Source organism: Staphylococcus sp. McC-251-APC-3A2 (assembly GCF_009695665.1).
GTDB lineage: Bacteria > Bacillota > Bacilli > Staphylococcales > Staphylococcaceae > Staphylococcus > Staphylococcus cohnii.
This window is the reverse complement of record NZ_VUNO01000001.1, coordinates 230,687-692,059: the sequence shown is the minus strand read 5'-3', so window position 1 is coordinate 692,059 and position 461,373 is coordinate 230,687. Positions and strand designations below refer to the sequence as shown.

Sequence of the window (461,373 nt, the reverse complement as noted above, 5' to 3'; positions counted from 1 at the left end):
GGTACTCCTATTGACAGATGGGGATATAACAATGCCTGACATGACTGGTTGGACAAAAGAAGAAGTAATTGCCTTTGAAACATTGACTCAAACAAAAGTGACTACAAAAGGTAGTGGTTTTGTTTCTAATCAATCTGTTAATAAAGGACAAAAAATTGACAAAAAAGATAAAGTAGAAGTGACGTTATCTGCTGAAGCGATTAATGGTGAATCATCAACCACGTCATCTAAAGAAAAGGAATCATCCAAAGACGATACTGACAAAAATGATGATAACAACTCAGATTCAAGTAGTGACAAACAAAGTGAATAAATAAATTATTTTATTTCTGACGTCAATGGTAAAACATGTTAAAATGTATAATTTGAAATTGATGCGAGGTAGTAATTTAAATGTTTAGTACAAAATATAATTTTGTAGATTTAAAACATAAATACTGCCTCGTTACATATGATTTATAAGTTGCACCTAGCATTAACGACATTAATCCAATTTAATATTAAAGGAGCATAATATGGTTTATTTACTAGCGATCATTGCATTACTAATAACATTTATATTAGTCCCTGTATTGATACCAACACTAAAAAGAATGAAATTCGGACAAAGTATAAGAGAAGAAGGCCCTCAAAGTCATATGAAAAAAACAGGTACACCAACTATGGGTGGGTTAACTTTCCTACTTAGTATTATTATCACTTCAATATTAGCTATTATTTTTATGGATAATGCGAATCCAATTATATTATTATTGTTTGTGACGATTGGTTTTGGGTTAATTGGTTTTATAGATGACTACATCATTGTTGTTAAAAAAAATAATCAAGGTTTAACGAGTAAACAAAAATTTCTTGCTCAAATCGCTATTGCGGTTATTTTCTTCATATTAAGCCAAGTGTTTAATTTAACAGACTTTTCAACTGGCATTCATATTCCATTTACAGGTTTAGAAGTACCTTTATCTATTGCATATGTAATTTTCATTGTATTTTGGCAAGTTGGTTTTTCTAATGCAGTGAATTTAACAGATGGATTAGATGGACTTTCTACAGGGCTTTCCATTATTGGATTTATTATGTATGCATTAATGGCTTATATCCAAGGGGCTAATTCTATTGGTTTGTTTTGTATTATCATGATTTTTGCGTTACTTGGATTCTTACCGTTTAATTTAAATCCTGCAAAGGTATTTATGGGAGATACAGGCAGCTTAGCTTTAGGTGGTATCTTTGCCACGATTTCAATTATGCTAAACCAAGAATTGTCGCTCATTTTTATTGGTTTTGTATTTGTAGCTGAAACATTATCAGTTATGATTCAAGTTACATCATATAAGCTTACAGGGAAAAGAGTTTTCAAAATGTCACCACTACATCACCATTTTGAGTTAGTCGGCTGGAATGAACGAAAAGTTGTTACTGTATTTTGGACAGTTGGTATTATTTCAGGTCTTATTGGCTTATGGATTGGAGTGAATTAAATTGCTGAAATATACAGGTTTAGAAAATAAAGATGTATTAGTAATAGGATTAGCAAAAAGCGGATATGAAGCAGCGAAATTATTACAAAAACTTGGCGCAAATGTCGTTGTCAACGACGGCAAGGATTTAAGTCGAGATGCACATGCAATTGATTTAGAAAATATGGGTGTCAAAGTTGTTGGTGGGGAGCACCCATTTTCTTTACTTGATAATGATCCACTCATTTTTAAAAACCCTGGCATACCCTATACTGTTCCGTTGATTCAAGAAGCGGAACGCCGAGGACTACAAATACTTACTGAAGTGGAATTAAGTTATTTAGTTTCAAAAGCACCTATTATTGGTGTGACAGGTACAAATGGAAAAACAACGGTAACTTCATTAATTGGAGACATGTTTAAAAAAAGTAGAATTACTGGTAAATTATCTGGCAATATAGGTTATGTTGCTTCAAAAGTGGCACAAGAAGTAGATGAAGAGGATTACCTTATAACTGAATTATCTTCATTTCAATTACTAGGGATTGATAAATATAAACCACATATCTCAATTATTACAAATATTTATTCGGCACATTTGGATTATCATGAAAATTTAGAGAATTATCAAAATGCCAAAAAACAAATATATAAAAATCAAACAGAAGATGATTACTTAATATGTAATTATCATCAACGCCATTTGATTGAATCTGAGTCTTTAACAGCAAAAGTATATTATTTTTCAACACAGCAAGAGGTTGATGGTATCTACGTAAAAGATGATTATATTACATTTAAAGGTTTCCGACTTATTCATAAAGATGACTTAGTACTACCTGGTGAACACAATTTAGAAAACATACTTGCTGCCGTGTTAGCTGCATTATTAGCAGGTATTTCTGTAAGAGCAATTATAGATAGTTTGTCAACATTTTCAGGCATAGAACATAGGCTTCAATATGTAGGATCAAATAAAACCAATAAGTACTACAATGACTCTAAGGCTACTAATACTTTAGCAACTCAATTTGCGCTTAATTCATTTAAACAACCTATTATTTGGTTGTGTGGCGGTTTAGACAGAGGAAATGGATTTGATGAATTGATTCCATATATGAATAACGTCAGAGTGATGGTAACTTTTGGTGAAACACAAGATAAATTTGTGAAATTAGGCGAGAATCAAGGCAAATATGTAATAAAGGCTACTGATGTAGAAGATGCAGTCGATAAAGTACAATCAATTATTGAGCCTAATGACGTTGTGTTATTATCGCCAGCTTGTGCAAGTTGGGATCAATACAATACATTCGAAGAGCGCGGGAATAAGTTTATTAAGAGTTTCCAAGCGCATTTACCTTCACTTTAAAGGTTGTGAAATAAATGTCAGATAAAGTTAGTGAATTTGATTCTGAATATTTAAAAGAGAAACGTGCAAAGCGACGTAAAAAACAAAAACAAATCCAATACGAGATTTTCGGTATTTTGTTATTTATTATTTTGCTGATTCTTATTTATATGTTCACACCATTAAGTAAAATCAACACAGTGACCATTGAAGGTAATGATAATGTATCTAAAACTTCTATTAAAAAAGCTATCAATGTGAAAGATGATTCAAGAATGTATACCTATAGTACTTCAACAGCTGTTAAGAATTTAAAAAAGAATAAATTAATAAAACATGCAGAAGTGACTAAAGTATTACCGAATAAGTTGAATGTTAAAGTGACAGAAAGTCAAATTGTTGGTTTAGTTAAAAAGAAAGATGATTATGTACCCATTCTTGAAGATGGCACAGAGTTAGAAAATTATGAAGAAAGTAATGTGACAGATGACGGTCCCGTACTAGAAGGATTCAAAAAAGAGAAAAAAGAAAAAATGATACAAGAATTATCAAAAATGCCTGCAAAAGTTCGAGGTATGATTGCAGAAGTGCAATATGATCCACAAGAAAATTTACAAAATCAAATCAAATTATTTACGACAGATGAGATTCAAATTGTAGGTAATTTAAATACTATTGCCAATAAGATGAAGTATTATCCTCAAATGTCACAATCATTAGAACGTGATGAATCAGGAAGTTTAAAAAAATCAGGTTACATTGATTTGTCAGTTGGCGCTTCTTTCATTCCTTATAGTGGTGGAAGTACGACTAAATCAACAAGTGATCAAAATGTTGATAAAGGAAATACAGAGGAAGATAAAGCTAAAGACGAGTTACAAAGTGCATTAAATAAGATAAATAAAGAATCAGACAAAAATAATTAAAAAATTTAGACAAATACATGTGTTTATAGTTCACAAGCGTCAAAACGTATTGTAAACTGTTAATAGTGTGAACATGAATAAGTAATTGTCAGGAGGTGCCTATCTATGGAAGAGCATTATTATGTAAGTATAGATATCGGTTCGTCAAGTGTTAAAGCGATAGTGGGCGAAAAATTTCACAATGGAATAAATGTGATAGGTACAGGACAGACCTACACAAGTGGTATAAAAAATGGTCTTATTGATGATTTCGACATCGCAAAACAAGCGGTTAAAGATACAATCAAAAAAGCCTCTATTGCATCAGGCGTCGATGTTAAAGAAGTGTTTTTAAAACTTCCAATTATCGGTACTGAGGTATTTGATGAATCAAATGAAATTGAATTTTATGAAGATACTGAACTAGATGGTACACACATTGAAAGTGTACTGGAAGGTATACGTGAAAAAAATGATGTACCCGAAACAGAAATAATAAACGCTTTCCCAATTAAATTTGTTGTAGATGGCGAAAATGAAGTGTCAGATCCTAAAGAACTCATTGCTAGACACAGTTTGAAAGTAGAAGCTGGTGTCATTGCAATTCAAAAATCAATCTTAATAAACATGATTAAATGTGTAGAATCTTGTGGTGTAGACGTGTTAGATGTTTATTCTGATGCATATAACTATGGATCAGTACTTTCAGCAACGGAGAAAGAACTTGGCGCATGCATCATTGATATAGGTGAAGATATAACACAATTAGCATTTTACGAAAGAGGAGAGCTCGTAGATGCTGATGCTATAGAAATGGCTGGTAGAGATATAACAGAAGATATTGCAAAAGGTTTAAATACATCATATGAAACGGCTGAAAAAATTAAACATCAATATGGTCACGCTTTCTTTGATTCAGCGTCTGATCATGATGTATTCACTATTGACCAAGTAAATAGTGAAGAAGAAGCGCAATTTACTCAAAAAGATTTAGCAGATGTAATAGAAGCACGTGTGGAAGATATATTCTTTAATGTGTTTGATGTATTACAAGAGTTAGGTCTTACAAAGGTAAATGGAGGTTTCGTTGTAACTGGTGGTTCAGCTAATTTACTAGGCGTTAAAGAATTGCTTCAAGATATGGTAAGTGAAAAAGTAAGAATTCATACACCATCACAAATGGGCATAAGAAAACCAGAGTTTTCTTCAGCGATTTCAACGATTTCTAGTAGCATTACTTTCGACGAATTACTAGATTATGTTACAATTAATAATCATGACAGTGAAGAATTTGAAGAAGAAGTCATAGAATCAAATGATCGAGAAAATAGTACGAAGTCAAGCGGATTTGATTGGTTCAAAAAGAAATCAAACAAACAAGAAGAGCCACATACATCAACTTCTGATATAGAAGAACCAGAAGCGTCTGAGGCATACGAACATGAAGACAACATAGAACAAGAACATGAAGAAGAAAGTAAACCTCAAGACAAAGAAGAAAGTAAGTTCAAGAAACTTATGAAATCTCTATTCGATTGATTGGCCACTAAAACTAGGAGGAAATTTAAATGTTAGAATTTGAACAAGGATTTAATCATTTAGCGACGTTAAAAGTCATCGGTGTAGGGGGCGGCGGAAATAACGCTGTTAACCGAATGATTGATCATGGTATGAATAATGTTGAATTTATTTCCATCAATACGGATGGACAAGCTTTAAACTTATCTAAAGCTGAGTCTAAAATCCAAATTGGTGAAAAATTAACGCGTGGTTTAGGCGCTGGTGCAAACCCTGAAATAGGTAAAAAAGCTGCCGAAGAATCGCGTGAGCAAATTGAAGATGCCATCCAAGGTGCGGATATGGTGTTCGTAACAGCAGGTATGGGTGGCGGTACTGGTACAGGTGCTGCGCCAGTTGTAGCGAAAATCGCAAAAGAAATGGGAGCGTTAACAGTTGGTGTTGTTACGCGTCCATTCGGATTTGAAGGCCGTAAACGTCAAACACAAGCAGCTGCTGGTGTAGAATCAATGAAAGCTGCTGTTGACACATTAATCGTAATTCCTAATGACCGTTTATTAGATATTGTTGATAAGTCTACACCAATGATGGAAGCATTTAAAGAAGCTGACAATGTATTACGTCAAGGTGTTCAAGGTATTTCAGATTTAATCGCTGTTTCAGGTGAAGTTAACCTTGACTTTGCAGACGTTAAAACAATTATGTCTAACCAAGGTTCTGCGTTAATGGGTATCGGTGTGTCTTCTGGCGAAAACCGTGCAGTAGAAGCTGCTAAAAAAGCTATTTCTTCACCATTATTAGAAACTTCTATTGTGGGTGCACAAGGTGTGTTAATGAATATTACTGGTGGAGAATCACTATCATTATTCGAAGCACAGGAAGCAGCAGATATTGTACAAGATGCAGCAGACGAAGATGTTAATATGATTTTCGGTACTGTAATTAATCCAGAATTACAAGATGAAATTGTGGTAACAGTAATTGCTACTGGATTTGAAGATAAACCTTCATCTCAAGGTCGCAAAGCATCAAATACTGGATTCGGCAATAGTGCATCATCCGGAAGTACAACTGCAAAAGAAGATTCATTCTCTTCTAGTGCATCACAATCTACAGATAGTGCAAATGAAGGTAGAACACATACTACAAATGAAGATGATATTCCTAGCTTTATTAGAAATCGTGAAGAAAGACGTTCTAGAAGAACTAGACGTTAATCTCGAATGAACTTCTTCTTCTGTTAGTTTTTCATAATAATTAATATTAATTAAGACAACATAAAACATATAGATGTCATCAGGTCCAAAGATCTGATGACTTTTTTGAATTTAGAAATTGGCATATAATTAGATGTGAAATAATTCGTTATGGACAAAATGTAGTTTCCAATTATTTAGAATCTCCCAATGACTTTAGATAGTTTGTAAATGTTGAATAGCTGGAGGTTTATGACATGCAAGAGAAATTTATCAAAGATCGTCATATTTTAAAATATGATGACAATCAATTAAACAATGTGAAATTGGGTATAACAACAAGAGAAGATGGATTTAGTAATTACCCGAAAAATGCATTTAACATGGCAAGATATATTAATGATGATCAAGATAATGTTACAAAGCATCAAATGTTACTTGCTTCTGTAATTCAATTTCCCACAAATCAATGGGTTTTTCCGATTCAAACACATGAAAATAAAGTGGTTGAAATTACTAACAAAGATAAGGGTACAAATATTGATAGACTTTCTAATGCGTTACATGGTATAGATGGTATGTATACATTTGAAAAAGATATTTTATTAACCATGTGTTATGCAGATTGTGTACCAATTTATTTTTACAGCGAAAAGCATGATTTTATTGGTTTGGCTCATGCGGGTTGGCGTGGTACAGTAGGACAAATTGGCAATCAAATGTTAAAACATATACCATTTGATTTTAATGATTTAAAAGTTGTTATAGGACCAGCAACAGCAAATTCATATGAAATTAATGATGATATTAAAAGTAAATTTGAGCGCTTACCTATAGATTCACATCAATATATTGAGACGAGAGCAGAAAACCGTCACGGTATAGACTTAAAAAAAGCAAATGCTATGTTGCTAGCATATGGTGGCGTTCCCCAAAATAATATTTATATAACAGATTATGCTACTTCAGAAGATTTAACTTTATTCTTTTCATATAGAGTAGAGAAAGGTAATACTGGTCGTATGTTAGCTTATATTGGTCAATAACTAAGAGGTGTATAAAAATTGGATGTACAGCAAAGTTTAACGCAAATAAATAATCAATTGGACATACATTGTAAAAAAGGAAATATTACAACAGTCCCACACGTGATAGCAGTGACAAAATATGTTACAATAGAGCGAGCTAATGATGCTTACCAAGCAGGTATTAGACACTTTGGTGAAAATCGTTTAGAAGGTTTTCAACAAAAAAAAGCAGCTTTACCAGACGATGTAGTCATGCATTTTATCGGTTCTTTACAAACAAGAAAAGTTAAAGAAGTAATCAATGATATCGACTATTTTCACGCTTTAGATCGTCTGAAATTAGCAAAAGAGATTAATAAAAGAGCTGAACATAAAGTGAAATGTTTTGTTCAAGTAAATGTTTCTGGAGAAACGTCAAAACAAGGCATCGCTTTAGATGAAGTAGATACGTTTATTAAAGATTTAGAGCAATATGAAAACATAGAAATTACTGGTCTTATGACAATGGCACCATATACGGACGATGAACCGTACATTAAAGATTTATTCAAATCATTAAGAGCAAAAAGAGATGAAATTAAAGCGCTCAATTTAAATTATGCACCATGCACAGAGTTATCGATGGGAATGAGTAATGATTACCATTTAGCAGCTGAAGAAGGTGCGTCATTTGTGAGAATTGGGACTAAACTTGTAGGAAAAGAGGAGTGAGCCCCGTGGCTTTAAAAGATTTATTTAGTGGTTTTTTCGTAGTTGAAGAGGAAGACGATGATTTAAAAGCGCCACCCGAAGAAGAACAAGATAGACAACAAGCACAGTCTCAAACAAATTATAATAATCAACAAACTGAAAATACAGAAAGACAACGTATACAGTCTGTACCCAAAAAACAACCAACAAGATTACAACAATCAACAGGGGAAAGGAAGTATCAAATGAATAACAGTGCACCTAAAAATAATACTAGGAACGTTGTGAACATGAATAATCAAGAACAAAATAATTATGGATTTACGCAAGAAAGTTCTAAAATGTGTTTATTTGAGCCACGCGTCTTTTCAGATACTCAAGATATTGCGGATGAATTAAAAAATCGCAGAGCAACTTTAGTAAACTTACAACGTATTGATAAAGTGTCTGCAAAAAGAATTATCGATTTTCTAAGCGGTACCGTTTATGCAATTGGTGGAGACATTCAACGTGTAGGTTCTGATATATTCTTATGTACGCCAGATAATGTTGAAGTCGCAGGAAGCATAACGGACCAAATTGAAAATATGGAATACCAAGGTGAATAGAGGTAAACATTCATGGATATAGGTTTATTAGCAAATATATTTCAATTTATTTTATTCTTGGTCAAAATTTATTACTTTGGGATGATTGTGTATTTCTTTATGTCATGGCTTCCAGGTGCACGGGAAAATAAATTCGGTCGATTTTTATCAAAATTGTATGAGCCGTTTTTAGAACCATTCCGTAAAATTATTCCGCCCATTGGCATGATTGATATTTCTTCAATTGTTGCAATAATTGTACTTGTATTATTCCAAACTGGCTTGGCAAATATTTTTAGTTTGATTTTAAGAAATTTAGTGTAAGTTTTGTACTGAGAATAAATAATAATTGAATAAAGTTTAAAATAAATGTTAAGCACCTAACGTTAAAAACGAGAGGTGCTTTAACTTATATTTGGAGTGAAATCACATCGATATTTATCAACATTTTAGAAAAGAAGAGCATGAATTAATCGATCAACTTATCGATAAGTGTTATCGTGCCAATGAGCAATTTGCGCCTGTGTTAACTTCTTTTTTAGATCCCAGAGGCCAATATATATTAAATGTTATAGTTGGTAGTTTTCAAGATTTAGAAGTTACATTTTATGGAGGACCATTTGCTGAGAGACAAAGAGCTATCATAGCACCAGATTACTTTCAACCTGAAGTGGAAGATTTTGAAATCATTCTTTTTGAAATTGATTATCCTCAAAAATTTGTCACACTTCAACATCAACATGTACTGGGTACAATCATGTCATTAGGTATCGAAAGAGACCAATTAGGTGACATTGTGGTAGATGAAAGTATACAATTTACTTTGACAAAGCAATTAGAATCATATATTATATTGGAATTAAATAAAATTAAAGGCGCTACAGTTAAACTTAATGCGATACCAATAAAAGATATGATACAATCAAAAGAGAACTGGCACTCATTTGAGACAACCGTATCTGGTTTACGTTTAGATGTCGTTCTAAAAGAAATGATTCGTAAATCGCGTTCTATTAGCAAACAGTTAATTGAAAAGAAACGTGTTAAAGTTAACCATACGATTATTGATTCTGCTGATTTCCAACTGGACAAAGGTGACTTACTGTCTATTCAAGGATACGGAAGAGCGATGGTTGTTGATATCGGTGGAAAAACAAAAAAAGATAAAACACGAATTTCCTACAAAACTTTATTTAAATAAGTTATACTTATAAAGTGTAAAACAACCGAATTTTAACGACTAAAATTAGCATTGATACTATATAAAATAAATTTTATTTCTGATATTTAATGAAATAACAAAATAGTGTATGATAAAAGGAGGATAATGACGCATGGCTTTTACACCAAGTGAAATAAAAAACAAATCATTTACTCGTGTTAAAACGGGTTTTGAACCAACTGAAGTTGAAAGTTATCTAGAACAACTCAGTAATGAAATTGAACGTTTAAAAGAAGATAAAGCACAATTAGAAAAAGTTGTTGAAGATAAAGAAACGAATATTCAATCTTATAAAGATGTGCATCAATCAGTGAGCGATGCATTAGTTCAAGCGAAACAAGCTGGAGAAGAAACGAAAGCAGCAGCAAATAAAGATGCAGAGGCAACAATTGCAAAAGCGAAAAGTGAAGCAGATCGTATTGTCAATGATGCAGTTGAAAAAGCTCGTCGACTTTCTTTCCAAACAGAAGATATGAAACGTCAGTCTAAAATATTTAGATCTCGTTTCCGTATGTTAGTAGAAGCACAGTTAGATTTACTCAAAAATGATGATTGGGATTATTTATTGAATTATGACCTTGATTCTGAACAAGTAACGCAAGAGAACATTAATCATTTAAATGAAAATGAATTAACTGAAGAAGAAAAAGCGATGAAAGCAAAAGCTGAAGCAGATAGTGCAGCAGAAGCGGATGCAGAAGCAACAGATAATGAGAATAAACAATAAACAACAGACGCGTAAGAAACAGTCGATATATTCAAGCGAGTTAGGGATAGTGCGAGCCTAATATATATTTGTTTCTTATATCACTGTCGTTTTAATTGAATAACATGCAATGAGAGAACTCTAAGTTGAGTTAATCAGGGTGGTAACGCGGTAAATATCGTCCCTGTTAATTGAACTTAGAGTTCTTTTTATTGTTAGATACTAGACAAGTCAGAATATTGTAATAAGGAGTGTAGGAAATGGATTACAAAGATACGTTATTAATGCCAAAAACGAATTTTCCAATGCGTGGAGGATTACCAAATAAAGAACCAAAAATTCAAGAAGAATGGGATGCTAATGATATTTATCAAAAAGCATTAGAAAAAAACAAAGATAATGAACATTACATTTTACATGATGGTCCGCCATATGCAAATGGTAATTTACATATGGGACATGCGTTAAATAAAATTTTGAAGGATTTTATTACGCGTTATAAAACAATGCAAGGTTTCTATACACCATATGTTCCAGGTTGGGATACACATGGATTACCAATTGAACAAGCACTTACTAAAAAAGGTGTTAAGCGTAAAGAATTATCAATTGCTGAGTTTAGAAGAAAATGTGAAGCATTTGCGTTAGAGCAAATTGAAAATCAAAAAAAAGATTTTAAACGCCTTGGTGTTAAAGGAGATTTTGCTAATCCATATATAACTTTAAAACCAGAATATGAAGCTGCTCAAATTCGTTTGTTTGGTGAAATGGCTGATAAAGGACTTATTTATAAAGGTAAAAAACCAGTTTATTGGTCACCATCTAGTGAATCTTCATTAGCTGAAGCAGAAATTGAATATCAAGATAAGCGTTCGCCATCTATTTATGTCGCATTTGATGTTAAAGATAGTAAAGGTATTGTTGCTGAAGATGCAAAATTCGTTATTTGGACTACTACGCCTTGGACATTACCATCTAATGTTGCAATCACAGTACATCCAGATTTAGTTTATGGTCAATATAATGTGAACGGTGACAAATACATCATCGGCAAAGACTTAGTAGCTAATGTTGCTGAAGCATTAGAATGGGACGAAGATGCCATTGAACTAGAAAAAGAATTCAAAGGTAGTGACTTAGAATACATCGAAACACAACATCCATTTGCTGATCGTGTGTCACTAGTGATTAATGGATTACATGTTACAACAGATGCTGGTACAGGGTGTGTTCATACGGCTCCTGGACACGGGGAAGATGACTTTATTGTAGGCCAAAAATATAACTTGCCTGTTATCAGCCCTGTAGATGATAAAGGTGTATTTACAGAAGAAGCTGGTCAATTTGAAGGTATGTTCTACGATAAAGCCAATAAAGAAATTACAGATTTATTAAAAGAGAATGGTTCATTATTGAAATTAGAATTCATGACACATAGTTACCCACATGACTGGCGTACTAAGAAACCTGTTATTTTCCGTGCAACTCCACAATGGTTTGCTTCTATTGATAAAGTACGTCAAGATATTTTAGATGCAATCGAAAATACACACTTTAAGGTTGATTGGGGTAGAACTCGTATTTACAACATGGTAAGAGACCGTGGCGAATGGGTTATTTCACGTCAACGTGTCTGGGGCGTGCCATTACCAGTATTTTATGCGGAAAACGGCGACATTATTATGACTAAAGAAACTGTTAATCATGTTGCAGATTTATTCCAAGAACATGGTTCAAATGTGTGGTTTGAGCGAGAAGCTAAAGATTTATTACCTGACGGATTCACACATCCAAGCAGTCCGAATGGTGTATTTACAAAAGAAACAGATATCATGGATGTTTGGTTCGATTCAGGGTCATCACATCGTGGTGTATTAGAAGAGCGTCCGGAATTATCTTATCCTGCTGATTTATATTTAGAAGGTAGTGACCAGTACCGTGGTTGGTTTAACTCCTCAATTACAACATCTGTTGCTACAAGAGGTATTTCACCATATAAAATGTTACTTTCACATGGATTCGTGATGGACGGCGAAGGTAAAAAAATGAGTAAATCATTAGGCAATGTCATCGTACCTGATCAAATAGTAAAACAAAAAGGTGCAGATATTGCACGTCTTTGGGTAAGTAGTGTTGATTATTTATCAGATGTGCGTATTTCAGATGAAATTTTAAAACAAACTTCTGACGTATATCGTAAAATTAGAAATACATTAAGATTTATGTTGGGTAATTTAAATGATTATAATCCGTCAACAGATGCAGTCCCAGAATCTGATTTATTAGAAGTAGATAAATATTTATTAAATAGATTACGTGAATTTACTGCGAACACATTAGACAATTATGATAACTATGATTATTTAGATATATATCAAGAATTACAAAATTTCATTAACGTTGAACTAAGTAATTTCTATTTAGATTATGGTAAAGACATCTTATATATAGAAGAGCAAAATGCACATAAACGTCGTAGTATGCAAACTGTGTTATATCAAATTGTAGTAGACATGACGAAACTATTAGCGCCTATTCTTGCACATACGTCTGAAGAAGTATGGTCACATATTCCACATGTAGAGGAAGAAAGTGTGCATTTATCACGCATGCCTGAACGTGTCGCTGTTGATGCTGAATTCATGGAAAAATGGAATACTTTTATGAAATTACGTGACGATGTGAACCGAGCTTTAGAAGTTGCACGTAATGAAAAAGTAATTGGAAAATCATTAGAAGCCAAAGTAGTAATCGGTAGTAATGATAACTTTGATGCAACTACGTTTTTACAACAATTTTCTGATTTACAACAACTATTCATTACTTCACAAGCAGAGGTAGTTGATAAAGTTGAAAATGGAGAAGCATATCAATACGGTGATATCCACATTGAACATGCTCACGGAGAAAAATGTGAACGTTGTTGGAATTATAGTGAAACATTAGGTTCTGTAGGCGAACTAGATAACTTATGCCCACGTTGTCAAGCAGTTGTTAAAACACTTGTTTAAATATTTATAAATGAAAATGCAGGAGCATGGCAATAACTGTATTAACAAAATATTCCACAGTTTTGTTCCAACATATTTGAATTGAATCAAGTTAAATTCGGTATGTATTTTAAACATTACAACAACTTTCGACTAATATTTTTGAAAAACCTGAGACATCGTTGTGATGTCCCAGGTTTTCTTTTCTCTAATATAAAAAACTTAAGCGAGTTATTTAGCAAATCCAATTTTTAAATTAAAATGAGCATATTGAAATTTAAAATTGAACAATTCATATATAATGAATGCAATAAGTAATTAGAAAGGTGTTAAATATGTTCCATAACGAAAGTGCGCATTTTGTAAATGGCATTATATTAAATGTGAGAGACAAAGATGAAATGAAAAAATTTTATGGAGACATAATTGGATTAAATGTAGTGAATGAATCATATTCTACGATTCAATATGAGATTGGAAATCTAAATCACTTCATGACACTTAATCAAATAAATATAGGAAGAGAACCACTTGTTTCAGAAGCAGGTTTATTTCACTTAGCTATTAAATTACCAACAAAAACAGATTTAGCAGACCTACTTGTACAATTAAGTGAATATAAAATACCAATCAACGGTGGAGAACATGATATTTCAACTTCATTATATTTAGAAGATACTGAAGGAAATGGCTTAGAGTTTTATGTAGACAATCCAATTGATGAATGGTCTATTGAAAATGAAAAAGCAGTTTTAGAAACAAAACCATTAAATGTACCTAAATTATTAACATATGTCTCAGATGAGAAATGGCAAGGCATTCCTGATGACAGTATTATCGGATATATTAATTTAAAAACAATTCGGTTAAATAGAGTTAAACAATATTATAAAAATTACTTTGGTTTGGTACCATCTTCTGTAGAAACAGAGAGTGCAGTATATTTGGCTTCAAATGGTTATCATCAGCATCTTGTAGTGAATAATTGGCTATCAAGTGTTAAACGCATAGAAAATCATAAAACTTATGGTCTAGCATGCGTAGATTTTCACTTTCCAGAAACAACACATAAATTATTGACTGGTCCCGACGGAATTCAGTTTAGATTTAATTATTATTCTGTACTTTAAAATAATGTCTATTTGAATAATGTTTCAAAAAAATAACTTAATATTTGAACTGTAACTTTTTTTATAAGTTTGATTAGGATATAATGAGAGTTGTTGTAAAAATCGACCGCACGTAGAATAAATAGGAGGTACAGACATGAAACGTCAGTACTATATTGGTACTTCTATATTTATAACAATTGTTATACTTATATTAGATCAAATCACAAAATTTATAATAACTAAAACAATGCAAATTGGTGACTCATTTGAAGTAATCCCTAATTTTTTGAGCATCACTTCACATAGAAATAATGGTGCAGCATGGGGGATTTTAAGTGGAAAAATGGCTTTTTTCTATATCATAACTGTCATTATTCTGATTATACTCATTGTCTTTTTTATAAAAGAAGCGAAGCATAATGTATTGATGCAAATTGCTATAAGTTTATTGTTTGCTGGTGCTTTAGGTAACTTTATTGACCGTGTATTAAACGGTGAAGTTGTAGACTTTGTTGATACTTATATATTTAGTTATAATTTTCCAATATTTAACGTAGCTGATTCTAGTTTAACTATAGGCGTCGTTTTAGTAATAATCGCTTTGTTAAGGGATATGAGGACAGAAGAATAGGAGAGATAGTGTATGGAGTTTCATGAGTTTAACATAGAAGACCCAGCTAACGCAGGACAACGAATAGATAAACTTTTGCCTGAGTTTAATGCTGAATGGTCACGTACTCAAATGCAAGATTGGATTAAAGAAGGTTTAGTTAAAGTCAATGATAAAGTGATAAAATCCAATTATAAAACTAAGCTAAATGATAAAATTGTAGTAACTGAAAAAGAAATTGTTGAGGCAGATATTAAGCCAGAAAATCTTAATCTAAATTTTTATTATGAAGATGATGATGTCGCAATTGTTTATAAACCTAAGGGTATGGTAGTACATCCTTCTGCAGGTCATTATACAGGTACATTAGTAAATGGTTTAATGTATCAAATGAAAGACTTATCTGGTATAAATGGTGAAATACGTCCGGGAATTGTACATCGTATTGATAAAGATACTTCAGGTTTATTAATGATTGCGAAAAACGATATTGCACATCGTAGTTTAGTTGAACAATTGATAGATAAATCAGTCACGCGTAAATACATTGCATTAGTACATGGTAACATTCCACATGATTATGGTACTGTTGATGCACCTATTGGTCGAAATAAAAATGACCGTCAATCTATGGCTGTAGTCGATGATGGTAAAGACGCAATCACTCACTTTAATGTATTAGAACATTTTAATAAGTATACTTTAATAGAATGTCAGTTAGAAACAGGTCGTACCCACCAAATTCGTGTGCATATGAAATATATTGGTTATCCATTAGTAGGAGATCCAAAATATGGTCAGAAGAAAACATTAGATATTGGTGGTCAAGCATTGCATGCGGCAGTAATTGGTTTTGAACATCCAGTTACACAAGCTTACATTGAAAAGACTTCACCTTTACCAGATGATTTTGAACAACTTTTAAATGATATTCGTAAATCTGATAATTAATAAGGCTAAGTTATATGACAAATTGAAAGTCATACCATGATATTTGAATTGAAGCGATTGCTTTTACAAATCGAACTATATTCTAATATAGACTTGCAACGACATGTTATTCATGATAATATAATGACAGTTTAATAAAGAACGAACGTCTTTAATTGAAAGTCCAGAGAGGCTTCGAAGACATGTAATGAAAATAGAATATACAAACAAAGCATTTTAGTCACAAAAATAGCTAAAAGCCGTCGTAGTTTTATAGTAAACGCGATAAAAATCGTAATCACAGACACAAAATGGGTTATGATGGAGAAATCATCTGAAATTCAGAAATGTCTCTGCGTTTTGTTTGTAATATTTTATTATGCAACCTCATGTCTTCTGAAGATGTGAGGTTTTTTTATATCATTAAGATTAAGGTAGGTGCCCAAAATGTCAGAACGAGTGATTATGGATGAAGCAGCAATACAAAGAACAGTGACACGTATTGCACATGAAATCTTAGAATATAATAAAGGTACTGATGATTTAATTTTGTTAGGCATTAAAACAAGAGGGGCATTTTTAGCGCGACGAATACAACAAAAAATCGAACAAATTGAAGAAATCACTGTTCCAACAGGTACCATTGATATTACACAATTTAGAGATGATTTGGAACAGACAATAGATCAAGCTGCAGAACAAACGTATGAAATTGATGTCAATATAACAAATCAAGTCGTAATTATAGTGGATGATGTTTTATATACTGGACGCACAGTTAGAGCATCACTTGATGCAGTACTTCAATATGCAAGACCTAGAAAAATAGGGCTAGCAACACTTATCGATCGCGGTCATAGAGAACTGCCGATACGCGCAGACTTTGTTGGTAAAAACATACCTACTGCTAGAGAAGAAGCTGTCTCAGTTTTTCTTAGTGAAATAGATAATAGAAATGCAGTTGTAATTGAATAAATCAACACCTTTTAATTCAGTACGAGAGACTGAAAAAGGGAAGAGAATCATGTGGAAGTCAAAATTAAGTTTCAAAGCAACCACATTTCAAAATATAGTTATATTATATAAACCATATACTATAGATTCTCTCCATATCATCTAATCTTAATTTAAGCCTAGTATTCAAATAACAAACCTTACGCTTTAAGCAGTAATTTTGTTTGAATGAGCTAAATTTTGATTTGAGGATTGATACTTTTTAAGTCTCTTTACATGAAAACAATGTAAAGAGACTTTTTTTATGAGAGGAAGCGGAAAGTCATGGAAAATGAAACAATGTTTGAACGGACAGCTAAACCAGTATTAGATGTACGAGATAAACCTAAATTAGGACAATGGGCATTTTTAAGCACCCAGCATTTATTTGCAATGTTTGGATCGACTGTTCTCGTACCTTTTTTAACTGGATTACCCATATCATCTGCCTTACTAGCATCAGGCATAGGGACATTATTGTATATACTAATTACAAAAGCGAAAATACCAGCATATTTAGGTTCAAGTTTCGCATTTATCACACCAATCATAACTGGATTGAATTCACATGGCTTAGGTGACATGTTAGTGGCATTGTTTATGAGCGGTGTAATGTATGTGCTCATCGGATTAGCTATTAGATTAAGTGGAACAGGGTGGCTTATGCACTTACTCCCTCCTGTAGTTGTCGGACCTGTCATTATGGTGATTGGTTTGAGTCTGGCACCTACTGCGGTTAACATGGCAATGTTTGAAAATTCAGGGGATATGAAGGGTTATAACTTAAGTTATTTAATAGTAGCAATGATTACATTGCTTGTAACGATTATGGTTCAAGGATACTTTAAAGGTTTCTTGTCGCTTATACCTGTATTAATAGGCATTATAACGGGTTACATTGTTTCAATTTTTATGGGTCTTGTTAACTTTAAACCTGTAGCCGAAGCAAAATGGCTTCAGTTTCCAGAGGTGTACCTGCCGTTTAAAGATTACACGCCATCATTTCATCTAGGTTTGGTGCTCGTTTTAATACCAATCGTTTTTGTTACGGTAAGTGAGCATATTGGACATCAAATGGTGATTAACAAAATCGTGGGACGAAATTTCTTTAAAGATCCAGGATTAGATAAATCCATTATTGGTGACGGTGTGTCAACAATGTTTGCAAGTATTATAGGTGGTCCTCCAAGTACAACTTACGGAGAAAACATCGGCGTATTAGCTATCACGAAAATTTATAGTATATATGTGATTGGAGGTGCTGCAGTCATAGCTATAATATTAGGATTTGTAGGCAAATTCACAGCATTGGTTTCATCTATACCAACACCTGTTATGGGAGGTGTATCGATATTACTTTTTGGAATTATTGCAGCAAGTGGTCTGAGAATGCTTGTAGAAAGTGAGGTTGATTTTGCAAGTAACCGAAATCTTGTCATTGCATCAGTCATACTAGTAATAGGTATTGGCAACCTCGTCTTCAACTTAAATGGGATAGGTATTAATTTAGAAATTGAAGGTATGGCATTAGCAGCACTAGCTGGTATTCTACTAAACTTAATTTTACCGCAAGAGATTGAAACAAATAGATAAATGTGTATTTCATTATTAGGAGGCTGAAAAAATGGATAATTTACTATCAATGGAACATCTAACTACAAATGAGATTTATGAACTAATCGAAATTGCGAGTGGTATTAAAAACGGATCGTTTAAACCACATAATTATGAAGACAAGTTTGTAGCAAATTTATTTTTTGAAAATTCTACACGTACGAAAAGTAGCTTTTTAGTGGCAGAGCAAAAATTAGGATTAAAATTGATTGATTTTGAGACGAGCACGTCTTCAGTTCAAAAAGGTGAGAGCTTATACGATACGTGTAAAACATTAGAACAAGTAGGCGCAGATGTTTTAGTAATTAGACATTCAGATACAACATACTATAATGATTTAAATTCACTGAAGTTACCGATTATCAATGCAGGTGATGGAAGTGGACAGCATCCAACACAAAGTTTATTAGACCTTATGACAATATATGAAGAGTATGACACATTTAAAGATTTAAATATTTTAATATGTGGAGATATAAAAAACTCCCGTGTAGCGAGAAGTAACTTCCAAAGTCTAACAGCACTCGGTGCAAATGTTATGTTCTCGAGTCCTGAAGCGTGGAGAGATGACACTTTAGCAGCACCCTATGTTGATATAGATAAAGTGATAGATGATATAGACATTGTCATGTTACTTAGAGTACAGCACGAAAGACATGGAGATGAAGAAACATCAAATTTTGAAAATCAAAATTATCACGAAAACTTTGGTTTGACGAAGGATCGCTATAATCGATTGAAATCATCAGCAATCGTTATGCATCCAGCACCTGTCAATCGCGGTGTTGAAATTGATGATTGTTTAGTTGAAGCAGAAAAATCGCGCATCTTTAAACAGATGGAAAATGGCATGTATACACGAATGGCTGTCATTGAGTATATATTACAAACAAAGGAGGCAGAAATAAATGAAATTGCTAACTAATGCGAAAATCTTAGAAAATGGTGAACTTAAAACCACTTCTATCTTAATAGAAGGTAAGAATATAAAAAAAATTGCGTCAGATATAGAGGTAGATACCGATGTTGAAATCGTTGATTTAAAGGGAGACTTTGTTGCTCCAGGTTTAGTTGATGTACATGTACATTTAAGAGAACCAGGTGGTGAACATAAAGAAACAATTGCAACAGGGACTCAAGCAGCTGCAAGAGGAGGATTTACAACAGTTTGTCCAATGCCAAACACACGCCCTGTACCTGACTCTGTTGAAAATTTAGAGCGTTTAAACAAATTAATCGAAGAAAATGCACAAGTTAGAGTTTTACCATACAGTGCAATCACGGTTAGACAAGCAGGTAATGAACACGTTGATTTCGAAGCTTTAGCAAAGTTAGGCACATTTGCCTTTACTGATGATGGCGTAGGTGTACAACAAGCAAATATGATGTATGAAGCCATGCAACAAGCAGCAAAAGTAAATAAAGCAGTAGTTGCGCATTGTGAAGATAATAGTTTGATATATGGCGGTGCTATGCATGAAGGGGAACGTAGTAAAGCTTTAGGCATACCGGGCATACCTAATATTTGTGAAGCGGTACAAATTGCGAGAGATGTTCTGTTAGCTGAAGCAGCAGGGGCACATTACCATGTGTGTCATGTATCTACAAAAGAAAGTGTACGAGCTATAAGAGATGCTAAAAAAGCAGGTATTCATGTAACAGCAGAAGTGACACCACATCATTTATTATTAACTGAAGAGGATGTGCCTGGCGATGATGCAATCTATAAAATGAATCCTCCTTTAAGAAGTAAAGAAGATCGAGCGGCGCTAATCGAAGGATTGTTAGATGGGACAATAGATTGCATTGCTACAGACCATGCACCACATGCGAAAGAAGAAAAAGCACAGCCGATGACAAAAGCACCTTTTGGCATCGTTGGCAGTGAAACAGCATTTCCATTATTGTATACAAACTTTGTAAAAAATGGTGATTGGTCATTGCAACAATTGGTTGACTATTTAACAATCAAGCCATCTCAAATATTTGATTTACCTTATGGAAGATTAGAAGAAGGTGGTTTGGCTGACCTTACTGTCATTAATCTAGAAGAAGAGAAAGAGATTAGGGCAGAAGATTTTGCATCTAAAGGAACCAATACACCTTTTATAGGCGAAAAAGTATTCGGTACTCCAGTATTAACATTGGTAGAAGGTGAAGTTAAATTTAAGGAGGAAAAGTAATGTTGCAAAAACGCTATTTAGTTTTAGAAGATGGAACATATTACGAAGGTTATCCATTGGGTTCAGATCATTTGACGAAAGGTGAAATAGTATTCAATACTGCTATGACTGGATATCAAGAAACGATATCAGATCCATCATACACAGGACAAATTATTACATTTACCTATCCATTGATAGGAAACTATGGAATTAATCGAGATGATTTTGAATCATTGATACCAACATTGAGTGGTGTTGTTGTTAAAGAAGCGAGCACTTATCCGAGTCATTTTCGCATGCAAAAAACATTCCACGAAGTGTTAAAAGACTATGATATACCAGGTATTTCTGGCGTGGATACACGTAGTATTACTCGAAAAATTAGAAACTATGGTGTTTTAAAAGCAGCTTTTACAGATAATAAGGCAGATATTCCGCAATTGTTAGAAGAGTTGAAGGTCATTGAATTACCTAGAGATGAAGTGAAAACAGTGTCTACTAAGACACCATATGTGTCTACTGGCTATGACTTAAGTGTTGTATTAGTAGATTTTGGTAAAAAACAAAATATTGTAAGGGAACTTAATTTACGTGGTTGTAATGTTACAGTTGTGCCTTATGATTCCACGGCAGAAGAAATTATTAGAATGTCACCAGATGGTGTGATGTTATCAAATGGGCCTGGTGATCCAGAAGAAGTCAAAGTTGCAATTAATATGATTAATGGTATTTTAGGAAAAATTCCTTTCTTTGGCATTTGCTTAGGTCATCAATTATTTGCACTTTCACAAGGAGCTACATCGTTTAAAATGAAATTTGGACATAGAGGTGCAAATCATCCTGTGAAAGATTTAAAAACTGGAAAAATAGCATTAACAAGCCAAAATCATGGTTATGCAATTGATAAAGATTCATTAGTTAATACACCATTAGAAATAACACATGTAGCGATTAATGACGGTACAGTTGAAGGGTTAAGACACCAATCATTACCTGCATTTTCAGTTCAATATCATCCTGAAGCAAATCCTGGACCGACAGATTCAAATTATTTGTTTGATGAATTTATTAAAATGATGCATGACTTTAAAGAAAAGGAGCTTTTGACAAATGCCTAAACGTAACGATATTAAAACAATTTTAGTTATAGGATCTGGACCGATTATTATAGGTCAAGCTGCAGAGTTTGATTATGCAGGTACGCAAGCATGCTTAGCATTACGAGAAGAAGGTTATCGTGTTATATTAGTAAATTCAAATCCAGCGACGATCATGACGGATAATGAGATTGCTGACAAAGTCTATATTGAACCTTTAACGCATGATTTTATTGCACGCATTATTCGTAAAGAACAACCTGATGCTTTACTACCAACTTTAGGTGGCCAAACAGGGCTTAATATGGCGATTCAATTACATGATAGCGGCGTATTAGAAGCGAACAATGTACAATTACTTGGTACAAAACTAACGTCTATTCAACAAGCGGAAGATAGAGAATTATTCAGAGATTTAATGAATGAGCTAGATGTTCCCGTTCCAGAAAGTGATATCGTAAATACTTTAGAACAGGCGTTTGAATTTAAAGAAGTGGTAGGATATCCATTAATTGTGAGATCTGCTTTCACTATGGGAGGTACTGGCGGTGGCATTTGCCATAATGATGAAGAATTCAGACAAGTGGTAACGAATGGCTTACATTACAGTCCTGCAACACAATGTTTAATAGAAAAATCAATCGCAGGTTTTAAAGAGATTGAATATGAAGTGATGCGAGATAAAAATGATAATGCCATTGTTGTTTGTAACATGGAGAATATAGATCCAGTCGGTATACATACAGGGGATTCGATTGTAGTAGCACCTAGTCAAACTTTATCAGATGTTGAATATCAAATGTTACGTGATGTGTCGTTAAAAGTGATTCGTGCTTTAGGCATTGAAGGTGGCTGTAATGTACAACTGGCATTAGACCCACACTCAATGAAATATTATATTATTGAAGTGAATCCACGTGTTTCACGTTCATCAGCTTTAGCTTCAAAGGCTACAGGCTATCCGATTGCAAAATTAGCTGCCAAAATAGCGATAGGTTTATCTTTAGATGAAATGCTGAATCCAATAACTAAAACGTCTTATGCTGCATTTGAACCTACGTTGGACTATGTTATAACAAAAATTCCACGTTTTCCGTTTGATAAGTTTGAAAAGGGTGAACGTGTGCTAGGTACACAAATGAAAGCAACTGGTGAGGTAATGGCGATTGGTCGAACATATGAAGAGTCATTATTGAAAGCGATTCGTTCACTTGAATATGGTGTACATCATTTAGGCTTACCAAATGGTGAAACATATGATTTAGATTATATAAAAGCGCGTATACAAGACCAAGATGATGAGCGTTTATTCTTTATAGGAGAAGCTATTAGACGAGGTACATCTTTAGAAGAAATACACGAAATGACTAAGATTGATTATTTCTTCTTAAATAAATTCCTACACATCATTGATATAGAGCATGATTTAAAAGAACACAAAGGGGATATAGACTATTTAAAATTTGCTAAGAGTTATGGTTTTAGTGATCGAATTATTGCACATCGTTTTGATATGTCAGAATCTGAAGTTTATAATTTAAGAAAACAACATAATATTTCACCAGTATATAAAATGGTAGATACTTGTGCTGCAGAATTTGAATCTGCTACACCATATTACTATGGCACATATGAACAAGAAAATGAGTCAATCGTCACTGAAAAAGAGAAAATATTAGTTTTAGGTTCAGGACCAATTAGAATCGGCCAAGGTGTAGAATTTGATTACGCAACTGTGCATGCTGTTTGGGCAATTCAGCAAGCTGGTTATGAAGCCATTATCGTCAATAATAATCCTGAAACAGTATCTACAGACTTCTCAATTTCAGACAAATTATATTTTGAACCACTAACAGAAGAAGATGTAATGAATATTATAAATATTGAACAACCAAAAGGTGTAGTAGTTCAGTTTGGTGGTCAAACTGCGATTAATTTAGCAGATAAAATTGAAAAGTATGGTGTGAAAATTTTAGGTACATCACTTGAAAATCTGAACCGTGCTGAAGATCGTAAAGAATTTGAGGCGCTGTTACATAAGATTGATGTGCCTCAACCTAACGGTAAAACAGCAACTTCAGCTGAAGAAGCGCTCAAAAATGCACGTGCAATCGGTTATCCTGTAGTAGTTAGACCATCATATGTATTAGGTGGACGTGCTATGGAAATCGTATATAACGATGAAGAGTTAACCAATTATATGAACCAAGCAGTGAAAGCGAGTCCGGATCATCCTGTATTAGTTGATAGATATCTCACAGGTAAAGAAATAGAAGTCGATGCTATCTCAGATGGTGAAACGGTAATTATACCTGGGATTATGGAACATATTGAACGCGCTGGTGTTCATTCAGGTGATTCGATTGCAGTATATCCTCCACAAACCTTGACACAAGAAGAGCTTAAAACACTAGAAGATTATACAATTCGCTTAGCGAAAGGCCTAAATATCATAGGTTTAATCAATATACAATTTGTCATTGCACATGATGGTGTATATGTTTTAGAAGTGAACCCTCGTGCGAGTCGTACAGTTCCTTTCTTAAGTAAAATTACGCATATACAAATGGCACAGTTGGCTATGCGTGCAATTATAGGTAAACAACTTACAGATTTAGGATATCGCGAAGGTGTTCAACCATATAGTGAAGGTGTCTTTGTCAAAGCACCGGTATTTAGTTTTAATAAATTGAAAAATGTAGATATCACATTAGGACCTGAAATGAAGTCAACTGGAGAAGTCATGGGCAAAGATTCAACTATGGAAAAGGCTTTATATAAAGGTTTGACAGCAAGTGGTATGGAAGTTAAAGATTATGGCACGGTATTGATGACTGTAAGTGATAAAGACAAAGATGAAATTGTGAATATCGCAGCTCGTTTAAATGAAGTCGGTTATAAAATATTAGCTACTGAAGGTACTGCTAAAAAATTAGAAAATAACCATATAACTGCAGAAACTGTAGGGAAAATTGGCGGAGAAGACGATTTATTATCACGTATACAAACGAATGATGTGCAAATTGTGATTAATACAATGACAAAAGGAAAAGAAGTTGAACGTGATGGTTTCCAAATTAGACGTGCCTCTGTAGAAAATGGTGTACCTTGTCTAACTTCATTAGATACAGCGGAAGCATTAACATCGGTTATAGAAAGTATGACTTTTACAATGAAAAATATGTAAAATTTAGTTTCCAATGTTAAGAAAACTAAAACAATTGTTTATGTTTAAGTGAAAATTATGAAATTGGCAGTAGATGGCTAGGACGAAAAATGGTTTCATAAATTTTTCTCCTAGTTGTCCTTGCCAGGGTAAAAAATTTAAAAATATCATTGCTGTCATATGCCTTTACGTGCTTGGCAAATATAATGAAAAAGATACTATGAGAGGCGATATATATGCAAAATAATCTACCAATCATTGCTTTAGATTTTGATTCAGCAGAAGCAGTTGAACAATTCTTAGATCAATTTGATGAACCTTTATTTGTCAAAGTCGGGATGGAACTTTTTTATCAAACTGGTCCGTCATTAATCACTAATATTAAAAAACGTGGTCATCGCATATTCTTAGATTTAAAATTACATGATATTCCTAACACTGTTGGCAAAGCAATGGAAGGCTTAGGTAAATTAGATGTCGATTTAGTAAATGTACATGCGGCTGGTGGTTCAGAAATGATGAAACGCGCCTTAGAAGGCATTAAAAAACATAATAATGATATTAAAATTATTGCAGTGACACAATTAACGTCAACTACAGAAATAATGTTACATGATGAACAAAATATCCAAAGTACAATGGATGAAGCGGTTTTGAATTATGCGCGTTTAGCCAAATTATCAGGTTTAGATGGCGTTGTATGTTCACCACTGGAGGCAAAATTATTAACACGAGAATTGGGTGAAGATTTCTTGAAAGTGACGCCAGGCATTCGACCGGAAAATACTTCCTCCGATGATCAGCAACGTGTTACGACACCAGAAAAGGCAAGCATTTTTGGTGCTACACATATTGTTGTGGGGCGACCAATCACGCAGAGTGAAACTCCGGTTAAGAGTTACCAAAAAATTAAAGAAAGTTGGTTGAAATCAAATGACTAAATCAATTGCACAAGCATTGTTAGACATAAAAGCTGTATCATTATCTCCCAATGATCCGTTTACTTGGAGTTCAGGCATTAAATCACCAATATATTGTGATAATCGCGTTACATTAGGTTTTCCAGACGTACGTAATCATATTAGAGATGGTCTACAAGCATTGATTGAATCACATTTTAAAGATATTGAAGTTATATCAGGTACTGCAACAGCCGGTATACCGCATGCAGCTTATGTCTCAGAAGTGATGAACTTACCGATGAACTATGTTCGATCAAAAAGTAAAAGCCATGGTAAACAGAATCAAATTGAAGGCGCATCAAGTGAAGGGAAAAATGTAGTAGTTATAGAAGATTTAATATCTACAGGTGGTTCTTCAATAACTGCAGTAGAAGCATTGAAAGCTGCTGGTGCAAATGTCATTGGTGTAGTAGCGATCTTTACTTATGGTTTGAAAAAAGCAGACGAACAATTTGCACAAGCTGGAGTTCCTTTCTATACATTAAGTAATTATAATGAATTAATTGAAGTTGCAAGAGAAAATGGAGAAATTTCTGAAAATGATATTACTACATTAGTTGATTGGAGAGATAACTTGTCATAAAATGTTAAGTGGAGGGGATGTTATGACAAAAGACTCGAAAGTAGCCTATAATCATTTTGCTCATTTAAATAAATTCCTCAAAAAATCAGAAGACTATAGAGCACAATCAACTTCAGAAGACGAAAATAAATGGGTATTTAACGCTACAGAATCAAATATTTATAAAAAATCCAAATCAAATCTTAAGCAAAAAGGCCATATTAAATAACCATTATTTGTAAATACATTGTGGAAATTTGAAATAACGCAAAAAAATTATGTAATTATATTGATTAGAAAATGCTTAAAAGACTTTTATATATTGATAAAAGGTCTTTTAGGCATTTTTTAATATGTAAATACATTTTTGTTCATAATTAGTTCACAAAGTAGGTTTTAAATAATAAATATCATATGAAATTCCAAGATAGAAAGGAATGAATGAATTTGAAACATAAAAAATTTGATATTGTTGCACTATTTTTACTCATTGGTGTGTTTATGGCGGCTTTAGACAACGGTATTATTAGTGCAGCGTTAACTACAATAAATCAATCCTTTGAAATTTCAGCACAAATGGGATCATGGGGAATAACGATTTATACATTAGGTATGGCTGTAACCACACCTATAGCAGGTAAACTTGCTGATATGTATGGCCGTAAAAAAATATTTATAATTGAAGTGATTTTATTTGGTTTTGGATCATTGTTAGTTGCATTAAGTCCTAATTATACGTTCTTTATCATTGCACGTTTAATTCAATCGTTTGGTGGTGGCGGTTTATTTGTAATCGCTAGTTTACATATCATTTCTACATATACCAAAGAAAAGCAAGGTAGTATGCTTGGTGGATTAGGAGCAATGAATGGTATTGCTTCGGTATTAGGACCAAATATTGGAAGTTTATTAATTAATGTAAGTGGTACATGGCATTGGTTATTCTTGATCAATGTCCCAGTGGCAATAATGATTGTCATTTTTATGATGATTAAAATGCCAGAAACACAAGAAAAAGTTAAAACCAAAATTGATAAATATGCCATCATTGTATTTTCATTTTCAACGTTATTAATGATGTTTGCGATTAATAATATACAAACTGGTAATATTGCTAATAGTATACTCAGTTTTTCGGTGATTGGTTTATTTGTATTGGCTATGATTGGCTATGGTATTTTAATTTTAGTGGAATATAAAAATGAAGCGACTGATATAGATGCTTTCTTACCTTTTTATTTACTGAAAAAGCCAGCTTTTTCAGTGGTATTGATTATGGGCGTTTTATCTGGGATGTTAATTGGATCAATTATTTTCATTCCTTCATTTGTTGAAAACGTATTGCATGTTAAAGCTGCTAACAGTGGATATTGGATGACGCCCTTGGCATTAGCTTCAGGTGTAGGCGCATCAATGGGTGGAAAGATTGTAGATAAAAAAGGTCCTATATTTGCATTAGTGATTGCAAGTATCATTAGTATGATTGGCTATGGTGGTTTAGCCTTTTTAACTTATTCAACTATGCCATTTCTAGTATTTTCAATAATTGCAGGCTTAGGCTTTGGTTTTACTATTGGCGCACCAATGACTGTATTAGCAACTAAGTCAGCACATTCAGCTAAAAATAATAGTACAGTTATTGGAACATTATCAGTTTCTAGACAAGTCGGAATTACTATTGCACCGACAATGTTTACGACATTTATTCAATTCGGATATAGCCAAATGGGGAGTAAAATTAAAGAAAGTATAAATTCAACCCATTTTGGACTCAAAGACATACCAGTTTCTTTAATGAACATAATGGAGCATCGTTCAGGTAATCTTACTAAAATATTAGGGCAAGTAAATCAAATTTCTAACGATACATTAAGACGTGCAATCACAAATGGTATTGAAGATGCAACACATCTTGCGTATATGCCAATATTTTTAACTGCAGTTATTGCATCTTTTATCATCTTGTTACTTGTTACGCTTTTTAGAAAAGAATTTAAATAAAGTGAAAATTTAGCAAGTGAGTAAATGGTATAGATTTTTTATAGAAGTTTCGGTTAACTTCAAAAACAAAAACGCAGAAACGTAGATAAGATTATATTGTCTACGTTTCTGCGTTTTTTGAATGTTGTTATATGAAAACGACTGAAATCATTCACGATTTGAAATGATTAAAAAGAAATGTGATAAAGTTGTTATATAAAAATTATTAACGAATCATAATTTTAATGATGATAAAGCCAATGAGTATCACTAAAGCTGCAATAAGTAACGGTATAATATAATAAAGCATGAAATACCTCCAATTGTATTTGTATTTATTTTAACTATAAATATTCAAAAGTAAAATGATTTTATTGTTTTAAGCCGTCAAAGTTTTCAATAACACACGCTTTAGAAATTAATGTTGCAAACTACACTAAGTGGTATATTGAAATAGGTTGTGTTACATTTGCAATTATACTATGTAACAACAAATAATGTTATATTTTCAATTAATTTGGTTTTTAATTCAATTTGTGAGAAAAAAACGCATTTGTAAAATCAAAATGAAGCATGATTTGAATACGCTTTTCTAGCTTACCTTAATTAAATTTATATTATCAAATGTAAGGGGAAATGATATGAAGTTTGCGAAACAACTACTAAAAAACCATACAAAAAATGTTATTGTCTGTTTAATTGGTGCGTTTGTGAGTGCGATCGCAGTTAATTCATTTATATTAGAATCTAATTTAGGTGATGGGGGTACAGTTGGTATGTCATTGGCATTAAAATATGCATTTGGCTTTTCACCTGCTATATCCTCTTTAATTATAAATACATTGGTCATTATTGTAGGATGGCGTTTTTTGAGTACCAGAACAGCAGTATATACTTTTATTGCCAATACAGCGATATCTATCTTTTTAGATTTAACTGAAAACTTTAAAACAGGTATTGATAATTTTGTAATAAATGCTTCTTTTGGAGGGGTATTAGTAGGTGTAGGTATAGGATTAGTAATTACTTCTGGGGGCGTGATAGGGGGTACATCAGTCATTGCTAAGATGTTAAATAAATATTTTGACATCAAAACATCACAAGGTATTTTTGTTTTAGATGCTCTGGTTGTCTTATCCTTTTTATTTGTCTTACCATTAGAAAATGTCTTGTTTACTGTAATTATGATATTTATCACTGAACGTGCAACTGCATTTATTATTGAAGGATTCTATCCTAAAAAAGCAGTTACTGTGATATCAAGTAAAAATGAGATAATTAGTGATGAAATCAATAGTTTTACAGGTAGAGGCTCGACACTTTTAAAAGGGAAAGGTGGTTATGGTAAACATGAAACAAGTATGTTGTATGTTGTAGTGCCACAATCACAAGTGACCAGAGTTAAAAAGCTTGTAAATGAGGTAGATGAAAATGCCTTTTTAGTTATTCATGATGTGAGAGATGTATTAGGAAACGGATTTATGAATTTATCTTAATTATAGATCTTTATAGGTGCTATGCTTCAAATTATTTGTTAATTGCTAATTTAATTCGTTCGATTTTTTTAAGAATTTGTTTTATTCTATATTTAAGATGTTTTAAGGAGGCAATTTAATGGCAATTCCAAAAATAACGACATTTCTTATGTTTAATGGACAAGCAGAGGAAGCAATCAATCTGTATGTAGAAGCATTTGAAGATGCAGAAATATTAACGATGGTTAAATATGAAGAAGATGATAAAGAACCTACTGGTGCAGTGCAACATGCTATCTTTCGTTTGAAAGATCAAGTTTTTATGGCGATTGATAATATGAATGGTGTCGATGTGGACATGAATCCAGCAATGTCATTATATGTTACGGTAGACAGTCCATTAGAAATGGAAAGATTATTTAGTAAATTAAAAAGTGGTGGGGCAATTTTAATGCCTAAAACTGAAATGCCACCATTTAGAGAATTTACATGGATTGTAGATAGATTTGGCGTTAATTTTCAACTCGCGTTACCAGAAAAAAAATAAATATTAAAAAGGCTAAGATTAAGCATCGTACACATGTTGTGTGTACTAATTGCTCATAATCTCAGCCTTGTTTTTAATTTATAGGGACATGGTTACTACAACTTTAAAGTATTTTATGTTTATGATGTCACTTTCATTTTTTGAATATGGTCGTAATCAGGTGTAGCATAGAGTGTTTTTTGATGATCATATGTTACAAACCCTGGTTTTGCACCAGAAGGTTTATGAACGTGTTTAATTTCAGTGTAATCTACTGGTATTTGACCAGAATTACCAGCTTTTGAATAATAGCCAGCCAGCATAGCCGCTTCTTTTATGGTATTTTCACTAGGTGCATCATTTAAGATCACCACATGAGAACCAGGAATGTCTTTTGTATGAAACCACAAATGCTGTTTGCTTGCCTTTTTATTTGTTAAATAATCATTTTGCTTATTATTCTTTCCTACAAGCATAGTATCTCCGTCACTTGAGACATATTCCTGTAATTGAATGGAAGGTTTCTTTTTCTTATTTTTTTGTTTGCGTTGTTTCATATAGCCCTGTTCGGCAAGTTCTTCTCTAATGTCATCAATATCTTCCACGGATATATGTGTAAGTTGTTGTTCTATATTTTCAAAATATGTGATGTTTTCTTTAGTTAAATCAATTTGACGTGTTAATTCATGTGCACGTGTTTTCAATTTATTATATTTTTTATAATACATTTGGGCATTTGTTGCTGGTGATTTTGTGGTATCTAAAGGAATGGTTACTTCATTACCATCATAATAATTAGTAGTCGTCAGATACTCATCACCTTGTTTAATTCTATAAATATTGGCAGTGATTAATTCACCAAATAATTGTTGTACTTCTTTATCTTTAGTACCTTCTTGTTCATCGATTAGTTTACTTAATTTATTTTGATATTTATGCAACTGTTGCTGTACAAATTTAACTAAATCATTTGCACGTTGTTTTACGCGTTCTCTTTCGCCTCTGGCATCATAATATCTATCTAATAAATCATGTAAAGAATCATATTCAACCATATCATCGTAAAACTGATTTAAATGCATGAAGTAGAAATCTTCTTTTCCTGTTTCATGATTTTTATGAAAAACAGGGGTAGGTAATTCCTTTGTCTCATTCATTACAGAATCAAATGCCTCTGGTAACGTTTCAGTTGTCATAAATTGTTTGCGATTGACGATTTCGTTCGTAATTAAAGGACTAAAGCCTTCAAATTGATTTAATAGCTGTCTAGCGATTTTTCCACTATTGAAATCAATGAATTTTAAAGCTTCTGTACCTGTAATATCATATGGATTTGTTTTATTTTGCGTAGGAGGTGCTTCGTATTGAAACCCAGGCATTACTGTACGATATTGATTTGTATTAGGCGTCAAATGTTTAAAACCTTCAATAATCTTGCGTTGATCATCTACTAATATTAAATTACTGTGTTTCCCCATTATTTCTAAAATAACTGTACGGTAAGTGGTATCACCAATTTCATCTTTACTGTGTATATCTATTTCTACACGTCTATCATTTCCAATTTGTCTTATTGCTTTAATAAAACTACCCTCTAAATGTTTACGAAATACTCTTGCAAACATTGGTGGTTCAAATGGATTATCGTATTTTTTATCTGTTAAATGCATTCTAGCAAAACTAGGATGGATCGAGAGTAGAAGTTGATGGTTTTTACGATTTTGACGTATTACCATGATGATTGTATCGTTTTCAGGTTGATTGATTTTATGAATTCTACCATCAACGAGAAATTGTAAAGATTCTACCATTTTTCGTGTAAATAAACCATCGTATGCCATTACTATCAGCCACCTTATTTTTAGTCATTCATCATATTGTAACATGATGAAAAGATTTGGTCATGAGCAAAGATTGTTTGAACGTATGCTATACAACCAAACGCTCATTATGGTATCATAGTTTAATAATAGAAGAATAGCTTAGAGAGGTAGTAAGGCATGGATAATGAGAAAGGTTTGTTGATTGTACTTTCTGGACCTTCTGGTGTAGGAAAAGGTACAGTTAGAAAAAAAATATTTGATGACCCAACCACATCTTATAAATATTCTATCTCGATGACGACACGTAATATGCGTGAAGGTGAAGTCGATGGTGTAGATTATTTCTTCAAAACAAAATCAGAGTTTGAAGCATTAATTAAACAAGATCAATTTATAGAATATGCAGAGTATGTGGGTAATTATTATGGTACACCGGTGCAATACGTAAAAGATACTATGGACCAAGGACATGACGTATTTTTAGAAATTGAAGTAGAAGGTGCCAAACAAGTTCGTAAAAAGTTCCCTGATGCATTATTTATTTTTCTAGCACCACCAAGTTTAGATCATTTACGTGAACGTTTAGTAGGACGTGGTACTGAGTCTGATGAAAAAATTCAAAGTAGAGTACTCGAAGCTCGTAAAGAAGTTGAAATGATGAATTTATATGATTATGTTGTGGTTAATGATGAAGTTGAATTAGCTAAGCAACGTATTCAATCTATTGTTGAAGCTGAGCATTTGAAAAGGGAAAGAATTGAAGCAAAATATAGAAAAATGATATTGGAGGCAAAAAAATAATGTTATATCCACCATTAAATGATTTAACATCAAAAATCACATCAAAGTATTTAATCGCTACGACTGCTGCTAAACGTGCACGTGAGTTAGACGAGCATCCAAATAGTACGCTATTAAGCAAATATAATTCTGAAAAATCAGTGGGAAAAGCATTGGAAGAAATTGCTGGCGGCGAAATTTATCCTGAAACTACTAAATAACACTTTCTAAGCGAATATTGAATAATATAATTTTATAATTTTGAAAAGTACACCGGGTTAATGATGTGCACTTCAAAAGTCGGACGCATGCGATGACTTTGAGGTTTCATAGCCAAGGTGTGCTTTTTTAATTTGGACATTAATTTGTGTATAATAAGCAGTAACCATATTTATACTTAAAGCAATATAGCTAAAATATTAAAAGTTAATTTAACTAATGAAAATGAAAACATGCTATGTAATCCTATACATTAAACTAATGCGGAATAAAAACATTTGTCTATATTTAGTTATATTGAAGATTAAATATATAAACTACTATGTTAAACCATTAATAGAAAGATATAAATTATTTGGAGGAGAACTACGATGAAAAATATATTACTTGCTGTAACTGGTGGTATCGCTGCGTATAAAGCAATAGATTTAACGAGTAAACTCACACAGGCTGATTATAATGTCAGAGTGATGTTAACAGACCATGCACAAGAGTTTGTAACTCCTTTAGCTTTTCAAGCCATCGGTAGAAATCCTGTTTATACGAGCACTTTTAAAGAACACAATCCAGAAGAAATTCAACATGTAGCTTTAGGAGATTGGGCAGATGCAATTGTAGTTGCACCGGCAACTGCAAATATAATCGCTAAACTAGCAAACGGTATTGCTGATGACATGGTTACATCAACGCTATTAGCTACAGAAACACCTAAATTTATCGCTCCAGCAATGAATGTACATATGTATGAGAATAAAAGAACGCAACATAATTTAGCAACGTTAAGTTCAGATGGTTATTATTTCTTAGAACCTGGTGAAGGTTTCTTAGCATGTGGCTACGTTGCAAAAGGTAGAATGGAAGAACCTTTGCAAATTGTAGAAAGGCTAAATCAATATTTTCAACACAACATATCAACACCCAAAAATAGTAGATTTAACGGTATGAAAGCTTTGGTGACTGCTGGACCAACCATAGAAGAACTAGATCCAGTTCGTTATTTATCCAATCGCTCATCAGGTAAAATGGGATATGCGCTAGCAGAATCTTTAGCTCAAAGAGGGGCGACCGTGACACTTATATCTGGTCCAACCAAGCTAACACCACCGAAAAATGTGGAAGTCATACAAGTAGAAAGTGCACAGCAGATGTTTGAAGCGGTTAAAACACGATTCGAGAACATGGATATTGTCTTTAAATCTGCAGCAGTATCAGATTATGCTCCAACAGAATTATTAGAGCATAAACTAAAAAAACAACAAGGTGATTTGACGGTTACTTTTAAACGCACACCCGATATTTTAAAATATTTGGGAGAACATAAAGGTAATCAATTTTTAGTTGGTTTTGCAGCAGAAACACAAAACATTGAAACATATGCTCAAAAAAAATTAAAAAGTAAAAACGCAGATGTCATTATAGCGAATAATGTTGGAGATCGCACAATTGGGTTTAGCTCTGATGATAATGCATATACAATGTACTATAAAAACGGTGAAACTATAGCGTTAGGAAAACACAAAAAAGTCATATTAGCGGAGCATATACTAGATAGTTTAGAAACAAGGTGGCAATAAAATGATAGCAAAAGTAATCGTAGATATCCCATCTAAAAGTGTTGACTTTACATTTGATTATTTAATTCCACAAAAATTTCAAGCGATGATTGAAGTTGGTATGCGTGTAATTGTACCTTTTGGACCGAGAACGATACAAGGTTATGTCATGGACATCACTAAGCAACCTGACACTGATATGGATATATCAAAATTAAAAGAAATAAAAGAGATACAAGATATTAAACCTGAATTAACGAAAGAATTAATACAACTTACAGACTGGTATCATACTTATTTTGTTACAAAGCGAATTTCTATGTTAGAGGTTATGCTTCCAAGTGCAATCAAAGCTAAATATACCAAAGTTTTTGCAGTTGAAGATGCTGAAGCTATACCAGAAAAGTTATTAAAACGATTTGACTCGGAAGGGCATTATGCATATAAAGAAGCACAAAAAAATGAAGACTTAACTCTAATTGCACCATTCTTAAAGCAAGGTGCAATTCTTGAAGATACCATTTTATCTCAAAGTTTAAAGAAAAAGAAACAACGTGCAGTGCGCATCGTCGAAGGTTTTGATTATGATATGGTATTAGGCTCTTTAGAAAAATCAAAAAAGCAATATGAATTATATGCATATTTAATCGATGAAAGTCATCACGTTGTTTTTTTAAAGCAATTAGAAGAAATGGGCTTTTCAAAATCTAGCATTGAGACATTAGCTCGTAAAGGTTTTATTGAGAAATATGATACAACTGTAGAGCGCGATCCTTTTGCGACGCGAGTATTTGAACAAGATCAAAAGCAACAACTTACGCAAGAACAACAAGAAGCATATAATGCCATACTTGAGACGATTAATAAAAGTGAACAACGGACATTTTTATTACACGGCGTGACGGGTTCTGGAAAGACTGAAGTTTACTTACAAACCATAGAAAAAGTACTCAATCAGGACAAACAAGCGATGATGTTAGTACCGGAAATTGCACTCACACCCCAAATGGTATTAAGATTTAAACAAAGATTTGGGGACGAAGTTGCAGTTTTACATTCAGGGTTATCTAAGGGCGAACGTTATGATGAATGGCAAAAAATTAGAGATGGTAAAGCGAGTGTGAGCGTTGGTGCTCGTTCCAGTGTGTTTGCCCCTTTTAAAGATTTAGGTATGATTATTATTGATGAAGAGCACGAGTCTTCGTATAAACAAGAGGACTATCCAAGATACCATGCTAGAGATATTGCACAATGGCGCAGTCAATATCATCAATGTCCTTTAGTATTAGGCAGTGCCACGCCAAGTTTAGAGACATATGCACGTGCAACTAAAGGTGTTTATGAACTTTTATCATTACCTCATAGAGTGAATCAACAAGCTTTGCCAGAAGTGAACATCGTAGATATGCGTGCTGAACTTGCATCTGGAAATCGTTCTATGTTTTCAGAAGATTTGCGTCATACGATTCAAGAGCGGTTAGATAAAAAAGAACAAGTTGTTTTATTTTTAAATAGACGTGGCTATGCGTCATTTATGTTGTGTCGTGATTGCGGTCATGTACCTCAATGTCCTAATTGTGATATTTCTCTAACATATCATAAATCAACGGATCAATTGAAATGCCATTATTGTGGTCATCAAGAAATCCCTCCCAATAAGTGTCCTAACTGTGAAAGTGAACACATTAGACAGGTTGGTACGGGTACGCAAAGAGTTGAAGAATTATTACAAGAAAATTTTCAGGAAGCAAAGATTATTCGTATGGATGTTGATACTACTTCTCGAAAAGGTGCACATGAACAATTATTAGATGACTTTGGTTCAGGTAAAGGGGATATTTTACTGGGGACACAAATGATAGCGAAAGGTTTAGACTTTCCAAACATTACATTAGTTGGCGTATTAAATGCTGATACGATGTTGAATTTGCCTGACTTTAGAGCTAGTGAGCGTACATATCAATTGTTGACACAGGTTTCAGGACGTGCAGGCCGCCATGAAAAAGAGGGGCAAGTGATCATACAAACGTATAATCCTGATCATTATGCAATTAAAGATGTTCAAGATAATGACTATCATTCTTTTTTTGAAAAAGAAATGAATTATAGAAAGTTAGGTAAATACCCGCCATACTTCTTTTTAATTAATTTTACGATTGCACACAAAGATATGAAAAAAGTAATGGAAGCTTCTAAACATATACACAAAATATTGTTACAACATTTATCAGATAAGGCATTAGTGTTAGGCCCTTCTCCAGCAGCTTTATCACGAATTAATAATGAATACCGCTTTCAAATATTAATTAAATATAAAAGCGAACCTTCATTACACGAAGCGCTAAAATATTTAGATGATTTTTATCATGATCAATATTTAAAAGACAAATTATCACTGAAGATTGACATTAATCCTCAAATGATGATGTAGGTCACTATTAAATGTGGTTTAACCGTAGTGTTTAAAAACCTGTTGTTTAGCGATTAAGTTACAGTTTAGATAATTAATATTTTTCTTTTTTAAAATGGGGTCTGTAAATCGGTGTTTTGCTGATTTGATGGCCCTATTTTTTATTAAACTATAAATATTATTAGTTGAATATGATTGATAGATATAGTAAATTTATTTGCTCATATTTCTTTAAAAGGAGTACTAGATATGGAGATGAGAATTGCAAATAAAAATGATATTGAAACAATTATAAAATTAAGAAAAGAACAACTACTGGATCAAGGTATGCTTGCTACTGAAGATATTGATGATAATATGAGAGAATATTTTGAAGATGTTTTCGACAAAGAAAACATCTACCAAGTGTTTATGATAGATAATCAACAAGTTGTATCTACAGGAGCAGTTATTTTTCAACAAATACCACCCGCATATGATAATTATTCTGGTGTTGAAGGCTATATTACCAATGTTTATACAACTAAATTGTACAGAGGGTTAGGTTTAAGTAAACAAATTTTAGATGAGCTTTTATTAAAGTGTAAAACAGAACATGTCAATATAGTTAATTTAAAAGCTTCTACTAATGCAGAACCATTATATTCTAAAATTGGTTTCATAAAAAATGCATCTTCCATGACCATTGAGTTATAAAATAATGAAGTGAACAGTATTAAATATAAATTTTTTTATTGAAATAATAATTAAAGTTAAACCTTTCAATATATAATAAATCTAAATATAAAATTAAGAAGTAGAAGTAAGAGAATTCAATTTAACTATTATTGATTTCTTTTTACTTCTACTTTTTTTATTAATCTATATTGTAAATTATGAAAAAAATATTATTTGAATAATGAAAACGCTTTCGTAATATAAATTATAATGATAACATATTATTAATTTATAAAAGGAGGAGTTTTTATGACTAATATAAATCATCAAAAATTTGTAAATAATATTATTTTCGAAAAAGAGGAACTTTTAATCGAGACCAGTAAATATTTATGGTCTCATCCCGAAACAAGGTTTGAAGAATACTTATCTTCTAAAAAATTACTAACTGTACTAGAAGAAGAAGGATTCCAAATTGAAGAAAATTTAGCTGACATTAAAACTGCTTTTAAAGGCGAGTATGGCCAAGGGAAGCCTATCATAGGGTTTTTAGGTGAGTTTGATGCCTTATCTGGTTTAAGTCAAAAAGCACTGACAGATATTGAACAAGCTATAGATGGACAAACTAATGGGCACGGATGTGGTCATAATCTATTAGGTGTTGGTTCATTAGGAGCTGCAATAGCAACTAAAGCTTATTTAAAAGAAAACAACTTATCAGGTACAGTTATATATTATGGTTGTCCAGGAGAAGAAGGCGGTTCTGGGAAGGCGTTTATGTCGAGAGCAGGTGTATTTGATCAATTGGATTATGCTTTCTGTTGGCATCCTTCACCAGCAAATGCCATTATGAGCAACAAAACTTTAGCTAATTTTCAAGTATATTTTCGGTTTAAAGGTATCAGTTCACATGCTGCAAATTCACCAGAATTAGGTAGAAGTGCTTTAGATGCTGTTGAATTAATGAATGTGGGTGTCAATTATCTAAGGGAACATATGCCAATGACAAATAGAATTCATTATGCTTTGACAAATACAGGAGGGATATCACCGAATGTAGTTCAATCAAATGCTGAAGTATTATACTTAATTCGTGCGGAAAATCTAAGCGAAGTAAATGAATTATTAGATAGAGTCAAAAATATAGCTCAAGGTGCAGCATTAATGACTGGTACAGAATGTGAAATAGAAATAGATAAGGCATGTTCTGACTATTCTCCCAATCGTAAAATGGAAGAAATTATGTATCAATATTTAAAAGAAGAAGAAAAAACTATTTCATATACTAAAGAAGAATTGGATTTTGCGGAAAATATTTGGGACTCTTTGACACAAGGTGAAAAAGGAAATGCTAGAAAAATGTTACAGAGCTTTGGTGTCATTAAAGATAGTGATAAATTAGAAAATATGAAACTCAGTAATATTGTTAATGATTACATAATTCCAGAAACACCTATGATGGGTTCTTCTGATGTAGCGGATGTTAGTTGGGTAACGCCTACAGCTCAATGTACGTGTACAACTGAAGCTATGGGCACACCGTTACATACATGGCAAATGGTGTCGCAAGGATTATCAACATATGCATTCAAAGGTATGTTTAGGGCTTCAAGCGTTATGGCTAACACTGCTATACATATTCTAAAAGATGAACAACTTTTAAAAGCGATAAAAAAAGAGCATAAGGAAAAATTAGAAAAATATCCTTATAAAAACCCTATACCGGATGATGTGGAACCATCAACATTATGATTTAAAATACACCATTATATTTCAGAAAATTCTGTAAAATAAAGGGGCGTTTTGATGGCGAATAAAGTAAAAAAGCAAAGTAAATTTTTAAATAAGGTAGAATATTTGGGCAATAAATTACCTCATCCATTTTTTCTTTTTATATATTTAGCATTAGTTGTGGTAGTGCTTTCATTTATATTTAACATGTATGGTGCAACTGTTAGACCACCAGGAAGTGAGAAAACATTAGAAGTTAAAAATTTGCTATCTGGTGACGGATTACAATATATGTTAGAAAACATGATTACAAACTTCACGGGATTCGCACCATTAGGAATTGTCATTGCTATGATGTTAGGTGTTGGTTTAGCAGAAAAAGTAGGTTTGTTAGAATATGTTATTAGAAAAACGATTACAAAAGCACCTTCTTCATTAGTTACATATGTTGTAGTGTTTGTCGGTATAATGGGGAATATTGCGTCAGATGCAGCAATGATCTTGGTACCTCCATTAGCTGCAATTGTTTTTTATAAATTAGGTAGACATCCAATCGCAGGGTTAGCGGCTGGTTTTGGTGCAGCAGGTGCTGGTTTTACAGCAAATTTATTTGTAGTTGGTACAGATGCATTACTATCTGGTATCAGTACTGAAGCAGCCTCGATTATTGACACAGGTTTAAAAGTTTCACCAGTATCCAACTGGTATTTTAATATTGTCTCAACATTTGCACTCACGATTGTTGGTGGTTTGGTAACTACGAGAATTATAGAGCCGAGACTAGGTGAATATAATAAAAAAGTAGATGATTTAGAAGTAGATGAGTCATCTCCTACTGCTAAGAAAGCATTGATTAGTTCATTGATTGCTGCTTTATTATATATACTTGCAATTGCTATCACATTATTTATACCAAATAGTCCTTTACGTGGTGAAAATGGTTCAATTATAAACTCACCCTTTATAGATGGTATTGTGCCAATTATATTGGTATTGTTTTTAATCATTGGTATTACGTTTGGTATTGTTGACAATAAAATTCATACTACACATGACATAGGTAAATATATGACCGATGCTGTACGAGACTTATCAGGTTATATTGTTTTAGCATTTGCTGCAGCACAATTTATAAGTTTTTTCCAATGGTCCAATATGGCTACATGGATTGCTGTTAATGGTGCAGAATTTCTGAAAAGTATTAATTTAACTGGATTCCCATTGATTATCCTATACATTATATTTACTGCCTTCCTTGGATTCTTAATCACATCTGGTTCGGCCAAGTGGGCGTTAGAAGCGCCGGTATTTGTGCCAATGTTTATGCAACTAGGTGTGCACCCAGGCTTTACACAAGTGGCATACAGAGTGGCTGATTCCTCAATTGCGACTGTTACACCGCTAAACCCATATTTTGTGGTAATACTATCTTTCTTAAATAAATATGATAAAAAAGCAGGTGTTGGTACGTTAATTTCATTAATGATACCTTATACGCTATCATTCTTATTTACATGGATTATTCTAGTAGCATTTTTCTATTTAACAGGATTGCCGGTAGGTCCTGGTGTTACGAAAGATTTAAAATAAAGGAGCGAGAAAGTAATGCTAAATGATAATCAAAAAACATATTTAAAAAAACTAAGAAGAAAGCTACACACGATACCTGAACCGGGTTTTTTAGAAATAAATACGGCAAATATACTGTATGATGAACTTCAATTATTAGATTTTGATTTGAAAATTGGTGATGAAGTTATGGATTCGCATTATATGCTGGGTAGACCGAGCGAGGAAACGTTGAATGAACATATCACATATTTAGAAAATAATGGATTTAAAATTGAAAAATTCAAAGATGGCTTAACTGGTTTGGTTGCAACAAAACATTTTGAACAACCAGGGCCAACATTAGCTTTTAGATTTGATATAGATGCATTACCAATTCAAGAAAGCACGTCAGAATGTCATGTACCTTATCAAGCAAAGTTTAGTTCGCAAAATGAAGGTTATATGCATGCATGTGGACATGATGCACATATGACTATGGGTATTGGTTTAGCAAATTTAATTAATGTAAGTGATTTTAATAAAGGTAAAATAAAACTTATTTTTCAACCAGCAGAAGAAGGCGTGCGAGGTGCACTTTCTATGGTGAAAAAAGGAGTTGTTGATGACGTTGATTATTTCTTTGCAACACATATTGGTTTAAATGGAAAATCGAATGAAATTATTACGTCTGTTGAAGGTTTTATGGCCTCAACTAAATATGATTTATTTATAAATGGTGAATCCAGCCATGCAGGTGCTAATCCACAAGATGGTAGTAATGCGATATTAGCTGCTGCCACGCTCATACAGCAATTGTATGCAATTCAACGACATGAGAATGGCGATTCTCGAATTAATGTCGGAAAGATTATGGGAGGTTCGAGTAGGAATATCATAGCTGATAAAGTTAAACTTGAAATTGAAGTAAGGGGTATCAACAACGAAGTTAATCTATTTATGAAGCGTCGTGTCTCTGAAATTATACAAGGCGTTGAACAAATGTTTAAGGTTGAAATTTTCCAAATTAAAGTTGGAGAAGCGCCTAGCATCGAACCTTCAAGTAAGTTGAAAGAAAAAATTTATTCATTAATTTCAAAAGAAGTAGCTGATTTAAAAATTTTAAAAGAAGAAATTACACCATCTGGAAGTGAAGATGCAACTTACTTTATTCAAAGAGTTCAAGAATTAGGGCATGAAGGTCTATATTTAAATATAGGCTCAAACCATTCATTTAATCATCATCATCCACAGTTTGATATTGTTGAACAAGATATATTTAATGGTATAAATGTGTTATATGCAATTGCTAAACATTTCAATGCTTAATCGTTAATGGAAATATTATATGATAATGGTTTATACTTATTGATTTTAAAAGGGAGGAAATAAATGGAATATAATCAATTTAAACAACCTATTGGTAAGTCACTAATCAATTTCACTCAACCCAAAGCACCAACCGTTGATGTGTTAGAAGGGAAGTACTGTAGGTTAGAAAAATTAACTTCGCAACATATTAACCCTTTATTTAATCATTTCAAGGCACAAGATGATGCACCTAATTGGACTTATTTACCGGATGAGCAGCCTCAAAGTTATGATGATTTTGCAGCATATATAAATAATAAAAGACAAACAAAAGATCCATACTTTTTTGCTATAATTGATCAATTGGATAATGACGTGGTAGGCATTTTATCATTACTGAGAATAAATGAACAAAATGCAACGATTGAAGTTGGGCATATTCATTATGCTAATAAAATGAAACAAACACGTATAGCTACAGAGACACACTACTTATTAGCAAAATATATTTTTGACACGTTGGGTTATAGAAGGTATGAATGGAAGTGTGATGCATTCAATGAACCATCTATAAAAGCAGCAAAACGACTTGGGTTCAAATATGAAGGTTTATTTAAACATCATACTATTTATAAACAACGAAGTAGAGATACATACTGGCTTGCTATGTTAGCAGATGAGTGGTCACTTTATAAAAGTAAGTTTGAAAATTGGTTGAACGAAAACAATTTTGATGAATTTGGTAATCAAATCAATAAGTTATCGCTATGATTTTACAAAAGTTAACTGGAGCATAAAAATATATTACACCGTAAGCTTGTATGTGAGAGCTTGCGGTTATATTTTGTGATGAAGTAAAAGCGTAAAAAAGAAAATATGTATTGTTTTAACGCTTGCATTTCATCTAAGCTTGGTGCAAATTTAACTAAAATAAGTTATAATGATATGATGAATTTTTATGAGGAGTAATTTGTATGACAATAAAGCAACTTGTTGCAGCAGAAAATCCAATTTTACATAAAAACGTTCCTGATGTAACGCGATTTGATGAAAACTTAGCTCAATTATTGCTCGATTTAGAAGACACTATGTATGAAGTTGAAGCTTCTGCCATATGTGCGCCACAAATTGGCATCTTACAAAAAGTAGCTATTATCGATATGGAAATAGATGGATTGTTACAACTTATCAATCCAAAAATTATTCGCGCATCAGACCAAAAAGTAACTGACTTAGAAGGATCTATTTCATTACCTGACATTTATGGTGAAGTTGAAAGAAGTAAAATGATTGTTGTTAAAAGTAATGATAAAAATGGAAATGAAGTAGAGATGACAGCATATGATGATATTGCGCGTATGATATTACATATGATTGACCATTTTGAAGGGAAGTTTTTTACAGAACGTGCGGATAAAATTTTGACTGAAGCAGAAGTGGAGGCGTATTTTGAAAATGAGTAGAATTATTTTTATGGGCACACCTGATTTTTCGACAAAAGTGTTAGAAATGTTAATTGCAGAACATAATGTCATAGCAGTAGTTACACAACCTGATCGACCAGTTGGCAGAAAACGAAAATTAACACCACCACCAGTGAAACAAGTTGCGATAGAACATGCAATTCCTGTATATCAACCGGAAAAACTGTCACAATCTGAAGAATTACAGATGTTGATTGATTTGAACGCGGATTTAATTGTTACTGCAGCATTTGGCCAATTATTACCACAAACTTTATTGGATTCACCAAAGTTAGGTGCTATCAATGTGCATGCATCATTATTGCCTAAATATAGAGGTGGCGCTCCCATACATCAAGCGATTATTGATGGAGAAAAACAAACTGGTATTTCTATCATGTATATGGCTAAGAAATTGGATGCTGGAAATATTATATCTCAAAAAGCAATCGATATTGAACCACAAGATGACGTTGGTGTGATGCATGATAAATTAAGCTTTTTAGGTGCTGAATTATTAAAAGAAACACTTCCTTCTATTATTAATGGTACGAATGAAAGTATTGTTCAAAATGAAGACGAAGCAACATTTGCATCTAACATTCGTCGTGAAGATGAAAAAATTGATTGGTCAGAACCTGCTGAAGTAATTTATAACCATATTAGAGGCTTGTCTCCATGGCCGGTTGCTTACACAATAATGGATGAAGAAAATTTAAAGGTCTATGCTTCTCGCATTGAAAATGATAAAGATGGTGAACCGGGTACAATAATAGAGACAACTAAGAAAGCAATTATTGTGGCTACAGGTTCTAACGATGCGATTGCATTAACAGAGATTCAAGTTGCAGGTAAAAAAAGAATGCCTACAGCTAATTACTTAAGTGGTGTGCAATCAACACTCGTTGGGAAGGTATTAAAATGACAATTGAAACTAATGTAAGATTATTAGCTTTTGAAACATTACAAGATATTATTAATGATAAGGCATATAGTAATATTATTATTAACGAGGTATTAACCAATAATGATTTGAGCCGGGCAGATAAGAATTTATTAACCGAATTGGTATATGGTACATTAAAAAGAAAATATACACTTGATTATTATTTGAAACCTTTCGTACAAACTAAACTTAAAGGTTGGGTCAGACAATTACTGTGGATGAGTATCTATCAGTATATTTACTTGGATAAAGTCCCTGAACATGCGATTATTAATGAAGCTGTTAATATAGCAAAATATAAAGGTGGCCCGCATAACGGTAATGTGGTTAATGGGATTTTGAGAAACCTTATGCGCAGTGAATTACCAAATTTTAATGAAATTACGGACGATAAGAAGCGCATTGCTATTCAATATAGTTTGCCCAAATGGCTTGTTGATCACTGGGTTACACACTTTGGAATAGAAGAAACTGAAGCAATTGCACAATCATTTTTAACAAAAGTGACAACAACTGTAAGGGTCAATTTGACAAGAATTTCAGTTGAAAATGTGATGCAACGTTTAGAAGACGAAGGTTATACTGTAACGCAAGATAGTGACATTACAATTTGTTTACATATTAGTGGTAAACCAATTATAGAGTCACGTGTATTTAAAGATGGTCTAGTGTCTATCCAAGATAAAAGCTCTATGTTTGTAGCTGATGTAATGAATCTCCAAGATGGCGACCTTGTATTAGATGCTTGTAGTGCACCTGGTGGAAAGGCATGCCATATAGCAGAAAGGCTTCACGGTACTGGACATGTAGATGCGACAGATATCCATGAACATAAAATCGACTTGATTGATTTTAATATTCGAAAATTACGATTATCTAACATTTCTGCTTTTAGTCACGATGCGACGGAAAATTATGATAAAGTGTATGATAAGATTTTGGTAGATGCACCTTGTAGTGGCTTGGGTGTACTTAGACATAAGCCAGAAATCAAATATGAACAAAGTCAACAAAGCATTCAATCTTTAGTGAATATTCAACTAGAAATTTTAAATAACGTAAAAAATCATTTACGACCTGGTGGCACATTAGTTTATTCAACTTGTACGATAGAACAGTTAGAAAATGAAAATGTTATATATACATTTTTAAAAGAAAATAAAGATTTTGAATTTGATTTATTTGAACATCCAATCAGTGGAGAAAAAGTAAAAACGTTACAGGTGCTACCACAGCAATTTAATTCTGATGGCTTTTTCATTACTAGGATAAAAAGAAAGGAACAATAAATAATGATAACTGCAGAGAAGAAGAAAAAAAATAAATTTCTTCCCAATTTCGAAAAGCAATCTATTTACTCTTTGAGATATGATGAAATGGAAAATTGGTTAAAAGAAAATGGACAACAAAAATTCAGAGCGAAACAAATCTTTGAATGGTTATATGAAAAACGAGTAGATAGCATTGATGAAATGACAAATTTGTCTAAAGAGCTAAGAGCACTTTTGAAAGACCATTTTGCAATGACAGTGATGACTACAGTAGTTAAACAAGAAAGTAGAGACGGAACGATTAAGTTTTTATTTGAATTACAAGATGGTTACACGATTGAAACAGTATTAATGAGACATGAATATGGGAACTCCGTATGTGTTACTACTCAAGTGGGTTGCCGTATAGGTTGTACATTCTGTGCATCCACATTAGGTGGCCTAAAGCGTAATTTAGAAGCGGGAGAAATTGTATCTCAGGTACTCACTGTCCAAAAAGCATTAGATGAAACCGATGAACGTGTATCACAAATTGTAATCATGGGAATTGGTGAGCCATTTGAAAACTATGATGAAATGATGGACTTTTTAAAGATTGTTAACCATGATAATGGTTTAAATATAGGTGCGCGTCATATTACTGTTTCTACTTCTGGTATTATACCTAGAATTTATGATTTTGCTGACGAAGATATTCAAATAAATTTTGCAGTAAGCTTACATGGTGCTAATGACGAAATTCGTTCTCGTTTAATGCCTATTAATCGAGCGTATAATGTTGAAAAATTAATGGAAGCCATTAAATATTATCAAGAAACAACAAATAGACGTATTACATTTGAATATGGACTGTTTGGAGGAGTCAACGACCAAGTTGAACATGCAAGAGAATTAGCACATTTAATCCAAAAATTAAACTGTCATGTGAATTTAATACCTGTAAATCATGTACCAGAAAGAAATTACGTTAAGACACCCAAAGAGGATATTTTTAAATTTGAAAAAGAATTAAAGAGACTAGGTATTAATGCAACAATAAGAAGAGAACAAGGTGCTGATATCGATGCAGCATGTGGTCAATTAAGAGCTAAGGAACGAAAAGTAGAAACGAGGTAATAGTATGCTAAAAGCACAATTTTTTACTGACACAGGTCAATATCGTGATAAGAACGAAGATGCAGGTGGTGTGTTCTTTAATCAAACAGAACAACAATTACTTGTACTCTGTGATGGTATGGGTGGACATTTAGCAGGAGAAGTAGCAAGTCAATTTGTGACAGATGAGTTGCAACGTCGTTTTGAAGAAGAAAATTTAATTGAACCTAACCAAGCTGAAGATTGGCTGAGAACCACACTAAAAGCGATTAACCGTGAATTATATCAACTCTCAGTTGACAATGCAGACTATCATGGTATGGGAACAACTTGTGTTTGTGCACTTATATTTGATGATTATGTCGTTGTCGCAAATATTGGTGATTCAAGAGGATATTTGATTAATAGTAGAGAAATTGAACAAATTACAAATGATCATTCCTTCGTTAATCACTTAGTAATGATTGGGCAAATTAGTGTCGAAGAAGCATTTAATCATCCCCAAAAGAATATCATTACAAAAGTCATGGGTACGGATAAAGTAGTAACACCAGATATTTTTGTAAAAAGAACCAATTTTTATGATTTTCTATTATTAAATTCGGATGGATTAACAGATTTTGCAAGAAATCATATGATTCAAGAAGAATTAATGCAAGAAAATGATCTAGAAACACATGGTCGGAATCTTATTGAATTAGCATTATCACAAGAAACAAATGATAATGTAAGCATTGTTTTAGCAGAAATTGAAGGAGATAAGGTATGATTGGAAAATTAATAAGCGAACGTTATAAAGTGATAAAAAAGCTTGGCGGCGGTGGCATGAGCACGGTTTATTTGGCTGATGACACTATTTTGAATCGCAATGTAGCAATCAAAGCTATTAGGATACCTTCTGGTGAAAAAGAAGAAACAATAAAGCGTTTTGAGCGTGAAGTTCACAACTTAACACAACTTTCACATAAACATATCGTTAATGTTTTTGATGTTACTGAAAATGATGAAAATTTCTTTTTAGTGATGGAATACATAGAAGGTCCCACTTTATCAGAATATATTCAACAACATCGACCTTTAGACATCAAAACTGTAATCAAATTTACTGAACAAATTATTGAAGGAATAAAGCATGCACATGATACAAAAATTGTTCATCGTGATGTAAAGCCTCAAAATATTTTGGTGAATCATGATCAAACATTAAAAATATTAGATTTTGGTATTGCTAAAGCATTAAGTGAAACAACGATGACTCAAACAAATCATGTTTTAGGTACAGTTCAATACCTTTCTCCTGAACAAGCTCGCGGTGATGCAACAGATAACGGTACTGATATATATTCTATTGGTGTTGTGCTTTATGAAATGTTAGTAGGGCAACCTCCATTTTCAGGTGAAACAGCAGTAAGCATTGCTATAAAGCATATTCAAGATCCGATGCCTAATGTTTCTAACAAACGTTCTGAAGTACCACAATCACTGAGCAATGTCGTGCTAAAAGCTACTGAAAAAGATAAGAATGATCGTTATCAAACAGTTCAAGAAATGCAAGATGACTTGTCTACTGTGCTGTCAAAAGAGCGAGAGAATGAATCACCATATCATTCTGTTGATGCTGACACTAAAACGGTTCCTATTGATAAAAATGAAATAGCTAATCAGACACGTGCTGAAGATAAATCAAAAAGCATGAATCAAACCATGCAAATTCCAATTGTTAATCAACAATATTTTCAATCAAATGAGGAACAATTATATGCGATGCCTCCGAAAAAAAGATCAAAAAAGAAAAAGTTTTTCTATGGTTTAATCATCGTACTACTTTTATTTGGACTCTTTGGTTTCATGGCTATGGGAATGTTTGGTAATAAATATTTAGAAACACCTAATTTAATAGGTAAAACTGAAAAAGAAGCAGAAGGTATTTTAAAAGATAACAAACTAGAATTAGGCAAAACTACAAGAGCATACAGTGATAAGTATCCGGAGAATAAAATTATTAAAACAACACCAGGAAAAGGTGAGCGTTTAGAACAGCAAAGTAAAGTAGACATTGTATTATCAAAAGGTCCTAAAACTGCAGAAATGCCAAATTTATATGGCTTACCAAAATCAGAAGCGTTAAATAAATTAAAAAAACTAGGAATTGATGATGCTAAAGTTGACCAATCTTATACAAAACAAAATGTTGCTAAAGGTTTAATTGAAGCACAAAGTATTTCACCAGGAGACAGAGTGAAAATCAATGATAGTGATATTAAATTGACTGAATCGTTAGGTGTTAAACAAGTTTATGTGGATGATTATGAGAAAAAATCGTTTAAGACTGCTAAATCCGAGCTGGAATCTAAAGGGTTTAAAGTAGCTACTGTAGAAAAACGCTCTGATAAAACAGTTAAAAAGGATAATGTCATTAGTCAATCACCTAAAGGCGAAGAAGTAGATGAAGGTTCTACTATAGAATTTGTGGTATCCACAGGTGAACCGAAATCATCAGAGAAAAAAGATGATAAAGATTCTGATGAGCAAGAAGATAAGTCATCTAAAGAAGATGAAAAATCACAAACTAAAACATATACAGAAACCTATCAAGTTCCCTATACGGGTGATGATGATGAAAGTCAAGAAGTGAAGGTATATGTGAGAGATAAAGATGACAAAGGATCGTCAGCTGCACAAAGCTTTAAAATTAAAGATGATAAAACTGTAACCATTCCGATGACTATTGAAAAAGGAGAGACGGCTGGTTATACCATTCGAGTTGATGGTAAGGTTGTAGCTGATAAAGATATTCCTTACGATTTTTAGCGCAACTTAACGAATGGAGCAAAGCGAAGAGAGTTTAGTTGCGCTTATGCAGAAGCCAAAGGCTTCAGCGAACCGAAAGGCGAATGGAGCAAAGCGAAGAGAGTTTAGTTGCGCTTATGCACAGCGTACTGCTTTTAAAAAACGTTTATAACAGAGTGTTATTTCTACGATTGCTCGTAGTTATAATGCTCTGTTATTTATTTTTAACTGAAATAGTCTCAAATCGTATTTAAATTAAAAAGCCTTTGCTATAATATAGTATGTAAAGCTTTAAAAAGAGGGGTGCCTAAGTGAAAACAGGACGCATCATAAAATCATTAAGTGGTGTATATCGTGTAGATGTAAATGGAGAAATGTATGACACAAAACCACGTGGATTATTTAGAAAAAATAAATTTTCGCCTATAGTTGGTGATGTTGTAGATTTTGAAGTTGAAAATATTACAGAGGGCTATATTCACCATGTTCATGAACGAAAAAATGAATTAAAAAGACCACCAGTTAGCAATGTTGATCATCTTGTATTAGTGATGAGTGCAGTAGAGCCTGAATTTTCAACTCAGTTATTGGATAGATTTTTAGTAATAGCACATTCTTATCATATGAGACCTCGCATATTAGTAACAAAACGGGATATTACTTCACCTAACATGCAAAATACAATATTGCAGACACTAAAAGTTTATGAAAAGATGGGATATAATACACAATTTATAAGTGTTGAAGACCATATTGGTGAGGTTTTCACACAATGGGGTGAAGGACTAGTGGTATTAAGCGGTCAGTCAGGTGTAGGGAAATCTACGTTATTAAATAAATATTTTCCAGAATTGGATATTGAAACGCAACATATATCTAAAGCCTTAAATAGAGGAAGACATACTACAAGACATGTAGAGTTATTTGAACGAGAAAATGGCTTTATAGCTGATACGCCTGGATTTAGTGCGCTAGATTTTAATCATATTCAAAAAGATGAAGTGAAACATTATTTCATGGAAATCAATGAATATGGCGAACAATGTAAATTTAGAGACTGCAACCATATAAACGAACCCAAATGTAACGTTAAAAATGAAATAGAAAAAGGAAATATAGCTCATTTTAGATATGAACATTATTTACAATTATTTAAAGAAATTGCAAACAGAAAGGAAAGATATTAAGTGGCAAAATTATATCCATCATTATTATCAGCTGATTTTTTACAATTACAAAAGGAATTAAAGGCTTTGGAAGATGCAGGTGTTGATGGTGTGCACTTTGATGTGATGGACGGTCAATTTGTTCCAAACATTTCAATTGGATTACCTATATTAGAAGCAGTTAGGAAGGGTACTGATTTACCAATAGATGTACATTTAATGATAGAAGAACCTGAAAAATATGTAGAGCTTTTTGCAACGCAAGGAGCAGATATGATTTCAGTACATGTAGAAGCAACGCCACATATTCACAGAGTGATACAACAAATTAAAAAGACAAATGTAAAAGCTGGTGTAGTCATTAACCCAGGTACATCGGTTGATGCGATTATTCCAGTGTTGAAAATGGTGGATTATGTACTTGTCATGACAGTCAATCCTGGATTTGGTGGACAAACTTTCATTCAAGAAAGTATTGATAAATTAGATCAACTTGACAAGATGAAGAAAGAATTAAATTTATCATTTGAAATTGAAGTTGATGGTGGTATTAACGAAGAAACAGTTGCAACTGTAATCGAACACGGTGCTACTATGTTAGTAGCTGGTTCATATTTCTTTAAACAAAAGGATTATAAACAAGTGACGCAAACATTGAAAGGTTGAAGTCAATGAAAGTCAATTTATTATGCGGTGCAAGAAATTTACCAGAAAACATTTTACAAAATAAAACAAATGAGGCATGGATAGGGATTGATCGAGGTGCATTAATCTTGATTGAATCAGGGATTATGCCACAATTTGCAGTCGGTGATTTTGATTCAATAACTAAAGAAGAAAAGGATTATTTGACTGAAAAATTAGCAATTAATCCATATAATTCTGAAAAAGATGACACTGATTTAGCATTAGGTATCGAACAAGCTATAAGTTCAGGTTATAGTGAAATATGTGTTTACGGTGCAACCGGAGGGCGTTTAGACCATTTTATGGGTGCAATGCAAATATTAGAAAAGCCAGAATATACAAAAAAACAAATTAATATTAAAATCATTGATCAACAAAATGAAATTTCATATCTATCTGCTAAAGACTATAATATCGATAGAGATTTAAATTACCCATATATATCATTTATTCCTATTGCATATCCCACAGTTATTTCATTAATCAATTTTAAATATGAATTGAAACAAGCATCTTTACAGCTAGGTTCTACATTGACAATATCTAATGAATTAATAAAACCACAGGGCATTGTTTCTATACATTCAGGTAGCGTGTTAATGATTAAAAGTAAAGATTGATACATCGTAGTAAATTTAATTTCAAACAAAAAAAAGACCAATCCTCCACATAAGGATTGGTCTTTTTCGTGCATTATATTTATTAAACTCTAGTTACTTTACCAGATTTTAAAGCACGTGCAGAAACCCAAACTTTTTTAGGTTTTCCGTCTACAAGAATTCTAACTTTTTGAAGGTTAGCATTCCATCTTCTTTTAGAAGAATTTAAAGCGTGTGAACGATTGTTTCCAGTTGAAGCTTTGCGACCTGTTACGAAACATTGTTTGCCCATGAAAGTACCTCCTTTAATAAATATAAATACACATATCTACTACATACTTGAATAATGTACCACATAAAAAAAATAATGGCAATAAAATGAAAAAAATTTCTTTACATAGCTTCTACTTTTGTTACACTCATTTTATGATATAATTGTAAACTATGGATAATATTGTATTTTTTAATCTTAATAAAAAGTTTTAAAGTATCAAAAATAAAGTAAGAACCATAAACTAGGAGGCCCAATAAAATGACATTAGAAATTACAAATGATTATGGTAGCATAGACATTTCAAACGAAGTAATAGCTTCAGTTGTGGGTAGTAAAGCAGTAGAATGTTATGGCATTGTAGGAATGGCTTCTAGACAACAAGTAAGAGATGGAATTGCTGAAATATTAGGCTATGAAAATTATGCAAAAGGCATTGTTGTGAGAGAAGAAAATAGTGTGTTGGATGTTGATATGTACATTATTGTAAGTTATGGTACGAAGATATCAGAAGTTGCAAGCAATGTTCAATCAACTGTCAAATATACATTAGAACAAACATTAAAAGTTAAAGTAAATTCAATTAATATATTTGTACAAGGCGTACGAGTGGATAATGGCAAGAAAAACTAGGAGGACATAACGAGATGGTTAGTAAAATAAATGGTAAATTATTTGCCGAAATGATTATTCAAGGGGCACAAAATTTATCTAATCATTCAGATTTAGTAGATTCATTAAATGTATACCCGGTTCCAGATGGTGATACTGGGACAAATATGAACTTAACTATGACATCAGGTAGAGAAGCTGTAGAAGAGAATTTATCTCAACATATAGGTGAGTTAGGTAAAACCTTTTCAAAAGGTTTATTAATGGGTGCACGAGGTAATTCTGGTGTTATTTTATCACAACTTTTTAGAGGCTTTAGTAAAAATTTAGAAGAATTTAGTGAAATTAATGCACAACAATTAGCAGACAGTTTTAAAGCTGGTGTTGACACTGCATACAAAGCAATTATGAAACCAGTAGAAGGTACAATTTTAACTGTTGCTAGAGATGCTGCGGATGCAGGTATACAAAAGGCACAGGAAACAGAAGATTGCATTGAACTTGTGACATATATTATAGAACAAGCTCATATTTCTTTAGAAAATACGCCTAATTTATTACCTGTATTAAAAGAAGTTGGTGTAGTTGACAGTGGCGGTAAAGGATTAGTCATCGTTTATGAAGGTTTTCTAAAAGCGTTAAAAGGTGAAACTGTAACTGCAGAAACTCCAAAATTAGATACAGAAACTTTAGTAAATGAAGAACATGACTTCCACGGTGTGATTAATACTGAAGATATTGTTTATGGGTATTGTACCGAAATGATGGTTCGTTTTGGAGTTAATAAAAAAGTATTCGATGAAAATACTTTTAGAGAAGAGATGAGCCAATTTGGTGATTCTTTATTAGTTATTAATGATGATGAAATTGTAAAAGTTCATGTACATACTGAAAAACCCGGAGATGTTTTTAATTACGGTCAACAATATGGTGAATTAATTAAACTAAAAGTTGAGAATATGCGTGAACAACATCGTGAAGTTGTAAAAAAAGAACAAAAAGGTACAAATGCACAGCAATCTAATCAAGAAACTTCAACAGTAGACACTGCAGTCATCGCTATTTCTATGGGAGAAGGCATATCTGAATTGTTTAAATCCATGGGTGCGACACATTTAATAAGTGGTGGCCAGACAATGAATCCGTCTACAGAAGATATTGTGAAAGTGATTGAACAATCACAATGTAAACGTGCAATCATCTTGCCAAATAATAAAAATATTATGATGGCGAGTGAACAGGCTGCAACAATCGTAGATGCTGAAGCTGTTGTCATTCCTACGAAATCTATACCACAGGGAATAGCTGCATTATTTAACTTTGATGAATCCGACGAGCTAACTGACAATAAAGCACGTATGGTTGAATCATTAGAAGTGATAGCGTCTGGTTCTGTTACTTACGCGGTGAGAGATACTAAAGTTGATGGTGTAGAAATTAAAAAAGATGCATTTATGGGATTAATCGAAGATAAAATTATCACAAGTAATGAAGACGAATTTGAGACAGTTAAGCAACTATTGTCTCAAATGATTACTGACGAAAGTGAAATCATCACTATGATTATCGGTGAAGATGCCAATGGTGATATAACATCCAATGTTGAATCTTGGATTGAAGCAACATATCCAGACATTGAACTAGATCAACATCAAGGTGATCAGCCAGTATATCAATATCTGTTCTCCGTTGAATAATTTTAGTTTGTTGATAATGACAAAAATTTCTATCAATATACGTAATTAGGTATGTTTCATATCTAGTTACGTATATTTATTTTTGAAGTAAAATAAAACATTTGGTAGATTAAAAATTTTTAAAAAGTATATACAAGATTGTTATGTTTAATTTATTAACGTTTATTGTGAAAAATAATTATTTTCACTACTTTTATATGTATATTCAATTCACAATAGTGTGCAATTTGTAACAATTTTAAATTAAAAGCAGTACAACCAAAATTAGTTTATAATGTTAACTTAAATTGTTATAATAATAAAGGTGCAAATAAAATGTAAGCGCAACACTTTAGAATGATTAAAAATAAGGGTGGGATATCCATTATGAAATATAAAACAGTTTTCGATATAATTGGTCCAACAATGGTTGGTCCATCATCTTCACATACAGCAGGTGCAGTCAGAATTGGGTTAGTAGCTAAAGATTTATTTAATGAAATACCAAAACAAGTTGATATATATTTGTATGGCTCATTTATGGAAACATATAAGGGTCATGGTACTGATGTTGCACTTGTAGGTGGTTTATTAGGATATGATACAGACGATGATCGAATCCAAAAAAGTTTGGAAACTGCTGAAGAAATTGGGATGAAAGTAAATTTTATTGAAATGGCAGAAGAACGCTCTCATCCAAATACTGCAATTATTAATATGAGAGACGGAGAAAAAGAAATTTCTGTTGAAGGTGTATCTATCGGTGGTGGTAAAATAGAGGTTGTTGCAATCAATGGTTTTAGTATTGCAATTAGTGGCAATTATCCAGCACTTTTAGTATTCCATAAAGATACATTCGGTACGATTGGACGCGTAGCTAATATTTTAGGTGATTCCAGTATTAATGTTGGCAGCATGCAAGTTTCAAGAAAAGAAAAAGGTGACCAAGCATTAATGACTTGTGAATTAGATGATGCTATCAATGATGAAATAATAGAAAAAATAAAAAACGTCGATGGTGTAGTGACAGTCTCACTCATGGGCGACGCCTAATGGAGGGTTATCAATGTTTAAAAGTGTGAAAGAACTCATTGAAAAATGTGAGACAGAAAATAAAAAAATATATGAAGTGATGCTCGAGCAAGAAATGGAAGTTACGGGTCTATCAGAAGAAGAAGTATATGCACATATGGATAAGAATTTACAAACTATGGAAAATGCTTTAGATGAAGGCTTAGAAGGTGTTACTTCAACGACTGGTTTAACAGGTGGAGATGCTGTTTTAATCAAAGAATACTTAAAAACAGGTAAATCTTTATCTGGTGCAACATTATTAGACGCTGTGAGTAAAGCAGTAGCAACAAATGAAGTAAACGCTGCAATGGGGAAAATTTGTGCTACACCAACAGCTGGTTCAGCTGGGGTAGTTCCCGGCGTTCTATTTGGTTTGAAACCACGACTAGAACCTACGCGTAAAGATATGTTAAATTTCTTACTTACTTCAGGTGCATTTGGATTTGTTGTAGCAAATAATGCATCGATATCAGGTGCGGCAGGAGGTTGCCAGGCTGAAGTTGGCTCTGCTGCAGCTATGGCAGCAGGCGCAACAGTTGAACTTGCAGGTGGTACACCTCAACAATCTTCTGAAGCTTTTGCAATTTGTTTGAAAAATATGCTAGGTTTAGTATGTGACCCAGTAGCTGGTTTAGTAGAAGTACCTTGTGTAAAAAGAAATGCAGCTGGAGCATCTAATGCAATCGTATCAGCAGATATGGCATTAGCAGGTGTAACTTCTAGAATACCGACAGATGAAGTTATAGAAGCGATGTATAAAATAGGGCAAACGATGCCTTCAGCATTGCGTGAAACTGGTCGTGGAGGTTTAGCAGGTACACCGACAGGACAGCGTTTAAAACAAGAAATATTTGGTGATTAAAATGTCAAAAGTCAATTTAATAGAAAGTCCATTTCCTTTATCTCAAATCAAGGGTTTAGGTCCGAAAAGGTTAGCGGTATTAAATGAATTGAACATTTATACAGTAGAGGATTTAATTTTATATCTACCAACGCGTTATGAAGACAATACTGTAATTGACTTGAATGAAGCAGAAGATCAAGCGATGGTGACTGTTGTTGGGGAAGTATACTCAACACCCACTGTCGCTTTTTTTGGTAGGAATAAATCTAAACTTACAGTTCATCTAATGGTTAACAATATTGCTGTAAAATGCGTGTTTTTTAACCAACCTTATCTGAAAAACAAATTAGAATTACACCAAACGATTACGATTAAAGGTAAATGGAATAGAAACAAGCAAGAAATCAACGGAAATCGAATGTTTTTTAATCAATCAGCGATGGATGATGTACAATTTGAACCCATTTATCGAATTAAAGAGGGTATAAAGCAAAAACCACTACGTGATATGGTTAGGCAAGTATTAGGACATGTCACGATTCATGAATGGATATCAGATTCGTTAAGAGCAAAATATAAATTAGAAACGCTAGAAGATACAATCAAAACATTGCACCTTGCGCCTGATAAAACCTCATTACTCAAAGCTAGAAGAACATACGCATTTATTGAATTATTTATGTTTGAACTAAGAATGCAATGGCTAAATAGATTGGAAAAAATTTCAGATGAGGCAATCGAAATTGATTATGATATTCAATTAGTTAGAAATTTTATAGCAAGTTTGCCATTTGAATTAACCGACGCACAAAAACAAAGTGTCAATGAGATATTTAGAGATTTAAAAGCACCCATCCGTATGCATAGATTATTACAAGGTGATGTTGGCTCAGGGAAAACAGTAGTAGCTGCAATTTGTATGTATGCATTAAAAACGGCAGGTTATCAATCTGCTTTAATGGTACCTACGGAAATACTTGCCGAGCAGCACGCTGAAAGTCTTGCGGAGATATTTGGTGACAGAATGAATATTGCTTTACTAACAGGTTCAGTTAAAGGGAAAAAGCGCAGAATTTTGTTGGAACAACTTGAGCAAAATGAGATAGATTGCATTATTGGAACACATGCGCTTATTCAAGATGATGTTGTGTTTAATAATGTCGGTCTTGTAATTACAGACGAACAGCATCGTTTTGGTGTCAATCAACGACAATTGTTGAGAGAGAAGGGTGCTATGACAAATGTTTTGTTTATGACAGCGACACCTATTCCACGTACATTAGCGATTTCAGTTTTTGGAGAGATGGATGTATCCTCAATCAAACAGTTACCAAAAGGTAGGAAACCTATTATAACTTCTTGGTCTAAGCATGAAGCATATGAAAGTGTATTAAAACAAATGTCTGCTGAATTAAAAAAAGGTAGACAAGCATATGTGATTTGTCCATTGATAGAAAGTTCAGAGCATTTAGAAGATGTACAAAATGTTGTTGAATTATTCGAGTCTTTACAAGTTTATTATGGTACTGAAAAAGTTGGATTACTTCATGGTAAATTAACTTCTGAAGAAAAAGATCAAGTGATGCAACAATTTAGTAAGCACGAAATTGATATATTAGTGTCTACAACTGTTGTAGAAGTGGGCGTTAATGTACCAAATGCAACATTTATGATGATTTACGATGCAGATCGTTTTGGATTATCGACTTTGCACCAATTAAGAGGACGTGTTGGTAGAAGTGAACATCAAAGCTATTGTGTATTAATCGCTTCTCCTAAAACAGAAACAGGAATAGAACGTATGAATGTAATGACCCAAACGACAGATGGCTTTGAATTAAGTGAACGCGACTTAGAAATGAGAGGACCAGGTGATTTCTTTGGTGTAAAACAAAGTGGATTACCTGATTTCTTAGTAGCCAATGTAGTTGAAGATTACAAAATGTTAGAAGTAGCAAGAGATGAGGCAGCAGAATTAATACAATCTGGTGCATTTTTTGAAGATGAGTATCAAAGGCTAAGAACTTTTGTAGAAGATAATTTACTATATACAAGCTTCGATTAACCAAATAATATAAAAAAACAGCAATTTAGTACGGGTTTCGCTAAACTGCTGTTTTTTAATATTTACTAATCAACCCCTACATTAGTCCACGCTTGATCTATGGACTTTGATTCGGTACTATCATGACCATATAATTCATCTGAAGCTTGTTTTAAAGCAATTTTAGCATCAGAAAATTCAGCGTTGGATGTCAAATATTGCGTTAATGCTAGATAGTATATTTGTTCAGCCTTATCTTTACCAATAGATTGTATAGTAAGATATGCTGCTTTGTTTGGAATACCACTATTAATATGAACACCACCATTATCTTCAGAGCCAGTATAAAATTGGTCCATATGTGCTGGTTGATCATATTTTTCTGGATTTTTTAAGCTTCTTAACGCATCACCATCTTGTTTGGGTGTATATACATCTTCACCCATTAACCAGTTATCAGGATCTATAAAATATCCAAAAACATCTGAAAAAGATTCGTTGAGCGCACCAGATTGGTTTGCATATTCTAAATTAGCAGTTCTTTCTGTCACTGCATGCGTTAATTCATGAGCGACAATATCTTTAGCGCCTGATAAAGGATTAAATGTTTGACCATCACCATCACCATAAACCATATATTGTCCAGTCCATGCAGCATTATTATAGTTCTTATCAAAGTGTACGACAGAATTAATGTCAGCAGCATTACCGTCGTAACTATTTCTGCCGTGCGTATTTAAATAATAATCATAAACTGCTTTTGCGTAATAGTGTGCATCGACACCCGGACGTTGTTGTTTTTCATCAAAATATTTTGAATCGTGAGTGATAGGAGAAAACCGATCAATGGTTTCATCGGCACTTTTAGTATTAATATGCGTATCTGTAGTTGTATCATTTAAAGTATATTGTCCACCGTTACTAGAAACGTTAAGTGGTGATTTTTTATCCCCGTTAACTCCGATACCAGAACCTTCTTCCGAAGCATGTTCAATCACATTTTGTTTTTTTAATATTTCCCCAGTACTAGCATCCACTTGTATTTGCCAATGCGCAAGTTTTGGAGATACGTAATTTAATTCAATATTATGTATAAATCTTTCTTTTTCACTATTAATATCTAATTTGTTTTTAGACACTATTTTAAAGCCATCTATGTTTGCAACATCATTACTTTTTTTACCAATCGCTTTAAAGGCTAATTTTTCTGCTTGAGAAGATGAAATGTTTACTTTGTTTTTAACGTCGATATGTTGTCTGTGTATATGCCCATTAATGAGTGATACCTTACCATCTCGGTTGACATGGACTTTTATCGTACTATCATCTGCTAATACATTATTGATTTTTGGCTTTAATTCATAATGCGAAACGCCAGTTGAATCAGTATTGCTATTGATTACTTTATATTGTTTGAAAGCATTTTTATTAATTGATTCCGTTTTCGTTTTATTATTATTGTTAAGCATAGACGTAGCATTGTTTTGAAGGTAATTTTCTACATCTATTTTATTGGAAATTTCTGTTTCAGTTGAACTTTCTAAGCGTTCAGGAATGATACTATTTAGTTCTTTTGCGTTGGACTGAGTAGAGATAGCTGCAAAAAATGTTGCTGATAGTAATGTATTGGTCACTACTTTTTTCAATGTTTTCAACCCCTTTGAATTGGAATGTATGATCTATTTATTTCTTAAAAATTTCTTGATAGTTAAGAATTTTTAAAATTATACATATTATTTTTATATAATTTAACATACTATTATTTTGAATTATATATTAACTACAAAAAACTTTTTTATTTTAACAATAAAGATGCTCAGTTTTAACTGATATATTATAGAAAGTCTTATGTTTTTAGTTGAGCAATTGAAATAGAAAGTGTTATGATATGTGAGGAATGTTTAAGACTTGGTACTAAAATTGGGGAGTAGTAAACTATGAAATTAAAAAAACAAGAACGTCGTGAAGCAATTAAAAAAGAAATAGAAAAAAATCCCTTTATTACTGATCTTGATTTAAGTAGTCTTTTTTCAGTCAGTATCCAAACAATAAGATTGGACCGTACACACTTAAATATTCCTGAGTTGAGAAAAAGAATAAAATCCGTTGCTCGAAAAAATTACGAAAGTATTCGGTCTATTGACGGAAGTGAAATCATAGGTGATGTGATTAACGTAGAACCTGATCATCAAGCAACATCTCTGATTAATATTGATGAAGATTCAGTATTTACAAGAAATAAGATTGCCAGAGGTCATGTGTTGTTTGCACAGGCCAATTCATTATGTGTGGCACTTATACATAAACCAATCGTTTTAACTAAAGAAAGTAACGTTTCATTTTTAAAACAAGTTAAATTAAATGATACGGTACGTGCTGAAGCACAAGCTGTTGAAATAACTAATAAATATTTTAAGATAAAAGTAAGTTCGTATGTCAAAGATACTTTAGTATTTAGAGGTACCTTCAAAATGTATTATACAAGTGAGGATGAACAAAATGGTTAAAATAGCTATCGACATGATGGGTGGCGATGATGCGCCCGGCATCGTTTTAGAAGCTGTTGAAAAAGCGGTCAATGATTTTAAAGATTTAGAAATTATATTATTTGGTGATCAAAATAAATGTAATATTAACCACGGTCGAGTGGAAGTGCGTCACTGTACAGAAGCAATAACGATGGAAGATGAACCTGTAAGAGCAATTAAACGAAAAAAAAATAGTTCCATGGTGCGCATGGCTGAAGCAGTAAAATCTGGAGAAGCGGATGGTTGTGTATCAGCTGGGAATACAGGTGCTTTAATGTCAGCAGGATTATTTATAGTTGGTAGGATTAAAGGTGTTGAAAGACCAGCCTTAGTGCTTACTTTACCGACTGTCTCAGGTAAAGGTTTTGTATTTATGGATGTTGGTGCAAATGCAGATGCTAAAGCAGAACATTTATTGCAATATGCGCAATTAGGCAATATTTATGCACAAAAAATACGTAATATTGAACAACCTTCTGTAGCATTACTTAATATAGGAACTGAAGCAGCCAAAGGGAATACATTAACTAAAAAAGCATTTAATCTAATGGAAGAACAACAAGATTTTCATTTTGCTGGTAATGTTGAAGCTAAAGTATTAATGGATGATGCTGCAGATGTCGTTGTTACGGATGGGTATACTGGGAATATGATTTTAAAAAATCTAGAAGGTGTAGCAAAATCTATAGGAAAAATGTTGAAAACCACACTTTTAAGTAATTTTAAAAATAAGTTGGCAGCATTAGTCTTGCGTAAAGATTTAAATGAGATAACTACAAAAATGGACTATGCAGAATACGGTGGCTCAGTTTTACTGGGATTGAATGGTATCGTTGTTAAAGCGCATGGTAGTTCTAATGCCAAGGCATTTTATTCAGCAATTCGTCAAGCTAAGGTTGCCGGAGAATTAAATATAGTAGATACAATGAGAGAAACGGTGGGGTCAAAAAATGGGTAAAACAGCGATTATCTTTCCTGGACAAGGGTCACAAAAAGTAGGCATGGCTAGTGATTTGTTTAATGAAAATGATGCAGCAACATCAATTCTAAATGAAGCGCAAGCACAATTGGATTTTGATATTTTAGAAACAATGTTTGAAGATGCCGAAGATAAATTAGGCCAAACTGAAAATACACAACCAGCATTACTTACGCATAGCGCTGCACTATTAAAGGCGTTAAATCAGATCAATGCAGATTATACAATGGGGCATAGCTTAGGTGAATACGCAAGTTTAGTAGCGAGTGGTGTATTAAAGTTTGAAGATGCGGTAAAAATAGTACGTAAACGTGGACAATTAATGTCAGCAGCTTTTCCTGATGGTGTTGGTAGCATGGCGGCTGTACTAGGTTTAAATTACAGTGAAGTTGATGATATTTGTAAAAAACTTTCAACAGAAGACGAAATCATAGAACCTGCTAATATAAATGCACCTGGACAAATTGTGGTTTCAGGGCATAAAACGTTGATAGATCAACTTGTTGCTGAAGGAAAATCTATGGGTGCTAAACGTGTGATGCCTTTAGCCGTTTCTGGACCATTTCATTCATCAATGATGCAAGTCATTGAATCAGATTTTGCAAATTATATCGAGCAATTTGAGTGGAACGATGCGCATTATCCAGTTGTTCAAAATGTAAATGCTAAAGGTGAAACAGACGCTAAAATAATTAAAGCAAATATGATTAAGCAATTATATTCTCCGGTTCAATTTATAGATTCTACAAAATGGTTACTCGACCAAGGTGTAGATCATTTTATAGAAATTGGACCAGGTAAAGTGCTTTCAGGTCTAATTAAAAAAATAAATAGAGATGTTAAACTCACTTCAATTCAAACATTAGAAGACGTAAAAGGGTGGAATGAAAATGACTAAAAATGCATTAGTAACTGGGGCATCTAGAGGTATCGGTCGTAGTATAGCAATTCAATTAGCTGAAGAAGGTTATAACGTAGCAGTAAATTTTGCAGGTAATAAAGAAAAAGCAGAAGCTGTAGTAGCAGAAATCAAAGCTAAAGGTGTAGAAAGTTTTGCAATTCAAGCTAATGTTGCCAATGGTGATGAAGTAAAAGCAATGATTAAAGAAGTTGTAAGCCAATTTGGTACAGTCGATGTATTAGTTAACAATGCAGGTATAACTAGAGATAATTTATTGATGCGTATGAAAGAAAGTGAATGGGATGACGTTATCGACACTAATTTAAAAGGTGTATTTAACTGTATTCAAAAAGTAACACCACAAATGTTACGACAAAGAAGTGGTTCAATCATCAATTTATCTAGCGTAGTTGGTGCAGTCGGTAATCCTGGTCAAGCAAATTATGTGGCGACAAAAGCAGGCGTTATTGGTTTGACTAAATCTGCTGCGAAGGAATTAGCTTCAAGAAATATTACAGTTAACGCTGTTGCACCAGGATTTATTGTTTCTGACATGACAGATGCGTTAACAGATGATTTAAAAGATCAAATGCTTCAACAAATTCCATTATCAAGATTCGGTGAAGATACTGATATTGCAAATACAGTGGCGTTTTTAGCTTCAGACAAAGCAAAATATATTACTGGTCAAACAATACATGTTAATGGTGGCATGTTCATGGAATAGTGTTAACGTGTGAAAAACACCATTTTAACATTACTTGATGTGTCTTATATATGTATGTCATGCTTTAAGTATGTAATTCGTCGAAATACTACTTGTATTTCAATGGATAAAATGGGAAAATATAAAAGTCTATCATAGACTTTTAAAAGGAGGTGAATCGACGTGGAAAACTTCGACAAAGTAAAAGATATCATCGTTGACCGTTTAGGTGTTGACGCTGAAAAAGTAACTCAAGATGCATCTTTCAAAGATGATTTAGGCGCTGACTCACTTGATATTGCTGAATTAGTTATGGAATTAGAAGACGAATTTGGTACTGAAATTCCAGATGAAGAAGCTGAAAAAATCAACACAGTTGGTGACGCAGTTAACTTTATCAATAGTATGGAAAAATAATAAACCAATATCTGAGTCGTGGATTTTACGGCTCAGATTTTTTTCTATTAAAAATGGTTAATTTCAGCAATAATATTATTAGTATTCGTTAAAAAAGTTAAGTGTACGATATATGATAAAATGAACGTATTATTAGCAGTTTTCCCTTTTGTTTTATAATAAATTCACGTAAAATATAAAGGCATAAGTATATACAAAATTACATTAGATTGAGGTGGAAAAGTATTGACGAATCATAAAAAGAAAGAAATGGTTCATGCATTCCAAGAAAAGTTTTCCAAAAAAATGCAAGAATTAAATTTGAATTTTAATCAAGTAAATTTATATCAACAAGCATTTTCGCATTCGAGCTTCATTAATGACTTTAACATGGACAGATTAGATCATAATGAACGTTTAGAGTTTTTAGGAGATGCGGTATTAGAATTGACGGTTTCACGCTATTTGTTTGATAAATATCCAGAGTTACCTGAAGGTAATTTAACTAAAATGCGTGCGACAATTGTTTGTGAGCCTTCACTTGTAATATTCGCGAATAAAATTGCATTACACGACCTTATCTTATTAGGTAAAGGAGAAGAAAAAACAGGTGGCAGAACAAGGCCTTCACTCGTATCAGATGCATTTGAAGCTTTTGTAGGTGCATTATATTTAGACCAAGGACTAGCCGCTGTTTGGGAATTTGCTGAAAATGTGATTTTTCCATTTGTTGAAGGAGATAAACTTGATGGCGTCGTTGATTTTAAAACACAGTTTCAAGAATATGTGCATCAGCAAAACAAAGGTGACGTTACTTATCGTTTAATAAATGAAGAGGGGCCTGCACATCATCGTTTATTTACGTCGGAAGTCATCTTAGAAAACAAGCCAGTTGCGATTGGCAAAGGCAAAACGAAAAAAGAATCGGAACAGCAAGCAGCAGAAAGTGCATATAAACTTTTGAAAAATAAAGAAGTTTAATAACAGTGCAATTGTTTAGTGTGACTTAGCTCACACGTGATTTATCGCATATTGTACAAAATTGTAATTTATGTAGCATGAGTTAAGAACTGATGTAAAAGTATTTCTAAGAGATTAGTCTATAATGCATTTATTACATGTCTTTAATTGTGGATATTATTTGGTGGAAATGTAATAACTGCAAGTCGTTGTGCCAAATTTATTGATGCACTAATCATATAGAAGCGAGAGCATGAGCATAACTGTATTGCGTAGTTTTTATCTCGCATCTGAGAAACACTTTAAAGGAGAATAGCATGATATATTTGAAATCTATTGATGCCTTTGGATTTAAATCATTTGCTGAACATACAAATGTACAGTTTGATGAAGGTGTCACGGCAATAGTTGGACCTAATGGTAGTGGTAAGAGTAATATTACAGATGCAATAAAGTGGGTATTGGGCGAACAATCCGCGAAATCATTGCGTGGCGCTAAAATGGAAGATATTATTTTTTCTGGTGCAGAGCATAGAAAAGCTCAAAATTTTGCTGAAGTAAAATTAAAATTAGATAATAGTACAGGTAAATTAAATGTTGATACAGAAGAATTAGTAGTCACTCGCCGTTTATATAGAAGTGGGGAAAGTGAATATTATTTAAATAATGACCGGTCACGACTTAAAGATATTATAGAATTATTTTTAGATTCGGGATTAGGAAAAGAAGCATTCAGTATAATATCTCAAGGTCGCGTTGATGAAATTCTTAATGCAAAGCCAATTGATAGAAGACAAATATTGGAAGAATCTGCAGGTGTATTAAAATATAAAAAAAGAAAGGCAACTTCTGTGCAAAAATTAGATCAAACAGAAGACAACCTGACGCGTGTAGAAGATATTTTATTTGATTTAGAAGGTCGTGTCGAACCATTACGAGAAGAAGCTGCAATAGCAAAAGAATATAAACACTTATCTAATGAGATGGAAAAAAGTGATGTGCTAGTCACTGTTTATGATATTGAGCAATATAATCAAAATATTTATGAACTAGACGAAAATCTCAATCGTTTAAAAAGTCAACAAGCTTCAAAAGATGCAGAAAAGGTACAACACACACAATCATTAAATCAATATAAATCTGAACGTCAACAATTAGACGAAACAATCGAATCTTTAAATTTTAAACTGGTTAAAGCAACTGAAGAAGTTGAAAAATTTGCTGGACAGTTAAATGTGTTAGAGGAACGTAAGAAAAATCAATCACAAACTAATGCACGATTTGAAGAAGAACAAGAAAGTCTAGAGACACAAGTCACAAATATAAAGCAAGAGCAAGCAGAAGTGAAAGACCAAATAAAACATTTAAAATCCAAACAAACAGATTTAAATGAAGAGATACAACAATATGAGTCACAGCTTTATGTATCCGATGAACAGCATGATGAAAAGTTAGAGTCAATAAAAGATAAATACTATCAACTTATGTCAGAACAATCAGATGTCAATAATGATATTCGTTTTTTAGAGCATACGATTCAAGAAAATGAAACGAAACAATCACGATTAGATTCACGCTTGTTAGATGCTTATAAAGATTTGAAAAATATTCAAAATCAAATTACTGAAACTGAGAAACAAAGTACCATCGCGAAAAAAGAGTTGAAAAAAGCGGAAAGTGATTTAGCATCTTATGAGAAAAAACTAACACAACTTAAAAATCAACAAAATGAATACGAAGAGAAATTACACCAAGCATACAGATTTAATGAAAAATTAAAATCACGTATCGACAGTTTAGCGACACAGCAAGAAGAATATAGTTATTTTTTCAATGGTGTCAAACACATACTGAAAATGAAAGATAATAAACTTTCTGGCATCCGTGGCGCAGTCGCAGAAGTCATCCATGTGCCTTCGAATTTAACGAAAGCAATTGAAACGGCATTAGGTGCTTCACTGCAACATATCATTGTGGATTCTGAAAAAGATGGTCGTCAAGCAATACAATATTTAAAACAAAATGGTCTTGGAAGAGCTACATTTTTACCATTAAATGTCATTCAACCTCGTAATGTTGCAAGCGATATTTTGAATATAGCAGATAGCTCAACTGGCTTTGTAAACGTTGCTTCAAATGCGATACAAGTTGAAAATGATTATAAACATGTGATTCAAAATTTATTAGGTAATACAATAATTGTAGACAATTTGAAAAATGCTAACGAATTAGCTAGAAAAATTCGTTATAGAACACGTATCGTAACGTTAGAAGGAGATATTGTAAACCCAGGTGGTTCCATGACTGGTGGTGGTGCTCGTAAAACTAAAAGTATTTTATCTCAAAAAGATGAGCTTTCAACAATGCGTGCACAATTAGAAGATTATCAACAACAAACTGTTTCATTCGAAAAACAGTTCCAAGCTATTAAAGAAGAAGCAGATGCGTTAAGTAATACTTATTTTGATACGAGTCAAAACTATAATACGATAAAACAAAACGTACATGAATTTGACTTAGAATTGGATAGATTACGAAAGCAAGAAACACATTTAAAAAATGAGCATGAGGAATTTGAATTTGAGAAAAATGATGGTTACCAAAGCGAAACAAGTAAGCAAACCTTAAACGACAAAAAGGAACAATTAGCAACAATTCAAGCGCAATTGCAAAAATTAGAAGAAGATATTAATATCTATACAAAATTATCAAAAGAAGGTAAAGAGAGTACAACGTTAATACAACAAAAATTACATCAAAAACAATCTGATTTAGCAGTAATTAAAGAAAGACTAAATACTCAAAAGCAAACTGAATCAAGATTAAATCATCAACTTAAACAATTAAAAGAGCAAAAGCAAAAATTGAGTGAACAAATTGAATTATTTAATTCAGATGAAATAACTGGCGAAAAAGCTTTCGAAACGATTCAAAATAATATTGAACAAAGTAAAAATAATAAAGTAAAATTAACTGAAGATTTAGCTACTATTAAATCACAACGTCAAGCTTTGAATGATACAATTGAGACAACAGAACGTAAGTTGGAAGAAGCAAATCAAGATATTTTATCAATTGAAAACCGTTACCAAGATATTAAAGCAGAACAATCTCGTTTAGATGTACTCATTAACCATGCGATAGATCATTTAAGTGAGCAGTATCATCTTACCTTTGAACGAGCGAGTGAATTATATACATTAGAAGAAGATATTGAGAGTTTGCGTAAAAAAGTAAAATTAACGAAGATGTCTATTGAAGAATTAGGACCTGTAAACTTAAATGCGATTGAACAATTTGAAGAAATCAATGAACGTTATACTTTCTTGAATGAGCAACGTGCAGATTTAAGAGCAGCCAAAGCGACATTAGAACAATTAATTGAAGAAATGGATAAAGAAGTTAAGGAACGGTTTAAAGAGACTTTTCATTCCGTACAAGGTCATTTTTCTGAAGTATTTAAATCATTATTTGGTGGGGGACAAGCAGAGCTGCGCTTGACAGATGATGATTATTTATCAGCAGGGGTAGATATTATCGTCCAACCACCAGGTAAAAAACTACAAAATCTATCATTATTAAGTGGTGGAGAACGTGCTTTAAGTGCAATTGCTTTGTTATTCGCAATTTTAAAAGTGAGATCAGCGCCATTTGTGATTTTAGATGAAGTAGAAGCCGCTTTAGATGAAGCCAATGTTATACGTTATGCGCAATATTTAAAAGCATTATCAAGTCAAACTCAGTTTATTGTCATAACACATCGTAAAGGTACGATGGAATTTTCAGATCGTTTATACGGTGTAACGATGCAAGAATCAGGTGTATCAAAATTAGTAAGTGTCAATTTAAATACGATTGATGAAGTCATTAAGGAGGAACAAGTATGAGCTTTTTCAAACGACTAAAAGATAAATTCACAACGTCTACAGAAAATCAAAAACCAGACGAATTAGAGCAAGAACAACAATCTGAATTAGATGTAGAACAATCTCAAACATCTGAAGAACCACAAGAAAAAACAAAACAGCCAAAAAAATTAAAAGAAGCTGATTTTGATGATGACGGATTAATTTCAATTGAGGATTTTGAAGAAATTGAAGCACAGCAATTAGGTGCGAAATTTAGAGCAGGGTTAGAAAAATCTCGCGAAAATTTCCAAGAACAGTTAAATAACTTAATTGCACGTTATCGTAAAGTTGATGAAGATTTCTTTGAAGCATTGGAAGAAATGTTAATAACTGCAGATGTTGGCTTTAATACAGTGATGGAACTCGTAGAAGAATTACGTAACGAAGCTCAGCGACGTAATATTTCAGAAACTGAAGATTTACGTGAAGTTATCGTAGAAAAAATTGTAGATATCTATCATCAAGACGATGAACATTCAGAAGTAATGAACATTGAAAATGAAGGATTAAATGTCATTTTAATGGTAGGTGTGAATGGTGTTGGCAAAACGACAACAATCGGTAAATTAGCACATCGTTATCAAGCTGAAGGTAAGAAAGTGATGCTAGCAGCTGGTGATACTTTTAGAGCTGGCGCTATTGAACAACTCAAAGTATGGGGAGAACGTGTTGGTGTGGAAGTAATGAGCCAAAAAGAAGGTTCAGACCCAGCTGCAGTTATGTATGATGCTATCAATGCAGCTAAAAGTAAGGGCGTTGATATTTTAATTTGTGATACTGCAGGTCGCTTACAAAATAAATCTAATTTAATGAATGAATTAGAAAAAGTAAAACGTGTGATAGGCAGAGCAGTACCAGAAGCGCCCCATGAAGTACTTCTTTGTTTAGATGCTACTACCGGACAAAATGCATTGTCCCAAGCTAAATCATTTAAAGAGGTTACGAATGTGACTGGTATTGTATTAACTAAGCTGGATGGAACTGCAAAAGGCGGTATCGTTTTAGCGATACGTAATGAATTAAAAATACCAGTTAAATATGTTGGCTTAGGTGAAAAATTAGATGATTTACAACCATTTAATCCAGAAAGTTATGTATATGGACTATTTGCTGATATGATTGAACAAAATGTTGATGATACAGAGGCATCTGACGATGGTACAGATAGCACGGATGTGCAGAATGAAGGCAATAAAGATGAGTCAAAATGATTTAATTAAGACAATACGTATGAATTATTTGTTTGATTTTTATCAATCATTATTAACGGAAAAGCAACGAAACTATCTAGAACTATTTTACCTACAAGATTATTCTTTAAGTGAGATTGCAGATACGTTTGATGTGAGCCGCCAAGCAGTGTATGATAACATAAGAAGAACTGGTGATTTAGTAGAAGATTATGAAGAGAAACTAGGTCTTTATCAAAATTTTGAAAAACGACAAAATATATATGAAGCAATAAAAAAGCATATTGAGGAGCCAGAAAAAATTAAACAGTATCTTCAAGCACTTGAAGATTTAGAATAATTAAGAGTATAAAGGAGGGTATTGATATGGCATTTGAAGGGTTATCCGATCGTCTCCAAGGGACGATGCAAAAAATCCGTGGCAAAGGGAAAGTAACTGAAGCAGATATTAAATTAATGATGCGAGAGGTCCGACTAGCATTACTTGAAGCAGACGTTAACTTTAAAGTCGTAAAGGATTTTGTCAAAACCGTATCAGAACGAGCTTTAGGTTCAGATGTAATGAAGTCTTTAACACCTGGACAACAAGTCATTAAGATAGTACAAGAAGAACTTACACAACTCATGGGTGGCGAAAATGCAACCATCCAGATGGCCAACAAACCGCCAACAGTTGTGATGATGGTTGGTTTACAAGGTGCAGGTAAAACTACGACTGCAGGTAAGTTAGCATTGCTTATGCGTAAAAAATACAACAAAAAACCATTATTAGTTGCGGCCGATATTTATAGACCAGCAGCAATTGATCAATTACAAACTGTAGGTAAGCAAATTGATATTCCTGTATACAGTGAAGGGGACCAAGTTAAGCCACAACAAATTGTAGAAAATGCAATTAAACATGCAAAAGAGGAACATTTAGATTTTGTCATTATTGATACTGCAGGTCGTTTGCATGTTGATGAAGCATTAATGGAAGAATTAAGTGATGTAAAAGAAATCACTAAACCAGATGAGATTATGCTTGTTGTTGATGCCATGACTGGTCAAGATGCAGTAAATGTAGCCCAATCGTTTGATGAGCAATTAGAAGTTTCAGGTGTTACCTTGACAAAACTAGATGGTGATACACGTGGTGGTGCTGCTTTATCAATTAGAGCAGTGACACAAAAGCCAATTAAATTTGTTGGTATGAGTGAAAAGTTAGATGGCTTAGAACCATTTCATCCAGAACGTATGGCTTCTCGAATATTAGGTATGGGTGATGTGTTAAGTTTAATAGAAAAAGCGCAACAAGATGTAGATGAAGATAAAGCTAAAGATTTAGAAAAGAAAATGCGTACGTCATCATTTACTTTGGAAGATTTCTTAGAACAATTAGATCAAGTCAAGAACCTTGGTCCATTAGATGACATTATGAAAATGATCCCTGGAATGAACAAAATGAAAGGGATGAATAATCTTAATATGGATGATAAACAAATCGACCATATTAAAGCTATTATTCAATCTATGACACCTAATGAACGTAATAACCCTGAAACATTAAATGTATCACGTAAAAAACGTATTGCTAAGGGTTCAGGACGTACTGTTCAAGAAGTTAACAGATTGATGAAACAATTTAATGAAATGAAGAAAATGATGAAGCAATTTTCTGGTGGCGGCAAAGGCAAAAAAGGTAAACGTAAACAAATGGAGAATATGTTAAATGGTATGAACTTACCATTTTAACAATTGTCTATAAAATAATTTTTTAAAGAAATAAACGGGCACAAGTCTCATTCACAAAATAAAGGACTAATCCATATGAAAATGGATTAGTCCTTTTTATATGGATAATTTGCGATTTTGAACGTGCATGCTTGCCTGGGGATATGGCTCGAGCCCGTAGTCTCTCGCTCATATCATTTCCCTGGGCGTCAGCACGATGCAAAATTGTTTAAAATATTTCTCAAGATACAAAAGAAAAGGTTCATTTAAAACAACTCATTAACCCTAATAAATTGATGAAGTTTTTATTTTATAAAGTTACTAACATGAATTAGCTTGAAATAATAAGTAATAAAGAATTAGTCCTTTTTATATGGATAATTTGTGATTTTGAACGTGCATGCTTGCCTGAGGATATGGCTCGAGCCCGTAGTCTCTCGCTCATATCATTTCCCTGGGCGTCAGCACGATGCAAAATCGTAGAAAATATAAAATTATGAATTTTCATTTGTGAATGGCATGTTATTTAATTTAACTTAGGTATATTAATATTTTCCCTAAATGTCGTACCTTCATATTCTGTTCTAAAAAGATTTCTTTTTTGTAATTCTGGAATGATGTAATCTACAAAATCTTCCAAGCTATTAGGAAAAGTTGGCGGCATTAAATTAAATCCGTCAGCTACACCCTCATTAAACCAATGTTCCATTTCATCAACAATTTGTTCTGGTGTTCCGATGAGCGTTAAATGCCCACCACTTGCACTAAGATATCCTAACAATTGTCGTAAAGTTGGATTTTTGTCTTTTATAATTTCCAACACAGTTTGATAACGACCTTTGGGGCCTTTAAAAGATTCTAATGGTGGTAAAGGTGGCACCGGTTCATCCAAATCCCAATTATGACAATCTTGATGGATGAAAAATTCTAATTGATTTAATGCTGTTTCAATTGCTAAGTTTGCATCTAGTTTTTGCTTTTTAGCATAAGCTTCTTCGTGTGTTGGGGCGACATATGTGACTAATCCTGGAAAGACTTTTAAACTGTTTTCTGATTTACCTGCTAATTTTAGTTGATGATTTAATCTTTTTTTAAATACAGTGGCTTGCTGTATGTTCCAAGCTACTGCATAAACAGCATCTGCGTATTTAGTAGCTAATGCAATGCCAGGATCTGATGCACCAGCTTGCATAGCAACAGGTTTGCCTTGTAGGCTGCTTGGTGTTGTTAAAGGTCCCTGTACTTTGAAATGCTCTCCTACATGATTGATCGCATGGATATGATTCGCATTGATTAGAATATCATGTGCCTTGTCATGTATAAAATCATCTGAGCTCCAAGATGTTAATAATTGATTCATGACACATGCAAATTCATCTGCTTTTTTATAACGTTCATGATGTGCAGGTAAACTAGACATGCTATGATTTGCAGCTTCTAAATCCGTCATAGACGTTACTAAATTCCAGCCTGCACGTCCTTGACTCATATGATCAAGGCTCAATAATTGCCTTGCAGCAGTAAAAGGATTCGAAAATGTACTTGAGATAGTTGCAACAAGACCTATATTTTGTGTTACTTGTGCTATTGCTGCTAAATTCATTAATGGGTCAAACCAAAAAGCAGGCATGTCATTATCCGTTTTAGCAGGAAAAGATTGATTATCTGCAAAAAATATAGCGTCCAACAATCCCCGTTCTGCTAGTCTAGCTAACGATTTGTAATAAGCGGTATCTCCAATTTGGTCAATACTAGAATCATGCATACGCCATGCAGCTTGGTGATGGCCACAACCATAAAGTAATACACCTATATTGAGATGTTGGGTATGTGTCATAATTGATGTCCTCCATATTTTAATTCATGGTTAAACCGCCATCTACGGTAATATTTTGACCAGTGATACCATTAGCCTGATCGGAAACTAAAAATGTCACCATGTTAGCTACATCTTGTGGTGTTGTAACTTTATGTAATGGCGTAGTTTGTTCGATTAAATCAAACACTTCATCCGTAGTGACAGCACTAGCGTCTGTAGTTTTTAATAAACCACCAGAAACGACATTAGCTTTGATGCCATATTGTCCTAGTTCAGCAGCGATATTTCTAGTGAAACCGATTAAACTTGACTTAGCGGTAGTATATTCGTGGTAGGGTACGACAGGATTTTGGTATAAATTCGTTCCGATAGATATAATGGTACCTGATTTGTGCTTAATAAATTGATCAATAACGCTTTGCGTTACATTGAAAGCACCTTTGAGCGTACCGTCAATTTGTTGTTGATAATCTGACCAGCTTAAGTCTTTAAATGATTTTTGACTAGAAGGATCAAATTTAAATCCTATAAGCGCATTATTCACAACAGCATCTATTTTTCCAAAATAATTAGTAGCTTCCGTGATTAATTGATCAACTTGTGTTCTGTCTGTGACATCAGCACGTATTGCAATTGCATGCTCGTGACCAATTTCGTCCACAACTTTTTCTGCTAATGCTTTATTTTGAAAATAATTGATAATTACATTATGTCCTTGTTTACCTAAAGTTTTTGCTATTGATGCACCTAATCCTCTACTGCTACCAGTTATAAGTATTGTTTTAGTCATCATTTCACTCCTAGAATTATTTATTAAATAAAAAAATACACAACCTCCGTGAGAGAAGTTGTGTACTAAAAATCTACAATCTATAGTTAAGATATTAAAATAGCTTTGTCATTTTTGTAACACTTCCCTCCGCTAGTATGGACTAGATCAGGTTCAAAGGGTTTGAGTAAACTCATCTCAGTTAAAAAACACCCCTAGTGCATTTCATATTAAATTTATTCTCAATTTATAGTGTTTAATGATTAATGTCAAGTTTACTTCGAAATCGGAAGCTATATTGATACAATTAATTGTTTAAAAGTAAAAATATAAAATGGTAAAGAAGAAACTCTTTACAAACTTCTAAATAACTGTTAATATTATTTCTTGTAGAAAATAAAAATTAGAACAATCAAAGGAGAGAATATAAATGGCAGTTAAATTACGTTTAACACGTTTAGGCTCAAAAAGAAATCCATTCTATCGTATCGTAGCAGCAGATGCTCGTGCGCCACGTGATGGTCGTAACATCGAACAAATCGGAACTTATAATCCAAATAATGTAAATGCTCCAGAAGTTAAAATTGACGAAGAGTTAGCATTAAAATGGTTAAAAAATGGTGCTAAACCAACAGATACTGTACACAATATCTTATCAAGAGAAGGTATCTTGAAAAAATTTGACGATCAAAAATAATTGTCATCATTTACACATATTAAATTTATAAAAGGAGAGGCGTAGAAATCTCAGTGATTTAAAATGATTTCGTCGTCTCATCTTCGCATGAATGACTAAGGTAAAATGTTTACCATAGCGCATGCCAATATAATGATAAGAGGCTGAGACAATACATTTGTCCCAGCCTTTTAAATTATCACAAACATTTTAATACACATTAACTAATTGATAAGATTGTTTAAAGGAATAAATAAAATAATCAATACAATAATCAATACAACATTTTACCACGTAACGATAGAGAAGGCTTATTATAATTATAACAATTCATGTTATAATTATTTTAGCCAAAAAATGAAAAAACGAATTTCAATGATATATACACATTATCGGAGGAGCTTAAATGAAAGTAGAAATAGGTAAAATTATCAATACACATGGTATAAAAGGCGAAATCAAAGTCCAATCTCACTCAGATTTTACAGATATCCGCTTTCAACCAGGTGAAATTGTGATGATAGAACGTCAAAATGAACCAACAATAGAATTGAAAGTTGCGACATATCGTATGCATAAAGGGTTGCACATGTTGACTTTTGAAGGCATCAATAATATTAATGATATTGAGCATTTAAAAGGGGAGATACTTTTACAAGAACGCGACCATGAAGAAATTGAATTAGGTGAACATGAATATTATTACTCAGATATTATTGGTTGTACCGTATTCGATGAAAAAGAAACGCCTATTGGACGCGTGATAGAAATTTTTGAAACGGGTGCGAATGATGTATGGGTTGTCAAAGGTGATAAAGAATATCTTATACCATATATAGAAGATGTTGTTAAACATATAGATGTTGAAGGTAGACGTATTGATATTACGCCTATGGAAGGACTGTTGGAGTAATGAAGATAGATTATTTAACTTTGTTCCCTCAAATGTTTGATGGCGTATTAAATCAATCGATTTTAAAAAGAGCACAAGATAAGGAAATGCTACAAGTCAATACTATCGATTTTAGAAGTTTCGCTGAAAATAAGCATAATCAAGTAGATGATTATCCATTTGGCGGTGGACAAGGTATGGTGCTTAAACCAGAACCTATATTTAATGCAATGAAGTGCATTGAAAAAACAGAAAATACACGAGTGATTTTAATGTGTCCACAAGGTCGGCCATTTAATCAGGAAATTGCCCAGGAACTTAGTCATTCAGAACATTTGGTTTTTATTTGTGGACATTATGAAGGATATGATGAACGAATTCGACAGCATCTAGTTACTGATGAAATTTCTATGGGAGATTATGTTTTAACAGGTGGAGAATTGCCTGCTATGGTAATGACTGATGCAATTGTAAGGTTAATACCAGGTGTTTTAGGTAATCAACAATCACATGAGGATGATTCCTTTCAGGATGGTTTATTAGAATTTCCACAATATACAAGACCACGTTCATACCAAGATATGAACGTGCCAGATGTATTATTATCAGGTAATCATGCGCATATTGATCAATGGCGTCATGAGCAAAAACTGATACGTACGTGGGAAAAGCGTCCAGATTTATTAGAAAATTATCCACTTACGGATAAAGATAAAGATATTTTAGAAAGATATAAAAAGCAATTGAAAAATGAATGACAGTGTGCTAACATAATTTAAGTGTGCGACACACGAAAATCACTATGATCCGCTGCTATATATTTGTCAAGGCAAGAACATAGGTTGAAGGAGAGAAAAAATAATGAGTAATCACAAATTAATCGAAGCAGTAACACAATCACAATTACGCACAGATTTACCTTCATTCCGTCCAGGTGACACTTTAAGAGTTCACGTACGTATTATTGAAGGTACTCGCGAACGTATCCAAGTATTCGAAGGTGTTGTAATCAAACGTCGTGGTGGAGGTATTTCAGAAACTTTCACAGTACGTAAGATTTCTTCAGGTGTAGGTGTGGAACGTACATTCCCATTACACACTCCAAAAATCGAAAAAATCGAAGTTAAACGTCGCGGTAAAGTACGTCGTGCTAAATTATATTACTTACGTGAATTACGTGGTAAAGCTGCTAGAATCAAAGAAATTCGTTAATCAGCATAAAAGTCATAAAAAAGAAGCAGTTCCTAATAGGAACTGCTTCTTTTTTTGTTTCGTAATCAATTCGACGAAGGTAATAATGATATTATTTTTTAGCGTAAATCCATTTTGTATATATGAAACTTAAAACGACGCCAATAACACTAATTATGATCAATAACCATGTATAGGGTGGTGTATATTTAAGCGTAATTGTCTTTTGTCCTTGTTCTACAGGGATGATTGTCATGATGCCATTTCCTTGTTTAACTGGTAACGTTTTGCCTTTGTCTGTATAAGCTTTCATTCCATCTCTATAAGGCATTGGCAACACGAGATAACCTTCATCATTTTTATTTTTTTCAATTGTATAATTACGCGCATTTTGTGAAACTTTCACTGAATGTAGTTGTTTATGTGCTTTATTTAATACGCCGTAGTTTTCTCCGTATATTCCTTTAATATTAAAACGATAAGTACCTTTAGATAATTTTATATTCAAATCTTGAGCAGATTTTATGCGCATTGTTACAGGAGTGACGAAACGTCTGTACTTATAAGATAAGTTATTACGATGTTGGTTATATTCATTTACGCCAACATTGTGTACTTTATCTGGTCCCAACAATTCAACATCCATCTCTACATAGAGGTCTTCATATTGATTGGCAATAGATGTTGGTAACTTATACTGGATACCACCGCCGTCCTTAGAAACGGATAATTTATTTTTTTGTGTACGTTTTGCATTAACTAAATGAGTTGAAGTTTCTGCAAGTAAGTTTTTATTCGGTGTGAACTGTTGATTGGTAGGGTATGCGTCTGTCTGGTCAAAAACGACCCCTTGTAACATTGCTTGTTCTTTATCCAAAGGTGATTTAAGATCTTTTTTATTAAATACTTTATTTGTAATATGCGCACTTGGATAGTTGATTTTATTTGTTGAGTGTACAAAGGATTCATCATCAGAATGTTTGATTGTACTATGCTTAGAAAAACCATAAGGCATATTTTTGTCTTCTGGACGTCGTATACGATCATTGACATCCCAAAGTGCCATCAAATTAGCTCTATTTGAAAGTAAACGGTAAGTGCTGTTTTTATCCGTATGCATATTGATTTGTAATGCTTTATCATAATATTTTAAAATATCACCATCAAAAATACTTGAATATAATGCAATGCCGTTGAAATGATATATCATTGGTGAATTCAAACCGTATTGTGACATGTAATCGATTCTACTGAATGGATTATCTTGACTCTGTTTAATCTTATCAATTTTTTTGGCTAATGCAGGACTTTTATATTTTGAATCATGCATTGACGAAACTGTCGATTCGTATTTTTGAACATTATTTACATGGTCGTTTTCTAAAATAATTGCTTGTTGAATAATGAATAATATTACAAGTACAACAGATGGCCATTTTAATTTGAATAGTGATTTTTTATAAAGCAATATACCGATAAAAATCATAATTACAAGGCAGACGCCCATCCATGACATTTTTTGTTCTTTTACTATAATTTGCATAATACCCATAATCATTAATACGGGTAAGCAAGCGAATATATACGACTTCAATGATAATTCAGATAAATGTTGAATAAATAATGCAATTAATCCAGCAGTAGTAAGCGCAAATATATAAACCCAGCGGCGCTCAGGTGTTGAGAACCCATTGAACATACTATCGAAAAGGGGAGTTAGAGATCCTATTAGCATCACCCAAGTTGCGATAGCGAAAAGTCTATAATAATAATGTCGATATAATTTAAAAGATAGTAAGGCAATGAGTGCAATGATAGTAACAGTGATATAAAATCCATTTGTGAAAAAATGTTTTTGTCGTGCGAAATCTGTAATGATACCAAAATTAAAATAAGGATTACTTACTCTATCATTATTTAAAAAAGAAGAAACTCCAGTATAAAAACCCCATATAGCAATTAAGGTACTTAATATAACAGCTATAGGTATCATCCAAAGTTGTTGTTTCCTTGTGACGCTATCTTTTGCATGTGGGAAGATACATCTGTAGATAAAGTAACTCAAAATGACAATAGCTTCGTAATAACTAAAATAAAAATTAGAAAATAATGTTAAAGCAATAGCAAAAATAAATAATCCAATTTTTCTTTCTTTATAAAACCGTTCAATACCAAGCAAAGATAGTGGGAGAAAAATTAATAAATCTCCATAATATGACCAAGTAAAATTAAAATAAATGACGGTTGTTGAAGCTGCATATAACATTGAAGCCAAAAATACTATGTAGTTTTTGAGCTTGATATAATTAAAGAAATAGAACGCAAGGATAAATGTAGCAATACCTTTGACAAAAGCTACAATCAATTGGTTACTTGCCCAATATGTGATATTGCTAGGGTTGCTATTAAATATTACTTCAGATAACCACACGAATAAAAAATTAATTATTACAAAAGGTGAGGTTGCATAGTAATAGGATAAATCTTTAACATAATCTCCACCTAAACCAAAAGAATGATCATAAAAACTTTTGAATTGGCTAAAGTGTTCGTAAAGATACATTTGGAAAGGCATCATTTGCCTAAACCCATCACCATGACCACTGAATACGACACCGTCAGTTAAATAGCGATAAATATATGGTGTGAACGTTAATAAAGCTACGCCAACACCCATTAAAAGGATCTTAAAAAATCTTGTTAGTTTGTGAGACCAAATTCTATGAAACACGGTCATACCTCATCTCAGATAAACTCCTTTATTTAAATTTAGATTTTTGTTTTAGACACCAAAAAGCACTTATTAAGATACTTATACCTGAAATTATAATCATCGTAAACCAATATTTCGGTCGATATTTAATGACAATTTCATGATCTTGTTCTGAGACTGGCACACCAGTCATCATATAATTTACTTTTTTAGGTTTTACTTTTTTATGATCTATGTAGGCCATCATACCGTCACGATAAGGAATGTTAATCGTTGCGATACCCTTAGAGTGTGGCGCTAACTTCACTTTAACTCCATTGCTAATATCATTATAATAATGATTTTGTTTTGTGTTATAGGCTTTTTTAAGTTTATTATAGTTTTCTCCATGAAGACTTTGAATTTCAAAATAATAATTACCTCTAGGATTAATAGCTATGTTAATATTACCATCTTTATCTGGTTGCGTCCTATATAATTGGTTTTCAACGCCAGTTTTATAGGTTGAATTGTTATATAAACGGTGGTTAGCATAATTATTTATATTAATTGTGTAGTTACTATCTGGTTTGCCACGTTGAACTTTTAAACTTAAATAAAAGTCTGAATAACGTTTTCTTATGTGATTTGGAACATGAATTTTAATCTGACCTTGGTTTTTGGGCAGATAGATTTGATTATGATTTTTCATTTTTACATTTTTATAAACTATTTTAGTTGAATTGATAAGGTTTTGTGCATTGTCCGTATAAGTCTCACCTTTATTTTTTAAAACCACACCATCTAACATCGCATGTTCTCGATCGATAGGTGTTTTTAAAGCGTCGGCATTATAGATTTGATCACTCACTTTTACGGAAGGTAAGTTTAAAGTATTCTCATAAATGTGATATTGTCCTTCACTTTTTACTTTTTTAAAATAACTAGGAACATTGTTTTCGTAATCTTTTAACATTAGATATTTCATTGAAAATAAACTGCTAATATTTTGTCGCCCATTAGTACTTTGGTATCTACTCACTGATTCAGACTGCAGGTTAATTTTTAAATCATCGTAGTAATAGTCTAAAATATTATGGTGAAAGATACTTGAGTATATACTTGAACCTTTAAAAAATTGATACATAGGTGTGTTATCTTGTTCATTAACACGCCAATCGATACGTTCGTCTTCGGTCTTAGAATGTTTCATTTCAGAGACTAACTGTCTTTGTAACGGTGTGTTAAAAAGACTTGCATTGACATAATAACGATTTGCTCGTTCAACATGATCTTCAAAATAAATTTGATTGCGTATAAAAACAGCTACAACGAGTGTTGCTAATATCAATATGGCAGTATAGTAAAAATAAGCTAAACGTTTACGATAAGTTGGAACATGAATACACAATACTAATAAGCCAATTAAACTAACAATAGGTGTAAACCAAAGCCAAGAAACGAAATCATCATAAACCCAAGCGCTTATAAAGATAAAACTTAAACTTATGATTGATGAAAAAAGATAGTTTTTAACCGTTAAAGTGCTAAAGTATTTTGCATATAGTCCAATGAGCAATGCAGCGTTAAAAGCTATTAAGTAATGCCATCTTTTTTGTGGAGCAGAAAAGCCGTTAAAGAGCTGATCGACAAATGGTAAATAATTAGCACCTATCGTAAGGATCATAAAGAAAGCGAATAACTTAAAATAAAAATGTTTGTACAGTTTAAATGATAACAGTGCTTGTATCACTATAAATAAAATCACTATTAAGTAATTGTCATAAAATAAATTCGTATTTTGGTTGAAGGGTTCAAAAGCATCTACGTCTCCATTAAAAGGTATACGTCTATTATTGGTATAAGCACGTAAGCCATGATAAAAAAAGAAAAGACTACAACCAAGTGCTAAAATTGCAGCAATGAGGATTGTGTATATTGCTTTAAGTCTAGGAACGATATCATGTTTATGCCTATATATTAACCTAACCGTGAAATAGATTAGGCCTACGATTAATTGATAATATGCAAAATAAAAGTTATTAATTAATGAAACTGTGACTACTATAATAAACATAGCTTTTTTTTCTTTTTGCAAAAATAATTCAATAGACCATAAGAGTAGCGGTAATAATATAAAAATATCACTGAAAAAAGGCCAATATACAGTAAACCTAAAATAGAGTGGTGATATTACAAAAAGATATGACGATAGTAGTGCAATGCTTCTGTTATGTGTAATGTAACGTACAAAACCAAAAGTTGCTAACATCGCTAATGTTGATTTAAATACTGATATGACAATAGCATTTGTCATCCAAAACATGATGTCTTGCGTATTTAAATTGACAACTAATTTTATTATAAAGATAAACAGCACATTCATCATAAATAAAATATTAGTTGAAAAATAATAACTTAAGTCAGTAAAAAAATCTCCGCCTAATCCAAAATCAGTGGCGTAAAACCATTGTCCATGACTCCATTTATCATACAAGTACATTTGCATTGGAATCATTTGTTCCATGCCATCGTTGGGCCCTGTAAATAAAACACCATCATTTATAAATCTATAGATGACATATCCATGACCAATGATTGCTAATATAAAGCATAATAATATGTAAAAAAGCATCCTTTTCATGAGTAGTCTCCTGTAATTGAATTATTTTAATTCTATTGTAACGATTTTTTAGATTTATTGATAAAAATTACTATTATTTTATTTCAAAAAAATTAATCTCAAGATTATATTTATTTTGGTGTTTAGTATTGAAGGACACAAATTTGCTTAGTTTAAGGTCTGTTATAGACAATTGGGCACTTATTATAGGAAAATAGTGTAAATTAGTTTTTTAAATAAAGTAAATACAAGTTTTTATTTATCTCTATTCACCGCTCGTGTTATGATTTTAAGGTCAATGAATGGTATGAATAAAATATAAAATTTTGAAAAACAAACGAATAAACGTAAAAAGAAAGGTGAAGTAAATGGTAATCCAATGGTATCCAGGACATATGGCAAAAGCAAAACGCGAAGTTGCTGAACAATTAAAGAAAGTAGATGTTGTTTTTGAACTTGTTGACGCCCGTATTCCTTATAGTTCAAGAAATCCAATGATTGATGACGTGATACAACAAAAACCGAGAGTAGTTATTTTGAATAAAAAAGACATGGCGAATTTAAAAGAATTAGAAAAATGGGAGTCTTATTTTAAAGAAAAAGGCTATTATCCAGTGGCAATCGATGCTAAACATGGAAAAGGACTAAAATTAGTAGAGCAAACAGCTATTAAAGCAACACAAGAAAAATTTGACCGTGAAAAGAAAAAAGGTCTAAAACCACGTGCGATACGTGCGATGATCGTCGGCATTCCTAATGTTGGAAAATCTACACTCATTAATAAGTTAGCACACAAATCCATTGCTAAAACTGGAAATACACCTGGTGTCACAAAGCAACAACAATGGATCAAAGTTGGAAATTCACTTCAATTATTAGATACGCCAGGTATACTTTGGCCTAAATTTGAAGATCAACTTGTAGGGAAAAAATTAAGTATTACCGGAGCGATTAAAGATAGTATTGTACATTTGGATGAAGTTGCGATTTATGGTCTTGAATTTTTAAAAACCTATGATTATGAAGGATTGAAAAATCACTATAAGGTCGATGTGCCAATAGAAGCTGAAAATTTAGAATGGTTTGATGCTATAGGACGTCGTAGAGGATTGTTGCGTAGCGGTAATGAGGTTGACTATGAAGCGGTCATTGAATTAATCATCCATGAAATTAGAAATGCAAAAATCGGAACATATACGTTTGATGTTATTAAAGAAATGGATGTGTAACATAAATTTATGAAGCAAACGATAAAAGAAATTAAAGACCAATTAGCAACGTTACACAACACAAGCGACATTCAACTTCAACCATTTTATAAGGATGAACGTATTGGGGTTCAAAAAGCAATAGCAACAAGAATAAAACAACTAGATAAAGAACAACAATTATTAAATCAATATCAAGCCATGACATTTTATGAAAATCAAATATTAGCAAATGATGAAAGTGCGATAATTTGTGGTATTGATGAAGTAGGGAGAGGTCCACTTGCAGGACCAGTTGTCGCTTGTGCGGTGATATTAAATCATGATCATCACTTTACAGGTCTTAATGATTCGAAACAACTTACTGCCAAAAAAAGAAAAGTATTAGAACGTCAATTATTAGAGGAATTACATGCTTATGCATTCGGCTATGCTACTGTAGAGGAAATTGATGAAATCAATATTTATGAAGCGACAAAATTAGCTATGAAACGTGCTATTAATGGGCTGTCAGTTCAGCCAACACATTTACTCATTGATGCGATGACTTTAGAAACAAATATCGATCAAACATCTCTTGTGAAAGGTGATGCTAAAAGTGTATCGATTGCTGCAGCAAGTGTCTTAGCCAAAGAAAATAGAGACAGGTATATGACTCAGCTTGCCCAAAAATTTCCAGAATATGGGTTTGAAAAAAACGTTGGCTATGGTACTCAGCAACACTTAGATGCAATTAAAAATCACGGCATTTTAAATGTCCACAGAAAAACATTTCAACCAATTAAATCACTTTATAAATAATCTAAAAATTAAAAGAATTGAAATAAGTAGTTTAAATCAGTTTACAATAGCGCTTTCATTTCCTATAATTAAATATGAACTTAACCTAAGAAACAGGAGGATGGAGAATGAATATCCACGAGTATCAAGGTAAAGCAATATTTCGTTCAATGGGCGTTGCTGTCCCAGAAGGACGTGTAGCATTTACTGTTGAAGAAGCAGTTGAAAAGGCAAAAGAATTAGATTCAAATGTATATGTTGTAAAAGCGCAAATTCACGCCGGGGGTAGAGGTAATGCAGGCGGTGTTAAAATTGCAAAATCACTATCTGAAGTGGAAACATATGCAAAAGAATTGTTAGGAAAAACATTAGTAACACATCAAACTGGACCAGAAGGTAAAGAGATTAAGCGCCTTTACATAGAAGAAGGCTGCGATATTCAAAAAGAATATTATGTTGGATTTGTAATTGATCGTGCAACTGATAGAGTAACTTTGATGGCATCAGAAGAAGGCGGTACTGAAATTGAAAAGGTTGCTGCTGAAACACCCGAAAAAATCTTCAAAGAAACAATTGATCCAGTTGTTGGATTAGCACCTTATCAAGCAAGAAGAATTGCTTTCAATATTAATATTCCTAAAGAATCTATTAATAAAGCAGCTAAGTTTTTAGTATCACTTTATAATGTATTTATTGAAAAGGATTGTTCAATAGTTGAGATTAACCCACTTGTAACTACAGGTGATGGGCAAGTACTTGCATTAGATGCAAAACTCAACTTTGATGACAATGCGTTATTTAAACATAAAGATATCCAAGAATTACGCGATTTAGAAGAAGAAGATCCAAAAGAAATCGAAGCTTCTAAATATGATTTATCATACATTGCATTAGATGGCGACATTGGCTGTATGGTAAATGGTGCTGGTCTTGCAATGGCGACAATGGATACAATCAATCACTTTGGTGGTAATCCGGCGAACTTCCTTGACGTAGGGGGCGGCGCAACGAAAGAAAAAGTTACTGAAGCGTTTAAAATCATATTGGGTGATGAAAACGTAAAAGGTATCTTTGTTAATATCTTTGGTGGCATTATGAAATGCGACATTATTGCTGAAGGTATTGTTGCTGCAGTTAAAGAAGTAGAATTAACTTTACCGTTAGTTGTACGTTTAGAAGGTACAAATGTTGAAAGAGGTAAAGAAATTCTAAAAGAATCAGGATTAGCTATTGAACCGGCTGCAACAATGGCAGAAGGCGCACAAAAAATCGTAAAACTTGTAAAAGAAGCGTAAGGAAAGGATGGGAACGCTAAGATGAGCGTAATGATAGATAAAAATACAAAAGTAATTGTACAAGGTATCACAGGGTCTACTGCACTTTTCCATACAAAACAAATGCTTGAATATGGTACGCAAATTGTTGCAGGGGTAACTCCAGGTAAAGGTGGACAAGTGGTTGAAGGCGTACCAGTTTTCAATACTGTTGAAGAAGCTAAAAAAGAAACTGGTGCAACCGTTTCAGTAATCTATGTACCTGCTCCATTTGCAGCAGATGCTATTTTAGAATGTATTGAAGCTGAGTTAGATCTAGCTATATGTATCACAGAGCATATTCCAGTTATCGACATGGTTAAAGTGAAACGTTATTCAGAAGGTAAGAAAACACGTGTTATTGGACCAAACTGTCCAGGTGTTATTACTGCAGACGAATGTAAGATTGGTATCATGCCTGGTTATATACACAAAAAAGGTCATGTGGGCGTAGTTTCACGTTCAGGTACATTGACTTATGAAGCTGTACATCAGTTGACTGAAGAAGGCATTGGTCAAACTACTGCAGTAGGTATCGGAGGAGATCCAGTTAACGGTACTAACTTCATCGATGTATTAAAACAATTTAATGAAGATGATGAAACGAAAGCAGTTGTTATGATTGGTGAAATTGGCGGTACAGCAGAAGAAGAAGCTGCTGAGTGGATTAAAGCTAATATGAATAAACCTGTTGTAGGTTTCGTTGGTGGCCAAACAGCGCCTCCAGGAAAACGTATGGGTCATGCTGGCGCAATTGTTTCTGGTGGTAAAGGTACTGCAGATGAGAAAATCAAAACATTAAATAGTTGTGGTGTGAAGACTGCAGATACACCATCAGAAATTGGTACTACGTTAATTGATGCTGCAAAAGAAGCAGGTATCTATGAACAGTTACTTACTGTTAAATAGTATAAATTAACAATAAAATAGTATTAAAAATGAGCACAAACTCCCAAAATATGTTGGAGTTTGTGCTATTTTAAGTGTATGAATTTTGTATGATATGAAGATTATGTACTGTACTCATTTAAATTTCTTTTTAAAAATAGATTACAAATGTAGTGTAAATGAATTTAATTTGTAAACTGACTTTATATCGATTTACTTTATAATGATTTTATAAAGGAGCACGATATATGAACACAGATTATCTATTTTTAAAATTACGTTTCTCAGGACTGTCCACACAGCAAATACATCGGTTACTTAAATTTAAAAGCAATTTTCTGTCATACACTAAGCGTGAACAACAAACAATATTAAAACTATATTTATCAACTACTAAATCTCAAAAGAAATATCAAATATATCATGATTTTGTTAACTATCATATTGATGCTATACTGATGCAATTATATAAATGGAATATTAATTTTATTGGAATTAACCATCCATCTTATCCAAATTTACTTCGTGAAATACACGATCCCCCGTTCATACTTTTTTATAAAGGAGATATCGCGTTAACTGCACGTGATCAAAACCTTGCAATTGTCGGCTCTAGACATGCTACTGATTATACAAGGGATGCTCTGAAATTCCTTTTTCCTTCATTTAAAAAGAAGAATTTAACTATCGTTTCTGGATTAGCAGAAGGTGCAGACCAAGTAGCACATCAATACGCTATAGAAAATCATATGTCAGCTATTGCAGTGTTAGCCTTTGGCCACCTTAATCATTATCCAAAATCGACGCAAAAACTTAGGAAACAGTTAGAACAAACAGGATTAGTCATTAGTGAATATCTGCCTTATCAAAAACCGCTTAAACACCATTTTCCAGAAAGAAATAGATTGATTAGTGGTCTTTCGAAAGGTGTATTGATAACAGAATCTACAATTAAAAGTGGCACTTCAATTACAACAAATTGCGCATTAGAACAAAATAGAGAAGTATATGTTTTACCAGGTTCAATGTTTAATAATATGACAATGGGCAACCTAATGAGTGCACAAGAAGGCGCAAAAATTGTAATTTCACCGAAAGATATCATAGATGATTTTGTCTAAAATTGATATAAATAAAATTGTGCGAGAATACTTTTTGATTTATAAAAAAGATGTGAATAATCGGTGTCTTTTCCAATAATTAAAGCTAAATATGCCTTTGTTTAAATGAATTTAAAATTAAAAACATTGACAAAAACAAAATAGACCGTTTATCATTTATCTTTGTAATTAGAAATGCAAGGGGGTAACTACTTTGGCAGAAAATTTAGTCATAGTTGAATCGCCTGCAAAAGCTAAAACCATTGAAAAATATTTAGGTAAAAAATATAAAGTTATCGCATCTATGGGGCATGTAAGAGATTTGCCAAGAAGCCAAATGGGCGTAGATGTAGAAAATGACTATGAACCCAAATATATTACTATACGTGGCAAGGGTCCTGTTGTTAAGGAATTAAAAAAACATGCTAAGAAAGCAAAAAATATATTCTTAGCAAGTGACCCCGATCGTGAAGGTGAGGCAATTGCTTGGCATTTAGCGAATATATTAAATTTAGAAGACTCAACTGAAAATAGAGTAGTATTTAATGAAATAACAAAAGATGCAGTAAAACAAAGTTTTAAACATCCTAGGGGCATAGAAATGGAACTCGTGGATGCACAACAGGCTAGAAGAATTTTAGACCGTTTAGTAGGTTATAATATTTCACCTGTTTTATGGAAGAAAGTTAAAAAAGGACTTTCTGCGGGTCGCGTACAATCAGTCGCTTTAAGATTAGTCATAGATCGTGAAAATGAAATCAGAAATTTCAAGCCAGAAGAATATTGGAAAATAGAAGGGGAATTTAGATATAAAAAATCAAAATTTAGTGCTAAATTCTTACATTATAAAAACAAACCATACAAATTAACTAATAAAAATGAAGTTGAGACGATTACATCACAGCTTGATGGAGATCAATTTGAAGTTACAAAAGTAACAAAAAAAGAGAAGACGCGTTATCCTGCAAATCCATTTACGACTTCAACACTACAACAAGAAGCTGCAAGAAAATTGAGTTTCAAAGCGCGTAAAACAATGATGCTTGCTCAACAATTATATGAAGGTATCGACTTGAAAAAACAAGGTACAGTTGGTTTAATCACTTATATGCGTACAGATTCTACTAGGATTTCTGAACAAGCCAAGAGTGAAGCTAAAGGTTATATTCAAGATACTTATGGGAATGAATATACCTCAAATCGTAAATCTAAAGGTCAAGGAGACCAAGATGCCCACGAAGCTATTAGACCATCTAGTACTTTGCGTACACCTAGCGAAATGAAAAATTATTTAACTAGGGATCAATATAGATTATATAAATTAATTTGGGAGCGTTTTGTGGCAAGTCAAATGGCACCAGCTATTTTAGATACGGTAGCATTAGATTTAACGCAAAATGATTTGAAATTTAGAGCCAATGGACAAACAATCAAATTCAAAGGTTTTATGACTTTATATGTAGAAACAAAAGATGATGGAGATGAAGGTAAAGAAAATAAGTTACCTAATATAAATGAAGGTGAAATGGTTACAGCAACAAATATTGAACCTTCACAACATTTTACACAACCTCCACCACGTTATACCGAAGCAAGATTAGTAAAAACCTTGGAAGAAATGAAAATAGGACGTCCATCAACTTATGCACCTACAATTGATACAATTCAAAAAAGAAACTACGTTAAAAATGAGAGTAAGCGTTTTGTTCCTACCGAATTAGGTGAAATTGTTCATGAACAAGTTAAAGAATACTTCCCTGAAATTATTGATGTAGACTTTACAGTTAATATGGAGACATTACTCGATAAAGTTGCAGAAGGTGAGATAGCATGGAAAAAAGTTATTTCAGATTTCTATAATAGCTTTAAACAAGATGTTGAACGTGCAGAAGAAGAAATGGAAAAAATAGAAATTAAGGACGAACCTGCTGGAGAAGATTGTGAAGTTTGCGGTGCACCTATGGTTATAAAAATGGGTCGATATGGTAAATTTATGGCATGTTCTAACTTCCCTGATTGTAGAAATACAAAAGCAATCGTCAAAACAATTGGTGTGACTTGCCCTAAATGTAAAGAGGGCGATGTCGTTGAACGTAAGTCTAAGAAAAATCGTATCTTCTATGGTTGTTCTAAATATCCTGAATGTGATTTTGTGACTTGGGATAAACCAATTGGACGTGATTGTCCAAAATGTGAACACTATTTAGTTGAGAAAAAACAAGGACGTAAAAGTCAGGTTATTTGCTCAAACTGTGATTACAAAGAAGAAGAACAAAAATAACAATTATATATAAATTGATTATTAGGAAAAGAAAGTATTTTTTTAATAATATTTAGCAACTTACGATTCATATTTATAATGTAGAGATATGTTATTAAACTTATAAATTAGTATCGTAGTTGCTATTTTTTTGTATAGGAGGATAATATATGACTCAAATTGTCAATGTTGTAGGAGCTGGTTTAGCTGGCTCAGAAGCCGCTTATCAATTAGCGCAAAGAGGCATAAAAGTAAATTTAATTGAAATGAGGCCGGTTAAACAAACTCCAGCACATCATACAGATAAGTTTGCTGAATTAGTATGTTCCAATTCATTACGTGGCAATGCGCTAACTAATGCCGTGGGTGTATTAAAAGAAGAAATGCGCCGAATGGATTCTCTCGTTATAACCGCAGCAGATAAAGCACGTGTACCTGCTGGTGGAGCACTTGCTGTAGATAGACATGATTTTGCAGGTTATATTACTGAAACGTTGAAAAATCACCCGAATGTAACTGTAATGAATAAAGAAATTAATACGATACCTGAAGGATATACTATTATTGCTACTGGTCCACTAACAACAGATCAATTAGCACAAGAAATTGTTGATGTAACAGGTGAAGATCAGCTATATTTTTATGATGCTGCAGCACCGATTGTTGAAAAAGACAGTATTGACATGAATAAAGTTTATTTAAAATCACGTTATGATAAAGGTGAAGCGGCTTATTTAAATTGTCCTATGACCGAAGAAGAATTTAATAAATTTTATGATGCTTTATTAGCAGCAGAGGTAGCACCTGTGAATGAATTCGAAAAAGAAAAATATTTCGAAGGTTGTATGCCATTTGAAGTAATGGCAGCACGTGGACGTAAAACGTTATTGTTTGGTCCAATGAAACCAGTTGGCTTGGAAGATCCTAAGACTGGTGAAATACCATATGCTGTTGTACAATTACGTCAGGACGATGCTGCTGGTACTTTGTATAATTTAGTAGGGTTTCAAACACATCTAAAATGGGGTGCACAAAAAGAAGTGCTTAGATTGATACCGGGTTTAGAAAATGTTGAAATCGTTAGATATGGTGTTATGCATAGAAATACATTTATTAATTCTCCTGATGTACTTACGGAGACTTATGAATTAAAAGGAAAAGAAACACTTCACTTTGCTGGCCAAATGACTGGTGTAGAAGGTTATGTAGAAAGTGCGGCAAGTGGTTTGATTGCTGGTATTAACGTAGCACATAAAATTAAAAATAGAGGAAAGGTTATTTTCCCTAGAGAAACAATGTTAGGTAGCATGGCTTATTATATTGCTCATGCAAAAAATGAAAAAAACTTCCAGCCGATGAATGCTAATTTTGGTTTGCTACCAGTTTTAGATGAAAAAATTAAAGATAAAAAAATAAGATATGAACAACTCGCTCATAGAGCTTTATCATATTTGGACAACTTTAAAGAAACATTATGATTTTAATAGAATGAAAAAGTGATTCAGAAAATTAAAAAAAGTTTTTCTCAATTTAATAGTTATTTTTCGCAGTTCCCTCCATCGATATGCTACAATTTATATCGATGGAGGGGTTTTTATTGGAAGAAATCCAACAAGCTTATTTATATATGCTTAAAGTAGAACGGCATTTTTCAGATCATACATTAAAATCATATCATGATGATTTAGAACAATTTAATGATTTTTTAAATCAAGAGCATTTAAGCTTAGCTAATTTTGAATATAAAGATGCAAGAAATTACTTAAGCTTTTTATATTCAAAAAACTTGAAAAGAACATCGGTTTCTCGTAAAATTTCTACGCTGAGAAGTTTTTATGAGTATTGGATGGTACAAGATGAAAGTGTTATAAATCCATTTATACAATTAGTTCATCCGAAAAAAGAACAGTATTTGCCGCATTTCTTTTATGAAGAAGAAATGGAAGCATTATTTAAAACAGTAGAGCAAGATTTAAAAAAAGGTTTAAGAGATCGTGTTATTTTGGAACTTTTATATGCAACTGGGATTAGGGTTTCAGAATTAGTAAATATCAAAGAACAAGATTTGGACATGAATTTGCCAGGTGTTAAAGTTTTAGGTAAGGGTGGTAAAGAAAGGTTTATCCCTTTCGGCGAATTTTGTAAACAGAGCATTGAACATTACTTAGAAATATTTAGACCCAAAAAAAGTACCGAACACGATTATTTGTTAGTTAATATGAACGGTGCGCCTATCACTGAGCGTGGCGTTCGTTATGTGTTGAATGATGTAGTGAAACGAACTGCAGGTGTGACAGATATACATCCGCATAAATTAAGACATACGTTTGCTACACATATGTTAAATCAAGGCGCTGACTTAAGAACAGTGCAATCGTTATTAGGACATGTTAATTTATCGACGACAGGTCGTTATACACATGTTACGAATGAACAGCTTAAAAAAGTATATTTAAATGCACATCCTCGTGCAAAGAAGGAGAATTAATATATGAGTACATCTATTCATGCGACAACTATTTTCGCAGTACAACATAATGGACATTCGGCAATGGCTGGTGATGGTCAAGTAACACTTGGAGAACAAGTGATTATGAAGAAAACCGCTAGAAAAGTTCGACGCTTATATAATGATAAAGTGTTAGCAGGATTCGCAGGTAGTGTGGCAGATGCATTTACACTGTTTGAAAAGTTCGAGACAAAATTACAACAGTTTAGTGGTAATTTGGAAAGAGCCGCTGTCGAATTAGCGCAAGAATGGAGAGGCGATAAACAGTTAAGACAACTAGAAGCAATGCTTATTGTTATGGATAAAGATTCCATCCTTGTGGTGAGTGGTACTGGGGAAGTGATTGCACCAGATGATGATTTGATTGCAATTGGATCAGGTGGTAACTATGCCCTAAGTGCAGGTAGAGCATTAAAACGTCATGCGACAGATTTAAGCGCGCGCGAGATGGCTTATGAAAGTTTGAAAGTTGCATCAGATATTTGCGTATTCACGAATGACCAAATCGTAGTAGAAGAACTTTAAAAATTCATGTTTTAACGTAAGTAGAAATAACAAAAACTAAAAAATTATGAAATAAATGCATAATAAATGACGAGTTTTTGAAGAAAATATAGTAACGGAGGTATTTATCTTATGGAGTCGAATGGTATTAAATTAACGCCAAAAGATATCGTTTCAAAACTTAACGAATATATAGTCGGTCAAGATGACGCTAAACGCAAGGTAGCAGTAGCATTAAGAAATAGATATAGACGGAGCTTGCTTTCTGATGAAGAGAAACAAGAAATTGCACCTAAAAATATTTTAATGATTGGACCAACTGGTGTAGGGAAAACGGAAATTGCGCGACGTATGGCTAAAGTGGTTGGCGCACCTTTTATTAAAGTAGAAGCTACGAAATTTACAGAAGTAGGTTACGTTGGTCGTGACGTTGAGAGTATGGTTAGAGACTTGGTTGACATTGCTGTTAGATTAGTTAAAGATCAAAAGAAAGCGTTAGTTAAAGATGAAGCGAGAAATAAAGCAAATGAAAAATTAGTTAAACTTTTAGTACCAAGTATGAAGAAGAAAGCGAATAGCAGTAATAGTAATAACCCTTTAGAGTCTCTTTTTGGTGGAGCAATACCCAATTTTGGTCAAAATAATGAAGATGATGAAGAAGATACACCAACAGAAGAAATCAAAACAAAGCGTTCTGAAATTAAACAACAATTATTAAATGGTGAACTTGAAGAAGAAAAAGTGAGATTAAAAGTCGAGCAAGACCCAGGTGCCTTAGGTATGTTAGGAACAAATCAAAATCAACAAATGCAAGATATGATGAACCAACTTATGCCTAAGAAAAAAGTGGAAAGAGAAGTACCAGTCAAAACAGCTCGAAATATTTTGACAGATGAATATGCTGATGAATTGATTGATCAAGAAACTGCCAACCAAGAAGCGATTGAGCTAGCTGAACAAATGGGAATTATTTTTATTGATGAAATAGATAAAGTGGCTACGAACAATCAAAATTCAGGTCAAGACGTTTCACGACAAGGTGTTCAAAGAGACATTTTACCTATACTTGAAGGTAGCATGGTTCAAACCAAATATGGTACTGTTAATACTGAACATATGCTATTCATTGGCGCAGGAGCATTTCATGTTTCAAAACCAAGTGATTTAATACCTGAATTACAAGGTCGTTTCCCAATTCGTGTTGAATTAGAAAGCCTATCTGTGGAAGACTTTGTAAGCATTTTAACTGAACCTAAATTATCATTAATTAAACAGTATGAAGCGCTACTTCAAACAGAGCAAGTAACAGTTAATTTTACTGAAGAAGCGATTAAACGTCTGGCAGAAATTGCTTTTCAAGTTAATCAAGATACAGATAATATTGGCGCGCGTAGATTGCATACAATACTTGAAAAAATGTTGGAAGATTTATCGTTTGAAGCACCGAGCATGCCACATGCTGTCGTAGATATCACACCTCAATATGTTGATGATAAGTTGAAATCAATTTCAACAAATAAAGATTTAAGTGCATTTATTTTATAATACAAACAAAAAGGAGAAGTAATATGAGCTTATTATCAAAAACAAGAGAATTAAATACACTTTTGCAAAAGCACAAAGGAATTGCTGTAGACTTTAAAGACGTCGCACAAACAATAAGCAGTGTAACAGTGACAAATGTTTTTATTGTGTCAAGAAAAGGTAAAATTTTAGGATCAAGTTTAAATGAATTGTTAAAAAATGAACGTATTATTCAAATGTTAGAAAATAGACATATACCTGTAGAATATACTGACAAGTTAATGGATGTAAAAGAGACAGAATCTAACATTGGTATTGAAAGTGCTCTTTCAGTTTTCCCACCTGAAAATAAAGATGTATTTAAAGATAGTAAGTCAACTATCTTTCCAATACTAGGTGGGGGAGAAAGACTAGGTACGTTAGTACTTGGGCGTGTACAAGACGATTTTTCTGAAAACGATCTCGTTTTAGGTGAGTACGCGGCTACAGTTATTGGTATGGAAATTCTGCGTGAAAAACATAATGAAGTTGAACAAGAAGCAAGAGATAAAGCTGCAATCAATATGGCAATCAATTCGTTATCATACTCAGAAAGTGAAGCTATTGAACATATTTTTGAAGAGCTAGGTGGTAAAGAAGGCTTGCTAATTGCGTCTAAAGTAGCTGACCGAGTTGGTATTACACGTTCTGTGATTGTTAATGCATTACGTAAGTTAGAAAGTGCAGGAGTTATTGAATCACGTTCATTAGGTATGAAAGGTACGTTTATTAAAGTTAAAAAAGAAAAATTCTTAGATGAATTAGATAGAATAAAATAAAACGTAGAATAGCTAATTCGCACATTTGGTATTTACACTATTCACATCATTTTGTATATCCATGCGTTATGCGTTGATTTGATAAATATGTAAAAAATAAATACAATGTCATTTTTAAACTTAAGCATTTCATATTAAGCATCTCATACTGGGGTGGAATCGTGTTATCTGAATTTGTAAAAATACAACTTGAGACCATGCCATTATTAATGAGAAATTATAAGCTGAACTATTGCTTTATATGTATGAATATGATATATTTATTCACGGCTATTAAGCCAATACGCACATAAAGAGCGGAAGTATAAAGGGTGCGATAACTTATTATCGTGTTTATATGAGCTTTTTATGGAGGTAAAAAACCAATAGGAGGATTTTATTTATGGCAGTAATTTCAATGAAACAATTACTAGAAGCAGGTGTTCACTTCGGTCACCAAACACGCCGTTGGAACCCAAAAATGAAAAGATACATCTTCACTGAAAGAAACGGTATCTACATTATCGACTTACAAAAAACAGTGAAGAAAGTAGAAGAAGCTTACAACTTTATCAAACAAATTTCAGAAGATGGCGGAAAAGTTTTATTCGTTGGTACGAAAAAACAAGCACAAGAATCAGTAAAAGCTGAAGCAGAACGTGCTGGTCAATTCTACGTTAACCAAAGATGGTTAGGTGGAATTTTAACTAACTATAAAACAATTTCAAAACGTATCAAACGTATTTCTGAAATTGAAAAAATGGAAGAAGATGGCTTATTCGAAGTATTACCTAAAAAAGAAGTAGTAGAACTTAGAAAAGAATATGACCGTTTAATTAAATTCTTAGGCGGAATTCGTGATATGAAATCTATGCCTCAAGCATTATTTGTAGTTGACCCTCGTAAAGAGCGCAACGCAATTGCTGAAGCACGTAAATTACACATCCCAATCGTTGGTATTGTGGATACTAACTGTGATCCAGATGAGATCGATTATGTTATCCCTGCAAACGATGATGCTATCCGTGCCGTTAAATTATTAACTGGTAAAATGGCAGATGCAATCTTAGAAGGTCAACAAGGTGTATCAAATGAAGAAGTAGCAGCTGAACAAAACATTGATTTAAATGAATCAAAAGAAGAAGCTACTGAAGCAGAAACAACTGAAGAAAACACTTCTGTTGAATCAAACTAAGAATAATGTAAAATGGGTGATAAGATATATAAGCTTATCACCTTTTTTTAAAATAAATATATTAAAATTCATTAAATAATGGAGGAATATGAAATGGCAATTTCAGCTAAACTTGTAAAAGAATTACGTGAAAAAACTGGCGCTGGTATGATGGATTGTAAAAAAGCGTTGACAGAAACTGATGGTGATATTGATAAAGCTATTGATTACCTACGTGAAAAAGGTATTGCAAAAGCAGCTAAAAAAGCTGACCGTATCGCTGCAGAAGGACTAGTACATGTAGAAGAAAGAGGAAATGAAGCAGCAATCGTAGAAATTAATTCAGAAACTGACTTCGTAGCACGTAACGAAGGTTTCCAAGAATTAGTAAAAGAAATTGCTATCCAAGTGTTAGATAGTAAAGTAGATACTGTTGAAGCTTTATTAGAATCTGAATTAGCTGACGGTAAATCTGTAGATCAACGCATGAAAGAAGCAATCTCTACAATCGGTGAAAAATTAAGTATCCGTCGTTTTGCAGTTAGAACAAAATCAGATAGTGATGCATTTGGTTCATATTTACACATGGGTGGACGTATCGGTGTATTAACAGTTGTTGAAGGTACTACTGATAGCGATGCTGCTAAAGATGTAGCTATGCATATTGCTGCGATTAACCCTAAATATGTTTCATCTGAACAAGTAAGTGAAGATGAAATTGCTCATGAAAAAGAAGTATTGAAACAACAAGCTTTAAACGAAGGAAAACCAGAAAAAATCGTTGAGAAAATGGTTGAAGGTCGTTTACGTAAATATTTACAAGAAATTTGTGCAGTTGACCAAAACTTTGTTAAAGATCCTGATCAAACAGTTGAAGCTTTCTTAAAATCAAAAGGTGGAAAACTAGTTGACTTCGTACGTTATGAAGTAGGCGAAGGTATGGAAAAACGTGAAGAAAACTTTGCTGACGAAGTAAAAGGACAAATGAAATAATTTTTCATAGTTTGAACAAGAAAGAAGACACCTTTTTGTGCTCCGTATGAAAGACTTACTTTTATATTGGAAGTTCTACTGTGTCTTCTTTACTTGTATCAAATACATATTTTCACAATAGAGAGGATAAGACAATGGCTCAAACTTCTAAATATAAACGTGTCGTTTTAAAATTAAGTGGTGAAGCACTAGCAGGTGAAGACGGATTCGGGATTAATCCGATAATTATTAAAAGTGTTGCTCAACAAGTAGCTGAGGTAGCAAAAATGGATTGTGAGATTGCAGTGATTGTTGGTGGAGGAAATATCTGGAGAGGTAAAACTGGTAGTGACCTTGGTATGGATCGTGGCACAGCCGATTATATGGGTATGTTGGCTACTGTCATGAACGCTTTAGCACTTCAAGATAGTCTAGAACAATTAGAGTGTGATACACGTGTGTTAACTTCTATAGAGATGAAACAAGTTGCAGAACCTTATATTCGTCGTCGTGCAATTAGACACTTAGAGAAAAAACGAGTTGTGATATTTGCAGCTGGCATAGGTAATCCATACTTCTCAACTGACACAACTGCAGCTCTGCGTGCTGCTGAAGTAGAAGCAGATGTTATCTTAATGGGCAAAAATAATGTTGATGGTGTTTACTCTGCAGATCCTAAAAAAGATGAAAATGCAGTTAAATATGAACATTTAACACATATTCAAATGTTACAAGAAGGATTACAAGTCATGGACTCAACAGCATCTTCTTTCTGTATGGATAACAATATTCCATTGAATGTGTTCTCTATTACAGAAGAAGGGAATATCAAACGTGCTGTTATGGGTGAAAAAATAGGAACATTAATTACAAAATAATTTAGAGGTGTATAATATGAGTGACATAATTAATGACACGAAAACAAAGATGAAAAAATCAATTGATAGTCTTTCAAGAGAATTAGCCAACATTAGTGCTGGTAGAGCAAATTCAAACCTTTTAAATGGTGTTACTGTTGATTATTATGGAGCACCAACACCTATACAGCAACTTGCTAGTATCAGTGTGCCAGAAGCGCGTCTTTTAGTCATTTCACCATACGATAAATCATCAGTGGCTAATGTTGAAAAAGCCATTAATGCAGCAAACCTAGGTGTGAATCCATCTAGTGATGGTGAAGTAATCCGTATAAGTGTACCTGCATTAACAGAAGAACGTCGTAAAGAGCTTGTAAAAGAAGTTAAAAAAATTGGCGAAGATTCTAAAGTTGCAGTTAGAAATGTGCGTCGTGATTCGAATGACGAGCTTAAAAAACAAGAGAAAAATGGTGACATCACTGAAGATGACCTAAGAACTCAAACAAATGAAGTTCAAAAAATAACTGACGATTCTATAAATGACATTGATAAATTATTAGAAGAAAAAGAACAAGATATTATGTCAGTATAAACATGGTAATTATGATATGACTTTTTGTGAGTAAATATCTATCTTTTAGTTGTTTGATATTGAAAATAAAGCATATTATAAATTTATCTGAACTGTATCAAATCAGACTTTGGTACAGTTTTTTTATTTGTTTATTCATTGCGCTTATCTAGTATGATAAAATGATAGATAATTGCATTTAGAAGCTAATATAAAAAGCAGAGATGATAACGCTCGGAGGAAATACCATGTTTAAAAAGCTAAACAAGAAAAAAAATCAGCCTAACGAATCCAACATTGGCTTGGATTTACATAATGTACCTAATCATATAGCAATTATTATGGATGGCAATGGACGCTGGGCTAAACAAAGAAAGCTGCCTAGAATAAAAGGCCATTACCAAGGTATGCAAACGATCAAAAAAATAACTAAAGAAGCTAGTGATTTAGGTATTAAATATTTAACGTTGTATGCATTTTCAACTGAAAATTGGACTAGACCTAAAAATGAAGTTAATTATATTATGAACCTACCAGTTAATTTCTTAAAAACCTTTTTACCAGAATTAATAGAAAATAATGTTAAAGTAGAAACCATTGGTTTTTTAAATGATTTACCAACAGCAACACTTGAAGCTATAAATAAAGCAAAAGACCAAACCAAAGATAATACAGGTTTAAAACTGATTTTTGCAATTAACTATGGCGGACGTGCTGAAATTGTCCATAGTGTAAAATCAATTTATGAAAAATTATCTTCAGAAGGCTTATCCAGTGAACATATTACAGAACAATTGATTAACGAACATTTAATGACCCACCATTATCCTGATCCAGACCTTTTAATTAGAACCTCAGGTGAACAACGAATTAGTAACTTTCTTATCTGGCAAGTATCTTACAGTGAATTTATATTCAATGAAAAATTTTGGCCAGATTTTGACAAAGAAGAATTAATAAACTGTATTAAAATTTATCAATCTCGTCAAAGACGTTTTGGGGGATTATAGATAGTTAGGAGAATAGTATGAAAGTTAGAACTTTAACAGCAATAATAGCACTTATTGTTTTTCTACCTGTATTGTTAAAGGGTGGGCTTGTACTAATGCTTTTTTCATATTTATTAGCGTTTATAGGTCTCAAGGAATTGTTAAATATGAATATGATAAAGTTCTTATCCATCCCAGGAATTATAAGTGCATTAGGAATTTTAATTATTATGATACCGCAAGAAGCAGGTACATGGGTGAATGATTTACAATTAAAATCTTTGATAGCAATGAGTTTTATTTTATTAAGTTATACTGTGTTATCTAAAAATAGATTTAGTTTTATGGATGCTGCTTTTTGTTTAATGTCTATAGCTTATGTAGGCATAGGTTTTATGTATCTTTATGAAACAAGATCAGAGGGATTACATTACATACTGTTAGCTTTCTTAATTGTGTGGTCTACTGATACTGGTGCATACATTTTTGGTAGATTAATGGGCAAACATAAATTATGGCCAGTAATCAGTCCTAATAAAACAATTGAAGGATTCATAGGTGGTATTATTTGTAGTCTGATTGTTCCACTTATAATGGTGATGTTTATAGACTTTAATATTGCAATATGGTTATTGCTATTATGTACAGTTATTTTGAGTATGTTTGGTCAGCTAGGTGATTTAGTGGAGTCAGGTTTTAAACGCCATTTTGGTGTGAAGGATTCTGGACGTATTTTACCTGGTCATGGCGGAATATTAGACCGATTCGATAGTTTTATGTTTGTTTTACCATTATTAAATATATTTTTAATTTAAGTGATTTTGAAAGAAATGATGTGCTTTTAAAATTGTATAATTGAAAAATAAAAGGAGTTATTAATTTAAATGTTGATGATTGATCACATGAGACATTTAAATTTTTAACTCCTTTTCATAAGTTTATAAAATGAATCGTATATATTTAAGAGGTAAGTCGTGAAAATTTTTTATACTGTATAAAGTTACGTGTATCAGTCGGTAGTGTTATGTTATAATTTTATAATCAAAAGCATTAAATTTCTTGTATATTATAATAATATAAAATAATGGAACAATCTTACGGAAAATATGAGGTGTATCAATTTGAGTTTTCTAGTGACAATTATTTCTTTTATAATCGTATTTGGTGTTCTTGTAACGGTTCATGAATACGGTCATATGTTTTTTGCAAAAAGAGCTGGCATTATGTGCCCAGAATTTGCAATTGGAATGGGGCCAAAAATTTTCAGTTTTAGAAAAAATGAAACTTTATATACCATTCGTTTATTGCCAGTTGGAGGATATGTAAGAATGGCAGGTGACGGGTTGGAAGAACCACCCGTTCAACCAGGTATGCATGTAAAGATAAAATTAAATGATAAAGATGAAATCACACACATCATTTTAGATGATCAACACAAATTCCAACAAATTGAAGCAATGGAAGTTAAACAATGTGATTTTAAAGAGGATTTATATATAGAAGGTGTAACTGCTTATGATCAGCAAAGACATCATTATCAGATTGCTGACAAAGCTTACTTTGTTGAAAATGGTAGTTTAATTCAAATTGCTCCTAAAAACCGACAATTTACACACAAGAAACCTTATCAAAAATTCTTAACACTGTTTGCGGGTCCTTTATTTAACTTCTTACTTACATTAGTATTATTTATTGGCTTAGCTTATTATCAAGGTACACCAACAAATACAGTTGATAAAGTTGCGCAAGATAGTCCAGCAGCGCACGCTGGCTTAAAAACAGGTGACACTATCGTGAAAATTGATGACAAATCTATCGATAGTAAATCTGATATAGATCAAGCAATGTCACAGGTTAAAGACAAAAAGACGCAAATTAAAGTAGAACGAGATGGCAAAACAGAAAATTTACAAGTAAAACCGAAAAAATACGAACAAAAAGTAACTAAAACACATTCAGAAACAAAATATTTATTAGGCTATACTGCTTCTACTGAACATACAGTATTTAAACCTATTGCTGAAGGTGTAAAACAAACAATTGTAGCTGGGAAACTGATATTTACTGCGATTTTAAGTATGATTGCGAGCATTTTTACAGGTCAATTTTCATTTGATATGTTAAATGGTCCTGTCGGTATTTACCATACGGTTGATTCTGTTGTTAAAACAGGCATTATCAATTTAATTTCTTGGACAGCATTGCTCAGTGTCAATTTAGGGTTGATGAATTTATTACCAGTCCCAGCACTTGATGGCGGACGTATCTTATTCGTAATATATGAAGCGATTTTCAGAAAGCCATTAAACAAAAAAGCAGAAACTACCATTATAGCGATTGGTGCAGTATTTGTATTAATTGTTATGGTCTTAGTGACATGGAATGACATTCAACGTTATTTCTTATAAAAGGAGAGAGCATGTAAATGAAACAATCTAAAGTATTTATACCAACGATGAAAGAAGTACCGGCTGCAGCTGAAGCTTTAAGTCATAGACTTTTGCTAAAAGCAGGATTAATTAAACAAAGTACGAGCGGCATATATAGCTATTTACCGTTAGCTGCAAAAGTTTTGAATAACATTGAAACAATTGTAAGACAAGAAATGGAACGTATTGATGCTGTGGAAATTTTAATGCCGGCGTTACAAAAAGCAGAACTATGGGAAGAATCAGGTCGTTGGAATGCATATGGTCCAGAACTGATGCGTTTAAAAGATAGACATGGTCGTGAGTTTGCACTTGGGCCAACACATGAAGAGCTTATAACGTCTGTGATAAGAGATGAGCTTAAATCATATAAACAATTACCACTTACTTTATTCCAAATACAATCTAAATTTAGAGATGAAAAACGTCCTCGTTTTGGACTGTTACGTGGTCGTGAATTTATTATGAAAGACGCATATTCGTTTCATGCAGATGAAACTTCTTTAGATGAAACATACCAAGATATGTATCACGCTTATGATCGCATATTTAAACGTGTCGGAATTAATGCACGACCAGTAGTTGCAGATTCAGGTGCTATTGGTGGAAGTCATACACATGAATTTATGGCTTTAAGTGAAATTGGTGAAGATACAATTGTTTATAGTGAAAATAGTGATTATGCTGCCAATATTGAAAAAGCTGAGGTTGTATATCATCCTAATGAAAAACATGATGATGTAGCATCATTAACAAAAATAGAAACACCTCAAGTACACACAGCACAAGCATTAGCAACATTTTTAGAAAAACCATTGGATGAAATTACAAAATCTATGGTATTTAATGTCGATGGTGAATTTATTATGGTACTTATACGTGGTCACCATGAAATTAATGATGTGAAATTAAAAGCATTCTTTGGTACTGATCACATCGAATTAGCAACAGAAGATGAAATAAAAAATTTATTAGGTGCATCTCCTGGTTCACTTGGGCCAATTTTTGATAAAAATATCAAAGTATATGCTGATAACTTTATAAAAGATTTAAATAATATTGTTGTAGGCGCTAACGAAGATGGTTACCATTTATTGAATGCAAATGTAGGGCGTGACTTTGAAATAGAAGCGTATGGCGATTTTAGATTTATTTTAGAAGGTGAAGCCTTAGCTGATGGGTCAGGTGTCGCTAAATTTGCTGAAGGAATTGAAGTCGGGCAAGTATTTAAACTTGGTACAAAATATTCTGAAGCAATGAATGCAACATTCTTAGATAATCAAGGCAAAGCCAAACCTTTATTAATGGGATGTTATGGTGTAGGTATTTCTAGAACTTTAAGTGCGATTGTTGAGCAAAATAATGATGAAAATGGTATTATATGGCCTAAATCAGTGACGCCATTTGATTTACACTTAATTACAATCAACCCTAAAAAAGAAGAACAACGTGAATTGGCCGATCAACTATATACACAATTAAAAGAAACATACGATGTACTATATGATGACCGTAAAGAACGTGCAGGTGTTAAATTTAATGATGCTGATTTAATTGGGTTACCAATTAGAGTAGTAGTTGGCAAAAATGCTGCAGAAGGTATCGTAGAAGTTAAACGACGTGATACAGGTGAAAGTGAAGATGTTCAAATTGATAACTTAAATCGTTATATTAATGATTTATACCTAAGTATATAATTCAGCAATTTACTTTTAGAAAGTAATTGCTATGACGAATGATATGTATGTTAAACAATTAAAAGCAAATATAATTTTTATCAATGAATATATTTGTATATGGGCATAGTTGAATTTTTAAGATTAACCTATAATTTGGTAAATAGTCGCCTTAATTAGGGGAGCGGGAAAGCGAAATCGAATGAGTCAGATTTGATTTCATTTCCGCTCCTATTTATTATTAGTAACCATATTGTAAAAATAGTAGAGTTTAAGTATTAGAAATTAATGCTTTTCCGTTATAAGATAGATAATGTAAAAAATACATACGCGACAGTTAAAGAAATGATTTGAAATAGTAACGTAGTGTAATTAATAGTAAGGTGGTTATCGTCATGTCAATGACAAATCAAGAAAAATTTAAGGTCTTAGCAGATCAAATTAAAATTGCAGATCATTTGGATCCAGAAATTTTAGCACAAAGTGAATTAACGCGTGTAGATGTTAAAACAACTGATCGTATTTGGGTATTTCAGATAACATTTCCATATTTTTTACCTATAGAAGATTATCTGTTATTTATGAATGCAATCACTGAAGAATTTAAAACAATTGCCAAAGTTGATTGCAATTTTACAGTTACGAATAAAGTGAATCAAGACGAATATGCCTTGAAATACTTTAGTTATTGTATTGATCAAACGCAATTATCGCCAAAAGTAAAAGGTCAGCTTAAGCAAAAACGCTTAATTATGTCAGGGGATGTTCTCAAAGTCATGTGTCAGAATGATATAGAACGAGATCATTTTGATAAAGCTTGCAATGGGAGTTTGATTAAAGCATTTCAACAATGTGGATTTGCAATCAGTAGTATCATTTTTGAAACTGATCATACTTCAAATGGAGACGATTTAGCATCATTAGAGGCACATATTCAACAAGAAGATGAAAAAAGTGCACGTGAAGCCACTGAAAAGTTAGAAAAGATGCGCGCTGAAAAAGCCAAACAACAAGATAATAACGAAAGTGCTGTAGCTAAATGTCAAATTGGTAAACCGATTCAAATAGAAAATGTAAAACCTATTGAATCAATTATCGAAGAAGAATTTAAAGTTGCGGTGGAAGGTGTTATCTTTGATATTAATTTAAAAGAATTGAAAAGCGGACGTCATATTGTTGAATTAAAAGTTACAGATTACACCGATTCATTAGTATTGAAAATGTTCACTAGAAAAAATAAAGATGATTTAGCTCATTTTAAAGCCCTTAGTGTTGGTAAATGGGTACGAGCACAAGGTCGAATAGAAGAAGACACATTCGTACGTGACTTAGTAATGATGATGTCTGATATAGAAGAAATAAAAAAAGCAGTTAAACAAGACAAAGCAGATGAGAAACGCGTAGAATTTCATTTGCATTCATCCATGAGTCAGATGGACGGCATTCCGAATATAAGTGCATATGTGGACCAAGCAGCCAAATGGGGTCATAAAGCGATTGCAATTACTGATCATAATGTGGTTCAAGCATTTCCAGATGCGCATGCTGCAGCTGAAAAAAATAATATTAAAATGATATATGGTATGGAAGGCATGTTGGTTGATGATGGTGTGCCTATAGCTTACAAGCCACAAGATATTGATTTAAAAACTGCAACATACGTTGTTTTTGACGTTGAAACAACAGGTTTATCTAATCAGTATGATAAAATTATTGAACTCGCAGCTGTAAAAGTAAAAGAAGGAGAAATCATTGATAAGTTTGAACGTTTTAGTAATCCACATGAACGTTTATCTGAAACAATCAAGAATTTAACGCATATCACTGACGATATGCTCGTCAATGCGCCTGAAATTGAAACAGTATTAACAGAGTTTAAAGAGTGGGTCGGCGATGCGATATTTGTAGCACATAATGCATCATTTGATATGGGATTCATAGATACCGGTTATGAAAAAACTGGTCTAGGTGCATCAACGAATGGTGTGATAGATACACTTGAACTTTCCAGAACTATCAACACAGAATATGGTAAGCATGGTCTGAATTTCTTAGCTAAAAAATATGGTGTAGATTTAACACAGCATCACAGAGCGATTTATGATACTGAAGCAACAGCTTATATTTTTATAAAAATGTTAAAACAATTAGAAGAAGCGGAAGTTTATAATCATCAAGATATTAATAAATCGTTATCTAATGAAGATGCGTATAAACGTGCACGTCCAAACCACGTAACGCTTATTGTGCAAAATCAACAAGGCTTGAAAAATTTATTTAAAATAGTAAGTGCGTCTTTAGTTAAATATTATTATAGAACACCTAGAATTCCACGATCATTATTAGATGAATATCGTGAAGGTATTCTTGTTGGTTCTGCATGTGATGAAGGTGAAGTATTTACTGCAGTAATGCAAAAAGATCAATCTCAAGTGGAAAGAATAGCAAAATACTATGATTTCATTGAAGTTCAGCCACCTGCATTATATCAAGATTTAATAGATAGAGAACTGGTGAGAGATAATGAAACATTGCATGAAATTTATCAACGCCTTATTCAAGCTGGAGATGTAAATGATATTCCTGTCATTGCTACAGGGAACGCGCATTATCTAAACGAACATGATGGTATTGCACGTAAAATTTTAATTGCATCACAACCAGGTAACCCGTTAAATCGTAGTACTTTACCTGAGGCACACTTTAGAACAACAGATGAAATGTTAGACGAATTACATTTCTTAGGTGAAGCAAAAGCTCATGAACTAGTTGTTAAAAACACGAATGAATTAGCAGACCGTATCGAACGTGTAGTTCCGATAAAAGATGAATTGTATACGCCGCGTATGGAAGGTGCTAATGATGAAATACGAGATTTGAGCTATGCCAATGCCAGAGCATTATATGGCGAAGATTTACCACAAATTGTAATCGACCGATTAGAGAAAGAACTTGAAAGTATCATTGGGAATGGATTCTCTGTTATATATTTAATTTCGCAAAGACTTGTTAAAAAATCGCTGGATGACGGTTACCTAGTAGGTTCACGTGGCTCTGTAGGTTCGAGTTTTGTAGCGACAATGACTGAAATTACAGAAGTTAATCCATTACCACCGCATTATATTTGTCCACAATGTAAAGAAAGTGAGTTCTTTAACGATGGATCCATTGGCTCTGGTTTTGATTTACCAGATAAAAAATGTGGCACATGTGGTTGTGAATTGATTAAAGAAGGGCAAGATATTCCTTTTGAAACTTTCTTAGGCTTCAAAGGTGATAAAGTGCCTGATATCGACTTGAACTTTAGTGGTGAGTATCAACCTCAAGCTCATAATTACACAAAAGAATTGTTTGGTGAAGACAAAGTCTTTCGTGCCGGTACTATTGGTACGGTGGCAGAAAAAACAGCTTTCGGTTTTGTGAAAGGATTTTTAAACGATCAAGGCATTCACAAAAGAGGAGCTGAAGTTGACAGACTCGTGAAAGGTTGCACGGGTGTTAAACGTACAACAGGACAACATCCAGGTGGCATCATCGTTGTCCCAGATTATATGGATATCTACGATTTTACACCTGTTCAATTTCCGGCAGATGATCAATCATCAGCTTGGATGACAACACATTTTGATTTCCACTCAATACATGATAACGTATTGAAACTGGATATATTAGGACACGATGATCCGACCATGATCCGTATGTTACAGGATTTATCAGGTATTGATCCTAAAACGATACCTGTTGATGATAAGGAAACCATGGGGATTTTTAGTTCACCAGAACCATTAGGTGTAACATCAGAGCAAATTTTATGTAAAACTGGTACATTTGGTGTGCCTGAATTTGGTACAGGATTTGTTCGTCAAATGTTAGAAGATACCAAACCAACTACATTTTCAGAATTAGTTAGAATATCTGGATTATCACATGGTACGGATGTTTGGCTAGGTAACGCACAAGATTTAATACGCTCAGGAACTTGCGATTTATCAAGTGTCATTTGTTGTCGTGATGATATTATGGTTTATCTAATGTATAACGGTTTAGAACCTTCACTAGCCTTCAAGACAATGGAATTTGTGCGTAAAGGTAAAGGGCTTACGGATGATATGGTTGAAGCAATGGTAGACAATGAAGTGCCTGATTGGTATTTAGATTCATGTAGAAAAATTAAATACATGTTCCCTAAAGCGCATGCTGCAGCATATGTGTTGATGGCGGTACGTATTGCATATTTCAAAGTCCATTACCCACTTTACTACTATGCAAGCTACTTTACGGTGCGTGCATCTGATTTTGATTTAATCTCAATGATTAAAGATAAAGAAGGTATTCGAAATACAGTAAACGATATGTATTCGCGCTACATGGATTTAGCCAAAAAAGAAAAAGATACATTAACTGTATTAGAAATCATGAATGAAATGGCGCAACGTGGTTATCGTATGCAACCGATAAGTTTAGAGAAAAGCAAAGCATTTGATTTTATCATTGAAGATGATAGTTTAATTCCACCGTTTATTGCTGTTCCTGGATTAGGAGAAAACGTTGCGCAACGCATAGTTGAAGCACGTGAAGAGGGACCGTTTTTATCTAAAGAAGATTTAAATAAAAAAGCTGGCTTGTCACAAAAAGTCATTGAGTATTTAGACGAACTTGGTTCATTACCTAACTTGCCAGATAAAGCACAATTATCAATATTTGATATGTAATCGTGCAATATAGTGATTGAAATTGAATATCAAAATGCTAAATTTATAAAAATTTGATATTAGTTATTGTCATACTATATGAAAAGATATAGTTGTTTGTATAGGAAATAAACATATGGTATAATAATATTGCTTAAAAAATTAGACTCAGGCAGGAAGAGTGGGCGTTATACCCGCTCTTTTCTATTTGCCAAAAAAGGAGGTCAGTATGAGTAAAGTAACTGAGCAAGTTGAATCAATTATTCAACCCGTCCTTGACGACTTAAATTTCGAATTAGTTGAAGTCGAATACACAAAAGAAGGAAAAGATTACTTCTTAAGAGTATCCATTGATAAAGAAGGTGGCGTCGATTTAAACGATTGCGCCCTAGCTTCTGAAAAGATTAGTGAAGTTATGGATGAAGAAGATCCTATTCAAGAAATGTATTATTTAGATGTAGCTTCTCCAGGTGCTGAAAGACCTATAAAAAAAGAAAAAGATTTCCAAAATGCTGTTTCAAAACCGATATACGTTTCTTTATATGCTCCTATTGAAGGTGGAAAAGAATGGTTAGGTATCTTAAAAGAAGTAACAAGTGAAACGATTATTATGGAAGTAAAAGAAAAATCAAAGAAGAAACAAGTTGAAATTCCAAGAAATAAAATCGCTAAAGCACGTCATGCTGTAATGCTTTAATGTGATGAGGAGGATGATAAATCGTGTCAAGTAATGAATTATTATTAGCAACTGAATATTTAGAAAAAGAAAAAAAGATTCCAAGAGAAGTTTTAATTGATGCAATTGAAGCAGCGCTGATTACTGCATATAAAAAGAACTATGACAGTGCAAGAAGTGTACGCGTTGAGTTAAACATGGATGAAGGTACATTTCATGTGATTGCTCGTAAACAAGTCGTAGAAGAAGTAATGGATAATAGAGAAGAAATCGACTTAAGTACAGCACTAGTTAAAAATCCAGCATATGAAGTTGGTGATATCTACGAAGAAGATGTAACGCCAAGTGATTTTGGACGTGTAGGTGCACAAGCTGCGAAACAAGCTGTAATGCAACGTTTACGCGATGCTGAGCGTGAAATATTATATGATGAGTTTATCGATAAAGAAGATGATATTGTTAATGGTCTCATTGATAGAGTCGATCATCGTTATGTATACGTTAATTTAGGACGCACAGAAGCTGTTTTATCTGAAGCTGAAAGAAGCCCTAATGATAGCTACATTCCTAATGAGAGAATTAGAGTATATGTCAATAAAGTAGAGCAAACTACAAAAGGGCCTCAAATTTACGTTTCACGTAGCCATCCAGGATTATTAAAACGCTTGTTTGAACAAGAAGTACCAGAAATTTTTGACGGTACAGTAATTGTAAAATCAGTTGCTCGTGAAGCTGGAGATCGCTCTAAAATCAGCGTTCATTCAGATAATCCAGATATTGATGCAGTAGGTGCATGTGTAGGTGCTAAAGGTTCCCGTGTTGAAGCGGTTGTAGAAGAATTAGGTGGCGAAAAAATTGACATTGTTCAATGGAATGAAGATCCGAAGGTATTTGTTAAAAATGCTTTAAGCCCTTCTCAAGTACTACAAGTTATTGTTGATGAAGAAAACCAATCAACGGTTGTTGTTGTGCCTGACTATCAATTATCTTTAGCAATCGGTAAGCGTGGACAAAACGCACGTTTAGCTGCCAAATTAACTGGTTGGAAAATTGATATAAAATCAGAAAGTGATGCTAGAGCTGAAGGCGTTTATCCTACAGATGAAGCGATTGAAACTGAGGATGTTGAAAATATTGAACAAAACACAGACATTGATTTAGAAGACGTTAATACAGAAATTAATGACTTCAAAAAAGATGATGAAACAGATAGCTTGGATGAAGAAGACGCTGAAAAATAAATTGGAGTGAGCTTTATGAAAAAGAAAAAAATTCCAATGCGTAAATGTATACTTTCAAACGACATGCACCCTAAAAAAGATATGATTCGAGTTGTTATTAATAAAGAAGGCGAAATTTTTGCTGATGCAACTGGAAAACAACAAGGTCGTGGTGCATATGTATCAAAAGATGTTAAATTAGTAGAAGATGCACAAAAAAAAGGTGTATTAGAAAAATACTTTAAGGTTGATGCAGAAACTCTAAATCCTGTATATAAGGAAATTATACGTCTTATTTATCGTGAAGAGATACCTAAATGACTATAGAGAAAATCGTGAATTTTTTAGGGTTAGCAATGCGTGCTGGAAAAGTTAAAACAGGTGAATCAGTCATTTTAAATGACATTAAGAAAAATAGATTGAAGCTCGTAATTATTGCAACTGATGCTTCTGAAAATACAATGACAATGTTTCAGAACAAGTGTGAAAGTTACCATATATCATTTCGTATATTTGGAACGAGAGCTGAATTAGGACAAGCTTTAGGTAAAGCAGAACGAGTTAACATTGGAATCACTGATCAAGGCTTTGCTAAAAAGTTAGTGTCAATGATAAATGAATATCGTAAGGAGTGACTATATGAGTAAAATAAGAATTTACGAATACGCCAAAGATTTAAAATTAAAAAGTAAAGATATTATAGACGAATTAAAGAAGATGGACGTTGAGGTAACGAGCCATATGCAAACGTTAGAAGACGACCAAATAAAAGCATTAGATAAAGTTTATAAACCAGAGAAATCCAATCAATCAGAACAAAAACAACAAGGTCAAAATCAACAGAAATCATCAAATAGCAAGTCTAATGCTAATAAAAAAGATAATAGTAATCAAAATCACAAGCAAAATAATAAAAATAATAACAAAAATAAGAAGAACAACAAGAACAATAAAAATAACAATAAAAACAAACAAACTAAACAGGAAGAACCAAAAGAAATACCTTCAAACATCACTTATCAAGAAGGTATAACAGTGGGAGAACTTGCTGAGAAAATTAATGTTGATTCTTCAGAAATTATTAAAAAGTTATTCTTATTAGGAATAATGGCTAACATTAATCAAGCATTAGATGATGAAACATTAGAATTGATTGCTGATGATTATGGTGTGGAAGTGGAAAAAGAAGTTGTTATTGATGAAGAAGATTTATCAATTTATTTTGATGATGAATCTGAAGATGAAGATGCAGTAGAAAGACCAGCAGTCGTTACTATTATGGGACATGTTGACCATGGTAAAACAACATTATTGGATTCTATCCGTCACACACAAGTAACAGCAGGTGAAGCTGGTGGTATCACACAACATATTGGTGCTTATCAAATTGAAAATGATGGCAAAAAAATTACTTTCCTTGATACACCAGGACATGCTGCATTCACAACGATGCGGGCACGTGGTGCACAAGTAACTGATATTACAATTTTGGTAGTAGCAGCAGATGATGGTGTAATGCCTCAAACGATAGAAGCTATTAATCATGCCAAAGAGGCAAATGTACCAACAATTGTAGCTGTTAATAAAGTTGATAAACCAACTGCTAACCCAGACCGAGTAATGCAAGAATTGACTGAATATGGTTTGATTCCTGAAGCCTGGGGTGGCGATACAATTTTCGTACCACTTTCTGCTTTAAGCGGTGATGGTATTGAAGATTTAATAGAAATGATTGTACTTACATCTGAAATACAAGAACTAAAAGCTAATCCTGATAAAAAAGCAGTGGGTACAGTGATAGAAGCAGAATTAGATAAATCACGTGGTCCATCTGCATCACTTCTAGTACAAAATGGTACGCTACATGTCGGAGATGCATTGGTTGTTGGTAATACGTATGGTAGAATTCGTGCGATGGTTAACGATTTAGGTCAAAGAATTAAATCTGCAAAGCCATCTACTCCTGTTGAAATTACAGGTATTCATGATGTACCACAAGCTGGGGACCGTTTTGTTGTGTTTAAAGATGAGAAACAAGCAAGACGTATTGGAGAAGCACGTCATGAAGCCAATGTTTTACAACAACGTCAAGAAAGTAAGAGCGTTTCACTAGATAATTTATTTGAACAAATGAAACAAGGTGAAATGAAAGATTTAAATGTCATCATTAAAGGTGATGTCCAAGGCTCTGTAGAAGCACTTGCAGCTTCATTAATGAAAATTGAAGTAGAAGGTGTTAATGTTCGTATTATTCACACTGCAGTAGGTGCGATAAACGAATCCGATGTGACCTTAGCGAATGCATCAAATGGTATTATCATTGGTTTCAATGTAAGACCTGATACAGGTGCCAAACGTGCAGCTGAAACAGAAGGTGTAGACATGAGATTACACCGCGTCATTTATAGCGTTATTGAAGAAATAGAAGCTGCAATGAAAGGCTTGCTAGATCCAGAATACGAAGAACAAGTGATTGGCCAAGCAGAAGTACGTCAAACATTTAAAGTTTCAAAAGTAGGTACAATTGCTGGTAGTTATGTTACAGATGGTAAGATTACGAGAAATGCGGGTGTCCGTGTTATCAGAGATGGTATTGTTCAATTTGAAGGTGAACTGGACACGTTAAAACGTTATAAAGACGATGCTAAAGAAGTAGCCCAAGGCTATGAATGTGGTATCACAATTGAAAAATATAACGATTTAAAAGAAGGCGACATTATAGAAGCTTTCGAAATGGTTGAAATTAAAAGATAAAGATAGTTACTTTAAATAAATAAGAAAAATAAAACCGTAGGCTAACTTATAGTGTTAGCTTACGGTTTTTTTCTTTTAAATATGTTATCTTTTGGGTAAGAGCATGTGTAACTTTGGATCATTTAAAATAATTGTTTATTTTTATAATTTATTTTAATGTTTAGCTTTAAGTGCATAGTTATTTGAAAATTTAGCCTTTTATTAAGCGTTGTGAACGAGTTAAAAAAGTTTAAGTAAAATTGCTTGTTACCTTAATCTGGACACTAACTGTCTATGTACTTAATTAAACTTAGCATAAATAGGAGGTTATAAGTGATGAGTGAATACTTAAAAGAAATAAATGAATTTTGGCAAGAATACTTGGATCAATATAACTCTATTTATGACTTAGATACTTTAAATGAAATAATAAAAAGACATGACACAACCGCTTTTCTACACCCACAAGATTTAGCATACTTCAAAAGAAATTTTGGTGAAGATTTTAGTAATATCCCAAGATTTAAAAAGTTGATTGATTTTGCAAATGGGAAAGTGAAAATTAATAAGCACAGACAACGAATTGTACAAAATGATGCAGTATTAAGTCCAGCCATAGCAAGACCATATTTTGGAAATCCTGAAATAGCAGATATAGTGATTTTGAAAAAAAAGGCTGAGAATGATTTTATAATTAATGACCCTTCATTACCAGAAGAAATGGTAGTACATTATCGTAATAGAATATTGCAAGATATCCAAGGTGAGTTGAATTTAAACGGACAAAAAGTATTTCTTCCTTATATAGATCATCATTGTTGGTTTAAGAAATATATCTATAGCAATGGGTCTATATTAAAGCAATTTAATATTAATCCAAATAGAGTGATGGTTATGAATTTCTTTCCATATCAAACTGGCCATACAGCAGGTATACCAAAAGATTTTTTAACATTTAATCATTATCTACCATCCCAAGTTATGAATTTTGAACTATTATTAAAAATTATAAATGATGATAAGAGGCGGATTTATATTGTAAGTGAAGAAGAACTCTTTATTTCAATTTTTAAAAATTTTACTAATAGTGAATTACATCAATACCTTGTTGACAATTTGTTTGTGCTTTCATCTAAACAGAATAGACACATCACAGCATGTAATGTATTGAGTTATAAAGAGCATGTTAAGCGTTTAAAAAAGAAAGAGTCATTAAATAAAATAGATTATTATAAGTGGAATCAACAACAAAAAAAAGAGCGAGAGTTAGGCAATTCGGATTTTATAAGAAAACTTAAAGCTATCCAATATAAGGAAGCATTACCACGTTAGTAAAATTGAAATGACTGAAAAGGTTCGGGACATAAATGTCTCTGACTAAACAGAAAACGATAATTTCTATTGAAATAATGTAGAAATTGTCGTTTTCTTTTTTTACCAAATAGTGTAGCTGGTTGAGCTACTATTTTCCTTACATTCAATGCCATTAAGACAAACTCTAATTTTCTTTTGACTTTGTCTACCCCTCGAACTAACACTCGAGTGAAACCCAAAATAGCCTTCATGAATCCAAAAACTGGTTCTACATCAATTTTTCTTTGACTTTAGATTTTTTAGTTCCTAGTTCTGAAAGCTGCTGATTAATTTGAGATTTAAAATACTCCCAAATTAAAATGCTTCATTATCTTCTTATTCGTTTTTGAATTGTTTTTCATACATAAATTTTTAAGTGGACATTTTAAACAATCATCACATTCGTATAATATGAGTCATGTTATAATCTTTATACATAAGGCAACTCGTTAATTTGGTTTAGTAGTGTTTATTAAATTATACGAAATGCCCTTCTTTTTTTGAATAAAAAATGCAAATTGTACTGATTTTGTAATGTGCTGACGCCCGGGGGGATGATATGAGCGAGAGACTACAGGCTCGAGCCATATCCCCAGGCAAGCATGCACGATCAAAATCGGAAGATTTTAAATATAAAGAGGGCAAATCCATTGTTAAGGATTTGCCCTCTTATTTTGAGAATGGGATTTATGTCCCGGCCTTTTTAGTATGCAGTTAAATATGATAATGCTTAAATAACGATTTGATTTTATTTTTGAAATCTTCCACATAATGATCTGGCTTTAATAAAATGATTTCTTGTGGATATTCATATGCTAAGTGTAGGCATTCGCTTTTTGAAATAATGAGTTCAGCTTCAATGAATGCTTCGTTATTTTGAGCATTCAGGACTATAAATTGACGTTGAATTTGTTCCCATATAGATGAACGGAATTTCATAGTGACAGTCGGGACTTGTAGAAAAATATTTTCGTCAAAAGCTTCATCAAATTGATGAATATCAAGTATTGAATTTAAATCTTGCGTATAAATTTTGTTCTGATATATATAAGTAATCCAATATTTATTTTTGAAATGTCTTGTATATACTGGTACAACTTTATATGTTTGATGATCAACATCATTTAGCGAAATAATCTGTTTATTTTGTATGGCAAGTTGTATTTTATAAATAAGTGTTGATTCTGTTAATTCGTGATTGATTGTAAATTGATTGAGTAATGTATTAGATAAAAATTTTTCAGCTAGATTCGAATTACTGTTTAGGCCTCTAATTAAATTATATGTATCGATATGAATGTTGGGCGTGAAATTTTTCATTCTAAATAGCAGATTAAGTAACCGATTATTTTTAAATTTATAGCGATCTATTCTTATGCGATGTCGGCCTATATTGTTTTCATAAACAATTCTTGCATTTAGTCCTTCCCATTCATGGTCTTCATATAAAAAATTGTTTATATCACTAAAGTCTCGCTGTATTGATCTTACATTAACATTTAATTGTTGTGCGAGTTCTTCTTTGCTTAATTTTTTCCCATTAAATAGACGAGTGAAAATATAAAGTAGTCTTTCTGATTTATCCAAGTATACACGCTCCTAACAATTTCAATAGAACAATTCATATTTTATTAGTTTGAATTATAGCATGATATTTTCTATAATGTGTAAAACAATATAAAATAAATTAAAAACTTAGTTGTTTCCTAAATAGTAATCATTTATAAAATTCAATGTAAATTTTATAAACTACCGCAGCATTTAAAAATAAAAATGTAATAAAGTTTCAGGCTATAACACTTAAGAAATATAATTGTGCCTAACTGTAATGGAAATAATGTTTTATCGTTTCATAACAATTACCTTTTTGATTTATTATTGATTTAGCAATTAAATTTTTTTTATTAAAAAAAGAATGAAGTTTGTTTGACGTTGTGAAATGAACTGTCATATAATCTTTAAGTAAGATAAATATACATGTATGAATGATATTTGTGAGGTGAAATATATGAATATGAGAGCTGAACGTGTTGGCGAACAAATGAAACAAGAAATCATGGACATTGTTAACAATAAAGTAAAAGATCCTAGAATTGGTTTCCTAACAATAACAGAAGTTCAATTAACGAATGATTTATCTATTGCAACAATTTATTTAACTGTACTTGGTAATGACAAACAAATTGATGATACGTTTAAAGGTTTAGAGAAAGCAAAAGGTTTTATCAAATCTGAAATTGGTTCAAGAATGCGTTTAAGAATTGTACCAGATTTAAAATTTGAATACGATGAGTCTATTGACTACGGAAATAAAATTGAAAAAATGATACAAGATTTACACAAAAATGATTAATTTTCAAAGCTGAAACAAACATTCACTGAGATGTTTGTTTCAGCTTTTTTATAACCATTTCTTTATTGAGTCGTGTTAATATAAGTAAGGAATGATAATAAAAGAACGATTGAAGGTGACATTAAAATGTATAATGGTATTTTACCTGTGTACAAAGAACGTGGCTTAACAAGCCATGACGTTGTATTTAAATTAAGGAAAATTTTAAAAACCAAAAAGGTGGGGCATACTGGTACATTAGATCCTGAAGTTTCAGGTGTATTACCCATATGTATAGGTCCAGCGACTAAGGTGAGCGATTATATTATGGAAATGGGAAAGACCTATTTTGCAACTGTATATTTAGGTTTTAGTACCACTACAGAAGATCAGACAGGTGAAATTTTAGAAAAAAAGGCTATTGATGAAGACGCACTTAATGAGGAACAAATAGATAACACTTTAGCACGTTTTGAAGGTGTAATTACGCAAATCCCACCGATGTATTCATCAGTGAAGGTTAACGGTAAAAAGCTTTATGAATATGCAAGAAAAAATGAAACAGTTGAAAGGCCTTCAAGAGAAGTCGAGATTTTCGACATTAAGCGAGCGTCTGAACTACGATTTAAAAATCAAGGTTGCCAGTTTGATATCATAGTAAAATGTGGTAAAGGTACTTATATTAGAACGTTGGCAACAGATATAGGAAAAGCGCTTGAATTACCAGCACATATGTCAAAGTTAACAAGAATACAAAGTGGTGGTTTTGATATTGAAAATAGTCTTACAATCGAAGATATACAATCACTACATGAGCACGAAACATTACAGGAAAAACTTTTTCCGATAGAATATGGTCTGAGAGGTTTGAAAAAAATCAACATTTCAAATGAAAGTCAAAGATTTAAAATATTGAATGGTCAAAAATTTGATACGAATGATTTTGACCAATCCATAGATACGTTGGTTGTGATGTTTGATACACTAAATAATAAGGCATTAGCAATTTATACACCACATCCTGAGAAGCCTTATGAAATAAAACCGAAGAAGGTATTTAACTAAAGGAGAAATAGCCATGAAAGTAATTGAAGTAACTCATCCGATTCAAGAAGATCAGTATATATCAGAAGATGTAGCAATGGCTTTTGGTTTTTTTGATGGCATGCATAAAGGTCATGCAGAGGTATTTGATACTTTAGAAAAAAAGGCAGAGGCATCGAATTTAAAGAAAGCTGTGATGACATTTGATCCACATCCTTCTGTTGTTTTAAATCCTGAACTTAAACGTACGGATTACTTAACTCCGATTCAAGATAAAATAGAAATATTAGAATCTTACGGGATTGACTATTGCATTGTCATTAATTTTTCTTCTAAATTTGCGAGTGTAAGTGCAGAAGAATTTATACAGGAATACATCATTAATAACCATGTAAAAGAAGTAATTGCAGGTTTTGATTTTACGTTTGGCAAATTTGGTAAAGGTAACATGATGATTTTAGACGAAATGTCGGATTTTAATACGACTATCGTAAGTAAACAAGAAATTGAATCGGAGAAAATATCTACAACAGATATTAGAAAATCACTGAAAACAGGTGACTTACAAAAGGCAAACGATGAGCTTGGATATCGATATCGTATAAAAGGCATGGTTGTACAAGGGGAAAAACGTGGAAGAACAATTGGTTTTCCTACAGCGAATGTAGAGCCGAGTGGAGATTACGTACTGCCTAAAAATGGTGTTTATGCCGTGAGTATGAAAATAGGTGCAAATGATAAGATTTATCGTGGAGCTGCCAACGTTGGTGTCAAACCAACATTTCATGATCCTTCTAAAGCACAAGTTGTCATAGAGGTGAATCTGTTTGACTTCCACGAAAACATATACGGTGAACGTGTTATCGTTTATTGGCATCATTATTTAAGACCAGAAGTTAAATTTGATGGTATAGATCCTTTAGTTGAACAAATGAATAAGGATAAAGAAAAAGCGAAATATTTACTTTCTGTTGATTTTGGTGACGAAATATCATATAATATTTAAGTCTGATGTGTTACACACACATACAAGGCACCTTTATCTTGGCAGTTCGAGACTCCGACGATTGCTCGGATAAAGGCGCATAAAAATAAAAGGAGGAAATTGACTATGGCAATTTCACAAGAACGTAAAAATGAATTAATTAAAGAATATCGTACACACGAAGCGGACACTGGTTCTCCAGAAGTACAAATCGCTGTGTTAACTGCAGAAATCACTGCATTAAACACTCACTTACGTGAACATACGAAAGATCACCATTCACGTCGTGGATTATTAAAAATGGTAGGTCGTCGTAGACACTTATTAAACTACTTACGTAGCAAAGATATTCAACGTTACCGTGAATTAATTAAATCATTAGGTATCCGTCGTTAATCTTTAGACGTATATTTATCGGGAAAGAACCTTTGGGGTCTTTCCCTTTTTTATAATTTTAGCATTTATAATTATTCATTAAACTATATACTAATATAAATCATTATTAATAAATGATATGATAGGATTAACAGATAAATGAGAGGAGATTCGTAATGTCTCAAGAAAAAAAAGTTTTCAAAACTGAATGGGCAAATAGATCTTTAACGATTGAAACCGGACAATTAGCTAAACAAGCTAACGGCGCAGTACTTGTTAGATATGGTGATACAGTCGTTTTATCTACTGCAGTAGCGTCAAAAGAACCACGTGATGGTGACTTTTTCCCATTAATGGTTAACTACGAAGAAAAAATGTATGCTGCAGGTAAAATACCTGGTGGCTTTAAAAAACGCGAAGGCCGTCCGAGTGATGAAGCTACGTTAACTGCACGATTAATTGATAGACCCATTCGACCTTTGTTCCCTAAAGGTTATAGATATGACGTACAAATAATGAATACAGTCTTAAGTGCTGATCCTGATTGCTCTCCTGAAATGGCAGCAATGATAGGTTCGTCAATGGCATTAAGTGTTTCTGATATACCTTTTCAAGGTCCAATAGCAGGCGTGAACGTTGGTTATATAGATGGAGAATATGTGATTAACCCTACCGTTGCACAAAAAGAAGTATCTAGACTTGATTTAGAAGTAGCTGGTCATAAAGATGCTGTAAATATGGTAGAAGCAGGCGCAAGTGAAATTACAGAAAATGAAATGCTTGAAGCTATTTTCTTTGGACACCAAGAAATTCAGCGTCTAGTTAGCTTCCAAGAAGAAATTATCGATCATATTCAACCAGAGAAAAAAGCATTTGTTCCTGTTGAAAAAGATGAAACACTCGTTGAAAAAGTAAAATCATTAACTGCATCATATGGTTTAAAAGATGCCGTGTTAACATTTGATAAGCAACAACGAGATATTAATTTAGATGAACTTAAAGAGAAGGTTGCATCAGAATTTGTTGATGAAAATGATGATGAGAATGAAGTTTTAATCAAAGAAGTTTACAGTATATTAGATGACTTGGTTAAAGAAGAAGTAAGACGTCTCATAGCAGAAGAAAAAATCAGACCAGATGGTCGTAAAACAGATGAAATTCGCCCATTAGAATCTGAAGTTGGTATTTTACCAAGAGCGCATGGTTCAGGTTTATTTACAAGAGGACAAACACAGGCACTTTCAGTATTAACATTAGGTTCGATGAGTGAATATCAAATCCTAGATGGTCTTGGTGAAGAAGAACAAAAACGTTTTATGCATCACTATAACTTCCCAAATTATTCAGTTGGTGAAACTGGACCAGTTCGTTCACCTGGTCGACGCGAAATTGGACATGGTGCATTGGGAGAACGCGCACTTAGCCACATCATTCCAGATGTTAAAGATTTCCCATATACTGTGAGAATAGTGAGTGAAGTATTAGAATCAAACGGTTCATCATCACAAGCTTCTATTTGTGGCTCAACGTTAGCGTTGATGGATGCGGGTGTTCCAATCAAAGCCCCAGTTGCTGGTATCGCTATGGGATTAGTTACACGTGACGATAGTTATACCATATTAACTGACATACAGGGGATGGAAGATGCACTTGGTGATATGGACTTTAAAGTAGCTGGTACATCTGAAGGTATTACAGCTATACAAATGGATATCAAAATTGATGGTTTAACTAAAGAAATTATTAAAGAAGCATTAGACCAAGCTCGAGAAGGTCGTTTGGCCATATTAGATCATATGCTACAAACAATTGATACACCACGTGGTGAACTAAGTGCCTTTGCACCTAAGGTTGTTACGATGTCTATTAAACCTGAAAAAATTAGAGATGTAATTGGTCCGGGTGGTAAAAAAATCAATGAAATCATTGATGAAACGGGCGTTAAATTAGATATCGAACAAGATGGAACGATATTTATTGGTGCAGTAGATAAAGATGCGATTGAAAAAGCGCGTAGTATCATTGACGAAATTACAAGAGAAGCAGTAGTTGGAGAAATATACAACGGTACAGTTAAACGTATTGAAAAATATGGTGCGTTTGTTGAATTATTCCCAGGTAAAGACGCACTTGTACACATTTCTCAAATTGCTAATGAGCGCATTGATAAAGTAGAAGATGTGTTGAAAGTAGGAGACACATTTAAAATTAAAGTTACAGAAATTGATAAACAAGGTAGAGTAAATGCTTCACATAAGGCATTGTTATCAAATAATACTAAATAATGTTTATTATTAGAGACTGGTAAAATGATGAGAACTGCTTACAATAGAATTATTTTAATTCTATTGTAGAAAAGTTCAAGTCATATCACTGGTTTCTTTTTTTAATATTTCAGCATTGATAATTAAATAGGAGTAAGCAAAAAGCTAAAAATAAATGTGAATATATACATAAAAGCGCTACAAATACATCATTGCATACGTTAGAATCGCTTTTACATAAAAATAAATCATCCAATTATATATTTTAAAACAACTAAAGTAGCTACTTTAATAGTGTACATAAGGCCTATTTTAACTTATAATAAACTATGGGTTTATATATGGACGGGTAATTTAAATAGGAGGTAACATTTTGAGTTTAATTAAGAAAAAGAATAAAAATATTCGTATTATCCCTCTCGGAGGCGTTGGGGAAATTGCGAAAAATATGTATATCGTTGAAGTAGACGATGAAATGTTTATGTTAGATGCGGGGCTGATGTTTCCAGAAGATGAAATGTTGGGTGTAGATATTGTTATTCCTGATATTCAATATGTGATAGAAAATAAAGACAGATTAAAAGGTATATTCCTAACGCACGGCCATGAACACGCGATAGGTGCTGTTACTTATGTGCTTGAGCAAGTTGATGCGCCTGTTTATGGTTCTAAATTAACAATTGCATTAATCAAAGAAAATATGAAGGCTCGCAATGTAAATAAGAAAGTTAGATATTATACTGTTAATAATGAATCAATTATGCGCTTTAAAGGTGTTAATGTCACATTCTTTAACACTACACATAGTATTCCAGATAGTTTAGGTGTTTGTATACACACTTCTTATGGCGCGATTGTATACACTGGGGAATTCAAGTTCGATCAAAGTTTACAAGGACATTATGCTCCAGATTTGAAAAAAATGACTGAAGTTGGACAAGATGGTGTATTTGCTTTGATCAGTGACTCGACTGAAGCAGAAAAGCCAGGTTATAACACGCCAGAAAACGTGATAGAATCTCATATGTATGATGCGTTTACAAAGGTGAAAGGTAGATTGATTGTTTCATGCTATGCATCTAATTTTATTCGTATTCAACAGGTTTTAAACATTGCGCAAAGATTAAATAGAAAAGTATCTTTCCTAGGGCGTTCGTTAGAAAGTTCATTTAATATCGCTAGAAAACTTGGTTATTTTGATATTTCTAAGGATTTACTAATACCAATTAATGAAGTTGAAAATTATCCGAAAAATGAAGTGATAATTATTGCAACTGGTATGCAAGGAGAACCAGTTGAAGCATTAAGCCAAATGGCACAAAAGAAACATAAGATAATGAATATTGAAGAAGGAGATTCGGTCTTCTTAGCAATTACTGCGTCTGCTAATATGGAAGTGATTGTTGGAAATACGCTTAATGAACTCGTTCGTGCAGGAGCAGAAATCATTCCCAACAGCAAAAAAATTCATACTTCAAGTCATGGTTGCATGGAAGAATTAAAAATGATGATTAATATCATGAAGCCTGAGTATTTCATTCCGGTAAATGGTGAATTTAAAATGCAAATTGCGCATGCTAAGTTAGCTAATGAAGCTGGCGTCCAACCTGAGAAAATATTCCTAGTGGAAAAAGGCGATGTAGTAAACTATGATGGTGAAGAAATGATTTTAAATGAGAAGGTCAATTCCGGCAATGTGCTCATTGATGGTATTGGTGTAGGTGATGTTGGTAACATCGTGTTACGTGATCGTCATTTACTTGCTGAAGATGGCATCTTTATCGCAGTCGTAACACTAGATCCCAAGAATCGTAGAATTGCCGCTGGTCCAGAAATTCAATCACGTGGTTTTGTTTATGTAAGGGAAAGTGAAGCTTTATTAAATGAAGCTGAAGAAAAAGTGCGTGAAATCGTTGAATTAGGTTTACAAGAAAAACGTATTGAATGGTCAGAAATCAAACAAAATATGCGTGATCAAGTAAGCAAATTGCTTTTTGAAAATACAAAACGCCGTCCAATGATTATTCCGGTAATATCTGAAATTTAATAATTTCTATTCTAAAATAAAGAGGTTAAGACAGACGCTTTGGTAAGGTTATTTAAAAGTAAATTGTATATATGTTATATCTAAACAAGATATATACAACCTTTAAATATACTGGAGCGAATAATGTCTTACCTCTTTTATGTTATTATAAGTATATAATAAAATGATTTTTATAGAATTTAAAATCATATTTATAATTTGTATTATCACTTGATATTAAAATACACAAATATGATTCATATACATATCGAAAAAACAGAGTTGAAAAGAAGGTGTGAATGTTGGCACAAACGAGAAAGAGCTCAACAACAAAGAAAAAAACATCGAATACAAGAAAGAAAACTGCAAATAATAAAAAAAGGAAAAGTGATAGTCCATTAAGATATATTATTGCGATAGTAATTTTTATTGCTATCATTCTTGGTGTTTTTCAATTGGGCATTATAGGCACAATGATAGATAGTTTTTTTAATTACTTATTTGGCACAAGTAGGTATTTAACTTATATCTTAATTTTGATAAGTACTGTATTTATTACTTACTATAAGGCATTGCCGAAGACGAGACGTACAACAGGTGCATTTGTTTTACAAATTGCATTATTACTTGTGACTCAAACAGTGTACTATTTTATGCATAGAGCTCAATCATTAAGAGAACCCGTGTTATCATATGTTTATAAATCTTATGAACATAATACATTTCCAAATTTTGGTGGAGGATTATTTGGACATTACTTATTGGCATTATTTATACCACTCATTTCAATTGTCGGTGTAATTATTGTAACGCTATTATTAATAGCTTCTAGTTTTATCTTATTGACAAAACAAAGACATAGAGATGTGTCTAAAGTTGCTTTTGAAAAGATGAAAGTAAAAAGTCAAGATGCTTCTGCAAATCTTAAAGAACGCCGTAAAGAAAATAAAATTAAAAAAGATGCTAAAGCACGTATAAAAGCCGAAAAAAAAGCCGAAAAAGCAACTGAACAAGCACAAACTCAAAATAATGTTAAGGATGTAACTGATCTACCAGAGATAAGTAACAACACTCCTGAACAACAATCAATTCCAATTTATGGACATAACGATTATAAAGATGAAGATAATAAACAAACACAAACTCAAAACAAGAGATCGAAACGTGTATTTGATCAAAATAATCAAAGTACTATCCAAGAACCAAATCCAGAAGATAACGCAATCATTGATCAACCAGTTAATGAATTAGAAGAAGGTGAAGCACAAGATGAAGATGCGGCTTCAAATTCCATATCTGAAGCTGGAGAAGTAGAAAATGAAGCATATAAAATACCACCATTAACATTATTGAAACAACCAACTAAACAGAAATCGACTTCTAAAGCAGAGGTGCAGAAAAAGGGGCAGTTGTTAGAAAACACATTGAAAAACTTTGGTGTAGATGCTAAAGTGACTCAGATTAAAATAGGCCCAGCAGTGACACAATATGAAATACAACCCGCTCAAGGGGTTAAAGTGAGTAAGATTGTTAATCTGCATAACGATATTGCCTTAGCCTTAGCAGCTAAGGACATACGTATCGAAGCACCAATACCTGGACGATCTGCTGTGGGTATAGAAGTACCGAATGATAAAATTTCGCTTGTTTCTTTAAAAGAAGTATTAGATGAAAAATTTCCTGCTTCTAATAAGTTAGAAGTAGGACTAGGTAGGGATATTTCAGGTGACCCAATTACAGTAGAACTTAACAAAATGCCTCATTTACTTGTAGCAGGTTCTACAGGAAGCGGGAAATCTGTTTGTATCAATGGTATTATTACAAGTATCCTATTAAATGCAAAGCCACACGAAGTTAAACTTATGTTAATTGATCCGAAAATGGTAGAATTAAATATATACAATGGTATCCCTCATTTACTCATACCTGTTGTAACCAATCCGCATAAGGCATCACAAGCTTTAGAAAAAGTAGTAGCAGAAATGGAAAGACGGTATGACTTGTTTCAACATTCTTCTACTAGAAATATTGAGGGATATAATGAAGCAATTAGAAAACAAAATGAAGAGTTAGATGAGAAACAATCTGAGTTACCATATATTGTTGTTATAGTAGATGAGTTAGCAGATTTAATGATGGTTGCTGGTAAAGAAGTAGAAAACGCAATACAAAGAATCACACAAATGGCACGTGCAGCAGGTATTCACCTAATAATCGCAACACAACGTCCTTCCGTAGATGTAATTACTGGTTTAATAAAAAATAATATACCTTCTAGAATTGCTTTTGCTGTGAGTTCACAAACAGATTCTAGAACGATTATTGATAGCGGTGGTGCCGATAAATTACTTGGTAAAGGTGACATGCTTTATGTTGCTAATGGTGGATCTACTAGAACTAGAGTTCAAGGTGCGTTTTTAAGTGACCAAGAGGTTCAAGACATTGTAAATTATGTCGTAGAGCAACAAAAAGCGAATTATGTAAAAGAAATGGAACCAGATGCGCCTGTTGAAAAATCAGAAATGAAGAGTGAAGATGCCTTGTATGATGAAGCGTATTTATTTGTAATTGAACAACAAAAAGCAAGTACATCGTTATTACAAAGACAATTTAGAATTGGTTACAACCGTGCTTCTAGATTGATGGATGATTTAGAACGTAATCAAGTGATTGGACCACAAAAAGGCAGTAAACCTAGACAAATACTTGTGGATTTAGATAGTGAGGAGGTGTAAATATGGAATTGACTTCTGTTTATAAAGTAAAAGAATGGCTGATACAAGAGATAAATACGAGAGCATTGAAACCAGGAGATGCTTTACCTAGTAACCTTGCAGTTGCTAGAAAATTAAATGTTAAAACAGATGACGTATACGATGCAGTTGATGAACTAATTACTGAACAAGTGTTATCTAATAATTTAGAAGAAGGTGCAAGTGTTAAAACACTGCACCCGTTCTTCTATCCATTAGATGAATTGGTTAGTATCAGTAAAATGATTGAAAATCAAGGTTATCATGCGAGTACGGAGTATATAAGCTTAGACGAAAAACCTGCGACATCTTTAGATGCCCAGAGATTAAATCTTCCTGAAAAAGCGTTAGTAACAATTATTGAACGCGTGAGAATGGCTGACCGTATGCCAGTTGTTTATTGCTTAGATAAGCTACCAGCAGAAGATTTAACATGTGCGCAGTATCAAAATAGTGATGAATCGTTGTTAAACGCAATTGAATATTATGCTTCGAAAAAAGTTGCATATGCAGAAACTGAGATAGAGGCTATTGGTTATGAACCACATATATCAGACATATTGGATGCCTCACCACATGAAGGGCTTATGTTGTTGAAATTAATTCATTATGATAAAAATGATCAACCAATACTTTATTCTTTTAATTATTTCAAAAGTAGTTTAGTAAAATTTAAAACGGTTAGAAATAGTATATAATAACAAAATTATGAAAGTGAGGTTTGACAATTTGAAAATAAATGAACAGCAAAATGATTTGCATATTAATGTGTTACCAACAACAAAGTTCAAAACAACCACAATTACTTTAAAATTTATGGCCCCGTTAGATAGTGAAACCATGACAGCGCGATCAATACTCAGTAAATTACTCGTGCGTGCCACTAAAAAATGGCCGACAGACAAGGCGTTTAACCGTCATCTTTCAGAATTGTATGGCGCGTATGTTAATAGTTTTGTCTCAAAATTTAAAGACAAGCATGTCATAACGATATCATTGGAGTTAGTCAACGAACGCTATCTTACTGATCAAACACCATTATTTGAAAAGGGTTTAGATTTGTTAACAGAAATGATTTGGCACCCTTTAGTTTCTAATGATAGTTTTGATGAAAACTTTGTTTCACAAGAAAAAGCTTTACTAACTAAAAAATTAGAAGCAATGGTTGATAATAAATCTCAAATATCTTTTTTAAATTTATTGAAGTATATGTTTGGTGAACAGCCGTATCGTCACCTAGCATCAGGGCAAGTAGATTACATAGCAAATATAACACCCGAAACTTTATATCATACATATCAATCTATGCTACAGAACGACTATTGTGCTGTTTATGTCGTAGGTAATGTAGATGAACAAGAAGTAAAATCTCAAATCAAAACTTATTTTGATATAAAACCATTCCAATTCAAACAATCTCATGCGACGCCAGTACCACAAGCAGATAAAGTTCCACAAGAGATCGTTGAGACAGATGAAGTGGACCAAGCTAAATTAAATATTGGATTTAAACTGCCAGTACAATTTGGAGATAAACAATATTTTGCTAGTGTTGTTTTTAATACCATGTTTGGCGGAGATCCCTCTTCCGTTTTGTTTAATGAAGTTCGAGAAAAACAAAGTTTAGCGTATTCAATTCATTCGCAAATAGATGCAAAAAATGGTTTTATGTTTGTGCTTAGCGGTGTTTCATCTGATAAATATAGCGTAGCAAAAGATACAATTATTGCGGAATTTGAAAAGTTCCAGCAAGGTCAATTTAGCGAAGAAAAACTGGAACTTGCTAAGAAAATTATTATTTCTCAACGTCAAGAGTCGTACGATCGTCCTAAACGTATCATAGAGATATTGAATAATAATATTTTATTAGAGCATGATATATCAGAGGATGATTACATTAAACATATTCAAGATGTTAATAAATCTGAAATCATAGAATTAGTGAAAAACATAGAACTCAATACAATTTATATACTAACGAAAGGAGGTCAACAATAATGCAAAGCACATATTACGAGCAAATAGATGAAACTGTTTATGAAACTGAGTTGAATAATGGGTTAAAACTATTTGTGATACCTAAAACAGGCTTTCAGAAAACATTTGTTACATATACAACGCAATTTGGTTCTTTAGACCGTAAATTCAAACCACATGGTAGTGAAGATTATGTTACTGTACCAGATGGTGTTGCACACTTTTTAGAACATAAACTATTTGAAAATGAAGAAGAAGACTTATTCACAGCATTTGCAGAAGATAATGCACAAGTAAATGCATTTACTAGTTTTGACCGAACAAGTTATTTGTTTAGTGCAACAGATAATGTTGAAAGCAATATAAAACGCTTGTTAACGATGGTTGAAACACCGTACTTTACTGAGGCATCTGTAAATAAAGAAAAAGGTATTATTGCTGAAGAAATTAAAATGTATCAAGAACAGCCTGGCTATAAAATGATGTTTAATACGTTGAGAGCTATGTATGAATCACATCCAATTCGAGTTGATATAGCTGGTAGTGTAGAAAGTATTTATGAAATAACTAAAGAAGATTTATATCTTTGCTATGAAACATTTTATCATCCTTCTAACATGGTTTTATTTGTTGTTGGAGATGTAGATGTAGACCATATTTACAATGTTGTTGCAGACCATGAAAATCAAAGAGATAAAACGAATCAATCTCAAATAGTAAGAGATCCGTTAACAGAACAAGACAGCGTAAGAGAAAACATAGTAACTGAAAAGATGAAGTTACAATCACCTAGAATTATGCTTGGCTTTAAAAATACACCATTAGTTGATGTGCCAGATAAATTATTAGTAAAAAAAGATTTAGAAATGACTTTGTTTTTTGAATTATTATTTGGTGAAGAAACTGATTTTTATCAAATGTTGCTTAATAAAGAGTTGATAGATGAAACATTTGGTTATCAATTTGTATTAGAACCTACATATAGCTTTTCCATGATTACCAGTGCAACACAACATCCAGATAAGTTAAAAAAATTACTATTAGATGAACTAGAAGCAAAACAGGGTAGTTTAACTGATGTAGAAGCGTTTAATTTATTGAAAAAACAATTTATTGGAGAGTTTATATCCGGTTTGAATTCCCCTGAATATATAGCAAACCAATACACAAAACTTTATTTTGAAGGTGTAAGTTTATTTGATTTATTAGATATTGTAGAAAGTATTACGTTAGAAAGCGTAAATGAAACGGCGCAAACGTGTTTGAATTTATCCCAAATTGTTGATAGTCGTTTGGAGATGAAATAAACAATGAAAGCTTTGGTTATAGGTGGTTCAGGATCTATAGGTTCTGCAATCGTTAATCGTTTGTTGTCTGATGGATATGAAGTCATCATCCATTACAATAATGCTGATATCAATCAACTAAACGTTCAGTTCAACCATAGTTCAGTACAATTTATACAATGCGATTTGCGCAATGTAATTGATTTTAATCAATATTTTCATTTTATAAAAAATTTAGATTGTCTTATTTATGCCAGTGGAACCGCGTTGTATGGTCAGTTGCAAGATATGACAGATGCAATGATTGATGAGCATTATCAAATTCATGTGCGCCAATTAATTAGAATATGTAGATATTTTGTAGACCAGTTACGACAAAGTCATAATGGTCGAATTGTAGTTATTTCATCAATTTGGGGAGAAACAGGTGCAAGTATGGAAACGATCTATTCGGCGATGAAATCAGCTCAAATTGGTTTCGTAAAAGCATTGAGCCAAGAACTATCAATGACTTCAGTCACTGTGAACGCCATCGCACCCGGTTTTGTGAGCGGTAATATGTTAAAAGCTTGGGGAGAAAGTGAGCTTGAAACTTTGACTCAAGAATTACCACAACAAAGGTTTATTGGGCCTGAAGAAGTTGCACATACCTGTAGTTACCTTTGCAATCCATTAGCTAAAAGTGTGACTGGTACAATACAAAAAGTGAATGGCGCTTGGTATTTATAATTTTTGATATAATTGAAAAAATAAACCACTTGTGAAACATTCAATGATATAATATCAATATCATTCATTACATTACATTTTAAAATTATTTGTGCTGTACTATGCTTTTTTCATTTAATAGATAACTAGAAATGTGATAGATTTTAGTCAAAGCTAATTGCTGTGATTTATAAACTAAGGGGTGTATATGCCATGACAGTTGCTGCAAAAAAAGAATGGTATTTAGAATATGAAATAACAATGAACAGAGCCGGACTGCTAGGTGATGTTTCCAGTTTGTTAGGTATGATGGGTATAAGTATTGTTACTATAAATGGTATTGATGAAGGTAGAAGAGGTCTATTAATTAAATCTGATAACCTTGAAAAAGTTAGTAGATTTGAAAATATCGTTAGTGAAATTGATGATATCTCTATTACTAAATTGCGTAAACCAGAATTGCGAGACCGATTGGCAGTACGACATGGCAGATACATAGAACAAGATGCTGCTGATAAAAAAACATTTCGTTTTGAAAGAGAAGATTTGGGTTTATTAGTAGATTTTATGGCCGAATTATTTAAAGAAAAAGGTCATAAATTAATCGGTATTAGAGGTATGCCAAGAGTGGGTAAAACTGAATCAATTGTAGCCGGTAGTGTCTGTGCACACAAACGTTGGTTATTTATTAGTTCTACTTTAATTAAGCAAACTGTTCGTAGTTCACTCATAAAAGGTGAGTATGATTCTGATCACGTCTATATTATTGATGGTGCGGTTACGGCAAGAGAATCCAACCAAAAACATCAAGAATTAGTAAAAGAGGTTATGAGCTTACCAGCAATTAAAGTTGTAGAGCATCCTGATTTATTTGTAGAAACCAGTGATTATGAGATGAGTGATTTTGATTACATCATTGAACTAAGAGAAAATAAAAATCAAGAAATCCATTATGAAGAAATGAAAAAACACACTGTAAAAAGTAAAAATAATCTTGATTTCGGTGACGATGTTTTCGGTGGAGGTTTTGGATTTTTTGAATAGCAAAAGATAATGGATGAGGAGGACTAACATCGTGAGTTTAGTTGGTCAAACTTTAAAAGGACGTCGCGAAAGATTAGGTATGACATTAACAGAATTAGAAAATCGAACAGAAATTAAACGTCAAACTTTGACACTCATTGAAAAAAATGATTTTGAGTCACTTAAAAATGCAGATTATGTAGAAGGTTTTATCCGTAAATATGCAAAGGCTGTAAATATTGATGCTGAACAGCTTATTCATGCACATAGAGATGAAATTCCTAATCATGATAATAACTTGAAAGATACAATTGACGCTTTTTCTTCTGATCATCAACCTAGTTATCGCAGTAAAAACAAAGAACCTTTGCAGTTAGCAGTAGTAATAAGTCTGGTGATTATTATCACTGCCATACTGTGGATATTAGCAGTATTATTTTTATAAAAATATTTTCGTGCATTTGTAGTAAGTTATATATATAGAAATGAGGATTTGAAATGAATATTCCGAATTGGATAACTGTTTTTAGAGTTATATTAATTCCAGTATTTCTATTATTCGCTTTAGTAGATTTTGGTTTTGGTAATGTAACTTTTATTGGTGGATATGAAATAAGAATCGAATTATTGATTAGTGGTGTTATCTTTATTATTGCCTCGTTAAGTGATTTTGTAGATGGTTATTTAGCAAGAAAATGGCAACTCGTTACAAATATGGGGAAATTTTTAGACCCATTAGCAGATAAACTACTTGTTTCAAGTGCTTTGATAGCATTAGTTGAAATTGGATTAACAAACTCCTGGGTAGCGATTATCATAATTGCACGTGAATTTGCGGTCACAGGGTTGCGATTATTACAAATCGAACAAGGTTTTGTAAGTGCGGCTGGGCAATTAGGTAAAATTAAAACGGCCGTTACGATGATAGCGCTAGTATGGATTTTACTTGGTGACCCATTAGCAACGTGGATTGGTTTTCCAATAGGTCAGGTGCTTTTATACATTGGGGTATTCTTTACTGTTCTTTCTGGTATTGAATATTTCTATAAGGGTAGAGATGTATTCAAAGCCAAATAATATGAGTTTAATTCTGACAATCATGAATTCAACTGGAAAGTGTTTTTTAAAGCACATTTCCAGTTTTTTTGTTGAAATAGTATGTTTTGTAACAGAATGCTGATTCATCAAAACAGAACAATTTACAAACGAAATTTTAGTTTTTAAATAGAGTTAGATTTATAATAAAAATAAGTAATTTAACATGTTAAATAGCGAAATGGTTATTTGCGAACGAGGAGGAAAAAGCGTGAATATATCAATTATAGCGGTTGGATCTGAATTATTACTGGGTCAAATTGCAAATACCAATGGTCAATATCTGTCAAAATTATTTAATGATATAGGACACAGTGTTGTAGAACATATTGTAGTAGGAGATAATCCTAAAAGACTTGAACGAGCTATACATTCATCATTAGAGCAGTATGATGCTATTATTCTTACTGGTGGACTAGGACCTACTAAAGATGATTTAACGAAGCATACGATAGCTCAGATATTAGATCGCAATTTGGTGACGGATGAAAAATCATTGAAGTATATTGAGCAATATTTTAAAGATCAAAATGTTGAGATGACACCGAACAATAAACAACAAGCATTAGTCATTGAAGGTGCAATAGTTTTAGATAATAAAGTAGGTATGGCACCAGGCATGTTGATTGAACATAACGATAAACATATTGCTTTATTACCTGGTCCACCTAAAGAAATGCAACCGATGGCAAAACATGGCTTATTACCATATTTTTTAAATGGAGAAAGCATTATTTTTTCAGAATTATTGCGTTTTGCAGGTATAGGTGAATCCAAAATTGAAACTATTTTAATGGACTTAATAGATAATCAAACGAACCCTACAATTGCCCCTTTAGCAGGTACGCATGAAGTGAATATAAGATTGACGGCGAATGGTGATTCAAAACAAGAATGTGAAGCATTAATAGCACCAGTAAAAAAAGAAATACTATCACGTATTGGTGATTATTATTATGGATCGGATGACGTTTCCATTGAAGCAGCGTTTTTAAAACATATGAAGCAATCATTTGCAATCTATGATGGTGTTACAGATGGTGAATTATACTCGAGAATGAAAGATAATGATGATTCAAATAAACTCTTGGGTATGTTACCGCATCATCAACAATTTATAAATCTAAAAGAAGGTATTGAGCGTCAACTGTCAATATCATGTCGTATCGTTAAAGATTTATATAATGCGGAGATAGGTATTTCATTATTACATGAAAATGGTACAGTATACTTAGGTATTTTAGAAAATGAATATCTAACAATTAAATCATTTAAAATGACGAAAAATAGAAATTTAATTAAAAAAAGAGCACAAAACTATACATTGATCCGATTATTAAATTATTTTAAAGCATAAATGATTAAATCAAAACAAGTAATAATTAGTACGTACGTTCCCTTTTTGTAAAAATCGTTCTATTATTAGCGAACAAATATTCGCAAAATGCTTGCAGAATACTTTAAATCAATGTATAGTATGGTTAAGATATTTTTCAGAGATAAATCTCATTTAGGAGGTCCAGCGTTTTGGATAATGATCGTCAAAAAGCTTTAGATACAGTAATTAAAAATATGGAAAAATCATTTGGTAAAGGTGCAGTAATGAAACTTGGTGATAATGAAGCACGTAAAGTTTCTAGTGTATCAAGTGGTTCAGTAACTCTAGATAACGCATTAGGAGTTGGTGGTTACCCTAAAGGTAGAATTATAGAAATATACGGACCAGAAAGTTCCGGTAAAACAACAGTTGCATTACATGCCATAGCTGAAGTACAAAAAAATGGTGGTATTGCCGCATTTATTGATGCTGAACATGCTTTAGACCCAGTTTATGCTGAAGCATTAGGTGTTGATATTCAAAATTTATACTTGTCTCAACCAGATCACGGTGAACAAGGCTTAGAAATTGCTGAAGCATTTGTTAGAAGTGGTGCGGTAGATATCGTTGTTATCGACTCTGTAGCTGCGTTAACGCCGAAAGCTGAAATTGAAGGTGAAATGGGCGATACACACGTCGGTTTACAAGCGCGTTTAATGTCACAAGCGCTACGTAAATTGTCTGGCGCTATTTCTAAATCAAATACAACTGCTGTATTTATAAATCAAATTCGTGAAAAAGTTGGCGTTATGTTTGGTAATCCTGAAACGACACCAGGTGGACGTGCATTGAAATTCTATAGCTCAGTGCGTTTAGAAGTTCGTCGTGCTGAACAGTTGAAACAAGGTCAAGAAATTGTTGGTAACAGAACAAAAATTAAAGTGGTAAAAAATAAAGTAGCGCCTCCATTTAGAGTGGCAGAAGTTGATATGATGTACGGCAAAGGTATCTCGAAAGAAGGCGAACTCATTGATCTCGGTGTAGAAAATGAAATCGTCAATAAATCGGGTGCTTGGTATTCTTACAATGGTGAACGTATGGGTCAAGGTAAAGAAAACGTTAAACTATATTTAAAAGAAAATCCAAAAGTTAAACAAGAAATCGACCAAAAATTGCGAGAAAAACTTGGTATTTTCGATGGTGACGTAGATGAAAAAGAGGAAGAAGAAGCAACAGCTACACTTTTTGATGAAAAAGATGAATAAATTATATTTTGACGTAAAATAAAAATTTTCCCTTATAAAATAAGCTTATATTTTAAAATATAGGCTTATTTTTTTGTTATAACATACAGGTTTAAAATTATTAAATAAGAATATTTTATGATGAAAATACAACAAGAAATAGACAATAGCAGTAACTATAACTAATTTAATGTAAAATGAGCTATTCAAATAATGAATTAATGTAGTTGCACACCTTGACACTACTTAGTTTGAAACCGTACAATTACATTGTATGATTCTTATATAACTTCATATAATCATATTGAATTTGATATACAGAGCAAAATCCTAGAAAAAGGGGGTGTTTGTGTGAATTTATTAAACCTCCTACTCATTTTGCTAGGTATTATTCTCGGAGTTGTTGTAGGGTATATTATTGCCCGAAATATATTGCATCAAAAGCAATTACAAGCAAGACAGACTGCTGAAGATATTATCGAACATGGTAATAAAGAAGCAGAGAATATCAAGAAGGAAAAGCTCCTTGAAGCTAAAGAAGAGAATCAAATCTTAAAAGAGCAAAGTGAAAATGAACTTCGTGAAAGACGTGGTGATCTTCAAAGGCAAGAAGCACGACTTCTTCAAAAAGAAGAAAACTTAGAGCGAAAATCTGATCTTTTAGATAAAAAGGATGAGATTTTAGAGCAAAAAGAGTCTAAACTTGAAGAACGACAACAACAAGTAGATGCAAAAGAGAGTAGTGTTCAGTCATTAATAAATAAGCATGAACAAGAATTAGAACGCATCTCTGGTCTCACTCAAGAAGAAGCTGCCAATGAACAACTTCAAAGAGTCGAGGAAGAATTGTCACATGATATTGCAATACTTGTTAAGGAAAAAGAGAAAGAAGCAAAAGAAGCAGTCGATAAAAATGCAAAAGAACTATTAGCAACTACTGTACAACGGTTAGCTGCAGAGCATACTTCAGAATCTACAGTATCAGTTGTTAATTTACCAAATGACGAAATGAAAGGTCGAATTATTGGTAGAGAAGGTAGAAATATAAGAACGTTAGAAACGTTAACTGGTATTGATTTAATTATAGATGATACACCAGAAGCAGTTATTCTATCAGGTTTTGACCCAATTAGACGCGAAATTGCAAGAACTGCATTAGTAAATCTTGTTTCAGATGGACGCATCCATCCTGGAAGAATTGAAGATATGGTTGAAAAAGCTCGAAAAGAAGTGGACGATATTATAAGGGATGCTGGTGAACAAGCAACATTTGAAATTAATGTGCATAACATGCATCCAGATTTAGTTAAAATTCTAGGTCGTTTACAATATCGTACTAGCTATGGTCAAAATGTGTTAAAACATTCTATAGAGGTTGCTCACTTAAGTGGCATGTTAGCAGCTGAATTAGGAGAAGATGTTACATTAGCCAAACGTGCTGGACTACTTCATGATGTTGGTAAAGCTATTGACCATGAAGTTGAAGGAAGTCACGTTGAAATTGGTGTGGAATTAGCTAAAAAATACGCTGAAAGTGAAACAGTATTAAATGCTATACACTCACATCACGGTGATGTAGAACCAACTTCTATTATTTCTATATTGGTTGCAGCAGCAGATGCTCTATCAGCTGCTAGACCAGGTGCTCGTAAAGAGACGTTAGAAAATTATATTAGAAGATTGGAAAGACTAGAAACACTTTCAGAAAGCTATGATGGTGTTGAAAAAGCATTTGCAATCCAAGCTGGTAGAGAAATTCGGGTTATTGTATCACCAGAAACTATCGACGACTTAAAGTCACATCGCTTAGCAAGAGATATTAAGAGCCAGATTGAAGACGAACTTCAATATCCTGGTCATATAAAAGTGACAGTTGTTCGTGAGACTAGAGCAATTGAATACGCAAAATAATAAATAAAAACATAATTAACTTATGAAATAACTGCTAGCAGAGAAGTAAAACTTTGTTGGCAGTTATTTTTAGTTTGTGAAAAATAATGTGATTTTTAACACATTGAGAAAGTATCAATATATGATGGGAAATCGCTCTTTTTTGAATTAACATACCTTATTAGTAATGATTTTGTAATAGCTGAAAAAAATGAAAAATGATGTGCGTGACAGGCTACAAACTCAGATTATGTAAATCGTATCGTCAGGCAAGTATAGCACAATCAAAATTGTAAATGTTTAAATTAACAAAGAGATTGGGAAGTCATTTTTTGACAATATAAATGAGTCTGAAACATCATTGATGTCCCAGACTCATTGTTTTGAAACTAAGCATTATATCTTAGTCTTTGTTATTCCTATGCGTTACGATTAGTTATTTTAACTCTAAGTCTACTTTCTGCAATTCTTTGATTACTTCAGCAGTGTCATAACAACTAGTGGAGATATTGGCATATCTTTCAGCAAGCCTATAAGCATTGATATATAACTCTAAGCTATCTTTAGCAATATCTTCCGGATTGTCACTATTTGCAGGGTTTGCAGAAACAACTAAGTCAGCAAAATGTTGTGGATCAATATTAATTGACATTTCTTACATACAACTCCTATTTTTTGAAATGATACTTAACTATAATATAAATATTACCACCAATCTGAAATTTAAAACAAAGTAATGTTTATGAATATTTATTAAAGAGCCTTTTCATCATAGATAATTTCAATTAAACTAACAGTAAGAGAGGATGACACGTAAATGAGAATTTTATTTATTGGGGATATTGTTGGCAAAATAGGTAGAGAAGCTATTTCAAACTATTTACCCAAGTTGAAACAAACTTATAAACCTACCGTTACAATAGTAAACGCAGAAAATGCAGCTCATGGTAAAGGTTTGACTGAAAAAATATATAAATCTTTACTAAGAGAAGGCGTTGATTTTATGACAATGGGAAATCATACATATGGTCAACGTCAAATATATGATTTTATAGAGAATGCCAATCGGATGGTTCGTCCAGCCAATTTTCCAGATGAAGCGCCTGGTGTTGGTATGCGCTTCATTCAAATTAATGAAATCAAATTGGCTATCATTAATTTACAAGGAAGAGCATTTATGCAAGACATTGACGATCCTTTTAAAAAAGCAGATGCATTAATAGCTGAAGCACAAAAAGAAACAGATTATATCTTTGTTGACTTTCATGCTGAGACTACTTCAGAAAAAAATGCAATGGGATGGTATTTAGATAATAGAGTTAGTGCTGTTGTTGGTACACACACACATATCCAAACTTCAGATGAAAGAATATTACCTGGAGGCACTGGATATATTACAGATGTAGGGATGACTGGTTACTACGATGGTATACTTGGCATTAATCGTGAAGAAGTGATTACTCGCTTTATCACGAGCTTACCACAAAGACATGTCGTTCCTGATGAAGGTCGAAGTGTATTATCAGGTGTAATTATAGATTTAAATAAAGATGGTAAAACAAAACGTATAGAACGTATTCTTATTAATGATGACCATCCTTTTAAATAATCGTCCATTAGTATGAATTTTTAATTAAACCGCTCTTTTCATAGTAAAAGCGTGGTTTGTTTTGGTATGATGAAATATGAATTATTATAACCACTAGGAGGCTAGATGATATGAAATCTCAAGTATCATGGAAAGTGGGCGGACAACAAGGTGAAGGTATTGAATCAACAGGTGAAATCTTTGCCACTGCTATGAACCGTAAAGGATACTATTTATACGGATATCGTCATTTTTCAAGTAGAATCAAAGGCGGTCATACAAATAACAAAATTAGAGTATCAACATCACCAGTGCATGCAATTAGTGATGATTTAGATATATTAATCGCATTCGATCAAGAAACAATCGAATTGAATCACCAAGAAATGCGTAAAGATAGTGTGATTATTGCTGATAGTAAAGTTAAACCAGAAAAGCCCGAACATTGTGAAGCACAATTGGTTGCGCTTCCTTTTACTGCTACTGCGAAAGAATTAGGCACGACTTTAATGAAAAATATGGTCGCTGTTGGTGCAACATGTGCCGTAATGAACTTAGATATCTCAGATTTCGAGACACTTATCACCAACATGTTTACTAAAAAAGGTGATAAAGTTGTAGAAATGAATATTGAAGCATTGAATGAAGGTTATCGATTAATGAACGAGCAATTAAGTACTGTTGATGGTGATTTTGTTTTAGAAACAACAGAAGGCACACCACACCTATATATGATAGGCAATGATGCGATAGGTTTAGGTGCGCTGTCAGCCGGTTCAAGATTTATGGCAGCATATCCTATTACACCAGCATCTGAAATTATGGAATATATGATTGAAAACTTACCTAAAGTTGGAGGTACTGTTGTACAAACAGAAGATGAAATCGCTGCAGCAAATATGGCAATTGGCTCCAACTATGCTGGCGTACGTGCATTTACAGCAAGCGCTGGACCTGGTCTTTCACTCATGATGGAAGCCATTGGCCTATCTGGTATGACTGAAACGCCATTTGTTGTTATTAATACACAACGCGGAGGTCCATCCACTGGATTACCTACCAAGCAAGAACAATCAGACCTTATGCAAATGATTTACGGTACTCATGGTGATATACCTAAAATAGTAGTAGCACCTACTGATGCTGAAGATGCATTTTATCTTACGATAGAAGCTTTCAATCTTGCTGAAATGTATCAATGCCCTGTAATCATTTTAAGTGATTTACAATTGTCATTAGGTAAACAAACTGTAGAATCATTAGATTATAATAAAATCGAAATAAATCGTGGAGAAACGATTCAATCAGATATAGAAAGAGATGAAGATGATAAAACATACTTCAAGCGTTATGCGTTGACTGAAAGCGGTGTCTCTCCTAGACCAATCCCTGGCGTTAAAGGGGGCATACATCATGTTACGGGTGTGGAACATAATGAAGAAGGTAAGACAAGTGAAGCAGCTGATAACAGACAACAACAAATGGATAAACGTATGCGAAAAACAGAGCATCTATTGATTAATGATCCTGTTGAAAATGATGCGATTCATGAAGCAGCAGATATACTTTATTTAGGTTTCATTTCTACTAAAGGCGCGATTCAAGAAGGTAAAGAAAGATTAGAGCACCAAGGTTTGAAGATTAACCATTTACAAATTCGACAATTACATCCATTCCCAAGCAAAACGATACAAGATGCGGTTGATAAAGCTTCAAAAGTTGTAGTTGTTGAACATAATTATCAAGGTCAACTTTCAAATATATTAAAAATGAATGTGAACGTTGGAGACAAGTTAATTAACCAAACGAAATATGATGGTACGCCATTCTTACCAAATGAAATAGAATCCAAAGGATTAGAAATTGCCAAAAATTTAAAGGAGTTGGTATAAATGGCAACATTTAAAGATTTTAGAAATAATGTGAAGCCCAATTGGTGCCCTGGTTGTGGAGATTTTTCTGTTCAAGCAGCGATTCAAAAAGCAGCTGCAAATGTTGGACTAGAACCTGAAGAAGTTGCAATTATAACAGGTATCGGGTGCTCAGGTCGCTTATCTGGTTACGTTAATTCATATGGTGTTCATGGCATTCACGGCCGTTCATTACCATTAGCACAAGGTGTGAAAATGGCTAATAAAGACTTAACAGTTATTGCTTCCGGTGGTGATGGTGACGGTTATGCGATTGGTATGGGACATACGATTCATGCACTACGTAGAAATATGAATATGACATATATAGTGATGGATAACCAAATCTATGGTTTAACAAAAGGACAAACATCACCATCTTCAGCACAGGGTTTTGTGACTAAATCTACGCCAAAAGGCAATATTGAGAAAAATGTTGCGCCATTAGAGCTTGCATTGTCTTCAGGTGCAACATTTGTTGCTCAAGGCTTTTCTAGTGATATCAAAGGATTAACTAAAATGTTGGAAGATGCAATTAATCATGATGGTTTTTCATTCGTTAACGTATTCTCTCCATGTGTGACATACAATAAAGTAAACACTTATGATTGGTTTAAAGAAAATCTTACCAATATTGATGAAATTGAAGATTTTGATACGACAGACAAACAAAAAGCGACTCAAAAAGTTTTAGAATATAATTCATTACTTAAAGGTATCGTATACCAAGACACAGAAACACCTTCCTATGAATCTCAAATTGAAGAAATAGAAGGCACAGCACTAGCCAAAAAAGATATTCACCTTGATGAACAACAATTCAAAGACTTAACAAAACAATTTGTATAGTAGTTTATCTACTTAAATAGTAATCAAAAGCGTAAAATAACTAGCTGATCACAAAAAGATGATTTTCATAGAAAAATCATTGTTTTATATTTGTGGATCAGCTATTTTTATATATAAACATTAAAAGTGGAGGCATAGAGAAAAATGGTTGATCATTTTGTGACAATGAAGGAATTGCTAACATACACACACGAAGGTGAAGATTGGGAAATTCAAACGCGTGAAAGAGATTCACCTGTGCTTGTTACTGCTGTCCATGGAGGGGCTATAGAAAGAGGTACCACTGAAATTGCACAATATTTAAGTGAAATAGGAAATTTCAGTTTTTATAGTTTTAAAGGTGTAAGAAAAAATAAAAATAATGAACTTCATGTTACGTCAACTCATTTTGATGAACCTAAATTAAAAAAGATTGTGAGCGAACATGCCCAAGTTATATCTATTCATGGTTGTATGGGTGAGAAAAATGAAGTGTATATCGGTGGTAGAGATGAAGCGTTAATTACGCGTATAAAACAAGTATTAAATGAAGCAGGATTCATTATAAAGGATGCACCATCTCATATTTCTGGTAAACAACAAGATAACTTTGTCAATTGTGGCAAGAATGGTATGGGAGTACAGTTAGAATTGACCGTTAACTTTAGGAAGCAATGTTTTGTTAATAAAAAATTTAATCTAAAAGATCGAGAAGATCGTTCAAATTGGTCAACTTATTTAAAAGAATTTTCGGAAGCAATGATTAAGGCAATCACATACCATAAATAGTTAACTGCAAATTGCTCAGAAGCAAATGTAAAAATTCTGTTAATAAACTAGCAAAAACTTAACAGTGATTTAAGATAGTGGACGCTAAAGTGTGGTAAATAAAAAAGTACATTTATATAGGAGGTGGAATATGTCTGATCGATTTAAGTCTATGACGGAATTAATGGAGCTTACAGAGGAAAATACGGATTGGATCATTAATACTATTGAGCGAAATAGCAATGTTATAATAACTGCAATTCACGGAGGAGCTATTGAACCTGCTACTACCGAATTGGCGGAATTAACAGCTGAGAAAGGTGGTTTTGACTACTTTACTTTTAAAGCAATTAGAACAAAAGCTAATGCAGAATTACATGTGACATCCAGAAACTATGATGAACCTAAATTAATGAAAATGATTGCTAATAATCCATATGCCATCGCTATACATGGTTGTAAAGGTGAAGATGAAATTATTTATATGGGTGGTAAAGACGAGCAATTAATGGATGCAATGACAGAAGAATTTGAAAAACTAGGGATAGATGTCAGACAAGCGCCATCACATATGTCTGGTGCACATGATGACAATATTATTAATTGTTGTAAAACTGAAAAAGGTGTACAACTCGAATTAACCTCAGGAATAAGAAAAAAATTGTTTGAAAATGGACGCTATAATAAAAAAAGTAGAGAAAACAGCAGTAATTGGACTCAGTTTATGTATGATTTTGCACAAGCAATCATTAATGCGACTAAAAACATTGCATAATATTGAAAAGGAAAACCTAATAAGTTATTATAGATTTATTATATCTATAATAGGAAGATGATGAATTTATGAAATTTTCAAAAGCGACTGATTATGCTTTACACGCATTGTTATTTATGATTAATAACCAAGGGGACCAAAAAAAGATTCCTGTACAAGATTTAGCATCAGTTTTAAGTGTTTCTACAACTTACTTATCAAAAGTACTGACACGTTTAGTAAAAAGCAATATCATTTCGGCTAGTAGTGGTGCTAAAGGTGGGTATCAATTAAAAAATGGTTGGGATTCAGTATCTATTTATGATGTCATAATTACGATTGATGGGAAGCAAAGTTTATTAGAAGACTCCTTTAATCACGATGAAGGTTGCCCGATTAAAGCTATAATGGAAGATGCTGAAACAACATTGATAACAACATTGAAACAAAAAAAATTAACAAGTTTAGATAAAAATAGAACAAGTAAATGAATTTATAGTATAGAAATAGGAAATGATAAACTATTTCTATACATTATTTTAAATTTATTATAGATATTAAAAATCTTTAATATATGTATAAATAAAAGGAATGGAATTTGAAGATAGTAGTGTTATATAAATAGAAGGTGCATTTACACAAATGATGTTTGACACCGAATTCGATTTCTTTAAATAATATAGAGCTACACCTGGATAAACAAGGAAAAATCTAATCGACATTTTATGGAATAACCAATATTAATAGGTTGTATGTAGCTAGAGTGGTTAAAGATAACTTTGTTAGTCAATTAATTGATGCTGCTGCGAATGGAAAGAACATTGCTAAAAATATGATGATGGATCTTATAGATGAAACCTATCGATAAACAAAGCTTTAGAATTCTATACCTTAGGTTAATGTTTTGGTAAACTGAAGATAAGTAAAATTTAAGGGGTTGAATAAGTATGAATGATACTTTAATGAGCGTACAAATTATTCCAAAAACTACTAATGGTGAAGACGTTACACCTTACGTAGATGAAGCAATTAAAGTGATAGATGATTCTGGTTTAGAATATCGCGTTGGACCACTAGAAACAACTGTGCAAGGTGAAATGAATGAATGCTTAATATTGATTCAAAAGCTTAATGAGCGAATGGTAGAACTAGAAATACCAAGTACCATCAGTCAAGTAAAATTTTATCATGTTCCTGAAGGTATCACGATTGAAACGTTAACTGGAAAATACGATGAAATCTAAGTGATTGTCATGTTAGTTAGATATTGGCTATTGATGTTATAAAGATAAAATTAAATTGTTAACTATTTAAGGTACATCGTTAATTTAGTTAAATTTACTAAATAATACGGAAGTACCTTATTTTTTGTGGGTAAAACCAAGGATAGTTTTATATGAAAATATTATAATAGTAAGAGGTACACTTAAAGATAATTCGATTTTTCACGATGATTTAACTACATATTTCTGTTATCGACCAATATATATATAAGTAAAAGGAGTTTTTGTTATATAAATTTTTAAATCAAAGTTGATTATTGTATATGACTTTTGCACTTTAGTGCTAAATTTAATATAATGAAATAATGATTATAGATAAAGTTATAGAACTTTGAACGACTCGATTGTTAAACAGCGAGATAGAATCTATTTTAAAGCGTTTGTTCTTAGTTTTTATGATATAGAAAGGGTTTTGTTAGCGTGAATGAAGAACAAAGAAAGCAAACTTCTATAGATGTGTTGGCCGAACGCGATAAGAAGACAAAAGATTATAGTAAGTATTTTGAGCATGTATACCAACCACCAAGTTTAAAAGAAGCACGTAAACGTGGTAAAGAAGAAATACATTATAATCGCGATTTTCAAATTGGTGAAAAATATCGTGATATGGGTAAAGGGAAGACATTTTTAATAAAAACATATGGTTGTCAAATGAATGCGCATGATACAGAAGTCATGGCAGGTATTTTAAGTGCTTTAGGTTATCAAGCAACGGAAGAGATAAATGAAGCGGATGTTATATTAATTAATACTTGTGCAATTCGTGAAAATGCAGAAAATAAAGTGTTTAGCGAGATTGGCAATTTAAAACACTTAAAAAAAGAAAAACCTGAAACGGTCATTGGTGTTTGTGGTTGTATGTCGCAAGAAGAATCAGTCGTCAATAAAATATTAAAATCATATCAAAACGTGGATATGATTTTCGGTACTCATAATATACACAGACTGCCTGAAATACTTGAAGAAGCTTATCTATCGAAAGCAATGGTAGTGGAAGTTTGGTCTAAAGAAGGCGATGTAATTGAAAATTTACCTAAGGTCAGAAAAGGCAATATAAAAGCATGGGTAAATATCATGTATGGTTGTGACAAATTCTGTACATACTGTATTGTGCCATTTACACGAGGAAAAGAGCGGAGTAGAAGGCCACAAGATATTATTGATGAAGTTAGAGATCTAGCACGTCAAGGATATCAAGAAGTTACATTATTAGGTCAAAACGTTAATTCATATGGCAAAGATATTGATGGATTGGAATATGGACTTGGTGATTTACTTGAAGATATTTCGAAAATAGATATTCCGAGAGTACGTTTCACTACGAGTCACCCATGGGATTTTACTGATCGTATGATAGAAGTGATTGCTAACGGTGGGAACATAGTGCCGCATGTTCATTTGCCTGTACAATCAGGAAATAATGCTGTACTTAAAATTATGGGACGTAAATATACAAGAGAAAGTTATTTAGATTTAGTAGATCGTATTAAGTCTAAAATACCTGACGTTGCTTTAACAACAGATATTATTGTTGGTTATCCAAACGAAACAGCAGAACAATTTGAAGAAACATTAACTCTTTACGATGAAGTAGCATTTGAACATGCATATACGTATATCTATTCACAAAGAGATGGCACGCCAGCGGCTAAAATGAAAGACAACGTACCTTTAGAGGAAAAAAAGGCTAGACTACAACAGTTAAATAAAAAAGTAGCTTATTATTCTGAACAAGCTATGACACAATATGAAGGACAAACGGTTCAAGTTCTATGTGAAGGTGCTAGTAAGAAAGACGATACTGTACTCGCGGGTTATACAAATAAAAATAAACTTGTTAACTTTAAGGCGCCTAAAGAAATGATCGGAAAAATTGTTGATGTAAAAGTTGATGAAGCAAAACAATTTTCGTTAAATGGTACATTTTTAGGAGCTAGTGAAAAAGCAGTGGTGACACAATAATGTATGAAAAAGATGAAATATTAGCTGAAGCAGATAAACTCAGCCAACGTATTCAATCATTAGACACTGTCAAAGAATATCAATCGATTGAACAGCAAATTCATCATAATAAAAATATTGAGACACGCATGAAAGACTTGAAAAAAACACAGAAACAGTCTGTTAATTTACAAAATTATGGTAAACATCAGGCATTACGTCAATCTGAAGATAAAATTCAAGATATTGAGCAAAATATCAATGTTATACCTATTGTTGAAGAATTTAGAGAATCACAAGCAGAAGCGAATGACTTATTGCAAATGATGATCAGTACGATGTCAAACCGTTTAAATGAAATTCAACAAGATAAAGATTGATACGTAATCCACTTGTAGAAAGGAAATGAACAATATGAAAACAAGAAAATTAACACTAACTGCGATATTGATTGCTATTAATGTAGTGTTAAGTAGCATTGTTGTTATACCTTTAGGGCCTATTAAAGCGGCACCTATTCAACATTTAATCAATGTTATATGCGCGGTATTTGTGGGACCTTGGTTTGGTTTGGCACAAGCGTTTATATCTTCGTTGTTAAGAATGCTATTTGGCACCGGTAGTTTCTTTGCATTTCCTGGAAGTATGGTTGGCGTATTATTAGCAAGTGGTTTTTACTATTATCGAAAACATATTTTTATGGCAGCAGTAGGTGAAGTTATAGGTACAGGTATCATTGGTAGTATCATGTGCATACCTTTAGCTTGGTTATTAGGCTTTAATAATTTTGCTGTAAAGCCTTTAATGATAGCTTTTATTGTATCAAGTGTGATTGGTGCAATGATTAGTTACATCGTTTTAATGATTATGAAAAGAAAAGGTATTTTAAAACGCTTCTTATAAATATGTAAATATGAAAAGGTTAAGTTTCATTACTTTTAACATATAAAAGAATTAATTATAATGTAGATTTGTAATTAACTATTTGTATGTGCAAATGAGACTTAATCTTTTTTTTATAAATTTTATATATCAATCAGCGAATTAATGAAGTTTTTATATCAATCTGACCCTGTAAGCATAAGCGTAAAAGCTAAAGTTATGTTAAAATTTAAGAGTTAAATGGACAATAAAATCTCAGGAAAATGGTTTGAGAGTACAAAACGATAAAGTAGTAAAATTCCTGATATAAAGCATAAATATCAATCAGATGAACAATTGAAAAGTCATCTGATTTAATGATTTAACATACATAAGTAATGATTTATTTAATGTATTTTAAATTATAGTGAGAAACTAATAGAAGGATTGTGAAAGATTAAATGACTAACCAAACGCCAATGATGCAGCAGTATTTAAAAATAAAATCACAATATCAAGATTGTTTACTATTTTTTAGATTAGGCGATTTTTATGAAATGTTTTTTGAAGATGCGAAAGAAGCATCTAGAGTTCTAGAAATAACATTAACGAAACGGGATGCTAAAAAAGAAAATCCCATTCCTATGTGCGGTGTACCTTACCATTCAGCAGATGGCTATATCGAAACATTAATTAATAATGGATATAAAGTTGCTATTTGCGAGCAAATGGAAGACCCTAGACAAACAAAGGGAATGGTAAAACGTGAGGTAGTTAGAATCGTTACGCCTGGTACGGTTATGGATCAAGGCGGCGTAGATGAAAAACAAAACAATTATATTTTGAGCTTTGTACAAATAAATGATTGTTATGCACTAAGTTATTGTGATGTGTCTACAGGAGAACTTAAAGTAACATCTTTTAACGATCAAGCTACATTAATTAATGAAATAACAACAATTAATCCAAATGAAATCGTGGTAAATGCGCAAATAGATGAGGGATTAAAACGTCAAATTAGTTTGACAACTGAAACAATTACAGTATTGAATGAAATATCAAATGCAGAATATGCAGTTAATACAAGTAATGATCAATCTTTATATAATGCGACTCAGTTATTACTTGATTATATTTTCCATACGCAAAAACGAGATCTATCTCATATAGAAACTGTTGTAAAATATGAAGCAGTAGATTTTATGAAAATGGACTTTTATGCAAAACGTAATTTAGAATTGACAGAAAGCATACGCCTAAAAAGTAAAAAAGGAACATTGCTATGGTTGATGGATGAAACTAAAACGCCTATGGGGGCAAGAAGATTAAAACAATGGATTGATAGACCGTTAATCCATAAAAACCAAATTGAATCTCGGCTAGATACAGTTGAGCAATTTATTGACTTTTTTATAGAGAGAGACACTTTGAGAGAACATCTTAATCAAGTATATGATATCGAGCGTTTAGTCGGCCGTGTAAGTTATGGAAATGTAAATGCTAGAGATTTAATTCAGTTAAAACATTCAATTTCTGAGATACCCAATATTAAACAATTATTAGATGGTTTAGATACAGAAACCACTGAACAATTTAAAGCACTTGAACCTTTAGATGAATTGTTAACATTGTTAGAAAATAGTTTGAAAGAAGAGCCACCTATCTCTGTTAAAGAAGGTGGATTATTCAAAAAAGGATTTAATCAGGAGCTTGATGAGTATTTAGAAGCATCGAAGAATGGTAAATCTTGGTTGGCTGAACTGCAGACAAAGGAACGTCAACGCACTGGTATTAAATCACTGAAGATTAGTTTTAACAAAGTCTTTGGATATTTTATTGAAATTACAAGAGCCAACTTGCAAGGTTTTGATCCTTCTGCATATGGTTATCATCGTAAACAAACTTTATCAAATGCAGAACGATTTATTACGGATGAATTAAAAGAAAAAGAAGATATTATTTTAGGTGCTGAAGATAAAGCGATTGAATTAGAATATCAATTATTTGTGCAATTGAGAGAGCAAATAAAAACGTATACAGAGCGTTTGCAAAAACAAGCGAAAATTATTTCAGAATTGGATTGTTTACAAAGTTTTGCAGAAATAGCGCAAAAATACAATTATGCAAGACCTGCATTTAGTGAAGACAAGACACTTAAATTAACAAATTCAAGGCATCCAGTTGTAGAACGTGTCATGGATCACAACGACTATGTGCCAAATGATTGTAAACTAGATCAAGATACGTTTATTTATTTAATCACAGGACCTAATATGTCAGGGAAATCTACTTATATGAGACAAGTTGCAATCATAAGTATTATGGCACAAATGGGCGCATACGTACCTTGTGAAGCAGCTGTATTACCAGTTTTTGATCAAATATTTACAAGAATTGGAGCTGCAGATGATTTAGTTTCTGGTAAAAGTACATTTATGGTTGAGATGTTGGAAGCACAAAAAGCACTTGCTAATGCTACAGAAGATAGTTTAATTATTTTTGATGAAATAGGTAGAGGTACCTCTACTTATGATGGATTGGCTTTGGCACAAGCTATGATTGAATTCGTTGCACATACTTCTCATGCCAAGACATTATTCTCTACACATTACCACGAATTAACAACTTTAGATCAGTCGTTATCTTCGTTGAAAAATGTTCATGTTGCAGCAAATGAATACAATGGTGAGCTTATCTTCTTACATAAAGTTAAAGATGGAGCTGTCGATGATAGCTATGGTATCCAAGTAGCGAAGTTAGCACATTTACCAGAAGCAGTTATCTCACGCGCACAAGTAATTCTAGATGCATTTGAACAAAATAATAATCAAGAACAAACGACAAATGAAAAAGTCAATGTTATTAAAACAGGTGTGGAAGCACAATCTTTAGAAAAACCAATAGTAGCAGAAAATGATTACAACTATAGCGATGACAAACAAGAACATAACAGCTACCAATTTGAACAAGCAGCTTTTGATTTGTTTGATTATCCAGCAGCACAAAGTGAAATAGAGAATGAAATTAAGCAATTAAATTTATCGAATATGACACCGATAGAAGCCCTAGTAAAACTTAGTGAATTACAGAATCAGTTAAAGTAGAGGTGAGGTCATTCAATGGGTAAAATAAAAGAATTACAGACATCTTTAGCAAATAAAATAGCAGCTGGTGAAGTAGTGGAAAGACCTGGATCAGTTGTGAAAGAACTATTAGAAAATGCAATTGATGCACAAGCAACAGAAATAAATATAGAGGTTGAACAATCAGGCGTCGCTTCTATACGTGTTGTTGACAACGGTACTGGTATTGAAATCGATGATTTAGATTTAGTATTCCATCGTCACGCAACAAGCAAATTGGATGCAGATGATGATCTGTTCCATATTCGTACATTAGGCTTTCGTGGAGAGGCATTAGCTAGTATTTCATCAGTTTCTAAGGTAACATTGAAAACATGCACAGGTAATCAAGAAGGCCAAGAAATTTATGTGGAAAATGGTGAGGTTTTAAATCGAAAACCAGCTAAAGCAAAAAGAGGCACAGATATTTTAGTGGAGTCACTATTTTATAATACGCCAGCACGATTAAAATATATTAAGAGTCTATATACCGAACTAGGTAAGATAACAGATATAGTAAATCGTATGGCCATGAGTCATCCTGATATACGTATTTCGCTTGTGTCTGATGGTAAAACAATTATAAAAACAAATGGATCTGGTAGAACAAATGAAGTGATGGCTGAAATTTATGGTATGAAAGTTGCTAAAGACTTAGTACATGTTACAGGGGATACAAGTGATTATCATTTAGATGCTTATTTTGCGAAACCTGAACATTCTAGAAGTAATAAGCATTATATTTCTATCTTTATTAACGGGAGATATATTAAGAATTTCTTGTTAAATAAAGCGATTTTAGAAGGTTATCATACTTTATTAATGGTTGGTCGTTACCCAATATGTTATATCAATATTGAAATGGATCCGATATTGGTAGATGTCAATGTCCATCCAACTAAATTAGAGGTAAGATTATCAAAAGAAGACCAGCTTTTTGAATTAATCGTTAACAAAATTCGTGAAGCTTTTAAAGATCGCATTTTAATTCCTCAAAATGATATGGATAAAATGACGAAGAAAAACAAGGTATTAAACCAATTTGAGCAACAGAAAATGGATTTTGAAAAACGTCAACAACAAAATAACTTTGAGCAAAATATTGAACAAACAGCTGATTCAAACATGCATAATGAAAATGACACAAGTGTAGAAAATGAAGCATCTTATATAAATCAACACGATGGTGAACAAAATCGTATTCAAGAATCACAAAATGATTATAAGAAAATACAAAATGAACTACTTTATGATTTTGAAACAACAAATAGTGATTCTACTGATAATGAAGTCTCAGTTGAAGATAATAGTGATGAGGATATTAAAGGTCGCGTGAGTGCTTCACCAACTCGTCGAATACCCTACATGGAAATTGTTGGACAAGTCCACGGTACCTATATTATCGCTCAAAATGAAAATGGTATGTTTATGATTGACCAACACGCAGCTCAAGAAAGAATAAAGTATGAATATTTCAGAGAAAAAATTGGTGATGTTGTAAATGAAAGTCAAAATTTATTAATCCCGTTAACTTTCCATTTCTCAAAAGATGAATTAATGATTATTAATCAGTATAAAGATGAATTAGATAAGGTAGGCGTGCATTTAGAACCATTTGGTGGACATGATTATATTGTAGATAGCTATCCTGTTTGGTTTCCGAAAGAAGAAGCAGAAGAAATCATCAAAGATATGATTGAATATGTATTAGAACATAAAAAAGTCGACGTTAGAAAAATTCGTGAAGAAGCTGCGATTATGATGAGTTGTAAAAAATCAATTAAGGCTAACCACTATCTAAAAAATAATGAAATGGCAGATTTAGTCAATCAGTTGAGAGAGACTGAAGATCCATTCACCTGTCCGCATGGAAGACCCATTATTATTAATTTCTCAAATTATGAATTAGAACGTCTATTTAAACGTATTGTCTAAGGAGGAATTCATGTTGAAACCGCATATTTTACCTGCAGTTCGCTCAATGAAAGATTTAGAAAAATTAACGATGACAGATTATAAGGAATGTGTCATGTTAGATGCGCATATTGGGCATGTTAAAAGCATCATGGGTCTATTAAACAAGAATAATATTGAAACATACATGCATATCGATTTAATCAAAGGTATGAGCCATGATGAATTCGCGTGTGAATACATTATTCAAAATTATCATCCTAAAGGCATCGTTTCAACCAAGACAAAAGTAATTAACAAAGCAAAATCACTAAATACAACAACTGTGTTCAGAGTATTTGTATTAGATAGCCATGCATTATCTAGAAGTATTGAATTGATTAAGCGTGTAGAACCAGATTTTGTGGAAGTTTTACCGGGTATTGCTACAAAAGCCATACGTATCATTAACGAAGAAACGAATACTGCTGTAATTGCTGGCGGACTCATTAACAGTAAAGAAGAAGTAGACATTGCAGTTTCAAATGGTGCAAAATATATTACAACTAGTGATCGATCGTTATGGTAATCTAATCAGATGATATAACTAAAACAATAAAAGTTAAGTATTTTGATATCATCAATATATTTGCGAACGATCGCCATGAACGAGTATAGGGAGTTGTTGATAATGATAAAACCAATGCAATTAAAAGAAGGAGACACTGTGGCGATTGTGTCTCTTTCTTCTGGTTTAGCAGGTGAAAGTGATATGTTATGGCGAACGCGACAAGGCATTCATCGTTTGGAAAGTGAATTTGGTTTAAAAGTCAAAGTAATGCCCCATGCACTCAAAGGTGTAACGTTTATTCACGATCACCCAGAATGTAGAGCGAAAGATTTAAATGAAGCAGTAAAAGATCCAGAAGTTAAAGCTATTATTAGTTGTATTGGTGGAGAAGATGCGATACGCATTTTGCCTTATGTGGATTTGCAGGCAATTGCCACAAATCCTAAAATATTCAGTGGTTATTCAGATACAACTACAGTACATTTGATGTTTTATAAAATGGGGATAGTTAGTTTTTATGGGCAGGCATTACTTACTGATTTTGCAGAAAATATTGCAATGGATACATATACTGTAGAGAATATTAACAAGTGTTGGTTTAATACAAATAAAATTGGAACAATAGAACCAGCATTTTATATACGACCATACGGATTAAAGTGGGATATAAAAAATAAAAACAGGTGTAGACCTGAAATAGTCCAAAATGGATACGAAATATTAAATGGTAATAACAAAGTAAGCGGCCATCTTTTAGGCGGGAATCTAGAAACTTTTGTTGACTTACGTCATACTTCAATATTTCCTGAAATTGAGGCTTTTAATGGGGCAATATTATTTTTAGAAACATCGGAAGACACACCGACACCGGAAATGTTTGCTGAATATTTAGAGCAATTGCTAGAGCATGGTATTTTAAACCGTCTGAATGGCATGATTTTTGGCAAGCCTTTTAACAATGTATATTATGAAAATTATAAAAGAGAAATATTTAAAATAATAAAAAAATGCAATAATCCTAAAATGGTTGTTTTTTATAATTTATCATTTGGTCACAATGAACCAAAACATGCGATTCCTTATGGGTTGATGGCACAAATTGATCCATTAACCGGTCAGTTTAGTATCGCTGAAAACAGTGTAGTATCCACTTAAGTTGTGACAACTTTTCTACAAAAACATTTGACAACGCTTACAACAACGGTGTAAGATAAACTCAAGTTAATATTTAGAACAGAGATGGGAGATTTCTACAGTAATTAAACCGGTGGTTCACAACTGGATATAATTGTAGGGATCTCCCTGTCTTATTTTAGGAGGAGTCTTTATGAGTGTATATTTTGCTGAATTTTTGGGAACAGCAATACTTGTACTATTTGGGGGAGGCGTTGTTGCAAACGTCAACTTAAAAAGAAGTAATGGGAATGGCGCAGATTGGATCGTTATTGCTACAGGTTGGGGATTAGCAGTTACTATGGGAGTGTACGCGGTAGGTAATATATCGGGTGCGCATTTAAATCCAGCAGTGACTTTAGCATTTGCAATGGATGGCGCAGTTAATTGGTCTATGGTACCTGGTTATATCATCTGTCAAATCCTTGGTGGTATTGTGGGTGGTGCATTAGTTTGGTTAATGTATTTAGCTCAATGGAAAGCAACAGAAGATCAAGGTACAAAATTAGCTGTATTTTCTACAGCTCCTGCCATTAAGAACTATTTTGCAAACTTTATGAGTGAAATTATTGGCACAGCTATTTTAACAATGGGGCTTTTATTCATCGGTATGAATAAAATTGCTGATGGACTAAATCCATTAATTGTCGGTAGTTTAATCGTTGCAATTGGTTTAAGCCTAGGTGGTCCTACAGGTTATGCAATTAACCCAGCGCGTGATTTAGGTCCACGTATTGCACATGCAATTCTACCAATCTCTGGCAAAGGCGATTCTAATTGGTCCTATGCAATTGTACCAGTGTTAGGCCCTGTGACTGGTGGTATGATTGGTGCGGTGATTTATAGACTGTTTTATAAAGGTGCATTTGATACAATGTCAGTGGTTGCAATCGTATTATTAATCATCACACTTATTTTAGGTGTCGTATTAAATAAAGCGAAAAATGCTAAAGGTATTGAATCGATATATTAATTACGTTTAATTTATTTGTATTTACGTTAAAATATAACTAGATATTATTATCATTGGATTAATATAAAATTATTAGTTGAGTGAACTAATAAAAAAAGGGTACAGAAAAGTATGTATATCAATGTGAATTACATATGTAATTCGTGTTATGAACATTAGAAGAGGGAGCTAATAATTATGGAAAAATATATTTTGTCAATCGACCAAGGCACTACGAGTTCTAGAGCAATTCTGTTTGATCAAGACGGAAAAATCAAAGGCGTTGCACAACGTGAATTCAAACAATATTTTCCAAAATCAGGCTGGGTAGAACATGATGCTAATGAAATTTGGACGTCTGTTTTAGCTGTTATGGCTGAAGTTTTAAATGAAGAAAACGTTGGTGCAGATCAAATTGCTGGTATTGGTATTACAAACCAACGTGAAACTACGGTAGTGTGGGATAAGAAAACATCAAGACCGGTATATCATGCAATTGTTTGGCAATCACGTCAAACACAAGGCATCTGTCAAGAATTAAAAGAACAAGGTTTAGAAGATAAATTCAGAGAAAAAACAGGTCTCTTATTAGATCCGTATTTCGCTGGGACAAAAGTTAAATGGATTCTTGATAATGTAGAAGGTGCAAGAGAAAAAGCTGATAATGGAGATTTATTATTCGGTACAATTGATTCATGGCTAGTGTGGAAATTATCTGGTGGCAAAGCACATATTACAGATTATACAAATGCAAGCCGTACATTGATTTATAATATCCATGATTTAGAATGGGATCAAGAATTATTGGAGATATTAGAAATTCCAAACACTATGTTACCTGAAGTTAAAGAGTCTAGTGAAGTTTATGCAAATACCATTGATTATCATTTCTTTGGACAAGAAATACCAATTGCTGGTATTGCAGGTGACCAACAAGCAGCATTATTTGGTCAAGCTTGTTTTGAACGTGGAGATGTAAAAAACACCTACGGTACAGGTGGCTTTATGTTGATGAATACAGGTGAAGAAGCTGTAGCATCTAAAAGCGGTTTGTTAACAACAATCGCTTACGGACTAGATGGAAAAGTTAATTATGCACTTGAAGGTTCTATCTTTGTTTCGGGTTCAGCCATTCAATGGTTACGAGATGGATTAAGAATGATTAATTCTGCACCACAATCAGAAAATTACGCAGAACGTGTAGAATCTACAGAAGGTGTTTACGTTGTGCCTGCATTCGTAGGCTTAGGAACACCATATTGGGATGCAGATGCACGTGGAGCAATCTTTGGTTTAACGCGTGGTACTGAAAAAGAACACTTTATCCGTGCTACATTAGAATCACTGTGTTATCAAACGCGTGATGTACTTGAAGCAATGGAAAAAGATTCTGATATTACAGTGAATAACCTGCGTGTTGACGGTGGTGCTGTTAAAAATAACTTTATTATGCAATTCCAATCTGATTTATTAAACGTGAGTGTTGAACGTCCAGAAATTAATGAAACAACAGCTTTAGGTGCTGCTTATTTAGCTGGTTTAGCTGTAGGTTTCTGGGATAATAAAGATGAAATTGCTAACCGTTGGAAACTAGAAAAAGAATTTAATCCAGATATGGAAGAAAAAGAAAGAAATAAATTATATAAAGGCTGGAAAAAAGCTGTAGAAGCAACGCAAGTCTTTAAGTTAGACGATGAATAAAGAATTAGACTTATCTAAGTTTCTTATGCTATAATAAGGGTAAGTTAATATTATCGAGATGAGAATTGAGAGACACTGTTCGTACAATTATATATGTATGGGATAGGTCTCTCTTTTTTTATTACTACTAGGAGGCGCTAGATTTTATGAGTTTATCAACTTTGAAAAGAGAGCAGATTAAGAAAGATTTAAAAAATGATACTTTTGACGTTGTCATTATCGGTGGAGGTATTACTGGTGCAGGTATTGCATTAGATGCAACACAAAGAGGTATGAAGGTTGCGTTAGTAGAAATGCAAGACTTTGCACAAGGTACAAGTTCACGTTCAACAAAATTAGTTCATGGTGGTTTACGTTACTTGAAGCAATTGCAAGTGGGCGTTGTAGCAGAAACTGGTCGTGAGCGTGCGATTGTATATGAAAATGGCCCTCATGTAACGACACCAGAGCGTATGTTATTGCCAATGCATAAAGGTGGTTCAATGGGTAAATTTACCACAGCTATTGGTTTAACAATGTATGACAGACTAGCAGGCGTAAAAAAATCAGAACGTAAAACAATGTTAAATGCTAAAGAAACGTTAGCGAAAGAGCCACTTGTTAAAAAATCAGGCTTAAAAGGCGGCGGATCTTACGTTGAATATCGTACTGACGATGCGCGTTTAACAATTGAAGTTATGAAACGTGCAGCTGAAAAAGGCGCAACAATAATTAACCATACGAAATCAGTACATTTCACATATGATTCAAATGAAAAGGTAAATGGTATTCATGCTGAAGACCAAATTACTGGTGAAACTTACCCAATTAAGGCTAAAAAAGTAATCAATGCGAGTGGCCCATGGGTAGATGAAGTACGTAGCGGTGATTATGCACGTAATAACAAACAACTGCGCTTAACAAAAGGTGTTCATATTGTTATAGATCAATCGAAATTCCCATTAGGACAAGCAGTATACTTTGATACTGAAAAAGATGGACGTATGATTTTTGCGATTCCTCGTGAAGGAAAAGCATATGTAGGTACAACAGATACGTTTTACGATAACGATAAAACGTCACCATTAGCAACACAGGAAGATAGAGATTATTTAATCGACGCAATCAACTATATGTTCCCAGATGTAAATGTAGCTGATGAAGACATTGAATCATCATGGGCTGGTGTTAGACCATTGATTTTAGAAGAAGGTAAAGATCCTTCAGAAATTTCTCGTAAAGATGAAGTATGGGAAGGTAAGTCTGGTTTACTCACGATTGCTGGTGGTAAATTAACTGGTTATCGCCATATGGCATTAGAAATTGTGGACTTATTATCTAAACGCTTAAAATCAGAGTACGGTTTGAAATTTGATAAATGTGCTACAAAACACTTACCAATTTCTGGTGGAGATGTTGGTGGTAGTGCAAACTTTGATAACTTTATTGATAAAAAAGTTGAAGATGCCAAAGCTTATCAAATAGATGATGCAACAGCACGTCATTTTGCAACGAAATATGGTTCGAATGTAGAAGAATTATTCAAAATTGCTCAAACAGCACAATATCAAGAGTCTGGTTTACCATTAGATATTTATACAGAATTGATTTATTCTATTCAAAACGAAATGGTTCATCGTCCAACAGATTTCTTTATTCGTCGTACTGGTAAACTTTATTTCAAAATAGATGATGTTCTAAATTATAAAGATCAAGTGATTGATGTAATGGCTGAATTACTTGGCTACACAGATATTCAAAAAGACTTGTTTACAAAAGAACTTCAAACTGCAATTGATGAAGCACAAACGGGTAATAATCAACCTGCAGTTAAAGAATAAATTTAAATATTGTATGAATCTATCATTGAATGCTCATGTATATGAGTGAGTGGATTCAAACTATGAATAATAATTTCCCCCCTTCAAAGTAGACATTAAAAAAATGTAAGCTTTGAAGGGGGTTTTTATATCTAAGAAATATAGAGCGACACAGGTTTTTTTACTTAGTTAGTTTTTAAAGATATAATGCATTTAATTTCACTAATAATTGCGTTGTAAAATGTAATAAAGCTTAATAGCATTGTATTTGAAAACAGTGTACTTTGAAGGTATATTGTATAATGTATGATGAATGAAACGATACGTGATTTGGGGGTAAAACATGAGTGGAAATGAGTTTAAAATCACTGTTGCAGATGGGACAACTTTAGAAGTGAAATTGAATAAGGCGAAAAAAGATACGATTGGTGTTATTCACTTACTTCATGGCATGGCGGAACATATGGATAGATATGATGCGCTTGTTGAATCATTAAATCAACAAGGATATGATGTACTGCGACACAACCATAGAGGGCATGGTATAGATATAGAATCATACGAACGTGGTCACATTGATAGTATGGAGCAAACAGCTGACGATACTTTTGAAATTGCACAGACGTTGTATTCTGATTCTGTGCATACGCCATATATTATATTAGGGCATTCTATGGGTTCTATTATCGCTAGAATTTTCACACAAAAATATCCTGATGTTGCGCAAGGTATGATTTTATCAGGAACTATGCAGTACCCTAAATATCTAGGTAAACTCGTACAAATAGTTTTAAAACTTATCACTTTAATAACTGGAAAAAGACGGCGTTTAAAATGGTTAAACCAAATAATGTATAAAACCTTTAATAAAAATATAAAAAATAATAAATCGGAAAGTGATTGGTTATCCAGCGATGAACAAGAAGTAGAAAAATTTGAAAAAGACCCTTATACTGGATTTTTAGTCTCAAATCAATTGATTTTTGAAACAGTGAAATATATGTTACAGACAAGTAAATTAAAAAATATAAAAAAAATGAAACCAGATCTACCCATTTTACTTATTTCTGGAAAAGATGATGCGATAGGTAATTATGGCAAAGGGATTAGACATTTAGGGAAATTATATAAAAAAGGTAATATTCAACATATCACAGTACATTTATACAAAAATAAAAGACATGAAGTCTTATTTGAAAAAGATGCGACGACTACATGGCAACATATGTACGATTGGATAGAAAGACAAATTTTAAAAAAATATAACAGAGCAGATAAAGCATAGAGAGAGTTGATATAAGTGCAGAGCGATAAACCATTCATAATTGCATTAGTTGGTCCAACAGCTGTTGGTAAAACAGAATTAAGCATTGAATTGGCTAAAAAATTTAATGGTGAAATAATTAGCGGAGATTCCATGCAAGTATATAAATACATGGATATTGGAACAGCAAAAATAAAACAAGAAGAGATGGCTGATATACCTCATCATATGATAGATATTTTGGAACCTGATGAAACTTTTTCTGCATATGATTTTAAAAATAGAGCTCAAAATTTAATTAATGAAATCACGGATAGAAATCATGTGCCTATCATAGTTGGTGGCACAGGCTTGTATATCCAATCATTAATCTATAATTATGCCTTCGAGGATGAAACGATATCTGAAGCACAACAAATTAAAGTCGATCATGCGCTAAAAGAAATAGATTCATTAACAAATGAAGCAATGCATGACTATTTAGCATCTATAGATAAAATTTCAGCTGATAATATACATCCAAATAACCGAAAAAGAGTTCGAAGAGCTATTGAATATTATTTAAAAACAAAAAAACTTTTAAGTTCACGCAAGAAAAACCAACAATATACAGAAAATTATGATACATTATTAATAGGGATAGAAATGTCACGCGAAACTTTATATCAAAGAATTAATAAACGTGTAGATATAATGTTGGAACGCGGATTACTAAATGAAGTGAAACAACTCGTTGAAGATGGTTTTGAAACTTGTCAAAGTATGCAAGCTATCGGATATAAAGAGATGTTACCTGTAATTAAAAATGAGGCTAGTCTAGCCGAAGCAACAAATAAATTGAAAAAGCATTCTAGAAATTATGCTAAAAGACAAATAACTTGGTTCAAAAACAAACTCGACGTAGTATGGTTAGATAGAGAGAAAATGTCACTTTCATTGATGTTAGATGAAGTTTCAGTCCAAATAAAGAAAAGGAAAACATAACATGAATACAACAGAAAACATCCAAGATAAATTCCTAGGACAATTTAAGGCTGATCAAACGAAAGTTATCGTATTTTTAGTAAACGGTTTTCAAATGAAGGGCATTATTGAAGATTATGATGACAATTTAGTTTGTTTATTAACACAAGGAAAGCAACATCTTATTTATAAACATGCTATCAGTACATTCACGCTTGATGATGCAGTAGAAGAAGTATAATATTAAAAAACAATTTATTTTGCATACTTTAAATGAAAAAGCTACACTTTGATATAAATTATCAAGTGTAGCTTTCTTATTATTTATAATAGTGCTTCAATATCTGCTTCAATTTGACCTGGTTTTTTTTGTGGTGCGTAACGATTGGTTACTTTACCTTCTCTATCAATCAAAAATTTTGTGAAATTCCATTTGATTTTTTCATTGAAAAATCCATTTTGTTGTTCTGTTAGGAATTGATATAATGGGTGTTGATTTTCTCCTTTGACATCAATCTTTTCATGCATTGGAAAAGATACGCCATAATTGATTTTACAGTTTTGAGTCGCTTCTTCACCAGTACCTGGCTCTTGACCTCCAAATTGATTACATGGAAAACCTAGTACAACAAATCCTTGGTCTTTATAGTTGTCGTATAAATGTTGTAATCCTTCAAATTGTGGTGTGAAACCACATTCACTAGCAGTATTAACAATTAGCAATACTTTGTTTTTATATTCTTCTAATTTGTATGTTTCACCATTTGATTTTTGAACTTCTATATCGTATATATTCATATAGCGTCACCTCTTATTAATAATTTAACATAATTTGAGAAGATAGTCTTTATATAAACACTATGATAAAATAGCAAAGAAAACTTTGAAAGAGGTGCATGTTATGAGCCAACAAACACATACGACTAAAAAGGAATTAGAATCAGCAATTTTAGTTGGAGTACAAGCTCAAACCGATGAAGTGTTTGATTTTGAATCAACAATGGAAGAATTAGCTTCATTGTCTGAAACATGCCAATTAAATGTACAAGCTGAATTTACTCAGAACAGACAACATTTTGATAATAAATATTACGTTGGAAAAGGTAAGTTAGAAGAAATTAAAGCATACGTAGAAATGAACGAAATAGATGTAGTAGTTGCTAATGATGAATTGACAACGGCACAGTCAAAAACATTAAATGGTAATTTGAATGTTAAAATTATCGACAGAACGCAACTGATTTTAGAAATTTTTGCACTTCGAGCACGAAGTAAAGAAGGTAAGTTACAAGTAGAATTAGCGCAATTAGATTATTTATTACCAAGACTCCAAGGTCATGGGCGTAGTTTATCAAGATTAGGTGGAGGCATTGGAACGAGAGGTCCTGGTGAAACTAAATTAGAAATGGACCGTCGTCATATTAGAACACGCATGAATGAAATAAAACATCAATTAGAAACAGTGGTTGAACATCGTGAGCGTTATCGTAATAAACGTGAACAAAATAATGTGTTTCAAGTAGCACTAATTGGTTATACAAACGCTGGTAAATCATCTTGGTTTAATGCATTAGCTAATGAGGCTACCTATGAGAAGAATTTACTTTTTGCTACTTTAGATCCTAAGACAAGACAAATTCAAATTAATGATGGATTTAATTTAATCATATCTGATACGGTTGGTTTTATTCAAAAACTACCAACTACACTTATCGCTGCGTTTAAATCTACATTAGAAGAAGCGAAAGGTGCAGATTTGTTGTTACATGTCGTAGATGCGAGTCATCCTGAATATCGTGTTCAGTATGATACAGTTAATCAAATTATAGGTGATTTAGAAATGGGGCATATTCCACAAGCTATTATTTTTAATAAAAAAGATTTACATGAAGGTACTGCCCCTACTACTAATTTACCATCAATATTTGTTTCAAGTAAAAATGAAGCAGATGAAGAAAAAGTGAAACAATTACTTATTGAGCAAGTAAAATCTGCTTTGACTACTTATGAAGAAAATGTACCAAGTGCTGATGCCGATAGATTATATTTTTTAAAACAGCATACACTTGTCACTGAAATCAAATTTAATGAAACAGATGCAACATATACCGTAAAAGGTTTTAAAAAAGAATAGGAAGAAGAATTACGATGAAAAATACGAAGCAATTAATAGCAGAAACAGAAGCAAAACTAGAACCATATTTTAAAAAAATAGAAGAAATCGCTTATATCAATCAAGAAAAAGTGTTAGATGCATTCCATGCTGTTAAAGTAGCTGAAAGTGACTTACTGGGGACAACGGGTTATGGTTATGATGATATAGGTCGGGATCATTTAGAAGCGGTTTATGCACATGCATTTAAGGCAGAAGATGCATTAGTACGTCCCCAAATTATTTCTGGCACGCATGCGATCACGATTGCATTACAAAGTACTTTGAAATATGGGGATGAGTTATTGTATATCACTGGAGATCCTTACGATACGTTATTAGAAGTGATAGGTATTAATGGTAATGGTATAGAAAGTTTAAAAGAACACGGAATACTATATAATAAGGTTGACTTAAAGCATGGTGAAATTGATATTGATAAGGTATTGTCTAAAATATCATCGCAAACTAAGGTTATTGCTATTCAGCGTTCGAAAGGTTATGATCAACGACCATCCATAGATTTAACAAACATAGAAAGCGCGATTCAAAAAATAAAAGCCAAATACCCTGAAATCATAATTTTTGTAGATAATTGTTATGGTGAATTTGTTGAAGAACGGGAACCTATAGAATGTGGTGCTGATTTAATGGCAGGTTCATTAATTAAAAACCCAGGTGGAGGTTTAGCTAAAATTGGTGGTTATATCGTAGGTAATGAAACATTGGTAGAAAGATGTGGATACCGTTTAACCGCGCCAGGAATTGGTAAAGAAGCCGGTGCCTCTCTATATTCATTGCAAGAAATGTATCAAGGCTTCTTCTTAGCGCCTCATGTGGTTAGTCAAAGTTTGAAAGGTGCATTATTTACGAGTTTATTATTAGAAAAAATGAATATGCACACTTCACCAAGATTTGATGTGCCTAGAACAGATTTGATTCAAACGGTCACTTTTGATACGAAGGAACAGATGATTCAATTTTGTCAAAGTATTCAAGCAGCTTCCCCGATTAACGCACATTTTAGTCCTGAACCATCTTATATGCCAGGTTATGAAGATGATGTTATTATGGCTGCGGGTACTTTTATTCAAGGTTCTTCAATTGAATTATCAGCGGATGGTCCAATTAGACCCCCATATGAAGCATATATACAAGGCGGCTTAACGTATGAACACATTAAGTTAGCAGTAACAAGAGCTGTTGAAAAGTTATTTTAATAACCTGAAAGAGATGCCACATTGAATTGCATTTATTGCTATGTTAAATAGCAAATTGTAATGTATATGTGGCTTTTTTAATTAAATTAAAAAAATTTCGGAAAATTCAGCGATTAAATTGAATAAAACTGTTATAAAGTCAGTAAGATCAATGGTTTGAAGTATATGTTAGAAAACCTGACATATTTTTGAATTACTTTAGTAATTATGCTAAATTGAATACAAGTTCAAAAATAGAGGTGATTGGATTGGAGTCAAAAGATACGATACGACGAAGCATGCCGGTCTTCTCTATGAGTGTTGTTACGAAATTAAGTGAATTAACTGCTAGACAAGTTCGCTATTATGAGACACATGAACTGATTAAACCACATAGATCAGAAGGAAATAAACGACTTTTTTCGTTAAACGATTTGGAACGCCTTTTAGAGATAAAAAGATTAATAGAAAAAGGTTTTAATTTAAAAGGTATTAAACAGATTTTAAATGACGAACAAGAACACCTTTCTGATGTTGAACAAGAAACGAGAAAACAAATGATTGTTGATGCTACACAGAAACCACAACGAGAAGCGATTCCGATAAATCGTGGAGATTTATCTCGATTTATCAAATAAAATTAATGGGGGACATTTATAATGGCAAAACGTACATTTACAAAGGAAGACATACACAAGTTCGCTAAGGAAGAAAATGTCAGATACCTACGTTTACAATTTACTGATATTTTAGGTGTAATTAAAAACGTGGAAGTACCAGTAAGCCAATTAGAAAAAGTTTTAGATAACGAAATGATGTTTGACGGATCTTCAATTGAAGGTTTCGTACGTATTGAAGAATCAGACATGTATTTATATCCAGATTTAGATACATGGGTTATTTTCCCATGGACAGCCGGTCAAGGTAAAGTAGCTCGTCTTATCTGTGATGTTTATAAAACAGATGGCACACCATTTGAAGGTGACCCACGCGCAAACTTAAAACGTGTGTTAAAAAACATGCAAGATTTAGGATTTAGTGAACTTAATTTAGGGCCAGAACCTGAATTCTTCTTGTTTAAATTAGATGAAAAAGGTGAACCAACATTAGAATTAAATGATAATGGTGGTTACTTTGACCTTGCACCAACAGATTTAGGTGAAAATTGTCGTCGCGATATTGTTTTAGAATTAGAGGATATGGGCTTTGATATTGAAGCAAGTCACCACGAAGTGGCACCGGGCCAACATGAAATTGATTTTAAATATGCAGATGCTATCACTGCTTGTGATAATATCCAGACATTTAAATTAGTTGTTAAAACAATCGCACGTCAACACAATCTTCATGCAACATTTATGCCTAAACCATTATTTGGTGTGAACGGAAGCGGCATGCACTTCAATATGTCACTTTTCAAAGGTAAAGAAAATGCCTTTTACGATCCAGAGGGCGATATGGAAATGACTAAAGATGCTTATCATTTTATCGCGGGGATTCTGAAAAATGCACGTGGTTTAACTGGTGTATGTAACCCATTAGTTAATTCTTATAAACGTTTAGTTCCAGGTTATGAAGCGCCATGCTATATTGCTTGGAGTGGTAAAAACCGTTCACCATTAATCCGTGTACCAACTTCACGTGGTTTATCAACGCGTGTAGAAGTTCGTTCAGTAGATCCAGCAGCCAATCCTTACTTAGCATTAGCAGCTATCTTACAAGCGGGCTTAGACGGTATTGAAAATAAATTAGAAGTACCAGAACCAGTAAATCAAAATATATATGAAATGAATCGTGAAGAACGTGAAGCCGTTGGTATTCAAGATTTACCATCAACATTATATACAGCTATTAAAGCAATGAAAGATAATGATTCTATTAAAGAAGCTTTAGGTAATCACATTTATAATCAATTTATAAACTCTAAATCTATTGAATGGGATTACTATAGAACTCAAGTTTCTGAATGGGAAAGAGAACAATACTTAAAACAATACTAGGTGCTAAGCAAAAGGGGCAAACACTAGGTATATAAGCAATTCGGGTCACTTATTCGTAAGTGATTCGGGTTGCTTTTTTTGCACCCACTCGTATTTATAAGTGCCTTTTGGGTGAAAATCAGGGATGATTCAGCCTATTTTTAACTATTAGAAAGTGAAAAAGTTATGTAAAATTTGTATGAAGTGATATAATTTTTGAAAATAAGATTAGATTTTTTAATATAGTGTATTATATTTATAGGTTTTTAAGTTAAAGTAAAAATAACGTTTAGTCTTATTGAAATGATTTAAACTAATTAAAAAGGGGTTGGAGTTAAATGCAAGAAGTAAAATTAAGTACGTTAAAAGCGGGTTCCTTAAAAGAATTAGAAAGTAGCATAAATGCATATTTAAAAGATGAAGAAGTAGCGAATTATCAATTACTCAATTCAACTGTTCGTGAAATAGAAGAGCGTGCTTTTTCAGCAAATGAAGAAGAATTTCATGCTATATTAACATTTATAAAAGAAGTAGAATAAGAACAAACGTTATTGATTGTAATGATTACTAAGTTTTAGGGAATTACAAAATACACAATATGAGGTTGAGACTATTATCACGTCTCAACCTTTTTCTAATGAAAATTGATTTGTGAATGAAAGGTAGAATGTAATGAAGTATTTAAAAGTACAGATGACAAGAGAAAATTTAGAAAGTATTCCACAGTATGAATTACCTGTTGGATATAAAATTCGTAACTTTAAAATAGGAGAAGAAGTAAAATGGGCAAATTTGGAAATGAAAGTTAATGAATTTGATACTACTGATCAAGCATTGACACATTTCAACACTGAATTTGGACCGTATATTAATGAAATGGAACAAAGATGTTTGTTTCTTGAGAATCCCGAAGGAGAAGTTATTGGTACCGCAACTGCTTGGTATGGACATTTAACAAAAGATAGCAAAACATCTGGACGAATCCATTGGGTTGCGATTATTCCGGAGTATCAAGGTAAGCAATTATCTAAACCTTTATTAACGGCAGCAATGAAAATTTTAGCTGCATATCATAATCAAGCATATTTAACCTCTCAAACAACAAGCTTCCAAGCAATCAATATGTATCTTAATTTTGGATTCAGACCAATTCATGTTGATGAATATGATCATGAAGCATGGACTTTATTGGAAAAAACATTAAATCGAAGCATTTTATAAATATATTTTTTAAAGAAAAGCGTGTTTATTAGTATATTCCTATAATAATATTATGTTAACTAAAATAAAAAAACTGCCGATTTAAACACTCGGCAGAAGACACTATTTTTTCTTATTCTTAGTTACAATAACTTGAATAATAAAAATAATAAATCCAATGAAAATGCCTAAAAATACTGCTACAACTGCAGACACAAGCGGTGGAAATTGAAACTGATATTGTAATATTAAGCCTACAATGATTGCTATAACAATCGCAATAACTGTAATCATGTTCTCCTTAAATATACTCAAACTGTTCACTCCTATCATTTATGTATTATATCATGATTGCTTAAGTACGTTAAAATAAAATAATGACTAATTAAAGTTTTATTTAATGTAAAAGATTAATTTTTATTTAAAATGAGCGTCTTGACGTAAACTTTAATTTTCTATATGATAATTTGGTATATTCATAAAAAGTGGGTGCAACAATGAAACCAACAAAGAAAATTACTACATTAATTATTAGTATAGTTGTACTAGGCGTACTTGCATTTCAGTTTATAAATGGGACTGGCCCTTTTTCATCCAATGATACAAATAATAATGACGGACCAAAGCAAACTGAGAAAGTACATGTAGCCCGTGTAGTTGATGGTGATACATTAATAGCAAATAATAGTCAACATGAACAAATTAAAGTGAGGTTGATAGGTGTAGATACGCCTGAAACTGTTAAACCAAATACGCCAGTACAACCATATGGTAAAGAAGCATCTGATTTTTCAAAAGAACATTTAACTGATAAAGATGTCTTTTTAGAATATGATAAAGAAAAAGAAGATCGATATGGTCGTACACTGGCATATGTTTGGCTAGATAAAGATACGATGTTCAATGAACTGTTAGTGAAAAAAGGATTGGCTAGAGAAAAATATTTTTCTCCAAATGGTAAATATAGAGAAATGTTCGAAAAAGCAGAACAGATAGCTAAAAGTAATAACGAAAATATATGGAGTTAAAAATTTCAAATGACTTAAACACAAAAGTGACTGGTACATAAATATCTATTCTCAAAAAAGAGAGCTAATCCATAATGGGTTAGCTCTCCTTTATATTTACATCTTACGATTTTGGCAATACATGTTTGTCTGAGTATTTGATTTACTTAATCTGAGCATGTAATCTCTTACTTATATCATTATTAGAAGTGACGGCATGTTACAAAATCGTTCATGCAGTTTTTAATACTGTTTAATTAGTGGAAATGTGCAAGTAGTTCATTATACTGTGATTCAGTTAATGATTCTTGAGCATTTACAATCGTTTCACCAATTATTTCTTTTAGAGAAGATTTGGATGAAACTGTTTCTACAAAATCTTGTCTTTCTGTAGGTCCATCAATTAAATTTACGCTACCATCTGTAAAGTAAACTAAACCAATATTTTGAATTCTATGATGCAATTGGTCTGCAATTCTATCTTCCAATGCTTTGGCATTTTTTGAAGACTGTTCATATGGATCATAATTATAAAAGTCATAAATAATAGAATTATTTCTAATTCTCTCTACAAATGTGTATGTTGTAGGTCGTGTTGATTGGAATTGACTATGGAATTGATTTGCAATATAACGGCCAACTGTTTGATTTACAGTATCATCGTCACTATTTTGTGTGTCATTTGTTGGGTCAACTGTGAAGTGGTAAAATGTTTTTTGCTTCCAGTTTTTCACATTAATATTAAATAACCCTTTTTCAGTAATAACAATGTAATCGAAAGCTCTAGCATATTCAAACAAAGGATGCTTAACAGCTAAATTTCCAGTTGTTATAATATCAAAAAATGAAATTGAACCTTCACTTTGATATTGATTTAATATGTCATTTAAATCCTGTTTAGCTTTTCTTAATCCATGATGGTGTGTATCATTATTAACATTTTTTTCAAGCATTTGATTTTTTAAATATGTGTTTTCACGCGTGATGATACTAATTTTATTTATTAACTGATCTTTTGCATATGATTCAGTCTCAAGCTTATGATTCATCACTCTTCTTTCAATAATAATAACTAATAATAGTATTACAATAATTATTGCTAAAATAATCGGTAAAAACATTGGTATCATCCTAATCTTAATATTTTTAATAAACTATATTTTACTCTTTTATTTATATTTGTACAAATACAATTAACTAATAGGGTTAATATTAGTATAATCATATTTTTTAATTATAAGCAATTCCTACTTAATATATAAATGAGTGATATGATTTGTTATAAAAATTATTGAATTAAAAAAATGATGTATCTATTTAATTAGTGCTTAATTGGGTAATACATATATTATCTACTATACTTACCGTAGAAAAGTCTGTTTGGAGGACATTGATTTGACTACTATGAAAAAATATATCAACTATATAATAGAAAACGTAAATAATGAAGATGTTATTGCATTTGATAACCACCCAGTTACTTATCACATTATTGACGAACTATATGAAGCTAAATTTAAAATTTCAGTGATTTCTTTTTCAACTGATATCATTAAATATGTTGCAAGGTACACTGATTTTAATATTATAATGCCCAATGGAAAGGTAGACAATGCACTACATATTATCACTGGTACGGATGTTATCCAAACATTTGAGAGATATCGCATTCGCTATTATTTTGCAACTGCACCTTATATGACAGATAAAGCATTGTATCAAACATTGCCAGAAATTGCTGAAATTCAGTTAGCTTTATACAATCGTTCAGAAGAATTATTAATTGTTAACAGACCAGCGATTTTGAAACAACATCATCGACAAGACTATAGCTATATTGGCGAATTTTAAATAAAAATGTGTTTAAATTCACATTTTTGTGCTTTTCACATTGAAAAATGTAGCAACAAATAATATAATGATTATTAATGGAAACGCTTACTTTTGATAGGAGGTACAGATTTGGCAGTTAGTAATGATAAAAATATTAAAGAAGTTGTAAAAAATTTAACTGAAAATGTACCTGAACTGTTTAAATATAATGGTGAAGTCGCAAAACAACTTTTTCTTCATGATGAGTTTAATTTAGACGATAAGGTAGATATTAGTGTCGAAAGAAAATATCTTGGTGAAGTTTTAAAGTTTATACCTAAAAGCAATACGATTGTTTTACACGATGGTAAAAATACAACCACTGATTTTACAAAGTTAGAATTTGCAGATGTCACTCATGCAAATATTTATATAAATGATGAGTTAATAATGACAATTATTGTTTATGATGTTGAAAATGATGAATGGATGTTCAGGTGGAATCACAATATTCGTTTACCCGAAAAGCATATTTATTTTCATTCTATCAAATGGGATGTAGATTATATTAAGCCTGAAATTGTATTAATGTATGAGTTATTGGATCCCATCGATTATCATCAATTACCAAATTATAGAAGTGTTATCGATTCGTTAAGTTATTATCAATTTGTTATTTTACGCTTAGTTGTTGGAGATGAACGCATTAATCAAGCACTTATATCTGAAAAAAAAGCAATTTAAAAACCCTTCAAATCATTCATTAGGATTCATTCACTTTCAAATGAGTCTATACGATTTGAAGGATTTTTTATCGATAAATAGTTAGTAATTATTGTTTAAATATTCAAACAATTTTTAGTGTAACAATATTCATAAGTAGCATTAACTGCTTTCTCTGCATCTGTAACGTCGATTCCAAACATCATAGAAATTTCTGAAGCGCCTTGGTTCATCATTTTCAAGTTTATGTTTGATTCTGCAAGTACATGAGTAATTGTGCTGGCAGTACCAACGATTCTATGCATGCCTTCACCAACCACCATTAGTATCGCTAAATCATGTTCAATGCTTAATTCATCTACATCACAATTTTTACGTATATCATTAAGTACTTGTTCCTCTTTGTTTTGTATCTCTTTAGAGCGCATGATGATACTTATGTTATCTATACCTGATGGCATATGATCAAATGAAATATTATAGTCTTCTAGTATGGCTAGTATTTTACGTGTAAAACCAACTTGTCTATTCATAAGATACTTTTTAATATTTAATACTGTGAAATCTTTGTCACAACTAATGCCACTTACAATACTATTTGAGTCAATTTCTCTATCATGTCTAATATAAGTTCCTATATCATCAGGTCTATTTGTGTTTTTTATAACGACAGGAATTCTGTCTTTGTGTAGCGGTTGTAAAGCTTCATCATGGAATACGCCAAAGCCAGCGTAAGATAACTCACGCATTTCGCGATATGTAATTTCATTTATAACTTCAGGATTTTTAACAATAGAAGGATTAGCTCTAAAAATGCCAGAAACATCTGTAAAGTTTTCATATAAATCCGCTCTTACACCTCTTGCTACAATAGCTCCTGTTATATCTGAACCACCACGAGGGAATGTGACCACGTAATTTTGTCTAGAAATACCAAAAAACCCAGGAATGATTAATTTTTCTTCAAATGACCTTAAGTTATAAAGTGCTTCATAAGATTGATCTAAGATTTGAGCATTTTGAGGTAAATCCGTAACAGTAATACCAGCCTCTCCAGGAGAAATATAACGCGTTGGAATACCTTGGCTATTATTATATTCTGCAATAATTTGAGCATTAAAGTTCTCACCACATGAAAGTAAAGCATCTAACAGTCTGGATGGCTTTTCGCTCAATGTAGCTATGTAACTTTCTAAAGTTTCATCAATTGTTTTTAAAAGTGCATCACTCATGTTGAGTTCGTTAATAATATCCTTGTAACGTTGAATGATTTCTTCTTTTTTAGAATTGTAGTCTAATCGTTCTATCACTTTTTCGTAAAGTCGAATTAATAAATCAGTAGTTTTTACATCATCTTTATTTCGTTTTCCTGGTGCCGATACGACTACGATTTTTCGAGCTTCATCTGAATTAACAATGTCTAATACCTTTTTAATTTGCTCTGCATTGGAAACAGAGCTTCCTCCGAATTTAGTTACTTTCATAATGTTATACAACCTTTCTAAAAAATCAGAAAATTTAGTTTAGTTTTTATCACAGGAGTGATAATATAAATATACGTTTTAAATATTCATAGACTTTACAAAAATAATGAATGAATTTATACTATACCATATTCAAGTATTTTTCAACTGTACAATTGTATTTTTTAGATAAACAAACGGAGGAATGAAGACATGAAAGAATTAAATGTAGCACTACTTGGTTTAGGAACTGTAGGTTCTGGTGTAGTAAAAATAATAGAAGAAAATAGAGAACAAATTAGAGAAACAATGAATAAAGATATTAATATTAGACATATATTAGTACGTGACAAGTCTAGAAAACGTCCTATTAATACATCTAAATATAATTTAACTGAAAATATAGAAGATATTCTTGATGATGAAACAATTGATATCATTGTCGAAGTACTTGGTGGAGTTGAGCCCACAGTAGAATGGTTAAAACGCGCATTGAGTGAGAAGAAACACGTGATTACCGCAAACAAAGATCTTCTAGCTGAAAATTTAAGAGAGCTAGAACATTTAGCCCAAGAAAATGATGTTGCTTTAAAATATGAAGCTAGTGTCGCAGGTGGTATTCCGATTGTAAATGCTATAAATAACGGTTTAAACGCCAATAATATAAGTAAGTTTATGGGGATTTTAAATGGTACATCTAACTTTATATTAAGTAAGATGACACAAGAAGAAACATCATTTGAAGAAGCGTTGGCAGAAGCACAACGTCTAGGGTTTGCTGAAGCAGATCCAACTGATGATGTTGAAGGTATTGATGCAGCACGCAAAGTAGTTATTACGTCGTATTTATCATTTAATCAGGTGATTAATTTAGATGAGGTTGATAAATATGGTATTAGCGATGTCACACTATCAGATATTAAAGTAGCTGATAAACTTGGCTATAAAATTAAGTTGATTGGTAAAGGTACATATGAAAATGCTCAAGTCAATGCATCAGTCGCACCAACTTTGATTGATAAAAGCCATCAGTTAGCATCAGTAGAAGATGAATTTAACGCGATTTATGTTATAGGTGATGCTGTTGGAGAAACAATGTTTTATGGTAAAGGTGCAGGTAGTTTAGCTACAGGGAGTGCCGTTGTAAGTGATTTATTAAATGTTACATTTAATTTTGATACTAATTTGCATACGCTACCACCGCATTTTGAATTGAAAACTGAAGAAACCAAAGAAATGATGAACGAAGAAGAAGATACGATTGTTATCAAAGGGAAAGAAAGTTATTATGTCGTGGTGCAAACAGATGGAGAAGATGTAAACCAAGTTGAAACTTTATTGAAAGGCGAATTGCCTGTTCACAAATCATTAGCAGTTACTGAACGTGATGCACATACTGCTGGTGTAGTTATCATAGGAATTGATGAATCCCCGATAGAAACAATTCAAGAATCAGGTTATGTTGTACAGAAAATTTACCCAGTTGAAGGAGTTTAATGTTTATGAAAAATTGGCAAGGGCTTGTAGAAGAATTCAAGGAATATTTACCAGTAACAGCTGATACACCTAAAGTAAGTTTAAATGAAGGCCATACGCCTTTGATATACTGTGAGAACATGTCTGAAATGCTTGGTATTGAATTACATGTTAAATACGAAGGTGCAAATCCAACAGGTTCATTTAAAGATAGAGGCATGGTAATGGCAATGGCTAAAGCTAAAGAAGAAGGCAAGAAAATAGTGATTTGTGCTTCAACTGGCAATACTTCAGCTTCCGCGGCAGCATATGCTGCGAGAGCAGGTTTAAAAGCGATTGTAGTTATTCCGGAAGGGAAAATTGCTTTAGGGAAATTGTCGCAAGCAGTTATGTACGGTGCAGAAATTGTTTCTATAGAAGGAAATTTTGATGAAGCACTTGAAATTGTACAAGAAGTGGCTAAAAATGGTGAAATTGCGCTTGTGAACTCAGTTAATCCTTATCGTATTGAAGGTCAAAAAACAAGTGCTTTTGAAGTGATTCAACAATTGAATGGCCAAGCACCAGATATATTATCAATTCCGGTTGGAAATGCTGGTAATATTTCAGCATATTGGAAAGGATTTAAAGAGTACCATGACACGAATGATACGCAACTTCCTAACTTATATGGGTTCCAAGCTGCAGGTGCATCCCCAATCGTTCAAAATAAAGTAGTGAAGAATCCAGATACAGTAGCTACTGCAATTAGAATCGGTAACCCCGCAAGTTGGGATAAAGCTAATCGTGCCTTAAAAGAATCAGAAGGTCTCATTGATAGCGTAACAGACGAAGAAATTTTAGAAGCATATCAACTGATGGCTCGAAAAGAAGGTATATTTAGTGAACCTGCAAGCAATGCCTCCATTGCTGGTTTAATTAAGTTACACCGTGCTGGTAAGTTACCAAAGGGGAAACGTGTTGTGTCAGTGTTGACTGGTAATGGTTTGAAAGATCCAGATACAGCTATCTCATTATTAGATAATCCAATTAAGCCACTACCAAATGATAGAGAAAGCATTTTAGAATATATTAAAGGAGCACTTTAGCATGTGTGTACGTTTACGTTTAAAAATACCGGCATCTACTGCTAATTTAGGTGTCGGATTTGATTCTATTGGAATGGCTTTAAATAAATTTTTATATCTTGATGTGCGAATTAATAATAGTGATAGATGGTCTTTTAAACATATAGGGCCAAATGTTGAATCATTACCAACAGACGAATCGCACTATATTTATCAAATTGCACAACAAGTGGCAAATAAATATGACGTGACTTTACCGTCTTTATCTATAGAAATGAGAAGTGAAATCCCTTTAGCAAGAGGCTTAGGTTCCTCTGCTTCTGCACTAGTAGGGGGATTATACATAGCTAATTATTTTGGTGATATAGAGCTTTCTAAATATGAATTATTGCAATTGGCAACTGAATTTGAAGGACATCCAGACAATGTAGCACCTACAATTTACGGGGGGCTTGTCTTAGGATACTATGATCCTGAAACAAAAGTGACGGATGTATCATATATTGATCCACCAAAAGCTGATATTATCATAACAATACCATCAAATGAATTAAGTACGACACTTTCAAGGAATGTGCTTCCGGAAACATTTTCACATAAAAATGCTGTTAGAAATAGTGCCATCAGCAATACAATGATTAGTGCTTTAATACAACAAAATTATGAACTTGCAGGCAAGATGATGGAACAAGACGGTTTTCATGAACCATATCGTCAACATCTAATCCCAGAATTTCAAACCATTAAACAAATTGCAAAACAATATAAATCATATGCTACAGTTATTAGTGGTGCAGGCCCAACTGTTTTAACCTTGATAGCACCTGAACGAAGCGGTGAATTAGTGAGGGAACTTAAACGTGAATTTACGAATTGTCGATCTGAACTCGTTACAGTTAATATCACAGGAGTGGAATCTGAAGTAGTATATTAGTTTGATTTATTTGTTATAATATAGTCTTGTAGAGGTTGAAAGGAGATAGCAAGATGGGATATAAATTAATAGTGATGGATATGGATGATACATTAATGACTTCTGATAACGAAGTTAGTGTTGAAACAGCGCAATATTTAATAGATATACAAGCGCAAGGTTATAAAGTTGTACTTGCATCGGGTAGACCAACAGATGGTATGATGCCTACAGCAAAACATTTGAAATTAGACCAACATGACAGTTATGTCATAAGTTACAATGGTGGAAAAACAGTTAAAGTTTCTGATGAAAAAGTGGAAGTAAGTCGCACTGTGTCAAAGTCTGATTTTGATAGTATTGTAGATTTTTGTAGGAATCAAAAATTGTTTGTTTTGACTTACCAAGATGGTTATATCGTATATGAAGGTGAACATGAATATATGAACATTGAATCAGAACTCACAGGCCTGCCAATGAAACAGGTGGATGATTTAAAAGCATATATTCAAGAGGACGTACCTAAAGTTATGGGGATTGATTATGTTTCAAATATTACAAGTATTAGAAATGATTTAGAAGGTCACTTTAATGAAAATATTGATGTTACTACAAGTAAACCGTTTTTCTTAGAATTTATGGCACAGGGTGTATCTAAAGGCAATGCTATCACTGAATTGTGTCAAAAATTAGATGTAAAATTATCTCAAGTTATTGGCTTCGGTGATAGTTCAAATGATATATCAATGTTGAAAGTAGTTGGTAAAGCTGTTGCTATGGGCAATGCAAATGATGATGTCAAAGCTGTTGTTGATGAAGTTACTTTAACAAATGATAATGATGGTATCCCACACACACTAAAAGCTTTACTTAACTAACAAATTAATTGCTTAACCTTTATTTTTAAATATTGGTCACGCAAATGATTGATAGTTTGATCCGAAATGCTCACCTATAAGTCCCACTAACTCAATTTATTGAGTAGTGGGACTTTATTTTTCAGTTCAATCATCTACTAAAAAATTGAAATTTTTGCTTGTGCAAGCTTGGCCTAGGGTTATGATTTAATAGTATAAGTCACTCATACCATTGATCTCGGTGTCAGCTCGTTACAAAATCGTTATCAAGTATGTATTTTAGTACGAAAATAAGCGCCTTATATATACTAAATAAAAATATTAAATTAATTGAACGCGAAACAGTACACGAAATTACTTTTATAAGAACGAAAACGATTATAAGAAACGTGTAAACTTAAATTAATATACCATGTATAAATAGTGCTAAATTATCAATATGCAGTCTTTGACTAAGCTAATACATTAGAATATTTCAACTACAATCTACTGTTTACATATAATTAGCAGAAAAAATGACAATTTCTATATGAAAATTAGAAATTGCCATTTTTTGTTGGTGATTATTTAGCAGTATGTGTCCATTCATTTTTGCCTCGGTGTCTTTTAACATGAGCATAAACGTTATCTGCAGCATAGTTTAAATTGGTATAAACTGTGATTGAAAACGCTGACTGATTTTCTTCAAATTCTTCTTCTGAAAATAATTCTTTAAGATGGCTAAAAAGACTTTCCATTTGTGAGTGATCTAAACTTGGATACTCTCTTAATGTGCGTTTGATTAATTGATCATGTCTTTCTTCAAGTGATTGTACAACAATAACGAAACGCTCGTCAGTTTCTAAAATATCGTCAAATAGGTTTGTTTGTCCAATCATAATTTCCACCTCTAAGTCATTAAATTATTAACTTCATTATACATTAATTTTGGGTATCTGAAAATATGATAAGCTTTTAATTATTATAAATTCTCATTGTTGAGGTTTATTTTAGAACAAGTAGGTAATAAATAAATGTAAGGCTTGCAATATTAAAAAAGCACTGCAAAAAGTATCTTAAAATACTTTTACAGTGCAATTCATTAATTATAATCATGTTCTTTTAAATCAATGTCTTTGAGTTTAACAATTTTAGTTTGTCGTATTAATTTATGAACAAAGTAAATGATAGCTAAAATAATCATCGGCGATAGGTTTCTAATTAAGACGCCCATATCACCAGCTAAAATCGCACCAATTGAATTACCTATGAATAAGAATAATAATGCAATGATGACTATGATTGGTCCTAAAGGATAGAAAGGAGCTTTATAAGGTAGTACTTCATCAGGATTCAAATTTTGTTTTTTAATCGCTGAACGTAGCCTGATTTGCGCTACGATACTAGAAGCCCAAACAACGATGACTAAAGAACCAATAATATTTAATAGTGAAAAGACGATATCTGATTTAAACTGAGCAATTATAATTATAATTAAAACAATAATGAAAGTTACGAACAATGATACCAAAGGTAACTTTGTAGTTTTATTTAATTTACCTAAAAATTTAGGCGCTTGCTTATCTTCTGCCATTGAGAAAAGCATTCTACTTGTAGTATAAATACCTGAATTCGCAGCAGACAATAATGAAGTTAAAATAACAGCATTAATAACCGAAGCGGCAAAGGCAATACCTACACGATCAAATACGATTGTAAAAGGACTCTGTGATACAGATTCACTTTTGTTTAATAACAATGGGTCTGTGTAAGGAATAATAGCTGAAATAACAGCAATTGATAAAACATAGAACAATAATATTCTCCAAAACACTTGTTTAATTGCTTTTGGCATTGAATGACTTGGATTTGAAGATTCTCCAGCTGTTACGGCCACCACTTCGGTACCACCGACAGAGAATCCAGCGACAAGCAAGACACCCAAGAAGCCAGAGACGCCTCCTACAAAAGGAGCTTCTCCTGTTACGTAGTTGCCTAGACCATATGTCTTTCCACCTAAGATTCCAATAATCGTCAATACACCAATTACGATGAAAATAATTATTGTTGCAACTTTGATAAGTGATAACCAAAATTCTGTTTCACCGAAAGCTTTTACAGAGAAAATATTAAGTAAAAAAAGTATGGCAAGGAAGATAATGCTCCAAGTAACTGGACTGAAAAATTGGAAGAAATCCCAATAATAAATTACACTTGAAGAAATAATAATATCAACACTGGTAACTAGTAGCCAGATTGCCCAATATAGCCATCCCATAGTGAAACCTAGGGAACTATCAACAAAACGGGTTGAATAAGAACTAAAAGAACCTGAAACCGGATAAAAGGTGGCAAGTTCACCGATTGAAGACATTAAGAAATATAACATCACGCCAATAATCAAGTAAGCTAATATTGCGCCACCTGGTCCTGCTTGTGATATTACACTTCCAGTAGCTACAAACAAGCCTGTGCCAATTGCACCACCAATTGCTATCATAGAAATGTGTCTAGAATTAAGACCACGGTTCATATTGTTTTGTGCCATAATACAGTCTCCTATAGTCTATTGAATTTTAAATATATTCTCCATTTTAATGGTTTTATGATTTAAGAGCAATGCTTTTTATGACTTTAAAGCCATAAAATATTCAAATATTTTGAAAATTGTTATTTTATAGATGTATTGTGAGTTGCTTTTACAAATGTTATAGATTAAAATAAATACTAGGTAATAATAATTATTAATAAGAAAAAGCGGGGGAAATATTATGAGTAACAAGAAAAAGTTGACGAGCCTATTTGGCGCACCAATTTCAGATAGAGAAAATAGTATGACAGCAGGCCCTAGAGGACCACTATTAATGCAAGATTGGTACTTTTTAGAGCAAATGGCTCATTTTGATAGAGAAGTTATTCCTGAAAGACGTATGCATGCAAAAGGTTCAGGTGCATTTGGTACATTTACAGTTACAAATGATATTACACAATATACTTCAGCAAGCATTTTTTCTGAAGTTGGTAAACAAACAGAAATGTTTGCACGTTTTTCAACAGTAGCAGGTGAAAGAGGTGCAGCTGATGCTGAACGTGATATTCGCGGATTTGCATTGAAATTTTATACAGATGAAGGGAACTGGGATTTAGTAGGAAATAATACACCAGTGTTCTTCTTTAGAGATCCGAAATTATTTGCAAGTTTAAACCACGCAGTGAAGCGTGACCCAAGAACAAATATGAGAAGTGCACAAAATAACTGGGATTTCTGGACGTCTTTACCTGAAGCATTGCACCAAGTAACAATTTTAATGTCAGACCGTGGTATTCCTAAAGGCTTTAGAAACATGCACGGATTTGGCTCTCATACTTATTCTATGTACAATGATAAAGGTGAACGTGTTTGGGTTAAATTCCATCACAGAACACAACAAGGTATTGAAAACTTACAACCTGATGAAGCAGCTAGCGTAATTGCTGAAGACAGAGAATCATCACAACGTGATTTATTTGAAGCAATTGAAAATAAAGACTATCCAAAATGGAAAATGTATATCCAAGTTATGACAGAAGAACAAGCTCGTAACCATAAAGATAATCCGTTTGATTTAACAAAAGTTTGGTATAAAGGAGACTATCCATTAATAGAAGTTGGAGAGTTTGAATTAAATCGTAATCCAGACAACTATTTCCAAGATGTTGAACAAGCTGCTTTCGCACCAACCAATATTGTACCTGGCATAGATTTTTCTCCAGACAGAATGTTACAAGGTAGACTATTCTCATATGGTGATGCACAACGTTATAGATTAGGTGTGAACCATTGGCAAATCCCAGTTAACCAACCTAAAGGTGTAGGTATGGAAAATATTTGTCCATTCAGCCGTGATGGCCAAATGAGAATTATTGATAATAATCAAGGTGGCAGTACTCATTACTATCCAAATAGTGATGGCTCATTTGAAGATCAACCTGAATTTAAAAAACCTGGTCTAAAAGTTGAAGGTGAAGCATATGAATATGATTTAAGAGAAGATGATGATAACTATTTCGAACAACCAGGTCGTTTATTCAGATTACAATCAAAAGAACAACAAGAACGTATTTTTGAAAATACAGCTAATGAAATGCAAGGCACTACTTTAGAAGTACAACATCGTCATATTCGTCACTGTTATAAAGCGGATAGCGAATATGGTAAAGGTGTTGCGAAAGCACTAGGCATTGACATTAATGATGTAGATTTAGAAATTGCAGATTAATAAATGTATCTTAATTATACACGCATATTTATACTTCAATGGCGCATGGAATTATACAAAATAATTAATTTATGTTAAACATTTGAGATATATGTAGTTCGTGTATGATTTTAAGCGGATGATTTTTACGATATAAAGTAAAAATCATCCGTTTTTATATTTATTTATACCGAGTCTATGTTATAAGTATTGCTTTGTTTTTATAAATTTCCACATACAAAAACCTACAAAGTCAGAGGCTTTGTAGGTTGTCAAAGGTTGTTAACTATCGCTCACATCATATGAGGCGACTGAGTGATGAACAGTAATTTATTTCTCAATTACTAAAAATAATTATCGAGTTTTGATACCTAAGAAATTTTGTGAATAGAAATGCATTTTCCCACAGTTATTACATAATAAAGTTATCATAGGTGTCGGATCATTACCTAAAGAAGCAGTTAACAATGGTAGGAAATAATGTCCGTCTAATATTTCAATATTTGGATGTCCGCAGTTACATACACTTTTATCTTTTGTTTTCTCTGTTATTGAATCTATAATATGCCTTTTTTGCTCATTTGTAATATGACGATTTTCCATATGAAACGCCTCCACATATTTTAATATACTGTATTTATTATAAGGCATGGCAACCTTTATTAGTAGTCTCTTAACCTATTTAAAAGTGTTAATTAAGTACTTTATTGTTAAATAACTATTAATTTTGATGAATAAATTATAATTTGTAATAAACTATCGTATTTTTGTGCATGTAAAAGTTTTAAATCACCATTCATCTTCAATGATTCAATTAACATTTAAATATTAAAAATAGCTACATAAATCCCATAATCAAAATAATAAACTTATCATTTTCTTATAGATGCGATATATGTTCCGCGTTTTTACCATTTAAAATATAAAAAAACGTCAATTCTATAGTAAAGGAATAGAATTGACGTTAATACTAAGTCCGAGACGTTTATATCCCAGACAATTAGTTTGAATGTCGTATTAAAAAGATAATGAAAGCACAGAACTATTTTGTTTCACGATGTAAAGTGTATTTATTTAATCGAGGACAGAATTTTTTAAGTTCAATTCGTTCTGGATTATTACGCTTGTTTTTAGTGCTAATATAATTACGATCACCACATTCAGTACAAGCTAATGTTATATTTACGCGCAAAGTTAACACCTCTTTCTTAACAGGAATCATTACGTTTTAAAATAATATCATATTCTTTCATTAATTTCAATAAGATTGATCTTTGAAAAGTATGTAGTTAATTAAAGTTAAATTTCTAAGCATTATACGAATGTTAATAATTTAAACATTTTAGTTTGATAAATAAAAAGAATGTGTTATTATACAAAACGTAATAATTACGATTTGTAAAAAGGAGAGAATATTATGGCAAAAAAATCTAAAATTGCTAAGGAACAAAAAAGAGAACGCTTAGTAGCACAATATTACGAATTAAGAAAAACCTTGAAGGAAAAAGGTGATTATGAAGCATTAAGAAAATTACCAAGAGATGCTTCACCAACAAGACTGACACGTAGATGTAAAGTAACTGGTCGTCCAAGAGGCGTGCTGAGAAAATTTGAAATGTCACGTATTGCGTTTAGGGAACATGCACATAAAGGACAAATTCCCGGCGTGAAAAAATCAAGTTGGTAATTAGGACTTTAGTTCATTTACATTTAGGGAAAAAGCATGTATATTAACTAATGGTAAAGATAAATAAAATGTCATTGTTCGGAAATAACTATCCTATGTTTAAGTATTTCTATTTAGAGTTATGAATTTTATTTGAAAATCTTACCTTTAAAAACTATTTTATTAATAAATGTTAGGGGTTCGTTTAATTATGAAGATATTTGATTACGAAGATATACAGCTTATTCCAAATAAATGTATTGTTAATAGCCGTTCAGAATGTGATACTACTGTGAAATTTGGTCCGAAATCATTTAAATTACCAGTGGTACCTGCAAACATGCAAACAGTAATGAATGAAACATTAGCAGAATGGTTTGCTGAAAATGATTACTTCTATATCATGCATAGATTCGATGAAGAAGCACGTATACCATTTGTAAAGCAAATGCATGATAAAGGATTATTTGCTTCAATTTCAGTTGGTATTAAAGACCGTGAATTTGATTTTGTAGAAAAATTAGCACAGGATAATGTGATTCCTGAGTATATTACAATTGATATCGCACACGGGCATTCTGATGCCGTTATTAATATGATCAAACATATTAAAAACCACATACCTGAAGCATTTGTTATTGCAGGTAATGTTGGAACGCCAGAAGGTGTTCGTGAATTGGAAAATGCTGGTGCAGATGCAACTAAGGTTGGTATTGGACCAGGTCGCGTTTGTATTACAAAAATTAAAACAGGATTTGGCACAGGTGGTTGGCAATTAGCTGCGTTGAACCATTGTAGTAAAGCTGCAAGAAAACCGATAATAGCTGATGGAGGTATCAGAACGCACGGTGATATTGCTAAATCAATTCGTTTTGGTGCATCAATGGTTATGGTAGGCTCATTATTTGCAGCACATGAAGAATCTCCTGGTGAAACCGTTGAATTAGATGGAAAAATGTATAAAGAATATTTTGGTAGTGCGTCTGAGTTCCAAAAAGGTGAACACAAAAACGTTGAAGGTAAAAAAATGTTTGTTGAACATAAAGGTTTATTGAAAGATACATTAATTGAAATGCAACAAGATTTACAAAGTTCTATTTCATATGCGGGTGGCGATGATTTAAATTCATTGACTAAAGTAGATTATGTTATAGTAAGAAACTCCATTTTTAATGGAGACAGAGACTAATAAACTAGTAGGTGTAAAAAATTAAACGCTTTTTATTATATGTAATTGTACTTCTTTGTATTGTTTTAATTGTTCCAATCAAAGAATTTACACCTTTAGAAAATTTGCAACAACAATTTAAAGCAAAAGTAGATAGTTGGTCATCATCGGAACAGTCACAAACTCAAAATGCTTTGAAAGTACCTGATGAGCAAGAATTTGCTTTGAATAATATTCAAATGAATATGTCGAAGGCTGAAGTTGAAAGAAAACTAGGTAAAGCAAAACGCGTTACTTCAAATGAATATGGTACACAATGGTATGCGTATTATTCGGAGAATTATAGAAGCTTTATTATGGTAAGTTATATTAAAGGTAAAGTGAACGGACTATACAGTAATCAAAATGTTATTTCTTCAAAATCTAAAATTAAATATAGTACTCCTAAAGATATAGTTAGAGAACGATTAGGTGATCCGATAACTACAAAACGTAAAGGTCATTTGAGTATGGACGTTCGCGATAATGAATTTGATAATTTTAAAAAAGACAATATTTACACGACAGCTTTTTATGATAAGCATAATGACAACAATCTCACTGCGCTACTATTAGTAAGTGAAAAAATGGAGAATAGACTTCAAAATCAATATGCAACGCCTTCGCGTAATTTAGCAAAAAGTTTTGAACTTCAAAATTTTGATTTGGTCAATGCTGAAAGAGTACAACATGGGTTAAATACATTAGATTATTCTGAAACTATTTCTGATACAGCACGCAAACACAGTAATGATATGGCGGAGAATAATTATTTTGACCATAATAATCAATCTGGGGATTCACCATTTGATAGATTAGAACAAGATGGACATGATTTTAATGCAGCTGGCGAGAATTTAGCTTATGGTCAACCAAGTAGCATTTATGCTCATCAAGGATTAATGAACTCTTTAGGTCATAGAAAAAATATTCTTAAAAAAGAATTTAATACTTTAGGTGTCGGCGTTGATTTTAATGAACATAAACAACCTTATTGGACTGAAAATTATACGGGATAGTGTTTATGCATTGTTGAAAAGGGTATCTATATTCTGTGAGGATGAGGTATTATGACAACAAATAAAAAAGATCAAACAGAAGATATACTAGAAAAAGTGAAAGATGTCTTAGAAAAAAATGACAATAAATAAGAGGCTACGCTATAAGCGTAGCCTCTTATTTTAATTGAGAGTGTCTTTATCTATAAAATTAAATTTCTCTAAACAGGCCGACAACTTTACCTAAAACAGCAACTTGATCTAAATAGATTGGCGACATTGTACTATTTTCAGGCTGTAAACGGTATCGTGTTTTTTCTTTGTAAAAACGTTTGACTGTAGCTTCATTGTCCTCAGTCATTGCTACAATAATATCACCATTTTCAGCAATAGTTTGGCTTCTTACGATAACTTTATCTCCATCTAATATTCCCGCTTCAATCATGCTATCACCAACAACATTTAAGATGAAAATATCGCTGTTATGCGTTGAAGTGAAATGCTCGGGTAACGGAAAATACTCTTCAACATTTTCAACAGCAGTAATAGGTATACCTGCTGTGACTTTACCAATGACTGGCACGTGAATTGTAGATTCCATATTCACGGTTTCCCCTAATTGTTCGGTAACAATTTCAATTGCACGTGGTTTAGTTGGATCTCTTTTTATATAACCCTTTTCTTCTAATCTGGATAGATGTCCATGCACAGTTGAGCTAGATGCTAAACCAACAGCTTCACCAATTTCCCGAACACTTGGTGGATAACCCTTTGAATGAACAGTCTGTTTAATATACTCAAAAATCTCATTTTGTCGCTTAGTTAATTCTCTCATAATAGGCACTCCCTACGTTAATTTGTTTTTATTATAGCATGTATTGTTTATGTTTACAAACGTTTGTTCGTTTTCGTGTTGACAGAGAACAGACGTTCTGATAAAGTTTAAGTACAAACAAACGTTCTAGGAGTGACTTATATGTTCAAACTATATATATATCAAATTAAACCTTATATTACAGTATTGCTAGTTACAATGATTTTGAGTACTGTCTTTATATTAAGTGCTTATTATAATACAAAATCAGAACAAACGTACGAAATGACAGATCATCAAATCACAAATATTTCTACAAAAGACGAACAGTATCAAATGAATTCAGATGAAAAAAGCGAACGGACACTCAATCAATTTTTAGCAAAAGCCAAATAAAATATTAAGCCAACTGTATTGTGAAAGTGAATTTATTTAGTAGAATGGTAATATAAGCGTAACTATTTAGTTTCGCTTATTTTTTTGTTATATTTTCTATATTATGAATTACGGAGGTTTATTATGGCGAAAAATGATGCCGTAGATATTAAGCGTATAAATGAGTTAGCAAAAAAGAAAAAAGAACAAGGATTGACTGAATCTGAATCGAAAGAACAATCGAAATTAAGAAAAGCATATTTAGATTCTTTCCGACAAAGCTTTAAAAAACAAATTGAAAGTACGAGAGTTATTGATCCAGAAGGCAATGATGTAACGCCTGAAAAGGTGAAAAAAATATTAGATTCTAAAGATAAAAAAGATAATAACTAAATCAATTTTTTGTTAAATAATTACTAAATAAGGTATAATAGTAATGAAACTTGCTATAAGAAAGGAAGTCATTTAGATGAATAAAGAAAAAGATCAATTAGCGATAGATACGATAAGAGCCTTAAGTATCGATGCTGTTGAGCAAGCAAACTCAGGTCACCCTGGATTACCAATGGGCGCAGCTCCAATGGCATATACATTATGGACACGCCACTTAAATTTCAACCCCCAATCAAAAGATTTCTTCGATAGAGATCGTTTTGTATTGTCTGCAGGCCATGGTTCTGCATTGCTATACAGTTTATTACACGTTTCAGGTAGTTTAGAATTAGATGAATTAAAACAATTTAGACAATGGGGTTCAAAAACTCCAGGCCATCCAGAGTTTAGACATACTGATGGTGTTGAGGTAACAACTGGCCCATTAGGACAAGGTTTTGCTATGTCTGTAGGTATGGCATTAGCTGAAAAACATCTTGCTGGTAAGTTTAATAAAGAAGATGCTAATGTAATAGATCACCATACTTACGTAATAGCATCTGATGGAGATTTAATGGAAGGTATTTCACATGAAGCAGCATCATTAGCTGGTCATACACAATTAGATAAACTTATTGTATTATATGACTCAAATGACATTTCTTTAGATGGAGATTTAAACAAAGCATTTTCTGAAGATGTTAAAACGCGTTTTGAATCATATGGTTGGAAACACATTTTAGTTAAAGATGGTAATGATATAGATGCTATTGATAATGCTATTAAAGAAGCTAAAACTTCAGATGTACCAACAATCATTGAAGTGAAAACAATCATTGGTTACGGCGCGCCTAATAAACAAGCTTCTCATGGCGTACACGGTGCTCCATTAGGTGAAGAAGAAAGAAAATTAGCATTAGAAAACTATGGTTTGGATCCTGAAAAACGCTTTAACGTACCAGATGAAGTATATGAAATTTTCCAACAAACAATGTTAAAACGTGCTAATGAAAAAGAAGAAAACTGGAATAAACTTGTTGAAACATACAGTGAAAAATATCCAGAATTAGCTGAAGAATTCAAATTGGCAATCAGTGGTAAATTACCAACGAACTACTCAAATGAATTGCCAGAATTTGAAGCTGGCCATAGTGGTGCTTCACGTGCAGACTCTGGTGAAGTAATACAAGCACTAAGTAAAACAGTACCTTCATTCTTTGGTGGTTCAGCTGACTTAGCAGGTTCAAACAAATCAAACGTTAAAGATGCGGTTGACTTTGATAAAGATACACCTGAAGGTAAAAATATCTGGTTTGGTGTACGTGAATTTGCAATGGGTGCTGCTGTAAATGGTATGGCTGCTCACGGTGGTTTACATCCATATGGTGCAACTTTCTTCGTGTTTAGTGACTATTTAAAACCAGCACTTCGTTTATCAGCAATCATGGGATTAAATTCAACATTTATTTTCACGCATGATTCAATTGCAGTTGGTGAAGATGGCCCTACACATGAACCAATCGAACAATTATCTGGTTTACGTGCAATTCCAAACATGAATGTTATTCGTCCAGCAGACGGTAATGAAACACGTGTAGCTTGGGAAGTAGCAATGGAATCAGAAAATACACCTACATCTTTAGTATTAACACGTCAAAACCTAACAACAATGGACTTACCTAAAGAAACTGTTGAAGAAGGTGTGCGTAAAGGTGCTTATGTAGTGTTTGAATCAGATAAAGATCCAGAGTACTTACTATTAGCTACAGGTTCAGAAGTTAATTTAGCCATTGAAGCTGCTAAAGATTTAGAAGGACAAGGTAAAGGTGTACGTGTTGTATCAATGCCTAACTGGAATGCATTCGATCAACAATCCGATGAATATAAAGCATCTATCTTACCTTCTTCAATTACAAAACGTGTTGCTATTGAAATGGCATCATCATTAGGTTGGCATAAATATGTTGGTACTGAAGGTAAAGTGATTGGTATTGATGGATTTGGTGCAAGTGCGCCTGGTGATTTAGTAGTTGAAAAATATGGTTTCACTAAAGAAAATGTCTTAAATCAAATTCAAACGTTCTAATTATTAAGATAAAAAGATAGGTAACATTTTTGGTATGAGAGCTTTTGTTCTCATACCAATTTTTAATTATAAATAAAGATTGGATTATATTTACAAACTGAAATTATAATTGATATAATACATAAGGTTGGAAATATAAATTAATTGAGTCACTCTTGAAAAGGAGTGGTTATTTTAGTAAAATGCATTAGGATAGGAAAGTGGGTGAAACAATGGCAACTTGGTTAGCAATTTTATTAATCGTGTTAGCACTAATTCTAGGACTAGTCGGTGGATTTTTCCTTGCGAGAAAATATATGATGGATTATCTGAAAAAGAACCCACCAATTAATGAAGAAATGCTACGAATGATGATGATGCAAATGGGTCAAAAACCATCTCAAAAGAAAATAAATCAAATGATGACAATGATGAATAAAAATCAAGACGACGCATTCAAGAAGAAGAAATAACGTCTTGTGAAAAGCTGATGATTACTACCTACTAGTAAATCGTCAGCTTTTTTGATTTGAACAAATACCTATTATATTTAAAAAATGAGAATATAATCCTGGTTCGGTCATATAAATGTGATGCTACTCAATTTTTGTCATTTGCAAATCATACTTTAATGTTTCGAAATTTTATAGACGGATTAGGTTTTTTTAATGGGCATTAAAATAATTAAAGTGATAGTGAATGTAATTTATTTTTTAAATATTCAGTAAATATTTGATTGTAAAATCATATTTGTTATAATTTGTATATATAAGGGAGGTATTAATAAGTGAAGAGTGCTTATGACATGGAAGGCAAAGAAGTTTTAGATCGATTAGCAAATATGCATATTAACTTTTCTACTGATGAAGCTTTCAAAGAATATCACAACGCGATGCAAATTCATGATATGAATTATCTTAGATATACTTTAGAAAATGCATTGTCAGCTTGTGACACAACACGCGCTATTTAAATAGCAATGAATAAGATAAGTCTGAAACAAGGCTTATTTTATTTTGAGTAATTTTCTATCAATACCTCCCGACGTTGACATTAATCTTTTGATACTATATATCACCTATACATAATTGAATTTTTGAAATATACAGATAAGGCTAAATAACATGCTATACAGACCAAATGAAAACATATTAAAATTACTGAATGTTAAATAGTAAAATGATATACTATTTGAGGTGGAGATTAAGCCAGTAACATAAAGAAGGTGTAAGCATGTTATATTTAGTTTTTTCTATAGTTGTAGCTTTTTTAATGGGTATTGGGGTAATCGTTGTAAGAATGAAAGCGCAGCAATATCCAGTAAATGAAAAGAAAATTATTTTACCGCCATTTTTTATGGCAACAGGTGCATTAATGTATGTGGTACCTTATTTCAGATTAACGGGTATGGAAATAATAGAGTGCATCGTATTAGGTGTTCTTTTCTCGACGATATTAATTTGGACTTCTCGATTTGAAACATCCGGTAGCGAAGTATACATGAAGCGGTCTAAAGCTTTTCCTATTATCTTAATTTCACTGTTGTTAATCAGAACAATTATGAAAATATTTATAAGTAATAAAATAGATCCAGGTGAAATTGGTGGCATGTTTTTCTTACTTGCTTTTTGTATGATTGTACCTTGGAGATTGGCTATGTTATATCAATATAAAAAAGTTAAGAAAACATTAATTAAATAAGCGAATGAAGTAATAATTATATTAGAGTAATTGAATATGCTTAATACTAAAGGGCTACTAAATTTCCTTAAAAATCATGGAATTTAAGTAGCCTCTTTTATATTTTGAAAAATTACTTGAGTATTAAGTAGGAGTATTATATCATAAAATCGAACGGATGTTCTATTAGGAGTGATAGAATGAAAATTGTACATACAGCTGATTGGCATTTAGGGCGGATTTTGAACGGAAAATCATTGCTAGAAGACCAAGCACATATATTAGATCAATTTATTAAAAAAATGGGCGACGAAAAACCAGATGTAATCGTAATTGCAGGTGATTTATATGATACTAGTTATCCCAACAAAGCTGCAATACAGTTATTGGAAAATACAATTAATACATTAAATTTAGAAATGAACATTCCGTTGGTGATAATAAGTGGAAATCATGATAGTAAAGAACGGTTAAATTATGGCTCAAAGTGGTTTGAAAAATCTCAACTTTATATCAGAACCTCACTTGAAGATATGTGTGATCCTATTACCATTGGAAATATTGATTTTTATACATTACCATTTTCTACAGTGAATGAAACAAGTTATTTCTTTAATGATAAAAAGATAGAAACACATCAACAAGCCGTGAGTAAATCAATAGAATTTATGACACAGAATATTAATCCAAATAAAGTCAATATACTAATAGGCCACCTCACAGTTCAAGGTGGTATACGCACTGAATCTGAGAGAGCATTGACGATTGGCACTGTTGAATCAGTTACAGAAAATTCATTTCAGCAATTTGATGCAGTGTTACTCGGCCATTTACATCATCCATTTAGTATAGATTCAGATTTTATTCATTATAGTGGTTCTTTATTACAATACTCTTTTTCAGAAACTACACAACCTAAAGGTTATAGAGTAATTGAAATGATAGATCATAAATTGAAAAGTATATTTAGGCCATTAATGCCCTTAAGACAATTAGAAGTAATTGAAGGGGATTATGAAGACGCTATTCAAGAAAAATTAAGCATAAAAGATAAAAACAACTATTTACATTTCAAGTTAAAACATATGTCACATGTTAGTGATCCTATGATGCATTTGAAACAAATATACCCAAACACGTTGGCGCTTACCAATAGTTCTTTTGAATTTAATACTCCGTTACATCATGAAAATATAGAAATACAAAAATTAGATGATACAACAATCATTAATAAATTTTTTGAGAATGTGACGGATCAATCATTAACAAGTATTCAAAATAATAAAATTGGTAAAGTATTAAATCATTTACTTGAAGGAGATCAGACTAAATGAGACCTTTAACATTAAAATTAACAAATTTCGGCCCATTTTTAGACGAAACCATTGATTTTCAACAAGTAAATAATGATCAATTGTTTTTAATTAGTGGAAAAACAGGTTCAGGAAAAACAATGATATTTGATGCAATTGTATTTGCTTTATTTGGTGAAGCATCGACAAAAGATAGGAATGAAGGAGATTTACGTAGTCATTTTGCAGACGGTAAATCACCAATGGTCGTTGAGTTCGAGTTTAAATTGAGAGATAGTATTTATAAAATTAATCGACAAGGCGCATTTGTAAAAGAAGGAAATAAAAATAAAACACTTGGACAACTTTTAATTTATCAACTTGAAGATACATTTGAATTACGTGAAAGTAAAGTGAATGCTGGAAATCAATTTATTAGAACGTTACTTGGTGTTAATTCAGAACAGTTTAGACAATTATTTATCCTTCCTCAGGGTGAATTTAAACGTTTCTTATTATCTAAAAGTATAGAAAAACAGGAAATATTAAGAACATTGTTTAATAGTCAAAGATTTGAAGAAATACAAAAATTGTTAAATGATGATGTTAAAGAAGTAAGGGCGAATATTGAAAAGCGTTATCATACACTTGAAACGGATTGGATGGATTTAGATACTTTTGATGAGAACTTATTAAATGAGTATAAAGAAGTAAATTCAAGACAAACTGATAAAATCAAAGCATTAATACCACAATTCAAAAGTATAGGCGAATCTATTCAAAATGATTTATTAACAGCTAAAAAAAGAAGTATCGAAAAATTTGAGCAAGCTGAAAATTTATTAAATCGTAATTTGAAACTTCAAGATGCAATGACAAGTCTCGAAGAAAATAAACAAAAGCAAGAAGCTTTGTTATCCAATCAAAATTATATAAAAAATCAAATAAAATTATTAAATGAAATCAATGAGGTAAGACCGCTCTCCAATTTACTTGACTCAAAAGAAAAACTTTTAAATAAGCATAAAGAGATAGAAAAAGATAAAGCAAAAACAATAACAAGCATATCAAATTTACAGGAGCAATTAGAAAATTGTGAGAAACAATTAGCAAAACATAAAGACTTATCTGAGACAATAGATAAATCGAAAACATTTATAGAAAATTGTAAAATATTTTATAAAAAAATTGATAAATATAAAGAGCTATACCAGCAAATTGAAAATTTAAAAAACACATACGGTGAGTTTAAATCACAGTACGAAAAACAAAAGCAACAACTTAATCAATATATTGAAAAATTAAATGACAGAGAGCCAGATTATAAAAGAAATGAACAACTTAATGAAAAAATACATCAGTTGGATAATGAAATTAAAATTAAAAAACAAAATGAGTTAAATAAAAAAGAATATCAAGCGTTGCAAAAGCGACAAACTGACATAACAGCGAAAAATGAACATATTAAATCTGAAATAAATGCATTAGATGATAAATATAAAGCTATTGATAAAACAAATATAGATTTAAACAATAAACAAGATATGATTATTAAATTACAATCAGTGCTTTCTAAAGGTGACAAATGCCCACTTTGTGGGAATGAGATTCATGAAATTGAACATCATATTGATTTTGATGAACTTACAAAAAGACATGACCAACTCAATAATATTGAACAACAACGATTAAAGTTAAAAGAACAAAAAATCAAATATGATAGTGAATTACAGCACATCTTAGAACAATTACATAGATTTAATTTAGATGAGTTAGAAAAAATTAACTATACAGAGCTTGAATTAACTAAGGATAACCTTTTGAAAGAAAAAGGATTAATAGAAGAGGAAAATGAAGAAATTAGAAACCTTAAAGAGAAAATTTTAAATTTAAGGCAAAAATCACATGAGTTAGAATTGGATTTAAAAACAAAACAATTCAAATTAGATGAAAGCACACTGATGATTAATGACTTTGAAAATACCACACAATATAAAGATGTGAATAAGTTTATTACGGCTTATGATAAATCATTAGAGGAAGTAAATGAATATCAAAAGCAATATGAATGGTTAGTACAGCAAGTTCAAAAATATAATAACGAACTGTCACTTGAAATGAATAATAAAACACATCTAGAAAATACTATAAAGAGTTTGCAAAAGGATATTAAAGAAGCAAATCAAAAAATTGATCATGAAATGAATAGGATAGGCTTTACATCATTGGAAGATGTAGAACACACCATTAATGAAATTCCTAATAAAGTAAAAATAGAAGCGGAAATAAATAAGTTCAATCAAGAGAAACAACAATTTGAAATTATCATTAATCAGCTAGAAGCAGAAATTAATAACCAAGAATTACATGATATTTCTCAATTAAAAAAAGATTATGAACAAGAAAAAGTACAACTAGATCAAGCTAAATCGATGTTAAGTCAACATAATTATAAACTTGAATTTAACAATAAGAAAATCGATAATATTTATGCTGTTATAAATCATTTAGAAAAAGAATTACAAGAACAACAAGAAGTTTTTCAATTAGCAGAAGTATTATCTGGAAAAAATGAACAAAAATTAACTTTGGAAAATTTTGTTTTAATATATTATTTAGAACGAATACTTGCTCATGCGAACCAGCGCTTATCATTGATGACGGGTGAAAGGTATCAATTAGTTAGAAGGGAACAAACTTCAAAAGGGTATAGTGGTTTGGAAATAGATGTATTTGATTCTCACTCTAATAAAAAGAGACATATCACCTCGTTATCGGGAGGGGAAACCTTCCAAGCTTCTTTAGCGCTGGCATTAGGTTTGAGTGAAGTGGTGCAACAAGAATCTGGTGGGATTGCATTAGATTCTATGTTCATAGACGAAGGATTTGGCACCTTAGATCAGGAAACGCTGGAAACTGCTTTGGATACACTACTTAGTTTAAAATCTTCTGGAAGAATGGTTGGAATTATTTCTCATGTTAGCGAACTAAAACAACGTATTCCGCTTATTTTAGAAGTACAAACTGAGCAATACCAAAGTACAACAAACTTTATAAAACAATAAAAACAAAAAAACAGTGAATTACTTTTTGATAAAGTAAATTCACTGTTTTTTAATCTTAAAGCTATAAGCATTTAAATGAATAGGTGATGTATATTTGATTACTTTGTCCATTGAAATAAGCATAGTAACAATGATGATACGTCGATTTAAATTTTAAGATTTAATAATAATATGGTTGTGTATTGATTTTATAGTAAATAGTTAACACAAGTAATGCTCAACTGAATATTTAGGACAAAGTTTCCGCAAATACAAGCCTATCTAAAAGAGTTAGATTGCACAGTCTGATGAGTCTAAGAAAACAAAATTAGGAATTATAGATAAAAATAGACCCGTAAATGAATGTTCAAAATTCATTTACGGGTCTATCCTCATCGCTTACGCTAATATGAGATAACTAAATAATGTATTTGTTGCTTGCTGCTTATTGTTTCTCACGTAATAAATCACGAATTTCTGTTAATAATACTGTGTTTTCTTCAATTTCTTCTTCTTCTTGTTTAATTAATGTATTTGCAATTTTAACAAATATAAATAATGCAAATGCAATAATAATAAAGTCTATAATCGATTGTACAAACATACCGTATTTGATACCCATGAAGGACCAACTTTTGGCAAAATCAACGGTACCGAATATTAAACCGATTAATGGCATGATAATATATGAAACCAAAGCTGTTACAATTTTGTTGAAAGCTGCACCCATAACTACAGCTACTGCTAAATCTAAGACATTCCCTTTTAATGCAAAATCTTTAAATTCTTGTAGCATATTAATAACCTCTCTTAATTAAATTTTTTTAATATAAATGTTATTATACAATATTTATTAAATTAAGAAAATACTTTTTAAAAGTGAATTTGATATTAACATAGATGTTTGTTACTCTTATGAATGGTAAAACTAAAAAATAGAAATAAATTTGTTTTTTCAAATTTTCTATTTAGATTTAAAAATTTAATATAAATATGAAAGGGAGTAATTAATTGTGAATTCTTCTGAAAATCAACCAAACGGTAAGAAGATATCCCCAGTATTTATTTATAGTGCGATTATTGTTGGTATAGTTGTTTTAATCGGGGCAATTGTTCCAGAACAATTTGACACTGTTACGAACACAATCAAACTATGGATTACTGATAAATTGGGTTGGTATTACTTAATTCTTACAACGTTTATTGTTTTCTTCTGTATTTTCCTAATTTTTAGCCCTATTGGAAAATTAAAGCTCGGTAAACCAAATGATAAACCGGAGTTTAATACTATATCTTGGTTTGCGATGCTATTCAGTGCTGGTATGGGTATAGGACTTGTGTTCTACGGTGCTGCTGAACCTATGGCAGATTTTGCTGCACCGCCAAATGCGGAACCTAAAACTACTGCAGCATATACTGAAGCATTACGTTCTACATTCTTCCATTGGGGATTCCATGCGTGGTCTATTTACGGTGTCGTTGCATTAGCACTTGCTTACGCACAGTTTAGAAAAGGAGAACCAGGACTTATCTCAAGAACGTTACGCCCTATCTTAGGCAATAAAGTAGAAGGTCCAATTGGAACAATCATTGACGTGTTAGCAGTATTTGCTACAGTTGTCGGTGTTGCTGTTTCATTAGGTATGGGTGCATTACAAATCAATGGTGGTTTGAATTACCTATTTGGTGTGCCAAATACTATTTGGGTACAAGCAATCATTATTGTGATCGTTACGATTCTATTCTTAATGAGTGCATGGTCAGGCTTAAGTAGAGGTATCCAATACTTAAGTAATTTAAATATTAGTTTGGGTGCGGTTCTAATGATTGCAGTCTTGATTATTGGACCAACTGTGTTGATATTAAATATGATGACAAGTTCAACAGGTAGTTTATTAAATTCATTCCTATTTAATACTTTTGATACAGCAGCTCAAAACCCACAAAAACGTGAATGGATGTCTAGCTGGACACTTTACTATTGGGGCTGGTGGTTAAGCTGGAGTCCATTCGTAGGTATCTTTATAGCGCGTGTTTCTAAAGGTCGTTCAGTACGTGAGTTTATTGGTGGTGTACTTTTAGTACCTGCTTTAGTAAGTTTTGTATGGTTCAGTGTATTTGGTGTACTAGGTATTGAAACTGGTAAGAAAAATCCTGAACTGTTTAATATGACAGCTGAAACTCAATTATTTGGCGCGTTTAATGAAATACCATTTGGAATTGTATTATCGTTGATAGCGCTAGTACTCATTGCATCATTCTTTATTACATCTGCTGACTCTGCAACATTTGTATTAGGTATGCAAACGACATTTGGTTCATTAGAACCTTCAAATGTTGTTAAAGTGACTTGGGGTATTGCTCAGTCATTAATTGCTTTCGTATTATTATTTGCAGGTGGAGGAAATGGTGCAGATGCTTTAAATGCAATTCAAAGTGCTGCCATAATCAGTGCGTTACCATTCTCCTTTGTAGTTATAATGATGATGATTTCATTCTACAAAGATGCGAATAAAGAACGTAAATTCTTAGGCTTAACTTTAACGCCTAACAAACACAGACTACAAGATTATGTACAATATCAACAAGAAGATTTTGAAGATGATATTATCAATAAAAGAGCGCCGTTAAGAGACGCTGAAAAATCAGAGAAATAAGCTTAAAAACTGAGGGCCGATGAAGGCTCTCAGTTTTTTTGTTTAAGTTTAATTGCACTTAATTAGTGATAATGATTCTCAATTAATAATAATAACTTATTACACGATACACTTGTGATAAGTTTTACTTATACATACTGATTGTAAATTCAAATCTAAATTATAGATGTTTATAATGGTAGGTAGTTGTTTTAAGTTACATATAATTATACAATTTAATTAACGGCATATAATTACTAAAAATTTCAAGGGGGATTTATATGGCTTCTAATTTAAAAGAGCAAGCGAAAAAGTCATTCGAGCTAAATGGGAAATCATACACATACTATGATTTAAAAACTTTAGAAGAAAAAGGTTTAACTAAAATATCCAAATTACCATATTCGATAAGAGTTTTATTAGAATCTGAATTGAGACAAGAAGATGGATTTGTTATTTCTGAAGATCACATTAAAGCATTGTCTGAATTCAATAAAGGTACAGTAGGTGAGGTGCCTTTCAAACCATCTCGTGTAATTTTACAAGATTTCACTGGTGTACCTGCAGTTGTTGACTTAGCGTCATTACGTAAAGCTATGAATGATGTTGGGGGAGATTTAAATAAAATTAATCCAGAAGTGCCAGTAGATTTAGTTATTGATCACTCAGTTCAAGTAGATAGCTATGCGAATCCAGATGCGCTAGAAAGAAATATGAAATTAGAATTTGAAAGAAACTACGAACGTTATCAATTCTTAAATTGGGCTACTAAAGCATTTGCTAACTATAGTGCTGTTCCACCAGCAACTGGTATTGTACACCAAGTTAACCTAGAGTACTTAGCAAACGTTGTTCACGCACGTGAAGTAGACGGAGAAACAGTTGCTTTTCCAGATACATTAGTAGGAACTGACTCACATACAACTATGATTAATGGTCTAGGTGTATTAGGTTGGGGTGTAGGTGGTATTGAAGCCGAAGCTGGTATGCTTGGTCAACCTTCTTATTTCCCAATTCCTGAAGTAATTGGTGTAAGATTATCTAATGCGCTACCTCAAGGTGCTACTGCAACGGATTTAGCCTTACGTGTAACTCAAGAATTACGTAAAAAAGGCGTTGTTGGTAAATTTGTTGAGTTCTTTGGCCCAGGTGTAGAACATCTACCATTAGCAGATAGAGCTACAATCGCAAATATGGCGCCTGAATATGGTGCAACTTGTGGTTTCTTCCCTGTAGATAAAGAATCTTTAAAATATTTACGTTTAACTGGTCGTTCAGAAGAACAAATTGAATTAGTTGAAAAATATTTAGAAGAAAACAATATGTTCTTTACTGCTGATAAAGATGAACCAGATTATACAGATGTGGTTGAATTAGATTTAGCTACAGTTGAAGCTTCACTTTCAGGTCCTAAACGACCTCAAGATTTAATCTTCTTAAGTGATATGAAAGAAGAATTTGAAAAATCTGTTACTGCACCTGCTGGTAACCAGGGTCATGGTTTTGATGAAAGTGAATTTGATAAAACAGCAACAATTGAATTTAAAGATGGATCTAAAACACAAATGACTACAGGTGACCTTGCGATTGCAGCAATTACATCATGTACGAATACGTCAAATCCATATGTTATGTTGGGTGCTGGCTTGGTAGCTAGAAATGCAGTTGAAAAAGGCTTAAAAGTACCTGAATATGTTAAAACTTCATTAGCTCCGGGTTCTAAAGTTGTTACAGGTTATTTAAGAGATTCTGGATTACAAGAATATTTAGATGACTTAGGATTTAATTTAGTAGGGTACGGTTGTACAACATGTATCGGTAACTCAGGCCCATTATTAGAAGAAATCGAAAAAGCGATTGCTGAAGAAGATTTACTTGTAACATCTGTTTTATCAGGTAACCGTAACTTTGAAGGACGTATTCATCCATTAGTAAAAGCTAACTATTTAGCATCACCTCAATTAGTAGTTGCATATGCACTTGCAGGTACAGTTGATATTGATTTACAAAATGAGCCATTAGGTAAAGGAAAAAATGGTGAAGATATCTATCTAAAAGATATTTGGCCAACAATTAAAGAAGTAGCAGATACTGTAGATAGTGTCGTTACACCTGAATTGTTTAAAGAAGAATATGAAACTGTTTATAACAACAATGAAATGTGGAATGAAATCGATGTAACAGATCAACCGTTGTATGATTTCGATCCAGAATCAACTTATATTCAAAATCCATCATTCTTCCAAAATTTATCTAAAGAACCAAATGATATTAAATCATTAAATAATTTACGTATTATGGGTAAATTTGGAGATTCAGTTACGACTGACCATATTTCTCCAGCGGGTGCTATCGGTAAAGATACGCCAGCAGGTAAATATTTATTAGATCATGACGTACCTATTCGTCAATTTAACTCTTATGGTTCTCGTCGTGGTAACCATGAGGTAATGGTTCGTGGTACTTTTGCTAATATTCGTATTAAAAACCAATTAGCACCAGGTACAGAAGGTGGTTTCACTACTTACTGGCCTACTGGTGAACAAATGCCTATATATGATGCGGCAATGAAATATAAAGAAGATGGTACTGGTTTAGTAGTATTAGCCGGAAATGACTACGGAATGGGTTCTTCCCGTGACTGGGCTGCTAAAGGTACAAATTTACTAGGTGTTAAAACTGTAATCGCTCAAAGTTATGAACGTATCCACCGTTCTAACTTAGTTATGATGGGTGTGCTACCTTTACAATTCAAAGATGGTGAATCTGCAGATAGCCTAGGTTTAGATGGTACAGAAACTATTTCTGTTGACATCGATGAAAATGTAAAACCACATGATTTAGTGAAAGTAACTGCTAAAAAAGAAAATGGAGAAGTTGTTGACTTCGAAGCAGTTGCACGTTTCGATTCACATGTAGAAATTGATTACTATCGTCATGGCGGCATTTTACAATTAGTATTAAGAAATAAATTAGCAAATTAATTGTTTATTCTGAACAAAAATAAGGCTGAGACAATCTTTTGTGTCTCAGCCTTATTTTATTTGTGAACGCTAAACATTTAACTTTTTCTAGTTAAGTCTGTGGAAATGATTTTAAAATGTGTTTTCTGCCTTGCTTTCATTTTTATGTTAATATTTATATATAAGTAATTCGAACAATTGAAAAGAGGACGTTTATAATGATTTATAGTATTACAGAAATTCCTTCACGTTATGCAGAAACAGATCAAATGGGTGTTATTTATCACGGTAATTATCCAACATGGTTTGAGGTTGCACGCACAGATTATATATCAAAATTAGGTTTTAGCTATAAAGCAATGGAAGAATCTGGTATTATTTCTCCTGTTACAGATTTAGATATTAAATATATAAAAACGATACAATATCCTGAAACTGTTAAAATTAAGACATGGGTTGAAAAATACACACGTTTAAGATCAATTTATCGTTATGAAGTGTACAACGAGGTTGGCGAATTAGCTACTACAGGTTCAACTGTTTTGACTTGTATTAGGAAGGATAACTTTAAGCCTATTAGATTAGATAGATATTTTCCAGAATGGCATGCTATGTATGCAGAAGTAGATAAAAGAAATCAAGCTGGAGAAACATTTGAAGTAGAAAATGGCATGCTTTAATTTAGTTAGATGTATAAATGCATAATTCAATGTATGGTATTTGTATTTATATACATTAATTCATTTACCATGTGTTTTTCAAGTGTACAAAAGAATGATAAAGATGATTGATAAAAAGAGCCTGGAATGAAACCAGGCTCTTTTTAAGTATATATTTTTATATGAATTATATATTGTGTTATGTGTTTTGAGTTCTATTATTATTTAGCAGAATAAGCAATTTCATCGACACTATCATTGACGTCTATGAATAAATCATGGTCTTCAAAATACCATAAGTCTTTTTCGGCAATCACTACATCTAAGCCATCGAAATGGTTTTCGTAACCAATTTCTACATCATCTTTTTGATCAACACTAAATGCAGGACTAAATCCTTGTTTTAATTGGAATTCTCCACCATAGCGAACGAAAAATTGTAAGACTTTGTTATCTTCAGGTAAATCAAGTTCATCTTTAAACCAAGATACAGCGTTATCTGAAAGTTTTATATCCATAATAAAAGTCCCCTCTCATTTCACAAGTTATAGCTTGTGACCATTGGTTACTAATTTTTAAATTAGTACTATATTTATTACCCAATTTTGAGTAATAATAAAAGTAGTATATCATATTTAAGTATAATTTTCTTTGAATTCAAATTGTTCAATCATGTTTCAGAGTGAAAACGAAGATATTTAACCACGTTGTAGATTAGTGTGGCATAATGAATATAAGGATTATAATTAAAATAATAGTAAATGAACGATAGATGTTATTGCTTATGAATGTAGAATTAAGAGAAGTGCATTTATTCCACAAATGTTAAGTTATGTTTTATAAATAATGTTTTAAAATGCTGGTTTTGAGACAAGATTCAATTCATACGCTTAACTTGGATTATAATAAGTAAAAATTAATAGTATAATGATAGTCTGAGCTATAAATCTTTAATTTAATGAATAAAAAATAGTGAAGCAGAAGTCTATTTTAAAGATTTCTGCTTCACTATAAGGAAAACTGACTAATGAATAAGTTTATGTTCCATCATTTTCTATTAGCCAGACATTCGTTTTTACTTATCAGTAGCTGAGGCATTAGATTGTCCCAGTCTGAGTATGTTTGCTATTTTTGTTATTGATTGCTAATGACTTTTGTAATAGTTACATCCATTTAATTTTTGGTTCTTCGCCTTTAAATATTCTAACAATATTAGTTCGATGTCTAAATATTAATAGAACGCCTACACCGATACTCACGACTAGTAAGATATAATCTCGAATTAATAGTGCACCGATTACACAACAGATTGATGCTATGATACTCGATAGTGATACATACTTTGTTAAATAAAGTATGCCGAAGAAAATCGCTGCTAAAATGAGTAATAATATAGGATTGATTCCGAGTATAACACCAGCACTTGTGGCAACCGCTTTTCCACCTTTAAATCCAAGGTAAACTGGATAAACATGACCCAGAATAGCGAATGCGCCTACGATGAGTCCATTTGTGAAAAATGTACTAATAGCACCGTCTGCATGCACTGGTAACCATAGTGGTAAGAACACAACAATAAACCCTTTAAATATATCTAAAAATGTAACAAGGAATCCTGCAGGTTTTCCTAATACTCTAAAACTGTTTGTTGCTCCTGTATTCCCACTACCAAATTGTCTAATATCTTTTTTGAAAAATAATTTACCTATTACATAGCCACTTGGGAAAGCACCAATGAGATAACTTAAAATTAACATGATAATTATCATCACCATACATAATCCACATCCTTTAATGACATTAAAATTATTTTACCATATATGACCTCGGTTAGACGAATAAAAATTTATAACTGTAGTAAAACACGGTTTAAATATTAATTTGATACTTGCAATTTATCAAGATTTATATAAGAATAACTAATGTATAGTTTTAAAAACGAACGTACGTTTGTAGGAGGGCGAAACGATTGGCAATGAACAAACAAAATAAATATTCGGATGATTCCATTCAGGTTTTGGAAGGGTTAGAAGCCGTAAGAAAAAGACCTGGTATGTATATTGGTTCTACCGATAAAAGAGGATTACATCATTTAGTGTATGAAGTTGTCGATAATTCCGTCGATGAAGTATTAAACGGTTTTGGTAATGAAATATTAGTGACAATAAATAAGGACGAAAGTATTACTATAGAAGATGATGGACGTGGGATGCCAACCGGAATTCATACATCGGGTAAACCTACTGTTCAAGTAATATTTACAGTACTTCATGCAGGCGGTAAATTTGGACAAGGCGGATATAAAACTTCAGGTGGTCTACACGGTGTAGGTGCATCAGTTGTAAATGCATTAAGTGAATGGTTAGAAGTAGAAATATACAGAGATGGTGCTATCTATAAACAGCTATTTAGTCATGGTGGTGTACCAGCTACTGGATTAGAAAAGCAAGGTAAAACTAGAAAAACAGGTACTAAAGTTACCTTTAAACCAGATGCTGAAATTTTCAAATCAGCAACATCTTTTAACTATGATGTGTTGAGCGAACGTTTACAAGAATCAGCATTTTTGCTTAAAAATCTTAGAATTACACTTAAAGATTTGAGAGCGGGCAAAGAAAGAGAAGATGTTTTCCACTATGAAGATGGTATAAAAGAATTTGTGAGTTATGTAAATGAAGGTAAAGAAGTGTTACACGATGTAGCAAACTTTGCTGGCACTGCTAATGATATAGAAGTAGAGGTTGCATTTCAGTATAATGATCAATATTCGGAAAGCATTTTGAGTTTTGTCAATAATGTGCGTACTAAAGATGGCGGCACTCATGAAGTTGGCTTTAAAACAGCAATGACGAGAGTGTTTAATGATTATGCTAGACGTATTAATGAATTGAAAGAAAAAGATAAGAACCTAGATGGTAATGATATAAGAGAAGGTTTGACTGCGATTATTTCAATTCGTATACCTGAGGAATTATTACAATTCGAAGGGCAAACTAAGTCTAAATTAGGTACACCTGAAGCCAGAAGTGCAGTAGATTCAGTTGTATCTGAAAAATTACCTTATTATTTAGAAGAAAAAGGACAATTGTCAAAAACCCTCGTTAAAAAAGCATTAAAAGCCCAACAAGCAAGAGAAGCAGCACGTAAAGCAAGAGAAGATGCGCGATCAGGTAAGAAAAACAAACGAAAAGATACATTATTATCCGGAAAGTTAACACCTGCGCAAAGTAAGAATACAGAGAAAAAAGAATTGTATTTAGTTGAGGGTGATTCAGCTGGTGGTTCTGCAAAATTGGGGCGTGACCGGAAATATCAAGCAATTTTACCGTTAAGAGGTAAAGTTATAAACACTGAAAAAGCACGCTTAGAAGATATTTTTAAAAACGAAGAGATTAATACGATTATCCACACAATAGGTGCTGGTGTAGGTAATGAATTTAAATTAGAAGATAGCAATTACAATCGTGTAATTATAATGACAGATGCGGATACGGATGGCGCACATATTCAAGTGCTTTTATTAACATTCTTCTTTAAATATATGAAACCTTTAGTAGAAGCAGGTAGAGTATTTATAGCATTACCTCCATTGTACAAACTGGAAAAAGGTAAGGGTGCTTCTAAGAAAATAGAATATGCATGGACAGATGAAGAATTAGAAAAACTACAAAAGAAATTAGGTAAAGGATTTAGTTTACAGCGTTATAAAGGTTTAGGGGAAATGAACGCTGATCAATTATGGGAAACAACAATGAACCCAGATACAAGAACGCTGATTCGAGTACAAGTTGATGATGAATTACGTTCATCGAAACGCGTAACAACTTTAATGGGAGACAAAGTAGCTCCTAGACGTGAATGGATTGAAAAACATGTTGAATTTGGTCTTCAAGAAGATCAAAGCATTCTGGATAACAATGAAATTCAAATACTAGAGCAGGATTATTCTGATGAGGAGGAAATGAATTGAGTGAAATAATTCAAGATTTGTCGCTGGAAGATGTTATTGGCGACCGATTTGGTAGATATAGTAAATACATCATTCAAGAGCGTGCATTACCAGATGTTCGTGATGGGCTTAAACCTGTTCAAAGACGTATTTTATACGCTATGTATTCTAGTGGTAATACATTTGATAAAAATTTCCGTAAAAGTGCAAAAACTGTCGGTGATGTTATCGGACAATATCACCCTCATGGTGATTCATCTGTATATGATGCGATGGTTCGTTTGAGTCAAGATTGGAAACTGCGACATGTTCTGATAGAAATGCAAGGTAATAATGGTAGTATTGATAACGACCCAGCAGCTGCTATGCGTTATACTGAAGCGAAATTAAGCAGAATTTCAGAAGAGTTATTAAGAGATATTAATAAAGAAACTGTACCATTTATGCCTAACTACGATGATACGACAATGGAACCAATGGTATTACCTGCTAGACTGCCACATTTGTTAATCAATGGAAGTACAGGTATATCTTCAGGTTATGCCACGGATATACCTCCGCATAATCTCGCTGAAGTTATTCAAGCAACATTGAAGTATATAGATAATCCCAACATCACTGTAAGTCAGTTGATGAAGTATATCAAAGGTCCCGATTTTCCTACAGGTGGTATTATTCAAGGGATTGATGGTATTAAGAAAGCTTATGAAACAGGAAAAGGTAAAATTGTTGTTCGCTCTAAAGTCGATGTCGAAGAATTGAGAAATGGTAGAAAAGAACTCATCGTTACTGAATTACCTTATGAAGTTAACAAAAGTTCACTTGTTAAAAAGATGGATGAATTGCGAGCAGATAAAAAAGTAGATGGTATTGTAGAAGTACGTGACGAAACAGACCGTACAGGGCTGCGAATTGCCATTGAATTAAAGAAAGATGTCAATAGCGAAGCGGTTGCTAATTTTTTATATAAAAACACAGACTTACAAGTTGCATATAATTTTAATATGGTAGCAATCAGTGACGGTCGTCCACTTCTTATGGGTATTCGCCAATTTATAGACAGTTATCTCAATCATCAGATTGATGTAGTTACTAAGCGTACACGTTTTGAATTAGATAATGCAGAAAGTAGAATGCATATTGTAGAAGGTCTAATGAAAGCTTTGTCAATTTTAGATGAAGTTATTAAACTCATTAGAAATTCAAAAAATAAAAAAGACGCTAAAGATAATTTGGTTTCTGAGTTTGATTTTACAGAAGCACAAGCTGAAGCTATTGTTACGTTGCAACTATATCGTCTGACAAATACAGATATAGTACAATTACAAGAAGAACATGATGAATTAAAAGCTAAAATTGCACATTTAAAAAATATTTTAGATAACCATGATGCTTTGTTGAATGTTATCAAAGAAGAATTGGGAGAAATAAAAAATAAATATAAACAACAACGTTTATCTACTATAGAAGCTGAAATCAGTGAAATCAAAATTGACAAAGAGGTCATGGTGCCAAGCGAAAATGTGATTATGAGTATTACGAAACATGGTTACATAAAACGAACATCGTTACGTAGCTTTAATGCCAGTGGTGTAGAAGAGCTAGGTGTAAAAGATGGGGATACAATGCTCAAATATCAAGAAGTAAATACATTAGATACAGCATTAGTATTCACTAATAAAGGCAGACATCTTTATATACCAGTTCATAAACTTTCAGAGATTAAGTGGAAAGATTTAGGACAACATGTATCACAGATTGTGCCTATTGATGAAGGCGAGCATGTTATAGATGTTTATTGTGAAAGTGATTTTAAACCAGATGTATTTTATATTTTAGCTACGCGAAATGGCATGATTAAGAAAAGTAATGTCTCTATGTTTAAAACATCAAGATACAATAAACCACTTGTCTCTATGAAACTAAAAGATAATGATGAAGTGATCAATGTAATGAGATTAGATGAACCACAAACGATTACTGTTTTAACACACAAAGGGATGTCATTAACTTACAGTAGTGAAGAGTTATCAGATACTGGACTAAGAGCCGCTGGTGTTAAATCGATTAACCTTAAAAGTGAGGACTATGTTGTGTTAACACAAATCGTTAATGAAAATAACACGATCTTGATGGCGACTCAACGTGGTTCATTAAAACGCATAAGATTTAATATTTTACAAAAAGCTAAACGTGCACAACGCGGTATCACATTATTAAAAGAGCTTAAAAAAACACCGCATCGCATCGTAGCAGCTAACGTTGTTCAGCCGGATCATACAACTTATACAGTATATTCAAAACAACATGAAGAAAGCGGCAATATTAAAGATATTCATTTATCGGAACAATATACCAATGGTAGCTTTGTAGTAGATGTTAAAGAATTTGGTGAAGTTGTTAATATGATCGTTAAATAACACTAGTTTTAAAATTTTGTTAGTAAATACAACAATATAATGATAAAATACCTATTAGGTGTAACAAAAATGAAGCAAGAGATTTATAGTAATGTGAAAAGGTACTGTGCAATGCTTGATGATAAGTACTTTACCGATTCATTTATTTTCATGTCTACATAAGCATTGGATTTTGTTTATAAACATGAATGAAACTATAAATCTCTTGATTTTACTATGAAAATTAATTTGTATAGATGAGAGGGATTAAATTGAGCAATTTTGATAGTTTGATTCCGGATTGGTTCAAAGCATTTGTTCAAGTCGGGAATGATTTAATCTGGTCACAATACTTAATTGGACTTTTAATTACAGCAGGTATATTTTTTACCATTGGATCTAAGTTCGTACAATTAAGATGGATACCGGAAATGTTTCGAGCAATTGGAGAAAAACCTGAAACATTAGAAAATGGAAAAAAAGGTATTTCACCATTCCAAGCATTTGCAATTAGTGCAGGTTCTCGTGTTGGTACTGGTAATATTGCCGGTGTTGCGACAGCAATTGTATTAGGAGGCCCTGGTGCAGTATTCTGGATGTGGATTATTGCTTTTATCGGAGCAGCCAGTGCATTTATTGAAGCGACGCTTGCGCAAGTGTATAAGGTGCCTGATGAAGAAGGTGGTTATCGTGGTGGACCAGCTTATTACATAACTAAAGGACTCAACCAAAAATGGTTAGGTGTTGTTTTTGCGGTATTAATTACAGTGACATTTGCATTTGTTTTTAATACAGTACAATCAAACACAATAGCTGAATCATTAAAAACGCAATATAATGTAAGCCCTATTGTTACTGGTATAATCTTAGCTATTGTTACTGCTATTATTATATTTGGAGGCGTAAGAAGTATTGCAACATTATCTTCTATAATTGTGCCTGTGATGGCAATTATTTATATAGGTTTAGTTGCTGTAATATTAATATTCAACTATGATCAAATCATACCAATGATTGCAACTATAGTTAAAAATGCTTTTGGATTTGAACAAGCAACTGGAGGCGCTGTTGGTGCAGCTGTTCTTCAAGGTATTAAACGTGGTTTGTTCTCAAACGAAGCTGGTATGGGTTCTGCGCCAAATGCTGCTGCTACAGCTGCTGCGCCACACCCAGTTAAACAAGGTTTGATCCAATCATTAGGCGTATTCTTTGATACGATGTTAGTATGTACGGCAACGGCGATAATGATTTTATTATATACTGGATTGGAATTTGGAGAGAATGCAGCACAAGGCGTTGCAGTTACACAATCTGCATTGAATGAACATTTAGGTAGTGCAGGTGGTATTTTCTTAACGATTGCGATTACTTTATTTGCATTTTCTTCCGTTATCGGTAATTATTATTATGGTCAATCGAACATGGAATTTTTATGGGAAAATAAAACTGTATTATTTATTTTCAGATGTTTAGTTGTTGTACTTGTCTTCGTTGGCGCAGTTGTGAAAACTGAAACGGTATGGAGTACGGCAGATGTATTCATGGGTCTAATGGCGATTGTCAACTTAGTAGCTATTATTGGTTTATCTAACATTGCTTTCGCAGTTATGAATGATTACCAACGTCAACGTAAAGCCGGCAAAAAGCCTGTATTTAAACCTGAAGAGTTAGAAATCAACTTGTTCGGTATTGAGAGTTGGGGAATGAAGAAAAAATAATCTTGTTTAAATATTAGTGCAAAGATTTAAATGTTTCTTCATTATCATATTTTCTTTAATATTAATTTATATATAGGCAGTAATATAAAGTTATGTTAAACATTTGATTTTATATTACTGCTTTTTAATATACACTGTAATATTTTAGTCCAATACATTTTTTATTTGTAGTTGTTATTATGAATTATGGGTGTTTAGTTAATTTTTAATAAAACATGACAAAATATATGTTTGGGAAATGGTCATTGTGTTATGATTAACATTAGTTATTTTAAATATTAAACGTTATGTATTGTGTCACAAAAGTGCATAATTTTTTTATTATGCGCTAAAAGATCAATATATTTTGAAAAATAAGGTTTGGTGATGTTATGTCAAATGAAGATAATTTAAAGCAAGAAACGGAATCTAAGAAAAGTAAGTTAAAATTAAGTTTCCCCGAAACGCGTTTTATGAAGTTTTTAGGAGGCAAAGATTTAGTTTTTGCTTTGCTTATATTGATATTTATTGGCTGTGCTATTTTTATATTTGATCAAGTTTCTTATATTTTTAAACCATTTATAATTGTTTTTAATACAATTGTAGCACCGATCATTGTATCGATTATATTATATTATTTATTTAACCCATTAGTTAATTTGATGGAACGATATAATATATCAAGACTTTGGGGTGTGATTATATTATTCTTAGTCATTATTGGTGTGATTGCGTTAGCTATTAATTTATTAATACCTGTGATTGGTGCTCAGTTTAAAAGTTTTGGAAATAACTTCCCATATTATGTAGATAAGGTTAATAAATTTATAGATAGTGTAACGAAATACTCTTTAATTTCTAATTTTTATGGACAAATTCAAGATCAATTAGATTCATTGGCGAAAAAATTACCTTCAATGGTGTCTGATTATTTTAATGGTTTTGGTTCTAAAGTTAAAAATTTTGCTGAAGCTTTAGTAAATGTTGGCGTTGTGATTGCTACAACACCATTTGTTTTATTCTTTATGTTAAAAGATGGGCACCGCTTCAAAGAATTTTCAACAAACTTGATGCCGCCTAAATTTAGAAAAGACTTTCATGATTTGTTAGATAAAATGAGTCTACAAGTTGGTTCTTATATCCAAGGACAAATTATCGTATCGTTCTGTATCGGTATATTATTATTTATTGGGTATAGTATCATCGGTTTAGACTACTGTTTAATTTTAGCTTCAATCGCTGCAGTCACAAGTGTTGTTCCATATATTGGTCCGACGATTGCGATTTCACCAGCAATTATAATTGCTTTAATTACTTCACCGATTATGTTGCTGAAGTTAGTGGTTGTTTGGACAGCTGTTCAATTTATTGAAGGGCATTTCATTTCTCCGAATATCATGGGTAAAACATTGAAAATTCATCCACTGACAATTATATTCATCTTACTAAGCGCAGGTAATTTATTAGGTGTTGTCGGTGTTATTTTAGGTATTCCTGCTTATGCGATATTGAAAGTATTAGTTTCGCATTTATTTACCATGTACAAACGTCGTTATAATAAATATTATGGTGATGATGCAGGGGAATATGAAATTACTTCTGATGAAGAAATTCGTTGATTTAAAATTTAAACAATGTATTAAAAGGCTGAGACATAAGGTTCTTGGTCAAGTGAAAAAAGGCAATTTCTATTGAAATAATATAGAAATTGTCTTTTTCATTATTGTTTTGATTATTGCTAGCTTATTGAGCTATTACTTTTCTAATATTAAGTGCCATCAATACAAATCCAAGTTCTCTTTTGACGTGTTTACTTTTTTAACCGAATACATTTTTAGGGGTTGTTTCAACGATTTCATTCACATGTCGTGACATATCACTTATAGCGATTTTGTAACGTGCGGACGCCCGGGAAATGATATGAGCGAGAGACTACAGGTTCGAGCCATATCCCGGGCAAGCATGCATAATCAAAATCGTAAGATTTTTATATAAAATGGACTCATCCATCATGTGTAATCATATTAAGTTATATCATTTGGTGAAATTAAAATTATAAATTTCTAGCAGTTGTATATGTTAAATCATGTTTTTTAATATTATAAAACAGTTACTTCTTTAAATAATAAATACGAAAGTTTTTCCATTGTTTTAAAACACATCACTTATAGCGATTTTGTAACGTGCGGACGCCCGGGGAAATGATATGGGCGAGAGACTACAGGCTCGAGCCATATCCCCAGGCAAGCATGCACGATCAAAATCGTAGTATTTTAAATATAAAGAGGACCAATCTATATTAAGGATTGGCCCTCTTATTTTGAGAATGGGGATTTATGTTCCAGTCTCTTTTATGATTGACAAGATGGGATGAAATATTCATTTTAAGTGAATTAGCTTCCCGTTCTGCTCATTTTTATTTTGTTTGTAAGATGATTACATGTGTAAACTTTTAAACGAAGTATACAGAGTCTAACAATATTGTAATATATAACGTGTATAAGAATTATTTATTAAAAATAAGAATTGTGCTATATTTTAAATATTATATGAATATAGAAAAGTGATGTGAACACATGTCAAAGAAGTTAGGAAATAAAATATTAACAATAATGAAAGTTATATTTGCACTTTCATTATTTATATTTGTTGCTTTTACGTTATATAAAGAATTAGCGAATATAAATTTAAAAGAAACGATTCATTCTATAAAAGATATTAATAGTGTATGGTTGGTTGTGTTGTTTATGAGTGGCGGCCTAGCCATATTGATTTTATCGATGTATGATGTAATTTTAGCTAAGGTATTACATTTAAAAATTTCTTTAGTTAAAACCGTACGTATAGGATATATTGTAAATGCTTTGAATGCAGTATTGGGTTTTGGAGGATTTATAGGAGCGAGCGTAAGATTTTTATTATATAAAGATACTACGGAAGATAAAAAAGGATTACTACACACTATTTCTATTGTTTTAATCTCTATGTTGACTGGTTTGAGTATGCTTTCTATTTTAGTAGTATTTCATGTATTTGATGTTAGGCATGTATTTAGTCCATTCCCTTGGGTTAGATGGTTAATGTATATTGTAGCATTATTTTTGCCGATCTTTATTTTCTTTATAATTTGGAAACCAGTCAATAAAAACAGTAAACTGACTGGGATATATTGCACCATTGTTTCTAGTATTGAATGGATGATTGCTGCTTTAGTGTTGTACATGGCACTATTAATTGTTGGTATACATGTGCATTTTCCTGTATTCATGGGGATATTTATCATTGGCGCTTTATCTGGGTTAATGAGTTTCATTCCCGGTGGATTTGGCACATTTGATTTGGTACTATTACTAGGATTGAAAAGTTTAAACATTCCAGAAGAGAAAATTGTTTTAGCTTTATTACTCTACAGGTTAGCTTATTACCTATTTCCTGTTTTAATTGCACTTATTCTCTCAACCTTTGAATTCAGAAATACTGCAAAACGTTATTGGGATGACTCTAAAATTATGATACCTGTCAAAGATATGTCATCACTTCTAGCATCTTATCAAAAAGATATTTTAACAAGAATTCCAGCGTTTTCCATTGCATTATTACTTTTATTTACGAGTGTTTTATTTTTCTTTAATAACATTACAATTATTTATGATGGGCTATATAGTAACAATCATGCGTTTTATTATATTATAGCGTCTATCCATACTTGTGCATGTTTATTATTATTGTTAAATGTGATTGGTGTATATCATTTATCTAAGAGAGCACTTTTGTTCGCTATCTGTTCAGTCATCATTATATTTAGCGTCACAGTTTATACCTATCCTTCTTTGATTCTTTTGAGTTGGTTAATAACTATGTTCGTAATGCTTGTTTTATTTTATAGAAGCGCACGCGTCATAAAGCGTCCATTTAGATATACGAAACTATTGTCTAGCGTAATCATAGGCGCACTTGTGTTGTTCATTAACCATGTGTTTATAAAGAATACATTTTATACTTTAGATATTTATCATTTAGAAGTAGATACCTCTCTTTTAAGATATTATTTTTGGTTCACAATTATTACAGTAGTTATTATAGTAAGTGTTATTGTGTGGTGGTTTGAAGCAAGATTTAAATCTGCAGGCAGTGATCACAATCTAGAGCAATGTGAAACAATCATTCAAAAATTTGGCGGGAATTATTTAAGTCATCTAATTTATAGTGGTGATAAGAAGTTTTTCTTTAATGAACAGCAAGATGCATTTGTGATGTATCGTTATAAACGAAATGCATATATTGTTTTGGGTGATCCTATCGGAAATAGTGCATCGTTCCATGAGTTGCTTGAAACATTTTATAATGAAGCACACTATTTAGGTTACGATATTATTTTCTATCAAGTAACTGACAAATATATGTCAATTTACCATGATTTTGGAAATCAATTTTTTAAATTAGGTGAAGAAGCCATTATTGATTTATCAACTTTCACTACTTCAGGAAAAAAGAAACGCGGTTTGCGTGCTACCTTGAACAAACTAGAAGATTTGGGTTGTAATTTTGAGATGTTAGAACCGCCTTTTTCACAAAACATATTTGATGAATTGAAACAAATAAGTGATGATTGGTTATCAGGCTCTGCAGAAATGCAATTTTCAGTAGGGAATTTTAGTGAACATTATATATCACAGGCGCCGATTGGAGTCATTAGAGATAAAGAAAAAGTTATTATTGGTTTTTGTACATTTATGCCTGTGAATGACAATTCGACATTATCTATTGATTTAATTCGTTGGAAATCAGATGCTTCCTTACCACTGATGGATAGTTTATATCTGCATATGCTATTATGGGCTAAAGCAAATCATTATCAATACTTTAATATGGGCATGGCCACACTGTCTAATGTAGGTAAAGTACCGTTTTCATTTTACAGAGAAAGACTTGCTGGTAGAATATTTGAGCATTTCAATGGCCTATATAGATTTCAAGGTTTAAGACGTTATAAAGAAAAGTTCAATCCCAACTGGCAACCAAGATTTTTAGTATATCGTAAAGGGAATTCATTATGGATAAGTATGACAAAAGTCATGCGCGTAATTAGAAAAAAATAATAAAAAACAACCAACAATCCCGTTAATGATTGTTGGTTGTTTTTTGGAGTTATAGCTTTTAATGGTTTTTGTAGTCAATGCCGGAGAAGTTATTAACTACTTTTTAATAAACTAACTATATACTTTCTAAATATCATTTTGACTCTAACTATATTTATGAATTTCTAGTTACCCCTTTGTTCAAGGTGTAAATATAATATATCATCAATAGAAAACGCTTTCAATACTATAATATCATCTCATGTGAATAAAAATTGACATTTTATATAGTTAATTTCATTTTGAAACTTAAATGTATTTTTACATCAGATTAAAGTTAATATTTGCAATTTGAATTATTATCATTTGTTATATTATTAAAATACATTCAATATTTTAAGATTATGTAGTAACATGTAAATATTAATGCTTGCAGTGTGCGCAATGGGGTGAAAAAATGAAAAAAGTTATCGTTTGTTTGGTATTAATAATGCTTTTAGTTGCGTTAACGTTATCAATTAAGTCGTTATATGATACCATACACACAAATTACAAAGGTTCGAACCAATCTGCTCAAAATGAAAAGTTTAAAAAGGAAAAAAATCCAAAGTATAAAATACCTAAGATTAATGTATTATCGCAACAATTCAGTGAAAATTTCATGAATAGTGATGTAAGAAATCATTATATGCATATTTCAAAAGGTATGCACAAGCGTAAAGTTGAAACATATTTTGGTGATAGTGAAAATATAATACAAATTGCTAATGAGAAAGCACATAAATATGGTAACATCGCAGTTTTGTTTAAAAATGATAAAGTTCAACGAATTTTTGTTGTTCCTGATAATGTTACTGTTGCATCGTTTGCTCAAGTACATGGTCAAAGAACATTTAATAGTCATAATCGCACGATAATATATGATGATAATCCATCTAATCATTTTTCTGTTAAAGTATATTTTGATTCAAATGAAAAAGTGACGGCAATAGAAAATATAGATCAAATATCTACTATAGAATAGATATTAATGAGTGTGAACATAATGTTCAATATCAACTTTAAAGACTTATCCGAATTAACAGGATGAGTCTTTTTTATTTAAATTTATATGAGGTGAAAGAATTGCGGTTTTCAAGAAAATGATGAAACTATCACTTAATAAAAGTAATGAAGGTTCGAGTACGTCTTTATTTAATATAACTAATAGCGCAATAGTTTATAAAATGGTAAGATATTTATATTTTTGGTCCGATTAGTATAAACTAATGCTTTTGTGCTATATAAATAAATTAATAAAAATATGGAATATAAAGTAATATAAAAATTAAAATTTCAAATAAACTACCAAAATATAAATTATTATGATAATATGAAAACGGTTACAAAAATAGAGGTGATTTTTATAGTAACAATAAAAGAGGTAGCTAAATTAGCGGGTTGTTCTGTAGCAACGGTATCTAGAGTTATCAATAATAATGGATATGTAAAAGCTCAAACAAAAACACAAATTGAACGTGCGATTCATGAGCTTAACTATCAACCTAATGAAGCAGCACGTACATTATATAAACGCAAGTCAAAAATGATTGGTTTATTATTACCAGATATCAGTAATCCTTTTTTTACATTGATAGCGAGAGGTGTTGAAGATATAGCGCTTGCGCATGGTTTTCAAGTTTTAATTGGCAATAGTGACAACGATGTTGATAAGGCTAAAGATTATCTATCTACTTTCAATGCTTATAATTGTGTAGGCGTGATTGCTACAGCATTTGCTGATGATCAAATCGAAAAGTTATTAGTATCACAAGGTATTCATTATGTATTTGTAGATCGTGTTAAAGATGAAGGTAATGGTATTTCTATGAATCATTTTGAAGGCGGACAATTACAAGCTCGGCTTGTGTTAGAAGGTAAGCCAAAAAATATTTTGATTCTTCATTTAGATTTGAATATTGGGGCATTTAAATTGAGAATAGATGGCATTAAACAAGAATTGAACAATTATGATGTAAGTTATTACGATTGTTCAGCCGAGACTTTAAAAAATAAAAGTGCATTTATTTCATTAGTTAAAGATTTACATATTGATAGCATTATATGTAGCAATGATGTACTTGCAATTGAAACAATGGGACTTATTCAGCAATTTCAATTGAAAATTCCTGAAGATATTCAAATTGTGGGTTATGACAATATACCTTTTTCTGCAATGACGTTTCCTCAAATTGCAACTATTGATCAGTCTGCGTATTTTTTAGGACAACAAGCGGTATCAATTTTATTGAAATTAAATAAAAACTGTGTAGTGAATCAACAAGATAATACGCTAAAGTTATCAACTAAACGCAGAGGCAGTATTAGATTTGAGTAATGATATGTAACGGGTTACATAAAATATGATTTAACGAAAGGGGAATTAAATGTATAAAACAGGTATTTTGAACAGTGAAATTTCTAAGGTATTAAGTGATTTAGGGCATACAGATACAATTATCATTGCTGATTGTGGATTACCAGTACCAGATGGTGTTAAAAAAATAGATTTAGCATTAACTTTTGGACACCCTTCATTTGAAGAAGTATTTAATTTAGTTAAAGCACATATGAAAATTGAACAGCTTACCATTGCAAATGAAATGATAAAACAAAATAGTGAGTTATATGTGAAATTATTAGCTGAAAATATTGATATGGTCACGGAATCCCATGAAAAATTAAAAATGTATAGTAAGGATGTTAAAGCAATTATAAGAACAGGTGAAGCGACACCTTACGCAAATGCAATTTTATCAAGCGGTGTTTTATTTTAAGGGGTGAAAAATATGATAACGATGAATCAAATTCATAAATCATTTGGTCAAAATGATGTCTTAAGAGGTGTTGATTTTGAAATCAATGATGCAGAAATACATGCGTTAATGGGTGAAAATGGTGCAGGTAAGAGTACGCTCATGAAAATATTAACAGGTGTATATAACGCTGATAGCGGTAATGTTTTAGAAAACGGTCAACCTATTCATTTTAAAAATACGATGGATGCTGAACAAAACGGTGTGTCATTTATACAGCAAGAATTAAATATTTGGCCAAATCTTACAGTGCTTGAAAATTTATTTTTAGGAAAAGAAGAAACAAAAGTTTTTGGCATTGTTGATAATAAAAAAATGAAACAACGTGCTTTGGCTATTTTCAAAAAATTAAATATTGATATCGATTTAAACCGCATGGCAGGTACTTTATCAGTCGGCATGCAACAGATGCTCGAAATCAGTAAAGCATTAATGGAAAAATCGAAAATCATTATCATGGATGAGCCTACTGCAGCCCTGACAAATAACGAAATAAATACGTTGTTTGAACAAATCAAAAATTTAAAAAAAGAAGGCGTTTCTTTTATATATATATCGCATAGAATGGAAGAAATTTTTGCAATCTCAGATCGTATTACAGTAATGAGGGATGGTCGTTCGATATTAACTAAAGAAACTCAAAATACGACGCATGCTGAGATAGTAAAATCTATGATTGGTAGAGATTTAGATAATCAATACCCTGTTAGACAATATCATCAAGGTGATGTTGTACTTTCTGTTGAAAATTTGGATTCGGCTGAACATCATTTAAAACATATTCATTTTGATTTACATAAAGGTGAAATACTTGGTTTTAGTGGTTTGATGGGTGCCGGTCGTTCAGAAATTATGAGAGTACTTTTTGGCTTAGATAAAGGGAATAAATCGGTGAAACTTAACAATAAGCAATTACAGATTCAAAATCCTAACCAATCCATTTCACAAGGTCTGGCTTTTATCACTGAAAATAGAAAAGAAGAAGGTTTAGTTTTACAGGATTCAATTTTAGAAAACATTACATTACCTGCTTTGAAAAGTTTTTCAAGTTCTGGTTTTTTAACACAACATGCTATGGAACAATATTCAGAACAAATGGTTCAGCGTTTAAATATTAAAGGCAAAATAGGAGATACTTGTGGCAATTTATCAGGTGGTAATCAACAGAAAGTAGTTTTAGCTAAATGGATTGCGACTGCACCACACGTGTTAATACTAGATGAACCAACACGAGGCATTGATGTAGGTGCTAAACGTGAGATATACCAATTGATGCATGAATTAACTGACCGAGGTATGTCTATTATTATGATTTCATCAGAACTACCAGAGATTATAGGTATGAGTGATAGAGTTGCGGTTGTACATGAAGGATCCATTGCAGGAACATTAGAGGGTTCAGCTATCACAGAAGAACGTATTATGACTTTAGCTACAGGAGGAAAATTAAATGAAACAGTCTAAATTATCATTTTCTTATTCGTATTTTGAAAAAATTATACCTTTTATTGGGTTAATACTATTAGTTGTTATTATTAGTATATTAAATAGTGCTTTTTTAGAACCTTCTAACTTATTTAATTTATTAAGACAAGTTTCTATTAATGGTTTGATTGCATTTGGCATGACTTTCGTAATATTGACTGGAGGCATTGATTTATCAGTAGGTTCAACGTTAGCGTTATCTAGTGCTTTTGTAGCGATTTTAATGGTTTCAGGTATGGATTCTATTGTAGCTTTATTCATGGGTTGTATATTTGGTGCGATTTTGGGAGCTGTGAACGGCTTACTCATCACGATAGGTAAAATGGCACCTTTCATTGCAACACTAGCTACAATGACTGTATTTAGGGGACTAACGCTTGTCATTACAGATGGAAATCCCATTACAAATTTAAATGGTAGTTATGCATTTCAATTATTTGGTAGGGGCTATTTTTTAGGTATTCCAGTACCAGCTGTCACAATGTTTATTACATTTATCATATTATATATTGTGCTACATAAAACCGTATTTGGTAGACAGACTTATGCTATGGGTGGTAATGAAAAAGCAGCATTTATTTCAGGAATTAAAGTTAATAAAATCAAAATAATGATTTATAGTTTAGCCGGCTTAATGTCAGCTATGGCAGGATCAATTTTAACTTCACGTTTAAATTCAGCACAACCAACAGCAGGGATGTCCTATGAATTGGATGCCATTGCAGCAGTTGTGCTAGGAGGAACTTCTTTAACTGGTGGTAAAGGTCGTATTGTTGGAACATTAATTGGTGTGTTAATTATTGGTGTTTTGAACAATGGTTTGAATTTACTAGGTGTATCTTCATTTTACCAACAAGTGGTAAAAGGTGTCGTTATTATCATTGCAGTACTGATAGATAGAAAAAATAAATAATTGGAGGTGTTGATATTGAAAAAACTTTTTATAACTACAATAGCTATTTTATTATTTTTAACAGGTTGTTCTCTAGAATCACCTATAGAAAAAAATGATAATGGTAAAGTAGATAAGAAAAAATCTGATGTTGTTATTGGTGTGAGTATTTCTACCTTAAATAACCCTTTCTTTGTGAAAATTAAAGATGGCATTGAGAAAGAGGCAAAGAAACAAGGTGTGAAAGTTAAGTTTGCAGATGCCCAAGATGATGCAGCGAAACAAGCTAATGATATTGATGATTTAATACAACAAAAAGTGGATTACTTGATTGTAAATCCAACAGATTCTGATGCGATATCAGGTAGTATCCAAATCGCGAATGATGAGGCAATACCAGTTATTACATTAGACCGAGATGTAGCTAAAGGGGATGTTGCATCATTTATTGCTTCCGATAATATCAAAGGCGGTGAAATGGGTGGCGAACTCATTGTCGATGAATTAGGTGAAGATGCGAAAGTAGCGGAACTTGAGGGCGTTCCTGGTGCCAGTGCTACACGTGAACGTGGTAAAGGTTTCCATAACGTCGCAGATAAATCACTTGATGTAGTTTCCAAACAAAGCGCTAAGTTTAATAGAACAGAAGGTTTAAATGTAACACAAAATATTATTCAAGCTCATCCTGATATCAAAGCTATTTTTGCTCAAAATGATGAAATGGCATTAGGGGCAGTAGAAGCGATAGGAAATAAGGATATTAAAGTCGTTGGTTTTGATGGTAATGAAGATGCGATAAAATCTGTTGAAAAGGGTAAGTTGTTTGCTACAGTTGCGCAACAACCTAATTTGATGGGAGAAGAAAGTATTAAAACAATAATGAATTTATATAATGGTAAAAAGGTTGAGAAAAAGAATAAAATACCTTTAGAAATGAAACGACAATAAGTTATTTTGAAGTTTGAGTAATAAATAAAAACCGGATGCAAAAGGCACCGGTTTTTTTATGTGCTTACTTATATTTTTGACGTTCTTGCTGTTCTTGAGCATATCGTTCAGGGTTTTTCTTATAAAAATTTTGATGTTCTGCTTCAGCTTCATAAAATGTAGAAGCGGGTAATATTTTTGTAGCAATAGCTTTTTCTTTATCTATACTTTGTTTTAATTGTTCTACATAATCTTCAGCTACCGCTTTTTGGTCTTCATTTGTATAAAAAATTGCTGTTTTATATTGTGACCCTCTATCTTGGAATTGTCCACCTTCATCAGTTGGATCTATTACAGAAAAGAATATTTCTAATAATTTATTGTAGGAAAATAGAGCGACATCATACTCTATTTCAACTGTTTCGTAATGCCCGGTGTCACCCGTTTTAACTTCTTCATACGACGGATTATCTGTATGACCTCCCATGTAACCAGAAGTCACTTTCTCAATACCTTCAAATGTGTCGAAAGGCTTGACCATACACCAAAAGCAACCTCCAGCGAAGTATGCCTTGTTTATATTCATGTTTAACATCCTTTCCATATTAGACCTTAGTACCATATATTAAGATATCACTTGATTTTTATTCAGTTTTTATATAACTTTAATATATGTTAATTATAGTACATAGCAGTGCAATTTTGAAGATATAAGGTTGATTACATATGAATGAACACAAACACAGTAGTAAAGAAAGTGCAAACACAGAAGAACAACCGACGATGCGTAGGACAAAAAAGAAGAAATTAAAAAAATTTCCGATTGTAATTTTAATCATTGTAATTATTTTAGCCATTATTGTTGGTTATTCTGTTCATGGTTATAAATCAGGTATTGAATACGCAAAAGATCATGGCAAAACGCTCAAGCAACATAAATTTAATGGTGCTAAAAAAAATGATGGAAAAATTACGATTATGGTCTTAGGTGCAGATAAAGAGCAAGGTGGTATTTCTAGAACCGACTCGATTATGATTGCACAATACGATTATATTCATAAAAAGATGAAGATGATGTCTGTAATGCGAGATATTTATGCAGATATACCTGGCAATGGGCAACATAAAATTAATTCAGCTTATTCTATCGGTGGACCTGAATTATTACGACAAACATTAAAGAAAAACTTAGGTATAGACCCTGAGTATTATGCAATACTTGATTTTACCGGTTTTGAAAAAATGATTGATGAACTGGAACCTAACGGTGTACCGATTGATGTTGAAAAAGATATGTCTAAAAATATAGGTGTATCGCTTAAAAAAGGTCATCATCGATTAAATGGTAAAGAATTATTAGGTTATGCTAGATTCAGACATGATGAAGAAGGCGATTTCGGGCGTGTAAGACGTCAGCAACAAGTCATGCAATCACTTAAACAAGAATTGGCTAGTTTAGACACGCTACCTAAATTACCTAGAGTTGCAGGTATTTTAAGAGGTTATTTAAATACGAATATGCCAGATTCTGCGCTCATCCAAACTGGTTTGAATTTTGGAATACGTGGTGATAAAAAAGTAGAGTCTATCACTTTACCTGTATCAAACACTTATCAAGATATTCAGTCACCAATGGATGGTAGCGCGCTAGAAATCGATAAAGCCAAAAATAAAGAAGAAGTACAGAAATTTTTAAATGAATGATGATTAAAAGCATTCATTTAAACGTGAATGAAATATAAATCTCATACTTAAAAAGGCTAATCCGTTTTCAAAAGGATTAGCCTTTTTTTATTTGAAAACTTGCGATTTTGACCGTGCATGCTTGCCTGGGGATATGGCTCGAGCCTGTAGTCTCTCGCTCATATCATTTCCCCGGGCGTCCGCACGATGCAAAATCGCTATAAGTGATGTTGTTGAAAATAATTTTATATACCTATACGTATCATTTGTTTCTTTGGTCATATCATTGATAAATGAATAAACTTTTGAAAAGAAAAAAACATCAATCCCTAATATGTTTAGAATAGAAATTGATGCTTATGTTCTAGTTTTTTGATATGTAATTTATTGTTGATCTGATTTTCTAATTCCAGCAACACCATAATGAGAAGCTTTCATTTCTTCTATTACAACTTGTATAGCGTCTTTGTTAGCACCTGTTGTTTTCTCTACTGCATTAGTAACTTCTGTGACTAAATTTTTTAGTTGTTCATCAGAACGACCTTCTAATAGTTTTACATTTACTATTGGCATTTAAATTCCTCCTAAAGCTATTTTTATATATTATAGCATGAAAATTCACAAAATTATAAAAAATATAAATAAGAACATTTGTTCTTATTTATATTGAAATAGAACGTATGTTCTTTTATAATGTAAGTGATTAAGGGAGGAATGTTATATGTATGAATTTTATGATTACAATCTGTTAGAGGAAAGAGATATATTGTGTATCGACCAAAAAAGTTTTTTTGCAAGTGTTTCTTGCATACAAAAAGGATTAGATCCAATGAAAGAAAAGTTAGCAGTTGTTGCGGATACTAAGAGACAGGGATCGGTTGTATTGGCTGCTACGGGTCCACTAAAAGCTATAGGTATTAAAACAGGGTCAAGATTATTCGAAATCCCTCATAGAAATGATATATATATTATCAATCCAAGCATGAGAAAATATTTGGAAGTTTCAGTAGCAATTTCTAAAATCGCTTTACGCTATGCTGCTCCAGAAGATTTACACCAATATAGTATTGATGAATTTTTTATGGATGTAACAAATAGTTATCACAGATTTAGTAGTACAATTCAATCTTTTTGTAAAAAATTACAATATGAAATTCTAGAAGAAACAGGTATACATTGTTCAATAGGGATTGGATCAAATATGTTATTAAGTAAAGTTGCAATGGATGTAGAAGCAAAACATACTGATGATCTCATTGCTGAATGGAGATATCAAGATGTGTCGCACAAACTTTGGCCTATTTCACCATTGAGTAAATTTTGGGGGATTAGTAGAAAAACAGAAGCAAAAATGAATAAAAGAGGTATCTTTACTATAGGTGATTTAGCTCATTATCCATATCAATATTTAAAAAGGGATTTTGGTACCGTAGGTGTGGATTTACATTTGCATGCAAATGGTATTGATCAAAGTAGAATAAGAGACAAGTATAGTGTAGTTAATCCGTCAATTTGTAAGAGTCAAATATTGATGCGTGATTACCATTATGATGAAGCTAAAATAGTGATGCAGGAATTAATTGAGGACGTAGCGAGTCGTGTTAGAGCAAGAAATAAATTAGCTAAGACAATACACTTTTCATTTGGTTATAGTGACCAAGGAGGGGTGCAGAAACAATACACATTAGAAGATCCAACAAATTTAGATGGTACTATTTTTAAGGTGGTTGAATATTTAGCAGATAAATTATGTGATCCAACAATGTTGTACAGAACGGTGAGCATTTCACTCACGCAGTTTATAGATGAGCGAAATACACAATTGAATTTATTTATAGATGAATACGAAAGAAAAAGGAATGAAAAGTTGGCCAAAACGATTGATGCGCTACATCAAAAATTTGGTAAAGGTATCGTATCTAAAGCAATCTCCTATACAGATGCAGGCACAAAACATGGGCGTTTAGGACTTATGGCAGGGCATAAAATGTAAAAATTAAAATGATAAACTGAACGTTTAATATAGTCATAAATCAATTTCATTGGCAATATATGGAACGGAGATAATTTTAAGTAAGTTTATACGGTGCAGCCCGTCCCTAAAGTAGCTGTTGAATCAAACTTAGTTAGCTTTTTAACAAATACAATTTAAATAACGTATCTATAACATAATAGATGATTTGTCTATGCTAAGTAAGTAAAAAATCTAACGTACATCTATTAAACATATAAATATCATATTGGTATGATAAGGAGGGTATAATAGACTTTACATTACTACTATGAGTTATTTAAAAAAGTATGATGTCTAGATAGTAATAAAGCATAAATTGTATCTAGATGAGGTGTTGTTAATTTGTACTTTCGAGCTTGTCGATATAGAAAACCTTGTATGCCATCGATTTCTAATGGTGTATTTGAAAGTACATCATAATACATGCTTGTTCCCATATCGTCTGGATAACCTTGATAAATTGTCATTATTTCTTCAATAACGTTATCAGAAAGATTGATACCAGAATGTTTAGCAATCATATAACCTTCATTTAATAACGATATGCATAATGATTTAATATGAGGTTGCTTGAGAATAGATGCAGGCTGTATTCCAAGCGCTGTAACTGTATTGATTGCTAAATTAACTAATAGTTTATACCAGATTTCCACTTCAATATTTTTATGTAACACAAGCGAAAGACCACTTGAAGCTAATATTTTTTTCAATGACACTGTGTTGTCATCTTGTTGTAAATGCAGTATTTCATCTCTAAAGTGAATCACATGTTGAGTGGTCTTTTGACCACTAATATAAGTTACAGCTTGATATATATTTGGAAAAGGAAGTTTTAAGTGTTGTCCATATCCATTTTGAGTTAGTATAACAATAGTAGTATCTTGTGATAAATGTTTGATTTGTTCATATAATCCCTCTAAGTGTGGAATTTTAACAGCGATGAATATAATATCTAATGGTTCAGTCATATCTGATGCTTTAACAACATTAAGTACTATATTTACGTTATTCGAAGCATCTTGATAGGTAATGTGCTCATTACGTTGACCAATTAAATAGACTTTATGTTCTGTTGTTAAAAGTTGAACTGTGATGCAGCTACCAACAGCACCAGGACCAATAACACCTATCTTTTTCATTTATAGTTGACCTCCGTTTATTTAGAAAATAAAATTATAATAGATATGTTTATGATAGTAATCAATAATGAAGTGTTAATCAACTAAAAATGTAAAATTATTTTTTTGAACAGGAGCATAAATCAAATGATAAAAACTATGATGAATGGAAAAATACACCGTGCACGTGTAACAGAAGCTAACCTTAATTATGTTGGTAGTATCACGATAGATCGTAATATTTTAGATGCAGTAGATATATTACCTAATGAGAAAGTTGCAATTGTTAATAATAACAATGGAGAAAGATTAGAAACCTATGTGATTGAAGGAGAACGTAATAGTGGAAAGATATGCCTGAATGGTGCAGCTGCTAGGCTTGTTCAAGTAAATGATATTATTATTATTATGTCTTATGTACAAGTTACTGCAGAAGAAGCATTAAATCACAATCCAAAAGTCGCGCTTATGAATGAAAAAAATGAAATTATAGAGATGATACAAGAAGAAGAAGGAAAATTGCTAAATTAGTTATGTAAAACAACATTTGAAATATAAACAGTCTCATCCAAACTATACCGAGATACGAGAATGAAACGATATGAGCCTAACGTAGCTTTCTAACAAAAGAAAACTGCGCTAGGCTCATATTTATATTTGATAATAAATTGAAAATGCTTTTAAATTTAGCGTTGTAAAAAACAACAACCATTACCACAGAAATGAGTGGTTGGCTTAAATATGTACTTTACGATTTATGCAAACAAAAAATAAATAAAACAATAACAATTAAGTAATTAACCTTTTTAAAAAGATAAAATCTATTCAATATAAGTATCAAAATCACTTAATGCTTCAGCGCCTTTTTTACGGTCTTCTGGATTTTTGAAGCTAATACGTAACGCACCATAAATATCTTCACGGACTTCTAATATTCTTAAGTTGCTTATAGAAATATTATGTAAACTAAGGATATGTGTTACTTGGCTAATCATACCCGGTTTATCCGGAATATCTACATAAAGATCATACTCTATAGATAGTGCACCTTGTGATTTAAGGGGGAGTTCATCTCTATATACTTTTGCATCATTATAAAAATTATATAACGCGTCCGGTTTGTTTTCTTCAACGAGCGTAATGACATCTTCCATTTGTGATTTCCATTCTTTTAATATATCAACAATAGTATTTTTATTTTCAATAGTAATATCACGCCACATAATTGGACTGCCGCTTGCAATTCTTGTAATGTCTCTAAAACCTCCAGCAGCAAGTGTTTTAACTAATGAAGAGTGAGATGCGTGGTTTGCATTTAAATGAACGAGACTCGACGCAATGATATGAGGGACATGACTAACGATTCCTGTCACAAAATCATGTTCTTTTGGATTAGTAGCAATAAATTTTGCATTTGTTGTACTAAGTAATGAACGTATTTCATCAAAAGCTTTATCATTTGCAGGTTCGTCGTGAACCAAAACATAAAAAGCATTTTCAAATAAATGTTTCTTTGCATTGAGTACGCCAGATTTATGACTACCTGCCATCGGATGACCACCAATTAGGTGAATATTGTGATTTAAAAGGTATTGTTCATATTGCAAAATCGTTAATTTAGTACTGCCAGTATCGGTAACAATGACGTCAGACTTTGTTTGATAGTTTGGTAGTTCTTGTAAGTATTTGATTGTTTGTTGCACAGGTGTGGCATAAATAATAATATCTGCATTTTCCACACAGGCTTTATAATCAGTAGATTGATAATCAATAATTCCAATAGATAAAGCTTTTTCTAATTGGGAGCAATCTGCATCATATGCAGTGATTTCAATGTCATTATGATAATATCTTAAATTACTTGCCAGACTACCACCAATTAAGCCTAAACCTACGAAAAGTATTTGTTTCATTTTGCTGACCACCTCTATCAAAATTTTCAGAATAGTAACATTGTATAGTAGGAGTAGTTAATTCGCAATACATGTTTTATTTTCTATTTCATAAGCAGAACTCATTTATAAGGCCACTGGTTTAACAGTTTTTGATTCTAAACAATTTAGCTTACACAATTTCAATATAATTAAAACACTAAGTCACCAGATTACTTTAAATAAGTAGAAGAATTTAAAAATAAGAGTTGACAAAAATGAATGATGCTTGTATTATTCTAGTTAATTCATTTTGCAACGACAGTTGCCGTTTGAAAGGTAAAGTAACGTATGTGATTTGTAGCAAGTAGAAAGCTAATGGTAGATGGAAATTAGCACAACATATATTGTGAATTGGGCTTTTAAACGTAAGCATAATATAATAATTTTTAAAGTGAACAATGAAATTGTTAACTAAGGTGGCACCACGGTAACGCGTCCTTACAGCATGCGTTAGTGTGGTGTTTTTTATATAAAAAACAAAATGTAGTAAGTTGTGAATGGTAGCAAGCAGAAAGTTAGTGGTAGATGAAAACTAACACCTACACATACTGAAATTGGGTTTTGTTGGATTAAAATTGCATAATTAAATGAGTGAGTAGGTGAGATTGATATTATCTACTAATTTAGGTGGTACCGCGCATCAGCGTCCTTAATTAATATTTAAGGATGCTGATTTTTTTTATAAGGAGGAGTAAAAATGAAGGTGCAATATCAAAAGATAAATGCTGAAGTAACACCAGAAGCATTGGCAAGATTAAAAAAACAAAAAATAGTGTTGGAAAGTACAGAACAATCTAAAGTGAAAGGGCGTTATTCAATTGTAATATTTGATGTATATGGCTCAGTGACTTTAGATAATGAAAATATGGCCATTCAATACAATGACAAGCAAACAGAGATAGAAAACGAAGCACCATATGACAAACTGAAAGCTTTTATAGATCAATATAAAGTAGAAATAGAAGACGAAGATTTAGCACAATTACCATTTATCTCAGGCTTTGTTGGATCATGCAGTTTTGATTTGGTAAGACATGAATTTCCTGTATTAAAGCAAATCGGTTTAGCTGACCACAAACAACACGATGCTAAATTTCACATGGTAGAAGATGTATACGTATTTGACCATTACAAAGAGCATCTATACGTTATATCCACAAACTTGTTTTCCAATGAAAATGAAGAACAATTAGCATTACGTGTCAAACGTCATGTTGATGAGTTGCAAAATATAAATATATATCCTTCGCCTATAAAAAATGACATAAAAGACAAAGCAATTGAATCAAACATTACACCAGATCAATTTAAAAAAACTGTTAGTGAAATGAAATCATTGATACAACAAGGGGATATGTTTCAAGTTGTACCCTCAATTATATATAAGTATAAACATAATTTTGGAATGAATTTACAACAATTATCGTATCAGCTTTATCAGAATTTAAAGAGACAAAACCCAAGTCCTTACATGTATTATTTGAATTTTGATGAACCGATTATTGTAGGTAGTTCGCCTGAAAGTTTTGTCAAAGTGAAAGGGCAAACTGTAGTCACAAATCCTATAGCTGGAACAATTAAACGAGGCACGACTGACAAAGAAGATCTTGAAAATGAAAAACAACTAATCAACGATGAAAAAGAGATAAGCGAACATAGCATGCTTGTTGATTTAGGTAGAAATGATATTCATAGAGTGAGTGAAATTGCTAGTTCTAAAATTGAAAAGTTAATGTCAATTGAACGCTATGAACATGTTATGCATATCGTTAGTGAGGTAACAGGAAAACTGAAATCAAATTATTCGCCAATGACTGTAATTGCAAGTTTATTACCTACAGGTACCGTGTCAGGAGCACCTAAATTAAGAGCAATACAAAGAATTTATGAAGCCCAACCTCAAAAACGAGGTGTATACAGTGGAGGAATAGGATATATCAACTGTAATCATGACCTAGATTTTGCTTTAGCGATTCGTACAATGATGATTGATGATACATACATCAATGTAGAAGCAGGATGTGGTGTCGTTTATGATTCAATACCTGAAAAAGAATTAGAAGAAACAAAATTAAAAGCCAAAAGTTTATTGGAGGTATCACCATGATTTTAGTAGTGGATAATTACGATTCTTTTACGTATAACTTAGTCAATATTGTAGGAAAGACTTCTGATGTAATTATTAAGTATCCAGATGATCCTGAAATATTTGATTTAAAAATAGATGGCTTGATTATATCGCCAGGACCTGGACATCCATTAGATACTAGCTATTTAGTCAATATTATTGAACATTATAAACATAAACCTATATTAGGTGTATGTCTGGGCTCACAAGCGTTGACATGTTACCACGGTGGTGATGTTATCCAAGGTGAAAAAATATGTCACGGTAAAAAAGATACGATGCAGATTGTAAGAGAATCCAAACTATACCGAAATATTACAGAATATTCTGAAATAATGCGCTATCATTCATTAATTAGTGACCCAAAAACGTTACCCGATACATTAAAAGTAACTGCTCAAACAAAAGATAGTATTCAATCATTTGAGCATATTAATGACTTACATTTTGGCATACAATATCACCCCGAATCTTTTGCTACGGAATACGGTGAAGCAATCATAAGTAACTTTTTAAATATAGTAGAGGAGGTCAATTATGTTGAGTCTACAAAATCATATAAAACAGTATAAGCCACTTAATCAAACACAAATGAACGAATTTATAGAATTGTTAATCACAGATCAACTAGAAGATGATATAAAACGAGAACTGTTAGAAGCCTTTTCGGAAAGAGAACCTAGTCAAGCGGAATTAACATATATTTCAAAAAGCTTAATAGGGTCTATGTACCCTACACAACCAACTTTTCCTAATAGTATGTGTGTTTGTGGTACTGGCGGAGATAAATCTAATAGTTTTAATATTTCAACAACAGTTTCTTTTGTATTGGCAAGTGCAGGTGTACCAGTTATTAAACATGGTAATAGAAGCGTTACATCAGCATCAGGGAGTACCGATTTATTAAATGCAATGCGTATTCCGACACGAAGTGTTGAGGAAACATCAACACATTTAAAAACACAAGGGCTTGTTTTTTTAAATGCGACTGAAACGTATCCAATTATGAAGCATATTCAACCGTTAAGAAAAGCCATTAGTAATCCAACTATTTTTAATGTTACTGGACCATTAATTAATCCATTCAAATTAGATTATCAAGTTATGGGTGTCTATGAACCGTCTCAATTAAATAAAATTGCGCAAACATTAGCAGATTTAGGTAGAAAAAGAGCAATCGTCTTACATGGTGCAAATGGTATGGACGAAGCTACATTATCTGGAAATAACACACTATATGAAGTGACGGAAGACAAACATATTAAATCTTATTCTATAAATGCAACAGATTTAGGGTTAGATTATGCACCAAATACGGATTTAAAAGGTGGCACACCTCAGGAAAATTTAGAAATTACAAAACAAATATTAAATGGTAAAGATCAAAGTGCTAAAAGAGATGTGGTGTTATTGAATGCAGGCATTGCCTTATATGTTGCTGAAAAAGCAGCCACTATTCAAGAAGGTGTTCATAAAGCAAAAATATTAATTGAAAATGGAGATGCACTCAAACAATATAACAAAATGGGAGGCAAAACGTATGACTATATTGGATGAAATAGTAGCATATAAAAAGGAATTATTGAAGGATGGCTATTATACAAAAAAATTATCAGACCTTGATGAGGTAGACATTACGCATAAACAAACGTTTGAGTCACAGTTAGCACAAGCTGATCAATTATCGGTTATCGCTGAGATTAAATCGAAAAGTCCGACATTATCTGAACTTCCAGGGAGAGATTTGAAACAACAAGTTAAGGCGTATGAAGCATATGGTGCTAACGCAGTTTCAATCTTAACAGATGAACATTATTTTGGAGGGAGTTACGAACGATTACAAACTTTGACACAAGTAACTGATTTACCAGTATTGTGTAAAGATTTTGTAGTTGATCCTATTCAAATTGATGTTGCTAAAAAGGCAGGTGCATCTATTATTTTACTTATTGTAAATGTATTGACTGATCAACAGTTAAAAGCCTTATATGATTATGCGATATCAAAAAATTTAGAAGTATTAGTAGAAGTTCATGATAAAGAAGAATTGGAACGTGCTTACAAGTTAGATCCCAAAATTATTGGTGTAAACAATAGAGATTTAAAACGATTTGTAACAGATGTTTTGCATACAAATGAAATATTAGAAAATAAAAAAGCAGGTTATTATTATATTTCTGAAAGTGGTATTCGCAACAAACAAGACGTTGCAAGTATTATAAATGCAGGTATTGATGGTTTACTTATCGGCGAATCATTAATGAAATGTGATGATTTAAGTCAGTTTTTACCAAGTCTAAAGTTAGATAAGGTGAAGGTATGAAATTGAAATTTTGTGGTTTTAAAACAATTGAAGATGTGTATAAAGCAAAAGATTTAGATATTGATGCAATTGGTTTTATTCATTACCCCAAAAGTAAACGTTATGTGGATATCGATAAGATAGAAACATTTGCTAACATAATACCAGAAGATAAAGACAAAGTAGTAATTGTAGTAAATCCAGATTATCAAACGATCAGTAATCTCATAGATAATACAAATATAACTACCATCCAATTACACGGGTTGGAAAATTTGGAAATTATTCATTTTATACGTCAAAAAAAAGACAATATAAAGATTATTAAAGCATTGCCTGCAAAAAACACAAATACATTAGCGAAGCATATTCAATATTATAAAGGTTTTGTAGATCAATTTATTATTGATACACCATCAATTTCTTACGGTGGTACTGGCCAATCCTATGATTGGGAAATCTTAAAAGATATAAAAGATGTGGATTTTTTAATAGCTGGCGGTATGAATTATAAAAATATTCAAAGTGTAAGTAAACTTAATTTAAATCACAATGGTTATGATATTGCAAGTGGTATCGAAACAAATGGTGTAAAAGATAGCGAAAAAATGCAAGCAATCATAGAACTTGTAAAAGGAGTTAATTAAATATGGTTAAAAACATACAGACAGAAGCAGATGAATTTGGATTTTTTGGCAATTTTGGTGGGCAATATGTCCCAGAAACATTAATGCCAGCAATTCAAGAACTTAAACAAGCTTATGAAAAAGCTAAACTAGATCCTAAGTTTCAAAATGAATTGAATAACTATTTAAAAGATTATGTAGGAAGAGAGACACCATTAACATATGCGGCATCATATACAGAAGCGCTAGGCGGGGCAAAAATATATTTAAAAAGAGAAGATTTGAATCATACTGGTGCCCACAAAATTAATAATGCACTAGGTCAAGCACTTTTAGCTAAAAGAATGGGCAAAAATAAATTAGTTGCAGAAACTGGTGCAGGACAACATGGAGTTGCTAGCGCGACAGCAGCAGCCTTATTTGATATGGAACTCGTGGTGTTTATGGGTGAAGAAGATATCAAACGACAAGAATTGAATGTATTTAGAATGGAATTACTTGGTGCAAAAGTTGAACCCGTGACTGAAGGACAAGGAACGTTATCTGATGCAGTTAATAAGGCGTTACAATATTGGGTAAGTCATGTAGACGATACACATTATTTATTAGGTTCTGCATTAGGACCAGATCCATTCCCGACAATAGTGAGAGATTTCCAAAAAGTTATAGGTACTGAAATCAAAGATCAAATCAAAGAGAAGGAAGGGCGTTTACCAGATGCGATAATTGCATGTGTAGGCGGAGGATCAAATGCTATTGGTACATTTTATCCATTTATTCAAGATGATGTTGCACTTTATGGTGTTGAAGCAGCAGGAGAGGGCATTGATAGTGACAAACATGCACTCGCAATAAATAAAGGTCATGAAGGTATTTTACATGGTACAAAAATGTATTTAATACAAGATGAAAATGGACAGATAGAATTAGCACATTCAATCTCAGCTGGGTTAGATTATCCAGGTGTAGGACCTGAGCATTCATATTATCATGATATTGGAAGAGTTAAATATGCAACTGCTAGTGATAGACAAGCCATGGATGCATTGGTGAAATTTACCCAGGCAGAAGGTATTATACCTGCGATAGAAAGTGCGCATGCATTAAGTTTTGTTGAAGAGCTAGCACCATCTATGGATAAAGACCAAATCATTGTCGTAACTGTGTCAGGACGTGGTGATAAAGATATGGAAACGATTAGAAACTACATGAGACAAGGTGGCGAAAGTAATGCATAAATTATTTATTCCCTATATCATGGGGAACAAAAATTTTATTGAAAATATGAAAATATTAAGTGAATCAGGCGCGGATATTATTGAAGTAGGCGTTCCATTTTCAGATCCAGTAGCTGATGGGCCAGTGATTATGGAAGCTGGAAATAAAGCCATACAACAAGGCGTGAACATCGCATATATTTTTGATGAACTGACTGCACATCGTGATTCTATAAACAGTCAATATGTACTTATGACGTATATCAATATAATTAATCATTATGGAGAAGATGCATTTTTTGATGCATGTGAGAAAGCTGGTGTATATGGATTAATTATACCTGATTTGCCACATGAACTTGTCCAACAATTAAAAGATAGACATCCTCATCGCAAAGTTAATATTATTTCATTAATTGCTATGACAACATCTGATGAACGCATCAATCAAATTTCTGAAAATTCGGAAGGGTTTATCTATACAGTTACAATGAATGCAACAACTGGAGAAAATGGAAAGTTTCATCCAGAACTAAAACGAAAAAATGAAAAAATTAAAAACAAAGCAAATGTACCTGTAGTAGCCGGTTTTGGTATTCGTACTAAAACGCATGTTAGTGACATTAGCGAAGTAGCTGATGGTATAGTCATCGGTAGTGAAATTGTTAAACGGTTTGAACAAGACCAAAAAGAATCGACAATCGCGTATCTAAATTCAATTAGAACAACCCTAGATGATGTACAAATTAATAAATGATGTGTAATGTTTATTTTAGATGGGTATTATTTGAAATAGATAGTCAAAATTGAAACATCGAAATGAATTTGACGTGATTTCAAGTAGATAATAACCTAAATAAATGAAGAGGTGACAATCGTGAATAAAAAAGTTTTATTCGTTATAACAAGTAGAGCACAATATGAAGATGGTACACCAACTGGATTATGGTTGGAAGAGGCAAGTGAACCTTATCATATTTTAACAGAATCAGGTATCGACGTAGATATCGTTTCAATAGAAGGTGGAGAAATACCTTTAGATCCAAATTCAACTCAAAATGACGAATTAACGAAATATGCACAATTTGTAGAAAAAATTAATGATGTGCCTAGTATAGATAACATTAATGTTTCAGATTATGATGCAGTTTACCTACCAGGTGGTCATGGTACAGTATTTGATTTTGCTCATAATCAAAAATTAGCTAATATCTTGTCTGATTTTAAACATGAAGGCAAATTTATAAGTTCTGTATGTCATGGACCAAGTGCATTTGTCGGTGCAAAAGATAAAAATGGTAAATATCTCGTAGAAGGTGTTACTTTAACATCATTTACAGATGATGAAGAACGTACGATGGGACTAGAGAATAAAGTACCATTCTTAACACAAACAGAATTAGAGCAACAGGGCGCTAAATTCGTTACCAAAGATAATTTTACGGAACATGTTGAAACAGATAGTCAATTCATCACTGGTCAAAATCCTCAATCAAGTGTAGCAATCGGTGAAGCATTAAAAGATGCCTTAAAATAGTGGGGTTTTTAAAATAAGTTATATTGGGTAACATGAACTACTAACAAGTAAAAAACTTGTTAGTAGTTTTTATATTTACATAATTAAATTAAGATTTGTGTTTAAATAGTTATTCTTTGTTAGAATAAAAGTAATGCTATAATATAACAATACATAAATTATAAGTGAATTGTAGCATTTAGTAATTCTAACTAGGGTATCGATTTAGTTTTATAATTGAATATTGTATAATAATTAAGATTAAAGTTTAAACTCGAAATAAAGTACTATAGACAAATAGGAGTATATAAAATGAAATTTACGAATTTAACTGCAAAAGAGTTTGGTGCATTTGTTGATCACATGCCCAACAGTCATTTCACACAGATGGTAGGGAATTATGAGTTAAAAATTGCAGAAGGCACAGAAACACATTTAGTAGGCGTTAAAAATAATGAAAATGAAGTTATAGCAGCATGTTTATTAACGGCTGTACCAGTTATGAAAATATTTAAATATTTTTATACAAATCGTGGACCAGTGATTGATTTCGAAAATAAAGAACTCGTCCATTATTTTTTCAATGAATTAGCTAAATATGTAAAAAAACATAATGCATTATATTTAAGAGTAGATCCATACTTAGCATATCAATATCGAAATCACGATGGAGATGTATTAGAAAATGCAGGTCATGATTGGATCTTCGATAAAATGAAACAACTTGGTTATAAACATCAAGGGTTTTTAACTGGTTTTGATCCAATTATTCAAATAAGATTCCATTCTGTATTAGACTTAAAAGATAAGACAGCAAAAGATGTACTAAATGATATGGATAGTTTACGTAAACGTAATACGAAAAAAGTTCAAAAAAATGGCGTGAAGGTCAGATTCTTAGGCGAAGATGAATTACCTATTTTCCGTTCGTTTATGGAAGATACTTCAGAATCTAAAGATTTCGATGATAGAGAAGACAGTTTCTATTACAATAGGTTAAAGTATTATAAGAATCGTGTATTGGTGCCATTAGCTTATATGGATTTTGAAGCATATATCGATGAACTCAAGTCAGAGCGTGAAGTGTTAAGTAAAGATATCAACAAAGCGCTTAAAGATATAGAAAAACGTCCTGAAAATAAAAAAGCATATAATAAAAAAGAAAATTTAGAAAAACAACTTATTGCAAATCAGCAAAAAATTGATGAAGCTAAGTCATTACAAGAACAACACGGTAATGAATTACCAATTTCAGCAGCATTCTTTATTGTTAATCCGTACGAAGTAGTGTATTACGCAGGAGGAACATCTAACGAATTTAGACATTTTGCGGGAAGCTATGCAATACAATGGAAAATGATAAATTATGCAATCGATAATAATATTGATAGATATAACTTCTATGGCGTTAGTGGTGATTTTTCAGAAGATGCAGAAGATGCAGGTGTTGTTAAATTTAAAAAAGGCTTCAACGCTGATGTAGTTGAATATGTTGGTGATTTTATAAAACCAATAAATAAACCAATGTACAAAATTTATACAATGTTAAAGGGATTAAAAGATAAAAAGTAATACGTATTATATTTAGAAAGGAACTAGCTATAATGAAATTTACAGAGTTAACTGTCAAAGAATACGACAATTTTGTACAAAATCCAGCTTTAGAGAGTCATTACTTTCAAGTAAAGGAAAATATAGCTACTAGAGAAGAAGATGGTTTTCAAGTTGTTTTATTAGGCTTAAAAGATGATGATAATCAAGTTATCGCAGCTAGTCTTTTCTCTAAAATCCCAACTATGGGTAGCTATGTATATTATTCAAACCGTGGTCCAGTCATGGATTATAATGATTTAGGTTTAGTTGATTTCTATTTACGTGAATTAGATACTTACCTTCAAAAACAAAATTGTTTATATGTGAAAATGGATCCTTATTGGATATACCAAATTTATGATAAAGATATTAATCCAATGCCTGATTATCAAGAAAATGATGCGCTTGTTAATTTATTTAAATCACATGGATATACGCATCATGGTTTTACAACAGAATATGATACATCAAGTCAAGTTAGATGGATGGGTGTACTTAATTTAGATGGTAAATCACCAGCATCATTAAAAAAACAATTTGATAGCCAAAGAAAACGAAATATTAATAAAGCGATTAATTTTGGCGTGAAAGTAAGATTTTTAGAAAGAGATGAATTTGACATCTTTTTATCACTCTATCGTGAAACTGAAAAACGAGCTGGTTTTGTATCAAAAACGGATGAATATTTCTATAATTTCATAGATAATTATGGGGATAAAGCTTTAATTCCTCTAGCTTATATTGATTTAGATGAATATATTACGAATACGCAAGAAAGTATTAATGAAAAAGAAGCGCGTAGGGATCAAATGATGCAAAATGAAAATAAATCTGATAAGCAATTGAAAAAAATTGCTGAAATCGATAAACAAATTGAGCATGATAAAAAAGAATTATTACATGCGAGTGAATTAAGACAGACAGATGGCTCTATCTTGAATCTTGCAGCAGGCGTATATTTTGCTAATGCGTATGAAGTGAATTATTTCTCAGGTGGGTCATCTGAAAAATACAATCAATACATGGGACCTTATATGATGCATTGGTTTATGATTAATTATTGTTTTGATCATGGATATGGACGTTACAATTTCTATGGCTTATCTGGTGACTTCACTGAAAATAGTGAAGACTATGGTGTTTATCGATTTAAACGAGGTTTCGGCGTACAAATCGAAGAATTAATTGGTGATTTTTATAAACCAATCAAAAAAACGAAGTATAAGTTATTCAATACGCTTAACAATATTAGAAAAAAAATTAAAAAATAAAAAGGAAGCATACTGGTATATAAGCCCTAAGCCAGTATGCTTTCTTATGTTCAAAAGAGGTTGAGATATAATGGATTCGCCCAACCTCATTTCACGTAGGACAGAAATCTTTTTAATAAAATCAGATTTCTGTCCCACTCCCTTTGCGTGGATTATCATGCGATGTCAATTCTGGTTGTTTTCCACATTTTTAGTATATATCTCACTAATCAGAAGTGCAATATCATTTTATTATATAAACAGGATAGTAAATTAATAAATAATATTATTCAAAAATGTTAGGTTTAAGAAATATTTCTAATATATTAAGAATATCTTTTTGAAAACAATTAACGTAAAGCGTCTATGAGATAAGTTATTCCAATAATAAAGAAAACTGCACTCATAAATACAGCGATAACAACGGCAGCTATCAATGGATTAAACAATAAAATGACACCAAATATAATTTCTATTATGTTTAATATAATAGATACCATATGAAATCGTTTGTTTGCACCTTCTGCTGACGTAATCGTAAACATATTCAAAAGTGCATTAATAATAAACCATATGGCAAATAAATAAACAATAAATGTTGTACTTGTTACTACATTAAATAATATAAGTATACCAATAATGATGTTGATAATACCTAAGATAATAAGTAAACTCGAACCATTTTGCGTGGCTTGTTTCATAATACGCCTTACAAAAATTTCAATGAAGCCATTAATTATAAATAAAATACCAATTAACCAAGTAATGGCAAATAAATTTTCTTCAGGAAAACTAATGATAAAAACGCCTATAATCAAGAAGAAAACACCTATTAATAAACTGGACCATTTAATACCTGATTTTTGTTGCATGTTTTTCACTCCAATCTCAATAATATTTACCCAAAATGAAAGTATTCAACACTTTAGTAAATAATAATATTATTATGTTAACAAAAACGAATAACAAAGTAACCTGTTTTGTTTGATTTAATAAATATTTAGGTCCAATCTATAATATATAGGGTTTGAAAATTAAGTATTCGTTTTAGGAGTGTATGATCAGTGGGAATTTCGATTCAAAAATCAATTTATAAAAAACTATTAAAAAATTTAGCAACTGAGCCGTTTAATGTAACATTTTGGGATGGTTCAACCGTACATTATAATGACGGAATTGCTAAATTTCATTTGACTTTCAATAGACCGTTAAATAAAAAACTGTTAAAAGCAAATCCGATGATTGCATTAGCAGAAGGCTATATGGATAAGAATATTGAAGTCAGTGGTGATTTAGAATTTATTATGGCGTCCATCTTTTCACAACAAAAAAGTTTTATTAATAAACCTAAGAAAAAATATGTACAATCTCGTAAAAAATATAAAAACAATAAAAAAATTGCTAAAGAAAATGCTTCATTTCATTATGATTTAGGTAACGATTTTTATCGCTTATGGTTAGATAAAACGATGAATTATTCTTGTGCATATTTTAAAACGAAAGAAGATTCGTTATATACAGCTCAAGTTAACAAGATTAACCATATATTAAAAAAGCTAAATTTACAGACTGGACAAAGCTTATTAGATATTGGATCTGGATGGGGACATCTTATTATTGAAGCTGCAAAACAATACAATGTCCAAACATTAGGTATTACATTAAGTAAAGAACAATATATCAAAACAAAAGAACGTATTAAAGCTGAAGGTTTGATCGGTCAAGTGGATGTTAAGTTAATGGATTATAGAGAACTTATTAATGAAAAAAGAACGTTTGATCGTATTGTAAGTGTAGGCATGTTAGAACATGTTGGACATGATCATATTCCTATATTCATGGAAAATACACATAAGTTATTGAACGATGGCGGTGTGGCCTTATTGCATTGTATTACTGGACTTGTTGAAGTAGAAGGTAACGACTTTCTCACTAAATATATCTTTCCCGGAGGTGCAATTCCTTCTATAAGAGCGTTAGTTGACAATATGTCACAAAATAACATAAAAATTGTAGATGTAGAAAGTTTAAGAAGGCATTACACTTTAACTTTACGCAACTGGGCAGAGAATTTTGAAGCAAATCTAGATAAAGTACGAGAGCAATTTGATGAGAGGTTTATAAGAATGTGGCGTTTGTATTTAAATGCATGTGCGGCAAACTTTACATGTGGCGTTTCTGATTTGCACCAGTTTTTAATCACAAAAGGCGTCAATAATGAACTGCCAATGACAAGAGATTATTTATACAAAGATAATTAAAATAAAATTTTCGATCAATAGTATTGAGATTTTACTTTTATCTCAATACTATTGATTTTTTTATGTTATATAAGACAATCATTTAGTTAACGTTATTTATGTTATATAAGACAATCATTTAGTTAACGTTATTTATGTTATATAAGACAATCATTTAGTTAACGTTATTTATGTTATATAAGACAATCATTTAGTTAACGTTATTTATGTTATGTAAACCTATAATTATATATGCTTATTTTTAAACCATAGTTAAGTAAGGATTGTTATAAATGTTATCTGATAGTAATACTCTTATAATTAATAGAAACTATAATTACTTTTAAAAAAACATCTCATTTGAAACGCTGAGAAGTTGATTTCTGAACGTTGAACTTTGCTTTTGTGTATCTATGTAAACATGATTGCAAATGAGCCAAAAATTGATTTATGATAATGTTATTGTCAGTTAGATTACTGTAAATACACGTTGAGGATGGTTAAGAAAAAGGTAGAATACATATAGTGATGTTCACATGAATGCAATAAGATGTGATTATCAATTTTGTATTTGTATCTTAAGTTTTGGTTAAATTAATTAAGGATTTATCATACGATGAACTTTATACTTTTATAAATTAATAGATAAATCAGCATACATATATAAATTAACATTTTAGTTTACATAATATATATTATAGGAAGTTATGTGTGTTTCGATATAAGGGACCTATCATATAATCTTTATGCTATTTACGTTTGTTTTAATTTGTTTTCGTTAGCTTTTTTGAATAACCAATTTCATATCTTACTTGCAGTTTAAATTAGATTATTCGTTATCTACTTTAATAACTGAAATTATTAAGTCACTATGTATTCATTATATATAATTATTTGCATTGTATCTTAAATATGTAACGATACGTATTAGTCTATTAAGTATTTACTATAATCTATTAATCATTATATGAACTCTACAGCTTTATTCATTGATGCTGAAAATATAACTGATAACTTTACATAAAATATATGCCTTTATCAAATCGTAATTTTTTTGATTTAATAAAGGCATATCATTATTGTTTGTTTTTTACATAAACATCTATTGAGTCTTTAATGAATTGAGCAGTGCCTGTTCCAAATTTATCAATATTTACTTTGAATCGTTCGTCTTCGACATACATTTCACCTAAACACTCAAAAATATCTAATGTGTAATTAAAATTTAAGTTTGAATTTAAATAATCATACCATTTTTGTACGTTTGACTGGACCTCGACAGATTCTGGTGGCTGACTTTTTAAATTGGCGAAAGTTGAAAAGATATCATTCATTTCATTTGTTTTTAGAACTTTTTCTTTGTCTGACCATGAGTTAATATGCTGGTTAGCTTTTATAATAGTGCTATCACCCCACTTTTTACGTGCTTCTTCGTCATAGCTTTTAGATAAATTATCAAAATTAAAGCCTTCGAATTTTTCTTCATTGGTCATTGCTATTTCTCCTCTCATATGACGTAATGTTTGATCAATTGTTTGAATCATTTGATCGGTACGGTTTTGTCTTTCAATAAGTAATTGCTTGTGTATTTTTAATGCTTCTTGTCTATCGAAAGACGGGCTATCAATAATTGATTTTATTTTTTTAAGAGAAAAGTCGAGTTCTCTAAAAAATAAAATTTGCTGTAATTTATCTAGGTCTGTTTCTGAATATAGCCGATATCCTGACTTGGACAGTTTCGTTGGATTTAATAAATTAATTTCATCATAGTAATGTAACGTACGCACACTAATACCTACTAAATTGGCTATTTGTTTAACCGTCATTTGCATTTATCTTACCTCCTCATAAAATGACTATAATGCTTAACGGAACGTCAGGGTCAATAATAAATTTTGTATTATTGTTAGCAGTATAATAAAAATAAAAAGTCCCTGAGACAAAATGTGTCTGGGGACTTTCAATATTGGTAGATGAAACAATGAGCTTTGCATTTTTATTCCGATGTTACTTTTAACAATTATTTTTTTCTTTTAAATTCATGTGCTTCGTCTTCAGGCGAGATACCACGTTTTTTCATTTCTTTTAATGCCTTTTTTTCTCGACGTTTACGTCTGAAGTCACGCGTAAAGTACCAAATTAAAAAGCTCATGATTAAACTTAATACCGCCATAAATGCAGCAAAACCTAATAAAGGCTCGTAAGTAATATTTTCAAAATTAGGTATTAAGAATGCAGCAATAGCTAATATAACAAATGTTAAAATTGCAGCTGCAAACCATTTATTTAAAACAAGTGTACAGAATAATGTAACTACTATAACAGCTACTACTGTAATCCATAAAAAATTAGGTAAATCAAAAATAGTCATTTATAGCGCTCCTTATAAAAATCGGCATATTTGTCATTATAACAATAATACTAAATGAAATTATATATCATATCCATCTTGAGTAGTATAATAACATATTAAAATATTGCATTAATCACGTCAAATTAACATTCTTTATACAATTAGATAACTTGTTTTCTTACGCGGGTTTGGTCTATAAACGCACAATTGTATCTTACCAGGTAATTTCATGTATAATTAAACATGAAATTATTATACATGATTAGGAGTGATTAAATGGCAGATACTTTACCACTTAGAAATGAAGTTTCAGCTGAAACAACTTGGGATATTTCAGCTCTATTTTCATCAGATGAAGCATTTTATCAAACTTTAGATAACACCACAGCAGCTGCAAAAACATTTAATGAAAATTATGTTCATCAATTGGATAATCCTACTATTATTGAAAAAGCATTAGCTGTATATTCTGATATACTGGTCCAATTAGATAAAATGGCAAATTATGCAGAATTGAGATTAAGTGTTGATACGTCAAATGAACAAGCACAAACATTAAGTGCTAAATTTTCAAATACTTATGGAAAAATTGCGAGTGAACTATCATTTGTTGAATCAGAAATATTGGAACTTTCTGATGAGGTATTCAATCATTTTATTTCAACATCTAAATACCCACATTATTTAAAAAAATTAAAAGAAAGTAAACCGTATCAACTTAGTCCTGAAGTTGAAAAAACATTAGCAAGTTTATCATCAGTGTTTGAACGTCCTTTTGAACTATATGGTATAACGAAGATGTTAGATATAGATTTTGATTCGTTTGAATATAACGGTAAAACATATCCTTTAGATTATGCTACCTTTGAAAATGAATATGAAGATCATCCAGAAGAAGCATTTAGAAGGATTAGTTTCAAAAAATTTAGCGATGCATTAAATAAGTATCAACATACAACTGCTGCTACATATAATATGCAAGTACAACAAGAAAAAATTGAAGCAGATTTACGTGGTTATGATTCTGTAATTGATTACCTATTACAAGATCAAGAAATTACTCGAGATATGTTTGACCGTCAAATTGATGTTATTATGAGCAATTTAGCGCCTATTATGCAAAAATATGCGAAATTGATTAAACGTGTTCATGGCTTAGAAGTCATGCATTTTGAAGATTTAAAGATATCTATAGATCCTAATTACGAACCAGATATCTCTATTGAAGATTCTAAAAAATATATTTATGGCGCATTAAATGTATTAGGTAAAAATTATTTGAATATGGTTGAAACAGCTTATCAAGATAGATGGATAGATTTTGCTCAGAACAAAGGCAAAGATACTGGTGCGTATTGTGCAAGTCCATATGCTACACATTCGTATATATTTATTTCTTGGACTGGTAAAATGACTGAGACATTTGTTTTAGCACATGAGTTAGGACACGCTGGCCATTTTACGTTAGCACAAAGTTACCAAAATTATTTGGAATCAGAACCATCCATGTATTTTGTAGAGGCACCATCGACAATGAATGAGATGTTAATGGCGAATTATTTATTCGAAAATAGCAGCGATGCTCAATTTAAGCGTTGGGTTATAGGTTCTATCGTTTCTAGAACGTATTATCACAATATGGTAACGCATTTACTAGAAGCAGCGTATCAACGCGAAGTTTATAAAAAAGTTGATAATGGCGAATCGCTGACTGCGCCATTATTAAATCGAATTATGTTGGATGTCTACACTCAATTTTTTGGAGAAAGTGTTAAGTTTACTAAAGGTTCAGAGCTTACATGGATGAGACAACCACATTATTATATGGGATTATATTCGTATACGTATTCTGCTGGCTTAACAATAGGTACAGTTATGTCACAACGTATTCAGCAAGAAGGACAACCTGCTGTGAGTGATTGGTTAAAAACATTGCAAGCAGGTGGCAGTCAATCACCTACTGAATTAGCTCAATTGGCTGGTATTGATATTCGCACTGATCAACCATTAAAATCTACAATTGCATATATAGGTAAATTGGTAGATGAGCTGGAGCAGCTTACAGATGAAATTGAAGCAGACAATCATCAACACTAATAAATATAAATAAAGACATATCTTAAAAAAGCACGATGTCGATAAAATAAGCAAGCCCTGTTTTACAACTGGATGTAGCTTATCTCGACACCGTGCTTTTGTATTTTAGTCATATGATTCGTAACGTTCACCTGTGACAAAGTAAAAAATACTTTCTGCAACATTGCTGATGTGGTCACCGATGCGTTCCAAATGTCTGGCTGCTAGATGTGCTTGTCCTGCAACAAAAGGATCATTATCTATTAAATAAGTTGTATTAACAATATTTTTATATAAATCATCAATATCTTCGTCACGTTCAATAATTTCCTTAATCAAGGTAACATCGTCTCTTTTTACTGCATCATCTAAATCTTTTAACATTAATAATGCAAGTTTACCCATTGTGTTCAATCTTGTAAGCACGTATTCATCGGTGATTTTAGCGCGTAATCTAATTTCTGCAATATTTGCAGCATTATCACCAATTCTTTCAAAATCAGAAGCGATTTTTAATGCAGCCATCATCAACCTTAAATCAGTAGCGATGGGCTGTTGTTTAGTAATTAACATAATTACTTTTTCATTTATTTCTGTTTCTAAGGCATTGATGTCTTTATCGTTCGCAATTGTTTCCCGCGCATAATTTCTATCCTCTTCACTTAACGATTTTAATCCATATTCAATATTATAATATACGTGAAGGCCAAGTCGACGTAAATCTTTCATTAATGCGTCTAATTGGCCTTCATATTTCTCTCTAATAACCATATATTAACCGAAACGACCAGAGATATAATCTTCTGTTTGTTTATCAGATGGGTTAGAGAAGATTTTATCAGTGTCGTCGTATTCATTTACATAACCGTTAAGGAAAAATGCTGTTTTATCAGATACACGCGCAGCTTGTTGCATATTATGTGTAACGATAATGATCGAATATTTTTCTTTTAGTTCTTGTACGAGCTCTTCAACTTTTAACGTTGAAATTGGATCTAACGCAGATGTTGGTTCATCCATTAAAATAACATCTGGTTCAATTGCTAATGTACGTGCAATACAAACACGCTGTTGTTGGCCACCTGATAAGCTATATGCGTTTGTATCTAAGCGGTCTTTTAATTCATCCCATATTGCAGCGCCACGTAAAGATTTTTCTACAATTTCATCAAGAATCTTTTTGTTTTTAATACCATGTATTTTAGGTCCGTATGTGATATTATCATATATTGATTTTGGAAATGGGTTGGGTTGTTGGAACACCATTCCGACATTTGTTCTTAATTTTTCAACTGAATATTTTTCGTCGAAAATATTTTGATCACGGTAAATGATTTTACCTGCTGTTTTAACAGATGGTACAAGTTCCACCATTCTATTTAATGCTTTGATATAAGTAGATTTACCGCAACCTGATGGCCCTATAATAGCAGTGACATTATTTTCTAAGATATCTAGATTTATGTTTTTTAAAGCATGATTATCGCCGTACCATAAATCTAGATTTTTTGTAGAATAGACAATTTTTTTCTCACTATCAGGAATTTTATGTTCTTTGTTATCTGTATTTCTATCAATGGATGCAATTGGTACTGAATTTTGATTCGTATGTTCCGCTATTTTTGTTTTTTCTTCTTTAATTGTATCTTTAGCCATAATTAAAACTCCTTTTACGGTTATTTTCAAACTATAAATTTATAATTTCTCCCCAAAATAACCGTTTAATTAAATTTGATTTTGAAATAACATTAATATTTTTTACTGTATTTGTTTCTCAAAAATATCGCAATTGCGTTCATTAGCAGTAAAATGACTAGCAAGACAATGATACCGGCAGACGCAACATTTTGGAATTCATCTTGTGGAAGTTTTGCCCAATTGTAAATCGACATAGGTAATGCTTGGAATTGGTCGAATACACTTGAAGGTAAACTTAATAAAACGGTCGGTATACCGATTAGTATGAGCGGTGCAGTTTCACCTAATGCACGTGATAATGCTAGAATGAAACCTGTTAGTATACCTGGAATAGCTGCTGGTAATACAACTCGACGTATTGTTTGCCATTTATTTCCACCTAAGCCATATGAAGCTTCTCTAACCGAATTTGGCACAGATCTGATAGCTTCCTGGCTTGCGACAATAATGACTGGTAAGATTAGTAACGACATGGTTAATGCTGCTGCAAGTACTGAGTTACTTAAAGCAAGTGCTTCTATCCCCATACCTCTTACAAAAATAGTGAGTCCAAGTAAACCAAAAACCACTGAAGGCACGCCGGCTAAGTTTGAAATACTGACTTTAATAAAACTTGTAAATGCATTATCTTTGGCATATTCCTCTAAATAAATTGCTGTACCTACACCTAATACAATTGAAATGGGTATGATTGTAATCATCAACCAAATTGTACCGATTAAACCACCTTTCACACCTGCCATTGAAGGTGTTGAGGACGAGAAATTACTGAAGAATGACGGTGTTAAATGTCCTGCACCTTTAATGAGTGTGTCTATGATTAGAGCTGCTAGAAAAAGTAAGGCTACTAAAGTACATGTAAAAAATGCCCATTTATTGAATTTATTTGTTGCTAATCTACTGGAAAGTTTTTTTTCAACTTTTTGTTGATTAACAAGCGCTTTAGTATTTGTCTCTCCCATATTAATACTCCTCTCTAAAGCGTTTCGTAATCCATTGTGAAATTAAATTCATCACAAGTGTGAATAAGAATAATGTGAAACCAACAGCATAGATACTGTAATAGATATCAGAGCCAAATGTCGCATCTCCTGTTGCCACTTGTACAATATATCCTGTCATAGTTTGGATTGACCCAGTTAAATCTAATGAGGAACTAGGTGTACTACCTGCAGCGAGTGATACGATCATCGTTTCTCCGATTGCACGAGAAATAGCTAATACGATAGACGCCATAATACCTGAAGTAGCGGCTGGTAATATTACTTTTGTTGCAACTTCAAATTTTGTTGCGCCTAAACCAAGTGCACCTTCACGTATTTTGTTTGGCACTGATGACATAGCATCTTCACTCATACTTGAAATCAACGGAATAATCATAACGCCTACGACAATACCAGGACTAATTGAGTTAAAGCTGCCTAACTCAGGAAATATTGAACGAAGTACAGGGGTAACAAATGTTAAAGCGAAAAAGCCGAAAACAATTGTTGGTATCCCAGACAATATTTCTAATATAGGTTTTATTATTTTTCTCACTCTTGTAGAAGCATATTCACTTAAATATAAAGCAGCTCCTAAACCAAGAGGAACAGCAACGATTGTTGCAATAGCTGTAATTTTAAGCGTACCTAAAATTAATGCCCAAATACCATATTGTGGTGTTGATGAGAATGGATTCCATTCTTTAGAAAATAAAAACTCAGTTATTGGAACACGTGTAAAAAATGTAATGGTTTCTGTTAATAATGTAACGATAATCCCTACTGTTGCTAAGATTGAGCAAATTGCAATGATTCCCAGAATGATCGGTACAATTTTATCGCTAATGCCTTTTTTCTTGCCGTTATTTTTAGCAATCATTTCACTAACAGAAGTATTCTGATTAGCCATGTAAATACCCTTCTTTCGTATAGACTCCCAATATTTAAAATAAAGTTGGGACTGTTCTTCATCTAGCGTTTAGCAACATAGCGATTTTCACTATATTGTTAAACGCTAGATAAATTGAACTTGGAAGTAGATAGATAAATTTAATAATGCGTTTTGTCTACCTACTTCCTGAATCCCAACTTTAAAAATTGCTATTATGTTTATTTATCTTCTTTTTTGCTGTCTTTTTTGTCGCTATCTTTACCAATGATGTCTTTTAATTTACTTTGTTGTTCTGTGTAATCTTTTTCAGGTAAGGCAACAAATCCTGCTTCTTCAGCTGATTTTCCTTTATCCTTCATGACAAATTTCATGAAGTCTTGGAATCCTTCATTATCTTTTAATTTTTTCTCGTTAGTGTAGATATAAAGTGGTCTGCTTAATGCGTAAGAACCATCTTGGATTGTTTTCTTAGTTGGTTCTGTTAATTGACCATTTTCATCTTTGATTTTAACTTCTTTTAATTTGTCTTTATTTTGTTTATAGAAGTTATAACCAAAGTAACCGACACTGTCTTTGTTTTTCTCTACTGATTGGACAATTGTATTTGTGTCAGCATTTTTCTCTGCTTTGATATCTTTTTTGTCCATAATTTCTTCAGAGAAGAAATCGTAAGTACCGTGTGATTGGTCAGGAGAGAATGCTTTAATTTCTTTATCTGGCCATTTTGAATTAACGTCTTTCCATGTTTTTGCTTTGCCTGAGTAGATTTCTCTTAATTGCTCTTTCGTAAGTTCATCTACAAAGTCATTTTCTTTATTTACTGTAATTGTTACACCATCTTGTGCAACTTTAAATTCATCATATTTAATGCCTTTATCATCTAATTTTTTCTTTTCTTCATCTTTTATAGGTCTAGATGCATTTGAGAAATCAGTGCTGCCTGAAATGAATTTTTCAAATCCACCACCAGTTCCCGATGTACCATTTGATACAGTTACATCTGAATTATCTTTAGCAAATTTTTCATTTAATTTTTCAATGATTGGACCTACAGTAGATGAACCGTCACCTTTAACTTCTCCACTTCCTTTACCAGAATCGCTATTTCCGCCGCCACAAGCTCCTAATAAAAGTGAAGCACCGATTACAGTAGTACCAAATAATTGCCATTTTTTCATTGAAACATCCTCCTAATAAGTGAATAACCCAAAAGTTATATGTATTTCTTACAGTTCCTATACTACACACCTTTTATTAAATACAAATATAGTTAATGTAAATGTTTTGTTAAGTATTTATTGACCTTGTTTACAAAATTCACAATGGTAGGATCTATGGCTTAAACTTTTGAATAAACCTTGATATGACAACATTTGTGAAAAAATGAATATTACAAAAAGCGCATGATTTGTAATATAAAAACAAAAAAATCCTGTCCTACATGTTGATTTATGTAGTACAGGATAAAATTATAAATATTTAAACACTATTTTATATAGAAAGAACTAGTCTTCAACTCTGCTCCAACCTTTATTAGTTAACGCGATTTTGCCAGTTTCAATTGTTATAATTTTGTTTTTATATAAATGACCAATCGCACGTTTAAATGCGCCTTTACTCATATTAAATACTTCTTTAATAGCTTCAGGATTTGATTTGTCCCAAAACGGCAATTCGCCATCATATTCTACAAGTAAATTAAATATATGTTGACCATCTTCGTCAAGTCTTTCATGTGCAAATGGTAAAAACGAACCGTTGAGTTCCCCTTTTTCATTATGCCCTATAATTCGAACTTCTAGCTTTTCACCTAAGCGAGGTTCCGATTTACGTTCAGACTCATGGACGAATATTTTATGACCATCTTTGGATAGCATGAAGCTTCCGATTCTTAAAACTCTGTATGGTCTTGCTTCGATAACTTTATTCTGTAATGTATCATCGTTTACTGGTGTGTACATTGAATCAACAATTGTTTCAGTTGCTAGACGAGCAAACATGTTGTTTTCGCTATCAATACGTAAAGTAACTAATAATTCATCACCTTGTATTGGCCATACATCTTTTACTTTTGGTAAATCAATCCACGGGATTAAAACTTCCCTTGGAAGACCTACATCAACGTGTGCACCATCTCGATCGGTTTTTAAAACTTTCACAAAATCATATTTGCTAGTTGTAATGTCTGGCATATTTTGTGTAGCAAACAATGCGCCAGATCTATTAGGATAAATGAAAAAGCTATATTCCTCGCCTATGATTAAATTATCTTCTTCATTAACTTCTGATTGATTGAGTTTAACTTCTTCTCCGTTTGGTCCTTGTAACTTGTAAGTAGATCCTTCTAATCCAACAACTTCAAGAAATTCAATGGAACCTACAATATTTTTCTCTTCTTGGGCCATACTGTTCTCCTTCGTACTTAAATTTATTCTTATCTATTATAACATGCCATAAAGAAACAAGCATCAACTCATTGTGAATGGTCGAAACTCCCTCTTAAGTGTGTTATAATTTGTCCGGTAGATTAACGTAAAGGAGCAAATGCATGTTACAAGTTACTGATGTGAGTTTACGATTTGGTGATCGTAAATTATTCGAAGATGTAAATATTAAATTTACAGAAGGAAATTGTTATGGTTTGATTGGAGCTAATGGTGCTGGAAAATCGACATTTTTAAAGATTTTATCTGGCGAGTTGGATGCTCAATCAGGTCATGTATCTATGGGGAAAGACGAACGTTTAGCAATCTTAAAACAGGATCACTTTGCATATGAAGAAGAACGTGTGATTGATGTTGTCATTAAAGGACATGAACGTCTATATGAAGTAATGAAAGAAAAAGATGAAATTTATATGAAACCGGATTTCAGTGATGAAGACGGTATCAGAGCTGCAGAATTAGAAGGTGAATTTGCTGAAATGGACGGCTGGAATGCCGAAGCAGATGCAGGTTCTTTATTATCTGGATTAGGTATATCTGCAGATTTACAAGATAAAAAAATGGCTGAATTAGAAAATAACCAAAAAGTAAAAGTATTATTAGCCCAAAGTTTGTTTGGTAAACCTGATGTACTTCTACTTGATGAACCGACCAATGGTTTAGATATCCCTGCGATAAGCTGGTTAGAAGATTTCTTAATCAATTTTGAAAATACAGTGATTGTGGTATCACATGATAGACACTTTTTAAATAATGTATGTACACATATTGCAGACTTAGATTATGGAAAAATAAAAGTATACGTAGGTAACTATGATTTTTGGTATCAATCAAGTCAATTAGCAATGAAAATGGCACAAGAACAAAACAAGAAAAAAGAAGAAAAGATTAAAGAATTGCAAGATTTCGTTGCTCGTTTCTCTGCAAATGCATCTAAATCTAAACAAGCAACAAGCCGTAAAAAGCAACTAGAAAAAATTGAACTAGACGATATTCAACCTTCTTCACGTCGTTACCCATATGTGAAATTCACGCCAGAACGTGAAATTGGTAATGATTTACTATTTGTTGAAAATGTATCAAAAACAATAGATGGTAATAAAGTGTTAGATAATATTTCATTTACAATGAACCCTAATGATAAAGCAGTTTTAATTGGAGATAGTGAAATTGCGAAAACGACATTACTCAAAATATTAGCTGGTGAAATGACGCCAGACGAAGGAACTGTAAAATGGGGTGTTACGACTTCACGTAGTTACTTCCCTAAAGATAACTCTGAATACTTCGAAGGTGTAAATATGAACCTTGTTGATTGGTTACGTCAATATGCGCCTGAAGATGAACAAACAGAAACATTCTTAAGAGGCTTCTTAGGCCGCATGTTATTTAGTGGTGAAGAAGTTAAGAAAAAAGCGAGTGTTTTATCTGGTGGAGAAAAAGTGCGTTGTATGTTAAGTAAAATGATGTTATCTAGTGCGAATGTTCTATTACTAGATGAACCAACAAACCACTTAGATTTAGAAAGTATTACTGCAGTAAACGATGGTTTGAAAAATTTCAAAGGTTCAATGATTTTCACGTCGTATGACTTTGAATTTATCAACACAATCGCGAACCGAGTAATTGACTTAAATCCTACTGGCGGTTTATCAAAAGAAATATCTTATGAAGCTTATTTACAGGAAACTGGCGTATTAAATAAATAAGACCATTAAAAATATAGAAGTATATTAGTCAACACATAGATTAAAAGTATTGCATATTTCAATGGTAAATTAGATAGCAAATAGCGTTATTAAGCATATATGAAAAATACCATCAATGGATGAAATCATATGTTAAAGCTGAGATATTAATATATAAGCTCAGACTGTCGACAAAGTCTACGACTTTGTTGGCAGTTTTTTTGTGCACGCTTTCCGCGGGCACTGCCTTTGCCTGTAGTCTTCGGCTAGTGCTCTTCCCGCAGGAGTCGGCCCAAATTACTGCCAATATCACACTAAAAACACTATTAATTCAGAGAATATTTTGTCTCAAGTCAATGTGACAAACAATCAAAGAAATTGTGAAAAAAGATACTTTTCTCTCCCAAATTGAAAAGTATTGTTGATACTGTAAAGAAACAATATAATTTGCGAAGTCAAACAATTGAGAGAAGATTTGGCGATATAAAAGAACACATGGTATGCGATGAACGAAATATAGTCGCCATGACAAAGTTTCTATGCATACCATGATAATTTGTGTTACCACGAATCTTTAAAAAATGGCAATATGGTTAGTAAAATGGCCAATAATGGTATGAAATACCCCTACTATTTTGAAAAAGCTATATAAATAGACAATAGACAAACCCTTCGCAACTTAATGCAAAGGGTTCGTCTATGTTCTGAAGCTGAGATATTGATTTATCTCAGCTTTTTTTGTTTATAGTCTTCTCCCCTATGAAGACTAAATATTAGGCATAAATGGTTATGCATTATATAATCAAAGACATATATCGTTATGGAGGTATGTAAATGGAACAGTTAAATATGTTAGATGGACAAGTGATTCCTCAAATTGGGTTTGGTACATATAAGTTAAATGGTGCGCATGGTGCACATGCAATTGTGAATGCATTAGAACAAGGTTATCGTTTGTTAGATACAGCTTATAATTATGAGAATGAAGGAACAGTTGGTAAAGCAATCGAGATGAGCAGTGTTTCACGAGATCAAATTATGATTACTTCAAAATTGCCTGGACGTTATCAATCTTACGACGATGCACTGACTGCAATTCAGGAATCAATTTATCGCTTAGGTGTTGAGTATCTTGATTTATATTTAATTCACTGGCCTAATCCTAAACAAGGTAAATATGTTGAAGCTTGGCAAGCAATGATTGCAGCACAAAAAGCGGGCTTAATAAAATCGATTGGTGTGTGTAATTTTTTACCAGAACATATCGAAACACTACAACAAGAAACTGGTGTTCTGCCAGCAGTAAACCAAATTGAATTACACCCGTATTTCAATCAAGAAGCATTAGTTCAATACAACACATCCAAAGGAATTGTTACTCAAGCATGGAGCCCATTAGGTCGTGCTTCTAGTGTTATTGATGATGAAAATCTGGTCGAAATTGCTAAAAAACATAATAAAACAATTCCTCAAGTTATATTAAAATGGCATATTCAAAATGGTGTTGTGCCTATTCCGAAATCTACAACTGTATCAAGACAACTGCAAAATATGGATATTTTTGACTTTTATCTTGATAGTAATGATATTGAGAAAATCAATGCATTAACACGTACAGATGGCAGACGTAAAGACCAAGATCCGGCCACTTATGAAGAATTTTAAATTAATAGTTCATACATTTGAATATTTAAATTTTAATATATATATAATTACACTTATTTAGCAAAACGTTAATAAAACGGTTTAATTTTTCAGTAAATTTAAAAAACTTTGTAAAAGCGGTTTACAGTACATATAAGCATATGTATAATATGATTCATAAACAAAATTAAATAAGTTTTGATGAGGCGCATCAATCATTAGTAAATTTTAGAAGAACCTGTCTGCTAGCAGCTAATTTTGAAAGGGTGAGATGCCGAAACAGTTATAATAGCAGCTTATAACAAGTTGGACTTTATGGTTAAGAGCTAAGAGTCTGTCATTATTTTAAAATAATGGAGTGCATCACTTGTATATAAATTATAGAACAGGTTCGCATTCCGGACTTGTTCTTTTTTTATATCACTGTGATTCTCCCCTATCAAATGAGGAGGATATGGAATTGGAAAGAAGTGTTTTGAAATTTGGAGGTTCTTCCGTAAGTGATTTTACTAAAATTAAAAATATAGCAGGTATGTTAAAAACAAGAGTTGATGAAGGCGAACAACTTATCGTTGTCGTTAGTGCAATGGGAAAAACAACAGATGAGCTTATGGCTAATGTTTCAACGCTTACTACGACACCTAAAGATCAAGAATTAGCCTTGCTATTAACAACAGGTGAACAACAGACCGTTTCCTATTTGTCGATGGTATTAAATGATATCGGTGTAAACGCAAAAGCGATGACTGGATATCAAGCAGGAATTAAAACGGTTGGGCATCATTTGAAAAGTAAAATTGCTGAAATCAATCCTAGTACATTTGAACAAGCTTTTGAAAACAATGATGTACTAGTGATAGCAGGGTTTCAAGGTATTAATGATGAATTAGAAATAACTACCTTAGGTCGTGGCGGCTCAGACACGACTGCTGTAGCTTTAGCTGCAAGTAATCAAACGACTTGTGAGATATATACTGATGTAGATGGTGTATATGCGACAGATCCAAGGGTTTACAAAGATGCGAAACGATTAGCATATGTATCTTATGAGGAAATGATGGAGATGAGTGCTTTAGGTGCAGGTGTACTTGAAACTAGAAGTGTGGAGTTAGCAAATAATTATAACATCCCACTGTATTTAGGAAGAACTTTATCAAATGTGAAAGGAACATGGATTATGTCACAAGCAGAATTATTAGAAAAAAAAGCAGTTACTGGTGTAGCATTAGATACACACATGTTACACGTTACAATTAGTTATCCCCTACCGGACAATAGATTATTGACGGATTTATTCAATCATTTAGAAGAAGGATCAGTCAATGTGGATATGATTTCTCAAATTATTAATTTGGAAGGGTTGCAAATGTCTTTTACGATAAAAGATACAGATGCTGTTCAAATAACAAACATCTTAGATGTGTTAAAAGAAAGATTTAATGCATTAGACTTCAAGATTAACGAAGGATACGTTAAACTTTCATTAATTGGTTCTGGTATGCGAGATATGTCTGGTGTTGCTTCAAAAGCATTTATTACATTGATTGAAAATGATATTGCTTTTTATCAAACCACCACATCAGAAATTAGTATTTCATGTGTAATAGATTCCGAAAATGGTGAACGTGCAGTTCATGCCTTATATCAAACTTTTGATATCTGAATTTTCTAAATATAATTAATTTTTAAAAACTTATAAAAATGAAAATGGAGTGTATATTCTATGACAAAATTAGCAATAGCAGGCGCAACTGGTTTAGTAGGAAGAAAAATGTTAGAAACATTAGATCGTAAAAATGTACCGTTTGATGAATTAGTATTGTTTTCTTCAGCACGTTCAGCAGGAGAAGAAATTGAATTCCAAGGCAAAACGTATACTGTTAAAGAATTAACTGAAGAGGCTGCAAGTGAACATTATGATTATGTTTTAATGAGTGCCGGTGGAAGTACAAGTGCCCACTTCTCCCCTATTTTTGAACAAGCTGGTGCCATTGTTATTGATAATTCTAGTCAATGGAGAATGGCAGATGACATTGATTTAATTGTACCTGAAGTTAATGAACCTGTTTTAAACAGAAAGATTATCGCTAATCCAAATTGCTCTACTATTCAATCAGTTGTACCTTTAAAAGTATTACAAGAAGCATTTGGCCTAGAGCGTGTAGCTTATACAACATATCAAGCAGTTTCAGGTTCTGGTGTAAAAGGTAGACAAGACTTATCTGAAGGTGCGAATGGTAAAGACCCGGAAGCATACCCTCACCCTATCTATAATAATGTGTTGCCACATATTGATAGTTTTTTAGAAAATGGGTATACAAAAGAAGAACAAAAAATGATTGATGAGACTAGAAAAATTTTAAAAGATGATAATTTAAAAGTAACAGCAACTTGTGTACGTGTACCTGTTCAAGATAGTCACAGTGTACATATGAGCGTTACGCTTGAAAGTGAAAGTTCAGTTCAAGCGATTCAGCAACTCTTTGACAATGATCAACGCGTTGTACTTATTGATAATCCAGAACAAAATGAATATCCATTGGCGGTTAACGCTACTGGCAAAGATGAAATTTTTGTTGGTAGAATTCGTCGAGATGATTCATTAGATAATACTTTCCATGTTTGGTGTACTTCAGACAATTTACTAAAAGGTGCGGCTTTAAATGCAGTACAAGTTCTAGAACAAGTAATGAGTTTGAAAGGAGTAAAATAAAATGGGACATATTTTTGAAGGTGTAGGTGTTGCTCTAACAACACCGTTTACACACAATGAAGTTGATTTAAATGCGCTTAGAAGACATGTAAAATATTTATTAGAAAATAATGCGAAATGTATTGTGGTTAATGGTACAACAGCCGAAAATCCTACTTTAACAGATGAAGAAAAAGATCAAGTGTTGGAGACAGTTGTTAATTATGTAGATGGTAAAGTGCCAGTTATCGCTGGAACGGGTACAAATAATACTCAAAAATCTATCCAAGCTTCAGTACGTGCGAGAGAAATTGGTGCAGATGGTATTATGTTGATTACGCCCTACTATAATAAAACAAATCAACGTGGATTGATTGAACATTTTACAACTATAGCTAACGCAGTAAAATTACCTGTCATTTTGTATAATGTACCTTCACGTACGAACATGACTATTAATCCAGAAACAGTTGAAACATTAAGTGATAATGAATATATTGTAGCGATAAAAGATGCTACTAATGATTTTGAATATATGGATGAATTGAAAAAACGATTAGATTTAAATAACTTTGCTTTGTACAGCGGTAATGATGATAATGTGGTTGATTATTTTGAAAAAGGTGGTCACGGTGTCATTTCTGTTGCAGCAAATGTAATTCCTAATGCGTTCCAGTCTTTATTCGAAGCAAAACAAAGTGGAAAAGATATCAATTCACAATTTCAACCAATTCAAACACTATTAGATGCATTAGCTGTTGATGTCAATCCTATTCCAATCAAAGCATTAACAGCGGTTGAAGGGTTTGGTAATTATGAAGTACGCCTCCCATTAGTGAAGCTTCAAGATGCAGAACGTCAAACGTTAGAGCAAGCATACGAACAATTTAAAGCAGGTGACAATACATGAAGATTGTTTTAATAGGCTATGGAGCCATGAATCAACGGGTAGCAAGATTAGCTGAAGAAAAAGGACATCAAATTGAAGGTGTGATTGTACCTAAATCCTCAAAATCATATCCTTATCCAACGTACCAAAGTATTTCAGACGTTAAAGATGCTGATGTCGCAATTGATTTTTCAAATCCAGAGTTATTGTTGCCTTTGTTAGACGATGAATTTAATTTGCCATTAGTTATCGCAACAACTGGAGAAAAAGAAAAAATTATTGCAAAATTAAAAGAATTAAGTAGTGAAATGCCAGTATTTTTCAGTGCAAATATGAGTTATGGGGTTCACGCATTAACTAAAATTTTGGAAGCTGCTGTTCCCCTACTTCAAGATTTTGACATTGAACTTACAGAAGCACATCATAATAAAAAAGTGGACGCGCCTAGTGGTACATTAGTAAAACTTTATGATGTAATTGAGTCTTTACGTGAAAAGACAACACCAGTTTACGACAGACATGAAATAAATGAAAAGCGTTCCCAAGATGAAATTGGTATTCACTCAATACGTGGTGGTACGATTGTTGGGGAACATGATGTTTTATTTGCAGGTACTGATGAAACAATAGAAATCACCCACCGCGCTCAATCAAAAGATATTTTTGCTAATGGAGCGATTGGTGCAGCAGAAAAATTAATTAATAAATCAAATGAATTTTATACATTTGATAATTTATAACTTTTAAGGAGCGAATTAAATTATGGTACAACATTTAACGGCAGAAGAAATTATTCAATATATAAGTGATGCAAAGAAATCTACACCACTTAAAGTTTATGTGAATGGTCAGTTTGACAAAGTAACGTTCCCTGACAGCTTTAAAGTGTTTGGTGGTTCTGATTCTAAAGTAATCTTTTGTGAAGCGGATGATTGGAAGCAATTTTATGAAAATAATCAATCAGTGATTGATGAATTAGAAGTTGAGATGGACCGTCGTAATTCAGCAATTCCATTAAAAGACTTAACCAATACTAATGCACGTATTGAACCTGGTGCATTTATTCGTGAACAAGCTACTATTGAAGATGGCGCAGTAATTATGATGGGTGCTACTATCAACATCGGTGCTGTAGTTGGTGAAGGAACAATGGTAGACATGAACGCAACACTTGGCGGTCGTGCTACTACGGGCAAAAACGTCCATGTTGGAGCTGGTGCAGTATTAGCTGGTGTAATTGAACCGCCTAGTGCATCACCAGTGGTCATAGAAGATGACGTACTCATTGGTGCAAATGCAGTGATTCTTGAAGGTGTTCGTGTTGGTGAAGGTTCTATTGTTGCAGCTGGTGCAATCGTTACGCAAGATGTCCCTGCTGGATCTGTAGTTGCTGGAACACCAGCAAAAGTAATTAAGCAAACAAGTGAAGTTGAAGATTCAAAAAGAGAAATCGTTTCAGCACTAAGAAAATTAAATGATTAATTAATAAAAACTGAAATTTTAATATTTATAGGAGGTTTTAGACGACATAACATGCAATCATTGATAAATACATTTATTTTAATGTATTTATCAATATGCAACTATGCAAGTCGTCTAACCTCCTTTTTATACATAAATCTTCTTAATTGAGCATTAATTTATACCTATACATATTACAATAACTAAAAGGATTTGATTTTAATGAATGAGTTAGAATTTGTTACAACCCATAGACGTCACTTACATCAACATCCAGAATTAAGCCTCCATGAATTTGAAACCACTAAATATATTGCAGCATTTTTAGATGATCTTAATATCGAATATCATCGGCCACTGGAAACGGGTTTGATTGCCTATCTTCCTGGTAATGGTAATCATACGATTGCTTATCGCGCGGATATAGATGCCTTACCTATTTATGAAGAGAATGACATCCCGTATCGTAGTAAAACTGATAATGTTATGCACGCATGTGGGCATGATGGACATACAACTGCATTAATGCTATTTGTTAAACGATGTAAATCTATGGCAGATCAAGGTACACTACCTCAAAATATTGTATTTATTTTTCAGCCAGCTGAAGAAACTGGAGGTGGCGCAAATCGTTTAATCCGTGCAGGCGCTTTTGATAAATACCCTATCGAAGCTATATTTGGTATTCACGTAATGCCTTTTGAAGATGAAGGTCGAGTTGTGATTCGTGACGAGGAAATTACAGCAAGTGCCACGGAATATCGTTTTTATTTAACTGGTCTATCAAGTCATGTTGCGGACAAAGAGCAAGGACATTCTGCTGGAGAAGCGCTACAGCATGTTTTAAGTCAAGTTGGTCAGATACAACAATTCCATTTAAATGGGTTAAAGAGAAATATTGTGCATATGGGTCATTTTGAAGCTGGAGAAGCCATAAATACAGTTCCTAGCAATGGTTATTTAGAAGGTACAATTAGAACTTATGATGTCTATGATTTGGAAACTGTTAAACAGCAAATGAACAAAATTGCTGAAAGTGTAAAATTATTGTTTGATGTTGATTGTGAAGTGAAGTTTGAAGAAGGCTATCCGCCAACATATAATTCACCTGAATTACGTAAACATGTTGAAAATGGTCTGAACATTGCCAACTTAACAATAGTAGATAAGCCCACACCGTATTTATTTGGCGAAGATTTTAGCTTTTATAGTCAACTTGCACCTAGTTATTTTATTTTTGTCGGTGTACGAGACGAGTCAAATGGTTTTGTAACAGGGTTGCATACTGCCCATTTAAATTTTAATGAACATATGTTAATTAAAATTGTAGATTATTATGAAGCGATTTTAAAATCCTATAGTGAGGTGGAAACACAATGACAGCAATATGGTCTGTGGATGCTCAACGATTTTATAATAATGCGCTTAAAGTAATCCAAAATAATCAAATTATGGCAGTAGTTAAAAATAATGCTTATCATTACGGATTGGAATTTGCTGTACAGCAATTTTTAAAAGCAGGTATCAATACCTTTAGTACGACTTCCTTAAGAGAAGCAGTTCGCATTAGACAATTAGCCCCTAATGCAACAATTTTTTTAATGAATGCGGTGTATGAATTTGATAAAGTACGAGATTATCAGATTCAAATGACCCTCCCCTCATTAAACTTCTATTATGAACATATTGAAGATTTACAAGGTATTCAAGTGCATTTAGAATTTGAAAATTTACTTCACCGTTCAGGTTTGAAAAATATTGATGAAATAAGAGAAGTGATACATCATCATATGAAAAATGCAAATAAAAATAAAATGCATATCGCTGGTTTATGGACCCACTTTGGATATGCTGATGAATTTGATGTATCTGAATATAACGTAGAGCGTAAGGCTTGGTTAGATATTGTTAGTACATTAATAGACGAAGGTTATCACTTTGATATGATACATGCACAAAACAGTGCAAGCTATTATAGAGAAAACGGTGTGCTTGAAAACCATACACATGCGCGAGTCGGTATTGCGCTTTATGGCTCTAGACCTTATCAAACAATTGATGTAAATGCGATTGAACAATCATTGACTGTAAAAGGTAATGTCATCCAAATTCGTGAAGTAAATGAAGGAGATTATTGTGGCTATAGTTTTGCATTTGAAGCTAAACATGATCATACAAAATTAGCAGTAGTTGATATTGGCTATGGAGATGGTATTCTTAAGTCAAGAGCAAAACATGAGGCACTTATCAATGGCAAGCGTTACCCTATTCGTGCGTTGATGATGAGTCATATGTTTGTTGAAGTTGATCATAACGTGCATGCACAAGACGAAGTAATATTATATAATAATGATATTCGTGTTGATGAGTTTACATTTAAAGGTGTTGGCGCGAATTCTGAACAATTAAGTGCAATGAATCATGACTCACTAATAAAGGAGTATAGATAAATTATGGTAGTAGAATATAATGATCGTGGCGAGTTAACAATGGGAGGTACAAGTCTTAAAACAATAGCACAAAGTTTCGGTACCCCTACGATTGTTTATGACGAAGATCAAATCAGAACACAAATGCAACGATTTCACTCTGCTTTTCAGAAAAGTGGATTGAACTATAACATTTCATATGCTTCTAAAGCATTTACCTGTCTACAAATGGTGAAATTAGTACAAGAAGAAGGTCTTGAACTTGATGTAGTATCTGAAGGAGAACTGTATACAGCATTGGAGGCAGGTTTTGATCCACAGCATATACATTTTCATGGTAACAACAAGACAAAACATGAGATACAGTATGCATTAGAAAGTCAAGTTGGTTACATCGTTATTGATGCTTTAGAAGAAATAGAACTCATCGATAAGTATGCGAGTGAAACGGTTAATGTCGTATTACGTTTAAACCCTGGTGTAGAAGCACATACTCATGAATTTATTCAAACTGGTCAGGAAGATAGTAAATTTGGTCTGTCAATTAAACATGGGTTGGCAATACAAGCAGTTGAAAAAGTAAAAAACACTAAGCATTTAAAATTAAAAGGCGTTCACTTTCATGTAGGATCACAAATTGAAGGCACAGAAGCAATGATTGAAACTGCAAAAATAGTAATTCAATGGTTAAAAGAAAATGCTATAAATGTTGAGCTGATTAACTTGGGTGGTGGCTTCAGTATTAAATATGTTGAGGGTGATGTTAGTTTCCCTATCGAAACAGGTATTACTGAAATCACTGATGCAATTAAACAATTTTCAACCGAATTCGACTACCCTCTTCCTGAAATTGGAATAGAGCCTGGTAGATCCATTGTTGGAGAAGCTGGTATAACATTATATGAAGTTGGCACAATCAAAGAGATTCCCAATGTTAACAAATATGTATCGGTAGATGGTGGTATGAGTGATCATATCCGTACTGCGTTATATGACGCACAGTATGAAGCATTGTTAGTTAATAGAAATGAGCCTAAAGATGAAACTGTAACAATTGCTGGTAAACTTTGTGAGTCTGGAGATATTATAATTAAAGATGCTAAGTTACCTAGTACAGTTAAGCGTGGTGACTATCTAGCAGTATTATCAACTGGTGCCTATCATTATTCCATGGCTTCTAATTATAACCAAATGCAAAAGCCATCAGTATTCTTTTTAAAAGATAGTAAGGCGAGAGAAGTTATAAAACGACAATCATTGCGACAATTAATAATAAATGATACAAAATAACTTGTTAGTATTATAAAGAACCAAACATATTTAAAAGCTCTTTTTAAAGTACTCGATTTACGAGTATTCACTTTAAAAAGAGCTTTTTAAGTTACAATTTATTAATTTGTATATTAAAAAAGAACCTTTAACAAGGTTCTTTTTATAGTCAATATTGCAATCTATATTATAGTTTTACAACGTTCGCAGCTTGAGGACCGCGGTCGCCTTCAACTACTTCAAATTCAACTGATTGACCTTCTTCTAATGATTTGTAACCTTCTTGGTTAATCGCTGAGAAGTGTACGAATACATCGTTTTCTCCTTCTACTTCGATAAAACCAAATCCTTTTTCAGCGTTAAACCATTTTACTGTACCTTGTTTCATAAATGTGAAACCTCCAAGACTAATATTCATTCAATATGCATTATTCGCATATTACAAAAAATACAATTTCACAGTGTAAATCTGTCTTACAATATTCTTTGCAATATGGAATAAAACAATTGCTTGACTCATATTATAAGCCATAATAGCTGAAAATGCAATGCAATTATGAAAAAACAATTTATTAAACAATCGGTAATTTATAATAAACTTCATTATTATTTAAAACAATATAACTATAAAAAATCTGTAAATCTTCATCACAATCTTCACAAAATCCTAATTCACAATTATTATAAAATGCATGAATATTGTATTTACCAACTAGGAAATTATCATAATGCCTTTTACTATTTTCAATGATTGATTGATAGTAATTTAGCATTTTCTCATAGTTTTCAAAATGATATTGTTCTACGATATGATCAGTCCAGTCACTAAATAACCACCAGCCTTCATAATCAGCTCGAATTTTTGCAACTGTCCACATGTAAATTACACCCTTTCACTTTCAACTTCATATTTTAACTTCGTCAAATACATTTTTCGTTCATTATCAACATTATATTAAGTTTGATTTATTACGTTCATTTTGATTTATTTGCAAATATTAGCTATATGTATGTAATGTATTAAAAGAATACATTTATTCATCGATACTCAAATGATATTGCTAAATAGCTATGTGTAATATTTTAACTGTATCATACACAAAATCAAGTTATCTGTTTCATACTTTTGACGGATAGACAATTGTTGTTCAGACAAAAATATTAGTTTTGTATTACAAAATTTCGTATAATGATAATAAGAGGTGATTATATGCAATGCAAACATATTAAAGTATTCGGTATAGTGCAAGGTGTTGGTTTTCGCTATTATACTGAGAAGATAGCAAGAAAATATAATGTTGTGGGTACTGTTCAAAATATATCTGATTATGTAGAGATTTATGCCCAAAGTGATGAGACATCACTAACTTCATTTATTAACGCTATCATTGAGGGTGCTTCACCTGCTTCTCAAGTTGAAGATTATGAAATTGAAGAAATAGAAACGAACCCATCATGGAAAAATTTTAGTACATTATAAAGGAAGATGAAGTTTGAGATATAATATTTCGCGAATTTATGGGACCATTATTGCTTTTCCAATAGCAGTTATCGCGTGGATTTCTAGTATATTTGCATTAGAATTAAATTTTATTTTTGATTTTCTTATTTCTGCAGTAGCGTTTATAGCATTCTACTTCCCTACTCAGCGTTTAACTTCTAGAAAATATTTAAATGAAATTGGCTTAACACGAAGAGATTATCATTTTGTAAATAGTCAATTAAATAATGCTCAAGACAAGATAAGAAGAATTTTAAAATCTTTTGTTAATGTGAGATCAATCAAAGATTTTAGACAAGTAAATGAAATATATAGATTATCTCGAGCTATTTACTTTGCTGTTAAACAACAACCCAGAATGTTTTTTAAAGTAGAAAGTTTTTTCTACTCTCATATTGATAATGCATTGAATCTCATTGAATCTTATACGAGATTAGCAAAATCTCCAAAAAAATCTGAAGAAGAAAAGCAAAAGTTAGCACAAACTCGTATCACATTAGATGAAGTTAAACGAACTTTAGTAGCGGACTTAAAGAGAATTAATGAAGAAGACTATAGTCAATTAGATATAGAAATGGAATTAAATAAAATTGAACAAAAAAGGCATAAGTAAATTACATGAAGAAATGGAGTGAAATTAAATGGTAAGAGAACAAGACTTTTTAAATTCGCATCCATTGGATAAATATATTGATGAACAATCAGCAAATGAATCGGAAATTATCAACAGCACAAAACAATTTACTCAAGAAGATCAACAGAAAATTGATGAATTGAGTAAACAAATAAAACCAATGGATAATGATAGCTTATTAAATTATGGTACTACTGCACAATCTGATATGTCTCAATTCTCACACCGTATTCTTAATGAGGTAAAAACTACAGATGTTGGCCCTGTTGGGGAATCCTTAAATGGATTGATGAGCAAACTTAAATCAGTAAACCCAGATGAGTTAAACCCAGAAAATCAATCGAAATTAAAACGTATTTTCAGAAGAACAAAAGCATCAGTAAATGAAATTTTTTCAAAAATGCAATCTGTCGGTTCTCAAATTGATCGTATTTCTATTGAATTAGACAAACATAAAAATAATTTAAATAAAGATATAGGAATGCTAGATGAATTGTATAATTTAAATAAAGCGTATTTTGATGAATTAACACTGTATATTGAAGCTGCTAAAAGAAAGCAACAAGTACTCCAACAGGAAGATGTGCCTAAATTAAACGCACAAGCTGAATCTACAGGTAATCAAATGGATGTTCAAGCTGTATCAGATATGGAACAGTTTATAGATAGATTAGATAAACGTATTTATGACTTACAACTATCCAGACAAATTGCTATACAAACAGCACCTCAAATTCGAATGATTCAAAATGTAAACCATGCCTTAGCAGAAAAGATTCAAAGTTCCATTTTAACGAGCATTCCTTTATGGAAAAATCAAATGTCAATTGCTTTGACGTTAATGAGACAACGCAATGCAGTTTCTGCACAGAAAGCAGTAACAGATACAACGAATAATTTGTTACTCAAGAATTCAGAACTATTAAAACAAAATGCAGTTGCTACAGCTACTGAAAATGAACGTGGTGTCGTTGATATTGAGACCTTAAAAACAACACAACAAGATATTATTGATACGATTGAACAAACGCTCCAAATTCAAGAACAAGGTCGAAATAAACGTAGACAAGCAGAAACTGAATTAAACCAATTAGAAACAGAAATGAAGAATCAATTATTAGGTATGAAACAGGAAAAATAAAAAGAATTTAAAATATAAGTTTATAAAAAAGCCTGTGAATGAATGCATTCCATGATTCATTCACAGGCTTTTTTCTTGAATAGAAGATTTTGTTTTGTATGTTATACCATTGTCTTAAATTGTAATCAAGAAATCATTTTTCTCATCAGTAATATGCCAAGTTTCGTATGATGAATCTATCCCAATATACAGCAAACGTCAATTTCTATTAAAATAATATAGAAATTGACGTTTATTTATTAATGAAGGATAACGATACCCTAGCTGTTTGATTATATTATTCTTTTTCGTAAACGATAGTTTCTTGTTTTTTAAACAATGGCGCTACAATATAACCAATAATTGTAGTAATAACTGCAATTGGGAACCACTCTAATGAATAATCTTTCAATGGTAAGTTATCAATAAGGCCTAATTTAATCCACCCTTGAGTATGCACCACACTAAGGATCGAAACAATGGAAACCACCGCTACAGGAATTTGCTGTGCAATTGGTTTTGTTGGAACAAAACGTGCAATTAATATTAGTAGTACTGAAGTGATAGCTACTGGATATACAATACTTAAAACTGGAACTGACATCGTAATCACTGAATTTAATCCTTGGTTTGCTAAAATAAAACTCACTAATGTGAAGATGATAACGTAAGTTTTGTATGAAATTCTCGGGAATATTCTATTAAAATACTCTGAAACAGATACAATCAATCCACAAGCAGTTGTTAAACAAGCAAGTGCTACGATAATACCTAGCAAGTACTTCCCAAAAGCACCAAATCCAGTGCTTGCCATTGTTGTTAGTAAATATGTACCAATATTTTGATCATTAGCAATTAAACTTGCAACTTTCTCTTGCGGTACAGCCATGTGGTTACCTATAAATCCTAAAGAAATATAAATGAACATAAGTGCAACTGCAGCAATAATACCAGCTAATAGTGTTTGTCTGAAAATTTTATTAGCATGCGTGACACCAGTCGCTTTAACCGCATTAACTACAATCATTGAAAAAGCAATGGCAGCAATAGCATCCATCGTTAAATAACCATTAGTAAATCCTTGAGAAAATCCTGCAAAATTAGAAGTGAAAGCTTCAGCTGCTTGACTATGTGTATTGCTACCATAATCAACAAACCCTTTGATAATCATCGCTAAAATAGTAATCAATAATAAAGGTGTTAACAATGAACCGATGCGATCTACCATTTTATTTGGATTGATACATAAATATAAAACTACTAAAAAGTAAATAATTGTAAATATAAACAATGCTAAACTGCTATTAGTATGGGCAATTGGTGTAATTGTCATTTCAAATGACGTTGATGCAGTACGTGGTATTGCAAAAAGTGGTCCTATTGTTAAATATATGATAATTAAGAATACAACAGAGAATTTTGGCGAAATTTTATTCAAAGAACCAATATAACCTTGTTTATCTAAAGCACCAACGACTACCCCTAATAATGGTAATCCTATACCTGTTAAAGCAAATGCTAATATGGAAGGCCAAAAGAATTGACCGCTATCTAAACCTAAATTTGGTGGAAATATAAGATTCCCTGCTCCGAAAAACATAGCGAACAGTGTAAACCCTATAATCCATGTATTTTTATTCATAAATCGTTCTCCTTCTTGCCTATAAAATAATATTTACTATTCTATCACGATTTATAAGAATGCGTCTATATAAATTTCTGAATATTTCAATTTATGTGTGATTTTATAAATAAATTACGTACTAAAAAGATTTTAATAATAATTTTTTAAGTAATGGTGCAAGATGGCTTGGTAGATTTTCTACACCTTCTACGAAAATTGCATAGTTACCATAAATATTATGAATTGTTTCTTCAACATCTTCTGTAATTGGGTCTTGACTTAAAAATACATTGAAAACTTCAATTCCTAATTTACGAGCTGTTTCCACTGCTTCATAAGTATCAAGAATACCATCTTGACTATAATTATAAGCTGATGGTTCACCATCAGAGAATACGATTAGAAAACGCTGATTATGCGCTCTGCGCATTAAACGTTCACTTCCAATTCTAATTGCCACACCGTCTCTATTATCATCTTGAGGTTCTAGGGCCATTATTCTAGGTCCTTCTCGTTTTATAGTTGATTGATCATAAGCTATAATCTCATCAATGATATTAGGTTGTTTTGTATCGTCAGCATCAAATGCATCTTCATTGAATGCTAAAATTTCGTGTTTTACATTTAATGATTTTAACGTTTCATGAAATAAAACGACACCTTTGATTGTTTCAGACATTTTATCCTGCATACTTGCCGAAGCATCCACTAACAATGTGAATGTTGCATCAAAAGTTTGGCTTAAATCTTGCTTTTTATAAAATAATTTATATTGATCATCAATAAACCAATTTAATAAATTTTTTTGTAATCGTCCTTTGGTTAGATTTCGACGCTCATCTTGGTATTCTCTATCTATTGTTTTTTTGATAATTTGTATCAAATCTTTTGTTTCAAATTGTACTTCGTTTTCAACATCGTGATATTCATTTTGAAATTCAGGTCGTATTTCAGGTACGTTCCATTTAACGTCTACGTTTGCATTTATGCCTTTTAATGCAAAAACAGAATTATTGCCGATTGATCCGCCCTCATCACTTTCAACTTGGTTTGTGGAACCTTTACCTTTCTTTGTTTGCATATCTGTCATATCATCACCACTATCACCTTCTCTGGCAGTGTCATTATCACCAACAACATCACTATTTTCACCTTCATGAAGTTCCATTTCTAAATATGCACCACCTTGTGAAGCACTATCTTGATGATTGGATTCTATATCTTCACTGACACTCTCTTCATCATGGTCATTATTTGAAGCATTATCAGTATTACTTGCATCTGTTCGTTTTAAATCTTCAAAATTAAGCTCATGAATTGCCTCATATACTTTTTTAGGTAAATGATAATATTCGTTTAGCATATCTTCATTTAAGATATCATCAATTTGAAACATGATTCGTTCAGCTAAGTACAAATTATCCTCAGAAGAATCGTTATAGAAAAAATTAGGTAGATATTGATACATATTTAACAGAATATCATCAATTTGTGGACCAATTTGAGGTACGTCGTAAAAGTTTTCAGTTAAAAATGAAGATTCTAAATATAAAAAGAGCAAATCTGTAAATGTCTTTTTTGTTTTATATACATTAATTTGAGTACGTGTATAGCTTAATCTAACTTCATTGCGCATGTGAATTGCATCTTTAGTAGATGGTCGTTGCTTAACAATTTCATTCAATACTCTTTTATCTTCTAGTAATTTAAACAGTTGTTGAAAAAATTTTGGATGTTTAAACGTATCATTGTGAATAACTTCGTTGACTACTGTTTCATCCATTAATTGGTAGCCATAAGCTGCGAGCATAACATCTGTTTTAAGCCCTGTTGTTTCAATATCTTTTTTTCTATGTGACCAAAAAGAACTCGTTATTAACATATTATTGATTGGATCGTAATATGGGAATTTTTGAATTTTAACTTGTGTTTGTTCATTTTTAAGTAATAATCGAGCTAAATCTTGTAGCATCATCACTTGCTTTGCATCTAGCTGTTCATCATTAAATAATATAAAACGATCGCTCATAAATATCCCTCACTAAAAATTTAATTCTACCGCATTTAATATCGCTTGTTGTTCACGTTCGTCTTCTAGTTTATCAATAATCGTACGTTTGATGGCACGTTCTATAGGCATCACGGTAGCCAAATCACTTAAATCAATTAAAGCACGTATGCTCGCTGCTTCTTCAGATATTTGACCTTGTTTAGTCATTGTTCGTAAATCTTCATTAAAATTAATGATTTTTTGTATTGTCGTATCATCTGCTAATTGGCTTTGATCTTTAATTACATCATTTAATATATCCCCATCAATATAATCGACTTGAATGACTATAAAACGGTTTTTTAGTGCTTCGTTCATCGGTAATGTACCAATATATCCCTCATTTATTGCAGCGATTACATTGAATCCTGGAGCAGCATTAATCACTTCGCCAGTGAATGGATTTGTTAATTTTCTGCGGTAATCTAATACACCGTTTAAAATTGGTAATGTTTCTGGTTTTGCCATGTTGATTTCGTCGATATAAAGAATATGGCCTTCTTTCATTGCTTTGATTACTGGCCCATCAATAAATACAATCTCTTGAGTACCATTTTCATTTGTCTGTATAGTTTTAAAACCTAATAAACTTTCAGCATCTAAATCTACTGAACAATTGACTTGATGCATTGGTCGTTGTATTGTTTCACTTAAAGTCTCAGCTAGCTTTGTTTTTCCGGAGCCCGTTGGTCCTTTTAATAAAATATTTTTATTCAATGCCATCAATGATTTTGCATCATCAAATACTGTTTCATCTTTATTAATATATTGTGATTTCGTCATTGTTTCTTACTCCTTTAAATTTAAAATAAGTTATAAAAAATCCATTTCATTAAAAATAGACCGGGGCTTGAATAATGTTTGATATTATAGCCCTAGTCTTATTAATTTAAGCAATATTTAAAATGCACATTTTCAATAGTACATGTGTCATACTGTAAATTATATCTCTTTAAAGTAGGTTTTAAAGTAGCCACCAACAAGTCCAGAGTTGTCGATGATTTGATAATATTCTTCAGTTTCATTTATTACATCATATTGTTGTCCCACAGTTAACATGTCAGAGACTGTGAATTTTTGCGCATCTGTATGTGTAACTTCTACTTTTTTAATGGGTGTATGATCTTTCCAAGTTTCGTGTAACATTTCTAAAAATCCTCTCTTTTTTATTATGAAGTTTCTAAGGTTAAAATGAATGTAATACCACTTTTTTCAGTGATTCTTAAAGATCTTTCGCCTTCTTGATCTAACGTTTGATAAGGTATTCCTATGGATTCAAGTTCTTCAATAGTCTTTTGAAATTGTGATTTAGATTCTATTCCGAATTCGATTTGTTCTAAAATACCATGTTCAGGCATTAAAATTTCCTCGTTTGATGCGTGAATATGTAGCTCACCGCCTAAACCACCATCACCTATACGAAAAACTTGTATTTTAAAATCAGTATGATCACTAGGAGTATATTCTGCAAAATGTTCTAGGCCAAATACTCTAGTTAAAATAGATTGTGTGAGTACAATATCATTAACTTTTAAGATTACAGGTCCTAGCCTTTGAATCTGATGTAATGGGTTTACATTACTTTCGAATGTTGGTATACCTAATGGTGTGCCAGAATTATGTTCATTGGAATAAATATTAAATGTTTGACCATTTTGATCTTGGAAATTGAAGTATTTATGGCCATTTAAATCTGTAGGTGAACTGAAAGAAATTTGATGTTGTTCTAAAATAGATTGATATTCTTCAATTCCTTCATCACTTGGAACCCTCAATCCGATATTTTCAATATGGTTGTTTTTGTTAATATAGTTTGGTACTTCTACAAAATGTATACGTGTACCTGAATTTAATTCAGCATCACCAAAACGTAAAGCTTGTCCTTTATCTGCCACATTTAATCCAAGTATGTTTGAGAATAACTCTTTGGTTTTACTTAAATCATTTGTCCCTGTAGTAACACTTCTAAGACCATTCATTATATTAACCCCTCTATTCATATCTTTTCAATACATTATAACTTATTTTTCATGTTATTTGTATGATGAAGTATCTGATTGTGCTTGTATTTACAAAATTGTAATTTTTAAACATTGGAGGATTAGCAGAAATGTATTAATATAGGTATATAATAGGAATAATTATTTTATATGTTCAAATATTTATTTAAGTTACTAGAGGAGGTTGTATATATGATTGGTACATGGATTTTATTTGGTTTCACAGTACTTATTGCAGTTTATTCAGGTATTACTTTCTTTTCCAATATAAATAATAAAGCAAAACAGCAAAAAGCAAGCAAAGAAAGTATAAAGAAAAATAATATTTACGGCATTGTTTTTCTAGTGTTTTTAATTCTAGCAATTATTGAACTATTTGTATTTATTGCTTAAATAAAACGTTTTAAAATAGTCAAGAATATAAATGACAATAACGGTTGAAATCGTAAGTTCAAAATAAAGGACACATCCATTAACTACGGATGCGTCCTTTATTTTGAACATGAGATTAATATCTCTACCTTTATTTTTACTCTAGTTTTTGATAAATCATTTGCACTACCCCACTTTTGTAAACATGTGTGTCACACAAAGTTATGTTTACACGATTTTGAATATGTTCAAAAAGTGGTTTGCCAGAACCTAAAATGACTGGGTGGATTGAAAGCCTATACTCGTCAATAAGGTTAAGATTTATAAAAGTTGTGATAATATTTGAGCCACCATAGAGCCAAATATCTTTATTGCTATGCTCTTTAATTTTAAAAACCATCCCACTGATATCGTCACTATTAATAAATTTTGTTTGATCTTTATCGTTATAATGTTGGTTAGTAAACACGAATTTATGCTTGCTATGAATTTGGTCCCACATCGTTTTATCCCCAAATTGATCGTCCTTTAAATTTGGGATAAATTCGCCCCATAAATCATAACTTTTCCTACCATATATAATGGTATCAATTTGATCTAAAAAATGATTGAAGTTCATTTCTTCATCCATGATGCACCAATCAACTTCTCCATTCGGTCCTTCTATATATCCATCCAATGTAATCGCTAAATCTAAGATAATTTTATTTGTAGGCATCGTGATTACTCCTTATTTTGGTAATGTTTATTATAGTTTATAAAATTACTATTTACAATAAATCAAATGATAATAAAACCGGACAGAAATCAATATAAAAAGATTTCTATCCGGTTCATTAATCAAATTGAATAAGTATGCTTTTAATCACTAATGGTCATGTTCCGCAATAAATCAAAATTTCATTTGTATGTTAAACACTAGTAAAATGAATTGTCTCATTTGCTTGTGAAGATTTTTGTATCGCATCAATGATTGCAATTGATGGTAATGCGTCATTGACGTGTACATAATTTTGGGTATTTTCATAAATTGATTCGTAGAATTGATTTATGAGTGTCCCATGGCTTGGTCCATAATACGATTTTGTACCTGGTAGCTTTTTATCCTCAATAATATGGATTTTGTAACCTTCTTTATTGACACGTGTAAGTATATTATCTTTAATTGTAAATTTTTCATTTTTAAAAATGACTTGAAGCTCAATACTTGAATTGCCAAAATTAGCATTAGTTGCAAAAAACATACCATTTGCTCCATTTTCAAATTTTATATGAGCAGAAGCAGTATCTTCGACCTCGATACGATAATCTAACAACTGTGATACATTGCCTTTAATTGTATCAACGGGACCGCAAAGTAATTGCATTAAATCCAACGTGTGAATGGCTTGGTTAATTAATACGCCTCCTCCAGCGGTATCTAATTTACCGCGCCATGGTTTATCAGTATAATATGATTCGGGTCTGAACCAAGTAACGATTCCTTTTATACCAATGATGTCACCAAATTTGTTGCTTTTTACTATTTGTTGTAAAGTTTGAAATGTATCATTGAATCTATTTTGAAAACAAACACATATTTTAGTATTTGGATTTTTTTGTTCTAATTGTATTAATTTTAATCCTTCTTTAGCGTTGATTGATAAAGGTTTTTCTTGCAATACATGTATACCTTTTTCTACACAGGCAGTCGTCGCAGATACATGCAAATGATGCGGCAAGCAAATATGTACACAATCTAGCGCTACTTCCTCTAACATAACTTCAAAATCTGTAAAAAAAAGAGCTTTGGGTACTTTAGCTTGCAAAGCTTTATCTATATCACATGCAGCAACTAATTCTACATTGGAATTCGTCTCTATCGCGTTTAGATGTATTGCTGAAATATCACCTAGCCCTATAATTCCAATTTTCAACATATTACCAGCTCCGATTTTAAACTTTTTTAATGTGCTTCGTTTTGAATTTGTTTATTTAATGCATCCTTAAATTCTGAGGGATTTACTGGAACTGTTACTTCTTTACCTGTCCAACTAGATAAATAAATAGCGTTTACTAGATTCACGCCGTTTATACCATCTTTTCCAGGTGCAATTAGAGGCGTATCATCAATGATATTAGCAGCGAAATTTTCTAACACATTAATATGCTGTTCACCCCATACACTTTCAAATTCAAATGTTTCTTGCTCATAAATATTTTCTAAACCATTGCCTTTAAAAATTTCAGCTGCTTCTTTCCAAGTCATATTTCGATTCATTTGTGTCTCGGATTCTTTCAAACGTGTCAAAGTTATTGTTTTACTATCTTCAACTAATATTTTCCCTTTATCACCTGTGATTTCTAAACGGTCAGTGCCAATGATGTCATGGGTACATGTAATGAACACACCCGTCGCACCATTTCCATAATCTAGTATGGTTGTAACATCATCATCAACTGCTAAATCACGCTGATAGCCATATTTAATATTTGCAAATACAGATTTTGGCATACCACATAGCCACTGTAATAAATCAATTTGGTGTGGTGCTTGATTTACTAAAACGCCTCCACCTTCTTCTGACCAAGTTGCTCTCCATGAACTTTGATCATAGTAAGCTTGAGGACGCCACCAAGTAGTAATAATCCAATTCGTGCGACGAATATTTCCTATTTCACCGGCGTCAATGAGTGATTTTACTTTTTGATAAAGTGGATTTGTGCGTTGATTAAAGAATATAGCAAATGTTAAATGTGGTTTGGATGTTGCTAATTCACTTATTTCTTTCACTTTTTCAGCATAAATATCAGCCGGCTTTTCAAGTAAAGCGTGAATATCCCGTTTTAAGGCTTCTTTACCTATCTCAGTATGCAGATAATGAGGAACGGTTGTAACAATTGCATCAACATTCCCACTTTCTAGCATAGCGATATAATCATTATAAAATGGTACATTAGGATACTGTTTTTCTACTTCACTTTTCTTTTCAGTATTGATGTCACAAATCGCACCAATTTCAATTTGTGGTATTTTACCAGCTTTAATAAATTCAGCATACGTACTACCTTGAGCGCCCAAACCAATAATGCCTAAACGAATTTTTTTCATTGTGTATTCTCCTTTTTATTTATATTAGATAATATTTTCAAAAGTGCTTCATATTGCATTTTGTATCCTTCTGCGCCATCTTTTGCAGCAGAATTTTGAATTGTTTCAGTTGAATGTTCTAATTCTAAGTCTTTAATAGCATCAAAAACCACAAGGTGAGGTTCAAGTGTTAAGAAACCTTGATAACCTGATTCAAAAAATTGTACTAAGATACTTTCAATCTGACCATCACCTGTACCACAAAGCACATTAAAATTATCTTTATATACTGCATCTTTAATGTGGATATACGCTGTGTCATCTGAAAGTAAGTCATAACAGTCTTGTGTATCTTCTCCACATTGAACAAAATTCGCAAAGTCAAATATCGCCTTGAAATTTGGAGAGTTTACTTCATCAAGAATAAATTTACATCGACGAGCAATATCACCGAAAATATCTTTTTCATTTTCATGTAACAGTATAATATTGTATTGCTCAGCGATTTTTGCAAATTCTTTTAATTTTGAAATCACAATATCTTTATAAGCATCAAAATTGTCCTCTTTAGGAATGTAAAAACTAAAGATTCTAATATACTGACAATTGAGTAATTGACTTATTTCACATAATGTTTTGAGCATTGCTAATTGTTTTTTAAATGCATCTTCATCGTTTATATAAATTTTACCGATTGGTGAACCTATAGAAGAAACGCCAATGTCCCATTGCTTTAAGCGAGGAACTACATCTTTCTTAATCATTTCTACTGAGTAATCACCAATATTTTTATCATTAATACCACGTAAGGAAATATATCTCATGCCTAGCTCATTTACCGTTTTTAACTGTGTCTGAAAATCTGAAGCGATTTCATCAGAAAATCCAGAGATCTCAATATTTTTAAACATCGTATCAACATCCTCATCATTTTTGGTAGCGCTTACTTATTCGATGATAAATAAGCACATATTTCTTATTTAAAAGCATATGTTAAAACCAAGATTTATAACCTAAATCATATAAATGGTTACGGCTAATTGTTAAACAATCATATGGATCTTCGCCGTATAGTTCGTCTTGTTCAACAAAGAAATATTCACTGCCGCTCTCACGTCCAATTTCAATAATATCTTTAAGCGGTAAAGTACCTTTTCCTAATTCAGCAAATTGAGTAATCATATGCAACATATAATATATTTTTTCATGACCTTCCCCAGGATATTGCGACATATCTATTTCGCCTACACGATAATCTTTAAGATGTATAGCACGAATACGATTCGCATATTTTGGTATGACATCTATGGGATTCAGTCCTGCTCTCCAAATCCAATGTACATCTAACTCGAAACCTAAATAATGAGTATTGTCTCTCATTAAATCAAGCATAAACTGTCCATTGTATTGAACAAATTCTAAATTATGCGCATGATAGTATAAATCAATTCCTTCATCTTTAAGTCTTTTGGCATAAGTTTCACAGATTTCAGCAAATTGTAAGGTGCTTTCTTTAGACCCCATATAGTTAATTGGTAACATCCCTATTCTCAATATAGAACAGTTTACAGCTTTACAGTCTGCTATAATTTTATCGAAATCATTTTGTAAAGTATCTCCAGGATATTTTTGTTTAGCAGATATATCCTCTACACCACAGGACATTGCTGCAATATTCATACCGAAATCATTAATAGCTTGTTGCATTTCTTCAATGTTTTGTGAATTCATGTCGATTTGAGAAACCTCGACCGCATTATAACCTAAATCACTGACTTTCTTCAGCACGTTATACAATCCTTCTTCTTGTACTTTTTGTTTGAGCATCATCATTTGAACGCCAATTTGTGTAGATGTCATATTCATTCTTCCTTTCAAAAATATTTATATTTTAGTGTTATAATATAATTATAATTTGAGGGAAAATTAACAACATTGTAAATCATGGAAAAAAGTATGTTTTTTGAGCAGGAGGGATACGTTCATGAAAAATAGAGAAGAATTTGTCCATCAATTTGATACTATTTCACTACCTTTTGAAGGTAAATACGCCGCATGGCATAGAATAAGTGATGGACATTTTGGAAATGAATTACACTATCATGATCATTATGAAATATTTTTTTCATTATCTGGAAATTTGCGTTATACCATAGAAGGACAATCTTTTAATTTAGAGGTTGGTTCAATGCTTATTATCCCACCGTATGAATTTCACCGTTTGGATGAACAAATGGATGGTCATGCAGAGCGTATTGGATTGAGATTTGATGCTAAAATATTAAATGAACTTTCCGTAGAAAATTGTGATCTGAGCATGTGTTTTGATAAATATTCACCAAAGTTTAAATATCTACTGCAATTATCGGAATCTCAAAAAAGAGAATTATATTATTTGTTACAAGGTTTAATTAATGAGCAAGATAATCAAGCTTTTGGTAAAGCATTAGCAGCTAAGTCTTTACTTACTCAGTTTTTAATCATACTTAATAGGACAGCAATAGAAAATGAAGATATTGTTGATTATAGTGATGACCCATCTAGTCATTTAGTTAGACAGGTATTAGATTATATGGAATTGCATTACAGTGAAGACATTTCATTAGAGCAACTTGAAAATAAGTTCTTTGTAAGTCGACACAAAATAACACAACAATTCACAAAACTGGTTGGTTATCCACCTTATCGTTATTTACTAAATTTACGTTTACGAAATGCTCAAAGATTATTAAAAAAAGGAGAAAATCCACAACAAGTAGCAACCAATTGTGGTTTTACTGATTATTCGAATTTTTACAGAAGATTTAAAACATCATATGGTTGTAGTCCACGCGAATTTTTACAGCAATATGATAATCATTAACGTAAAATCAATTCATAACTAATGCATTAAAATATTCAGAGCAACATAAACTAATAAACCAGCCATGACAAAATTAAATAAGCGCTCATGTGCTGCTATAAATGATTTAAATAAAGTGCCCAAAATACCCCAACTCAAAGTGCCAAAAAATCCAATAATAGCCAATAAAATAATAAATGGTAATTGTTCTAGCCAATGCGTATAAAATGGTGTAATAAAAGTGGAAATCACTGTTAAAGCATAAATGATTCCTTTAGGATTAATGAATTGCAGCATTACACCAGATTTTAAACCACTTAGTTCGTGATTAAAAGTTTGTTTCGTCCCATAAATAGAACTCATGGAAATTTTAAAAGCTAAATAAAGTAAATATATAAATGCAAATATTTTCATCCATAATTCAATTTTAGGAAAAACAGCATGCATTGTTGTGTTAAATATATTAGATAGTAATAATAAAAATAGAAAACCTAATCCTACACCAATTGAAAATCGCAAACTACTTTTGAAATTAAAATTTTGAGAAAAAAATAATGCCATAATATTATTTGGTCCAGGTGTAAAGCTTGCTACAATGGCATATATAAGCATAGATATTGTTAACATTATAACTCCCCCTATTCACAAAAACACTATAATGTCCGAATTTACGTTATAGTGTTCGGTCTTTAAATTATATGCTTTGTACGTTATATTGTAAATAGAGGTGTTAAAATTGATGAGAGAAATAAATGATATTATTGCTGAAAATTTAAAATTATATAGAAAACAAAATGGATATTCGTTAGAACAATTATCAGAAGCCACTGGTGTAAGTAAAACAATGTTGGGACAAATAGAACGTAAGATATCTATTCCATCTATCACTACATTATGGAAGATAGCAAATGGTTTAAAAATATCTTTTACAGAATTAACACAAGAAAATGGAAATGTTATACAGAAAATAAGTTTAAATGAAATACAACCTTTAATCTCAGATGATAATAAATACAAAGTATTTCCTCTATTTAAGTTTGATATTGAAAAGAAATTTGAAAGCTATATGGTTATTATTGAAGGTGAAGGTGAAATGAATGGATCACCCCATGGATCAAATACAATGGAATATATCACAGTCTATGAAGGTACCTTAACACTTATATTAGACGGGGAAACCTTTGTTATTCATAAAAATGAAGCTATTAAATTTAATGGAAATATGTTCCATCAATACTTAAATCAGCACAACGTAGCTGTACGATTACATATGACTATTCATTATTAATAAGTAATAACATAAATTGATTGAAATGACTGTTTTTACAGTTTTTTCATGTTTGATGATATGGGTATGCTTAATTTGATATATTAAATGAGGCAATATTAAGGACTGATTCAGAGATAGAAATCATTTTATATTGCTCTCTTTTATCTATTGATTTATTCAACATCATAAATACCATCACTGTTTAATTAACATATATTATAATATTGGCAGCGATTTATGACGACTCCTGCGGGAATAGCACTAGCCGAAGACTATAGGCTAAGGCAGTGTCCGCGGAAGCGTGCATAAAAGAAACTGCCAACAAAGTCGGAGACTTTGCCGACAGTCTGAAAGCACCTAAATTATTTGGGTGCTTTTGTTTTATATTCAAATATTACAATGACTTTCAACAGTAAAATAATACTAGAGCGCGCATTTGATTGTTATCAAAAAATGAAATAAACACATAAAAATACAACGACGCTGAACGCCGTTGTATTAGGGTTAGTAAACTATTTTGTGTTGTGGATTAAGATTCTAATAGTAAATCTTCAGGATTTTCAATTAATTCTTTAATAGTTTTTAAGAAACCTACTGCTTCTTTACCATCGATGATTCTGTGATCATAACTTAATGCAATATACATCATCGGACGGTTTTCAATTGTATCTGCATCGATAGCAATTGGACGTGTAATAATAGAATGCATACCTAGAATCGCAGCTTGGCTACCATTAATAATTGGTGTAGACATCATTGAACCAAAGATACCGCCATTTGTAATAGTAAACGAACCATTTACCATGTCATCTAAACCTAATTTTTTATCACGTGCTTTGATAGCTAAATTAGCAATTTCATCTTCAATTTCGGCAAAGTTTTTCTTATCACAATCTCTTACAAATGGTACTAGTAAACCATCATCTGTAGATACTGCAACACCGATATCATAGAATTGTTTAGTAATCATGTCTTCACCATCAATTTCAGCGTTTACTTCAGGGTATTTTTTCAAAGCTGCTACTGATGCTTTTGTAAAGAATGACATAAATCCAAGTTTTGTGCCATCATGATCTTTAATGAACTGTTCTTTTTTACGTTTACGTAAGTTCATCACATTTGTCATGTCTACTTCATTAAATGTCGTTAGCATTGCTGTATTATTAGATACTTCTAATAATTTTTTAGAAGCTGTTTTCTTACGGCGAGACATCTTTTCTCTGATAACTGGTTTTGTTGGGTTTTGTTGAGCTGCTTGTTTTTTAGGTTCTTCTTTTGTTGATGATTGTGCAGCTTGTTCATTTTTATTATTTTGTGTTTGATCGACATGTTCTTTTCTAACAACGTCATTTGATTGTGTTGCTACTTCTGATAAGTCAATGCCTTTTTCACGAGCATATTTACGTGCAGATGGTGTCGCATTAACACGTTGTCCTTTATCTTGTGAATCGTCAGTAGTGCTATCATTATCCTTTTGAGATTCTGATTCTGTTTGTGGTTGCTCTGATTCTTCCTTACTAGTAGATGCTTGTGATTCAGAATTGTCTTGTTTTGGTGCTTCTGAATTATTATTGCCACTTCCTTCGCCTACAACAGCGATAGATTGGCCAACTTCTACAGTATCACCTTCATTTGCAAGTAATTCTTGCAATACGCCAGCTTCTTCAGAAACAACTTCGACGTTTACTTTGTCTGTTTCTAATTCAAGGATAGCTTCACCTTTATCTACACTATCACCGACTTGTTTTAACCATTCTGCAATGGTACCTTCTGTAATGGATTCTGCTAATTCTGGAACTTTTACCTCTGGCATGCTTAACTTCCCCCTAGTTAAATTTTGTGCTTTGTTCGATTATCATATTTTGAACAAGTTTGTGTATTTCTCCATCACCTTCAGCAGGAGCTGAACGTTGAATACGGCCATGATAACTTAAATCGTATTTATCAGTTGTTAATTCTTTTAGATATGGATAAACAAATGACCAAGCGCCTTGGTTCTTAGGTTCTTCTTGTACCCAAGCTACATTTTCTAAATTAGGTAATTCATTTAGTAACGTTTCAATTTCTTCAGCTGGGAATGGATACAATCTTTCCACGGCAACTAATAAAATTGAATTGTTTGGATTTTTTGCTAAATATTCTTTTAAATCAATAAACATTTTACCTGAAGCTAGAATAACTTTTTTAACAGCATCCTTATCATGTTCTTCTGGTAAAATTGGTTCGAATTTTCCAGATGTAAATTTATCAATTGGATCAGCAACCGTTTTATTACGTAAGAGACTCTTAGGAGACATTACCACTAGTGGTCTCATTGATTGTGTACCTAAGCTAGCAGCTTGAGCTCTCAGTAAATGGAAGTAGTTGCTTGAGCTTGATAAGTTTACTACTGTAGCGTTATTTTCTCCAGCTAATTGTAAAAATCTTTCTAGACGTGCCGATGAATGTTCAGGGCCTTGACCTTCAAATGAATGAGGTAAGAATAGTGTTAAACCTGAACGTTCGCCCCACTTGGCTCTAGCACTAAATAAGAAGTTGTCGAATATCATTTGAGCCATATTAGAAAAATCTCCATATTGTGCTTCCCAGATTGTCATACAATCTTTATTTTGCACATTATAACCATATTCAAAACCAACAACCGCTGCTTCTGATAGTGGCGAATTACGCACTTCAAAAGTTGCTTTTTGTCCTGGGACATTGTGTAGTGGGATATATTCTTCACCTGAATCAGGGTCGTGAAGTACGGCGTGACGGTGACTGAATGTACCACGTTCACTATCTTGTCCAGTTAAGCGAATAGGTGTACCTTTTTGAGTGATTGTTGCGAAGGCTAATTGTTCTGCTTGAGCCCAATCAACTAATCCTTCTTCGCTCTCAAAAGGTTCTCTTCTTTTCTCTAAGACTTTATTTAATTTTTTAAGAACATTAAAGTTAGATGGATATGATAGCATTGCATCATTAATTTCTTTAAGTTGTTCATAACTTACATCCACATCGACACTTTGGAGTGGTTCTGCAAGACTATCTGGTTTTTGCATATCAGGATTATCCATCTTGTCGTTTTTATCTATTTCATCATGAGCGGCACGGAGTTCTTTTTGAACTTCATCAAAGATTTGATTCATTTGATCTTCAGAAATAATATTATCTTGAACTAATTGATGACCATAAAGTACATCAACAGGGTCATGTTTTCGAATATTGTGGTATGGTAACGGATTGGTAATGGATGGTTCATCCATCTCATTGTGTCCATATCGACGATATCCAACCAAATCAATGACAACATCTTTATGGAATTCTTTTCTAAATGCCATAGCGATTTCAATTGCCTCAATTGTTGCTTCAACATTATCCGCGTTAACATGCATGATAGGAACATCATAACCCTTTGCAACATCAGATGAATAAGTTGTGGAACGACCATCTTCTGGCTCAGTTGTAAAGCCAATTCTATTATTGGTGATGATGTGAAGTGTACCGCCTGTTGAATAGCCATCCAAATTTTCCAAATTCATGGCTTCGAAGTTAATACCTTGCCCTGGATATGCAGCATCACCATGAATTAATATCGGCATAGATTTATAGAAATCAGTGTGAACAGCTCCAGCCTTATCAGTATCATCTTGATTTGCACGTGTTTTACCTAAAACAACCGGTGCAACTATTTCAAGGTGACTTGGGTTGTTCGCAAGAGAAATACGTTGCTCACTGCCATATGAATTTGTAGTTTTGACACCACCTAGATGGTATTTCACATCTCCCGACCAACCTGAAGTTAATTCTAAACTGCCATCTTTCGGTAGGAACTTCATTGGATCAGTATGCATGAATTCTGAAATCATCATTTGATACGGTTTTTCTAACACATGTGTGAGTACATTTAATCTACCACGGTGGGCCATACCTATTTGTATGTTTTGAATGCCTTCATCACTAGCAAGTCTTAATGTCTGTTGTAACATTGGAACTAGTGTGTCTACACCTTCTATAGAGAAACGTTTTGCGCCCACAAAATTTTTGTGTAAATATTTTTCGAAGCCTTCTACATGTGCTAAGTTTTTAAATAATTCAATCTTTTGATTATCGTTTAATGTTGCTTTGTATGGTGTTTCTATTCTACGTTTTAACCATACACGTTCCCTATTGTTATTGATATGTGTATATTCAAATGCAATAGGGCCTTTATAACGTTTTTCCATACGAACAATAGCTTCATAAGCATTATCGTAAATATCTTTAAAGTGTTCAGATACGATACCTGCTGAAATTGATTCTAATGTTTCTCTATCCAAATTAAAATCTTCAATATTTAATTTGGGAAGATTTTCTCTTACAGGTTTGTTAACTGGATAAATATCTGCCAATAAATGCCCATATTGACGTATGTTATCTATGAGACGCATAACACGTTTAATCGTGCTATCAGCTTTAGTCGCATTTTGTTGACCTTCAGCTGTATTTGTTGCGATGTTTGCTTCACCGTTTTTGATTGTACTAAATAGGACTTGTAAATCTTCAGGGACTGAAGCAGGATCATTCAAATACAAATCATATAAATCTAAAATGTATCCAAGATTTGCCCCGAAATTTACAGGTGCCTGGGTAACCTGACTTTCGTTGCTCATATTACACCCTCCACAAAATAGTTAAAACGCTTACAAATCAATAATAGCATTAAATATAACCAAATTAAAGTGTCAATAACTAGTTATATGAAAAAAGCAGAACCTGATTTTATTTGGCTCTGCTAATTGTATTTTCATTTTATAGCGTAACATATTTTCTGTCGAAATAGTAACCGGTTAAAAATCAAAATGTGATTTTAAATGTCGTGTATTTTCCTACTTCACTTTCTACATGAATCGTACCATGATTTAATTCAATGATTTTTTTTGCTATCGATAAACCTAAACCGTTTCCTCCTAATTTTCTGGAACGAGATTTATCTACTCTATAGAATCTATCGAAAATAAAATCTATATCTTCTTTTGGAATACCAACGCCATGGTCAGTGATTTCTATTGATATTTGTTTGTTTCGCAGGTTTGTCTGAATTTGAATATATTTATTAACTTGATCATATTTCATAGCGTTATCAATAAAGATAACTAATACTTGTTCGAATTGATAACGATCTATTTTTATATTAAGTGGTTTATGATACGGTTCAAATTCAAAAATATAATCTTGATGTAGCTGTTTTAAAGATTTAATTCTAGAAGTTATCTCTTGATTAATTTCTACGCTTTCTGTTTCGTTTTCTTTACTGTTGTTATTATCTTTTGTTAATAATAATAATTCTTCAACTAATTTTGTAATTCTAGTCATCTCTTCTAAGGATATATCGAGAGATTCTTCAAGAATTGCTGCATCTTTTTTGCCCCAACGCTGTATCAAATTCAAGTGTCCTTGAATAATTTGTAATGGTGTCCGTAGCTCATGAGAAGCATCTTCAACAAATTGTCGCTGTTGATTAAATGACTCTTCCAATTGAAACATCATTTCATTAAAGGTAACGATTAAATTATCTGTTTCTTCATAATTTGTAACTAGATCAACTTTTTCTTGGAAACCATCACGACGAATTTGCTGCATTTTATTAGACATTAAGATTAATGGTTTTGTAATTTGTGCAGAGAAGAAGTAACTTACCATTGCAGTGATAAAAGTAGCAATAACCCCAAATATGAGTGCAATAAAATATAGTGAATTAACAAGTGCATTATAATTTTCTAAAGAATGAATGATTACACTATATCCTTTGAAGTGCTGCGTATTAATTCGATTTGTTATAATTAAATAATCGTTGTTATGATAATTTTTTATCAAAGCAGTATTGATTTCTTTAGGTTTAAAATTGGGTGAATAAACGATATCGTTATCATTTGAAGTTTCTATTTGTTTTTCACCTTTTTTATCAAAAAGAATCACTTTTTGAAAATTACCTAACGATGCATTTAAATCTAATTGCGTAATATCATTCAATTGTTTAGTTTCAAATAGTTGAATGATATCCGATGAACTTCTTTCTGCTTCGCTAAGTTCATTGTGACGTAATGCATTACTTAGAAAGAATATAATAATTAAACTGAAGATAAAAATTGTTGAAAATGTAATGGTTGTTGTGATAATCATCCACTTAGTTTTTAATTTACGCTGTTTCATTTTCTAACCACGTATCCCACACCACGTACAGTTTCGATAATTTTATCTTTGCCATATGGTTTAAGCTTATTTCTTAAATAACGTATATATACATCAACAACATTTGTTTCAACTTCTGAATCATAGCCCCACACATCTGCGATAATTTGCTCTCGCTGTAATACATGATTACGATTTTCAGCTAATAAGGTCAATAAATCATATTCTGTTTTCGTCAAATCTAAAGTATTACCATCTACAGTGACTTTAAAGCCATCTCTATCTATAATAATGCCTTGCATGTCTATGATGTTTTTTTGTGGCTGTCTACGTAACATTGCTCTAATTCTTGCTAATAATTCTTCAATATCAAATGGTTTTACTATATAATCATCTGCCCCATAATCTAATCCTGCTACTTTATCATAAGTATCACTTTTAGCTGTGATAATAATTATAGGAGTGGTTTTATTTTGTCTTACTTGTCTACAAATTTCTAAACCATTAATATTTGGTAACATCAAGTCTAACAAAATTAAATCGTAATCATTGGTTAAAGCTTTCTCTAACCCAGGTTTGCCATCATATTCAATATCTACTACATAATTTTCGTGTTCTAATTCTAGTTCGATGAAACGAGCAAGATTTTGTTCATCTTCAACAATTAAAATTTTTGTCATTAGCTTACACCTCAAAATATATAATATATGAAATAACAGTTTATAGAAAGTAACAGGGTATTAAAAATACAATAAGATAGTGAAGATAATTAAGTGTAACAATGTTGAAATAAAAGATCAGAAAAATTTTTGAAATCTAATTGACAATTATTCTCAGTATTGTATAATGTAATTGAAAATGATTATCAATACTACATAGACATTCCCCCCACACATATTTGTTTTAGTAGGAATGATCATTTTCGTAAATATCCCCTTTTATATGCCCGTAAAAGACTAACGTTGTAAAACAACGTATATATAAAAATCGGTTTTGCAGTGTGAAATCGGTTTTTATAATAATTTTTGACACAATTAAATTAAGTTTGAGATAAAATCATTTCAGACGAATTTAAAAAAGGCAATTTCTATTTTTGTATAGAAATTGCCTTTTTCTCTATTTTATTGTGATTTAACTTCTCAAGGTGTAATTATCATTTATATTTTTAACTTGTGTCTTAATATCAATGTTGATAAAACGACGCAAAAAGCACCACCAATAATACCAGCAATGATATCTGTAGGATAATGCACTCCTAGATATACTCTTGATGATGAAATTAAAATAATAAATAGTGCTGAAAGACCTATCATTATCCCTTTTGTTTTCCCTTTTAAGACACGATTAGCAATGTAAATGGTACTGCCAAAGAAAGCAGCTGAGCCCATTGCGTGTCCACTTGGAAAACTAAAACCAGAGATATCTATAAGTCGTAATAATGTAGGTCGTTCTCTATCAAATATATTTTTTAATAATGGATTTAAAGTACTTGATAAACTCATAGCTATAGCAAAGAAAAGTGCCTCTATATTTAACTTTTTTAGCATTAAATAGGCGATGAGTAATAATGATAAACAAACCATTGCCCATACTTCACCGATTTTAGTTACTCCTAAGAAAAATGTGGTAGTTATGAAGCTTTCAGAAGAATATATAAATTCGTAAACTTCATTGTCTATCCATTTTCCTAATCTAGATTCATGGAAGGATGCAATAATGCCAAAAATTAATGTAAAAATAATGAGTAGACTTATTCTTTTCCAACGACTCATTGCGTATCCTCCCTATTATTAGTTATTTGCATCATTAACAATTTTATGAAATAAATCTTGGCGTGTAAAACTTTCTTTGTATGTTTGCATTTGAGTGATGATTGATTCACGTTGTGTTTCAATATCTTTTAACTGATCGATAAGTTTATGTTCAGTTAAAGTGTCTTCTGGAATCGTTCTTCCAAAACCTTTAGATTCAAAATTTTTCGCATTGTCAATTTGATCTCCTCTTGATTGGTCGAGACCTAAAGGAATTAAGAGCATTGGAATTCTTAATGCTAAGAACTCATATATAGCGTTTGAACCAGCACGGCTAATAACTGTATCTGTTATCGCTAATAAGTCAGTTAAATCGTCTTTAACAAATTCAAATTGAACATAACCTTCTTTATGCGTTAAGGATTGATCTAGCAGTCCTTTGCCAGTTAAGTGAATGACTTGATAATTTTTTAATAATGCATCTAAATTATCTCTAATTATATCATTTAACTTTTTACTGCCAAGGCTTCCCCCCATGATTAATAAAACTTTTTTATCATCTTTAAATTCTGTTAATTGATAGCCTCTATTTTTATCACCGCTTTTTAAATCTTCACGTACTGTAGCACCTACAAAATCTGCTTTTTCACTAGGAAGATATTGCAATGTATCTTCAAAAGTCGTATAAATCTTTTTAGCGAATTTTAAAGCAATTTTATTTGCTAAACCTAGTGTTAAATCAGACTCATGTACGATTGTTGGAATTTTCAAAGATTTAGCAGCAATAACTACTGGCACAGATACAAAACCGCCTTTTGAAAATAATAGGTCAGGACGTTCTTTTTTTAATATTCGTCTTGAATCGAATATACCTTTTAAAACTTTAAAAATATCTTTGATATTTTCAAAAGAGATGTATCGTCTTAATTTACCACTTGAAATTTTATGGTATGGAATCTCTGGTAATTGAGATTCAATCATTTCTCGTTCCATACCATTTTTTGATCCAATATAAAAAGCTTCATGTCCTTCCTCTATAGCTGTTGGAATTAAACTAAGATTTACAGATACATGTCCAACAGTACCGCCACCAGTAAATGCGATTTTTGTCATATTATTACCTCTATTCTTCTAATTTTTTATAATAGGCATAGAATGGTTCCCCTTTGTCGAAAGGAGGATAATCAATATTTACTTCACCTAATTTGATAAAGCCAAATTTTTGGAATAATCCTTGAGCACGTTTATTCAATGCAAAAGTGTCAGTTAACATTACATGTACATTATCTTTTAACGCAAGGTTAACAGCAAAATCAAATAACTTTGTTGCAGCACCCTTATATTCTGATGAGGCTGCTAATCTATGAATAACGTATGCATTTTTTCTATCAATTGGCCATGCCAGTTCATCATACCATTCAGATTGTTGTTGGTCGACAACTATAAAGGCATAAATTATCTCATTTTCTTCTAGTACAAAAAGTGAGTCTTTACTAATATCATCTTTAAAATGTGATTTCAATGGATATTGTTCATCCCATTGTGTGTTATTTTCTTGTTTCATTATTGATTTTGCTTCTTCTACAATCGTTAAAATAGTTGGTAAATCTTTTATAGTACCTAATCTTATCATGGGGATTTCACCTCTTTAATTTAATTTATTTAATAAAGTTTTTAATACAGTATCTTCTTTATTAGCTTTATTAACTAAAGCTTGAGTGAATTTATCATTGGTTTGTTTATCAAACTTTCCATTAACTGTTAAATTATTATCTTTTTGGAATGATTTAACAGCATCTTCTAAATCGTTATCAAAGATTTTAGATTTATTATTAGTCTCATAGTTTAATGCAGATAGACCTATTTTTATTGTTTTTATATGTTTGTCTTCGTCACCCAATTGATAAGTTTGTGTATTAGGTATGACATTTAATGATTGATATTCAGGTTCTTTAATTTTTGTATCAGGCGTAATACCTTTTCCGTGAATATAATGGGATTTTGGTGTTAGCCATTTCATATTCGTAAATTTTAATAACGAACCGTCATCAAATTCATGCGTTGTTTGTACAATACCTTTACCAAAAGTTTTTGAACCGTAAACTTTGGCTTTATTATAATCCATCATTGCACCTGTGAATACTTCAGATGCACTGGCTGAACCTTTGTTTACTAAAATTGAAACATCCATATCTTTAGCTTCTTTGGTAGCGTCGTTTGATGTTTTTATTTGTTCTTTTTGATCGCCTTTTTCAAGTTGAACTGCAGTTTTATCTTTATCTATAAAAATATTCACCATTTTCACAGCTTCATCAAGTAATCCACCGGGATTATTACGTAAATCGAGAACAATTTTTCTAATTCCATCTTTATGCGCTTTAATAATTAAAGATTTTAACTCACCTGATGTACTACTTTGGAATTTATTAATTGTAAACACACCAGTATTTCCATGTTTTTCATATTCTACACTCTTAACGTGTATTTTATCTCTTTTAATAGTGATTTCGTGTGCTTGATTCGCTCTTTCAATTGTTAATGTGACTTTTGTTCCTTGTTTTCCACGCACTTTTTTGACAATAGCTTCAAGTGGTTGTCCTTTAATAGACTTACCATTTACCTTAGTCACTACATCTTTAGGTTGAATGCCAGCTTTTTCCGCAGGGGAGTTTTTCATCGGGCTTGTAATTTGGATTTTATCTCCTTTTTTTTGCATTTCTGCACCGATACCTACAAAATCACCTGAGACATCTTCGTTAAACGATTTAGACTCCTTTTTTGTCATATACTCTGAATATGGATCATCTAAATCTTTAACCATCCCTTTAATTGCAGATTCAGATATTTTTTCTGAATCAGTATTTTTATAATATTCTTTATTTAAAATACGATAGACATCTTCAACTTTTTTCATTTCAGCTTTTTGCTTTCCATCCAGTCCACTTGTCCAGTGCATGACTGCTATGGTTGCAAAGACCGTTAAAACTGCTGTTATGAGCACAATACTTATGATTGTTAAAATAAAATTTTTACGTTTAAAGCTTAATTTTTTAGTGGGCTGTTTGTTATTTGCATCGTCAGTTTTAGTTTCTTTGTTGTGTTCATTTTCCATGTCTGATCTTTCCGACATTTTATCACTTCCTAAATATATGTATGTTTCAAATCAAAATTTTATTGATTTGAAAATAAAAGTAGCTGGGATTGAATCATTAAAGATTAATCCCAGCTCTCTATGATACTCTATTATTTTAATATACTTTACTATATTCGCTCAAATATAAACTAAGACTAAAATTTTAACCATTCAGTATATTCTTCATATAAACTATCAAAAACAGACATTGAAACGGTGTAATTTCCTTGCATTTCAATGTAATCAGATAGTGCATGAAAATCTTTTTCCTGTCGTGGAAAAGACAAATCATCAAAAATTTCTTCTGCTAATTCGCCTTTTTCGTCTTTTCGACCACGTGCTGTTAATGCAAATTGATAAAATGAATGATCTTTCATTAGTTCATTGTCACATCTATAATTTTAGTTTCACCTTTAGTTACTGAAGTTACATCGTCGGTAATTGCAATTGATGATGTGTTATCTGAGTTTGTAACAATAATCGGAGAAATAACTGATTTAGCATTTTCTTTAATATAATCTAAATCAAAACGTAATAATGGGTCTCCAACATTAACAGTATCGCCACTTTCAACTAATACTTCGAAACCTTCCCCATCAAGTTGAACTGTATCTAAACCAATATGAACAAGTAGTTCAAGTTCATTATCAGCTTGTAAACCAATAGCGTGTTTTGTTGGGAAGATATTATCTACTTTACCATTGATTGGAGAAACAACTTCACCGTCAGTTGGATTCACTCCGAATCCCTCTCCCATCATTTTTTGTGCAAACACTGGATCTGGAATATCTTCTATTTTTACATATTCTCCTGTAATAGGTGCATATACACTTGTTTCTTTGTCGACTTCTTTACCTTTACCAAATAATTTTTTAAACATGTCTTGTTCGCTCCTTATTTTTCAAAATGTGATATTAAATCTTCATAGCCTAATTCTTCTAGTTTGTCATATGGTATGAATTGAACAGCAGCAGAGTTAATACAATATCTTAAACCACCGCTTTCAGTTGGACCATCATTGAAAACATGTCCTAAATGACTGTTTGCATCTTCAGAGCGTACTTCTGTCCGTACCATACCAAATGTTTTGTCAACAAGCTCTATGATTTCTTCATCATCTAAAGCTTTTGAGAAACTAGGCCAACCACAGTCTGATTCAAATTTTTCTTCTGAGGTAAATAAAGGTTTACCAGAAATTTTATCAACATAAATCCCTTTTTCAAAATGATTCCAATACTCATTTTGAAATGGAGGTTCAGTTCCATCTTCTTGTGTTACCAAATATTCTATTTCAGTTAAATCATTTTTATTTTTTTTAATCATATTGTTTCCCCCAATGTTTTTCTATAAAACTTTTACGGCCAGAACCACGCTGATATTGCTCATAATGTAGTGGATTCTTTTTATAATAATCTTGATGATATGATTCAGCAGGGTAAAAGTTTTTGTATGGTTTTATGGGTGTAATTACAGGGTTGTTGAATATTGCCTGCTCATTTAATTCTTGAATTTTTGCTTCTGCGGCCTTTTTTTGCGCTTCATTATGATAAAAAATAGCTGGTTGATAATGTTCGCCTCTATCAAAAAATTGACCACCGTTATCAGTAGGATCAAATGTCTTAAAATAAACATCCAAAATGTTTTCGAAGGTAGTGATTTCAGAGTTATATGTGATTTGTACTGCTTCTACATGACCGGTTTGTCCACGGCTAACATCTTCATAAGAAGGATTTTCAACATGTCCACCACTATAGCCAGAAACAACATTTTCAATGCCTGGATAAGATGTGAATGGTTTTACCAAACACCAGAAACAACCTCCAGCTAATGTCGCATATGCCATGGTATACCTCCTTTTTTATTATCTTGTCATTAAGTTATCATTAATTCCAGAGATAAGCTATTAAATTGTTTTGAAAATTTAACAAATGAAAGAATAATTAAAACGAACCTTAATTTATTATAAATTAGTTTATGATTTTAAAACAACTAGACCTATTGCACCTTCTCCAGTATGTGTAGATATTATAGGAGTTGTAACATTTGTATCATATTCAGTGACATTAAATTCTTCGGTGAAATGTTTTTTTATTTTATCCACAAATTCTAAAATATTTGCATGCGCGATGCCTATTGATTTAATTTTTTTATCACCTAAAAAAGTGCTGATTTCTTTTTTTAGAAATTGAATACTACCATTTTGAGTACGGGAATTATGAATTAATTCAATTTTACCATCATCAAGCGTTCCAATTGGCTTGATTTTCATCATATTACCTATTAATCCTTTAGTTTTACTGATTCTACCGCCTTTGATTAATTGATTTAATTGACCAATCACGACGTATAATTTTATATTACTCTGTAAATCTGTGATTTTTGAAACAATTTCTTCTGATGAAAACCCTTGATTATTCCAATCAACTACATGTTGAACTTGATACCCTAATCCAAATGAAATAGATTTTGAATCTATAACAGTTACTTTGCTATCTGTCATTTGGCTTGCTTGTAGCGCAGTCTGATACGTACCACTAAGTCCTGATGTCATATGAATACTAATGATTTCAGAACCATCTTTGCCTAATTCATCATATAATTCAATAAAATTACCAATCGCTGGTTGACTTGTTTTTACATCAGCATTTTCTTCCAACTTTTCAATATATTCTTCAGAGGAAATGTCTACTTGATCTACATATGACTTGCCATCAATAGTTAAATTAAGCGGGATGACATGTATATCATTATCTTGTAAATAAGTATGAGATAAATCTGATGTTGAATCAGTTACAATTTTCATTTTCATATTATTTCCTCCTATGTTGTTTTTTTATGAACTAAATGTAGAAATGTATGGGGAATCGTATTATTTTCATCTAATTCTCCCGGAATAGAAGATTCCACTTCCCAGTCTTCAAATGTATAAGGTGGAAAGAATGTATCGCCATTATATTTATCTTCAATAACAGTAATATACATATCATCGACTTTATCAATCATTTCTTCAAATAATGTTTGACCACCAAAAATGAAAACATGACCGGATAAATTAAATATTTCGTCAATTGAGTGGATAACTTCCACACCATCATGCGCAAATGATTTATTTCTTGTTAGTACTACATTTTTTCTATTAGGAAGAGGTTTTCCTATAGAATCAAATGTTGCACGTCCCATAACAAGCGTATTGCCAGTTGAGAGTTTTTTAACATGCTTTAAATCATTTGGTAAATGCCATGGTAATTGATTATTAACTCCAATAACACGTTGCTGATCGTGAGCAACCAGTATAGAAAGTGTCATAATTTCCCTCCTAATAGTAGTATGATTTCAGTAAGTAAAACGTTCTCAGCATAAAGTATATATTAAATAAACATTAAAATTAAATATTCTATTATTTATACTGCTATTGGTGCCTTAATTGCTGGGTGTGATTCATAATTAACAATTTCTAAATCTTCATAATTAATGTCGAAGATAGAGACATTTGAATTTATTTTAAGTTGTGGTGGCGCATAGCTAGTACGAGACAACTGTGTTTCTATGGCGTTTATATGATTCGTATAAATATGAGCATCCCCAAACGTGTGTATAAATTCTCCTACTTCTAAATCACATTCTTTTGCGATTAAATGTGTCAGTAAACTGTAACTAGCTATGTTAAATGGTACACCCAAAAAGATATCTGCACTTCTTTGGTATAATTGGCAACTTAATTTACCATCTTGGACATAAAACTGAAACATTGTGTGACAAGGTGGTAATGCCATAGTATCAATTTCAGTTGGATTCCATGCTGAAACAATATGACGTCTTGAATTTGGGTTGTTTTTAATTTGTTCGATAACAGTTTTTAACTGATCAAAGTGATTGCCATTTTTATCTTCCCAATCGCGCCATTGTTTGCCATAAACATTACCCAGATCACCATACTTGTTTGCAAAAGCTTCATCGTTTAAAATTTGCTCTTTAAATTTACGCATTTCTTCTTTATATTTTTCATTAAATGCCTCATCCGTTTGTGCTCTATGACCAAAATTTGTCATATCTGGTCCTTTATAATCAACTGATTTAATATAATTTTCAAACGCCCATTCATTCCATATATTATTATTATATTGGAGTAAATATTTAATGTTTGTATCGCCTTTGATAAACCATAGTAATTCAGTTGCAATCAATTTAAAAGATACTTTTTTGGTAGTTAGCAATGGAAAACCTTCTGACAAATCAAATCTTAATTGATGGCCAAACTTTGAAATAGTACCTGTATTTGTGCGGTCTTCTTTTTGTTTTCCTATGTCTAATATTTCGTTACAAAGATCATGATAGGATTGATCAAATTTATTTAACATGTGGAACACACTCCTTTCAACAGCATAGTTATTTTTATTTAATCATATTTTAAAATACCAATAATTTAAAGAGATAACTACTAGTAAAACAAAAAATATAATTGGAATTTGAGCATTATATTTATGTATTCAATTAATGACTTGTGTTTTGAAAGGCTTAGTGACACAAGTCTGTTATTCTAAATATTGTGATAAACAATCAAAAGTAAAATCAACTTTTTAAATAGTTAATCCTATACTAATGGGATGGTCAACCATATCAGTCAAAACAACAAAATATGTTCATTAATGAAATGCATGATAAAGTCAGAAATTATGTGTATAGCATTAAAGCAATTTAAGGCTGAGACATTTATTTATATCTCAGCCTTGGTCTTAATTGATTAATCACAATAATCATCAAATATGTCTTTAATATCCATACAAATGTCTTGAATGTCTCTGCCTTCTATATGCTCTCTTGGCATGAAATGTTTTAATTCTTTTCCTTTAAACAAGGCATACGAAGGACTAGATGGTACTTGTTGAATGAAAGCGCGCATTGCTTCAGTTGCTTCTTTATCTTGACCAGCAAATACAGTAACTTTATGAGTTGGTTTTTTTTCATTTTGTTCTGCAACAGTAACTGCAGCGGGTCTTGCCAATCCTGCAGCACAACCACAAGTTGAATTAATCACGACAAATGTTGTATCATCTTCAGATACATTATTCATAAAGTCATCGACATCATCTGCAGTTTCTAAACTATTAAATTCATGATTAGTTAGTTCGCTTCTCATTTGTGTTGCAAGTTCATTCATATATGCTTCGTAAGCATTCATTTATAACACTCCTATTTTATTAAATGATAGTTTCTTTAGACATTATTTCGATTAGCAATTTGCTTCCAAACGGAACCTAATGCTTCATCACCATTTTCAATTCTTGTTATAGCCATCTCTATTTGAAGTTTCACTTCATATGCTGAATCATCAGCATGTTCACGTAGTGATTTTAATTGTTCTGGTCCACCTTCATCAAAAATAAACATAGCAGCTCTCCATCTGACAATTTTGTGAGGATCATCTAATGCTTTTTCCATTTCTGGTAATGCTTGTTTGAAACCTAAATCACTTAAACAATCACCAGCAGTTCTTCTTACTGCAGGACTTTTATCGTTTAACCCTTTATAGAGATAAGGAAGTACTATTTCATCTTCAATCATTCCAAGAAGTATGATAGCTTCACGTCTTAATGGTGTTTTCTGTTCATCACTCACGACTTCGCCGAGCAACGGTAAATCTTCAATTGTAGGTGTTGGGAATGATTTTAGCATTCTTAAACGTTCTTTCCAACTTTCAGTTGATTGATATGTTTCCAAGGTTACATGTTTGTATTTGGTTTCAGGAATTGTAATATCAGATGCTAAGGCTTCTTCCACACGTTTTTGCAATTGATCTTTGGGATAGACAGCTGTAATCTCTTCAACGACATCCTCCATTACCTCTGAGAGCTCACCATAACGTATGCCTAAATCTTCCCACTTACGTTGAAACACAACATTGTCATCATCTTTCTGTGCAGCTAACATACTGTCGACATATATTTCAGGTAATTGTTTACGTTGTTCTTCTGTACTTGTCGTTAGTTTAATTTGATAAGGAATACCTTTGAACGTTAAAACTTCTGCTTTTATTTCACCAAAATGTTCATCTGGTAGCGCTTCGGAAGTTACTTCGTGTTCGTCATTTAATGTTGCTGTTACTTTAGGTAAAACATCTTCCCAATCAAACTTAGGTTTTTTATCTACAGCTAAAAAGTCCATCACATGAAATATAGATTTAACGCCATCAATTTCTAAAACATCATTGATAAAATCAGGCTGCCCTTCTGCAATTGATGAATAAGTATTAGATTGGTTATCCTCTCTTTTTTCACTCAATACAATTTTCATTGTATTGGGACTTGGTGTAGGCTCAACACGTACAATTTCCATAAAGGCACCCTCCTTATTTTTATATTTCTTCTAATACTTTTGTTATATTTGGTAAAAGTGTGTCCCAATCTGCATCTGAATTTTTATCAACTGATATAAAGTTCATTGCTTGAAATATAGATTTGACACCATCAACTTCTAATACTGCGTTGATGAAGGCTGGTTGGTCTTCTTTAACTTTTGTATACGTATTAGGTTTGTTATCACCACTATCTAATTTTAAATCAATTTTCATCGTATTTGGATTTGGTGTCGTTGCTACATTTAATATTTCCATAATCGTATGCTCCTTTTTATTGTAGTTCATTACCGATTTGTTTAATTTGTTTTCCGACTGAACATTCATTTATACAAAAATGATGTGCTTGTGTTTTGCCTTTTGTATTTTTAATATGACGTTTTAATAAACACGCTTTACAATATGTGTTCATCAATTGGTCTATGGCGTCAATTGCCTCTTTTTCAGAATAGGTTAGAATACGCTTCACGCTCCTGTATTTCTAAAAATGAATTATAAGTACCCAATTAACTAATTTATTATAAGATTTGAGACTTGATGACATTATATCATTTGTAACAACGATTGTTTAATCATTAAATTGAAATAGGGCATTGGTGAAAACATTTGTTGATAATTTACAATTTGAGCTTGCTTTTTTATAATTTTCTAGTAAAATAATGTAGTTGTTTATTTTGCGGTTTCTAAACACCCGCATTATCAAAATTTAGGAGGAATAAAATTGTTTAATGAAATATTTGGTGTTATTACTTTTTTAGTAACTTTTATATTATTGGTTACTATGTATCGTTTGTTTGGTAAACATGGTTTGATTGCATGGATTGCTATTGGCACAATTATAGCTAATATTCAAGTTATTAAAACAATCGATATTTTTACTATTTCAGCAACACTGGGAAATGTTATGTTTGCATCAATCTATTTAGCAACCGATATTTTAAATGATATCTACGGTCGCAAAATAGCTAAACGTGCAGTTTGGCTAGGTTTTTGTTCAACGTTGGTAATGATTATAGTGATGCAATTTTCACTTCATTTCACACCTTCCCCAGTAGATAATACACAAAAAGCATTAGAATCTATTTTTAATATTGTTCCAAGGATTGCTTTAGGTTCTGTTATAGCATACATCATCGGACAACATTTAGATGTTTTACTTTTCTCATTAATCAAAAAAGTGTTCAGCTCTGATAAAACATTTATTATAAGAGCTTATGGTAGTACTATTTTAAGTAATATCGTGGATACTGCATTATTTGTTATTATTGCCTTTTTAGGCGCAATGCCAAATGAAGCGGTACTTGAAATCTTTATTACAACGTATTTATTAAAAATAATTTCTACTATATTTAATGTTCCTTTTGGTTATTGGGCTAAATCAATGTACCGAAAAGGAAAAATTCAGAAGTTAGATGAAGGTTATTAATTTTTAATTAAGTGTTTCAATATAACTGATAAAAAACCCGTAATTGAATTTTCAGAAATTCATTTACGGGCTTTTTATATTTCAAGGAATTGAATATAATTATAAAATTTCCATTATTTTATCTTTTAAGTAATTGAAGGTGTCATACCCCTCAGTTTCTAAAAAGTGACCATCATGATTAATGTAATGTGTTTTGACATTTAATTGATTTGATAATCTATCAGTTGCGTCTATATTCACTACTGGATCATTTGAAGCACCAATTGTAATAATGTGACGCGCATTTAATTTATTGATGTCAATACAGGTGTTATCTATATATTGATTTAGTTCAGGTATGTTAGACAATTTTTCGTTAAAACCAGAAATTAGAAAAAGTCCTTTTATTTTTGAACTAGCCTTTAAAGAAGTTAAATAATGTAATATTGAAATGACACCTAAACTATGCGCAACGATAATTGTTTCTGAATTCAATTTATTTTGTACGATATTATCAATAGCCTGGCACCATGAATCGAGTTCAGGATAATCGGAATTTGGTAAATATACAATTTCAACATTATAACCATATGGTTTCATCTGTGCGGCTAACCATTGAAACCAATGACTTTTTGTACTGGCTTGATAACCATGTATAATAAACATGTTTTTCAATTAAGATCATCCTTTGTATATATTAATTTTGTGCATTTTCATTAACTGTAATAGTTTACGTTATTTTGATGTATTTTCCAAGAAAATATATCTACATGATTATGCTTATTTATGCTCTTTTGTTAATATAAAATTAACTTATTAAATTTGAAGGTGAATTTATGGCAAAAATATATTTTGATGCAGCTACAGCAGGTAATCCAGGTCAAAGCGCATGCTCTATAGTTATTATTACTGAGCAAGAACGATTACATTATGACTTTGATTTGGGAATTTTAGATAATCATAGTGCAGAATGGGCAGCTTTTGTATTTGCATTGGAATGTGCAAAACATCATGGGATCACTATAGCACTCGTATACACTGATTCGAAATTAATAGAAGATAGTATGAACAAAGGACAAGTCAAAAATAAACAGTTCATAAATTACTACCATAAAATAAAAATATTAGAATCATCTTTTGATTTATTGTTTGTTAAATGGGTTCCAAGAAACCAAAATAAAGAGGCAAATCATCATGCCAAAAATGCCTTATATAAAATCATTAAAACGGCAGAAAAAAAGCGTTAAAACAATAATTTATTGTCAAAAATAGTGTCTGGACGATAGATATCCAGTAAGATATAAAAAGTTAATATCTATTTAAAATCTTAAGACATTAACTTTTTTGGTGCAAAACTTTTTAGTTGTTGGTGCTAATAGTTATTCCTTTGCATTTATAACACATTTTTAATGCAAATTCGTCCGAAACAATTGTATGAACAATGGACCACGAGCTCCTATTATATAAATCATATCTCAGACAAGTATGCACGGTCAAAAGCATTCGATATTAATTATTAGGGAGATTGGATATAAATCTCAGAAAAATAGCACTCAGATGATTTAATTCAATTCATCTGAATGCTTCTTTTTTATTCAATGCTTCGTATTGTTGGCTCGCTTACTTTGGGGACAGCTTCAGCTTCTCCTGTTCCCTCAAGAGACTCGCCAAAATACGTAATATTATTGAATACGAAAAATGTAGTATAGTTAGGAAAACAAACACGACAAAAGTGAACTTGGCGTTATATTAATGACACTTAATATAAGAAAAATAGTAGCTCAATGAGCTAGCTATAATTAAAATAATAGCGAAAAAGGCAATTTCTATATTATTTCAATAGAAATTGCCTTTTTTCACTTGTCCAAGAACTTTATGTTCCAGGCTCCTTAACTATGAGCGTGTACTTTATTGTTGTTTATTTTATTTAACTAAAATGTGTTGCTAAATACTTTCCAGATACATAGAGCTCATGCTCTTTACATATATTTAGTATTTCAGCTAAATCAGTTCCGAATTTCATATCACTTAATAAATCGGATGTATTTATTGGTACTTCTGTATGAATTTTAGCTAATGATTTAGAAAGTTTTAAATTATATAAGTTGTCTTCTATTTTATTACGTTGACCAGGTGTTAATTCGTTTAAAGCGTCAATAACTGATTCAACTGAACCATGATTTTGAATGAGTTTTATAGCTGTTTTTTCTCCAATGCCTTTAACGCCAGGATAGCCATCAGCGCTATCTCCCATAAATGCTTTAACATCTATGAGTTGTAGTGGATTTAGTCCATATTCATTTTGAAATCTGGTTAAAGTATAGCGATTGTAAATATTGAATCCTTTTTTAGTTAGCCAAATCTCAACATTTGGATTAATACATTGTAAAATATCTTTATCACCGGTGATTACATAAATTTGATTTTCTTGTGAATACTCATATGCTAAAGTCCCTATAACATCATCAGCTTCGTAATTTTGTACACCAATATTTACAAAACCAAATTGGTTTGCTATCTCTTTTACATAATCAAACTGCGGTATCAATTCTTCTGGTGGTGCGGGACGATTTTGCTTGTATCCATCAAACATTTCATTTCGAAATGTAGATTTTCCCATATCCCAACACACAGCCACATGTGAGGGTTGTATTTCGTTTATTGCGGTAAATACATGACGTACAAATCCTTGAACACCGTTCGTAGGCATTCCTGATGAATTTCTCATGAATTGTTTGTGTAAACTTGTTGCGTAAAAATGACGAAATAATAAAGCCATACCATCTATTAATAATATTTTTTTGGACATTGTGCGTACCTCTTTCTAAGTTAACAACTGAGCTTTTAGTTCGCTATTTGTTTCTTGAAGTTGTTTTACTAATGAATCATCTATATTAAAAGCTAAAAGTTGTTTAATTTGTGTGTGTATCTCTTTTTCATACTGATTGAATTTCGTTTCTGCATCATTATTCAGTTTATTTACAATTTCAATTAATGCTTTCCTTAAATCAGCAATACTAGGTTTAAGTTGCACAAGTGTGTTTTGAGTTATTGTAGTTTGAATTTCATTTTGCATTTTTGGTTGCAAAATGTTCTTTTTAGTCAGTGATTTAGGCAAAACAGAGATCATTTGGCTTAATTCAATTTTTAAATATGGATCGTCTAGTTCCATATTACTTTTATTAAATTCTGGTTCGATGAAAATGTGTAATTGTTCCAATTTTTGTTTTAAAGGTGCGATTTCTTCATGTATTTGTTGAATGAAATACTTTTTAATTCGTTCTACAAGTAAGGATTGTTCTAAATATAATCTTTGATGAATTTGATCTAAGTATTGTTTAGTGGAAAGACGTTTTTCTTCATTGAAGTTATTGCTTTGTGTCATTTGACCGTTATAAATTGATTTTACCTCATCTAGCAACTGAATTTTTAAACGCTCATTTAAGTGATAAATTTGATCTTCAACTTCATTTGAAGCACGTTGTACTGCAATTTGTAATATATTATTATTCAGTATTATTTGTTGTTGGTACTGTTCGAGTTTATTTTTACGTTGCTTAATTTTTGATTGATTATGCTGTGCATCTTCTATCATTTGATCAAATGCTTCTGAAATATTTGCTAATTGCTTAGTCATTTGTTGTTGCAATATATCTTTCGACTCAACTTGAGTAAAGTAGTCTATACTATTTTTTAATTTATCAATTCCTGAGTCACCTGTATTCAATGCTTTTCGACTTGAAACTGCAAAAATATCAGAATTCATATTTACATGATTAAGTGCATCACTTACATAGTTTATGACTGCATTCAGATCTTCTTCAGTTTCAGCTAAATCAGTGGCATTTATGATCATTTTAAATGCTTGGTTTTCACTTAATTGGTTCATTTCTTTCATATGCTCAATAAAGCGTTTATCATTATCTGTGAAAGAATGATTAAAATAACTTACATAAAGTATTAAATCTGAAGAAGTTAAAATCTTTTCTGTTTCATTTGTATGTCGTTGATTATTGGAATGTAATCCAAGTGAATCTACGATAACTTTATTTTTTAACCAATCAATGGGTAATCTTAAGTGAACTGTATTTACAAAGGTTGCATATTCATCTTCTGCACTCCATTTTCTAATTTCGTCCTGTTCAATGGAATGGGTTAAGCCTTGTTCTAGCATTTTTTGATACATCGTGTAATGTTTGTCAATTGCATTGATAAATGCTAATTTGTTTTTTTCTAAAGATGCTGTTAACTTATGTGTATTTTGATTTAAAAATGCTTCAATTGAATCAAAAGATTTATTTTCCACTTCAAATAATTGGTTTAATTCTTCTAATATTTGTTCTGATGATTTAAGTGTGATTTGACTTTCCTCACCATAAGTCAATTCTGTCATTGCAGCTGTTGTAGGATTTGGCGAGCTTACAAGATACGCATCACCAAGTAGCGCATTGATTAAACTACTTTTTCCGGCACTGAATGTTCCGAAAACCCCTATTTTAATAATTTTATTATCAAGGCGATTTAATGCATCATTGATATCTTGTTTAGTTTGTTCAAATAATGGAATATTTTTTATTAAATCTAATGAACGTTTTATATCTTGAATTGAAGTATTTGTTGATTTTGCTTTAGTGGTACTAGGTTGATTTTGTTTTTTAGTCACTGAACGTTCCTGTTTAGCTTGATAAGTGATTTCTTCTCTATCTATTAATTTATCTAATGAATCATCAATATGAATATAGTAGTGTCTGTAATTTTGTGTTTCAAGTGATTCTCTCAAATTACGTAGCTCCATAAATTTAACATAATCATTATAATCATCTACTTCTTCAGTGCCAATGTCGTTTGCTTGAGAATGGTTTATTGCTTTTTCAAATAATGGTTCAGTTTCTTTAACAATATGTTGTTTGATAGATTTCATTAAATCATCTGAAAATGTTAAGACATATTGATTACTAATAGATATTTGCATTTGATACAAATCATCCACGAGTTTTGAAGGGATTTGATAATGTTGGTTTAAAATAGCCTCAGTTACTTCGGAAGAATTAATAAATCGAGTCAAAAAGGACATGTCTTCTCTCAAAGGTTGACGTATTTCTTGATTTACCTTTTCTTGTAATTGCTCAAGTAGTTCTTGAAGTCTAATTTGTTGTGTTTCTAATGTTTTTTTCTTTTTATTGAATAAGCCACCCACTTTAAAATCTTTAGTTCGGCTTTCCAAATAAGTTCTTATTTTTTCCCTAGTATCGTGTGTCATTACATATGCATTGTCGAGAATCGCCTTACGTTTTTGTTTTAAGAAATCATATAACTGATCAGGATTATTTAGTAATTTTGCTTCTTCACTCACTTGTTGATGTTGTTGGAAGTTTAAATATGCTTGGTCAAAGTCTGCTTCAAATATATCCAGCTCTGTTAAAATTGCTTGAATTTCATGTTGTATAAATGATAGTTGTTCTTCTGTAATAAAATTGATAGTACGTTCCACATAATCCGACATTGATTCTCTACGTTGATCTTTATCAATGAGATAGTCTGATAATGCTTGAATTTGGTTGTGTTCATGTTCAAATTTAGAAACATAAAATATTTGATCTAATTTGATTTCCCATTCATCAATCGATTTTTCAACGCGTTGTTTAAATGTGGCGAATGGAATCTCTGATTCATGATGTTTATCTATTTGATTGATAACAAAAACTACTGGTACACCAGCATGATTAAGCTGTTTCATAAATTGAAAATTCATTGCAGATTGAACATGATTATAGTCTACAGTGTAAAATAGAACATTACTTGTATACATAAATTCTTCAGTACTAGATTGATGTGTCGATACATTAGAATCAACACCTGGTGTATCTTGAAGTGTGAACCCTTTATTAAATTTATCAGAAGGGAATTTAATTTCTACAGATTCAACATCAATATTTTCGCGATTCATTTGTTTAACTTCATCATAGTTTGTTAATAAAGTATATTTTTGGTTGCTCAAATTTGCTATAATACCTGGTTCATCTGATACAGAAACGATTGCTGTGTTACTAGTTGTAGGTACTGGAGAACTTGGTAAAATATTTTCTTCCAGTAGCATATTGATGAGCGTTGATTTTCCTGCTGAAAAATGACCAACAAATGTAGCAGTATATTGTTCTAAAAATATTTTTTTAATGACTTGATTTATAATATGTACAAGCCTATGATTATCTGATTTTTCAACTTCTTTTTTTAGTTTATATAGAATATCGAGTTGCTTCGTTTTAGACATGTTATGTATCCCCTTTATTACTTATATGTAATTAAGTTCTATTGTATAACAAATTATTGTGGGTCTAAAGTAAGTTAGCAAAATTAAATTGTATTTAGTACTTATTTATTAGTAAAAGCAAAGAAGTGTTACAAAGTTATTGGTAGCGACTTTATTTAAAATTAAAAATACCACCTTAATTGGTGGCATTTGCAATCATTACAAAAATGTTGTTGTTTTTTAAATTTTATTTCCAGCTTGGTTTACTAAAATCAGTATTAGGTTTGCTAATACCAATGTTATCTTTTAAATAAAGTTCAGGATTTTTGGCAATTTGTACTGCAACAGCAGCAACACTTTTTCTGGAAACTTCTGTCCCCTTAAATGGTTCATCTTTATGAGTAATTTCATAATCAATTTCGTTAATATCTGATAACCAAGCAGGTCTTAAAATTGTATAATTGAGCTTTGAGCTTTCAATGGTGTCAGCTGCTTTTTTATAAATTGGTAAGTAATTATGGATTTGCTCATTTACCCATTCGCCAAATTCACCAGGTACCTCATTATAAATGCCAAGCGCAGCTACAAATATTAAACGATCAACTTTATTCTGTTCCATAGCTTTAACAATAGTACTTGCTTCTTTATCTAATTCACCTGAAAGACTAGCAAATACAATGTCTACATCTTCCATCGCACTATTAACATCTTCAAAGTTTGTAGCGTCTCCTTCACGAACACGAATGCGATCTGATGCATAATCAGGTAATCTATTCGCGTCTCTTAAAAACAATCTCAGCGTATATGAGGTATTTTCTAAAAAAGAATTAATAGCTGCTTTAGAAATTGCTCCGTTTGCCCCTAGTATTAATACTCTAGTCATATAATCACTCCATTATAATATATGGTTAAAAATATTAGTATATATAATAATTTTTTTGGATGCTTTTCTTTATATCTAATTTCACAATACTACAAATGCATGATTTATACTAATGATATATTTACGATATTGAATATAATAAAATGAGCTGTATGATATGTAAACATGTTTTGATTAATTTCAAGACAAAATAAAATCCCTAAAACAACTTTTATGAAGTTACCTTAGGGAAGTAATCAATACCATTTAGTGGATAGCAGGATTATTATTTTTTTTAATTTTTACATACTGTGAAATACTATATATTACAATGCCAACCCAAATAAAGATGAACGTGATAAATTGGTCGACACTAAATGGTTCTTTGAATAAGAAAATACCTAATACAAACATAATTGTAGGACCAATGTACTGTATGAATCCAGTAAGCGACAATGGAATTCTACGTGCACCAGCTGAGAAAAGTATCAGTGGAATTGCTGTTACAGCCCCTGAGAAAATCAACCAAAAAGATGAGGAGTTATAACCAAATGTTAAACTACCTTGTTGCCAAATGTACCATAGATATATAATGCCTGCTGGTGCAGTAACAATACATTCTATTGTAATACTACTAATTGCATCTATTGGCACGATTTTTTTAATTAAACCATAAATACCAAATGAACATGCTAATAGTAATGAAATACTTGGGAATACACCGACTCTTATAGTCATATACAAAACTCCGATGACTGCAAATCCAATAGCAATCCATTCTAATTTATTAAACCGTTCTTTGAGGAAAATTAACGCTAATAGAATGCTTACGAGTGGATTAATATAATAGCCTAAACTTGATTGTAATACGTGACCGTTCGTAACTGCCCATATAAAAGTGCCCCAATTAATTGTTATTACATAGCCAGCAGCTATGATAGCAATGAGTTGTATAGGATTTGCAATGAGCTGTTGTAAATCGCGTTTGAATGGTGCTGTATTGTTAGTGATTACTACTACTATCAGCATAAATATCATTGAAAGTATAATTCTGAAAGCTAATATTTCAAATGCACCAATATCTTCTATTAGATCCCAATATATTGGTAAAATCCCCCATAAAATGTATGCACCAAAAGCAAAAAATATGCCTTTTTTAAACTCGTTATTCATTTGTCGCACCTCTTTCTGATTGATTCATGCAGTCTAATTTTTAGGTTTTTTATTCCCCCAATATTGATAATAAGTACACTCGATATAACCATTAAATAGCTTTCTTCTTTTTGTAGCTTTTTTATTAACTAAAAATTCAAATTCATTATTACTTGTTAAAATATAAGTTGATAAATAAGGGTGTTCCTGCATTAATTGACCGATATAACGATACATTTCTTCAACTTCTGCTCTATCACCAATACGTTCACCATATGGTGGATTGCCAATTAAAGCAATGGGTGCTTCTGACTCTAATGATAAGGTGTTAACATCTTGAACTTTAAAGTTAATAATGTCTGATAAGCCGACTTCTTCAGCATTTCTACGCGCTATTTCTATCATTTCTGGGTCAATATCTGATGCGTAGATCTCTAAAGGTCTATCGTAATGAGCTTGTTGATCAGCTTCATCTCTCAATTCATCGTATAGTCCATCAGGCATAATATCCCATGTTTCTGAAACGAAATCTCGATTAAAACCAGGTGCAATATTTTGAGCTATTAAACATGCTTCAATCGCAATCGTGCCAGAACCACAAAATGGATCTATCAATGGTGTATCACCTGTCCAATTTGCTAATTTAATCAAACTAGCAGCAAGCGTTTCTTTTATAGGCGCTTCACCTTGGGCAAGCCTATAACCACGTTTGTTTAGCCCTGATCCAGAAGTATCTATTGTCAATAGTGCTTTATCCTTTAATAGAGCTACTTCAACTGGATATTTAGCACCTGATTCATCTAGCCACCCTTTTTCTTGATAAGCAGTTTTTAATCGTTCAACAATTGCTTTTTTAACGATTGCTTGGCAATCTGGCACACTAAATAAAGTAGATTTCACACTTCGACCTTGTACAGGAAAGTTTCCTTCTTTTTCAATAATCGATTCCCATGGGAGTTCTTTTGTTTTTTCAAATAATTCATCAAATGTTTTTGCATTAAATTGACCAACAACAATTTTTATTCTATCGGCAGTTCTTAGCCATAAATTGCATTTAACTATTGCTGTTTCATCGCCTTCGAAAAAGATTTTGCCGTTTTCTACTGTTGTTACATAACCAAGATCTTGGATTTCCTTAGAAACAACTGCTTCTAACCCCATTGGGCATACAGCTAATAATTGATACATTGTTTTGCTCCTTTTTTTAAATTGATTTAATTTAATTTTATCAAAAGTTATTTTAAATAGATATGACTTAACTTCTGTTTAGGTTCATATTAAAATTTTATGTGAATTTTAAACATTAAAAAAGCTCTCCTAAGTGGGAGAGCTTGGGGTCTAGTAATGATGTTTCTATAAGCCATGTTTTGTACCTTTGTACTGCCAACGTGTACTAGTTACACTCGTACGCTGGTGGTAACCATCTGTCTATATACTTTAAAAGTATACCTTATTTATACGTTGAATTCCGTTAAATAAGTGCTCCTACCTAATTTGGATTGCTCACTCGAGGGGTTTACCGCGTTCCACCTTTTATATTTCTATAAAAGCTACGTCACTGTGGCACTTTCAAACTATTTTAACCTTATCTAAAGACTTAGGTTATTTCGTTGCCGTCAATTTAATGCCTTGACTTATTGTTTCATCAAGCACGAACACTACAATCATCTCAGATTGTGTGAGCATGGACTTTCCTCTATATCGCTATAGCGATTACCCAAAACACCATCTTTAAGAGTATATCACTTTTCAAAGACTAGAACAAATAAAAATAAGATAAGTTTTGGGGAAAACCAAAACTTATCTTTATGTACGCAATAACTACTACGTATACATAGTCATTTGTTGTGATAGTTAGTTATATTATTTACCGAACACTGCTTTTTCTAGGTTTGAAATTCTTTTTAGAATATCGACGTTGTTATTATTAGTAGTATTGCTTGTAGCATTACCGTTTGTTGAAAAGTTTTTATTCTCTTGTGGTCTTGAAGTAGCCACTCGTAATCTCAATTCTTCTAGTTCTTTTTTTAATTTGTTATTTTCTTCGGAAAGTTTAACAACTTCATTATCTAAATCTGCCATCTTTTGATAATCTGCTATGATGTCGTCTAAGAAAGCATCTACTTCTTCCCTTCTATAACCACGTGTCATAGTTTTTTCAAAATCTTTTTCATAAATATCTTTAGCTGATAGTTTTAATGAAACATCTGACATATTTTTCCACCTCATTCGAAACTTTGTTCTTGAGACCACTGCAAATCGTTGATAAATTCCGTTAATTCATCGAACGAAACAATGTCACAAGTATAATTTGTTTTTTCCATAAAATCAACTAACATTTGTTTAAAGTATTTTGGACTAGCTTCTTGTTCTTCGTCATATATCAGTAATGATTGATCAGTATGGTCGAGCATAAATTGATCTGTCTGTTTAAATTGATGTGGCCCTACATATGATGTATGAAATACGCTATCTACAAAATCAGCATCTTGTACAATGTGATTATATTTTGCTTGATTTTGTTCATTCCATCTTTCAGTATGACCATAAAATGGTGTGACCACGCCGAGTTTAAGATCAGGATATGTCTCTTTTAAATCAATTACTACTTCAGCTGTCCATAATTCTATACCCATCTGTCCTTGTATTAATACCCATTCAAGCCCTTCTTCAATCAATGATTTTAATTTATGTGCTATAAATTTTTTCAAATAAGAAACTTCAGGTGCATCATCTTTAAAGATATTAAGTTCAAATGACTTATAACCAGTCACATAAATTGTCCTTATCATAATGTAACATCACTTCTTTGTATATAACTTAAATCGTATTGTACTGCCTTAACTTTTTCTGTGAATAATTTACGGCTAGTCCTTTTAAAATGACATTCAACTGACAATGATTCAATATTTGAAATAAGTAAATCAAATTTTTTCTTATTCATATAGGATAGTTGTAGTATTTTAGGCTCGAATGTGCTAAATGTTTCTAACAGGTTATCTATGTAACTAGTAAATGGAACAACATCTTTGTAAAAATCATAGTCTATATCTTTCGATTTAACTGATTCATATCTATCTTGCATCAATTGCACATCATTTAATAGTTGGGTAATTAATTGTTGCATGAAGTTTCCTCCTACACATTAAATTTACCACAAATAAATTTGATAGTCATTTGTGAAACAATCATCTAACATTTATGTCATATTCCGGGCATATTTATAGGGAAATATTGTTTAATTGAGAAAAGCACGTTAAAATAAATATTGATGTATGTACAGATACATTGCATTATATTTCATAGTTTGGAAAAAAAGATTATTTTCATGTATAATGAAAAAAGTTTTTGAAACCAAATTAAAGTGGTGAAAAACAATGAATTATCCAAATGGGAAACCATTTTACGGAAATAAGTCTCAAGTCGGACGAACTTATAAGGATGAAAAGAGTAAAATAAATTATGGTGGCAGAGGCATGTCGCTTGAGAGTGATATTGAATTATCTAATACGCACTATTTGAAACTTGGGCAAGCTGTTATACATAAAAAGCCCACCCCCGTTCAAATAGTTAATGTTCATTATCCTATGAGAAGTAAGGCGGTAATTAATGAGGCTTATTTCCGAACGCCTTCGACTACTGATTACAATGGTATTTACAAAGCGCACTATTTAGATTTTGAAGCGAAAGAAACTAAAAATAAAACTTCTTTTCCATTGAATAACATGCATGAACACCAAGTGGTGCATATGGATGCTTGCTATGACCAGGGAGGAATTGTTTTTTTATTAATTCGCTTTAAATTATTAGATGAAGTTTATTTGTTGCCTTATCGCAAGTTTAAATATTATTGGCATCGGTACAAAAAAGAAATTAAAAAGTCGATTACGGTTGAAGAAATTAGAAAAAATGGTTACTATATTCCTTATCAGTATCAACCAAGATTGAATTACCTCAAAGCAGTTGATAAGTTGATATTAGATGAAAGTGAGGACCGCGTATGACGGAGAAAAAAAGGACTTCCGATTCAAATAAGAATGATAAGTCCGGAGAAAAAAAGAATAGGAATATAAAAAGAACGATTATTAAGATAATCGGGTTTCTCATCATAGCCTTCATTGTTCTAGCACTAATTGGTATTTTATTATTTGCATACTATGCTTGGAAAGCACCTGCATTTACAGAATCAAAATTACAAGATCCAATTCCTGCTAAAATATATGATAAAGATGGCGATTTGATTAAAACGATTGATAATGGGCAAAGACGTGAACATGTTGATTTAGATGAAGTACCTAAAAGTATGAAATCAGCTGTCTTGGCAACAGAAGATAATCGTTTCTATGACCATGGTGCACTTGACTATAAACGTTTGTTTGGTGCAGTGGCTAAAAACTTTACGGGTGGATTTGGTTCGCAAGGTGCATCAACATTAACTCAACAAGTAGTTAAGCGTTCGTTCTTAACGGATCAAAAATCAATAGCACGTAAAGCACAAGAAGCTTATTTATCATATAGACTCGAACAAGAATATAGTAAAGATGAAATTTTTGAGATGTATTTAAATAAAATTTACTATTCTGACAGTGTTTATGGTGTGAAAGCTGCAGCTAAATATTACTTCGATAAAGATTTGAAAGATTTAAATTTAGCTGAATCGGCATATCTTGCTGGTTTACCGCAAGTTCCAAATACTTATAATATTTATGATCATCCAAAAGAAGCAGAATCACGTAAAGATACTGTTTTATACTTAATGGAATATCATAATCGTATTACTAAGAAACAAAAAGAAGAAGCACAAAATACATCATTAGAAGATAACTTAGTAAAACGTGATTCAGAAGATCGCCAAGTGAGTGATAAAAGTTCAAATCCTGAATATGATTCTTACGTTAACTTCGTAAAATCTGAATTAATGAATAATAAAGCATTCAAAGGCAAAGATTTAGGTGAAGTTCTTAATAGTGGTGTTAAAATCTACACAAATATGGACAAAGATGTCCAACAAACACTGCAAGATCGTGTAGATAATGGTGGCTACTATAAAAATGAAGACCAACAAGTTGGTTCTTCTATTGTAGACAGTGAATCTGGTGGTTTAGTTGCAATATCTGGCGGTAGAAATTATAAAGATATTGTTGATAGAAACTTAGCTACAGATGCTCACCCTACTGGTTCATCATTAAAACCATTCTTAGCGTATGGCCCTGCCATTGAAAATATGAATTGGGCTACGAATCACGCAATTCAAGATGAAGAAGCATATCAAGTTGATGGTGTCACATTTAGAAACTATGATACTAAAGGTCATGGTGAAGTTAAATTGTATGATGCTTTACGTCAAAGTTTCAATATACCAGCATTAAAAGCTTGGCAATCTTCAAAAGAGAACGCTGGAAATGACGCACCAAAAGATTTTGCTAATAAAGTTGGTTTAGAATATGAAGGAGATGTAGGACCTTCTGAAGTATTAGGTGGTTCATCATCAGAATTCTCACCTACACAATTAGCATCTGCATTTGCATCTATTGCAAATGGTGGCGAATATAATAATGCACATTCTATTAAAAAAGTAGAAAAAGAAGATGGAGAAACAATTAATTACGATCATACAAGTAAGAAAGCAATGAAAGATTCCACTTCTTATATGTTAGCAGAAGTACTTAAAGGTACATTTGAAGCATATGGTTCTGCATATGGCCACGGTATATCTGGTGTAAACGTTGCAGCAAAAACTGGTACAGGTACTTATGGTGACCAAACTTACCAACAATACGGCTTGCCTGATGATGCTGCAAAAGATGTATGGATGAATGGCTTCACGCCAAAATACAGCATGTCTGTGTGGATGGGCTTCAAAGAAGTTAAACAAGGCGGCGTAAATTCATTTGTTGGACATGACGAACAAGAGTATCCTCAGTATCTATTCGAGGATGTAATGAGCAATATCTCACCAAGAGATGGCAAAGACTTTAGTAAACCTGATTCAGTAAATGGTGATAGTAAAGATAGCCTATCTGTTGAAGGACATCCTGATGACAACACAACAAGTAATAAGCCTCGAGGACAAGGTGGTAGCAGTAGTAGTAATAGCGATGACAGTGATAATAATAGCAACAGCAATAGCAATAGTTCTTCATCAGCTTCATCAGCTAGCTCAAACAGTAGTAATACAAGTAATTCTAATGGCTTATCAAGAGCGCAATAATTATTAGTTGAAGTTTTTGAGTATCTATTACAAAGCTCAAAAAGTGCTTAGTTATCATCATTATTTATGAACACATAAACGCCAATTTCTATTGAAATTAAATAGAAATTGGCGTTTTCTTTATTTTATAGAGATTTTGTTACTTATTGACATCTTATGGAATTGTATGAATAAGAAACTAAATATCAAGTGTAAATTTGATAAGCTTAGAACACCAAAACCTTTGGAAATTAAATAAAAAGAAATGAGACAGAAATCTAATTATATTAAAATGGTTTCGTTGTCCACTTCGGCAAGGATGACCATAATTGAAAAAAATAAAAGAGGATTATCTGAACTGTAGCTCATGCATAAGTCCCACTAACTCAATAAATTGAGAAGTGGGACTTATTAATTTCAGCTCTACTATCTATTGACCATATGAATAAGTCTGGACGAATCAATGATGTTTCAAGACGCATTTTGTTTAAAATATTGCTATATGATTGTAATGACATCACAAAATTGATTTGTAACTCAATTTCAACGCTAAATATTTGTGTTAATGGCCTTTATTTTTGTTACGTATTTGGTATGATGCATTCATTTTAATTAATTCCGATTTAAGTGTCTTCATTTGACTATAACCCATAAAATGATATTTACGCGCAATCATATAATGATAACGTTCTTTAAAATTCATTGGTACAACTGGATAATCGGTTAATCGCTCAAAGTCAATCGTATGAATGTGATTGATTTGTTTAAAAAAAGTTTCAATCATATCAAAATATTCATCAATTAATACCTTAGCTTCTTCAGAATTTAATTTTTTTTGTTTCGAGAATAAATCTATTTGTTCTTCTAATCTTATAAAATCTTCTTTTGAAATCAATTGTGTCACACTTCTTTCAAACTGGCTTTATATCTTTTTTGCCCTTCTCTACATTCATTAAATAAGGGGCAAATATCACATTTAGGGCTACGTGCTAAACAGTGATAGCGTCCGAAGAAAATAAGTTGATGATGCGTTTTATTCCAACGTTCTCTAGGTACTACTTTGCATAATTTATCTTCAACTTGTCTAACATTATCTTTCCACCTACAAATACCTAAACGTTTAGCTACACGTTCTACATGAGTATCTACTGCAAGCGAAGGTTCATTAAAAGCAACACTCATCACTACATTTGCTGTTTTACGCCCCACTCCAGCTAGACTTTCAAGCTCTGCATGTGTTTGAGGAATGACGCCATCAAATTTATTTAGTAATGATGCACATAATTTTTGGATATTTTTAGCTTTATTTCTATATAAGCCAATAGTACGAAGATCATTTTCTAATTCTGAGATATCTACATTTAGATAATCTTCAGGTGTTTTATATTTTTTAAAAAGATTTTTAGTGAGTTTATTAACAGAAATATCTGTAGTTTGTGCTGATAATAACACCGCAATTGTTAGTTCAAATGGATTATCATGTACAAGTTCGCATTCAGCGTTTGGGAACATATTAGCAATGACGTCAATCATTTCTAAAGATTTTTTATTACTTATCATCTTGATTCTCCTCATTTAGCCAATCAAATTTAGGCACTTTTTTTACTGTGTGTTTCATTTTAGGTTGGTTAAACTGTCGGCTTATTTTTTTGGAATCTTCAATGGTTTTCACATTATTTTTTTTCCAATTTAATAGAATTCTATCAATATATTTAAAACTCATTTTGTTTTGGCTTTCTGCCTCATCTAAAGCTGCTTGAATCACACTTAAGTCGTGTTTATCTACATCTAACCATTGGTTTAATGTCTCAATTTCATATGGTGATAACGGTCTACCAAAAGCTTGTTCAATTTGTTGAAAAAGCTTGTTGAATTCAAGTTCAGTTTGTTTTTGATCATTATTATCATTAACGTGTTGCATAATATCATTTAGTTTATAATAAAACGGATCGAGATTCATATATTCAGTGAATTTGCCTTCTTCATCTTTATTAACGTTTAATTCTAATAAATCACGTTGAATAAGATTTTGTATAATGGCAGTAATTTCCCTGGAATCTAGTGAAGTTCCTTTTTGTAAAGATTCAATAGATGGTTGTTTATTGGTCATTTCCGATGCATGAATCAATTTTATCAAAATAACTAATTCACGTTCATTGATACCTAATTCATTATAGTGTTCTAGTAATTCTTTGTGAATTACAACTGGTCTAGTCTTTAGCATATCTATATTCAAATACATCCCTCCTTATCTTGTATAAATATTATAAAAAAGTCCAGCCATAAAATAGACTGGACGTAGCTTCGGTAGTTACTTGTATTGATAAGATTATGGATATAGACGATTTAATAAACGAGGGAATGGTGCAGTTTCACGAACATGTTCTACACCTGATAACCATGCAACTGTTCTTTCAAGTCCTAATCCGAACCCACTATGAGGTACACTGCCATAACGGCGTAAATCTAAATAGTAACTATAACTTTCAGCATCTAATTCAAATTCATTGATACGTTGTTCTAATAATGCAAGGTCATTAATACGTTCAGAACCACCAATTATTTCACCATATCCTTCAGGTGCAATTAAATCTGCACACAACACAGTATCCTCATTATCAGGATTTGGTTGCATATAGAATGGTTTGATTTTTGTTGGATAATTTGTAATAAATACAGGTAAATCATAATGATTTGCAATTGCAGTTTCATGGGGTGCACCAAAGTCTTCTCCCCATTCAATGTCATCAAAACCTTGTTCTTTCAAGAATTCAACTGCATCATCATATGTGATACGTGGGAAAGGAGTTGCAACTTTTTCAAGCTTTTCAGTATCACGTTCTAAAATATTTAATTCTAATTTGCAATTTTCTAGTACTGATTTAACAACATGAGTTACATATTGCTCTTGAATTTCTAAACTTTCGTTATGATCGCAAAATGCTTTTTCAGCTTCTATCATCCAAAATTCAATTAAATGGCGGCGTGTTTTAGATTTTTCTGCACGGAATGTCGGTCCAAATGAAAATACTTTACCGTGAGCCATTGCAGCTGCTTCTAAATAGAGTTGACCACTTTGAGATAAAAAGGCATCTTGATCAAAATATTTAGTATGGAATAGTTCACTTGTGCCTTCTGGTGCACTAGCTGTTAAAATAGGTGGATCTATTTTAGTAAACCCAGTATTATTAAAGAATTCATAAGTTGCACGAATAATTTCGTTTCTTATTTTCATAACTGCATGTTGTTTTTTTGAACGTAACCAAAGGTGACGGTGATCCATTAAGAATTCTGTACCATGGTTTTTTGGTGTGATTGGGTAATCATGTGCTTCTGCGATGATTTCAATAGATTTTACTTGCATTTCATAACCTAAGTCAGAACGATTATCTTCTGAGATAACGCCAGTAATATATAATGAAGTTTCTTGTGTAATATCCTTAGCTAATTGAAAAGTCTCTTCATCTACATCAGCTTTTACTACGACACCTTGCATAAAACCAGTACCATCTCTTAACTGCAAGAATGCAATTTTACCACTTGAACGTTTATTCGTTAACCAAGCACCTATCGTTACTTCTTGGTTAATGTAATGTTTTGCTTCTTTTATCGTTGTTTTCATAACCAAACTCCTAATATTTTTGTAGTCTTCTTTTATTAATCCTTATACATTTTAACAAAATCAAGATACAAGTTCTAGTTGCGCGTGTTAACTTTTAATGATGTATTGTCTCTTTTTTTATTTTTTTAAGTAAGCTTGAAAATTGTTTTATATCACCTTTTTTTTGGCGATAACTTTCTAGTGATTGTTCAAAGAATTGTTTGTAATTACTTTTAATTAAACGATCATCAAAGGATACAATTATGCCTTTATCTTGTTCATTTCGAATAAGTCTACCTAACCCCTGTCTGAAACGCGTAACAGCATCTGGTAATACAAAATCTTTGAATGTGGAAGTGAATTCAGATTCCATTAGCCAATATTTAGTATTATTATGATTCATGAATGGTAGTTTTGTGATCATCACGCATTTGATACCATTTGATTGAAAATCAAACCCTTCAAAAAATGTTCCAGTCCCTAATAATATGGCTTTAGAAAAACTGTTGAATTGCTGAACGATTTTATAGTTTTGGTTTTGTTGTTGCGTGAGTATTACATAATCTTCAAATTCAGATAATTCATTCAAGAGTTCTTGTACCATATGCATCATCTTATAACTAGTGAAAAGAATTAAACATTTTGATTCAACGACTGTTGTATATTCTATAACATAATTGACAATAGAGCTCACATAATCATCAATATTTTTATAATTATATGAAGCAATATCATTTGGTATAAATACTGTTGTCTGATTTGAAGATACTGCAGTAGTATCAAGTTCATAAGTATTAAAAACGATGTCCTTATTAAACCACTGCTTGAAATTTTCAAATGAATGATTAAAGGTTAAAGTACCTGAAATGAATGTTAGCGCATTAAATTTATCTAACACTTGTTTTGTTAGTATTTCTTTCACATCATAATCTTTGACATTTAATTTTATTGTGGATTTTTGATTAATATTTTTAATAGACAAATAACTAATATGATTATTTTTCAAACTAGTTTCAATTGCCCTAAATTTATCATTGTTATAAAGTAATTGTTTTCTTACTGTTTTAATCGTTTTATGGCTCATGCCATTAAAGAATTCTAAAGTCATGTTTAATTTATGAATAACGGCATGCAAATCATTCAAAATCGGCGTTACATCGAAATGATATACAAAATGAACTTTATGCACTTCATCATCATGTATTTCTGATTGTTGGATGCTATTAAACATAGTACTAAACAATTGTTCATTTAAATCATGTATTTCATTGATATTTGTTTTAAGGCCAAAAACATCGATTGGTGGTATATCTAACTTTTCAAGTATACGTTGTTGTTCTAAATAGTCGATTGCTGCAAGCAATTTTTCGTTTTCAGTTTTACCGATCAGTCCTAATTGATACTTAACATCAGAATAACTTAACTCATTCGTAACTTGATTTAAAGCATAGTCAGGTAATCTATGTGCTTCGTCAATAATACAATCATCAAATAATTGATAGATTGTATTATCATGTGAAGCATGAATTAAATGTGCATGATTAGTAATACCGATTTGAATATTTTTTGCGTTACGTTTAATAAAGTTAAAATAATTAATGTCATTACGCACTGGAACATAAGTTTCTAACTTTTGTTCGTAATACATTTTCTGTCCGCCTTTTAAATCTAACTCCTGAATATCTCCAGTATGCGTTTCTGTAATCCAAATTAATAACTGCATTTTTAAAATGCTTACTTCGTAATTATTAGACTCATCTTTCAAAATTTGACTGATTAATCCTAAAGAAATATAGTCTCTTTTACTTTTGATTAATGAAGCATTTATTTTAAAATTTAAAGCTGATTTTAGAGCAGGTATATCTTTTTCCAACAATTGGCTTTGTAATAATTTTGTATTTGTAGAAATCATTACATGTTTCCCTGTTTGAATATTATACATTAATGATGCTAATAAATAAGAAAATGATTTGCCACTTCCTAACGGTGCTTCAATCATGGCTTTTTCACTATGCATCAATTGTTCTAATATAATTTCAGCTAAATATAATTGTTGTGGTCTATATGTTAAATTTAATTTTTCAGTAATATCTGTATATAGATCTTTTAAGGTTCCATCAAAATTTGCAGTAGGTGCTTTAAAATCTTTTTGTTTTTTATAAATAATCTGTTCAAACTGATCGAAATCTTCATTTAGAGGTTCATGATCATGGTTTCGAGCCATTTCAAAAAGAATATCATGTAAATCATACTTTAAATTTTTACTTAAATAATATAGTTGCTTTAAAGTGTCTAAATGGAGCGCTTCAAATTTATTAAAAGCAAGTATCATGAGTTGTGCCGTCGTTGCAGCATCTTCATCAGCACGGTGAGCATTATTTAATATGATTCCATGCGATTCTGCTAATTCACTTAATTGGTAACTTTTATCTGTTGGGAAAGCTACTTTAAACAGCTCTAATGTATCTAATACCTTTTTGGGCTTATATTTGATATTGCAATTTTTAAACGATTTTTTTATAAAATTTAAGTCAAAGGTCACGTTATGTGCTACAAAGATGCAACCTTCTAGTTGCTTATAGATATCGTCAGCAATTTCATGAAAATATGGTGATTGATTTAGCATTTCTTCTTCAATTGAGGTTAATGCTTGAATAAAAGGAGGAATTTCTAAATCTGTTTTCACCATAGAGTGATAGGTGCCAATTATTTTATTATCACGAACGAAAGTAATACCAATTTGAATAATTTCATCATAATCTAATTGATTACCCGTCGTTTCTAAATCAACAACAGCGTAACAAGGTTGTGTCATTTTCATTCCTCCTTTTCTTATAATTTAAAGTTCTATATCTGCACTCATAAGTTTGTGTTGTATCTGTTGGTCATCAATGACGATTAAATAGCCATCCTCATCAATATCTACAGCTTCACCTTGAAATTGTTGCGCATTTTCAGTGAATTTTAGGGATCTATTCCAAATATTTGAAGCTTCAATATATTCGTTTCGTATAGTAGAAAATGGCTGGTTTAAAAATTGGTGATAACGTCTTTCAATATGATTTATCAATTGCTCTAAAAAATGATAACGATGTATTTTTTGGTTAGCATGTATTCTCAAGCTCGTAGCTTTTAATTGTAACTCACCTTGAAAGTCTTCGGCTAAGTGATTCATGTTTATGCCAATACCACATATAACCGCTTCTATACCATCACTATTAGCCACCATTTCAGTCAAAAAGCCGCAAGCTTTTTTTCCATCAATATAAATATCATTTGGCCATTTTATAGTTACGCTTTCATTACTAAATTGTTGCATTGTATCTCTGATACCCAATGCCATAAACAAATTAAATTTCGTTATCATTTCAAATGGAACTTTTGGTCGTAGCACAATAGACATCCACAACCCTTTGCCACGTGAAGAATCCCAAGGTCTATTGAAACGGCCTTTTCCTTTCGTTTGTTCATCACTTAAAATTAAAAAAGTATCTGTATTGCCAACTAATTTCTGCTTAGCGAGTAACTGTGTGGAATCTATTTGTGCTATTACCTCAACATGATCAAACATTTTTTGCTCATCGATTAAAGGTTCTACAATCCCACTATACCATTTATCAGGTAGTTCAATTAAGCGATGTCCTTTATGGTTAATTGATTCAATTTCGCATCCTTCTTGCTTTAGTTGATCGATGACTTTTTTGACTGCTGTTCGAGAAATTGCAAGATGTTCAGCGATAAATTGACCAGAAATATATTCATCTTGATTTGTATATAAGATTTGAATAACATCTTTACTGTATTTCGACATGTGAATTCACCCACCTAATGAGTTCTGATTTAATATTTTGAACATCTCCATCGATAATCGCAATCTCATTTTCTCTCAATATTGTTTTTAGCCAAGGACCGCTTTGTTTATTGACTACTTCAAGGATATCTTTACCATTAATATCAATATCTTTTCTCGATTGAATTGGTAGTTGTTTGGATACTTCTTTTACAGACTGTGTATTTATAATGAGTGGTGAAAAAGATGGTAAATGGTTTTTTATGTGTAAATCCATATAATTTAATATGGATTGTATATCTTGCTCACCATAATCATAAATAAGTATTTTAAAGTCTGATTTTGATTTAATATTGGGTAATTGATTGAGTAGCTTTTCTAACTTGCTTATATATTTTTTGTCATTATTACTGATTTTCAAATCATTAAGATTGCCATTTATTGAAGGTTGCTGTACTTTCAATAATGCTACTAATAAAGTGAACGGAATGGCTTCATCCAAAATAAAATTATTTAGATTATAATGTTTAAAAAAAGGAATGTAATTAAATGCATTCAAACGCTGTAAGTTTTCAAAACTATTGGCTACATATTTACCAGAAGTAAGTTTCTTTAACTCAACCACTATACGTTCAATTGATAAATGTTCAATATCATTGATGTGTGATTGCATACCGTAAAAAGTTTCATTTTCTAGTGAGAATCCTAATTGTGATTGAAAACGTAACCCTCGGATGATTCTTAATGCATCCTCATTAAAACGTTCTTGTGCATTTCCTACAGTTCTGATTATGCGATTTTTTATATCTTGTTGCCCATTAAAATAGTCATGAATATGAAAATCAGCGTCCATGGCTATTGCATTCATTGTAAAATCACGTCTTTTAACATCCTCATATAATTCACGCACAAAAAATACTTCGTTAGGTCTACGATGATCATCATAATCACCTTCTGCACGAAAAGTCGTTACTTCATAATGTTCCCCGTTATAAACAACATTGATTGTACCATGTTCTCTACCTATAGGAATTGTCTTTTCAAAAATAGCTTCTACTTCATCAGGTGTCGCACTCGTAGTAATATCGATATCGTGTATTGTTTTATGCATTAGATAATCTCTGACAGATCCCCCAACAAAATATGCTTGGTGCTGGTTAGTTTGTAAAGTTTTTAATATAGGTTTTGCTTGTTCGAATAATGTTTTAGTCATGATTACCCTCTAACATTTTTTTATAATAATATTCATATTGATCAGCAATTAAATCTGAAGAAAAACGTTCAGCAACGTCATTCAACATTTGCTGCTGCATTTTTTTATAAAGCTGATTATCTGTCAACAATTGTAAGGCATACGTACTAGCTTTCTCACTATCTCCAACATCTACAAGAAAACCTGTTTCATTATGTTTAATTACTTCCTTGATACCTCCAGCAGTTGAGCCAACTGGAAGTACACCTGATTTCATTGCTTCTAGTAATGTGAGACCAAAGCTTTCCTTTTCACTTAATAATAATACTATATCTGATATTTGATAAAATTCACTTACCCAATTTTGTTTACCTAAAAATAGTACGGAATCTTCAATATTTAATTCACGTGCTTTTGTTTTCATATCCATTAATTGAGGACCATCACCTAATAAAATAAGTTTTGATGGCAATTGTTGGTGTATCTTTGCGAAAGTTTCAATGACTGTATCAATACGTTTAACGGCTCTAAAATTAGAAACGTGAATAACCACTTTTTCTTCAGGTTTTATCCCGTAACAAGCCTTTAATTTGATATCGGATTCAGTCGGCGTTGAATGTTTTGTAGGAAATTCATTTTCTCTAACGAAATTATATATTGGAATAATAGCTTTATCAGTTTCAATAATATCAGTTGTTTGTTCGGCTAGTGATTTACTAACGCTTGTTACTACATCACTACCTTCTATACCAAATTTAATCGCATTTTTTAATGAATGGTCATATCCCAATACAGTAATATCAGTGCCATGTAAAGTGGTCATTATTTTAATATCTTTACCTGACATGTGTTTTGCTAGGATGCCACAAACAGCATGTGGTACCGCATAATGCATATGTAATAGATCTAAGTCATACTCATTGATTACTTCAGCGATCTTTGTACTTAAGGTGATATCATAAGGTGCATATTGGAATACAGCATATTGATTCACTTCAACTTGATGAAATGTAATATTTGGTAATGGTTTTCTAATCCTAAAGGGGATATTTGATGTTATAAAATGGATATCATGTCCTCTTTCTGCTAACTTGATACCCAATTCAGTAGCGATAATACCAGAACCACCCATAGACGGGTAACATGTAATTCCTATTTTCATAGGTGGCACATCCTTTCTTAAACAATGTCAATCTATTTTCTTTCAAAACGATTTTTATCACGTGTATTAAATTTATCCATCGTTTCGTTAAAGCTTTCCGTCATGTCTATATCTAAAGAATTAGCAATACATAGTAACACAAATAAATTATCTCCAAGTTCTGCTTTTACTGTGTTTGCTGCTTCACTATCTTTTTTCTTTTTTTCACCATAAAAGTGGTTAATTTCTCTTGATAATTCTCCCACTTCTTCTGATAATCTTGCGAGATTTGCTAGAGGTGAAAAGTAGCCTGTTTTAAATTGATTTATATAGTCATCTACTTCGATTTGCATATCTTTCATTGATTTCATGATAAACGCCTCTCATTCTTACAGTTTCTTTTATAGTATAGACTAATTCTATGATTCATGCATTATTCCTGCAACCTTTATACGCTATTCAATGTTAAGTAAGCATTGAAAATAATGATAATATAAAACACATAAAGCACAGTAATAATGAATCTTACGAAAAATGAGCATGATAAATATTTATATTGAAGGATAATTATTGCAAGCATAAAAAAGAGGCTGGACAAATTTATTGTCTCAACCTCTTATGCTAATATTGTCATTCTTGCCATTTTAAGACGAAGAAATCATTTGAAACCAATTAGACTTCTGTCACATGTGTATGACCAAATTATTCACTTGATCTAGCGATTAAAATGAAACGTGCAAGTTCTGCTAATGCTACAGCAGTTGATGCAACGTAAGTCATTGCAGCAGCAGATAATACTTTTTTCGCATGTCGATATTCTTTTTCATTAACAATATCTAAACTTTTGATTTGTTTCATTGCTCTACTGCTGGCATCAAATTCGACTGGTAAGGTAACAATTGAGAAAAGTACTGCAAATGACATTAATGCAATGCCAATCCAAAGTGCAGTTGAACCCAATGTACTCTGTAAACTAGTTAAAACAATACCAGCAAAAACTGCCATGTAACCTAAAGAACTACCAATATTTGCTAAAGGTACTAATGATGTTCTAAACCTTAAGAAGAAGTAACCCTGAGCATGCTGGATAGCATGACCTACTTCATGGGCAGCTATTGCTGTTCCAGCTACAGAAGGTCTATTGAAGTTCGCTGGAGATAAGACAAGTACTTTTTTACTAGGATCGTAGTGATCTGTTAGAAATCCTTTACCTTCGACAACGTCTACATCATAAATTCCATTTGAATGGAGTATTTCAAGCGCTACTTCACGCCCTGTTTTTCCACTAGTTGATCTTACTTGAGAATACTTTTCATAGTTAGATTTAACCTTGTGTTGTGCCCATAGAGGCAGAACCATTAAGATAACAAAGTATATAATCATATAAATAAAAGACAAAAATCCTCACTCCTTTATAAACATTTTACTGTGGACGTTAATAATGGTCAAATATTTTATCTTTTTTAAATAGAGTTAAACTTAAATATAAAACTAAAGGTATGACACTTAACCAAAATGCTAAGTATGCAATTGCCCCAATGTGACTTTCAATAAAATCATAAAAAGGATATTGCATGAATACATAATCGATAATGTCATTGTGGAACACCCATATCATCGCTACGAAAAACGAAAGCATAGTCACTTTAAATCTTGGATAAAATATAAAAGCTTCAATGGCCATAATGCCGTGGGAAAGTATCAGCATACAACCTATAACTGTAATCATGTCGTATTGGATAAATAGGATAATATTCATAATTACAGCCCATACACCAAATTTGATTAATGTGACAAAAGCAAGTGCTTCAATGATTGGTATGTTCTGGTTAACAATTAACCCTAGTATAGCAATACATAAAAATAATGATGCAGTCGGACTATCAGGTACAAAAGGTATAAAATACCATGGAGTAATACTCATTTGTGAACCATACCAAATATACCCATAAATCGTTCCTAATAAATTACATATTAATAAGAAATAGAGCATCCCTTTATTATAAATGATAAGTTGCCAAAGCGAATAAATGTTCATATAGTCAATCCTTCGATAATGTATTAAGATTCCTCAACTTAAATGTATTAAGGATTTGAGATAATTGATAAAATAAAGCTTTATCTTGTAATTGTAAACTTAAGTCAATATTGTCTTGTAAATATTTGATAATAGATGATTCACTTTGTTTTGATAATGGCAAGCCATAAATATCTTGAATATATATAGCATAATAAGGAGAGTGAAGTAATTGTGTTAACAATAATTCATCTAATCTTGTATCTCTTGAACCTTCATTATTTAAATATAATTTGATATCAAAATAGATGTTTTGATTTGCGATATAGTCAAATATTTTTTTTCATTGTTAATATATTGTTGATTCTGCACTTTAAGTTTTATGGCGATATTGTCTGTATTCACTGCAGCAATTTCTAAAGTATTATGACTAGGAATTTGCTCATCTACAAAGTATATTTTTTGTAATAATTCAGGTGAGGATTTTATCAAATTTAATACCCATACACTAATTCGAGATTTAAAACGATAATGGAATAATACGTATTCTATAAAACTTGCTTTTACTTGTTGTAAGGTATCAGTCAATGTACTCACCTTCCTTACTTTTTAGAATGATTGCAATCTCTCAGCTTCATCATGCCATGTTTCATTAGATGGATCTATTTCCAGTAATTGTTTTAAGATTTGTTGAGCTTGTTCTATATAACCAATTTCAACTAAATAGAAATAATAATCACTTAAAAATGCTGATTGCGTTCTCATAGTTGGATAAGCTAATTCAAAGAAATGTTGAGCTTCTTTATCTCGCTCTTCTTGACCTAATGCATGTGCTAAGTGCCACATAAATACTGGATCCAAATCTTCTTCATCTGCATATTGTAGTAAGCCAATAATTGACTCGTAATCTTCTTCTTGTCTATAGAAATCACTTAAGATTAATAGTGGTTCCTGATAAGCATTGTCTACATCTAATGCTTGTAGTAGTAATTGAACACCTTCATTAGCATCTCCGTGTTCGATTTGAATACTTCCTGTTGATACCATTAATTCTTTATAAAATTGACTCAATCTCAATCCTTCTTTACCAATTTCAATGGCATCTGCGTGATTATGCTCGTTTTCATACAATTGTTGTAGATAAAAGTAGCCTTGTAGGAAATCCGGATCTTTTGATAATAATGTTTGTACTAATTTGATAGCTTCTTGTGTTAAATCATTTTTTTCATAAGCAATCGCTTTTTTGAAGTAACTTTCTGAATCCATTTCATCTTCACTGATTTCATCGAACATCATGATTGCATCGCTATAATTTCCACTTTGCAAGCTACAATCAGCTAAACGTGAGAATAAATTAACATTATTGACCTGATATTCTCCCGTTTCTAGTACCGTTTCATATTCCGATGAAGCACGTAAATATTGTCCATCAAAATAAAGTAATTCTGCCAATGCGAAATGGATGATTGGGTCATTGGGTTCAATATCAATAGCTTCTACTAATTTATCAATAGCTACTTCTAGCATATTTAATTGTTGGTACAAATCTGCTTCTAACATCAAACGTTCCGTAGAAAGTTCAACAGTACTTAAATATTCTAATGCTTCATCCGTTTGGTCTTCCGCGATCAGCCCTTCAATAAAATAAATTAACAGTTCACTTTCATCTGGATATTTATGATAAAGTGTACGAAATACCTCAAGACCTTGCGGCATTAATCCATAATTATATAGTGTTTCACCAAGTATAAAGAGTGCATCATCTTTTGGAGAACTTAACGCGTCATTTACACGTGTATCTAAGTTGTCTAGTTTTTGTAAGTTGATATCATCTATAAGTTTATAGATATCTTCCATACTTTATCCCTCTTTTTCTAATTGTTTAAATTTAGCTAAAAAACCTGGGAAGGAAACATTGACTGCATCAAATTGATCAATCGTTAATGTATCATCAGTTAATAAAGAAGTTACAGCAAGCATCATTCCAATACGGTGATCAGTAAAACTATCCACTGTGGCAGTTTGTTCCAATCTTGATGGATGTATAATCATGCCATCACTTGTTGGTTGCAATGTAAAGCCTAATAAATTCAACATGTTTGCTGTAGTATCAATACGATTTGTTTCTTTGACCTTTAATTCTTCCGCTTCTTTTATAATACTTGTGCCATTTGCTTGAGTACAAAGTAATGCAATAACTGGTAACTCATCAATTGCTCTAGGTACTAACTCACCTTCGATATGGATAGGTTTCATGTTTGGCGTATACTGTACACGTATTGAAGCGGTAGGTTCTGAACCATTAGTTTGATTGAATAAAGTTATATTTCCACCCATTTGTGTCACGATATCAATAATACCTGAACGTGTTGGATTTACGCCAACATTGTGAATTGTAATATCACTGCCTGGTGTTATCAAGCCAGCAACAATGAAATATGCAGCAGAAGAAATGTCGCCAGGTACATGAAAATCAGTGGCAGTAATATGTTTGATACTATTTTCAGGTAATTCAATCATTTTATCATTGGTAGTGATTGGAATTTGATAATGTTCAAACATCGTTTCTGTATGATTACGCGTAATACCGATTTCAGAAATAGTCGTTTTTTCGTTTGCAAATAAGCTTGCAAATAAAATTGCACTTTTAACTTGAGCACTTGCGACTTCCATTTGGTATGTTATGCCTTTAATTTGAGCAGGTTTGATTAATAAAGGTGTATAATTATTATTTACACCTGAAATATCTGCATTCATTAAGGTCAAGGGTTTCATAATTCGATCCATAGGTCTTTTTCCAATTGAAGCATCACCAGATAACACTGTTTCAATACCAAGGCCACACAATAATCCAGCAACTAAGCGTGTAGTTGTTCCAGAATTACCAGTATAGAGTACTTGATGTGGTGTTTGGAAAAATTTATATCCAGGTGAATTAATTTCTATTTTATCTTCTAATATATCTATTTCCACACCTAGCAGACGGAAAATTTCAACTGTACGAATACAATCTTCACCAAGTAATGGTTTATATATCGTTGATTTACCAGATGCTAATGAGCTCAGAATAATAGCTCTATGCGTCATTGATTTATCTCCAGGAACTTCTATATCTCCAATCAGAGGACCTTTTATATCAATTGTTTTACTAATAACCAAATATGCCACCTACTTTTTAATATATGTTTGTAATGCATTAAAGCTCTCTAATAATATGGATTTATCAACATGTTTAACCACAGGGTTACCTAATCCTTCTAATAAAACCATCTGCACCCCTTGCTGATCATTTTTCTTATCTCTTAACATCAATTCATAAAGTGGATCAAAATCGAAGGTATTGATGATATTTAATGGATAATCTAGAGAATTTAAATAATTGATGTAATGTGAAATATCAAAATTTTGATTTAAAATATGATTTGACACAATAAATTGGAATAGGATGCCAATCATTACTGCATGACCATGTGGAATTTTAAATGCATATTCAACGGCGTGACCAAAAGTATGTCCTAAGTTTAAAAATTTACGAACGTTAGATTCTTTTTCATCTTTTACAATGATATTTAACTTAGTCTCTATGCCCTTAAAAAGATAATATTCCATTTCATTTAAGGAAGCTAACGTAGCTTTATCATAAAAATGCGCTTCAATATCTCGTACTGCGTTCGCACTATTTAATAATGCGTGTTTATATACTTCAGCATAACCACTCAATACTTCTGTATAAGGGAGTGTTGAAAGAAAATTCAAATCATAGATAACAGCATTTGGTCTATAAAATGCACCAATCAAATTCTTACCGTGTTTCGAATTGATACCCACTTTACCACCAACACTAGAATCGTGCGCTAATATCGTCGTAGGCACCTGAATAAAATCAACGCCTCTTAATAAGGTAGAAGCTAAAAATCCAGCGAAATCACCTGTGGCTCCCCCTCCTACTGCAATGATACACGTATTTCTGGTCAAATTTTTACTCAATAATGTTTCTATACTTTCGGCATAATAAGCTAGAGATTTTGTGGTTTCACCTGATGGAACCATCAGCTTGTGTGCATCGTATTCAGATGTAATAAATTCTAATGTGTCATCCCATTTGTTTGCGATTTCGGTATCAACGACAAGTACAATATCTTTATAATTTTCAATATAATGACGCAGATCCTTTAATGCGTTATGTTCTATGATGATGGGATAATTATTTGTCTCATACGTAGTTTGTAATTTCATAGATATCACCTGGCTAATCTTAAAATTTTAATAAAACTTAGTATTCTATATTCAACAAGCGACGTTCTTCAATTTGTGATTTTAATTGATCGATATGATTACATTGGAATTCTTCTAATAGTGCTTTTGCAAGTTCAAATGCAACAACATTTTCTACTACAACACTTGCAGCTGGAACAGCACAACTATCAGAACGTTCAACAGAAGCTTTAAATGATTCTTTAGTGTTAATGTCTACTGAGTTTAAAGGTTTATATAGTGTTGGAATTGGTTTCATAACTCCATTGACGACAATAGGCATACCATTAGACATACCACCTTCAAATCCACCTAAATGATTTGATCCTCTGTAATAACCATTGGTTGTATCATATAGTATTTCGTCCTGTATTTCACTACCAGGTTTTTCAGCTGCTTTAAATCCTTCTCCAAAACTCACACCTTTAAAGGCATTGATACTTACGACACCTTGAGCAATTCTACCATCTAATTTACGGTCGTAATGGACATAACTGCCGATACCAATTGGCACACCTTCAATAACAGTTTGCACAACACCACCAATAGTATCTCCTGCCTTTTTAGCATCATCAATTTTATCTCTCATTTGTTGAGCGATGTCATCATTAATAACACGGACATCATTTTTATCAATATTAGATTTAATCGTTTCAAGATCATACTCTAAATCATCTTTAATACCACCAATTTCCATAACTCTACTATAAAAATGAATATCGAGTTGCTTAAGTAATATTTTAGATACAGCGCCAACAGCTACTCGCGCGGCAGTTTCTCTAGCTGAAGAACGTTCTAATACATTTCTTAAGTCTCTATGATTATATTTCATACCACCGATTAAATCTGCATGTCCAGGACGTGGTTTTATAATCACACGTTTCATGTTTTCTTGATCTTCATCGCTAATAGGGTCAGCACCCATAATTTTTCTCCAATGTTTAAAATCATCATTTGTGACAATAAGCGTGATTGGACTACCAAGTGTATACCCGTTTCGCACACCAGACACAATTTCAACACTATCCTTTTCAATTTGCATGCGTCTACCTCTACCATATCCACCTTGACGCTTAAACATTTCTTCATTTATATCGGCAACATTAATTTCTAAATTTGCTGGCACACCTTCAATAATTACTGTTAGCTGTGGACCATGTGATTCTCCTGAAGTTAAATATCTCATTATTTACCCACTCCGTTCTTTAGTACTTTAAATGATTATATGTTCCTTATCTTATCATATTCATTTGTTCAAATTAACAGAAAAATTTCAAATAACTAAACTTTATAAGATTTACCTACATTCAACTATAACATCTGGCTAAATTTTAGTAATAACTTAAGATATTAAACGACTTCACTATAGAATGCAATTGCAACTTTTATCCATAGAAAAAACACTTTCGTATCAATTCATATTATTATGAATTCAACGAAAGTGTTTTGATTATAATCACACGACCAAGAATCGTGTTTTTAACTATCAGCTTTTTATCTATATTGTTGAAAGTATTAAAAGTTAATAACGCATGTCATCTTATTTGCATTGGTTTGTCAATTCAAAGACAATTATTCATATAACCAAGCTTCACGTGATTCTGTGAAATCACTTAATTCTTCTGCGTTAAACCAAAGCTTGATTTCTTTATTAGCAGATTCTACTGAATCTGAACCATGAATAATGTTTCTGCCTACAGTCAAACCAAAGTCTCCTCTAATTGTACCAGGTGTAGCTTCTGATGGGTTTGTTGCTCCAATAATGTGACGTGCAATATGTACAGCATCTTCACCTTCTACAACCATTGCAAATACCGGTGCAGAAGTAATAAAATCTATTAAATTACCATAGAATGGTTTATCTGTATGTTCAGCGTAATGTTCTTCTGCAAGCGATTTTGGTACCGTCATTAGTTTAGCACCTACAAGTTTTAGTCCTTTACGTTCAATACGTGAAACGATTTCACCTATCAAGTTACGTTGAACCGCGTCCGGTTTAATCATTAAAAATGTTCTTTCCATTGTGTGTTTATCCCCCTGTTAATGATGTAAGTTTTATAAAAATATAAAACAAAATATTATAATGTCTTAAAGCACATTATAATATTAACAGTTAATTTAAGCGCTTTCAATGCTTTTCACACAATTATCCGTTTCTTTTTCCTACTTTTTTAATAATTTTTTTAAATATAGGTTTTGCTTCATCTCTTTCTAGCTGATCAATAAGATGTAAGGCTTTATCTAAATATCTATCACTGATTGCTTGCGATTGGTTTATGACATCAGAATGTTTAATTGTTTGAATACATTCATCAAATAATGATTGATCACTGTTAGGGCCAAGTTGTTCGATTTTTGATTTGAACTCAGGATTTTTACGCATTTCTAACAATACTGGTAAAGTTAAGTGACCATTCATTAAATCACTGCCTACAGGTTTTCCTAATTTTTTTTCAGAACTAGTAAAATCTAGAATATCATCTACGATTTGAAAACTCATCCCAATATAATGTCCAATCATTTTTAAATTACGAACTGTTTTGGTATCGGCGTGTGAAGCAATTGCGCCAACTTCTGTTGATAATTGTATGAGCAAGGCTGTTTTGCGATTGATTCTTCTTAAATAATTTGTAATTGTTTGATTTGCATTAAATTGATCTTGAAATTGGTACAATTCACCCATACATACTTCAACAATAGCACTAGATATCACTTTATGTACTCGATTATCTTCTATATTTGAAATATATTCTAAACCGACTGCTAATAGAAAATTACCTGTAAGAATCGCAGTATCCTGATCCCATTTTTTAGCAATAGTTAAGCTACCGCGACGTTTATCACTTTTATCAATGACATCATCATGTACTAAAGTAGCCATATGTATTAATTCAAGTGCAACAGCTACACGATATACATCTTCATTCATTTCTTCACCAAATTGACTACTTAAGATTACAAAGGCAGGTCTTACACGTTTACCACCTGATGAAAACAAATGATAAGAAGCATCTTCTAAAATTTGATCTTTACTTATTAATGCTTCTTCTAATCGTTTTTCAATTATTTTAATTTCATTATTCATATTTAACTTTGACACAGTCATCACCTTTGGTTGTTTCATTTTATTTATAGCCTAGGTGCATCGCTGCAACGCCACCAGTGAAGCTACGTACCTTTATATTACTAAATCCTGCTTGTGAAAATAAACGTTTCAATTTTTCTTTATCTGGAAAATCAAAAGTGGATTGTTGTAACCATTCATATTCATCTTTTGATTTCGCAAATATTTTACCGAATATAGGCATAATAAATTTAAAATATAATTTATAACACTGTTTGAATATTGGTGCAGTTGGTTGGCTTGTTTCTAAACAAACAACCATACCACCAGGCTTTAATACTCTATTAAGTTCCTTAAGTGTTGCTAGATAATCAGGTACATTACGCAAACCAAAGCCGATTGTGACATAATCAAATTCATTATCTTCAAACGGTAAATTCATTGCATCACCATGAATAAGTTGGATGTTTTGCATATCCGTTGTCTTCTTTTTCCCTTCTTCAAGCATGTTCTCGCTAAAATCTACACCTATCACTTCACCAGAAGGACCGACTGCCTTGCTTAAAGAAATGGTCCAATCGGCCGTGCCACAACAAACATCTAATGCTTTGCTACCGTCTTTGACATTCATTTCTTTCATTACACGTTTTCTCCATGTTTTATGTTGTTCAAAGCTAATGATGTTATTTAAGCGATCATACTTTCCAGAAATATTTTGAAAAACGTTATGGACTTGTTCTTTTTTTGCTTTATTATCTGTCATCATTGATTACCTCTTTTTTAATAAATTTCTGATTTAATTTCATCTAAAAATGTAGTTAATTCATCTTTTGAATATTTCTTTAAATACGAAGGATGATTTTCTAATATGTTTGCTAATAATTTTTGGTTTATATTTACTGTTTCTATATTTGGTACGTATCGATTGATTGTTATAAGTGGAAATTTATTTTCTATCATTAAAATATAATGTCCAATTTTTTCTCTTGGAATCACTCCATTATGGATTGAAGATTTCATTTCGTTAATTTCAACAATCGCTGAACTAATTTGCTTTTGAAAAATTGGATCATGTAACTTCGCTAATAATGTATAAAAGTGAGCGCTTAGTAAATCACCAATTAATATGGCTTTCTTAGAGGATAAATTTTTGGAAACCTCATCTAAATGACGCATGGCAGTATCTATAGTGAGGCAAGCTAATTTAGCATCTTCAGGTATATCATAAGAATCAAGGATTTTTGCTAATACTTCATTTATATAAATAGCGTCATAATGATGTATACCTTTCAAGCGTTGGGTAATTTGTTTTTCAAAAATACTTAATGTCGTTTCCATGTTCACACCTCACGTTATTATCAATATACATATTAACATTATATAAGGAAAATTAAAATCAACGGTTTTCAAACTGATAAATATATACGTTTTATGTATTTTGTGAATAATAAAAATTATTCAAAGAAATGAATTATGTTTTGTTAATTATTTTAAAAAGCTCTTAATATCATATCATCATATCGAATGATACCATATTAAGAGACATAGTTTACAATCTATTTTTATTTGCGTTTAAAAGTTTTTACCAAAAGAAAAAAGCCCCTGTAACAAGGGCTTCACTTGTAAGTAAAGAATTATTTAACTGCATCTTTTAAAGCTTTACCAGCTTTGAACGCCGGTACTTTGCTTGCAGGGATATCAATTTCTTTACCAGTTTGTGGATTACGTCCTTTACGAGCAGCACGTTCACGTACTTCGAAATTACCGAATCCAATTAATTGTACTTTTTCACCTTTAGAAAGTGATGTTTGAATTGATTCGAATACTGCATCTACAGCTAAACCAGCTTCTTTTTTAGTTAAGTCAGCTTGTTCAGCAACAGCATTGATTAAATCTGTTTTGTTCATTATGAATTCACCTCCCCTAGGGTTTATAATGATAACTTAATATCATTATGGTATGACTTTAACACAACGAATACTGCAACTGCAATGATTTATGTGTAAAAAACGTTGAATTAATAGGATTTTAATATCAAATTGTTATATATTTGCTAAAAAGTGTAATACTTCTATCTTATTCAGCTTTTTTGCCACGTTCCATTAAATCTTTTACGCTTTCATCGACAGGTTGGTTTTCAAATAAAACTTTGTATAATGCAGTTGTAATTGGCATATCAATATTGTGTTCTTTTGCTAAATTATAAACTGATTTTGTCGTGTATACACCTTCAACAACCATATTCATTTCTTCCAATGCTTTGTCTAAGGATTTACCCTCACCTAATTTATAACCAAGTGTATAATTTCTAGAATGTGTAGAGGTACAAGTTACAATTAAATCGCCAATACCACCCAAACCTAAAAATGTGAGTGGATCTGCACCTAATTTTTCGCCAAGTCTACTTATTTCAGCTAAACCTCTAGTCATTAATGCCGCTTTAGCATTGTCTCCGAAACCCATTCCTGAAATCACACCGCTTGCAACAGCTATAATATTTTTCAAAGCACCACCCAATTCTACGCCAACTAGATCGTCATTAGTATAAACTCTTAAATAATCGTTCATAAATAAATCTTGAGCTAGCTTACTCACCTCTGTTGATTTAGAAGAAGCAGCCACTGTAGTTGGTTGTTTGATGACAACTTCTTCAGCATGACTTGGCCCTGATAATACACCAATACCTGCATTATGTTCAGGGCTGATTGAGTCTTCTAACATTTCAGAAACACGTTTATAAGTGTCGTTTTCTATTCCTTTAGCAACATGGATAAAGGTTTTTTTCGATGATAAATGTGAATCTATTTCACTTGCAACTTCTCTCATCGCTTTAGTAGGTAAAGCCATGAGATATACATCTGAATGTGTTATTGCTTTATTTATATCAGTAGTTGCGTTAATTGATAACTCAAGTTGTGCATTTTTAAGATATTTTGTGTTTGAATGTAATTCATTTATTTCTTTAACAGTCGTTTCATTTTTTCCCCACATTAATACTTGGTGTCCATTTTCAGCTAAGACATTTGCTAATGCCGTACCAAAACTCCCCGTACCAAAGACAGTTATATTAGACATGTAACCCCTCCATTTATTAATTTCTTCTTCTAGATATGATGTGTACAGGTGTACCTTCAAATCCAAAGGCAGCTCTTATTTGATTTTCAAGATAACGTTTATAAGAAAAATGCATTAATTCTACGTCATTTACAAATACAACAAATGTAGGAGGCTCTATTGCAACTTGTGTAGCATAAAATACGTTTAATCGACGTCCTTTATCTGTTGGTGTAGGATTCATAGAAATTGCATCTGTGATAACTTCATTTAATGTTGAACTTTGAACACGTTTTTTATGATTTTCACTAGCTTCTAGAATATATGGGAATAGTGTAGATAATCTTTTCTGTTCTTTAGCTGAAACAAATGCGATTTGTGCGTAATCTAAGAATTGAAATTCTTTACGCACTTCGTCTTTAAATTTCTTCATTGTGTTTGTTTCTTTATCTACAGCATCCCATTTATTGACAACTATAACAATCGCTTTTCCTTCTTCATGCGCATACCCAGCGACACGCTTATCTTGTTCTATAATGCCTTGTTCTGCATCAATTACTACTAAAACAACGTGTGATCGTTCTATCGCTTTAAGTGCTCGTAAAACTGAGTACTTTTCTGTATTTTCATATACTTTACCTTTTTTTCGCATACCAGCAGTATCAATAAGGACGTAATCTTGATCATCATAGCTATATTCAGTATCAATAGCATCTCTAGTTGTCCCAGCAACATTTGATACGATAACACGATTTTCACCTAATATGGCATTAACTAAACTTGACTTCCCAACATTAGGGCGACCAATGATTGATAAACGAATTGTATCTTCGTCATATGGGTCTGGTTCTTCTTCTTTGAAGTTTTTAACTACTTCATCTAATAAATCACCTAATCCCAAACCATGTGAACCTGAAATAGGATAAGGATCTCCGAAACCTAGTGAATAAAAATCATAAATTTCATTACGCATTTCAGGATTATCAACTTTATTCACAGCTAATACAACGGGTTTTTTAGATTTATATAGCATTTGAGCTACCATTTCATCACTTTGTGTTAAGCCTTCTCTAACATTTACCATAAAAATAATGACATCAGCTTCATCTATGGCAATTTCTGCTTGTGCTCTTATCTGTGTTTGGAATGGCGCTTCACCTATTTCAATACCTCCAGTATCAATGATATTGAAATCATGAGTTAACCATTCGCCTGATGAATAAATTCTGTCACGAGTCACACCTGGTGTATCTTCAACAATAGAGACACGTTCACCTACGACTCTGTTAAAAATTGTAGACTTTCCAACATTCGGTCTTCCTACAATAGCAACTATAGGTTTAGTCATAACTAACTTCCTCTCTTTTTTAATCTCTATAATTCTATCATACGGGATAAGTATTTCAAAAGAAATTATTAATGAAACCATTTAAATGATTTCCATTAAATACAATTACTTAATTGATTGATATGGACACTAAAAAAATAAATCTTGCCCTAACATAATATAGGACAAGATTTAGATTTGGTCTTATGATAACTATTAAAACTTAATATCTTTAAGTTTATCTCCGAAAACATCACCAAGTGTTGGATTGTCTTCATCTTCATTATTATCTAAATACGATTGCGTTGTTTCATTATCACTTTCAGCAACGTTTTCGTCAGATAATGTTGCTTTAATAGAAAGTGAAATACGTTCATTATCAATATCGACACTGAGTATTTTAACACTGACAACTTGCCCTGGTTCTAACACTTCACCAGGTGTACCGATGTGTGAATGACTGATTTCTGAAATATGAACTAAACCTTGAACTCCAGGTTTGATTTCAACAAAAGCACCAAAATTTGTAAGTCTGACAACTTTACCTTCTATTACATCGCCTTCATTGACTTCTCCTTTTAATGATTCGAATGGGCTTGGTAACGTATCTTTAATTGATAATGAAATACGTTCAGAATCTTTATCAACAGATTTTACCTTCACTTTTACTTGATCACCAATTGAGACAACATCTTCTGGTGATTTAACATGTTCATGTGATAATTCAGAAACATGTACAAGTCCATCTACGCCACCAATATCGATAAACGCTCCGAAGTTTGTTAAGCGTGCAACTTTACCTTCTATTACATCGCCTTCATTAAGATTATTTAGTAAGTCATCTTTTTTCTCCGCATTTTCTAATGCTTCTACAGCTTTACGACTAAGAATGACGCGATTATTTGCTGGATCTAGTTCTTCAACTTTTAATTTTAGAACTTGACCTTCAAAATGAGAGAAATCTTCGATGAAATCGGTTGAAATTAATGAAGCTGGTACAAACCCTCTTTGACCAACATCTACTACCAAACCACCTTTTACAACTTCAGTGACTTTGGCTTCGATAATTTCATCATTATCTAATTTTTCTTGTAAAAATTCATATGACTTTTCAGTTTCTAATTGACGTTTAGATAAGATATAAGTACCTGTCTCATTTTCTTCGTCATATTCCACTTTTGTAACATATGCACCGATTTCGTCACCAACTTTAACAGCATCACTCGGATTATCAATATGATGTGTTGAAAGTTGACTTATAGGGATAATACCGTTAAATTTACCACCGTTAACATGTACAATTACTTGTTTTTCTTCAATCTCTTGAATTTCACCAGTAACTTTATCCCCTTCTTTAATTTCGTTAATCATTGATTCATTGAATTCTTCAGTCATCTTGTCTGCCTCCTTATTACACTACATATTTATAACATCTTATAATTTGACAGAATTGTCAAGAAATTCCACTTTATAGTGAACACTCTAATTCCATACATTTAAAAATATTAATTGATACTTATCATGTAGACAATAGTTTTAATATCAATAGCAATTTACATTGACTTATATGTAGTACAAATTTTAAAAATCTACTACAATAATATACCCTTATTTTGATATTTTATAACTTTTTTACATTATTTTAACAAAAAGACAAAAAGAATAACAAATTGACCATGCATGCTTAATTATTTAAATTTTTTCTACTAATGTTAAAATTTTATCAGTAACTTCTTCGATACTCATACCAGTAGTGTCAATTGTTATTGCATCATCAGCTTTTTTCAATGGAGATATTTCTCTATTCATATCATAGTGATCACGCTCAGAAATTTCTTTTTTTAATTGTTCTACTGTTGATTGAATCCCTCTGATTTCATTGTCCTTTTGACGACGTACAGCACGTTCTTCCACAGAAGCAATCATATATATTTTTAAATCAGCATCAGGTAAGACAACAGTACCGATATCTCTTCCGTCCATTACGATTCCTTTTTGCTCTGCCAATTCTTGTTGTTTTTCAACTGCAAATGAACGCACTGATTCTTTTGAAGAAACATAGGAAACATGATTCGTTACATCATTTTCTCTTAAATAATCTGTAACATCTTGGTTGTCTAAAATAATTCTTTGCCCTTTTTCTTCATCATAAGTTAATGATAGCTCCGTTGACTGAACAAGTTCAGAAAAATTTTCAGTTTTATTTAATTGTAAATATTTATAAGTAATAGCACGATACATTGCACCAGTATCTACATAAACCATAGACAATTTGGCTGCCACAAGTTTTGCTATTGTACTCTTACCTGCGGCTGCAGGTCCATCAAGTGCGATATTTATTGGTTTCATTTTAGTAACCCTTCCTTGTTGTTTTATAGATATTATTTTATCATAAATATGTATTTTATAAATAGGAGGAATGCACACATGAAAAAACTTCTTGTCATACATACTGGTGGTACGATTAGCATGTCACAAGATGAATCAAACAAAGTTGTTACAAATACGGATAATCCAATTTCGAATCATCAAAATATTATTAATAAATATGCTGATGTAACTGAAATAACATCTTTTAATGTACCATCTCCACATATGAATATTGAGTATGTAGAAACATTAAAGCAAATTATTAACCAATCTGAAAAACAAGATGACTATGATGGTTATGTGATTACACATGGCACTGACACGCTAGAAGAAACGGCGTATTTATTAGATTTAACAGTGGATACCTCGAAACCAATTGTAATCACAGGTGCGATGCGTTCCTCTAATGAAATTGGTGCAGATGGATTATATAACTTTTTATCAGCAATTAGAGTTGCAATAAGTGATGAATCATTAAATATGGGTGTTATGGTGGTATTTAATGATGAGATTCATACAGCTAGAAATGTTACGAAAACACATACTTCTAATACGAATACTTTTCAAAGTCCGAATCATGGTCCTTTAGGTGTGATTACAAAACAAAGTGTACAATTTCATCACAGACCATTTGATCATTTAGTACTGACTGAAATAAATCAAACTTTAAATATCCCACTTGTTAAAGCATATATGGGGATGAATAGTGATGTATTATCTTTCTACAGTGAAAAACAAGTGGATGGCATTATAATTGAAGCACTCGGACAAGGTAATTTACCTCCGACATGTTTAGAAGGATTGAATCAATGTTTAAGTAATCATATACCAGTCATACTTGTATCTAGATCTTTTAATGGCATTGTTGGCCCAATTTATGCCTATGAAGGTGGCGGAGCAACATTAGAGGAAAAAGGCGTTATTTTCTCTAACGGATTAAATGGACAAAAAGCGAGACTGAAATTATTAATCGGTTTAAGTAATCATTTAACGTTTGAACAATTGAAAAAGTATTTTGAAGCTCAGTTATAAAATAAAAAAAGAGTTGAGATAAGTAATATTGGATTTTTAGAATATTGAAGGAATTCTAAAATAATAATCACTTATCCAGCTCTTTTTTTTTATATTATGACTCTAAAGGTGTTTGTTTTTTAGATAAAATATTTTGTGTGATGATGCCACCATGATATTTACCGTTTTCAATGAAAATCGTATTAGCATCATTCCCTGCTGCAATTACACCAGCAATATAACAATTTTCAACATTTGTTTCATAAGTTTCTTTGTTATGAACCGGTGCTGTACCATATTCATTTTCATTGATTTCAATTCCAATTGATTCTAAGAAATTATAGTCTGGGTGATAACCAATCATTGCAAAAATATAATCGTTAGGAATCTCAATTACTTCCCCATCTTGCTCATAAATAACACTGTCTTCAGTTATTTTTGTGACGTCAGCATTAAAAGCCATGTTTATTTTTTCATGTTTCACTAATGATTCAAAGTTAGGTAAAATCCATGGTTTAACTGCTTTTGGATAGTCAGAACCACGATAGATAACTGTGACATGTGCACCAGCTTTTTCTAATTCCAATGCTGCATCTACTGCTGAGTTTTTGCCACCGATGATAACAACATTTTGATCGAAATAAGGATGTGCTTCTTTAAAGTAATGTTTTACTTTTGGTAGTTCTGCACCTTCTACTTCTAAAGTATTATGTTGACCATAATAACCAGTAGCTACAGTTAGAAATCGACACTGATAAACATCTTTCGTAGTAGTAAGTGTAAAACGATTATTAATTTTTTTAACAGTAAGGACTTCTTCGAAAGCATTGATACGTAGTTGATGATGTTTAACAACTTCTCTATAATACACTAATGCTTGATTTCGACGTGGTTTACTTTCTTCTACAATAAACGGAATGTCACCGATACTTAATTTATCACTTGAAGAAAAGAATGTTTGATGTGTTGGATAGTTATAAATAGCATCCACGACATTTCCTTTTTCAATTACTAATGTATCAATCCCTTTTTTCTTTTGTTCGATAGCGGCACTTAAACCACATGGTCCACCGCCAATGATTATACTTTCTACTGTTTGCATAGTATTTGTCCTCCTTTTACCACCCATTTATTATACCAGTAGATTTTAAAAAACCAAGTGATAGAATTTGAAAATTTGTTTACAATAAAAATTAATTCATTGAAATTAGCACAATACAAAAAGGACTAATCCATTTGATAAGGATTAGTCTCAGGCTGTCGACAAAGTCTCCGACTTTGTTGGCAGTTTTTATGCATGCTTTCCGCGGGCACTGCCTTAGCCTATAGTCTTCGGCTAGTGCTATTCCCGCAGGAGTCGGCATAAATCACTGTCAATATTATAATATATGTAAATTAAACAGTGATGTTATTTATGCTGTTGAATAAATCAATCAATAAAAGAGAGCAAGATAAAATGATTTCTTTTTCTGAATTTGTCTCTAATAATCATTTATTACGTAAAGTCGATGCGATATTAGATTTAAATTTTGTATATGAACTTGTCGAAGATAAATATTGTCTTGATAATGGTAAACCATCAATAGATCCAGTTGTTTAGTAATAATTATACAAGTCGTTTTCATGATACAGATTTATTTGAACAAATATTTGAGAAAATACTAAAAATAGCTATCAAAAAGAAATCTATTAGATCAGTCATTTTTATTTATTGATTTTATGCATATTAAAGTAAATGCAAATAAGAATAAATACACCAAAAGAATTGTGAAAAAAGATACGCCCCACTTGCAGAAAGAATTGGACAATGAAATAAATAAACAAAGTCGAGCACTAAGAAAAAAGCCATTAAAAAGTAAAAACAAGGAGGAAAATAAAACAAAAAAAGTTAAGCACAACTGATCCAGAAGCCGGATACTACGCTAATTTGTGGTGCCATGAATTTAATAAATCGCATTGCGACTAGTAAAAGTACCAATAATGGTCTGAAAGACTACTACTATTTTGAAAAAACTATATAAGTAGAAAATAAACAAACCCTTCGCAAATTAATGCGAAGGGTTTGTTTACGTTCAGTAACTAATCCATTTGATAGGGATTAGTCTTTTTATGGAAATGGAGTTAATATTCAAGCTCATTATATTTGTACAGTGTGAATGATATTATTGAGGGATAACTAATTGTTGTCCATTATGAATATCATTACCTTGTAAACCATTGGCTTTTCTGATTTTTTCTACATTTTCAGGAGAACCACTTCCATAATATTGGATAGCTATTCTGTATAGGTTTTGACCATTTACAGTATGTGTTTGTTGTCCTGAATTGTTGTTTGAAGATTGATTGTTTTGTTGATTGTTTTGGCTGTTGGTTGCTTGGTCTTGATTTGCTGAATCATTATCTTGATTCGTAGCTTGGTTATCTTGTTGAGACTGATCGCTTTGACCACTTTGTGCATTTTGATCACTTTGATTGCTTTGGTCTGATTCAGTAGCTTGATTTTGGTCGCTAGTAGCAGCATCATCAGAATTAGAATCAGTTTGATTTGAACTATCATTATTATCTGATTCAGCGCTATCGTCACTGTTTTTATTTGCTTTATCACTATCAGCATCTTTGTCTTTGTCTGAATCTTTCTTGTTGTCTTTATCTGAGTCAGCATTTTTATCTTTATTATCAGCTACTTTTTTATCGTCGTTGCTGCCACTATCATCATTATTGCCAGTTAGTGCCATACCACCAAAAATTCCGATTGCTGCTAAAATTAAAATTGCTGCTATAATAGGCAATATTTTTCTGAACAAGCCGCCTTTTTTCTTGTTCTTATTGTTATCATCATCATTATTATTATCGTTGTTATTGTTACCGTTGCCATTATTTCCACCAGAGCCGTTGCCATTTGAATGTGCAGCTTTTGCTCCTGCAGCACCAGCACCAGCTGCGGCTGCTCCGCCAGCTACGGCAGCACCTTTTTTCTTGTTCTTATTGTTATCATCATCATTATTATCGTTGTTATTGTTATCGTTGCCATTATTTTCACCAGAGCCGTTGCCATTTGAATGTGCAGCTTTTGCTCCTGCAGCACCAGCACCAGCTGCGGCTGCTCCGCCAGCTACGGTAGCACCTTTTTTCTTGTTGTCTTTTTGCTCTTTATCTTTTTCAGATTTAGCACTAGTTTCTTCAGTATGTTGATCTTTATTATTAGATGCACCTACGTCTGTGCTAGCACCACTTTTTTCTTTATCTTTTGTTGATGTGATATCATCTTTTGAATCAACAGATTCGTCTTTTTTGTCATGATGTTTTTTAGTGGCATAAGCACCAGCACCAGCAGCTGCCGCTCCACCAGCCACGGCAGCACCTTTTTTCTTATCGTTTTTATCTTCAGATTGGTTGTCGTTATGTGTTTCGTTATCACTATCTTTTTCACTTCGATTTTGATTTATATTATTGCTTTCTGAAGGGTCTTGATTCTTATTGATTTCATCTGTATGAGATGATGAATGTGTGTCTTGTTGTTGTTCATCATCTATTTGACTTGATTTATCATTATTTTCATCAACAGGTGATTGGTTTCCTTCATTTTGATGTGTTGCCGTATCTCTTCTACGTTGTCTTCTTTGAGCATTTCTAGGAGGGAATTGTTCGTCTTTTTTATCAGAAACTTCCTCTTTTACGTTGTCAACGGAATCGTTAACAGAATCCTGTACATCATCTTGATGTTCTTTTGGATCAATAGATTGACGATTTTTCTCAAAATCATCTTTGAAATTATTATTAGACAAATTCATCATCCTTCCGTCATTTAATTTTAGTATATACTGTTTTACCCTAAAAGGTAGTATATATGTATAAATTTTATATGAAAAATAAATAAAACTTTAGTGTATATCTCGTATTATAGCTTGATTGAAAAAGTGAAGTAAAGCATTTATCTTTTATTTGAATATATTTTGTAATTTTTCTTTATAATCCATTTTTCTTTTCACTTTTTTACTATTAATTATATGAATTGATTTTAATTCTGAGTCATTATCGCAACACTGTGTTGGTTTAGATGTTAGATTTTCACCGAAAAATTCTATCATATATGCTCTGCGACATTGATCTAAGTTTTTATAACCTAACATTCGATAATAACCTCGTTGTTTTCGTTCAAAAGCTGCTTTGAAAATAGCACGCAATTGTTCAATTTTATAATAACTACTAAGAACGTCTAATATTTCATTTTTTTCAGGTGGTAAAAACATACCTAATTCAAATGAACTCACATCTTCTTCTGTAATGATATCGGCAAAGAGTAACGTTTCTAATAAATAGCTGTCATCTGGTTGATAAAGACTGATTGCTTGGCTTGACTTACCATCACGTCCTGCACGTCCAATTTCTTGCATATAACTTGATGGGCTCGTAGCTAAATGAAAATGTATGATTGTTCGAATATCTTTTTTATTAATCCCCATACCAAAAGCGCTCGTTGCTACAATAATGGGTATTTCATTATTTATAAACTGATGTTGTACTGTATGTCGTTCTTGATAGGTTAAATCACCATGGTATATTCCTGTTAAAAAGCCATATTGGTAAATTGCTTTGGCTAAAGTCAGGCACATTTTTTTAGATGAAACATAAATAATTGTTGGTCCTGATTGTTCTAACATTGGAAGTAGCCATTTTAACTTTCCGTGATCATCTTCGAAATTTTTGTGAGATAATGTAATATTCTCTCTATTCGTTGTTGTTTTCACAACAGTAAATGTTTTATTTAACATGTGATTTAAGTCGTATGTTAAATATGGTGGTGCTGTAGCAGTCAAAGCAAGTATGTTTGCTTTAGGAAAATGATTGATAATTTTCCCTACAAGGGCATAATGTGGTCTGAAATCATAACCCCATTCAGACAAGCAGTGTGCTTCATCTAAAACAATTAACCCTAAATCCAAACTTTGTATAAGTTTAAAATTATGTGGTTGCAACAAAAATTCAGGACTTAAAAATATAAAGCGACTATGTAGCAAAGATTGTATATTTTGTTTTTTTTCATTTTCATCTAATCCTGAATGGATACATGAAACGTAATGCTCGCCTTGAAGTTTTAATTGCATGACCTGATCATCCATTAAAGATATTAATGGTGAGATGATGAGCGTTGGTTTTTGCTTAATATAGGTTGGTAATTGATAACATAGACTTTTCCCGCTACCAGTAGGCAATATCCCCAAAGTATTTTTATCATTTAATACATGTTCTATAATTTCTTGTTGCCCAAGTTTAAATGTATCAAAACCAAACCATTTTTTTAATTCATGATGCAACATTTAAATCACCTCTTTCATAACCGATGATTAATAGTTTTATTTCAAAGTAATTTAATTTTGGAAATTTTTCTTTGTAGTTTCTTAGTCTTTCGCTACGATTTTCTACATAATAACTTAAAAAATGTTTATACGACTTCTCGTTGATAAATGTATCGTAGTGTGATAAATATCCTTTGATAAATAATTCTAGTATATGATCTTCGATTGTGTTTGGTTTTACATTTTGCATCTTGGCTAATTGTTTAAAACTGAGCCCTTTTTTTATACCATTGTATGTTTCTTCTGTTTTAAAAAGTAAAGTAGGTAAAATAATCAATTGACTTAAAATAGGATATTTAGTTACATTTTCTAATTCAAACATCATTATTACTAAATCATTCATTTCTAGTACAAACAAATGTTGTTGAGAAATGTCTTCTATTAAGCTAACTTGTTGTCTTGTATACATGCTTTCCTTATATCCTTGTAAATAGTAATGTAAGTATGTTTTATTATTCTTTTCCGTAATTGAAGAAAATAAAATATTTAATTCGTTATTTAATTTGAATGATATGTCCTTATTTTTAAAGTTGTTATATACTTTTTTCACTCTATATTGAATTGTACTGTTGTGCGTTACAGGTACAAATTGAAATGAATCATGTGCGATATTCGAAATTGTTTGGGTTAATAATTGAATTGCCTTAAAAGTATTTAATAAACTATCGTATGTATACCTTGGATGAGTACGAATTAATTGCGTATCATCAACATCTTGTGTTTCATTTTGAGCATATCCAACAAATGATGGATATTTTAAGTTTGGTAAGCTATGATACAATGATAATAGCTGTTGACTACAGGCGTCAAAAAAGGTTTGATGGGACTTTTTGCCTGTGATAATATTATATATGCTTTTTTCTGTTTTGTAATTATGTGCTTGCGTTCGTGTAAAGTGAATTAAATTATACATGTGTGCTCCCTCATTTTATAAAACAAAAACATTTGAAAAAATTTAAAACAGTAACTACAATACTAATTGTGTTATTAGTGTAGCATGTTTGTTAAAGGAGGCGAAGAGTTTGGCTAAATATACAATTGTTGATATGGATACATGCATTGCATGTGGTGCTTGCGGTGCTGCTGCCCCTGATATATATGATTATGACGATGAAGGTATCGCATACGTTATACTAGATGATAACCAAGGTACTGCGGAAGTACCAGAAGAATTATATGAAGACATGGAAGATGCATTAGAAGGTTGTCCTACAGATTCTATTAAAATTGAAGAGGAATCTTTTGACGGCGATCCTTTAAAATTTGAATAATAAAATTAATCAAATAGATGTTCATTTTTGAATGAATTTAATTTATATAAGCTCAGTGTATTCATTGTATTAATGAAAATGCTGAGCTTTTATATTAGGAAAATGCAAACATTATGCAGATAATCATTTGGAAATGAACGAGTAAAGCTTTGTACATAAATCTTATTTTTTTAATATTTTACGATTTTGATCGTGCATGCTTGCCTGGGGATATGGTTCGAGCCAGTAGTCTCTCACTCATATCTTTCCCCTCGGGCGTCAGCACGATGCAAAATCTCTATAAGTGATGTGTTTTAATACAATAAAAAAGCCTCGTATTATTTAACTTGTACAACTAATAGAAAGTCATATTTTTAATTAAACAAAAGATATAACTTAAAATGAATACACATGCATGATGGATGAGTCCATTTTATATAAAAAACTTACGATTTTGACTGTGCATGCTTGCCTAGGTATGGTTCGAGCCAGTAGTCTCTCACTCATATCTTTCCCCTAGGCGTCAGCACATTACAAAATCGTTATGAATGAGGCGTTTAAGCACAACAAATAAAGAGACATTATAAATGGTAATAACTTCCTTCAAGTTTCAAATTTATCAAAATCTTTTAATAACGAAAGAAGCTGAGATATTAAATTTATCTCAGCCATTCTCGAGTCTTTTATTCTTATTTGTTTCATATTTTTAGACTTAAACGTGTAATTAACTATTAGTTAAGTAAAATTTTTTCCAAACGTTTGAATAGTAGCATAAATATTAAAGAAATTATGATACCTTTTATTATGTTAAAAGGTATAACACCTGAAACTATAACAATTTTAATATTTTCAACTACATTAGTTAAATTCATAATCATGCCATATAGTGGTAATAAAACAAAATAGTTTAAAATACTTAAGACAATAGTCATGACAATTGTCGCTATAGCAAATCCAATAATTTGTGTTTTGACAGTATGTTTATTTTTAATAATATAAAAAGCACTTAAAATAAAGCTGGCACCAGCTAAGAAATTAGCAATGGGGCCCACTGGATCACCTATATTAAATAAGAAATTAAGTAAATTTTTTATAAATAATATAATAATACCGGCTACTGGTCCTAAACTAAAAGTTGCTAATAAAGCTGGAATATCACTAAAGTCTAATGTCAAATACGGCGGTAAAAACGGAATTGGAAATTTTATAAACATCAAAATAAATGACACCGCACTTAACATACTTATTGTAATAAGTCGTTTGGTTTGTTGTTGCATATTCAATTATCTCCTTCCATTCATCTTACACAGAAAAGGAGGATTTAATTGCACAACAAAAACCCTCCATCTTCTCCCATCCAGACTATACTGTCGGCTCTAGATTTACACTAGATCAGCCATTTATCTCATTAATAGATAAACGGGTCGCAGGCTTAAATTACTGCCGGTTGGGAATTACACCCTACCCCGAAGATGAATTTGTTAAATTTTATAAATATATCATAGCCTATTACTCAGATAAAAACAATAGACGTGCTCTATTCTAATTAAATGATATTATTTTTAAAAAAGACGAGATTGGAAATCAATATTAAAATATTGATTTCTTATCTCGCCTTTTTCAGCACACTCACGCTTTATAAATATTCATATTTATAAACTAAATCAAATTTAACTTTATACTAATTAATTGATAATCAAGTGTTTTTATATTCATCTGTTGGTTTTGGTAGATTAATTATAAAAGTAGTGCCTTTGCCAAGCTCACTTTTAACGTCAATCGTTCCTCCGTGTTCATCAATGATCATACGACAGATAAACAGTCCTAAACCAGTCCCCTGTTTACCCCGTTTTCGAGCAGTATCAACTTTATAGAAACGATCAAATACTTGTTGTAAATGTTCTGGAGCAATACCAGATCCTGTGTCTGAAATGTATAAGATATTTTCACTTTCTGTTTCTCCATAACTAATTGATATTAAATCACCAGGTTCTGTATATCTGGTAGCATTATCAATGAGATTGGTCAACACTTGTTCAATTCTATCCGTGTCGAAATACCATAATTGATTGTGTGTATTTGGATTTAAATTCATTGTTAACTTTAAATCATTTGCTTGTTTTTGGTATTTTTGTTGCATTCTACTTAGCAGCGGATCAATGGGTTGTTTAACTTTTTCTACAGTTAGTCCTTCAGCATCCATTCGTGCAACATTGAGCAATTCATTTACTAATCGATTTAAACGTTTTGTTTCATCAAGGACAATTGACAATGATTCATGTATTTCGTCTGGCTCTGTTACAATACCATCAACAATCGACTCTGTATATCCTTGTAATAATGAAATAGGCGTACGCAATTCATGCGATACATTAGCAATAAAATCTTTTTTCATTTGATCAATATTATGCTCATTTGTCATATCACGAATAATAGCGACAATACCACTTCGACCATCAGGTTGAATTTGTTCAATATAACTTGTAATAATGACAAAATAACGTGTGCTAATTTCATATTCTTCGAATTGTGTTTGCTGGGTTTTAAATGTTAATTCGTTTTGACGATCAAGCTTGTCTAAATCGTGAGCATCTAATATCTTTAAAATATTTTGTGCCATCTTGTTTGATATGATTATTTCTTGTTTATCATTAAAGCCAAGTACACCTTCAACCATAGAATTTATTAAACTATCTCTGATATTTTTAGATGAGGATAATGCGTCTATATGTTGTTGTATTTCGGAACTCATCGTGTTAAAAGCACGTGATAATTCTCCAATTTCATCTCGAGAATTAACAGGAACTACTTGAGCATAGTCCCCTTTAGAAACTTTTAATGCTTGTGTTCTTAAATTTCTAAGGGGCTTTGTAATTCGTGATGATAAGAAAAAGGCAAACACAGTTGTAATAGATAAAAAGATTATTGCAATAATTAATATAATGACTGTAATAACATTATTAGTATCTTCTATCGTTTTCAAATCTTGATAGATAAAAACACCACTATATTTACTATTATGAGGACTAGACTCTAGATTTTTAGATGGATAGCCTATTAAAACATAAGTCTTTTGCTGTTTATTCATATCAATTGTCACGTGCTCTGATATCTGTTTTCCTCGATCAAACACTTTTTCATAGTTTTTATTACTTTTAATTTCTTTGAACATCTTTTCTTTTGTCTCATCATTATTAATACTATCCATATGTTTATGGTTCATGATGATGAGTCCTACTGGCCCCTCGATAAGGGATTTACTATGTTTTATGGCAGTTGTTTTATCATCAGAATTCTCAACTAAATGACTTATTCTTTTAGCATCTTCAAGTAATGAATCTTCGGTTTCTTGCGTAAAGTAAGATTGTATAAACGTTATAAGTGCTGCACTTAATAAAATTAAAACTGTCGTTACTATAAAGATTATAGTTAACCACAGTTTTACTACTACGTTATTGAGTCGGTTCATTTTCAGATTTAACCTCGAATTTATAGCCAACGCCCCAAACAGTCTGAATCATTTGGGCAGCTTCATCAGAAACGCGATTTAATTTTTCTCTTAAACGTTTTACATGTGTATCAACAGTACGCAAATCTCCGTAAAATTCATAGTGCCATACTTCTTTTAAAAGTTGTTCACGATCAAAGACTTTATTTGGCGTTTTTGCTAAAAAGATTAAAAGTTCATATTCTTTTGGAGTTAAGTTTACTTGGTTGCCATCTGCTAGCACACGGTGTGCGTCATTATCAATCACAAGATGTTCAAACTCTATTAAATCTCGTGCATGTGGTTCGCTTTGTTCTGTATGTGCAACTTGAGTTCTTCTTAATAAAGCTTTGACACGTAAAACCACTTCACGCGGTGAAAATGGTTTTACAATATAATCATCTGCACCGGATTCAAAACCTTCTACGCGGTTTGTTTCTTCTCCTTTAGCAGTTAACATAATAATTGGTGTTTCCTTTTGCTCTCTTAATCTAGATGCCACAGTAATGCCATCCATTTCTGGCAACATTAAATCTAATAAGATACATGCATAATCATGTTCCATTGCCATTTTGTATGCTTCTTGTCCGTCTCTAGCTTCATGAGTTTCAAAAGATTCTCTTTCTAAGTACAATTTTAATAATCGTCTGATTCTATCTTCATCATCGACGATAAGTATTTCGTTTGACATAGGTTCGTACCCTCCCACACTGCTAACTTTCAATTTCAACCATATTATATCATAGGTTGAGCTATAAAAGTGTTTATGAATGAAAAGTTTGTGAAAAAATTATCAATATCAAGTTTTTGTTAAAGTAAAGTCATAATTAATGTCCGTGTTCTGCAATTTGACGTATCGTTTTTACTTCGTGAGGTGTAAGTACGCGACCTTCACCTGCATTGAGTCCTTTTAGATTTAAAGGACCAAATTCTATGCGCTGTAATTTTGATACTTGATGACCAAAGTGTTCAAACATGCGTCTGACTTGTCTATTGCGACCTTCAGTTATTGTAATTTCAACAAGTGTAGTGTTTTTATCTTTATCTTGGTTTTTGACTTTAACTGTTGCAGGTTGTGTTTTTCCATCTTCTAAATTAATACCTTGTTCTAATGCTTTAACTTCTTCACGCATTAGATAACCTTTTAATTTAACTACATATTTCTTTTTGATTTTATAACGAGGGTGTGTCATTAAGTTAGTGAACTCACCATCATTGGTAAGTAAAAGTAACCCTGATGTATCATAATCTAAACGTCCGACTGGATAAATCCTTGTCTTAATTTGTTTAAAATAATCAGTAACGACCTTTCTACCTTTGTCATCTGATACGCTAGTGATAACTTGCGAAGGTTTATAGAAAAGAATATATAGTTTATCTTCTTGTTCTAATTTAATTCCTTCAACTTCTACTGTATCTGTCGGTTTTACTTTAGTACCTAATTCTGTTTCAATTTCACCATTTACTTTTACTTTACCTTCTGTAATTAATGTTTCAGCTTTACGTCTTGATGTATAACCACTATTTGCGATACGTTTTTGTAATCTTTCTGTTTCTTTATTCATTATTATCTCCTTTTTGATTTACTAAATTACTAAAGAAAGCTTCTATTTCTTCGTCTTCTTCATCAGTAGTTGGTAAATCATCTAATTGTTCAATACCAAATACATTTAAAAATAATGCTGTTGTATATAATTGTTGACTTCTGGAATCTTCCTCATCTTTAGCTTCAATTAAACCACGTGCTATTAGAGTTTTGACGGCTCCGTCAGAATTAATGCCTCTAATCATTTCGATATCACTTCGAGATAATGGCTGATTATATGCTATTATCGATAAAGCTTCCATTGCTGCTTGCGATAATTTCATTTTAGATTTTTGTTCTATTAACTTCTCAATGTATTCTGACGCATCTTTTTTAGTTGTTAAGACATAATGTTCCCCATAATGTTGGATTTCTAAGCCACAAGCGTCATATTCTTTTATTAATGTATGGAAACTATCTTGGTCAATGTCTAAAATTTCTAGAATTTGTTTTTCTTCAAGTCCTTCATCACCTGCAGTATAAAGTAATGCTTCCAGGATACCTTTATCGTTCAATGCCATAATTAACTCCTCTTAAAATATTAATATCGTCAAAGCTTTTTTGTTGTTCAATATTTACTATTCCAGATTTAGACATTTCTAGTATTGCAAGGAAATGAGTAACAACCATTTCCAATGGTTCAGTAAAATTAAATAAACTAAAAAAGTTGAATGATTCATGTTTTTGTAAACGTTGAGTTACTTGTGAAGTAGCTTGTTGAATTGTAAACGTTTCTTTTCGAATATCGACGGATTTAGGTGTTTGATATTCAACACGATTTTTCACCTTTTGGTAAGCTATGATTAACTCTGTTAAATCAATCGTATTATTAGGATCCCAAGTTTCATTTGATTCTAAGTGCGTTAAATCCGTTGGATGTTTAGAATAATACTTTTCTCTTTCCGCCCTTTTTTCGTTTAAGAGCACTGTGTATTCTTTATAGTTTTGATATTCAATTAATCTCTCAACCAAATTTTCGCGTGGATCATCATCTAAATCGTCAACTTCTTCTGAATGAGGCAATAACATTTTGCTTTTTATCATAAGTAATTCTGAAGCCATAACTAAATATTCACTTGCCACATTAATTTCTAATTGACTCATCGCATGTATATATTGCATATACTGTTCTGTCAAAGATTTCATTGGTATATCATAAATATCAATTTCAAATTTTTGAATAAGATGCAATAATAAATCTAAAGGACCATTAAAGGCATCGAGTTTTACTTCATACATTTTATCTACCTCATATTAGCAAGTTAAGTGCGTAATTCACTAAATTATTATAGCATGTTTATTATAAACATTTAAAATCGGAGCGATATTCATGTTGAAAAATGCACTAAAAGATTTTTATTTTCAATTTCATACAAAGCAACATTATTTTCTTTGTCACGATATTTTAGAAGAAGCTTGGAAAACTAACCCAAATTACAATAAGAATGATGCTGTTGTGAGTCTTATATTGATTGCAACTGGATCTTATCATTACCGTAGACAAAATTATGTAGGCGCCCACAAATCTTTTAATAAGGCATTAAAAGTTATTGAAAACTATGATTCAGCGATTAATATTGGACTAGATATACAACCGTATAAAAGTCTGCTAGTTGGATTAATTAAAGCTGCAAAAAAAGAGAAATCTTTTGAGCCAATTCATCTACCTTTAACAGATACAATGGAACAAATTGTATTAGAACAGTACCCGAATTATGTGCTGACATATTATAAAATTGAAGATGATTATATCATAGATCACCATTTAAAAAGGGATAGAACTGAAGTTGAAGCGGCAAGGAAACGTGCATTACAAGCGCGAAATAGATCAGTATAAACACTTTACTTACGTAGATGATTTGTTACATGCTATGGCATCAATAAAAAAACACAGTCCAGTTATTCAATCGAATAAACCAGTCTGTGTTTATGCTCTTGGATGAAATTCGTTATACATCTTACGAATTTGTGATTTCGAAACGTGTGTATACAATTGTGTTGTTGATATATCAGAATGACCGAGCATTTCTTGTACTGCACGTAAATCTGCTCCGTTTTCAAGTAAATGGGTAGCAAATGAATGTCTTAATGTATGTGGTGTTAAAGTTTTTAATATATTTGCTTTGATACCATTTTGTTTAATCATTTTCCATATCGCTTGTCTCGATAAAGGTTTGCCGTGCATGTTTAAAAATAGTGTATCAGTGACCGTATTTTTTAATAATTGTGGTCTTACCGTTTCTAAATAAGTGTTTAAGTATTCAATCACTGTATCGCCTAATGGCACAATTCTTTCTTTATTTCCTTTACCAAAAACACGTATAAAGCCCATAATTAAATTAACGTCTTCTAATTCAATCTGAATCAGTTCTGATACACGCATGCCGGTAGCGTAAAGTAATTCTAACATTGTGCGATCTCTATAGCCGTTGTTTTTGGATAAATCAGGTGTTTCTAATAGTCTCAGTACTTCATCTATTTCTAAAACATCTGGTAATTTACGATCATATTTAGGTGTTTCTATTAATACCGTTGGGTCTTTTGCTGCATATTTTTCTCTTAATGCAAACTGATGAAAACTACGAATAGTAGAAATGAAGCGAGCTAATGATTTTGAAGATGCACCTTCATCATGTAAGTGACCCAAACATTCTTGAATAAGTTGTCTATCCACAAAATCAATATGACTAATTTTGTGTAATGTTAAAAATTCATCATATTTCTTTAAATCTCTTCGATATGCACCAATTGTATTTACACTTAACCCTTTTTCTAATTGTATAAATTTCAAATATTCATCTATAATATTTTTCACTGTACTACCTCTATTTCTGAAATAGTATTTTTAAATTTATTTCCCTTTTGCTTGGCATGACGCACAAATACCATGGAATGTTAAACGATGGTCTAATATTTTAAATTCAAATTCATTTTCAACTCTTTCCTCTACACGAGGTAATAAGTCTTCTTCGATTTCTTCTACTTTACCACATTCCATACAAACAAGATGGTGATGAAAATGTTTTGCTCCTTCTTTTCTCAAATCGAATCGAGCAACACCATCTCCGAAATTTATTTTATCTACCACTTTCAATTCTGCTAGCAATTCTAAAGTACGATATACAGTTGCAAGTCCAATTTCAGGTGCTTTGTCTTTAACTTTCAAATAAACATCTTCAGCACTTAAATGGTCTTTTTCATTTTCAATTAAAACTCTTAAAGTTGCTTCACGTTGTGGCGTCAATTTATAAGATGATTGCTGTAATTGTTGCTTCACGCGATTTAATCGTTCTTCCACGGAAGCCTCACTCCCCTACTAATAATTATAATCATTTTAATTTAGTTATGATATATATATATAAAATACCAATAATTGATAAAATTCGCAAGTATTCTCGCACCTTATTTATAATGATTATAATTAAGTAATAAATGTTGTAAAGCAATTATAGTTTTTGCGTCTTCTATTTCTTTATTGTCTAACAACGTTTTAATTTCGTTCATATCATAATATGCTAATTCTAAAAATTCATCTTCATCTAATTGCATTTTACCTTTTGTTAAATTTTCAGCTATATAAATTGATAATTTCTCATTTGAGAAACCTGGAGAACCATACATTTCAGTTATATGTTCTAATTCATCAGCAATATAACCTGTTTCTTCTTCAAGTTCACGTTTGGCAGCTGAAATTCGTTCTTCACCTTGTTCCAATTTGCCTGCAGGAATTTCTAAAAGTGGTTTTTCACAAGCTTTACGAAATTGTTTCACTAATATCACTTTGTTTTCAGGTGTAATTGGACAAACTGCGACAGCACCATTGTGGTATATCAATTCACGTTTAGAAGTTTGTCCATCGGGTAGTTCAACATCGTGGACTTCTAAATCAATGATTGTCCCTTTATAAATAGAAGTACTATGTAAAGTCTTTTCAAATAGGTTCATAAATAATCACAGTCCTTTTAATTGATTTAAGATATTGTTAAGATGTACTCATTAGTTATTATGGGAATAGCGAATGAACATATACTTGTTTCATTTTGTTATGTATAGATTTAATATTGAAAATCCATCTTACTTTATTACGTCTACGCCCTATTATTCAAGTGTATCGAAAGGAGATAAAACATGCAAAAAAATGTTTTGAAAAGCGGTATAGAAATTTCAGAGTTAGGTTTAGGTTGTATGAGTCTTGGAACAAGTAAGAAACAAGCAGAGCCTATCATTGAACGTGCAATTGAACATGGTATCACGTATTTTGATACAGCTGATATGTATGACAAAGGTGTAAACGAAACAATTGTTGGTGAGAATTTAAAAAAATATCAAAATAGAGATGATATCATTATTGGTACAAAAGTAGGAAATCGTTTAACAGAAGATGGTTCTACAACTTGGGATCCTTCTAAATCTTATATCAAAGAAGCAGTGAAAGGATCCTTGAAAAGACTCGGATTAGATCATTTAGATTTATATCAGTTACACGGTGGTACAATCGAGGATCCAATTGATGAAACAATTAGTGCTTTCGATGAATTAAAGAAAGAAGGTATTATCCGTGCTTATGGTATTTCTTCAATCAGACCTAACGTGATTGATTACTATTTAGAACATAGCGATATCGAAACGCTAATGTCTCAATTTAACTTAATTGATAACAGACCAGAGCAACTTTTAGATGATGTACATGCTAAAAAAGTTAAAGTACTAGCACGTGGTCCAGTATTTAAAGGGTTATTAACTGCTAAAAGTAACAATGTGTTAGATTCAAAATTTAGTGATGGTATTTTTGATTATACTTATCAAGAACTTGGAGAAACAATTGCATCAATTAAAGAAATTGAAAGTAATTTATCTGCACTTACTTTTAATTATTTAACTTCTCATGATGCATTAGGTTCTATCATTGTAGGTGCAAGTAGTACAGATCAACTAGATGAAAATGTAAAAAATTATCAACGTTCAAAAGACATAAGTTTAGAAGCATTAAAAGCAGCGCAAAATCGAGTGAAAAATTTAGAATATACCCAACATTTAAAATAAATCTCTTTTCGTTGTCCTAAAACATGTATGTCTGAGCAAAGATAAAAATATAAATAACTTCTATCAAAGCAAAAACGTCAATTTCTCTTATGATTTTATAGAAATTGACGTTTTTATTTTTATAAAGCTTCATAATCCATGACATTGCTGTCTTCTATTTTAATGCTGTAGTCAAAATGAATATTTCCAAACTTTGAAGAAGTGCTAACCTTTGTTCTTAAATAATGAAGTAAAGTTTTTTTCTATAAACCGTGGCATCAATTGATAAATTTTTAATAAATGGTGCATCCATCTAGGTTGATTGATTTCTAATTTTTTCTCAATTATACCATTGATAATTTGGTTTGCTAATTTTTCAGGGTCAAGCATCATGTCCCTGTATTTTTTGGCAAATTTCATAGATGGATCTGCTTTTTCATGAAATGGTGTCGCTATTGGCCCAGTATTAACAGTCATAATATGATAATTTGGTTTCTCGATACGCAGTGCATTTAACAATTGGTTAAAAGCTGCTTTACTTGCACCATAATGTGCAGCATAACCTTGACTTATAAAGGCAGCTTGGCTACCGATACCTACTATTATTGGATTTTTTGAGAATGCCGGTTGTAGAACTTTCATTAATATATTGAAATGGAGCACATTTAATTTATATGTTTCAAGCATTTCTACAAATGTATGGTCTTCAATAGATTTAAAATACCCAAGGCCAGAACTGTATATAAGTCCATCAATGGTTTGGTATTGAAAGTATTCCTTTAAATCAATGATTTCTTGTTGTGATTGTAAATCGCATTTAATGATATTTAGATGTTCCGTATCATATTGCGTTGCGAATTGTTTTAGTTTATCTGGATTTCGGGCAAGTACTGTAACATATGCTCTTTTAGATAATAATGCTTTTAATATAGCTTTACCTAATCCACTTGTACCACCAGTTAACACAAAATGTTTACCTATCATAGTAAATTCTCCTTGCTTTAAATTCATAGTTTAAGTATATGAGTGTAAACGATATTTTGCCACAGGTCTTTAAAAATTCTTAGCCATAATTTAAATCTATGTTAGTATGGAAACATAAAAAGCAAAGAGGAAGTGAAGTCTTCACATGAAACTAGTATTTTATGGTGCCGGAAACATGGCGCATGCAATTTTTACAGGTATTGTTAGTTCTAAAGTGATTGATTCTAATAATATTTATTTAACGAATCGTTCAAATGAAGTTGCATTAAAAGAATATGCTGACGAGTTAGGTGTTAATTATAGCTATGATGATGCAGCATTGTTAAAAGATGCAGATTATGTATTCTTAGGAACGAAACCATATGATTTTGATGATTTAGCAGAGCGTATTAAGCCATATATTGCAGAAAAAAATAAATTCATTTCTATTATGGCTGGTTTACCGATAAACTATATTCGTGAAAAATTGGCTTCTAACAACCCAATTGCACGTATCATGCCAAACACAAATGCCCATGTTGGACATTCAGTTACTGGTATTAGCTTTTCCAATAATTTTGGCGCTAAGTCAAAAGAAGAAGTTGATAATTTAATAAACGCATTTGGATCTGCGATAGAAGTTTCAGAAGATAATTTGCATCAAGTTACAGCAATTACTGGAAGCGGTCCAGCTTTTTTATACCATGTCTTTGAGCAATATGTCACAGCGGGTACACGTTTGGGTTTGGAAAAATCACAGGTAGAAGAATCAATTCGTAATTTAATCATAGGGACGAGCAAAATGATAGAACGCTCAGAATTGAGTATGGAACAGTTAAGAAAAAATATTACTTCTAAAGGTGGTACAACACAAGCAGGCCTTAATGCACTTGCAGATCATGATATAGAAGCTATTTTCGAAGATTGTTTACGTTCTGCAGTAAATAGAAGTATTGAATTATCTAACCAAGACAATGATTAAAATTTAAAAAGCTTAAATTATTATAAAAAAGTGGGACAGTAATCTAAATTGTAAAATACTACAATTTTTAGAAAACTGCCCCACTTTTCATTTATTAAAATTGCCAAGAATCAAAATCACTGACAAAACTAAATGGTGGTGTATTACTCAAAGCTTTAAGCGATTTACTAATATCGCACACCTCTTCTTTAGTATAACGATTGCTGATATGTGTTATTAAACTATAGTCAACATTTGCTTCTCTCATCAATTCAAAAACGTCATCAATATGGCTATGGTGATAGCTATTAGCTAATGATTTATCTCCTTCTATATATGTACTTTCATGTACCATGATATTTGCATCACGTGCAATTATCATTTCATTTTTACAAGGCATAGTATCTCCAAAAATTGCTACGACTGGGCCTTTAATTGCTTCATCTTTAAAATCTTTAGAGTTATAAATCTCACCTTTGTATTCAAATGTTTCATTGTTTTTTACATCTTGATATTTAGGTCCTGGTTCTAAACCAATGTTTCTGAGCGCTTCAACATTGATTTTACCAGATTTATATGGCGCTTCTACCCTATATCCAAAAGAAGGAATACCATGATTTAACATATGTGCTTCAACATTAAATCCATTGTGATGATAAGAAAGTTGTTCCTCTATTTCAATATAAGTGATTGGATAATTTAATTTTGATTCTGATAAAGTTAAAGTAGTTTCTATATATGATTTAATACCTTTTGGACCAATAATAGTAAGAGGCTTATCTTCGCCCCCTTGAAAAGATCGACTTGTGAGTAACCCAGGTAAACCAAATATATGATCACCATGCATATGCGTAATAAAAATGTGATCTACTTTTCCTAATTTGATTGAATGGTGTAATATTTGATGTTGTGTGCCTTCACCAACATCAAAAAGCCAAATGCTATTGGAGTATGGTTCCAAATTTAATGCAATCGCTTGGGTATTTCTTTCTTTAGTTGGCAGACCAGCACTTGTCCCAAAAAACGTAATTTCCATGCATATGCCTCCTCTTCTTGTTCATATTTTATCATATAAAAGTATTAAAAATATAATAAAATATGATATTACAAGCAAAATTGTGGGAAGATACTGGTGTATTGGTCTATAATAAATACAGATTTAATAAAGAATTGAGGTTTTGATCTTGAATACTAGAAATAAAGATATCCCATGCTTAATTACAATTTTTGGAGCAACTGGTGATCTTAGTCACAGAAAATTATTTCCATCATTATTCCATTTATACCAACAAGAAAATTTGAATGAACACATTGCAATCGTTGGAATTGGTAGAAGAGACTTAACAAACGATGATTTCCGTAGTCAAGTGAAGTCGTCAATTCAAGAACACGTTAAAGATACTAAACACCTAGATAAGTTTATGGAACACGTATTTTATCACAAACACGATGTAAGTGACGAAGCAAGTTATCAATCACTATTAGAATTCAGTAATAAATTAGATCACGATTTCCAATTACAAGGTAATAGACTCTTTTATTTAGCTATGGCTCCAAATTTCTTTGGTGTTATATCTGATTATTTAAAATCTTCTGGATTAACAGATACAACTGGTTTCAAACGTTTAGTTATTGAAAAACCATTTGGTTCAGATTTAGAATCTGCTGAAAAATTAAATGAACAACTACGTCGTTCATTTAAGGAAGAAGAAATTTACCGTATTGACCACTATCTTGGTAAAGATATGGTGCAAAATATTGAAGTACTTCGTTTTGCTAATGCAATGTTTGAACCATTATGGAATAACAAATATATTTCAAACATTCAAGTTACTTCTTCGGAAGTGCTTGGAGTTGAAGACAGAGGTGGCTACTACGAATCTAGTGGTGCATTAAAAGATATGGTCCAAAACCATATGCTGCAAATGGTTGCTTTGCTAGCAATGGAAGCACCTATAAGTTTAAATAGTGAAGATATCAGAGCAGAAAAAGTTAAGGCTTTAAAATCATTACGCAAACTAGAACCTGAAGAAGTTCGTCAAAACTTTGTTCGTGGTCAATATGATGAAGGCATCATAGAAGGACAGCAAGTTAAAAGATATAGAGATGAGGATCGTGTTGCAGAAGATTCTACAACGCCAACTTTTGTTTCTGGTAAACTAACCATTGATAATTTTAGATGGGCTGGCGTACCGTTCTACATAAGAACTGGTAAACGAATGAAGAGTAAAACGATACAAGTAGTCGTCGAATTCAAAGAAGTTCCAATGAATTTATACTATAAAACAGATAAAAAACTAGATTCCAACCTATTAGTTATTAATATTCAACCAAATGAAGGTGTTTCTTTACACTTAAATGCTAAAAAGAATGTACAAGGCATTGAAACTGAGCCAGTTCAACTATCATACGCAATGAGTGCACAAGATAAAATGAACACAGTGGATGCTTATGAAAATTTATTATTTGACTGTTTAAATGGAGATGCAACTAACTTTACGCATTGGGAAGAATTAAAATCAACTTGGAAATTTGTTGATGCAATACAAGAAGAGTGGAACCAAAATGAACCAGAATTCCCTAATTATACAGCTGGAACAAATGGTCCATTAGCGAGTGATTTACTATTGAGTAGAGATGGCTTCCACTGGTGGGACGATATCCATTAATCAACTTTTTAAAAATAAGGCAATGATACAAGTTTCAATCTGAGCTTGTGTTGTTGCTTTTTTATTATACCTTATTTGTGTTATGATTTAGACTATTGATTAAATCATTCATATACAATTTTAGGATGTTTACATTTTACCCTATTTAATATTTTTGAGATGTAAGTCACATGAAAATGATGTAAAATAGAATTAATCAACAATGATTCATAACATTATGTATAGAAAAGTAACGAGGTACATAATCATTTGTATTTCGTTATAATTTAGGAGTGAAAGTTTTGGACGTTATCAAGCAAATCCAACAGGCAATTGTATATATTGAAGATCATTTGCTAGAGCCTCTACATTTGCAAGCACTTAGTGATTACGTTGGTCTTTCACCATTTCATATTGATCAATCATTTAAAATGATTGTAGGTCAATCACCAACAGAATATGCAAGGTCAAGAAGGTTGACTTTAGCAGCACAAGACATTTTAAGTGGTTCAGCTCGCTTGGTAGATGTTGCAAAAAAGTATAGTTATAAAGACGCTAATGATTTTGCTAATGATTTTAGTGATTTTCATGGTGTTTCTCCTATTCAAGTCAATACAAAACGAGACGAATTAAAATTGCAATCAAGGCTTTATATTAAACTTACTACTACAGAACGTGCCCCTTATGCGTACCGTTTGGAAGATATACAAGGTTTGTCTTTAGTAGGTTATGCTAAGTTCTTAAATTCAGAAGAAATTGATAACCCTTTTAAAGTGCCTGATTTTTTAGAGGATTTATTAATTGACGATAAAATTAAAGAATTACAACGATATAATGATACGAGTCCACATGAACTCTTTGTGGTTAATTGTCCGCTTGATAATGGAATGGAAATTTTTGTTGGCGTACCGAGTGAAAGATATCCTGCGCACCTTGAAAGTCGTTTCTTACCTGAAAGACAATATGCTAAATTTAATTTACAAGGTGAGATGGATTATGTAGTCAATGAAGCGTGGTATTATATAGAGACTAGCCTTCAAATGACTTTACCCTATGAACATAATAGTTTGTACGTTGAAGTTTATCCATTTGACATTTCATTCGATGATCCATTCACTAAAGTTCAATTATGGATGCCTGTTGATCAAGAACAATATGACATATTAGAATAAAACCATAAAAATACGCTTAAACAATATATAGCGAGCAAGCAAACATATTTTTATATAAGTTGCTTACTCGCTATATTTTTGTTAGTTAATCATTATCTTAATTGCTAGATAATTGTTTCTAAAGTTTAATTACAAATGCTTCGTATGGTTGTATATTTTCAAAATCAATCGTGTTATTTTTGTAGTTATGTAGTAATATGTTTTCTTCTAGGAAGCTTGCATCAAAGGATAATGCAGCTTTTTTATTTGTTAAATTACCAACAATTAGTACATATTGCTCATTTAATTCTCGTGTATATGCAAATATTTGGTTATTTTTTGAATCAACCAAATTAAATTCACCATATGTAAAAACATCATGAGATTTTTTTAACTTTATTAAAGCTTTATAGAAATTTAATATTGAATCTGGATCTTTTTGTTGATGTGCAACATTAATGTTTTTGTAGTTTGGATTTACAGGAAACCAAGGCGTTACATCTGAAAATCCTGCAAAGTAAGAACTATTCCACTGCATAGGCGTTCTAGAATTATCTCTATTTTCTTTTTTATGTTTATCTAATAGTTTTGAGACATCGCCACCTTGTTGTTTGACAATTTCGTATTCATTGACCACTGCAACATCATTAAAGGTTTCAATATCATCAAATGGATAATTGGTCATACCAATTTCTTGACCTTGATAGATAAATGGTGTGCCTTGCTGCAAAAAATATACGACTGCATGACTTGTAGCAGATTCAAACCAATAATGAGTATCATCACCCCAAGTTGATACACGTCTTGGCTGATCGTGATTTTCAATAAACAATGCATTCCATCCAACATTTTCAAGTTTCTTTTGCCATTCATTGAGTACATTTTTATATGCATTGACGTCAAATTTGACATCGCCTGAATTCCACAAGCTTAAATGTTCAAATTGAAAAATCATATTGAATTTGCCACTTGTCTCACCTACCCAAGGTTCAGCGTTTTCTGGACTAACACCATTTGCTTCTCCTACGGTCATAATATCATAATGACTTAAAGATTTATCTTTCATTTCTTGTAACCAGTTTTGTATGCCAGGCTGATTCATATCTACTTCAAAAGCCGGCGCATAATCTTTTCCTTCTGGTAGTTTTAAGTCACCAGCTTCAAATGTTTTTTTAATATGTGTTATAGCATCTACTCTAAAACCATCTATACCTTTATTAAACCACCAATTCATCATTTCAAAAATAGCATTTCTGACTTCATGGTTTTCCCAGTTTAAATCTGGTTGCTTTTTACTGAATAAATGAAAATAATATTGACCTGTTTGTTCATCAAATTCCCATGTAGATCCATTAAATATACTTTCCCAATTATTTGGCTCCGATCCATCTGGTTTCGGATCTTTCCATATATACCAGTCACGTTTAGGATTATCTTTACTTGATTTTGATTCTATAAACCATTGATGTTCGTCTGATGTATGATTAACGACCAAATCTAATATTAACTTCATACCTCTTTGGTGTACCTCATCTAATAATTGATCAAAATCGTCCATTGTTCCAAACTCATCCATGATATCTTTATAGTCACTTATATCATAGCCATTATCATCATTTGGCGATTTATACATTGGACTAAGCCAAATAACATCAATTCCTAAATCATCTAAGTAATCTAACTTTTCTATCACACCTTTTAAATCTCCGATACCGTCGCTATTAGTATCATTAAAGCTTCTTGGATAAACTTGATAAGCGATTGCTTCCTTCCACCATTCCCTTTTCATATACATCCCCCTTTAAAAGTATTGAATTTGTTAAATCCTATCAATATTTATATCTGAATTTTTAACTATGAACAATCATGTCATATAAATATAGAATGAAAAATAGTATCAATGTTTAAACTGTCATAGGTTAATACAATATTAAATATAATAGACTTAACCACATATATTAATAGATTAATTAATGTACGTATAAAAGTCAAAATTTTAGCGCAATCGCTTACAAATAAATATATTTAATATTTTTGAAAAAGCATATAGATAATTGATAAAACAATATAATGTTAAAAAATTGGTAACTTATATTAATAATTATTATCCGAAAACAAATGAAATGGGAGAAACGGCAATCTCATGTTTAAAATATTAAGATAAACTTTATGAAAATACTTACGATTTTGACTATGCATGCTTGCCTCGGGATATGATTTACATAATCCGAGTCTGTAGTATCTATCTCTTAAAACACCACTACGCGTCAGTAGGTTACAAAACGTAGAAATTATTATGTATTTATGATACGAGAAAAACACTTCCGTATAAATTCATTTTTTATTATGAATTCAACGAAAGTGTTTTAATTTCACTCCATTATTTGAAGTTATTATATAATTATTCTAATGAAATTATATAATTTAAAGCCTGAATTGTGTATATCTCTGACAATTTTTAGGTCTTCTAAGTTAGTTATTCAAAACTGACCATTATAATATATCTAAATTATTCTTCAATCCATTGTGTATGGAAAATACCAGAACGATCTTTACGTTCATAAGTATGTGCACCAAAGTAATCACGTTGTGCTTGGATTAAGTTTGCTGGTAGATTTTCTGAACGATAACTATCATAGTAGTTAATACTTGCAGAAAAACCTGGTGTCGGAACGCCATTTTGTACGCCTGTTGCAACAACGTCACGTAAAGCTTCTTGATAATTCGTAACGATATCTTTGAAATAAGGATCTAATAGTAAGTTTTGTAGATCGCTATCATTATCGTATGCTTCTTTAATTTTTTGTAAAAATTGAGCGCGGATAATGCAACCTTCACGCCATATCATAGCAAGTTCACCAAGTTGAAGGTTCCATGCATTGTCTTCACTAGCTTTTCTCATTTGAGCAAAACCTTGTGCATAAGAACAAATTTTACTCATGTAAAGTGCTTTACGGATTTTTTCAAGGAATGCTTCCTTATCACCTTCAAATTTTGCATTTGGTCCATTTAATTGTTTTGAAGCATTTACACGTTCTTCTTTAATTGAAGAAATAAAACGAGCAAATACTGACTCAGTGATAATTGTTAAAGGTATTCCTAATTCTAAAGCATTTATAGATGTCCATTTACCAGTACCTTTTTGGCCAGCTGTATCTAATATTTGTTCAACTAATGGACCATTCGTTTCATCATCTAATTTATTGAAAATATCACCAGTAATTTCTATTAAATAACTTGATAATTCACCAGCATTCCAATCTTTAAATGTTTGAGCAATATCTTTATGTGACATACCTAGCAAGTCTTTCATCATTGCATAACTTTCTGCAATTAATTGCATGTCAGCATATTCTATGCCATTATGAACCATTTTAACGTAATGACCAGCACCATTTGGACCAATATAAGCTACACATGGTGCACCATCTTTTGCTTTTGCTGATATAGCTTCTAATATATGACTCACTTTATTAAAAGCTGCTTCTTGTCCGCCGGGCATAAGTGAAGGTCCAGTCAATGCACCAACTTCACCGCCAGATACACCCATACCAATAAAGTTAACACCACTTTCAGCTAAAGCTTTGTTTCGTCTGATTGTATCTTGATAATTTGTATTACCGCCATCAATTAAAATATCGTCATCATCTAATAATGGTAATAGAGTATCAATTGTTGCGTCTGTCGCTGTACCAGCTTTTACCATTAATAAAATTTTACGGGGTTTTTCTAAGGAATTTACAAATTCTTCCATTGAATATGTTGGATGTATGTTTTTTCCTTCAGATTCTTTTACCATTTCATCTGTTTTTTCTGAAGAACGGTTAAAAACTGATACGCTGTATCCGCGTGATTCAATATTCCAAGCAAGGTTTTTACCCATTACGGCTAAACCTACTACACCTATTTGTTGTGTCATTTAACTAACCTCTCTTATTAAAGTTTTCTAGTACATTGTATCACAAAGGTATCTTTAGATTCACTTAATCAGTTTATAGATTGTTTAATAACCACATCGTTGATACTTAAAAGTTGATTAGCTAACTGATTTAAAGATTTAATTGATATTCTTTCTTCTGTAGTGTGAATGTTTTCATAACCGACACCTAAAATGACTGTAGGTATACCAAGTTGATTGATTATATTACCATCTGATCCGCCACCAGCAATGACGGTATTTGCTTCTAAACCTAAAGATAAAGCGCTAGATTTTGCTATAGAGGTAACCGTTGCATCATCAGAAATTTTAAATCCTGGATAACTTTTGATGATTTCTACTTCTGCATGACAATGGTACTTTTTTGCAGTTGTTTCAAATACAGATTTCATATGATTCACTTGTTTGATAATACTTTCATCTGAATGCGAACGTGCTTCTGCATTTAATGTTACTTTTTCAGCCACAATATTGGTAGCTGATCCACCTTCAAAGCGACCGATATTAGCTGTAGTATATTCATCTATTCGACCTAAGTTCATCTCACTAATTGCTTTTGCTGCTACATTAATTGCGCTAATCCCATGGTTAGGCGTACTGGCGTGTGCTGTTTTTCCAAATATTGTGGCATTCAGTTTCATTTGTGTTGGCGCACCTACTACTGTTGTACCGACTGGAACACTTGCATCAATCGCAAAGCCATAATTTGCATCTAGTAAAGTTTTATCTATAGCTTTCGCGCCCTCTAAACCTATTTCTTCTCCTACAGTTAAAATAAATTGTATTTGACCATGAGGCAAATTTTGTTCGTTAATGACACGGATAAATTCTATAATAGCTGCTAAACCTGCTTTATCATCTGCGCCTAAAATTGTAGTTCCATCTGAGTATATGTATCCATCTTCTTTTACAGTTGGTACAATTTTTTGACCTGGTACAACTGTATCCATGTGACTTGTAAAATATATTTTCTCAAGATGCTCAAAATTTGGAGTAGCCTTTAATGTGCATATTAAATTATTAGCACCTAATGCTTCATTTTGAATACTTGCTTTGTCTTCGCTGATATCTATATTTTGTTGCTCCATCAATTTTTTTAAATGGTTTTGTATAGTTTGTTCATTTCCACTTTCTGAATCAATTTGAACGAGTGTTAAAAATGTCTCTAATAGACGTTTTTCATTTATCATATTTATCCCCTTTTCTATAATCACAATTTATTTTAGTTTACATAAGTTTAAAGTTTAGTAAAACAAATATGTTTATACGTGTTAGACTTGTTATGTTATAATATACATTGATAAAATAAAGATACTTAAAATTATTGTGGATGCTTCAAAGTACAATAATGATTAATAAAACGCATTGGATATATTATGGAGGAATAAAGATTGAATAACAATAAAGTGCTTAGATTTATAATTGTAGTTATGTTGGTAGCAGTAGTACTTGCATTAATCTTGACAAGTATAGTTCCTTTAACGAATTAAAATCAAAGCTTAACTTTTAAAAATTTTTGTCTATCGGATTGAGACATAAATCCGTTAAAAATAGCACTTAGGTGATTTAATTCATTTCATCTGAGTGCTTCTTTTTTATTCCATACTTCGTATTGTAGGCTCACTTTCTTAGGCGGCAGCTTTAGCCTGTAGTCTTCAGCTTGTCCTGTTCCCTCAAGCGTCTTGCCAAAATACGTCGCATTTATATGTGTTTGTCACGACATGTTAATGAAATCGTTGAAACTATCCCTGCAAATGTATTCGATGTATTCAAACATCATCGTGGTACTACATCATATCATCAACCGTAATCAAAACAATAATGAAAAAGGCAATTTCTATGTTATTTCAATAGAAATTGTCTTTTTTCACTAGTCCAAGAACTTTATATCACAAGCTCTTTTTCTGTACAATTTTAATTAAAATGGCCTAGGTATAAAGAAAATAGATGTCATTCTCTTACCTAGGCCAAGGTGATTATTATTTATGCTTTCTATGAAAAAATTGTTGATTTTGTATCTTTATGTAATTTTAAGGATCCAAATTGTGATTTAACTTCTAAATATTCTTCTAATTCATTGAGTAGTTGTTTAATACTTGCTCTAGTTCTAAATGAAGCATGTGTTTTTGGTAACTCTAATTGTTCTAACTCTATTTTAATTTCATAGAGAGAATGCAATCGTAACACTGTATAATCATTACTATTTACGTTATGAGCCACTTCCAAAAATAAACTGCTGATTTTAGTTAACAACGTATCTTTCGTTTCAATGTTTTGTATCATTTTAGACATTCTTTCAAGTAGTTCTAACTGCTCTTCTCTCATATCAAAATAATGATAGTAAGAATTTTCATTACGTACGAAATGATTTTTAACATCTCTAAATGCAATTGATTTTGCCTTTTGAATCGTAAGTTGTAACTGGTTGAAAGAAATATTTAATGAAGCATTGGGTTCTTTACAATTATTACTAAATGTTTCAAAAATTGTTGTAAATTGATTTTCTATTTCTTCTTTATATTGTTTAAGTTTAAAGTCTAGGCTAGGCATGATTAAATTCATTATGAATGCAATACCAAGACCCACAATTAATAATAAAATTTCATTGATAAACAAGTGCATGTCAATCACTTCAGCATTAAATACATGCAGCAAAATGACACAACTTGTAACTACGCCTTCCTGTACTTTGAATACAACAGTGAGCGGTATAAAAAATAATACGATTAGACCTAAAATAATAGCATTTTGACCGAAGTAACTGAAAGCTATTGACCCTATTATAAGGATTAATATACAAGATACAAATCTTGATATAATCGCTTGAAGTGAATGCACTTTGGTATGTTTAATACAAAGCACTACTAAAATGGCACTAGAAGCAAAATTATCTAATCCCATTAATTTAGCAATGATAATTCCTAGTGCCATACCTACAGCAGTTTTAATTGTTCTGAATCCGATTCGATATGGATTTAATCGCATCATCGGTGTCAACCTCTATCTTTCATCACAATAAGTATCAAATAAATTTTGTAATTGATTAATAACGTCCATCACATCATGGCCTTCGATTTGATGACGTTCTATCATTTGTGTGATTTCACCATTTTTTATTAATGCAAATGATGGGCTTGATGGTGCGTATCCTTTAAAATAATCTCTTGCTTGTTGTGTAGCTTCTTTGTCTTGTCCAGCAAACACTGTCACTAGTCTGTCTGGTAATTTATCATAATGTAAAGCGTGCGTAGCTGCTGGTCTAGCAATCCCACCAGCACAACCACAAACTGAATTAACCATAACAAGTGATGTACCTTCTTGACTTAACACTTTATCAACTTCATCTGCTGTTGTTAATTGTTCATAACCCGCTTCCTCAATTTCATTTCTTGCTTGGCTTACTACATCATTCATATATAAATCAAAATTTAAATCCATATTCAAATCACCTTTCATTATCAATTTATTAATTTCATTTTACTAATATATAGACAATAGTTCAACATGTGTGTTTAATGAGAAAGTAAGTTCGCTTTTCGTGAAATGCTTGAACAATAGTTATTTAAAAAAATAAGTTAGAAATCAAAATAATCAAATTTGATTTCTAACTTACCATTTGTTTATACTATAAAAACTAGTAAATACTTGTATTTTCTATAGAGTATTGCTCAATTCTTGTCTTAACGAAATTCATAAATCTACCTGCTTGCAAACCATCTAATATACGATGATCAATAGAAATACATAGATTAACCATGTGTCTAATAGCTATCATATCATCAATAACAACGGGCTTTTTGATGATGGATTCAATTTGCAGTATAGCGGCTTCTGGGTGATTGATAATACCCATAGATGATACTGAGCCAAATGTACCAGTATTATTGACCGTAAATGTACCACCTTGCATATCTTCAGATTTTAATTTTTTATTACGTGCTTTTTGTGCTAAATCATTTATTTCTCTAGCAATGCCTTTTAAGGATTTTTCATCTGCATTTTTGATTACAGGAACATATAATTTTTCTTCATCAGCTACTGCAATTGAAATGTTGACATCTTTATGCATAACTATTTCGGAATTTTGCCAACTACTATTGAGTAAAGGATATGCTTTTAATCCTTCTGCAACCGCCTTTACAAAGAACGCAAAATAAGTAAGGTTATAACCTTCATTTTCTTTGAAACTTTTTTTATGATAATTTCTTGTTTTAACTAAGTTTGTAGCATCTGCCTCAACCATCATCCAAGCATGTGGGATTTCATTAACACTGTTCACCATATTTTCAGCTATTTGTTTGCGAACACCATTTACTGGAATTGCAGAGCCAGGAGATGGTTCGTTATATTGAACTTGCTTATTGACTTTAGGAGAGTCTTTAGGAGCGATGATTTCTGAACCTAATTTATTAGTACCTTCTTTGATTACTTTCTCTATATCTTTTTTGGTTACTCTACCTTCAAAGCCAGTCCCTTTGACTTGTGAAAGGTCGATTTGATGTTCAGACGCAAGTTTAAATACTACCGGTGAAAAGCGTCCGTTATTTTTCGGAAGATTATCTGATGCATCAGTTGTGCTATCATTTACATTAGAGGAATTAACCATAGTTTGTGTTGCTTCTGATGTATATTCATCTTGTTCATTTGTAGTATTATTATCGGTATTTTCATTGGATACTTCTTCCTCAGTATCTAAATAACAAATTACTTCACCTACTTCCACTGTTGTACCTTCCTCCACAATAATTTCGCGGATTGTACCAGCGTATGATGAAGGCACTTCTGCAGTTACTTTATCCGTAATAACCTCACAAAGTGGGTCATACTCTTCTACTTTATCGCCTACTGAAACGAGCCATTGTTCTATTGTGCCCTCATGCACACTTTCTCCGAGTTTAGGCATTTTTATTTCCATCATTGTGCCTCCTTAAAATTCTGCGAGTTCACGCATTTTAATTTTTATCTTATCTGGATTAATCATAAACTCATCTTCGAGTGTTGGTGCAAATGGCATTGAAGGAACATCTGGTCCAGCAAGTCTCATTATCGGTGCATCTAAATCAAACAGACAATTTTCAGCAATAATTGCAGCAACTTCAGATATGATACTACCTTCTAGGTTATCTTCAGTGACCAATAAAACCTTACCTGTTAATTTAGCTCTCTCAATAATCGTTTCTTTATCTAAAGGATAGACTGTGCGTAAATCAACTACTTCAACATTTATATCATCTTCAGCAAGCATATCAGCTGCTTGAATACAGTAATTGACACAAAGACCATAAGTAAATACAGTAATATCGTCGCCTTCACGCTTAACATCAGCTTTACCAATTGGCACTGTATAATACGATTCTGGCACTTCTTCTTTAAGTAAGCGATAAGCTTTTTTATGTTCGAAATATAATACTGGGTCATTTGATTCGATTGATGCTAATAATAAGCCTTTCGCATCATATGGTGTGGACGGAATAACAATTGTGAGCCCCGGCGTAGAAGCAAAAATGGATTCAACACTTTGTGAATGATAAAGTGCACCATGTATGCCTCCACCAAATGGAGAACGAATAGTAATAGGACAATGCCAATCATTATTAGAGCGGTATCTCATTTTTGCTGCTTCACTCATAATTTGATTCGTTGCAGGTAAAATATATTCAGCAAATTGAATTTCTGCAACTGGTCGTTTACCTAACATAGCAGCACCAATACTAGTACCCACAATATTCGATTCTGCAAGTGGTGTATCTAATACTCTTGCTTCTCCATATTTTTGCTGTAAACCTAATGTGACACCAAACACGCCACCTTTTTTACCAACATCCTCACCTAATACAAAAACGTCATTGTCTTTTTCCATTGCTTGATCTAGGCCTTGATGAATTGCTTCTAAATAAGATAATTTAGCCATTATTTAAGCTCCCTTCTTCGTAGACATATGTGTAAGTTTCTTCTGGTGATGGATAAGGAGCTTTTTCAGCTTCTTTTGTTGCTTGATTTACAATCTCTTTATGTTCTTTTTCTATTTCATCCAACCATTGCTCATCAATGATACCTTCTTCTAATAAAAAAGATTTGAATTTTAGGTTGCAGTCTAATGATTTTAACCCATCACGTTCTTCTTGTGTACGATACTTGTCATCATCATCTGATGAGTGTGCAGTCATTCTTGTACACATTGCTTCGATTAATGTCGATCCCTCTCCATTCAATGCGCGTTCTCGTGCTTCTTTCATTACTTTATACATTGCTATTGGATCATTACCATCGACATGCTCGCCATGCATACCATAACCAATAGCGCGATCAGATAATTTTTCTGCACCATATTGTAGCGTGTCGGGTACTGAAATTGCATATTTGTTGTTTTCAATCACGCAAATAAATGGAAGATTGTGAACACCAGCAAAATTGAGACCTTCATGAAAATCACCTTGGTTTGAACTACCTTCTCCCACAGTTGCCATAGCAATATTAGGCTTATTATCCATCTTTAATGCTAATGCAGCACCTACAGCGTGTAATATTTGTGTGCCAACAGGAGAACTTTGTGATAATATACCTTTTTCTCTTTTTCCAAAATGAGAAGGCATTTGTTTCCCACCGGAATTTATATCATCACGTTTACCGAATGCAGCTAGCATTGAGTCTAATGCTGTCATACCCATATAAGTTACAAACGCTAAATCTCTATAATAAGGTGAAGATATGTCTCCCTCATGCATAGCATATGCCATACCTATTTGTGTCGCCTCTTGCCCCTGGCAGCTTATGACAAATGGGATTTTCCCAGCACGGTTTAAAAGCCACATGCGCTCATCTATTTTACGACCTAAGTCCATCCATTTATACATGGTTTGTAAGTCAGACGCTTCAAGTCCAACTGATTTATAATCAAACATCTTATTTCCTCCTTATTTAAACATGAATCGATCTGTTTTCAACTTTTAAGCCTAACTCCATTAACACTTCAGACAGCGATGGATGAGCATGAGTAGTTAATCCAAGTTCTAGAGTGGAGCCATTCATAAATTGCATTAATGATACTTCATTAATTAATTCTGTTACATGTGGACCAATCATATTAAGTCCAAGTACAGTATCATTATCCTGATCGATTATGATTTCACAAAAGCCATTTTGATTTGTAACATTTTCTATAACAGCTTTGCCGATTGCTTTAAACGGAACTTTAAAGGCTTTTGCATTAAGCTTATTAGATTTTGCTTGTTCTAAATTTTGCCCAATACTTGCAACTTCAGGTTGCGTATAAACACATTTTGGCATTTTATCATAGTCAACTGATATTGGTGAAGCATCAAACATATGGTCAATTGCTGTTATGCCTTCTTTGGATCCTACATGTGCGAGTTGTAATTTACCGATACAATCACCTGCAGCATATATATGTTTGTCTTCAGTTTGTTGATATTCATTTACAATTATATGATTGGCATCTGATAATTTTATTTTTGTATTATTTAAGCCAATATCATCCGTATTGGGCTTTCTACCAATTGCGACTAAGCATTTTTCAAAATGAGTCGTTTCATCATTCAATAAAATATTGATACCAGAGTCTTCAATTGAAACTTGTTCTTTTGATAGTTGTGTATTTTCATAAAATTTCACACCACGTTGTATTAAATCATTTTTTAATGTATTTGCGATGGATTTACTTTCAGTCGGTAAGATTCGTTTACCTGCTTCTATGACAACTACTTCAACCCCAAAATCCGTCATTAAAGATGCGAATTCCAAACCTATGACACCTCCACCAATGATCGCAAGTGATTGGGGTAATTTATCTAGTTTTAATATATCGTCACTGGATAGCACAGTGTTTCCATCAAATGGTAAAAAGGGTAAAGGCATTGGAGATGAACCGGTACATATTAATACATTATTATTTGGAATTAATTCTGATTCACCATTTTCGTATTCTACTGAAATAGTACCGCTTTGAGGTGAGAAAATAGATGGACCTAATATTCGTCCCACCCCATTAAATACATCAATTTTATTATGATTCATAAGTTGTTCAACACCTTTGAACATTTGTTGGACAACTTCATTTTTACGTGCTTGAATTCGTGAAAAATTTAATTTAAATGCATCTACATCTACACCAAATCCACTCGAATTTGCTACTGTTCTTAATACATCAGCTGATTTCAAAAGTGCTTTTGTTGGTATGCATCCTTTATGTAAACATGTGCCGCCTAAAAGTGACTTTTCTACAAGTGCAACTTTTTTCCCTAATTGAGATGCTCTAATTGCTGACACATACCCAGCAGTGCCCCCACCTAAAATTACTAAATCATATTTTTCGTCTGCCATATTTTTACTCCTAACTGTAATCTTAGTACTATGTCAATAATCATATTTAAACAAAAAATTTAGCAAAGTAATTGAAAATCAATATACAATATAAAAATCAAATTCATAACAAATTTTAATTTTTTATTAAACTAAATTGTTTGATATTAATTATTTTAAACATGCGAATAAAATCACCTTTGAGTTTTAAAAGTGATTTCAATGCGTGTTTTTAAAATTTCTAAAATCCTTTATTTTTCAAATGCTTTAATTCTATATTTTAAAAGAATTGTCTAGATAATGAAATATTGATGGTTACTATGATTACAATAAGTCTTTTATAGAAAAATCGTATGCTTCATACTTTATTTAAATACAAGCGCAAAAGAAATAGTTTTCTATTAATTTATATCCTTTACTATCTTACATCAAAATTCAATATTATAAAATTAATAACCTAAATAATAGTGTAAAAATTCAAATATAATTAGAAGTTAAATTTATTTTGTGATTTCAAAGCAAGTAATAAAGAGTTTAATTTATTTTGTTTACTTTCTGTCCTAGATGTGAAAACAATAGGGAATTTTGCTCCGAGTAACAAACTAGAAACAGAAGCATTTCCAAAATAAGTTAAAGATTTTAACAATGCACTCCCAACATCTATATTGGAAACTAGAAGTGCATCAACGTTACCAGCAATACTAGATGTATTATTTTTTTCAATTGCTCTTTTTTTACTGATTGCATGATCAAAAAGAATGGGTCCGTCTATTTTCGCATCTGTATCAGATGTTCGATTGAAAATATTTTTTAATTTTTCAGCATCTATAGATGACAAAATCTTTTTAGATGCTTGTTCTACTGAAGATAATAAACCTATGTTAAATTCATCATAACCTAGTGCTTTGCTGAAAGTAGTTAAATTTTTAATGATTTGTTTTTTTTCTTCAATTGTCGGAGCTACATTATATGCAACGTCACTAATCATTAACGTTTTGTGATAATTAGGAATACTAAAGCACGCAACATGATTTAAAAAGCCATATTGATCTATAAAGTTTTTATTGCTTAAAACAAAAGAAATCATTGATGTGGCTTTCATTTTTCCTTTCATTAAAACAGTAACTTTTCCTTGTGATAGATCTTCTGAACATTGTTTTAGTAATTGGTAATCACTTGAAAATGTTAGCACATGAATCCTATTCAAGATTTGGGGTTCTAAATCAAAAGAACGTATGATTTCCGTAGTGTCTTGGGTATCATAAATAAAAATATCTATGTTAGTTAATTTTAATGCTTTAACTAATACTGCTATCATTTTTTCATCATTTTTGCATATAAAACCGCTACATTTCCAGTCATTGTTTCACATGGTTCAACTAATTGTTGGAATCGCATAAAATCAACATCCTTCACTGATTATTTATCAAATTCAGCTAGCACTAAAAATAACAATAATGAATTTAAATTTTTATTATAAATTGTGATTCTGTTCTATCATTTCCTTAGCATTTTGTTTGGTTAATTTTGTCACAGTAGCGCCTGAAATCATTCTCGCTACTTCATCGATACGCTCTTCTCCTGTCAATTCTTGAACTTGTGTTGTTGTTCTTTCATCATCTGTATTTTTACTAATAAATAAATGATGGTCACTCATTGATGCAACTTGTGGTAGATGCGAGATGCATATCACTTGAATGTGATCAGCCAGTCCTTTCATTTTTTCTGCCATTTTTTGAGCAGCCTTACCAGACACACCAGAATCTACTTCATCAAATAAAATGGCTGTTTGGCCTCTAGTTTTTACAAAGATAGTTTTTAGCGCTAACATAATTCTGGACAATTCTCCTCCAGAAGCTATTTTATTTAAGCTTTTTAAAGGTTCGCCTTTATTTGGACTGATTAAAAATTCTACAAATTCTATACCTTCTCGATTAGGTGTGTCTAATGGTTTAAATGAAATTTCTAAATTAGCATCGTTCATCTGCAGATTTTGTATTTCATCTACAATATGATTACGCAAAGATTGAGCGACAATTCTTCTTTCTTGTGATAACTTTTCCCCTAATTCCATAACATTTTTATATAAATCATCTATTTCTTGACGTAATTGAGCTGTACTTTCTTCATAATTTTCAATCTTATTAATTTCGTCAGCCATTTTATCTTGATACATAATAAGTTCATTGATATCTTTACCATATTTACGCTTTAAACTATTTAATAAATTCATCCTAGATTCTAATTCATTTAAATATTGTTCATCAAATTCTGTATTCGTTAAATCATCGTATAATTGATGTTTAGCGTCCTCAAGTGTGTAATAAAACTGGTCGACATCTTCTTTTAGTTCATCGTATTTTTCTGGTAAAATTTCACTGATTGATTGTAATTGATGACTCAATTCGTATAAACGGTCTGTAATAGCATGCTCATCCGTTAATGTAATATGTGCATTGTTTAACGCTAAACTTAGACTTTCGGAATTTTGAATACGTTTGATATCAGTTTCAAGTTGTGGGACTTCGTTTTCAATAAGATTCGCTTCTTGTAATTCATCATATTGAAATTTCAACAAGTCTAACCTTTGTAATAATGCTTGATCAGCAGACTCTAAATCGGCTAATTCTTTTTTCTTAGCTTTATATTTATCAAAAGTATCAACATACGATTCAAGTAGCGTTTGATATGTATTTTCAGCATAACTATCTAATAAATGTAAATGATATTTTTGTTTTAATAAAGTTTGTGTTTCATGTTGGCCATGTATATCTAGTAATTCTTGCATTATTTTTCGCAAATCTTGTAAAGTAATTGTTTGATTATTAACTCTACAAATACTCTTACCAGAGCTGAATATTTCTCTTTTTACTAATAAAAAGTCCTCATCTATATCGATTGATAAATCATGAAGTATTGAAATGGCTTCTTTACTATTATCAATATCAAAGATACCTTCAATCACTGCTTTTTTCTCACCGTGTCTAACATAGTTTGATGATGCACGCATGCCAATTAGTTGCCCAATTGCGTCTATAATAATTGATTTACCAGCACCAGTTTCACCACTTAAAACAGTTAAGCCATCACCAAAATTCACTTCTAATTCATCTATAATTGCGAATTGTTTAATCGATAAGGTTTGTAGCATTCATAATCACTTCCTTATACTTATAGTAAATTAAAGATACGCGTTTTAATTTTTTCGCTTGCAGATTCATCTCTGCATATAATTAAACAAGTATCATCACCACAAATTGTGCCTAGCACTTCATCCCAGTCTATTTGATCTAGGATTGCTCCAATTGATTGAGCGTTACCAGGTAATGTTTTAAGTACTAAAAGATTTCCTGTACCATCAATGTTTACAAATGAATCCATTAAATAACGACCAAGTTTTTCTAATGGATGATATTTTCTGTCATTAGGTAAACTATAAACATATTGACCAGAAGGTGTAGGTACCTTAATTAATTGTAATTCTTTAATGTCACGAGAAACAGTTGCTTGAGTTACATTTAACTCATATTCATTTAAACGCTTTACCAACTCATCTTGTGTTTCAATTTTTTCATTAGATATAATTTCTCTTATTTTAATATGTCTTACTGATTTTTTTGCCATGTGTAGCACCTCTATAAACGAATATTTATACAATGATTTTAACACATGGATGATGATACTACTACTAAAGTTAATCTAATTGAAATACTTTTATTCACTGTTATATATACTGCTTGCCTATTTTCTTAGATTGTTTAATATTGCACATACTTCTATTTTATACTGCTAATACTGTTACAATTTTAGTAGCAAATGAATATTTATTTATAAAATTATAAATTCTTATAAATAAAAAATCATGCTACGATCAGTAGCATGACTTAATATTTGAAATAATATAAAAGTATCAAAAACAGTTAATAAGTTTTTTAAGATTCTCTATTATTAAATAATTCAATTATAAATTTTAGATTACTTGTGTCATACTGCTCAGGTAAACGAGCTAAACAAGCATATGCAGATTCAGTATGTGACTTTAACTTCTCTTCTGCACCATTTTGTCCTAACAATGAAACGTAAGTACTTTTATCATTTTCGATATCACTACCTGTAGCTTTTCCTAGTTTTGCTTCATCACCGTAAATATCTAATAAATCATCTTTTATTTGGAACATTAATCCTAAATGTTCACTATATGATTCTAATAAACTGGCGACATTGGTTTCGGGCTCAGCAATATCTACTGCAGCCATTACAGCAAATTTTAATAACGCTCCTGTTTTAGCATGATGTATATGTTCTAAAGTATTCAGCTCTACTGCAGATCCTTCACCTTCGCTTTGCATATCTAGCGTTTGACCGCCCACCATACCTAAATGTCCACTTGCAGATGACAAGCGCTTGATAAGTTTTACTTTAACATCATCTTTCAGATTGTCATCATTAATAATAATATCAAAAGCTTTTGTGAGCAATGCGTCACCAGCAAGTATTGCTTTCCATTCACCATACACTTTATGATTTGTCAATTTACCTCTTCGATAGTCATCATTATCCATTGCAGGTAAATCATCATGAATAAGAGAATACGTATGTACCATTTCTAATCCAAGTGCTGAAGAATAGCCAAGTTTGTAATCCTTTGCTAACATGTCCAGTGTTAATAAAAGTAAAACAGGCCTAATTCGTTTGCCACCTGCTTCTAACGAATATCTCATACTATTTTCTAAATCTGTATTTAGTGATGAATCCGGAATTGATTTTTGCAATAATTTATTTATTTCATCAGTTAAATTGTCAATTTTATGATTCATCATGATTTTCTTCCTTTTCAGTTTCTTCATCGCCTTCAACATTTTCTTCAGACATAAGTTCATTCACTTTTTTTTCAGCATTTTTCAATGTTTCATCACAATTTGCTGATAATGTCATACCTCGTTGATATAAGTTTAAAGATTCTTCTAAAGAAACATTTTCATTATCTAATTTTTGAACTATATTTTCTAATTCTTTCATCATTTCTTCAAAACTTTGTGATTTATTCGTCATCATTACACCTTACTTTCATAACTTGTGCATCAACAGAACCGTCTTTCATTGTTAATACAATATTATCATTTTCAGTTAAATCACTCGTGCTCGTTACTATCTTATCCTCTTTATTCACAATCGTATAACCACGTAACATTGTATTGGTTGGACTAAGATTATTCAAATTCTCTATTTTATTAGTTAAATTATTTCTTTGTTTTACAATGAGGTGATTCATTAATTTTACAAGATTCGTTTGTTGTTGATTGATCGTTGTTTGTTCTCTCTGAATACTTTGTTTGAAATGTTTTAAGTTGAAATTCTGTTTTATTAATTGCAGTTTTTGTACCTGTTGATTGACTTTAAAGTTTATTGCTAAATTAAGTTGTTTTTCTAAATCATCACGTTTTTGAATCTGTTGATCATATAACAAAGTTGGCGTTTTAAATTTATAGTATGAAGCAACATGTTGTAGATACTGTTTTCGATGTTGAATTTGTTGTTTCATAAACCTAGTTAGAGAAAATTTTTGTTGTTGAATATATTGTCTTAATTCATATTGATCAGGTGTAGCCATCACTGCTGCTTGTGTAGGTGTTGCTGCACGTGCATCTGCTACGAAATCACTAAGTGTAAAGTCTGTTTCGTGACCTACTGCTGATATAATTGGTGTTTCACATGTATAAATCGCTTTTACAACATCTTCTTCATTGAAGTTCCATAAATCTTCTATAGAACCACCACCACGCCCAATTATAATAGTATCTACATTTAATTCATCAGCTTGTTTTATTTTTTCAATGATATCATGCTTAGCCTGCTCACCTTGTACTAAAGTATTAATTTGAATTTGTTCAACTAAAGGATATCGACTATTGATAGTTGTATGGATATCCCTTATTGCTGCACCAGTACCTGCAGTCAACACAGCAATTTTTTCAGGAAACTTAGGAATCATTTTCTTGTGGTTTTGATCAAAATACCCATCTTTAGTTAATTTCTTTTTTAATTGTTCTAATTTTTGATATAAATTACCAATGCCATCTATATGCATTTTATTAACATAAACTTGATAATTGCCACGTCTTTCATATACAGAAACACGTGCTTCTAAAAGCACTTCGTCACCTTCTTTAGGCTCGAAGTCAATTTTTGAAGCATTTCCTTTAAACATCATTGCACTGATTACACTATTTTTATCTTTAACATTAAAATAAAGATGACCACTACTATGTTTTTTAAAGTTAGAAAGCTCGCCTTTGAGCAATACATTTTGTAGGTGTGGATCCTGATCAAATTTATATTTAATATATTTAGTTAAAGCTGACACACTTAAATAATCTGACATATTATATCACTCTTTTATTCAATATTACTTAATACACCATTGATGAACTTATAATGATCATCATCACTAAATTGTTTTGCTAATTCAACTGCTTCATTGATGATTACTTTTTGTGGCGTTTCGCTATTTAACAACTCAAAAGTTGACATTCTTAATATGATACGGTCAGATTTTAATAACCTGTCGATCGTCCAATCTTTTAAATGTGGCGCAATTTTGTTATCTAACACAGATTCATGATCTTTTACACCAGTAACTAGCCAATTAATAAAATCAAATTCTAAATCTGGATTATCATCTTTAATAAAACTAATTGCTTCATCAATCGTTAAATCACTATTTTTCATTTCTAATTGAAATAGTGTTTGAAAGGCTTGTGTTCTTGATTCTTTTCGACTCATTATAAACTCCTTTTAGCATTGTACGCTTTATGACTAATATAAAATAGAATTTTGTTAATCACTTGATTATGGAACTCCTGTTTTATGACTACATTAAAGTCATAGTGCTATTTTTAATTTGTAGATACGATATGTGTAATGTGAACATTAATTTGACTTGGTATGATGGTTGTCATCGTAGATAATGAGTTATAAATGGCATTTTGTATTTTTCTTGCAGTTTCTGAGATATTAATGCCGTATGAAAATGAACAATAAACATCTATATGAATACCATCATCTTTTGTATCTACTTTAATGCCACGTGCTAATTGTTTTTTTGTAACTTTTTCAACACTTAAGTCTTTAATTTCTTTAAAGTGTCCTTCTAAGCCTTTTATTTCTGAGGTTGCTATACTAGCTATAACAGTCAAAACCTCAGGTGCTATTTCTATTTTTCCTAAATTGGAATGTGATGATTCTGCTACTTTGACCATTTCACAAACCTCCTATTTAGATTATTCATCCATTATATTATATGTTTCTAAGAAGTTAGTATTAAATTTACCACTTCTAAATATATCGTTATTTAAAAGTCGAATATGGAACGGAATTGTAGTGTCAATTCCTAATACTAAATATTCACCTAACGCTCTCAATCCAGTCATAATTGCTTCATCTCTCGATGGTTCATGAACAATTAATTTTGCTACCATAGAATCATAATATGGAGGGATTGTATAATTAGTATAACATGCGGATTCGATTCTTACTCCAAAACCACCTGGTGCTAGATACTGTGTAATCTTTCCTGGTGAAGGCATAAAGTTTTTATATGGATTTTCGGCGTTAATCCTAAATTCGATTGCGTGTCCTTTGATTTCAATATCTTTTTGTGTGAATGGTAATTTTTCACCCATTGCAACTTTAAGTTGCAGTTTTACTAAATCAATACCAGTTACCATTTCTGTAACGGGGTGCTCTACCTGAATACGCGTATTCATTTCCATGAAATAAAATTCATTAGTGTTTAAATCATAAATGAATTCAATAGTACCAGCATTTTCATAATTAACAGCTTTTGCTGCTCGTACTGCTGCATTACCCATTTCTTGTCTTTTAGCATCAGTTAAGATTGGAGATGGTGCTTCTTCCACAAGTTTTTGCATACGTCTTTGTATTGTACAATCTCGCTCTCCTAAATGGATGACGTTACCATAACTATCTCCCATCACTTGTATTTCAATATGTCTAAAGTTTTCTATAAATTTTTCAAGATACAAGCCACTATTACCAAAAGCAGTTTCTGCTTCTTGTTGCGTCATTTTGAAGCCAGTTTCCAATTCTTTTTCATCACGTGCGACACGTATACCTTTACCACCACCGCCTGCAGTAGCTTTGATAATAACAGGATAACCTATATCTTTTGCAATTTTCTTAGCTTCTTTAATGTCTTTAACTAATCCTTCACTGCCAGGAACTACAGGTACTTCAGCACGCTTCATTTCTTCTTTAGCTACGTCTTTAATACCCATTTTTTGAATTGATTCATAACTTGGACCAATAAATTTAAGTTGACAAGCTTCACAAAGTTCAGCAAAATCGCCATTTTCTGCTAAAAAACCATATCCAGGGTGAACACCATCACATCCTGTAGAAGTCGCAATGGATAAAATATTAGGGATATTTAGGTAAGAATCTTTAGATTGAGTGGGACCGACACTATATGCTTCATCAGCAATTTGAGTATGTAATGCATCTTTGTCTCCCTCAGAATATATTGCTACAGTTTGTAATCCTAAATCGTGACATGCACGTATAATTCTTACAGCAATTTCCCCTCTATTTGCTATTAAAATTTTATTCATTATTTCACCTTAAATAACGGTTGGCCATACTCTACCATTTGACCGTCTTCTACAAGTATTTCAGTAATTTCCCCTGTGACTTCTGCTTGTATTTCATTGAATAATTTCATAGCTTCCAAAATACATACAGTGGATTCGTTTGAAACAGAATCTCCTACTTGAACATATGGACTTTCTTCCGGTGAAGGTGATTTATAAAACGTACCAACCATCGGTGCATTTATTGTTTTCAAGTTATCATTTTCCTGAGAAGAACTTGTCTCTTCAGAACTTTGAGCATCGAGTTGATTTGATACAGCCGATTGTTGTGGTGCAATTTGTTGCATCGGTTGTTGTGAAACTTGAGGTGTAATAATCTCAGTTTCTTTCTCTTTTTTTAAATTAACTATATTCCCTTTATCTTCTATATTAATTTCAGTCAAGCTGGATTGATCAAGAATTTCAATTAATTCTTTAATTTCTTTAAAATTCATAAATACTGACTCCTTCAGATTGTTTTCATTACCTAGTTTATTTTACTTTAGTGAAATGTTCAATTCAAGCATATACATATTTTCTATTATAACTCATTAATTACTATATTTAATCAATGGTTAACGATTATTTGTGTCAAGGTTATTTTCAGTTTATTCTTAAATAACAAAAGCCCTTCCATTTAAATAATTGGAAAGGCTTTTAAGTAATTTGCAAGATACTGTAGTCATATTATGTGTGAAGTTGATGAATTAAGCTCTTGATACGTAACTACCATCGCTAGTGTTAATTACTAAAGTATCTCCTTCATTAACAAATAGTGGCACATTTAATGTATAACCTGTTTCAACTGTCGCAGACTTTGTAGCACCGGTAGCAGTATCACCTTTAATACCTGGTTCTGTTTCTGTGACTGTAAGTTCAACGTTTTTAGGTAATTCAACACCTAAAGTTTCATTTTCATAACTTTGAATTTGAACTTCCATATTTGCTTTTAAGAAATTTAATTCATGTTCTAAATAATCAGCAGATAATTCAATTTGATCAAATGTTTGATTATCCATGAAAACATGTGTATCACCATCAGCGTATAAATATTGCATACGGCGATTTTCGATCATAGCAGTTTCAACTTTTTCTCCGCCTCTAAATGTTTTCTCTTGGATAGCACCTGTTCTTAAATTACGTAATTTAGAACGTACAAATGCAGCACCTTTTCCTGGTTTTACGTGTTGGAAATCTAAAACTTTCCAAATTCCATTATCTACAGAAATTGTTAAACCTGTTTTAAAATCATTAACCGAAATCATTCAGTTTCCTCCCTAATATAAGGTCTTCTATAAAATAATAAGGTCTTTAGACGATTTAGTAAAGCGTTCGCAACCATTTTCTGTAATTAATATATCATCTTCAATACGCACGCCACCAATTCCATCTAAATATATACCGGGTTCAATTGTAACACAATTATTTAACTCTAATGGAGATTCAGATTTTTTAGATAAATTTGGACCTTCGTGTACATCTAATCCAATACCATGGCCCAGTGAATGACCAAACGCTTCACCATATCCTTTTTCAGTGATATAATCTCTTGCAACTGCATCAAGTTCTTTTCCGGTCATCCCTTTTTTAGCTGCTTCAATTCCTTTTAAATTTGCTTGTAATACAATTTGATATATTTCTTTTAACTGAGCATCCGGTTCGCCTATAGCAAAAGTACGAGTAATATCTGAGGCATATCCATTGTAATAAGCACCATAATCTAAGGTGATTAATTCTCCTTGGTTAATTACTTTATCACTTGCTACGCCATGTGGGAGCGCCCCTCTGACTCCAGAGGCAACAATTGTATTAAAAGATGGACCTTCTGAACCTAATTCGAGCATTTTACTTTCTAATTTTGCTTTCAGCTCAAGTTCTGTCATTCCTGCTTTAGCAACTGTTAAAATATACTCATAAGCATCATCAACAATTTGAGCAGCCTTTTGAATATTTGCTATTTCTTGTTCATCTTTGACTTCTCTGATTTTTTCAATTAATCCAGAAATACTTATTAAACTAATATAAGATTTACTTAACTGTAAATAAGTATCATAGCTCACTAAATTACCTTCAAAACCAACATTTTGCACATTTAATTCTTCAAGTGTTGATTTAATAGATTCTATCAATTGCCCCTGTTGCTTAATTACTTTAAAATCAGCAGCCTGAGTAGTCGCTTGTTCTATGTATCTGAAATCAGTAAGTAATAGTTTTTCTTCATTTGTAATAATTAGTGCGCCACTGGTTCCAGTGAATCCAGATAAGTAACGTCTATTATAATCAGATAAAACGATAATTGCTTCTAAATGTTTTGTTTTTAGAGCAGCTTTTAATTTATCTATTCTATTCAACAGTAATCACCCTATTCAATAAATTTGTACATTTCCAATATATACATTAAAATGATAGCATAATTAATGTACAAATTTATAGTTTTTGAATTAGGAGAGAGTTATGAAGAAAAAATTATTCGCTATTTTAAGCGCTTCGTGTATACTCGCTGGGTGTGGGAGCCAAAATTTAGGGCCATTAGAAGAGAAAACAACAAAACTACGTGATGAAAATCATAAATTAAAAAGTAATATTCAAGATTTAAAATTAGAAATAAAAAAAGAAAAAACAAATATTACTGCATTAGAAAAAGATAAAAACAATATTAAGAATGCAAAAAGTAATAAAAATAAGCTGAATCATATTAAAGCGTCTTCTGAATATTATCAAGATGTCGCAAAAGCAATTGATGATTATAATAATATTAAAGATGAGGTTTCAAAAAATAAACAAAGTGAAAAAACTCAAAACAAATTAACAGATATTACTAATAAAATTGATGCTGCTTTTTCTACATATAAAAATAAAATTGATAAAGATAAAATGAATGATGAAGATAAAAAGAAACATAAAAGTATTACTAAATTAAACAAATCATTAGATTCAGCTATGAGTGATATAAGGGATGGTTATAACGAAAAAGATAAGAAGAAACTTAATAAAGGTCAAACTACTTTATCAAAAGTAAGTATAAGTAATGAGTAACGTGACATATAAATAGGAGTGTTTATTTTGAAACAAGCAATATTCTATATCGTAATCGCAATTGCATTAGTTGGTTTAATACTTAACTTAGATGCATTTATATTTAGTTTTGTAAAAATGGCCATCAGTTTAGCTATTTTTGCAGGTATTATTTATTTAATTTACTATTTTTTCTTTTTAACAGAAGATCAAAGAAAATATAAGCGTGCCCAAAGAAAGTATAGAAAAAGAAATAAAAAAAAATAATGTTAAACTTTTAAAGTTTAACATTATCGAAAAATCAAAGCATTTACCCTACAATATTTGAATTTAATTGTGTGGGTAAATGCTTTTTTATAAAGAATAAAATTATTTTCGATAAGTCCATTCTGATGATTGGTACTTTTCAATTAATGCTTCAACTTCTTCATTTTGTTGAGTGGTTAATTCTAAAGGTTTTAAATTAATATTTAATCCTTTTTTGAATCCACTTTCGAATGCGCTTTCCATTTCATCTATAGTGATGTAACGGTCAGATATATCATTAATTGCTACTGCTTTATCAACAAAAGCTTGTTTCATTTTTTCTTTCAAACGGTCATTTTTAAATATAAACATATCAAACAAATCATCGATATCTATATCTTGTAACAATGAACCATGTTGCAGAATAACACCTTTTTGTCTCATTTGAGCACTTCCTGCAATTTTACGTCCTTCTACAACTAATTCATACCAACTCGAAGCATCGAAACAAACTGCACTTCTTGGTTGTTTTAATTTAGACCTTTCTTCTTTGGATCGTGGAATAGCAAAAGAGGCATTAAAACCTAATGTTTTGAATCCTTCAAGTAAACCCTCAGAAATGACCCTATAAGCTTCTGTAACCGTTTTGGGCATATTCGGATGCGATTCTGGTACAATAACACTATAAGTTAATTCTTTGTCATGTAAGACCCCTCTGCCACCTGTTTGTCTTCTAACAAGGCCGTAACCTTTTTCTGCCACCTTGTCTATATCAATTTCTTTAGTCAATCTTTGAAAGTAGCCAACTGAAAGTGTAGCTGGATCCCATGTGTAAAATCTTATTACTGGGTCAATCTCACCTCTAGAAACAAAATTTAATAACGCTTCATCCATTGCCATATTGTAAAATGGATCATTACTACCCGTGTTGATAAAATGCCATGTTTCAGTCACAATCAAAACTCCATTCATTAAAATTAAATTGTGATAACATCTAATGTGTGTTATCGTTTTCAATAATTGTACAAAAATGTCAGTATTATGTAATTATCATGATAAAAATATTTTGATAATTTGTGCTAACAGTCTTATAATATATAATATCGGTTAATTAGGGAGGATGCAAGATGAGTAATTTTTGGTTTATAGCTTTAGCAATTTTAATAATAATCGTCGCTTATATGTTGTTCAATAGATATTTGAACAAAAAAGCGGTAACAGAATTAAACCAAAATGAATTCCATAATGGTTTACGAAAAGCTCAAGTGATTGATGTGAGAGAAAAAGTAGACTATGATTATGGTCATATTAATGGTGCTCGTAACATTCCAATCACAATGTTTAAACAAAGATATCAGGGATTGAGAACGGATCAACCAATCTATCTTTGTGACGCGAATGGTATTGCCAGTTATCGTGCCGCTAGAATATTAAAAAAGAACGGATATAAAGATATATTCATGCTTAAAGGCGGATATAAAAAATGGACTGGTAAAATCAAATCAAAAAAGTAAATGGTTAAATAAACATTTAAAAATTGAGCTATTAGTTATTTTACTAATAGCTCAATTTTTTTAATAATATATTCCAATAAAGCAGTGAGAGTATTAATTGGAAAATAAGCTATGTCATCTTAGTATAATTGCAAGATGAGAGCCTACAAAATTATAATTACAACCATATATGCTTACACGATTAACGTTTTACATCGTTCACAAAGAGGACTAATCCATATTAAAATGGATTAGTCCTCTATATTTGATTGAGTTTAATGTCTCATACTCTTTTTCGTTTATTAAAACCAAAAGTTATTTGACTTGTTCTATTAAAATTATTTTTCTGATCTTAAATTCTCAAACTTTAATACTGGTTGACGAGCAGCTTTTGTTTCATCTAAACGATCAATAATCGTTGTATGAGGTGCTTCTAAAACTTTGTCAGGGTTTTCTTTTGCTTCTTTCGCTATTTCAATCATTGTGTCACAGAAATAATCTAATGTTTCTTTAGATTCTGTTTCAGTTGGTTCAATCATCATCCCCTCTTCTACATTTAATGGGAAATAGATAGTAGGTGGATGAACGCCAAAGTCAAGTAAACGTTTAGCCATATCTAATGTTCTTACACCATATTCTTTTTGTTTTGAACCACTTAATACAAATTCATGTTTACAATATTGCTCGTATGGGATTTCAAAATGTTCTTTCAATCTTGCTTTAATATAGTTTGCATTTAATACTGCTGCCTCTGAAACTTCTTCAAGTCCTTTATTACCCATTGTTCTAATGTATGTGTAAGCGCGTAAATAAATACCGAAGTTACCATAAAATGGTTTAACACGACCGATTGAATGTTCGATATCATTATCATATTTATACACATCATTTTCTTTAACGACCATTGGTTTTGGTAAGAAACTTGCAAGTTCTTTTTTAACACCAACTGGCCCTGAACCAGGTCCACCACCACCATGTGGCCCAGTAAATGTTTTGTGTAAATTTAAATGAACAGCATCAAAACCCATATCTCCAGGTCTAACTTTGTCCATAATTGCATTTAAATTAGCACCATCATAGTACAATAACCCACCAGCTTCATGTACAATGTTTCGAATATCCATGATGTTTTGTTCGAAAATACCTAATGTATTTGGATTTGTAAGCATAATTGCAGCAGTGTTTTCATTGACGAGTCGTTTTAAATCTTCTATATCAACTTCTCCACGTTCATTAGATTTCACTGTAACAGCTTTAAATCCAGCGAATGCTGCTGAAGCTGGGTTTGTACCATGTGCAGAGTCAGGTACGATGACTTCGTTACGATGTCCTTCGCCATTTTTTTCATGAAAAGCTTTGAAAATCATAAGTGCTGTCCATTCTCCATGAGCACCAGCAGCTGGTTGTAATGTAACTTCGTCCATACCAGTTATTTCTTTAAGTTCTTCTTGTAAGCTATGAATAATTTCTAATGAACCTTGTACCTGCGATTCATCTTGTAGTGGATGTGATTCAGCAAATCCAGGTATTCTGGCTATTTTCTCATTTACCTTTGGATTATATTTCATGGTACATGACCCTAGCGGATAAAATCCTGAATCCACACCAAAGTTTTTATTTGATAACTCTGTATAATGACGCACTAAATCTAGTTCAGCTACTTCAGGAAATTCAGCTTTATTTTTTCTGATAAATTTGTCATCTAATAGCTTATTAACTGCCCCATTATCAATTTCTTTTTGGGGTAAAGAATATGCATAGCGACCTTCTTTAGAACGTTCAAAAATTAATGGACTAGATTTACTTACTACCATTTATTTCACCTGCTTTCTTAACAAATGTATCAATTTCATCTTTCGTTCGTAATTCTGTTACTGCAATTAACATGTGATTGTCGAAGTTTTCTACGATTTCACTTAAATCAAATCCACCTATGATGTCTTCTTGAATTAAAGCATCGTTTACATCTTTAACAGGTTTATCAAATTTAACAACAAATTCATTAAAGGATGTACCATTACTAACTTCAAATCCTTGTTGTTTAAATTGTTCTTTAGCATAGTTTGCATTTTCAAAATTTTGAACCGCAATGTCATAGATACCTTGTTTTCCTAAAGCAGACATACAAATTGATGAAGCCAATGCGTTTAATGCTTGATTGGAACATATATTTGATGTTGCTTTATCACGTCTAATATGTTGTTCACGTGCTTGAAGTGTTAACACAAAACCACGGTTTCCATCTTGGTCTTCAGTTTGTCCGACTAGTCTACCAGGTGTTTTTCTCATGAGTTTCTTAGTAGTAGCAAAGAAACCACAATGAGGACCACCAAATTGCGTTGGGATACCAAATGGTTGCGTATCTCCCACTACAATATCTGCACCAAAACTACCTGGAGGCGTCAATAAGCCTAGTGCGATTGGATTTGTATAAACAATGAATAATGCTTTTTTATCTTCGATAAATGATTGGATTTTTTCTAAATCCTCTATTGAACCATAAAAATTTGGGTATTGAACTGCAACTGCAGCAGTATCATCATCAATTGCATTTTCAAGTTTTTCTATATCTGTAATTGTACCATCTAAATCAACTTCAACAACTTCAAATTCTTCGCGTGTTTTTACATATGTGTGTAAAACTTGTAGTGCTTGATAATGCATACCTTTTGAAACGACAATTTTATTTTTACGCGTTTGATTAAATGCTAGAATACAAGCTTCTGCGAAACTTGTCATACCATCGTACATTGATGAGTTGGCAATATCCATATCTGTTAATTCACAGATTAATGTTTGAAATTCGAAGATAGCTTGTAACTCACCTTGTGAAATTTCAGGTTGATAAGGTGTATAAGCAGTATAGAATTCAGAACGTGAGATCATTGCATCTACAACTGCAGGAGCATAGTGATCATAAACACCTGCACCTAAAAATGTAGTATGTGTTTCTTTAGTGATATTTTTACTAGCAATTTTATTAAGTCTTTTAGTTAATGTGGTTTCAGATTCAGCATCAGGAATAGCTAATTCTCTGTTTAATAAAATGTCTTTGGGAACATCTCCAAATAATTCACTGATCGATTCAGCGCCAATTGTCTCAAGCATTTCATTTTTATCTTGATCTGTTAATGGAATATAACGATGACTCACAATAACACCCCTTTAAATTATTTATTAATTTGATTTTTCTTAACAATTTTTGCTTTTGCTTGTCTTTTTCTTATTTGTACTATAACTTCCTTGCCCATTTCAAAAGCATCTCTATCAATTATAGCTAAACCAATAGACTTACCACTTAATGGAGATTGTGTACCTGAAGTAACTTCACCAATCTCATTTCCATCGATATCATAAACAGTGTAACCAGTTCTTGGAATTCCTTTATCAATCATTTCAATTCCAACTGTTCTTCTCTTGGAACCATTTTCTTTTTGATCTTTTAACACGTTCTTACCTATAAAATCAGCGTCGATTAATGGTTTAGCAGCAAATGCAATTCCACCTTCATATGGTGTGATTGATTCACTTAAATCTTGTCCATGAAGTGGTAAACCAGCCTCTAATCTTAATGTATCCCTAGCACCAAGACCACATGGTTCTACATCATATTCTAATATTGATTCCCATAGATATGGTGTATCATCTGATTTACAATAAATTTCAAAGCCATCTTCACCTGTATAACCAGATTGTGATAATATTACATTTTTACCAAAGAATTCAACATCTTGTAGGAATTCAAATGGAGTCATCTCTGATACATCATGATTCACATGTTCTTGAACAAAATCACGTGCTTTTGGACCTTGTATAGCTAATTGTCCATATTCTGTTGAAACATTTAAAACTTCAGCATCGAAATTTTCTGCTTGTTTTTTCATCCAATCAAAGTCTTTATCAGTATTTCCAGCATTTACGACTAGTAAATATTCTTTTTCACTAAGTTTATAGGTGATTAAATCATCGATAATACCGCCTTGTTCATTACACAATGCTGTATATTGTGCCTTCTTTGTGTCTAAATTATCAGTATCATTTGAAAGTAAGTATTGTATTAATTGATCTGCTTCAGAACCTTTTATTAAAATTTCTCCCATGTGACTTACGTCAAATAAACCCATATTTGTTCTTACAGCATTGTGCTCATCTTTAATACTTGAAAATTGAACTGGCATAGCCCAACCACCAAATTCAACAATTTTTGCACCAAGATCCACGAAGTTTTGATAAAGTGGCGTGTGTTTTAATTCATTTACCATTGCTAAACCCCCTATTATTGTATTAAAAAAGACAGAGTAGACTAAGCCTACCCTGTCAAAAAATCCAGGAATGCGTCTCAGTATTATCCTTTTGCCTGAGAGTTTCGTTAAACTTGCACCTTCGGCGATGGTTAAAATCAATTATTAACCATTCTCTCTAATACTGGTCATTCGCTTTCATCGATTCCAATATTTTTTTATATGTAACTGGAAGCGACTTATTACTATTCACTTTGATGAATGCGATTTCATTATATCTTGAAACTCTAGTTGAATACAAGCTTTTTAGTTTAAAAAGCGGTTTATTATTTGCATTGGGTCTGTTGCTATCATTTTTAATTCTATCGTATAGAATTTCTATATCACAATCTAACCATACAACATGTTTTTGCTCTATTAATAAGTTAAAAGCGTCATTGCCCTCGATGATGCCCCCTCCTGTAGCAATGACATCAAATTGGTTAACACATTTTTTTAAGTATTTAAACTCCAAGTTACGAAAACCTTTTTCTCCTAATTGTTCAAAAATTTCTGGTATTGTTTTCTCTTCTTGTTGTACTATAAATTCATCTAAATCTACAAAAGTTAATTGATTGTGTTGTGCAATATATTTCCCTAATGTTGTTTTACCTGTACCCATAAAACCTATTAAAATAAGCGGTGTTTTAATTTTATTTTTCAAAAATATCTTCCTTTTGTAATTGTAATTTAATTTGTTTATCATAATAAGACTCAATATTATCAAGCGTTTTTAGCTGAATATTAAATTGAAAAGAATATATTGCTATTAGTGATAAATATAGCATATAAACAACCATCACAAAAGGGTATATGTACCCGTTTATGTTAGAATTGAATTGCTTTTTCAAAAGTACCTCCTGTATAATGCATTTTCAATTTTAATTTTATGTGCTTATTTTTTAATAATATGAATTGTGCATTTGTTACATTGTTTAATAATGTGATGTTTCCTGTATTATTTATTGTTTTAATAATCTTATTGTTTTTGAACTCATATCTTATAGTATTTTCTCTTATGTCGAATTTTAATATTCGTCCGTTTTTATCAATTTCTAGTGCCTTTGAATTTCTTTGCAATAGTGTATCGGTTAAGTCTCTAGAAAAAAATTCTATATCAATGGATGATTCAAAATTAGACTGATGTTTTATAGGGGTGATTGATTTATATAATAAAGGTAACATTGTAAATATTAATAAAGTGATAAATAGTGCAAATAATACTTCAATGTAAGTAAAACTTGAATATTTATTTGTAAAAACATTTTTCATTAACTTGGTCCTTTATTCTTATACATAAATTTGAATTGGTTAATTTAACTTTGTATCCTTCAATATCAATGCCTTTTAGTAAACTTTTACGATTATTATGTTTTAACGTCAATAATGTAATTCTTTTCATACTTAATCTGTCAATTTTATCGCTGAAAGTATGATTTAATTGTAAAATCATAGGCAAAAAAACACTGCACATTATAAGCATACAAACAAAAGCGATATATGCATCCATAAGTATACTACCTTTAATGTTTTTGTTTCTCATATCTTAATCTTCCCTTTTCAATATGAAATATTAATTTAAAAAGTTCATTATCTACTGATAAAAAAATACTCCCAAATTTATTTGTATTACCTTTATTGTTGAATGTTAAATAATTTATATTACTTTTAGGATGTATATAAGTATTTTGTGGAAAATTTATATCTTTATTTTCAGTTGACTGTTCTCTAACTATGATTTTATTTGAATAGTCGTTAAATATGAGTGTTATGGATTTATCATCTTTAATCGCTTTAGATTTCAAATAATTTAGTCGAATGATTAATGTATTCATAAAGTTATTGTTTTTATTAATTTTCTTATCATTTATAGATATATGGTTTACTTGAATAAATAATAAGATACTTATGATACCCATAACCAATAGCATTTCAATTAAAGTAAATGCTTTACTAGTTTGCAATTACTTCACCGTTGTTAATTGTAATGGTTGATCCTGATTTACAATTTTTTTGGTTTTCTTTGATATAGCCATCCGCAATAAGTTCATCTATAGACTGTGGTTTTTTATTATGTTTTAGAGTAAATGCTTCAACTTGACTTTCAATCATTTTTATTTGTGCTTCACAACCAGTACTTTGAATATGTGAAGATTGTTTTGCAATATTGGGTATAATCAAAATCAATAATAAGCTTATAATTAATAATACAAGGAGCATTTCAATTAAAGTAAATGCACGTTTATTAAAAGTTCGTTTTGTTTTGTTCATTAAAAACCTCCGAATGTTATTATTTAATCGTTTGCATTAGATCGAACATAGGTAACATTATCACTAAATATAAGGAAATGATCAGTATCCCTAGCATGATAAATATAGTTGGTTGTATAAATTTAATTAATAATTGTAAATACCTTTCAATTTTTGTAAATATGATTTCGCTATATAATTTTAATTCTATATCTAGTTTCCCTGTCTTTTCACCCTCCTCAATAAAATTAATCAATCCTTCTTCAAAACAAGAAATCTTTTTTAAAATCTCACTTAACTTATGACCACTTTGACTTCCTGTTGCTAATTTTCTAGCAAGATAAATTAAATATGTGTCATTTTTTTGCTTAGAATATATATCAACGATTGATTGTAAGGTCACACCGTTCTTATAAAACAATGCAAATTCTGTAGAAAGTCTGTAAGTTTTATAAAATTTAAAAAAAGTACGTAAAATGGGGATTTTTAATATTATTCTATACTTCAAGTTAATCGATAATTTTTTTGTGATTTTATAAAATAAATAAGAAAAAATTAAGCAGTTTAATGTAATAATAAGTAGTGTTTTAGGTAGATAAATTAATATGGAGGATAAGATTAATTGTGTTTTTGATATTTCAACATCAAAGCTATTATAAAGTGCTTGAAATTCGGATATAATAGTATGATTTAAAATTATCAACATTCCTATAAAAATTGTAATTAATAGTAAGGGATATTGCAGTGTTCTAATTAGTTGTTGCTTCGCTTTGTTATTTCGAATCAAATAGTCTTTTGCATGTGGTAGTGTTGATGTGAGTTCACTAAATAACTCTGAAAAATATATTAACATGATAATAATTTTAGGATATTTTAGAAGTGATAATATTTCATAACATTGTGCACCTTGATCTAGACGTGTATTAATCAGAGAAATTAATTTGGGTGATTTAATTTTTATATGTTGTAATAAAAATTTAAATGATTCCGATAATGTGAAACCATGTTGAAGTAAATCATGTAATCTTTGAAGTAAGTCAATTTGATTCTTTTCGCTGATAAGCATAAATCGAGGTGTATTAAAGGTATCTATTGAGTGTTTCTTCACAAATTTCTCCTTCTTTTGCCATTTCTTGCAATTTGTAAGATAAATTTTTGAATGTATTCGGAAGTGTAAGTTGATTTTCAAAATAAAAGGCTATATCTTCACGGTTTAATTGTTCATAAATAAGGGAACTTTCATTCTTTGAAGTGATTACTAATCTCTGATTAATAATACTTAATACCGTCTGTCGCAGTTCTTGAATAGTAATGCCCATTTCTAATAATCTACTCAATGCTCCTTTACAATTATTTGAATGTATTGTTGAAAGTACTAAATGCCCACTTAAACTTGCATGAATTACTTGTTTAGCAATCATTGCATCCCTGATTTCACCAATGAGTATTATATCAGGATCACACCTCAAAATAGCCTTAAAAGAATTAGCATAATTAATACCTGCTTTTTCGTTGATAGACACTTGTGTAATTCCCTCAACTAAACGCTCTACAGGATCTTCTACGGTAATGATGTTAACATTTAAATGCTCCTTTGCGTGTACTATGAGCTGATACATTAGTGTACTTTTTCCTGATCCCGTCGGACCACTAAACAATATTAACCCTTGTTTTTTATGAACTAGCTTAAATAATTGATTAATACTAAGTGCTTTTGCAGAATTTTGAAAGTATTGAGGTATAATTCTCACTACACAACTTTCAAATCCTAGAGATAAAGGTAAAGTTGAAACTCTTAAATAGTATAATTGTTTGAGTTTGTAAGCATATCTTCCACTTTGCGCAGTGCTATGTGTTGAGACATCTAAGCCAGCTTGATATTTCATATATGTGAGCAATTTCCTATAAATATGAACTTCTACTGTTTCTATAGTGCTTAAATATTCTTTTTTCCTAAATTTAATGTGTACTTTGTTTTGGTCAGGGATAAAGTGTACATCTGATACATTTTCATTAATAGCTTTATCAATAATATTTTTAAAGAGTAACTTCAAAAAAACACCTCCTACAATAATACACGTAGGAGGTGTTAATATTACTTTCTAAAATTAAATTAACCATGCAAGTATGGATTAAGTTGTTCATCTTCTATCGTTGTATATGGCCCATGTCCTGGGAATAAAGGTAAATCATCATCTAGCTTGAATAATTTATCTAATATCGAGTCAACTAATGTTTCATAATCACCTTTATATAAATCGGTTCTTCCTATACCTTGTTTAAATAAAGTATCACCAACTACAGCAAAATCGTCAAATATAAAAGATAAACTACCAGGCGAATGTCCAGGCGTATGAAGTACTTTGAATTTAAAGCCTTCAATTTCCATAGAACCTTCATCAATCTTTTGTGGTGATACGCGACTTGTGACAGGTGTTAATCCATATTGCTTAAATTTCTGTGAACCATTTTTATCAGTATTAGTTAAAAAATCAAATTCACTGTAATGCATATAAACGGGCACCTTATATTTATCAACAATTTGATCTAAAGCACCAATATGGTCGAAATGAGCGTGTGTTAACAATACTGCAATGACAGGTTTATTAATTTGGTTTAATTTTTTTATAATTAATTCATAATCAGCCGCTGGATCAACTATAATGACATGCTTATCATTTTCAATAAAATAAGTATTCGTCTTAACTAAGCCCAATGCTAAACTAGAAATTTGCATTGTTAGTGACCTCCATTATCTAAATGATTTTGAACTGATTTTAGTTTATCATTCATTTTTCGAGATTTATCTCTTCTATCGTCAATTCTGATATTCGTACAAACTCTATCAATACCTTTATCAAAAGGTAATTCATGAATGGCTTGAACGACTTCAAATAAATCTTTCAAATCTCCTTCAATTAAGGTATTCATTGGTGTTAATTGATAGTCAATTTTACCTTGTGCTTTAAATTCTTTTAATTTCGTTTGTATCTCAGCAATATACTTGCTAACACTTGGTCCTTCTGTACCCACAGGTATAACTACTACATCTACTATAGCCATTATTTCACACCTTCCTTTTCAATTATATAAGTATAAATTAAGCCAGCAGCACCAGTAATGCCCGCATCATTACCTAATTTAGCTTGAACAATTTCTGTTCCTTGTTGTGCTGGTGTAAAAGTTAGATTATGGTACTCTGTTTTTATATTTTCAATTAAAATCAAACCAGCTGTAGACATTCCTCCACCTAAAACAATATATTTAGGGTTACTTGTCACGCTGATAATACTGCACAAATATGCAATATAATTAGCTACACGCTCCGTAATAAAGATACAGAATTGATCTCCAGCTTTCGCTGCATCAAATACTGCTTTTGCGGTAACTTGATTATCTTTAATTAATTGAAGTATCGAAGATTTAAACGTTAATTTAGGATAATAAAAATTCACTAAATTAACAACACCTGTCGCGGAAGCAACGGTTTCAATACAACCTGATTTACCACAATTACATTTAAAGCGTTGATCATGGTCAACTCTAAAATGACCAATTTCAGCACCAGAGCCATTATGACCGTGCACAATTTCTCCGTTAGAAATAATACCGCCACCTAGACCAGTGCCTAATGTGATTGCAACTACATCGTCTGCACCATGTCCTGCACCTTTGTGCTTTTCACCTAATGCTGCAACATTAGCATCATTATCAACATAAACAGGACATTCTACAAATTGTTTGAAAATTTCTCTGACATTAACAGTTTCTTTCCAATATAAGTTAACTGCACCATTAACCTCACCTGTTTCAAAATTCACTGGTCCTGGTACACCAATACCAACACCTAACACATCTGAAAAAACAAAGTCAGAATTATCGACATGTTCAACGAAAGATTCATAAACATTTTTCAAAAGTGCATAACCTGTAACATCTGACGTATCAGTCTTTATAGACCATTTCTCAATTTGTTCTAATTGTTGGTCGAATATACCTAGCTTACAAGTTGTACCACCAATATCTGCTGCTAAGATAATTTTTTTCATGTATTTTATTCATCCTTCTCTTATTTTTTAAGGAATACTAATCTAAATCTTGATTTCATCAACAGTCGATCTTAACGTTTTGCATGTTAAAATAGTTGTCTTTTTCCTTAAAATATATTTTTTCTCTGTATAAAACATATATATCTATATTAATATTTTTCATTTCACAAATGCAATGATAACGAATATAAAGATATATTATATAATCAATAACAAAAAATGTGGCTATTGATTGTTAACTGTTTAAACTGCCAATATGGTATGTATCCATATTATAAAAACTACTTACTCATATAATGATTCAAGGCATTAGCGTTCATTTTTCCGTTGATTAATAATTAATTTAGATTTAATATAATCATCTTTGGTAATTAAACTATATTCATACAATGAATGTAGCTCTTGTTCCATCATTTCATAAATATCTTCCTTATCCTTGAAGTAAATGATAAAACCAAATTTTTTTAAAAGTTGTTGCACATCATAAAATGTATTAATCTCATGAATCACCGTCATCGCTCAATTCTTTATTTAAATTAATATAATCATGATTAGTTGGATCTATTTTTAAAGCGGCTTTAATATGTTTTTTTGCTTTATCTTTGTTATCGATAGATCTATTTGCAACCGCTAGTTGGTAATTTAATAATGCAGAATCTGGAAAATTTCTTAAACCTCTTTCCCATGTTGCCATGCCCTCTGATTTTGAATCCGTTGTCGCATTAATTAATCCTTTTAGGTAGTATGTTTCATCATCGGCATAACTTTTATTTACCGTGTGTTGCACCATATCTTCAGCACTTTTATAATTACCATGCTTCATTTCCTTTTCAATGATTGTATTATAAATATTATCCTCTTGAATCGTAAAGATTCGAATTTGAGCTGCAATAAATAAAACAATCATTAAAATTAGAAAAATCCAGAATTTATTTTGGTTAATTTTAAAATAATATCCTATAAGCGTTATTAGTAAACCACCAATAAAACCACCCACATGTGCTATTATATTTACATTTTGCATTAGTAATGAAGCACCAATTAAGATGACTAGGACAATTAATAATTGGCCAATTAACTTTTGATTAAATTGTTTACCAATATGCATAAAAGCAAAAATGGCTCCAATTAAACCAAAAATAGCACCGCTTGCACCAACGGAAACCGTATCTGTATTAAAAGATAACGAAGCAAAATTACCAAATAAGCCAGAAACAAAATAAATAATTAAAAATCGCCAATGCCCAACAATAGCTTCCACTATTTTTCCAAAAATAAATAAACTTAACATATTCATTAATATATGTTCAAAATTATAATGTAAAAATATAGATGATATGAGTCTGTACCATTCTCCATGAACGACGTTAAAATGTACAAGACCTCCAATATCTAAAAGTTTTAAATCAGAAAAATGATTTAAAAATAGCACCATCGAAAGCCAGATAATAATATTAATTACAATTAATGAATATGTAACTGGTGCAAATTTAAGCATATGTTTTTCAATAGGATTATTATTTAATGCTCTTTGCTTATAATAGCCTTTTGTATGCTTCGTACTGCGATTAAACATAAATTTCACTAAAAAATTGGGCATTATTTTATCCATATGTTCAACTTGTCGAATAATTTTTACTTTGAATTTAACTGATTTTAGCTCGTCTAAATTTTCATTTGTAAATGTTTTATCAGTGTAAATATATAAATTATAATTTTTGGGTTTGAAACCTAAAAATGTAATAATATCTTCTTCATGGTCTTGAACTCTACTTTTATCAAATCTAACTTCTTGTGTAGAATTAGCACCAAATTTAAATATTGCAACAGATTGCTTTCTTTTATTTGCAAGCCAAATTTCAGAATCATCTTGATTACGATGTACTACTTGATAGTTTAAATATTTTACCCAAGTATAAATTGACTTCCAAAAGTGCTTTTCAGTTATCATTTTTTCCTCCATTAATTCGTAGTCGCTATAATTAATTTTTGCACGGGTTGATCATGTGCTTCTATTTCAAAATCATTCATTTGGAAGTCATAAATTAAACTTATCGTTGGCTGGTGATGCTGTGATAAAAATTTATCAAAATAGCCCCCACCATAACCGATTCTATAGCCTTTGTTATTGAATACTACACCTGGTACTATTAACAAGTCTAAATCATTAGTTATTTCAGTATTACTTGTAACATAATTAATTCCTTTATCGTCAGGTGCAAGATTCGATAAATCATCTAAACCTTTAAATGACATTGTTTTAGTTTTATAATCAGTTTCTGGTACATATACATTTTTATCATCATTTAGCATTTTTGAAATGATTGGATAAGTATCGACTTCATGTGCCATTGAGAGCACAATGCCAATACGTTTTGCCGATTTATATTCAGATGAACTCAATAATTGTTGTGTTAAGTATTGGTCAGCAGATAATTTTTGATCTTGTTCGGAAAATTGCTTCATTATTTTTATTATTTCTTTTCTTAATGAACGTTTACTCATATATGACACCTTCCCATTTTATATCCTCTTTTATTATAACGATAAAAATATATTATGTCATCATACTGCTATTTCAATATATTTTTGAAAAAAAATAACCAGATTCAAATTTTAGAATCTGGTTAAAATTTTTATTATTTTGTTTCACGGTGCAATGTATGTTTGTTATCACGAGCACAGTGTTTTTTCATTTCGATACGTTCAGGATTAGTACGTTTATTTTTTGTTGTAATGTAGTTTCTTTCTCCACATTCTGTGCAAGCTAGTGTTACGTTTACGCGCATGCTAATTCCTCCTTACCTTTTCAAAATACGACTTATTTATCATACCATTTAGTTATAAAATTGAAAAGTATTATTTTTTAATATAGACCATACCCATAGGTTTTAAACTTAAAATAGGCTGTTTATGGTTTACTTTTTATCTTTTTCCTTAAAATAATAGTTAATTATATCGCGACCTAAGTCACCACCATTAAGCCAAGGTTCTGGAACAGGTTGATTAGTATATACAATTGAAAATGCTAATTTTGGATCTTCAATTGGTGCATAACCAACATAAGTTGAATTTACTTTTGGTTCACCATCTTGGAATACTTCTGCTGTACCAGTTTTACCAGCTGAAGGGACAACCGTATCATTGAAACTTTGATAGCCTGTACCTTCTTTTTCATTAAATGCCATTTTAAAACCTTCTTGTACTTGGTTAACTTGGTCTGATGTATTGTTAACTTTGTTTAATACGTCGCCTTTTACTTTCTGTTTAACTGGACCTAAGGAATCTTTATTTGTTGCTTTTCTAATTTCTAAGCCAATATGTGGTTGAATTCTATAACCATCGTTTGCAATTGTAGAAGCATATTGTGATAACTGCAATGGTGAATAAGTATCATATTGTCCAATTGCTAAATCTAAATAGTTTCCTGGATTATCTGTTAATGGTTCTATCTGACCGCCAGTTTCATTTGGTAAATCGATACCTGTTTTAACGCCTAAACCAACTTGATTTAACCCTTTTCGTAATTTTTGACCTGCTTCTGAAATATCAGTAGGCAATGTCATATTTGGTGAGTATGGTGAACCAGCAATTTTTAATGCTGTTTTAAACATGTATACGTTTGATGAATGCATTAAAGCTTCTTTATCATCAATCGTTACTTTACCATCTTGGTTGAAGTATGAACGTTTAGAGAGACCGCCTGCAAATTTTAATGGTTCATCAACCATTTTCTCACCAACATTAATGGCATCATTTTGGTAACCTGCTAATAATGTTCCACCTTTAACAGACGATCCAACAGCGTATTGTGACGTGAACGTTCCGATATCATAATCGGTTAAATCACCGTTTTTATCAATTTGTTTACCTGCCATCGCTAAAATATCACCATTATTAGGATTTTGGACAACCACTAAAGCATTGTCCATGTCTTTAGCACCTTCACTACGTAATTTGCTTATTTGTTTTTCCAAATACGCTTCTGTTTTCTTTTGTAAGTCTATATCAATACTTAAAACAAGATCGTCTCCACGTGATCCTTCATGAATTACTTGTGAATCAATGACTTCTCCTGATTTATCTGTTGTGTATTTCATTTCTTTCTTTTTACCTTTAAGAATATTATCGTATTGATATTCTAAATAAGATTTTCCTACACGATCATTTCTTGAATATCCTTTTGATAAATATTGTTCTGTTAATTCTTTTGGAATACCTTCTTGTGTAGTAGAGACATCACCAAAAATACCGCGTAATGTATCATCATATGGATACTTTCGATCCCAATCCATCGTGGTATTAACGCCTGGTAAATCAGAAAGTTTTTGTGACACTGCAGCATATTCTTCATCTGTAACATCTTCATTTTTAATCATTTGAGGATCTAATGCAGAACCAGACATCATTTCTCTAAATATTGCTAAAACTTGTAAATCTTTATCAGAAAATGAATCAAATTGTTTCTTTCCAATTTTTTTATGTAATGTTTCATCATATTGTTCTTGAGTAATACTTCCATCATCTAATAATGATTGTTCTTTTTTCATTAATTCATCAGCTTTATTAGGGTGCTTTAAAATCCAAAAATCTTGTTTATCTCGATCTGTAATTTTATCAGTATCCATTTTTATAAGTTTTGATAAATCATTAGCTATTTTTAAAACCTCTGATTGCGACGTTTTTCTTCCACGAGAAAAAGTAATGGCTTTTTTAGATGCATTATCTACTAGGACTTTACCATTTCTATCGAGAATTCTCCCTCTTGGAACAGCTTCATTAACAGTTAAATTTTCACTGTTTTTAATTAATTGCTTATAATGAGAGCCCTGCGCAATTTGCAAATAACCTAATCGTAAAACAATAACCGCAAAAATAAATACAATTAGACCAAACACAAAGCTTATTCTTTTGTTCATCGTATTTCTTATTTTCTCATCGTTTGATTTTTCCTTTAATCTTTTTAGCAAAACAACATACCTCTATTCAAAAGTGATCACTTTAAATGATATATGAAATTGACACAGATTTCTATTATTTTAAATAAAAAAATGACGACCTGTGTAAGGCCGTCAAAAATAGAAGCTTAATTATTTAGCAGCGTTATATAATTCATCAACTTTTTCCCAATTTACAACGTTCCAGAAAGCACTAATATATTCTGGGCGTTTGTTTTGGTATTTAAGATAATAAGCATGTTCCCAAACGTCTAAGCCTAGGATTGGTGTTTTACCTTCTGTAAGTGGGTTATCTTGGTTTGGAGTTGTAACAATTTCTAAATTACCATTATTAACAACTAGCCAAGCCCATCCTGAACCAAAACGAGCTGCAGCTTTATCTGCAAATTCTTCTTTAAATGCATCTAAAGAACCCCATTGTTCTTTAATTTTATCAACTACAGTTCCTTTTTCTTCAGAGTTTGGAGTTAATAATTCCCAGAATAATGAATGGTTTAAGTGTCCACCACCATTATTTCTAACAGCTGTTTGAATATCTTCTGGTACACTGTCTAAATTTGCAATAATTTCTTCAATTGATTTAGACTCTAAATCAGTACCTTCAATTGCTGCATTTAATTTAGTAACATAAGTGTTATGATGTTTGTCGTGATGGATTTCCATTGTTTGTTGATCAATATGTGGTTCTAATGCGTCAGAACCATAAGGTAAGTTTGGTAATTCAAAAGCCATAAATAATCATCCTCCTAATTAATCTGTAAATAAAGCATAACAACTAAAAATGATTACAACAATGAATATGCTTACAAACTTATTCAAAAGTCATAAAATTATATTTGTTATCTTTAGTTCCTTTATTATTATATCTCAAATTAATGGATTTTAAACATAATAGACAAAGTATTTTAAAAATTCAATATAATTCAGACTATTGACCTATGTTTAGAAGGAAACTTTTTTGTAATAAGCGTCGATTGGTGCTATTTTACATTTAGAGATACACTGGAAATTTTAAGCATGCTGACAAGCTTCACATACTCCATAAACTTCTAATTTGTGGGTGTGGATTGCAACTTTAGGTAAAAACGCTTTTATCTGTTCAATTGGACAAAAATCAATTATTTTTGTATCACCACAGGATTCACAAATAAAATGATGGTGATGATGATCTGTACATGCAATTCTAAATTTCATTTCACCATCGAGTTCCGTGCCCTCAACGATACCTAAATCTTTAAATAAATGTAAATTTCGATATATCGTATCAAATGAAATACCTGGATAATCTTTATCTAATTTTTGTTGTATATGTTTTGCGTTAATATACTTATCTTCTTCTATAAAAACATTTATCATATCTCTTCTTTTATTTGTATATTTGTGTCCTTCTGCTTTTAGAATATTAATTGCTTCGTCTATTTTCATTATTAATAGCCCCTTTCACAGTTTTTAATTTGAACTTTTGATATGACATCATTATTGCTAATAAAAGAACAAGTAATACGACAATCACGCCACCAGGAGAAATATTCATATAAAATGCTAATACTAGCCCTGCTATAACTGAAAATTCTCCAATTAACACACTCAATATAATCAGTTGTTTGAAACCTTTTGTCATACGCATTGCGATAGCTATCGGCAATGTAATTAATGCACTTACTAGTAATATACCTACTACTCTCATAGATGCTGATATGACCATTGCGACTATAATGATAAATAAAAACTGTATCCATTTCGGAATACCTATAACTTTACTATATTCTTCATCGAATGATAGTATGAATAACTCTTTGTAAAATAACAATATAAATGCTAATACGATGATAACGATTGCGATAATGGTTGATAAATCACTGATAGTTACAGCACTAATGGAACCAAATAATAAACCAACAATTTCTTGATTAAAACCATCTGCTAATGAAATAAAAATAGCACTTAATGCTATGCCTGCACTCATAATAATTGGTATCGCGATTTCTTGGTAATTACTATACGATGTCCTAAGCTTTTCGATTAATAATGCACCAATGACTGCGAATAATATACCAAACCACATCGGATTAATAAATGTAAGTGCAGGTGCAATCGTCACGAAAAACATACCAAAAGAAATACCGCCAAGTGTAACGTGACTTAATGCATCTGCAATTAAAGATAGCCTTCGAACAACAATAAATGCACCGATTAATGGGGCAATAAAGCCAATCAAAATACCACTTATCAGAGAGTATCTCATAAAATCAAAATTTAATAATGCCTCAATCATGATGAACAACACTCCCTATTATGTTGATGGTCTACAAATTGAATAGGATGACCATATATTTTAGATATTTCCACTTCATCTAACGACTTAAAATCCTCTGTTGTGCCATGAAAATGTAGATGCTTGTTTAAACATGCTACTTCTGTAGCGGTATCTGCTACAACACCTATATCATGGGTAACTAAAATGATTGTTACTCCTTCATTTTTTAAGGTCTCTAATGTTTCATAGAATTCACTAACGTGTTTTGCATCTATACCGTTAGTCGGTTCATCTAGTATAAGTACTGAGGGGTTGCTAATCAAAGCTCGCGCTATTAATACACGTTGTTGTTGCCCACCCGATAATTCTGCAATATTTTTATTAATTAAATGACCTATATTCAAACGATTTAATACGTCCACCACTTTATGTTCATCATTTTTATTAAACCATTGAAATAACTTTTTACGTTTTGTAAGCCCACTCATAACAACTTCCTTGACACTCGCAGGAAAGCCCGCTTTAAATGCTTGGGCTTTTTGTGAAACATAACTAATTTTATATAAAGATTGCTTTCCATTATATGCTTTGCCATCTACAAATATTTCACCTTTTTGCAAAGGTAAAAGTCCTAATATAATTTTTAGCAAAGTTGATTTACCAGCACCATTTGGTCCAACTATAGCCAAAAATTGACCTTTATTAATTTTAATGTTTATGTTTTCTAATACTTTTTTGTTTTCAAAATAATAATCAATATTTTTTAATTCGAACACTGGAGTAGTCATCTTTTCACCTCGTTCTATACTATACAACTTGTTAACAATTATGTAAATAGTAATGTTTACGAATTAACAAAAAGGATGAAATAGAGCCCAATTATAAATTGAGTTTACTATTCCATCCTTCAAAACATTATTTTATTCAGTACTTTATTTGGTTATTATCCAGTCTTTTTAAGTGTTATTGCATTAAAATTTTATCCTTTAACTCAGGATCAAATTGTTGTTGTTTAAGCATTTCAATTTCAAATTTATACGGTGGTTTTTTATTCTTTTTATCTTCACCTACATATGGTGTTTCAAGTATTTTGGGAATATCTTTGAACGTATCATGATGAACGATATAATTTAAAGCATCAAAACCGATATAACCAAAGCCTATATTTTCGTGTCTATCTTTATGTGCGCCAATATCATTTTTACTATCATTTACATGAACAACCTTTATTCTATCGATACCAATAATCTTATCAAATTCATTTAATACACCATCGAAATCTTCTTTTACGTTATAGCCTGCATCATGTGTATGACAAGTATCGAAACACACAGATAAACGTTCATTATGCTTAACGCCATCTATAATTCGAGCGATTTCTTCAAAATTTCTTCCAATTTCTGACCCTTTACCAGCCATTGTTTCAAGTGCGATGCGTACATTATTATCATTTGTAAGTACTTCATTTAGTCCTTCTATGATCTTATTAATACCAGCATCTGCACCTTCTCCTACATGTGAACCTGGATGCAATACTATATCTTTAGCTCCTATTGCTTGAGTTCTTTCAATTTCACTTTGTAGAAATTCAACACCTAAATTAAACACATGAGGTTTAACAGTATTCGCAATATTTATAATATAAGGTGCATGCACTACAATATTTGAAAGCCCATAAGTTTGCATCAATTCTTGACCTTGATCAATATTTAATTCTTCTATAGGCTTTCTTCTTGTGTTTTGTGGTGCACCTGTATAAATCATGAAAGTAGATTCACCGAATTTATGTGCTTCTTCAGCTGAACCTGCTAACATTTTCTTGCCATTCATAGATACGTGAGATCCTAATAACATAGTAGTCACCAATCCTTTATTTATTTTTTCTGGCTTGACGATTTTGTTTCTTACTGAATTTTTTACGCTCTTGACGTTTTAAATGTTCTAGATCACGTTGGAATTTTTTCTTATAGCCAGGTTTTACTTTTTTCTTGTTTCTCTTCACTTTGTTTTTTAATTCGTTTGTTAAATGATCATCTTTATTTTTACGTGATTGTCGTGTATTGTGTGCCTTTATTGGTGTCAATTCATCGTTTTTTATATCAACATTCTCAAATTGATAACCTCGTTGTTCTATTAACGCGATGTTTTCTTCTTCCTCAGGGCTGTATAGGGTAATTGCAACACCTTTATATTGACCTCTACCAGTACGTCCAACACGATGCGTGAAGAAATCAATATCATTTGGTACATCAAAGTTAATGACATGACTTACGCCTTCAATATCTATCCCACGTGAAGCTAAATCACTTGCGATAACAAATTGAAATTCTAAGTTACGAATACGTTTCATTTGTTGTTTACGCTCTCTAGGAGTTAAACCACCATGAATCATACCTAATTTTAATCCCGCAGCATTTAACTGGTCTGCAAGTTCGTTTGCATTATCACGACTATTACAAAATATAATACATAGATATGGATTTAAAATATCAATGAGTTTTATCGTTTTTTCTATCTTTGCCTCTCCCTTTGTTGGAATTAAAAAGAATTCAATGTTTTTGTTATTCTTTTGAACATTTTCAATTTCAACATATTCAGGATTTTCTAAATATTTATTTAAAAATGGATGTAATGATTTAGGGATTGTAGCGCTAAACACAGCTATATGAGATTGTTCATCTAAGCGTGTAGCAATATGGTCTACCTCTTCTATTAATCCTAAATCAATCATTAAGTCAGCTTCATCCACAACTAAATAAGAAGCTAAGTGCACATGTAAATCCCCATGTTTAGCTAGGTCGTTTATCCGTGTTGGCGTACCTATAATAAGTTGCGGTTGGTTCTTAGCGCGTTGTCTATCTTTTTCAATATCAGTGCCACCAATGAAAAGTTTAACAGATAAGCCACCTTTATAATCAGCTAAATGGCTAGCAACATCAAATAATTGTTGTGCTAATTCTCTTGTTGGTGCAACAATGATTGCTTGTGGTTCTTTAACATCGACATTTATTAAATGTACTAATGGTAATAAAAAGGCGTGGGATTTGCCAGTGCCTGTTTGTGATTGTCCAATTAAGTTTACTTGTTTTAATATTTTTGGAATTACTCTATTTTGTACTTCTGTAGGTTGATTAAAGTTCAAATTTCGTACCGCGTCAATTAAACTAGGGTCTAAATTAAACTTATCAAATGGGTGATTTGCCATGATTTGGCCTCCTTAAATCTTCATCTTTTCTATTATAAAGCATTCACAAACGATTTTGAACTAATTATTTTTTATCTAACCGTTGATGGTAAATATAGTTTGAAAGTAAGAGAGGCTGGGACATAAAGTAATGCCTCAGCCTAAAGTAAATGGTAGTCGTTGACTGAAATAAAATTTTAAATAATTATCTTTTCCAAATTTCAACTATTCTTAGTCGGAAGGATTAATGAAATTTTATTTCTTCCAGTTATATCAATAACAATTATAAATAATTAAACGGATCCGTGTTGAGTTTAGATGCCTTAATTTCAAAAGTAATATCATCCGGTTTAATCCAATTAATTAATAAGTCACACAAACCATCTTTCATTACATATTCACTATAATGATTAATATCTAATAAGTTAATACCCGCAATTTTTGCATCTAAGGCATCATGATGTTTGATATCACCAGTTATAAAAATGTCTGCGCCTTGTTGATCCGCTTGATACTCAAATCCAATACCCGAACCACCTATAATCGCAACCTTTTTAATCGTTTGCTTTAAATTTCCAATAAATCTAACACTTGGCATTTCCAATTGTGTTTTGACATGCTTCACAAAAGTAGGTGCATCCATCTCAGATTCCAATTCTCCAATCATACCTAAACCGTAATTTGCTTCTTTTTCCATTTCTATAAAATCAAAAACTGGCGTTTCATATGGATGGTTCGTTTTAATTAATTGTTCTGCTAAATGCTTTTGGTTTTCATCAATCATAAATTCTAATTTAAACTCGTTAACTTCTTCGATTTTATCTAATGTTCCAATATGTGGTTGAACATTACCAGTGGGTTTGAATTGCCCATTTCCTGGGCTCTCAAAGAAACAATATTTATAATTTCCTTCTTCAGCTAAACCTGCATCACTCAAAGCATCTTTAAATGATTTAAGGTTTGCTTCTGGTATAAACACTTGCACTTTATAGTATTTTAAAATTTCTGGATTCAAGATATGTTGATTATTCAATTGAAGTTTTTCTGCTAACATCGCATTAACACCTTTTGGGTAAACATCTAGATTTGTATGCAAAGCAATTAAATTCATATCATTTTTAATTAACTTTCGTAAAATAGCGCCATAACCATCTTGATGAATGATATTTTTAACACCTTTAAATATGAGTGGATGATGACAAATAATAGTGTTAAAATCATGATTTATTGCTTCATCAACGACCTCATTGGTACAATCTAAAGCGGTTAAAACACCTGAAATTTCAGCAGATTCATCTCCGATTAACAAGCCAACATTATCCCATGATTCTGCAGTTTTAAATGGCACATGTTGATTTATTATTTGAAGTAACGTTTTGACTTTCATTTACAACACCTCATTAATTAAATTGATTTCGTTGTTAATTTCATTTAATCGCTCGCCATGTTTTTCAGAGTCCAAATGACTTTTGATTTTTTGCAATGCTTGTCGTTCTCTTTCCCATTTTTTGAAAAATAATTCATGTTTCTTTTTTAATAAAATCGGTCCAAACTTTAATTCCGATTTAGTAAGTGTTTGTGGCTGTTGTTCACAAAAATCTGCTACGATTATTTCATAGATATGACCTTTTTCTTCTAAAATTACTTCTTCAATAATATTATAATGCATGGATTCTAACAAATTTCTAATCGCGCTAGATTGTATGTTACTTTGTAAAATAAGCCTTGGATGTGCGGTTAATTTTTCTTTACCTTCTTCAAGGATTTTAGCTATTAGTGGCCCACCCATACCACAAATTGTAATGGAATTGATTTGATCATTCGACTGTATTATCGATAATCCATCACCTAATCTAACATCAACATGATTTACTAAATCATGTTCTACAACATTCTTTTTCGAAGCTTCGAATGGACCTTTGATTACTTCTCCAGCAATTGCATTTTTGACTAAATTATTTTCAATCGCATAAATCGGAAGATATGCATGATCTGAACCAATATCTGCTAAGCAATCTCCTGTTATAAATGTACTCACTTTTTTTAATCTTTCATTTAATGTAACCATAAAAGCGCTCCTCCATGTAAATGTAAAAAGCTCTTTTGTACGACAAGGTACAAAAGAGCTGAAAAATTAGTCCATAAAGTCTTTAAGACGTTTACTTCTACTCGGATGTCTTAATTTTCTCAATGCTTTAGCTTCAATTTGACGAATACGCTCTCTAGTAACACCGAAGACTTTACCAACTTCTTCTAGCGTACGTGTTCTTCCGTCGTCAAGTCCAAAACGCAAGCGTAGTACATTTTCTTCTCTGTCAGTTAATGTATCTAAGACATCTTCCAGTTGTTCTTTTAATAATTCATAAGCCGCATGATCAGATGGACTTTGAGCTTCTTGGTCTTCGATAAAATCACCTAAGTGACTATCGTCTTCTTCACCAATTGGTGTTTCTAATGAAACTGGCTCCTGAGCTATTTTTAATATTTCTCTTACTTTTTCAGGTGGTAAATCCATTTCTTCACCAATTTCTTCTGGAGCTGGATCACGACCTAAATCTTGTAATAGTTGTCTTTGTACACGGATTAATTTATTGATTGTTTCTACCATATGCACTGGAATACGTATTGTACGAGCTTGGTCTGCAATTGCACGTGTAATTGCTTGACGTATCCACCAAGTTGCATATGTTGAAAATTTAAATCCTTTATTGAAATCGAACTTTTCAACTGCTTTAATTAAGCCCATATTACCTTCTTGAATTAAATCTAAGAAAAGCATGCCACGGCCAACATATCTTTTGGCTATACTGACTACTAAACGCAAGTTTGCTTCAGCTAATCTTGATTTAGCGACTTCGTCACCTTGTTCAATTCTTTTAGCTAATTCTATTTCTTCTTGCGCATTTAATAAATCGACACGTCCGATTTCTTTAAGATACATACGTACAGGGTCATTAATTTTAACACCTGGAGGAGCACTTAAATCATTAGGATTTAATTTAGCATCTTTGTCAAAACTATCTTTTTCGTTTACCAAACTGATATCGTTATCTGTTAATTGATCAAATAGTTCATCCATTTGATCAGAATCCATCTCGAAGTTTTGCAATTTCTCTGCAATCTCTTCGTGGCTAAGATGCCCTTCTTTTTTACCTTTTTCAATTAAGTGTTTTTTTACATCTTCTAAAGTTAGAGATGGGTCAATTGTTTGCTTTTTAAGTGTAACTTTATTTCCAGACATGAAAAGGCCTCCCGAATATAATATCAACTTGAAACCGTGATATCATTTGATAGATAATCTTAATATTATCTACCCATAATTCATACGATTTATTCAAGTTGTTAAACCCAATAATATACAAATATATTCATTTTTTATTTAATTCATTCTATTTTTATTGAAGTTTACAATTTTTTCTAGGTAATATTTCTGCAACTCTAAATCACCTAATCTAGAAGCCTCCCGTAACTTATGATTAAGCGATTCAATCGTTTCTTCATTTCTATTTGTTAAAAGTGTGTTTAAATAATCATCGATTTCATGTTCATAGGGTTCTTCATTTATCATATAGTTATCCAATGATATAAATGCTTCTTTAATTTCATTTGAATCGATATATTGTAAAACATCACTAATATTAAACGTATCATTCTCAGAATAAAACTCATGTAAAACATTAAATATACGCTTAAAATACTGATTTGTAAAGTCTTCTGATTGAAGTAATTTATGATAATTCAAGAAAATATCCTTATCATTCATAAAGTGTTTTAATAAAGCACGCTCTGCCTTTTCTTGTTTATTTAAATTAGTGAATTGTGGCACACTAGGAAATTGATATGACTGTGGTTGATAATAATCTTCACGTTGTCCTACTTCAATATTTAAACTGTCCATGCTTACTTTAAACAATTCTGACACGTCTTGCAATATTTTTTTACGTAAAATTGAGGACTTCATTAATGAAATGTCATTCGTGATTTCTTTTAAATATCTTTCATATGCCAAATCATTATTTTCAATTTCTTCTTGATGCATGTGCACTTTATAAAGAATGAATGACTTTTTTTCATGTTCAACAAAATAATTAAACGCATCTGCACCGTGTTTTCCAATATACTCATCTGGATCCATGTTTTTCGGAAGTTGTACTACAAATACATTAAAACCTTGTTGTAACAATATTTGACCAGATTTTAAAGTGGCCTCACTACCAGCAAAATCCCCGTCAAACATCAGCGTCACATTTGAAGTGAGTTTTTTCATAAATGCGATATGTTCTTGTGAAATCTGTGTTCCCATACTTGCTACGACTTGATGTAATCCTGCATAATCGGCTTTTATCACATCCATAAAACCTTCGAGTAGAATAATTTCATCATTTTTTCGAATCGCTTTTCTGGCTTGATCAACGTTATATAATAATCTTCTTTTTTGAAATATCGGTGTTTCAGGACTGTTAAGATATTTTGGCTCTTGATTTGTATATGTTCTCCCTGAATAACCAACAGTTCGCCCTTGTGCATTTGTTAATGGGAACATAATTCTATCTCTGAAACGATCATAATAGCTGAAATTTTCTTCGTTTCTAGACAATAAACCCGCTTCATATGCTAGTTGAATATCATAACCTTTCTTCTGTAAAAAGTCATGACAAAAATTTGCATTTTTAGGCGCATACCCTATTTTCCGACTATCTATGAGTTCATCAGTAAAGCCACGCTCTTTTAAATAATTTAACGCTGCTTCACCTTCAACAGTTTTCTTTAAGGCGTAATGATAATAATCTTGCATTAATTCATGCATTTCAATCATTTGCAAATCTTCAGAAGCAATTTGATGATTAGGATGTTGATCTGACGCTGTCTGAGGCGTTTCAACTTCAATATTTACACGTTCACCTAATAATTTTACTGCTTCAGTAAAAGAAACGTCTTTAATTTCTTGAGTAAATTGAAAGACGTTCCCTCCTTTTTTGCAACCAAAGCAATGGCAAATTTGTTTATCTTCAGAAACAGTAAATGATGGGGTTTTTTCATCATGAAAAGGACACAACCCAATGTAATTGCGTCCTCTTTTTTCTAATTTAACATATTCACTTACTAAATCGAGAATATCCGTTTTCTCTTTAATTTCATTAATTGTTGCTTGTTCAATTCGCAAAATTATCACCTATTAGACAGTAGTTATCATATTATAATAGAATTTCTTATTTTAAGAAACTATTTTGCTCAATGATACTAATAATATCATTTGCAGTTTCTTCAATTGCTTTATCAGTAACGTCTATCACAGGGCAGCCAATCTTTTCAACTAATTCATTAAAGTAATTTAGTTCTTCTACAATACGTTGCTCTGTAGCATATCTTGCACTATCTCCTAAGCCCAATTGTTTTAATCTTTCTTTTCTGATGCGATTTAATTTGTCTTCACTTATCTTTAATGCAATGCATTTTGAAGTGTCAACGTTAAATAAATTATCTGGTGGTGTTACTTCTGGCACAATTGGGATATTCATCACTTTATAACTTTTATGTGCAAGATATTGTGACAGAGGCGTTTTTGAAGTTCTAGATATGCCTAATAGAACAATGTCAGCTTTATCTAAACCTTTTGGATCTTTACCATCATCATATTTTACTGCAAATTCTATAGCATCAATCTTTTTAAAATATGCTTCATCTAATTGATGCACAAGTCCTGGTTCAAAATAAGGTTGTTCATCAATTTTATCTAATAATATATTCATCAGTGGACCCATAATGTCTACAGACTTAATTTGAAATTCTTTTATTTTCGCTTCCATATACTTTCTTATTTCTGGCTTCACTAATGTATAAACAACTATCGCTTCAGTGTCTTTTGCAACTGAGATTACTTCATCTACATTTTCTAAAGCTTCAATATACGGATACCTACTTATTTCACTTTCACATTGATTTGGGTTGAATTGTGAAATGCAAGCTCTTGCTACAAGTTCAGCAGTTTCACCTACTGAGTCAGAAGCAACAATAATTTTAATATTTTCCATTTAATACATACCACCTATTCATTTAGTAAAGAGACAAATATTTTTGTAATTGTTGTTTTAGATATACGGCCCTTAACTTCATATTTTCCATTTTCTTTTTTAATCACAATTGGTAAAGAATCTATTTCTTTTTCAATCATTAGATTTGCAGCAAATATTACACGCTCGTCTTCAAGTACAAAGCTTAAATTAGGCATACGTGTCATTATAATATTAACAGGCATCGTATGTATATCCTTACCTATCATTGACGCACGTAATAAATCCTTTCGAGAACAAACGCCTATAAAATCTCCTTCATTATTTATAACAAACAACGTACTAACATCCTCTAGAAATATTGTACAAATTGCATCATAAACAGACATTTCGTTTTTTACTACTACAGGGTGTGATGCGTAATCTTTAACAATATATTGTTTTAATTGATCAGCAATTAATTTATTTTTTGGCTTTCCAGAATAGTAGTAGCCTACACGTGGACGAGCTTCTAAAATACCAGACATTGTGAGTATTGCTAAATCTGGTCTCAAGGTCGCTCTAGTAAGACTAAGATGTTCTGCTATATGTTCACCAGTAATAGGTCCATTATTTTTGACAATATCAACAATTTGTTGTTGTCTTTTACTCAGTTCTATAAGACTTCACCCCTTTACTCATTACATTTAATTATACATTGAATTATAAATTGCTACAAATACATATATTTACTTGCTAATAATCAACCAATACATTAAAATTGTATTTAAAGCGAGTTAAGGGTGGTGAAAGCTTAACAAAACAATTGGCTACAATTTCAAATGAAGTTTCAAAAGCGAGTGTACACACTAAATTGGGTGGAACCGCGGGTTATTAAAAATTTATTAAAAACACATAAATTATATGTGATTAAAATTAATTAACTCGTCCCAAGACAATGATTAAGTTTTTTTGGCTTTTTCTTTGTCTTGGGGCGTTTTTTATGTTAAAAGGAGTGGTTTTTTTGGCAAAAGATATGGAAACAATCGTTCAGTTAGCAAAACATAGAGGTTTTGTATTCCCTGGTAGTGACATTTATGGTGGATTATCAAATACATGGGACTATGGTCCATTAGGTGTTGAATTAAAAAACAATATTAAAAAAGCCTGGTGGCAAAAATTTATCACGCAATCTCCATATAACGTTGGGATCGATGCAGCAATTTTAATGAACCCAAAAACATGGGAAGCGTCTGGGCATTTAGGTAACTTTAATGATCCAATGATAGACAATAAAGACAGTAAAATTCGTTATCGTGCAGATAAAATAATAGAAGACTATATGGCAAATGAAAAAGGCGATGAAAATTTCGTTGCTGATGGTCTAAGTTTCGATGAAATGAAACGTATTATTGATGAAGAAGGTATTGTTTGTCCAGTAAGTGGCACTGCTAATTGGACAGATATTCGTCAATTTAATTTGATGTTCAAAACATTCCAAGGTGTTACGGAAGATTCAACAAATGAAATTTTCTTACGTCCTGAAACTGCACAAGGTATTTTCGTCAATTACAAAAATGTTCAACGTACAATGCGTAAAAAATTGCCATTCGGAATTGGCCAAATTGGTAAGTCATTCCGTAATGAAATTACACCTGGTAACTTCATCTTTAGAACACGTGAATTTGAACAGATGGAATTAGAATTCTTCTGTAAGCCTGGTGAAGAAATAGAGTGGCAAAATTATTGGAAAACTTTTGCAAGCCAATGGTTAAAAGATTTGAATTTAAGTGAATCTGCAACGCGCTTACGTGACCATGATGCAGACGAGTTATCACATTACTCAAATGCAACAACTGATATAGAATATCGTTTCCCATTTGGTTGGGGAGAATTATGGGGTATTGCAAGTAGAACAGATTATGATTTAAAACAACATAGTGAACATTCTGGTGAAGATTTCCAATATCATGACCAAGAAACTGGTGAAAAATACCTACCATATTGTATCGAACCTTCACTTGGTGCGGATCGAGTTACTTTAGCATTCCTTTGTGATGCATATGCAGAAGAAGGTGTTGAAGGTAGTAAAGATTCAAGAACTGTATTACACTTCCATCCTGCATTAGCACCATATAAAGCTGCTGTTTTACCATTAAGTAAAAAATTATCTGGTGATGCAATTAAAATATTTGAACAGTTAAGCACAAACTTTGCAATTGATTTTGATGAATCACAATCAATTGGTAAACGTTACCGTCGTCAAGACGAAATCGGCACACCATACTGTATAACATTTGATTTCGATTCACTAGAAGACCAGCAAGTAACGGTACGAGACAGAGATACGATGGAACAAGTACGTATGCCGATTGCTGAATTAGAAAGTTTCTTAACAGAAAAAGTTAAATTTTAATTTCAATATATCTATCGACCCTTAAAAGTGGTCGAACTAAATGAAAAACGTCAATTTCTATACAATTTATAGAAATTGACGTTTTTATTTTTTATAAAATTTAATGATTGATTGAACTTGACCCTATTTATAGAATTAATTTGAATTATCTAATCTTTGTAATTGATTAATAAGTTTTTGGCTTTTGAAATACATGCCAGCATATTCACTATATAACATTATCATCAATTGCGACATCTCATCAACGATATCTTGATGAATACTTAAAGCGCTCATTTTACTTATCGGTAAGTTTTGTAACACATCTAATAAATAAAGTGTTCTATTGGACAGTAGCAACGCATTTGGATCTTGTTGATTTGCATGATTTGAAATTGCACCATCAAATTTAAAACTATAGCCAATGAGCTTAGATTGGTCGTCATCACCAGTGACAACGCAATGATTAAATATTGCGCTGAAGCCAAACTTTGACATTGATTTAATCAATACGATGACTGACATCAATTGAGCGGATACACCACTTTTAATTTTAGCTAATACAAAGTGTAATAACTCGTAACTAAATTGCGACAGTTCATCATTTTCAATGGATCGATCTATCGTTTCAGTACATAAACTAGCGTAACTACTCTCATAAATATCTAATCGCAAATGGTAATTTTGGTCGATGACATCTACAGAACTTAAAGTTCCCATGCCTTTCCATTTGGAATAAATAAACAAGCCATACACAAATAGTTGCGTATTAGCTTGCAAACCACTCTTACTCTTTTTGGCGCGTCGAACCATAAGTGGAATTTTTGCACCATATTCATTTAAAATTGTGATGATTTTATCGGATTCGCCATAATCAATTGTTTTAATAATAATACCCTTTTGTTTGATTAACATTTTAGCTCACCGACTCTCAAATTAATCTCGATCTTCTAAATATCCCATTTGACGAATAAAGTTAACTTTGTTTCGCCAATCTTTTTGAACTTTTACCCATAATTCTAAATACACTTTAGAGCCTAATAACCCTTCAATATCTTGGCGTGCCCTTTTCCCAACTTCTTTGAGTTTTTTGCCACCTTTACCTATAACTATCCCTTTTTGTGAATCGCGCTCCACAAAAATAGTAGCTTCTATTCTCACTCGATCTTCATCTTCTTTAATCATTCGATCAACATTGACTCCAATCGCATGTGGAATTTCTTCATTTGTAAGATGTAATATTTTCTCGCGGATAAGTTCACTCACTACAAACTGTTCAGGGTGATCGGAAATTTGGTCATCCGGGTAGTATTTGGGCCCTTCTGGTAAATAAGATTTAATAACATTGATAAAATGCTCAACATTTAATCCTTCTAATGCAGATATAGGAACAATTTCAGTGAAATTCATATATTTTTTATATTTTTCTATTCTTGGCATAAGTTCATCTGGATGTACTAAGTCAATCTTATTTAACACTAAAAATACTGGTGTTTTAACTGATTTTAACATTTCCATAATGTATTCATCACCACGACCAATATCTTCATTAACATTGACCATAAACATAATAGCATCAATTTCCGATAACGTGTTAGTCGCCACACGCATCATATAATCGCCTAATTTATGTTTAGGTTTGTGTATACCTGGCGTATCTAAAAATATAATTTGTGCATCTTCTTGAGTCATTACACCTTGAATTTTATTTCTTGTCGTTTGTGCTTTATCAGACATAATAGCAATTTTATGTCCGATGACGCGATTTACAAAGGTAGATTTACCTACATTAGGTCTACCAATAATTGTTACAAATCCTGATTTATGTGCTGTCATTAGTTTAAATCCTTTCCAGAAAATCCTAGAGGTAACAAATCACTAACTGTAGATTGTATCATGTCACCCTTATGATTGGTCATATATACAGGCATTTCATCATCACAAAGCTCTTTTAACACTTGTCTACAAGAACCACAAGGCGAAGAAGGTGATTCTGCATCAACGGTTACAGTAATCGATTCGAAATCGCCTGGTCGGTATCCATCAGCAATAGCTGCAACAAGGCTTGACCTTTCTGCACAAATACCTAATGGATAAGCGGCATTTTCTACATTTGCACCGTGATATGTTTTACCATCTTTTGTAATTAAATATGCACCTACTTTAAATTTACTGTATGGTGCATAAGCATTACTTTGTGCTTTTCTTACTTCTTTAAAATAATCAGGTTGGTATGCCATAATTTAACACTCCTATTCAATTTTTAATTTTGTATTGTTATTTCAAACTAACTGCTGCTTAGTATATAGATAGATTAAAAATCGTATTGTTTATTTTATAAAATATGGTAAAAAAACGATAAGTCCAATTGCCAACGCAATTATTGAAGCAAGCATAACACTAGCAGCTGCTGTATCTTTAGCTTTCTTTGCAAAGTCATGATATTCACCTGTAATCAAATCCACTACATATTCAAGTGCTGTATTTATGGCTTCAAATGTTAACACGAATCCTATAGCAATGAGGATTAAAATCCATTCAACTGTATTTATTTTTAAATAAATACTAAGAAAAATTGCAATAACTGCAAAAATAATATGGATTAAAAACTTTTTATCTTTACTAAAGAGGACCAGTAAACCTTGAAAAGCATATTTAAAACGTTTCATAGCTACCTCTAATCTCTTGGCAACCCGTAGGCATTTAAAATTTCATCTTGACGACCAAACATTTCTTTTTCATCCGCTTCATCCATGTGATCATAGCCTAATAAATGTAAAAAACCATGAAGGGCAAGGAAGCCAAGTTCTCTTTCAAACGAATGTCCATATGCATCTGCCTGTGATTGAGCAACTTCAGTGCATATGATAATATCTCCGAGTACTCTAGGTATGTCTAAACCACTAATTTCGGGTTCATCTTCTTCTAAAGCAAAGGATATTACATCTGTTACTTTGTCTTTATCTCGATACATTTTATTAATTTGTTGAATTTCTGCTTTGTCTACAAATGTCACAGATAATTCAGCATCGTTATCTATTCCTTCTTGTTCTTTTGCAAAAGTAAGAAGATCGTCTATTTGCTTAAACCAGTTGTTATCAACTAATTCAGTATGATCATTAAAATCTATTGTAAACATTTACTCTTCTCCCTCATAACGATCAATTATTTTACTTACAAGTGGATGACGAACAACGTCGTTTTGGTCTAAATGATGGATACTTAGACCTTTAACATTGTGTAACTTTGCTATTGCTTCTTTAAGCCCACTTTTAACACCTTTAGGTAAGTCAATTTGTGTCTTATCACCAGTTACAACCATTTTCGAACCAAAACCTAACCTTGTTAAGAACATTTTCATCTGAGCATGCGTAGTGTTTTGCGCTTCATCTAAAATAACAAATGCATCATCAAGTGTTCTCCCTCTCATATATGCTAATGGTGCTATTTCTATAACGCCACGCTCGATAAATCTAGCAGTTTGTTCTCTTCCTAAAACAGTATTTAAACCATCATATAACGGGCGCAAATAAGGATCTACTTTCTCCTTCAAATCACCAGGTAAAAATCCTAATGATTCACCAGCTTCTACTGCAGGTCTTGTCAACACGATACGTTTAACATTACCTTTCCGCAGTTGCTTAGCGGCATAAACGACGGCTAAAAATGTTTTCCCTGTACCTGCTGGTCCAACGCCAAATACCAAGTCATTATGATACATAGCATTAACATAAAGTCTTTGTCCCATAGTTTTAGCCCGTATTGTTTTACCAAACGCGTCTTTAGTAATTTCGTCATCATATAAATCTAATAAGTAATGAATCGTACCATTTTTTGCCATTTTAACAGCGGCTTCTACATCCTTGAGCGATATAGTTACGCCTTGCTGTATTACTTTTAATAAATTAATCAGTACTGATTCTGCTTGTTCTACATGCTCAATTTTTTCACCTTTTACGGCTATTTCTTGTCCTCGAGCATGTATTATGACATCAAATCCTTCTTCAATTGATTTAAGATTTTCATCATTATTACCAATGAGTGCTTGTGCTTCATTGATGTCATCTATTTGAATAATTCCAGGCATATAGTTGCTCCTTTACAAATATATTCGTTTCTATTATTTTATCCTATTAGATTTTAAGTTACAAAAATAATTATGATGCATGATATGAAATAACCATTATTATAAAATTAACAATTTGAATAAATCATACTGCAACTTCAATGTTATTATATCATGAAATATTCTCATATTATTTCAAAGTGAATTAAAAATTAACATAAATTGTTATTTTTATGTAAACCAAGCATTAAGAAAGTATAGTATAAAAATTAACGATCATTATATATTTTGAAATTAAAAATAACTCAACTTACAAAGTCAAAAATCTAACTTTATAAGTTGAGTTTAAATAAATTTATAATTTTTTTGGTCTTTCTAAAACTTCAGACCAAATAATACCATTAACAACTTCATCATCAGCAAATCTATATTGAGCATTTGTGCCAGAGCTTTGAACAGAATGCGCATTCATTAACTGTTTTAAACGATAACGCTTAGTTCTCTCTGATAAATATTTATCAGAAATGATTTCTCGTGCTTTTTTCTCAGTTCTTTGTATTTTTTTCTCAGTTTCACGATCGATTTCATTACGTACGTCTTCCATTTTGCCCATTAAATCAGCTTCAAGCTCTTTTTGAAGTGTATCATCTTGTTGCTTTTGCTCACGTTTTACTTTTTCAGCTTCGGTTTCATTATGTTTAGGAACCGTTGATGTTTCTTGTTGAGGCATCTCAGTTTCCATCTTTTCAGCTCGTGTTTCAGCAGGTTTATTCTGCTTTGGTGTATGTTCTTCCTGAGTAAAAGGACCATCATTAAATTGTTTTTCTAACTCAGAAAATGTTTTTCCAACTTCTTCAAGGAAACCACGTTTTTTTGGTGGTGTTTCAGACTGATTCGGCTGTTTATTAGCTGGCGGTTGTTGTTTTTTTCGCTTTTTATGACTATCATCGTTAATAGCACCAATTATCGTAAAAATGACAGATACTACAAAGATAATAATACCTATATTCATTTAATCACCCCTATTTATTATTCCGGTGATTCATCATCTTCTTTTTTTGTACGTTGGTTAATAGAATTTCTCATACCAGTATCTGCTTCAACATTTTTCAGATTATAATAATCTTTCACTCCAAGATTTCCTGAACGTAATGCTTCAGCCATAGCTAGTGGAACTTCTGCTTCCGCTTCAACAACTTTAGAGCGCATTTCTTGTACTTTTGCTTTCATTTCTTGTTCTTGTGCTACTGCCATTGCACGGCGTTCTTCGGCTTTTGCTTGTGCGATATTTTTATCAGCAAGCGCTTGTTCAGTTTGTAAATCTGCACCAATGTTCTTGCTAATGTCTACGTCTGCAATATCGATTGATAAAATTTCAAAAGCTGTACCTGAATCTAAACCTTTACTTAAAACTGTTTTAGAAATATTATCAGGATTTTCAAGCACTTGTGTGTGATGTTCACTAGAACCAATTGTAGAAACAATACCTTCACCAACACGTGCAATAATCGTTTCTTCTCCAGCACCACCAACTAATCTTGCAATATTCGCACGTACTGTGATTCTTGCTTTTGCTTTAACTTCGATACCATTCATTGCAACACCGGCAATAAATGGTGTCTCAATTACTTTTGGATTTACAGACATTTGAACTGCTTCTAACACGTCACGTCCTGCTAAGTCAATAGCTGCACCACGTTCAAAAGGTAAATTAATATCAGCTCTTTGTGCAGCGATATTTGCATCAACAACACGGTCAACATTACCACCTGCTAAATAATGTGATTCAAGTTGGTTCGTTGTCAAGTTTAGCCCTGCTTTATGAGCTTTAATTAAAGGTGATATTACTTTACGTGGAGAAACTCTACGTAATCTCATACCTACTAGGGTACCAATGCCTACTTTTACACCCGCTGCGATTGCTGAAATCCACAATCCAACAGGTACAAATGAAAATAATAACAATAATGCAATTACGACTATAACTGCTATAATTAAAATTCCAATCATACTCATTCTCCTTTATGTTTCTATTTCTCTCACAACAACTCGAGTACCTTCAACTTCCAGAATAGTAACTTGTTTGTTCCGTAATATAAAAGAACCATCTGAAACTGCATCGATACGTTCATTGTTATAAATAATAATTCCTGCTGGTCTCAAATCTGTAGATGTAGTTGCAACTTCTCCAACTAAATGAGAGCGATCTTCATGTGACGTATAACCTGCTTCTGCATTTGTAGAATCCTTCAATACAACTTTATCTAAAAACGGTATTTTACGTTTGAAAAATTTCACAAGTATCACCCACTCTATGATTGATAATATTAAGGCTACGACAACATTAGCAATCATGTACACTAGATTATCACCTAAAGTAACAATACTGAAAACGATTAACGCCATACCTATAATGCCAATAATTGCACCCACTACAAATAATTCAATGATAACGAATATCACACCAATGGCGAATAAAACAACAGAATAAAAGTTGACATCCCCTTTTACAAAAAATCCTAAAAAGAAAATGAATAATGCTAATGTTGATATAATTCCGACAATATTTATTCTATTTGAATATAACTGGTACAAAAAACCTAAGAAGATAATACAAGTTAATATCAAAGCACCTATTGGACTAACAATAAAGTTAGAAACATTGTCTATCCAGTTTCCGTTTTCAACAAGTTTGGTTGAAAAGATAGTATGTATACTGCTCATCGAAGGAATCACTTTATCACCTCACTCTCAATTTAATTATACATGAAATAAATATATGATTATACCGTTTACACAATAAAAATCGTAATATTATTCATTTATTATTAAATGATATTCCCAGAAAAATAATCAATTTCAACCAGCTACACGAGATGTACGACATTAATACTTGATTAACGTGAATATGGTAATTTTTAAACTAAGTACAAGATTTTCTAATGCTTATGAAAATCATAAATAGGAATATATAGTGTAGTTCATTTATCTACATTAATAAATAAAAATAGCCTTAGCTGTATGAACAACTAAGGCTATTATGGTTTATAATTAATGTTGGTGTTGAGGGAGTCAACGAAACAATTAATTATTTGAATTTACGTTTACGTGCAGCTTCTGATTTCTTTTTACGTTTAACGCTAGGTTTTTCGTAAAATTCACGTTTACGTACTTCTTGAATTGTACCGCTTTTAGAAACTGTACGTTTGAAACGACGTAACGCATCTTCAAGTGATTCGTTCTTTTTGACTACTGTTTTAGACATGTGTATTTCCCTCCCTCCAAATATCAACGAAACTTTATAATCATTACACGGTAATTACCATGTATTAATTAGTATAATATATCTGATTAATGTGGTCAATTAGTAAAATTTTAATTTCATGATTCATTTTACACCATATAGAGGTGTTTGCATTGAATCATTATCAATTAAATTTTATACAGTAACAGAATGTTCTGTTGTATTGGTAGCATGATGTACCACTCTTAGTAATTCACCTTGATTGATTGGGTAATCAGGTTGAGTGATTTTTACCTTTACGAGTTCACCGATTAGAGATTCATCGCCAGCGAATTGAACTTTCATATAATTATCAGCAAAACCTATTAATGTCCCTGGCTCACTGCCAACTTCTTCTGGAATAACTTCAAGTACTTCTTGATCAAATTTTGATGCATACGTCTTAGCAAGCTGATCGCTTAAATGAATTAAGCGATGTACACGTTCATTTTTAATATTTTCATCAACTTGGTCGTCCATTCTAGCAGCTGGTGTGCCAATTCTTGAAGAATAAGGAAATACATGTAATTCTGAAAATTTGTGTTCAACAATAAAATCATATGTTTCTTGGAATTCTTCTTCAGTTTCACCTGGGAAACCAACAATGACATCACTTGTGACTGCTAATCCAGGTAGTGCTTCATGTAAACGAGTCAATCGCTCTGAAAAATGAGCCATAGTATATTTTCTTCTCATTCTCTTCAACACTGAATCAGACCCAGATTGTAATGGGATATGAAGATGACGTACAACTTTGTTTGATTGCTCAATTACACTAATAACTTCATCTGTTAATTGACTTGCTTCAATCGAAGAAATTCTAATACGCTCTAAGCCATCTACAGTTTCTAAGTCACGTAATAATTGTGCTAAATTATAATTTTTTAAATCCTGACCATATCCACCTGTATGAATACCAGTTAAAACAATTTCTTTATACCCTGAATTTACAAGTGTAGTTGCTTGTTCTATCACTTTTTCGGGGTCTCTAGATCGCATTAAGCCACGAGCCCAAGGAATAATACAGAAAGTACAAAAATTATTGCACCCTTCTTGTATCTTCAACGAGGCTCTTGTTCTATCTGTAAAGTATGGAACTTCTAATTCTTCATATGTACGATTTTTCATGATGTTTCCCACACCATTAATTGGTTGTCTTTCTTTTTTAAACTCATTGATATAACCGATTAACTTCGTCCGATCTTGAGTGCCGACCACAATATCTACGCCAGGTATTTCCATAATTTCAGCAGGAGATGTCTGTGCATAACAACCAGTTACACATACCACTGCCTCTGGATTTTGTCTTATAGCACGTCTAATGACTTGTCTGCTTTTTTTATCACCTGTATTAGTTACCGTACACGTATTAATAACAAATACATCAGCATTTGTTTCAAAATCAACACGATCGTAATCTGCTTCTTTAAATAATTGCCAAATTGCTTCTGTTTCATAATGATTCACTTTACATCCTAATGTATGAAATGCAACTGTTGACATAAATATCACCCCAATAAGTCTTTTTGAAAGCTTACAGCACTTAAAGTATATAGCGGTGCAGTTTCAGCTCTTAATATCCTAGGCCCTAGACCAACTTGGTATGCTGAACTACCAAATAACTTAATTTCTGATTCAGACAAGCCACCTTCAGGCCCAAAAATGATTAACACACGATCACCAGGTTCAAATTTTTGAACAACTGCCTTAAAAGTACTTTTTTCCCCACACTTAGCAGATTCTTCATAAGCAATCAATACATAATCATATTCATTTATAATATCATAAATTTCTTTTAAATTCGACTTATACTCTATTTCTGGAATAATTAGCCTATAACTTTGTTCAGCTGCTTCTTTTATAATTTTTTGCCAACGTTCTAACTTTTTGATAACTTTATTTTCATTTAGTTTTACAACGGATCTTTGCATACCAACAGCGATAAATTGACTTGCACCTAACTCCGTGGATTTTTGTATCATCCATTCATACTTATCCGCTTTAATTAACCCACTACAAATTGTTATATGTTGTGGTAATTCAGAATCGATATCTATTTTTTCTATTAAAGTAATTTCAATTTGCGCCATAGTCATATTTTCGATTTTACATTTATAAACGCTCTGATCTGAAAAAGTAATAATAATTTGGTCACCAATTTGATATCGCATTACCTTTGTAATATGATGTATATCATTTTGATCTGTAATAAAAAAACGCTGATTTATATCAGCGTTTTGGTCAATAAAATATCTCTGCATTGCTTAATCGCTCACTTTCTGTCCAACGATACATACCCAACCGTTTTCATGATTAATAGAAATGATTTTAAACCCTACACGCTTCATCTGTCCTAAAATTGTTTCGTGTTTCTCTGTGATAATACCAGAAGTTATAAAATAACCATCTTTATTTAACGTATTATAAGCATCTTCAATCATTTCTTCAATAATATGAGCTAAAATATTTGCAATAACGACATCAAACTTTTCAGTTTCTTCTGTAAGTAAATTGCCTGGCTCAGCCTCAATAGCTTTAACACAATTGTTTTTTTCAAAGTTTTCTTTCGCAACTTTAATGGCCATTTCATCTACATCAATCGCTTTTATGCGTTCTACTCCTAATAAATATGATGCAATGCTAAGTATGCCTGAACCTGTACCAACATCAATCACTGAATCATCTGGTTTCACGAAAGTTTCAATAGCTTTCAAGCACATACTTGTCGTTGGATGATCACCTGTACCAAAGGCCATACCTGGATCCAACTCAATACACATTTCATTTTCGTCTTCTTTTTGATATGTTTCCCAACTTGGAACAATTGTAAATTTAGCAGACGCTCTAAACGGATGAAAATAGTTTTTCCATTCATTTTCCCAATCATGTTCTTGAATTGTTTGTTGTTGATATTCAAATATTTTTGCATCCAAAGATTCGATATTTTTAATTTTTTGAATCAGATCATTTTTAAAATCCTGAGTATATTTTATTTCATTAAAATATGCTTTAACTCTTACACCATTAACTGGGTAATCATCAGGATTTAGTTCATAAATTTCACCAAATTTATCAGCAAAATCATTTCGAAGATCTAATGAATCTTCGATAACAACTCCGTTTGATCCAAATTCTTCTAAAATATTAGAAATAATTGGTATGGCATCATGATTTGCAGTGATTGATATTTCAGTCCAGTTCATATTTTATTCTCCCTTAAAGAATCTTTTTGCTTTATCCTTAAAATTTGACGGTTGCTCAGTTAATGATTCACCATCAATTTCAGCAAATTCTCTTAACAATTCTTTTTGACGTTCATTTATCTTAGTAGGTGTGACAACTTTCACGTTGATAAATAAATCACCATAGCCATAGCCATGAACATTTTTTACACCTTTTTCTTTAAGACGGAATTGTTTTCCTGATTGTGTTCCGCCAGGAATTGTTAATATAACATGACCTTTTAAAGTTGGGACTTTAATTTCATCACCAAGTGTTGCTTGAGCGATGCTGATATCTTGTGAAAAGTAAATATCGTCGCCGTCCCTTTCGAATGTTTCAGAAGGTTTAACTCTAAATACAACGTATAGATCACCTTGTGGTCCACCATTTTCTCCTGGCGCGCCTTCACCTGCTAATCTTATTTGTTGTTCATTATCTACACCTTCTGGCACTGTAACATTAATTTTAACTGTTTTGTTTTCAGTTCCTTTACCGTGACATGTCGGACAAGGTTCTTCAAATTCTTGACCAGAACCACTACATACTGGACAAACTTTTTCAGTTCTAACTCTACCTAATATTGTATTCTGTTCTACAGCAACATGTCCTGAACCATTACAGTAATGACACGTTTTTTTCTTAGTCCCCGGTTTTGCACCTTCACCATCACAAGTATGACAAGTTACATCTTTGCGTATTGAAATCTCTTTGCTTGTACCGAATACAGCTTCTTCAAAAGTAACAGTCATTGTATATTGTAGGTCATCACCTTTTCTAGGTGCATTTGGATCTCTTTGACGTCCACCACCGAAGAATGAACTGAATATATCTTCGAAACCGCCGCCGAAACCGCTAAAGTCTTGACCACCAAATCCTTGGCCGCCAAATCCACCTTGTGGCCCATCATGACCAAATTGATCATAGTTTGCACGCTTGTTTTCATCACTTAACGTTTCATATGCTTCTGAAATTTCCTTGAACTTTTCGTCTGCACCTTCTTCTTTATTGATGTCAGGATGATATTTTTTTGATAATTTACGGTAAGCCTTTTTTATTTCATCTTTAGAGGCATCTTTACTAACACCTAAGATATCATAATAATCTCTTTTGGCCACTTTTATCTCTCCTTTTACGTTTGATTAAATTACTTATTAAAAAGGAAAAAGTCAAAGCCAATGTTCAATTGACTTTGACTTAATTTGGCTAAGCAATTGTGTCATATTCTGCTTTCAATAGCAATTAATAACTAAACTTATTTTTTGTCGTCTTTGTTATCATCATCATTTACTTCTGTGAAATCAGCATCTTCAACATTGCTATCATCTGAACCACTTGCTTGTTCACCTTGTGCTTGTTGTTGTGCTTGAGCAGCTTGCTCGTAAACTTTAGCAGATAAGTCTTGAACTACTTTTTCTAGTTCTTCTTTTTTAGCTTTAATGTCATCAATATCTTCGCCTTCAAGCGCAGATTTTAAAGCTTCTTTTTTCTCTTCTGCATTATTTTTATCATCTTCACTGATGTTTTCACCTAAATCAGTAATTGTTTTTTCAACTTGGAATACTAAGCTATCTGCTTCGTTTCTTAAATCACTTTCTTCACGACGTTGTTTATCTGCTTCAGCATTTTCTTCAGCATCTTTCACCATACGATCGATTTCATCATCAGAAAGTGAAGAACTTGATTGAATAGTAATATTTTGTTCTTTATTTGTACCTAAATCTTTTGCAGTAACATTAACGATACCATTTTTATCGATATCAAAAGTTACTTCGATTTGTGGTACACCACGTGGAGCTGGTGGAATATCAGTTAATTGGAATCTGCCAAGTGTTTTGTTGTCAGAAGCCATTGGACGTTCACCTTGTAATACGTGAATATCAACTGCTGGTTGATTATCTGCAGCCGTTGAATAAACTTGTGATTTAGATGTAGGGATAGTAGTATTTCTTTCAATCAATGTATTCATACGTCCACCCATTATTTCAATACCTAATGAAAGAGGTGTTACGTCTAATAATACTACATCTTTAACATCACCAGTGATAACGCCACCTTGGATAGCAGCACCCATTGCTACTACTTCGTCTGGGTTAACACCTTTGTGAGGATCTTTACCTACTTCTTTTTTCACAGCGTCTTGAACTGCAGGAATTCTTGTTGAACCACCAACTAAAATAACTTCATCGATATCAGAACTACTGATACCTGCATCTTTCATAGCTTGGCGAGTTGGTTCCATCGTTCTTCTGATTAATGAATCAGCTAATTCTTCAAATTTTGAACGTGTTAAACTTAATTCTAAGTGTAGTGGACCATTTTCACCTGCAGAAATAAATGGTAATGAGATTTGTGTTTGAGAAACACCTGATAAGTCTTTTTTAGCTTTTTCAGCTGCGTCTTTAAGACGTTGTAATGCCATTTTGTCTTGTGATAAGTCTACGCCATTTTCTTTTTTAAATTCTGCAACTAAATAATCGATAATAACTTGGTCAAAGTCGTCCCCACCTAGTTTATTATCACCTGCAGTTGAAAGTACTTCGAATACACCGTCACCTAATTCAAGGATAGATACGTCGAATGTACCGCCACCTAGGTCAAATACTAAGACTTTTTGGTCTTGTTCTGTTTTATCTAAACCATAAGCTAATGCTGCTGCTGTTGGTTCGTTAATAATACGTTCAACTTCTAAGCCTGCAATTTTACCAGCATCTTTTGTAGCTTGACGTTCACTATCATTAAAATATGCAGGAACAGTGATAACTGCTTTTTCTACTTTTTCACCTAAGTAATCTTCTGCAGTACTCTTAAGGTTTTGTAATACCATCGCAGATATTTCTTGTGGTGTGTATGATTTACCTTCTACGTCTACTTTGTGCTCAGTACCCATGTGACGTTTGATAGATTGAATTGTATTAGGGTTTGTAATTGCTTGACGCTTAGCAACTTCACCTACTTGAGTTTCACCATTTTTAAATGCTACAACAGATGGTGTTGTTCTAGCACCTTCTGGGTTTTGAACAACTTTTGGTTCGTCACCTTCTAAAATTGCTACACATGAATTTGTTGTACCTAAGTCAATACCTATTACTTTACTCATAAATAAATTCCTCCTGTTTGTTTAAAAAATTCGGTATTTTCATCAATAAACTTATTGATTTACTTTAACCATTGAAGGTCTTAAAACACGTTCCTTCAATTTATAACCAGTTTGTAGTTCTTGAGTAACTTGACCTGATTCATAATCAGGATTATCGTCTTGTACTACAGCTTGATGTACATTTGGATCAAACTGTTGACCTTCAGCCTCAATTTTTTCTAAACCGTTATTTTTCAATGCGTTCAACAAGCTTTCATAAACCATTTCTACACCTTTTTGTAATGATTTAAATTGCTCATCTTCGCCTTCAATCTGTAAAGCTCGTTCTATATTATCTATAGTCGGTAAAATGTCATTTAAAACATCTTGAGCTTTATATGCTTTCATCGTTTGATTTTCTTTTTGGATTCTACGCTTATAATTTTCAAATTCAGCATATAATCTTAAATATTTTTCTTCTTGAACATTATTTTTTAATTGTTGAATTTCTTCATCTTTAGGATCGATATCTGCCTCAATATCTTCAGAATTTTCCTCTTGCAGATTATCTTGTGATTCATTAGCTATTTCATCAGTATCTTCAACTGAAGTTGTTTGATTGTTTGGTGTTTCTTGATTGATATCTTCAGTCTTTTCGTTTTCATCGAATACTGATTCATTTTTTTCTGTCATTTTCTGCCCTCCATCCAATACAATTCTTAATTACCAAATCGTATTTAGTAATTGTATTACATTCTGATAATTCATTGCCGTTGGTCCGATAACCGCAATTTGACCTTTAAGTCTATCGTCAATGTGATACTCCGTAGTGACAATAGAAATATCGCTCAAGCTTGATTCGATTTCCTGTCCAATCTTAACATTAATTGATGAATTTGACATTTCATCAAGTAGCTGAGTAATTTTGTTTGATTCAATATACTGCAATATAGGTTGAATAGAAGAAACATTTGATTCGTTTAGTGCATCAATTAGTTTAACCTTTCCACCCATGTAAATGCCATTACTTTGATTATCAAAATGAACATCTATTGTATCTAACATATCCTTTATGAAGTCTTTTTCAAAATCTGACTTTGCAAAGGCATTTAGTTCATTTTCCAAGCGTTGTTGATTTAACGCATTATATTTTGCAGTCACAAAATTAGCTATATTTGTCAATTCATCACTCGATAAACGTGCTTTGGATACTAAATGTAAGTGTTCAACATGGCCAGATGTAAAAACAACGACCATGATTACTAAATATGCATTTGCTCGAATCAAGTGAATGTTATTAATAATATCTTTTTTGTGATTTGGACGCATTACCAACGTTGTATACTGAGAAGCGATTGAAAGTTCATTCGCGAATTCACTCAAGGCTGAGGAAATATCATAATGATTTTCAACCAGTAAATCTCCTAAACGTTGTATTTTTTTGTGTTGTTGATGAGATGTTTGTTGCAATAATTGATTCACATAATATCTGATGCCTGACTCTGATGGAGAACGTCCTGATGAAGTATGTGTTTTTTCTATTAAATGAAGTTCCTCTAGTTGTTTCATTTCGTTTCTGATAGTGGCAGGACTAACATTTAAATTATGTCTTTCAATCAGTGTTTTGGAACCAATTGGTTGACCTAAATCAACATAATCTTCAACAATTGCATTTAAAATGCTCAATTGTCTATCACTAATCATGTTTTCACCTCATTAGCACTCTTTTGTTTCAAGTGCTAATTATAATTTATCAAATTGGTCAAAGTAAGTCAATGTTAAAGCCTCAGTTTTTTTAAAAAATTAAACATTCAGTAAAAACGCTTCAAATACTAGGTTTCCAATTACTTTACCTCTCTCTGTTAAAGAAATATAGTCACCTGTATCATAAATTAATTCTCTCTGTTTTAAATCTTTAATCGCTTCGTCATAAACGTCATCAATCGTTTTATTAAACTTTTGATTAAACCGTTTTCTACTTACACCTTGGTTCATTCTTAAACCTAGAAACATCTCTTCTTCCATTTGTTCACTTTCTGTTGGATATACTGCGTCAAGAATAGGTCTTTCGTTATTTTGTATCTTTTTTATATAATGATTCACGGGATTTACATTATTATAACGTTCGCCATTTACGTAACCACTTGCCCCGGCTCCAAATCCATAATAGCCTTCGTTTTTCCAGTAAACTTTATTGTGTTCTGATTCATGTCCTTTTTTACCAAAGTTTGAAATTTCATATTGATGTAACTCAGTCTCATGCATCCTCTTTAATAAATATTCGTACATTTCTTCTCCGACATCTTCGTTCGGGATTTTCAACTGCCCTTTACGGTACATATTATAGAACTGAGTTTTAGGCTCTAAAATCAAGCCGTAACTTGAAATATGATCAATATCCATCGATAACGCTTTTTCTAAACTATCTTTGAAATCTTCTAAGCTTTGTTGTGGTAAATGGTACATTAAATCTAAACTTATAGAAGGTATCCCAACTTGTCTTGCATTCGATACGGCTCTGTATATATCCTCAGTCTTATGAGAACGTCCTAATATCTCTAACAATTCAGGTTTGAATGTTTGAACGCCCATCGACAATCTATTCACACCATAATCCCTTAACAATTGTACTTTTTCTAAAGTTAATTCATCTGGATTCGCTTCAAAACTAAATTCTCCTTTAATTTCAAAGATTTCTGTAATTGCAGTCAATAATTTCTCAAGTTGCTCATACGACAAAGCAGTAGGTGTGCCACCACCGACAAAAACTGTTTCTAAAGATCTAACTTTACTTTGTTTCATTTCGTTTATTAAGCAATCTAAATACTGATCCACTGGTTGATTTTGTATAAAATATTTATTGAAATCGCAATAAGTACAAATTTTGACACAGAAAGGAATATGGATATAAGCACTTTTCACTTCCATTTTGAGATGACCTTCTTTCGTTAAATAAAATAGATTAACATAACAAAAAAACCGGGGCATAAATCGAATGGATTTAAGGCCCCAATATTTAATAAGTAATAATATTAATCTTCGTCCATCTTAAGCACTGCAAGGAAAGCATCCTGTGGTATTTCAACATTACCAACTGATTTCATTTTTGCCTTACCAGCTTTTTGTTTTTCTAATAGTTTTCTCTTACGGCTAATATCTCCACCATAACACTTAGATAAGACATTTTTACCCATTGATTTTATATTTGTACGGGCGACTATTTTTTGTCCAACTGCTGCTTGTACAGGTACTTCGAATTGTTGTCTAGGTATAAGCGTTTTTAGCTTTTCAACTAACGCTTTTCCTCTTTCATATGCGAAATCTTTATGAACTATAAAACTAAGTGCATCTACTTTCTCTCCATTTAGTAATATATCCATTTTGACTAGGTCACTTTCTTTATTATCAATGAATTCATAATCAAAAGAAGCATAGCCTTTTGTATTTGATTTAAGCTGATCAAAGAAATCAAATACAACTTCAGATAGTGGCAATTCATAAATAATATTGACACGAATATCATCTAAATATTCCATATTAATAAATTGTCCACGTTTACGTTGACATAATTCCATAACTGCACCGACATAATCATTTGGTACCATCATTGTCGCTCTTACAAAAGGTTCATATACCGTATCAATTTGATCTCTTTCAGGCATATATGCTGGATTATCAACAGAGATTTCATCACCATTTTTAAGAATACATTCATAAATCACAGATGGTGCTGTAGCAATTAGTTCTATTCCAAACTCACGTTCAATACGTTCTTGAATAATTTCCATATGCAACATACCTAAGAAACCTGTTCTATATCCAAAACCTAATGCTTGAGATGACTCAGGTTCAAATTCTAATGAAGCATCATTTAATTGCAACTTTTCTAATGCCTCTCGTAAATCATTGTAATCTTTATTATCTATAGGGAATAAACCACAGAAAACCATCGGATTCATTTTTTTATAGCCTTTTAACGGCTCTGCTGCTGGACGATCTAGATGTGTAATCGTATCTCCGACACGTGAATCATCTACATTTTTAATACTGGCAATGACATAACCTACATCCCCTACCGTAAGCTCACTAACTGGTAATTGTTTAGGTGTATTGATACCTACTTCGGTAACTTCAAAAGATTTTCCTGTAGCCATCATTTTAATTTCATCACCCGTTTTCAAAGTTCCTTCAACTATTCGAATTGAAGAAATAACGCCTCTATACGGATCATATTCTGAATCAAAAATCAATGCTTTTAACGGCGCTTCTGGATCTCCTTGAGGTGGTGGTACCACTTCTACAATTTTTTCTAATATATCTTCAATGCCAATATTTGATTTTGCACTGGCTAATACGACATCATCTTTATCTAGCCCTATTACATCTTCTACTTCTTGCTTTACACGTTCAGGTTCTGCTGCTGGTAAATCAATTTTATTTACAACTGGTAATAACTCTAAATCGTTATCTAGTGCCAAATAAACATTGGCTAATGTTTGAGCCTCTATGCCCTGCGCAGCATCTACAACTAATATAGCCCCCTCACAGGCAGCTAATGATCTAGAAACTTCATATGTAAAATCTACGTGTCCAGGTGTATCGATCAAGTGAAACGTATAAGTCTCACCATCTTTTGCATCATATTTTAAACGCACAGCATTTAATTTTATTGTTATACCGCGTTCTCTCTCTAAATCCATAGAATCCAATAACTGTGATTGCATCTCACGTGATTCAACAGATTTAGTATTTTCCAAAATTCTATCTGCTAATGTAGATTTCCCATGGTCAATATGTGCAATAATAGAAAAGTTTCTTATATTTTCACGCTTGCTTAAACGATTTTCTTTATCCATGTATTATCAGTCTCACTTTCATAATTCTAGCCCGTAAATATGTATGACATTCTTTGATATAATAACGTTTTTATTTACTAATTGCAAACTTGATAAAATTAATAGTAAATTTTAAAGTTATGTGTATATTTTATCGTCTATGTAACTATTTTTATGTATATCTTTTGTCATTATAATTATTATTGTACCATTTATCGCGACTTTACGCGTCTTAATATAAATAAATGATTGCAGAAACCTGGTTGTTTTGATAAAATATTTCTTGTTGTAATCAAATTAATTTTTGATAGCGAAGATCACACTTTTAGGAGGTGACAGACATGCCAAACATTAAATCTGCAATTAAACGTGTTAATACTACTCATGTAACTGAAGAACGTAATATTTCACAAAAAAATGCAATGCGTACAGCTGTGAAAAGAGCTCATACAGCAATCGACACTAATGCTGACGATAAAGCTGAATTAGTAAGCTTTGCATTGAAAAAAGTAGATAAAGCTGCTCAACGCAACTTAATACATTCTAACAAAGCTGCTAGAATTAAATCATCTTTAATGACAGCTGCTAAATAATTTAAAGTTCAAGCCTACGCTTGAACTTTTTTTATTTTTTAAATATATCGAACCCCATGCTTCATAAATTTAGCCCAGAAATGATTTGCAATAAGTGAAATCTCTTCTGGGCTTTTTTCTATATATATATATATGGTTTTATAAGATTAAACATTAAAGATACTTACGTTATAATTCATCGACAACATTATATGCAGTATGACGGTTAGTTAAAACTAAAAACGCTTAATTTATAAGGATAAAATAAACAGTTCAAGTATAAGGTGTTTATCCATATAAGATGATTTTAATTTATAATCTGTTTCTGCGCAATTATCAATGATATTTAATAAACTTTCTAATTCGTAGTGTCTTGCTTGATTTAAAGCCAACTTTACTCTATAAGGATGAACATTGATTGTTTTAGCAATTTGTTGACCACTATAACCCTTTTGTCCTAATATTTTACTTTGATAGAAAAGTCGATAATTACTCGTAATTAGAGCTAATAATTTTATAGGTTCCTCTTTCATCGCTATTAAGTCTTTAACCATTTGAATAGCTTTTGTTTTCTTATTTTTTTGGATATATTCAGTGAGCAAAAAAACATTTTGCTCCAAACTTCTATTAACAATTTGATGAACATCATTTTTGTTAATTGTTGTTCTATCACCTAAAAACAAAATAAGTTTTTCTATTTCTTGCTTAACAATATTAAAATTAACTCCAGTTAATTCAATAACTAAATCTAGTGCATCTTGTTTAATATCTTTATAATTTTCATGCAGTTGACTTTTTATCCAATGCTTTATTTCTTCTTCTGACATTTGTTCTATTTTTTTAATTTGTGCATGTTTTTTCAAAGATTTAACAACTTTTTTTCTTTCGTCTAGTTTAGAATGATTTACTTCAAATAATATTAAAGTGTCACCATCGTATTTTTCTATAAATTCTATCAGTTGATCAATATTATGATTTAACTCTTTAGGTGGCTTCTCACCAGTAAATACATATGCATTTTGTACTAGAACAGCCTTTTTATTAGAGAAAAAAGGCATTGTCAGCGTTTCTTCAATAATTGGAGCTAAATCATTTTCATATAAGTTATATTTAACGAAATTGAATTCATCTTTTGGTGCATCTAAATATTGTTCAATGACTTCAGAAGCTTTTTTTTCAATTAGTTCAGGTACTTCACCATATATCGTTATTATATTGCTGCTCATTCTTAGCACCCTTTCATTTCTATTACACGTTTTATAATTATAACACGCGTCATAGCTTCTCACTAATTAAAAATTTTAATTGAATTGTGAGTGAATTTCTATTTGGTTTTTAAATAAAATGTTCACTTCTCCGTTGATATTTGTTTGAAATATTTTAATGTCAAAAGATTTTAATCTATTGATAATTTGTGGATTGGGAAGTCTATATTTATTTTTTTCGCCTACTGAAATGAGAGCTATTTTAGGCCTAATTGCTTTCAATAAATTATTACTTGTACTCGTACGACTACCATGATGTCCAACTTTTAAAATATCAACATTGTATAAATGATATTTATGTATTAAATTCTCTTCATTATTATTTGTTGCATCTCCCATTAATAAAATTTTATAACTTTTGTACTGTATTAATATAATGATTGATTGTTCATTTAAATTATCAGAATTGGAAATTGTAGCATCTAACAGATTAACTTTCGCTTTATTCATAAAAAATTGTGGTTTATTTTTGAAATCTATTAACTTGATATCCTTTTTTAAACAAGTATTTTTTAAATGATTTAGTTCTTTAATTTTAAAACTATTTGCATTGATAATGATATTTTTAATTTTTAAACTTTTTGTTAAATAATCTAGTTCACCGATATGATCAAGATGTGGATGTGTAACCACAACGTAATCTATCTTTTTTATATTATGTCGTTTTAATGTTGGTAAGATATGATATTTTGAAATACTGTGATTCGCAAAGTTCTGTGTCGAATTAAAATTACCGCCCGTATCGATTAATAATGATTCGTGTAATTTAGTTTCAAATAACAGGGCGTCACCTTGTCCTACATCCAACATTGTAAGTTGGTAGTCGCGTACTTGAGGTAGAATTGTAGAGACAATATATAAGGCAATTAAACTAATTATCATAAATTTATAGCATTTATGAACGAATAAAACTAAACATAGAAACGAAATGAGACATATTATAGTTATTTGAAGATTATTTAAGTTGGGAATGTACCATTGATAAAAGTTGAGTTTATCAAAAAATCCGACCACTTTATCATGCAAAACAATTAATTGATTATAAAAGTTGATTATAAATAATGGTTTGATTGGCAAATGTATGATAAAAGTAAGAAAAATAACGAAGGGAAATAATATGAAAGAATAGAATGGAACAAAAAAGATGTTTGAAATTAGACCAATCCATTGAATTTGATGAAAATGGATACAACTTAAGATAAATGAGCTTAATTGTGCAATCCACGTGATATAGCACAAAGATTGAACAATACCTAAATTCTTTAGTAATGGACTGGCAAAAAGGATTGAAAAAGTGATTAAAAAGGAAAGTTGAAATCCGACATGATAAATTAACGAGGGATTTAAAAATGTTAAAAATATGAATAAAAATCCTAAAATGTTCATTGAATTCTTTATAATGTATTTTGGAAATATGAATATTAACAAACTCATAAATATTGCTCTAACAGCACTTGGAGACATATTTGTATACATGCAATAAATAGGTAATATTATGATTAATATTAGTTTGGTTAAAAACAATGGACATTTTATCCTATTAAGAATATAACATATGATTGCAATAATTATAGCTATATGTGTTCCACTAATAGCAAGTAGATGCGCAATGCCAATCTTTTTAATTGTATCTAATTCATCTTTTTTCATAAGCGATGTATCGCCTGTAATTAATGCAATTGTTTTTTCGGGAAAAGCTATTTTCCATTGTTTCATTTTTTCATAAATAAACGCTTTATGTTTATTTAAAGTATCAGAAAAAGTGCTTGTGTCTTCATAACAACTTGAAAGATGAATATTTTGAATAATAAAAATAAGATTAGGTCTTGTATCGTTTTTTAATGTTCTAAACTGTCCGTGTACCTTACAAGTTTTTTGGAACAAAAATTCAGAAACATTTTTTATTTCTATATTTTTTGATGCATGTATATTATAAATGTAAGTATAAAGCTTTTTACCTATTTTAATTTTACCTTTAAGTATACGATGCTCCAAATTGGGTTTTGTGATAAACTTTGCTTTTCCTTGAAATACTTTATTTATCATTGAAGAATGGTATTCTTTTTCTGATCTCAAGTCATTTTGAAACATCATAAAACTACTTAAAGATATGATAACTATCATGATAAAATGAATTAAACTAAAGCTTTTTCTCTTCATTATTATGACTAGCCCAAGTATTAAAATAAAAGATAAAAATTTATTAAATAGTAGCAAGTTACCAGACAAATAAGCTAAAGCATAATAAATCAATTTTATTTATTGATTAAATATTGTGCTACGTGTTCTTGATTAAATGGAATTTTTTTATACACAATACCTGATTGTTTTAACAAATCTAAAGCATAATGATGATTATGATAGTCTTCAGCATAATAAATCGTTTTAATACCAGCTTGAATAATTGACTTTGTGCAATTCAAACATGGAAAGTGTGTAACATAAATCGTTGCCCCTTCTGTTGACACCCCTTGTTTTGCGCACTGTAGCAATGCGTTCATTTCTGCGTGTATCGTGCGAATGCAATGACCATCTTCCAGCAGGCAATCTTCATCAATACAATGTACTTCTCCAGACACAGAACCATTATACCCTCCGGCTATAATTCTATTATCTTTTACAATCGTTGCTCCTACAGACAATCTTTGACATGTAGAACGCAGCGCTAATAAATGACTTTGCGCCATAAAGTATTCTTCCCATTTAATACGATCCATGATACTAAACCTCCAATTTATGTAAATTTTTAATGTGATATTTATAGATTAAATCGATTTTCGAAAAATTACAACAAAATTTCAGATTGTTAAATATGAACTTAATTTTTCTATTGTTTTAGTACCGAATCCATTAATTTCTTTCAACTGATCAATAGATTTAAAATTACCATTTTGCTCACGATATTCAATGATTGCTTTAGCTTTGACCTTCCCTATTCCAGGTATACTGGTAAGCTCGCTTTCTGATGCAGTATTTAAATTTACTGTTGCACCATCAGCATCCTTTTTTTCTGAAAAATTTATGGCGGTTTCACTTTTATTCAATTGATTCTGAGCTTGTAAATGAGTGTGTTCCCCCTTTTCAGGAATATATATCATTTTCTGATCTATTAATCGTTCTGATAAATTAATGTTCGTTAAATCAGCATGTTCTGAAACGATTGCTTTATCCAACAACTGTTTAACTCGATCATTATTTCTCATTTTATAAACATTTGGATATTTTACCGCACCTTTGATATCAACATAAACAAATGAATCTTTGGTATGGTCATTGCTTTGTGTTTCAGTTTTATTCGATGAATGTTCATTTTTTTCATTTGGTATGGGTTGGTTATGCTCGGGCAATTCTATTGGTGCTATATCATTATTTTTTTTCATTTGTTCGTTATCACGGTTCATCAAAAATGATAAAGTTATGGCTACAGTCACTATTATAAATAGCATAACACAAACCTTTATTGTAGAATTAAATTGACTAAATCTTTCTTTAAACAATTCCCATAATGGTAACAAAAAATCACTCCTTTATAGTTTACACGCATAAAGGAGTGATTTTACTTTTTTATTTTTTAACAATGAAGAACAAGCGCTCTCCTTCTTGATTATCATTCTGGTTTTCAAATTCAAAATCAACAAATGTCGTTATATGTTTAAAACCACATGATTCTAACATTTTAGTGTAAACATCTTTTGAATAAGTCTTTTGGTAATGTGACTCATCAAATCTTTTATATAAGTTATCATCTTGTTTTATAAAAAATGTCATATCATGCCATACGCTTAAAGGTTCTTCGCCACGAATCGCTTCCCAAGCTAAAAATACATTTTCTGTTTCATCAATATAACTTTGATTATTGAATAATGTATTCATCTTGTGTTCAGTATGGACATCAAACATAAATACACCCTCATTCGGCTCTAGATGATGATATACTTGCTGAAAAGTGGATAACACATCTCCATATTCTGTTAAATAATTTAAAGAATCACAAAAAATGGTTATTGCATCAAATTGTTGGTTAAGGTCGAATTCAGTCATATCACCTTCTATCCAATTCACTTCACTGGATTTTTGCATTGCTATCGAAAGCATATCAACACTTAAATCCATACCCGTTATATTATCAAAGTCGTTTAATTTTGAAGTGAAACTGCCTGTACCACAACCAATATCTAAGATAGTTGATTTGTTTTTAGCATAATAATTTACAATATCAAGCCATGATTCGTATGGCTGATCTAAAGTTAATTGATCATAGTAATAGCTCATTTCTTCATATTGAGCCATTATTAATAAACTGCCTGTCCATAAGATTCTAATGGTGCATCACGATATAATTTCTCCAAGTTGTAATAATCACGTTCATCTTTATGGAATACGTGTACTACTACGTTGGCCAAGTCAATTAAAATCCATCTTGCTTCATTAAAGCCTTCCATTCGTTTTACTTCGATTTCCGCTTCATTTGCAGCATCTTTAACTGCACGTGCAATGGATTGAACTTGTCTTTCATTATTGCCGTGGCATACGATAAAATAGTCAGTCATATCGCTAATACCTTGCATATTTAAAGAAATAATATCTTCTGCTTTTTTATTCTCAGTTGCATTGACAGCTAAATTTAATAATTGATCTGATTTCATTTAATCATCCTTTACTCTTTCGTCACTATAATTGTAATAATTCAAGCAAGCAATCGTGGCATCATAAACGGTAATATCTTTCGTGATTAAATATAAAACAGTTCGCTTAGATATTTCATAAATGGTTTTATCTAAGCTACCTTGATTGTATGCTAAATCTCTAATTTCTTCAACGCCTGGGGTTTGACGACCAGGCTCAATATAATCTGCGATAAAAACTAATTTTTCTGTTTTGGTCATTTGAGCACGACCAGTTGTATGATTTTTAATGGCAAGTAATACTTCTTCATCGTTTACACCAAATTGTTGCTCCATTATAACTGCACAAACTGGACCGTGTAAGATTTCTGATCCGTAACTCAACAAGTTGCTATCCAAATCATTTTGTCTAACAATCTGATACATAGATCCCAAATCATCGTACTTGCTATAATCATGTAATATACCTGCGAGTTCTGCCTTATCTTTATCCCCATCATACTGTTCAGCTAATTTAACAGCAGTTTCTGCTACTCTTAGTGAATGATTATATCTTTTCTCAGGTAATTTGTCTTTAACTAGGGAGACAGCTTCATCAAATTTCATATAATCCTTCCTCTCTGATATATTTCTCTACACTTTGAGGCACCAGCGTTTGAATATTACTATGTTGTTTTACTCTTTCCCTGATGAGTGTTGAACTTATATCTATGCGTGGAATATTAATTGCTATCATATTATTTGAAACTTCTTGCTTTGCTTTACCACGATTCACAATTACAAAGGTTACCATTGATTTCAAATTTTCAATCTCATACCACTTTTCTAACTGAATATACTGGTCAGTACCTATAACAAAATATAGTTTAGCATTGGGATGTTTTTCTAAAATATGTTTAATTGTAAAATACGTGTAACTTTGTCCCTTGCGTTCGACTTCGTCTAAATAAACAGATCCAAACCCAAGTTCATTAATTGCACAATGGATCATATCAATTCTATATTTCGCATCTAAGTAATCATCATGCGCTTTGAGCGGTGACATATAACTTGGAATAAAGTAAAACAAATCTGGTTTAATAACATGATTCACTTCGCTAGCAACAACCATGTGAGCTGTATGAATCGGGTTAAACTGCCCACCATATAAGACTATCGTTTTAGACATTATGGCAATTGAATTTGTTTATTATCTTGTGATTCTTTATACAAGACAATCATAGACCCGATTACTTGAACAATTTCACTATGAGTTGCATCGCTTAAAGTTTGCGCTAAATCATTTTTGTCTTCAAAGTTATTTTGTAATACATGTATTTTTATTAATTCTCTATTTTCTAAAATATCATTTAATTGTTCTATCATATTTTCACCAACACCAGCTTTTCCGATTTGGAAAGTTGGGTCAACATTATGTGCTTTACTTCTCAAAAATCTCTTTTGTTTACCTGTTAACATAAAATGCTCCTTTTATAAATAATTTAAAACTGTGCGTTTCATAACTTGCACGTCCGGTTCTGTATCTGTCCATATTTTAAAACTTTCTGCACCTTGATAAACAAACATATCCAAGCCATTATAGATTGGGTTACCTTGGACTTCAGCTTGTTCTAAGATTGGTGTTTTAAAGGGTACATACACAATGTCACTCACTAACGTATCAGACTCTAGATGCTTCAAACTAATTGGTATTTCTTGATTTGTGTTCATTCCTGCTGGTGTCGTATTGATGATAATATCGAATTCGGATAATGCTAATTCAGCATCAGATAATCGAATTTTGTTTACATTCAAATTCCATTGTTCAAATCTGTCCAAAGATCTGTTTGCAATAGTAAGTTTGGGTTGTACATACTTAGTTAATTCATTCGCAATGCCTTTACTAGCACCGCCTGCACCTAAAATTAAGATATAGGCATGTTTTAAATCTGGATACACGCGTTGCAAGCCTTTAACATAACCGATACCATCTGTATTATAACCAATCCATTTACCATCTTCTATCTTAACCGTATTCACGGCACCTACAGTTTCTGATTGTTCATCAATTTCATCTAAAAAAGGTATAATACGTTCCTTATGCGGAATTGTTACATTAAAACCAGAAAGTGCTTTATCTGAAATAATTTCTCTTATTAGATGGAATTTATCTTCAGGAATATTAATCGCTTCATATGCTGCATTGTAATTTAAAGATTCAAAATTAGCATTATGCATCACTGGAGATAAAGAATGATCAATTGGGTGGCCTATTACTGCATATTTCATATTTTACACACCTTACATAATTGAATTTCTTAAAATAACATCAACATTTTTTGGCACGCGTACAATGACTTTTGCACCTGCGTCTATCGTGATAAAGCCTAATCCAGAAATCATTACATCACGTTTTTCTTTACCAGTTTCTAACCTTACGGCTTTAACATTTCTCAAATCAAAATTTTCAGGATTATGAGGTGGTGCTAATACAGATCCTAATTGATTTCGCCATAATTCATTAGCTTTTTCTGTTTTTGTTCTATGAATATTTAAATCATTAGAAAAGTAACAGACTAACGGTCTTTTTCCGCCACTAATATAGTCTATACGTGCAAGTCCACCGAAAAATAATGTTTGTCCTTCGTTAAGCTGATAAACACGTTGTTTAATTTCTTTTCTAGGCATAATTGTTTTAAGTTCATGTTCAGATACTAAATGTGTCATTTGATGCGCTTGAATAATTCCTGGTGTATCATACATAAACGTCGTTTCATCAAGTGGAATATCAATCATGTCCAAGGTTGTACCAGGAAATCTTGAAGTTGTAACAACATCTTTTTCTCCTACACTACGTTCTATTAATTTATTAATTAAAGTTGATTTACCTACATTTGTAGTTCCTACAATATATACGTCTTCATCGTTTCTGATACTGTTAATAGAAGTTAATAGATTTTCAATACCTTCATTTTTGTCTGCTGAAATAAGCACGACATCTTCAGCATCAAGTCCATATTTTTTAGCTGTTTTCTTCAACCATTCTTTTACACGACGTTTATTTATTTGTTTTGGCAAAAGATCTATTTTATTCGCTACAAGAATAATTTTTTTGTTGCCGACGATACGTTTAATTGCATTGATAAATGAACCCTCAAAATCAAATACATCCACAACATTTACTATTATTCCTTTTTTATCTGCTAAGCCATTAAGTAAATTTAAAAAGTCATCGCTATCTAAACCTACATCTTGAACTTCGTTATAATTTTTTAGTCTAAAACATCTTTTACACACAACATCTTCACGAAATAAGTTATGTTCTGGAACATAACCCGGTGCATCAGAATCTTCAGACTGTAAAGGTGCACCACAACCTATACATTTCAATACATCCACTTCACTCAATCAATTTTCCTCCCATTTTATATATCCTTTTTTTCTAAAATGTTGTAATAATCTGCGTTCAATAAGACGATTAAATTTAGTAATCAAGCCATCTGTCTGTTTGACAGGTACTACCATAATAGTAAATAAGCCACGTCTGTTACCACCAAATACATCCGTTAACATTTGATCACCTATTACCACTATCTCTGATGGATCTAAACTCATAGAATGCATTGCACGATCAAATGCACGCCCTCTTGGTTTTCTTGCTTTAAAAATATAATCTACTTTTAATGATTTAGAAAAACTACCAACTCTTTTTTCATTATTATTAGAAACAATTGTAATCGTAATGCCTTTTTGTTTTGCCTCTTCAAACCAAGTTTTAACTGCTTCTGTAGGATCAGCAACATCCCATCCCACTAGTGTATTATCTAAATCAGTAATGATACCTTTTACGCCAGATTCTGCAAGCTTATCTATATCAATTTGAAAAATAGATTGCACATATTCATTTGGCATAAAGTATTTCTTTATTATACCCATTATTTCAATTCACCTTTTTTATATTTTTTTAATTAAATTTTCTACCATTGTACTAGAAGATTTTGCTGCTTTTGTTAAAAATTCATCAAATGTGATACCAGCGTCTCCATCTGCTAAATCTGATATTGCACGTGTGATAATAAATGGTAAATTAAATTGATAGCAAGTCTGTGCAATTGCAGTTGCTTCCATTTCTGCAGCCATCGCTTGAGGGAAATTTGTTTTAATTTTCATTCGTTGGTCTTTTGTACCAATAAAACTGTCACCACTTACAATCAAGCCTACCTTAGCAATTAGTTGTTGATTTGTAATTACTTGTGTCGCTTTGTCAATCAATGATTTATCTGCTACGAATTGTTCAGGCATTTGTGGGATTTGTCCTAACTGATAACCAAATGCTCTAGCATCAGCATCATGATAAGCAACCATATCGCTTACTACGATATCACCAACATTTAATGATTTATCCAATGCACCTGCAGAACCTGTATTAATAATTAAATCAGGTTTGAACTTTTCAATTAATAATGTTGTTGAAATGGCTACATTTACTTTACCAATGCCACTTTGAGTTAATACGACTGCTTTATCATTTATATAACCTTTGTAAAAATATACATGTGCAATATTAATCTCTTCTAAATTCACAAGTTTATTTTTTAAGATTGCTACTTCTTCATCCATAGCTCCAATAATACCGATCATTGTTATTCACCTCAATTTAAAATCCTAACCTTAGTTATTCTACCACATTTAAACTGATAGCTCGACGATTGAATCATATTTATATCAAATTTATATTTCATTATTTATCGTAAGAAATTTATGTAAATTTTCGCATTATCAATTTGATTTAACATGTAAATACATTGTTCTTATTTTAATAGGAAATGACAATGTTTATTTAATGTAAGTATAACTATAAAACAAACCATTCTCTAAGTCCTTATTATAAGCATAAGAACTAGAGAATGGTTACTTTGTAACTATAATGATATTGTTAACTACCTATTAATTGTGTCAATCCTTGCAGTGAATATATACCTGTAACAACTGTGACTAAAACAGCTAAAATACCAAACCAAAGCATCCATGTTGGATGATGATAATCCCCTACGATTGATTTTCGTTTACTAGCAATAAGTATTGTCGTTAATATAATAGGTAAGATAAGTCCATTTAAAGCACCTGCAACGATTAATAATGTTACTGGTTTTCCTAAAAATAGAAAAACAAAAGTTGAAATGACTATAAATGAAATTACAATAATATTTGTTTTATTATAGATCGATTTATGCAATGTTTTTAAGAAAGTCGCACTTGTATATGCTGATCCAATAACTGAAGACATTGCTGCAGCAAATAATACAACACCAAATATATTTCGACCAATTGGTCCTAATACATGCTCAAATACTGAAGCTGGTGGATTTGTATCATTTAAAGTTACGCCCGTAACGACTACACCAAGTACCGCTAAGAATAATAATGCTCTAAGCACACCTGTTGTTAATATTCCTGAAATAGCCGCTTTGTTTACAAATGGCAAATAATGCTTACCACGGATGCCAGAATCTAATATTCTATGTGCACCAGCAAATGTAATATAACCGCCAACTGTTCCACCCACTAATGTGATAATAGGTAAAACAAGTGCTAAAGGTTGTTCCGGCATCACAAGATGTTTAGCTGCGTCAGCATAAGGCGGGTTAGCTTTAAACATTACAAATGCAACAACCACAATCATTAAAACACCTAAAAACATCGTGACAAAATCCATAATTTTTTGACCACTTTTACTTACAAAAATAAGTATTGCTAATACTGCTGTAATAGCTGCACCAATCTTTACATCTAAGCCAAAAATTGCATTTAATCCTAATCCAGCACCTGCAATATTACCAATATTAAATGCGAGTCCACCTATTGCAATTAATATCGATATAAAAGTACCCAATCCTTTAAATATTTCATTAGCTACTTCTTGACCACGTTTACCTGTGACGACCAACACTCTCCAAATATTAATTTGCGCTCCTATATCAATCAATATTGATAATAAAATTGCAAAAGCAAAACTTGAAGTGAACTGCGCAGTAAATACTGCTGTCTGAGTTAAAAATGCAGGTCCAATTGCAGATGTAGCCATTAAGAATACAGAACCTAATAATAACCTTTTATGATTTTTTGTAAATTCAAAATCCTTCGATTCTGTTTTTAATTTTTCTCCCATGTGTTAGCCTCCCAGCTTAGATATAGAAACGCCTTCTTTCGATAATCTTTCTCTTATTTTTGTAACAAATTCTAGTGCATGTTCACCATCTCCATGAACACAAATTGTATCTGCTTGAATATCAATTTCCTTGTTATTTTTCGTAATTACTTTTTGTGATTTAACCATTTTGACAACTTGTTCAATAGCTTCTTCTGTGTCAGTTATTAAAGCATCACTTTCTTTTCTACTCACTAATTGACCATCATCTTCATAACGTCTATCTGCAAACACTTCTGAAGCAGTAGTTAAACCAACAGCTTGCGCTTCTGTAACAAGTAGTGTATTTGATAATCCAACATAAATTAATGATTCATCAAAATCATATACAGCTTGAGCAATCGCATGTGCGATTGCTTTATCACGTGCACCCATTTGATACAGTGCACCATGTGGTTTTACGTGGTTTATTTTAACTTGGTGAACATTACAGAATCCACTTAATGCACCGAGCTGGTAAATGACGATATCATAAATTTCTTTCGGTGACAAGTCCATATTTCTACGGCCAAATCCTTGTAAATCTGGAAGACCAGGATGTGCACCTATACCAACACCATTTGCTTTAGCTAATTCTACCGTTTGATTCATGACATGTTGGTCACCAGCATGAAAACCACATGCAATGTTTGCTGACGTAATTAACGGAATAATTTGATCGTCTCCACCGAATGAATAATTTCCAAAAGCTTCACCTAAATCACAGTTCAAATCAACTTTCATTATGCTTCCTCCTTAATTATTTGATGTCTATCTAAGAATTTAATATCTACATCTTTTGCATCACCATTGGCATATTGTGGATATGATAAAACTGCATATAAGAAATCAGCTGTTGTAGTAAAACCATCAATTACCATTTCATCCAATGTTACTTTTAATTTGTTTATTGCTGAAGCTCTATTAGGTGCTTTTACGATAACTTTCGCTACTAGCGAATCATAATTTGGTGATACCGTATAACCATGATAAAGCAAACTATCGATACGTACGTTAAATCCTTGTGGCAAATGTAATGCTTTTACTTTGCCTGGAGAAGGTTGAAATCCTTTCTGAGGATTTTCTGCGTTGATTCTCGCTTCAATGACATGTCCATCAAATAGTACCTCGTCTTGGTTGAATGGTAATGAACCATGCTTCATTAAATAAAGCTGAGCGTGTAGTAAATCACGATTCGCTCTCATTTCAGTTACTGTATGTTCAACTTGAATTCGCGCATTCATTTCAATAAAGTAATAAGCATCTTCTGTCACTAAGTATTCGATAGTACCTGCACTTCTATAATTAGATGCTCTAGCCACTTTTACAGCATCATTACACATAGATGCTCTCATATTATCGGATAATGCAGCACAAGGTGATTCTTCAATTAATTTTTGATTTTTTCTCTGAACTGAGCAATCACGCTCACCTAAGTGTATGTAATTATCTTTACCGTCTCCTAGCACCTGTACTTCCACGTGCTTAGCTACAGGTATAAATGCTTCCACATATACGCGATCATCATTAAAATATTTTTGTCCTTCACTTTTTGCTTCCTTAAACGACTTTTCCAAAGCTTCTTCAGCTTTGACAATTCTTATACCTTTACCGCCACCACCACTGGCAGCTTTTAATACAAGTGGATAACCAATGTCATGCGCTATTTCTTTAACTTCTTCGATTGTCTCTACTGCAGAAGTAGAACCAGGTATGATTGGTACATTCGCTTGATCAACTGTTTGTCGTGCTGTTATTTTATCACCCATCATTTCCATGGTTTGATCAGTTGGCCCTATAAAATAAATACCATTTTCTTCAACATTTTTAGCAAATGAAGTGCTTTCTGATAAAAAACCATACCCTGGATGTATTGCATTTGCACCACTTATTTTTGCAGCACTAATAATTCTGTCTTGGTTTAAATAGCTATCCAAAGCATTGGCTTCTCCAATACATATCGCTTGATCAGCTAAACTTACATGTAGACTTGACTCATCCCCTAAAGCATAGATAGCCACAGTTTCAATATCCATTTCTCTACATGCGCGAATAATTCTTACAGCAATTTCTCCTCTATTTGCAATTAAACAACGATACAATTCAAATACCCCCTTTAAACTTATTTCACAGTTATAATCGTTTGATCATATTCAACATTTGAACCGTGATTGACATGTATTGTGTCTACAACACCATCCACATCACTTTTTACTTCATTCATTACTTTCATCGCTTCTATGTAACCAATGGTATCTCCTTTTTTAATTTCATCACCTTCACGAATGAGTGGATTTGTTAATTCTTTTTCATCTTGTAAATAAAACGTACCGACCATAGGTGATTTGACAGCCTGATTTGATTGTTCTTCATTTGATATACCTTGCTCATTTAAAGTTGATTCATTATTTGAAGCTAATTGTTGTTGCGCAGGTGATGCAGATGTATTATCTGTAAAATCAATAGTTATTTCATTTTCATAATCTTTATAATTAAATTTTTTAACCCCGTTATCTTTTACAATTTTAATTAATTGTTCTACTTTTTCAAAATTCATTATAATTCCCCTTTCAATAAATGATTAATGCGTATAGATGTATCTCTCAATTGCGTAACATCAAAAATAGGTTGCTCATAAATATTTTTGATTGTATTTTTAAATGCTTCTTCTTGTTGTTCTAATTTTTTAACTGCTTCATCGATTGTGGTCCATTCAAAACGAATCGTATCATTGGGTTGCATTTGAGCTAATTTATGTAAATCAGATGCACAAACGGTTGCTATTTTTGTATAGCCACCTACTGTTTGTTTATCATTTAATAAAATAATAGGATTACCATCATTTGGAACTTGTATACTGCCTAAGGCAACAGGTTCTGATATTATATCTGCCGATGTGTTTGGTGAAATCGTTTCACCTTGTAATCGATAACCCATGCGGTCTGATTTTTCTGATATTTTAAATTCATTGGCTACTAGCTTTTCTTGCGCTTCTTGGCTAAAGCTTTCAATTTGAGGACCCTCAATGATTTGAATAGTGTTTTCTTTAACCTCTGCGACATCAGTAAGTAAACTCAAACCAAGGTTACGTGTATACGAATGATTTTTTTTACACTCTATTACATCACCAGATTTTAATGAACGCCCTTTAAAACCACCAATTTGGCTTCGTGTATGAGTAGCATAGCTATTTGCAACTTTTTGAATTTTCAAAGGTTTACCAAATAATAAGTATCCTCTTGCCCCATTAGTGACTTGTCCAACTTTCAAAACGTCGCCTTTTTTTACTGCTATTACAGTAGATTCATCAATAGTTGCATCGTTAACGGTTGCGTTAAACTCAGCACCTATTAATACAAACGTATTATCTTCTAAAAATTCAATCGTTGGGCCAATAATTGTACATTCAATCGCTGGCCCTTCATTACCAATTAGCGCTAGCCCAGTTCTATAAGCATATTGATCCAAAACACCTGCAGTAGAAAATCCTTGGTCTTGATAGCCGATTCTTCCTAAATCTTGGATCGTACTAAATAAACCTGGATTAATAATTTTAATACTCATATTGAATTTTCACCCATTTCTCAATATCAAATTCACCTTGTTGTGCTTCAACAATCTGTTCGAACGTAGATTCATCTATAGAATAGAATTTTATATAGTCTCCGGATTCATATAAACACATAGGCGTTCTTAAAATATCAAATACCGTAATTGGTGTACGACCGATGATTTGCCAACCTCCTGGAGATTGTTTTGGATATAATCCTGTTTGATTATTCGCAATACCAACTGAACCTGCAGGAATACTTGTTCTTGGTTCTTCTCTTCTAGGAGTAGCTAACTTTGAATTTAATCCTCCTAAAAATGGAAAACCTGGCATAAATCCAAGCATATAAATTAAATATGTATTCTCTGTATGTAACTTAATTACTTCTTCTATTGATAATTGATTATGTGTAGCTACTTCTTGAATATCTGGGCCATAATTACCACCATAAAGTACTGGTAAACTAATGGTTTTTACTTTATTTAAATTTTCATCAAAATCCAGTTTGTTTAATTGTTCTAGTTTCAGTTCATTAACAACTTTCGCTAAACTTTGTTTAGTAATATCTATATGTAGCATAATTGCGCGATAAGAAGGTATCACTTCAATAATAGCTTCATGTTGCTGATCTTTAATGTACTTTTCAACTTTTTGTACTTCCTTAAATGTCGAAGGATCAATTTGTTGTTCAAAGTAAATCATAATTGTCTCTTCATTGATTAATTTATATTCCAACACTTTTCCCCCTTTGTATTATATACATTAAACTATTTTTTAAACATTAATATGTGTACAACATTATAATTGTATCATTAACTAACGCACTATGTTTAATTAGAAATAGTTATAATTGGTGATAATAAACTACTATTGTTAAATACAAATTAACCCTAAATTATCTTAATATTTCAATAATTGTATCAATGATATAAATTTATCAAATAGTTGAAGATAAGTATATATTTTTATTTATAAAGTGTAAAATCCCCCTAACATTAGTTGTTAAGGGGATTTTAATATTACTTGATATTTACAATTTTTACATTGATTTCTGCACCATTTGGTAGTGGAACACGAACCTCTTCGTTTAATTTTTTACCTATTAAACTTTTAGCCATTGGTGATTCATTTGAGATTTTACCATTAAATGCATCAGATTCTGCAGATCCAACAATTTGGTATTCTTCTTCATCTTCACCTGGTAATTCTACAAAAGTTACAGTTTTACCAATTTGTACTTGATTGTTGTCACCTGTATCCTCAATTATAAGTGCATTACGTAGCATATGCTCAATTCTTTGTATGTCTTGTTCGATGAATCCCTGTTCATCTTTAGCAGCATCATACTCAGAGTTCTCAGATAAATCTCCGAATGAACGAGCTACTTTTATTTTTTCAACGACTTCTGGTCTCTTAACTGTCTTTAACTCTTCAAGTTCATTTTCTAGCTTTTCGAAACCTTCTTGCGTCATAGGGTATTGTTTTTGGTTTTCCATATTGTCATCTTCCTTTACTAAAATACTATTGTTTACTTACTAAAGTCTGAATTTTTGTCGTCATTATATCGATCGCAACTTTATTACTTCCACCTTCGGGAATGATAATATCTGCATATCTTTTTGTAGGTTCTATAAATTGATTATGCATTGGTCGAACTACATTTAGATATTGATTTATAACAGAATCCATTGTACGACCTCTTTCTTCTGTATCGCGAAGTAAGCGACGTAAGATTCGTAAATCTGCATCAGTATCAACATAAATTTTGACATCCATTAAATCTCTTAACGTTTTATTTTCAAGCGCAAATATGCCTTCTACGATAATAACATCTTTTGGTTTAAATGCAATCGTTTCATCGCTTCTAGTATGATTTGTATAATCATATGTTGGTACTTCAATCTGTTTACCATTTCTCAAATCGTTTAAATTTTCTATTAATAAGTCATTATCAAAAGCAAAAGGATGATCATAATTGGTCTCTAAACGTTCTTCGAAACTTAAATGCGATTGGTCCTTATAATAATAGTCTTGTGCTAATAATGCAACACTATGGCCTTCTAAATTTTTCATAATTTCGTTTGTGACTGATGTTTTACCTGAACCAGAACCACCAGCGATTCCAATAATAGTCGTACGTTTCATTATCCAATTTCCTTTCTCATCATGTTGTTGGTATAAATTGGATGATCAACTTCAATTTGCACAATTTGCAATGGGTGTCGTGCAGCATCAAGTTTGTTACCTTCTTCATCATAAATAGTTTCAACAACTTGTCTAAATGTATCAATTTCAGGACCAAAAAACTCTATTTCTTCTCCAGGCTCAAATTTATTACGCTGTTGAATCGTAGCGAGTTTGGTTTTTTCATCATAACCAAGGACTAATCCACAAAAATCATAAGCTGAGTTCTTTTTATTTTGTTGCCCAAACATTTGCTCTTCGTAACCAGGTGTGCCTTCAATAAATGCAGAAGCAGTGTCTCTGTTAGCGCATTTTTCCAGCTCAGCTAACCATTCTGGCTTAATTTTAAAATTATCAGGATCTTCTGCATAAGCATCGATGACTTTGCGATATACAGATACAACAGTTGCAATGTAGTGTATTGATTTCATGCGTCCTTCAACTTTAAGTGAATCCACACCAATATCCATCATTTTAGGGATTGACTCAATAAGTTTCAAATCTTTTGGACTCATTGCGAAAGGTGTCACTGCATTTTCATCATAATATAAATCTAAATCACCATCTTTATCAATTTCCAATAGGTCATAATCCCACCTACAGCTTTGACAACAACCACCTCTATTAGAATCTCGAGCTGTCATGTGATTACTTAATGTACATCTACCAGAATACGCAATACACATTGCGCCATGAATAAATGATTCAATTTCAATATCTACTTTGTCTTTCATTTCCTTCATTTCCATAGCACCTGTTTCACGTGCTAATACTACACGATCTAAACCTTCATTTTTCCAAAATTCTACAGCTTTATAATTTGAAAGTGATTGTTGTGTTGATAAATGAATTTCTAAGTTCGGTGCTACGCGCTTACATGTTTCAATGATAAGTGGATCCGCAACAATAATACCAGTGGCACCGGCTGACTCTAAATTTTTTAAATATTCATCCAAACCTGCAATATTTTCATCATGTGCAATAATATTAGTCGTAACGTAAATTTTTGCCCCATATTGCTGTGCGAATGTCACACCTTCTTTGATTTCTTCCATCGTAAAATTATCCGCATTGGACCTTAAACCATACGCTTGTCCACCTAAAAATACTGCATCTGCACCATAATGTACTGCTATTTTGAGTTTTTCTAAATTACCTGCTGGAGCGAGTAGTTCAGGTTTTTTAATCTTATTATTAGTATTGCCTTCAACTTTTTCTAATAATTTCATTATTTAAACCTCCCTTAATAGACTGTTTGCTTATACAAGAATCCTTCATCAAACGGACGATGCTCAGGTTGAATAGCTTCGATCGGATCTACGAGCATAAATTTTTCATCATCATAAGCCTCTGGATCTTCATTGAATAAATCAATAGCTTCTCTATATTGTTCTGTACAAACATTGATATATTCTTCAGTTTGTAATACACCGTCAATCTTGAATGCATCAATATTGGCTGCTAAAAGTTGATCTAACTCTTCAATCAAACATATATCATTGGGCGACATAATATGTGTTCCATTGTAATCCTCAAAAACAGGATATTTGTTATCTCGTTCTTCATCATATAATAACAACTCATTAGCTACTTTGTTTCGATGAATTTTCATTTGTCTTTCTTGGAAAGTAAAATAGTTGCCTAATAACATGCGTTTTGATTGGAACATGCAAGTCATACCATGTACTTGTACTTCAACCTCTACATCTGCATGTTGTTTTATATTTAATATTTCATCTAAACTTAATTCTCTAGCTAGTTGCGCGCGTTGCGCCCCCTTTTTTCCCCAATAGTTGCATTGAAAATAATTTGTGACTAATGCTTCTGCATCCCAATTTAATGGAATTGGGTTTTCTTGTTCATTTACATACATAACTACCGCTGGATCACCAAATATAATACGGTCAACTTTTATCTCATGTAAAAAGTCAATATATGCTTTCAGCGCATTTAAATGATAATTGTGAAATATACCATTTACTGCCACATAGGCCTTTTTCCCATGATTATGTATTAATGTCACTGCTTCCACCAATGCTTCTTTTTTAAATTCTCCTGCTAATCTTAAACCAAATTTTTGCTCACCGATTACAAAAGCATCTGCACCTTTTTCAATTAATGCCTCAATATGTTTAACAGATTTTGGCGTTACTAATAATTCTGTCATTTTGATTCTCCTTTAACCGAAATAGCTAGACCATCATCTATATTTAAGAAATTAGTTGTGAAACGAGGTTGAACCATCAGCCATTCATTATATTCTTGTACTTTTTTTACCATTTGTCTGACATTTCTACTTCTCACTACAGCAATATCTGAAACAAAACCATGATACAAAACGTTATCTGTAACTATTATTCCACCTTCTTTGAGTAAAGGCTCATACAAAGTAAAAAACTTTTTTGATTGTGCTTTCGCAGCATCAATAAATATCATATCAAATGATTCATGTTGGATGTTTTCAAAAGCTTCTAAGGCATCTTTTTCAATTAACTCTATTTGCGTATGATATCCAAATTTTGCAAAATTTTCTTTGGCTTTTAATTGCATATCGACATCACGCTCAATGGTAACCACTTTTATATCCTTAGAAACAGAAGCAAATTGCATACTACTATAGCCAATTGCAGTGCCTATTTCTAAAATACGCTTGGGTTTATGTATTCTGATCAGTTGTTTAATCATATCTAAAGTTAGCCTATCCACGATTGGAACATGATGTTCCACAGCATATGGTCTAAGTTGTTCTATAGCAATATCATTCTCTTTGTGCAATTCTAATAAATATGATTGATTATTATCCATTTCAAAACTTCCTTCAATGTAAATATTTCAAAGTGTTTTTGACAAATAAAATAAATCAGTCAATGATTGTGACTGATTGTATTTCAATTAATAACAACGGCTATATGTTCTTATATTACGAACTACTTTTTATATAATTCTTTGAAATTATCTCATAAATTTAATTTTAACTTTATATATTTTACCACAAAGGCATATATATTATAAGTGTAAATTGTGATAACCAACTTGTTTATATAGCTATATTGAATATTACATCAACTTCACATAATAAATGCGTATAAGAAACTAATACAAAAATCGAAATTATTATGTTTTTATCTCTTTTATCGATTAAATTATCTAACAGAATAAACACCACAATTGTGCAATGGTTATATATTACAATTTTTGCGTAAAATATTGTAGTGATTTGTGTTGTCTCTTGGAGTAAAAAAACACTAGTCTCAGATTTCAGAAAGAGTTAGCACCCGACATAATGAATACAAAAAACTGCCAACAAAGTCAGAAACTTTGTCGACAGTATGAGCTGAAATTTAAAAATTTCAGCTTGATAACGTGATATTAATACATAATGACCAGAATTTTTACACATTAGCTTTTGTAAAATTAGTGGTAAAAACACATTGTCACCTAAGACAAAGTGTAAACAATATTGAATCAATTTGTAATTCAGATTCACACTTTAAATATCAATGCGTATTTTTAGTGTTGTCCAAATATTATTCATGGTTATGATCATGGTCGTCCATTTCAGTGTTAACGACTTCTTCAATCATATCCCATTCTTCATCAGTTTCAACTGGTAAAAATTTTCCGCCTTCGCCATCTACATCAGGCTCATTAATCATTGGTACTAATTCGATTAAATCATCATCATCTGATTCTGCACCTTCTTCAGCAAGAATCACATATTCTTTTTTGAATTCAGGATGGAAAAATTCTAATACTTTTCGATAAAGTACTTCGTTTCCATCTTCATCAAATAAAGTTAATAATTCCTCTTGGTTGTTAATTTCTAATTCAGATTCATGGTTATGTTCAGTCATTATAAAACGCTCCTTTTTATTGTATAGAATCTAAATAGCCTTGTAATATAAATACTGCAGCCATTTTATCTATTACTTTTTTTCGTTTTTGTCTAGAAACATCTGCTTCAAGTAAAGAACGTTCTGCAGCCATGGTACTTAAACGCTCATCCCACATGATTATCTCTACAGATGGCAATGCTTCCTGAAGTTGCTCCTTGTATTGTAACGAAGCTTCGCCTCGAAATCCAATAGAATTATTCATATTCTTTGGCAAACCTATGACAACAGTACCAACTTTTTCTTTCTCTATGATCGTTACTAGTCTGTCTATACCTAGTTCATTCTTATCTTCGTTTATATGGAGTGTATCTAATCCCTGGGCTGTCCAACCCATGAGATCACTTATAGCAATGCCAACAGTTTTACTTCCTACATCTAAACCTAAAATTTTATGTTTTAGCATTAATTACTTTGAGTTCTCTTGTAAATAATTTGAAACTAATTCTTCCATGATATCGTCGCGATCAATACGACGAATTTGGTTTCTAGCTTCATTATTACGTGGAATATACGCAGGATCACCTGATAATAAATAACCGACAATTTGATTTACAGGGTTGTAGCCACGTTCATTCAGCGTGTTATAGACATTTTGAAGTACTGTTTTGACATCTTCTTTTGGAATTTCATCATAATTAAATTTCATTGTTTTATCAAAGTTTTCCATTTTGTAACACTCCTTCGTATCGACTAAAAAGTACTTATTGTTAATTCTACATTACTAAACGTAGAACTTATAGAGATTTAATGTAATCTTTAATGAAACGTAATGATTCTGTTATGTTTTCAGGTTGAGTTCCCCCACCTTGAGCCATGTCTGGGCGGCCGCCACCTTTACCACCTACAATTGGTGCCATGTTTTTAATAATGTCACCAGCTTTTACACTATCTGTTAATTCTTTTGGTACTGTAGCTACTAAAGACACTTTGCCATCTATGTTACTGATTAAAATTATAATAGCATCTTGCAACTTAGATTTAAAGTCATCCATTGTCTCACGAATCGCTTTTGCGTTTGCGACTTCAACTTCAGTTGCAAGTACATTAAATCCATTAATTTCTTCTACCTGATTTGTAATATCACCCATTTTCAGTGTAGTGATTTCTTTATTTCTTTGTTCAAGTTGCTTAGATAATTCTTTTTCATCCGCTTGCATTTGGATAACTTTTTCTAAAACTTGATCATCTGATTTCACTTTAACTTGTGCTTTCACCGCATTAAATTGTTCTTGTATTGTTTCTAAATATAGAAATGCTGATTTTCCAGTAAATGCTTCTATACGTCTCACACCAGCACCTGTACCCGATTCACTCACTATTTTAAACAAACCTATTTCAGAAGTATTATTAACATGGATACCTCCACATAATTCAATGGAGAAAGGTGCCATATTGACAACTCGAACGACATCGCCATATTTTTCACCAAATAATGCCATCGCACCTAATTTTTTAGCTTCAGCAATAGGCATTTCTTGTATATTCACATCTATACTATTCCAAATTTCTTCATTAACTCTTCGCTCAACGTGATCTATTTCATCTTGAGTTAAAGGTCCAAAGTGCGTGAAATCAAATCTTAATCTCTCCGCTTCAACAAGTGAACCTGCTTGATTGACATGATCTCCAAGTACTTCTTTTAATGCCGCATGTAATAAATGTGTGGCGCTGTGATTCTTTTTAATATCTCTTCGTTCAACATGGTTTACACTAGCAAGCACTTCGTCATTCTTTTTAACAGTTCCAAATTGAATTTCACCTTTGTGTAAATTTTGTCCATTAGGTGCTTTGGTTACTTCAGTAACTTTGATTTCGAACTGTTCATTACTTATTGTACCTTCATCTGCTACTTGTCCACCACTCACTGCATAAAATGGTGTTTCTTTTAAAATAAAGTAAATGATTTCTCCAGCTTCAGCTTCGTTTACGAAATCTCCATTATAAATGATATCGGTAATAAACGTTTTTTGATCCATGACATCATAACCTACAAATTGACTCTCTGTTGTTACTTTTTTCAATATGTCACTTTGTACTTGCATAGATTGAGAGTTTTGACGGGCTTGTCTAGCTCTATCACGTTGTTTTTGCATTTCATCTTCAAAAGTATTCATATCAACAGAAAGGTTTTCTTGTGTTGCAATTTCTTCAGTAAGTTCAACTGGAAAACCATATGTGTCATATAATTTAAATGCATCCTTACCACTGATTTCATTTGTCGTTGATTTTGCTTTTGCAATTAAATTATTTAATATCGCTAAACCTTCTTCCAGTGTTTCATGGAAACGTTCTTCTTCCGATTTGATCACGCGTTTGATGAAATCAGCTTTTTCTTTAACGTTCGGATAATAAGGTTCCATGATATCTGCAACGATATCAACCAATTTATACATAAATGGTTCATTAATATCTAATGATTGACTAAACCTTACAGCACGACGTAAAAGCCTACGCAACACATAACCTCGTCCTTCATTTGCTGGTAATGCGCCATCAGCAATTGCAAATGAAATCGTGCGTATATGGTCAGAAATGACTTTGAATGCTACATCATAAGTATCTTTTTCAAGATACTTTTTACCTGAAACTTTTTCTACTTCATTAATGATTGGCATAAACAAATCAGTTTCGTAATTTGTACGAACATTTTGCGCTATAGATGCCATTCTTTCAAGCCCCATACCAGTATCAATATTTTTATTTGGTAATGGTGTGTACGTATGATCTTTATTATGATTAAATTCACTAAATACTAAATTCCAAACCTCTAAAAATCTTTCATTCTCACCACCTGGATACATTTCTTCTGCAGGATCATCTTGTCCAAATTGATCACCGCGATCATAGAATATCTCAGTATTAGGGCCTGAAGGTCCTTCTCCGATATCCCAGAAATTTCCTTCTATACGAATAATTCTACTCTCTTCTAAACCTATGTCTTCATTCCATATTTTATAGGCTTCTTTGTCCTCAGGATGTATCGTTACATACAATCGTTTTGGATCCATAGCCATCCATTTTTCATTCGTTAAAAATGCCCAAGCAAATTCAATAGCCTCTTTTTTAAAATAATCACCAATTGAAAAATTACCTAACATTTCAAAAAAAGTATGATGTCTAGCTGTAAAGCCGACATTCTCAATGTCATTGGTTCTTATAGCTTTTTGAGAATTAACAATACGAGGCTTTTTAGGTGTTTCTCTGCCATCAAAATATTTTTTTAATGTCGCAACACCAGAGTTAATCCATAGTAAAGAATCATCATCTATAGGTACTAATGGTGCAGAAGGTTCAACCATATGCCCTTGTTCAACAAAGTAATCAATAAAATTCTGTCTAATTTCACTTGCTTTTAAGTTTTTCATACTTAAAATTCCTCCATCTCAACTCAAGTTATATCAGTTATTTGATAAAAAAGAAAATAAAAAACGTCCATCCTATCAAAAGGGACGAACGTTTCGCGGTACCACCCTAGTTATAAGCATTAATAATGATTACTAATTTCGCTTATCACTTTAAATAAGTATATTTATTATTTAACATAAAGTAGCTTTCAACTATGCTATCTGTACTTTTCACCAGCCAGTACATCTCTTGTCGACTACCATAGTTTACTCATCTTTATGCACAATCAATTATATTGTATTTACTTTAACCTACGTTGTCAATGTTCAACAAAATCATATGGCGAAATATCTCCCATATTAATCATAGGATTAATTTTATATATATTTTCTTCTGTTAAAACAGTCGTCGAATCAAATGTAGCATTAACTTCATCTTCATCTTTACGATCATCATTATTAAAATACGTTTTTAAGAACGTACAAAGCTGTGTCATTCTCACTTGGCCATGTGTATTTAAACCGATTTCGAAAGCTTGTGGGTCCCCCAAAAATACCAGTGATTGCTTAGCTCTTGTTAGTCCAGTATATAATATTGGTTTTTGCAACATTCTAAAATATTGCTTAACCATAGGCATAATAACGATTGGAAATTCGGAACCTTGTGATTTGTGAATAGACGTACAATATGCATGTGTTAATTCCAATAAATCTTGCTTTACAAAAGTAATTTCATTTCCGTCAAAATCAACGACAATCACATCT

The 461,373-nt window shown here is 32.0% G+C and carries 427 protein-coding genes, 1 other RNA gene, 6 pseudogenes and 4 riboswitches (2 of these 438 only partly in view); of the genes and pseudogenes, 217 read left to right on the top strand and 217 right to left on the bottom strand.

Annotated elements, in window-relative coordinates:
* The 28 genes from FYJ81_RS03350 to FYJ81_RS03215 form a co-directional block, all read left to right on the top strand.
* Positions 1–313: the final stretch of a penicillin-binding protein gene (locus FYJ81_RS03350; RefSeq protein ID WP_154409301.1), read on the top strand. 1,970 nt of this gene lie to the left of the window's left edge; the window shows 313 of its 2,283 coding nt (coding positions 1,971–2,283); its start codon lies beyond the left edge, outside the window; it ends in the stop codon at positions 311–313.
* 202 nt (positions 314–515) lie between these two features.
* Positions 516–1,481, top strand: a complete 966-nt coding sequence (gene mraY, locus FYJ81_RS03345) for a phospho-N-acetylmuramoyl-pentapeptide-transferase (RefSeq protein WP_107383714.1) — start codon at positions 516–518, stop codon at positions 1,479–1,481.
* 1 nt (position 1,482) lies between these two features.
* Entirely contained in the window at positions 1,483–2,832 is a 1,350-nt protein-coding gene (murD, locus tag FYJ81_RS03340; protein ID WP_107383715.1) for a UDP-N-acetylmuramoyl-L-alanine--D-glutamate ligase, read from the top strand.
* A gap of 14 nt (positions 2,833–2,846) precedes the next feature.
* Positions 2,847–3,737 carry a cell division protein FtsQ/DivIB gene (locus FYJ81_RS03335; protein ID WP_154409300.1) on the top strand — a complete coding sequence of 297 codons (891 nt, stop codon included), beginning with the start codon at positions 2,847–2,849 and terminating at the stop codon, positions 3,735–3,737.
* 105 nt (positions 3,738–3,842) lie between these two features.
* Positions 3,843–5,255, top strand: a complete 1,413-nt coding sequence (gene ftsA / locus FYJ81_RS03330; RefSeq protein WP_107383717.1) for a cell division protein FtsA — start codon at positions 3,843–3,845, stop codon at positions 5,253–5,255.
* 29 nt (positions 5,256–5,284) lie between these two features.
* Positions 5,285–6,451, top strand: a complete 1,167-nt coding sequence (ftsZ, locus tag FYJ81_RS03325; RefSeq protein WP_019469315.1) for a cell division protein FtsZ — start codon at positions 5,285–5,287, stop codon at positions 6,449–6,451.
* A gap of 236 nt (positions 6,452–6,687) precedes the next feature.
* Entirely contained in the window at positions 6,688–7,476 is a 789-nt protein-coding gene (gene pgeF, locus FYJ81_RS03320) for a peptidoglycan editing factor PgeF (RefSeq protein WP_107383718.1), read from the top strand.
* An 18-nt stretch (positions 7,477–7,494) separates the two neighbouring features.
* Positions 7,495–8,169, top strand: coding sequence for a YggS family pyridoxal phosphate-dependent enzyme (locus tag FYJ81_RS03315; protein WP_107383719.1), 675 nt, complete (start codon positions 7,495–7,497; stop codon positions 8,167–8,169).
* A 5-nt stretch (positions 8,170–8,174) separates the two neighbouring features.
* Positions 8,175–8,756: a cell division protein SepF gene (locus FYJ81_RS03310; protein ID WP_107383720.1), complete on the top strand. Its 582-nt coding sequence runs from the start codon at positions 8,175–8,177 to the stop codon at positions 8,754–8,756.
* Positions 8,757–8,768: 12 nt separating this feature from the next.
* Complete coding sequence (locus tag FYJ81_RS03305; RefSeq protein ID WP_107385915.1) at positions 8,769–9,059, top strand: YggT family protein; 291 nt, start codon at positions 8,769–8,771, stop codon at positions 9,057–9,059.
* Between the two features lie 106 nt (positions 9,060–9,165).
* Positions 9,166–9,936 carry a YlmH family RNA-binding protein gene (locus tag FYJ81_RS03300; RefSeq protein ID WP_107383722.1) on the top strand — a complete coding sequence of 257 codons (771 nt, stop codon included), beginning with the start codon at positions 9,166–9,168 and terminating at the stop codon, positions 9,934–9,936.
* Between the two features lie 133 nt (positions 9,937–10,069).
* Entirely contained in the window at positions 10,070–10,684 is a 615-nt protein-coding gene (locus FYJ81_RS03295; RefSeq protein ID WP_107383723.1) for a DivIVA domain-containing protein, read from the top strand.
* Positions 10,685–10,923: 239 nt separating this feature from the next.
* Positions 10,924–13,674 carry an isoleucine--tRNA ligase gene (ileS, locus tag FYJ81_RS03290; protein ID WP_107383724.1) on the top strand — a complete coding sequence of 917 codons (2,751 nt, stop codon included), beginning with the start codon at positions 10,924–10,926 and terminating at the stop codon, positions 13,672–13,674.
* A 314-nt stretch (positions 13,675–13,988) separates the two neighbouring features.
* Positions 13,989–14,783 carry a VOC family protein gene (locus FYJ81_RS03285; protein ID WP_107383725.1) on the top strand — a complete coding sequence of 265 codons (795 nt, stop codon included), beginning with the start codon at positions 13,989–13,991 and terminating at the stop codon, positions 14,781–14,783.
* 136 nt (positions 14,784–14,919) lie between these two features.
* On the top strand, positions 14,920–15,396 hold the full coding sequence (lspA, locus tag FYJ81_RS03280) for a signal peptidase II (RefSeq protein WP_154409299.1): 477 nt from the start codon (positions 14,920–14,922) through the stop codon (positions 15,394–15,396).
* A gap of 12 nt (positions 15,397–15,408) precedes the next feature.
* The gene (locus FYJ81_RS03275) at positions 15,409–16,326 is read left to right on the top strand and encodes an RluA family pseudouridine synthase (RefSeq protein ID WP_107383726.1); all 918 of its coding nucleotides are present in this window, start codon (positions 15,409–15,411) and stop codon (positions 16,324–16,326) included.
* Positions 16,327–16,752: 426 nt separating this feature from the next.
* Entirely contained in the window at positions 16,753–17,280 is a 528-nt protein-coding gene (gene pyrR / locus FYJ81_RS03270) for a bifunctional pyr operon transcriptional regulator/uracil phosphoribosyltransferase PyrR (protein WP_107383727.1), read from the top strand.
* Positions 17,281–17,583: 303 nt separating this feature from the next.
* A complete protein-coding gene (locus FYJ81_RS03265; RefSeq protein WP_107383728.1) occupies positions 17,584–18,891 on the top strand; it encodes a uracil-xanthine permease family protein in 1,308 nt (435 codons plus the stop codon).
* A gap of 31 nt (positions 18,892–18,922) precedes the next feature.
* Positions 18,923–19,837: an aspartate carbamoyltransferase catalytic subunit gene (locus tag FYJ81_RS03260; RefSeq protein WP_107383729.1), complete on the top strand. Its 915-nt coding sequence runs from the start codon at positions 18,923–18,925 to the stop codon at positions 19,835–19,837.
* Positions 19,821–21,095: a dihydroorotase gene (locus tag FYJ81_RS03255; protein WP_107504518.1), complete on the top strand. Its 1,275-nt coding sequence runs from the start codon at positions 19,821–19,823 to the stop codon at positions 21,093–21,095. Before FYJ81_RS03260 ends, FYJ81_RS03255 begins: the two co-directional genes overlap by 17 nt.
* Positions 21,095–22,195, top strand: a complete 1,101-nt coding sequence (locus FYJ81_RS03250) for a carbamoyl phosphate synthase small subunit (protein ID WP_107383731.1) — start codon at positions 21,095–21,097, stop codon at positions 22,193–22,195. Before FYJ81_RS03255 ends, FYJ81_RS03250 begins: the two co-directional genes overlap by 1 nt.
* Positions 22,188–25,361 carry a carbamoyl-phosphate synthase large subunit gene (carB, locus tag FYJ81_RS03245; protein WP_154409298.1) on the top strand — a complete coding sequence of 1,058 codons (3,174 nt, stop codon included), beginning with the start codon at positions 22,188–22,190 and terminating at the stop codon, positions 25,359–25,361. Before FYJ81_RS03250 ends, carB begins: the two co-directional genes overlap by 8 nt.
* Before the next feature lie 215 nt (positions 25,362–25,576).
* Positions 25,577–26,281 (top strand): orotidine-5'-phosphate decarboxylase, encoded by a 705-nt coding sequence (gene pyrF / locus FYJ81_RS03240; protein ID WP_107383733.1) that lies wholly within the window; start codon positions 25,577–25,579, stop codon positions 26,279–26,281.
* On the top strand, positions 26,274–26,885 hold the full coding sequence (pyrE, locus tag FYJ81_RS03235) for an orotate phosphoribosyltransferase (protein WP_107383734.1): 612 nt from the start codon (positions 26,274–26,276) through the stop codon (positions 26,883–26,885). The genes pyrF and pyrE overlap by 8 nt, the downstream gene beginning before the upstream one ends.
* Before the next feature lie 22 nt (positions 26,886–26,907).
* Positions 26,908–27,093, top strand: coding sequence for a hypothetical protein (locus tag FYJ81_RS03230; RefSeq protein WP_107383735.1), 186 nt, complete (start codon positions 26,908–26,910; stop codon positions 27,091–27,093).
* A 218-nt stretch (positions 27,094–27,311) separates the two neighbouring features.
* Positions 27,312–28,865 (top strand): MFS transporter, encoded by a 1,554-nt coding sequence (locus tag FYJ81_RS03225; RefSeq protein WP_154409297.1) that lies wholly within the window; start codon positions 27,312–27,314, stop codon positions 28,863–28,865.
* Positions 28,866–29,485: 620 nt separating this feature from the next.
* A complete protein-coding gene (locus FYJ81_RS03220) occupies positions 29,486–30,340 on the top strand; it encodes a YitT family protein (RefSeq protein ID WP_119535977.1) in 855 nt (284 codons plus the stop codon).
* Between the two features lie 118 nt (positions 30,341–30,458).
* On the top strand, positions 30,459–30,866 hold the full coding sequence (locus FYJ81_RS03215) for a VOC family protein (protein ID WP_107505170.1): 408 nt from the start codon (positions 30,459–30,461) through the stop codon (positions 30,864–30,866).
* 119 nt (positions 30,867–30,985) lie between these two features.
* Here FYJ81_RS03215 and FYJ81_RS03210 read toward each other — a convergent pair whose 3' ends face one another.
* Complete coding sequence (locus tag FYJ81_RS03210; RefSeq protein ID WP_154409296.1) at positions 30,986–32,686, bottom strand: Rqc2 family fibronectin-binding protein; 1,701 nt, start codon at positions 32,684–32,686, stop codon at positions 30,986–30,988.
* 159 nt (positions 32,687–32,845) lie between these two features.
* On the opposite strand from FYJ81_RS03210, the gene gmk reads away from it, so the two are divergent.
* The 18 genes from gmk (at position 32,846) to FYJ81_RS03120 (ending at position 52,915) form a co-directional block, all read left to right on the top strand.
* Positions 32,846–33,469, top strand: coding sequence for a guanylate kinase (gene gmk / locus FYJ81_RS03205; RefSeq protein ID WP_019467771.1), 624 nt, complete (start codon positions 32,846–32,848; stop codon positions 33,467–33,469).
* Complete coding sequence (gene rpoZ / locus FYJ81_RS03200; protein ID WP_107385114.1) at positions 33,469–33,669, top strand: DNA-directed RNA polymerase subunit omega; 201 nt, start codon at positions 33,469–33,471, stop codon at positions 33,667–33,669. The genes gmk and rpoZ overlap by 1 nt, the downstream gene beginning before the upstream one ends.
* A 369-nt stretch (positions 33,670–34,038) precedes the next feature.
* Positions 34,039–35,241: a bifunctional phosphopantothenoylcysteine decarboxylase/phosphopantothenate--cysteine ligase CoaBC gene (gene coaBC / locus FYJ81_RS03195; protein WP_107385911.1), complete on the top strand. Its 1,203-nt coding sequence runs from the start codon at positions 34,039–34,041 to the stop codon at positions 35,239–35,241.
* 1 nt (position 35,242) lies between these two features.
* On the top strand, positions 35,243–37,651 hold the full coding sequence (priA, locus tag FYJ81_RS03190; RefSeq protein WP_154409295.1) for a primosomal protein N': 2,409 nt from the start codon (positions 35,243–35,245) through the stop codon (positions 37,649–37,651).
* A 228-nt stretch (positions 37,652–37,879) separates the two neighbouring features.
* Complete coding sequence (locus tag FYJ81_RS03185; RefSeq protein WP_154409294.1) at positions 37,880–38,326, top strand: GNAT family N-acetyltransferase; 447 nt, start codon at positions 37,880–37,882, stop codon at positions 38,324–38,326.
* Between the two features lie 270 nt (positions 38,327–38,596).
* Positions 38,597–40,039 carry a M20 family metallopeptidase gene (locus tag FYJ81_RS03180; protein ID WP_154409293.1) on the top strand — a complete coding sequence of 481 codons (1,443 nt, stop codon included), beginning with the start codon at positions 38,597–38,599 and terminating at the stop codon, positions 40,037–40,039.
* Between the two features lie 54 nt (positions 40,040–40,093).
* Positions 40,094–41,608: an AbgT family transporter gene (locus tag FYJ81_RS03175; protein WP_154409292.1), complete on the top strand. Its 1,515-nt coding sequence runs from the start codon at positions 40,094–40,096 to the stop codon at positions 41,606–41,608.
* Between the two features lie 15 nt (positions 41,609–41,623).
* Positions 41,624–42,895, top strand: coding sequence for an amidohydrolase (locus FYJ81_RS03170; protein ID WP_107386244.1), 1,272 nt, complete (start codon positions 41,624–41,626; stop codon positions 42,893–42,895).
* A 63-nt stretch (positions 42,896–42,958) separates the two neighbouring features.
* On the top strand, positions 42,959–43,648 hold the full coding sequence (locus FYJ81_RS03165) for a GNAT family N-acetyltransferase (protein WP_107384639.1): 690 nt from the start codon (positions 42,959–42,961) through the stop codon (positions 43,646–43,648).
* Between the two features lie 203 nt (positions 43,649–43,851).
* The gene (locus FYJ81_RS03160) at positions 43,852–44,340 is read left to right on the top strand and encodes a peptide deformylase (protein ID WP_154409291.1); all 489 of its coding nucleotides are present in this window, start codon (positions 43,852–43,854) and stop codon (positions 44,338–44,340) included.
* On the top strand, positions 44,333–45,265 hold the full coding sequence (fmt, locus tag FYJ81_RS03155) for a methionyl-tRNA formyltransferase (protein ID WP_107384641.1): 933 nt from the start codon (positions 44,333–44,335) through the stop codon (positions 45,263–45,265). The genes FYJ81_RS03160 and fmt overlap by 8 nt, the downstream gene beginning before the upstream one ends.
* Positions 45,266–45,267: 2 nt before the next feature.
* Positions 45,268–46,575: a 16S rRNA (cytosine(967)-C(5))-methyltransferase RsmB gene (gene rsmB, locus FYJ81_RS03150; protein WP_233422660.1), complete on the top strand. Its 1,308-nt coding sequence runs from the start codon at positions 45,268–45,270 to the stop codon at positions 46,573–46,575.
* A gap of 3 nt (positions 46,576–46,578) precedes the next feature.
* On the top strand, positions 46,579–47,673 hold the full coding sequence (gene rlmN, locus FYJ81_RS03145) for a 23S rRNA (adenine(2503)-C(2))-methyltransferase RlmN (protein WP_019467762.1): 1,095 nt from the start codon (positions 46,579–46,581) through the stop codon (positions 47,671–47,673).
* A 4-nt stretch (positions 47,674–47,677) separates the two neighbouring features.
* Positions 47,678–48,421, top strand: a complete 744-nt coding sequence (locus tag FYJ81_RS03140) for a Stp1/IreP family PP2C-type Ser/Thr phosphatase (protein ID WP_154409290.1) — start codon at positions 47,678–47,680, stop codon at positions 48,419–48,421.
* Complete coding sequence (gene pknB / locus FYJ81_RS03135) at positions 48,418–50,463, top strand: Stk1 family PASTA domain-containing Ser/Thr kinase (protein WP_107386248.1); 2,046 nt, start codon at positions 48,418–48,420, stop codon at positions 50,461–50,463. The genes FYJ81_RS03140 and pknB overlap by 4 nt, the downstream gene beginning before the upstream one ends.
* 290 nt (positions 50,464–50,753) lie before the next feature.
* Positions 50,754–51,629: a ribosome small subunit-dependent GTPase A gene (gene rsgA / locus FYJ81_RS03130; RefSeq protein WP_107505142.1), complete on the top strand. Its 876-nt coding sequence runs from the start codon at positions 50,754–50,756 to the stop codon at positions 51,627–51,629.
* A complete protein-coding gene (rpe, locus tag FYJ81_RS03125) occupies positions 51,630–52,274 on the top strand; it encodes a ribulose-phosphate 3-epimerase (protein WP_107384633.1) in 645 nt (214 codons plus the stop codon).
* A gap of 5 nt (positions 52,275–52,279) precedes the next feature.
* Positions 52,280–52,915, top strand: coding sequence for a thiamine diphosphokinase (locus FYJ81_RS03120; RefSeq protein WP_107386250.1), 636 nt, complete (start codon positions 52,280–52,282; stop codon positions 52,913–52,915).
* 82 nt (positions 52,916–52,997) lie between these two features.
* Here FYJ81_RS03120 and rpmB read toward each other — a convergent pair whose 3' ends face one another.
* On the bottom strand, positions 52,998–53,186 hold the full coding sequence (gene rpmB, locus FYJ81_RS03115; RefSeq protein ID WP_002483503.1) for a 50S ribosomal protein L28: 189 nt from the start codon (positions 53,184–53,186) through the stop codon (positions 52,998–53,000).
* 240 nt (positions 53,187–53,426) lie between these two features.
* On the opposite strand from rpmB, the gene FYJ81_RS03110 reads away from it, so the two are divergent.
* The 5 genes from FYJ81_RS03110 to recG all read left to right on the top strand — a co-directional run bounded on the left by FYJ81_RS03110 (position 53,427) and on the right by recG (position 59,436).
* Entirely contained in the window at positions 53,427–53,798 is a 372-nt protein-coding gene (locus tag FYJ81_RS03110) for an Asp23/Gls24 family envelope stress response protein (protein ID WP_019467949.1), read from the top strand.
* A 14-nt stretch (positions 53,799–53,812) separates the two neighbouring features.
* Positions 53,813–55,474, top strand: a complete 1,662-nt coding sequence (gene fakA / locus FYJ81_RS03105) for a fatty acid kinase catalytic subunit FakA (protein WP_107384631.1) — start codon at positions 53,813–53,815, stop codon at positions 55,472–55,474.
* A 366-nt stretch (positions 55,475–55,840) separates the two neighbouring features.
* Positions 55,841–56,506 carry an L-serine ammonia-lyase, iron-sulfur-dependent subunit beta gene (sdaAB, locus tag FYJ81_RS03100; protein WP_040030555.1) on the top strand — a complete coding sequence of 222 codons (666 nt, stop codon included), beginning with the start codon at positions 55,841–55,843 and terminating at the stop codon, positions 56,504–56,506.
* Between the two features lie 13 nt (positions 56,507–56,519).
* Positions 56,520–57,389, top strand: a complete 870-nt coding sequence (sdaAA, locus tag FYJ81_RS03095) for an L-serine ammonia-lyase, iron-sulfur-dependent, subunit alpha (protein ID WP_019467946.1) — start codon at positions 56,520–56,522, stop codon at positions 57,387–57,389.
* 1 nt (position 57,390) lies between these two features.
* A complete protein-coding gene (gene recG / locus FYJ81_RS03090) occupies positions 57,391–59,436 on the top strand; it encodes an ATP-dependent DNA helicase RecG (protein ID WP_154409289.1) in 2,046 nt (681 codons plus the stop codon).
* A 65-nt stretch (positions 59,437–59,501) separates the two neighbouring features.
* Here the strand turns inward: recG and FYJ81_RS03085 are convergent, their stop codons facing one another.
* On the bottom strand, positions 59,502–61,061 hold the full coding sequence (locus FYJ81_RS03085; RefSeq protein WP_154409288.1) for a M4 family metallopeptidase: 1,560 nt from the start codon (positions 61,059–61,061) through the stop codon (positions 59,502–59,504).
* Positions 61,062–61,352: 291 nt separating this feature from the next.
* On the opposite strand from FYJ81_RS03085, the gene fapR reads away from it, so the two are divergent.
* The 10 genes from fapR to ffh all read left to right on the top strand — a co-directional run bounded on the left by fapR (position 61,353) and on the right by ffh (position 72,717).
* A complete protein-coding gene (fapR, locus tag FYJ81_RS03080; RefSeq protein ID WP_107384505.1) occupies positions 61,353–61,922 on the top strand; it encodes a transcription factor FapR in 570 nt (189 codons plus the stop codon).
* A complete protein-coding gene (gene plsX, locus FYJ81_RS03075) occupies positions 61,915–62,901 on the top strand; it encodes a phosphate acyltransferase PlsX (protein ID WP_107384506.1) in 987 nt (328 codons plus the stop codon). The genes fapR and plsX overlap by 8 nt, the downstream gene beginning before the upstream one ends.
* Positions 62,894–63,820 carry an ACP S-malonyltransferase gene (gene fabD / locus FYJ81_RS03070; RefSeq protein WP_154409287.1) on the top strand — a complete coding sequence of 309 codons (927 nt, stop codon included), beginning with the start codon at positions 62,894–62,896 and terminating at the stop codon, positions 63,818–63,820. Before plsX ends, fabD begins: the two co-directional genes overlap by 8 nt.
* Positions 63,813–64,550 carry a 3-oxoacyl-[acyl-carrier-protein] reductase gene (fabG, locus tag FYJ81_RS03065; protein WP_107384508.1) on the top strand — a complete coding sequence of 246 codons (738 nt, stop codon included), beginning with the start codon at positions 63,813–63,815 and terminating at the stop codon, positions 64,548–64,550. The genes fabD and fabG overlap by 8 nt, the downstream gene beginning before the upstream one ends.
* A 162-nt stretch (positions 64,551–64,712) precedes the next feature.
* The gene (locus FYJ81_RS03060) at positions 64,713–64,946 is read left to right on the top strand and encodes an acyl carrier protein (RefSeq protein WP_019467939.1); all 234 of its coding nucleotides are present in this window, start codon (positions 64,713–64,715) and stop codon (positions 64,944–64,946) included.
* A gap of 249 nt (positions 64,947–65,195) precedes the next feature.
* Positions 65,196–65,906 (top strand): ribonuclease III, encoded by a 711-nt coding sequence (gene rnc / locus FYJ81_RS03055; protein ID WP_432578219.1) that lies wholly within the window; start codon positions 65,196–65,198, stop codon positions 65,904–65,906.
* A 296-nt stretch (positions 65,907–66,202) separates the two neighbouring features.
* Positions 66,203–69,772 carry a chromosome segregation protein SMC gene (smc, locus tag FYJ81_RS03050; RefSeq protein ID WP_154409285.1) on the top strand — a complete coding sequence of 1,190 codons (3,570 nt, stop codon included), beginning with the start codon at positions 66,203–66,205 and terminating at the stop codon, positions 69,770–69,772.
* Positions 69,769–71,004, top strand: a complete 1,236-nt coding sequence (gene ftsY / locus FYJ81_RS03045; protein WP_107504896.1) for a signal recognition particle-docking protein FtsY — start codon at positions 69,769–69,771, stop codon at positions 71,002–71,004. Before smc ends, ftsY begins: the two co-directional genes overlap by 4 nt.
* On the top strand, positions 70,991–71,323 hold the full coding sequence (locus FYJ81_RS03040; protein ID WP_040030561.1) for a putative DNA-binding protein: 333 nt from the start codon (positions 70,991–70,993) through the stop codon (positions 71,321–71,323). The genes ftsY and FYJ81_RS03040 overlap by 14 nt, the downstream gene beginning before the upstream one ends.
* Positions 71,324–71,349: 26 nt before the next feature.
* Entirely contained in the window at positions 71,350–72,717 is a 1,368-nt protein-coding gene (ffh, locus tag FYJ81_RS03035; RefSeq protein WP_107384512.1) for a signal recognition particle protein, read from the top strand.
* Positions 72,718–73,222: 505 nt separating this feature from the next.
* Here the strand turns inward: ffh and FYJ81_RS03030 are convergent.
* Together FYJ81_RS03030 and FYJ81_RS03025 are read right to left on the bottom strand one after the other, a co-directional pair.
* A complete protein-coding gene (locus FYJ81_RS03030) occupies positions 73,223–74,533 on the bottom strand; it encodes an LLM class flavin-dependent oxidoreductase (protein ID WP_154409284.1) in 1,311 nt (436 codons plus the stop codon).
* 19 nt (positions 74,534–74,552) lie between these two features.
* On the bottom strand, positions 74,553–75,305 hold the full coding sequence (locus FYJ81_RS03025; RefSeq protein ID WP_107384514.1) for a 3-oxoacyl-ACP reductase: 753 nt from the start codon (positions 75,303–75,305) through the stop codon (positions 74,553–74,555).
* A gap of 107 nt (positions 75,306–75,412) precedes the next feature.
* Positions 75,413–75,511: riboswitch (TPP riboswitch) on the bottom strand.
* A gap of 203 nt (positions 75,512–75,714) precedes the next feature.
* Between FYJ81_RS03025 and rpsP the strand changes: the two genes are divergently transcribed.
* The 4 genes from rpsP (at position 75,715) to rplS (ending at position 78,064) form a co-directional block, all read left to right on the top strand.
* On the top strand, positions 75,715–75,981 hold the full coding sequence (gene rpsP / locus FYJ81_RS03020) for a 30S ribosomal protein S16 (protein WP_019468468.1): 267 nt from the start codon (positions 75,715–75,717) through the stop codon (positions 75,979–75,981).
* Between the two features lie 385 nt (positions 75,982–76,366).
* Positions 76,367–76,873 carry a ribosome maturation factor RimM gene (rimM, locus tag FYJ81_RS03015; RefSeq protein ID WP_107384515.1) on the top strand — a complete coding sequence of 169 codons (507 nt, stop codon included), beginning with the start codon at positions 76,367–76,369 and terminating at the stop codon, positions 76,871–76,873.
* Positions 76,873–77,610: a tRNA (guanosine(37)-N1)-methyltransferase TrmD gene (trmD, locus tag FYJ81_RS03010; RefSeq protein WP_154409283.1), complete on the top strand. Its 738-nt coding sequence runs from the start codon at positions 76,873–76,875 to the stop codon at positions 77,608–77,610. Before rimM ends, trmD begins: the two co-directional genes overlap by 1 nt.
* A 103-nt stretch (positions 77,611–77,713) precedes the next feature.
* A complete protein-coding gene (gene rplS / locus FYJ81_RS03005) occupies positions 77,714–78,064 on the top strand; it encodes a 50S ribosomal protein L19 (protein ID WP_019468465.1) in 351 nt (116 codons plus the stop codon).
* A 91-nt stretch (positions 78,065–78,155) separates the two neighbouring features.
* On the opposite strand, the gene FYJ81_RS03000 is transcribed toward rplS, so the two are convergent.
* Entirely contained in the window at positions 78,156–80,774 is a 2,619-nt protein-coding gene (locus FYJ81_RS03000; protein WP_319016604.1) for a YfhO family protein, read from the bottom strand.
* Between the two features lie 28 nt (positions 80,775–80,802).
* Positions 80,803–83,379 carry a YfhO family protein gene (locus tag FYJ81_RS02995; RefSeq protein WP_154409281.1) on the bottom strand — a complete coding sequence of 859 codons (2,577 nt, stop codon included), beginning with the start codon at positions 83,377–83,379 and terminating at the stop codon, positions 80,803–80,805.
* 347 nt (positions 83,380–83,726) lie between these two features.
* On the opposite strand from FYJ81_RS02995, the gene ylqF reads away from it, so the two are divergent.
* From ylqF to FYJ81_RS02865, 26 genes are all read left to right on the top strand, one after another.
* Complete coding sequence (ylqF, locus tag FYJ81_RS02990) at positions 83,727–84,587, top strand: ribosome biogenesis GTPase YlqF (protein WP_107384719.1); 861 nt, start codon at positions 83,727–83,729, stop codon at positions 84,585–84,587.
* Positions 84,588–84,596: 9 nt separating this feature from the next.
* On the top strand, positions 84,597–85,367 hold the full coding sequence (locus FYJ81_RS02985; protein WP_107384720.1) for a ribonuclease HII: 771 nt from the start codon (positions 84,597–84,599) through the stop codon (positions 85,365–85,367).
* Positions 85,368–85,474: 107 nt separating this feature from the next.
* Positions 85,475–86,641, top strand: a complete 1,167-nt coding sequence (gene sucC, locus FYJ81_RS02980) for an ADP-forming succinate--CoA ligase subunit beta (protein ID WP_019468460.1) — start codon at positions 85,475–85,477, stop codon at positions 86,639–86,641.
* A gap of 21 nt (positions 86,642–86,662) precedes the next feature.
* Complete coding sequence (gene sucD, locus FYJ81_RS02975) at positions 86,663–87,568, top strand: succinate--CoA ligase subunit alpha (RefSeq protein WP_019468459.1); 906 nt, start codon at positions 86,663–86,665, stop codon at positions 87,566–87,568.
* A gap of 227 nt (positions 87,569–87,795) precedes the next feature.
* The gene (gene dprA / locus FYJ81_RS02970; RefSeq protein ID WP_154409280.1) at positions 87,796–88,668 is read left to right on the top strand and encodes a DNA-processing protein DprA; all 873 of its coding nucleotides are present in this window, start codon (positions 87,796–87,798) and stop codon (positions 88,666–88,668) included.
* A gap of 193 nt (positions 88,669–88,861) precedes the next feature.
* Positions 88,862–90,928, top strand: a complete 2,067-nt coding sequence (gene topA, locus FYJ81_RS02965) for a type I DNA topoisomerase (RefSeq protein WP_154409279.1) — start codon at positions 88,862–88,864, stop codon at positions 90,926–90,928.
* Positions 90,929–91,077: 149 nt separating this feature from the next.
* Positions 91,078–92,385 (top strand): FADH(2)-oxidizing methylenetetrahydrofolate--tRNA-(uracil(54)-C(5))-methyltransferase TrmFO, encoded by a 1,308-nt coding sequence (gene trmFO / locus FYJ81_RS02960; RefSeq protein ID WP_107384723.1) that lies wholly within the window; start codon positions 91,078–91,080, stop codon positions 92,383–92,385.
* A gap of 119 nt (positions 92,386–92,504) precedes the next feature.
* Complete coding sequence (gene xerC, locus FYJ81_RS02955; RefSeq protein ID WP_154409278.1) at positions 92,505–93,395, top strand: tyrosine recombinase XerC; 891 nt, start codon at positions 92,505–92,507, stop codon at positions 93,393–93,395.
* Positions 93,396–93,398: 3 nt separating this feature from the next.
* Positions 93,399–93,941 (top strand): ATP-dependent protease subunit HslV, encoded by a 543-nt coding sequence (gene hslV, locus FYJ81_RS02950; RefSeq protein ID WP_107384725.1) that lies wholly within the window; start codon positions 93,399–93,401, stop codon positions 93,939–93,941.
* Between the two features lie 111 nt (positions 93,942–94,052).
* Positions 94,053–95,465, top strand: coding sequence for an ATP-dependent protease ATPase subunit HslU (hslU, locus tag FYJ81_RS02945; RefSeq protein ID WP_107384726.1), 1,413 nt, complete (start codon positions 94,053–94,055; stop codon positions 95,463–95,465).
* A 23-nt stretch (positions 95,466–95,488) separates the two neighbouring features.
* A complete protein-coding gene (gene codY / locus FYJ81_RS02940) occupies positions 95,489–96,262 on the top strand; it encodes a GTP-sensing pleiotropic transcriptional regulator CodY (protein ID WP_107384727.1) in 774 nt (257 codons plus the stop codon).
* Between the two features lie 382 nt (positions 96,263–96,644).
* Positions 96,645–97,436 (top strand): 30S ribosomal protein S2, encoded by a 792-nt coding sequence (rpsB, locus tag FYJ81_RS02935; protein WP_040030607.1) that lies wholly within the window; start codon positions 96,645–96,647, stop codon positions 97,434–97,436.
* A gap of 93 nt (positions 97,437–97,529) precedes the next feature.
* Positions 97,530–98,408, top strand: coding sequence for a translation elongation factor Ts (gene tsf / locus FYJ81_RS02930; RefSeq protein WP_107384728.1), 879 nt, complete (start codon positions 97,530–97,532; stop codon positions 98,406–98,408).
* 134 nt (positions 98,409–98,542) lie between these two features.
* The gene (gene pyrH, locus FYJ81_RS02925; protein ID WP_019468449.1) at positions 98,543–99,265 is read left to right on the top strand and encodes a UMP kinase; all 723 of its coding nucleotides are present in this window, start codon (positions 98,543–98,545) and stop codon (positions 99,263–99,265) included.
* Positions 99,266–99,281: 16 nt separating this feature from the next.
* Positions 99,282–99,836, top strand: coding sequence for a ribosome recycling factor (frr, locus tag FYJ81_RS02920; protein ID WP_107384729.1), 555 nt, complete (start codon positions 99,282–99,284; stop codon positions 99,834–99,836).
* Positions 99,837–100,063: 227 nt separating this feature from the next.
* Positions 100,064–100,825, top strand: a complete 762-nt coding sequence (locus FYJ81_RS02915; RefSeq protein ID WP_107384730.1) for an isoprenyl transferase — start codon at positions 100,064–100,066, stop codon at positions 100,823–100,825.
* Positions 100,826–100,842: 17 nt separating this feature from the next.
* Positions 100,843–101,619, top strand: a complete 777-nt coding sequence (locus tag FYJ81_RS02910) for a phosphatidate cytidylyltransferase (RefSeq protein ID WP_107384731.1) — start codon at positions 100,843–100,845, stop codon at positions 101,617–101,619.
* Positions 101,620–101,925: 306 nt separating this feature from the next.
* Positions 101,926–103,212, top strand: a complete 1,287-nt coding sequence (gene rseP, locus FYJ81_RS02905) for an RIP metalloprotease RseP (RefSeq protein WP_107384964.1) — start codon at positions 101,926–101,928, stop codon at positions 103,210–103,212.
* Between the two features lie 17 nt (positions 103,213–103,229).
* Complete coding sequence (locus FYJ81_RS02900) at positions 103,230–104,930, top strand: proline--tRNA ligase (RefSeq protein ID WP_154409277.1); 1,701 nt, start codon at positions 103,230–103,232, stop codon at positions 104,928–104,930.
* A gap of 374 nt (positions 104,931–105,304) precedes the next feature.
* Positions 105,305–109,621 carry a PolC-type DNA polymerase III gene (locus FYJ81_RS02895; protein WP_154409276.1) on the top strand — a complete coding sequence of 1,439 codons (4,317 nt, stop codon included), beginning with the start codon at positions 105,305–105,307 and terminating at the stop codon, positions 109,619–109,621.
* Positions 109,622–109,829: 208 nt separating this feature from the next.
* Entirely contained in the window at positions 109,830–110,297 is a 468-nt protein-coding gene (gene rimP / locus FYJ81_RS02890; protein WP_019468442.1) for a ribosome maturation factor RimP, read from the top strand.
* 23 nt (positions 110,298–110,320) lie between these two features.
* The gene (gene nusA, locus FYJ81_RS02885) at positions 110,321–111,517 is read left to right on the top strand and encodes a transcription termination factor NusA (RefSeq protein WP_107384967.1); all 1,197 of its coding nucleotides are present in this window, start codon (positions 110,321–110,323) and stop codon (positions 111,515–111,517) included.
* Positions 111,518–111,532: 15 nt separating this feature from the next.
* Entirely contained in the window at positions 111,533–111,817 is a 285-nt protein-coding gene (gene rnpM, locus FYJ81_RS02880) for an RNase P modulator RnpM (RefSeq protein WP_019468440.1), read from the top strand.
* Positions 111,814–112,131 (top strand): L7Ae/L30e/S12e/Gadd45 family ribosomal protein, encoded by a 318-nt coding sequence (locus FYJ81_RS02875; protein WP_154409275.1) that lies wholly within the window; start codon positions 111,814–111,816, stop codon positions 112,129–112,131. The genes rnpM and FYJ81_RS02875 overlap by 4 nt, the downstream gene beginning before the upstream one ends.
* A 4-nt stretch (positions 112,132–112,135) precedes the next feature.
* Positions 112,136–114,250: a translation initiation factor IF-2 gene (infB, locus tag FYJ81_RS02870; protein WP_107386097.1), complete on the top strand. Its 2,115-nt coding sequence runs from the start codon at positions 112,136–112,138 to the stop codon at positions 114,248–114,250.
* A 315-nt stretch (positions 114,251–114,565) separates the two neighbouring features.
* Positions 114,566–115,561, top strand: a complete 996-nt coding sequence (locus tag FYJ81_RS02865) for a hypothetical protein (protein ID WP_154409274.1) — start codon at positions 114,566–114,568, stop codon at positions 115,559–115,561.
* Here the strand turns inward: FYJ81_RS02865 and FYJ81_RS02860 are convergent.
* Together FYJ81_RS02860 and FYJ81_RS02855 are read right to left on the bottom strand one after the other, a co-directional pair.
* A pseudogene (locus FYJ81_RS02860) lies at positions 115,550–115,992 on the bottom strand (transposase); the annotation flags it as partial. The gene FYJ81_RS02865 and the pseudogene FYJ81_RS02860 sit on opposite strands and share 12 nt — an antisense overlap.
* A gap of 304 nt (positions 115,993–116,296) precedes the next feature.
* The gene (locus FYJ81_RS02855; protein WP_107521388.1) at positions 116,297–117,169 is read right to left on the bottom strand and encodes an HTH domain-containing protein; all 873 of its coding nucleotides are present in this window, start codon (positions 117,167–117,169) and stop codon (positions 116,297–116,299) included.
* A gap of 421 nt (positions 117,170–117,590) precedes the next feature.
* On the opposite strand from FYJ81_RS02855, the gene rbfA reads away from it, so the two are divergent.
* The 18 genes and pseudogenes from rbfA to rny all read left to right on the top strand — a co-directional run bounded on the left by rbfA (position 117,591) and on the right by rny (position 137,923).
* Positions 117,591–117,935, top strand: coding sequence for a 30S ribosome-binding factor RbfA (rbfA, locus tag FYJ81_RS02850; RefSeq protein ID WP_019468695.1), 345 nt, complete (start codon positions 117,591–117,593; stop codon positions 117,933–117,935).
* A 126-nt stretch (positions 117,936–118,061) separates the two neighbouring features.
* On the top strand, positions 118,062–118,979 hold the full coding sequence (gene truB / locus FYJ81_RS02845) for a tRNA pseudouridine(55) synthase TruB (RefSeq protein WP_107384821.1): 918 nt from the start codon (positions 118,062–118,064) through the stop codon (positions 118,977–118,979).
* A gap of 13 nt (positions 118,980–118,992) precedes the next feature.
* Complete coding sequence (locus tag FYJ81_RS02840; protein WP_154409273.1) at positions 118,993–119,964, top strand: bifunctional riboflavin kinase/FAD synthetase; 972 nt, start codon at positions 118,993–118,995, stop codon at positions 119,962–119,964.
* A gap of 105 nt (positions 119,965–120,069) precedes the next feature.
* Entirely contained in the window at positions 120,070–120,339 is a 270-nt protein-coding gene (rpsO, locus tag FYJ81_RS02835; protein ID WP_019468698.1) for a 30S ribosomal protein S15, read from the top strand.
* Between the two features lie 155 nt (positions 120,340–120,494).
* The gene (gene pnp, locus FYJ81_RS02830; protein ID WP_107384819.1) at positions 120,495–122,603 is read left to right on the top strand and encodes a polyribonucleotide nucleotidyltransferase; all 2,109 of its coding nucleotides are present in this window, start codon (positions 120,495–120,497) and stop codon (positions 122,601–122,603) included.
* 352 nt (positions 122,604–122,955) lie between these two features.
* Positions 122,956–124,629 (top strand): ribonuclease J2, encoded by a 1,674-nt coding sequence (gene rnjB / locus FYJ81_RS02825; protein WP_019468700.1) that lies wholly within the window; start codon positions 122,956–122,958, stop codon positions 124,627–124,629.
* Positions 124,630–124,907: 278 nt separating this feature from the next.
* A pseudogene (locus FYJ81_RS13310) lies at positions 124,908–125,796 on the top strand (cell division protein FtsK); the annotation flags it as partial.
* Between the two features lie 92 nt (positions 125,797–125,888).
* Positions 125,889–127,343 (top strand): annotated as a pseudogene (locus FYJ81_RS13305) (DNA translocase FtsK); the annotation flags it as partial.
* A 2-nt stretch (positions 127,344–127,345) separates the two neighbouring features.
* The gene (locus FYJ81_RS02815) at positions 127,346–128,059 is read left to right on the top strand and encodes a GntR family transcriptional regulator (protein ID WP_107384818.1); all 714 of its coding nucleotides are present in this window, start codon (positions 127,346–127,348) and stop codon (positions 128,057–128,059) included.
* 10 nt (positions 128,060–128,069) lie between these two features.
* Positions 128,070–129,359 carry an EF-P 5-aminopentanol modification-associated protein YfmF gene (gene yfmF, locus FYJ81_RS02810; protein WP_107386240.1) on the top strand — a complete coding sequence of 430 codons (1,290 nt, stop codon included), beginning with the start codon at positions 128,070–128,072 and terminating at the stop codon, positions 129,357–129,359.
* A complete protein-coding gene (yfmH, locus tag FYJ81_RS02805) occupies positions 129,359–130,645 on the top strand; it encodes an EF-P 5-aminopentanol modification-associated protein YfmH (protein WP_154409271.1) in 1,287 nt (428 codons plus the stop codon). The genes yfmF and yfmH overlap by 1 nt, the downstream gene beginning before the upstream one ends.
* Positions 130,646–130,648: 3 nt before the next feature.
* Positions 130,649–131,353: an elongation factor P 5-aminopentanone reductase gene (ymfI, locus tag FYJ81_RS02800; RefSeq protein WP_154409270.1), complete on the top strand. Its 705-nt coding sequence runs from the start codon at positions 130,649–130,651 to the stop codon at positions 131,351–131,353.
* Positions 131,354–131,545: 192 nt separating this feature from the next.
* Complete coding sequence (locus tag FYJ81_RS02795) at positions 131,546–132,376, top strand: DUF3388 domain-containing protein (RefSeq protein ID WP_019468706.1); 831 nt, start codon at positions 131,546–131,548, stop codon at positions 132,374–132,376.
* Between the two features lie 31 nt (positions 132,377–132,407).
* A complete protein-coding gene (locus FYJ81_RS02790) occupies positions 132,408–132,800 on the top strand; it encodes a helix-turn-helix domain-containing protein (RefSeq protein ID WP_107384814.1) in 393 nt (130 codons plus the stop codon).
* Between the two features lie 53 nt (positions 132,801–132,853).
* Positions 132,854–133,432, top strand: a complete 579-nt coding sequence (pgsA, locus tag FYJ81_RS02785; protein ID WP_107384813.1) for a CDP-diacylglycerol--glycerol-3-phosphate 3-phosphatidyltransferase — start codon at positions 132,854–132,856, stop codon at positions 133,430–133,432.
* Between the two features lie 229 nt (positions 133,433–133,661).
* Positions 133,662–134,807 carry a CinA family nicotinamide mononucleotide deamidase-related protein gene (locus FYJ81_RS02780; protein WP_192942904.1) on the top strand — a complete coding sequence of 382 codons (1,146 nt, stop codon included), beginning with the start codon at positions 133,662–133,664 and terminating at the stop codon, positions 134,805–134,807.
* A gap of 170 nt (positions 134,808–134,977) precedes the next feature.
* Positions 134,978–136,033: a recombinase RecA gene (recA, locus tag FYJ81_RS02775; RefSeq protein WP_107383979.1), complete on the top strand. Its 1,056-nt coding sequence runs from the start codon at positions 134,978–134,980 to the stop codon at positions 136,031–136,033.
* 330 nt (positions 136,034–136,363) lie between these two features.
* Positions 136,364–137,923 carry a ribonuclease Y gene (gene rny / locus FYJ81_RS02770; protein ID WP_019468711.1) on the top strand — a complete coding sequence of 520 codons (1,560 nt, stop codon included), beginning with the start codon at positions 136,364–136,366 and terminating at the stop codon, positions 137,921–137,923.
* Positions 137,924–138,338: 415 nt separating this feature from the next.
* Here rny and FYJ81_RS02765 read toward each other — a convergent pair whose 3' ends face one another.
* A complete protein-coding gene (locus FYJ81_RS02765) occupies positions 138,339–138,554 on the bottom strand; it encodes a hypothetical protein (protein ID WP_019468712.1) in 216 nt (71 codons plus the stop codon).
* Positions 138,555–138,719: 165 nt separating this feature from the next.
* Here FYJ81_RS02765 and FYJ81_RS02760 point away from each other — a divergent pair, with 165 nt between their 5' ends.
* The 20 genes from FYJ81_RS02760 (at position 138,720) to hfq (ending at position 161,514) form a co-directional block, all read left to right on the top strand.
* Positions 138,720–139,511 carry a TIGR00282 family metallophosphoesterase gene (locus FYJ81_RS02760; RefSeq protein ID WP_107505257.1) on the top strand — a complete coding sequence of 264 codons (792 nt, stop codon included), beginning with the start codon at positions 138,720–138,722 and terminating at the stop codon, positions 139,509–139,511.
* A gap of 110 nt (positions 139,512–139,621) precedes the next feature.
* A complete protein-coding gene (locus FYJ81_RS02755; protein ID WP_154409268.1) occupies positions 139,622–141,382 on the top strand; it encodes a 2-oxoacid:acceptor oxidoreductase subunit alpha in 1,761 nt (586 codons plus the stop codon).
* Complete coding sequence (locus tag FYJ81_RS02750; protein WP_019468715.1) at positions 141,383–142,249, top strand: 2-oxoacid:ferredoxin oxidoreductase subunit beta; 867 nt, start codon at positions 141,383–141,385, stop codon at positions 142,247–142,249.
* 144 nt (positions 142,250–142,393) lie between these two features.
* Positions 142,394–143,017, top strand: a complete 624-nt coding sequence (locus tag FYJ81_RS02745; protein WP_107505259.1) for a poly-gamma-glutamate hydrolase family protein — start codon at positions 142,394–142,396, stop codon at positions 143,015–143,017.
* 130 nt (positions 143,018–143,147) lie between these two features.
* On the top strand, positions 143,148–143,771 hold the full coding sequence (locus FYJ81_RS02740; RefSeq protein ID WP_107505260.1) for a poly-gamma-glutamate hydrolase family protein: 624 nt from the start codon (positions 143,148–143,150) through the stop codon (positions 143,769–143,771).
* Positions 143,772–143,839: 68 nt separating this feature from the next.
* Entirely contained in the window at positions 143,840–144,241 is a 402-nt protein-coding gene (locus FYJ81_RS02735; protein ID WP_107383973.1) for an RrF2 family transcriptional regulator, read from the top strand.
* Between the two features lie 456 nt (positions 144,242–144,697).
* Entirely contained in the window at positions 144,698–144,994 is a 297-nt protein-coding gene (locus FYJ81_RS02730; protein ID WP_107505261.1) for a thiamine-binding protein, read from the top strand.
* A gap of 459 nt (positions 144,995–145,453) precedes the next feature.
* Complete coding sequence (gene miaB, locus FYJ81_RS02725) at positions 145,454–146,995, top strand: tRNA (N6-isopentenyl adenosine(37)-C2)-methylthiotransferase MiaB (protein ID WP_326750924.1); 1,542 nt, start codon at positions 145,454–145,456, stop codon at positions 146,993–146,995.
* The gene (locus FYJ81_RS02720; protein WP_154409267.1) at positions 146,995–147,354 is read left to right on the top strand and encodes a RicAFT regulatory complex protein RicA family protein; all 360 of its coding nucleotides are present in this window, start codon (positions 146,995–146,997) and stop codon (positions 147,352–147,354) included. Before miaB ends, FYJ81_RS02720 begins: the two co-directional genes overlap by 1 nt.
* Before the next feature lie 34 nt (positions 147,355–147,388).
* Positions 147,389–147,877, top strand: a complete 489-nt coding sequence (gene thiW, locus FYJ81_RS02715; protein ID WP_107386229.1) for an energy coupling factor transporter S component ThiW — start codon at positions 147,389–147,391, stop codon at positions 147,875–147,877.
* A gap of 419 nt (positions 147,878–148,296) precedes the next feature.
* A complete protein-coding gene (gene mutS / locus FYJ81_RS02710) occupies positions 148,297–150,939 on the top strand; it encodes a DNA mismatch repair protein MutS (protein ID WP_107383969.1) in 2,643 nt (880 codons plus the stop codon).
* 15 nt (positions 150,940–150,954) lie between these two features.
* Complete coding sequence (mutL, locus tag FYJ81_RS02705) at positions 150,955–152,892, top strand: DNA mismatch repair endonuclease MutL (RefSeq protein WP_154409266.1); 1,938 nt, start codon at positions 150,955–150,957, stop codon at positions 152,890–152,892.
* A 13-nt stretch (positions 152,893–152,905) separates the two neighbouring features.
* Positions 152,906–153,439: a glycerol-3-phosphate responsive antiterminator gene (locus tag FYJ81_RS02700; RefSeq protein ID WP_107383981.1), complete on the top strand. Its 534-nt coding sequence runs from the start codon at positions 152,906–152,908 to the stop codon at positions 153,437–153,439.
* A gap of 102 nt (positions 153,440–153,541) precedes the next feature.
* Complete coding sequence (locus tag FYJ81_RS02695; RefSeq protein ID WP_154409265.1) at positions 153,542–154,576, top strand: S66 family peptidase; 1,035 nt, start codon at positions 153,542–153,544, stop codon at positions 154,574–154,576.
* Between the two features lie 172 nt (positions 154,577–154,748).
* On the top strand, positions 154,749–155,567 hold the full coding sequence (locus tag FYJ81_RS02690) for an MIP/aquaporin family protein (RefSeq protein WP_107386589.1): 819 nt from the start codon (positions 154,749–154,751) through the stop codon (positions 155,565–155,567).
* Positions 155,568–155,744: 177 nt separating this feature from the next.
* Positions 155,745–157,247 carry a glycerol kinase GlpK gene (gene glpK / locus FYJ81_RS02685; RefSeq protein WP_154409264.1) on the top strand — a complete coding sequence of 501 codons (1,503 nt, stop codon included), beginning with the start codon at positions 155,745–155,747 and terminating at the stop codon, positions 157,245–157,247.
* Between the two features lie 146 nt (positions 157,248–157,393).
* The gene (locus FYJ81_RS02680; RefSeq protein ID WP_107386182.1) at positions 157,394–159,067 is read left to right on the top strand and encodes a glycerol-3-phosphate dehydrogenase/oxidase; all 1,674 of its coding nucleotides are present in this window, start codon (positions 157,394–157,396) and stop codon (positions 159,065–159,067) included.
* A gap of 322 nt (positions 159,068–159,389) precedes the next feature.
* On the top strand, positions 159,390–160,331 hold the full coding sequence (locus FYJ81_RS02675; RefSeq protein ID WP_107383963.1) for an alpha/beta hydrolase: 942 nt from the start codon (positions 159,390–159,392) through the stop codon (positions 160,329–160,331).
* 15 nt (positions 160,332–160,346) lie between these two features.
* The gene (gene miaA, locus FYJ81_RS02670) at positions 160,347–161,294 is read left to right on the top strand and encodes a tRNA (adenosine(37)-N6)-dimethylallyltransferase MiaA (RefSeq protein WP_192945400.1); all 948 of its coding nucleotides are present in this window, start codon (positions 160,347–160,349) and stop codon (positions 161,292–161,294) included.
* Between the two features lies 1 nt (position 161,295).
* Positions 161,296–161,514 (top strand): RNA chaperone Hfq, encoded by a 219-nt coding sequence (hfq, locus tag FYJ81_RS02665; protein WP_046208590.1) that lies wholly within the window; start codon positions 161,296–161,298, stop codon positions 161,512–161,514.
* Between the two features lie 83 nt (positions 161,515–161,597).
* Here hfq and FYJ81_RS02660 read toward each other — a convergent pair whose 3' ends face one another.
* A complete protein-coding gene (locus tag FYJ81_RS02660) occupies positions 161,598–162,071 on the bottom strand; it encodes a glutathione peroxidase (protein WP_154409263.1) in 474 nt (157 codons plus the stop codon).
* Positions 162,072–162,174: 103 nt separating this feature from the next.
* On the opposite strand from FYJ81_RS02660, the gene hflX reads away from it, so the two are divergent.
* The 6 genes from hflX to FYJ81_RS02630 all read left to right on the top strand — a co-directional run bounded on the left by hflX (position 162,175) and on the right by FYJ81_RS02630 (position 167,824).
* A complete protein-coding gene (gene hflX, locus FYJ81_RS02655) occupies positions 162,175–163,407 on the top strand; it encodes a GTPase HflX (protein WP_107383960.1) in 1,233 nt (410 codons plus the stop codon).
* A 14-nt stretch (positions 163,408–163,421) separates the two neighbouring features.
* The gene (locus FYJ81_RS02650; protein ID WP_107383959.1) at positions 163,422–164,645 is read left to right on the top strand and encodes a methionine gamma-lyase family protein; all 1,224 of its coding nucleotides are present in this window, start codon (positions 163,422–163,424) and stop codon (positions 164,643–164,645) included.
* A 248-nt stretch (positions 164,646–164,893) separates the two neighbouring features.
* The gene (locus FYJ81_RS02645) at positions 164,894–165,262 is read left to right on the top strand and encodes a MerR family transcriptional regulator (RefSeq protein WP_181187463.1); all 369 of its coding nucleotides are present in this window, start codon (positions 164,894–164,896) and stop codon (positions 165,260–165,262) included.
* A 21-nt stretch (positions 165,263–165,283) separates the two neighbouring features.
* On the top strand, positions 165,284–166,624 hold the full coding sequence (glnA, locus tag FYJ81_RS02640; protein ID WP_019468737.1) for a type I glutamate--ammonia ligase: 1,341 nt from the start codon (positions 165,284–165,286) through the stop codon (positions 166,622–166,624).
* 317 nt (positions 166,625–166,941) lie between these two features.
* Positions 166,942–167,142, top strand: coding sequence for a hypothetical protein (locus tag FYJ81_RS02635; RefSeq protein WP_107383958.1), 201 nt, complete (start codon positions 166,942–166,944; stop codon positions 167,140–167,142).
* Between the two features lie 133 nt (positions 167,143–167,275).
* Positions 167,276–167,824 (top strand): GNAT family N-acetyltransferase, encoded by a 549-nt coding sequence (locus tag FYJ81_RS02630; RefSeq protein WP_107383957.1) that lies wholly within the window; start codon positions 167,276–167,278, stop codon positions 167,822–167,824.
* 102 nt (positions 167,825–167,926) lie between these two features.
* On the opposite strand, the gene FYJ81_RS02625 is transcribed toward FYJ81_RS02630, so the two are convergent.
* Positions 167,927–168,118 (bottom strand): LapA family protein, encoded by a 192-nt coding sequence (locus FYJ81_RS02625; protein ID WP_154409262.1) that lies wholly within the window; start codon positions 168,116–168,118, stop codon positions 167,927–167,929.
* A 182-nt stretch (positions 168,119–168,300) separates the two neighbouring features.
* On the opposite strand from FYJ81_RS02625, the gene nucI reads away from it, so the two are divergent.
* Entirely contained in the window at positions 168,301–168,831 is a 531-nt protein-coding gene (gene nucI / locus FYJ81_RS02620; RefSeq protein WP_107504920.1) for a thermonuclease NucI, read from the top strand.
* Positions 168,832–169,067: 236 nt separating this feature from the next.
* Here the strand turns inward: nucI and FYJ81_RS02615 are convergent, their stop codons facing one another.
* Entirely contained in the window at positions 169,068–169,931 is an 864-nt protein-coding gene (locus FYJ81_RS02615; protein WP_107383954.1) for a hypothetical protein, read from the bottom strand.
* A 283-nt stretch (positions 169,932–170,214) separates the two neighbouring features.
* On the opposite strand from FYJ81_RS02615, the gene FYJ81_RS02610 reads away from it, so the two are divergent.
* Together FYJ81_RS02610 and FYJ81_RS02605 are read left to right on the top strand one after the other, a co-directional pair.
* Positions 170,215–170,661 carry a hypothetical protein gene (locus FYJ81_RS02610; RefSeq protein ID WP_226952021.1) on the top strand — a complete coding sequence of 149 codons (447 nt, stop codon included), beginning with the start codon at positions 170,215–170,217 and terminating at the stop codon, positions 170,659–170,661.
* Between the two features lie 111 nt (positions 170,662–170,772).
* Positions 170,773–171,366, top strand: a complete 594-nt coding sequence (locus FYJ81_RS02605) for a hypothetical protein (RefSeq protein ID WP_107517891.1) — start codon at positions 170,773–170,775, stop codon at positions 171,364–171,366.
* Between the two features lie 95 nt (positions 171,367–171,461).
* Here FYJ81_RS02605 and FYJ81_RS02600 read toward each other — a convergent pair whose 3' ends face one another.
* Entirely contained in the window at positions 171,462–172,829 is a 1,368-nt protein-coding gene (locus FYJ81_RS02600) for an aspartate kinase (protein WP_154409261.1), read from the bottom strand.
* Positions 172,830–173,021: 192 nt separating this feature from the next.
* Here FYJ81_RS02600 and FYJ81_RS02595 point away from each other — a divergent pair, with 192 nt between their 5' ends.
* The 4 genes from FYJ81_RS02595 to FYJ81_RS02580 are packed head-to-tail and all read left to right on the top strand — an operon-like array spanning position 173,022 to position 177,142.
* Positions 173,022–174,305 (top strand): homoserine dehydrogenase, encoded by a 1,284-nt coding sequence (locus FYJ81_RS02595; protein ID WP_107386173.1) that lies wholly within the window; start codon positions 173,022–173,024, stop codon positions 174,303–174,305.
* A gap of 5 nt (positions 174,306–174,310) precedes the next feature.
* The gene (gene thrC, locus FYJ81_RS02590) at positions 174,311–175,372 is read left to right on the top strand and encodes a threonine synthase (RefSeq protein WP_107383949.1); all 1,062 of its coding nucleotides are present in this window, start codon (positions 174,311–174,313) and stop codon (positions 175,370–175,372) included.
* Between the two features lies 1 nt (position 175,373).
* Entirely contained in the window at positions 175,374–176,285 is a 912-nt protein-coding gene (thrB, locus tag FYJ81_RS02585) for a homoserine kinase (RefSeq protein WP_107386172.1), read from the top strand.
* A gap of 53 nt (positions 176,286–176,338) precedes the next feature.
* A complete protein-coding gene (locus tag FYJ81_RS02580; RefSeq protein ID WP_107386171.1) occupies positions 176,339–177,142 on the top strand; it encodes a Cof-type HAD-IIB family hydrolase in 804 nt (267 codons plus the stop codon).
* Between the two features lie 542 nt (positions 177,143–177,684).
* Here FYJ81_RS02580 and FYJ81_RS02575 read toward each other — a convergent pair.
* Together FYJ81_RS02575 and FYJ81_RS02570 are read right to left on the bottom strand one after the other, a co-directional pair.
* Positions 177,685–177,999: a hypothetical protein gene (locus FYJ81_RS02575; protein WP_019467809.1), complete on the bottom strand. Its 315-nt coding sequence runs from the start codon at positions 177,997–177,999 to the stop codon at positions 177,685–177,687.
* Between the two features lie 203 nt (positions 178,000–178,202).
* Complete coding sequence (locus FYJ81_RS02570) at positions 178,203–179,648, bottom strand: amino acid permease (RefSeq protein WP_107385304.1); 1,446 nt, start codon at positions 179,646–179,648, stop codon at positions 178,203–178,205.
* A 223-nt stretch (positions 179,649–179,871) separates the two neighbouring features.
* On the opposite strand from FYJ81_RS02570, the gene FYJ81_RS02565 reads away from it, so the two are divergent.
* Positions 179,872–181,359, top strand: coding sequence for a catalase (locus FYJ81_RS02565; RefSeq protein WP_107385305.1), 1,488 nt, complete (start codon positions 179,872–179,874; stop codon positions 181,357–181,359).
* A gap of 333 nt (positions 181,360–181,692) precedes the next feature.
* Here the strand turns inward: FYJ81_RS02565 and FYJ81_RS02560 are convergent, their stop codons facing one another.
* Both FYJ81_RS02560 and rpmG (FYJ81_RS02555) read right to left on the bottom strand, forming a co-directional pair.
* Positions 181,693–181,941, bottom strand: coding sequence for a hypothetical protein (locus FYJ81_RS02560; protein ID WP_107385306.1), 249 nt, complete (start codon positions 181,939–181,941; stop codon positions 181,693–181,695).
* A 439-nt stretch (positions 181,942–182,380) separates the two neighbouring features.
* On the bottom strand, positions 182,381–182,530 hold the full coding sequence (gene rpmG, locus FYJ81_RS02555; protein ID WP_017724369.1) for a 50S ribosomal protein L33: 150 nt from the start codon (positions 182,528–182,530) through the stop codon (positions 182,381–182,383).
* A 225-nt stretch (positions 182,531–182,755) separates the two neighbouring features.
* Here rpmG (FYJ81_RS02555) and rpsN point away from each other — a divergent pair, with 225 nt between their 5' ends.
* From rpsN to FYJ81_RS02540, 3 genes are all read left to right on the top strand, one after another.
* Positions 182,756–183,025: a 30S ribosomal protein S14 gene (gene rpsN / locus FYJ81_RS02550; RefSeq protein ID WP_019467805.1), complete on the top strand. Its 270-nt coding sequence runs from the start codon at positions 182,756–182,758 to the stop codon at positions 183,023–183,025.
* A 190-nt stretch (positions 183,026–183,215) separates the two neighbouring features.
* A complete protein-coding gene (gene guaC, locus FYJ81_RS02545) occupies positions 183,216–184,193 on the top strand; it encodes a GMP reductase (RefSeq protein ID WP_107385286.1) in 978 nt (325 codons plus the stop codon).
* Positions 184,194–184,213: 20 nt separating this feature from the next.
* Complete coding sequence (locus tag FYJ81_RS02540) at positions 184,214–185,230, top strand: CAP-associated domain-containing protein (RefSeq protein WP_107385287.1); 1,017 nt, start codon at positions 184,214–184,216, stop codon at positions 185,228–185,230.
* A 190-nt stretch (positions 185,231–185,420) separates the two neighbouring features.
* On the opposite strand, the gene lexA is transcribed toward FYJ81_RS02540, so the two are convergent.
* The gene (lexA, locus tag FYJ81_RS02535; RefSeq protein ID WP_019467990.1) at positions 185,421–186,044 is read right to left on the bottom strand and encodes a transcriptional repressor LexA; all 624 of its coding nucleotides are present in this window, start codon (positions 186,042–186,044) and stop codon (positions 185,421–185,423) included.
* A gap of 141 nt (positions 186,045–186,185) precedes the next feature.
* On the opposite strand from lexA, the gene sosA reads away from it, so the two are divergent.
* The 8 genes from sosA to sbcC all read left to right on the top strand — a co-directional run bounded on the left by sosA (position 186,186) and on the right by sbcC (position 194,872).
* On the top strand, positions 186,186–186,419 hold the full coding sequence (gene sosA / locus FYJ81_RS02530; protein ID WP_107386448.1) for a DNA damage-induced cell division inhibitor SosA: 234 nt from the start codon (positions 186,186–186,188) through the stop codon (positions 186,417–186,419).
* Between the two features lie 123 nt (positions 186,420–186,542).
* On the top strand, positions 186,543–186,791 hold the full coding sequence (locus FYJ81_RS02525; RefSeq protein ID WP_019467988.1) for a DUF896 domain-containing protein: 249 nt from the start codon (positions 186,543–186,545) through the stop codon (positions 186,789–186,791).
* Positions 186,792–186,867: 76 nt separating this feature from the next.
* Positions 186,868–188,856 (top strand): transketolase, encoded by a 1,989-nt coding sequence (gene tkt / locus FYJ81_RS02520; RefSeq protein ID WP_107384946.1) that lies wholly within the window; start codon positions 186,868–186,870, stop codon positions 188,854–188,856.
* A 212-nt stretch (positions 188,857–189,068) separates the two neighbouring features.
* A complete protein-coding gene (locus tag FYJ81_RS02515; protein ID WP_019467986.1) occupies positions 189,069–189,308 on the top strand; it encodes a YneF family protein in 240 nt (79 codons plus the stop codon).
* A gap of 314 nt (positions 189,309–189,622) precedes the next feature.
* The gene (locus tag FYJ81_RS02510; RefSeq protein ID WP_154409260.1) at positions 189,623–189,808 is read left to right on the top strand and encodes a hypothetical protein; all 186 of its coding nucleotides are present in this window, start codon (positions 189,623–189,625) and stop codon (positions 189,806–189,808) included.
* Between the two features lie 260 nt (positions 189,809–190,068).
* On the top strand, positions 190,069–190,536 hold the full coding sequence (locus FYJ81_RS02505; RefSeq protein WP_107384945.1) for a CcdC family protein: 468 nt from the start codon (positions 190,069–190,071) through the stop codon (positions 190,534–190,536).
* Between the two features lie 179 nt (positions 190,537–190,715).
* Positions 190,716–191,849, top strand: coding sequence for an exonuclease subunit SbcD (sbcD, locus tag FYJ81_RS02500; protein WP_154409259.1), 1,134 nt, complete (start codon positions 190,716–190,718; stop codon positions 191,847–191,849).
* On the top strand, positions 191,846–194,872 hold the full coding sequence (gene sbcC, locus FYJ81_RS02495; RefSeq protein ID WP_107384943.1) for an exonuclease subunit SbcC: 3,027 nt from the start codon (positions 191,846–191,848) through the stop codon (positions 194,870–194,872). The genes sbcD and sbcC overlap by 4 nt, the downstream gene beginning before the upstream one ends.
* Before the next feature lie 424 nt (positions 194,873–195,296).
* On the opposite strand, the gene mscL is transcribed toward sbcC, so the two are convergent.
* Positions 195,297–195,647, bottom strand: coding sequence for a large conductance mechanosensitive channel protein MscL (gene mscL / locus FYJ81_RS02490; RefSeq protein ID WP_107384942.1), 351 nt, complete (start codon positions 195,645–195,647; stop codon positions 195,297–195,299).
* Positions 195,648–195,864: 217 nt separating this feature from the next.
* Here mscL and FYJ81_RS02485 point away from each other — a divergent pair, with 217 nt between their 5' ends.
* The 3 genes from FYJ81_RS02485 (at position 195,865) to menI (ending at position 201,130) form a co-directional block, all read left to right on the top strand.
* Complete coding sequence (locus FYJ81_RS02485; protein ID WP_432578136.1) at positions 195,865–197,508, top strand: BCCT family transporter; 1,644 nt, start codon at positions 195,865–195,867, stop codon at positions 197,506–197,508.
* Positions 197,509–197,768: 260 nt separating this feature from the next.
* Positions 197,769–200,471: an aconitate hydratase AcnA gene (acnA, locus tag FYJ81_RS02480; protein WP_107384940.1), complete on the top strand. Its 2,703-nt coding sequence runs from the start codon at positions 197,769–197,771 to the stop codon at positions 200,469–200,471.
* Positions 200,472–200,668: 197 nt separating this feature from the next.
* Positions 200,669–201,130: a 1,4-dihydroxy-2-naphthoyl-CoA hydrolase MenI gene (menI, locus tag FYJ81_RS02475; protein ID WP_107384939.1), complete on the top strand. Its 462-nt coding sequence runs from the start codon at positions 200,669–200,671 to the stop codon at positions 201,128–201,130.
* Between the two features lie 200 nt (positions 201,131–201,330).
* Here menI and FYJ81_RS02470 read toward each other — a convergent pair whose 3' ends face one another.
* Positions 201,331–201,627: a HesB/YadR/YfhF family protein gene (locus tag FYJ81_RS02470; protein ID WP_019467977.1), complete on the bottom strand. Its 297-nt coding sequence runs from the start codon at positions 201,625–201,627 to the stop codon at positions 201,331–201,333.
* Between the two features lie 645 nt (positions 201,628–202,272).
* Positions 202,273–202,881, bottom strand: coding sequence for a glycerol-3-phosphate 1-O-acyltransferase PlsY (gene plsY / locus FYJ81_RS02465; RefSeq protein ID WP_107385380.1), 609 nt, complete (start codon positions 202,879–202,881; stop codon positions 202,273–202,275).
* Positions 202,882–203,084: 203 nt separating this feature from the next.
* Here plsY and parE point away from each other — a divergent pair, with 203 nt between their 5' ends.
* The 4 genes from parE to FYJ81_RS02445 all read left to right on the top strand — a co-directional run bounded on the left by parE (position 203,085) and on the right by FYJ81_RS02445 (position 210,773).
* Positions 203,085–205,079 carry a DNA topoisomerase IV subunit B gene (gene parE, locus FYJ81_RS02460; RefSeq protein WP_182467393.1) on the top strand — a complete coding sequence of 665 codons (1,995 nt, stop codon included), beginning with the start codon at positions 203,085–203,087 and terminating at the stop codon, positions 205,077–205,079.
* Complete coding sequence (gene parC, locus FYJ81_RS02455; RefSeq protein WP_107384979.1) at positions 205,076–207,478, top strand: DNA topoisomerase IV subunit A; 2,403 nt, start codon at positions 205,076–205,078, stop codon at positions 207,476–207,478. The genes parE and parC overlap by 4 nt, the downstream gene beginning before the upstream one ends.
* Before the next feature lie 251 nt (positions 207,479–207,729).
* Entirely contained in the window at positions 207,730–209,175 is a 1,446-nt protein-coding gene (locus FYJ81_RS02450) for an alanine/glycine:cation symporter family protein (RefSeq protein WP_107386597.1), read from the top strand.
* Between the two features lie 371 nt (positions 209,176–209,546).
* Positions 209,547–210,773: an AI-2E family transporter gene (locus tag FYJ81_RS02445; protein WP_154409257.1), complete on the top strand. Its 1,227-nt coding sequence runs from the start codon at positions 209,547–209,549 to the stop codon at positions 210,771–210,773.
* Between the two features lies 1 nt (position 210,774).
* On the opposite strand, the pseudogene FYJ81_RS02440 reads toward FYJ81_RS02445, so the two are convergent.
* A pseudogene (locus FYJ81_RS02440) lies at positions 210,775–210,957 on the bottom strand (IS5/IS1182 family transposase); the annotation flags it as partial.
* A gap of 773 nt (positions 210,958–211,730) precedes the next feature.
* On the opposite strand from FYJ81_RS02440, the gene mprF reads away from it, so the two are divergent.
* The 7 genes from mprF to FYJ81_RS02405 all read left to right on the top strand — a co-directional run bounded on the left by mprF (position 211,731) and on the right by FYJ81_RS02405 (position 220,412).
* Positions 211,731–214,253: a bifunctional lysylphosphatidylglycerol flippase/synthetase MprF gene (gene mprF, locus FYJ81_RS02435; RefSeq protein WP_154409256.1), complete on the top strand. Its 2,523-nt coding sequence runs from the start codon at positions 211,731–211,733 to the stop codon at positions 214,251–214,253.
* A gap of 436 nt (positions 214,254–214,689) precedes the next feature.
* A complete protein-coding gene (locus FYJ81_RS02430; RefSeq protein ID WP_154409255.1) occupies positions 214,690–215,256 on the top strand; it encodes a hypothetical protein in 567 nt (188 codons plus the stop codon).
* A 348-nt stretch (positions 215,257–215,604) separates the two neighbouring features.
* Positions 215,605–216,609, top strand: a complete 1,005-nt coding sequence (locus tag FYJ81_RS02425) for a LacI family DNA-binding transcriptional regulator (RefSeq protein ID WP_154409254.1) — start codon at positions 215,605–215,607, stop codon at positions 216,607–216,609.
* A gap of 49 nt (positions 216,610–216,658) precedes the next feature.
* Complete coding sequence (rbsD, locus tag FYJ81_RS02420; protein WP_107384575.1) at positions 216,659–217,048, top strand: D-ribose pyranase; 390 nt, start codon at positions 216,659–216,661, stop codon at positions 217,046–217,048.
* 12 nt (positions 217,049–217,060) lie between these two features.
* Complete coding sequence (locus FYJ81_RS02415) at positions 217,061–218,551, top strand: sugar ABC transporter ATP-binding protein (protein ID WP_154409253.1); 1,491 nt, start codon at positions 217,061–217,063, stop codon at positions 218,549–218,551.
* The gene (locus FYJ81_RS02410; RefSeq protein ID WP_107384577.1) at positions 218,538–219,485 is read left to right on the top strand and encodes an ABC transporter permease subunit; all 948 of its coding nucleotides are present in this window, start codon (positions 218,538–218,540) and stop codon (positions 219,483–219,485) included. Before FYJ81_RS02415 ends, FYJ81_RS02410 begins: the two co-directional genes overlap by 14 nt.
* Positions 219,486–219,500: 15 nt before the next feature.
* Entirely contained in the window at positions 219,501–220,412 is a 912-nt protein-coding gene (locus FYJ81_RS02405; protein WP_107384578.1) for a D-ribose ABC transporter substrate-binding protein, read from the top strand.
* Between the two features lie 64 nt (positions 220,413–220,476).
* Here the strand turns inward: FYJ81_RS02405 and msrA (FYJ81_RS02400) are convergent, their stop codons facing one another.
* Positions 220,477–220,977, bottom strand: coding sequence for a peptide-methionine (S)-S-oxide reductase MsrA (gene msrA, locus FYJ81_RS02400; protein ID WP_107505054.1), 501 nt, complete (start codon positions 220,975–220,977; stop codon positions 220,477–220,479).
* A gap of 140 nt (positions 220,978–221,117) precedes the next feature.
* Between msrA (FYJ81_RS02400) and FYJ81_RS02395 the strand changes: the two genes are divergently transcribed.
* Positions 221,118–222,095, top strand: coding sequence for an LCP family protein (locus tag FYJ81_RS02395; protein WP_107384580.1), 978 nt, complete (start codon positions 221,118–221,120; stop codon positions 222,093–222,095).
* 363 nt (positions 222,096–222,458) lie between these two features.
* Here FYJ81_RS02395 and FYJ81_RS02390 read toward each other — a convergent pair whose 3' ends face one another.
* Positions 222,459–222,647 (bottom strand): 2-hydroxymuconate tautomerase, encoded by a 189-nt coding sequence (locus FYJ81_RS02390; protein ID WP_107384581.1) that lies wholly within the window; start codon positions 222,645–222,647, stop codon positions 222,459–222,461.
* Between the two features lie 148 nt (positions 222,648–222,795).
* Between FYJ81_RS02390 and FYJ81_RS02385 the strand changes: the two genes are divergently transcribed.
* Positions 222,796–224,067, top strand: a complete 1,272-nt coding sequence (locus FYJ81_RS02385; protein ID WP_107384582.1) for a Y-family DNA polymerase — start codon at positions 222,796–222,798, stop codon at positions 224,065–224,067.
* A gap of 287 nt (positions 224,068–224,354) precedes the next feature.
* On the opposite strand, the gene FYJ81_RS02380 is transcribed toward FYJ81_RS02385, so the two are convergent.
* Positions 224,355–225,227, bottom strand: coding sequence for an oxidoreductase (locus FYJ81_RS02380; RefSeq protein WP_107384583.1), 873 nt, complete (start codon positions 225,225–225,227; stop codon positions 224,355–224,357).
* A 126-nt stretch (positions 225,228–225,353) separates the two neighbouring features.
* Between FYJ81_RS02380 and panD the strand changes: the two genes are divergently transcribed.
* Entirely contained in the window at positions 225,354–225,737 is a 384-nt protein-coding gene (gene panD / locus FYJ81_RS02375) for an aspartate 1-decarboxylase (protein ID WP_107384584.1), read from the top strand.
* Between the two features lie 290 nt (positions 225,738–226,027).
* Here panD and FYJ81_RS02370 read toward each other — a convergent pair whose 3' ends face one another.
* The gene (locus tag FYJ81_RS02370; RefSeq protein WP_107386072.1) at positions 226,028–227,119 is read right to left on the bottom strand and encodes a prephenate dehydrogenase; all 1,092 of its coding nucleotides are present in this window, start codon (positions 227,117–227,119) and stop codon (positions 226,028–226,030) included.
* Positions 227,120–227,837: 718 nt separating this feature from the next.
* Here FYJ81_RS02370 and FYJ81_RS02365 point away from each other — a divergent pair.
* The 10 genes from FYJ81_RS02365 (at position 227,838) to FYJ81_RS02320 (ending at position 237,793) form a co-directional block, all read left to right on the top strand.
* A complete protein-coding gene (locus tag FYJ81_RS02365) occupies positions 227,838–229,247 on the top strand; it encodes an anthranilate synthase component I (RefSeq protein WP_107384586.1) in 1,410 nt (469 codons plus the stop codon).
* Positions 229,244–229,840, top strand: coding sequence for an anthranilate synthase component II (locus FYJ81_RS02360; protein ID WP_107384587.1), 597 nt, complete (start codon positions 229,244–229,246; stop codon positions 229,838–229,840). Before FYJ81_RS02365 ends, FYJ81_RS02360 begins: the two co-directional genes overlap by 4 nt.
* The gene (gene trpD, locus FYJ81_RS02355; RefSeq protein ID WP_419413273.1) at positions 229,806–230,825 is read left to right on the top strand and encodes an anthranilate phosphoribosyltransferase; all 1,020 of its coding nucleotides are present in this window, start codon (positions 229,806–229,808) and stop codon (positions 230,823–230,825) included. Before FYJ81_RS02360 ends, trpD begins: the two co-directional genes overlap by 35 nt.
* A complete protein-coding gene (gene trpC / locus FYJ81_RS02350; protein WP_107384588.1) occupies positions 230,809–231,591 on the top strand; it encodes an indole-3-glycerol phosphate synthase TrpC in 783 nt (260 codons plus the stop codon). Before trpD ends, trpC begins: the two co-directional genes overlap by 17 nt.
* Positions 231,588–232,217: a phosphoribosylanthranilate isomerase gene (locus FYJ81_RS02345; RefSeq protein ID WP_107384589.1), complete on the top strand. Its 630-nt coding sequence runs from the start codon at positions 231,588–231,590 to the stop codon at positions 232,215–232,217. The genes trpC and FYJ81_RS02345 overlap by 4 nt, the downstream gene beginning before the upstream one ends.
* A 2-nt stretch (positions 232,218–232,219) precedes the next feature.
* Positions 232,220–233,434: a tryptophan synthase subunit beta gene (trpB, locus tag FYJ81_RS02340; protein ID WP_107384590.1), complete on the top strand. Its 1,215-nt coding sequence runs from the start codon at positions 232,220–232,222 to the stop codon at positions 233,432–233,434.
* On the top strand, positions 233,427–234,170 hold the full coding sequence (trpA, locus tag FYJ81_RS02335; protein WP_154409252.1) for a tryptophan synthase subunit alpha: 744 nt from the start codon (positions 233,427–233,429) through the stop codon (positions 234,168–234,170). The genes trpB and trpA overlap by 8 nt, the downstream gene beginning before the upstream one ends.
* Positions 234,171–234,290: 120 nt before the next feature.
* Entirely contained in the window at positions 234,291–234,950 is a 660-nt protein-coding gene (locus FYJ81_RS02330) for a type 1 glutamine amidotransferase domain-containing protein (RefSeq protein WP_107384592.1), read from the top strand.
* 291 nt (positions 234,951–235,241) lie between these two features.
* Positions 235,242–236,501, top strand: coding sequence for an aminoacyltransferase (locus FYJ81_RS02325; protein ID WP_107385323.1), 1,260 nt, complete (start codon positions 235,242–235,244; stop codon positions 236,499–236,501).
* A gap of 32 nt (positions 236,502–236,533) precedes the next feature.
* Positions 236,534–237,793 carry an aminoacyltransferase gene (locus FYJ81_RS02320; protein WP_107385324.1) on the top strand — a complete coding sequence of 420 codons (1,260 nt, stop codon included), beginning with the start codon at positions 236,534–236,536 and terminating at the stop codon, positions 237,791–237,793.
* 329 nt (positions 237,794–238,122) lie between these two features.
* On the opposite strand, the gene FYJ81_RS02315 is transcribed toward FYJ81_RS02320, so the two are convergent.
* Positions 238,123–238,644, bottom strand: coding sequence for a DUF308 domain-containing protein (locus FYJ81_RS02315; RefSeq protein WP_107385325.1), 522 nt, complete (start codon positions 238,642–238,644; stop codon positions 238,123–238,125).
* A 192-nt stretch (positions 238,645–238,836) separates the two neighbouring features.
* Here FYJ81_RS02315 and FYJ81_RS02310 point away from each other — a divergent pair, with 192 nt between their 5' ends.
* On the top strand, positions 238,837–240,033 hold the full coding sequence (locus tag FYJ81_RS02310) for a cyclopropane-fatty-acyl-phospholipid synthase family protein (RefSeq protein ID WP_319016531.1): 1,197 nt from the start codon (positions 238,837–238,839) through the stop codon (positions 240,031–240,033).
* A 1,055-nt stretch (positions 240,034–241,088) separates the two neighbouring features.
* On the opposite strand, the gene FYJ81_RS02305 is transcribed toward FYJ81_RS02310, so the two are convergent.
* Complete coding sequence (locus tag FYJ81_RS02305) at positions 241,089–241,844, bottom strand: MerR family transcriptional regulator (RefSeq protein WP_107385782.1); 756 nt, start codon at positions 241,842–241,844, stop codon at positions 241,089–241,091.
* Positions 241,845–242,032: 188 nt separating this feature from the next.
* Positions 242,033–242,383 (bottom strand): hypothetical protein, encoded by a 351-nt coding sequence (locus tag FYJ81_RS02300; RefSeq protein ID WP_107383945.1) that lies wholly within the window; start codon positions 242,381–242,383, stop codon positions 242,033–242,035.
* A 258-nt stretch (positions 242,384–242,641) separates the two neighbouring features.
* Here FYJ81_RS02300 and pepF point away from each other — a divergent pair, with 258 nt between their 5' ends.
* The gene (pepF, locus tag FYJ81_RS02295; protein WP_107385783.1) at positions 242,642–244,462 is read left to right on the top strand and encodes an oligoendopeptidase F; all 1,821 of its coding nucleotides are present in this window, start codon (positions 242,642–242,644) and stop codon (positions 244,460–244,462) included.
* A 105-nt stretch (positions 244,463–244,567) separates the two neighbouring features.
* Here the strand turns inward: pepF and phoU are convergent, their stop codons facing one another.
* The 6 genes from phoU to FYJ81_RS02265 all read right to left on the bottom strand — a co-directional run bounded on the left by phoU (position 244,568) and on the right by FYJ81_RS02265 (position 250,419).
* A complete protein-coding gene (gene phoU / locus FYJ81_RS02290; protein WP_019468770.1) occupies positions 244,568–245,212 on the bottom strand; it encodes a phosphate signaling complex protein PhoU in 645 nt (214 codons plus the stop codon).
* 3 nt (positions 245,213–245,215) lie between these two features.
* Positions 245,216–246,097 carry a phosphate ABC transporter ATP-binding protein PstB gene (gene pstB / locus FYJ81_RS02285; protein WP_107383943.1) on the bottom strand — a complete coding sequence of 294 codons (882 nt, stop codon included), beginning with the start codon at positions 246,095–246,097 and terminating at the stop codon, positions 245,216–245,218.
* A 92-nt stretch (positions 246,098–246,189) separates the two neighbouring features.
* Entirely contained in the window at positions 246,190–247,101 is a 912-nt protein-coding gene (gene pstA, locus FYJ81_RS02280) for a phosphate ABC transporter permease PstA (protein WP_107383942.1), read from the bottom strand.
* A 1-nt stretch (position 247,102) separates the two neighbouring features.
* Positions 247,103–248,032, bottom strand: a complete 930-nt coding sequence (gene pstC, locus FYJ81_RS02275) for a phosphate ABC transporter permease subunit PstC (RefSeq protein ID WP_107383941.1) — start codon at positions 248,030–248,032, stop codon at positions 247,103–247,105.
* Between the two features lie 200 nt (positions 248,033–248,232).
* Complete coding sequence (locus FYJ81_RS02270) at positions 248,233–249,192, bottom strand: PstS family phosphate ABC transporter substrate-binding protein (protein WP_107383940.1); 960 nt, start codon at positions 249,190–249,192, stop codon at positions 248,233–248,235.
* A 327-nt stretch (positions 249,193–249,519) separates the two neighbouring features.
* Positions 249,520–250,419: a CvfB family protein gene (locus FYJ81_RS02265; protein ID WP_107383939.1), complete on the bottom strand. Its 900-nt coding sequence runs from the start codon at positions 250,417–250,419 to the stop codon at positions 249,520–249,522.
* 143 nt (positions 250,420–250,562) lie between these two features.
* Here FYJ81_RS02265 and FYJ81_RS02260 point away from each other — a divergent pair, with 143 nt between their 5' ends.
* From FYJ81_RS02260 to lysA, 10 genes are all read left to right on the top strand, one after another.
* Positions 250,563–252,167, top strand: a complete 1,605-nt coding sequence (locus FYJ81_RS02260) for an ABC-F family ATP-binding cassette domain-containing protein (RefSeq protein WP_019468776.1) — start codon at positions 250,563–250,565, stop codon at positions 252,165–252,167.
* Between the two features lie 813 nt (positions 252,168–252,980).
* Positions 252,981–253,811, top strand: a complete 831-nt coding sequence (locus tag FYJ81_RS02255) for an aldo/keto reductase (RefSeq protein WP_107523337.1) — start codon at positions 252,981–252,983, stop codon at positions 253,809–253,811.
* A gap of 172 nt (positions 253,812–253,983) precedes the next feature.
* A riboswitch (Lysine riboswitch) is annotated at positions 253,984–254,162 on the top strand.
* Positions 254,163–254,244: 82 nt separating this feature from the next.
* A complete protein-coding gene (locus tag FYJ81_RS02250) occupies positions 254,245–255,453 on the top strand; it encodes an aspartate kinase (RefSeq protein WP_107383937.1) in 1,209 nt (402 codons plus the stop codon).
* 60 nt (positions 255,454–255,513) lie between these two features.
* A complete protein-coding gene (locus FYJ81_RS02245; RefSeq protein WP_107385784.1) occupies positions 255,514–256,503 on the top strand; it encodes an aspartate-semialdehyde dehydrogenase in 990 nt (329 codons plus the stop codon).
* Between the two features lies 1 nt (position 256,504).
* A complete protein-coding gene (gene dapA, locus FYJ81_RS02240) occupies positions 256,505–257,392 on the top strand; it encodes a 4-hydroxy-tetrahydrodipicolinate synthase (RefSeq protein ID WP_107385785.1) in 888 nt (295 codons plus the stop codon).
* Positions 257,389–258,111: a 4-hydroxy-tetrahydrodipicolinate reductase gene (gene dapB / locus FYJ81_RS02235; protein ID WP_107385786.1), complete on the top strand. Its 723-nt coding sequence runs from the start codon at positions 257,389–257,391 to the stop codon at positions 258,109–258,111. The genes dapA and dapB overlap by 4 nt, the downstream gene beginning before the upstream one ends.
* A 22-nt stretch (positions 258,112–258,133) precedes the next feature.
* Positions 258,134–258,853 (top strand): 2,3,4,5-tetrahydropyridine-2,6-dicarboxylate N-acetyltransferase, encoded by a 720-nt coding sequence (gene dapD / locus FYJ81_RS02230; protein WP_107383933.1) that lies wholly within the window; start codon positions 258,134–258,136, stop codon positions 258,851–258,853.
* Between the two features lie 201 nt (positions 258,854–259,054).
* Complete coding sequence (locus tag FYJ81_RS02225) at positions 259,055–260,212, top strand: amidohydrolase (protein ID WP_107383932.1); 1,158 nt, start codon at positions 259,055–259,057, stop codon at positions 260,210–260,212.
* Complete coding sequence (locus FYJ81_RS02220; protein ID WP_107385787.1) at positions 260,209–261,282, top strand: alanine racemase; 1,074 nt, start codon at positions 260,209–260,211, stop codon at positions 261,280–261,282. Before FYJ81_RS02225 ends, FYJ81_RS02220 begins: the two co-directional genes overlap by 4 nt.
* Before the next feature lie 3 nt (positions 261,283–261,285).
* Positions 261,286–262,551 (top strand): diaminopimelate decarboxylase, encoded by a 1,266-nt coding sequence (gene lysA, locus FYJ81_RS02215; RefSeq protein ID WP_107383930.1) that lies wholly within the window; start codon positions 261,286–261,288, stop codon positions 262,549–262,551.
* Between the two features lie 166 nt (positions 262,552–262,717).
* On the opposite strand, the gene cspA is transcribed toward lysA, so the two are convergent.
* Positions 262,718–262,918 (bottom strand): cold shock protein CspA, encoded by a 201-nt coding sequence (cspA, locus tag FYJ81_RS02210; protein ID WP_001831260.1) that lies wholly within the window; start codon positions 262,916–262,918, stop codon positions 262,718–262,720.
* 184 nt (positions 262,919–263,102) lie between these two features.
* Positions 263,103–263,408 carry a regulatory protein MsaA gene (gene msaA / locus FYJ81_RS02205; RefSeq protein ID WP_064208967.1) on the bottom strand — a complete coding sequence of 102 codons (306 nt, stop codon included), beginning with the start codon at positions 263,406–263,408 and terminating at the stop codon, positions 263,103–263,105.
* Between the two features lie 332 nt (positions 263,409–263,740).
* Here msaA and FYJ81_RS02200 point away from each other — a divergent pair, with 332 nt between their 5' ends.
* Genes FYJ81_RS02200 through FYJ81_RS02190 form a run of 3 tightly spaced genes read left to right on the top strand, consistent with a single transcriptional unit; the run spans position 263,741 to position 265,806 of the window.
* Entirely contained in the window at positions 263,741–264,010 is a 270-nt protein-coding gene (locus FYJ81_RS02200) for an acylphosphatase (RefSeq protein WP_107383929.1), read from the top strand.
* A gap of 13 nt (positions 264,011–264,023) precedes the next feature.
* The gene (locus tag FYJ81_RS02195; RefSeq protein WP_107383928.1) at positions 264,024–264,644 is read left to right on the top strand and encodes a 5-bromo-4-chloroindolyl phosphate hydrolysis family protein; all 621 of its coding nucleotides are present in this window, start codon (positions 264,024–264,026) and stop codon (positions 264,642–264,644) included.
* Positions 264,645–264,672: 28 nt separating this feature from the next.
* A complete protein-coding gene (locus FYJ81_RS02190; RefSeq protein WP_107385789.1) occupies positions 264,673–265,806 on the top strand; it encodes a toxic anion resistance protein in 1,134 nt (377 codons plus the stop codon).
* Positions 265,807–266,083: 277 nt separating this feature from the next.
* On the opposite strand, the gene brnQ3 is transcribed toward FYJ81_RS02190, so the two are convergent.
* From brnQ3 to FYJ81_RS02165, 5 genes are all read right to left on the bottom strand, one after another.
* A complete protein-coding gene (brnQ3, locus tag FYJ81_RS02185) occupies positions 266,084–267,427 on the bottom strand; it encodes a branched-chain amino acid-like transporter carrier protein BrnQ3 (protein WP_107383926.1) in 1,344 nt (447 codons plus the stop codon).
* Between the two features lie 121 nt (positions 267,428–267,548).
* Positions 267,549–269,438, bottom strand: a complete 1,890-nt coding sequence (locus tag FYJ81_RS02180; RefSeq protein WP_107385791.1) for a vWA domain-containing protein — start codon at positions 269,436–269,438, stop codon at positions 267,549–267,551.
* Between the two features lie 12 nt (positions 269,439–269,450).
* A complete protein-coding gene (locus FYJ81_RS02175; RefSeq protein ID WP_107385792.1) occupies positions 269,451–270,242 on the bottom strand; it encodes an ATP-binding protein in 792 nt (263 codons plus the stop codon).
* 159 nt (positions 270,243–270,401) lie between these two features.
* The gene (locus tag FYJ81_RS02170) at positions 270,402–270,605 is read right to left on the bottom strand and encodes a DUF6501 family protein (protein ID WP_107383923.1); all 204 of its coding nucleotides are present in this window, start codon (positions 270,603–270,605) and stop codon (positions 270,402–270,404) included.
* Between the two features lie 23 nt (positions 270,606–270,628).
* Positions 270,629–271,438 carry a VOC family protein gene (locus FYJ81_RS02165; RefSeq protein ID WP_154409251.1) on the bottom strand — a complete coding sequence of 270 codons (810 nt, stop codon included), beginning with the start codon at positions 271,436–271,438 and terminating at the stop codon, positions 270,629–270,631.
* A gap of 213 nt (positions 271,439–271,651) precedes the next feature.
* Here FYJ81_RS02165 and FYJ81_RS02160 point away from each other — a divergent pair, with 213 nt between their 5' ends.
* Positions 271,652–271,852, top strand: coding sequence for a Mid2-like cell wall stress sensor domain protein (locus FYJ81_RS02160; RefSeq protein ID WP_107385794.1), 201 nt, complete (start codon positions 271,652–271,654; stop codon positions 271,850–271,852).
* Positions 271,853–271,988: 136 nt separating this feature from the next.
* Here the strand turns inward: FYJ81_RS02160 and FYJ81_RS02155 are convergent, their stop codons facing one another.
* The 5 genes from FYJ81_RS02155 to FYJ81_RS02135 form a co-directional block, all read right to left on the bottom strand.
* Positions 271,989–272,549 carry a dihydrofolate reductase family protein gene (locus FYJ81_RS02155; RefSeq protein WP_107383921.1) on the bottom strand — a complete coding sequence of 187 codons (561 nt, stop codon included), beginning with the start codon at positions 272,547–272,549 and terminating at the stop codon, positions 271,989–271,991.
* Positions 272,550–272,742: 193 nt separating this feature from the next.
* Entirely contained in the window at positions 272,743–273,750 is a 1,008-nt protein-coding gene (locus tag FYJ81_RS02150) for a Gfo/Idh/MocA family protein (RefSeq protein WP_154409250.1), read from the bottom strand.
* 26 nt (positions 273,751–273,776) lie between these two features.
* Complete coding sequence (locus FYJ81_RS02145; protein ID WP_107385796.1) at positions 273,777–274,922, bottom strand: Gfo/Idh/MocA family protein; 1,146 nt, start codon at positions 274,920–274,922, stop codon at positions 273,777–273,779.
* Positions 274,919–275,812 carry a sugar phosphate isomerase/epimerase family protein gene (locus tag FYJ81_RS02140; RefSeq protein WP_154409249.1) on the bottom strand — a complete coding sequence of 298 codons (894 nt, stop codon included), beginning with the start codon at positions 275,810–275,812 and terminating at the stop codon, positions 274,919–274,921. Before FYJ81_RS02140 ends, FYJ81_RS02145 begins: the two co-directional genes overlap by 4 nt.
* Before the next feature lie 82 nt (positions 275,813–275,894).
* Positions 275,895–276,761, bottom strand: coding sequence for a sugar phosphate isomerase/epimerase family protein (locus tag FYJ81_RS02135; protein WP_107385797.1), 867 nt, complete (start codon positions 276,759–276,761; stop codon positions 275,895–275,897).
* 124 nt (positions 276,762–276,885) lie between these two features.
* Between FYJ81_RS02135 and FYJ81_RS02130 the strand changes: the two genes are divergently transcribed.
* Complete coding sequence (locus FYJ81_RS02130; RefSeq protein ID WP_107505125.1) at positions 276,886–277,764, top strand: AraC family transcriptional regulator; 879 nt, start codon at positions 276,886–276,888, stop codon at positions 277,762–277,764.
* 18 nt (positions 277,765–277,782) lie between these two features.
* Here the strand turns inward: FYJ81_RS02130 and FYJ81_RS02125 are convergent, their stop codons facing one another.
* Positions 277,783–278,370, bottom strand: coding sequence for a LysE family translocator (locus tag FYJ81_RS02125; RefSeq protein WP_107383915.1), 588 nt, complete (start codon positions 278,368–278,370; stop codon positions 277,783–277,785).
* A 112-nt stretch (positions 278,371–278,482) separates the two neighbouring features.
* Here FYJ81_RS02125 and FYJ81_RS02120 point away from each other — a divergent pair, with 112 nt between their 5' ends.
* A complete protein-coding gene (locus FYJ81_RS02120; protein ID WP_107385799.1) occupies positions 278,483–279,031 on the top strand; it encodes a helix-turn-helix domain-containing protein in 549 nt (182 codons plus the stop codon).
* A gap of 511 nt (positions 279,032–279,542) precedes the next feature.
* Here the strand turns inward: FYJ81_RS02120 and sucB are convergent.
* From sucB to FYJ81_RS02025, 19 genes are all read right to left on the bottom strand, one after another.
* Positions 279,543–280,826, bottom strand: coding sequence for a dihydrolipoyllysine-residue succinyltransferase (sucB, locus tag FYJ81_RS02115; RefSeq protein WP_107385800.1), 1,284 nt, complete (start codon positions 280,824–280,826; stop codon positions 279,543–279,545).
* A 13-nt stretch (positions 280,827–280,839) separates the two neighbouring features.
* Positions 280,840–283,644, bottom strand: a complete 2,805-nt coding sequence (locus FYJ81_RS02110) for a 2-oxoglutarate dehydrogenase E1 component (RefSeq protein WP_107385801.1) — start codon at positions 283,642–283,644, stop codon at positions 280,840–280,842.
* Between the two features lie 184 nt (positions 283,645–283,828).
* Positions 283,829–285,184 (bottom strand): HAMP domain-containing sensor histidine kinase, encoded by a 1,356-nt coding sequence (locus FYJ81_RS02105; RefSeq protein ID WP_154409248.1) that lies wholly within the window; start codon positions 285,182–285,184, stop codon positions 283,829–283,831.
* Positions 285,181–285,843, bottom strand: a complete 663-nt coding sequence (locus FYJ81_RS02100; protein WP_107385350.1) for a response regulator transcription factor — start codon at positions 285,841–285,843, stop codon at positions 285,181–285,183. Before FYJ81_RS02100 ends, FYJ81_RS02105 begins: the two co-directional genes overlap by 4 nt.
* Before the next feature lie 477 nt (positions 285,844–286,320).
* Complete coding sequence (locus FYJ81_RS02095) at positions 286,321–286,935, bottom strand: phosphatase PAP2 family protein (RefSeq protein WP_019468963.1); 615 nt, start codon at positions 286,933–286,935, stop codon at positions 286,321–286,323.
* Positions 286,936–286,953: 18 nt separating this feature from the next.
* The gene (locus FYJ81_RS02090) at positions 286,954–288,027 is read right to left on the bottom strand and encodes an undecaprenyldiphospho-muramoylpentapeptide beta-N-acetylglucosaminyltransferase (protein WP_154409247.1); all 1,074 of its coding nucleotides are present in this window, start codon (positions 288,025–288,027) and stop codon (positions 286,954–286,956) included.
* A 10-nt stretch (positions 288,028–288,037) separates the two neighbouring features.
* A complete protein-coding gene (locus FYJ81_RS02085) occupies positions 288,038–288,547 on the bottom strand; it encodes a GNAT family N-acetyltransferase (protein ID WP_154409246.1) in 510 nt (169 codons plus the stop codon).
* Between the two features lie 15 nt (positions 288,548–288,562).
* Positions 288,563–290,044 (bottom strand): S41 family peptidase, encoded by a 1,482-nt coding sequence (locus FYJ81_RS02080; protein ID WP_107517989.1) that lies wholly within the window; start codon positions 290,042–290,044, stop codon positions 288,563–288,565.
* 158 nt (positions 290,045–290,202) lie between these two features.
* Positions 290,203–290,424: a YozE family protein gene (locus FYJ81_RS02075; RefSeq protein WP_107385806.1), complete on the bottom strand. Its 222-nt coding sequence runs from the start codon at positions 290,422–290,424 to the stop codon at positions 290,203–290,205.
* Positions 290,424–290,927: a PTS sugar transporter subunit IIA gene (locus FYJ81_RS02070; protein WP_107385807.1), complete on the bottom strand. Its 504-nt coding sequence runs from the start codon at positions 290,925–290,927 to the stop codon at positions 290,424–290,426. The genes FYJ81_RS02075 and FYJ81_RS02070 overlap by 1 nt, the downstream gene beginning before the upstream one ends.
* Before the next feature lie 14 nt (positions 290,928–290,941).
* Positions 290,942–291,370 (bottom strand): peptide-methionine (R)-S-oxide reductase MsrB, encoded by a 429-nt coding sequence (msrB, locus tag FYJ81_RS02065; protein WP_107385808.1) that lies wholly within the window; start codon positions 291,368–291,370, stop codon positions 290,942–290,944.
* Positions 291,363–291,890: a peptide-methionine (S)-S-oxide reductase MsrA gene (gene msrA / locus FYJ81_RS02060; RefSeq protein ID WP_107385363.1), complete on the bottom strand. Its 528-nt coding sequence runs from the start codon at positions 291,888–291,890 to the stop codon at positions 291,363–291,365. The genes msrB and msrA (FYJ81_RS02060) overlap by 8 nt, the downstream gene beginning before the upstream one ends.
* A 129-nt stretch (positions 291,891–292,019) precedes the next feature.
* Positions 292,020–292,856 carry a DegV family protein gene (locus FYJ81_RS02055; RefSeq protein WP_107386621.1) on the bottom strand — a complete coding sequence of 279 codons (837 nt, stop codon included), beginning with the start codon at positions 292,854–292,856 and terminating at the stop codon, positions 292,020–292,022.
* 11 nt (positions 292,857–292,867) lie between these two features.
* Positions 292,868–293,353, bottom strand: coding sequence for a dihydrofolate reductase (locus tag FYJ81_RS02050; RefSeq protein ID WP_154409245.1), 486 nt, complete (start codon positions 293,351–293,353; stop codon positions 292,868–292,870).
* A gap of 95 nt (positions 293,354–293,448) precedes the next feature.
* Positions 293,449–294,405, bottom strand: a complete 957-nt coding sequence (locus tag FYJ81_RS02045; protein ID WP_107386623.1) for a thymidylate synthase — start codon at positions 294,403–294,405, stop codon at positions 293,449–293,451.
* Positions 294,406–294,788: 383 nt separating this feature from the next.
* Positions 294,789–295,226 (bottom strand): bacilliredoxin BrxA, encoded by a 438-nt coding sequence (gene brxA / locus FYJ81_RS02040; RefSeq protein WP_107386624.1) that lies wholly within the window; start codon positions 295,224–295,226, stop codon positions 294,789–294,791.
* Positions 295,227–295,261: 35 nt separating this feature from the next.
* Complete coding sequence (locus FYJ81_RS02035; protein WP_107386625.1) at positions 295,262–296,380, bottom strand: conserved virulence factor C family protein; 1,119 nt, start codon at positions 296,378–296,380, stop codon at positions 295,262–295,264.
* Between the two features lie 19 nt (positions 296,381–296,399).
* Positions 296,400–296,657, bottom strand: coding sequence for a NifU N-terminal domain-containing protein (locus FYJ81_RS02030; protein WP_107385231.1), 258 nt, complete (start codon positions 296,655–296,657; stop codon positions 296,400–296,402).
* A gap of 16 nt (positions 296,658–296,673) precedes the next feature.
* Positions 296,674–296,868 (bottom strand): zinc-finger domain-containing protein, encoded by a 195-nt coding sequence (locus tag FYJ81_RS02025; RefSeq protein WP_107385230.1) that lies wholly within the window; start codon positions 296,866–296,868, stop codon positions 296,674–296,676.
* Positions 296,869–297,120: 252 nt separating this feature from the next.
* Here FYJ81_RS02025 and FYJ81_RS02020 point away from each other — a divergent pair, with 252 nt between their 5' ends.
* Positions 297,121–297,825 carry a queuosine precursor transporter gene (locus FYJ81_RS02020; protein WP_107523727.1) on the top strand — a complete coding sequence of 235 codons (705 nt, stop codon included), beginning with the start codon at positions 297,121–297,123 and terminating at the stop codon, positions 297,823–297,825.
* A gap of 99 nt (positions 297,826–297,924) precedes the next feature.
* Here the strand turns inward: FYJ81_RS02020 and FYJ81_RS02015 are convergent, their stop codons facing one another.
* The gene (locus FYJ81_RS02015; RefSeq protein ID WP_226953500.1) at positions 297,925–298,470 is read right to left on the bottom strand and encodes an RBBP9/YdeN family alpha/beta hydrolase; all 546 of its coding nucleotides are present in this window, start codon (positions 298,468–298,470) and stop codon (positions 297,925–297,927) included.
* 170 nt (positions 298,471–298,640) lie between these two features.
* On the opposite strand from FYJ81_RS02015, the gene FYJ81_RS02010 reads away from it, so the two are divergent.
* Complete coding sequence (locus tag FYJ81_RS02010; protein ID WP_107385001.1) at positions 298,641–299,051, top strand: ribonuclease HI family protein; 411 nt, start codon at positions 298,641–298,643, stop codon at positions 299,049–299,051.
* A gap of 680 nt (positions 299,052–299,731) precedes the next feature.
* Here the strand turns inward: FYJ81_RS02010 and FYJ81_RS02005 are convergent.
* From FYJ81_RS02005 to FYJ81_RS01965, 9 genes are all read right to left on the bottom strand, one after another.
* Positions 299,732–300,613, bottom strand: a complete 882-nt coding sequence (locus FYJ81_RS02005) for a 5'-3' exonuclease (RefSeq protein ID WP_107385002.1) — start codon at positions 300,611–300,613, stop codon at positions 299,732–299,734.
* Between the two features lie 15 nt (positions 300,614–300,628).
* Positions 300,629–304,075, bottom strand: coding sequence for a dynamin family protein (locus FYJ81_RS02000; protein ID WP_107386295.1), 3,447 nt, complete (start codon positions 304,073–304,075; stop codon positions 300,629–300,631).
* Positions 304,076–304,301: 226 nt separating this feature from the next.
* Positions 304,302–304,937 carry an SDR family oxidoreductase gene (locus tag FYJ81_RS01995; RefSeq protein ID WP_107386296.1) on the bottom strand — a complete coding sequence of 212 codons (636 nt, stop codon included), beginning with the start codon at positions 304,935–304,937 and terminating at the stop codon, positions 304,302–304,304.
* A gap of 246 nt (positions 304,938–305,183) precedes the next feature.
* On the bottom strand, positions 305,184–306,089 hold the full coding sequence (gene rarD, locus FYJ81_RS01990; protein ID WP_107386297.1) for an EamA family transporter RarD: 906 nt from the start codon (positions 306,087–306,089) through the stop codon (positions 305,184–305,186).
* A 33-nt stretch (positions 306,090–306,122) separates the two neighbouring features.
* Positions 306,123–307,256, bottom strand: coding sequence for a THUMP domain-containing class I SAM-dependent RNA methyltransferase (locus FYJ81_RS01985; protein ID WP_107386298.1), 1,134 nt, complete (start codon positions 307,254–307,256; stop codon positions 306,123–306,125).
* A 163-nt stretch (positions 307,257–307,419) separates the two neighbouring features.
* Positions 307,420–307,793, bottom strand: an RNA gene (gene rnpB, locus FYJ81_RS01980) — RNase P RNA component class B.
* 138 nt (positions 307,794–307,931) lie between these two features.
* Positions 307,932–308,282 carry a cell division regulator GpsB gene (gene gpsB / locus FYJ81_RS01975; RefSeq protein WP_019468939.1) on the bottom strand — a complete coding sequence of 117 codons (351 nt, stop codon included), beginning with the start codon at positions 308,280–308,282 and terminating at the stop codon, positions 307,932–307,934.
* Positions 308,283–308,293: 11 nt separating this feature from the next.
* Positions 308,294–308,860 carry a DUF1273 domain-containing protein gene (locus FYJ81_RS01970; protein ID WP_154409244.1) on the bottom strand — a complete coding sequence of 189 codons (567 nt, stop codon included), beginning with the start codon at positions 308,858–308,860 and terminating at the stop codon, positions 308,294–308,296.
* Positions 308,857–309,195, bottom strand: a complete 339-nt coding sequence (locus FYJ81_RS01965) for a DUF1798 family protein (RefSeq protein ID WP_107386300.1) — start codon at positions 309,193–309,195, stop codon at positions 308,857–308,859. The genes FYJ81_RS01970 and FYJ81_RS01965 overlap by 4 nt, the downstream gene beginning before the upstream one ends.
* A gap of 250 nt (positions 309,196–309,445) precedes the next feature.
* Here FYJ81_RS01965 and recU point away from each other — a divergent pair, with 250 nt between their 5' ends.
* Positions 309,446–310,072 carry a Holliday junction resolvase RecU gene (gene recU / locus FYJ81_RS01960; RefSeq protein WP_107385077.1) on the top strand — a complete coding sequence of 209 codons (627 nt, stop codon included), beginning with the start codon at positions 309,446–309,448 and terminating at the stop codon, positions 310,070–310,072.
* Positions 310,069–312,279 carry a transglycosylase domain-containing protein gene (locus FYJ81_RS01955; RefSeq protein ID WP_154409243.1) on the top strand — a complete coding sequence of 737 codons (2,211 nt, stop codon included), beginning with the start codon at positions 310,069–310,071 and terminating at the stop codon, positions 312,277–312,279. The genes recU and FYJ81_RS01955 overlap by 4 nt, the downstream gene beginning before the upstream one ends.
* A 541-nt stretch (positions 312,280–312,820) precedes the next feature.
* Here FYJ81_RS01955 and FYJ81_RS01950 read toward each other — a convergent pair.
* The 25 genes and pseudogenes from FYJ81_RS01950 to cmk all read right to left on the bottom strand — a co-directional run bounded on the left by FYJ81_RS01950 (position 312,821) and on the right by cmk (position 338,047).
* Positions 312,821–313,153 carry a YpoC family protein gene (locus FYJ81_RS01950; RefSeq protein ID WP_107385083.1) on the bottom strand — a complete coding sequence of 111 codons (333 nt, stop codon included), beginning with the start codon at positions 313,151–313,153 and terminating at the stop codon, positions 312,821–312,823.
* Positions 313,154–313,158: 5 nt separating this feature from the next.
* Positions 313,159–313,818 (bottom strand): endonuclease III, encoded by a 660-nt coding sequence (gene nth / locus FYJ81_RS01945; RefSeq protein WP_107385079.1) that lies wholly within the window; start codon positions 313,816–313,818, stop codon positions 313,159–313,161.
* A complete protein-coding gene (locus tag FYJ81_RS01940; protein ID WP_394859696.1) occupies positions 313,808–314,500 on the bottom strand; it encodes a DnaD domain-containing protein in 693 nt (230 codons plus the stop codon). Before FYJ81_RS01940 ends, nth begins: the two co-directional genes overlap by 11 nt.
* A gap of 87 nt (positions 314,501–314,587) precedes the next feature.
* The gene (asnS, locus tag FYJ81_RS01935) at positions 314,588–315,880 is read right to left on the bottom strand and encodes an asparagine--tRNA ligase (protein WP_107386302.1); all 1,293 of its coding nucleotides are present in this window, start codon (positions 315,878–315,880) and stop codon (positions 314,588–314,590) included.
* Between the two features lie 94 nt (positions 315,881–315,974).
* Positions 315,975–318,674: a helicase C-terminal domain-containing protein gene (locus FYJ81_RS01930; RefSeq protein ID WP_154409242.1), complete on the bottom strand. Its 2,700-nt coding sequence runs from the start codon at positions 318,672–318,674 to the stop codon at positions 315,975–315,977.
* A gap of 24 nt (positions 318,675–318,698) precedes the next feature.
* Positions 318,699–319,670 (bottom strand): biotin--[acetyl-CoA-carboxylase] ligase, encoded by a 972-nt coding sequence (locus FYJ81_RS01925; RefSeq protein ID WP_107386665.1) that lies wholly within the window; start codon positions 319,668–319,670, stop codon positions 318,699–318,701.
* Positions 319,654–320,862 carry a CCA tRNA nucleotidyltransferase gene (locus tag FYJ81_RS01920; protein WP_154409241.1) on the bottom strand — a complete coding sequence of 403 codons (1,209 nt, stop codon included), beginning with the start codon at positions 320,860–320,862 and terminating at the stop codon, positions 319,654–319,656. Before FYJ81_RS01920 ends, FYJ81_RS01925 begins: the two co-directional genes overlap by 17 nt.
* Positions 320,855–322,003, bottom strand: a complete 1,149-nt coding sequence (bshA, locus tag FYJ81_RS01915) for an N-acetyl-alpha-D-glucosaminyl L-malate synthase BshA (protein WP_107384491.1) — start codon at positions 322,001–322,003, stop codon at positions 320,855–320,857. Before bshA ends, FYJ81_RS01920 begins: the two co-directional genes overlap by 8 nt.
* Positions 322,004–322,035: 32 nt before the next feature.
* The gene (locus FYJ81_RS01910; protein ID WP_019468926.1) at positions 322,036–322,353 is read right to left on the bottom strand and encodes a nucleotide pyrophosphohydrolase; all 318 of its coding nucleotides are present in this window, start codon (positions 322,351–322,353) and stop codon (positions 322,036–322,038) included.
* Positions 322,354–322,684: 331 nt separating this feature from the next.
* On the bottom strand, positions 322,685–323,380 hold the full coding sequence (locus FYJ81_RS01905) for a zinc metallopeptidase (protein ID WP_046208235.1): 696 nt from the start codon (positions 323,378–323,380) through the stop codon (positions 322,685–322,687).
* A 37-nt stretch (positions 323,381–323,417) separates the two neighbouring features.
* Positions 323,418–324,020: a DUF1405 domain-containing protein gene (locus FYJ81_RS01900; protein WP_107386371.1), complete on the bottom strand. Its 603-nt coding sequence runs from the start codon at positions 324,018–324,020 to the stop codon at positions 323,418–323,420.
* Between the two features lie 4 nt (positions 324,021–324,024).
* Positions 324,025–324,587, bottom strand: a pseudogene (locus tag FYJ81_RS01895) (YpiB family protein).
* Positions 324,588–324,608: 21 nt separating this feature from the next.
* The gene (locus tag FYJ81_RS01890; protein WP_107384493.1) at positions 324,609–325,856 is read right to left on the bottom strand and encodes a tetratricopeptide repeat protein; all 1,248 of its coding nucleotides are present in this window, start codon (positions 325,854–325,856) and stop codon (positions 324,609–324,611) included.
* 3 nt (positions 325,857–325,859) lie between these two features.
* A complete protein-coding gene (gene aroA / locus FYJ81_RS01885; protein WP_107386369.1) occupies positions 325,860–327,158 on the bottom strand; it encodes a 3-phosphoshikimate 1-carboxyvinyltransferase in 1,299 nt (432 codons plus the stop codon).
* A 9-nt stretch (positions 327,159–327,167) separates the two neighbouring features.
* Entirely contained in the window at positions 327,168–328,235 is a 1,068-nt protein-coding gene (gene aroB, locus FYJ81_RS01880; protein WP_107384495.1) for a 3-dehydroquinate synthase, read from the bottom strand.
* A gap of 37 nt (positions 328,236–328,272) precedes the next feature.
* The gene (gene aroC / locus FYJ81_RS01875) at positions 328,273–329,439 is read right to left on the bottom strand and encodes a chorismate synthase (protein WP_154409240.1); all 1,167 of its coding nucleotides are present in this window, start codon (positions 329,437–329,439) and stop codon (positions 328,273–328,275) included.
* Between the two features lie 386 nt (positions 329,440–329,825).
* Positions 329,826–330,275: a nucleoside-diphosphate kinase gene (gene ndk / locus FYJ81_RS01870; RefSeq protein ID WP_019468918.1), complete on the bottom strand. Its 450-nt coding sequence runs from the start codon at positions 330,273–330,275 to the stop codon at positions 329,826–329,828.
* Between the two features lie 124 nt (positions 330,276–330,399).
* Positions 330,400–331,353, bottom strand: a complete 954-nt coding sequence (locus FYJ81_RS01865; RefSeq protein ID WP_181187624.1) for a polyprenyl synthetase family protein — start codon at positions 331,351–331,353, stop codon at positions 330,400–330,402.
* Positions 331,354–331,378: 25 nt separating this feature from the next.
* Entirely contained in the window at positions 331,379–332,080 is a 702-nt protein-coding gene (locus FYJ81_RS01860) for a demethylmenaquinone methyltransferase (protein ID WP_107384503.1), read from the bottom strand.
* 17 nt (positions 332,081–332,097) lie between these two features.
* Positions 332,098–332,655, bottom strand: a complete 558-nt coding sequence (locus tag FYJ81_RS01855; protein WP_107384497.1) for a heptaprenyl pyrophosphate synthase subunit A — start codon at positions 332,653–332,655, stop codon at positions 332,098–332,100.
* Positions 332,656–332,951: 296 nt separating this feature from the next.
* Positions 332,952–333,224 (bottom strand): HU family DNA-binding protein, encoded by a 273-nt coding sequence (locus FYJ81_RS01850; protein WP_019468914.1) that lies wholly within the window; start codon positions 333,222–333,224, stop codon positions 332,952–332,954.
* Between the two features lie 169 nt (positions 333,225–333,393).
* Positions 333,394–334,392 (bottom strand): NAD(P)H-dependent glycerol-3-phosphate dehydrogenase, encoded by a 999-nt coding sequence (locus FYJ81_RS01845; protein ID WP_107384498.1) that lies wholly within the window; start codon positions 334,390–334,392, stop codon positions 333,394–333,396.
* Positions 334,393–334,408: 16 nt separating this feature from the next.
* A complete protein-coding gene (gene der / locus FYJ81_RS01840; protein ID WP_107386367.1) occupies positions 334,409–335,719 on the bottom strand; it encodes a ribosome biogenesis GTPase Der in 1,311 nt (436 codons plus the stop codon).
* 195 nt (positions 335,720–335,914) lie between these two features.
* Complete coding sequence (rpsA, locus tag FYJ81_RS01835) at positions 335,915–337,093, bottom strand: 30S ribosomal protein S1 (protein WP_107384499.1); 1,179 nt, start codon at positions 337,091–337,093, stop codon at positions 335,915–335,917.
* A gap of 297 nt (positions 337,094–337,390) precedes the next feature.
* Positions 337,391–338,047 carry a (d)CMP kinase gene (gene cmk, locus FYJ81_RS01830; protein ID WP_107386677.1) on the bottom strand — a complete coding sequence of 219 codons (657 nt, stop codon included), beginning with the start codon at positions 338,045–338,047 and terminating at the stop codon, positions 337,391–337,393.
* Positions 338,048–338,125: 78 nt separating this feature from the next.
* On the opposite strand from cmk, the gene FYJ81_RS01825 reads away from it, so the two are divergent.
* Positions 338,126–339,100, top strand: a complete 975-nt coding sequence (locus FYJ81_RS01825) for an asparaginase (protein WP_154409239.1) — start codon at positions 338,126–338,128, stop codon at positions 339,098–339,100.
* Positions 339,101–339,194: 94 nt separating this feature from the next.
* On the opposite strand, the gene ypdA is transcribed toward FYJ81_RS01825, so the two are convergent.
* Entirely contained in the window at positions 339,195–340,181 is a 987-nt protein-coding gene (gene ypdA, locus FYJ81_RS01820) for a bacillithiol disulfide reductase YpdA (RefSeq protein ID WP_107384502.1), read from the bottom strand.
* Positions 340,182–340,493: 312 nt separating this feature from the next.
* On the opposite strand from ypdA, the gene FYJ81_RS01815 reads away from it, so the two are divergent.
* A complete protein-coding gene (locus FYJ81_RS01815; protein ID WP_226956197.1) occupies positions 340,494–340,679 on the top strand; it encodes a hypothetical protein in 186 nt (61 codons plus the stop codon).
* Positions 340,680–341,241: 562 nt separating this feature from the next.
* On the opposite strand, the gene ebpS is transcribed toward FYJ81_RS01815, so the two are convergent.
* The 3 genes from ebpS to FYJ81_RS01800 form a co-directional block, all read right to left on the bottom strand.
* The gene (gene ebpS, locus FYJ81_RS01810; RefSeq protein WP_195837319.1) at positions 341,242–342,870 is read right to left on the bottom strand and encodes an elastin-binding protein EbpS; all 1,629 of its coding nucleotides are present in this window, start codon (positions 342,868–342,870) and stop codon (positions 341,242–341,244) included.
* A 147-nt stretch (positions 342,871–343,017) separates the two neighbouring features.
* Complete coding sequence (locus FYJ81_RS01805) at positions 343,018–344,397, bottom strand: RecQ family ATP-dependent DNA helicase (protein WP_107517851.1); 1,380 nt, start codon at positions 344,395–344,397, stop codon at positions 343,018–343,020.
* Complete coding sequence (locus tag FYJ81_RS01800) at positions 344,384–345,349, bottom strand: helix-turn-helix domain-containing protein (protein WP_107524351.1); 966 nt, start codon at positions 345,347–345,349, stop codon at positions 344,384–344,386. Before FYJ81_RS01800 ends, FYJ81_RS01805 begins: the two co-directional genes overlap by 14 nt.
* Positions 345,350–345,458: 109 nt before the next feature.
* Here FYJ81_RS01800 and FYJ81_RS01795 point away from each other — a divergent pair, with 109 nt between their 5' ends.
* Positions 345,459–345,707, top strand: coding sequence for a ferredoxin (locus tag FYJ81_RS01795; protein ID WP_019468351.1), 249 nt, complete (start codon positions 345,459–345,461; stop codon positions 345,705–345,707).
* A 710-nt stretch (positions 345,708–346,417) separates the two neighbouring features.
* On the opposite strand, the gene FYJ81_RS01790 is transcribed toward FYJ81_RS01795, so the two are convergent.
* The 6 genes from FYJ81_RS01790 to FYJ81_RS01765 all read right to left on the bottom strand — a co-directional run bounded on the left by FYJ81_RS01790 (position 346,418) and on the right by FYJ81_RS01765 (position 351,997).
* On the bottom strand, positions 346,418–346,963 hold the full coding sequence (locus FYJ81_RS01790) for an ECF transporter S component (protein ID WP_107386628.1): 546 nt from the start codon (positions 346,961–346,963) through the stop codon (positions 346,418–346,420).
* Positions 346,964–347,027: 64 nt separating this feature from the next.
* Positions 347,028–347,164, bottom strand: a riboswitch (FMN riboswitch).
* A 218-nt stretch (positions 347,165–347,382) separates the two neighbouring features.
* On the bottom strand, positions 347,383–349,155 hold the full coding sequence (locus tag FYJ81_RS01785; RefSeq protein WP_107505323.1) for an ATP-binding protein: 1,773 nt from the start codon (positions 349,153–349,155) through the stop codon (positions 347,383–347,385).
* Entirely contained in the window at positions 349,139–349,864 is a 726-nt protein-coding gene (locus FYJ81_RS01780; RefSeq protein WP_107385272.1) for a response regulator transcription factor, read from the bottom strand. Before FYJ81_RS01780 ends, FYJ81_RS01785 begins: the two co-directional genes overlap by 17 nt.
* A gap of 136 nt (positions 349,865–350,000) precedes the next feature.
* Complete coding sequence (locus FYJ81_RS01775) at positions 350,001–350,738, bottom strand: pseudouridine synthase (RefSeq protein WP_107385273.1); 738 nt, start codon at positions 350,736–350,738, stop codon at positions 350,001–350,003.
* Positions 350,731–351,279 (bottom strand): SMC-Scp complex subunit ScpB, encoded by a 549-nt coding sequence (scpB, locus tag FYJ81_RS01770; protein ID WP_107385274.1) that lies wholly within the window; start codon positions 351,277–351,279, stop codon positions 350,731–350,733. The genes FYJ81_RS01775 and scpB overlap by 8 nt, the downstream gene beginning before the upstream one ends.
* Positions 351,263–351,997 (bottom strand): segregation and condensation protein A, encoded by a 735-nt coding sequence (locus tag FYJ81_RS01765; protein WP_107385275.1) that lies wholly within the window; start codon positions 351,995–351,997, stop codon positions 351,263–351,265. Before FYJ81_RS01765 ends, scpB begins: the two co-directional genes overlap by 17 nt.
* A gap of 94 nt (positions 351,998–352,091) precedes the next feature.
* Between FYJ81_RS01765 and FYJ81_RS01760 the strand changes: the two genes are divergently transcribed.
* Positions 352,092–352,595: a DUF309 domain-containing protein gene (locus tag FYJ81_RS01760; protein ID WP_107385277.1), complete on the top strand. Its 504-nt coding sequence runs from the start codon at positions 352,092–352,094 to the stop codon at positions 352,593–352,595.
* A gap of 90 nt (positions 352,596–352,685) precedes the next feature.
* On the opposite strand, the gene xerD is transcribed toward FYJ81_RS01760, so the two are convergent.
* The 3 genes from xerD to FYJ81_RS01745 all read right to left on the bottom strand — a co-directional run bounded on the left by xerD (position 352,686) and on the right by FYJ81_RS01745 (position 354,703).
* Entirely contained in the window at positions 352,686–353,573 is an 888-nt protein-coding gene (gene xerD / locus FYJ81_RS01755; RefSeq protein ID WP_064208929.1) for a site-specific tyrosine recombinase XerD, read from the bottom strand.
* A 36-nt stretch (positions 353,574–353,609) separates the two neighbouring features.
* The gene (gene fur / locus FYJ81_RS01750; RefSeq protein ID WP_019468360.1) at positions 353,610–354,056 is read right to left on the bottom strand and encodes a ferric iron uptake transcriptional regulator; all 447 of its coding nucleotides are present in this window, start codon (positions 354,054–354,056) and stop codon (positions 353,610–353,612) included.
* A gap of 104 nt (positions 354,057–354,160) precedes the next feature.
* Positions 354,161–354,703, bottom strand: coding sequence for an NUDIX hydrolase (locus tag FYJ81_RS01745; RefSeq protein ID WP_107517937.1), 543 nt, complete (start codon positions 354,701–354,703; stop codon positions 354,161–354,163).
* A gap of 183 nt (positions 354,704–354,886) precedes the next feature.
* Here FYJ81_RS01745 and FYJ81_RS01740 point away from each other — a divergent pair, with 183 nt between their 5' ends.
* Positions 354,887–355,801, top strand: a complete 915-nt coding sequence (locus FYJ81_RS01740) for an aldo/keto reductase (protein ID WP_107386442.1) — start codon at positions 354,887–354,889, stop codon at positions 355,799–355,801.
* A 204-nt stretch (positions 355,802–356,005) separates the two neighbouring features.
* On the opposite strand, the gene FYJ81_RS01735 is transcribed toward FYJ81_RS01740, so the two are convergent.
* On the bottom strand, positions 356,006–356,764 hold the full coding sequence (locus FYJ81_RS01735; RefSeq protein WP_107385120.1) for an SDR family NAD(P)-dependent oxidoreductase: 759 nt from the start codon (positions 356,762–356,764) through the stop codon (positions 356,006–356,008).
* 145 nt (positions 356,765–356,909) lie between these two features.
* Here FYJ81_RS01735 and proC point away from each other — a divergent pair, with 145 nt between their 5' ends.
* Positions 356,910–357,725, top strand: coding sequence for a pyrroline-5-carboxylate reductase (gene proC, locus FYJ81_RS01730; protein ID WP_107385121.1), 816 nt, complete (start codon positions 356,910–356,912; stop codon positions 357,723–357,725).
* A gap of 94 nt (positions 357,726–357,819) precedes the next feature.
* Here the strand turns inward: proC and rnz are convergent, their stop codons facing one another.
* The gene (gene rnz / locus FYJ81_RS01725; RefSeq protein ID WP_107385122.1) at positions 357,820–358,740 is read right to left on the bottom strand and encodes a ribonuclease Z; all 921 of its coding nucleotides are present in this window, start codon (positions 358,738–358,740) and stop codon (positions 357,820–357,822) included.
* Positions 358,741–358,888: 148 nt separating this feature from the next.
* On the opposite strand from rnz, the gene zwf reads away from it, so the two are divergent.
* Positions 358,889–360,373: a glucose-6-phosphate dehydrogenase gene (gene zwf, locus FYJ81_RS01720; protein ID WP_107504956.1), complete on the top strand. Its 1,485-nt coding sequence runs from the start codon at positions 358,889–358,891 to the stop codon at positions 360,371–360,373.
* A 281-nt stretch (positions 360,374–360,654) separates the two neighbouring features.
* Positions 360,655–361,524, top strand: a complete 870-nt coding sequence (locus FYJ81_RS01715) for an AraC family transcriptional regulator (protein ID WP_107386444.1) — start codon at positions 360,655–360,657, stop codon at positions 361,522–361,524.
* Between the two features lie 118 nt (positions 361,525–361,642).
* Here the strand turns inward: FYJ81_RS01715 and FYJ81_RS01710 are convergent, their stop codons facing one another.
* From FYJ81_RS01710 to FYJ81_RS01700, 3 genes are all read right to left on the bottom strand, one after another.
* Complete coding sequence (locus FYJ81_RS01710) at positions 361,643–363,292, bottom strand: glycoside hydrolase family 13 protein (RefSeq protein ID WP_107386445.1); 1,650 nt, start codon at positions 363,290–363,292, stop codon at positions 361,643–361,645.
* Positions 363,293–364,012: 720 nt separating this feature from the next.
* On the bottom strand, positions 364,013–365,422 hold the full coding sequence (gndA, locus tag FYJ81_RS01705; protein WP_107385326.1) for an NADP-dependent phosphogluconate dehydrogenase: 1,410 nt from the start codon (positions 365,420–365,422) through the stop codon (positions 364,013–364,015).
* Positions 365,423–365,490: 68 nt separating this feature from the next.
* On the bottom strand, positions 365,491–366,630 hold the full coding sequence (locus FYJ81_RS01700; RefSeq protein WP_107385327.1) for a M20/M25/M40 family metallo-hydrolase: 1,140 nt from the start codon (positions 366,628–366,630) through the stop codon (positions 365,491–365,493).
* Between the two features lie 210 nt (positions 366,631–366,840).
* Here FYJ81_RS01700 and FYJ81_RS01695 point away from each other — a divergent pair.
* Positions 366,841–366,930, top strand: a pseudogene (locus tag FYJ81_RS01695) (hypothetical protein); the annotation flags it as partial.
* 502 nt (positions 366,931–367,432) lie between these two features.
* Here FYJ81_RS01695 and FYJ81_RS01690 read toward each other — a convergent pair.
* The 18 genes from FYJ81_RS01690 to FYJ81_RS01605 form a co-directional block, all read right to left on the bottom strand.
* Positions 367,433–368,428: an aromatic acid exporter family protein gene (locus FYJ81_RS01690; RefSeq protein WP_107386592.1), complete on the bottom strand. Its 996-nt coding sequence runs from the start codon at positions 368,426–368,428 to the stop codon at positions 367,433–367,435.
* 12 nt (positions 368,429–368,440) lie between these two features.
* A complete protein-coding gene (gene brxB / locus FYJ81_RS01685) occupies positions 368,441–368,878 on the bottom strand; it encodes a bacilliredoxin BrxB (protein ID WP_107385022.1) in 438 nt (145 codons plus the stop codon).
* Positions 368,879–369,074: 196 nt separating this feature from the next.
* A complete protein-coding gene (locus FYJ81_RS01680) occupies positions 369,075–370,355 on the bottom strand; it encodes a dihydrolipoamide acetyltransferase family protein (protein ID WP_107386593.1) in 1,281 nt (426 codons plus the stop codon).
* Positions 370,356–370,367: 12 nt separating this feature from the next.
* Positions 370,368–371,351: an alpha-ketoacid dehydrogenase subunit beta gene (locus FYJ81_RS01675; protein ID WP_107385020.1), complete on the bottom strand. Its 984-nt coding sequence runs from the start codon at positions 371,349–371,351 to the stop codon at positions 370,368–370,370.
* Positions 371,344–372,342, bottom strand: a complete 999-nt coding sequence (locus FYJ81_RS01670) for a thiamine pyrophosphate-dependent dehydrogenase E1 component subunit alpha (RefSeq protein ID WP_107386594.1) — start codon at positions 372,340–372,342, stop codon at positions 371,344–371,346. Before FYJ81_RS01670 ends, FYJ81_RS01675 begins: the two co-directional genes overlap by 8 nt.
* Positions 372,343–372,358: 16 nt before the next feature.
* Positions 372,359–373,780 (bottom strand): dihydrolipoyl dehydrogenase, encoded by a 1,422-nt coding sequence (lpdA, locus tag FYJ81_RS01665; protein WP_107386595.1) that lies wholly within the window; start codon positions 373,778–373,780, stop codon positions 372,359–372,361.
* A 466-nt stretch (positions 373,781–374,246) separates the two neighbouring features.
* Positions 374,247–375,077: a phosphate acyltransferase gene (locus FYJ81_RS01660; protein WP_229767944.1), complete on the bottom strand. Its 831-nt coding sequence runs from the start codon at positions 375,075–375,077 to the stop codon at positions 374,247–374,249.
* Between the two features lie 156 nt (positions 375,078–375,233).
* Positions 375,234–376,910 (bottom strand): DNA repair protein RecN, encoded by a 1,677-nt coding sequence (gene recN, locus FYJ81_RS01655; RefSeq protein ID WP_154409237.1) that lies wholly within the window; start codon positions 376,908–376,910, stop codon positions 375,234–375,236.
* Between the two features lie 20 nt (positions 376,911–376,930).
* Positions 376,931–377,383 (bottom strand): transcriptional regulator AhrC/ArgR, encoded by a 453-nt coding sequence (ahrC, locus tag FYJ81_RS01650; protein WP_019468379.1) that lies wholly within the window; start codon positions 377,381–377,383, stop codon positions 376,931–376,933.
* A gap of 308 nt (positions 377,384–377,691) precedes the next feature.
* Complete coding sequence (locus FYJ81_RS01645) at positions 377,692–378,579, bottom strand: polyprenyl synthetase family protein (protein ID WP_107386452.1); 888 nt, start codon at positions 378,577–378,579, stop codon at positions 377,692–377,694.
* On the bottom strand, positions 378,566–378,811 hold the full coding sequence (locus tag FYJ81_RS01640) for an exodeoxyribonuclease VII small subunit (protein ID WP_107385149.1): 246 nt from the start codon (positions 378,809–378,811) through the stop codon (positions 378,566–378,568). Before FYJ81_RS01640 ends, FYJ81_RS01645 begins: the two co-directional genes overlap by 14 nt.
* Positions 378,801–380,141: an exodeoxyribonuclease VII large subunit gene (gene xseA, locus FYJ81_RS01635; protein ID WP_107385148.1), complete on the bottom strand. Its 1,341-nt coding sequence runs from the start codon at positions 380,139–380,141 to the stop codon at positions 378,801–378,803. The genes FYJ81_RS01640 and xseA overlap by 11 nt, the downstream gene beginning before the upstream one ends.
* 14 nt (positions 380,142–380,155) lie before the next feature.
* Positions 380,156–380,542: a transcription antitermination factor NusB gene (nusB, locus tag FYJ81_RS01630; RefSeq protein ID WP_019468383.1), complete on the bottom strand. Its 387-nt coding sequence runs from the start codon at positions 380,540–380,542 to the stop codon at positions 380,156–380,158.
* A gap of 113 nt (positions 380,543–380,655) precedes the next feature.
* Positions 380,656–381,018 (bottom strand): Asp23/Gls24 family envelope stress response protein, encoded by a 363-nt coding sequence (locus FYJ81_RS01625; RefSeq protein WP_071560408.1) that lies wholly within the window; start codon positions 381,016–381,018, stop codon positions 380,656–380,658.
* A 21-nt stretch (positions 381,019–381,039) separates the two neighbouring features.
* Positions 381,040–382,389 carry an acetyl-CoA carboxylase biotin carboxylase subunit gene (gene accC / locus FYJ81_RS01620; RefSeq protein ID WP_154409236.1) on the bottom strand — a complete coding sequence of 450 codons (1,350 nt, stop codon included), beginning with the start codon at positions 382,387–382,389 and terminating at the stop codon, positions 381,040–381,042.
* Positions 382,389–382,862, bottom strand: a complete 474-nt coding sequence (gene accB, locus FYJ81_RS01615; protein WP_107385146.1) for an acetyl-CoA carboxylase biotin carboxyl carrier protein — start codon at positions 382,860–382,862, stop codon at positions 382,389–382,391. The genes accC and accB overlap by 1 nt, the downstream gene beginning before the upstream one ends.
* A 252-nt stretch (positions 382,863–383,114) precedes the next feature.
* Entirely contained in the window at positions 383,115–383,672 is a 558-nt protein-coding gene (gene efp / locus FYJ81_RS01610) for an elongation factor P (RefSeq protein ID WP_019468387.1), read from the bottom strand.
* Positions 383,673–383,699: 27 nt separating this feature from the next.
* A complete protein-coding gene (locus FYJ81_RS01605; RefSeq protein WP_107386455.1) occupies positions 383,700–384,758 on the bottom strand; it encodes a M24 family metallopeptidase in 1,059 nt (352 codons plus the stop codon).
* Between the two features lie 103 nt (positions 384,759–384,861).
* On the opposite strand from FYJ81_RS01605, the gene FYJ81_RS01600 reads away from it, so the two are divergent.
* Both FYJ81_RS01600 and FYJ81_RS01595 read left to right on the top strand, forming a co-directional pair.
* A complete protein-coding gene (locus FYJ81_RS01600) occupies positions 384,862–385,443 on the top strand; it encodes a hypothetical protein (protein ID WP_107386456.1) in 582 nt (193 codons plus the stop codon).
* Positions 385,444–385,470: 27 nt separating this feature from the next.
* Entirely contained in the window at positions 385,471–385,689 is a 219-nt protein-coding gene (locus FYJ81_RS01595) for an SA1362 family protein (RefSeq protein WP_107385151.1), read from the top strand.
* Between the two features lie 102 nt (positions 385,690–385,791).
* On the opposite strand, the gene FYJ81_RS01590 is transcribed toward FYJ81_RS01595, so the two are convergent.
* The gene (locus FYJ81_RS01590) at positions 385,792–386,622 is read right to left on the bottom strand and encodes a lipoate--protein ligase family protein (protein WP_107385152.1); all 831 of its coding nucleotides are present in this window, start codon (positions 386,620–386,622) and stop codon (positions 385,792–385,794) included.
* 173 nt (positions 386,623–386,795) lie between these two features.
* Between FYJ81_RS01590 and FYJ81_RS01585 the strand changes: the two genes are divergently transcribed.
* Positions 386,796–387,182, top strand: coding sequence for a rhodanese-like domain-containing protein (locus FYJ81_RS01585; RefSeq protein ID WP_107385153.1), 387 nt, complete (start codon positions 386,796–386,798; stop codon positions 387,180–387,182).
* A gap of 317 nt (positions 387,183–387,499) precedes the next feature.
* Here the strand turns inward: FYJ81_RS01585 and gcvPB are convergent, their stop codons facing one another.
* The 29 genes from gcvPB to FYJ81_RS01440 form a co-directional block, all read right to left on the bottom strand.
* Positions 387,500–388,975 (bottom strand): aminomethyl-transferring glycine dehydrogenase subunit GcvPB, encoded by a 1,476-nt coding sequence (gene gcvPB, locus FYJ81_RS01580; protein WP_107386609.1) that lies wholly within the window; start codon positions 388,973–388,975, stop codon positions 387,500–387,502.
* Positions 388,962–390,314, bottom strand: coding sequence for an aminomethyl-transferring glycine dehydrogenase subunit GcvPA (gene gcvPA, locus FYJ81_RS01575; protein WP_107386608.1), 1,353 nt, complete (start codon positions 390,312–390,314; stop codon positions 388,962–388,964). Before gcvPA ends, gcvPB begins: the two co-directional genes overlap by 14 nt.
* Before the next feature lie 17 nt (positions 390,315–390,331).
* On the bottom strand, positions 390,332–391,423 hold the full coding sequence (gene gcvT, locus FYJ81_RS01570) for a glycine cleavage system aminomethyltransferase GcvT (RefSeq protein ID WP_154409234.1): 1,092 nt from the start codon (positions 391,421–391,423) through the stop codon (positions 390,332–390,334).
* 73 nt (positions 391,424–391,496) lie between these two features.
* A riboswitch (glycine riboswitch) is annotated at positions 391,497–391,594 on the bottom strand.
* Positions 391,581–392,105, bottom strand: a complete 525-nt coding sequence (locus FYJ81_RS01565; RefSeq protein ID WP_107385157.1) for a shikimate kinase — start codon at positions 392,103–392,105, stop codon at positions 391,581–391,583. It overlaps the preceding riboswitch by 14 nt.
* Positions 392,106–392,269: 164 nt before the next feature.
* Positions 392,270–392,713, bottom strand: a complete 444-nt coding sequence (locus FYJ81_RS01560) for a ComGF family competence protein (RefSeq protein WP_154409233.1) — start codon at positions 392,711–392,713, stop codon at positions 392,270–392,272.
* Between the two features lie 251 nt (positions 392,714–392,964).
* Entirely contained in the window at positions 392,965–393,405 is a 441-nt protein-coding gene (gene comGD / locus FYJ81_RS01555) for a competence type IV pilus minor pilin ComGD (protein WP_107386699.1), read from the bottom strand.
* Positions 393,395–393,712 (bottom strand): competence type IV pilus major pilin ComGC, encoded by a 318-nt coding sequence (comGC, locus tag FYJ81_RS01550; protein ID WP_107505267.1) that lies wholly within the window; start codon positions 393,710–393,712, stop codon positions 393,395–393,397. The genes comGD and comGC overlap by 11 nt, the downstream gene beginning before the upstream one ends.
* A gap of 19 nt (positions 393,713–393,731) precedes the next feature.
* Positions 393,732–394,799 carry a competence type IV pilus assembly protein ComGB gene (comGB, locus tag FYJ81_RS01545; protein ID WP_326750755.1) on the bottom strand — a complete coding sequence of 356 codons (1,068 nt, stop codon included), beginning with the start codon at positions 394,797–394,799 and terminating at the stop codon, positions 393,732–393,734.
* Positions 394,771–395,745 carry a competence type IV pilus ATPase ComGA gene (gene comGA, locus FYJ81_RS01540; protein ID WP_107386654.1) on the bottom strand — a complete coding sequence of 325 codons (975 nt, stop codon included), beginning with the start codon at positions 395,743–395,745 and terminating at the stop codon, positions 394,771–394,773. The genes comGB and comGA overlap by 29 nt, the downstream gene beginning before the upstream one ends.
* Before the next feature lie 59 nt (positions 395,746–395,804).
* Positions 395,805–396,428: an MBL fold metallo-hydrolase gene (locus FYJ81_RS01535; protein ID WP_107385049.1), complete on the bottom strand. Its 624-nt coding sequence runs from the start codon at positions 396,426–396,428 to the stop codon at positions 395,805–395,807.
* A gap of 2 nt (positions 396,429–396,430) precedes the next feature.
* Positions 396,431–396,754 (bottom strand): MTH1187 family thiamine-binding protein, encoded by a 324-nt coding sequence (locus FYJ81_RS01530; RefSeq protein WP_107385048.1) that lies wholly within the window; start codon positions 396,752–396,754, stop codon positions 396,431–396,433.
* Positions 396,754–397,740, bottom strand: coding sequence for a glucokinase (locus FYJ81_RS01525; RefSeq protein WP_019469350.1), 987 nt, complete (start codon positions 397,738–397,740; stop codon positions 396,754–396,756). The genes FYJ81_RS01530 and FYJ81_RS01525 overlap by 1 nt, the downstream gene beginning before the upstream one ends.
* Positions 397,741–398,049: 309 nt before the next feature.
* Positions 398,050–398,256: a YqgQ family protein gene (locus FYJ81_RS01520; protein ID WP_107385046.1), complete on the bottom strand. Its 207-nt coding sequence runs from the start codon at positions 398,254–398,256 to the stop codon at positions 398,050–398,052.
* On the bottom strand, positions 398,240–399,691 hold the full coding sequence (locus FYJ81_RS01515; RefSeq protein WP_107385045.1) for a rhomboid family intramembrane serine protease: 1,452 nt from the start codon (positions 399,689–399,691) through the stop codon (positions 398,240–398,242). Before FYJ81_RS01515 ends, FYJ81_RS01520 begins: the two co-directional genes overlap by 17 nt.
* 11 nt (positions 399,692–399,702) lie before the next feature.
* On the bottom strand, positions 399,703–400,245 hold the full coding sequence (locus FYJ81_RS01510; protein WP_107386680.1) for a 5-formyltetrahydrofolate cyclo-ligase: 543 nt from the start codon (positions 400,243–400,245) through the stop codon (positions 399,703–399,705).
* Between the two features lie 134 nt (positions 400,246–400,379).
* Positions 400,380–400,529, bottom strand: coding sequence for a 50S ribosomal protein L33 (gene rpmG / locus FYJ81_RS01505; protein WP_019469354.1), 150 nt, complete (start codon positions 400,527–400,529; stop codon positions 400,380–400,382).
* Between the two features lie 129 nt (positions 400,530–400,658).
* Positions 400,659–402,710 carry a peptidoglycan D,D-transpeptidase FtsI family protein gene (locus tag FYJ81_RS01500; protein WP_107385043.1) on the bottom strand — a complete coding sequence of 684 codons (2,052 nt, stop codon included), beginning with the start codon at positions 402,708–402,710 and terminating at the stop codon, positions 400,659–400,661.
* A 120-nt stretch (positions 402,711–402,830) separates the two neighbouring features.
* Positions 402,831–403,430: a superoxide dismutase gene (locus FYJ81_RS01495; RefSeq protein WP_019469356.1), complete on the bottom strand. Its 600-nt coding sequence runs from the start codon at positions 403,428–403,430 to the stop codon at positions 402,831–402,833.
* A 279-nt stretch (positions 403,431–403,709) separates the two neighbouring features.
* Positions 403,710–404,123 carry a Fur family transcriptional regulator gene (locus FYJ81_RS01490; protein ID WP_107386512.1) on the bottom strand — a complete coding sequence of 138 codons (414 nt, stop codon included), beginning with the start codon at positions 404,121–404,123 and terminating at the stop codon, positions 403,710–403,712.
* Positions 404,101–404,973 (bottom strand): metal ABC transporter permease, encoded by an 873-nt coding sequence (locus tag FYJ81_RS01485; protein ID WP_019469358.1) that lies wholly within the window; start codon positions 404,971–404,973, stop codon positions 404,101–404,103. Before FYJ81_RS01485 ends, FYJ81_RS01490 begins: the two co-directional genes overlap by 23 nt.
* On the bottom strand, positions 404,970–405,743 hold the full coding sequence (locus FYJ81_RS01480) for a metal ABC transporter ATP-binding protein (protein ID WP_107386513.1): 774 nt from the start codon (positions 405,741–405,743) through the stop codon (positions 404,970–404,972). Before FYJ81_RS01480 ends, FYJ81_RS01485 begins: the two co-directional genes overlap by 4 nt.
* Positions 405,744–405,918: 175 nt before the next feature.
* On the bottom strand, positions 405,919–406,809 hold the full coding sequence (locus FYJ81_RS01475) for a deoxyribonuclease IV (RefSeq protein ID WP_107386514.1): 891 nt from the start codon (positions 406,807–406,809) through the stop codon (positions 405,919–405,921).
* A gap of 16 nt (positions 406,810–406,825) precedes the next feature.
* Entirely contained in the window at positions 406,826–408,160 is a 1,335-nt protein-coding gene (locus FYJ81_RS01470) for a DEAD/DEAH box helicase (RefSeq protein ID WP_107386515.1), read from the bottom strand.
* Between the two features lie 262 nt (positions 408,161–408,422).
* Positions 408,423–409,526 (bottom strand): Nif3-like dinuclear metal center hexameric protein, encoded by a 1,104-nt coding sequence (locus FYJ81_RS01465; protein ID WP_154409232.1) that lies wholly within the window; start codon positions 409,524–409,526, stop codon positions 408,423–408,425.
* Positions 409,527–410,207, bottom strand: coding sequence for a tRNA (adenine(22)-N(1))-methyltransferase (locus FYJ81_RS01460; protein WP_107386517.1), 681 nt, complete (start codon positions 410,205–410,207; stop codon positions 409,527–409,529).
* A 66-nt stretch (positions 410,208–410,273) separates the two neighbouring features.
* Positions 410,274–411,380, bottom strand: coding sequence for an RNA polymerase sigma factor RpoD (gene rpoD, locus FYJ81_RS01455; protein WP_154409231.1), 1,107 nt, complete (start codon positions 411,378–411,380; stop codon positions 410,274–410,276).
* A gap of 138 nt (positions 411,381–411,518) precedes the next feature.
* Positions 411,519–413,303 carry a DNA primase gene (gene dnaG, locus FYJ81_RS01450; protein WP_107505151.1) on the bottom strand — a complete coding sequence of 595 codons (1,785 nt, stop codon included), beginning with the start codon at positions 413,301–413,303 and terminating at the stop codon, positions 411,519–411,521.
* Between the two features lie 46 nt (positions 413,304–413,349).
* Positions 413,350–414,171, bottom strand: a complete 822-nt coding sequence (locus tag FYJ81_RS01445; protein ID WP_019469366.1) for a pyruvate, water dikinase regulatory protein — start codon at positions 414,169–414,171, stop codon at positions 413,350–413,352.
* Between the two features lie 14 nt (positions 414,172–414,185).
* Positions 414,186–414,809, bottom strand: coding sequence for a helix-turn-helix transcriptional regulator (locus FYJ81_RS01440; RefSeq protein WP_071560292.1), 624 nt, complete (start codon positions 414,807–414,809; stop codon positions 414,186–414,188).
* 344 nt (positions 414,810–415,153) lie between these two features.
* Here FYJ81_RS01440 and FYJ81_RS01435 point away from each other — a divergent pair, with 344 nt between their 5' ends.
* Positions 415,154–416,545 carry a glycine--tRNA ligase gene (locus tag FYJ81_RS01435; protein WP_107386637.1) on the top strand — a complete coding sequence of 464 codons (1,392 nt, stop codon included), beginning with the start codon at positions 415,154–415,156 and terminating at the stop codon, positions 416,543–416,545.
* A gap of 135 nt (positions 416,546–416,680) precedes the next feature.
* Here the strand turns inward: FYJ81_RS01435 and recO are convergent, their stop codons facing one another.
* From recO to lepA, 19 genes are all read right to left on the bottom strand, one after another.
* Positions 416,681–417,439, bottom strand: a complete 759-nt coding sequence (recO, locus tag FYJ81_RS01430) for a DNA repair protein RecO (RefSeq protein WP_107385072.1) — start codon at positions 417,437–417,439, stop codon at positions 416,681–416,683.
* Positions 417,440–417,460: 21 nt separating this feature from the next.
* A complete protein-coding gene (gene era / locus FYJ81_RS01425; RefSeq protein WP_107385073.1) occupies positions 417,461–418,360 on the bottom strand; it encodes a GTPase Era in 900 nt (299 codons plus the stop codon).
* The gene (gene cdd, locus FYJ81_RS01420) at positions 418,360–418,764 is read right to left on the bottom strand and encodes a cytidine deaminase (protein ID WP_019469371.1); all 405 of its coding nucleotides are present in this window, start codon (positions 418,762–418,764) and stop codon (positions 418,360–418,362) included. The genes era and cdd overlap by 1 nt, the downstream gene beginning before the upstream one ends.
* A 90-nt stretch (positions 418,765–418,854) precedes the next feature.
* Entirely contained in the window at positions 418,855–419,193 is a 339-nt protein-coding gene (locus tag FYJ81_RS01415) for a diacylglycerol kinase family protein (RefSeq protein WP_107385074.1), read from the bottom strand.
* An 8-nt stretch (positions 419,194–419,201) separates the two neighbouring features.
* Positions 419,202–419,663 carry an rRNA maturation RNase YbeY gene (gene ybeY / locus FYJ81_RS01410; protein ID WP_107385075.1) on the bottom strand — a complete coding sequence of 154 codons (462 nt, stop codon included), beginning with the start codon at positions 419,661–419,663 and terminating at the stop codon, positions 419,202–419,204.
* Positions 419,664–420,611 carry a PhoH family protein gene (locus FYJ81_RS01405; protein ID WP_107385076.1) on the bottom strand — a complete coding sequence of 316 codons (948 nt, stop codon included), beginning with the start codon at positions 420,609–420,611 and terminating at the stop codon, positions 419,664–419,666. It abuts the gene before it with no gap.
* Positions 420,612–420,945: 334 nt separating this feature from the next.
* Complete coding sequence (locus tag FYJ81_RS01400; RefSeq protein ID WP_107384913.1) at positions 420,946–421,602, bottom strand: hypothetical protein; 657 nt, start codon at positions 421,600–421,602, stop codon at positions 420,946–420,948.
* 17 nt (positions 421,603–421,619) lie between these two features.
* A complete protein-coding gene (gene floA / locus FYJ81_RS01395; protein WP_026034799.1) occupies positions 421,620–422,606 on the bottom strand; it encodes a flotillin-like protein FloA in 987 nt (328 codons plus the stop codon).
* 6 nt (positions 422,607–422,612) lie between these two features.
* Complete coding sequence (locus FYJ81_RS01390) at positions 422,613–423,314, bottom strand: NfeD family protein (protein WP_154409384.1); 702 nt, start codon at positions 423,312–423,314, stop codon at positions 422,613–422,615.
* 364 nt (positions 423,315–423,678) lie between these two features.
* Positions 423,679–423,855, bottom strand: coding sequence for a 30S ribosomal protein S21 (gene rpsU, locus FYJ81_RS01385; protein ID WP_002483157.1), 177 nt, complete (start codon positions 423,853–423,855; stop codon positions 423,679–423,681).
* Positions 423,856–424,029: 174 nt separating this feature from the next.
* Positions 424,030–425,376 carry a tRNA (N(6)-L-threonylcarbamoyladenosine(37)-C(2))-methylthiotransferase MtaB gene (gene mtaB / locus FYJ81_RS01380; RefSeq protein ID WP_107384911.1) on the bottom strand — a complete coding sequence of 449 codons (1,347 nt, stop codon included), beginning with the start codon at positions 425,374–425,376 and terminating at the stop codon, positions 424,030–424,032.
* Between the two features lie 5 nt (positions 425,377–425,381).
* Entirely contained in the window at positions 425,382–426,134 is a 753-nt protein-coding gene (locus FYJ81_RS01375; RefSeq protein ID WP_107384910.1) for a 16S rRNA (uracil(1498)-N(3))-methyltransferase, read from the bottom strand.
* A 3-nt stretch (positions 426,135–426,137) separates the two neighbouring features.
* Positions 426,138–427,076, bottom strand: a complete 939-nt coding sequence (gene prmA / locus FYJ81_RS01370) for a 50S ribosomal protein L11 methyltransferase (RefSeq protein WP_107384909.1) — start codon at positions 427,074–427,076, stop codon at positions 426,138–426,140.
* 3 nt (positions 427,077–427,079) lie between these two features.
* The gene (gene dnaJ / locus FYJ81_RS01365; RefSeq protein ID WP_107384908.1) at positions 427,080–428,210 is read right to left on the bottom strand and encodes a molecular chaperone DnaJ; all 1,131 of its coding nucleotides are present in this window, start codon (positions 428,208–428,210) and stop codon (positions 427,080–427,082) included.
* Between the two features lie 137 nt (positions 428,211–428,347).
* A complete protein-coding gene (gene dnaK, locus FYJ81_RS01360; RefSeq protein WP_019469381.1) occupies positions 428,348–430,192 on the bottom strand; it encodes a molecular chaperone DnaK in 1,845 nt (614 codons plus the stop codon).
* 51 nt (positions 430,193–430,243) lie between these two features.
* The gene (grpE, locus tag FYJ81_RS01355) at positions 430,244–430,864 is read right to left on the bottom strand and encodes a nucleotide exchange factor GrpE (RefSeq protein WP_154409229.1); all 621 of its coding nucleotides are present in this window, start codon (positions 430,862–430,864) and stop codon (positions 430,244–430,246) included.
* Positions 430,865–430,894: 30 nt separating this feature from the next.
* Complete coding sequence (gene hrcA, locus FYJ81_RS01350) at positions 430,895–431,875, bottom strand: heat-inducible transcriptional repressor HrcA (RefSeq protein WP_107384906.1); 981 nt, start codon at positions 431,873–431,875, stop codon at positions 430,895–430,897.
* Between the two features lie 99 nt (positions 431,876–431,974).
* A complete protein-coding gene (gene hemW, locus FYJ81_RS01345) occupies positions 431,975–433,099 on the bottom strand; it encodes a radical SAM family heme chaperone HemW (protein ID WP_107384905.1) in 1,125 nt (374 codons plus the stop codon).
* Between the two features lie 104 nt (positions 433,100–433,203).
* Complete coding sequence (gene lepA / locus FYJ81_RS01340; RefSeq protein WP_107384904.1) at positions 433,204–435,027, bottom strand: translation elongation factor 4; 1,824 nt, start codon at positions 435,025–435,027, stop codon at positions 433,204–433,206.
* Positions 435,028–435,347: 320 nt separating this feature from the next.
* On the opposite strand from lepA, the gene rpsT reads away from it, so the two are divergent.
* The gene (rpsT, locus tag FYJ81_RS01335) at positions 435,348–435,599 is read left to right on the top strand and encodes a 30S ribosomal protein S20 (RefSeq protein ID WP_019469386.1); all 252 of its coding nucleotides are present in this window, start codon (positions 435,348–435,350) and stop codon (positions 435,597–435,599) included.
* Positions 435,600–435,829: 230 nt separating this feature from the next.
* On the opposite strand, the gene holA is transcribed toward rpsT, so the two are convergent.
* From holA to recD2, 29 genes are all read right to left on the bottom strand, one after another.
* The gene (gene holA, locus FYJ81_RS01330; RefSeq protein ID WP_107384903.1) at positions 435,830–436,804 is read right to left on the bottom strand and encodes a DNA polymerase III subunit delta; all 975 of its coding nucleotides are present in this window, start codon (positions 436,802–436,804) and stop codon (positions 435,830–435,832) included.
* A 75-nt stretch (positions 436,805–436,879) separates the two neighbouring features.
* Positions 436,880–439,096, bottom strand: a complete 2,217-nt coding sequence (locus FYJ81_RS01325) for a DNA internalization-related competence protein ComEC/Rec2 (protein WP_229767943.1) — start codon at positions 439,094–439,096, stop codon at positions 436,880–436,882.
* Positions 439,097–439,098: 2 nt separating this feature from the next.
* Positions 439,099–439,560, bottom strand: coding sequence for a ComE operon protein 2 (locus tag FYJ81_RS01320; RefSeq protein ID WP_019469390.1), 462 nt, complete (start codon positions 439,558–439,560; stop codon positions 439,099–439,101).
* A gap of 81 nt (positions 439,561–439,641) precedes the next feature.
* Positions 439,642–440,358, bottom strand: a complete 717-nt coding sequence (locus FYJ81_RS01315) for a helix-hairpin-helix domain-containing protein (RefSeq protein ID WP_226953476.1) — start codon at positions 440,356–440,358, stop codon at positions 439,642–439,644.
* Between the two features lie 49 nt (positions 440,359–440,407).
* Positions 440,408–441,133, bottom strand: coding sequence for a class I SAM-dependent DNA methyltransferase (locus tag FYJ81_RS01310; protein ID WP_107384643.1), 726 nt, complete (start codon positions 441,131–441,133; stop codon positions 440,408–440,410).
* A 2-nt stretch (positions 441,134–441,135) separates the two neighbouring features.
* Positions 441,136–441,489 carry a ribosome silencing factor gene (rsfS, locus tag FYJ81_RS01305; RefSeq protein ID WP_046208128.1) on the bottom strand — a complete coding sequence of 118 codons (354 nt, stop codon included), beginning with the start codon at positions 441,487–441,489 and terminating at the stop codon, positions 441,136–441,138.
* Positions 441,490–442,074, bottom strand: coding sequence for a bis(5'-nucleosyl)-tetraphosphatase (symmetrical) YqeK (gene yqeK, locus FYJ81_RS01300; protein ID WP_107384644.1), 585 nt, complete (start codon positions 442,072–442,074; stop codon positions 441,490–441,492).
* Positions 442,064–442,636, bottom strand: a complete 573-nt coding sequence (nadD, locus tag FYJ81_RS01295) for a nicotinate (nicotinamide) nucleotide adenylyltransferase (RefSeq protein WP_107384645.1) — start codon at positions 442,634–442,636, stop codon at positions 442,064–442,066. Before nadD ends, yqeK begins: the two co-directional genes overlap by 11 nt.
* Positions 442,636–442,926, bottom strand: a complete 291-nt coding sequence (gene yhbY, locus FYJ81_RS01290; RefSeq protein WP_019469395.1) for a ribosome assembly RNA-binding protein YhbY — start codon at positions 442,924–442,926, stop codon at positions 442,636–442,638. Before yhbY ends, nadD begins: the two co-directional genes overlap by 1 nt.
* 12 nt (positions 442,927–442,938) lie before the next feature.
* Positions 442,939–443,736 carry a shikimate dehydrogenase gene (gene aroE, locus FYJ81_RS01285; protein ID WP_107384646.1) on the bottom strand — a complete coding sequence of 266 codons (798 nt, stop codon included), beginning with the start codon at positions 443,734–443,736 and terminating at the stop codon, positions 442,939–442,941.
* 12 nt (positions 443,737–443,748) lie between these two features.
* On the bottom strand, positions 443,749–444,846 hold the full coding sequence (gene yqeH / locus FYJ81_RS01280) for a ribosome biogenesis GTPase YqeH (RefSeq protein ID WP_394859704.1): 1,098 nt from the start codon (positions 444,844–444,846) through the stop codon (positions 443,749–443,751).
* Positions 444,847–444,855: 9 nt separating this feature from the next.
* Positions 444,856–445,383: a YqeG family HAD IIIA-type phosphatase gene (locus FYJ81_RS01275; RefSeq protein WP_107384648.1), complete on the bottom strand. Its 528-nt coding sequence runs from the start codon at positions 445,381–445,383 to the stop codon at positions 444,856–444,858.
* A gap of 18 nt (positions 445,384–445,401) precedes the next feature.
* Entirely contained in the window at positions 445,402–446,088 is a 687-nt protein-coding gene (gene mtnN, locus FYJ81_RS01270; RefSeq protein WP_107384649.1) for a 5'-methylthioadenosine/S-adenosylhomocysteine nucleosidase, read from the bottom strand.
* A 295-nt stretch (positions 446,089–446,383) separates the two neighbouring features.
* Positions 446,384–447,616: an NRAMP family divalent metal transporter gene (locus FYJ81_RS01265; RefSeq protein WP_154409228.1), complete on the bottom strand. Its 1,233-nt coding sequence runs from the start codon at positions 447,614–447,616 to the stop codon at positions 446,384–446,386.
* Positions 447,617–447,619: 3 nt separating this feature from the next.
* Positions 447,620–448,378 (bottom strand): 5-oxoprolinase subunit PxpA, encoded by a 759-nt coding sequence (gene pxpA, locus FYJ81_RS01260; protein WP_107384651.1) that lies wholly within the window; start codon positions 448,376–448,378, stop codon positions 447,620–447,622.
* A complete protein-coding gene (locus FYJ81_RS01255; protein ID WP_107384652.1) occupies positions 448,378–449,736 on the bottom strand; it encodes an acetyl-CoA carboxylase biotin carboxylase subunit in 1,359 nt (452 codons plus the stop codon). The genes pxpA and FYJ81_RS01255 overlap by 1 nt, the downstream gene beginning before the upstream one ends.
* 20 nt (positions 449,737–449,756) lie before the next feature.
* The gene (locus FYJ81_RS01250; protein WP_107384653.1) at positions 449,757–450,191 is read right to left on the bottom strand and encodes an acetyl-CoA carboxylase biotin carboxyl carrier protein; all 435 of its coding nucleotides are present in this window, start codon (positions 450,189–450,191) and stop codon (positions 449,757–449,759) included.
* The gene (locus FYJ81_RS01245; protein ID WP_107384654.1) at positions 450,191–451,198 is read right to left on the bottom strand and encodes a biotin-dependent carboxyltransferase family protein; all 1,008 of its coding nucleotides are present in this window, start codon (positions 451,196–451,198) and stop codon (positions 450,191–450,193) included. The genes FYJ81_RS01250 and FYJ81_RS01245 overlap by 1 nt, the downstream gene beginning before the upstream one ends.
* Complete coding sequence (pxpB, locus tag FYJ81_RS01240; RefSeq protein ID WP_107384655.1) at positions 451,188–451,919, bottom strand: 5-oxoprolinase subunit PxpB; 732 nt, start codon at positions 451,917–451,919, stop codon at positions 451,188–451,190. The genes FYJ81_RS01245 and pxpB overlap by 11 nt, the downstream gene beginning before the upstream one ends.
* A 284-nt stretch (positions 451,920–452,203) precedes the next feature.
* Positions 452,204–452,680, bottom strand: coding sequence for a transcription elongation factor GreA (gene greA, locus FYJ81_RS01235; protein WP_019469406.1), 477 nt, complete (start codon positions 452,678–452,680; stop codon positions 452,204–452,206).
* A 25-nt stretch (positions 452,681–452,705) separates the two neighbouring features.
* Entirely contained in the window at positions 452,706–453,329 is a 624-nt protein-coding gene (udk, locus tag FYJ81_RS01230; RefSeq protein WP_019469407.1) for a uridine kinase, read from the bottom strand.
* Positions 453,329–454,597 carry a peptidase U32 family protein gene (locus FYJ81_RS01225; RefSeq protein WP_107384656.1) on the bottom strand — a complete coding sequence of 423 codons (1,269 nt, stop codon included), beginning with the start codon at positions 454,595–454,597 and terminating at the stop codon, positions 453,329–453,331. Before FYJ81_RS01225 ends, udk begins: the two co-directional genes overlap by 1 nt.
* Positions 454,598–454,611: 14 nt before the next feature.
* Entirely contained in the window at positions 454,612–455,535 is a 924-nt protein-coding gene (locus tag FYJ81_RS01220; protein WP_107384657.1) for a peptidase U32 family protein, read from the bottom strand.
* On the bottom strand, positions 455,532–456,173 hold the full coding sequence (locus FYJ81_RS01215; protein WP_107384658.1) for an O-methyltransferase: 642 nt from the start codon (positions 456,171–456,173) through the stop codon (positions 455,532–455,534). The genes FYJ81_RS01220 and FYJ81_RS01215 overlap by 4 nt, the downstream gene beginning before the upstream one ends.
* 722 nt (positions 456,174–456,895) lie before the next feature.
* Positions 456,896–457,222: a DUF1292 domain-containing protein gene (locus FYJ81_RS01210; RefSeq protein ID WP_107384957.1), complete on the bottom strand. Its 327-nt coding sequence runs from the start codon at positions 457,220–457,222 to the stop codon at positions 456,896–456,898.
* A gap of 16 nt (positions 457,223–457,238) precedes the next feature.
* Positions 457,239–457,667 carry a Holliday junction resolvase RuvX gene (gene ruvX / locus FYJ81_RS01205; protein ID WP_019469412.1) on the bottom strand — a complete coding sequence of 143 codons (429 nt, stop codon included), beginning with the start codon at positions 457,665–457,667 and terminating at the stop codon, positions 457,239–457,241.
* Positions 457,668–457,670: 3 nt separating this feature from the next.
* Positions 457,671–457,931 carry an IreB family regulatory phosphoprotein gene (locus FYJ81_RS01200; RefSeq protein WP_019469413.1) on the bottom strand — a complete coding sequence of 87 codons (261 nt, stop codon included), beginning with the start codon at positions 457,929–457,931 and terminating at the stop codon, positions 457,671–457,673.
* Positions 457,932–457,998: 67 nt separating this feature from the next.
* Positions 457,999–460,629 (bottom strand): alanine--tRNA ligase, encoded by a 2,631-nt coding sequence (alaS, locus tag FYJ81_RS01195; protein WP_107384958.1) that lies wholly within the window; start codon positions 460,627–460,629, stop codon positions 457,999–458,001.
* A 299-nt stretch (positions 460,630–460,928) separates the two neighbouring features.
* On the bottom strand, positions 460,929–461,373 hold the 3' end of the coding sequence (gene recD2, locus FYJ81_RS01190) for an SF1B family DNA helicase RecD2 (RefSeq protein ID WP_107384959.1). 1,943 nt of this gene lie beyond the right edge of the window; 445 of the gene's 2,388 nt are visible here — the last part of the coding sequence; its start codon lies off the right edge, out of view; its stop codon occupies positions 460,929–460,931.

Excerpts from the sequence above, each read along its gene's own strand:
- mraY (WP_107383714.1), top strand. The coding sequence starts at position 516 with ATGGTTTATTTACTAGCGATCATTGCATTACTAATAACATTTATATTA.
- FYJ81_RS03335 (WP_154409300.1), top strand. The coding sequence starts at position 2,847 with ATGTCAGATAAAGTTAGTGAATTTGATTCTGAATATTTAAAAGAGAAA.
- ftsA (WP_107383717.1), top strand. The coding sequence starts at position 3,843 with ATGGAAGAGCATTATTATGTAAGTATAGATATCGGTTCGTCAAGTGTT.
- ftsZ (WP_019469315.1), top strand. The coding sequence starts at position 5,285 with ATGTTAGAATTTGAACAAGGATTTAATCATTTAGCGACGTTAAAAGTC.
- pgeF (WP_107383718.1), top strand. The coding sequence starts at position 6,688 with ATGCAAGAGAAATTTATCAAAGATCGTCATATTTTAAAATATGATGAC.
- FYJ81_RS03305 (WP_107385915.1), top strand. The coding sequence starts at position 8,769 with ATGGATATAGGTTTATTAGCAAATATATTTCAATTTATTTTATTCTTG.
- FYJ81_RS03295 (WP_107383723.1), top strand. The coding sequence starts at position 10,070 with ATGGCTTTTACACCAAGTGAAATAAAAAACAAATCATTTACTCGTGTT.
- ileS (WP_107383724.1), top strand. The coding sequence starts at position 10,924 with ATGGATTACAAAGATACGTTATTAATGCCAAAAACGAATTTTCCAATG.
- FYJ81_RS03285 (WP_107383725.1), top strand. The coding sequence starts at position 13,989 with ATGTTCCATAACGAAAGTGCGCATTTTGTAAATGGCATTATATTAAAT.
- lspA (WP_154409299.1), top strand. The coding sequence starts at position 14,920 with ATGAAACGTCAGTACTATATTGGTACTTCTATATTTATAACAATTGTT.
- FYJ81_RS03275 (WP_107383726.1), top strand. The coding sequence starts at position 15,409 with ATGGAGTTTCATGAGTTTAACATAGAAGACCCAGCTAACGCAGGACAA.
- pyrR (WP_107383727.1), top strand. The coding sequence starts at position 16,753 with ATGTCAGAACGAGTGATTATGGATGAAGCAGCAATACAAAGAACAGTG.
- FYJ81_RS03265 (WP_107383728.1), top strand. The coding sequence starts at position 17,584 with ATGGAAAATGAAACAATGTTTGAACGGACAGCTAAACCAGTATTAGAT.
- FYJ81_RS03260 (WP_107383729.1), top strand. The coding sequence starts at position 18,923 with ATGGATAATTTACTATCAATGGAACATCTAACTACAAATGAGATTTAT.
- FYJ81_RS03255 (WP_107504518.1), top strand. The coding sequence starts at position 19,821 with ATGAAATTGCTAACTAATGCGAAAATCTTAGAAAATGGTGAACTTAAA.
- FYJ81_RS03250 (WP_107383731.1), top strand. The coding sequence starts at position 21,095 with ATGTTGCAAAAACGCTATTTAGTTTTAGAAGATGGAACATATTACGAA.
- carB (WP_154409298.1), top strand. The coding sequence starts at position 22,188 with ATGCCTAAACGTAACGATATTAAAACAATTTTAGTTATAGGATCTGGA.
- pyrF (WP_107383733.1), top strand. The coding sequence starts at position 25,577 with ATGCAAAATAATCTACCAATCATTGCTTTAGATTTTGATTCAGCAGAA.
- pyrE (WP_107383734.1), top strand. The coding sequence starts at position 26,274 with ATGACTAAATCAATTGCACAAGCATTGTTAGACATAAAAGCTGTATCA.
- FYJ81_RS03230 (WP_107383735.1), top strand. The coding sequence starts at position 26,908 with ATGACAAAAGACTCGAAAGTAGCCTATAATCATTTTGCTCATTTAAAT.
- FYJ81_RS03220 (WP_119535977.1), top strand. The coding sequence starts at position 29,486 with ATGAAGTTTGCGAAACAACTACTAAAAAACCATACAAAAAATGTTATT.
- FYJ81_RS03215 (WP_107505170.1), top strand. The coding sequence starts at position 30,459 with ATGGCAATTCCAAAAATAACGACATTTCTTATGTTTAATGGACAAGCA.
- FYJ81_RS03210 (WP_154409296.1), bottom strand. The coding sequence starts at position 32,686 with ATGGCATACGATGGTTTATTTACACGAAAAATGGTAGAATCTTTACAA.
- gmk (WP_019467771.1), top strand. The coding sequence starts at position 32,846 with ATGGATAATGAGAAAGGTTTGTTGATTGTACTTTCTGGACCTTCTGGT.
- rpoZ (WP_107385114.1), top strand. The coding sequence starts at position 33,469 with ATGTTATATCCACCATTAAATGATTTAACATCAAAAATCACATCAAAG.
- coaBC (WP_107385911.1), top strand. The coding sequence starts at position 34,039 with ATGAAAAATATATTACTTGCTGTAACTGGTGGTATCGCTGCGTATAAA.
- priA (WP_154409295.1), top strand. The coding sequence starts at position 35,243 with ATGATAGCAAAAGTAATCGTAGATATCCCATCTAAAAGTGTTGACTTT.
- FYJ81_RS03185 (WP_154409294.1), top strand. The coding sequence starts at position 37,880 with ATGGAGATGAGAATTGCAAATAAAAATGATATTGAAACAATTATAAAA.
- FYJ81_RS03180 (WP_154409293.1), top strand. The coding sequence starts at position 38,597 with ATGACTAATATAAATCATCAAAAATTTGTAAATAATATTATTTTCGAA.
- FYJ81_RS03175 (WP_154409292.1), top strand. The coding sequence starts at position 40,094 with ATGGCGAATAAAGTAAAAAAGCAAAGTAAATTTTTAAATAAGGTAGAA.
- FYJ81_RS03170 (WP_107386244.1), top strand. The coding sequence starts at position 41,624 with ATGCTAAATGATAATCAAAAAACATATTTAAAAAAACTAAGAAGAAAG.
- FYJ81_RS03165 (WP_107384639.1), top strand. The coding sequence starts at position 42,959 with ATGGAATATAATCAATTTAAACAACCTATTGGTAAGTCACTAATCAAT.
- FYJ81_RS03160 (WP_154409291.1), top strand. The coding sequence starts at position 43,852 with ATGACAATAAAGCAACTTGTTGCAGCAGAAAATCCAATTTTACATAAA.
- fmt (WP_107384641.1), top strand. The coding sequence starts at position 44,333 with ATGAGTAGAATTATTTTTATGGGCACACCTGATTTTTCGACAAAAGTG.
- rlmN (WP_019467762.1), top strand. The coding sequence starts at position 46,579 with ATGATAACTGCAGAGAAGAAGAAAAAAAATAAATTTCTTCCCAATTTC.
- FYJ81_RS03140 (WP_154409290.1), top strand. The coding sequence starts at position 47,678 with ATGCTAAAAGCACAATTTTTTACTGACACAGGTCAATATCGTGATAAG.
- pknB (WP_107386248.1), top strand. The coding sequence starts at position 48,418 with ATGATTGGAAAATTAATAAGCGAACGTTATAAAGTGATAAAAAAGCTT.
- FYJ81_RS03120 (WP_107386250.1), top strand. The coding sequence starts at position 52,280 with ATGAAAGTCAATTTATTATGCGGTGCAAGAAATTTACCAGAAAACATT.
- rpmB (WP_002483503.1), bottom strand. The coding sequence starts at position 53,186 with ATGGGCAAACAATGTTTCGTAACAGGTCGCAAAGCTTCAACTGGAAAC.
- FYJ81_RS03110 (WP_019467949.1), top strand. The coding sequence starts at position 53,427 with ATGACATTAGAAATTACAAATGATTATGGTAGCATAGACATTTCAAAC.
- fakA (WP_107384631.1), top strand. The coding sequence starts at position 53,813 with ATGGTTAGTAAAATAAATGGTAAATTATTTGCCGAAATGATTATTCAA.
- sdaAB (WP_040030555.1), top strand. The coding sequence starts at position 55,841 with ATGAAATATAAAACAGTTTTCGATATAATTGGTCCAACAATGGTTGGT.
- sdaAA (WP_019467946.1), top strand. The coding sequence starts at position 56,520 with ATGTTTAAAAGTGTGAAAGAACTCATTGAAAAATGTGAGACAGAAAAT.
- recG (WP_154409289.1), top strand. The coding sequence starts at position 57,391 with ATGTCAAAAGTCAATTTAATAGAAAGTCCATTTCCTTTATCTCAAATC.
- fapR (WP_107384505.1), top strand. The coding sequence starts at position 61,353 with ATGAAATTAAAAAAACAAGAACGTCGTGAAGCAATTAAAAAAGAAATA.
- plsX (WP_107384506.1), top strand. The coding sequence starts at position 61,915 with ATGGTTAAAATAGCTATCGACATGATGGGTGGCGATGATGCGCCCGGC.
- fabD (WP_154409287.1), top strand. The coding sequence starts at position 62,894 with ATGGGTAAAACAGCGATTATCTTTCCTGGACAAGGGTCACAAAAAGTA.
- fabG (WP_107384508.1), top strand. The coding sequence starts at position 63,813 with ATGACTAAAAATGCATTAGTAACTGGGGCATCTAGAGGTATCGGTCGT.
- rnc (WP_432578219.1), top strand. The coding sequence starts at position 65,196 with ATGGTTCATGCATTCCAAGAAAAGTTTTCCAAAAAAATGCAAGAATTA.
- smc (WP_154409285.1), top strand. The coding sequence starts at position 66,203 with ATGATATATTTGAAATCTATTGATGCCTTTGGATTTAAATCATTTGCT.
- ftsY (WP_107504896.1), top strand. The coding sequence starts at position 69,769 with ATGAGCTTTTTCAAACGACTAAAAGATAAATTCACAACGTCTACAGAA.
- FYJ81_RS03040 (WP_040030561.1), top strand. The coding sequence starts at position 70,991 with ATGAGTCAAAATGATTTAATTAAGACAATACGTATGAATTATTTGTTT.
- ffh (WP_107384512.1), top strand. The coding sequence starts at position 71,350 with ATGGCATTTGAAGGGTTATCCGATCGTCTCCAAGGGACGATGCAAAAA.
- FYJ81_RS03030 (WP_154409284.1), bottom strand. The coding sequence starts at position 74,533 with ATGACACATACCCAACATCTCAATATAGGTGTATTACTTTATGGTTGT.
- FYJ81_RS03025 (WP_107384514.1), bottom strand. The coding sequence starts at position 75,305 with ATGACTAAAACAATACTTATAACTGGTAGCAGTAGAGGATTAGGTGCA.
- rpsP (WP_019468468.1), top strand. The coding sequence starts at position 75,715 with ATGGCAGTTAAATTACGTTTAACACGTTTAGGCTCAAAAAGAAATCCA.
- rimM (WP_107384515.1), top strand. The coding sequence starts at position 76,367 with ATGAAAGTAGAAATAGGTAAAATTATCAATACACATGGTATAAAAGGC.
- trmD (WP_154409283.1), top strand. The coding sequence starts at position 76,873 with ATGAAGATAGATTATTTAACTTTGTTCCCTCAAATGTTTGATGGCGTA.
- rplS (WP_019468465.1), top strand. The coding sequence starts at position 77,714 with ATGAGTAATCACAAATTAATCGAAGCAGTAACACAATCACAATTACGC.
- FYJ81_RS02995 (WP_154409281.1), bottom strand. The coding sequence starts at position 83,379 with ATGAAAAGGATGCTTTTTTACATATTATTATGCTTTATATTAGCAATC.
- ylqF (WP_107384719.1), top strand. The coding sequence starts at position 83,727 with ATGGTAATCCAATGGTATCCAGGACATATGGCAAAAGCAAAACGCGAA.
- FYJ81_RS02985 (WP_107384720.1), top strand. The coding sequence starts at position 84,597 with ATGAAGCAAACGATAAAAGAAATTAAAGACCAATTAGCAACGTTACAC.
- sucC (WP_019468460.1), top strand. The coding sequence starts at position 85,475 with ATGAATATCCACGAGTATCAAGGTAAAGCAATATTTCGTTCAATGGGC.
- sucD (WP_019468459.1), top strand. The coding sequence starts at position 86,663 with ATGAGCGTAATGATAGATAAAAATACAAAAGTAATTGTACAAGGTATC.
- dprA (WP_154409280.1), top strand. The coding sequence starts at position 87,796 with ATGAACACAGATTATCTATTTTTAAAATTACGTTTCTCAGGACTGTCC.
- trmFO (WP_107384723.1), top strand. The coding sequence starts at position 91,078 with ATGACTCAAATTGTCAATGTTGTAGGAGCTGGTTTAGCTGGCTCAGAA.
- hslV (WP_107384725.1), top strand. The coding sequence starts at position 93,399 with ATGAGTACATCTATTCATGCGACAACTATTTTCGCAGTACAACATAAT.
- hslU (WP_107384726.1), top strand. The coding sequence starts at position 94,053 with ATGGAGTCGAATGGTATTAAATTAACGCCAAAAGATATCGTTTCAAAA.
- codY (WP_107384727.1), top strand. The coding sequence starts at position 95,489 with ATGAGCTTATTATCAAAAACAAGAGAATTAAATACACTTTTGCAAAAG.
- rpsB (WP_040030607.1), top strand. The coding sequence starts at position 96,645 with ATGGCAGTAATTTCAATGAAACAATTACTAGAAGCAGGTGTTCACTTC.
- tsf (WP_107384728.1), top strand. The coding sequence starts at position 97,530 with ATGGCAATTTCAGCTAAACTTGTAAAAGAATTACGTGAAAAAACTGGC.
- pyrH (WP_019468449.1), top strand. The coding sequence starts at position 98,543 with ATGGCTCAAACTTCTAAATATAAACGTGTCGTTTTAAAATTAAGTGGT.
- frr (WP_107384729.1), top strand. The coding sequence starts at position 99,282 with ATGAGTGACATAATTAATGACACGAAAACAAAGATGAAAAAATCAATT.
- FYJ81_RS02915 (WP_107384730.1), top strand. The coding sequence starts at position 100,064 with ATGTTTAAAAAGCTAAACAAGAAAAAAAATCAGCCTAACGAATCCAAC.
- FYJ81_RS02910 (WP_107384731.1), top strand. The coding sequence starts at position 100,843 with ATGAAAGTTAGAACTTTAACAGCAATAATAGCACTTATTGTTTTTCTA.
- FYJ81_RS02900 (WP_154409277.1), top strand. The coding sequence starts at position 103,230 with ATGAAACAATCTAAAGTATTTATACCAACGATGAAAGAAGTACCGGCT.
- FYJ81_RS02895 (WP_154409276.1), top strand. The coding sequence starts at position 105,305 with ATGTCAATGACAAATCAAGAAAAATTTAAGGTCTTAGCAGATCAAATT.
- rimP (WP_019468442.1), top strand. The coding sequence starts at position 109,830 with ATGAGTAAAGTAACTGAGCAAGTTGAATCAATTATTCAACCCGTCCTT.
- rnpM (WP_019468440.1), top strand. The coding sequence starts at position 111,533 with ATGAAAAAGAAAAAAATTCCAATGCGTAAATGTATACTTTCAAACGAC.
- FYJ81_RS02875 (WP_154409275.1), top strand. The coding sequence starts at position 111,814 with ATGACTATAGAGAAAATCGTGAATTTTTTAGGGTTAGCAATGCGTGCT.
- infB (WP_107386097.1), top strand. The coding sequence starts at position 112,136 with ATGAGTAAAATAAGAATTTACGAATACGCCAAAGATTTAAAATTAAAA.
- FYJ81_RS02865 (WP_154409274.1), top strand. The coding sequence starts at position 114,566 with ATGAGTGAATACTTAAAAGAAATAAATGAATTTTGGCAAGAATACTTG.
- rbfA (WP_019468695.1), top strand. The coding sequence starts at position 117,591 with ATGAATATGAGAGCTGAACGTGTTGGCGAACAAATGAAACAAGAAATC.
- truB (WP_107384821.1), top strand. The coding sequence starts at position 118,062 with ATGTATAATGGTATTTTACCTGTGTACAAAGAACGTGGCTTAACAAGC.
- FYJ81_RS02840 (WP_154409273.1), top strand. The coding sequence starts at position 118,993 with ATGAAAGTAATTGAAGTAACTCATCCGATTCAAGAAGATCAGTATATA.
- rpsO (WP_019468698.1), top strand. The coding sequence starts at position 120,070 with ATGGCAATTTCACAAGAACGTAAAAATGAATTAATTAAAGAATATCGT.
- pnp (WP_107384819.1), top strand. The coding sequence starts at position 120,495 with ATGTCTCAAGAAAAAAAAGTTTTCAAAACTGAATGGGCAAATAGATCT.
- FYJ81_RS02815 (WP_107384818.1), top strand. The coding sequence starts at position 127,346 with ATGGAATTGACTTCTGTTTATAAAGTAAAAGAATGGCTGATACAAGAG.
- yfmF (WP_107386240.1), top strand. The coding sequence starts at position 128,070 with ATGAAAGTGAGGTTTGACAATTTGAAAATAAATGAACAGCAAAATGAT.
- yfmH (WP_154409271.1), top strand. The coding sequence starts at position 129,359 with ATGCAAAGCACATATTACGAGCAAATAGATGAAACTGTTTATGAAACT.
- ymfI (WP_154409270.1), top strand. The coding sequence starts at position 130,649 with ATGAAAGCTTTGGTTATAGGTGGTTCAGGATCTATAGGTTCTGCAATC.
- FYJ81_RS02795 (WP_019468706.1), top strand. The coding sequence starts at position 131,546 with ATGACAGTTGCTGCAAAAAAAGAATGGTATTTAGAATATGAAATAACA.
- pgsA (WP_107384813.1), top strand. The coding sequence starts at position 132,854 with ATGAATATTCCGAATTGGATAACTGTTTTTAGAGTTATATTAATTCCA.
- FYJ81_RS02765 (WP_019468712.1), bottom strand. The coding sequence starts at position 138,554 with ATGTCAATTAATATTGATCCACAACATTTTGCTGACTTAGTTGTTTCT.
- FYJ81_RS02760 (WP_107505257.1), top strand. The coding sequence starts at position 138,720 with ATGAGAATTTTATTTATTGGGGATATTGTTGGCAAAATAGGTAGAGAA.
- FYJ81_RS02755 (WP_154409268.1), top strand. The coding sequence starts at position 139,622 with ATGAAATCTCAAGTATCATGGAAAGTGGGCGGACAACAAGGTGAAGGT.
- FYJ81_RS02750 (WP_019468715.1), top strand. The coding sequence starts at position 141,383 with ATGGCAACATTTAAAGATTTTAGAAATAATGTGAAGCCCAATTGGTGC.
- FYJ81_RS02745 (WP_107505259.1), top strand. The coding sequence starts at position 142,394 with ATGGTTGATCATTTTGTGACAATGAAGGAATTGCTAACATACACACAC.
- FYJ81_RS02740 (WP_107505260.1), top strand. The coding sequence starts at position 143,148 with ATGTCTGATCGATTTAAGTCTATGACGGAATTAATGGAGCTTACAGAG.
- FYJ81_RS02735 (WP_107383973.1), top strand. The coding sequence starts at position 143,840 with ATGAAATTTTCAAAAGCGACTGATTATGCTTTACACGCATTGTTATTT.
- FYJ81_RS02730 (WP_107505261.1), top strand. The coding sequence starts at position 144,698 with ATGAATGATACTTTAATGAGCGTACAAATTATTCCAAAAACTACTAAT.
- FYJ81_RS02720 (WP_154409267.1), top strand. The coding sequence starts at position 146,995 with ATGTATGAAAAAGATGAAATATTAGCTGAAGCAGATAAACTCAGCCAA.
- thiW (WP_107386229.1), top strand. The coding sequence starts at position 147,389 with ATGAAAACAAGAAAATTAACACTAACTGCGATATTGATTGCTATTAAT.
- mutS (WP_107383969.1), top strand. The coding sequence starts at position 148,297 with ATGACTAACCAAACGCCAATGATGCAGCAGTATTTAAAAATAAAATCA.
- mutL (WP_154409266.1), top strand. The coding sequence starts at position 150,955 with ATGGGTAAAATAAAAGAATTACAGACATCTTTAGCAAATAAAATAGCA.
- FYJ81_RS02695 (WP_154409265.1), top strand. The coding sequence starts at position 153,542 with ATGATAAAACCAATGCAATTAAAAGAAGGAGACACTGTGGCGATTGTG.
- FYJ81_RS02690 (WP_107386589.1), top strand. The coding sequence starts at position 154,749 with ATGAGTGTATATTTTGCTGAATTTTTGGGAACAGCAATACTTGTACTA.
- glpK (WP_154409264.1), top strand. The coding sequence starts at position 155,745 with ATGGAAAAATATATTTTGTCAATCGACCAAGGCACTACGAGTTCTAGA.
- FYJ81_RS02680 (WP_107386182.1), top strand. The coding sequence starts at position 157,394 with ATGAGTTTATCAACTTTGAAAAGAGAGCAGATTAAGAAAGATTTAAAA.
- FYJ81_RS02675 (WP_107383963.1), top strand. The coding sequence starts at position 159,390 with ATGAGTGGAAATGAGTTTAAAATCACTGTTGCAGATGGGACAACTTTA.
- hfq (WP_046208590.1), top strand. The coding sequence starts at position 161,296 with ATGAATACAACAGAAAACATCCAAGATAAATTCCTAGGACAATTTAAG.
- FYJ81_RS02660 (WP_154409263.1), bottom strand. The coding sequence starts at position 162,071 with ATGAATATATACGATATAGAAGTTCAAAAATCAAATGGTGAAACATAC.
- hflX (WP_107383960.1), top strand. The coding sequence starts at position 162,175 with ATGAGCCAACAAACACATACGACTAAAAAGGAATTAGAATCAGCAATT.
- FYJ81_RS02650 (WP_107383959.1), top strand. The coding sequence starts at position 163,422 with ATGAAAAATACGAAGCAATTAATAGCAGAAACAGAAGCAAAACTAGAA.
- glnA (WP_019468737.1), top strand. The coding sequence starts at position 165,284 with ATGGCAAAACGTACATTTACAAAGGAAGACATACACAAGTTCGCTAAG.
- FYJ81_RS02635 (WP_107383958.1), top strand. The coding sequence starts at position 166,942 with ATGCAAGAAGTAAAATTAAGTACGTTAAAAGCGGGTTCCTTAAAAGAA.
- FYJ81_RS02630 (WP_107383957.1), top strand. The coding sequence starts at position 167,276 with ATGAAGTATTTAAAAGTACAGATGACAAGAGAAAATTTAGAAAGTATT.
- nucI (WP_107504920.1), top strand. The coding sequence starts at position 168,301 with ATGAAACCAACAAAGAAAATTACTACATTAATTATTAGTATAGTTGTA.
- FYJ81_RS02615 (WP_107383954.1), bottom strand. The coding sequence starts at position 169,931 with ATGTTTTTACCGATTATTTTAGCAATAATTATTGTAATACTATTATTA.
- FYJ81_RS02610 (WP_226952021.1), top strand. The coding sequence starts at position 170,215 with ATGAAAAAATATATCAACTATATAATAGAAAACGTAAATAATGAAGAT.
- FYJ81_RS02600 (WP_154409261.1), bottom strand. The coding sequence starts at position 172,829 with ATGAAAGTAACTAAATTCGGAGGAAGCTCTGTTTCCAATGCAGAGCAA.
- FYJ81_RS02595 (WP_107386173.1), top strand. The coding sequence starts at position 173,022 with ATGAAAGAATTAAATGTAGCACTACTTGGTTTAGGAACTGTAGGTTCT.
- thrC (WP_107383949.1), top strand. The coding sequence starts at position 174,311 with ATGAAAAATTGGCAAGGGCTTGTAGAAGAATTCAAGGAATATTTACCA.
- thrB (WP_107386172.1), top strand. The coding sequence starts at position 175,374 with ATGTGTGTACGTTTACGTTTAAAAATACCGGCATCTACTGCTAATTTA.
- FYJ81_RS02580 (WP_107386171.1), top strand. The coding sequence starts at position 176,339 with ATGGGATATAAATTAATAGTGATGGATATGGATGATACATTAATGACT.
- FYJ81_RS02575 (WP_019467809.1), bottom strand. The coding sequence starts at position 177,999 with ATGATTGGACAAACAAACCTATTTGACGATATTTTAGAAACTGACGAG.
- FYJ81_RS02570 (WP_107385304.1), bottom strand. The coding sequence starts at position 179,648 with ATGGCACAAAACAATATGAACCGTGGTCTTAATTCTAGACACATTTCT.
- FYJ81_RS02565 (WP_107385305.1), top strand. The coding sequence starts at position 179,872 with ATGAGTAACAAGAAAAAGTTGACGAGCCTATTTGGCGCACCAATTTCA.
- FYJ81_RS02560 (WP_107385306.1), bottom strand. The coding sequence starts at position 181,941 with ATGGAAAATCGTCATATTACAAATGAGCAAAAAAGGCATATTATAGAT.
- rpsN (WP_019467805.1), top strand. The coding sequence starts at position 182,756 with ATGGCAAAAAAATCTAAAATTGCTAAGGAACAAAAAAGAGAACGCTTA.
- guaC (WP_107385286.1), top strand. The coding sequence starts at position 183,216 with ATGAAGATATTTGATTACGAAGATATACAGCTTATTCCAAATAAATGT.
- lexA (WP_019467990.1), bottom strand. The coding sequence starts at position 186,044 with ATGAGAGAATTAACTAAGCGACAAAATGAGATTTTTGAGTATATTAAA.
- sosA (WP_107386448.1), top strand. The coding sequence starts at position 186,186 with ATGTTCAAACTATATATATATCAAATTAAACCTTATATTACAGTATTG.
- FYJ81_RS02525 (WP_019467988.1), top strand. The coding sequence starts at position 186,543 with ATGGCGAAAAATGATGCCGTAGATATTAAGCGTATAAATGAGTTAGCA.
- tkt (WP_107384946.1), top strand. The coding sequence starts at position 186,868 with ATGAATAAAGAAAAAGATCAATTAGCGATAGATACGATAAGAGCCTTA.
- FYJ81_RS02515 (WP_019467986.1), top strand. The coding sequence starts at position 189,069 with ATGGCAACTTGGTTAGCAATTTTATTAATCGTGTTAGCACTAATTCTA.
- FYJ81_RS02505 (WP_107384945.1), top strand. The coding sequence starts at position 190,069 with ATGTTATATTTAGTTTTTTCTATAGTTGTAGCTTTTTTAATGGGTATT.
- sbcD (WP_154409259.1), top strand. The coding sequence starts at position 190,716 with ATGAAAATTGTACATACAGCTGATTGGCATTTAGGGCGGATTTTGAAC.
- sbcC (WP_107384943.1), top strand. The coding sequence starts at position 191,846 with ATGAGACCTTTAACATTAAAATTAACAAATTTCGGCCCATTTTTAGAC.
- mscL (WP_107384942.1), bottom strand. The coding sequence starts at position 195,647 with ATGCTACAAGAATTTAAAGATTTTGCATTAAAAGGGAATGTCTTAGAT.
- acnA (WP_107384940.1), top strand. The coding sequence starts at position 197,769 with ATGGCTTCTAATTTAAAAGAGCAAGCGAAAAAGTCATTCGAGCTAAAT.
- menI (WP_107384939.1), top strand. The coding sequence starts at position 200,669 with ATGATTTATAGTATTACAGAAATTCCTTCACGTTATGCAGAAACAGAT.
- FYJ81_RS02470 (WP_019467977.1), bottom strand. The coding sequence starts at position 201,627 with ATGGATATAAAACTTTCAGATAACGCTGTATCTTGGTTTAAAGATGAA.
- parE (WP_182467393.1), top strand. The coding sequence starts at position 203,085 with ATGAACAAACAAAATAAATATTCGGATGATTCCATTCAGGTTTTGGAA.
- FYJ81_RS02445 (WP_154409257.1), top strand. The coding sequence starts at position 209,547 with ATGTCAAATGAAGATAATTTAAAGCAAGAAACGGAATCTAAGAAAAGT.
- mprF (WP_154409256.1), top strand. The coding sequence starts at position 211,731 with ATGTCAAAGAAGTTAGGAAATAAAATATTAACAATAATGAAAGTTATA.
- FYJ81_RS02430 (WP_154409255.1), top strand. The coding sequence starts at position 214,690 with ATGAAAAAAGTTATCGTTTGTTTGGTATTAATAATGCTTTTAGTTGCG.
- FYJ81_RS02425 (WP_154409254.1), top strand. The coding sequence starts at position 215,605 with ATGAAAACGGTTACAAAAATAGAGGTGATTTTTATAGTAACAATAAAA.
- rbsD (WP_107384575.1), top strand. The coding sequence starts at position 216,659 with ATGTATAAAACAGGTATTTTGAACAGTGAAATTTCTAAGGTATTAAGT.
- FYJ81_RS02415 (WP_154409253.1), top strand. The coding sequence starts at position 217,061 with ATGATAACGATGAATCAAATTCATAAATCATTTGGTCAAAATGATGTC.
- FYJ81_RS02410 (WP_107384577.1), top strand. The coding sequence starts at position 218,538 with ATGAAACAGTCTAAATTATCATTTTCTTATTCGTATTTTGAAAAAATT.
- msrA (WP_107505054.1), bottom strand. The coding sequence starts at position 220,977 with ATGAATATAAACAAGGCATACTTCGCTGGAGGTTGCTTTTGGTGTATG.
- FYJ81_RS02395 (WP_107384580.1), top strand. The coding sequence starts at position 221,118 with ATGAATGAACACAAACACAGTAGTAAAGAAAGTGCAAACACAGAAGAA.
- FYJ81_RS02390 (WP_107384581.1), bottom strand. The coding sequence starts at position 222,647 with ATGCCAATAGTAAATGTAAAACTATTAGAAGGTCGTTCTGATGAACAA.
- FYJ81_RS02385 (WP_107384582.1), top strand. The coding sequence starts at position 222,796 with ATGTATGAATTTTATGATTACAATCTGTTAGAGGAAAGAGATATATTG.
- FYJ81_RS02380 (WP_107384583.1), bottom strand. The coding sequence starts at position 225,227 with ATGAAAAAGATAGGTGTTATTGGTCCTGGTGCTGTTGGTAGCTGCATC.
- panD (WP_107384584.1), top strand. The coding sequence starts at position 225,354 with ATGATAAAAACTATGATGAATGGAAAAATACACCGTGCACGTGTAACA.
- FYJ81_RS02370 (WP_107386072.1), bottom strand. The coding sequence starts at position 227,119 with ATGAAACAAATACTTTTCGTAGGTTTAGGCTTAATTGGTGGTAGTCTG.
- FYJ81_RS02365 (WP_107384586.1), top strand. The coding sequence starts at position 227,838 with ATGAAGGTGCAATATCAAAAGATAAATGCTGAAGTAACACCAGAAGCA.
- FYJ81_RS02360 (WP_107384587.1), top strand. The coding sequence starts at position 229,244 with ATGATTTTAGTAGTGGATAATTACGATTCTTTTACGTATAACTTAGTC.
- trpD (WP_419413273.1), top strand. The coding sequence starts at position 229,806 with ATGTTGAGTCTACAAAATCATATAAAACAGTATAAGCCACTTAATCAA.
- trpC (WP_107384588.1), top strand. The coding sequence starts at position 230,809 with ATGACTATATTGGATGAAATAGTAGCATATAAAAAGGAATTATTGAAG.
- FYJ81_RS02345 (WP_107384589.1), top strand. The coding sequence starts at position 231,588 with ATGAAATTGAAATTTTGTGGTTTTAAAACAATTGAAGATGTGTATAAA.
- trpB (WP_107384590.1), top strand. The coding sequence starts at position 232,220 with ATGGTTAAAAACATACAGACAGAAGCAGATGAATTTGGATTTTTTGGC.
- trpA (WP_154409252.1), top strand. The coding sequence starts at position 233,427 with ATGCATAAATTATTTATTCCCTATATCATGGGGAACAAAAATTTTATT.
- FYJ81_RS02325 (WP_107385323.1), top strand. The coding sequence starts at position 235,242 with ATGAAATTTACGAATTTAACTGCAAAAGAGTTTGGTGCATTTGTTGAT.
- FYJ81_RS02320 (WP_107385324.1), top strand. The coding sequence starts at position 236,534 with ATGAAATTTACAGAGTTAACTGTCAAAGAATACGACAATTTTGTACAA.
- FYJ81_RS02315 (WP_107385325.1), bottom strand. The coding sequence starts at position 238,644 with ATGCAACAAAAATCAGGTATTAAATGGTCCAGTTTATTAATAGGTGTT.
- FYJ81_RS02305 (WP_107385782.1), bottom strand. The coding sequence starts at position 241,844 with ATGCAAATGACGGTTAAACAAATAGCCAATTTAGTAGGTATTAGTGTG.
- FYJ81_RS02300 (WP_107383945.1), bottom strand. The coding sequence starts at position 242,383 with ATGACTATTTTTGATTTACCTAATTTTTTATGGATTACAGTAGTAGCT.
- pepF (WP_107385783.1), top strand. The coding sequence starts at position 242,642 with ATGGCAGATACTTTACCACTTAGAAATGAAGTTTCAGCTGAAACAACT.
- phoU (WP_019468770.1), bottom strand. The coding sequence starts at position 245,212 with ATGGTTATTAGAGAGAAATATGAAGGCCAATTAGACGCATTAATGAAA.
- pstB (WP_107383943.1), bottom strand. The coding sequence starts at position 246,097 with ATGGCTAAAGATACAATTAAAGAAGAAAAAACAAAAATAGCGGAACAT.
- pstA (WP_107383942.1), bottom strand. The coding sequence starts at position 247,101 with ATGGGAGAGACAAATACTAAAGCGCTTGTTAATCAACAAAAAGTTGAA.
- pstC (WP_107383941.1), bottom strand. The coding sequence starts at position 248,032 with ATGGCTAATCAGAATACTTCTGTTAGTGAAATGATTGCTAAAAATAAC.
- FYJ81_RS02270 (WP_107383940.1), bottom strand. The coding sequence starts at position 249,192 with ATGAAAAAATGGCAATTATTTGGTACTACTGTAATCGGTGCTTCACTT.
- FYJ81_RS02265 (WP_107383939.1), bottom strand. The coding sequence starts at position 250,419 with ATGGCCCAAGAAGAGAAAAATATTGTAGGTTCCATTGAATTTCTTGAA.
- FYJ81_RS02260 (WP_019468776.1), top strand. The coding sequence starts at position 250,563 with ATGTTACAAGTTACTGATGTGAGTTTACGATTTGGTGATCGTAAATTA.
- FYJ81_RS02255 (WP_107523337.1), top strand. The coding sequence starts at position 252,981 with ATGGAACAGTTAAATATGTTAGATGGACAAGTGATTCCTCAAATTGGG.
- FYJ81_RS02250 (WP_107383937.1), top strand. The coding sequence starts at position 254,245 with ATGGAATTGGAAAGAAGTGTTTTGAAATTTGGAGGTTCTTCCGTAAGT.
- FYJ81_RS02245 (WP_107385784.1), top strand. The coding sequence starts at position 255,514 with ATGACAAAATTAGCAATAGCAGGCGCAACTGGTTTAGTAGGAAGAAAA.
- dapA (WP_107385785.1), top strand. The coding sequence starts at position 256,505 with ATGGGACATATTTTTGAAGGTGTAGGTGTTGCTCTAACAACACCGTTT.
- dapB (WP_107385786.1), top strand. The coding sequence starts at position 257,389 with ATGAAGATTGTTTTAATAGGCTATGGAGCCATGAATCAACGGGTAGCA.
- dapD (WP_107383933.1), top strand. The coding sequence starts at position 258,134 with ATGGTACAACATTTAACGGCAGAAGAAATTATTCAATATATAAGTGAT.
- FYJ81_RS02225 (WP_107383932.1), top strand. The coding sequence starts at position 259,055 with ATGAATGAGTTAGAATTTGTTACAACCCATAGACGTCACTTACATCAA.
- FYJ81_RS02220 (WP_107385787.1), top strand. The coding sequence starts at position 260,209 with ATGACAGCAATATGGTCTGTGGATGCTCAACGATTTTATAATAATGCG.
- lysA (WP_107383930.1), top strand. The coding sequence starts at position 261,286 with ATGGTAGTAGAATATAATGATCGTGGCGAGTTAACAATGGGAGGTACA.
- cspA (WP_001831260.1), bottom strand. The coding sequence starts at position 262,918 with ATGAAACAAGGTACAGTAAAATGGTTTAACGCTGAAAAAGGATTTGGT.
- msaA (WP_064208967.1), bottom strand. The coding sequence starts at position 263,408 with ATGTGGACAGTTGCAAAAATTCGAGCTGATTATGAAGGCTGGTGGTTA.
- FYJ81_RS02200 (WP_107383929.1), top strand. The coding sequence starts at position 263,741 with ATGCAATGCAAACATATTAAAGTATTCGGTATAGTGCAAGGTGTTGGT.
- FYJ81_RS02190 (WP_107385789.1), top strand. The coding sequence starts at position 264,673 with ATGGTAAGAGAACAAGACTTTTTAAATTCGCATCCATTGGATAAATAT.
- brnQ3 (WP_107383926.1), bottom strand. The coding sequence starts at position 267,427 with ATGAATAAAAATACATGGATTATAGGGTTTACACTGTTCGCTATGTTT.
- FYJ81_RS02180 (WP_107385791.1), bottom strand. The coding sequence starts at position 269,438 with ATGAGCGATCGTTTTATATTATTTAATGATGAACAGCTAGATGCAAAG.
- FYJ81_RS02175 (WP_107385792.1), bottom strand. The coding sequence starts at position 270,242 with ATGACGAAATCACAATATATTAATAAAGATGAAACAGTATTTGATGAT.
- FYJ81_RS02170 (WP_107383923.1), bottom strand. The coding sequence starts at position 270,605 with ATGTTACACGAAACTTGGAAAGATCATACACCCATTAAAAAAGTAGAA.
- FYJ81_RS02165 (WP_154409251.1), bottom strand. The coding sequence starts at position 271,438 with ATGAATGGTCTTAGAAGTGTTACTACAGGGACAAATGATTTAAGTAAA.
- FYJ81_RS02160 (WP_107385794.1), top strand. The coding sequence starts at position 271,652 with ATGATTGGTACATGGATTTTATTTGGTTTCACAGTACTTATTGCAGTT.
- FYJ81_RS02155 (WP_107383921.1), bottom strand. The coding sequence starts at position 272,549 with ATGCCTACAAATAAAATTATCTTAGATTTAGCGATTACATTGGATGGA.
- FYJ81_RS02150 (WP_154409250.1), bottom strand. The coding sequence starts at position 273,750 with ATGTTGAAAATTGGAATTATAGGGCTAGGTGATATTTCAGCAATACAT.
- FYJ81_RS02145 (WP_107385796.1), bottom strand. The coding sequence starts at position 274,922 with ATGAAAAAAATTCGTTTAGGCATTATTGGTTTGGGCGCTCAAGGTAGT.
- FYJ81_RS02140 (WP_154409249.1), bottom strand. The coding sequence starts at position 275,812 with ATGTTTAAAAATATTGAGATCTCTGGATTTTCTGATGAAATCGCTTCA.
- FYJ81_RS02135 (WP_107385797.1), bottom strand. The coding sequence starts at position 276,761 with ATGACATCTACACAAATTGGCGTTCAAATGATGATGCTCAAACAAAAA.
- FYJ81_RS02130 (WP_107505125.1), top strand. The coding sequence starts at position 276,886 with ATGAAAAATAGAGAAGAATTTGTCCATCAATTTGATACTATTTCACTA.
- FYJ81_RS02125 (WP_107383915.1), bottom strand. The coding sequence starts at position 278,370 with ATGTTAACAATATCTATGCTTATATATGCCATTGTAGCAAGCTTTACA.
- FYJ81_RS02120 (WP_107385799.1), top strand. The coding sequence starts at position 278,483 with ATGAGAGAAATAAATGATATTATTGCTGAAAATTTAAAATTATATAGA.
- sucB (WP_107385800.1), bottom strand. The coding sequence starts at position 280,826 with ATGCCAGAGGTAAAAGTTCCAGAATTAGCAGAATCCATTACAGAAGGT.
- FYJ81_RS02110 (WP_107385801.1), bottom strand. The coding sequence starts at position 283,644 with ATGAGCAACGAAAGTCAGGTTACCCAGGCACCTGTAAATTTCGGGGCA.
- FYJ81_RS02105 (WP_154409248.1), bottom strand. The coding sequence starts at position 285,184 with ATGAAACAGCGTAAATTAAAAACTAAGTGGATGATTATCACAACAACC.
- FYJ81_RS02100 (WP_107385350.1), bottom strand. The coding sequence starts at position 285,843 with ATGACAAAAATTTTAATTGTTGAAGATGAACAAAATCTTGCTCGTTTC.
- FYJ81_RS02095 (WP_019468963.1), bottom strand. The coding sequence starts at position 286,935 with ATGAGTCGTTGGAAAAGAATAAGTCTACTCATTATTTTTACATTAATT.
- FYJ81_RS02090 (WP_154409247.1), bottom strand. The coding sequence starts at position 288,027 with ATGACAAAAATCGCATTTACTGGTGGCGGTACTGTTGGACATGTATCT.
- FYJ81_RS02085 (WP_154409246.1), bottom strand. The coding sequence starts at position 288,547 with ATGATAAGATTAGGTACTATAAAAGATTTACCAACTATTTTAACGATT.
- FYJ81_RS02080 (WP_107517989.1), bottom strand. The coding sequence starts at position 290,044 with ATGTCGGAAAGATCAGACATGGAAAATGAACACAACAAAGAAACTAAA.
- FYJ81_RS02075 (WP_107385806.1), bottom strand. The coding sequence starts at position 290,424 with ATGAAAGATCATTCATTTTATCAATTTGCATTAACAGCACGTGGTCGA.
- FYJ81_RS02070 (WP_107385807.1), bottom strand. The coding sequence starts at position 290,927 with ATGTTTAAAAAATTATTTGGTAAAGGTAAAGAAGTCGACAAAGAAACA.
- msrB (WP_107385808.1), bottom strand. The coding sequence starts at position 291,370 with ATGATTAAAAAAAATAAAAATGATTTAACTGAAATAGAATATTTGGTA.
- msrA (WP_107385363.1), bottom strand. The coding sequence starts at position 291,890 with ATGGCATATGCGACATTAGCTGGAGGTTGTTTCTGGTGTTTGGTAAAA.
- FYJ81_RS02055 (WP_107386621.1), bottom strand. The coding sequence starts at position 292,856 with ATGAAAATGAAAATTGTAACTGATTCAACATCAGATTTATCTCATACT.
- FYJ81_RS02050 (WP_154409245.1), bottom strand. The coding sequence starts at position 293,353 with ATGACACTTTCTATACTGGTTGCTCACGATCAGCAACGTGTTATTGGA.
- FYJ81_RS02045 (WP_107386623.1), bottom strand. The coding sequence starts at position 294,405 with ATGTTAAATAAATTTGATCAATCCTATCATGATCTTTGTAACGAAATA.
- brxA (WP_107386624.1), bottom strand. The coding sequence starts at position 295,226 with ATGAATGCTTACGAAGCATATATGAATGAACTTGCAACACAAATGAGA.
- FYJ81_RS02035 (WP_107386625.1), bottom strand. The coding sequence starts at position 296,380 with ATGGAAATTGTACGTGTTGAGCCTACACCAAGTCCCAATACAATGAAA.
- FYJ81_RS02030 (WP_107385231.1), bottom strand. The coding sequence starts at position 296,657 with ATGGAAATATTAAATGTAGCAACGACACCAAATCCAAATACGATGAAA.
- FYJ81_RS02015 (WP_226953500.1), bottom strand. The coding sequence starts at position 298,470 with ATGTTTATTATACATGGTTATCAAGCCAGTACAAAAAGTCATTGGTTT.
- FYJ81_RS02010 (WP_107385001.1), top strand. The coding sequence starts at position 298,641 with ATGGCAAAAATATATTTTGATGCAGCTACAGCAGGTAATCCAGGTCAA.
- FYJ81_RS02005 (WP_107385002.1), bottom strand. The coding sequence starts at position 300,613 with ATGTCCAAAAAAATATTATTAATAGATGGTATGGCTTTATTATTTCGT.
- FYJ81_RS02000 (WP_107386295.1), bottom strand. The coding sequence starts at position 304,075 with ATGTCTAAAACGAAGCAACTCGATATTCTATATAAACTAAAAAAAGAA.
- FYJ81_RS01995 (WP_107386296.1), bottom strand. The coding sequence starts at position 304,937 with ATGACTAGAGTATTAATACTAGGGGCAAACGGAGCAATTTCTAAAGCA.
- rarD (WP_107386297.1), bottom strand. The coding sequence starts at position 306,089 with ATGAATAACGAGTTTAAAAAAGGCATATTTTTTGCTTTTGGTGCATAC.
- FYJ81_RS01985 (WP_107386298.1), bottom strand. The coding sequence starts at position 307,256 with ATGTATCAATTATTAGCTGTATGCCCAATGGGGTTAGAAGCAGTTGTT.
- gpsB (WP_019468939.1), bottom strand. The coding sequence starts at position 308,282 with ATGTCAGATGTTTCATTAAAACTATCAGCTAAAGATATTTATGAAAAA.
- FYJ81_RS01970 (WP_154409244.1), bottom strand. The coding sequence starts at position 308,860 with ATGATAAGGACAATTTATGTGACTGGTTATAAGTCATTTGAACTTAAT.
- FYJ81_RS01965 (WP_107386300.1), bottom strand. The coding sequence starts at position 309,195 with ATGCAACAATTAATTACCCAACTATTAAATGATGTGCAATTGATGCAA.
- recU (WP_107385077.1), top strand. The coding sequence starts at position 309,446 with ATGAATTATCCAAATGGGAAACCATTTTACGGAAATAAGTCTCAAGTC.
- FYJ81_RS01955 (WP_154409243.1), top strand. The coding sequence starts at position 310,069 with ATGACGGAGAAAAAAAGGACTTCCGATTCAAATAAGAATGATAAGTCC.
- nth (WP_107385079.1), bottom strand. The coding sequence starts at position 313,818 with ATGATAAGTAATAAAAAATCTTTAGAAATGATTGACGTCATTGCTAAT.
- FYJ81_RS01940 (WP_394859696.1), bottom strand. The coding sequence starts at position 314,500 with ATGTATTTGAATATAGATATGCTAAAGACTAGACCAGTTGTAATTCAC.
- asnS (WP_107386302.1), bottom strand. The coding sequence starts at position 315,880 with ATGAAAACAACGATAAAAGAAGCAAAACATTACATTAACCAAGAAGTA.
- FYJ81_RS01930 (WP_154409242.1), bottom strand. The coding sequence starts at position 318,674 with ATGACACAACCTTGTTACGCTGTTGTTGATTTAGAAACGACGGGTAAT.
- FYJ81_RS01925 (WP_107386665.1), bottom strand. The coding sequence starts at position 319,670 with ATGTCGAAATACAGTAAAGATGTTATTCAAATCTTATATACAAATCAA.
- FYJ81_RS01920 (WP_154409241.1), bottom strand. The coding sequence starts at position 320,862 with ATGACTAAAACATTATTCGAACAAGCAAAACCTATATTAAAAACTTTA.
- bshA (WP_107384491.1), bottom strand. The coding sequence starts at position 322,003 with ATGAAAATAGGAATTACATGTTACCCGTCTATGGGTGGTTCTGGTATT.
- FYJ81_RS01910 (WP_019468926.1), bottom strand. The coding sequence starts at position 322,353 with ATGAAATCAATGAAAGATATGCAAATCGAAGTAGATGACTATATAAAT.
- FYJ81_RS01900 (WP_107386371.1), bottom strand. The coding sequence starts at position 324,020 with ATGAACATTTATTCGCTTTGGCAACTTATCATTTATAATAAAGGGATG.
- FYJ81_RS01890 (WP_107384493.1), bottom strand. The coding sequence starts at position 325,856 with ATGGAAGATATCTATAAACTTATAGATGATATCAACTTACAAAAACTA.
- aroB (WP_107384495.1), bottom strand. The coding sequence starts at position 328,235 with ATGAAATTACAAACTACGTATGAGACAAATAATTATCCCATCATCATA.
- aroC (WP_154409240.1), bottom strand. The coding sequence starts at position 329,439 with ATGAGATATTTAACTTCAGGAGAATCACATGGTCCACAGCTAACAGTA.
- ndk (WP_019468918.1), bottom strand. The coding sequence starts at position 330,275 with ATGGAAAGAACATTTTTAATGATTAAACCGGACGCGGTTCAACGTAAC.
- FYJ81_RS01860 (WP_107384503.1), bottom strand. The coding sequence starts at position 332,080 with ATGACAGATAATAAAGCAAAAAAAGAACAAGTCCATAACGTTTTTCAA.
- FYJ81_RS01855 (WP_107384497.1), bottom strand. The coding sequence starts at position 332,655 with ATGGAAACGACATTAAGTATTTTTGAAAAACAAATTACCCAACGCTTG.
- FYJ81_RS01850 (WP_019468914.1), bottom strand. The coding sequence starts at position 333,224 with ATGAACAAAACAGATTTAATCAATGCTGTTGCTGAACAAGCTGACTTA.
- FYJ81_RS01845 (WP_107384498.1), bottom strand. The coding sequence starts at position 334,392 with ATGTCTAATATAACTGTCTTTGGTACGGGGAGTTTTGGTACGGCATTA.
- der (WP_107386367.1), bottom strand. The coding sequence starts at position 335,719 with ATGACTAAACCTATAGTTGCTATTGTAGGAAGACCGAATGTTGGAAAG.
- rpsA (WP_107384499.1), bottom strand. The coding sequence starts at position 337,093 with ATGACTGAAGAATTCAATGAATCAATGATTAACGAAATTAAAGAAGGG.
- cmk (WP_107386677.1), bottom strand. The coding sequence starts at position 338,047 with ATGAAACCAATAAATATCGCACTTGATGGACCTGCAGCCGCAGGTAAG.
- FYJ81_RS01825 (WP_154409239.1), top strand. The coding sequence starts at position 338,126 with ATGAAAAAACTTCTTGTCATACATACTGGTGGTACGATTAGCATGTCA.
- ypdA (WP_107384502.1), bottom strand. The coding sequence starts at position 340,181 with ATGCAAACAGTAGAAAGTATAATCATTGGCGGTGGACCATGTGGTTTA.
- FYJ81_RS01815 (WP_226956197.1), top strand. The coding sequence starts at position 340,494 with ATGCTGTTGAATAAATCAATCAATAAAAGAGAGCAAGATAAAATGATT.
- ebpS (WP_195837319.1), bottom strand. The coding sequence starts at position 342,870 with ATGAATTTGTCTAATAATAATTTCAAAGATGATTTTGAGAAAAATCGT.
- FYJ81_RS01805 (WP_107517851.1), bottom strand. The coding sequence starts at position 344,397 with ATGTTGCATCATGAATTAAAAAAATGGTTTGGTTTTGATACATTTAAA.
- FYJ81_RS01800 (WP_107524351.1), bottom strand. The coding sequence starts at position 345,349 with ATGTATAATTTAATTCACTTTACACGAACGCAAGCACATAATTACAAA.
- FYJ81_RS01790 (WP_107386628.1), bottom strand. The coding sequence starts at position 346,963 with ATGCAACAACAAACCAAACGACTTATTACAATAAGTATGTTAAGTGCG.
- FYJ81_RS01785 (WP_107505323.1), bottom strand. The coding sequence starts at position 349,155 with ATGAACCGACTCAATAACGTAGTAGTAAAACTGTGGTTAACTATAATC.
- FYJ81_RS01780 (WP_107385272.1), bottom strand. The coding sequence starts at position 349,864 with ATGTCAAACGAAATACTTATCGTCGATGATGAAGATAGAATCAGACGA.
- FYJ81_RS01775 (WP_107385273.1), bottom strand. The coding sequence starts at position 350,738 with ATGAATAAAGAAACAGAAAGATTACAAAAACGTATCGCAAATAGTGGT.
- scpB (WP_107385274.1), bottom strand. The coding sequence starts at position 351,279 with ATGGCATTGAACGATAAAGGTATCCTGGAAGCATTACTTTATACTGCA.
- FYJ81_RS01765 (WP_107385275.1), bottom strand. The coding sequence starts at position 351,997 with ATGTATGAAGTAAAACTCGATGCCTTTAATGGTCCTTTAGATTTATTA.
- FYJ81_RS01745 (WP_107517937.1), bottom strand. The coding sequence starts at position 354,703 with ATGAACCTATTTGAAAAGACTTTACATAGTACTTCTATTTATAAAGGG.
- FYJ81_RS01740 (WP_107386442.1), top strand. The coding sequence starts at position 354,887 with ATGCAAAAAAATGTTTTGAAAAGCGGTATAGAAATTTCAGAGTTAGGT.
- FYJ81_RS01735 (WP_107385120.1), bottom strand. The coding sequence starts at position 356,764 with ATGATAGGTAAACATTTTGTGTTAACTGGTGGTACAAGTGGATTAGGT.
- proC (WP_107385121.1), top strand. The coding sequence starts at position 356,910 with ATGAAACTAGTATTTTATGGTGCCGGAAACATGGCGCATGCAATTTTT.
- rnz (WP_107385122.1), bottom strand. The coding sequence starts at position 358,740 with ATGGAAATTACGTTTTTTGGGACAAGTGCTGGTCTGCCAACTAAAGAA.
- FYJ81_RS01710 (WP_107386445.1), bottom strand. The coding sequence starts at position 363,292 with ATGAAAAGGGAATGGTGGAAGGAAGCAATCGCTTATCAAGTTTATCCA.
- gndA (WP_107385326.1), bottom strand. The coding sequence starts at position 365,422 with ATGACACAACAAATAGGTGTAGTAGGTTTAGCCGTAATGGGTAAAAAC.
- FYJ81_RS01700 (WP_107385327.1), bottom strand. The coding sequence starts at position 366,630 with ATGATAAATGAAAAACGTCTATTAGAGACATTTTTAACACTCGTTCAA.
- FYJ81_RS01690 (WP_107386592.1), bottom strand. The coding sequence starts at position 368,428 with ATGATGCGATTAAATCCATATCGAATCGGATTCAGAACAATTAAAACT.
- brxB (WP_107385022.1), bottom strand. The coding sequence starts at position 368,878 with ATGGATTTAAATTTTGATTTATATATGAATGATGTAGTAAGCCAAGCA.
- FYJ81_RS01680 (WP_107386593.1), bottom strand. The coding sequence starts at position 370,355 with ATGGAAATAAAAATGCCTAAACTCGGAGAAAGTGTGCATGAGGGCACA.
- FYJ81_RS01675 (WP_107385020.1), bottom strand. The coding sequence starts at position 371,351 with ATGGCTAAATTATCTTATTTAGAAGCAATTCATCAAGGCCTAGATCAA.
- FYJ81_RS01670 (WP_107386594.1), bottom strand. The coding sequence starts at position 372,342 with ATGTTTGATTATAAATCAGTTGGACTTGAAGCGTCTGACTTACAAACC.
- lpdA (WP_107386595.1), bottom strand. The coding sequence starts at position 373,780 with ATGGCAGACGAAAAATATGATTTAGTAATTTTAGGTGGGGGCACTGCT.
- FYJ81_RS01660 (WP_229767944.1), bottom strand. The coding sequence starts at position 375,077 with ATGATAGCAGTATTAGTTAAAGCATTAAAATTAACTAACATAGATATT.
- recN (WP_154409237.1), bottom strand. The coding sequence starts at position 376,910 with ATGCTACAAACCTTATCGATTAAACAATTCGCAATTATAGATGAATTA.
- ahrC (WP_019468379.1), bottom strand. The coding sequence starts at position 377,383 with ATGGCAAAAAAATCAGTAAGACATATTAAAATAAGAGAAATTATATCT.
- FYJ81_RS01645 (WP_107386452.1), bottom strand. The coding sequence starts at position 378,579 with ATGATGAATCATAAAATTGACAATTTAACTGATGAAATAAATAAATTA.
- FYJ81_RS01640 (WP_107385149.1), bottom strand. The coding sequence starts at position 378,811 with ATGACGAATAAATCACAAAGTTTTGAAGAAATGATGAAAGAATTAGAA.
- xseA (WP_107385148.1), bottom strand. The coding sequence starts at position 380,141 with ATGTCAGATTATTTAAGTGTGTCAGCTTTAACTAAATATATTAAATAT.
- nusB (WP_019468383.1), bottom strand. The coding sequence starts at position 380,542 with ATGAGTCGAAAAGAATCAAGAACACAAGCCTTTCAAACACTATTTCAA.
- FYJ81_RS01625 (WP_071560408.1), bottom strand. The coding sequence starts at position 381,018 with ATGGTCAAAGTAGCAGAATCATCACATTCCAATTTAGGAAAAATAGAA.
- accC (WP_154409236.1), bottom strand. The coding sequence starts at position 382,389 with ATGAATAAAATTTTAATAGCAAATAGAGGGGAAATTGCTGTAAGAATT.
- accB (WP_107385146.1), bottom strand. The coding sequence starts at position 382,862 with ATGAATTTTAAAGAAATTAAAGAATTAATTGAAATTCTTGATCAATCC.
- efp (WP_019468387.1), bottom strand. The coding sequence starts at position 383,672 with ATGATTTCGGTTAATGATTTTAAAACAGGTTTAACAATTTCTGTAGAT.
- FYJ81_RS01600 (WP_107386456.1), top strand. The coding sequence starts at position 384,862 with ATGAAGAAAAAATTATTCGCTATTTTAAGCGCTTCGTGTATACTCGCT.
- FYJ81_RS01585 (WP_107385153.1), top strand. The coding sequence starts at position 386,796 with ATGAGTAATTTTTGGTTTATAGCTTTAGCAATTTTAATAATAATCGTC.
- gcvPB (WP_107386609.1), bottom strand. The coding sequence starts at position 388,975 with ATGGTAGTAAGTAAATCTAGTCCATTAATTTTTGAACGTTCTAAAGAA.
- gcvT (WP_154409234.1), bottom strand. The coding sequence starts at position 391,423 with ATGGTAAATGAATTAAAACACACGCCACTTTATCAAAACTTCGTGGAT.
- FYJ81_RS01560 (WP_154409233.1), bottom strand. The coding sequence starts at position 392,713 with ATGAAAAATGTTTTTACAAATAAATATTCAAGTTTTACTTACATTGAA.
- comGC (WP_107505267.1), bottom strand. The coding sequence starts at position 393,712 with ATGAACAAAACAAAACGAACTTTTAATAAACGTGCATTTACTTTAATT.
- FYJ81_RS01535 (WP_107385049.1), bottom strand. The coding sequence starts at position 396,428 with ATGCAAATTTCTAGTTTAGCATTGGGCTTAGTTAAGACGAATACTTAT.
- FYJ81_RS01530 (WP_107385048.1), bottom strand. The coding sequence starts at position 396,754 with ATGGCTATAGTAGATGTAGTAGTTATACCTGTGGGTACAGAAGGACCA.
- FYJ81_RS01525 (WP_019469350.1), bottom strand. The coding sequence starts at position 397,740 with ATGAAAAAAATTATCTTAGCAGCAGATATTGGTGGTACAACTTGTAAG.
- FYJ81_RS01520 (WP_107385046.1), bottom strand. The coding sequence starts at position 398,256 with ATGACGGTGATTCATGAGATTAATACATTTTATGATGTGCAACAACTT.
- FYJ81_RS01515 (WP_107385045.1), bottom strand. The coding sequence starts at position 399,691 with ATGATAACTGAAAAGCACTTTTGGAAGTCAATTTATACTTGGGTAAAA.
- FYJ81_RS01510 (WP_107386680.1), bottom strand. The coding sequence starts at position 400,245 with ATGAGTAAACGTTCATTAAGAAAAGAAATAATAAAAATAATGAAGCAA.
- rpmG (WP_019469354.1), bottom strand. The coding sequence starts at position 400,529 with ATGCGCGTAAACGTAACACTAGCTTGCACAGAATGTGGAGAAAGAAAC.
- FYJ81_RS01495 (WP_019469356.1), bottom strand. The coding sequence starts at position 403,430 with ATGGCTTTTGAATTACCAAACTTACCTTATGGTTCTGACGCATTAGAA.
- FYJ81_RS01490 (WP_107386512.1), bottom strand. The coding sequence starts at position 404,123 with ATGAAAATAGACGAAGCAATTAATATTCTAAAAGCAGAAGGACACAAA.
- FYJ81_RS01485 (WP_019469358.1), bottom strand. The coding sequence starts at position 404,973 with ATGATTGAGGCATTATTAAATTTTGATTTTATGAGATACTCTCTGATA.
- FYJ81_RS01480 (WP_107386513.1), bottom strand. The coding sequence starts at position 405,743 with ATGACTACTCCAGTGTTCGAATTAAAAAATATTGATTATTATTTTGAA.
- FYJ81_RS01475 (WP_107386514.1), bottom strand. The coding sequence starts at position 406,809 with ATGTTATTAGGATCTCACGTATCTATGAATGGCAAGAAAATGTTAGCA.
- FYJ81_RS01470 (WP_107386515.1), bottom strand. The coding sequence starts at position 408,160 with ATGGCAAATCACCCATTTGATAAGTTTAATTTAGACCCTAGTTTAATT.
- FYJ81_RS01465 (WP_154409232.1), bottom strand. The coding sequence starts at position 409,526 with ATGAAAGTCAAAACGTTACTTCAAATAATAAATCAACATGTGCCATTT.
- FYJ81_RS01460 (WP_107386517.1), bottom strand. The coding sequence starts at position 410,207 with ATGGTTACATTAAATGAAAGATTAAAAAAAGTGAGTACATTTATAACA.
- rpoD (WP_154409231.1), bottom strand. The coding sequence starts at position 411,380 with ATGTCTGGAAATAAAGTTACACTTAAAAAGCAAACAATTGACCCATCT.
- FYJ81_RS01445 (WP_019469366.1), bottom strand. The coding sequence starts at position 414,171 with ATGGAAAATATTAAAATTATTGTTGCTTCTGACTCAGTAGGTGAAACT.
- recO (WP_107385072.1), bottom strand. The coding sequence starts at position 417,439 with ATGTTAATCAAACAAAAGGGTATTATTATTAAAACAATTGATTATGGC.
- era (WP_107385073.1), bottom strand. The coding sequence starts at position 418,360 with ATGACAGCACATAAATCAGGATTTGTAACAATTATTGGTAGACCTAAT.
- cdd (WP_019469371.1), bottom strand. The coding sequence starts at position 418,764 with ATGGCATACCAACCTGATTATTTTAAAGAAGTAAGAAAAGCACAAAGT.
- FYJ81_RS01415 (WP_107385074.1), bottom strand. The coding sequence starts at position 419,193 with ATGAAACGTTTTAAATATGCTTTTCAAGGTTTACTGGTCCTCTTTAGT.
- ybeY (WP_107385075.1), bottom strand. The coding sequence starts at position 419,663 with ATGTTTACAATAGATTTTAATGATCATACTGAATTAGTTGATAACAAC.
- FYJ81_RS01405 (WP_107385076.1), bottom strand. The coding sequence starts at position 420,611 with ATGCCTGGAATTATTCAAATAGATGACATCAATGAAGCACAAGCACTC.
- FYJ81_RS01400 (WP_107384913.1), bottom strand. The coding sequence starts at position 421,602 with ATGAATATAGGTATTATTATCTTTGTAGTATCTGTCATTTTTACGATA.
- floA (WP_026034799.1), bottom strand. The coding sequence starts at position 422,606 with ATGAGTATGATTGGAATTTTAATTATAGCAGTTATAGTCGTAATTGCA.
- FYJ81_RS01390 (WP_154409384.1), bottom strand. The coding sequence starts at position 423,314 with ATGAGCAGTATACATACTATCTTTTCAACCAAACTTGTTGAAAACGGA.
- rpsU (WP_002483157.1), bottom strand. The coding sequence starts at position 423,855 with ATGTCTAAAACAGTAGTCAAAAAGAACGAATCACTTGAAGATGCGTTA.
- mtaB (WP_107384911.1), bottom strand. The coding sequence starts at position 425,376 with ATGTCAACAGTTGCATTTCATACATTAGGATGTAAAGTGAATCATTAT.
- FYJ81_RS01375 (WP_107384910.1), bottom strand. The coding sequence starts at position 426,134 with ATGCAGAGATATTTTATTGACCAAAACGCTGATATAAATCAGCGTTTT.
- prmA (WP_107384909.1), bottom strand. The coding sequence starts at position 427,076 with ATGAACTGGACTGAAATATCAATCACTGCAAATCATGATGCCATACCA.
- dnaK (WP_019469381.1), bottom strand. The coding sequence starts at position 430,192 with ATGAGTAAAGTAATAGGTATTGACTTAGGTACAACAAATTCATGTGTA.
- grpE (WP_154409229.1), bottom strand. The coding sequence starts at position 430,864 with ATGACAGAAAAAAATGAATCAGTATTCGATGAAAACGAAAAGACTGAA.
- hrcA (WP_107384906.1), bottom strand. The coding sequence starts at position 431,875 with ATGATTAGTGATAGACAATTGAGCATTTTAAATGCAATTGTTGAAGAT.
- hemW (WP_107384905.1), bottom strand. The coding sequence starts at position 433,099 with ATGGAAGTGAAAAGTGCTTATATCCATATTCCTTTCTGTGTCAAAATT.
- lepA (WP_107384904.1), bottom strand. The coding sequence starts at position 435,027 with ATGGATAAAGAAAATCGTTTAAGCAAGCGTGAAAATATAAGAAACTTT.
- rpsT (WP_019469386.1), top strand. The coding sequence starts at position 435,348 with ATGCCAAACATTAAATCTGCAATTAAACGTGTTAATACTACTCATGTA.
- holA (WP_107384903.1), bottom strand. The coding sequence starts at position 436,804 with ATGAGCAGCAATATAATAACGATATATGGTGAAGTACCTGAACTAATT.
- FYJ81_RS01320 (WP_019469390.1), bottom strand. The coding sequence starts at position 439,560 with ATGGATCGTATTAAATGGGAAGAATACTTTATGGCGCAAAGTCATTTA.
- FYJ81_RS01310 (WP_107384643.1), bottom strand. The coding sequence starts at position 441,133 with ATGGCTCAATATGAAGAAATGAGCTATTACTATGATCAATTAACTTTA.
- rsfS (WP_046208128.1), bottom strand. The coding sequence starts at position 441,489 with ATGAAATCAGATCAATTATTAAATTTAGCTGTCAATGCAACTGAGAAT.
- yqeK (WP_107384644.1), bottom strand. The coding sequence starts at position 442,074 with ATGAAATTTGATGAAGCTGTCTCCCTAGTTAAAGACAAATTACCTGAG.
- nadD (WP_107384645.1), bottom strand. The coding sequence starts at position 442,636 with ATGTCTAAAACGATAGTCTTATATGGTGGGCAGTTTAACCCGATTCAT.
- yhbY (WP_019469395.1), bottom strand. The coding sequence starts at position 442,926 with ATGTTAACAGGTAAACAAAAGAGATTTTTGAGAAGTAAAGCACATAAT.
- aroE (WP_107384646.1), bottom strand. The coding sequence starts at position 443,736 with ATGAAATATGCAGTAATAGGCCACCCAATTGATCATTCTTTATCTCCA.
- FYJ81_RS01275 (WP_107384648.1), bottom strand. The coding sequence starts at position 445,383 with ATGGGTATAATAAAGAAATACTTTATGCCAAATGAATATGTGCAATCT.
- mtnN (WP_107384649.1), bottom strand. The coding sequence starts at position 446,088 with ATGATCGGTATTATTGGAGCTATGGATGAAGAAGTAGCAATCTTAAAA.
- FYJ81_RS01265 (WP_154409228.1), bottom strand. The coding sequence starts at position 447,616 with ATGGGAGAAAAATTAAAAACAGAATCGAAGGATTTTGAATTTACAAAA.
- pxpA (WP_107384651.1), bottom strand. The coding sequence starts at position 448,378 with ATGAAAGTTGATTTGAACTGTGATTTAGGTGAAGCTTTTGGAAATTAT.
- FYJ81_RS01250 (WP_107384653.1), bottom strand. The coding sequence starts at position 450,191 with ATGAATTTTGAAAAAGTAGAACAATTAATTAAAATTGTAAAAGATAAC.
- FYJ81_RS01245 (WP_107384654.1), bottom strand. The coding sequence starts at position 451,198 with ATGAGTATTAAAATTATTAATCCAGGTTTATTTAGTACGATCCAAGAT.
- greA (WP_019469406.1), bottom strand. The coding sequence starts at position 452,680 with ATGGAAAACCAAAAACAATACCCTATGACGCAAGAAGGTTTCGAAAAG.
- udk (WP_019469407.1), bottom strand. The coding sequence starts at position 453,329 with ATGAAACGTACGACTATTATTGGAATCGCTGGTGGTTCTGGTTCAGGT.
- FYJ81_RS01225 (WP_107384656.1), bottom strand. The coding sequence starts at position 454,597 with ATGAAATTATTAGAAAAAGTTGAAGGCAATACTAATAATAAGATTAAA.
- FYJ81_RS01220 (WP_107384657.1), bottom strand. The coding sequence starts at position 455,535 with ATGACAGAATTATTAGTAACGCCAAAATCTGTTAAACATATTGAGGCA.
- FYJ81_RS01215 (WP_107384658.1), bottom strand. The coding sequence starts at position 456,173 with ATGGATAATAATCAATCATATTTATTAGAATTGCACAAAGAGAATGAT.
- FYJ81_RS01210 (WP_107384957.1), bottom strand. The coding sequence starts at position 457,222 with ATGACTGAACATAACCATGAATCTGAATTAGAAATTAACAACCAAGAG.
- ruvX (WP_019469412.1), bottom strand. The coding sequence starts at position 457,667 with ATGCTAAAACATAAAATTTTAGGTTTAGATGTAGGAAGTAAAACTGTT.
- FYJ81_RS01200 (WP_019469413.1), bottom strand. The coding sequence starts at position 457,931 with ATGGAAAACTTTGATAAAACAATGAAATTTAATTATGATGAAATTCCA.
- alaS (WP_107384958.1), bottom strand. The coding sequence starts at position 460,629 with ATGAAAAACTTAAAAGCAAGTGAAATTAGACAGAATTTTATTGATTAC.